The organism is Pseudogulbenkiania sp. MAI-1, from assembly GCF_000527175.1.
Lineage (GTDB): Bacteria > Pseudomonadota > Gammaproteobacteria > Burkholderiales > Chromobacteriaceae > Pseudogulbenkiania.
In genome coordinates this window covers 2,218,005-2,673,853 of record NZ_AZUR01000001.1, presented here as the reverse complement: position 1 = coordinate 2,673,853, position 455,849 = coordinate 2,218,005, and the positions used below count along the sequence as shown (strand labels likewise).

Annotated in this window: 400 protein-coding genes, 7 tRNA genes, 1 other RNA gene, 8 pseudogenes and 1 riboswitch (1 of these 417 only partly in view); of the genes and pseudogenes, 239 read left to right on the top strand and 177 right to left on the bottom strand. The window is 61.3% G+C overall.

Going from position 1 to position 455,849, the window contains the following annotated elements:
• The first annotated feature begins 116 nt into the window (after positions 1-116).
• The 8 genes from PSEMAI1_RS0112445 (at position 117) to PSEMAI1_RS0112405 (ending at position 21,109) form a co-directional block, all read left to right on the top strand.
• Positions 117-662: a phage tail protein gene (locus PSEMAI1_RS0112445; protein ID WP_024303188.1), complete on the top strand. Its 546-nt coding sequence runs from the start codon at positions 117-119 to the stop codon at positions 660-662.
• A 177-nt stretch (positions 663-839) separates the two neighbouring features.
• Positions 840-11,993, top strand: coding sequence for a DUF4347 domain-containing protein (locus PSEMAI1_RS20910; protein ID WP_084612688.1), 11,154 nt, complete (start codon positions 840-842; stop codon positions 11,991-11,993).
• Between the two features lie 36 nt (positions 11,994-12,029).
• Complete coding sequence (locus PSEMAI1_RS0112430) at positions 12,030-13,550, top strand: TolC family protein (protein ID WP_024303187.1); 1,521 nt, start codon at positions 12,030-12,032, stop codon at positions 13,548-13,550.
• Positions 13,547-14,293, top strand: a complete 747-nt coding sequence (locus PSEMAI1_RS0112425) for an efflux RND transporter periplasmic adaptor subunit (protein ID WP_024303186.1) — start codon at positions 13,547-13,549, stop codon at positions 14,291-14,293. The genes PSEMAI1_RS0112430 and PSEMAI1_RS0112425 overlap by 4 nt, the downstream gene beginning before the upstream one ends.
• Before the next feature lie 59 nt (positions 14,294-14,352).
• Entirely contained in the window at positions 14,353-15,645 is a 1,293-nt protein-coding gene (locus tag PSEMAI1_RS0112420) for an efflux RND transporter periplasmic adaptor subunit (RefSeq protein ID WP_232219906.1), read from the top strand.
• A gap of 55 nt (positions 15,646-15,700) precedes the next feature.
• Positions 15,701-17,812, top strand: coding sequence for an HlyD family efflux transporter periplasmic adaptor subunit (locus tag PSEMAI1_RS0112415; protein ID WP_029770687.1), 2,112 nt, complete (start codon positions 15,701-15,703; stop codon positions 17,810-17,812).
• Between the two features lie 179 nt (positions 17,813-17,991).
• Positions 17,992-19,647, top strand: coding sequence for a hypothetical protein (locus PSEMAI1_RS0112410; protein ID WP_024303183.1), 1,656 nt, complete (start codon positions 17,992-17,994; stop codon positions 19,645-19,647).
• A gap of 253 nt (positions 19,648-19,900) precedes the next feature.
• The gene (locus PSEMAI1_RS0112405; protein ID WP_024303182.1) at positions 19,901-21,109 is read left to right on the top strand and encodes an amino acid aminotransferase; all 1,209 of its coding nucleotides are present in this window, start codon (positions 19,901-19,903) and stop codon (positions 21,107-21,109) included.
• 63 nt (positions 21,110-21,172) lie between these two features.
• Here the strand turns inward: PSEMAI1_RS0112405 and PSEMAI1_RS22210 are convergent.
• The 3 genes and pseudogenes from PSEMAI1_RS22210 to PSEMAI1_RS0112385 form a co-directional block, all read right to left on the bottom strand.
• A pseudogene (locus PSEMAI1_RS22210) lies at positions 21,173-22,182 on the bottom strand (ISL3 family transposase); the annotation flags it as partial.
• A 41-nt stretch (positions 22,183-22,223) separates the two neighbouring features.
• Positions 22,224-23,389 (bottom strand): IS3 family transposase gene (locus tag PSEMAI1_RS21355; RefSeq protein ID WP_156943097.1). Its coding sequence is split into 2 segments (ribosomal slippage): positions 22,224-23,125 and positions 23,125-23,389, totalling 1,167 coding nucleotides; the frame shifts between segments, so codons are not numbered across the junction.
• Between the two features lie 339 nt (positions 23,390-23,728).
• On the bottom strand, positions 23,729-24,898 hold the full coding sequence (locus PSEMAI1_RS0112385; protein WP_232219905.1) for a nitrate/nitrite transporter: 1,170 nt from the start codon (positions 24,896-24,898) through the stop codon (positions 23,729-23,731).
• Between the two features lie 156 nt (positions 24,899-25,054).
• Here PSEMAI1_RS0112385 and PSEMAI1_RS0112380 point away from each other — a divergent pair, with 156 nt between their 5' ends.
• A complete protein-coding gene (locus PSEMAI1_RS0112380) occupies positions 25,055-25,927 on the top strand; it encodes a LysR family transcriptional regulator (protein ID WP_024303180.1) in 873 nt (290 codons plus the stop codon).
• Between the two features lie 294 nt (positions 25,928-26,221).
• Here the strand turns inward: PSEMAI1_RS0112380 and PSEMAI1_RS22205 are convergent.
• Both PSEMAI1_RS22205 and PSEMAI1_RS21800 read right to left on the bottom strand, forming a co-directional pair.
• Positions 26,222-26,386: pseudogene (locus tag PSEMAI1_RS22205) on the bottom strand (IS3 family transposase); the annotation flags it as partial.
• Positions 26,382-26,771, bottom strand: a complete 390-nt coding sequence (locus PSEMAI1_RS21800; protein WP_156943129.1) for a hypothetical protein — start codon at positions 26,769-26,771, stop codon at positions 26,382-26,384. The gene PSEMAI1_RS21800 and the pseudogene PSEMAI1_RS22205, both read right to left, overlap by 5 nt.
• Positions 26,772-26,954: 183 nt before the next feature.
• Here PSEMAI1_RS21800 and PSEMAI1_RS0112370 point away from each other — a divergent pair, with 183 nt between their 5' ends.
• Positions 26,955-27,689, top strand: coding sequence for a pseudouridine synthase (locus PSEMAI1_RS0112370; RefSeq protein WP_024303178.1), 735 nt, complete (start codon positions 26,955-26,957; stop codon positions 27,687-27,689).
• Positions 27,690-27,774: 85 nt separating this feature from the next.
• Positions 27,775-28,212, top strand: a complete 438-nt coding sequence (locus PSEMAI1_RS0112365) for a low affinity iron permease family protein (RefSeq protein WP_024303177.1) — start codon at positions 27,775-27,777, stop codon at positions 28,210-28,212.
• A gap of 37 nt (positions 28,213-28,249) precedes the next feature.
• Here PSEMAI1_RS0112365 and PSEMAI1_RS0112360 read toward each other — a convergent pair whose 3' ends face one another.
• Together PSEMAI1_RS0112360 and PSEMAI1_RS0112355 are read right to left on the bottom strand one after the other, a co-directional pair.
• Positions 28,250-29,050 carry a hypothetical protein gene (locus tag PSEMAI1_RS0112360; protein ID WP_024303176.1) on the bottom strand — a complete coding sequence of 267 codons (801 nt, stop codon included), beginning with the start codon at positions 29,048-29,050 and terminating at the stop codon, positions 28,250-28,252.
• Positions 29,051-29,107: 57 nt separating this feature from the next.
• Positions 29,108-30,232 carry a PQQ-dependent sugar dehydrogenase gene (locus tag PSEMAI1_RS0112355; RefSeq protein WP_024303175.1) on the bottom strand — a complete coding sequence of 375 codons (1,125 nt, stop codon included), beginning with the start codon at positions 30,230-30,232 and terminating at the stop codon, positions 29,108-29,110.
• 203 nt (positions 30,233-30,435) lie between these two features.
• Between PSEMAI1_RS0112355 and PSEMAI1_RS0112350 the strand changes: the two genes are divergently transcribed.
• The gene (locus PSEMAI1_RS0112350) at positions 30,436-30,741 is read left to right on the top strand and encodes a hypothetical protein (RefSeq protein ID WP_024303174.1); all 306 of its coding nucleotides are present in this window, start codon (positions 30,436-30,438) and stop codon (positions 30,739-30,741) included.
• 68 nt (positions 30,742-30,809) lie between these two features.
• On the opposite strand, the gene PSEMAI1_RS0112345 is transcribed toward PSEMAI1_RS0112350, so the two are convergent.
• Positions 30,810-31,211, bottom strand: a complete 402-nt coding sequence (locus PSEMAI1_RS0112345) for a glycine zipper domain-containing protein (RefSeq protein ID WP_024303173.1) — start codon at positions 31,209-31,211, stop codon at positions 30,810-30,812.
• A 396-nt stretch (positions 31,212-31,607) separates the two neighbouring features.
• Between PSEMAI1_RS0112345 and PSEMAI1_RS21795 the strand changes: the two genes are divergently transcribed.
• Both PSEMAI1_RS21795 and PSEMAI1_RS0112335 read left to right on the top strand, forming a co-directional pair.
• The gene (locus PSEMAI1_RS21795; protein ID WP_156943128.1) at positions 31,608-31,769 is read left to right on the top strand and encodes a hypothetical protein; all 162 of its coding nucleotides are present in this window, start codon (positions 31,608-31,610) and stop codon (positions 31,767-31,769) included.
• A gap of 99 nt (positions 31,770-31,868) precedes the next feature.
• Positions 31,869-32,201, top strand: coding sequence for a YkgJ family cysteine cluster protein (locus PSEMAI1_RS0112335; protein ID WP_024303172.1), 333 nt, complete (start codon positions 31,869-31,871; stop codon positions 32,199-32,201).
• 72 nt (positions 32,202-32,273) lie between these two features.
• Here the strand turns inward: PSEMAI1_RS0112335 and PSEMAI1_RS0112330 are convergent, their stop codons facing one another.
• From PSEMAI1_RS0112330 to PSEMAI1_RS0112320, 3 genes are all read right to left on the bottom strand, one after another.
• Positions 32,274-32,630, bottom strand: coding sequence for a DUF2249 domain-containing protein (locus PSEMAI1_RS0112330; protein WP_024303171.1), 357 nt, complete (start codon positions 32,628-32,630; stop codon positions 32,274-32,276).
• Positions 32,631-32,786: 156 nt separating this feature from the next.
• Entirely contained in the window at positions 32,787-34,094 is a 1,308-nt protein-coding gene (locus tag PSEMAI1_RS0112325; RefSeq protein ID WP_024303170.1) for a DEAD/DEAH box helicase, read from the bottom strand.
• Between the two features lie 475 nt (positions 34,095-34,569).
• Positions 34,570-35,472 (bottom strand): NAD(P)-dependent oxidoreductase, encoded by a 903-nt coding sequence (locus tag PSEMAI1_RS0112320; RefSeq protein ID WP_084612687.1) that lies wholly within the window; start codon positions 35,470-35,472, stop codon positions 34,570-34,572.
• Between the two features lie 208 nt (positions 35,473-35,680).
• Here PSEMAI1_RS0112320 and PSEMAI1_RS0112315 point away from each other — a divergent pair, with 208 nt between their 5' ends.
• Complete coding sequence (locus PSEMAI1_RS0112315; RefSeq protein WP_024303168.1) at positions 35,681-36,712, top strand: EAL domain-containing protein; 1,032 nt, start codon at positions 35,681-35,683, stop codon at positions 36,710-36,712.
• Positions 36,713-36,730: 18 nt separating this feature from the next.
• Here the strand turns inward: PSEMAI1_RS0112315 and PSEMAI1_RS0112310 are convergent, their stop codons facing one another.
• From PSEMAI1_RS0112310 to PSEMAI1_RS0112295, 4 genes are all read right to left on the bottom strand, one after another.
• Positions 36,731-37,531 carry a response regulator gene (locus tag PSEMAI1_RS0112310; protein ID WP_024303167.1) on the bottom strand — a complete coding sequence of 267 codons (801 nt, stop codon included), beginning with the start codon at positions 37,529-37,531 and terminating at the stop codon, positions 36,731-36,733.
• A gap of 89 nt (positions 37,532-37,620) precedes the next feature.
• On the bottom strand, positions 37,621-38,622 hold the full coding sequence (locus tag PSEMAI1_RS0112305) for a class 1 fructose-bisphosphatase (RefSeq protein WP_024303166.1): 1,002 nt from the start codon (positions 38,620-38,622) through the stop codon (positions 37,621-37,623).
• 133 nt (positions 38,623-38,755) lie between these two features.
• Complete coding sequence (locus PSEMAI1_RS0112300; protein WP_024303165.1) at positions 38,756-39,289, bottom strand: C40 family peptidase; 534 nt, start codon at positions 39,287-39,289, stop codon at positions 38,756-38,758.
• Positions 39,286-41,199 (bottom strand): ATP-binding cassette domain-containing protein, encoded by a 1,914-nt coding sequence (locus PSEMAI1_RS0112295; RefSeq protein ID WP_024303164.1) that lies wholly within the window; start codon positions 41,197-41,199, stop codon positions 39,286-39,288. Before PSEMAI1_RS0112295 ends, PSEMAI1_RS0112300 begins: the two co-directional genes overlap by 4 nt.
• Before the next feature lie 171 nt (positions 41,200-41,370).
• Between PSEMAI1_RS0112295 and PSEMAI1_RS0112290 the strand changes: the two genes are divergently transcribed.
• The 13 genes from PSEMAI1_RS0112290 to PSEMAI1_RS0112230 all read left to right on the top strand — a co-directional run bounded on the left by PSEMAI1_RS0112290 (position 41,371) and on the right by PSEMAI1_RS0112230 (position 57,128).
• A complete protein-coding gene (locus PSEMAI1_RS0112290; protein ID WP_024303163.1) occupies positions 41,371-41,724 on the top strand; it encodes a hypothetical protein in 354 nt (117 codons plus the stop codon).
• 9 nt (positions 41,725-41,733) lie between these two features.
• The gene (locus PSEMAI1_RS0112285; protein ID WP_024303162.1) at positions 41,734-42,192 is read left to right on the top strand and encodes a protein YgfX; all 459 of its coding nucleotides are present in this window, start codon (positions 41,734-41,736) and stop codon (positions 42,190-42,192) included.
• A 10-nt stretch (positions 42,193-42,202) separates the two neighbouring features.
• On the top strand, positions 42,203-43,477 hold the full coding sequence (gene folC, locus PSEMAI1_RS0112280; RefSeq protein ID WP_024303161.1) for a bifunctional tetrahydrofolate synthase/dihydrofolate synthase: 1,275 nt from the start codon (positions 42,203-42,205) through the stop codon (positions 43,475-43,477).
• Between the two features lie 7 nt (positions 43,478-43,484).
• On the top strand, positions 43,485-44,300 hold the full coding sequence (locus PSEMAI1_RS0112275; RefSeq protein WP_024303160.1) for an SPOR domain-containing protein: 816 nt from the start codon (positions 43,485-43,487) through the stop codon (positions 44,298-44,300).
• A 6-nt stretch (positions 44,301-44,306) separates the two neighbouring features.
• Positions 44,307-44,864, top strand: a complete 558-nt coding sequence (locus tag PSEMAI1_RS0112270; RefSeq protein WP_024303159.1) for a CvpA family protein — start codon at positions 44,307-44,309, stop codon at positions 44,862-44,864.
• 28 nt (positions 44,865-44,892) lie between these two features.
• A complete protein-coding gene (gene purF, locus PSEMAI1_RS0112265) occupies positions 44,893-46,428 on the top strand; it encodes an amidophosphoribosyltransferase (RefSeq protein WP_024303158.1) in 1,536 nt (511 codons plus the stop codon).
• Positions 46,429-46,564: 136 nt separating this feature from the next.
• On the top strand, positions 46,565-47,746 hold the full coding sequence (locus PSEMAI1_RS0112260) for an O-succinylhomoserine sulfhydrylase (RefSeq protein ID WP_024303157.1): 1,182 nt from the start codon (positions 46,565-46,567) through the stop codon (positions 47,744-47,746).
• A 202-nt stretch (positions 47,747-47,948) separates the two neighbouring features.
• Positions 47,949-48,584, top strand: a complete 636-nt coding sequence (locus PSEMAI1_RS0112255; protein WP_024303156.1) for a TetR/AcrR family transcriptional regulator — start codon at positions 47,949-47,951, stop codon at positions 48,582-48,584.
• Positions 48,585-48,714: 130 nt separating this feature from the next.
• Positions 48,715-51,168 carry an acyl-CoA dehydrogenase gene (locus PSEMAI1_RS0112250; protein WP_024303155.1) on the top strand — a complete coding sequence of 818 codons (2,454 nt, stop codon included), beginning with the start codon at positions 48,715-48,717 and terminating at the stop codon, positions 51,166-51,168.
• Positions 51,169-51,271: 103 nt separating this feature from the next.
• Complete coding sequence (locus PSEMAI1_RS0112245) at positions 51,272-51,652, top strand: acyl-CoA thioesterase (RefSeq protein ID WP_024303154.1); 381 nt, start codon at positions 51,272-51,274, stop codon at positions 51,650-51,652.
• 193 nt (positions 51,653-51,845) lie between these two features.
• Positions 51,846-53,237: an OmpP1/FadL family transporter gene (locus PSEMAI1_RS0112240; protein WP_024303153.1), complete on the top strand. Its 1,392-nt coding sequence runs from the start codon at positions 51,846-51,848 to the stop codon at positions 53,235-53,237.
• A 117-nt stretch (positions 53,238-53,354) separates the two neighbouring features.
• Positions 53,355-55,730 (top strand): 3-hydroxyacyl-CoA dehydrogenase/enoyl-CoA hydratase family protein, encoded by a 2,376-nt coding sequence (locus tag PSEMAI1_RS0112235; RefSeq protein ID WP_024303152.1) that lies wholly within the window; start codon positions 53,355-53,357, stop codon positions 55,728-55,730.
• A 195-nt stretch (positions 55,731-55,925) separates the two neighbouring features.
• Entirely contained in the window at positions 55,926-57,128 is a 1,203-nt protein-coding gene (locus PSEMAI1_RS0112230; protein WP_024303151.1) for an acetyl-CoA C-acyltransferase, read from the top strand.
• A 70-nt stretch (positions 57,129-57,198) separates the two neighbouring features.
• Here the strand turns inward: PSEMAI1_RS0112230 and PSEMAI1_RS0112225 are convergent, their stop codons facing one another.
• The 5 genes from PSEMAI1_RS0112225 to yjgA all read right to left on the bottom strand — a co-directional run bounded on the left by PSEMAI1_RS0112225 (position 57,199) and on the right by yjgA (position 61,821).
• Entirely contained in the window at positions 57,199-58,716 is a 1,518-nt protein-coding gene (locus tag PSEMAI1_RS0112225; RefSeq protein ID WP_024303150.1) for a PilZ domain-containing protein, read from the bottom strand.
• Between the two features lie 220 nt (positions 58,717-58,936).
• On the bottom strand, positions 58,937-59,731 hold the full coding sequence (gene trpC, locus PSEMAI1_RS0112220; RefSeq protein WP_024303149.1) for an indole-3-glycerol phosphate synthase TrpC: 795 nt from the start codon (positions 59,729-59,731) through the stop codon (positions 58,937-58,939).
• A gap of 19 nt (positions 59,732-59,750) precedes the next feature.
• Positions 59,751-60,713, bottom strand: a complete 963-nt coding sequence (locus tag PSEMAI1_RS0112215) for a YheT family hydrolase (protein WP_024303148.1) — start codon at positions 60,711-60,713, stop codon at positions 59,751-59,753.
• A complete protein-coding gene (gene mog / locus PSEMAI1_RS0112210; RefSeq protein ID WP_024303147.1) occupies positions 60,713-61,294 on the bottom strand; it encodes a molybdopterin adenylyltransferase in 582 nt (193 codons plus the stop codon). Before mog ends, PSEMAI1_RS0112215 begins: the two co-directional genes overlap by 1 nt.
• On the bottom strand, positions 61,291-61,821 hold the full coding sequence (gene yjgA, locus PSEMAI1_RS0112205) for a ribosome biogenesis factor YjgA (RefSeq protein ID WP_198019671.1): 531 nt from the start codon (positions 61,819-61,821) through the stop codon (positions 61,291-61,293). The genes mog and yjgA overlap by 4 nt, the downstream gene beginning before the upstream one ends.
• Before the next feature lie 109 nt (positions 61,822-61,930).
• On the opposite strand from yjgA, the gene pmbA reads away from it, so the two are divergent.
• The 4 genes from pmbA (at position 61,931) to PSEMAI1_RS0112185 (ending at position 65,656) form a co-directional block, all read left to right on the top strand.
• On the top strand, positions 61,931-63,277 hold the full coding sequence (gene pmbA / locus PSEMAI1_RS0112200) for a metalloprotease PmbA (protein WP_024303145.1): 1,347 nt from the start codon (positions 61,931-61,933) through the stop codon (positions 63,275-63,277).
• Positions 63,274-63,897: a DNA-3-methyladenine glycosylase gene (locus PSEMAI1_RS0112195; RefSeq protein ID WP_232219904.1), complete on the top strand. Its 624-nt coding sequence runs from the start codon at positions 63,274-63,276 to the stop codon at positions 63,895-63,897. The genes pmbA and PSEMAI1_RS0112195 overlap by 4 nt, the downstream gene beginning before the upstream one ends.
• Before the next feature lie 64 nt (positions 63,898-63,961).
• Positions 63,962-65,107: a patatin-like phospholipase family protein gene (locus tag PSEMAI1_RS0112190; protein ID WP_024303143.1), complete on the top strand. Its 1,146-nt coding sequence runs from the start codon at positions 63,962-63,964 to the stop codon at positions 65,105-65,107.
• Between the two features lie 57 nt (positions 65,108-65,164).
• Complete coding sequence (locus PSEMAI1_RS0112185; RefSeq protein WP_024303142.1) at positions 65,165-65,656, top strand: disulfide bond formation protein B; 492 nt, start codon at positions 65,165-65,167, stop codon at positions 65,654-65,656.
• Between the two features lie 103 nt (positions 65,657-65,759).
• Here the strand turns inward: PSEMAI1_RS0112185 and PSEMAI1_RS0112180 are convergent.
• The 4 genes from PSEMAI1_RS0112180 to PSEMAI1_RS0112165 form a co-directional block, all read right to left on the bottom strand.
• A tRNA-Asp gene (locus PSEMAI1_RS0112180) sits at positions 65,760-65,836 on the bottom strand.
• A gap of 7 nt (positions 65,837-65,843) precedes the next feature.
• Positions 65,844-65,920, bottom strand: a tRNA-Val gene (locus PSEMAI1_RS0112175).
• Between the two features lie 28 nt (positions 65,921-65,948).
• Positions 65,949-66,025, bottom strand: a tRNA-Asp gene (locus tag PSEMAI1_RS0112170).
• A gap of 13 nt (positions 66,026-66,038) precedes the next feature.
• Positions 66,039-66,114 (bottom strand) — tRNA-Val (locus PSEMAI1_RS0112165).
• A gap of 213 nt (positions 66,115-66,327) precedes the next feature.
• Between PSEMAI1_RS0112165 and PSEMAI1_RS0112160 the strand changes: the two genes are divergently transcribed.
• The gene (locus PSEMAI1_RS0112160) at positions 66,328-67,293 is read left to right on the top strand and encodes an acetyl-CoA carboxylase carboxyltransferase subunit alpha (protein ID WP_024303141.1); all 966 of its coding nucleotides are present in this window, start codon (positions 66,328-66,330) and stop codon (positions 67,291-67,293) included.
• A complete protein-coding gene (tilS, locus tag PSEMAI1_RS0112155; RefSeq protein ID WP_029770681.1) occupies positions 67,265-68,599 on the top strand; it encodes a tRNA lysidine(34) synthetase TilS in 1,335 nt (444 codons plus the stop codon). Before PSEMAI1_RS0112160 ends, tilS begins: the two co-directional genes overlap by 29 nt.
• 118 nt (positions 68,600-68,717) lie before the next feature.
• Here tilS and PSEMAI1_RS0112150 read toward each other — a convergent pair whose 3' ends face one another.
• Positions 68,718-69,407 carry a Bax inhibitor-1 family protein gene (locus PSEMAI1_RS0112150; protein WP_024303139.1) on the bottom strand — a complete coding sequence of 230 codons (690 nt, stop codon included), beginning with the start codon at positions 69,405-69,407 and terminating at the stop codon, positions 68,718-68,720.
• 190 nt (positions 69,408-69,597) lie between these two features.
• Between PSEMAI1_RS0112150 and PSEMAI1_RS0112145 the strand changes: the two genes are divergently transcribed.
• The 9 genes from PSEMAI1_RS0112145 to PSEMAI1_RS0112105 all read left to right on the top strand — a co-directional run bounded on the left by PSEMAI1_RS0112145 (position 69,598) and on the right by PSEMAI1_RS0112105 (position 78,091).
• A tRNA-Leu gene (locus PSEMAI1_RS0112145) sits at positions 69,598-69,682 on the top strand.
• 66 nt (positions 69,683-69,748) lie between these two features.
• On the top strand, positions 69,749-71,056 hold the full coding sequence (gene tig / locus PSEMAI1_RS0112140) for a trigger factor (protein WP_024303138.1): 1,308 nt from the start codon (positions 69,749-69,751) through the stop codon (positions 71,054-71,056).
• Positions 71,057-71,078: 22 nt separating this feature from the next.
• Positions 71,079-71,702, top strand: coding sequence for an ATP-dependent Clp endopeptidase proteolytic subunit ClpP (clpP, locus tag PSEMAI1_RS0112135; RefSeq protein WP_024303137.1), 624 nt, complete (start codon positions 71,079-71,081; stop codon positions 71,700-71,702).
• Between the two features lie 18 nt (positions 71,703-71,720).
• Positions 71,721-72,995 (top strand): ATP-dependent Clp protease ATP-binding subunit ClpX, encoded by a 1,275-nt coding sequence (clpX, locus tag PSEMAI1_RS0112130; RefSeq protein WP_024303136.1) that lies wholly within the window; start codon positions 71,721-71,723, stop codon positions 72,993-72,995.
• Positions 72,996-73,139: 144 nt separating this feature from the next.
• The gene (gene lon / locus PSEMAI1_RS0112125) at positions 73,140-75,551 is read left to right on the top strand and encodes an endopeptidase La (protein ID WP_024303135.1); all 2,412 of its coding nucleotides are present in this window, start codon (positions 73,140-73,142) and stop codon (positions 75,549-75,551) included.
• Between the two features lie 175 nt (positions 75,552-75,726).
• Entirely contained in the window at positions 75,727-75,996 is a 270-nt protein-coding gene (locus PSEMAI1_RS0112120) for an HU family DNA-binding protein (protein WP_014087648.1), read from the top strand.
• Between the two features lie 33 nt (positions 75,997-76,029).
• Positions 76,030-76,105 (top strand) — tRNA-Val (locus tag PSEMAI1_RS0112115).
• A 6-nt stretch (positions 76,106-76,111) separates the two neighbouring features.
• Positions 76,112-76,188: transfer RNA gene (locus tag PSEMAI1_RS0112110), tRNA-Asp, on the top strand.
• A gap of 73 nt (positions 76,189-76,261) precedes the next feature.
• Complete coding sequence (locus PSEMAI1_RS0112105) at positions 76,262-78,091, top strand: SurA N-terminal domain-containing protein (RefSeq protein ID WP_024303134.1); 1,830 nt, start codon at positions 76,262-76,264, stop codon at positions 78,089-78,091.
• Between the two features lie 133 nt (positions 78,092-78,224).
• On the opposite strand, the gene sodB is transcribed toward PSEMAI1_RS0112105, so the two are convergent.
• Entirely contained in the window at positions 78,225-78,806 is a 582-nt protein-coding gene (gene sodB, locus PSEMAI1_RS0112100) for a superoxide dismutase [Fe] (protein WP_024303133.1), read from the bottom strand.
• Between the two features lie 119 nt (positions 78,807-78,925).
• Between sodB and PSEMAI1_RS0112095 the strand changes: the two genes are divergently transcribed.
• The 5 genes from PSEMAI1_RS0112095 (at position 78,926) to PSEMAI1_RS0112075 (ending at position 83,547) form a co-directional block, all read left to right on the top strand.
• Positions 78,926-80,098 carry an NAD(P)/FAD-dependent oxidoreductase gene (locus PSEMAI1_RS0112095; protein ID WP_024303132.1) on the top strand — a complete coding sequence of 391 codons (1,173 nt, stop codon included), beginning with the start codon at positions 78,926-78,928 and terminating at the stop codon, positions 80,096-80,098.
• 87 nt (positions 80,099-80,185) lie between these two features.
• A complete protein-coding gene (dnaB, locus tag PSEMAI1_RS0112090) occupies positions 80,186-81,592 on the top strand; it encodes a replicative DNA helicase (protein WP_024303131.1) in 1,407 nt (468 codons plus the stop codon).
• A gap of 57 nt (positions 81,593-81,649) precedes the next feature.
• On the top strand, positions 81,650-81,958 hold the full coding sequence (locus tag PSEMAI1_RS0112085) for a ferredoxin (RefSeq protein ID WP_024303130.1): 309 nt from the start codon (positions 81,650-81,652) through the stop codon (positions 81,956-81,958).
• Complete coding sequence (locus tag PSEMAI1_RS0112080; protein WP_024303129.1) at positions 81,958-82,566, top strand: alpha/beta hydrolase; 609 nt, start codon at positions 81,958-81,960, stop codon at positions 82,564-82,566. The genes PSEMAI1_RS0112085 and PSEMAI1_RS0112080 overlap by 1 nt, the downstream gene beginning before the upstream one ends.
• A gap of 81 nt (positions 82,567-82,647) precedes the next feature.
• Entirely contained in the window at positions 82,648-83,547 is a 900-nt protein-coding gene (locus PSEMAI1_RS0112075) for an ATP-binding cassette domain-containing protein (protein WP_024303128.1), read from the top strand.
• A gap of 109 nt (positions 83,548-83,656) precedes the next feature.
• Here PSEMAI1_RS0112075 and map read toward each other — a convergent pair whose 3' ends face one another.
• The 4 genes and pseudogenes from map to dinG all read right to left on the bottom strand — a co-directional run bounded on the left by map (position 83,657) and on the right by dinG (position 88,903).
• Complete coding sequence (map, locus tag PSEMAI1_RS0112070) at positions 83,657-84,454, bottom strand: type I methionyl aminopeptidase (protein WP_024303127.1); 798 nt, start codon at positions 84,452-84,454, stop codon at positions 83,657-83,659.
• A 105-nt stretch (positions 84,455-84,559) separates the two neighbouring features.
• Positions 84,560-85,705, bottom strand: a complete 1,146-nt coding sequence (locus tag PSEMAI1_RS0112065) for a porin (RefSeq protein WP_024303126.1) — start codon at positions 85,703-85,705, stop codon at positions 84,560-84,562.
• A 658-nt stretch (positions 85,706-86,363) separates the two neighbouring features.
• Positions 86,364-86,651, bottom strand: a pseudogene (locus tag PSEMAI1_RS0112060) (DUF3579 domain-containing protein); the annotation flags it as partial.
• 125 nt (positions 86,652-86,776) lie between these two features.
• Positions 86,777-88,903: an ATP-dependent DNA helicase DinG gene (dinG, locus tag PSEMAI1_RS0112055; protein WP_024303124.1), complete on the bottom strand. Its 2,127-nt coding sequence runs from the start codon at positions 88,901-88,903 to the stop codon at positions 86,777-86,779.
• 147 nt (positions 88,904-89,050) lie between these two features.
• Here dinG and PSEMAI1_RS0112050 point away from each other — a divergent pair, with 147 nt between their 5' ends.
• The 4 genes from PSEMAI1_RS0112050 to PSEMAI1_RS0112035 all read left to right on the top strand — a co-directional run bounded on the left by PSEMAI1_RS0112050 (position 89,051) and on the right by PSEMAI1_RS0112035 (position 93,743).
• Positions 89,051-91,009: an aminotransferase class I/II-fold pyridoxal phosphate-dependent enzyme gene (locus PSEMAI1_RS0112050; protein ID WP_024303123.1), complete on the top strand. Its 1,959-nt coding sequence runs from the start codon at positions 89,051-89,053 to the stop codon at positions 91,007-91,009.
• 182 nt (positions 91,010-91,191) lie between these two features.
• On the top strand, positions 91,192-92,115 hold the full coding sequence (gene argF / locus PSEMAI1_RS0112045) for an ornithine carbamoyltransferase (protein WP_024303122.1): 924 nt from the start codon (positions 91,192-91,194) through the stop codon (positions 92,113-92,115).
• Between the two features lie 108 nt (positions 92,116-92,223).
• Positions 92,224-93,444 carry an argininosuccinate synthase gene (locus PSEMAI1_RS0112040; protein ID WP_024303121.1) on the top strand — a complete coding sequence of 407 codons (1,221 nt, stop codon included), beginning with the start codon at positions 92,224-92,226 and terminating at the stop codon, positions 93,442-93,444.
• Between the two features lie 95 nt (positions 93,445-93,539).
• Positions 93,540-93,743, top strand: a complete 204-nt coding sequence (locus tag PSEMAI1_RS0112035; protein ID WP_024303120.1) for a DUF2788 domain-containing protein — start codon at positions 93,540-93,542, stop codon at positions 93,741-93,743.
• Positions 93,744-93,845: 102 nt separating this feature from the next.
• On the opposite strand, the gene trpE is transcribed toward PSEMAI1_RS0112035, so the two are convergent.
• From trpE to rpe, 4 genes are all read right to left on the bottom strand, one after another.
• Entirely contained in the window at positions 93,846-95,309 is a 1,464-nt protein-coding gene (gene trpE / locus PSEMAI1_RS0112030; protein ID WP_024303119.1) for an anthranilate synthase component I, read from the bottom strand.
• A gap of 132 nt (positions 95,310-95,441) precedes the next feature.
• Positions 95,442-96,110, bottom strand: coding sequence for a phosphoglycolate phosphatase (locus PSEMAI1_RS0112025; protein WP_024303118.1), 669 nt, complete (start codon positions 96,108-96,110; stop codon positions 95,442-95,444).
• A 90-nt stretch (positions 96,111-96,200) separates the two neighbouring features.
• Complete coding sequence (locus tag PSEMAI1_RS0112020) at positions 96,201-96,950, bottom strand: SDR family NAD(P)-dependent oxidoreductase (protein WP_024303117.1); 750 nt, start codon at positions 96,948-96,950, stop codon at positions 96,201-96,203.
• A gap of 2 nt (positions 96,951-96,952) precedes the next feature.
• Positions 96,953-97,633: a ribulose-phosphate 3-epimerase gene (gene rpe / locus PSEMAI1_RS0112015; RefSeq protein ID WP_024303116.1), complete on the bottom strand. Its 681-nt coding sequence runs from the start codon at positions 97,631-97,633 to the stop codon at positions 96,953-96,955.
• 146 nt (positions 97,634-97,779) lie between these two features.
• Between rpe and apaG the strand changes: the two genes are divergently transcribed.
• The 3 genes from apaG (at position 97,780) to PSEMAI1_RS0112000 (ending at position 102,056) form a co-directional block, all read left to right on the top strand.
• Positions 97,780-98,160, top strand: coding sequence for a Co2+/Mg2+ efflux protein ApaG (gene apaG, locus PSEMAI1_RS0112010; RefSeq protein ID WP_024303115.1), 381 nt, complete (start codon positions 97,780-97,782; stop codon positions 98,158-98,160).
• A 179-nt stretch (positions 98,161-98,339) separates the two neighbouring features.
• Positions 98,340-100,133: an ABC transporter ATP-binding protein/permease gene (locus PSEMAI1_RS0112005; RefSeq protein WP_024303114.1), complete on the top strand. Its 1,794-nt coding sequence runs from the start codon at positions 98,340-98,342 to the stop codon at positions 100,131-100,133.
• A 465-nt stretch (positions 100,134-100,598) separates the two neighbouring features.
• Complete coding sequence (locus PSEMAI1_RS0112000; RefSeq protein WP_024303113.1) at positions 100,599-102,056, top strand: aminoacyl-histidine dipeptidase; 1,458 nt, start codon at positions 100,599-100,601, stop codon at positions 102,054-102,056.
• 183 nt (positions 102,057-102,239) lie between these two features.
• On the opposite strand, the gene PSEMAI1_RS0111995 is transcribed toward PSEMAI1_RS0112000, so the two are convergent.
• The 4 genes from PSEMAI1_RS0111995 to PSEMAI1_RS0111980 all read right to left on the bottom strand — a co-directional run bounded on the left by PSEMAI1_RS0111995 (position 102,240) and on the right by PSEMAI1_RS0111980 (position 107,160).
• Positions 102,240-103,874 carry a methyl-accepting chemotaxis protein gene (locus PSEMAI1_RS0111995; protein ID WP_024303112.1) on the bottom strand — a complete coding sequence of 545 codons (1,635 nt, stop codon included), beginning with the start codon at positions 103,872-103,874 and terminating at the stop codon, positions 102,240-102,242.
• Between the two features lie 133 nt (positions 103,875-104,007).
• Entirely contained in the window at positions 104,008-104,793 is a 786-nt protein-coding gene (gene nudC / locus PSEMAI1_RS0111990) for an NAD(+) diphosphatase (protein WP_024303111.1), read from the bottom strand.
• Between the two features lie 25 nt (positions 104,794-104,818).
• Entirely contained in the window at positions 104,819-105,952 is a 1,134-nt protein-coding gene (locus PSEMAI1_RS0111985) for a YbdK family carboxylate-amine ligase (RefSeq protein WP_024303110.1), read from the bottom strand.
• A 14-nt stretch (positions 105,953-105,966) separates the two neighbouring features.
• Entirely contained in the window at positions 105,967-107,160 is a 1,194-nt protein-coding gene (locus PSEMAI1_RS0111980; RefSeq protein ID WP_024303109.1) for a cation:proton antiporter, read from the bottom strand.
• Between the two features lie 248 nt (positions 107,161-107,408).
• Between PSEMAI1_RS0111980 and PSEMAI1_RS0111975 the strand changes: the two genes are divergently transcribed.
• The 22 genes from PSEMAI1_RS0111975 to PSEMAI1_RS0111870 all read left to right on the top strand — a co-directional run bounded on the left by PSEMAI1_RS0111975 (position 107,409) and on the right by PSEMAI1_RS0111870 (position 125,871).
• The gene (locus PSEMAI1_RS0111975) at positions 107,409-108,182 is read left to right on the top strand and encodes a zinc-dependent peptidase (protein WP_024303108.1); all 774 of its coding nucleotides are present in this window, start codon (positions 107,409-107,411) and stop codon (positions 108,180-108,182) included.
• Positions 108,183-108,228: 46 nt separating this feature from the next.
• Positions 108,229-108,423, top strand: a complete 195-nt coding sequence (locus PSEMAI1_RS0111970; protein WP_024303107.1) for a hypothetical protein — start codon at positions 108,229-108,231, stop codon at positions 108,421-108,423.
• Positions 108,424-108,557: 134 nt separating this feature from the next.
• Positions 108,558-109,286, top strand: coding sequence for a 30S ribosomal protein S2 (rpsB, locus tag PSEMAI1_RS0111965; protein WP_024303106.1), 729 nt, complete (start codon positions 108,558-108,560; stop codon positions 109,284-109,286).
• Between the two features lie 83 nt (positions 109,287-109,369).
• Positions 109,370-110,239: a translation elongation factor Ts gene (gene tsf / locus PSEMAI1_RS0111960; protein ID WP_024303105.1), complete on the top strand. Its 870-nt coding sequence runs from the start codon at positions 109,370-109,372 to the stop codon at positions 110,237-110,239.
• 90 nt (positions 110,240-110,329) lie between these two features.
• Positions 110,330-111,049 carry a UMP kinase gene (gene pyrH / locus PSEMAI1_RS0111955; RefSeq protein WP_024303104.1) on the top strand — a complete coding sequence of 240 codons (720 nt, stop codon included), beginning with the start codon at positions 110,330-110,332 and terminating at the stop codon, positions 111,047-111,049.
• Between the two features lie 78 nt (positions 111,050-111,127).
• Entirely contained in the window at positions 111,128-111,685 is a 558-nt protein-coding gene (gene frr / locus PSEMAI1_RS0111950; RefSeq protein WP_024303103.1) for a ribosome recycling factor, read from the top strand.
• Between the two features lie 10 nt (positions 111,686-111,695).
• A complete protein-coding gene (locus tag PSEMAI1_RS0111945; RefSeq protein ID WP_024303102.1) occupies positions 111,696-112,445 on the top strand; it encodes an isoprenyl transferase in 750 nt (249 codons plus the stop codon).
• Between the two features lie 4 nt (positions 112,446-112,449).
• On the top strand, positions 112,450-113,256 hold the full coding sequence (locus tag PSEMAI1_RS0111940) for a phosphatidate cytidylyltransferase (protein ID WP_024303101.1): 807 nt from the start codon (positions 112,450-112,452) through the stop codon (positions 113,254-113,256).
• Between the two features lie 9 nt (positions 113,257-113,265).
• Entirely contained in the window at positions 113,266-114,444 is a 1,179-nt protein-coding gene (ispC, locus tag PSEMAI1_RS0111935; protein WP_024303100.1) for a 1-deoxy-D-xylulose-5-phosphate reductoisomerase, read from the top strand.
• Positions 114,441-115,775, top strand: a complete 1,335-nt coding sequence (rseP, locus tag PSEMAI1_RS0111930; RefSeq protein ID WP_024303099.1) for an RIP metalloprotease RseP — start codon at positions 114,441-114,443, stop codon at positions 115,773-115,775. Before ispC ends, rseP begins: the two co-directional genes overlap by 4 nt.
• A gap of 9 nt (positions 115,776-115,784) precedes the next feature.
• Positions 115,785-118,073 (top strand): outer membrane protein assembly factor BamA, encoded by a 2,289-nt coding sequence (bamA, locus tag PSEMAI1_RS0111925; protein WP_024303098.1) that lies wholly within the window; start codon positions 115,785-115,787, stop codon positions 118,071-118,073.
• Between the two features lie 19 nt (positions 118,074-118,092).
• The gene (locus tag PSEMAI1_RS0111920; protein ID WP_232219903.1) at positions 118,093-118,581 is read left to right on the top strand and encodes an OmpH family outer membrane protein; all 489 of its coding nucleotides are present in this window, start codon (positions 118,093-118,095) and stop codon (positions 118,579-118,581) included.
• Between the two features lie 48 nt (positions 118,582-118,629).
• Positions 118,630-119,679 (top strand): UDP-3-O-(3-hydroxymyristoyl)glucosamine N-acyltransferase, encoded by a 1,050-nt coding sequence (gene lpxD / locus PSEMAI1_RS0111915; RefSeq protein ID WP_024303096.1) that lies wholly within the window; start codon positions 118,630-118,632, stop codon positions 119,677-119,679.
• Positions 119,672-120,124 (top strand): 3-hydroxyacyl-ACP dehydratase FabZ, encoded by a 453-nt coding sequence (gene fabZ / locus PSEMAI1_RS0111910; protein ID WP_024303095.1) that lies wholly within the window; start codon positions 119,672-119,674, stop codon positions 120,122-120,124. The genes lpxD and fabZ overlap by 8 nt, the downstream gene beginning before the upstream one ends.
• Position 120,125: 1 nt before the next feature.
• Complete coding sequence (lpxA, locus tag PSEMAI1_RS0111905; protein ID WP_024303094.1) at positions 120,126-120,899, top strand: acyl-ACP--UDP-N-acetylglucosamine O-acyltransferase; 774 nt, start codon at positions 120,126-120,128, stop codon at positions 120,897-120,899.
• A gap of 3 nt (positions 120,900-120,902) precedes the next feature.
• Complete coding sequence (lpxB, locus tag PSEMAI1_RS0111900; protein ID WP_024303093.1) at positions 120,903-122,078, top strand: lipid-A-disaccharide synthase; 1,176 nt, start codon at positions 120,903-120,905, stop codon at positions 122,076-122,078.
• Positions 122,075-122,656: a ribonuclease HII gene (gene rnhB / locus PSEMAI1_RS0111895; protein WP_024303092.1), complete on the top strand. Its 582-nt coding sequence runs from the start codon at positions 122,075-122,077 to the stop codon at positions 122,654-122,656. The genes lpxB and rnhB overlap by 4 nt, the downstream gene beginning before the upstream one ends.
• A gap of 33 nt (positions 122,657-122,689) precedes the next feature.
• Complete coding sequence (locus PSEMAI1_RS0111890; protein ID WP_024303091.1) at positions 122,690-123,175, top strand: DNA-deoxyinosine glycosylase; 486 nt, start codon at positions 122,690-122,692, stop codon at positions 123,173-123,175.
• Positions 123,176-123,329: 154 nt separating this feature from the next.
• Positions 123,330-123,554 carry a hypothetical protein gene (locus PSEMAI1_RS0111885; protein ID WP_024303090.1) on the top strand — a complete coding sequence of 75 codons (225 nt, stop codon included), beginning with the start codon at positions 123,330-123,332 and terminating at the stop codon, positions 123,552-123,554.
• Positions 123,555-123,831: 277 nt separating this feature from the next.
• Positions 123,832-124,341, top strand: a complete 510-nt coding sequence (gene mobB / locus PSEMAI1_RS0111880; protein ID WP_024303089.1) for a molybdopterin-guanine dinucleotide biosynthesis protein B — start codon at positions 123,832-123,834, stop codon at positions 124,339-124,341.
• Positions 124,328-125,521 (top strand): gephyrin-like molybdotransferase Glp, encoded by a 1,194-nt coding sequence (gene glp, locus PSEMAI1_RS0111875; protein WP_232219902.1) that lies wholly within the window; start codon positions 124,328-124,330, stop codon positions 125,519-125,521. The genes mobB and glp overlap by 14 nt, the downstream gene beginning before the upstream one ends.
• A complete protein-coding gene (locus tag PSEMAI1_RS0111870) occupies positions 125,521-125,871 on the top strand; it encodes a 2Fe-2S iron-sulfur cluster-binding protein (RefSeq protein WP_024303087.1) in 351 nt (116 codons plus the stop codon). Before glp ends, PSEMAI1_RS0111870 begins: the two co-directional genes overlap by 1 nt.
• Before the next feature lie 83 nt (positions 125,872-125,954).
• Here the strand turns inward: PSEMAI1_RS0111870 and PSEMAI1_RS0111865 are convergent, their stop codons facing one another.
• Positions 125,955-126,335, bottom strand: a complete 381-nt coding sequence (locus PSEMAI1_RS0111865) for a carboxymuconolactone decarboxylase family protein (RefSeq protein WP_024303086.1) — start codon at positions 126,333-126,335, stop codon at positions 125,955-125,957.
• Positions 126,336-126,576: 241 nt separating this feature from the next.
• On the opposite strand from PSEMAI1_RS0111865, the gene PSEMAI1_RS0111860 reads away from it, so the two are divergent.
• The 12 genes from PSEMAI1_RS0111860 (at position 126,577) to PSEMAI1_RS0111805 (ending at position 138,039) form a co-directional block, all read left to right on the top strand.
• On the top strand, positions 126,577-127,164 hold the full coding sequence (locus PSEMAI1_RS0111860; RefSeq protein ID WP_024303085.1) for an amino acid synthesis family protein: 588 nt from the start codon (positions 126,577-126,579) through the stop codon (positions 127,162-127,164).
• Complete coding sequence (locus PSEMAI1_RS0111855) at positions 127,154-128,008, top strand: alpha/beta fold hydrolase (RefSeq protein ID WP_024303084.1); 855 nt, start codon at positions 127,154-127,156, stop codon at positions 128,006-128,008. The genes PSEMAI1_RS0111860 and PSEMAI1_RS0111855 overlap by 11 nt, the downstream gene beginning before the upstream one ends.
• A complete protein-coding gene (locus tag PSEMAI1_RS0111850; RefSeq protein ID WP_024303083.1) occupies positions 128,005-128,937 on the top strand; it encodes a flavin reductase in 933 nt (310 codons plus the stop codon). The genes PSEMAI1_RS0111855 and PSEMAI1_RS0111850 overlap by 4 nt, the downstream gene beginning before the upstream one ends.
• Positions 128,938-128,996: 59 nt before the next feature.
• On the top strand, positions 128,997-130,034 hold the full coding sequence (locus tag PSEMAI1_RS0111845; RefSeq protein ID WP_024303082.1) for an LLM class flavin-dependent oxidoreductase: 1,038 nt from the start codon (positions 128,997-128,999) through the stop codon (positions 130,032-130,034).
• Positions 130,035-130,050: 16 nt separating this feature from the next.
• A complete protein-coding gene (locus tag PSEMAI1_RS0111840; RefSeq protein ID WP_024303081.1) occupies positions 130,051-131,523 on the top strand; it encodes an aldehyde dehydrogenase in 1,473 nt (490 codons plus the stop codon).
• A 10-nt stretch (positions 131,524-131,533) separates the two neighbouring features.
• On the top strand, positions 131,534-131,848 hold the full coding sequence (locus PSEMAI1_RS0111835) for an NIPSNAP family protein (protein ID WP_024303080.1): 315 nt from the start codon (positions 131,534-131,536) through the stop codon (positions 131,846-131,848).
• A gap of 70 nt (positions 131,849-131,918) precedes the next feature.
• Positions 131,919-132,941, top strand: coding sequence for an ABC transporter substrate-binding protein (locus tag PSEMAI1_RS0111830; RefSeq protein WP_024303079.1), 1,023 nt, complete (start codon positions 131,919-131,921; stop codon positions 132,939-132,941).
• Between the two features lie 84 nt (positions 132,942-133,025).
• Positions 133,026-133,910 carry an ABC transporter permease gene (locus PSEMAI1_RS0111825; protein ID WP_024303078.1) on the top strand — a complete coding sequence of 295 codons (885 nt, stop codon included), beginning with the start codon at positions 133,026-133,028 and terminating at the stop codon, positions 133,908-133,910.
• A gap of 1 nt (position 133,911) precedes the next feature.
• Entirely contained in the window at positions 133,912-134,712 is an 801-nt protein-coding gene (locus PSEMAI1_RS0111820; protein ID WP_024303077.1) for an ABC transporter permease, read from the top strand.
• Positions 134,709-135,779 carry an ABC transporter ATP-binding protein gene (locus PSEMAI1_RS0111815; RefSeq protein WP_024303076.1) on the top strand — a complete coding sequence of 357 codons (1,071 nt, stop codon included), beginning with the start codon at positions 134,709-134,711 and terminating at the stop codon, positions 135,777-135,779. The genes PSEMAI1_RS0111820 and PSEMAI1_RS0111815 overlap by 4 nt, the downstream gene beginning before the upstream one ends.
• A gap of 57 nt (positions 135,780-135,836) precedes the next feature.
• The gene (locus tag PSEMAI1_RS0111810) at positions 135,837-137,288 is read left to right on the top strand and encodes an NAD-dependent succinate-semialdehyde dehydrogenase (protein ID WP_024303075.1); all 1,452 of its coding nucleotides are present in this window, start codon (positions 135,837-135,839) and stop codon (positions 137,286-137,288) included.
• A gap of 10 nt (positions 137,289-137,298) precedes the next feature.
• Positions 137,299-138,039, top strand: coding sequence for a GntR family transcriptional regulator (locus tag PSEMAI1_RS0111805; RefSeq protein ID WP_024303074.1), 741 nt, complete (start codon positions 137,299-137,301; stop codon positions 138,037-138,039).
• A gap of 46 nt (positions 138,040-138,085) precedes the next feature.
• Here PSEMAI1_RS0111805 and PSEMAI1_RS0111800 read toward each other — a convergent pair.
• The 6 genes and pseudogenes from PSEMAI1_RS0111800 to PSEMAI1_RS22200 form a co-directional block, all read right to left on the bottom strand.
• A pseudogene (locus tag PSEMAI1_RS0111800) lies at positions 138,086-138,457 on the bottom strand (transposase); the annotation flags it as partial.
• A gap of 21 nt (positions 138,458-138,478) precedes the next feature.
• Complete coding sequence (locus PSEMAI1_RS0111795; protein WP_024303072.1) at positions 138,479-139,345, bottom strand: IclR family transcriptional regulator C-terminal domain-containing protein; 867 nt, start codon at positions 139,343-139,345, stop codon at positions 138,479-138,481.
• Between the two features lie 369 nt (positions 139,346-139,714).
• Positions 139,715-140,464 (bottom strand): sulfite exporter TauE/SafE family protein, encoded by a 750-nt coding sequence (locus tag PSEMAI1_RS0111790; RefSeq protein WP_024303071.1) that lies wholly within the window; start codon positions 140,462-140,464, stop codon positions 139,715-139,717.
• A 120-nt stretch (positions 140,465-140,584) separates the two neighbouring features.
• On the bottom strand, positions 140,585-141,040 hold the full coding sequence (gene aroQ, locus PSEMAI1_RS0111785; RefSeq protein WP_024303070.1) for a type II 3-dehydroquinate dehydratase: 456 nt from the start codon (positions 141,038-141,040) through the stop codon (positions 140,585-140,587).
• A 13-nt stretch (positions 141,041-141,053) separates the two neighbouring features.
• Entirely contained in the window at positions 141,054-141,185 is a 132-nt protein-coding gene (locus PSEMAI1_RS22325; RefSeq protein ID WP_255327052.1) for a hypothetical protein, read from the bottom strand.
• A gap of 27 nt (positions 141,186-141,212) precedes the next feature.
• On the bottom strand, positions 141,213-141,407 hold the full coding sequence (locus PSEMAI1_RS22200) for a hypothetical protein (RefSeq protein ID WP_024303069.1): 195 nt from the start codon (positions 141,405-141,407) through the stop codon (positions 141,213-141,215).
• Positions 141,408-141,714: 307 nt separating this feature from the next.
• Between PSEMAI1_RS22200 and PSEMAI1_RS0111770 the strand changes: the two genes are divergently transcribed.
• From PSEMAI1_RS0111770 to PSEMAI1_RS0111730, 9 genes and pseudogenes are all read left to right on the top strand, one after another.
• Positions 141,715-142,401, top strand: coding sequence for a 3-oxoacid CoA-transferase subunit A (locus PSEMAI1_RS0111770; protein WP_024303068.1), 687 nt, complete (start codon positions 141,715-141,717; stop codon positions 142,399-142,401).
• 13 nt (positions 142,402-142,414) lie between these two features.
• Positions 142,415-143,056, top strand: coding sequence for a 3-oxoacid CoA-transferase subunit B (locus PSEMAI1_RS0111765; protein ID WP_024303067.1), 642 nt, complete (start codon positions 142,415-142,417; stop codon positions 143,054-143,056).
• A 24-nt stretch (positions 143,057-143,080) separates the two neighbouring features.
• A complete protein-coding gene (gene pcaF / locus PSEMAI1_RS0111760; protein WP_024303066.1) occupies positions 143,081-144,283 on the top strand; it encodes a 3-oxoadipyl-CoA thiolase in 1,203 nt (400 codons plus the stop codon).
• Between the two features lie 122 nt (positions 144,284-144,405).
• Complete coding sequence (locus PSEMAI1_RS0111755) at positions 144,406-144,690, top strand: lyase family protein (RefSeq protein ID WP_024303065.1); 285 nt, start codon at positions 144,406-144,408, stop codon at positions 144,688-144,690.
• A 2-nt stretch (positions 144,691-144,692) separates the two neighbouring features.
• On the top strand, positions 144,693-145,472 hold the full coding sequence (pcaD, locus tag PSEMAI1_RS0111750; protein ID WP_024303064.1) for a 3-oxoadipate enol-lactonase: 780 nt from the start codon (positions 144,693-144,695) through the stop codon (positions 145,470-145,472).
• A gap of 28 nt (positions 145,473-145,500) precedes the next feature.
• Positions 145,501-145,716, top strand: a pseudogene (locus PSEMAI1_RS22010) (carboxymuconolactone decarboxylase family protein); the annotation flags it as partial.
• A 94-nt stretch (positions 145,717-145,810) separates the two neighbouring features.
• Entirely contained in the window at positions 145,811-146,554 is a 744-nt protein-coding gene (locus tag PSEMAI1_RS0111740; RefSeq protein WP_024303062.1) for a TerC family protein, read from the top strand.
• 15 nt (positions 146,555-146,569) lie between these two features.
• Positions 146,570-146,998, top strand: coding sequence for a universal stress protein (locus PSEMAI1_RS0111735; RefSeq protein ID WP_024303061.1), 429 nt, complete (start codon positions 146,570-146,572; stop codon positions 146,996-146,998).
• Positions 146,999-147,304: 306 nt separating this feature from the next.
• Positions 147,305-148,915 (top strand): BCCT family transporter, encoded by a 1,611-nt coding sequence (locus PSEMAI1_RS0111730; RefSeq protein ID WP_024303060.1) that lies wholly within the window; start codon positions 147,305-147,307, stop codon positions 148,913-148,915.
• A gap of 184 nt (positions 148,916-149,099) precedes the next feature.
• Here the strand turns inward: PSEMAI1_RS0111730 and PSEMAI1_RS0111720 are convergent, their stop codons facing one another.
• A complete protein-coding gene (locus PSEMAI1_RS0111720; RefSeq protein ID WP_024303059.1) occupies positions 149,100-149,537 on the bottom strand; it encodes an HIT family protein in 438 nt (145 codons plus the stop codon).
• Positions 149,538-149,934: 397 nt separating this feature from the next.
• Between PSEMAI1_RS0111720 and PSEMAI1_RS0111715 the strand changes: the two genes are divergently transcribed.
• Positions 149,935-150,174 carry a nickel-binding protein gene (locus PSEMAI1_RS0111715; protein ID WP_024303058.1) on the top strand — a complete coding sequence of 80 codons (240 nt, stop codon included), beginning with the start codon at positions 149,935-149,937 and terminating at the stop codon, positions 150,172-150,174.
• A 287-nt stretch (positions 150,175-150,461) separates the two neighbouring features.
• Here the strand turns inward: PSEMAI1_RS0111715 and ycaC are convergent, their stop codons facing one another.
• The gene (gene ycaC, locus PSEMAI1_RS0111710; protein ID WP_024303057.1) at positions 150,462-151,085 is read right to left on the bottom strand and encodes an isochorismate family cysteine hydrolase YcaC; all 624 of its coding nucleotides are present in this window, start codon (positions 151,083-151,085) and stop codon (positions 150,462-150,464) included.
• 201 nt (positions 151,086-151,286) lie between these two features.
• On the bottom strand, positions 151,287-152,153 hold the full coding sequence (locus tag PSEMAI1_RS0111705; protein WP_024303056.1) for a pirin family protein: 867 nt from the start codon (positions 152,151-152,153) through the stop codon (positions 151,287-151,289).
• 126 nt (positions 152,154-152,279) lie between these two features.
• Here PSEMAI1_RS0111705 and PSEMAI1_RS0111700 point away from each other — a divergent pair, with 126 nt between their 5' ends.
• The 10 genes from PSEMAI1_RS0111700 to bluB all read left to right on the top strand — a co-directional run bounded on the left by PSEMAI1_RS0111700 (position 152,280) and on the right by bluB (position 165,151).
• Positions 152,280-153,188, top strand: a complete 909-nt coding sequence (locus PSEMAI1_RS0111700; protein WP_024303055.1) for a LysR family transcriptional regulator — start codon at positions 152,280-152,282, stop codon at positions 153,186-153,188.
• 26 nt (positions 153,189-153,214) lie between these two features.
• Positions 153,215-153,403, top strand: coding sequence for a hypothetical protein (locus PSEMAI1_RS0111695; RefSeq protein WP_024303054.1), 189 nt, complete (start codon positions 153,215-153,217; stop codon positions 153,401-153,403).
• Positions 153,404-154,175: 772 nt separating this feature from the next.
• Positions 154,176-155,213 carry a 2,3-diaminopropionate biosynthesis protein SbnA gene (sbnA, locus tag PSEMAI1_RS0111690; RefSeq protein ID WP_024303053.1) on the top strand — a complete coding sequence of 346 codons (1,038 nt, stop codon included), beginning with the start codon at positions 154,176-154,178 and terminating at the stop codon, positions 155,211-155,213.
• Positions 155,214-155,224: 11 nt separating this feature from the next.
• On the top strand, positions 155,225-156,238 hold the full coding sequence (gene sbnB / locus PSEMAI1_RS0111685; RefSeq protein ID WP_024303052.1) for a 2,3-diaminopropionate biosynthesis protein SbnB: 1,014 nt from the start codon (positions 155,225-155,227) through the stop codon (positions 156,236-156,238).
• The gene (locus tag PSEMAI1_RS0111680) at positions 156,235-158,712 is read left to right on the top strand and encodes a Pls/PosA family non-ribosomal peptide synthetase (protein ID WP_024303051.1); all 2,478 of its coding nucleotides are present in this window, start codon (positions 156,235-156,237) and stop codon (positions 158,710-158,712) included. Before sbnB ends, PSEMAI1_RS0111680 begins: the two co-directional genes overlap by 4 nt.
• Position 158,713: 1 nt before the next feature.
• Positions 158,714-161,209, top strand: a complete 2,496-nt coding sequence (locus PSEMAI1_RS0111675; protein ID WP_024303050.1) for an amino acid adenylation domain-containing protein — start codon at positions 158,714-158,716, stop codon at positions 161,207-161,209.
• A gap of 63 nt (positions 161,210-161,272) precedes the next feature.
• On the top strand, positions 161,273-162,295 hold the full coding sequence (locus PSEMAI1_RS0111670) for a TauD/TfdA family dioxygenase (protein WP_029770673.1): 1,023 nt from the start codon (positions 161,273-161,275) through the stop codon (positions 162,293-162,295).
• A 26-nt stretch (positions 162,296-162,321) separates the two neighbouring features.
• Positions 162,322-163,338 carry a hydroxyacid dehydrogenase gene (locus PSEMAI1_RS0111665; RefSeq protein WP_024303048.1) on the top strand — a complete coding sequence of 339 codons (1,017 nt, stop codon included), beginning with the start codon at positions 162,322-162,324 and terminating at the stop codon, positions 163,336-163,338.
• A gap of 29 nt (positions 163,339-163,367) precedes the next feature.
• Positions 163,368-164,108: a 4'-phosphopantetheinyl transferase superfamily protein gene (locus PSEMAI1_RS0111660; RefSeq protein ID WP_024303047.1), complete on the top strand. Its 741-nt coding sequence runs from the start codon at positions 163,368-163,370 to the stop codon at positions 164,106-164,108.
• Between the two features lie 25 nt (positions 164,109-164,133).
• Positions 164,134-164,321, top strand: a riboswitch (cobalamin riboswitch).
• Between the two features lie 44 nt (positions 164,322-164,365).
• A complete protein-coding gene (bluB, locus tag PSEMAI1_RS0111655) occupies positions 164,366-165,151 on the top strand; it encodes a 5,6-dimethylbenzimidazole synthase (RefSeq protein WP_051460216.1) in 786 nt (261 codons plus the stop codon).
• A 150-nt stretch (positions 165,152-165,301) separates the two neighbouring features.
• On the opposite strand, the gene PSEMAI1_RS0111650 is transcribed toward bluB, so the two are convergent.
• Positions 165,302-165,970, bottom strand: coding sequence for a response regulator transcription factor (locus tag PSEMAI1_RS0111650; protein WP_024303045.1), 669 nt, complete (start codon positions 165,968-165,970; stop codon positions 165,302-165,304).
• A gap of 379 nt (positions 165,971-166,349) precedes the next feature.
• Between PSEMAI1_RS0111650 and PSEMAI1_RS0111645 the strand changes: the two genes are divergently transcribed.
• Together PSEMAI1_RS0111645 and PSEMAI1_RS20905 are read left to right on the top strand one after the other, a co-directional pair.
• Positions 166,350-166,730 (top strand): flagellar protein FlaG, encoded by a 381-nt coding sequence (locus PSEMAI1_RS0111645; RefSeq protein ID WP_024303044.1) that lies wholly within the window; start codon positions 166,350-166,352, stop codon positions 166,728-166,730.
• A gap of 227 nt (positions 166,731-166,957) precedes the next feature.
• Positions 166,958-171,550 (top strand): CHASE domain-containing protein, encoded by a 4,593-nt coding sequence (locus PSEMAI1_RS20905; RefSeq protein WP_084612685.1) that lies wholly within the window; start codon positions 166,958-166,960, stop codon positions 171,548-171,550.
• Here PSEMAI1_RS20905 and PSEMAI1_RS22420 read toward each other — a convergent pair.
• From PSEMAI1_RS22420 to istA, 3 genes are read right to left on the bottom strand one after another with little or no spacing between them, the layout of a single operon-like run.
• Entirely contained in the window at positions 171,475-171,792 is a 318-nt protein-coding gene (locus PSEMAI1_RS22420) for an ATP-binding protein (protein ID WP_304412733.1), read from the bottom strand. The genes PSEMAI1_RS20905 and PSEMAI1_RS22420 overlap by 76 nt on opposite strands.
• A gap of 38 nt (positions 171,793-171,830) precedes the next feature.
• A complete protein-coding gene (locus PSEMAI1_RS22415; protein WP_304412732.1) occupies positions 171,831-172,259 on the bottom strand; it encodes an ATP-binding protein in 429 nt (142 codons plus the stop codon).
• A complete protein-coding gene (gene istA / locus PSEMAI1_RS0111630; protein ID WP_029770402.1) occupies positions 172,259-173,476 on the bottom strand; it encodes an IS21 family transposase in 1,218 nt (405 codons plus the stop codon). The genes PSEMAI1_RS22415 and istA overlap by 1 nt, the downstream gene beginning before the upstream one ends.
• Positions 173,477-173,642: 166 nt before the next feature.
• On the opposite strand from istA, the gene PSEMAI1_RS0111625 reads away from it, so the two are divergent.
• The 4 genes from PSEMAI1_RS0111625 to PSEMAI1_RS0111600 are packed head-to-tail and all read left to right on the top strand — an operon-like array spanning position 173,643 to position 177,829.
• A complete protein-coding gene (locus PSEMAI1_RS0111625) occupies positions 173,643-174,107 on the top strand; it encodes an Hpt domain-containing protein (RefSeq protein WP_084612684.1) in 465 nt (154 codons plus the stop codon).
• A 22-nt stretch (positions 174,108-174,129) separates the two neighbouring features.
• Positions 174,130-175,353: an EAL domain-containing protein gene (locus PSEMAI1_RS0111620; protein WP_029770669.1), complete on the top strand. Its 1,224-nt coding sequence runs from the start codon at positions 174,130-174,132 to the stop codon at positions 175,351-175,353.
• A 16-nt stretch (positions 175,354-175,369) separates the two neighbouring features.
• On the top strand, positions 175,370-176,524 hold the full coding sequence (locus PSEMAI1_RS21340) for a PleD family two-component system response regulator (protein WP_198019608.1): 1,155 nt from the start codon (positions 175,370-175,372) through the stop codon (positions 176,522-176,524).
• Positions 176,525-176,557: 33 nt separating this feature from the next.
• On the top strand, positions 176,558-177,829 hold the full coding sequence (locus PSEMAI1_RS0111600; protein ID WP_198019607.1) for an EAL domain-containing protein: 1,272 nt from the start codon (positions 176,558-176,560) through the stop codon (positions 177,827-177,829).
• A 284-nt stretch (positions 177,830-178,113) separates the two neighbouring features.
• Here the strand turns inward: PSEMAI1_RS0111600 and PSEMAI1_RS0111595 are convergent, their stop codons facing one another.
• On the bottom strand, positions 178,114-178,623 hold the full coding sequence (locus tag PSEMAI1_RS0111595) for an Lrp/AsnC family transcriptional regulator (RefSeq protein ID WP_024303037.1): 510 nt from the start codon (positions 178,621-178,623) through the stop codon (positions 178,114-178,116).
• A gap of 186 nt (positions 178,624-178,809) precedes the next feature.
• Between PSEMAI1_RS0111595 and PSEMAI1_RS0111590 the strand changes: the two genes are divergently transcribed.
• The 3 genes from PSEMAI1_RS0111590 (at position 178,810) to PSEMAI1_RS0111580 (ending at position 182,716) form a co-directional block, all read left to right on the top strand.
• On the top strand, positions 178,810-180,105 hold the full coding sequence (locus PSEMAI1_RS0111590) for a Zn-dependent hydrolase (RefSeq protein WP_024303036.1): 1,296 nt from the start codon (positions 178,810-178,812) through the stop codon (positions 180,103-180,105).
• An 86-nt stretch (positions 180,106-180,191) separates the two neighbouring features.
• Entirely contained in the window at positions 180,192-181,439 is a 1,248-nt protein-coding gene (locus tag PSEMAI1_RS0111585; RefSeq protein WP_024303035.1) for a diaminopropionate ammonia-lyase, read from the top strand.
• A gap of 113 nt (positions 181,440-181,552) precedes the next feature.
• Complete coding sequence (locus PSEMAI1_RS0111580; RefSeq protein WP_198019606.1) at positions 181,553-182,716, top strand: M20 aminoacylase family protein; 1,164 nt, start codon at positions 181,553-181,555, stop codon at positions 182,714-182,716.
• Positions 182,717-182,855: 139 nt separating this feature from the next.
• Here PSEMAI1_RS0111580 and PSEMAI1_RS0111575 read toward each other — a convergent pair whose 3' ends face one another.
• On the bottom strand, positions 182,856-186,293 hold the full coding sequence (locus tag PSEMAI1_RS0111575) for a pyruvate carboxylase (protein ID WP_024303033.1): 3,438 nt from the start codon (positions 186,291-186,293) through the stop codon (positions 182,856-182,858).
• A gap of 380 nt (positions 186,294-186,673) precedes the next feature.
• Entirely contained in the window at positions 186,674-187,153 is a 480-nt protein-coding gene (locus PSEMAI1_RS0111570) for a LysR substrate-binding domain-containing protein (RefSeq protein ID WP_024303032.1), read from the bottom strand.
• A gap of 107 nt (positions 187,154-187,260) precedes the next feature.
• Between PSEMAI1_RS0111570 and PSEMAI1_RS0111565 the strand changes: the two genes are divergently transcribed.
• Entirely contained in the window at positions 187,261-187,686 is a 426-nt protein-coding gene (locus tag PSEMAI1_RS0111565; RefSeq protein ID WP_232219899.1) for a TonB-dependent receptor plug domain-containing protein, read from the top strand.
• A gap of 169 nt (positions 187,687-187,855) precedes the next feature.
• Here PSEMAI1_RS0111565 and PSEMAI1_RS20595 read toward each other — a convergent pair whose 3' ends face one another.
• Together PSEMAI1_RS20595 and PSEMAI1_RS22195 are read right to left on the bottom strand one after the other, a co-directional pair.
• Positions 187,856-188,563, bottom strand: coding sequence for a substrate binding domain-containing protein (locus tag PSEMAI1_RS20595; protein ID WP_232219898.1), 708 nt, complete (start codon positions 188,561-188,563; stop codon positions 187,856-187,858).
• A 62-nt stretch (positions 188,564-188,625) separates the two neighbouring features.
• The gene (locus tag PSEMAI1_RS22195) at positions 188,626-188,808 is read right to left on the bottom strand and encodes a LysR family transcriptional regulator (RefSeq protein WP_232219897.1); all 183 of its coding nucleotides are present in this window, start codon (positions 188,806-188,808) and stop codon (positions 188,626-188,628) included.
• Positions 188,809-188,958: 150 nt separating this feature from the next.
• Between PSEMAI1_RS22195 and PSEMAI1_RS0111555 the strand changes: the two genes are divergently transcribed.
• The 3 genes from PSEMAI1_RS0111555 (at position 188,959) to PSEMAI1_RS0111545 (ending at position 191,056) form a co-directional block, all read left to right on the top strand.
• Positions 188,959-189,504: a flavodoxin family protein gene (locus tag PSEMAI1_RS0111555; RefSeq protein WP_024303030.1), complete on the top strand. Its 546-nt coding sequence runs from the start codon at positions 188,959-188,961 to the stop codon at positions 189,502-189,504.
• Between the two features lie 13 nt (positions 189,505-189,517).
• Complete coding sequence (locus PSEMAI1_RS0111550; protein WP_024303029.1) at positions 189,518-189,919, top strand: carboxymuconolactone decarboxylase family protein; 402 nt, start codon at positions 189,518-189,520, stop codon at positions 189,917-189,919.
• Positions 189,920-190,039: 120 nt separating this feature from the next.
• Positions 190,040-191,056: an NAD(P)-dependent alcohol dehydrogenase gene (locus PSEMAI1_RS0111545; protein WP_024303028.1), complete on the top strand. Its 1,017-nt coding sequence runs from the start codon at positions 190,040-190,042 to the stop codon at positions 191,054-191,056.
• A 196-nt stretch (positions 191,057-191,252) separates the two neighbouring features.
• Here the strand turns inward: PSEMAI1_RS0111545 and PSEMAI1_RS20590 are convergent, their stop codons facing one another.
• On the bottom strand, positions 191,253-191,447 hold the full coding sequence (locus PSEMAI1_RS20590) for a metal-sensing transcriptional repressor (protein ID WP_304412735.1): 195 nt from the start codon (positions 191,445-191,447) through the stop codon (positions 191,253-191,255).
• A 129-nt stretch (positions 191,448-191,576) separates the two neighbouring features.
• On the opposite strand from PSEMAI1_RS20590, the gene PSEMAI1_RS0111535 reads away from it, so the two are divergent.
• The 4 genes from PSEMAI1_RS0111535 to PSEMAI1_RS0111520 are packed head-to-tail and all read left to right on the top strand — an operon-like array spanning position 191,577 to position 194,864.
• Positions 191,577-192,530: a chromate resistance protein ChrB domain-containing protein gene (locus tag PSEMAI1_RS0111535; protein ID WP_024303027.1), complete on the top strand. Its 954-nt coding sequence runs from the start codon at positions 191,577-191,579 to the stop codon at positions 192,528-192,530.
• A 47-nt stretch (positions 192,531-192,577) separates the two neighbouring features.
• Complete coding sequence (locus tag PSEMAI1_RS0111530; protein ID WP_024303026.1) at positions 192,578-193,768, top strand: chromate transporter; 1,191 nt, start codon at positions 192,578-192,580, stop codon at positions 193,766-193,768.
• Positions 193,769-193,790: 22 nt separating this feature from the next.
• Positions 193,791-194,390 (top strand): superoxide dismutase, encoded by a 600-nt coding sequence (locus tag PSEMAI1_RS0111525; RefSeq protein ID WP_024303025.1) that lies wholly within the window; start codon positions 193,791-193,793, stop codon positions 194,388-194,390.
• 18 nt (positions 194,391-194,408) lie between these two features.
• Positions 194,409-194,864, top strand: coding sequence for a chromate resistance protein ChrB domain-containing protein (locus PSEMAI1_RS0111520; RefSeq protein ID WP_024303024.1), 456 nt, complete (start codon positions 194,409-194,411; stop codon positions 194,862-194,864).
• A 416-nt stretch (positions 194,865-195,280) separates the two neighbouring features.
• Here PSEMAI1_RS0111520 and PSEMAI1_RS0111515 read toward each other — a convergent pair whose 3' ends face one another.
• Together PSEMAI1_RS0111515 and PSEMAI1_RS0111510 are read right to left on the bottom strand one after the other, a co-directional pair.
• Positions 195,281-195,604 carry a hypothetical protein gene (locus PSEMAI1_RS0111515; protein WP_024303023.1) on the bottom strand — a complete coding sequence of 108 codons (324 nt, stop codon included), beginning with the start codon at positions 195,602-195,604 and terminating at the stop codon, positions 195,281-195,283.
• A 238-nt stretch (positions 195,605-195,842) separates the two neighbouring features.
• Complete coding sequence (locus tag PSEMAI1_RS0111510; protein WP_024303022.1) at positions 195,843-197,333, bottom strand: efflux transporter outer membrane subunit; 1,491 nt, start codon at positions 197,331-197,333, stop codon at positions 195,843-195,845.
• Between the two features lie 94 nt (positions 197,334-197,427).
• On the opposite strand from PSEMAI1_RS0111510, the gene PSEMAI1_RS0111505 reads away from it, so the two are divergent.
• The 6 genes from PSEMAI1_RS0111505 to PSEMAI1_RS22320 all read left to right on the top strand — a co-directional run bounded on the left by PSEMAI1_RS0111505 (position 197,428) and on the right by PSEMAI1_RS22320 (position 203,722).
• Complete coding sequence (locus tag PSEMAI1_RS0111505) at positions 197,428-198,045, top strand: TetR/AcrR family transcriptional regulator (RefSeq protein ID WP_024303021.1); 618 nt, start codon at positions 197,428-197,430, stop codon at positions 198,043-198,045.
• A gap of 27 nt (positions 198,046-198,072) precedes the next feature.
• The gene (locus PSEMAI1_RS0111500; protein WP_232219896.1) at positions 198,073-199,251 is read left to right on the top strand and encodes an efflux RND transporter periplasmic adaptor subunit; all 1,179 of its coding nucleotides are present in this window, start codon (positions 198,073-198,075) and stop codon (positions 199,249-199,251) included.
• Positions 199,248-202,337, top strand: a complete 3,090-nt coding sequence (locus PSEMAI1_RS0111495) for an efflux RND transporter permease subunit (RefSeq protein WP_024303019.1) — start codon at positions 199,248-199,250, stop codon at positions 202,335-202,337. Before PSEMAI1_RS0111500 ends, PSEMAI1_RS0111495 begins: the two co-directional genes overlap by 4 nt.
• 69 nt (positions 202,338-202,406) lie before the next feature.
• Complete coding sequence (locus PSEMAI1_RS0111490; protein WP_024303018.1) at positions 202,407-203,213, top strand: oxidoreductase; 807 nt, start codon at positions 202,407-202,409, stop codon at positions 203,211-203,213.
• Entirely contained in the window at positions 203,200-203,379 is a 180-nt protein-coding gene (locus PSEMAI1_RS0111485) for a hotdog fold thioesterase (RefSeq protein ID WP_024303017.1), read from the top strand. Before PSEMAI1_RS0111490 ends, PSEMAI1_RS0111485 begins: the two co-directional genes overlap by 14 nt.
• 127 nt (positions 203,380-203,506) lie before the next feature.
• Positions 203,507-203,722: an SDR family NAD(P)-dependent oxidoreductase gene (locus PSEMAI1_RS22320; RefSeq protein WP_084612682.1), complete on the top strand. Its 216-nt coding sequence runs from the start codon at positions 203,507-203,509 to the stop codon at positions 203,720-203,722.
• On the opposite strand, the gene PSEMAI1_RS21325 is transcribed toward PSEMAI1_RS22320, so the two are convergent.
• A protein-coding gene (locus tag PSEMAI1_RS21325) for an IS3 family transposase (RefSeq protein ID WP_156943102.1) occupies positions 203,665-204,830 on the bottom strand; the annotation gives its coding sequence in 2 pieces (ribosomal slippage) (positions 203,665-204,566 and positions 204,566-204,830; 1,167 coding nt in all). The genes PSEMAI1_RS22320 and PSEMAI1_RS21325 overlap by 58 nt on opposite strands.
• Positions 204,831-204,865: 35 nt before the next feature.
• Between PSEMAI1_RS21325 and PSEMAI1_RS0111470 the strand changes: the two genes are divergently transcribed.
• A complete protein-coding gene (locus PSEMAI1_RS0111470; RefSeq protein WP_084612681.1) occupies positions 204,866-205,585 on the top strand; it encodes an SDR family NAD(P)-dependent oxidoreductase in 720 nt (239 codons plus the stop codon).
• A 181-nt stretch (positions 205,586-205,766) separates the two neighbouring features.
• On the opposite strand, the gene PSEMAI1_RS0111465 is transcribed toward PSEMAI1_RS0111470, so the two are convergent.
• Complete coding sequence (locus tag PSEMAI1_RS0111465; RefSeq protein WP_024303015.1) at positions 205,767-206,405, bottom strand: FMN-binding negative transcriptional regulator; 639 nt, start codon at positions 206,403-206,405, stop codon at positions 205,767-205,769.
• A 22-nt stretch (positions 206,406-206,427) separates the two neighbouring features.
• Positions 206,428-207,120, bottom strand: coding sequence for a B3/4 domain-containing protein (locus PSEMAI1_RS0111460; RefSeq protein WP_024303014.1), 693 nt, complete (start codon positions 207,118-207,120; stop codon positions 206,428-206,430).
• Between the two features lie 43 nt (positions 207,121-207,163).
• Here PSEMAI1_RS0111460 and PSEMAI1_RS0111455 point away from each other — a divergent pair, with 43 nt between their 5' ends.
• On the top strand, positions 207,164-207,781 hold the full coding sequence (locus PSEMAI1_RS0111455; RefSeq protein WP_024303013.1) for a helix-turn-helix domain-containing protein: 618 nt from the start codon (positions 207,164-207,166) through the stop codon (positions 207,779-207,781).
• Positions 207,782-207,829: 48 nt separating this feature from the next.
• Here the strand turns inward: PSEMAI1_RS0111455 and PSEMAI1_RS0111450 are convergent, their stop codons facing one another.
• From PSEMAI1_RS0111450 to PSEMAI1_RS0111440, 3 genes are all read right to left on the bottom strand, one after another.
• Positions 207,830-209,725, bottom strand: coding sequence for a bifunctional diguanylate cyclase/phosphodiesterase (locus PSEMAI1_RS0111450; protein ID WP_029770660.1), 1,896 nt, complete (start codon positions 209,723-209,725; stop codon positions 207,830-207,832).
• Between the two features lie 113 nt (positions 209,726-209,838).
• Complete coding sequence (locus PSEMAI1_RS0111445; protein ID WP_024303011.1) at positions 209,839-210,180, bottom strand: zinc ribbon domain-containing protein YjdM; 342 nt, start codon at positions 210,178-210,180, stop codon at positions 209,839-209,841.
• Positions 210,181-210,512: 332 nt separating this feature from the next.
• Positions 210,513-212,285 carry an alpha/beta hydrolase gene (locus PSEMAI1_RS0111440; RefSeq protein WP_024303010.1) on the bottom strand — a complete coding sequence of 591 codons (1,773 nt, stop codon included), beginning with the start codon at positions 212,283-212,285 and terminating at the stop codon, positions 210,513-210,515.
• A gap of 567 nt (positions 212,286-212,852) precedes the next feature.
• Here PSEMAI1_RS0111440 and PSEMAI1_RS0111435 point away from each other — a divergent pair.
• From PSEMAI1_RS0111435 to PSEMAI1_RS0111400, 8 genes are all read left to right on the top strand, one after another.
• Positions 212,853-213,863 carry a thiamine pyrophosphate-dependent dehydrogenase E1 component subunit alpha gene (locus PSEMAI1_RS0111435; protein ID WP_024303009.1) on the top strand — a complete coding sequence of 337 codons (1,011 nt, stop codon included), beginning with the start codon at positions 212,853-212,855 and terminating at the stop codon, positions 213,861-213,863.
• Positions 213,864-213,889: 26 nt separating this feature from the next.
• Positions 213,890-214,927: an alpha-ketoacid dehydrogenase subunit beta gene (locus PSEMAI1_RS0111430; RefSeq protein WP_024303008.1), complete on the top strand. Its 1,038-nt coding sequence runs from the start codon at positions 213,890-213,892 to the stop codon at positions 214,925-214,927.
• An 11-nt stretch (positions 214,928-214,938) separates the two neighbouring features.
• Entirely contained in the window at positions 214,939-215,184 is a 246-nt protein-coding gene (locus tag PSEMAI1_RS0111425; protein ID WP_024303007.1) for a biotin/lipoyl-containing protein, read from the top strand.
• Between the two features lie 3 nt (positions 215,185-215,187).
• Positions 215,188-215,889: a dihydrolipoamide acetyltransferase family protein gene (locus PSEMAI1_RS0111420; protein ID WP_024303006.1), complete on the top strand. Its 702-nt coding sequence runs from the start codon at positions 215,188-215,190 to the stop codon at positions 215,887-215,889.
• 2 nt (positions 215,890-215,891) lie between these two features.
• A complete protein-coding gene (locus PSEMAI1_RS0111415; protein WP_024303005.1) occupies positions 215,892-216,614 on the top strand; it encodes a ligase in 723 nt (240 codons plus the stop codon).
• Between the two features lie 27 nt (positions 216,615-216,641).
• On the top strand, positions 216,642-217,217 hold the full coding sequence (locus PSEMAI1_RS0111410) for a gluconate 2-dehydrogenase subunit 3 family protein (protein ID WP_024303004.1): 576 nt from the start codon (positions 216,642-216,644) through the stop codon (positions 217,215-217,217).
• Positions 217,218-217,278: 61 nt separating this feature from the next.
• Positions 217,279-218,853 carry a GMC family oxidoreductase gene (locus PSEMAI1_RS0111405; protein WP_024303003.1) on the top strand — a complete coding sequence of 525 codons (1,575 nt, stop codon included), beginning with the start codon at positions 217,279-217,281 and terminating at the stop codon, positions 218,851-218,853.
• 237 nt (positions 218,854-219,090) lie between these two features.
• Positions 219,091-221,058 carry a sigma-54-dependent Fis family transcriptional regulator gene (locus tag PSEMAI1_RS0111400; RefSeq protein WP_024303002.1) on the top strand — a complete coding sequence of 656 codons (1,968 nt, stop codon included), beginning with the start codon at positions 219,091-219,093 and terminating at the stop codon, positions 221,056-221,058.
• A gap of 24 nt (positions 221,059-221,082) precedes the next feature.
• On the opposite strand, the gene PSEMAI1_RS0111395 is transcribed toward PSEMAI1_RS0111400, so the two are convergent.
• Entirely contained in the window at positions 221,083-222,576 is a 1,494-nt protein-coding gene (locus tag PSEMAI1_RS0111395) for an AMP nucleosidase (RefSeq protein ID WP_024303001.1), read from the bottom strand.
• A 426-nt stretch (positions 222,577-223,002) separates the two neighbouring features.
• On the opposite strand from PSEMAI1_RS0111395, the gene PSEMAI1_RS0111390 reads away from it, so the two are divergent.
• Positions 223,003-224,259, top strand: coding sequence for a DUF445 domain-containing protein (locus tag PSEMAI1_RS0111390; protein WP_024303000.1), 1,257 nt, complete (start codon positions 223,003-223,005; stop codon positions 224,257-224,259).
• Positions 224,260-224,356: 97 nt separating this feature from the next.
• On the opposite strand, the gene PSEMAI1_RS0111385 is transcribed toward PSEMAI1_RS0111390, so the two are convergent.
• The 5 genes from PSEMAI1_RS0111385 to PSEMAI1_RS0111365 form a co-directional block, all read right to left on the bottom strand.
• Entirely contained in the window at positions 224,357-225,520 is a 1,164-nt protein-coding gene (locus PSEMAI1_RS0111385; RefSeq protein WP_024302999.1) for an AAA family ATPase, read from the bottom strand.
• Between the two features lie 139 nt (positions 225,521-225,659).
• Positions 225,660-226,055: a peptide-methionine (R)-S-oxide reductase MsrB gene (gene msrB / locus PSEMAI1_RS0111380; protein WP_024302998.1), complete on the bottom strand. Its 396-nt coding sequence runs from the start codon at positions 226,053-226,055 to the stop codon at positions 225,660-225,662.
• Positions 226,056-226,168: 113 nt separating this feature from the next.
• Entirely contained in the window at positions 226,169-226,816 is a 648-nt protein-coding gene (locus PSEMAI1_RS0111375; protein ID WP_024302997.1) for a histidine phosphatase family protein, read from the bottom strand.
• Between the two features lie 33 nt (positions 226,817-226,849).
• Positions 226,850-227,725, bottom strand: coding sequence for an AEC family transporter (locus PSEMAI1_RS0111370; protein ID WP_024302996.1), 876 nt, complete (start codon positions 227,723-227,725; stop codon positions 226,850-226,852).
• Between the two features lie 122 nt (positions 227,726-227,847).
• The gene (locus PSEMAI1_RS0111365; RefSeq protein WP_024302995.1) at positions 227,848-229,194 is read right to left on the bottom strand and encodes a deoxyguanosinetriphosphate triphosphohydrolase; all 1,347 of its coding nucleotides are present in this window, start codon (positions 229,192-229,194) and stop codon (positions 227,848-227,850) included.
• Positions 229,195-229,402: 208 nt separating this feature from the next.
• Here PSEMAI1_RS0111365 and argE point away from each other — a divergent pair, with 208 nt between their 5' ends.
• The gene (gene argE / locus PSEMAI1_RS0111360) at positions 229,403-230,584 is read left to right on the top strand and encodes an acetylornithine deacetylase (protein WP_024302994.1); all 1,182 of its coding nucleotides are present in this window, start codon (positions 229,403-229,405) and stop codon (positions 230,582-230,584) included.
• Positions 230,585-230,684: 100 nt separating this feature from the next.
• Positions 230,685-231,077 carry a cupin domain-containing protein gene (locus PSEMAI1_RS0111355; RefSeq protein WP_024302993.1) on the top strand — a complete coding sequence of 131 codons (393 nt, stop codon included), beginning with the start codon at positions 230,685-230,687 and terminating at the stop codon, positions 231,075-231,077.
• On the opposite strand, the gene PSEMAI1_RS0111350 is transcribed toward PSEMAI1_RS0111355, so the two are convergent.
• The 6 genes from PSEMAI1_RS0111350 to gcvA all read right to left on the bottom strand — a co-directional run bounded on the left by PSEMAI1_RS0111350 (position 231,068) and on the right by gcvA (position 238,742).
• Positions 231,068-231,349: a hypothetical protein gene (locus tag PSEMAI1_RS0111350; protein ID WP_024302992.1), complete on the bottom strand. Its 282-nt coding sequence runs from the start codon at positions 231,347-231,349 to the stop codon at positions 231,068-231,070. The genes PSEMAI1_RS0111355 and PSEMAI1_RS0111350 overlap by 10 nt on opposite strands.
• A gap of 126 nt (positions 231,350-231,475) precedes the next feature.
• Positions 231,476-232,561 carry a TRAP transporter substrate-binding protein gene (locus PSEMAI1_RS0111345; protein ID WP_024302991.1) on the bottom strand — a complete coding sequence of 362 codons (1,086 nt, stop codon included), beginning with the start codon at positions 232,559-232,561 and terminating at the stop codon, positions 231,476-231,478.
• Positions 232,562-232,637: 76 nt separating this feature from the next.
• Positions 232,638-234,143 carry a TRAP transporter large permease subunit gene (locus PSEMAI1_RS0111340; RefSeq protein ID WP_024302990.1) on the bottom strand — a complete coding sequence of 502 codons (1,506 nt, stop codon included), beginning with the start codon at positions 234,141-234,143 and terminating at the stop codon, positions 232,638-232,640.
• Complete coding sequence (locus PSEMAI1_RS0111335) at positions 234,140-234,694, bottom strand: TRAP transporter small permease subunit (RefSeq protein WP_024302989.1); 555 nt, start codon at positions 234,692-234,694, stop codon at positions 234,140-234,142. The genes PSEMAI1_RS0111340 and PSEMAI1_RS0111335 overlap by 4 nt, the downstream gene beginning before the upstream one ends.
• 250 nt (positions 234,695-234,944) lie before the next feature.
• Entirely contained in the window at positions 234,945-237,767 is a 2,823-nt protein-coding gene (locus PSEMAI1_RS0111330) for an aconitate hydratase (RefSeq protein WP_024302988.1), read from the bottom strand.
• A gap of 72 nt (positions 237,768-237,839) precedes the next feature.
• Positions 237,840-238,742, bottom strand: a complete 903-nt coding sequence (gene gcvA, locus PSEMAI1_RS0111325) for a transcriptional regulator GcvA (protein WP_024302987.1) — start codon at positions 238,740-238,742, stop codon at positions 237,840-237,842.
• A 187-nt stretch (positions 238,743-238,929) separates the two neighbouring features.
• Here gcvA and acnB point away from each other — a divergent pair, with 187 nt between their 5' ends.
• Positions 238,930-241,521 carry a bifunctional aconitate hydratase 2/2-methylisocitrate dehydratase gene (gene acnB, locus PSEMAI1_RS0111320; RefSeq protein ID WP_024302986.1) on the top strand — a complete coding sequence of 864 codons (2,592 nt, stop codon included), beginning with the start codon at positions 238,930-238,932 and terminating at the stop codon, positions 241,519-241,521.
• Between the two features lie 672 nt (positions 241,522-242,193).
• Here the strand turns inward: acnB and PSEMAI1_RS0111315 are convergent.
• Positions 242,194-243,225 (bottom strand): 1-aminocyclopropane-1-carboxylate deaminase/D-cysteine desulfhydrase, encoded by a 1,032-nt coding sequence (locus PSEMAI1_RS0111315; RefSeq protein ID WP_024302985.1) that lies wholly within the window; start codon positions 243,223-243,225, stop codon positions 242,194-242,196.
• A 224-nt stretch (positions 243,226-243,449) separates the two neighbouring features.
• On the opposite strand from PSEMAI1_RS0111315, the gene PSEMAI1_RS0111310 reads away from it, so the two are divergent.
• Positions 243,450-244,169 carry a helix-turn-helix domain-containing protein gene (locus PSEMAI1_RS0111310; RefSeq protein WP_084612753.1) on the top strand — a complete coding sequence of 240 codons (720 nt, stop codon included), beginning with the start codon at positions 243,450-243,452 and terminating at the stop codon, positions 244,167-244,169.
• A 537-nt stretch (positions 244,170-244,706) separates the two neighbouring features.
• Here PSEMAI1_RS0111310 and PSEMAI1_RS21790 read toward each other — a convergent pair.
• Positions 244,707-245,255, bottom strand: coding sequence for a hypothetical protein (locus PSEMAI1_RS21790; protein WP_156943127.1), 549 nt, complete (start codon positions 245,253-245,255; stop codon positions 244,707-244,709).
• Positions 245,256-245,258: 3 nt separating this feature from the next.
• Positions 245,259-245,672, bottom strand: a complete 414-nt coding sequence (locus tag PSEMAI1_RS21785) for a hypothetical protein (RefSeq protein WP_156943126.1) — start codon at positions 245,670-245,672, stop codon at positions 245,259-245,261.
• Positions 245,673-245,727: 55 nt separating this feature from the next.
• Between PSEMAI1_RS21785 and PSEMAI1_RS22510 the strand changes: the two genes are divergently transcribed.
• The 5 genes from PSEMAI1_RS22510 to PSEMAI1_RS22505 all read left to right on the top strand — a co-directional run bounded on the left by PSEMAI1_RS22510 (position 245,728) and on the right by PSEMAI1_RS22505 (position 249,807).
• Entirely contained in the window at positions 245,728-246,039 is a 312-nt protein-coding gene (locus PSEMAI1_RS22510) for a phage integrase N-terminal SAM-like domain-containing protein (protein ID WP_024302983.1), read from the top strand.
• Positions 246,040-246,328: 289 nt separating this feature from the next.
• Positions 246,329-247,522, top strand: a complete 1,194-nt coding sequence (locus PSEMAI1_RS0111300; RefSeq protein ID WP_024302982.1) for an ABC-three component system protein — start codon at positions 246,329-246,331, stop codon at positions 247,520-247,522.
• Positions 247,519-248,007 (top strand): three component ABC system middle component, encoded by a 489-nt coding sequence (locus PSEMAI1_RS0111295; protein ID WP_024302981.1) that lies wholly within the window; start codon positions 247,519-247,521, stop codon positions 248,005-248,007. The genes PSEMAI1_RS0111300 and PSEMAI1_RS0111295 overlap by 4 nt, the downstream gene beginning before the upstream one ends.
• Positions 248,004-248,279: a hypothetical protein gene (locus tag PSEMAI1_RS0111290; protein ID WP_024302980.1), complete on the top strand. Its 276-nt coding sequence runs from the start codon at positions 248,004-248,006 to the stop codon at positions 248,277-248,279. The genes PSEMAI1_RS0111295 and PSEMAI1_RS0111290 overlap by 4 nt, the downstream gene beginning before the upstream one ends.
• A gap of 409 nt (positions 248,280-248,688) precedes the next feature.
• Positions 248,689-249,807, top strand: coding sequence for an integrase domain-containing protein (locus PSEMAI1_RS22505; RefSeq protein WP_084612680.1), 1,119 nt, complete (start codon positions 248,689-248,691; stop codon positions 249,805-249,807).
• On the opposite strand, the gene PSEMAI1_RS0111280 is transcribed toward PSEMAI1_RS22505, so the two are convergent.
• Entirely contained in the window at positions 249,707-251,008 is a 1,302-nt protein-coding gene (locus tag PSEMAI1_RS0111280) for a Fic family protein (RefSeq protein WP_024302978.1), read from the bottom strand. The two genes, PSEMAI1_RS22505 and PSEMAI1_RS0111280, sit on opposite strands and share 101 nt — an antisense overlap.
• A gap of 580 nt (positions 251,009-251,588) precedes the next feature.
• Between PSEMAI1_RS0111280 and PSEMAI1_RS0111270 the strand changes: the two genes are divergently transcribed.
• On the top strand, positions 251,589-251,819 hold the full coding sequence (locus tag PSEMAI1_RS0111270) for a hypothetical protein (RefSeq protein ID WP_024302976.1): 231 nt from the start codon (positions 251,589-251,591) through the stop codon (positions 251,817-251,819).
• Between the two features lie 96 nt (positions 251,820-251,915).
• On the opposite strand, the gene PSEMAI1_RS20900 is transcribed toward PSEMAI1_RS0111270, so the two are convergent.
• From PSEMAI1_RS20900 to PSEMAI1_RS0111250, 3 genes are all read right to left on the bottom strand, one after another.
• Positions 251,916-252,677, bottom strand: a complete 762-nt coding sequence (locus PSEMAI1_RS20900; RefSeq protein WP_156943125.1) for a hypothetical protein — start codon at positions 252,675-252,677, stop codon at positions 251,916-251,918.
• Between the two features lie 494 nt (positions 252,678-253,171).
• On the bottom strand, positions 253,172-254,041 hold the full coding sequence (locus PSEMAI1_RS0111255) for a hypothetical protein (protein WP_024302973.1): 870 nt from the start codon (positions 254,039-254,041) through the stop codon (positions 253,172-253,174).
• 384 nt (positions 254,042-254,425) lie between these two features.
• The gene (locus tag PSEMAI1_RS0111250; RefSeq protein WP_024302972.1) at positions 254,426-255,076 is read right to left on the bottom strand and encodes a HugZ family protein; all 651 of its coding nucleotides are present in this window, start codon (positions 255,074-255,076) and stop codon (positions 254,426-254,428) included.
• Between the two features lie 247 nt (positions 255,077-255,323).
• Here PSEMAI1_RS0111250 and PSEMAI1_RS0111245 point away from each other — a divergent pair, with 247 nt between their 5' ends.
• From PSEMAI1_RS0111245 to PSEMAI1_RS0111210, 8 genes are all read left to right on the top strand, one after another.
• A complete protein-coding gene (locus PSEMAI1_RS0111245; RefSeq protein ID WP_024302971.1) occupies positions 255,324-255,767 on the top strand; it encodes a hypothetical protein in 444 nt (147 codons plus the stop codon).
• A 563-nt stretch (positions 255,768-256,330) separates the two neighbouring features.
• Positions 256,331-259,948 (top strand): trifunctional transcriptional regulator/proline dehydrogenase/L-glutamate gamma-semialdehyde dehydrogenase, encoded by a 3,618-nt coding sequence (gene putA, locus PSEMAI1_RS0111240; protein ID WP_024302970.1) that lies wholly within the window; start codon positions 256,331-256,333, stop codon positions 259,946-259,948.
• 150 nt (positions 259,949-260,098) lie between these two features.
• Positions 260,099-261,028 (top strand): branched-chain amino acid ABC transporter permease, encoded by a 930-nt coding sequence (locus tag PSEMAI1_RS0111235; RefSeq protein WP_024302969.1) that lies wholly within the window; start codon positions 260,099-260,101, stop codon positions 261,026-261,028.
• 19 nt (positions 261,029-261,047) lie between these two features.
• On the top strand, positions 261,048-262,133 hold the full coding sequence (locus PSEMAI1_RS0111230) for an ABC transporter ATP-binding protein (protein WP_024302968.1): 1,086 nt from the start codon (positions 261,048-261,050) through the stop codon (positions 262,131-262,133).
• A gap of 3 nt (positions 262,134-262,136) precedes the next feature.
• Complete coding sequence (locus PSEMAI1_RS0111225) at positions 262,137-262,907, top strand: ABC transporter ATP-binding protein (protein WP_024302967.1); 771 nt, start codon at positions 262,137-262,139, stop codon at positions 262,905-262,907.
• Positions 262,904-263,617 carry an ABC transporter ATP-binding protein gene (locus PSEMAI1_RS0111220; RefSeq protein WP_024302054.1) on the top strand — a complete coding sequence of 238 codons (714 nt, stop codon included), beginning with the start codon at positions 262,904-262,906 and terminating at the stop codon, positions 263,615-263,617. The genes PSEMAI1_RS0111225 and PSEMAI1_RS0111220 overlap by 4 nt, the downstream gene beginning before the upstream one ends.
• A gap of 364 nt (positions 263,618-263,981) precedes the next feature.
• The gene (locus PSEMAI1_RS0111215; protein WP_198019604.1) at positions 263,982-265,265 is read left to right on the top strand and encodes an FAD-binding oxidoreductase; all 1,284 of its coding nucleotides are present in this window, start codon (positions 263,982-263,984) and stop codon (positions 265,263-265,265) included.
• A 136-nt stretch (positions 265,266-265,401) separates the two neighbouring features.
• Positions 265,402-266,559, top strand: coding sequence for an FAD-binding oxidoreductase (locus PSEMAI1_RS0111210; protein ID WP_024302965.1), 1,158 nt, complete (start codon positions 265,402-265,404; stop codon positions 266,557-266,559).
• Between the two features lie 234 nt (positions 266,560-266,793).
• Here PSEMAI1_RS0111210 and PSEMAI1_RS22180 read toward each other — a convergent pair.
• The 5 genes and pseudogenes from PSEMAI1_RS22180 to PSEMAI1_RS21300 form a co-directional block, all read right to left on the bottom strand.
• Positions 266,794-267,194: pseudogene (locus PSEMAI1_RS22180) on the bottom strand (IS481 family transposase); the annotation flags it as partial.
• Between the two features lie 68 nt (positions 267,195-267,262).
• The gene (locus PSEMAI1_RS21315; protein ID WP_084612679.1) at positions 267,263-267,580 is read right to left on the bottom strand and encodes an AzlD domain-containing protein; all 318 of its coding nucleotides are present in this window, start codon (positions 267,578-267,580) and stop codon (positions 267,263-267,265) included.
• Complete coding sequence (locus PSEMAI1_RS21310; RefSeq protein WP_084612678.1) at positions 267,577-268,284, bottom strand: AzlC family ABC transporter permease; 708 nt, start codon at positions 268,282-268,284, stop codon at positions 267,577-267,579. Before PSEMAI1_RS21310 ends, PSEMAI1_RS21315 begins: the two co-directional genes overlap by 4 nt.
• 67 nt (positions 268,285-268,351) lie before the next feature.
• Positions 268,352-269,080: a pyridoxine 5'-phosphate synthase gene (locus PSEMAI1_RS21305; protein WP_084612677.1), complete on the bottom strand. Its 729-nt coding sequence runs from the start codon at positions 269,078-269,080 to the stop codon at positions 268,352-268,354.
• 96 nt (positions 269,081-269,176) lie between these two features.
• On the bottom strand, positions 269,177-271,171 hold the full coding sequence (locus PSEMAI1_RS21300) for a sigma-54-dependent Fis family transcriptional regulator (RefSeq protein ID WP_084612676.1): 1,995 nt from the start codon (positions 271,169-271,171) through the stop codon (positions 269,177-269,179).
• Positions 271,172-272,158: 987 nt separating this feature from the next.
• Here PSEMAI1_RS21300 and PSEMAI1_RS0111195 point away from each other — a divergent pair.
• Positions 272,159-273,043 (top strand): dihydrodipicolinate synthase family protein, encoded by an 885-nt coding sequence (locus tag PSEMAI1_RS0111195; RefSeq protein ID WP_024302963.1) that lies wholly within the window; start codon positions 272,159-272,161, stop codon positions 273,041-273,043.
• 136 nt (positions 273,044-273,179) lie between these two features.
• Here PSEMAI1_RS0111195 and PSEMAI1_RS0111190 read toward each other — a convergent pair whose 3' ends face one another.
• A complete protein-coding gene (locus PSEMAI1_RS0111190) occupies positions 273,180-274,136 on the bottom strand; it encodes an IS30 family transposase (protein WP_024300950.1) in 957 nt (318 codons plus the stop codon).
• Positions 274,137-274,387: 251 nt separating this feature from the next.
• Here PSEMAI1_RS0111190 and PSEMAI1_RS0111185 point away from each other — a divergent pair, with 251 nt between their 5' ends.
• The 10 genes from PSEMAI1_RS0111185 (at position 274,388) to PSEMAI1_RS0111150 (ending at position 286,028) form a co-directional block, all read left to right on the top strand.
• Positions 274,388-275,428, top strand: coding sequence for a glycine betaine ABC transporter substrate-binding protein (locus PSEMAI1_RS0111185; RefSeq protein ID WP_198019603.1), 1,041 nt, complete (start codon positions 274,388-274,390; stop codon positions 275,426-275,428).
• A 76-nt stretch (positions 275,429-275,504) separates the two neighbouring features.
• A complete protein-coding gene (locus PSEMAI1_RS0111180) occupies positions 275,505-276,584 on the top strand; it encodes a glycine betaine/L-proline ABC transporter ATP-binding protein (RefSeq protein WP_198019602.1) in 1,080 nt (359 codons plus the stop codon).
• Positions 276,585-276,620: 36 nt separating this feature from the next.
• Entirely contained in the window at positions 276,621-277,466 is an 846-nt protein-coding gene (locus tag PSEMAI1_RS0111175) for a proline/glycine betaine ABC transporter permease (RefSeq protein ID WP_024302960.1), read from the top strand.
• A complete protein-coding gene (locus PSEMAI1_RS21295) occupies positions 277,459-278,301 on the top strand; it encodes a proline/glycine betaine ABC transporter permease (RefSeq protein ID WP_084612674.1) in 843 nt (280 codons plus the stop codon). The genes PSEMAI1_RS0111175 and PSEMAI1_RS21295 overlap by 8 nt, the downstream gene beginning before the upstream one ends.
• Before the next feature lie 296 nt (positions 278,302-278,597).
• Positions 278,598-279,914 carry an FAD-binding oxidoreductase gene (locus PSEMAI1_RS21290; protein ID WP_084612673.1) on the top strand — a complete coding sequence of 439 codons (1,317 nt, stop codon included), beginning with the start codon at positions 278,598-278,600 and terminating at the stop codon, positions 279,912-279,914.
• A 129-nt stretch (positions 279,915-280,043) separates the two neighbouring features.
• Positions 280,044-280,718: a hypothetical protein gene (locus PSEMAI1_RS21285; protein ID WP_084612672.1), complete on the top strand. Its 675-nt coding sequence runs from the start codon at positions 280,044-280,046 to the stop codon at positions 280,716-280,718.
• A 29-nt stretch (positions 280,719-280,747) separates the two neighbouring features.
• Entirely contained in the window at positions 280,748-281,077 is a 330-nt protein-coding gene (locus tag PSEMAI1_RS21280) for a cupin domain-containing protein (protein WP_084612671.1), read from the top strand.
• Positions 281,078-281,114: 37 nt separating this feature from the next.
• Positions 281,115-282,635: an L-fuculokinase gene (locus PSEMAI1_RS21275; RefSeq protein WP_084612670.1), complete on the top strand. Its 1,521-nt coding sequence runs from the start codon at positions 281,115-281,117 to the stop codon at positions 282,633-282,635.
• A gap of 306 nt (positions 282,636-282,941) precedes the next feature.
• Entirely contained in the window at positions 282,942-284,357 is a 1,416-nt protein-coding gene (gene pyk / locus PSEMAI1_RS0111155; protein WP_029770651.1) for a pyruvate kinase, read from the top strand.
• Between the two features lie 42 nt (positions 284,358-284,399).
• Positions 284,400-286,028, top strand: coding sequence for an NADP-dependent glyceraldehyde-3-phosphate dehydrogenase (locus PSEMAI1_RS0111150; protein ID WP_024302957.1), 1,629 nt, complete (start codon positions 284,400-284,402; stop codon positions 286,026-286,028).
• 351 nt (positions 286,029-286,379) lie between these two features.
• Here the strand turns inward: PSEMAI1_RS0111150 and PSEMAI1_RS0111140 are convergent, their stop codons facing one another.
• The 4 genes from PSEMAI1_RS0111140 to PSEMAI1_RS0111135 form a co-directional block, all read right to left on the bottom strand.
• Positions 286,380-287,171, bottom strand: coding sequence for a pyrroline-5-carboxylate reductase (locus tag PSEMAI1_RS0111140; RefSeq protein ID WP_024302955.1), 792 nt, complete (start codon positions 287,169-287,171; stop codon positions 286,380-286,382).
• 46 nt (positions 287,172-287,217) lie between these two features.
• Positions 287,218-288,186 (bottom strand): Ldh family oxidoreductase, encoded by a 969-nt coding sequence (locus PSEMAI1_RS21270; RefSeq protein ID WP_084612669.1) that lies wholly within the window; start codon positions 288,184-288,186, stop codon positions 287,218-287,220.
• Positions 288,183-288,329: a hypothetical protein gene (locus PSEMAI1_RS21775; RefSeq protein WP_156943124.1), complete on the bottom strand. Its 147-nt coding sequence runs from the start codon at positions 288,327-288,329 to the stop codon at positions 288,183-288,185. The genes PSEMAI1_RS21270 and PSEMAI1_RS21775 overlap by 4 nt, the downstream gene beginning before the upstream one ends.
• Positions 288,330-288,762: 433 nt before the next feature.
• Complete coding sequence (locus tag PSEMAI1_RS0111135; RefSeq protein WP_024302954.1) at positions 288,763-289,401, bottom strand: TetR/AcrR family transcriptional regulator; 639 nt, start codon at positions 289,399-289,401, stop codon at positions 288,763-288,765.
• A 152-nt stretch (positions 289,402-289,553) separates the two neighbouring features.
• Here PSEMAI1_RS0111135 and PSEMAI1_RS0111130 point away from each other — a divergent pair, with 152 nt between their 5' ends.
• The 7 genes from PSEMAI1_RS0111130 (at position 289,554) to PSEMAI1_RS0111095 (ending at position 298,354) form a co-directional block, all read left to right on the top strand.
• Entirely contained in the window at positions 289,554-291,590 is a 2,037-nt protein-coding gene (locus PSEMAI1_RS0111130; protein WP_024302953.1) for an NADH:flavin oxidoreductase, read from the top strand.
• A gap of 495 nt (positions 291,591-292,085) precedes the next feature.
• A complete protein-coding gene (locus PSEMAI1_RS0111125) occupies positions 292,086-293,084 on the top strand; it encodes an ABC transporter substrate-binding protein (RefSeq protein ID WP_024302952.1) in 999 nt (332 codons plus the stop codon).
• An 80-nt stretch (positions 293,085-293,164) separates the two neighbouring features.
• Entirely contained in the window at positions 293,165-294,052 is an 888-nt protein-coding gene (locus PSEMAI1_RS0111120; protein WP_024302951.1) for a proline/glycine betaine ABC transporter permease, read from the top strand.
• Positions 294,045-295,172: a glycine betaine/L-proline ABC transporter ATP-binding protein gene (locus PSEMAI1_RS0111115; protein ID WP_024302950.1), complete on the top strand. Its 1,128-nt coding sequence runs from the start codon at positions 294,045-294,047 to the stop codon at positions 295,170-295,172. The genes PSEMAI1_RS0111120 and PSEMAI1_RS0111115 overlap by 8 nt, the downstream gene beginning before the upstream one ends.
• A 78-nt stretch (positions 295,173-295,250) precedes the next feature.
• Positions 295,251-296,000 carry an electron transfer flavoprotein subunit beta/FixA family protein gene (locus PSEMAI1_RS0111110; RefSeq protein WP_024302949.1) on the top strand — a complete coding sequence of 250 codons (750 nt, stop codon included), beginning with the start codon at positions 295,251-295,253 and terminating at the stop codon, positions 295,998-296,000.
• 15 nt (positions 296,001-296,015) lie between these two features.
• Entirely contained in the window at positions 296,016-296,951 is a 936-nt protein-coding gene (locus tag PSEMAI1_RS0111105) for an electron transfer flavoprotein subunit alpha/FixB family protein (protein WP_024302948.1), read from the top strand.
• Positions 296,952-297,271: 320 nt separating this feature from the next.
• Positions 297,272-298,354 carry a GlxA family transcriptional regulator gene (locus PSEMAI1_RS0111095; protein ID WP_232219895.1) on the top strand — a complete coding sequence of 361 codons (1,083 nt, stop codon included), beginning with the start codon at positions 297,272-297,274 and terminating at the stop codon, positions 298,352-298,354.
• 573 nt (positions 298,355-298,927) lie between these two features.
• Here PSEMAI1_RS0111095 and PSEMAI1_RS0111090 read toward each other — a convergent pair.
• The 4 genes from PSEMAI1_RS0111090 to PSEMAI1_RS0111070 form a co-directional block, all read right to left on the bottom strand.
• Entirely contained in the window at positions 298,928-300,781 is a 1,854-nt protein-coding gene (locus PSEMAI1_RS0111090) for a methyl-accepting chemotaxis protein (RefSeq protein WP_232219894.1), read from the bottom strand.
• Positions 300,782-301,255: 474 nt separating this feature from the next.
• A complete protein-coding gene (locus PSEMAI1_RS0111080; RefSeq protein WP_024302945.1) occupies positions 301,256-301,867 on the bottom strand; it encodes a glutathione S-transferase family protein in 612 nt (203 codons plus the stop codon).
• 216 nt (positions 301,868-302,083) lie between these two features.
• Positions 302,084-303,193, bottom strand: coding sequence for an S-(hydroxymethyl)glutathione dehydrogenase/class III alcohol dehydrogenase (locus PSEMAI1_RS0111075; RefSeq protein ID WP_369793188.1), 1,110 nt, complete (start codon positions 303,191-303,193; stop codon positions 302,084-302,086).
• A 433-nt stretch (positions 303,194-303,626) separates the two neighbouring features.
• Positions 303,627-304,559, bottom strand: coding sequence for a LysR family transcriptional regulator (locus tag PSEMAI1_RS0111070; RefSeq protein WP_024302943.1), 933 nt, complete (start codon positions 304,557-304,559; stop codon positions 303,627-303,629).
• Between the two features lie 202 nt (positions 304,560-304,761).
• Here PSEMAI1_RS0111070 and glmS point away from each other — a divergent pair, with 202 nt between their 5' ends.
• The 6 genes from glmS (at position 304,762) to PSEMAI1_RS0111040 (ending at position 311,422) form a co-directional block, all read left to right on the top strand.
• Positions 304,762-305,178: a methylaspartate mutase subunit S gene (glmS, locus tag PSEMAI1_RS0111065; RefSeq protein ID WP_024302942.1), complete on the top strand. Its 417-nt coding sequence runs from the start codon at positions 304,762-304,764 to the stop codon at positions 305,176-305,178.
• Positions 305,175-306,590, top strand: a complete 1,416-nt coding sequence (locus PSEMAI1_RS0111060) for a glutamate mutase L (protein ID WP_024302941.1) — start codon at positions 305,175-305,177, stop codon at positions 306,588-306,590. The genes glmS and PSEMAI1_RS0111060 overlap by 4 nt, the downstream gene beginning before the upstream one ends.
• Entirely contained in the window at positions 306,574-308,022 is a 1,449-nt protein-coding gene (locus tag PSEMAI1_RS0111055) for a methylaspartate mutase subunit E (protein ID WP_036986274.1), read from the top strand. Before PSEMAI1_RS0111060 ends, PSEMAI1_RS0111055 begins: the two co-directional genes overlap by 17 nt.
• Positions 308,019-309,269 carry a methylaspartate ammonia-lyase gene (locus PSEMAI1_RS0111050; RefSeq protein ID WP_024302939.1) on the top strand — a complete coding sequence of 417 codons (1,251 nt, stop codon included), beginning with the start codon at positions 308,019-308,021 and terminating at the stop codon, positions 309,267-309,269. Before PSEMAI1_RS0111055 ends, PSEMAI1_RS0111050 begins: the two co-directional genes overlap by 4 nt.
• Positions 309,270-309,374: 105 nt before the next feature.
• Positions 309,375-310,556: a CaiB/BaiF CoA-transferase family protein gene (locus PSEMAI1_RS0111045; protein ID WP_024302938.1), complete on the top strand. Its 1,182-nt coding sequence runs from the start codon at positions 309,375-309,377 to the stop codon at positions 310,554-310,556.
• Positions 310,556-311,422, top strand: coding sequence for a CoA ester lyase (locus tag PSEMAI1_RS0111040; protein ID WP_024302937.1), 867 nt, complete (start codon positions 310,556-310,558; stop codon positions 311,420-311,422). The genes PSEMAI1_RS0111045 and PSEMAI1_RS0111040 overlap by 1 nt, the downstream gene beginning before the upstream one ends.
• 377 nt (positions 311,423-311,799) lie before the next feature.
• On the opposite strand, the gene PSEMAI1_RS21265 is transcribed toward PSEMAI1_RS0111040, so the two are convergent.
• The 3 genes from PSEMAI1_RS21265 to PSEMAI1_RS0111030 form a co-directional block, all read right to left on the bottom strand.
• Complete coding sequence (locus PSEMAI1_RS21265; RefSeq protein WP_084612668.1) at positions 311,800-312,744, bottom strand: DMT family transporter; 945 nt, start codon at positions 312,742-312,744, stop codon at positions 311,800-311,802.
• 269 nt (positions 312,745-313,013) lie between these two features.
• Positions 313,014-313,826 (bottom strand): pyrroline-5-carboxylate reductase, encoded by an 813-nt coding sequence (proC, locus tag PSEMAI1_RS0111035; RefSeq protein WP_024302936.1) that lies wholly within the window; start codon positions 313,824-313,826, stop codon positions 313,014-313,016.
• 66 nt (positions 313,827-313,892) lie between these two features.
• Positions 313,893-315,509, bottom strand: a complete 1,617-nt coding sequence (locus tag PSEMAI1_RS0111030) for an electron transfer flavoprotein-ubiquinone oxidoreductase (RefSeq protein ID WP_029770647.1) — start codon at positions 315,507-315,509, stop codon at positions 313,893-313,895.
• A gap of 449 nt (positions 315,510-315,958) precedes the next feature.
• On the opposite strand from PSEMAI1_RS0111030, the gene PSEMAI1_RS21260 reads away from it, so the two are divergent.
• Positions 315,959-317,230 (top strand): DUF3422 family protein, encoded by a 1,272-nt coding sequence (locus PSEMAI1_RS21260; RefSeq protein ID WP_084612667.1) that lies wholly within the window; start codon positions 315,959-315,961, stop codon positions 317,228-317,230.
• Between the two features lie 115 nt (positions 317,231-317,345).
• Here PSEMAI1_RS21260 and PSEMAI1_RS0111020 read toward each other — a convergent pair whose 3' ends face one another.
• The gene (locus PSEMAI1_RS0111020) at positions 317,346-318,284 is read right to left on the bottom strand and encodes an electron transfer flavoprotein subunit alpha/FixB family protein (RefSeq protein ID WP_024302933.1); all 939 of its coding nucleotides are present in this window, start codon (positions 318,282-318,284) and stop codon (positions 317,346-317,348) included.
• A gap of 15 nt (positions 318,285-318,299) precedes the next feature.
• On the bottom strand, positions 318,300-319,049 hold the full coding sequence (locus PSEMAI1_RS0111015) for an electron transfer flavoprotein subunit beta/FixA family protein (protein ID WP_024302932.1): 750 nt from the start codon (positions 319,047-319,049) through the stop codon (positions 318,300-318,302).
• An 835-nt stretch (positions 319,050-319,884) separates the two neighbouring features.
• On the opposite strand from PSEMAI1_RS0111015, the gene PSEMAI1_RS0111010 reads away from it, so the two are divergent.
• Positions 319,885-320,562: a GntR family transcriptional regulator gene (locus PSEMAI1_RS0111010; protein WP_024302931.1), complete on the top strand. Its 678-nt coding sequence runs from the start codon at positions 319,885-319,887 to the stop codon at positions 320,560-320,562.
• 52 nt (positions 320,563-320,614) lie between these two features.
• Here PSEMAI1_RS0111010 and PSEMAI1_RS22500 read toward each other — a convergent pair whose 3' ends face one another.
• From PSEMAI1_RS22500 to PSEMAI1_RS0111000, 3 genes are all read right to left on the bottom strand, one after another.
• On the bottom strand, positions 320,615-320,803 hold the full coding sequence (locus PSEMAI1_RS22500) for a 4-oxalocrotonate tautomerase (protein ID WP_024302930.1): 189 nt from the start codon (positions 320,801-320,803) through the stop codon (positions 320,615-320,617).
• A gap of 617 nt (positions 320,804-321,420) precedes the next feature.
• Positions 321,421-322,182: an FAD-binding oxidoreductase gene (locus PSEMAI1_RS21255; RefSeq protein ID WP_084612666.1), complete on the bottom strand. Its 762-nt coding sequence runs from the start codon at positions 322,180-322,182 to the stop codon at positions 321,421-321,423.
• Between the two features lie 9 nt (positions 322,183-322,191).
• Positions 322,192-323,043, bottom strand: a complete 852-nt coding sequence (locus tag PSEMAI1_RS0111000; RefSeq protein WP_024302929.1) for a VOC family protein — start codon at positions 323,041-323,043, stop codon at positions 322,192-322,194.
• Between the two features lie 604 nt (positions 323,044-323,647).
• Between PSEMAI1_RS0111000 and PSEMAI1_RS0110995 the strand changes: the two genes are divergently transcribed.
• From PSEMAI1_RS0110995 to rarD, 4 genes are all read left to right on the top strand, one after another.
• On the top strand, positions 323,648-325,291 hold the full coding sequence (locus PSEMAI1_RS0110995; RefSeq protein WP_024302928.1) for a choline dehydrogenase: 1,644 nt from the start codon (positions 323,648-323,650) through the stop codon (positions 325,289-325,291).
• Positions 325,292-325,360: 69 nt separating this feature from the next.
• Positions 325,361-326,815 (top strand): NAD-dependent succinate-semialdehyde dehydrogenase, encoded by a 1,455-nt coding sequence (locus tag PSEMAI1_RS0110990; RefSeq protein ID WP_024302927.1) that lies wholly within the window; start codon positions 325,361-325,363, stop codon positions 326,813-326,815.
• 333 nt (positions 326,816-327,148) lie between these two features.
• Positions 327,149-328,684, top strand: coding sequence for an amidophosphoribosyltransferase (purF, locus tag PSEMAI1_RS0110985; protein WP_024302926.1), 1,536 nt, complete (start codon positions 327,149-327,151; stop codon positions 328,682-328,684).
• Between the two features lie 156 nt (positions 328,685-328,840).
• Positions 328,841-329,752 (top strand): EamA family transporter RarD, encoded by a 912-nt coding sequence (gene rarD / locus PSEMAI1_RS0110980; protein ID WP_024302925.1) that lies wholly within the window; start codon positions 328,841-328,843, stop codon positions 329,750-329,752.
• A 303-nt stretch (positions 329,753-330,055) separates the two neighbouring features.
• Here the strand turns inward: rarD and PSEMAI1_RS0110975 are convergent, their stop codons facing one another.
• From PSEMAI1_RS0110975 to PSEMAI1_RS0110960, 4 genes are all read right to left on the bottom strand, one after another.
• Positions 330,056-331,417 (bottom strand): aspartate aminotransferase family protein, encoded by a 1,362-nt coding sequence (locus PSEMAI1_RS0110975; RefSeq protein ID WP_024302924.1) that lies wholly within the window; start codon positions 331,415-331,417, stop codon positions 330,056-330,058.
• Between the two features lie 55 nt (positions 331,418-331,472).
• Positions 331,473-331,757: a YciI family protein gene (locus tag PSEMAI1_RS0110970; protein WP_024302923.1), complete on the bottom strand. Its 285-nt coding sequence runs from the start codon at positions 331,755-331,757 to the stop codon at positions 331,473-331,475.
• Between the two features lie 14 nt (positions 331,758-331,771).
• On the bottom strand, positions 331,772-333,274 hold the full coding sequence (locus tag PSEMAI1_RS0110965; protein WP_156943123.1) for a CoA-acylating methylmalonate-semialdehyde dehydrogenase: 1,503 nt from the start codon (positions 333,272-333,274) through the stop codon (positions 331,772-331,774).
• Positions 333,275-333,412: 138 nt separating this feature from the next.
• A complete protein-coding gene (locus tag PSEMAI1_RS0110960) occupies positions 333,413-334,387 on the bottom strand; it encodes a quinone oxidoreductase (protein ID WP_024302921.1) in 975 nt (324 codons plus the stop codon).
• A gap of 348 nt (positions 334,388-334,735) precedes the next feature.
• On the opposite strand from PSEMAI1_RS0110960, the gene PSEMAI1_RS0110955 reads away from it, so the two are divergent.
• Positions 334,736-336,430, top strand: coding sequence for an IS1634 family transposase (locus PSEMAI1_RS0110955; RefSeq protein WP_024302920.1), 1,695 nt, complete (start codon positions 334,736-334,738; stop codon positions 336,428-336,430).
• A 458-nt stretch (positions 336,431-336,888) separates the two neighbouring features.
• On the opposite strand, the gene PSEMAI1_RS21250 is transcribed toward PSEMAI1_RS0110955, so the two are convergent.
• The gene (locus tag PSEMAI1_RS21250) at positions 336,889-337,683 is read right to left on the bottom strand and encodes an ABC transporter substrate-binding protein (RefSeq protein ID WP_084612665.1); all 795 of its coding nucleotides are present in this window, start codon (positions 337,681-337,683) and stop codon (positions 336,889-336,891) included.
• A gap of 292 nt (positions 337,684-337,975) precedes the next feature.
• On the opposite strand from PSEMAI1_RS21250, the pseudogene PSEMAI1_RS20580 reads away from it, so the two are divergent.
• Together PSEMAI1_RS20580 and PSEMAI1_RS21770 are read left to right on the top strand one after the other, a co-directional pair.
• Positions 337,976-339,064 (top strand): annotated as a pseudogene (locus PSEMAI1_RS20580) (IS5 family transposase).
• Between the two features lie 100 nt (positions 339,065-339,164).
• On the top strand, positions 339,165-339,389 hold the full coding sequence (locus tag PSEMAI1_RS21770) for a hypothetical protein (RefSeq protein ID WP_156943122.1): 225 nt from the start codon (positions 339,165-339,167) through the stop codon (positions 339,387-339,389).
• 191 nt (positions 339,390-339,580) lie between these two features.
• On the opposite strand, the gene PSEMAI1_RS0110945 is transcribed toward PSEMAI1_RS21770, so the two are convergent.
• The 4 genes from PSEMAI1_RS0110945 to PSEMAI1_RS22005 form a co-directional block, all read right to left on the bottom strand.
• The gene (locus PSEMAI1_RS0110945; protein WP_024302919.1) at positions 339,581-340,516 is read right to left on the bottom strand and encodes a LysR family transcriptional regulator; all 936 of its coding nucleotides are present in this window, start codon (positions 340,514-340,516) and stop codon (positions 339,581-339,583) included.
• Between the two features lie 139 nt (positions 340,517-340,655).
• Positions 340,656-340,880, bottom strand: a complete 225-nt coding sequence (locus PSEMAI1_RS20575; protein ID WP_024302918.1) for a hypothetical protein — start codon at positions 340,878-340,880, stop codon at positions 340,656-340,658.
• A gap of 491 nt (positions 340,881-341,371) precedes the next feature.
• A protein-coding gene (locus PSEMAI1_RS0110935) for an IS3 family transposase (protein WP_232219893.1) occupies positions 341,372-342,552 on the bottom strand; the annotation gives its coding sequence in 2 pieces (ribosomal slippage) (positions 341,372-342,285 and positions 342,285-342,552; 1,182 coding nt in all).
• 93 nt (positions 342,553-342,645) lie between these two features.
• The gene (locus PSEMAI1_RS22005) at positions 342,646-343,269 is read right to left on the bottom strand and encodes a TetR/AcrR family transcriptional regulator (RefSeq protein ID WP_024302915.1); all 624 of its coding nucleotides are present in this window, start codon (positions 343,267-343,269) and stop codon (positions 342,646-342,648) included.
• Between the two features lie 153 nt (positions 343,270-343,422).
• Between PSEMAI1_RS22005 and PSEMAI1_RS0110920 the strand changes: the two genes are divergently transcribed.
• From PSEMAI1_RS0110920 to PSEMAI1_RS0110910, 3 genes are read left to right on the top strand one after another with little or no spacing between them, the layout of a single operon-like run.
• The gene (locus tag PSEMAI1_RS0110920; protein WP_024302914.1) at positions 343,423-344,862 is read left to right on the top strand and encodes an efflux transporter outer membrane subunit; all 1,440 of its coding nucleotides are present in this window, start codon (positions 343,423-343,425) and stop codon (positions 344,860-344,862) included.
• Complete coding sequence (locus PSEMAI1_RS0110915) at positions 344,859-345,977, top strand: efflux RND transporter periplasmic adaptor subunit (protein WP_024302913.1); 1,119 nt, start codon at positions 344,859-344,861, stop codon at positions 345,975-345,977. Before PSEMAI1_RS0110920 ends, PSEMAI1_RS0110915 begins: the two co-directional genes overlap by 4 nt.
• Positions 345,974-349,063, top strand: coding sequence for an efflux RND transporter permease subunit (locus PSEMAI1_RS0110910; protein WP_024302912.1), 3,090 nt, complete (start codon positions 345,974-345,976; stop codon positions 349,061-349,063). The genes PSEMAI1_RS0110915 and PSEMAI1_RS0110910 overlap by 4 nt, the downstream gene beginning before the upstream one ends.
• Positions 349,064-349,811: 748 nt before the next feature.
• On the opposite strand, the gene PSEMAI1_RS22315 is transcribed toward PSEMAI1_RS0110910, so the two are convergent.
• The 5 genes from PSEMAI1_RS22315 to PSEMAI1_RS0110880 all read right to left on the bottom strand — a co-directional run bounded on the left by PSEMAI1_RS22315 (position 349,812) and on the right by PSEMAI1_RS0110880 (position 355,314).
• Entirely contained in the window at positions 349,812-349,943 is a 132-nt protein-coding gene (locus PSEMAI1_RS22315) for a hypothetical protein (protein WP_255327051.1), read from the bottom strand.
• Positions 349,944-350,140: 197 nt separating this feature from the next.
• On the bottom strand, positions 350,141-351,892 hold the full coding sequence (locus tag PSEMAI1_RS0110895) for a pre-toxin TG domain-containing protein (RefSeq protein WP_024302911.1): 1,752 nt from the start codon (positions 351,890-351,892) through the stop codon (positions 350,141-350,143).
• A gap of 196 nt (positions 351,893-352,088) precedes the next feature.
• The gene (locus tag PSEMAI1_RS20895) at positions 352,089-352,715 is read right to left on the bottom strand and encodes a ubiquitin-associated-like domain-containing protein (RefSeq protein WP_024302910.1); all 627 of its coding nucleotides are present in this window, start codon (positions 352,713-352,715) and stop codon (positions 352,089-352,091) included.
• Between the two features lie 190 nt (positions 352,716-352,905).
• Complete coding sequence (locus tag PSEMAI1_RS0110885) at positions 352,906-354,882, bottom strand: ATP-binding protein (protein WP_024302909.1); 1,977 nt, start codon at positions 354,880-354,882, stop codon at positions 352,906-352,908.
• A gap of 3 nt (positions 354,883-354,885) precedes the next feature.
• The gene (locus PSEMAI1_RS0110880; RefSeq protein WP_024302908.1) at positions 354,886-355,314 is read right to left on the bottom strand and encodes a hypothetical protein; all 429 of its coding nucleotides are present in this window, start codon (positions 355,312-355,314) and stop codon (positions 354,886-354,888) included.
• 271 nt (positions 355,315-355,585) lie between these two features.
• Here PSEMAI1_RS0110880 and PSEMAI1_RS0110875 point away from each other — a divergent pair, with 271 nt between their 5' ends.
• Positions 355,586-355,933 (top strand): helix-turn-helix domain-containing protein, encoded by a 348-nt coding sequence (locus PSEMAI1_RS0110875; RefSeq protein WP_024302907.1) that lies wholly within the window; start codon positions 355,586-355,588, stop codon positions 355,931-355,933.
• 360 nt (positions 355,934-356,293) lie between these two features.
• Positions 356,294-356,602: an H-NS family nucleoid-associated regulatory protein gene (locus tag PSEMAI1_RS0110870; RefSeq protein WP_024302906.1), complete on the top strand. Its 309-nt coding sequence runs from the start codon at positions 356,294-356,296 to the stop codon at positions 356,600-356,602.
• A gap of 263 nt (positions 356,603-356,865) precedes the next feature.
• Here PSEMAI1_RS0110870 and PSEMAI1_RS22495 read toward each other — a convergent pair.
• Both PSEMAI1_RS22495 and PSEMAI1_RS0110865 read right to left on the bottom strand, forming a co-directional pair.
• A pseudogene (locus PSEMAI1_RS22495) lies at positions 356,866-356,943 on the bottom strand (DUF4431 domain-containing protein); the annotation flags it as partial.
• Between the two features lie 42 nt (positions 356,944-356,985).
• Complete coding sequence (locus PSEMAI1_RS0110865) at positions 356,986-358,467, bottom strand: hypothetical protein (RefSeq protein ID WP_156943121.1); 1,482 nt, start codon at positions 358,465-358,467, stop codon at positions 356,986-356,988.
• Between the two features lie 609 nt (positions 358,468-359,076).
• Here PSEMAI1_RS0110865 and PSEMAI1_RS0110860 point away from each other — a divergent pair.
• Positions 359,077-359,265, top strand: coding sequence for an AlpA family transcriptional regulator (locus tag PSEMAI1_RS0110860; RefSeq protein WP_024302904.1), 189 nt, complete (start codon positions 359,077-359,079; stop codon positions 359,263-359,265).
• Here PSEMAI1_RS0110860 and PSEMAI1_RS0110855 read toward each other — a convergent pair.
• The 5 genes from PSEMAI1_RS0110855 to PSEMAI1_RS0110835 all read right to left on the bottom strand — a co-directional run bounded on the left by PSEMAI1_RS0110855 (position 359,228) and on the right by PSEMAI1_RS0110835 (position 363,957).
• Positions 359,228-360,424 (bottom strand): integrase arm-type DNA-binding domain-containing protein, encoded by a 1,197-nt coding sequence (locus PSEMAI1_RS0110855; RefSeq protein WP_024302903.1) that lies wholly within the window; start codon positions 360,422-360,424, stop codon positions 359,228-359,230. The genes PSEMAI1_RS0110860 and PSEMAI1_RS0110855 overlap by 38 nt on opposite strands.
• A gap of 112 nt (positions 360,425-360,536) precedes the next feature.
• Complete coding sequence (locus tag PSEMAI1_RS0110850; protein ID WP_156943120.1) at positions 360,537-360,803, bottom strand: hypothetical protein; 267 nt, start codon at positions 360,801-360,803, stop codon at positions 360,537-360,539.
• A gap of 208 nt (positions 360,804-361,011) precedes the next feature.
• Positions 361,012-362,295, bottom strand: a complete 1,284-nt coding sequence (locus PSEMAI1_RS0110845; RefSeq protein WP_024302901.1) for a TRAP transporter large permease — start codon at positions 362,293-362,295, stop codon at positions 361,012-361,014.
• Positions 362,292-362,903, bottom strand: a complete 612-nt coding sequence (locus PSEMAI1_RS0110840) for a TRAP transporter small permease (protein ID WP_024302900.1) — start codon at positions 362,901-362,903, stop codon at positions 362,292-362,294. Before PSEMAI1_RS0110840 ends, PSEMAI1_RS0110845 begins: the two co-directional genes overlap by 4 nt.
• Before the next feature lie 61 nt (positions 362,904-362,964).
• A complete protein-coding gene (locus PSEMAI1_RS0110835) occupies positions 362,965-363,957 on the bottom strand; it encodes a TRAP transporter substrate-binding protein (protein WP_024302899.1) in 993 nt (330 codons plus the stop codon).
• Between the two features lie 642 nt (positions 363,958-364,599).
• Here PSEMAI1_RS0110835 and PSEMAI1_RS0110830 point away from each other — a divergent pair.
• The 5 genes from PSEMAI1_RS0110830 (at position 364,600) to PSEMAI1_RS0110810 (ending at position 371,926) form a co-directional block, all read left to right on the top strand.
• Positions 364,600-365,502, top strand: coding sequence for a LysR family transcriptional regulator (locus PSEMAI1_RS0110830; protein WP_024302898.1), 903 nt, complete (start codon positions 364,600-364,602; stop codon positions 365,500-365,502).
• 145 nt (positions 365,503-365,647) lie between these two features.
• A complete protein-coding gene (locus tag PSEMAI1_RS0110825; protein WP_024302897.1) occupies positions 365,648-366,742 on the top strand; it encodes a 4-oxalomesaconate tautomerase in 1,095 nt (364 codons plus the stop codon).
• A gap of 245 nt (positions 366,743-366,987) precedes the next feature.
• Complete coding sequence (locus PSEMAI1_RS0110820) at positions 366,988-369,999, top strand: DNA translocase FtsK (RefSeq protein WP_029770640.1); 3,012 nt, start codon at positions 366,988-366,990, stop codon at positions 369,997-369,999.
• A gap of 205 nt (positions 370,000-370,204) precedes the next feature.
• Entirely contained in the window at positions 370,205-371,545 is a 1,341-nt protein-coding gene (locus PSEMAI1_RS0110815; protein WP_024302894.1) for a sensor domain-containing diguanylate cyclase, read from the top strand.
• Positions 371,546-371,602: 57 nt separating this feature from the next.
• Positions 371,603-371,926 (top strand): hypothetical protein, encoded by a 324-nt coding sequence (locus PSEMAI1_RS0110810; RefSeq protein WP_029770639.1) that lies wholly within the window; start codon positions 371,603-371,605, stop codon positions 371,924-371,926.
• 85 nt (positions 371,927-372,011) lie between these two features.
• On the opposite strand, the gene PSEMAI1_RS0110805 is transcribed toward PSEMAI1_RS0110810, so the two are convergent.
• From PSEMAI1_RS0110805 to PSEMAI1_RS0110780, 6 genes are all read right to left on the bottom strand, one after another.
• On the bottom strand, positions 372,012-372,593 hold the full coding sequence (locus PSEMAI1_RS0110805) for a membrane integrity-associated transporter subunit PqiC (RefSeq protein WP_024302892.1): 582 nt from the start codon (positions 372,591-372,593) through the stop codon (positions 372,012-372,014).
• Positions 372,590-374,239 (bottom strand): intermembrane transport protein PqiB, encoded by a 1,650-nt coding sequence (pqiB, locus tag PSEMAI1_RS0110800; RefSeq protein WP_029770638.1) that lies wholly within the window; start codon positions 374,237-374,239, stop codon positions 372,590-372,592. The genes PSEMAI1_RS0110805 and pqiB overlap by 4 nt, the downstream gene beginning before the upstream one ends.
• Complete coding sequence (locus PSEMAI1_RS0110795; RefSeq protein WP_024302890.1) at positions 374,223-375,515, bottom strand: paraquat-inducible protein A; 1,293 nt, start codon at positions 375,513-375,515, stop codon at positions 374,223-374,225. Before PSEMAI1_RS0110795 ends, pqiB begins: the two co-directional genes overlap by 17 nt.
• A 116-nt stretch (positions 375,516-375,631) precedes the next feature.
• Complete coding sequence (locus PSEMAI1_RS0110790; RefSeq protein WP_024302889.1) at positions 375,632-376,276, bottom strand: TetR/AcrR family transcriptional regulator; 645 nt, start codon at positions 376,274-376,276, stop codon at positions 375,632-375,634.
• Between the two features lie 43 nt (positions 376,277-376,319).
• Positions 376,320-377,177 (bottom strand): mechanosensitive ion channel domain-containing protein, encoded by an 858-nt coding sequence (locus tag PSEMAI1_RS0110785; RefSeq protein ID WP_024302888.1) that lies wholly within the window; start codon positions 377,175-377,177, stop codon positions 376,320-376,322.
• Positions 377,178-377,184: 7 nt separating this feature from the next.
• Complete coding sequence (locus PSEMAI1_RS0110780) at positions 377,185-378,795, bottom strand: peptide chain release factor 3 (RefSeq protein ID WP_029770637.1); 1,611 nt, start codon at positions 378,793-378,795, stop codon at positions 377,185-377,187.
• Between the two features lie 293 nt (positions 378,796-379,088).
• On the opposite strand from PSEMAI1_RS0110780, the gene PSEMAI1_RS0110775 reads away from it, so the two are divergent.
• The 7 genes from PSEMAI1_RS0110775 (at position 379,089) to PSEMAI1_RS0110745 (ending at position 383,858) form a co-directional block, all read left to right on the top strand.
• Entirely contained in the window at positions 379,089-379,700 is a 612-nt protein-coding gene (locus PSEMAI1_RS0110775) for a riboflavin synthase (protein WP_024302886.1), read from the top strand.
• Positions 379,701-379,768: 68 nt separating this feature from the next.
• Positions 379,769-380,875 (top strand): bifunctional 3,4-dihydroxy-2-butanone-4-phosphate synthase/GTP cyclohydrolase II, encoded by a 1,107-nt coding sequence (gene ribBA / locus PSEMAI1_RS0110770; RefSeq protein ID WP_024302885.1) that lies wholly within the window; start codon positions 379,769-379,771, stop codon positions 380,873-380,875.
• A 41-nt stretch (positions 380,876-380,916) separates the two neighbouring features.
• On the top strand, positions 380,917-381,384 hold the full coding sequence (gene ribH / locus PSEMAI1_RS0110765) for a 6,7-dimethyl-8-ribityllumazine synthase (protein WP_024302884.1): 468 nt from the start codon (positions 380,917-380,919) through the stop codon (positions 381,382-381,384).
• 62 nt (positions 381,385-381,446) lie between these two features.
• Complete coding sequence (gene nusB / locus PSEMAI1_RS0110760; RefSeq protein ID WP_024302883.1) at positions 381,447-381,896, top strand: transcription antitermination factor NusB; 450 nt, start codon at positions 381,447-381,449, stop codon at positions 381,894-381,896.
• 59 nt (positions 381,897-381,955) lie between these two features.
• Positions 381,956-382,906, top strand: coding sequence for a thiamine-phosphate kinase (gene thiL / locus PSEMAI1_RS0110755; RefSeq protein ID WP_024302882.1), 951 nt, complete (start codon positions 381,956-381,958; stop codon positions 382,904-382,906).
• The gene (locus tag PSEMAI1_RS0110750; protein WP_024302881.1) at positions 382,890-383,387 is read left to right on the top strand and encodes a phosphatidylglycerophosphatase A; all 498 of its coding nucleotides are present in this window, start codon (positions 382,890-382,892) and stop codon (positions 383,385-383,387) included. The genes thiL and PSEMAI1_RS0110750 overlap by 17 nt, the downstream gene beginning before the upstream one ends.
• Positions 383,388-383,459: 72 nt before the next feature.
• A complete protein-coding gene (locus tag PSEMAI1_RS0110745; RefSeq protein ID WP_232219892.1) occupies positions 383,460-383,858 on the top strand; it encodes a hypothetical protein in 399 nt (132 codons plus the stop codon).
• Between the two features lie 93 nt (positions 383,859-383,951).
• Here the strand turns inward: PSEMAI1_RS0110745 and PSEMAI1_RS0110740 are convergent, their stop codons facing one another.
• The 16 genes from PSEMAI1_RS0110740 to PSEMAI1_RS0110665 form a co-directional block, all read right to left on the bottom strand.
• Complete coding sequence (locus PSEMAI1_RS0110740; RefSeq protein WP_024302879.1) at positions 383,952-385,028, bottom strand: calcium:proton antiporter; 1,077 nt, start codon at positions 385,026-385,028, stop codon at positions 383,952-383,954.
• Positions 385,029-385,214: 186 nt separating this feature from the next.
• Entirely contained in the window at positions 385,215-386,396 is a 1,182-nt protein-coding gene (locus tag PSEMAI1_RS0110735) for a LytR C-terminal domain-containing protein (RefSeq protein WP_029770636.1), read from the bottom strand.
• Positions 386,397-386,451: 55 nt separating this feature from the next.
• Positions 386,452-387,396: a type II secretion system F family protein gene (locus tag PSEMAI1_RS0110730; RefSeq protein ID WP_024302877.1), complete on the bottom strand. Its 945-nt coding sequence runs from the start codon at positions 387,394-387,396 to the stop codon at positions 386,452-386,454.
• Positions 387,397-387,431: 35 nt separating this feature from the next.
• Positions 387,432-388,406, bottom strand: a complete 975-nt coding sequence (locus PSEMAI1_RS0110725) for a type II secretion system F family protein (protein WP_024302876.1) — start codon at positions 388,404-388,406, stop codon at positions 387,432-387,434.
• Positions 388,407-388,414: 8 nt separating this feature from the next.
• Positions 388,415-389,776 carry a CpaF family protein gene (locus PSEMAI1_RS0110720; protein ID WP_024302875.1) on the bottom strand — a complete coding sequence of 454 codons (1,362 nt, stop codon included), beginning with the start codon at positions 389,774-389,776 and terminating at the stop codon, positions 388,415-388,417.
• 96 nt (positions 389,777-389,872) lie between these two features.
• On the bottom strand, positions 389,873-391,102 hold the full coding sequence (locus tag PSEMAI1_RS0110715; protein ID WP_024302874.1) for an AAA family ATPase: 1,230 nt from the start codon (positions 391,100-391,102) through the stop codon (positions 389,873-389,875).
• Between the two features lie 58 nt (positions 391,103-391,160).
• Positions 391,161-391,625 (bottom strand): TadE/TadG family type IV pilus assembly protein, encoded by a 465-nt coding sequence (locus PSEMAI1_RS0110710; RefSeq protein WP_024302873.1) that lies wholly within the window; start codon positions 391,623-391,625, stop codon positions 391,161-391,163.
• Entirely contained in the window at positions 391,622-392,092 is a 471-nt protein-coding gene (locus tag PSEMAI1_RS0110705) for a TadE/TadG family type IV pilus assembly protein (protein WP_024302872.1), read from the bottom strand. The genes PSEMAI1_RS0110710 and PSEMAI1_RS0110705 overlap by 4 nt, the downstream gene beginning before the upstream one ends.
• Positions 392,093-392,101: 9 nt before the next feature.
• The gene (locus PSEMAI1_RS0110700) at positions 392,102-393,367 is read right to left on the bottom strand and encodes a pilus assembly protein TadG-related protein (protein WP_024302871.1); all 1,266 of its coding nucleotides are present in this window, start codon (positions 393,365-393,367) and stop codon (positions 392,102-392,104) included.
• Positions 393,368-393,404: 37 nt separating this feature from the next.
• Positions 393,405-393,692, bottom strand: coding sequence for a hypothetical protein (locus PSEMAI1_RS0110695; protein ID WP_024302870.1), 288 nt, complete (start codon positions 393,690-393,692; stop codon positions 393,405-393,407).
• Between the two features lie 12 nt (positions 393,693-393,704).
• Positions 393,705-395,270, bottom strand: coding sequence for a type II and III secretion system protein family protein (locus tag PSEMAI1_RS0110690; RefSeq protein ID WP_024302869.1), 1,566 nt, complete (start codon positions 395,268-395,270; stop codon positions 393,705-393,707).
• A 37-nt stretch (positions 395,271-395,307) separates the two neighbouring features.
• Entirely contained in the window at positions 395,308-396,165 is an 858-nt protein-coding gene (gene cpaB, locus PSEMAI1_RS0110685) for a Flp pilus assembly protein CpaB (RefSeq protein ID WP_198019601.1), read from the bottom strand.
• A 75-nt stretch (positions 396,166-396,240) separates the two neighbouring features.
• Positions 396,241-397,551 (bottom strand): ATP-binding protein, encoded by a 1,311-nt coding sequence (locus tag PSEMAI1_RS0110680; protein WP_024302867.1) that lies wholly within the window; start codon positions 397,549-397,551, stop codon positions 396,241-396,243.
• 215 nt (positions 397,552-397,766) lie between these two features.
• Positions 397,767-398,303 carry a prepilin peptidase gene (locus PSEMAI1_RS0110675; protein WP_024302866.1) on the bottom strand — a complete coding sequence of 179 codons (537 nt, stop codon included), beginning with the start codon at positions 398,301-398,303 and terminating at the stop codon, positions 397,767-397,769.
• 73 nt (positions 398,304-398,376) lie between these two features.
• A complete protein-coding gene (locus PSEMAI1_RS0110670) occupies positions 398,377-398,562 on the bottom strand; it encodes a Flp family type IVb pilin (RefSeq protein WP_024302865.1) in 186 nt (61 codons plus the stop codon).
• Between the two features lie 563 nt (positions 398,563-399,125).
• Complete coding sequence (locus PSEMAI1_RS0110665; protein WP_024302864.1) at positions 399,126-399,320, bottom strand: Flp family type IVb pilin; 195 nt, start codon at positions 399,318-399,320, stop codon at positions 399,126-399,128.
• Between the two features lie 270 nt (positions 399,321-399,590).
• Here PSEMAI1_RS0110665 and PSEMAI1_RS0110660 point away from each other — a divergent pair, with 270 nt between their 5' ends.
• From PSEMAI1_RS0110660 to asnB, 6 genes are all read left to right on the top strand, one after another.
• Entirely contained in the window at positions 399,591-401,156 is a 1,566-nt protein-coding gene (locus PSEMAI1_RS0110660) for a hypothetical protein (protein ID WP_029770634.1), read from the top strand.
• A 69-nt stretch (positions 401,157-401,225) separates the two neighbouring features.
• Positions 401,226-402,056, top strand: coding sequence for a bifunctional 2-polyprenyl-6-hydroxyphenol methylase/3-demethylubiquinol 3-O-methyltransferase UbiG (locus tag PSEMAI1_RS21245; RefSeq protein ID WP_084612663.1), 831 nt, complete (start codon positions 401,226-401,228; stop codon positions 402,054-402,056).
• Positions 402,053-402,985 carry a class I SAM-dependent methyltransferase gene (locus PSEMAI1_RS0110650; protein ID WP_029770633.1) on the top strand — a complete coding sequence of 311 codons (933 nt, stop codon included), beginning with the start codon at positions 402,053-402,055 and terminating at the stop codon, positions 402,983-402,985. Before PSEMAI1_RS21245 ends, PSEMAI1_RS0110650 begins: the two co-directional genes overlap by 4 nt.
• 8 nt (positions 402,986-402,993) lie before the next feature.
• Positions 402,994-403,332: an EamA family transporter gene (locus tag PSEMAI1_RS0110645; protein WP_024302862.1), complete on the top strand. Its 339-nt coding sequence runs from the start codon at positions 402,994-402,996 to the stop codon at positions 403,330-403,332.
• 39 nt (positions 403,333-403,371) lie between these two features.
• A complete protein-coding gene (locus tag PSEMAI1_RS0110640) occupies positions 403,372-404,331 on the top strand; it encodes a glycosyltransferase family 2 protein (protein ID WP_029770631.1) in 960 nt (319 codons plus the stop codon).
• A 4-nt stretch (positions 404,332-404,335) separates the two neighbouring features.
• On the top strand, positions 404,336-406,219 hold the full coding sequence (asnB, locus tag PSEMAI1_RS0110635) for an asparagine synthase (glutamine-hydrolyzing) (protein ID WP_024302860.1): 1,884 nt from the start codon (positions 404,336-404,338) through the stop codon (positions 406,217-406,219).
• Between the two features lie 205 nt (positions 406,220-406,424).
• On the opposite strand, the gene adeC is transcribed toward asnB, so the two are convergent.
• Genes adeC through PSEMAI1_RS0110620 form a run of 3 tightly spaced genes read right to left on the bottom strand, consistent with a single transcriptional unit; the run spans position 406,425 to position 412,302 of the window.
• Complete coding sequence (adeC, locus tag PSEMAI1_RS0110630) at positions 406,425-407,897, bottom strand: AdeC/AdeK/OprM family multidrug efflux complex outer membrane factor (RefSeq protein ID WP_024302859.1); 1,473 nt, start codon at positions 407,895-407,897, stop codon at positions 406,425-406,427.
• The gene (locus tag PSEMAI1_RS0110625; RefSeq protein ID WP_024302858.1) at positions 407,890-411,099 is read right to left on the bottom strand and encodes an efflux RND transporter permease subunit; all 3,210 of its coding nucleotides are present in this window, start codon (positions 411,097-411,099) and stop codon (positions 407,890-407,892) included. Before PSEMAI1_RS0110625 ends, adeC begins: the two co-directional genes overlap by 8 nt.
• 15 nt (positions 411,100-411,114) lie before the next feature.
• On the bottom strand, positions 411,115-412,302 hold the full coding sequence (locus PSEMAI1_RS0110620) for an efflux RND transporter periplasmic adaptor subunit (RefSeq protein WP_024302857.1): 1,188 nt from the start codon (positions 412,300-412,302) through the stop codon (positions 411,115-411,117).
• A 322-nt stretch (positions 412,303-412,624) separates the two neighbouring features.
• Here PSEMAI1_RS0110620 and PSEMAI1_RS0110615 point away from each other — a divergent pair, with 322 nt between their 5' ends.
• The gene (locus PSEMAI1_RS0110615) at positions 412,625-413,323 is read left to right on the top strand and encodes a TetR family transcriptional regulator (protein WP_232219891.1); all 699 of its coding nucleotides are present in this window, start codon (positions 412,625-412,627) and stop codon (positions 413,321-413,323) included.
• A gap of 138 nt (positions 413,324-413,461) precedes the next feature.
• Here PSEMAI1_RS0110615 and PSEMAI1_RS0110610 read toward each other — a convergent pair whose 3' ends face one another.
• Positions 413,462-414,073, bottom strand: a complete 612-nt coding sequence (locus PSEMAI1_RS0110610; RefSeq protein WP_232219890.1) for a TetR/AcrR family transcriptional regulator — start codon at positions 414,071-414,073, stop codon at positions 413,462-413,464.
• Between the two features lie 152 nt (positions 414,074-414,225).
• Between PSEMAI1_RS0110610 and PSEMAI1_RS0110605 the strand changes: the two genes are divergently transcribed.
• From PSEMAI1_RS0110605 to PSEMAI1_RS0110585, 5 genes are all read left to right on the top strand, one after another.
• On the top strand, positions 414,226-415,602 hold the full coding sequence (locus PSEMAI1_RS0110605) for an efflux transporter outer membrane subunit (RefSeq protein ID WP_232219889.1): 1,377 nt from the start codon (positions 414,226-414,228) through the stop codon (positions 415,600-415,602).
• Between the two features lie 35 nt (positions 415,603-415,637).
• Complete coding sequence (locus tag PSEMAI1_RS0110600; RefSeq protein WP_024302853.1) at positions 415,638-416,777, top strand: HlyD family efflux transporter periplasmic adaptor subunit; 1,140 nt, start codon at positions 415,638-415,640, stop codon at positions 416,775-416,777.
• A gap of 13 nt (positions 416,778-416,790) precedes the next feature.
• Positions 416,791-418,329 (top strand): DHA2 family efflux MFS transporter permease subunit, encoded by a 1,539-nt coding sequence (locus PSEMAI1_RS0110595; RefSeq protein ID WP_024302852.1) that lies wholly within the window; start codon positions 416,791-416,793, stop codon positions 418,327-418,329.
• A 513-nt stretch (positions 418,330-418,842) separates the two neighbouring features.
• On the top strand, positions 418,843-419,994 hold the full coding sequence (locus tag PSEMAI1_RS0110590; RefSeq protein WP_232219888.1) for a tyrosine-type recombinase/integrase: 1,152 nt from the start codon (positions 418,843-418,845) through the stop codon (positions 419,992-419,994).
• Between the two features lie 93 nt (positions 419,995-420,087).
• Positions 420,088-421,143, top strand: a complete 1,056-nt coding sequence (locus PSEMAI1_RS0110585) for a DNA-binding protein (protein WP_024302850.1) — start codon at positions 420,088-420,090, stop codon at positions 421,141-421,143.
• On the opposite strand, the gene PSEMAI1_RS0110580 is transcribed toward PSEMAI1_RS0110585, so the two are convergent.
• From PSEMAI1_RS0110580 to PSEMAI1_RS0110560, 5 genes are all read right to left on the bottom strand, one after another.
• Positions 421,140-421,637, bottom strand: a complete 498-nt coding sequence (locus PSEMAI1_RS0110580; protein WP_024302849.1) for a GAF domain-containing protein — start codon at positions 421,635-421,637, stop codon at positions 421,140-421,142. The genes PSEMAI1_RS0110585 and PSEMAI1_RS0110580 overlap by 4 nt on opposite strands.
• Positions 421,638-421,760: 123 nt before the next feature.
• Positions 421,761-422,498 carry a beta-ketoacyl-ACP reductase gene (locus PSEMAI1_RS0110575; RefSeq protein WP_024302848.1) on the bottom strand — a complete coding sequence of 246 codons (738 nt, stop codon included), beginning with the start codon at positions 422,496-422,498 and terminating at the stop codon, positions 421,761-421,763.
• A 122-nt stretch (positions 422,499-422,620) separates the two neighbouring features.
• A complete protein-coding gene (rsgA, locus tag PSEMAI1_RS0110570) occupies positions 422,621-423,493 on the bottom strand; it encodes a ribosome small subunit-dependent GTPase A (protein ID WP_024302847.1) in 873 nt (290 codons plus the stop codon).
• Entirely contained in the window at positions 423,490-423,819 is a 330-nt protein-coding gene (locus PSEMAI1_RS0110565) for a 4a-hydroxytetrahydrobiopterin dehydratase (protein ID WP_024302846.1), read from the bottom strand. The genes rsgA and PSEMAI1_RS0110565 overlap by 4 nt, the downstream gene beginning before the upstream one ends.
• The gene (locus PSEMAI1_RS0110560) at positions 423,816-425,063 is read right to left on the bottom strand and encodes a M48 family metallopeptidase (RefSeq protein ID WP_024302845.1); all 1,248 of its coding nucleotides are present in this window, start codon (positions 425,061-425,063) and stop codon (positions 423,816-423,818) included. Before PSEMAI1_RS0110560 ends, PSEMAI1_RS0110565 begins: the two co-directional genes overlap by 4 nt.
• 74 nt (positions 425,064-425,137) lie before the next feature.
• On the opposite strand from PSEMAI1_RS0110560, the gene orn reads away from it, so the two are divergent.
• Genes orn through PSEMAI1_RS0110545 form a run of 3 tightly spaced genes read left to right on the top strand, consistent with a single transcriptional unit; the run spans position 425,138 to position 427,869 of the window.
• The gene (orn, locus tag PSEMAI1_RS0110555; protein WP_024302844.1) at positions 425,138-425,683 is read left to right on the top strand and encodes an oligoribonuclease; all 546 of its coding nucleotides are present in this window, start codon (positions 425,138-425,140) and stop codon (positions 425,681-425,683) included.
• A 46-nt stretch (positions 425,684-425,729) separates the two neighbouring features.
• The gene (pgi, locus tag PSEMAI1_RS0110550) at positions 425,730-427,379 is read left to right on the top strand and encodes a glucose-6-phosphate isomerase (protein ID WP_024302843.1); all 1,650 of its coding nucleotides are present in this window, start codon (positions 425,730-425,732) and stop codon (positions 427,377-427,379) included.
• Complete coding sequence (locus PSEMAI1_RS0110545; protein WP_024302842.1) at positions 427,369-427,869, top strand: CinA family protein; 501 nt, start codon at positions 427,369-427,371, stop codon at positions 427,867-427,869. The genes pgi and PSEMAI1_RS0110545 overlap by 11 nt, the downstream gene beginning before the upstream one ends.
• Positions 427,870-427,920: 51 nt before the next feature.
• Here the strand turns inward: PSEMAI1_RS0110545 and xerC are convergent, their stop codons facing one another.
• The 3 genes from xerC to PSEMAI1_RS0110530 form a co-directional block, all read right to left on the bottom strand.
• Positions 427,921-428,889: a tyrosine recombinase XerC gene (gene xerC / locus PSEMAI1_RS0110540; RefSeq protein ID WP_024302841.1), complete on the bottom strand. Its 969-nt coding sequence runs from the start codon at positions 428,887-428,889 to the stop codon at positions 427,921-427,923.
• A gap of 85 nt (positions 428,890-428,974) precedes the next feature.
• Positions 428,975-429,394, bottom strand: a complete 420-nt coding sequence (locus PSEMAI1_RS0110535; protein ID WP_024302840.1) for a hypothetical protein — start codon at positions 429,392-429,394, stop codon at positions 428,975-428,977.
• Positions 429,391-429,840, bottom strand: coding sequence for a thioesterase family protein (locus tag PSEMAI1_RS0110530; protein WP_024302839.1), 450 nt, complete (start codon positions 429,838-429,840; stop codon positions 429,391-429,393). Before PSEMAI1_RS0110530 ends, PSEMAI1_RS0110535 begins: the two co-directional genes overlap by 4 nt.
• Before the next feature lie 118 nt (positions 429,841-429,958).
• On the opposite strand from PSEMAI1_RS0110530, the gene PSEMAI1_RS0110525 reads away from it, so the two are divergent.
• The gene (locus tag PSEMAI1_RS0110525; protein ID WP_024302838.1) at positions 429,959-430,408 is read left to right on the top strand and encodes a universal stress protein; all 450 of its coding nucleotides are present in this window, start codon (positions 429,959-429,961) and stop codon (positions 430,406-430,408) included.
• A gap of 67 nt (positions 430,409-430,475) precedes the next feature.
• On the opposite strand, the gene PSEMAI1_RS0110520 is transcribed toward PSEMAI1_RS0110525, so the two are convergent.
• From PSEMAI1_RS0110520 to PSEMAI1_RS0110500, 6 genes are all read right to left on the bottom strand, one after another.
• Positions 430,476-430,811, bottom strand: coding sequence for a DNA-binding transcriptional regulator (locus tag PSEMAI1_RS0110520; protein ID WP_024302837.1), 336 nt, complete (start codon positions 430,809-430,811; stop codon positions 430,476-430,478).
• 244 nt (positions 430,812-431,055) lie between these two features.
• Positions 431,056-431,154, bottom strand: an RNA gene (gene ffs / locus PSEMAI1_RS21240) — signal recognition particle sRNA small type.
• A gap of 99 nt (positions 431,155-431,253) precedes the next feature.
• A complete protein-coding gene (locus PSEMAI1_RS0110515) occupies positions 431,254-432,117 on the bottom strand; it encodes a dienelactone hydrolase family protein (RefSeq protein WP_024302836.1) in 864 nt (287 codons plus the stop codon).
• A gap of 170 nt (positions 432,118-432,287) precedes the next feature.
• Positions 432,288-433,049 (bottom strand): hypothetical protein, encoded by a 762-nt coding sequence (locus PSEMAI1_RS0110510; protein ID WP_024302835.1) that lies wholly within the window; start codon positions 433,047-433,049, stop codon positions 432,288-432,290.
• A 94-nt stretch (positions 433,050-433,143) separates the two neighbouring features.
• A complete protein-coding gene (locus PSEMAI1_RS0110505) occupies positions 433,144-433,710 on the bottom strand; it encodes a DUF1415 domain-containing protein (protein ID WP_024302834.1) in 567 nt (188 codons plus the stop codon).
• A gap of 101 nt (positions 433,711-433,811) precedes the next feature.
• Entirely contained in the window at positions 433,812-434,015 is a 204-nt protein-coding gene (locus PSEMAI1_RS0110500) for a cold-shock protein (RefSeq protein ID WP_008952804.1), read from the bottom strand.
• A gap of 282 nt (positions 434,016-434,297) precedes the next feature.
• On the opposite strand from PSEMAI1_RS0110500, the gene bamE reads away from it, so the two are divergent.
• Complete coding sequence (bamE, locus tag PSEMAI1_RS0110495; protein ID WP_024302833.1) at positions 434,298-434,585, top strand: outer membrane protein assembly factor BamE; 288 nt, start codon at positions 434,298-434,300, stop codon at positions 434,583-434,585.
• On the opposite strand, the gene PSEMAI1_RS0110490 is transcribed toward bamE, so the two are convergent.
• From PSEMAI1_RS0110490 to PSEMAI1_RS0110475, 4 genes are all read right to left on the bottom strand, one after another.
• A complete protein-coding gene (locus PSEMAI1_RS0110490; RefSeq protein ID WP_024302832.1) occupies positions 434,582-434,977 on the bottom strand; it encodes a hemerythrin domain-containing protein in 396 nt (131 codons plus the stop codon). The genes bamE and PSEMAI1_RS0110490 overlap by 4 nt on opposite strands.
• The gene (locus PSEMAI1_RS0110485; protein WP_024302831.1) at positions 434,974-436,065 is read right to left on the bottom strand and encodes a hypothetical protein; all 1,092 of its coding nucleotides are present in this window, start codon (positions 436,063-436,065) and stop codon (positions 434,974-434,976) included. Before PSEMAI1_RS0110485 ends, PSEMAI1_RS0110490 begins: the two co-directional genes overlap by 4 nt.
• Positions 436,062-436,376 (bottom strand): metal-sulfur cluster assembly factor, encoded by a 315-nt coding sequence (locus PSEMAI1_RS0110480; protein WP_024302830.1) that lies wholly within the window; start codon positions 436,374-436,376, stop codon positions 436,062-436,064. The genes PSEMAI1_RS0110485 and PSEMAI1_RS0110480 overlap by 4 nt, the downstream gene beginning before the upstream one ends.
• Positions 436,377-436,473: 97 nt before the next feature.
• Positions 436,474-437,082 (bottom strand): HD family hydrolase, encoded by a 609-nt coding sequence (locus PSEMAI1_RS0110475; RefSeq protein WP_029770627.1) that lies wholly within the window; start codon positions 437,080-437,082, stop codon positions 436,474-436,476.
• Positions 437,083-437,309: 227 nt separating this feature from the next.
• Here PSEMAI1_RS0110475 and zigA point away from each other — a divergent pair, with 227 nt between their 5' ends.
• Positions 437,310-438,548 (top strand): zinc metallochaperone GTPase ZigA, encoded by a 1,239-nt coding sequence (gene zigA, locus PSEMAI1_RS0110470; RefSeq protein ID WP_024302828.1) that lies wholly within the window; start codon positions 437,310-437,312, stop codon positions 438,546-438,548.
• A 71-nt stretch (positions 438,549-438,619) separates the two neighbouring features.
• On the opposite strand, the gene PSEMAI1_RS0110465 is transcribed toward zigA, so the two are convergent.
• The 3 genes from PSEMAI1_RS0110465 to PSEMAI1_RS0110455 all read right to left on the bottom strand — a co-directional run bounded on the left by PSEMAI1_RS0110465 (position 438,620) and on the right by PSEMAI1_RS0110455 (position 444,353).
• The gene (locus PSEMAI1_RS0110465; RefSeq protein WP_024302827.1) at positions 438,620-443,170 is read right to left on the bottom strand and encodes an AAA domain-containing protein; all 4,551 of its coding nucleotides are present in this window, start codon (positions 443,168-443,170) and stop codon (positions 438,620-438,622) included.
• Positions 443,171-443,400: 230 nt separating this feature from the next.
• Complete coding sequence (locus PSEMAI1_RS0110460; protein ID WP_024302826.1) at positions 443,401-443,628, bottom strand: hypothetical protein; 228 nt, start codon at positions 443,626-443,628, stop codon at positions 443,401-443,403.
• Between the two features lie 83 nt (positions 443,629-443,711).
• The gene (locus PSEMAI1_RS0110455) at positions 443,712-444,353 is read right to left on the bottom strand and encodes a LysE family translocator (RefSeq protein ID WP_024302825.1); all 642 of its coding nucleotides are present in this window, start codon (positions 444,351-444,353) and stop codon (positions 443,712-443,714) included.
• Between the two features lie 152 nt (positions 444,354-444,505).
• Between PSEMAI1_RS0110455 and PSEMAI1_RS0110450 the strand changes: the two genes are divergently transcribed.
• The gene (locus PSEMAI1_RS0110450) at positions 444,506-444,991 is read left to right on the top strand and encodes a YajQ family cyclic di-GMP-binding protein (RefSeq protein WP_024302824.1); all 486 of its coding nucleotides are present in this window, start codon (positions 444,506-444,508) and stop codon (positions 444,989-444,991) included.
• A 62-nt stretch (positions 444,992-445,053) separates the two neighbouring features.
• Here the strand turns inward: PSEMAI1_RS0110450 and PSEMAI1_RS0110445 are convergent, their stop codons facing one another.
• Entirely contained in the window at positions 445,054-446,544 is a 1,491-nt protein-coding gene (locus PSEMAI1_RS0110445; protein ID WP_024302823.1) for an aldehyde dehydrogenase, read from the bottom strand.
• A gap of 52 nt (positions 446,545-446,596) precedes the next feature.
• On the bottom strand, positions 446,597-447,139 hold the full coding sequence (locus PSEMAI1_RS0110440; protein ID WP_024302822.1) for a cupin domain-containing protein: 543 nt from the start codon (positions 447,137-447,139) through the stop codon (positions 446,597-446,599).
• A 218-nt stretch (positions 447,140-447,357) separates the two neighbouring features.
• Here PSEMAI1_RS0110440 and ald point away from each other — a divergent pair, with 218 nt between their 5' ends.
• The 8 genes from ald to PSEMAI1_RS0110400 all read left to right on the top strand — a co-directional run.
• A complete protein-coding gene (ald, locus tag PSEMAI1_RS0110435) occupies positions 447,358-448,482 on the top strand; it encodes an alanine dehydrogenase (RefSeq protein ID WP_024302821.1) in 1,125 nt (374 codons plus the stop codon).
• A 15-nt stretch (positions 448,483-448,497) separates the two neighbouring features.
• Positions 448,498-449,253 carry a gamma-glutamyl-gamma-aminobutyrate hydrolase family protein gene (locus PSEMAI1_RS0110430; RefSeq protein ID WP_024302820.1) on the top strand — a complete coding sequence of 252 codons (756 nt, stop codon included), beginning with the start codon at positions 448,498-448,500 and terminating at the stop codon, positions 449,251-449,253.
• A gap of 51 nt (positions 449,254-449,304) precedes the next feature.
• Positions 449,305-450,639 carry a glutamine synthetase family protein gene (locus PSEMAI1_RS0110425; protein ID WP_024302819.1) on the top strand — a complete coding sequence of 445 codons (1,335 nt, stop codon included), beginning with the start codon at positions 449,305-449,307 and terminating at the stop codon, positions 450,637-450,639.
• 32 nt (positions 450,640-450,671) lie between these two features.
• Positions 450,672-452,051, top strand: a complete 1,380-nt coding sequence (locus PSEMAI1_RS0110420) for an aspartate aminotransferase family protein (protein ID WP_024302818.1) — start codon at positions 450,672-450,674, stop codon at positions 452,049-452,051.
• Between the two features lie 165 nt (positions 452,052-452,216).
• Complete coding sequence (gene motA / locus PSEMAI1_RS0110415; RefSeq protein ID WP_024302817.1) at positions 452,217-453,077, top strand: flagellar motor stator protein MotA; 861 nt, start codon at positions 452,217-452,219, stop codon at positions 453,075-453,077.
• 18 nt (positions 453,078-453,095) lie between these two features.
• Positions 453,096-453,998 (top strand): flagellar motor protein MotB, encoded by a 903-nt coding sequence (gene motB, locus PSEMAI1_RS0110410; protein ID WP_024302816.1) that lies wholly within the window; start codon positions 453,096-453,098, stop codon positions 453,996-453,998.
• Entirely contained in the window at positions 453,995-454,750 is a 756-nt protein-coding gene (locus tag PSEMAI1_RS0110405) for a hypothetical protein (RefSeq protein WP_024302815.1), read from the top strand. The genes motB and PSEMAI1_RS0110405 overlap by 4 nt, the downstream gene beginning before the upstream one ends.
• On the top strand, positions 454,737-455,849 hold the 5' portion of the coding sequence (locus PSEMAI1_RS0110400) for an HDOD domain-containing protein (RefSeq protein WP_024302814.1). 216 nt of this gene lie beyond the right edge of the window; the window shows 1,113 of its 1,329 coding nt (coding positions 1-1,113); the start codon lies at positions 454,737-454,739; its stop codon lies off the right edge, out of view. Before PSEMAI1_RS0110405 ends, PSEMAI1_RS0110400 begins: the two co-directional genes overlap by 14 nt.

Sequence of the window (455,849 nt, the reverse complement as noted above, 5' to 3'; positions counted from 1 at the left end):
AAATCAAACGAACAATTTATTTTTTAGTAAAAATTATTTTGTATTTCCATTTGTACTTGTTATATTCAATTTGCATTGCATGACGTTGGTGTTCAATTCGACGACAAGGAGCAGGCATGGACGGTTATATCGGTGAGATCAAGCTGTTTGCAGGGCTGTTTGCACCCCAGGGCTGGATGTTCTGCGAGGGCCAGCAACTGACCATTCAGAGCAACGAGGCGCTGTATTCGATTATCGGCACCACCTATGGTGGGAATGCGACCACCAATTTCAACCTGCCTGACTTGCGCGGCCGTGGGGCGCTGGGCGCCGGCACCCTCGGCTCGAACGTCTACCAGGTCGGCCAGGTCGGGGGTAATCCCAATGCCGGCTCGCTGCAGCTGCAGGCCGGCAACCTGCCCCAGTTCCCGGTGGTGATGCAGGCCTCCACGCTGCCGGCGGACAGCCCCGAGCCGGTGACCGGCGGGATGCTGGCCACCACCAATGACAGCGCTACGGGTGGCGCGCCCAACATCTACAAGAAGCCGTCCCAGGGTCAACCGATGGTGACACTGACCGCCGGGGTGGCCGGCGGCAGCAATGTCCCCGTCAACGCGAAGGACCCCTTCCTGGCGATGCACTACATCATCTGCGTGCAGGGGCTCTACCCGACGCGCAGCTGACGGCACGGCACACGCCGCCGGCACGAAAGGCTCAGGACAAACCCTGTGCCTTTTTTCATGGACGGCTCCGAATATTCCAAAATCAATGTCTCGCTGCTGGCATTATGATAAAAAACTAGCTGCTGTGGCCGCCAGCGCGGCCGGGGCTATCCGCTGCTTCTGTCTGGGAGATTCAACATGGCACATTCCAAACGCGACACTCGATGCAACCGCCAGCCGTGTTCCGCCGGCATGCTGGCGCTGGAACCGCGTGTCATGTTCGATGCGGCAGTGGCAGCCTCCGTGGTCGACCTGCATCAGCAAGCGACGGATGCTGCCTCCCAGCCGCACGAGGCGGCCCGCGAGCCGGTGCTCCCGCTGCTCGACCAGGCCAAGCCGCCAGCCGCGGCGCCTATCCAGCGCAACGAGGTGGTGTTCGTCGACGCCGGCGTGAAGGACTACCAGCAGCTGCTGCAGGCGCTGCCCGCCGGTGCCGAGGTGGTGGTGCTGGATCCGGCCACGGACGGCTTCGCGCAGATGGCGGCCTACCTGCAGGGGCGGCAGGGACTGGACGCCATCCACCTGATTTCCGAGGGGCAGCGCGGCGGCGTCGAGGCCGGCGCCACCTGGCTGACCGCCAACACGCTGGACCAGCACGCGGCGCAGCTGCAGCAGATCGGCGCGGCGCTGAGCGTCGACGGCGACATCCTGCTCTACGGCTGCAACGTGGCGGCCGGCAGCGAGGGCCAGCCCTTCCTCAGCCAGCTGGCGGCGCTGACCCGGGCCGATATCGCGGCGTCCACCGACTGGACCGGCGACGCCGCGCAGGGCGGCAACTGGACGCTGGAGAGCAGTACTGGCAGCATCGAGGCGTCGACCGTGCTGACCGCCGACAGCGCCCGCGACTACCAGCACGAGCTGGCGACGCTGAATGCCGGCGATCTGGCGGTGATAGGTGTCAATTTACTAACCGATACGATACGTTTCGTGACCTTCGTTGACCTGCCCGCCGGCACCGTGCTCAAGATCACCGACCAGGGTTGGAACAATGACAATGTATTCAATACGACCACGGCGGAAGGGATACTGACCTGGACGTTGAGCAGTAGCATTTCCAAGGGTACAGTCTTCTCGCTGTTTCTGGGGGGGAGCGACCAGGCCGATACGCTGACCAATGTTACGACCGGCAATAACCTTTCTTCGCAGCTGTCCCGCTCTGGTTGGACTACTGTGACCGACCCTCTCATTCTCACCGGCGAAAATCTCTTCATATACCAGGACAACGATACCAACCCGTACTTCATCTTCGGCTGGAACTCGTCAACCGGCAGCGTGGACGGTAGCGGCTGGAATACATCCGTCTCCTCTGCTACCCCCCAGTATTTGCCCGGCTCCCGCCTGCCGGGCGGAACCGGCAGCCAGAACGGGCTGAGCAACGGTACCAATGCCATCGGCCTCAATCCGCAGAAAGACAACTTCCAGTACACCGGCCCGACCAGCGCGGCGACTGCGGCCGACTGGCTTGCGAGGATGGCCAGTTCAAGCAACTGGAGCGGGGACGATGCCGGCGCGACCACCTCCAGCATCGGGACCTCGATCAGCATCCTCGCGTCGGACACCACGCCGCCCACCGTCTCGGCGGTGTCGTCGAGCACCGCCAACGGCAGCTACAAGACCGGCGACGTGATAGCTGTCACCGTCACCTTCAACGAGACGGTCACCGTCACCGGCACCCCGCAGCTGACACTGGAAACCGGCAGTACCGACCGTGTGGTGAACTATTCCAGTGGCTCGGGCAGCAATACGCTGACTTTCAACTACACCGTGCAGGCCGGCGATACCAGCGCCGACCTCGATTATCTCAGCACCTCCGCACTGGCGCTCAACGGCGGAACTATCAAGGACGCCGCCGGCAACAACGCCACTTTGATGTTGGCCAGCCCGGGTGCGGCCAACTCGCTCGGCGCCAGCAAAGCCATCATCATCGACACCACGGCACCGACCGTTTCCTCGGCTTCCTCCAGCGCAGCCAACGGCAGCTACCAGGCCGGTGATGTCATTCCCATCACCGTCACCTTCAGCGAAGCGGTCACCGTCACCGGCACGCCGCAGCTGACACTGGAAACCGGCAGTACCGACCGTGTGGTGAACTATTCCAGCGGCTCCGGCAGCAATACCCTGACTTTCACCTACACCGTGCAGGCCGGCGATACCAGCGCAGACCTCGATTACCTCAGCACGAGTGCGCTCTCGCTCAACGGCGGCACCATCCGCGACGCCGCAGGCAACGACGCTACTTTGACACTGGCTAGTCCTGGTGCGGCGGGCTCGCTCGGTGCCAACAAGAACATCGTGGTGACCAGCAACACCGCTCCGACGCTCTCCAATCTCAATGGCGACAGCGTCGCCTGGGCCGGGGTCGGCAGCACGGTACTGCTCGATTCGGGCGGCAATGCCACGCTTTCCGACACCGAGTTGGGCGCGCTGGGCGGCGGCAACGGCGACTGGGCGGGCGCGAGCCTGACGGTCCAGCGTTCCGGCACCGCCATCACGTCCGATGTTTTCGGCTTCGACACTTCGGGTGCCAGCTTCACGGTCAGCGGCAGCAACCTGCAATCGGGTGGGCTGACCTTCGCCACCTACACCAATAGCGGCGGTGTGCTGAGCATCAGCTTCACCAGCAGCGGTACCGCAGCCACCACGGCGCTGGTACAGGATGTGATGCGCCATGTCAGCTACCGCAACGACACCCCGGCCGGCGACGCGACCGTGCGCTTTACGCTCAGCGACGGCACCAGCAGCACCACCGCCGACGTCACGGTGAGCAGCGATACCATTTACGTCACCAATATCACCGATACGGCGACCATCGACCGCACCAACGGCGTCAGCTTCAGCGAGGCGGTGGCGATCGCCGCCGCCGACAGTACCGGCAGCCAGACGCTGATCCTGGCGGGCAACCTCGCCAGCCAGACGGTGGCGCTGGCCGGCAACCTGATCCTCAACGAGAGCCTGACCCTCAATGCTGACGCTGCCAGCGGTGTGAACATCTACGGCGGCACCACCGCGAGCATCTGGCTGAACTCGGGCACCACGCTGACCTTCAGCAATGCCAGCGGCACGGCGACCATCTCCAGCACCCTGGCGGGCACGGGCTCCTTGGCCAAGACCGGCGCCGGCACGCTGGCGCTGACCAGCAACGGCAACGAGGAGAGCATGTCCGGCGGCATTAGCGTCAACGGCGGCACCCTGCGCATCGACAACGACGACTACCTGTCCTCCGGCACGCTGACGCTGGATGGCGGCACGTTGTCAACACTGGTCAGCGGAGGCTCCGCCGGTTCCCCGGTGACCACCACCATAGACAACGCGGTGGCGCTGGGCGCATCCGGCGGCACCATCGATGTCATCGGCGGTAGCGGCCGCAACATCCTCAAACTCTCTGGCGTCGTCTCCGGCAGCGGCAGCCTGACCAAGACCGGCCAGGCCATCCTGCAACTGAGCGGCAACAACACCTACACCGGCGCCACCACGGTGCAGGCCGGCACGCTGCTCGCCAGCCACAACAACGCACTTGGCAGCTCTGCCGGCGGCACCACTGTCAACGACGGCGCGACGCTGCGCCTTGGCGGCAGCCTGACCATCGCCGATGCGCTCACCCTGTCTGGCACCGGCAAGACGGTGGATAGCATCGACTACGGCGCGTTGCACCTGATCAGTGGCAGCAGTACCGTGAGCGGTGCTGTCACTCTGGGAGCGAATGCCAACGTCAGCGCCGCATCCGGTAGCACGCTGACCCTCAGCGGAGTGGTCAGCGGCAGTTCGGCGCTGAACAAGACCGACGCCGGCACGCTGACGCTGTCCGGTAGCAATACCTACACCGGCACCACGACTGTTTCGGCGGGCACGCTTGCCGTATCCGGGGGCTCGGCCATTGTCGACAGCGGCGCCCTGACGGTGTCGTCGGGCGCTACCTTCCAGCTTTCGGCAAGCGAAACCATCGGCTCGCTGACCGGGGCCGGCAATGTGGCATTGGGCGCCAACACCCTGACTGCCGGTGGCAACAATACCTCCACCACGTTTTCCGGCATTCTCTCCGGCAGCGGCGGGGTCACCAAGACCGGCAGCGGCACCCTGACCCTGTCTGGAACCAATACCTACACCGGTGCCAGTTCGGTTTCGGCCGGCACGCTGGCGGTCACCGGCGCGTTGTCCGGTACCTCGGCCGTGACCGTTGCCTCGGGCGCCACGCTGGTCGGGACAGGCAGTATCTTCGCGACCAGCTCGAGCAACACCTTGACGGTCAACAGCGGCGGCACGCTGTCGCCCGGCAGTGGTGGGGCAGGCACGCTCACCGTGAACGGCAATCTGACTGTCGCCTCGGGCGGCACGCTGGCGGTCGACATTGCGGGTACGACCGCCGGTTCGGGCTACGACGTGGTGGACGTCAAGGGAACCGTCGCCGTTGCCGGCGCGACCCTGTCGGTGACCCACAGCTATACCCCCGGCAACGGCGATGCCTATACGATCATTACTAACGATGGCAGCGACGCCGTCACCGGTACGTTCTCCGGTCTGGCGGAAGGTGGCACGCAAACCGCCGGCGGCAACGGCACCGTCCTGGCGGCCAGCTACATCGGCGGCACCGGCAACGATGTCACGCTGACCGCGCCGATCAACGCTGCGCCGGTCGTGAGCAATCTGGGCGGTGACAGCGTCGGTTACACCGAGGGTGGCAGCGTCGTGCTGCTGGATTCGGGTAGTAACGCGCTGCTGACCGATGCCGACTCGGCCGATTTCAATGGCGGCAATGTCACCGTCGCTATCGTCGCCAACCGTGTGGCCGGCGAGGACGTGCTGGCCGTGCGCAATGAGGGCACGGGGAGCGGCCAGATCGGCGTATCCGGCAGCAACATCACTTACAACTTCGGAGCGGGCGCCGTCACCATCGGCAGCTTCAGCGGCGGTACGGGCACCAGCGACCTGGTCGTCACCTTCAACGGTAATGCCACCGCCACGGCGGCTCAGGCCCTGCTGCGCAACCTGACCTACGCCAACAGCAATAGCGGCGATATCAATACCGCTACCCGCACGGTGCGCATTACCGTCAACGACGGCGACGGCGGCACCAGCTCGAATGCGGACGTCACGGTGAGCGTCACCGGCGTCAACGATGCCCCGACGCTCAGCGCCACCGGCGGCACGCCGACCTATACCGAAGGCGGCAGTGCGGTCGATCTGTTCAGCAGCGTCGGCATCGGCACGGTGGAGGCAGGGCAGAGCATCGACCAGCTCACGTTCACCATCGCCAATCTGGCTGATGGCAGCAGCGAGATTCTCAGCGTCGACGGCAGCGATGTCGTCCTCACCAACGGCAATTCGGTCACCACCGCAACCAATGGCATGATGGTCTCGGTGAGCGTGACCGGCAGCACGGCTACCGTCACCGTCAGCAAAGCGGGCGGTATCAGCGTGTCGGCGGCACAGACGCTGGTGGACGGTCTTGGCTACCGCAACACCAGCGACGCGCCGGGTACCACCAGCCGCGTCGTGACACTGACCGGCATTCGCGATACCGGCGGCACCAGCAATAGCGGCGTGGACGCCTCCAGCTTGTCGGTGGCGGCCACGGTTGGCGTTGCCGCCGTGAACGATGCGCCCACCTTGTCGGGCGGCTCCTACGTGCTTGCCGGCACCGACGAGAACACCACTTCCAGCGGCACGCTGGTCTCCACCATCCTGGCTGGCCTGACTTTCGGCGACGTCGATGCCGGCGCCTTGTCGGGTATCGCCATCACCGCCACGGCCGGTAACGGCACGTGGCAGTACTCCACCGACGGCACCACCTGGAACAGCGTGGGTAGCGTCGCCGGCAACGCGGCGTTGCTGCTGTCGAGCAGCAGCCGCGTCCGCTATGTGCCGGATGCCGCCAACGGCGAGACCGCCACCTTCACCTTCCGTGGCTGGGATCAGACCAGCGGCAGCGCGTCGACCAACAGCACCCGCCAGACCGCCGACACCACCACCAACGGCGGGACCAGCGCGTATTCGACCGGGACGGCGCAGGCCAGCCTCACCGTCAGCGCGGTCAACGATGCGTCCACTGTCACCACCTCGGGTGGGAGTGCCGCATTTACCGAGGCCAACAATGCCACCAGCACGCCGGTTGCCATCGACAGCGGGCTGACCTTGTCTGATGTCGACAGCAGCACGCTGGCCAGCGCCACGGTATCGATCACCGGCAATTTCCAGAGTGGGGAAGACGTGCTGGCGTTCAGCAACGACGGCAGCACGATGGGCAATATTTCGGCGAGCTACAACAGTGGCACGGGCGTGCTGACGCTGACCTCCAGCGGCGCTACCGCCACCGTGGCCCAGTGGCAAGCCGCCTTGCGCGCCGTCACTTACACCAACAGCTCCGATACCCCCAACACGGCGACCCGTGTCGTCAGCTTCGTCGTCAACGATGGGGGCGCCGACAGCAGTGCTGCCACCCGCAATGTCACCGTAGCCAGCACCAACGATGCGCCCATCCTGAGCGCCAGTGCTGGGACGACGGCCTTCACCGAAGGCAACAATGCCACTTCGGTTCCCGTCGTCATTGATAACGCGCTGATCCTGTCCGATCTCGACAGCGGTACGCTGGCCAGCGCGGCTGTGTCGATCACCGGCAACTTCCAGGCAGGTCAGGACGTGCTGGCCTTCAGCAATACCTCCAGCAGCAGCTACGGCAATATCAGCGCCAGCTACAACAGCGGCACCGGTGTGCTGACGCTGACCTCCAGCGGCGCCACCGCCACGCAAGCCCAGTGGCAGGCCGCGCTGCGCGCGGTGACGTACACCAACACGGCCGAGACGCCGAATACTTCCACCCGCACGGTCAGCTTCACGATCAACGACGGCAGCACCGGCAGTGCCTCCGTGACCAAGTCGGTCAGCGTCGCCAGCATCAACGATGCGCCGATTGTCACCGTGCCGGCCAGCATCGCGGTGACCGAGGACACAGCCAGCGCACTCACCGGGATCAGTTTCAGCGATAGCGATGCCGGCAGCGCCAGCGTCACGGCCACCCTGAGCGTGGCTAGCGGCAGTCTGTCCGCCACCAGCGGAGGAGGCGTGACTGTGGGCGGCACCAGCTCGGCGCTCACGCTGACCGGTTCGGTGGCCAATATCAACGCCTTCATCGCGGCCAGCAACGTCTCCTTCACCACGGCCAGCAACGCCACTGGCGACGTCACGCTCACGGCGGCCCTCAACGATGGCGGCAACACCGGCAGCGGCGGGGCGCAGAGCGATAGCGAGACCACCACGCTGCAGGTCACCGCCGTCAACGATGCGCCGACCATCTCCGCGCCGGCCAGTATCGGTGTGACTGAGGACGTCGGCACCGCACTGACCGGCATCAGCTTCGCCGACGTCGATGCGGGCAGCGGCACGGCTACCGCGACATTGTCTGTCGCCTCGGGGGCGCTCTCCGCCATCAGCGGCAGCGGCGTGACCGTGAGCGGCAGCGGGACGGGGACGCTGACATTGGCGGGTACCATCGCCGACATCAACGCCTTCATCGCCGCCAGTAACGTGAGCTTTACCACAGCGAGCAATGCGACGGGCAACGTCGTCCTGACCGTGGCGATCGACGACGGCGGCAGCACCGGAGCCGATCCTGGCAATAGCGGCACCGGCAGCAGCGAGGCGGCGGCCACAACGGTGACGCTGGCGGTGACCGCGGTCAACGATGCCCCGGTCAACACGGCGCCGGCGACGGCGAGCGTCGATCAGGATGCGAACCTGGTATTCAGCAGCGGCAACGGCAACGCCATTTCGATCAGCGACGTGGATGCCGGCAGCGGCACGGTGCGGGTAACGCTGACGGCGACTCATGGCCTGCTCATGCTGGGAGGCACCTCGGGGCTGAGCTTCTCGGTGGGGTCCGGCACATCGGACTCGACCATGACCTTCGAGGGAAGCATCGCCAGCATCAACCTCGCCCTGCAAGGCATGATCTTCTCGCCGACCGGCGGCTACAACGGCCCGGCCAGCCTGCAGATCACCACCAGCGACCTCGGCCTCTCCGGCAGTGGCGGGACGCAGACCGATACCGACACGATCGCCATTACCGTCAACCGCATCAACCCGGTGGTTTCGACCGTCCATGTCAGCAATGCCGACGGTGGCTACAAGGCCGGCGACACCCTCTATGCCACGATCACCTTCGATCAGATCGTCAACGTCGATACCTCGGCCGGCACGCCGACCTTGCTGCTGGAAACCGGCAGCACCGATCGTGCGGCCAGTTATGTCTCCGGCTCGGGCAGTGCCACATTGACCTTCGCTTACACGGTGCAGGCGGGGAATGTCAGCACCGATCTCGACTATGCCTCGACCGCCGCGCTGGCGCTCAACGGCAGCACCATCCGCAGCGCCACTCATCTCGACGCACTGCTGACCCTGCCGACGGTCGGCGGCGCCGCGTCCATCGCTGGCCAGCACGCTATCTTGATCGACGGCATCGCCCCCACCGTCACCAGCGTCGAGGTGCCGGCCGACGGCCACTACGTGGCCGGCCAGCACCTCGACTTCACCGTCAACTTCAGCGAGGCGGTAGTGGTCGCCACCGGCGGCGGCACGCCGCGCCTGGCGGTGACGCTCGACACCGGCGGCACCGTCTACGCCGACTACCTGTCGGGCAGCGGCAGCAACGCGCTGACCTTCCGCCTGACGGTGGCCAGCGGGCAGCTCGACAACAACGGCATCGCCGTGGCATCCAGCCTCGACCTCAACGGCGGTACGATCCGTGACGCGGTCGGCAACAACGCCGCCACGGCGCTCAACAGCGTCGGTTCCACCACCGGCGTGCTGGTCGACGTGGTGATCCCGAGCGTCGCCAGCGTGAGCGTGCCGGCCAATGGCCAGTACAACGCCGGCGACGTGCTGAGCCTCACCGTTACCACCTCCGAAGCGGTGACCGTCAGTGGCAGCGGCACGCCGCGCCTGGCGCTCACCGTCGGTGGCCGCACCGTCTACGCCAACTACGTGTCGGGCTCCGGCAGCACCGCCTTGCTGTTCCAGTACACCGTCCAGGCCGGCGACACCGGCGCCGACGGCATCGCCGTGGGTGGCACGCTCGACCTCAACGGCGGCACCGTGCGCGACGCCGCCGGCAACGACTTGGTGCTGGCCCTCAACAACGTCGGCGCCGGCAGCGGGGTGCTCGTCGACACCACGGCGCCCAGCGCCAGCGGCATCGTGCGCGTCGACGCCAGCCCGACCAACGCCGGCGCGGTCAGCTACACCGTCACCTTCTCGGAAGACGTCAGCGGGGTCGATGCGGCTGACTTCGGGCTGATCCTCACCGGCACCGCCAGTGGCTCGATCGCCTCGGTCAGCCAGGTCGATGCCCACACCTACACCGTACTGGTCACCGGCCTGAGCGGCACCGGCAGCGTGCGGCTCGACCTCGCGAGCAGCGGCACCGGCATCCAGGACGGTGCCGGCAATGCCCTCAATGGCGGGCTCGCCGGCGCGGTCTACAGCCTCGACCGCGACGCCTCCACCGTCACCAGCGTCGGGGTGCCCGCCGATGGCCGCTACGTGGCCGGCCAGCACCTCGATTTCACCGTCAACTTCAGCGAGGCGGTAGTGGTCGCCACCGGCGGGGGCACGCCGCGCCTGGCGGTGACGCTCGACACCGGCGGCACCGTCTACGCCGACTACCTGTCGGGCAGCGGCAGCAACGCGCTGACCTTCCACCTGACGGTGGCCAGCGGGCAGCTCGACAACAACGGCATCGCCGTGGCATCCAGCCTCGACCTCAACGGCGGCATGATCCGCGACGCGGTCGGCAACGACGCCGTCACGGCGCTCAACAGCGTCGGCTCGACCTCCGGCGTGCTGGTCGACGTGGTGATCCCGAGCGTCGCCAGCGTGAGCGTGCCGGCCAATGGCCAGTACAACGCCGGCGACGTGCTGAGCCTCACCGTTACCACCTCCGAAGCGGTGACCGTCAGTGGCGGGGGCACGCCGCGCCTGGCGGTGACGCTCGACACCGGCGGCACCGTCTACGCCGACTACCTGTCGGGCAGCGGCAGCAACGCGCTGACCTTCCACCTGACGGTGGCCAGCGGGCAGCTCGACAACAACGGCATCGCCGTGGCATCCAGCCTCGACCTCAACGGCGGCATGATCCGCGACGCGGTCGGCAACGACGCCGTCACGGCGCTCAACAGCGTCGGCTCGACCTCCGGCGTGCTGGTAGATGCCGTCGTGCCTGCGGCCACGGCTATCGCCAGGGTGGATGTGAGCCCGACCAGCAACAGCAGCGCCAGCTACACCGTGACCTTCTCGGAAGACGTCAGCGGCGTCGATGCCGGCGACTTCACCTTGCTCGCCAGCGGCAGCGCCGCCGGCCGCATCAGCAGCGTGACCCAGGTCGATGGCCATACCTACGTCGTGGCGATCAGCGATATCGGTGGCAGCGGCACGTTGCGGCTCGACCTGAACGGCAGCGGCACGGGTATCGTCGATGTGGCGGGCAATGCGGTTGCCAGCAGTCTGGAGGGAGAAAGCTATTCGGTAGTGCCTCCGCTGGTGTCGCCCGACCCGGTGATCGTCATCGGTATCGATCCTGGCGGGCTTACCGTTCCGGAGATCGGTTCCGACCCCATCGACCTTGGTCCGATTACGCCCAATATCGTGCTGGCCGCTCTGAACGGCAGCGGTACTACGCCGGTGTCGGCATCTGCACCGACGGCAGTAACGCTGACCGTGCCCGCCGTAGCGGGGGAACCGATTCTTGTGACAGACCGGATCGAGATGGTGCTGCCGAGTACGGGCTCCTCCTCCACGCCGGCCGTGTCCTCGCCGCTGTTGCAGGTCGAGGCCAACCAGGCGCAGCCGATCGAGGTGCGTCTGCCGCAAGTGAATCAGGCTCTGCTGTCGGGACAGAGCTTTGGCTTTGCCCTTCCATCCGGAATCTTCAGCGTGAGCCCGGCGGCAGGCTCCACCCGCGTCGAGGTGCGGCAGAGCAATGGCAGGTCCTTGCCGTCGTGGATGCGGTATGACGCCGCGAGCGGGACGTTCAGCGGGCAGGCGCCAGCCGGACAACGCCAGCCGCTCGAGCTGACGATCACCATCCGCGATGCCAAGGGCAATGTCGGCGTTTCCCGCTTGCGGGTCGATTTCGGCGACGTTCAAGGGGCCCTGGAACGGCCGGCGAAGCAAGTGGCGCAGATGGATCAGGTTGCCGGCAAGCTGGCGCTGGCCGAACAGTTCGTCCGTTACGGGCAGCCCGATTTCGAAAGGGGGGTCGATGCCTTGTTGGGGGTATCCGGCAGGGAGCCGGTCGTGGGTTGAAAAACGAGATCGCGATAATAGAGGAAACAAACATCGATGAAACAAGAACGATCAGAACGTAACGTGGCACGGCCGACGCTGTTGAGCCTGGCACTGGCCACGGTGTTTCTTGGCGGCTGCGCCGTGATGCCGCAGCCGATCGACAAGGGGGAGCGGGCGGCGACACTCGTCGCCGATCGCGAAGCGATGTTCGGCCGGCAGGAGGCCGTCGGCAGTGAAATCACCTTGCAGGAGGCGATGGCGCGGGCGCTCAAGTACAACCTGGATTACCGCGTCAAACTGATGGAAGAGGCGCTGGCGCAACGCCAGCTCGATCTTTCCAGCCTCGACATGCTGCCCAAGCTGACGCTGGCTGCCGGCTACAGCCACCGCAGCAATGATGCCGCCTCCTCGTCGCAGGACATCGCAACAGGCTCGCAATCGCTGGTGCCATCCATTTCCAGCGAGCGCAACCGCGCTACCGCCGACCTGACGCTGTCCTGGAACGTGCTGGACTTCGGCGTGAGCTACTACAACGCCCAGCAGCAGGCGGACCGCTTCCTGATCCTGAAGGAGCGCAAGCGCAAGGTGATCCACCAGTTGCTGCAGCAAACAAGGCAGGCTTACTGGCAGGCCGTCGGCGCGCAGCGCCTGGAACCCAAGATCGAGACCTTGCTCAAGGATGCCCAGGCGGCGCTGGGCGATGCCCGCAAGGTCGAACAGGAAAGACTGCGCGCCCCGCTCGAGGCCATGAGTTACCAGCGGCAGCTGCTCGACGTGATCCGGCAGATGACGCAGATCCGCACCGCCCTGTCGCAGGCCAAGCCGCGCCTGGCCTCGATCATGAACCTGTCGCCGGGGCAACGCTTCACCGTGGCCGATCCGGAGGCCCTGCAACAGCCCAGGCTGGGACTCGAGGTCGAGAAAATGGAGGAAATCGCCCTCCTGAACCGGCCGGAACTGATGGAGGCCCGCTACAACCAGCGCATCGGCGTGCTGGAAACGCGCAAGGCCGTGGCCAAGCTGTTTCCGGGGCTGGAGTTCAGCGTCGGCGAGCATTACGACAGCAACAAGTTTCTGGTGAATTCGGCCTGGAGCGACGCCGGCCTGCGCATCAGCTGGAACCTGCTCAACCTGTTTAGCGCCGGCAAGATTCGACAGGCGGCGGAGGCGCAGTTGAAGGTGGCCGAGGAACAACGGCTGGCCCTCAATATGGCCGTGTTGACCCAGGTGCATGTGGCCTGGCTGGAGTACCAGGGGCGCAGCAGGCAATTCGAGCTGGAGCGTGAACTGAACTCGGTCGAGCAGCGCATGCTGGAACAGACGCGCAATGCCGCGCAGAACAGCACACAGAGCCAGCTGCAGGCGATCCTGGCCGGGGCGAATACTGTTCTGTCCGAGCTGCGCGTGTACCAGAGCTACGGCGACATGCAGAACGCCTACGGGCAGATCGCGGCCTCGCTGGGGCTCGACCCCTTGCCGAACGAAACGCCGGGGTACGACCTGGTGTCCTTGTCGGCAGCGCTGAAGGGGGCGGAAAACCAGGTCGAAAGCACGATGGCGGGAGCGGCGCAATGAACAGAACGCTTACCGTGATAGCGGCAGCGCTGCTGGCCGCTGCCTCCTTGCCGGCACTGGCCGCCCCGCTGGCGGCCAACGACGGGCGCATCCGGGCGCAGTTGATGTCACGCAATGCCGTGACGATATCGAGCGAACTGTCCGCCAAGATCGCCCGCCTGCCGGTGGCGGAAGGGGCCAGCTTTGCCAAGGGGCAGGCGCTGGTGGAGTTCGATTGCAGCAGCTTCCGCGCCCAGCTCAACAAGGCACAGGCCTCGCTCGGCGCCGCGCGCCAGCTGGTCAAGGTCAATACCCGCCTGGCCGAACTCAACTCGATCGGCGCGCTGGAAATCAGCCAGGCCGAGGGCAAGGCCAAGGAAAGCGCCGCCGAAGTCAGCTACATGCAGACCGTGGTGGCGAAATGCGTGATTGCCGCGCCTTTCCCCGGGCGTGTCGCCAAACGCCATGCCGCGCCGTTCCAGTACCTCAATCCGGGCAATCCGGTGGTGGACATCGTGGACGTCGGCCCGATGGAGTTGCGCATGCTGGTGCCGTCCAAATGGCTGGGCTGGCTGAAGTCGGGGCACCGTTTCAACGTACAGGTCGACGAACTCGGCCGCTCCTTCCCCGCCAGCATCGTGCGGCTCGGGGCACGCATCGATCCTGTCAGTCAGTCCATCCCCGCCATCGGCGTGATCGATGCCCAGGACACCGCGCTGTTGCCGGGCATGAGCGGCTGGGCCAGCTTCACCCCGCCCAAATGAGCCAGGGCCGTTCCGTGCATAGCGATCCGGCCCGATCCCTTGCCACCTTGCTGCAACTCATGCGGCGTGCCCGCGAGGCCGACAGCGAGGACGTGCTCGGCTTCATCATGGTCAACGAGAGCCTGCGCCTCTTGCCTTACCGCCAGGCCGCGCTGTGGCGCGAGGGCCCGTTCGGCCGGGTGATGGCGGTCTCCGGCCTGCCCGAGACCGACCCGTCCGCACCCTACGTGCAATGGCTGGCCGGCGCGTTCAAGGCGCTGGCTGAGGGCGGGGCGGGGGAGGCGGTCCGCTTCGTCACCGCGGCCGATCTGCCCGGCACCGTGGCCGAAGACTGGCCCAGCTGGTTGCCCGAACATGCCCTGTGGTTGCGGCTTGCCCCGCCGGGCGGGCACGGCGCCGGCGCCTTGCTGCTGGCGCGCGACCAGCCGTGGAGCGAGTACGAAGGCACCCTCGCGGCGGAGCTGGCCCACGCCTACGCCCACGCGCTGGCGCGGTTCGCGCCGCAGCGCCCGTTGCGCGACCGGCTGGGCGGCTGGCTGCGGGCGAGCAAGATGCGGCGGAGGGCGCTGATCGCGCTGCTCGTGCTGGCCTGCTTGCCGGTGCGCCTTACCGTGCTGGCGCGCGGCGAGGTGACGCCGCAGACCCCGCTGCTGGTGCGGGCGCCGCTGTCCGGCGTGATCGACCGCATCGAAGTCCAGCCCAACCAGCGGGTGGCGGCCGGAGCGGCCTTGTTCAGCCTCGACTCGACCACGCTCGCCGGCCAACTGGCGATGGCCAGCAAGGCGCAGGAGGCAGCGCAGGAAGCCTTCCGGCAGAGTGCGCAGCTGGCGGTGACCGACGACAAGGGCAAGCTGGAGATGGCGGCGGACCAGGCGGCGTTGGAAGAAAAGCGCATCGAGGCCGATTTCACTTCCCGTCAGCTGGCCCGCATCCACGTCAAGGCGGCGCGCCCGGGAGTGGTGGTGTTCTCCGATCGCAGCGACTGGCTGGGGCGTGCCGTGGCGACCGGCGAGCGGGTGATGATGCTGGCCGACCCGGGCAAGGTCGAGCTGACGGCTTTCCTGCCGGCCTCCGAAGCGATCCGGGTCGAACCGGGGATGACGGTGAGGCTGTACCCCAACGCCTCACCGGTCGATTCCTACGATGCCGTGGTGACCCGCGTCGCCTACCGTGCCGAGCCGACCGAAGAGGGCATTCTGGCCTATCGCCTGCATGCCCGTTTCGATGCCGGCGAAGAGTTGCCCCGCATCGGCCAGATGGGAACGGCCAGGGTGTACGGCGACTGGGTTCCGCTGATCTATTACGCTTTGCGCCGGCCGCTGACCTGGTGCCGCCAATGGCTGGGTTGGTAATGTCGCCGACCTGTGCTGTCTCGGGCTTTCCTCATGCCTTCTGGTGTCTTGTCGAATGACTGATCCCGTATCCCTCCCGCCCTTGCGTCAGGAGTTGAGCCTGCATCCCGGCCCCACCGGCGAAGGCGGCGCTCCGGGCTGGGTTCTGCACGACCCGGCCGCCAACCGTTTCTACCAGCTAAGCTGGCCGGCCTTCGAAATTCTCTCACGCTGGACGCTGGGTTCGGCCGAGGCGGTCGTCGAGGCGGTCAACCAGGCCACCACGTTGCAGCTCGGAATGGACGAGGTCGCTGCGGTGGCGGATTTTCTTGGGCGCCACCACTTGCTGCAGCCGGGGGCCGCGGAGCATACCGAGCGTTTCGCCCGCATCGCGCAAGCCGGGCGCCTCGGCCACGCCAAGTGGCTGCTCAAGCATTACCTGTTCTTCCGCATCCCCCTGCTGCGGCCGATGCCCTTGCTCAAACGGCTGGCACCGGCCTTCGCCGCGGTATTCGAGCCTCGCTTCTGGTGGCTGGTGGCGGCGGTGGCGCTCGTCGGCCTGCTGTTGCTGTCGCGCCGCTGGGACGAGTTCACCCATACTTTCTCGGCCTACAGCGGCGTGGCCGGGCTGGCCGGCATCGGCCTGTCGCTGAGCGTGGCCAAGGTGCTGCACGAACTTGGCCACGCCCTGACGGCCTATCGCTTCGGCTGCCGGGTTCCGGCCATGGGCGTGGCTTTCCTGGTGATGCTGCCGGTGCTCTATACCGATACCAACGAGGCGTGGAAGCTGCCGTCGCGCCGGCAACGGCTGTTGATCGGCGCCGCCGGCATGCTGGCGGAACTGACCCTGGCGGTGCTGGCGACGCTGTTGTGGAACTTCCTGCCCGACGGTCCCCTGCGCGCCGGCGTGTTCATGCTGGCCACGACCACCTGGGTGGCGACGCTGGCGATCAACGCCAGCCCCTTCATGCGCTTCGATGGCTATTTCCTGCTGTCGGACTGGCTGGGCATGCCCAACCTGCATGGCCGAGCCTTCGCCTTTGGCCGCTGGTGGCTGCGCCGGGTCTTGTTCGGCTGGGACGACCCCGTGCCGGAAGCGCTGCTGCCGGCGCGGCAACGCTTCCTCATCGCCTTCGCCTTCGCCACCTGGTTGTACCGGCTGGTGCTGTTTCTCGGCATCGCGCTGCTGGTCTACCACTACTTCTTCAAGGCCTTGGGCATCGTGTTGTTCCTGGTGGAACTGGGCTGGTTCATCGCCATGCCGCTCTGGTCGGAAGTGGCGCTGTGGTGGCAGCGGCGGCAGGAGCTGGAATGGCTGTTCGAAACCCGCCGCACGGCACTGTTGTCGGCTGCCCTGCTGCTGGCGGTCGCCGTGCCGTGGCAGAGCGAAGTGAGGGCGCCGGCGGTGTTCGGCGCGCGGCAGGCCACCAGCCTGTACGCCCCAGCCGCGGCGGACGTGGTCGGCGTGAAGGTGCGCGAAGGGCAGTGGGTGCGCGCCGGGCAACTGCTGTTCACGCTGCGCTCGCCCGAACTGGAGGCCGATTTGCATAGGGCGGTCGCCCGCGCCGATGCCTTGCGCTGGCAGATCGACCAGCAGCCGTTCGACGATACCCTGCTGGCCGAAGGGCAGGCGCTGACCAAGCAGTGGCAGGTGGCGGTGGCCCAGGTCGATAGCTTGCGCCAGCAGTTGCGAAGGCTGGAATTCCGGGCACCGTTCGCCGGGCGCGTGGTCGACGTCAGCGACGCCTTGCTGCCAGGCACGGTGATCGCGGCGGGCGAGAAACTGCTGTCGCTGGCCGATCCGCATACGGCCAAGGGCGAGGCCTTTGTCGGGGAGGCCATGCTCGAACGGTTGCAAGCGGGAGGGGTGGCTGTGTTCGTCGCCGACCGGGCCGAACTGCCCTCGCTGCGCTGTCGGGTCGCCGACATCGACCGGCTGAGCCTGCCGGCGCTGGACCAGCCCTATCTGGCGTCGACGTACGGAGGTCCGATCCCGACGCAACGCATGCAGGATGCCTTGCAGCCGCTCGAGGTGATGTTCCGCGTCCGGCTCGATCAATGCGGGGAAGGGGGGGGGATGTTGCAGGAAATATCCGGCATGGCGATGCTCGAAGGCCGGCGGCAAAGCCTGCTGGGGCGTTGGCTGACCGAGGCGCTGGCGGTCATGCAACGCGAAGCCGGCTTGTGATGTGCAGCAGCCGGGAGGCGGGTTTGGGCCTGAGGTGAGAGGGCCGTAGTCGCGGCGCTATGAACGAATGGCCGGCTTGTGCTACGTTTCACCCATCCGGCATGTCGCATAGGGCTCCCGCCCAGACGTTGCATGCCGCAAGCCCCTTGACGACGATGCCACCCGTACCGGAATCCGCGATGCCAGAAGCCACTCTCCCGACCGAAAAACGGGTACGCCAATTCCGCCAGATCCTGGTCTGGCCGCTGCAACTGATGCCGATCCACGCCGGCAGCCAGATTCAGAAGCACTGGGAACTGCTGCAAAGAAGCGGCGCGGACAACCCGTGGCGCGAGGTCGACGATGTGTTTCCCGATGATCCCGCGCGCTTTCACGCCCAGCAGTACCACGAGTTCATCACCTTCCTGCCGCATGTGCAGCGTTTCCTGTACGGTGAGAGCCGTACCGCGCGCCAGGAACGTGTCGACGGCGCCTCGCCGATGCGCGTATTCCGCCGCGACGACATCGCCGCGGTACGGCTCACCCCGCATCCGGACAGTGCACCGCTGACGCTGCAGGTGGCGCGGGTCGACCTGCATTTCTTCTTTGACATCGACGTGGTGCAGCTGGTGGTCGAGGTCGCCGCCGACGATCTGACGCTGTTCCAGGCGCAGGACACGCTGTACCGTTTCGGCCGCGCCTACCCGGCGGGCTGGGATGACACCGGGCAGGGCGTGCATTGCCTGCACCGGGTGGAGTGGCTGGCGGCAGACGGCGGCACGCTGGCGGTGTCCGATTTCGAGAAGCGCGACAAGTACCTGTCCTTCGTCGGCCGTCACCGTGCACCCTGCATCGCCGCGCACTGGGACTTCCTGCTGCGGCCGCTGGTGCCGGACCATGCCGACGAGCCCGGCCTGATCCGCTACCGCCAGCTCGAATACTACCGCATGCCGGTGATCGCCTGGCTGGCGGTGGACAATCCGCGCTCCCTCTCGCGCAGCGACTTCATCCGGCTGGGGCTGCTGACCGCCGCCAGTGAGCAGCAAAGCCTGCCCTACGCCGACCGGCACGTCGCCGACTTCGAACTGCGTTACTGCTACGACCGCTACTGGGGCGATGCCATCGACGGTCCGCCGACGCGTTTCCTGTGCTGCGGCCACGCCCTGGTGATCGTCGGCGACGCATCCTCGCCGCAGTTCACCGGCGCCGAAACCGGCATGCTGGCCCAGTTCCGCCACCAGTATTTCCTGCTGTTCCTGATCGCGCATTTCCAGAAGGCGAGCCTCCTGATGTTCTCCGACCGGCTGGTGGAGGCGCTCAACCGGCTCGACATCCACCACCCCGAATCGGTCAAGGAGTTCAAGCGGGTGATCCGCCAGCTGTTCGAGATCTTCCTGCGCTTTACCCACCGTTACTGGTTCCACGAGCTGTCGGACCTGGCGCAGTCGCGCGCGCTGTACCGCATGTGCGTCGATCACCTGGGCACCGAGTCCCTGTTCGACGAGGTGCGCGACGAGATTCGCGAGATGAGCGAGTACCTCGACAGCGACAGCCTGCGCCGCCAGGCTAACACCGTGGTGAGGCTGACCATGGTGACTACCTTCGGCCTGATCGGCTCGGTGACCACCGGCTTTCTCGGTATGAACCTGATCGCGGCGGCGGACAGCCCGCCGGCAGTCAAGCTGCTGTACTTCTTCCTGACGCTGATTCCGACCACCTGGCTGACGCTCTACACCGTGGTCAAGTCGAAGCGCCTGTCGGACTTCCTCGAGGCGCTGTCGGACGAGCGCCTGCCGCAGCGGGCCAAGTTCGGCGCCCTGGTCGCTGTCTGGCGCAGCAGGAAGCCGGCAGGCTGAGGGGCCGCTCATCCGGCGCCGAGGTACAGGCGGGCAGCCTGACTCGGCGCCGGCCCGCCCCATGCCGCGAGGATGAGGAGGGGCCGCCGATGTAGGCGGGCGTCGCGATTTGCCCGCCCGGCGGCCTGCCATCGTGGCCGCACCGTGGTAAACTCTGACGGATTTCCGTTTTTCTCACCCGCAGCGTCGGTCGGTTTCCTGCACAGATAGTCCGGCGGCGCTGCCGCAATCGGCAATACTCATGGAGCCCCTGATGACCACTTCGATCTTCGCCGCCGTGGAAATGGCGCCGCGCGACCCCATTCTCGGCCTGAACGAAGCCTTCAACGCCGACACCCGTGCCACCAAGGTGAACCTGGGCGTGGGTGTGTACTACGACGACAACGGCAAGATTCCGCTCCTGGCCGCCGTCAAGGCCGCCGAGAAGGCCCGCCTGGAAGCCATGCCGCCGCGCGGCTACCAGCCGATCGAAGGTCCGGCCGTCTACGGCCAGGCAGTGCAGAACCTGCTGTTCGGCGCCGGCAGCGAGCTGACCGAGTCCGGTCGCGTAGTGACCGCGCAGGCCCTGGGCGGCACCGGCGCGCTGCGTATCGGTGCCGACTTCCTGCACCGCCTGAACGCGAACGCCACCGTCTATATCAGCGACCCGAGCTGGGAAAACCACCGCGCGCTGTTCGAAGCCGCCGGCTTCAAGGTCGAGAACTACCCGTATTACGACCCGAGCACCCGTGGCGTCGACTTCGCCGCGATGAAGGCCTTCCTGCTGGGCCTGGAAGCCGGCTCGATCATCGTGCTGCACGCCTGCTGCCACAACCCGACCGGTGCCGACCTGTCCGACGTGCAGTGGGCGGAAGTTGTCGAAGCCTGCCGCGAGCGCGGCCTGGTGCCGTTCCTCGACATGGCCTACCAGGGCTTTGCCGAAGGCATCGACCAGGACGCCGTTGCGGTTAAGCTGTTCTCGGCTTCCGGTCTGCAGTTCTTCGTGTCGAGCTCGTTCTCCAAGAGCTTCTCGCTGTACGGCGAGCGCGTCGGCGCGCTGTCCATCGTGACCGCCTCCAAGGAAGAAGCCGGCCGCGTGATGTCGCAGCTCAAGCGCGTGATCCGCACCAACTACTCCAACCCGCAGATCCACGGTGGCGCCATCGTGGCCGCCGTGCTGTCGAGCCCGGAACTGCGCCAGCAGTGGGAAGACGAACTGGCCGGCATGCGCGACCGCATCCGCGCCATGCGCTCGGGTCTGGTCGAGCAGCTCAAGGCCAAGGGCGTGGAGCAGGACTTCTCCTTCGTGATCAAGCAGCGCGGCATGTTCTCCTACACCGGCCTTACCGCCGCCCAGGTGGAACAGCTGAAGAACGACTTCGGCATCTATGCCGTGTCGACCGGCCGCATCTGCCTGGCCGCTCTTAACAGCAAGAACATCGGCTACGTGGCCGAGTCCATCGCGGCTGTGGTCAAGGGCTGATTCCAGTCTGTTTGATATGAGAAACCCGGCCGGAGCGATCCTGCCGGGTTTTTGTTTGGTTCTTCACGGATTACCGGGGAAAGCGGCTTTGATCTTCAGGAAGAAGTACTCGCTGCCCCGGTAACCGTAAGCCATCCTTTTCATTACCTTGATTCGGTTGTTGATACCCTCCAGTTGCCCCGTATGCATCGGCCAGCGTACTCGGCTCAGGATGCCGCGTCAGTAGCCGGACAGCCGCTTGGCGAAGCTTATCAAGGGAACAACCCCGCTCTCTGCAGCCTGGGCCATCCACTCTTTCCAGGCCTTTCTCCACGCCCACGCCGTCGGGGCTGACCAGATCGCTTTCAGGCTGGACTTCATCACGTAAACGGTCATCAACGCCTGGTTGGCAGCGAGCAGCTCCTGTAGGCTGACACGCTGCTCCTCGCTCTTCAGATTCTCCGGGTTGCGCAGTAACAGCCAGCGCGACTGCTTCACCACCTTCCTCGCTTTCTTATCGCCCTTGAGGCGGTTAGCTTCGTCTACCCGAACCCTGTCGATGACCTCCCGGCCGAATTTGGCGATGACATGGAATAGGTCGTAGACCACGCGGGCCTGGGGGCAATGCTGCTTCACCTCCAGATCGAACGCCGTGTTCATGTCCATGGCGACGGCTTCGATCTGGGCGCAGCGCTCGGTTCCTAAGCCCACAAAGAACGGACGAATCGCTTCTCGACTGCGCCCTTCACCCCCACCCACAACACCCGCCGAGTCTCCGCATCCATGACCACCGTGGCGTAGCGATGCCCTTTGTAGAGCGCAAACTCGTCCATCAACAGACGACGTGGTTCAGCTTCGGGCAAGGTGGCGAGCTGTTGTTCCAGACGACGCCGGTCCAACTGCCGCGCCGTGTCCCAGTGTAGGCCGAACAGTTCGGCAACGTGACGGATCGGTAGCTTGCTGCACCAGTGTGTCACCGCTTCGGCCAGGCGGCGGGTCAGCCGGGCATAGCGATCGAGCCAGCTCACCTGTTCCATTCCCGGGCCGCACAGGGGGCAGCGCACACGCCGTAGTCTGGCTCTTAGCCAGACTTGATGACCGATGGGGTGTCCTGGCAAGAGCGGACAGCTCCGATTCAAGCGGCCTTGGCTGAATTCCAGTACTTCCGGGTAAATTCAGCCGGCGCCAAGTAGCCAAGCCGCGAGTGACGGCGTTGGCGGTTATAGAAGATTTCGATGTACTCCCTGATCGATGCCTCCGCCTCCGCCCGCGTTGCGTAACGGCGATGGTGGACGAGCTCGTTCTTCAACGTTCCCCAGAAGCTCTCTATCGGCGCATTGTCGAAACAGTTCCCCTTGCGTGACATCGAGCTATGCATCCTGAACTGCGTCAGCAAATCCCCGTAGGCCTTGGCGCAGTATTGGCTGCCACGATCCGTATGGTGGATCAAGCCGGCCGGCGGCCGCTGGTGCTGGACCGCCCGGAACAGCGCCTTGCTGACCAGTTCGGTCGTCATCCGCGCGCCCATCGCATAGCCAACGATCTCGCAGCTAAACACATCCTTCAGTGCCGCTAGGTACAGCCAGCCCTCGTCCGTCGGGATGTACGTTATATCACCCGTCCAGACCTGATTCGGGCGGGTCGGCTCGAACACCTGACCCAAGACATTCTCCGCGACCGGCAACGAGTGGGCCGAATTGGTGGTCGCCTTGAACTTGCGCTTCTGCCGGCACCGGATGCCTATCTGGCGTCGTAAACGGTCGATGCGATCACGCCCGGCCTCAAAGCCCATCGCCGCCAGTTCTGGCTGCAAACGGCGTACGCCATAGGTTTCCCGTGTTTTGGCATGTGCCGCCCGGATCGCCACTTTCAGCCGCTCGTCCTCTTGTTCTCGCTCAGATGGAGAACGTCCACGCCAGCCATAGTACCCAGCACGGGACACCGCTAGAACCCGGCAGGCCACCACCACCGGGAATAGGTTTCGGTGCTCTTCTATCCACGCGTACCGGGCAGTGATGCCTGAGCAAAGTACGCTGCAGCTTTTTTTATGACGTCTCGCTCCAGGCGTGCCTCTGCCAACTCCTTGCGCAGCTTGGCGTTCTCTGCTTCCAGCTCCGTGACACTGCGCGCCCCCGGCGCCGGTTGGTCACCGCCAGACCTCGCCGCTACAACCCAGTTAGCCAATGTACCCTTGGGGATACCCAGCCGCCTGGCCGCCCCTTCAAGGCTGAGCCCTTGCTCAAGTACCAGCTTTACCGCCTCAGAACGGAACTCTACTGGATATGTCTTTCTGGTCTTCATTTCACACTCCCGATTGTCAATGGTAACAATCGGAACTGTCCGCGGGAATCAGGCTACCCCACGAGGATCGGTAAGTCGCGCAGCGTGCGCCAATGGTGCTCGTGCACAGCGTTGCCGACACTTTGGCACCCGCTGCAACGGGGTGGGGTATCGGGTATTGGCTCCAGCTCAAGGTGCAGTGCGTCGGACTGACGCTATCGAAACGCGGGTAACGGTAAAGCCTTCCCAAAATGGGAGGTGGAACATATCATCGGGCATAAGAACGGCGGTGTCGGGGTAAACGGTTTGGTCACACAAACAGCTTACCTTGCACCGCCGTTCTCACGTCTGGCATTTACTTCAAGTCCCCACGATTTCGTGAAGAACCTTTTTTTCTGCGCGCTTGATGTGCAGGCCCAGTCCGGCCAGCAACAACGCCACGAACGCCAGCGTCGCATAACTGGCCTGCAGCGAACCGGTGTTGTCACGGATCAACCCTGTCAACAGGTTGCCTATGGTTCCGCCTAGGCCGAACGTCACCATGCAGAATCCCCCGATCTGCATGGTCGCCGTCGACGAGTAGTGCCGGTTGACCCAGCCGGCAACAATTCCCCACATCGGGAAATACATCAGGCCATAGCCGAAACTCGCGATCAGCGCTGCGTTCGCCGGGTCGTAGGCGAAGGCCAGCAGCCCCAGTGCGAAACAGACGAAAATCAGTAGCAAAGCACTGGCGTGGCCCTTCCGGTCGGCCAGCTTGCCTATCACGAAACCGGCAACCATGCCGGAGAAGCCGACGATCGACCAGCAGTACCCCCCGAGGGAGGCCGGCAGGCCGAGTTCCTCCAGGTAACTGTTGAGCCAGTTCGAAAACGGCATGGTGCTGAACCCTACCAGAAAGCAGATCAGACAGGCGAGCAGTGCCGTACGATCGGTCAGGATCGTGCTCAACAGCCTCGAAACCGGAATCGCTGCGACGCCGCTGTCCGTGCTGTCCGATACCGGCGCTTTCAGCCCTCGTAGCATCAGCCCGGTCAAACCGACTACCAGCGCCCCCGTCAAACCAGCAACTATCCAGCAGCTTTCCCAGCCCCAGGCGGGCACGACCCAGAGCAGCAGCTGACCGCTGAGGGCATAGCCCCAGGCAGTGCCACTCGAGGCACAGGACAGATAGGTTGAACGCTTATGCGGCTGGGCGCAGCGGCTGACGATCTCGACAATTGAACCCCAGCTCATGGCGGCGCTCATGGCAAGACAAACCAACGCAACAATCATTACCAACGGGTTCCGAAGCTGCGACATCGTGAACAGCAGCAGTGTCGATACCGTACCGGTCGCCAGTGCCAGCGTTGCGGTTTTCAGCCGGTGCCCGACAAGGCCCAGCAGCATCGCCCCCCCAAGGTAGGCCATCTGCGTCAGTGCACCGGCCAGCGACAAGTGCCAGTGGCTGATCGCGATTGATTCACGCATCAGCGGCACCAGCGCAGCAAACAGGAACAGGCCAAAGCCATGACTGATCACCTGATTCATTCCAAACACCATCGCCATACGCATTCCAAATTCTCCGTACAGGCCCCGGATGGGGGTTATGCATCCCAGTGACAACCCGGTAACCTTAGGTCCTTGCAATCGTTCGGTAAATCGATAAATATTGATAATTACATTCAATACTATTGAATTCTGAACGTGGCAGATATCCCGATCCCCCTATTGCGTACCTTTGTCGTCGTTGCCGATACGCTCAACCTGACCACAGCGGCGAGCCAACTGCACCGGGCGCCCTCGACCATTAGCATGCAACTGAACCGGCTTGAGGCGCTGGTGACGGCGCCATTGCTCGAACGCGGCCAGTACGGCGTCAGGCTGACGGCAGCCGGCGAGCAGCTCCGCACCCATGCTCATCAACTGCTGAGCATGCATGACCGCATTCTCGGTTCATTCCAGAACGCCGATATCACAGGCAAGGTACGCCTCGGCACTCACGACCTCTATGCGACCCGAGCGCTGACCCCGCTGCTGGAGGCCTATATGCTCTCGTACCCAGAAGCTTGGCTAGAGGTCACCTGCGACCACCGCCCCTACTATCTTGCCTCCCTAGTCGACGAAGGCCAGTTGGATCTGGCGCTGGTCGAGATGCCAGCGCTGTCGGACGGCGGCCTGCGTCTCTGCCGCGACCAGCTGGTCTGGGTGCGGGCAGAGACACATCCGGTCCACCAGCGCGACCCCTTGCCGCTGGCGCTCTTTCCGGAAGGCTGTTACTACCGGGAGATGGCTACCCGGGCGCTGCAGTTGAGCGACAGGCCCTATCGTGTCGCTTTCACCAGCCACAGCCGCGGTGGGGTCCTTGCGGCCGTGAAGGCCGGCATTGGGGTCGGCATTACGCCGCGAACGACAGTCGAGGAAGGACTGGCGATCATCGGCGGGGAGCTGCCCCCTCTGCCCCAGACCGATACCACCCTATTCATGGCCGACAATGTCAATGAAGCAACCGCGCTGCTGGCACAGACGATCGAGAAGAGCCCGCTGTTCCAGCGAAACAGTCGAAACGGCCCGGCCTGATCAGGTTGACGACCTGGTCTGAAATGCTGTGCACAAGCGCCCGGTAAAAACCATGAATCGCGGCCAGTTCAACGCCATGACCAGTTTCGCGCCAAGGACGAGTGACCGTGTGTAGCGAGTCTTCTCGAAGCGCGCATTCTCTCATTCCTTACGCCACGTGGACCGGTATCTCTCGACATTCCTTTGCGGTTATGGGGCTACTTGTTTCCGCGACTGTGGCCGAAAGCTGAGACGCAGTCTGGTTGAGCTTGGGCGCGAATTCCGGATGCCAACGTAGCGCCTTTGCTGCCTTTCCTACTGCCTCAAACCAAGCAGCTGCTGCTCCGGGGGCGGTAGCCAAGGGAAGATTGGCCGGCGTTCTCGAATGTAAAACACCTCGATGTACTCAAAGAGGTCTTGTTTGGCTTCCGCCCGCGTGGTGTAGTCCTCATGGGAGACGCGTTCGTTCTTTAAACTATTCGGTGGATGAACCGTCAGAGAATACGACGCGGAAAATCTCCTTCACGCCCGGCGGGAAGATGGCTTCCACGGTGGTCGGTTCGCCGGTCTGCGTGATGACCTGATCGCCAACCTTGATGTCGCCCATCGGCTGCCAGCCGGTCGGGGTCAGGATTTTCGCGTCGAGGGGCTGAGCCTTGCCGGTGCCGACCTCGTGCACAGCGTTGCTGACACTTTGGCAACCGCTACAACGGGGTGGGTTATCGGGTGTTGGTTCCAGCTCAAGGTGCAGGGCGTCGGACTGATGCTGGAAACGGGTAACGGTAAAGCCTTCCAAAAATGGGGGGTGGAACATATCATCGGAAATGAGAACGGCGGTGTCGGGGTAAACGGTTTGGTCGCACAAACAGCTTACCTTGCATCGCCGTTCTCACGTCTGGTATTTACTTCAAGTTCCCACGATTCCGTGAAGAGCCTTTTGTTTGTCTGTCATGTGCAGGGGCTCAAAGATTGGCCGCAGATAACCGCGCACGCCGCCGTCAAAAGCGCGATAATCGCGCTCCTGTCGAATCACCCCCGAGTCCCCGCCATGACCGATACCATCCGCCTCTCCAAACGCATGACCGAACTGGGATTGTGCTCGCGCCGTGAGGCCGACGAATTCATCGAAATGGGACTGGTCAAGGTCGACGGCGTGGTGGTCAATGTGCTGGGCAGCCGGGTGCGCCCGGAGCAGACCATCGAGCTGACGCGTCAGGCGACGGCGCTGCAGGCTGAGCGCGTTACCATCCTGCTCAACAAACCGGTGGGCTACGGCTCCGGCCCATCGGAAGCCGGCGAGCGCCCGGCCTGGCAGCTGATCAAGCCGGAAACGCGCTCGCCCGGCGACCGTTCCGGCTACACCTTCCTGAAGAAACACCTCAATTACCTGGCGCCGGCCGGCAAGCTGGACGTCGATTCGTCCGGTCTGTTGGTGCTGACCCAGGACGGGCGCATCGCGCGCAAGCTGATGGCCAAGGCCGCCGACTTCGAACAGGAGTTCCTGGTGTGGGTGGAGGGCGAGGTGCCCGATGCCGTGCTCGAACAGCTGCGGCACGGCCTGAGCCTGGATGGCGAAGCACTCAAGCCGGCCAAGGTCAGCCGCCAGAGCGACACCCAGTTGCGCTTCGTGCTGCGCGACCCGGTGCGGCGCCAGATCCGCCGCATGGCCGAGCTGGTCGGCCTGCGCGTCACCGCCGTCAAGCGCATCCGCATCGGCCGCATCGCGCTGGGCGATCTGGCGCAGGGGCAGTGGCGCTATCTGACCGAGCACGAGCGGTTCTGATCCACCCGACCGGGTGGGGCAGGGCGGCTCGGGAGCGGTGGGGACGTCTACACTGGGGGTGTTCCCGTGTTGCCGGAGTCCCCACATGCGACCCACCAAATCCCGCTCCTGGTTTACCCGTTTCGCCAAATGGACCTCCCACATCACCGGTAAACCCTCCGCCTTCATGGTGGCGGGCGCCGTCATCGCCGTCTGGGTCGTCACCGGTCCGCTGTTCCGCTTCAGCGACACCTGGCAGCTGGTCATCAACACCGGCACCACCATCGTCACCTTCCTGATGGTGTTCCTGATCCAGAACACCCAGAACCGCGATTCGGAAGCCATCCAGGTCAAGCTGGACGAACTGATCCGGGCTATCGACGGCGCGCACAACGCCTTGCTCGATCTCGAGGAACTGGAGGATGAGGAACTCGACCTGATCCGCGCCCGTTACGAGAGACTGGCGGAGCTGGCGCGGGCCGAGATGCGGCGCGGCAAGTTCGATACCGGCACGCCGCCGGTGGAGCCGGACGTCCTCCCCTGATACCTGGCGTGGCATCCGGCCTACCCATGCTGGGCGATCATTGCCGTCTCTCCGCTGTGGCCGGGCGCTTGGGCTCGCGTCTCCGCAGCATGCTCACCAATCGATATGCCGCGCCTGCCGCCAGCAGGTGCTTGAGGCTGTGTCCGGAGAGGAGGCTGCCCAGCGTGAACAATTCGGTGTCGAGGCCTTCGGCGACCTTGGAGGCGAAGTAGAGCGCCGCCATCCAGTAGATGTCGCGTTCCCGCGTATAAGGCGAAGGGAACAGCGCCGCGATCAGCAGCACCAGGGCGGCCGTGCCGAACTGCACCGCGACATAGGGCAGCACGTTCTCATTGCCGGCCTGCGCGCTCCAGTGCCAGTAGCCCACGCTGGCCATGCCGAGCGCGGTCAGCGGCAGCAGCAGGCGCTGGCCCGCGGCCAGGTCGATGCGTTCGGAAATCAGCGCCGCCAGCAGCGCCATGAAGCCCATGCTCATCGGCAGCCGGTCCCAGACCAGGCGGGCGTTGTCCGGTGCCAGGTGGTAGTAGACCGAGCCGACGCTGGTCAGCGCGACCGCCAGGAAGAACAGCATGTAGGGCCATTTCTCGGCGGGCCGGGCAAAGGCCGTGGCCGCCTTTGGTCCCAACACAACGACGAGTCCGGCCAAGCCGACCAGCAGAAACGGCAGATTGGTCGCCACGTCGAGGGCGCGCGGCAGGCCGAGCAGCGGGCGCTGGTCGGCGAAGTGATGGTAGGCGAGCGGCTGGGCGACGGGCGGCAGCAGCAAGGAAGCCAGCGCGAAGGCGGCGCCGACGGCGACCAGGATGCCGAGTCGGGCACGGCGCGAGAGACAGGGCATGGCGGCTTTCCTGTTGTCGGGCAAGGGGCATCCTGGCCGCTATGATCGAACGGCCGTTCAGCGGCCTGCCGCCGGGCTGACCCGCACCAGCTTGCCATCGTCCTCGTCGGTAAGCAGGTAGAGGAGGCCGTCCGGTCCGACACGCACGTCGCGTATCCGCCCCAGCATGCCGCGCAGCATCCGTTCTTCCTCCACCACCTTGTCGCCGTTCAGTTTCAGCCGTACCAGCATCTGCCCTCTCAGGGCACCGATCAGCAGGTCGCCCTGCCAGTGGGCGAACGGCTTCCCCTGGTAGAACGCCATGCCGGACGGGGCGATCGACGGCACCCAGACCTTCAGCGGCTGCTCCATGCCGGCCTTGTGCGTGCCCTCGCCGATCGGCAGGCCCAGCCCGTAGGTCTTGCCGTAGGTGATTACCGGCCAGCCGTAGTTGGCGCCGGCGCGGATCACGTTGACCTCGTCGCCACCCTGCGGGCCGTGCTCGTGGGTCCAGACGGCGCCGGTGCGCGGGTTGAGCGCCATGCCCTGCTGGTTGCGGTTGCCGAGGGTGAATTTCTCCGGCTTCCAGCCGGGGCGGCTGGCCCAGGGGTTGTCGGGCGGCACGCTGCCGTCGTCGTTGAGACGGATCACCGAGCCGGCGTGATCGTCGTGCCGCTGGGCGCGATCGTCTTCGCCACGGTCCCCCAGCGACAGGTAGAGCTTGCCGGCGCGGTCGAACAGCAGCCGGCCGCCGTAGTGGCGGTCGGAATCGGAGCGCGGCTGCTGGCGGAAGATCACCGTCAGCTCGCGGAGCGCATGGCCGTCGAGCCGGGCGCGGGCGATCTCGGTGCTGCTGGTCTCGGGCGTGCCGCCAGCGTAGCTCAGGTAGATCAGCCGGTTTTCGGCGAAGCGCGGGTGCGGCAGCACGTCGAACAGCCCGCCCTGACCGATTGCCACCACCGGCGGCACACCGCTGACGGGCTGAGGGTCGAGCCGGCCCCGGGCGTCGAGCAGGCGCAGGCGGCCGACACGCTCGGTCAGCAGCATCCGGCCGTCCGGCAGGAAGGCCAGCGACCACGGGTGATCGAGCCCTCTGGCCAGTTCGGTTAGCTGCAGGGCATAGAGCCGGCTGGGGTAGGGGTTGGCCATAGCGATGCCGCTCAGGCACAGCAGCAGGGCGGCGAGGGCGGAGCGGAAAGACATGGCGGGCTCTCCTGAGAGTTGGACCGGCCGGCACCGGCCCTTGTCATTGATTATGATGGAGAAAGACGGCCTTGCCAGGCCTCGCTTCGTTCAACGTCGGAGAGCTGGCCATGCCCCCATCGCTGCCTGAGTGGAGGAGCGGGGTGGTGCATTTCCGTTCAATCGCAAGGCCCTGGTCGGGCCGCCGGGGCAGGAGAAAAATCATGAAGATGCTGATGATGGCGCATATCCCCCACGAACCGTTCAACCAGCTGGTGCGCGAAGGGAGGGCCGCCGAGGTTATGGCGCAGATCGTGGACGAGATCAAGCCCGAGGCGATTTATTTCACCGAGCAGAACGGCTTGCGGACCGCGGTGGCGGTCATCAACGTCAACGAGTCGAGTGAGATTCCGCGCTATGCCGAGCCATTCTTCCTGCAGTTCGAGGCCGATTGCGAGTTCCGCATCGCGATGACGCCGGCCGATCTCAACCGTGCCGGACTGGAACTCCTGGGCAAGCGCTGGGGCTGAAGGAAAATGTCAGGCAGCAAAAAGGCGGTGCCTTAGGACACCGCCTTCGTTATTGTGGGGGTCTGGATTCAATCGTCGTCATAGTCCCAGCCGCGACGCTCCCAACCACGGTGTTTCCAGTGGTGGCGCTTCCAGTACGGACCAGGGCGGTATTCCACATAGCGTTCGCGCTCGATGATGACCGGGCGCGGGCGGACGTAGATCGGCTCCTCGACCACCACGCGGCGCGGCGGCGCGTAGACCACCGGTGCCGGTTCGTAATAGTAGGGGCGCTGGCTGATCGCGACCCCGGTCGCGGCGCCCAGCGCGCCACCGACGATGGCTCCGTCACGGCCGCCGATGGACGAGCCGATGACGGCGCCGGCGGCACCCCCGAGCGCACCGCCCAGGATGGCATCGGAGTGGCCGGCTTGCGCAGCGGTGGCCACCAGTCCCAGCGACAGTACGGCAATCCATTTTTTCAGCAGCATGATCGTTCTCCCGTCTTGTTGATGAGCCTAGTGTAGGTACTCCGCCGTGGCCGTGGGGTGGGAAACTGTTAGCAAATGTGTAGCGTCGGCGCGGTGATTCCAGCAGGCCGGCCGGTGGAGCAGAGGCAGGGGGAAGGGAGGAGAGCCGGGGCCATGACAAACCCTTGTCGGGAAAGGATTTTGCCGATTCGGCTTCGAATTCAGAAACGGCAGAGAGCGTACAGAAACGGCGCCGAAAGTGTTAACAGTGCTTCATAAAATAGCCGGCCGGCACTGTATCGACCCGGCCACACGGCGGCTGGCGGGCCGGGAGAAGCGGAGAGGCTAGGCGGTGGCGCTCCGCGCCTGGGCGATTTGGCACTGTGCAGCGCGCGAGACCGGCTTTGGAGCCACCCCGTGCAGCGTACCATCGTGCAGGCTGAGCAGGATCTCGTCGGCCGGCGGTTCGACGAACCGATCGACGCCGCCGGCAAGCTGGGCGCGACCGGCGTGGCGCTGAAGGACGAGAGCGATGGAGCTGCATTGGGCATGGAGAAGGGGGATCGGCTGAGCTCTTGACGGCATCGCGGCGGCGCGGAAAAATCTCGCAGCCCGTCTGTGGGCGGGTTGTATGGCGGCATGGTGCCGCCCCGTGCGTTTTGTTTTTCCATCTCCGCCATGAGTGAAAAGAGCAATCCGTGTCTGCACTGCGGCGCCTGCTGCGCCGCCTTCCGCGTCTCGTTCTACTGGGCCGAAGCCGATGATGGCGGCGGCACCGTCCCCAACCATCTCACCGAAAAGATCAACGATTTCCGCCGCTGCATGCGCGGTACCTGGTCCGATTCCCCGCGCTGCGTGGCGTTGCGGGGCGAGGTCGGCGCCGAGGTCAGCTGCGCCATCTATGAGCAGCGCTCGTCGACTTGTCGCGAGTTCGAGGCCTGGACCGAAGCCTGTCATACGGCCAGGCGCAAGCATGGCCTGCCCGAGCTGCCCTTGGCCGATGCGGCTTGATCGACGCCGAGGCGAAAAATAACGCCGGCCCCGCTTGTGCAGGACCGGCGTTCTGGCGTCGGAATGGGAGGCTTAGTGGCCGGAGCAGCCGCAGCCGCCGCCTCCGCCGCCGCAACCGCCACCCTGGGCCGGTACGTCGCCGGCAGCTTGCTGTTGGCCGTCGGCGGCCTGTTCGCCCAGCTGCACCTTGAAATCGATTACGATCTGGCCCGGTTCGCGGGAGACGTAGCTGAAGGTGAGCTGGTGGCCGTAGCGCTGACGCAGTTGATCCAGCAGCGGCAGCGGGTCATGGTCGTTGATGAAACGCATGGTGTCGCCGTCGTACAGCGATTCGATGGCGCCGAAAATGGCGGCATGACGGAAGCGCTTGGCAACACCGCGTGCGTCGAAGGGGAAGACGTTGTTGTCGAGAACGGGCAGTTCGCTCATGGTCGGGTTCCTGTCGTGTGGGTGAACAGGTGGCAGCATGCCCGTGTCGAGGCACAGCATCCTTGAGCGAGGATAAGAAAATCGCGAGCTGGAACGGCGGGCAAGAAAAATGGCGACCGGAGTCGCCATTTTTCATTACTGCGTGCCGCTTGGTGCTTAGTCGGCTGCGCGGTTACGGTTGCCATAGCCACCGCCGCTGCCGCCCTGGCGCGGACCGCGGTTGCCGTAGCCGCCGTTGCCGCCCGGCTTGCGGTTGTTGCCGCCGTAGCCGCCCCGACGCTCACCCGGCTTGCCGCCGGCACGGCGCGGGCCGCCCTTCGGCGGGCGACGGGTCGGCTCCATGCCTTCGATCACGCCTTCGGTGATCTGGCGCTTCAGGTACTGCTCGATGCGGCGCACCTTGTGGAATTCCTTGGACTCGGCCAAGGTGATCGCCACGCCGTCGCGGCCGGCACGGCCGGTACGGCCGATGCGGTGCACGTAGTCCTCGGCCTGCTTCGGCAGGTCGTAGTTCACCACGTGGGTGATGGTCGGCACGTCGATGCCGCGCGCCGCCACGTCGGTGGCGACCAGGATGCGCACGCGGCCGCGGCGCAGGTCGTTCAGGGTGCGGTTACGCCAGTTCTGCGGCATGTCGCCATGCAGGCAGGCGGCGGCGTAGCCCTGGTCCGACAGCTTGTCGGCCAGCTCTTCGGAACCGATCTTGGTGGCGGTGAAGATCACCGCCTGGTCGAAGCCGGCTTCCTTCAGGATGTGGTCGAGCAGGCGTTCCTTGTGACGGTTGTCGTCGGCGTACAGCAGGTGCTCTTCGATGTTGCCGCCGGTCTCTTCGCGGGCGATCTCGATGCGCTGCGGATTGCGGGTCAGCTTCTGCGCCAGTTTGCCGACGGTGCCGTCCAGCGTGGCCGAGAACAGCACGGTCTGACGGCTTTCCGGGGTGGCCTTGACGATGGTCTCGATGTCTTCGATGAAGCCCATGTCCAGCATGCGGTCGGCTTCGTCGAGAATCAGCATCTCCAGGCGCGAGAAATCGACGCGGCCGGAGCGCATGTGGTCCATCAGGCGGCCCGGGGTGGCGACCATCAGGTCGACCGGACGGCTCATGGCACGGATCTGGTAGCCGAACGAGGAGCCGCCGACCAGGCACACGGTGCGCAGCCAACGCAGCTGGCTGCCGTATTCGGTGGCGTTCTTTTCCACCTGCTGGGCCAGTTCGCGGGTCGGGGTCAGCACCAGGATGCGCGGGCCTTGGCCGGTGCCAGTGGAGCGCTGGATCAATTTCTGCAGCGAAGGCAGCAGGAAGGCCGCGGTCTTGCCGCTACCAGTCTGTGCCGAAACCAGCAGGTCGTGCCCTTCCAGCGCGGCCGGAATCGAGGCGGCCTGTACCGGGGTCGGGGTGGTGTAACCAGCGGTGTCGAGTGCAGAGGTAATAGCGGGGGCGAGGCCCAGATCAGCAAAATGCATGATGTCCTTTCAGTGCCGGCATGTCCGGCGTCACTTGGCCTGGTATAGGCGGAATTCGGTGACCATCTTCAGAATCGGGTCACCCGACTCATCGGCACTAACCAAGCAAGCGGCGAACAGCGGTCCGGAAAAGGAGCATTCCGTGGACGAAGCCTGAAATAGCGGTCAGGGACGATGAAACTCTGTTTGAGCGGGGCAAAGGCGTGAACTGCTAAAACTGCTGAGGGAGAACGACGAAGAAGCCCGGCTGAAACTTCAAGAGACCGGATAGTACGGGAAAAAAAGCTGCCTGACAAGTTTTTTCGCCAAACAGCCTTGCTAAGTGATTGATTTGCGTGTGTCTTGTCGGGAGCAGTCGGAAAATTTCACTCCACAGCCCCTCGCCGAGGCAGCCATGGCGCAAGTCAGGAGCGCTCGTCGCCCTGCCGCCAGCGGTACTCCGCCGCGCACCACCCCCGGTAGGGCAGGCGCTTGCTCAGGGCTCCCGGTACAGTTGCACCACGGTGCTCAAATCGGCCTGGGCGTGGCCCTGGCCGGCGTGCAGGCGCATCAACTGGTCGGCCAGCGCGGCCAGCGGCGAACTGGCGCCGGCCTCGCGCGCTAGCTTCACCGCGTTGTCGAGGTCCTTGAGCAAGGTGGCTACCTTCCACTGCACCGGCTCGAAGTTCCGGTCGGCCATGCGCGGCGCCAGGATTTGCAGCGGCAGCGAGTCGGCGAAGCCGCCCGCCAGCGCCGGGGCCAACAGCGAAGCGTCGACGCCGGATTTCTCGGCCAGCGATACCGCCTCGGCGATCAGGAGCGCGTTGGTAGCGACGATCAGCTGGTTGCACACCTTGGTGACCTGTCCGGCGCCGACCTCGCCCATGCGCGTCAGCCGTTGCGCCAGCGCGCTGGCCAGGGGGCGCAGGCGGACGATATCGTCCTCAAGCCCGCCGGCCATGATCACCAGCTGGCCGCTTTCCGCGCCGCGCACACCGCCCGACACCGGCGCGTCGACCCAGCGCATGCCGCATTGCGTCTCCAGTCGCGCCGCCATCTCGCGCGTGGCGCTGGACTCGATGCTGGAAAAATCCACCAGCAGCTGTCCCGGCCGACCGTGCGCGGCGATGCCATCCGCGCCGAACACCACCGCTTCCACGGCCTGCGTGTCCGACACGCAGCTCATCAGCAACGTGCTGTTTTGCGTCAGTTCGGCCAGGCTGGCAGCGATGTGGGCGCCGTGCACGGCCATCGCCTGACATTTTTCCGGGCTGCGGTTCCAGACGGTGACATGATGCCCTGCGGCGAGCAGGCGCCTGACCATGGGCTGCCCCATCAGACCCAGCCCGACAAATCCGATCCGTTCCATGTGGTGTTCCTGTTGCGGGAAGGCGTTCATGGTAGCGGGCCGGGCGGCCGGCTGTCATCGGGTCGTTCGCCAGGCCGCCGGTCTGGAACCGGTCACTGTAAACAGATAAAACCCAATCGGGCTTTATCTGCGATGAATGTGACATTATCCTGAGAGCACGCCATCCACAGCGGGATGGCGGTAGCGCAACACCATGCTGGGCGAGCAGGATGAATCATGTCACGGGGCGAGAGGCGGAATGCGCAAATTGAAAATGGTGTGGGGCCGGGCGCTGTTGGGGGCTCCCGCGTGGGGCGTCTATCTTGCGGCCGTGGCACTGTGCGTGCTGACCGGTTTGCTGCTGGTGCTGCTGGAGACACGGCTGGCCGGCAGCCTGCGCGGCTGGTTGGCCCCGCTGTCGATGTCGCTGCTGGCAGGAGGTTTTCTGGGCTGGGCCATCAACAGCTCCAAGGATAGCCGCAACTCCAATAACTGGGAAATCGCCCAGGGTCTGCGCAAGCGCGAATTCTTCGTCCATTACCAGCCCATCGTGACGGCAAATTCCGGCCATTGCATCGGCGTCGAGGTGCTGGCGCGCTGGCGCCATCCGGTGCAGGGCTTCATCCCCTCGCAGCTGTTCATTCCGGCGGCCGAAGAGGCCGGCCTGATCGTGGCCTTGACCCGCTACCTGTTGCGCTGCGTCGGCCATGAGCTGGGGCAGATCATGCTGCCGCCCGGCTTCGTGGTCGGCGTGAACATCTCCGCCAGCCATCTGACCACCCGCGACATCATCGAGGACTGCCGGCTGCTGCTGTCGGTGCTGAAGGACAAGCAGATTCGGCTGGTATTGGAAGTGTCGGAACGGGTCGCGCTGGAAGAGCACGAGGAGAGCCTCAAGGTGGTGCAGGAGCTCAAGGCCATGGGCATCCAGCTGGCACTGGACGACTTCGGCGCCGGCCACGCCGATCGCCAATACCTGCAGAAATGGGGCTTCGACTACCTCAAGGTGGAAAAGGGCTATGTCTCGGCCATCGGCAAGGACAGTTTCCGCAGTAACATCCTCGACGGCATCCTGGTCAACGCCAACCAGCTCGGACTCAAGGTCGTGGTCAAGGGGGTGGAAACCCAGGGCCAGCAGAGTTATCTCCACGCCAAGGGTTTCCAGTACCTGCAGGGCTTCTTCTTCGGCAAGCCGATGACGTTGAACCACTTCCGCCGCTGGCTCTACGCCGAAGTCGCGCACGAGGCCGAGTCGCCCCGTCCGGCGGCATCGCGGGCGGAGGGCGCCTGACGCGGCCAGTACGCCGGGCTAGACCCGTTCGGCGACGAACTGCCGTACCAACTGGCGGATCACGGCGGTGTCGAACGGTTTGTCGCACACCGCCGACACCCCGGCATCCTGCACCGCCGCCAGCCGGCGCTGGTCGGTTTCGCTCGATACCATGAGGATCGGCACGGTGAACTGCATGCTCTGGGTGCGGATGTACTCGACCAGCGCTTTGCCGTCCATGTGCGGCATGTTGTAGTCGGTCACCACCAGGTCGAAGTGGGTGGCGTTGATCAGCGGCACCGCTTCGCTGCCGTCCTCGGCCTCGGCGATCTGCCGGAAACCGATCTGCTCCAGCACGGTGCGGATCAGGCGGCGCGAGGTCGCGCTGTCGTCGACGATCAGTGCCTTCATCGAAGCGAAATCCTCGTCGCCGTCGATCAGCGTCGGGTCGCCGTTGAGGTACTCCAGCACGTTGCCCAGCGCCTTGTCGAGCTGGGCAGTGGTGAACGGCTTGGGCAGTATCGCCAGCGCGCCGGCCTGGCGCACCGGGTTGAGGTAGTGCGGCTTGGTCTCGCTGGACACCAGGATGAAGGGCCGATCCAGGTGGGCAGGCTGGGCGCGCAGGGCATAGACCAGTTCGGTGCCGGTCATGTCGGGTAGGTAGAGCGCGCTGATGACCACGTCGGGCGCATGCTGTTGCAGGTGCTGCAACAAGGCTTGGCCGTCGTGGAACACCTCGATGTGGCGGATGCCCAGTTCGCTCAGGGCGTGACGGATGATCTGGGCCTGCAGCGAAGAGGGCTCAGCCAAGGCGATGGTCAGGTGCTGGGGGTGCGGCACGTTGGGCATCCTCGCGGCGTGGGAGTGGTGAGGTCCCGGCCGGCGTCGAGCCGGCCGGAAAAAAGCCCGTGCCAGGCACGGGCTGGGTCTTACTGCGCGTGGTAGCGCGTGACGAGTTCGACCTCTTCCTTCGAGCCGAGGAACACCGCGACACGCTCGTGCAGCTTGGTGGGCTGGATGTCGAGGATGCGCTGGTGGCCGTTGGTGGCGGCGCCGCCGGCCTGCTCGATGATGAAGGCCATCGGGTTGCCTTCGTACATCAGGCGCAGCTTGCCCGCCTTGGACGGGTCGCGCGCGTCCTTCGGGTACATGAAGATGCCGCCACGGGTGATGATGCGGTGCACTTCGGCTACCATCGACGCCACCCAGCGCATGTTGAAGTCCTTGCCGCGCGGCCCGGTGGTGCCGGCCAGCAACTCGCCCACGTAGCGCTGCACCGGTGCTTCCCAGTGGCGCATGTTGGACATGTTGATGGCGAATTCCTTCGTCGCCTCCGGCACGTGCATGTCCGGGTGGGTCAGCACGAAGCTGCCGTTCTCGCGGTCCAGCGTGAAACCGTGCACGCCGTTGCCGAAAGTCAGCACCAGCATGGTTTGCGGGCCGTACACGGTGTAGCCGGCGGCCACTTGGCGGCTGCCCGGCTGAAGGAAGTCGGCCTCGGTCGGCTGGGTCACGCCTTCGGGGCAGCGCAGCACCGAGAAGATGGTGCCAACCGAGATGTTGACGTCGATATTGGAGGAACCGTCGAGCGGATCGAACAGCAGCAGGTACTCGCCTTTCGGGTATTCGCCCGGGATGAGGTGGGGCAGGTCCATCTCTTCCGACGCCATCGCCGCCAGGCTGCCGCCCCATTCGTTGGCTTCCAGCAGCACGTCGTTGGCGATCACGTCCAGCTTCTTCTGCGCCTCGCCCTGTACGTTGCCGGTACCGGCCTCGCCCAGCACGCCCGACAGCGCGCCTTTGTGCACGGAATGGCTGATGGCCTTACAGGTGCGGGCGATGGTTTCGATCAGAAAGCGCAGTTCCGGCGGGATGGTACCCTGCTTGCGCTGCTGCTCGATCAGGAAACGGCTGAGGGTGGTATGACTCATGGATATCCTCTGTGTCGGTGTGGGTCGCCGCCGGGGCATGTCGGGCCGGCGGGAAGAATAGGGCGCATTATAACGCTTCGTCAGGGCTTGCTGTTAGCGTGGCCAGGATGCAACCTGGCGTCCCAGTCGCGCATCAGTCAAACAGGGTGCGTGCGCCTTCGAAGCGCGCGGCGAAGTAGCGGTTGTCGAGGCGCTCGACGCGGATGGTGCTATTGCTGCGCGGCGCATGCACGAACTTGCCGTCGCCGATGTAGATGCCCATGTGGGAGAACGGCCGGTTCATCGTGTTGAAGAATACCAGGTCGCCGACCTGCATCCGGCTGGTCTCGATCGGCCGCGCCACGCTGGCGATCTGCGCCGCGTTGTGCGGCAACTTCACGCCGACGGCGTTCTGGTAGATGTAACTGACCATGCCGCTGCAGTCGAGTCCGGCCTCCGGGTTGTTGCCGCCGAAGCGGTAGTCGAGGTCAAGAAGGCCCAGTGTGTACATCAGGATCTCGCGCCCGGCACCGTCCGCCGTGAGTCCCGTCAGGGCCGGGCTTGTGGCCGGCCGGGGCTTGGCGGAGGAGGGCTTCCGGGGCGGGGCGCTGCTGCATCCTGCCAAGGAGAGGGCCAGCGCGGCGATCGACGCGGTGACGACAGTGGCGGAAGGCCAGCGTGAACTCATCCCTGTTTGCTTTCCAGTTCTTCCCAGCGTGCCAGCTTCTCCAGCAGCAGTTCATCGATCTGTTCGATGCGTTGCTGCCAGGCGATGGCCTCGCGCGGGGTGTCGCGGTAACAGTTGGGGTCGAGCAGCTTCTGGTTGAGCTCGGCTTGTTCGGCTTCCAGCGTGGCGATCAGCTCGGGTAGGCCGGCCAGCTCGCGCGTTTCGTTGTAGGACAGCTTGGTGCGGCCGCTTTTGGGCTTATCCTGGGGCTTCTCCTGGCGCGGCGCCGGTGCCTTAGGGGCCGGTTCGGTCGGCTTCAGCGCCGCCATGCGTGCCTTGGTGTCGACCCAGTCCTGGTAGCCGCCGGGGTACTCTTCCAGCCTGCCGTCGCCCTCGAAGGCGATCACCTGGGTTACCACGTTGTCGAGGAAGGCGCGGTCGTGGCTCACCAGGAACACCGTGCCGCTGTACTTGTCGATGACGTCTTCCAGCAGTTCCAGCGTGTCGATGTCGAGGTCGTTGGTCGGTTCGTCCAGCACCAGCACGTTGGCCGGGCGGGTGAACAGGCGCGCCAGCAGCAAACGATTGCGCTCGCCGCCAGAGAGCGAGCGCACCGGGCTACGGGCGCGTTGCGGCGAGAACAGGAAGTCCTCCAGGTAGCTCATCACGTGCTTCTTCTGCCCGGCGATCTCGACGAAGTCGTTGCCCTGGCTGATCACGTCGGCCACGCTCATGTCCTCGTCCAGTTGTTCGCGGAACTGGTCGAAGTAGGCGATCTCGAGCTTGCTGCCCTGCTTGACGCTGCCTGTGTCCGGCGCCAGTTCGCCGAGGATCATCTTCAGCAGAGTGGTCTTGCCGACGCCGTTGGGGCCGATCAGGCCGATCTTGTCGCCGCGCAGGATGCGGGTGGTGAAGTCGCGTACGATGAGCTTGTCTCCAAAGCTCTTGCCGACGTGTTCCAGTTCCGCCACCAGCTTGCCCGAGCGCTCGCCGGCGTCGAGCTGGAAGTTGACCTGGCCCACGCGCTCGCGCCGTGCCGCACGCTCGCGGCGGATCTGCTCCAGCCGGCGCACGCGGCCCTCGTTGCGGGTGCGGCGCGCCTCGATGCCCTTGCGGATCCACACCTCTTCCTGGGCGTGGAACTTGTCGAACAGGCGGTTCTGCTCCTCCTCCACCGCCAGCTCCTCGGCCTTCTTGGTCTGGTAGGCGGAAAAGCTGCCCGGATAGCTGCGCAGGATGCCGCGGTCGAGCTCGATGATGCGTGTGGCGACGTTGTCGAGGAAGCGGCGGTCGTGGGTGATCAGCAGCACGCTGCCGGCGAAGTTCTTCAGTAGCGTCTCCAGCCACTCGATCGCCGCCACGTCCAGGTGGTTGGTCGGCTCGTCCAGCAGCAGCACGTCCGGCTTGGCGGCCAGGGCGCGAGCCAGCGCTACGCGTTTTTTCCAGCCGCCCGACAGTGCGCTGATGCGGGTGTCGGCGTCGAGCCCGAGGTGGGAGAGGGTGGCGCCGATCAACGCGTCGAACTGCCAGCCGTTGCGCGCCTCCAGCTCATGCTGGATACGCTCCATCTCGGCCAGCAAGGCCTCATGGTCGGCTGCCGGGTCGGTCAGCGCCTGGGTCGCCTTGTGATAGCCGGTCAGCAGCGCCTTGAGATCGCCCAGGCCCTCGGCCACGGCCTCGAACACCGTGTGCTCGGGGTTGAACTCCGGCTCCTGCGGTACGTAGGCCACGCGCACGTCGCCTTTGATGTTGATGCGGCCGTCGTCCAGCGCCACCGTGCCGGCGATGCTCTTGAGCAAGGACGACTTGCCGGCGCCGTTGCGGCCGATCAGCCCGACCACCTCGCCGGGCTCCAGAACGAAATCCACCTTGTCCAACAGCGCGTTGTGTCCGAAAGCCAGGCAGGCCTTGTCGACCGTGATGAGAGCCATGAGTCTGCAATGATCCAGAGATGCCAGTAATGCGGCGGATTGTAGCACGCCCGCCAAGTCTCCTTCGCCTCTGGCCGGCCGGGCTGTTACAATGCGCGCCTTGATGGGGCCGGTTCCTGACCGGCCCCGATGGCCCGGCCGCGCCCGGGCTGCGTTAGCGAAAGGAATTCCATGTATTTCGTCGATCGATCCGTCGCCGTCATCAAGCCCAAAGAACCGTTCCTGAACTGGCTCAACAACGTGCCTGGCAACGATATGGATCTCACGCTCGACAGCCTGCGCGCCGACTGCACCGTGATCCTGCTGCCGGAATTCACCGATCCGGAAGAGGGCGTGTCGCGCATCGACGACATGTACGAGCAACTGTTCAAGATGGAACTGGCCTCGTGGTACGAGGACGAGGCCTTGTGGCCGGCCGAGCGCTCGTTGAAGACTTTCTGGGAGTGGTTCGACGTCGAAATCCACTCCACCGTGCTCGACAGCGTCGACGAAGACATCCACAACTATCCCGCCGCCGAACTCTGAGAGCTGCACATGTCCTCGCGCCAGCGCACCGTGCCGCCGTTCGCCGTGGAGCTCAGACCTTCGCGGATCTGGCTCGCGCTGCTGAGCGGCAGTGTCTTGGTGCTGGCCGTGGCCAGTCTGTGCTACCTGCCGCTCCGGACCGCCGCCTGCCTGCTGCTGCCCTTGCCCGGCGTGCTGTGGTACGGCCTGCGCCACGACGGCTGGTGGCCGTCGCGGCAGCGCATCGGCCGGATCGAGGTCTCCCCCGAGGGGCAGCTGGCGGTCTGGTTCGGCCCGTTCTCGGTGGAGGCCAGCGTCGACGACGACAGCGTGATCACCCCCTGGCTGGTGGTGCTGAACCTGAGCCTGGAGGAGCGCCGCCGCTCCCTGGTGCTGTGGCCCGACTCCGCCGAGCGGGAATCCTTGCGCGCCTTGCGGGTCTATCTGCGCTGGTTCCATGCGCGAGAGCCCGCCTCCGCGCCGATCTGAATACACAATCATGACACACACACTCCCGACCACGCTTCCCGACTGGCTGACCCGCCTGGAAAGCCTGCACCCTTCCGCCATCGACATGGGGCTTGAGCGCGTCCGCCGCGTGCGCGATGTCATGGGGCTGCATCCCTCCTGTCCGGTGGTGCTGGTCGCCGGCACCAACGGCAAGGGCTCGGTCTGCGCCATGCTCTCCACCATGCTCCACCGTGCCGGCTTCAAGGTGGGCACCTATACCTCGCCGCACCTGTTGCGCTACAACGAGCGCGTTGCCATCGACATGCAGCCGGTCGACGACGAACTGATCGTGCAGGGCTTCGAAGCGGTGGAAGCGGCACGTGGTGACACCTCGCTGACCTATTTCGAATTCGGCACCCTCGGCGCCGTCAAGACCTTCGTCGACCAGCAGGTCGACGTGATGGTGCTGGAAGTGGGCCTGGGCGGCAGGCTGGACGCCGTCAACGTGTTCGAGCCGGACGTCTCGGTGGTGGTCAGCGTGGACCTCGACCATCAGGCCATCCTGGGCGACAACCGCGAGGACATCGGCTTCGAGAAGGCCGGCGTGTTCCGTGCCGGCAAGCCGGCGATCTGTGCCGACGCCAACCCGCCGCAGCGCCTGCTCGACCATGCCGCGGCGATCGGGGCCGATCTCAAGCTCTACGGCCGCGATTTCGGCTTCAGCAAGCTGGAGAACCAGTGGTCGTTCCGCATGGGCGACGTCTACCGCCATGCCCTGCCGTTCCCGGCGCTGCGCGGCAGCTACCAACTGGTCAACGCCTCCACCGCGCTGGCGGTGCTGGAATGCTTGAAGGAAAAACTGCCGGTCGGCATCGGCGCAGTCAAGCGCGGCCTGCTCGAAGTGGATTGGCCGGGACGCTTCCAGGTGCTGCCGGGGCGTCCCCTGACCATCCTTGACGTCGGCCACAACCCGCACGCGGTCCAGGCCATGGTCGCCAACCTGAAGAAGCTCGCCTTCGCCGAAAACCGCTATGCGGTGTTCTCGATGCTGTCCGACAAGGATCTCGATACGGTGGTGGCGCTGGCCAGGGACGAGTTCGACGGCTGGTTCGTCGGCGGCCTCGACATGCCGCGCGGGCAGAGCGGGGCGCAGCTCGCCGAGCGCCTGGCCGCCCTGGGAGTGCGCAACGTGAAAACGTACGACACGGTCGCCGAAGCCTGGGGCGCTGCCTTATCGGCGGCCGGGGAAAATGATAGAATCGTCGCATTCGGCTCGTTCCACACCGTCGCCGCGGTGCTCGAGGCGCGCCATCACACATCCTGAGGAAGGCATGCCCGGACTGTCCACCCATGAGGAACTGATTCTGCTGCGCAAGCGCGCGCGCCGCCGCCTGGTCGGCGCCATCGTGCTGGTGCTGATCTCGACCGTGGTGTTGTGGCAGGTGGTCGGCAGCGTGCCGGAGCAGCAGATGAAGCCGGAATCGGTCGAGATCGTCGGCCAGAAATCCCCGGAAACGGCTCCTGCCCCCGCCGTGCCGGCTCCGGAAGCCGTGCTGGCGCCGAGCGCCGAAGCCGTGCCGCAAGAGAATCGCACCGCGTCGGCCGCTACCGTGACACAACTGCCGGCCCAACTCGATGATGCCGGGCCGGCCGCGACCGCACAGCCCGCTGCCAAGCCGCAGCCTGCTGCCGCCCCCCCGGTCGTTGCCAAGGCCGAACCCAAGGCGGCGGTCAAAGAGGAAGCCAAGCCCCTTCCCAGGGCCGAGCCCAAGCCGGAATCCAGGCCGGAACCCAAGAAAGCCGAAGCCCCTGCGCCCAGAAAGGTCGACCCCGCCGCCATTCTCGAAGGCCGCGTCGAGGCCGAACCGACGGCGGCCAAGCCCGCCCCCAAGGCTGAGAGCAAGCCTGAGGCCGGCAAGGGTAACGTGGTGATCCAGCTCGCCGCGCTGTCCGATCCGGGCAAGGCGGAGGCCCTGAAGGCCCGCCTGTCCGGGTTGGGCGTGACTGCGCATTTCAGCAAGGTGGAGACCAGCAAGGGCAACGTTACCCGCGTCCGTGTCGGCCCCTTCGGCTCCCGTGCCGAGGCGGAGAGCATTTTGAAGAAACTCTCCAGTGCCGGCGTCACGGGCATCATTGTGAGCCGCTAAGACACGATGACGGTTTTCGACTATATCGTCATTGCCATCCTGGCAGGATCGGTCATCGTCGCGCTGATGCGCGGGCTGGTGGCCGAGGTGCTGTCGCTGGGTTCGTGGATTGCGGCGCTGTGGTGCGCCAAGGAATTTGCGCCGACGCTGGCCGGCTTCCTGCCGGCTGACTTGCCGAGCGAGGGGCTACGTCTGGTCGCCTCCTTTATTGTCCTGTTTTTCCTGGTCTGGCTGGGTACGGCGCTGTTGCGCGTGGTCCTGACCGGCCTGATCGATTCGATCGGCCTGGGCGCCGTCAATCGCTTGCTCGGCGCCGTGTTCGGGCTGGCACGCGGCGGCGTGCTGGTAACGGTGATGGTGTTGCTGGGCGGTCTGACCGATCTGCCCAAGCAGCCGATGTGGCGCAACGCCTTGCTTGCCCAGCCGTTCGAGGCTGCTGCGCTGTCCTTGCGGCCCTGGCTGCCGCCCAAGATGTCGGAACATCTGGACTTCTCGGGCCGGCACGGCGAAACGTTGCGGCAGGGGCCGGCGCAGGATGCGCCGGGCCGTGCTTTATATTCTTAAGTTCTGTAGGTAGTTGGGAAAACTCGAAATGTGTGGAATTCTAGGCGTGGTCGGGCAGGCTCCCGTCAATCAGCTGTTGTATGACGGGCTGCAACTGCTGCAACACCGGGGTCAGGATGCGGCCGGCATCGTGACGGCCAACGGGAAATCGTTTCACATGCACAAAGGCAGCGGCATGGTGAGAGACGTGTTCCGTACCCGCAACATGCGCTCGCTGCTCGGCAACGCAGGCATCGCCCACGTGCGTTACCCGACTGCCGGTTCGGCGTCCAACCTGGCGGAGGCGCAGCCGTTCTACGTCAACTCGCCGTTCGGCATCGTGCTGGCGCACAACGGCAACCTGACCAATACCGACGAGCTCAAGGCGGACATGTACCGCTACGATTTGCGTCACATCAACACCAACTCCGATTCCGAAGTGCTGCTCAACGTGTTCGCCCACGAACTGGCGCAACGCGTCGAGGGCTACGAGCTGTCGGTCGAGGCGGTGTTCGAGGCGGTCGAGGCCGTGCACCGCCGCGTGCGCGGCGCCTACGCCGTGGTGGCGATGATCGCCGGTTACGGCCTGGTGGCCTTCCGCGACCCCAATGGCATCCGTCCGCTGGTGATCGGCACCAACGATACCAACGGCAAGACCGAATACATGTTCGCCTCCGAGTCGGTGGCGCTGGATTGCTCCGGCTTCAAGGTGCTGCGCGACGTCGAGCCGGGCGAGTGCGTGTTCGTCAGCTTTGCGGGCGACTTCCACGCCCAGCCGAGCAAGGGCCCGACCCGCCATGCGCCATGCCTGTTCGAGTTCGTCTACTTTGCCCGCCCCGATTCGGTGATCGACGGCGCGTCGGTCTACCAGGCGCGTACCGTGATGGGCGAAACGCTGGCCGACAAGATCCGCCGCGTGCTGCCGGAGATGGACATCGACGTGGTGATGCCGATTCCCGATACCAGCCGCCCCAGCGCCCTGCAGCTGGCCAACCACCTGGGTCTGCCGTACCGCGAAGGCTTCATCAAGAACCGCTATATCGGCCGCACCTTCATCATGCCGGGCCAGGCCGTGCGCAAGAAGTCGGTGCGCCAGAAGCTCAACCCGGTCGCCTGTGAATTCAAGGACCGCAACGTGCTCTTGGTGGACGACTCCATCGTGCGTGGCACCACGTCCAAGGAAATCGTGCAGATGGCGCGCGATGCCGGCGCCAAGAAAGTCTACTTCGCCTCCGCTGCACCGGCGGTGCGTTTCCCCAACGTCTACGGCATCGACATGCCGACCCGCGCCGAACTGCTGGCCACCGGGCGGACCGAGGACGAGATTGCCCGCGAGATCGGCGCCGATGCCGTGATCTACCAGGATCTCGACGCCCTGATGGACGCGGTGCACAGCGTCAACCGCGAGCTGCGCGATTTCGAGACCTCGTGCTTCAACGGCGAATACATCACCGGCGACATCACCGAGGCCTATCTCGACGCCATCGAGAGCGCGCGCCGCGACGGCAAAGGCCAGAAGGAGGAGGTCGAAGGCGCGCAGCCGGTCGACCTCAACCTGAACGTGGCCGAGCAGAACCTGATTTGAGCCAGGTCGATAATGCGCCCTTGAGGGGGCGCATTTTTCTTTCCGCATCCGGAGCCGGTCGAGTCTCTTCCTGGCCTGGCGAGGCCATGCAGGAGTACGATGGGTCCAGAGTATATTGACGAAGCGGTGGAACGCTATGACTGAAAAGAACAATCCCCTTTCCCTGCATCCTGAGACGCTGGCTATTCGCGCCGGGCTGGACGTCAGTGAATTTCATGAGCACAGCCAGGGGCTGTACCTGACCTCCAGTTTCACTTTCGATACCGCAGAAGAGGGGGCGGCGATGTTCATCGGGCAAAAGCCCGGCTACATCTACTCCCGTTTCACCAACCCCACGGTGAATGCATTTCAGGAACGTCTGGCGGCCCTGGAGGGCGGTGAGCGCTCCATCGCCACGGCAAGCGGCATGGCCGCGATCCAGGCGTGCATGATGGCCCTGCTCAAGGCGGGTGACCACATTGTCGCTTCGCAGAGCCTGTTCGGCTCCACCATCAACCTGTTCTCCGGCACCCTGTCCAAGTTCGGCATCGAGACCACCTTCGTCGATGCCGCCGACCTGCAGGCATGGCGCGACGCGATCAAACCGAACACCAGGCTGTTCTTCCTGGAAACGCCGTCCAACCCGCTGACCGAGGTGGCGGACATCGCCGCCATCGCAGACATCGCTCACGAGAGCGATGCGCTCCTGGTGGTCGATAATTGTTTCTGCTCGCCGGCCCTGCAGCAGCCGCTCAAGCTGGGTGCCGATCTGGTGGTGCACTCCGCTACCAAATACCTGGATGGCCATGGCCGGGTGCTGGGAGGGGCCGTGGTGGGAAGCGATGCCCTGATCGAGCAGATCTACCTGCATGTCCGCACGGCCGGCCCTTCCCTAGCCGCGTTCAATGCCTGGGTGCTGCTGTCCGGCATGGAGACGCTGTTCATCCGCATGGAAAAGCAGTGCACCACCGCGCTCGAACTGGCGCGCTGGCTGGAGGCGCATCCCGCCGTCGAGCGGGTGTTCTATCCCGGGCTCGCCAGCCATCCCCAGCATGAGCTGGCGATGCGCCAGCAAAAGCTGGGTGGCGCGGTCGTGTCCTTCGTGGTAAAGGGCGGGCGCGAGGCGGCATGGCAGCTGGTCGATGCGGTGAAAGTCATTTCCCGTACCGCCAACCTGGGTGACGTCAAGAGCACCATCACTCATCCGGCCTCGACGACCCATGCGCGCATCACGCAGGAAGCCCGCGAGAAAGCCGGCATCGTCGAAGGACTGTTGCGTGTAGCGGTCGGCCTGGAGCACGTCGAGGATCTGAAAAACGACATCGCACGCGGTCTCTGATAGTATTTACATATGTTTGTTTGAAACGGCAGGCTACTATCAAGGTAGCCTGCCATTTTTTTGTTCGGGGGTGCCGGGAATCTGATCGGGCGATGATTTTCTTGACACCAATCGATTTTAAACGTAAGTTTGAAACGCTTGTTCGAGAGCTATTATGGGCAACGCAAGTCAATCCGCAAAAACAAAGAAAGCATCAGAGATCATGGAAGCGAGCAAACCCGATACGGCAACACGGATCCAGGATGTGGCCGAACGGCTGTTCGTCGAGCACGGCTTCGAGGCCACCTCGCTGCGCATGATCACGCAACAGGCCGAAGTCAACCTGGCTGCGGTGAACTACCATTTCGGTTCCAAGGACGCGCTGTTCGAATCGGTGTTCATGCGCCGGCTCGCCCCGCTGATTTCAGGCTGTCTGGCCGAGCTGGACGATCTGGAGCAGCAGGGCGGAAAGCTGACGGCCGAGGACCTCGTCAAGTCGTTCATCCGGCCCTGTCTCGCCTTGTCCAAAGATCCGTCCCGCGGCGGGGCGCTATTCGTCCGCCTGCTGTCGCGCACACTGGTGGAAAACCACCGCCAACTGCGCGAGGTCATCTCCCAGCAATACAGCGTGTTCGTCCAGCGCTACTCGGTAGCCTTCCAGAAGGCCCTGCCGGAGTTAGGCATGGAGGAATTGGCGTGGAGGATGCATTTCGCATTCAGCGTCATGTTCAACGCCTTCGCCGGTAACGATGTGCTGAAGATTTTCGTCCGCAGTCAGATCGTCTCCGCGCGTGACCCGGACATGATCGTCAAGCATCTGGTGCCGTTTGTCGTTGCCGGGTTGACCTCGCCTGCCTGAGGGCTGATCCAGTTCCGTTTCAGGCGCCGGTCGACCCGACGGCAAGCGGCAGTGAGGCTGATCGCGCCGCCGTCAGCGGCGGCGCAGTAGGCGGGATTGGCATGAAGGGTCAACACGAGGTTACACCATAATGATATCTGCCATTCTTCTTGTCGCGCTGGTTGGGGTGCTGGCGTATTTTCGTGCTCCGGTCCTGGCGTGGACCGCCGGTTTGGCCGGCTGGCTGCTGGTCGTGCAATTCGGGCTGGGTCTTCCGGTCACGGCCACGCTGTGGGGGCTGTTCGCCGCCCTGGCGCTGGTGCTGAATGTCACGCGGCTGCGCCGAGCCGTGTTCACCGGCCCGGTGTTCCGGGTATTCAAAAAAATTACGCCGGCGATGTCGCAGACCGAGCAGGAGGCGATCAACGCCGGCACGGTCTGGTGGGATCGCGATCTGTTTTCCGGCAAGCCGGACTGGCAGCGGTTGCTGTCCTACCCGGCCCCGGCGCTGACGCCGGAAGAGCAGGCGTTTCTGGATGGGCCGACCGAAGAGCTGTGTCGCATGATCGACGACTGGCAGATCACCCATGAGGTGAAGGATTTGCCACCGCCGGTATGGCAGTTCATCAAGGACAACGGCTTCCTGGGCATGATCATCAAGAAACAGTACGGCGGCCTGGAATTCTCCAACTATGCCCACGCCAAGGTGGTGACCAAGATCGCCACGCGCGGCGGTACCGCGGCCGTGACGGTCATGGTGCCCAACTCGTTGGGACCGGGAGAACTGCTGCAGCATTACGGCACGACGGAACAAAAGAATTACTACCTGCCGCGCCTGGCCAAGGGACAGGAAATCCCGTGCTTTGCCCTGACCAGCCCGCATGCCGGTTCGGACGCCGGCAGCATCCCCGACTACGGCGTGGTGTGCCGCGGCTCCTGTACGGATCCACGCACCGGCGAGCGCCACGAGAATGTGCTGGGCATCCGCGTGAGCTGGGAAAAGCGCTGGATCACCCTGGCGCCGGTGGCGACCATCCTGGGTCTGGCATTCAAACTGTATGACCCGGATCATCTGCTGGGCGACAAGGAAGAAATCGGTATTACCTGCGCCCTGGTGCCGACCTCGCACGCAGGCGTGGTGATCGGGCGTCGCCATTGGCCGGGCGGCTCGGCCTTCATGAATGGTCCGACCTGGGGCAAGGACGTGTTCATCCCGCTGGAGTGGATCATCGGCGGACCGGAATACGCCGGGCAGGGCTGGCGCATGCTGGTGGAGTGCCTGTCGGTGGGGCGCTGCATCTCGCTGCCGGCCATGTCCGTCGCTTCGGGCAAGCTCGCGACCTACGTGACCGGCGCCTATGCCCGCATCCGTGACCAGTTCGGCCTGCCCATCGGCAAGTTCGAAGGGGTGGACGAGGCCATGGCGCGCATCGGGGGGCACACCTATCAGATGGAAGCGTCGCAGGACCTGGCGCTGACCGGCCTCGACATGGGCGAGAAGCCCTCGGTGCTGTCTGCCGTGCTGAAGTACCACAACACCGAGCGCATGCGCAAAACGTTGAACGACGCGATGGATATCCACGGCGGCAAGGCCGTGGTGCTGGGGCCGCGCAACTACCTGGCCCGGGCCTACCAGTCGATCCCGATCGCCATCACGGTGGAGGGGGCCAACATCCTGACCCGCTCGATGATCATCTACGGTCAGGGCGCCATCCGCTGCCACCCTTTCGTGTTGCGTGAGATGCGTGCGGCCATGGCCGATGATGGCAAGGAATTCGATCTGGCCATCACCGGGCATATCAATTTCGTCATCAGCAACGTCGTGCGTTCCCTGTGGCTGGGGCTCTCCGGTGCCAGGCTGGTGCACGCGCCCGTCTCGGGTGAGAGGGCCCGTTACTACAGGCAGTTGACCCGCTTCTCCAGTGCCTTTGCCTTGCTGTCGGACATGGCCATGTTCAGTCTTGGCGGCACGCTGAAGTTCCGCGAGAAGCTGTCTGCCCGGCTCGGCGACATGCTGTCCAACCTGTATATCGCCTCGGCCTGCCTGAAGCGCTTCGAGCGCGACGGGGCGCCACCGGAAGACCTGCCGCTGCTGCAGTGGGCGGTGGAGAATGCGCTGTACGATGTGCAGCAGGCAATGGACGGCTTCCTGGCGAACCTGCCGAAGCGCGGGCTGTCGGCCGTGATACGCCGGGTGATCTTCCCCTGGGGGCTGACGCTCAAGCCGGCCAGCGACAAGACGGGCACGAAAGTGGCCCGCGCCATGATGGAAGAGGGTGGAACTCGCGCGCGGTTGACCCAGGGGATGTACATACCTCAGGACGAGCGCGATGCGGTCGGTGTGCTCGCTCCGGCGCTGCGGTCGATCCTGGAGACCGAAACCATCGAGAATACGCTGCGAAAGTGGGCCCGCGATGGCCGCTTCATCTCGATCACGGCACGCGAAAGATTGGCCGAGGCCCTGCAGGCCGGCTTGATCACTCAGGCCGAGTTCGATGCCGTGACGCGTGCCCGCAAGCTCAAGCGTGATGTCATAATGGTCGATGATTTCGATGCCACGCTGAGCCACCATGACGAGGCCCTGCTCGAGCGCCTGATTTTCTGATGGTCCCAGGCTGGTGCCCTGACGGCGCCAGCCTTTCCCGGCAATGGCTTTCCTGTATCGAGAGCCATTTCCCGGAGCGACCCTCTGTTGGAGAACTGACGATATGAACACTTCCCAAGCCCGTATCCCGACGCTGCGAGTCCGGGCCCTGCCTTCCAGCACCAACGCCTACGGACAGGTGCAGGCCGGGTGGTTGATGGGGCAGATCGACATGGCCGGCAGCATGGTCGCCGAGCGCTTGTCGAAAGGCCCGGTGACCACTGTCGCGGTCAATGCCTTCCAGTTTGCCGCGCCGATCCTGGTCGGCGATACCGTTAGTCTGTACGTGGATACGCTGCGTATCGGCCAGAAGTCGATGACGTTCAAGATCGGTGTGCTGTCGGAACGCCTGCAGGGGGAGGAGGTGATGGTGACCGAGGTCATCGTCACTTTCGTTGCCATCGATGGCTCCGGTAAGTCGCGCCTGTTGTCCCAAGCCGGCTGATCCCGATTGTTTCCCGAAGCCTTGTTAAGTAGTGTTGCCAATTTGTTGAATTAAACGTTCGTTTGGAACAAACGATCGTAAATTTCTGGACAAGCCAAAAGGCTCTGATAGTATCGACGAAGCGTAGGCACCAGATGGGTGCGCACCGCCACAAGGCATTCAGCCGCATAAAAGATACAAGGAGAGGGATAACATGAAACTCAAGAGTCTCAGCTTTTCCGTGATGGTTGGTCTGACTTTTGGCCTGTCGGCCCAGGCGGTCATGGCTTCGGGTTACCATTTCGGCACCCAGTCGGTGAGTTCCCAGGCCACAGCCAATGCCAGTGCGGCAGAAGCCGCTGATGCCTCCACCGTTTTCTATAACGCGGCAGGCATGACTCACCTCGAGGGGACCAACTTTTCCGGTGCCCTGAATCTGGTTTTCCCGGATGTGGAATACAGCAATGCCAAGGGCAGTTATCCCGGTAATGGGCCTATTGCTGGGCAGACGAGTGGCAAGATAACCGACGATGTCGTCGCCGTCCCCCATCTCTACCTGACCCACAAGCTGAACGACCGAGTAGCGCTCGGTCTCGGCGTCTACGTGCCGTTTGCCTCGGAAACCGAGTACCAGCGTAATTCCGTGCTGCGTTACAACGTGAACCAGACCGGCCTCAAGACCATCGACATCAACCCGACCATCGCTTTTAAGGTAAATGAGCAGCACTCTCTGGCGGCCGGTTTGATAGCCCAGTATGCCAAGGCATCGCTGCGTCAATATGCCAACTTCGGGGCTTTCTACGCCTTGATGGGGGTGCCTGGTGCCGGGAACGGTACGCACGATGGCTACGCAGAGGTCGAGGGGGACGATTGGGGCTATGGCTTCAATCTGGCTTGGCTCTGGGATGTTAGCGACACCACCCGCATCGGCCTGAACTACCGCTCTAAGGTTGAGCACACCCTATCGGGTACCGCCAAGTGGACCAAGCAGCCGCCGGCGGGGGCAGCTACCGCGCTGAACAACGCCCCCTTCAATTACAAGGATTCCGAGGGAGCCAAGGTCGACATCGTGACGCCGGAGTCCTTATCGCTGCACGGCATGCACAAGCTGGATCCGAAGTGGACCCTGTTCGGCGACGTGACCTGGACCCGCCACTCGCGTTTCGATACGGCGGTGGTCGAGTACGAAAACACCAAAAGGGTTGCGGGAGGTTTCAGCAACAAGACCATCCTGACTCCTCGTTGGGAAGATACCTACAAGGTGGCGCTGGGGGCCTCCTATCAGTGGAGCGATCCGCTGCAGCTGCGCTTCGGCGTCGCTTATGACCAGTCGCCGGTGCCGGACGATAACCACCGCCTGTCCACCATTCCGGACAACGACCGTTACTGGTTCTCGGTGGGCGGCAAGTACGACCTGAGCAAAAACAGTTCGGTGAACCTGGCCTACAGCTATATCTACATCAAAGATGCCAAGGCCAATCTGAATGGTTACTGTGGCGGAGCAGATGCTGGCTCGGTCACCTGCGTATCGAGCAAGACCTCCGCTTCGGCCGACTACAACAGCCACGCCCAGATCGTCGGCGTGCAGTACAACTACCGCTTCTAAACCTCTCCCTGTTTAGAGGCGTGGAATGAAGGGCCGGGCCTTGCCCCGGCCTTATCAAGGCAAGGCAGGTAATGAGGGGCCTGCCTGATGACCGTGTTTCAACAAACGAGGAAACCCATGTCTCACACCAAATTCATTGTGCGCAAGGTGGCCGTGCTCGGCGCCGGCGTCATGGGCGCGCAAATCGCCGCCCACCTGGTCAATGCCAAGGTGCCGACGGTCCTGTTCGACCTGCCGGCCAAGGAGGGGAACAAGAACGCCATCGCCCTCAAGGCCATCGACGGGCTGAAGAAGCTCAAGCCGTCCCCGCTGGCATCGCAGGACGTGGCGCAATACATCCAGCCCGCCAACTACGATGACCATCTGTCTCTGCTGAAAGAGTGCGATCTGGTGATCGAAGCTATCGCCGAGCGCATGGACTGGAAAGCCGATTTGTACCACAAGGTGGCTCCGTATCTCGGCGAACACACCATTTTCGCCACCAATACTTCCGGCCTGTCGATCAACGCCCTGGCCGAAAGCTGCCCGGAGGACGTGCGTGCCCGTTTCTGCGGTGTGCACTTCTTCAATCCGCCGCGCTACATGCACCTGGTCGAGATCATCCCGTGCGTGGGCTCCGATGCCGCCATGCTCGACAATCTCGAGCGCTTCCTGGTCACCACCTTGGGCAAGGGCGTGGTGCGGGCCAAGGATACCCCGAACTTCGTCGCCAACCGCATCGGCGTGTTCTCGATGCTGGCCACCATCGCCAACGCCGAGAAATTCGGCATCCGCTTCGACGTGGTCGACGACCTGACCGGCCCGCGCTTGGGGCGGCCCAAATCGGCCACCTTCCGCACCGCCGACGTGGTCGGGCTCGATACCTTCGCCCACGTGGTCAAGACCATGCAGGACACCCTGCCCAACGACCCGTGGCATCCGCTGTTCAAGTCGCCCGAGTGGCTGCAGAAGCTGATCGCCGCCGGCGCTCTGGGGGCCAAGACCAAGACCGGCATCTACAAGAAAGACGGCAAGAAGATGTTCGTGCTCGACCCGGTCAAGGGCGACTACGTGGGATCGGGCGAGAAGGGCGACGACGCCGTCAAGGACATCCTGAAGATTGCCGACCCGGCACAAAAATTCCGCAAGCTGCGCGAGAGCAGCCACCCGCAGGCGCAGTTCCTGTGGGCCTGCTTCCGCGACGTGTTCCACTACATCGGCTTCCATCTGGGGGATATCGCCAACTGCGCGCGCGACGTCGACTTTGCCATCCGCTGGGGCTTCGGCTGGAACGTCGGTCCGTTCGAGACCTGGCAGGCGGCAGGCTGGCAGCAGGTGGCGCAGTGGATCGACGAAGACATCAAGGCAGGCAAGGCACTGGCTTCGGCCGCGCTGCCGGCCTGGGTGCTGGAAACCGACCGTGCCGGCGTGCACTTCGCCAATGGTTCCTACGATGCGGCGGCAGCCCGACTGGTCGGCCGTTCCACGCTGGACGTCTACCAGCGCCAACTCGCTCCGGCCAAGGTGCTGGGTGAGGTTTCCGCACCGCTGGGCGAGACCGTGTTCGAAAACGACGGGGTGCGTGCCTTCACCACCGGCGACGAGATCCTGGTGGTGTCGTTCAAGTCCAAGGCCCACGCCATCGGCCCGGATGTGATCGAAGGTCTCAACCAGGCCATCGACATTGCCGAAGCCCGCTTTAAGGGCCTGGTGATCTGGCAGACCGAAGAGCCGTTCTCGGTCGGGGCGGACCTGCAATCGATGCTGCCGGCCTTCATGATGGGCGACTGGGACAGCATCAACACCATGGTCAGCCGCTTCCAGGCCACCTCGATGCGTCTGCGCTACAGCCAGATTCCGACCGTCGCGGCGACCCAGGGTTACGCATTCGGCGGCGGTTGCGAATTCGCCATGCACTGCGACCGTGTGGTGGCGGCGTTGGAATCCTATGTCGGTCTGGTGGAAGTGGGCGTGGGCCTGCTGCCGGGTGGTGGCGGCTGCAAGGAGTTCGCGCTGCGGGCTTCCCAGGAAGCCAAGGGCGATGTGCTGGCGGCGCTGAAAGATTACTTCATGGCCATCGCCACCGCCAAGGTCGCCACCAGTGCGGTCGAGGCGCAGGAGATCGGCTATTTCCGCAAGGGCGATATCGTGGTGTTCAACGCCTACGAACTGCTCTACGTCGCCAAGCAGCAGGCGCTGGCCATGGCCGAGTCGGGCTATCGTCCGCCGCTCAAGGTCAAGAGCTTCCCGGTGGCCGGCCGCAGCGGAGCGGCATCGATCAAGGGACAACTGGTCAACATGCTGGAAGGGCATTTCATCAGCGAGCACGACTTCACCATTGCCTCGCTGATCGCCGACGTGATGACGGGCGGCGACGTCGAGCCGGGTACCGAGGTCGACGAACAATGGATTCTCGATCTGGAGCGCAAGGCATTCATGCAGCTCCTGAAGAACTCCAAGACCCAGGATCGCATCGCCAACATGCTGACCACTGGCAAGCCGCTGCGCAACTGAGAGCTTGGGAGAATGTCTGCTGCGCCTTCCGATCTCGAAGCTGTGATGCTCGCCGTACCATTTGTACGGCTGTGCTTCTCGCTTCGACCTCGGAACGCTCGCGACGAAATTCTCCACAAGCTCTGATGGAACCAGAACATTGGCAAGACGCCTGTCGAGTGACTGTCGCCGTCTTGCCGCAAGGAGATTCACAACATGGTTAAACAAGTACAGGAAGCTTACATCGTCGCGGTAACGCGCACCCCGGTCGGCAAGGCGCCGCGCGGCATGATGCGCCACGTCCGCCCGGATGACATGCTGGCTCACGTCATCACCGGCGCGCTGGCCCAGGTGCCGACGCTGGACCCGAAGCGGATTTCCGACTGCGTGGTGGGTTGCGCCTTCCCGGAGGCCGAGCAGGGGCTGAACATGGCACGCATCGGCGTGCTGCTGGCAGGCTTGCCGGACACCGTCGGCGGCATCACCGTCAACCGCTACTGCTCGTCCGGCATCAACGCGGTGCAGATTGCCGCCGATCGCATCCGTATGGGTGAGGCCGACGTGGTCATCGCCGCCGGTGCCGAGTCGATGTCGATGGTGCCGATGATGGGCAACAAGGTGTCGCTGAACCCGGCCATCTTCGCCAAGGACGAGAACTACGCCATCGCCTATGGCATGGGGCTGACGGCGGAGAAAGTCGCCCAGCAGTGGGGCGTGTCGCGCGAGGATCAGGATGCCTTCGCGGTGGAGTCGCACCGCCGTGCCCTGGCCGCGATCGATTCGGGTGCCTTCAAGAACGAAATCACCCCGCTGAACGTGACCTACCGCACGCCCGATCTGAGCACCGGTGAGGTGAAGCTGGTCGAGAAGGTGCTGGATACCGATGAAGGTCCGCGCCGGGATACCTCGCTGGAGGGGCTGGCCAAGCTGAAGACGGTGTTCGATGCCAAGGGCTCGGTCACGGCCGGCAACAGCTCGCAGATGTCCGACGGTGCCGGCGCCGTGATTCTGGTGTCGGAAAAGGTGTTGAAGGAATTCAACCTGACGCCGCTGGGCCGTTACGTGACGTTCTCGGTCAAGGGTGTGCCGCCGGCGATCATGGGGATCGGCCCGAAAGAAGCCATTCCGGCGGCCTGCCAGCAGGCCGGCATCGCTCAGGATGAGCTGAAGTGGATCGAGCTGAACGAGGCCTTCGCGGCCCAGGCGCTGGCGGTCATCCGTGATCTGGAGCTGGATACGAGCAAAGTCAACCCCCATGGCGGTGCCATCGCGCTGGGTCATCCGCTCGGCGCCACCGGTGCTATCCGTACCGCCACGCTGGTGCATGGCATGCGCGACCAGGGCATGAAAGGTTACGGCATGGTTACCATGTGTATCGGTACCGGCATGGGCGCGGCGGGCATTCTGGAAGTATTCTGAGCCATAGCCTTGCGCATCAAGCAAAACGCCAGCGGATCCGCTGGCGTTTTGCTTGAGCGGGAGACGATCGTCATTCCAGTTTGGCCAAGGTGTCGAAGTCGATATGGGCGCATTCGAGCAGTGCCTGGCAGGGCGACTTGAGCCGTATCTTGTAGGTCTTGCCCTGGGCGATCAGGTGCAGCTCCCGTTCTGGTTCGGCGAGGAGCTTGGGGATCAGGAACCAGCGCTGGCTCTTGGTGGAATTTTGCTGGGTGATGTAGAGCGCGCTGGCTGGCGGGCTGCCCGGGTTATCGGCCTCGAGCAAGGTGATGCCGGCGGGCTGGGTGCCCAATATCTCCACCCCGACCAGGGTGCCATTCTTGTGTCGGGACAGGCGGCGGATGATGCCTAGGACGTCGGGGTGGGAGACGGAGTTGACACGGATCAGCCGGCCAAGCGCCAGTTCGTCGGCGTTTTTGCCGAGGTAGGTCAAGCCCAGGCCGGTTGTACTGTAATCGGTGATGCGCCAGTCATCGGTCTCCACCTGGGTGGCAGAGGAGTCGTCTTGCACCTTGACCAGGTAGGCGATGCGTTCGAAACCGATGTCGACTGTTGCCGCCTCGAGTTTGGCCGAGCGCTCTGCCTTGCGGTGGGATTTCCCGCCGTCGTCGGACCAGCGGATGGCCAGTTTTTCGCAGAGAGCGGACCAGTCTTTCTGGCACAGCCCTAAGCCGAAGTTGGCCAGGGCCGAGGGCAGGCGCTGATCCAGATCGAACATCAGATCGGCCAACTTCTGCGTCACCGGCTCGGTGTTCCAGTAGCGGCAGTCTTTGCCGGCCATACCCCGCAGCATCCGCCTGGGCGGCTCGGGCAGCGCCAGGTTAGCCAGGAATACCGTCCGCTTGGGTTGGGGCTGCAGATCCAGCCGCAACGGCTGGCACAGGATGTTCAGCAGCCGGTCGGTAGCCAGGATTTCCTGCTGCAGCATATTGTCGGTCTGCGCCAGGTGCATCATGCAGCCATGGATCAGCAGGGTTTCCGCCGTGACTTCCCACTGTGCATTTTCGAACAGCTTCATCGGCGTCCGGGAAAAGTCATGGGCTTCGGCGTACTGGTAGAACCGATAGGCTTGCTGCCAGACCGTGGCCTCCGGCTTCAAGTGGCGTATCGCGCTCCAGGTGATGAGCTGTTTCTGGTAATTCAGCCCGCGTAACGTCGCCAGAGCCAGTTCGTCGTTCAGCGAGGTACCGGTCGATTTTTCGGCCAGCCGCACGCAGATGTGGTAGGCGTTGGCCAGTTCGTGCCAGTAGGCGAGGATGGTTGGGAGGTGGTGTTTGCTGCCCGGCTTCTGATTCAAGTAATCGGCACGCAGGCGGCGCTGAATGCCATGGGTTTTTTCGTCGATATAGAGCAGGGTGCGGACCCGCTCCTTCAGGGACATCTTGGAGTCGGCGCTGATCTTGGCGACTGCTTTGATGATTTCAACCGTGGCCGTGAAATACTCGGTCTGCGGCAGATCTCTGACAAGAACCGTGGCGGACGGCAGGATGTCGTTGTCCGGCGAGTCTTTGCTCAGCAGGGAGCTGACGAGAGATTTGAAATCAAACATGAAGTAAAATTTTATGCAATTCAAATGCCATTATAAATAATTTTACAATGATTTGTCGTAGTCATGTAAGGCACTCCAAGTGCTGTCGGTCAGAATCGGACGTGTCGTGGGCAAAGAGTGTGAGCCGAGCTTCGGAGGGAAGCGAGCGGCGCGGCGGTCTGGGGGGCAACATGTCCGGCAGAGTTGCCGGACATGTTGGCCGAAAGGCGTCCTCACCCGATCAGGTACGGAACAGCTGTTCCAGCGCCAGACCGGGATCGGGTTCGCGCATGAAGGCCTCGCCGACCAGGAAACTGTGCACGTCGTTGTCACGCATCAGACGCACATCGTCCACGCTGCGGATGCCGCTCTCGGTCACTGTGATGCGGTCGCCGCCAATGCGGGGCAACAGTCTCAGAGTGTTGTCCAGGCTGACTTCGAAGGTGCGCAGATTGCGGTTGTTGACGCCGACCAGCGGCGTGGCAAGCTGCAGCGCCATGTCGAGTTCGGCTTCGTCATGCACTTCCACCAGCACGGCCATGCCCAGTTCCTGCGCCAGGGTTTCGAAAGCGCGCATCTCGGAGAGCGACAGCGCGGCGGCGATCAGCAGGATGCAGTCGGCGCCCATCGCGCGCGCTTCGTAAATCTGGTACTCGTCGACCATGAAGTCCTTGCGCAGCACCGGCAGCGAGCAGGCGGCGCGGGCGGACTGCAGATAGTCTGCGCTACCCTGGAAGTATTGCCGGTCGGTCAATACCGACAGGCAGGCGGCACCGTGTTCGGCATAGCTGCGGGCGATGGCGGCGGGATCGAAGTCGGCTCGGATCACGCCCTTGCTCGGGCTGGCCTTCTTGGCCTCGGCAATGACGGCGGCTTGGCCGGCGGCATGCTTGGCGCGCATCGCCGCCACGAAGTCGCGGCGGTCACCATGGCGGGCTTCGGCGTCGGCCCGGACGGCGGTGAGCGGGCGGGTTTTCAGGCAGTCGGCCACTTCGTCGTGCTTGGTGGCGATGATGGTCTTCAGGATGTCGGACATCGTGATGGCAATCTCTCGGTTAGGGCTGGGGGCCGGCGGCGAGCTGTTGGTCGAAGTAGGCCAAGAGGCGCTTGGGGAGCCAGTCGAGCTGGCCGGGAAAACGCCCGGTGGCAAAACCGACATGACCGCCTTCTTCCGGCTGTTCCAGCGTGACCCAGTGGCTGGTGTCCTGCGGCGAGGGCAGGGCGCTGGGGGGAAGGAAGGGGTCGTTCTTGGCGTTCAGCACCAGGGTTGGCGTTTCGATCCGGCTCAGGAAGGGCTTACTGCTGGCGCGGTCCCAGTAGTCAAAGGCATCACGGTACCCATGTATCGGCGCCGTGACAAGATTGTCGAATTCGCGGAAGGTCTTGGCGCTGTCCAGCTTGTAGCCGTCGAACAGGCCGGGGTGGCGTGCCAGCTGCTCGCGCGCCTTGGGTTTGAGGGTGGCCATGAACATGCGGGTGTAGATCACCTTGCCCAGGCCGCGGTCGAGTTGTGCGCTGGCGGCGGCCAGATCCAGCGGCACGGAGATGGCGGCGGCGGCGTGCGTCAGGGCGCTGCGGCCGGTCTCGCCCAGGTATTTCAACAGCATGTTGCCGCCGATCGAGACGCCCGCCGTCAGCACCACAGAATGGTTTTCGGCCAGCCTTTCCAGTATCCAGCCGATTTCGGCCGAGTCCCCGGCGTGGTAGGCCCGGCGCAGCGTGTTGCTGATGCCGCCGCAGCCGCGGAAATGCGGCACGGCGCCATGCCAGCCGCGCGCCTGGACTTCCAGCATCAGCGCCTTGGCGTAATGGCTGTCGCTCCCGCCCTCCAGACCAGGGAACAGCACCACCAGCGGCTTGCCGCACTCACCATCGATGCAATCGACCGCGATCTTACCCCCGTCCGGCGTGCTCCATACTTCACGCCGGTACGGCGGGCGCGGCAGATGGATGAACAGGGCGGGCCACACTGTCTGGGCGTGGCCCCCCTTGAGCCAAGGGGGGGCCTCGTAGCGCATCAGGACACCGGTTTTTGGGCGGATTTGGGGCGGAAGGCCTTGACCACGACCTCGTTCGTTTCGACGTAGGGGCCGCCGATCAGGTCGAGGCAGTACGGTACGGCGGCGAAGATGCCCGGCACCACGACCGCCCCCTGATCGTCCCGCAGGCCCTCCAGTGTTTCCTTGATGGCCTTGGGTTGGCCGGGGAGGTTGAGGATCAGCGACTGCTTGCGAATCACGCCCACCTGGCGCGACAGGATGGCGGTCGGCACGAACTTCAGGCTGATCTGGCGCATCTGCTCGCCAAAGCCCGGCATCACGCGGTCGGCTACCGCCAGCGTTGCTTCGGGGGTGACGTCACGCGGTGCCGGGCCAGTGCCGCCGGTGGTCAGCACCAAGTGGCAGCCTTCGTCGTCGACCAGGGCGCGCAGCGTGGCTTCGATGCCGGCCTGCTCGTCGGGAATCAGTCGGGTCACGGTCGTGAACGGACTCTTCAGCGCGCTCGCTAGCCACTCTTGCAGCGCCGGCAGCCCCTTGTCTTCATACACACCCTGGCTTGCACGGTCGGAGATGGAAACCAAGCCGATTTTCAGTGTCATTCTTCGTTTTCCTCGGGATGCCCTGCCGGTTTGCCCGGCTCGGGGATGATTTCCTTGAGCGCCTGGAACAAGAGCCGGAAGGATTTCGGCGGCTTGTTGTCTTGTTGCTCCTTGCGTGCGTTGCGGATCAGCGTGCGCAATTGTTGGGCGTCACTTTCAGGATAGTCCGCAATGAAGGTGGCGAGCATCTTGTCGTCGCTCATCAGCCGTTCGCGCCAGCGCTCCAAGAGATGCAGCCAGCCGGTATGTTCGGCCGATTCGCCGCGGATGACCGCGAGTTGCTGGCGGATCGGCTCGGGATCGATGTCGCGCATCAGTTTGCCGATGTACTGTTCCTGGCGGTTGCGGGCGCCGTGCGAGGAGATGCGCTTGTATTCGCGGATGGCTTCCAGCAGATTTTCCGGCAGGACCATCTGCTTGAGGCGGTCGTTCGATAGTTGCAGCAGCTCTTCGCCCAGCTCTTGCAGGGCGATCATTTCCTTCTTGCGGCGGGTTTTGCTGAATTCCTGATCCGCACTATCGTTCAAGTAATCGGTCATCGTTGTCGAGCTCTTCATATTTCAAGGCTGGTATGATACCGGAAAAGCCTAGACCGGCGGTTCTTCATCAGACCGCCCGATAACAGTGAAAGAGTCTATGTCTGATACCACTTTCAGTTATACCCGCAGCACCCTGGAGAGCCTCGCCGCGCAGGTGCTGGAGCTGGCGCGCAAGCAAGGCGCCACCGCCTGCGAGGTCGATATTTCCGAGGGTACGGGGCAGTCGGTGAGCGTCCGCCTGGGCGAGGTGGAAACCATCGAGTACAACCAGGACAAAGGCGTCGATGTGACGGTGTATTTCGGTCAGAAGAAAGGCCACGCCAGCACTTCCGACTTTGCCGATGCCGCCCTGTTCGATACCGTCAGCGCCGCCGTCAATATTGCCCGCTTCACCGCCGAGGACGACTGTGCCGGTTTGGCCGAGCCCTTCCAGCTCGCCACCGAGTTTCCCGATCTGTCACTCTATCACCCGTGGTCCTTGCCGGTGGCCGACGCCATCGAACTGGCGCGCGAGTGCGAGCAGGCGGCCCGCGCGGTGGATAGCCGCATCAGCAATTCCGAGGGGGCCACCGTCTCCACCCAGCAGAGCCAGTTCATCTACGCCAACAGCCATGGCTTTGTCGGCGGCTTTCCATCGTCGCGCCACAGCCTGTCGGCGGCGGTGGTGGCCAGCGAGGGCGAATCGATGCAGCGCGACTACTGGTACAGCGCGGCGCGCCATCGCGAAGACCTGGAAGACGCGATGCAGGTCGGTGCGCGGGCCGGCGAGCGCACGGTGCGCCGTCTCAACGCCCGCCGCATCACCACCGGGCAGTACCCGGTGCTGTTCGAAGCGCCGGTGGCAGCTTCGCTCATCGGGCATCTGGTCTCTGCCATCAGCGGCGGCTCGCTCTATCGCAAGTCGAGTTTTCTGCTCGACAGCCTTGGCAAGCAGGTATTTTCGCCCTGTGTCCAGATCGATGAAGATCCCTTCCTGCTACGCGGTTTCGGCAGCAGCCCCTTCGACAGCGAGGGCGTGGAAACCCGTGCCCGCCACCTGGTCGATGACGGTGTGCTGAAGGGCTATATGCTCAGCAGCTATTCGGCGCGCAAGCTTGGTATGGAAACCACCGGCAATGCCGGGGGGGCGCACAATCTCATCGTGCACTCGACCGGCGAGAGCTTCGACGAGTTGTTGGGCAAAATGGGGGCGGGGCTCCTGGTGACCGAGTTGCTCGGCCATGGCGTCAATACCCTGACCGGCGACTATTCGCGCGGCGCTGCGGGCTTCTGGGTCGAGAATGGTGTGATCGTCCATGCCGTCGAGGAGATCACCATCGCCGGCAATCTGCATGACATGTTCAAGCAGGTGGTCGGCATCGGCGACGACGTGCTGGTGCGCGGTGCCAAGCATGTCGGCTCCATCCTGATCGAGTCGATGATGGTGGCGGGCCAGGGCGCATGACCATGACCCCGGAAGAGTGGCAAACCGCTTGTGCCGGGTTGGCGAAAGCCGATCCGGTCATGGGCGGGCTGATCGAGCGCTTTGTCGGCTCCCGGCTGGTGACGCGTGGACAGCCGTTCGAAACCCTGCTGCGTGCCATCGTCGGCCAGCAGATCTCGCTGAAGGCGGCTGACGCGATCTGGGGGCGGCTGTCGGCTCTCGTCCGCTGCGACAGTCCGGAGAGTGTCCTGATCGCATCGGGCGACAGCTTGCGTCAAACAGGGCTGTCGGCACGCAAGGTCGATTACGTGCAGGATCTGGCGCGCCATTTTGTCGATGGCCGTATCGACCCGCGGGCGTTTGCACGGCTCAGCGACGAAGACATCACACGCGAACTGGTGGCGGTGCGTGGTATCGGCCGCTGGACGGCGGAGATGTTCCTGATCTTCCATCTGGTACGGCCCGATGTCTGGGCCATCGACGACATCGGGCTGCAGCGCGCAGTGTCCGAGCTGTACCTGGGCGGGCTTCGCCCGACACCGGCCGCATTGAGGGAAGTGGGCGAGCGCTGGCGTCCTTGGCGCAGCGTTGCCAGCTGGTACTTATGGCGCCATGTCGAGCCGGTTGAAGTGGTGTATTGATGTGGAATGACAGCATAACAACTTAGCGAGATCACTGTTTGAAGCATCCCCAAGAGGTGCCGTCATGTCGGGCAAATCCACGGTTGGTCTGATCTTGTCCGGCGGTGGGGCGCGGGCAGCCTATCAGGCCGGAGCCATGCTGGCCCTGTCGAAGTTGCTGCCGGACCCTTCCCGTAATCCTTTTCCAATCATCTCCGGCACCTCCGCCGGTGCCGTGAACGCGGTGGCGCTGGCCGCCGGAGCGACGGATTTTCGCCGTGCAGCAGGCTATCTGGCTCAGGTCTGGAAGCAGGTGCATATCGAGTACATCTACGATCCGAGCCTGGCCTATTTCATCAAGACTTTCCTGCATTTCGGGATATCAGTGCTGACCGGTGGCCGCGCCTGGACCAATCCGCGCAGCTTCCTCGACAACTCGGCCCTGCGCGATCTGCTGAAGAGCGTCATGCAGTTCGAGGGGGTCGAGCAGTCGATTCGGGCGGGTGCCTTGCGAGCGGTGGCGCTGACGGCCTCCTGCTACAGCTCCGGCATGTCGGAAACCTTTTTCCAGGGCGACGACAGCATCCAGCCCTGGTCGCGTTATCAGCGCGTAGGGGTGCGTGAGACGCTGGGGGTCGATCATCTGATGGCCACCTCGGCCATTCCGTTGATTTTCCCGTCCGCCCGGGTGGGGAACCGTTACTACTGCGATGGCGCGGTCAGACAGATGGCGCCGCTGTCGCCGGCCTTGCACATGGGGGCGGAAAAGCTGTTTATTGTCGGTGTCGGCGGGCGGGGCGGGGCGCAGGCAGACCGGCGCCAGGGCAAGGAATTCATGCATCCCTCGCCGGCCCAGATCTTCGGCCACTTGCTGGACAGCGTCTTTCTCGACAGCCTGTCATCCGACATGGAGCGGCTGCTTCGGATCAATCATACCGTCTCGCTGCTGCAGGCCTATCCCGAGTTGGCCGAGCAAACCCCGCTGAGAAGGGTCGATGCCTTCGTCTTGAACCCCAGCCGTTCCTTGGAAGAGATCGCCTATCGCCACAGCGACCGCTTTCCACGGGTGATGCGGTTCATCATGCAGGGTGCAGGGGCGACACGTAAGCGCGGCAGCGCGCTGGCCAGTTATTTGCTGTTCGAACCGGAGTATTGCCGTGAACTGATTGCCTTGGGGTACAGGGACGTGCTCAATCAGAAGCAGGCGATCAGCGAGTTTCTGGAACTTTGATGGTTTCCGTGGCTCGCATAATGTTTGTATTTCTTCTTCATATAAAAAGGGTGTGAAATGGGGCTGAGTAGTCGCCGAAATCTTTTTTTCCTGATTGCGCTGGCTTGCGCCGCGGCAATCGGTTTTGCCTTGTATGCCCAGCATGTCTTGGGGCTGGAACCTTGCCCATTGTGTATTTTCCAGCGCGTCGGCGTGATGGCCGTGGGTAGCATAGCCTTGCTGGCTGCCATTCATAACCCCGGGCGGACCGGTGGCCGGTTGTGGGCTGGGCTGGGAATCGTTGCAGCCCTGGCTGGCGGAGGTGTGGCGGCGCGTCATGTCTGGCTGCAGCACCTGCCGCCCGATCAGGTGCCGGCCTGCGGTCCCGGTCTGGATTACATGCTGGAAACCATGCCGATGAGCAATGTGCTGTCCAAGGTGCTCAAGGGTAGCGGTGAATGTGCTTCGATCGACTGGACCTTTCTGGGGATGTCGATGCCGTTCTGGACCGGGGTGCTCTTTGCCGCCATGCTGTTGCTGTTGCTGATGGCTTTCTTCAGCAAGAAGTAAGTCTTTGAAGCGGGACAGGGCGGCCACTTGGCCGCTCTTGAATTTGCGGGCTGCGGAGGAGGGGAAATAAAAAAAGCAGCCAATCGGCTGCTTTTTTTATCGTTGGCGGAGTGGACGGGACTCGAACCCGCGACCCCCGGCGTGACAGGCCGGTATTCTAACCAACTGAACTACCACTCCAGCAAACTGGTGGGCGGTACTGGACTCGAACCAGCGACCCCTGCCGTGTGAAGGCAGTGCTCTACCAACTGAGACTAACCGCCCAGAATTCTGGGTACTGCTTTATAACCGTTGGCGGAGTGGACGGGACTCGAACCCGCGACCCCCGGCGTGACAGGCCGGTATTCTAACCAACTGAACTACCACTCCACACTGAAACCTTTGGTGGGCGTTGACGGAGTCGAACCGCCGACATTCTGCTTGTAAGGCAGACGCTCTACCAACTGAGCTAAACGCCCCGCTTGCTGCCTTGCTTGGCTCAGCAGCGAGGAGGCGAATTAAAGCACAGTGGTTTCAGTCGCGCAAGAGGGGAGCAAAGAAATTTTCACGCCCCTGTTTAAAACGTCCTGTTTGATGCTTCATGCCTCAGGCATTTTGTCTGACAGGGGCGTGACGCGCTCTTTCCACCTCATGTATTATCTGTCGATTCGCTTTATCGGACGGTTATAGTAATGAAGCAGACCTTTCTCGATTTTGAGCAGCCGATCGCCGAGCTGGAAAACAAAATTGAAGAACTGCGCTTTGTCCAGGACGACTCTGTGCTGGACATTTCCGAAGAGATCTCGCGCTTGCAGAAAAAGAGCCAGGAGCTGACCAAGACGCTCTATGGCAAGCTGACGCCGTGGCAGATTTCTCAGGTGGCTCGCCACCCGCAGCGCCCGTACACCCTCGACTACATCAAGGCGCTGTTTGCGGACTTCGACGAATTGCATGGTGATCGTGCGTTTGCCGACGATCCGGCCATCGTCGGCGGCATCGCGCGCTTCAATGGCCAGTCCGTTGTGGTGATCGGCCATCAGAAAGGGCGCGACACCAAGGAGAAGATTTACCGCAACTTCGGCATGCCGCGGCCGGAAGGCTACCGCAAGGCCCTGCGCCTGATGAAGCTGGCCGAAAAGTTCGGTCTGCCGGTGATCACTTTTGTCGACACACCGGGTGCCTATCCTGGTATTGGCGCAGAAGAGCGCGGCCAATCGGAAGCGATCGGGCGCAACCTGTACGAGATGGCCCGCCTGAAGGTGCCGGTGATCTGCACCGTGATCGGCGAGGGCGGCTCCGGCGGGGCCTTGGCGATTGCCGTCGGCGATTACGTCAACATGCTGCAATATTCCACCTATTCGGTCATTTCGCCGGAAGGTTGCGCCTCGATCTTGTGGAAGACGGCGGAGCGTGCATCCGATGCCGCCGAGGCGCTCGGCATCACCGCCAATCGCCTGAAAACGCTGGGCCTGGTCGATCGCGTGCTCAACGAGCCGATCGGCGGTGCGCACCGCGATCATGCGCAGATGATGAGTTCGATGAAGCGTATGCTGCAGGAACAATTGCGCGACCTGGCGGCCAAACCACTGGATGAATTGCTGAAAACCCGTTTTGACCGGTTGATGAGCTATGGGCGCTTCAAGGAAGACGCCGCCTGACCTGTTTGATCGCCTGATTGCACATTGGCCGGACGAATTGTCCGGCCAATGTGCTTTTGAGGTGGGGCTGAGCGGCGGGGTCGATTCGGTCGTGCTGCTGGACCTGCTGGTTCGCCTGCGTTCGGAGCGCGGTCTGAATCTGTCGGCGGTGCACGTCCATCATGGGCTGAGTCCGCGGGCGGACGCCTGGGCGGATCATTGCCGGCGGCTTTGCCAGGGCTGGGCGGTGCCGCTGAGGGTGGTGGAGGTGACCGTCGAGCCAAGTGGCGGCGAGAGCCTCGAGGCCGTGGCGCGTCAGCAGCGATATCAAGTTTATGCGGAATCAGCGGCCGAGGTCGTGGTGCTGGCTCATCATCAGGATGACCAGGCTGAGACGGTGCTGCTGCAGCTGCTGCGAGGTGCCGGCCCGAGGGGCATGGCGGCGATGCCGGTGCTGCGGCAGCATGCTGGCCGCTGGCTGTGGCGTCCCTTGCTGGCCATTTCCCGTGCCGAGATCGAGGCTTACGCCCGCTGGCGCCACCTGTCCTGGGTGGAGGACGAGAGCAATGCAGATACCCGCTGGCGCCGCAACCTGTTGCGCCACGATATCCTGCCCCTTGTCGAGTCGGCTATTCCCCATTATCGACAGCAACTGCAACGCGCGGCCAGCCTGATGGCGGATGCCGCCGCCATTCTCGACGAGCAGGCCGAAAACGATCTTCAACAGTGCCGCGATGATGGGAGACTGCTCGTGCAGCCGATGTCCCGGCTCAACCCGCCGCGCCAGCGTCATTTGCTGCGGCATTGGCTTGAGTGGCTGGACCTGGGGGAGGTGACGCCGGAGGCGCTGGAACAGTTCCGGTTGCAGGTGCTGCAGGCGGCGGCGGACAGGCACCCCGAACTGCAGTTGGCTCAGGGCCGGGTGTTTCGCTATCGCGGGGCGTTGTGGTCTCTGAGGCGGGGTGCGGGTGAATGTCCTCGCGCCGTTCGCCTGACAGTCTCCGCGCCCGGGCAGCGGGTGGTGCCGCCGGGCTGGCCGGGGGAGCTGGGTTTCGCTCTGCGGTCTGGGGGTATCGATCCTCGGCACTTGCATGCCGGTTTCGAGTTGCGCCTCAGGGAGGGGGGGGAGCGGCTCGAGCACAAGGTCGGTCGGAAACCGGTAAAGACGCTCCTGCAGGAGGCGGGCATTCCCCCGGTCTTGCGGGAGGGCTGGCCGCTGCTCTACCTGCCGGACGGCCGTCTTGCCGCCCTCCCTGGTGTTGCCGTGGCCGAGGGGCTCAAATCCAGAGGCGGGGGAGGCTGGTGGCCGGAATGGTGGCTCCGTTGAAGGTGGCGCAGCCGCTTTGTCAAAGAGGGGCCTGCGGTGCGGGCGAGGAGGGTTCCCGAAATGACAACACCCGCCGCGGCGGGTGTTGTCATGGTGATCACGCTTGGCCGAAGGCCGGTCAGTCCCGTTCGCCGCCAAAGGCCAGCAGCAATTGCAACAGGCTGGAGAACAGGTTGTAGATGCTGATGTAGATCGACAGCGCCGCGGAGATGTAGCTGCTTTCGCCTCCATCGACCACGGTCTTGACCTGCCACAGAATCATCAGCGAGCTGAACAGGGCGAAGGCCGCCGCAATCGCCAGGTGCAGGCCGGGCATTTGCAGGAACAGGTTCGCTACTACGGCGATCATCAACACGACGGCGCCGACGGTCAGGAAGCTGGCCATGCCGGACAGGTCGCGCTTGGTGGTGGTGGCGATGCCGGCCATCACGAAGAACACCGCTGCGGTGGCGCCGCCGGCGATCATGATCAGCTGGCCGCCGTTGGCAAAGCGCAGCGCCAGCTGCAGCAGGGGACCGAGCAGCAGGCCCATCAGCAGGGTGAAGCCCAGCATCAGCACGACGCCGAGGCCGTTGTTCCGGTTCTTCTCGATGGCAAAAACCATGCCGTAGAAGACGGCCATGATGGCGATCATGCCGACGATCGGGCTGCCGGCCAGGAAGGCGAAGCTCATGTTGGTGCCGATCAGGGCGCCGATGACAGTCGGGATCATCGACAGCGCCAGCAGGGCGTAGGTATTGCGCAGAACCTTGTGGCGAGCGCCATCGAGCGTCAAGGTCTGATAGCCGGTCTGAAGGTTCGGGTGCATTGTGTCCTCTCTCCCTTAAAGAGTCAGTGATTCTGGATCGGGTGATCCGATAGACCTACCCGTCTGCCATTAAGTTTCCGCGAAGAACAGGCCGGGCGCAAGGTGTCTTGCCCGGGTAGGGGGCTTGATGTATTCTTTCGCCTTGGCTGACCGGCCGGGAAATTACGCAAGCGCGGTCACGCACCCAATTGCGAGGGTGGCGGAATTGGTAGACGCACTGGATTTAGGTTCCAGCGCCGCAAGGCGTGAGAGTTCGAGTCTCTTCCCTCGCACCAGCAACCGACGTAACGTCGCCTTTCCCTGCATCAGGTTTAAACTCGAACACAGTTTAAGGATTGGACATGCAAGCACAGTTGGAAACGTTGAGCAACCTCGAGCGTCGCATGAACATCGCGTTGCCGATGGCTGCAATCGACGCCCAGGTGACCGAGCGACTCAAGAACATGGCGCGCAAAGCCAAGATCCAAGGCTTCCGCCCGGGCAAGGCACCGCTCAAGATCGTTGAAATGAACTACGGCGCCCAAGTGCGCGAAGAAGTGCTGGGTGAGCAGGTTCAGCAAGGTTTCTACCAGGCCGTGAGCGAGCAGAAGCTGCGCGTTGCCGGTTATCCGCGTTTTGAGCCGGTTGCCGACGAAGGCGACAAGGATAGCTTCAAGTTTGCCGCTTCTTTCGAGGTGTACCCGGAAGTCAAGGTGGGTGAGCTGGCCGGCAAGGAAATCGAGAAGCCGGTTACCCCGGTGACCGACGCCGAAATCGAGAAAACCATCGATATCCTGCGCAAGCAGCGCACCCGCTACGAGCGCGTCGAGCGCGAAGCCGCCGCCGGTGACCGCGTGATCATCGACTTCAAGGGCAGCATCGATGGCGTGCTGTTCGACGGCGGTTCGGCCGAGAACTTCCCGTTCGTGCTGGGCCAGGGCCAGATGCTGGCCGACTTCGAAGCCGGCGTCACCGGCATGAAGGAAGGCGAGGTCAAGAACATCGAGGTGGTGTTCCCGGAAGACTATCACGGCAAGGACGTGGCCGGTAAAACCGCCGTGTTCGAGATCACCGTGAAGAACGTGGCTGCGGCCCTGCTGCCGGAGGTGAACGAAGAGTTCGCCAAGCTGCTGGGCATCGCCGACGGCGACATCGAAAAGATGCGTGCCGAGATCAAGAAGAACGTCGAGCGCGAAGTGAAGCGCCGTCTGCAGGCCGCCGTCAAGGAAAACGTGATGCAGGCCCTGCTGGACGTTACCGAGATCGAGCTGCCGAAGGCTCTGGTGCAGCTGGAAGTCGGCCGTCTGATCGACCAGGCCCGTCGTGACATGGAAGCCCGCGGCCTGAAGGTCAAGGACATGCCGTTCCCGCCGGAACTGTTCCAGCAGCAGGCTGAGCGCCGCGTGGCTCTGGGTCTGATCCTGGCCGAAGTCGTGGCGGCCAACCAGCTGGAAGCCAAGCCGGAGCAGATCAAGGCGATGATCGAAGAATTCGCCGAGAGCTACGAGCATCCGGAAGAAGTGGTGGCATGGTATTACGCCAGTCCGGAACGCATCGAAGGCCCGACTTCGATGGTGCTGGAAGATAATGTGGTTGAATTTGTGCTCAGCAAGGCCAATGTAGTAGAAAAAGAAACGTCGTTCGACGCCCTGATGGGTAACAACGCCTGATAACCAACTGCCGGAGTGGCCGATGATTTCAATGATGGATACCCAAGCGCTGGGACTGGTTCCCATGGTGGTGGAGCAGAGTGGTCGTGGCGAGCGCGCCTACGACATCTACTCGCGGCTCTTGAAGGAACGCATCGTGTTCCTGGTCGGGCCCGTCACGGATGAGTCGGCCAATCTGGTGGTAGCTCAGATGTTGTTCCTTGAGTCGGAAAATCCGGACAAGGACATCTTCTTCTACATCAATTCGCCGGGCGGTTCGGTGTCCGCCGGCATGTCGATTTTCGATACCATGAACTTCGTCAAGCCGGATGTGTCCACCCTGTGTATTGGCCAGGCAGCCAGCATGGGTGCCTTCCTGCTGTCCGCCGGTGCCAAGGGCAAGCGTTTTGCGCTCCCCAATTCGCGCATCATGATTCACCAGCCGCTGGGTGGCTTCCAAGGGCAAGCGTCCGACTTCGAGATCCACGCCAAGAACATCCTCTACATGAAGCGCCGCCTGAACGAATTGCTGGCACTGCATACCGGGCGATCCATCGAGGAAATCGAGCGTGATACCGATCGCGACAACTTCATGTCGTCCGAAGAAGCGCTGGCTTACGGCTTGATCGACAAGATGTTGCAGTCCCGCAAGGACGCGCTGGCGTAATCGGTACGGACATTGACAATGGCTGATAAAAACAGCAACGAAAAACTGCTTTACTGCTCTTTCTGCGGTAAGAGCCAGCATGAGGTGCAGCGACTGATCGCTGGGCCTCAGGTATTCATCTGCAACGAATGTGTCGAGCTGTGCAACGACATCATTCGCGAAGAGCTGGAGAAGGGTGTCGGTACCGAAGCGGCCGAAGGCGAGAGCCAGCCGCTGCCGACGCCGCAAGAAATCCGCGCCGATCTCGATCAGTACATCATCGGCCAGGACATCGCCAAGAAGACCTTGTCGGTGGCGGTGTACAACCACTACAAGCGTCTCTATACCCCGACCGACAAGGACGATGTCGAGCTCGCCAAGAGCAACATCCTGCTGATCGGTCCGACCGGTTCCGGTAAGACCCTGCTGGCGCAATCGCTGGCGCGCCTGTTGGATGTGCCGTTCGTGATCGCCGACGCCACCACGCTGACCGAAGCCGGTTACGTGGGTGAGGATGTCGAGCACATCATTCAGAAGCTGCTGCAGAAGTGCGATTACGATGTGGAGAAGGCCCAGCGTGGCATCGTCTACATCGACGAGATCGACAAGATCTCGCGCAAGTCGGAAAACCCGTCGATCACGCGCGACGTGTCCGGCGAGGGTGTGCAGCAGGCGCTGCTCAAGCTGATCGAGGGCACGGTGGCGTCCATTCCCCCGCAGGGCGGGCGCAAGCATCCGAACCAGGAGTTCATCCAGGTCGACACGACCAATATCCTGTTCATCTGCGGTGGCGCATTCGATGGGCTGGAGAAGATCATCCGTCGTCGTTCGGAAAAGGGCGGCATCGGCTTTGGTGCCGAAGTGACCTCCAAGGACGAGAGCAAGAGCATCTCGGTGCTGTTCAAGGACGTGGAGCCGGGCGATCTGATCAAGTTCGGCCTGATTCCCGAACTGATCGGCCGTCTGCCGGTGGTAGCGACGCTGGAAGAACTGGATGAAGAGGCGCTGGTATCCATCCTGACCCAGCCGAAGAACGCCCTGGTGAAGCAGTACCAGCGCCTGTTCTCGCTGGAAGGCGTGGAACTCGAGATTCGTCCCTCGGCCCTGCGCGTCATCGCCAAGCAGGCATTGGTGCGCAAGACCGGCGCGCGTGGCTTGCGCTCTATCCTGGAGCGAGCCCTGCTCGATACCATGTACGAGCTGCCGTCCATGGACAACGTGTCCAGGGTGGTGGTCGACGAGAAGGTGATCGAGAAGGGGGACAGGCCCTTGTTCATCTACCAGGACAAGGACGACGAGGTGCAATCGGCCTGAGTCGGTCTGGCTCTCAAGGAAAACCGCCCGGCTGGGCGGTTTTGTATTTCTGGCGCGCGAAAACTGTTTTAGTATGGGCGTTGATATTTCGCCGCTTATCCCCCATTTCACTAGCATCGATTCATGTAAGCAAGGTCAGGTGATATGCCGCAATCCGCAGAACTCAGAGAAGAGACCACGCTTCCGTTGTTGCCGTTGAGGGACGTCGTCGTCTTCCCGCACATGGTGATCCCGCTGTTCGTCGGGCGGGCCAAATCCATTTCCGCCCTCGAAAACGCCATGGACGAGGGCAAGCAGATCCTCCTGGTCGCGCAACGCTCGGCCTCCAAGGACGAACCGGAAGCCAGCGACCTGTACGGCGTCGGGACGATTGCCACCGTCTTGCAGATGCTCAAGCTGCCGGACGGCACCGTCAAGGTGCTGGTCGAGGGTAGGCAGCGCGCCATCATCCAGCAGGTGCTGGACGAGGGCGGTTGTTTCGTCGGCAAGGTGACGCCGCTGACGACAGACGGTGAGGATTCCACCGAAACCGAGGCCATGCGGCGGGCCCTGTTCGCCCAGTTCGAACAGTACGTCAAGCTCAACAAGAAAATCCCGCCGGAAATCCTGACGTCTCTTGCCGGCATCGAGCGGGCAGGGCGCATGGCCGACACCATCGTCGCCCACCTGCCGCTCAAGCTCGAGCAGAAGCAGGAAGTGCTGGAGATGTTCGAGGTCAAGGCGCGTCTCGAGCATCTGCTGTCGCAGCTGGAGGGCGAGATCGACATCCTGCAGGTGGAAAAGCGTATTCGTGGCCGCGTCAAGCGCCAGATGGAGAAGAGCCAGCGCGAGTACTACCTGAACGAGCAGGTCAAGGCCATCCAGAAGGAACTGGGCGAGATGGACGAGGCCAACGATCTGGACGAGCTGGAGCGCAAGATCAAGGCCGCCGGCATGAGCAAGGAAGCGCGCGAGAAGGCGACGTCCGAGCTCAGGAAGCTGAAGATGATGTCGCCGATGTCGGCCGAGGCCACGGTGGTACGCAACTACATCGAGACGCTGCTCGATCTGCCGTGGAAGAAGAAGACCAAGATCAACAAGGACGTGGCGAACGCCGAGAAGGTGCTGGACGAGGACCATTTCGGGCTGGAAAAGGTCAAGGAACGCATTCTCGAATACCTGTCGGTACAGCAGCGCGTCGACAAGCTGAAGGCGCCGATCCTGTGCCTGGTGGGCGCGCCGGGCGTGGGCAAGACCTCGCTGGGCCAGTCCATCGCTCGCGCCACCAACCGCAAGTTCGTGCGCATGGCCCTGGGTGGGGTGCGTGACGAATCCGAAATCCGCGGCCACCGCCGCACCTATATCGGTTCCATGCCGGGCAAGGTGCTGCAGAACATGACCAAGGTAGGGGTGCGCAACCCGCTCTTCCTGCTCGACGAAGTGGACAAGCTGGGCGCGGACTTCCGCGGCGACCCGTCGTCTGCCTTGCTCGAAGTGTTGGATCCGGAGCAGAACCATTCCTTCGTCGACCATTACGCCGAGGTCGAGTACGACCTGTCCGACGTGATGTTCGTGGCCACGGCCAACTCGCTGAACATTCCGCCGGCCTTGCTCGACCGGATGGAGATCATCCGTCTGTCCGGCTACACCGAGGACGAGAAGGTCAACATCGCGCTGAAGTACCTGGTGCCCAAGCAGATGAAGGCCAACGGTGTGAAGGACGAGGAGGCGGTCATCCAGGAGTCGGCGGTGCGCGATATCGTGCGCTACTACACCCGCGAAGCCGGGGTGCGCAGCCTGGATCGGGAGATCGCCAAGATCTGCCGCAAGATCGTGATGGCGCAGTCGTTGAAGGAGAAGGCCGGCCGCGTCACGGTGAGTGCCAAGACGCTGGAGAAATACCTGGGTGTGCGCCGTTTCGAGTACGGCATTGCCGAGGAGGAAAACCGCATTGGCCAGGTCACCGGGCTGGCCTGGACCGAGGTCGGCGGCGAGCTGCTGACGGTCGAGGCGGTGGCTTTGCCGGGCAAGGGCAACATCATCCGCACCGGTCAGCTGGGCGAGGTGATGCAGGAGTCGATCACCGCGGCCATGAGCGTGGTACGCAGCCGTGCCCGCGCCATTGGCATTCGCCCCGATTTTTATGAAAAGCAGGACATGCATATCCATGTGCCGGAAGGGGCGACGCCGAAGGATGGGCCTAGTGCCGGTATCGCCATGACGACGGCGATGGTGTCGGTGCTGACGGGGATTCCGGTACGGGCCGACGTGGCCATGACGGGCGAGATTACCTTGCGCGGCGAGGTGTTGCCGATTGGCGGACTCAAGGAGAAGCTGCTGGCGGCGCACCGCGGCGGCATCAAGCATGTGTTGATTCCCAAGGGCAATGTCAAGGATTTGGCCGAGATTCCTGCCAATATCAAGCAGAAACTGGAAATCCACCCAGTGAAATGGATCGACGAAGTGTTGGCGTTGGCGCTGGAACGTATGCCCGAACCGCTGGTCGAGAGTGAGGTGGCCGAGCCATTGGCGTCGGTGGCGGAAGGTGCCGCGACGCCTGCTGTGGTAAAACACTGAAAACGCAGCCGCTTCCATAAATGGACGAACTGCTGTGCCGCAAGGGCTTCCAGAGCTATCGTCAAAGTGGCAGAATGCTCTGGAAGCCGCTTGACACAAGGATTTCGGGCTTGTTATAAAGCAAGCGGTTTTTATCCGAATTACGTAGACCGAAGAACGACGAAAGGGGACTTACGTGAACAAGTCTGAGTTGATCGATGCTATCGCCGCTGAGGCTGATATTCCCAAGGCTGCCGCTAGCAAGGCTCTGGACGGCATGATTGCCGCCGTGACCGGCGCGCTGAAACAAGGTGATACCGTTACGCTGGTCGGTTTCGGTACCTTCTATGTTGGTGAACGTGCGGAGCGCACCGGCCGCAACCCGAAGACTGGCGATTCCATCACCATTCCGGCGGCCCGTTCCCCGAAGTTCCGCGCTGGCAAAGCCCTGAAAGACGCGCTATAATTTGAAACCTTGTCGCTAAGGCAAGGTTTCAAAGGGTGATTAGCTCAGTTGGTAGAGCGTCTGCCTTACAAGCAGAATGTCGGCGGTTCGACTCCGTCATCACCCACCAAAGTTCGGAGCGGTAGTTCAGTTGGTTAGAATACCGGCCTGTCACGCCGGGGGTCGCGGGTTCGAGTCCCGTCCGCTCCGCCAGAACAGACAAAAAAGGTGAACGACACATCCGTTCACCTTTTTTTTTACCGAGGTGGCATCCGCCTTTCGCACCATGTTCGAGTTTGTCCAGAACAACAAATTTGTCATCAAAGTCCTTCTTGGCGCTGTTGCATTGACCTTTGTCGGTTTCGGCGTGGGAAGTTACACCACGGCCGTCGATGAGCCCTATCTGGCCAAGGTGGGGGATGTGAAGATACACAAACAGGATCTGGACCGTGCGCTGGAAGGCCAGCCGGCGGATGCCGCCACCCGCCAAGCCGTGCTGGAGAACCTGATTCGTCAGCAGTTGCTGCTGTCCGATGCGCATGATTCCGGTCTGACCGTTTCCGATGCCCAACTGCGCAAGACGATTGCCGCCATTCCCGCGCTGCAGGAGAACGGGACCTTCAGCGCCGAGCGTTACAAGCAGTTCCTGGCCGGCCGTTATCAGTCGTCGACGGTATTCGAGGAACTGGTCAAGCGTGACATCCTCTTGCAGGGGCAATTGGCCAGCCTGGTGGGGAGCCAGATCGTGCCGCGTACCGTGGTCGAACGCATGGCCGGTGTGTTGGGCGAGAGTCGCGAGGTTCGGGCGCTGATGTTCAAGCCGGAGGCGTTTGCCGCCGAGGTGAAGACCGACGATGCGGCGCTGAAGGCGTTTTACGAGGCCAGTCTGAAGCGCTTCCGGACGCCCGAGGCGATCAAGCTGGATTACGTGGTGCTGTCGCAGGATGCGCTGGCTGCCGGCCAGACGGTGACCGATCAGGAAGTCGAAAGCTACTACAACGCGCACAAAGCCGATTTCGGCAGCGAGGAGCGGCGGGTGTCGCACATCCTGTTGACCGTACCGCCCAAGGCGACGGCGGAGCAGAAGGCCAAGGTGCGCGGCGCCGCCGAAGCCTTGCTGAAGGAAGTGCGCGTCAATCCCGCCAAGTTTGCCGATCTGGCCAAGACGCGGTCGCAGGACCCAGGCTCAGCCGCCAATGGCGGTGATCTGGGCTTCTTCGGCCGCGGTGCCATGGTGAAGCCGTTCGAGGACGTCGCCTTCCGCATGCAGCCGGGCCAGATCAGCGAAGTGGTGGAAACCGAGTTCGGCTTCCATATCCTGAAGCTGGAAGAGGTCAAGCAGCCGGTGTTTGCTGCGGTCAAGGGCGAGGTGGAGCAGCGCCTGAAGCGTCAGAAAGCCGCCGCGCAGTTCCGTGCCGCGTCCGAGAAGCTGGGGGAGCTGGCCTATCAGCAAGGCGATTCGCTGAAGGCCATCAGCGAGCAGCTGAAGCTGACGCCGCAGCGGTCGGATTGGCTGGTGCGCGGCAAGCCGGCCAGCGATCCCCTGCTGAACAATCCCAAGCTGATTGAGGCGGCGTTCAGCGACGATGTGCTCAAAGGCAAGCATAACAGCGAGCCGCTGGATATGGGCAAGAACACCCTGGTAGTGGTGCGGGTGGCCGAGCATCAGCCCGAGCGGCAGCAGTCGCTGGACGAGGTGAAAGAGGTCATCAAGGCCGAGCTGGTGCGGCGCGAAGGGGCCAAGTTGGCCGAGAAGCGTGGCGAAGCCTTGCTGGCGGAGCTCAAGGCCGGCAAGAACGTCGACGGCCAGCCGTGGGAGGCGGCCAAGACCGTGTCGCGGCGTGCCTTTGGCGATTTGTCCCTGTCCGAAGTGCGCGCGGTGTTTGCCGCCAACGTGACGAAGCTGCCGGCCTTTGCCGGGGTGAAGCAGGATGGCGGCAACTACGTGCTCTATCGCATCGACAAGGTGGTGCCGGCGACGACGCCCAGCCCTGCCGAGCGTAGCCAGTTGGGCGGCCTGATCGGCGAAATGACCGCTAATGCCCAGGTGGCCAGTTACCTCGAGGCCCTGCGCGAGAAGTACAAGGTGACCTTGAGCCAGCAGCCGGCCGAGTAAGTGCCCTTGATCGGTTGGGCCGAACGAGCCTGACGACCGGCGCAACACTTGTTGCGCCGGTTTTGTTTTTGCCGCCACGAGCGGCCATAAAAAAAAGGGCCGTGAGGCCCTTTGTGTCGATCCTTGAAAGGGATCAGGCGGCGAAGTTCTGTGCCACGAAGTTCCAGTTCACCAGCTTCCAGAAGCTTTCCAGGTAGTTCGGACGGCTGTTGCGGTAGTCGATGTAGTAGGCGTGCTCCCAAACGTCACAGGTCAGCAGCGCTTTCTTGTCGGTGGTCAGCGGGGTGGCGGCGTTGCTGGTGGATACCAGGTCGAGTGAGCCATCCGGGTTTTTCACCAGCCAGGCCCAGCCGGAACCGAAGGTGCCGGCGGCAACGGCGTTGAAGGCCTTCTTGAATTCGTCGAACGAGCCCCACTTGGCGTTGATGGCGTCAGCCAGCGCGCCAGTCGGTTCGCCGCCGGCGTTCGGGGCCAGGCCGAACCAGTAGAAGGTGTGGTTCCATACCTGGGCTGCGTTGTTGAACAGGCCGCCGGACGATTTCTTGACGATTTCTTCCAGGGTGGCGTTCTCGAACTCGGTGCCCTTGATCAGATTGTTCAGGTTGGTGACGTAGGTCTGATGGTGCTTGCCGTAGTGGTATTCCATGGTTTCCTTGGAAATGTACGGGGCGAGGGCATCCAGGGCGTACGGGAGTTCCGGCAGTTTGTGTTCCATCTTGATCTCCTAAGTGGGGGGTGGGTGTCGGCTCCTGGCCGACACGATGATGGCGGCAAGTTTACTGGAATTGCTGGGGCGGGCCAATAGCCGACTAAAAAGGTAGAGTAAAGGGATTCATGGCGTATTTTGACGTAATCATCATCGGCGCCGGCGCCGCTGGCCTGATGTGCGCGGCCACTGCCAGGCGGCGTGGCCGTTCTGTGCTGTTGCTCGATCATGCCACCAAGCTGGCGGAGAAAATCCGCATCTCCGGTGGCGGGCGCTGCAACTTCACCAACCTTCAGGCCCGGCCGGAGTGCTATCTCTCGGAGAACCCGCACTTCTGCCGTTCGGCCCTGTCACAGTTCGGCGCGCAGGATTTCGTCCGCATGGTGGAGCGGCACGGCATCGGCTACCACGAGAAAACGCTCGGTCAATTGTTCTGTGACGAGTCCAGCCAGCAAATTATAGACATGCTGGACGGCCTGTGCCGCGAAGCGGGGGTCGATCGCCGCATGGGGGTGACCGTGACGGCGGTGGAGCGCTCGGACCGTTTCCGCTTGCAAACGTCCGCCGGGGTGTTCGAGTCCGCCTCGCTGGTGGTAGCGACCGGTGGGCTGTCCATCCCGCAGATCGGTGCTACCGGCTTCGGCTACCAGTTGGCCGAGCTGTTCGGTCTGGCGCTGACGCCACGCGCGCCAGCATTGGTGCCGCTGACTTTCCATGTCGACGATGCCGCACGCTTCGCCCCCCTGGCAGGTGTGTCGCTCGATGTCGCGGCGAGCTGCGGCAAGGCACGTTTTCGAGAGAACGTGTTGTTCACGCACAAAGGCTTGTCCGGACCAGTCACGCTGCAGGTGTCGTCGTACTGGGCGCCCGGCCAGGAGCTGGTGCTCGACTTGCTGCCGGAGCTGGATGTCGATGTTTTCCTCGCGGAGCGCGAGGGCAGCGAGCAGTTGTTGGCCAACGCCCTGGCCGAGGCCGGCTGGCCGAAGCGGTTTGCCCTGGCCTGGCTGGACAGCGTGGGTTTCGGCGGGCGGCTCAAGGATCTGCCCGGCAAGCGCCGTCGGCAGTTGGCGGAAACCCTGCACCACTGGCGCGTCCGTCCCAACGGCACGCAGGGCTACAAGAAGGCCGAGGTGACGCGCGGCGGCGTCAGCACCAGCGACCTGTCGTCCAAGACCATGATGGCCAAGGACGTGCCCGGCTTGTTCTTCATCGGCGAAGTGGTGGATGTGACCGGCTGGCTCGGTGGCTACAACTTCCAGTGGGCCTGGTCATCCGGATTCGTGGCCGGCGAAAACTGTTAGAATCGCGATTTGTCTGTCTGCCAGACAGAACAAAACACCACCCCGCGACGCTGTTTCCTAGCGGTGTCGTCTTACTTGATGTTGTACATGACCGACTCGACTGAATACTTTGACAGCGCCACCGCCGCGGTGCGCACCCCGCCCCAGTCCATCGAGGCCGAACAGTCGGTGCTGGGCGGCCTGTTGCTCGACAACAGCGCCTGGGACAAGATCGCCGACGTGGTGGGCGAGGCGGATTTCTATCGCCACGACCACCGTCTGATTTACAAGCATATCGCTCAGCTTATCGAGCATTCCCGTCCGGCCGACGTGGTGACCGTACTGGAAAGCCTCGACAAGTCGGGCGAGAGCGGGGCGGTGGGCGGTCTGGCCTACCTGGCCACGCTGGCGCAGAACACGCCGTCGGCCGCCAATATCCGTCGCTACGCCGAGATCGTGCGCGAGCGTTCGATCATGCGCCAACTGGCCCAGGTCGGTACCGAGATCGCCGAGGCCGCCTACGCGCCGCAAGGCCGGGATGCCGCCCAATTGCTGGATGAGGCCGAGGGCAAGGTATTCCACATCGCCGAATCGACCGCCAAGTCCAAGCAGGGCTTCCTCGAGATGCCCAACCTGCTGAAAGAGGTGGTCGAGCGCATCGACATGCTGTACAGCCGCGAGAACCCAGATGAGGTGACCGGCGTGCCGACCGGCTTCATCGATCTGGATGCCAAGACATCCGGCCTGCAGCCCGGCGATCTGATCATCGTCGCGGGCCGTCCGTCGATGGGCAAGACGGCGTTCTCGATGAACATCGCCGAGCACGTGGCGGTGGAGCAGCACCTGCCGGTGGCAGTGTTCTCGATGGAAATGGGCGGGGCGCAGTTGGTGATGCGTATGCTGGGCTCGGTGGGCCGGCTCGACCAGCACGTGCTGCGTACCGGCAAGCTGGGCGACGACGACTGGCAGAAGCTGACCTACGCCATCGGCAAGCTGTCCGACGCGCCGATGTACATCGACGAGACGCCGGCGCTGACGGCATTGGAACTGCGCGCCCGCGCCCGCCGCTTGGCGCGCCAGCATGGTGGCAAGCTGGGCCTGATCGTGATCGACTACCTCCAGCTGATGTCCGGTTCCGGTCGAGGCGACAACCGTACCGCCGAGCTGGGCGAGATTTCGCGCGGTCTGAAGGGGCTGGCCAAGGAGCTGCAGGTGCCGGTGATCGCGCTGTCGCAGCTGTCGCGCGCGGTGGAGCAGCGCCCCAATAAGCGCCCGATGATGTCCGATCTGCGCGAATCCGGCGCCATCGAGCAGGATGCCGACCTCATCGTGTTCATGTACCGCGACGAGTACTACAACCCGGATTCGGACCAGAAAGGCTTGGCCGAAGCCATTATCGGCAAGCACCGTAACGGTCCGACCGGCGCGGTGCGGCTGGCCTTCATCGGTCACTACGCCAAGTTCGACAACGCCGCCTCCGTCGGCGCCACCGGCTGGGCGGACAGCGATTCCTGATCCATCGAGGCTGGCCGAAGCAGGCCTTCGGCCAAGCTGCATCGAAACGAGCGAAACATGAGTTACTACGACAAGCATGTGTTCATTTGCTGCAACCAGCGCGCCGAAGGCGAGGGGTGTTGCGCCGATTTCGGCACGCCGGAACTGCTGGGTTACATGAAGGACCGCGTCAAGGCGCTGGGCCTGGCCGGTGAAGGCCAGGTGCGCGTCAACAAGGCCGGTTGCCTGGGGCGCTGCGACGACGGTCCGGTAATGGTGGTCTACCCGCAGGAGACCTGGTACACCTTCGTCGACAAGGACGACATCGACGAGATCGTCGACAGCCATCTGGTCAACGGCCAGGTGGTGGAAAGGCTGAAAATCTGATGTTGAAGACTCATCCCATCCGTTCTATTCCCGGCCCGGTCGGTGCGCTGGAAACCATCTACATCGCCGCGCAAGGCGAGACACGCGGCATCGCGGTGATCTGCCACCCCAACCCGACGCAGGGAGGCACCAACACCAACAAGGTGGTGCAAACCGCCGCCAAGGCGCTGTCGCAGCTCGGTTACGCCTGCTACTGCCCCAATCTGCGCGGGGTCGGCAACAGCGAGGGGCTGCACGACTACGGTGAGGGCGAGGTGGACGATGTCATCGCCGTGGTGGAATACGCTCGGAGCGAACAGGGAGCGTTGCCGCTGGCGCTGGCGGGCTTCTCGTTCGGCGGCTTCGTCGCCGCCCGGACCCGCGCACGCATCGAGGCCGACAAGCTGCTGCTGATGGGCGTGGCGGTCGGCAAGTACGTCATCCCGACGCCGCCGGTGCCGGCCAACACCCTGGTGGTGCACGGCGAGGAGGATGAAGTGATTCCGCTGTCCGCTGTGCTGGAGTGGGCGCGGCCGCAGGGGCTGCCGGTGACGGTGTTTCCGGGAGCCGGTCACTTCTTCCACGGCAGGCTGGTGCCATTGGGGCAGTGGATCCAGCGCTGCTGGTAAGCGTCTTGTCTTCGGCCAACCTTGCAGGTTGGCCGAAGCGTTTCTAGCGTAGAAAAAAATACCGGGCAACGAGGGGATGACATGCTCAGGGTGAGGGGACTGGTCAAGCGTTACGGCGAGCACAACGCCGTGGACGGCATCAGCTTCGAAGTGCGGCGCGGTGAGTGCTACGGCCTGCTCGGGCCCAACGGCGCCGGCAAGACCACCACGATGAAACTGGCGCTCGGCCTCGTGCTGCCGGATGCTGGCGAGATCACGCTGTGCGGTGAACCGATTCCGGCGCGCGCCCGCGAAGCCCGTCGCCGGGTCGGCGTGGTGCCCCAGTTCGACAATCTCGACCCTGACTTCACCGTGGCCGAGAACCTGCTGGTCTGGGGGCGCTACTTCGGCCTGCGTCCAGCCGATCTGAGCGAGCGCGTACCCTATTTGCTCGACTTTGCCGGTCTCGCCGGCCGCGCCGAGGCCAAGGTGGGCGAGTTGTCCGGCGGGATGAAGCGCCGCCTGACACTGGCGCGGGCGCTGGTCAACGACCCTGACATCGTCTTTCTTGATGAGCCGACCACGGGCCTCGATCCCCAGGCCCGCCACTTGATCTGGGAGCGGCTGCGCCAGTTGACGCGGGAGGGCAAGACACTGGTGCTGACCACCCATTTCATGGAAGAGGCCGAACGGCTGGCGACGCGGCTGGCGGTGATGGACCACGGCCGGCTGATGGCGGAAGGCTCGCCGCGCGAGCTGATCCAGTCGCTGATCGAGGCCGACGTGGTCGAGGTGTTCGGCGACGGCGCCATCGACTGGGCCAAACGGACATCGGCCGACGGCGTGCGCCTGGAACTCAGTGGCGAAACCGCCTTCTTCTACGGCCAGGGCATGGAAGGCTTGCTGGCGGCGCTGGGCGAGAGCGGTCTGCGCTACGTGCTTCGTCCGGCCAATCTGGAGGACGTGTTCCTGAGGCTGACCGGACGTGAGTTGCGCGACTGAGCGCGGCCTGGTCGGCAGGGCAGGGATGTGGTGGGCCAAGAAAAAACCGCCACGGTGTGACTGTGGCGGTTTTTTTATTTGTGGGATTGCCGGCGAGTAGTGGCCGCGCTTACTTGAACACCGGCTTGGGCGGCGTGCCTTCGGACTGGGTGAGGATCTCATAGCCGGTCTCGGTGACCAGTACGGTGTGCTCCCACTGGGCGGACAGGCTGCGGTCCTTGGTCACCACTGTCCAGCCGTCGCCCAAGAGGCGCAAGTGGCGTTTGCCCTGGTTGATCATCGGCTCGATGGTGAAGATCATGCCGGCCTTCAGCTCCAGGCCGGTGCCGGGGCGGCCGTAGTGCAGCACCTGCGGTTCTTCGTGGAATTTCTTGCCGATGCCGTGGCCGCAGAATTCCTGAACCACGCTGTAGCCGGCGGCTTCGGCATGGCGCTGGATGGCGTAGCCGATGTCGCCCAGCTTGGCGCCCGGCTTGACCTTCTCAATGCCGAGCCACATGCACTCATAGGTGATCTTGGCGAGGCGGCGCGCGTGCGGGCTGACTTCGCCGACGTAGAACATGCGGCTGGTATCGCCGTGGTAGCCGTCCTTGATCACGGTGACGTCGATGTTCAGCATGTCGCCGTTCTTGAGCGGCTTGTCGTTGGGAATACCGTGACAGATGACGTGGTTGACCGAGGTGCACACCGACTTGGGGTAGGGGTTGTGGCCGTCCGGCGCGTAGTTCAGCGGCGCCGGGATGGTGCCTTGCACGTTGACCATGTAGTCATGGCAGAGCCTGTCCAGCTCTTCGGTGGTCACGCCGGGTTTGACGTAAGGGGTGATGTAGTCGAGCACCTCGGAGGCCAGGCGGCCGGCGATGCGCATTTTTTCGATGTCTTCCGGAGACTTGAGCGTAATGGACATGCTTCTGCTGGGTGATGGATTCAAACGCTAATAGTAGCAAATACCATAAAAAACGGGCACCCTCGGCGCCCGTAAAAAACTGACTCGCAAGAAAATCGGCAGTGTTTAGAAGGTGTGCTTCATGCCGATACCGAAGGCTTGCGGATCGTTGCCCTTGGTCAACGCGGCGCTGGACGTGCCCAGGCCGGAGTCATAGACCGGGTTGATGCCGAAGTTCACGTTCTGCGACTTGTTGTTGTCGATCTTGGTGGCATAGGCGTAGAGCTGGGTACGCTTCGACAGATCGTACGTGCCTGCCAGCACCCACTGCTTGGCCTTGTAGTCGTCTTCAGCGCCGGACGCGGCGTTCTTCAGGCCGCCCAGTTCGCTGTACGACAGCTTGACGGCGGCGGCGCCAAACTCCTGGCTGACCATGACGGTCCAGTCGTTCTGTTTCAGGGTGCTGCCGCCGGTGGTCGAGTCAAAGCGGCCCCACTCGTAGCCGGCGCCGATGAGCGTGCCGGTCGGGAACTTGTAGCTGGCGGCCAGTTTGTAGAAGTCGGTATCGTCACCCTTGGAGGTGGTGGCTCCTTTGTAGTCGCCCTTGTCGTACTGGCGTTCCCAGCCGGCGCCCACTTGCAGGGTGCCCAGCGTGTAGTTGCCGGCAACGGACAGGCGCTGGGTATTGGTGCGGCCGGAGCTGTTTTCCGTGCGGGCTTCGTCAACACCGTAGGAAACGCCAGCCTTGAAGCCGGCAAAGCTCGGCGTGAAATAGTGAACCGAGTTCGCCAGGCGGCTTTCGCCGCGGCTGTAGATAGAGCTGCTGCCGGCGTTGTCGGCGGTGGTGTTCGAACCGGCGTTGAGGCCGACATCGGTCAGGCTCTTGTACGCGGTATCGTAGTAGCCCAGCAGGACCTTGCCGAAGTCGGCGCTCTCTACACCCAGGAAGCTGTTGCGAGTAGCAAACGTGGCCGTTTCGCCCTTGTCGTTGGTGCCTTTCTGCTCGAAGTTGCGCAGGCTCTGTTCGACTTGCCAGATGGCTTTCAGTCCGTTGCCTAGGTCTTCGTTGCCCTTGAAGCCGATGCGGGAGTTCTGGTCGGTGACGCGACTCCGAGACTTGTATTCGCTGGTGCCGCTGCCGGTAGCCTTAGCGGACTCGACGCCGGCACTGACGAAGCCGTAGATGGTGGCGTCGGCCATGGCCGGGGTAGCAAAGGCGCCAGCGACGACAGCGGCGATCAGGATTTGTTTTTTGGCAAACGGTTGCTTCATTTTATAGACGACCTCACTTATGGGTACTGCTGGTGGAAGTTATGTAAATCAATCAGCGTTATTATTATGACAATGGCCCCTTCGTGCCGAAAAACAAGGAAAACTCATATGTTTTTCACTGCCGTCTATTTGTAGCAAACAATGCCTCGGCTGTGTCTCTAATCTGCATAAGGCAAAACCCCAGTTGACGAGATGGGCCCTTAGAGCATGGAGACGTGCTTGGCATGTCTCATGGTTAAATTCTATCTTATGCTATGTATGCAGCTTTTTTAGGGTAAAAAATGCCAATGGCAATTTCTTTTAATTGTGGTCTAGAGTGCACAGTGTGGGAATAGTGTGTAGCTAAATTGTTACTGGCTTGTGGCAGAGAGGGGGTTTTGTGTTGCTTTTTTGTCGGTTTGTTGCGGAATAGTGTCGCTTTTGCGCTGTTGAATCGGCTAGATGGGGGCTGATGATCGATAGCTAGGGGGGCGTTGGTTCTTGCGTGCTAGGCAGAAGCCAGGATGGAGCGGGGAGTCTGACGTCGCCAGGATAAAGGCCCAAAAACAGCTTCTGGACATTTGAAGTGCGCGAAGCTGATTTTGGCCGGTTTTAATTTGGTGATGACCTGAACGGTCGGATAAGAATGGGGTCAGGCAAGGAATTTGTTGGGGTAAACCTCGTCAATCAGCGTGCGGCAATCGACGACGCGCAAATCGTTGTCTTTGGCGAAATCGAGCAGGAACTGGAAGACGGCGGGGTCGACTTTCTCCAGTTTCTTGTCCACTGCCACGCAGCGCACGCCTTCCAGCATCATCGGACGTACATAAGCGTGGTAGGACAGTTTCTGATTTTCGCCAAAGGAGGCCAGGATGCCGGAGAGGCGTTCGGCCCAGTCGCTCGGGCGGAACGTACGTCCTTCAGAGGTGAGACCCTGAATGACGATTTCATATGGATTACAGATCATAGTGATGGACCGGAGGTGTACTTGTTCTGTGTAGTCTCTCGAATCCTGGTCGAAGGTGATATTGGTGTTTTACCCATTCGCCAAGAGGTGTGCACTCGAGGGTTAGCCCGTATTCTACCTGAAAACTAGATGCGCTTGAACGGTGGCAATGAGGCCAGCAGTTTCTTGCCGTAGCTTTGGCGCAGCAGCCGGTTGTCCAGGATGGTGACCCGCCCGTAGTCTTGTTCGGTACGGATCAGGCGTCCAACCGCCTGGATCAACTTGATCGAGGCTTCCGGCACGGTGATCTCGATGAACGGGTTGCCGCCGCGCTTCTCGATCCAGCGCGACAGGGTGCGGCCGACCGGGTCGTCCGGCATGGCGAACGGCAGCTTGGCGATGATCACGTGCACGCAGCTCTCGCCGGGCAGATCCAGCCCTTCCGAGAACGAGTCGAGGCCGAAGATCACGCTGGCTTCGCCCTGCTTGAGCCGCGCGTGGTGCTGTTCCAGCAGGCGGCTCTTGGGGAGTTCTCCCTGGATCAGCAGGCGCTCGCGCAGCGCGGCCGGCACCGCGGCGGCCACCTCCTGCATCTGCTTGCGTGAGGAGAACAGCACCAGCGAGCCGAGCGGCTCGGCAAGGTCGATCAGACGAGGCAGCCACTCGACGATTTCCCGCGTATGCGCGGCCGGATCCTTGGGCGAGGCCATCAGCGGCGGCAGGTACAGCTCACCCTGCTCCTGGAAACTGAATGGCGAATCGAGGGCCACGCAGCTGACCTCAGGCAGCCACTTGAGGCCGGTCTGCGACAGCAGCAGGTCGAATTCGCCCAGCGAGCGTAGCGTGGCCGAGGTCAACAGGGCGCCGGCCGCGCGGCGCCACAGCGTGCCGGCCAGGCTGGCGGCGGCGCTGACCGGCGAGGCGCTGAACAGGTAGTCGCCCTTGCCTTCGGTGCGGCGGGTGATCCATTTGGCGATGGGGGGCGCGTTCTCGTCGGAGGTCTTCTCGAACAGATCCCACACCGCCATCAACTGTTCCGCGCGGCCGATCAAGAAGCCCAGGTCGCTGCCGAGCTTGTCGACCAGCGCGGCCTCGCTGCCCTTGTCCTTGCGCACGTCGGTCAAGGCGTCGTTCATCGAGGTTAGGTGCTTGTAGACCATGCGCGCCGACATCGCGAGGTTGGCCGCCGGAATGGCGAAACGCTCGGGCAGGATGCCGTCGTCGATCAGCCAGGTCGGCTCCAGGTTGTCGCTGGTGGCGGCCAGCGCTTCTTCGCCTTCCAGCAGCCACAGCCACTCGGTCAGTGTTTCCATGCAGGCGCCGGCGGCCTCGATGGCCTGGCCGGCCAGCTCGCTCTTGTTGGTCAGGCTGTCGACGCGGGTAGCGACGGCGGCGACCTTTTCCAGCCAGAACATCGCTTGTGCCAGAGAGTGTTCGGCAGAGAACTGGTTGACCGCCTTCTTGGCCAAGTGGTGCGCCTCATCGATGCAGTAGAAACTGTCGTCCGGAGCCGGCAGGATGACGCCGCCACCCATGGCGACGTCGGCCAGCATCAGGTCGTGGTTGGCGACTACGACGTCGACCGTCTCCAGCGTTTCGCGGGCGAGGTAGAATGGGCATTCGGGACGGTTGGGACAGGCGGCTTTCAGGCAGCTGTGGCGGTCGTTGGTGACGCGGCTCCACAGGCCATCCTCGATGACCTCCTGCCAGGTGTCGCGGTCGCCGTTCCAATTCCGGTAATGGAAGGCGTCGGCCATCTGGCGCAGCGTTTCGATTTCCTCGGCCTGCGGCTTGCGGTCCCACAGTGCCATTTCCGGTTCCGGCGCCAGCAACTGGCCCTGGGCCGAGTCGGCGGTCAGCTGGTAGAGACGGTAGGGGCAGAGGTAGCGACCGCGTCCCTTGGCCAGGGCGAAGGTGAGCGGCAGCCCGCTGTTGTCTACCACGAAGGGCAGGTCGCGGTTGACCAGTTGTTCCTGCAGTGCCACGGTGGCGCTGGTGACTACCAGCTTCTTGCCGCGCGCGCGCGCCATGACGCCGCCTGCCAACAGGTAGGCGAGGCTCTTGCCGACGCCGGTCGGCCCTTCGACCACGATGATGCTTTCCCCTTCGCGCTCGGGCAGTTCATCGCCCTCCTTGGGCTTGCTGCGCGAGAAAGCGTTGGCGATTTCCGCCAGCATGCGGCGCTGGGCATTGCGCGGGCGAAAGCCTGGCAGGTTGTCGGCAATGGCGCGATAGTGATCGCGAATGGCGTCTTTTTCGGCATCGGTCAGCATGGGGGGATTCTACCCGAAGGGGGAATTGTGCGCCCGCATCAGTGACGCTCCGTCGTCCGCGGACTAGGATGGGAAAAACTAGCTTCCGAACGGAATGTCGTACTGACAGGAAGCAGCGTCATTGCGCTGAGTCGGGAGGGAGGGCAAATGACACCCGTGAGCCGAGTATTGGTGGTCAGTGACGATGCCCCCTGGCAGGCCGAGGTGCTGGCCGGGCTGGGTGCGGTGGCTGTGCAGCTGGAAAATCCCTTTGGCCTGACCTTTCTCGGGGTGGCCCAGGTGGGCGAGGCCATGGAGAGGGTGGCCGCCGATGGGGACATCCAGATCGTCCTGATCGACAAGCTGCTGCGCGAGAAAGCGCTCGCCCAGCCGGCGGTGCAGCTGGCCAACCGGATCAACGCCTTTCGCCCCGAGCTGTCCCTCTACATCCTGCTGGTGGACGACGATCAGAAGCTGCTGGTCGAGGAGATGGCCAGCCATGCCGTGGACGGTTATTTCTACCGCGACGAGCCGGATTTCAGTGGCTGGTTCCGCATCCTGGTGGCCGAGCTGGTCGAAAAATCGGCCACGCCGTTCTACGATCGGCTCCGGCAGTACGTGCGCATGGCCAAGGATTCCTGGCACACGCCGGGGCATTCCGGAGGCGATTCGTTGAAAGGCAGCCCGTGGGTCGGCGACTTCTACGATTTCGTCGGCGAGAACATGCTGCGGGCCGATCTATCGGTGTCGGTGCCGATGCTCGATTCGCTATTGCACCCGACCGGGGTGATCGCCGAAGCCCAGGCGCTGGCCGCCAAGGCGTTCGGTGCGCATAAGACCTATTTCGCCACCAACGGCACCTCGACCTCCAACAAGGTCATCTTCCAGACGCTGCTGACGCCGGGCGACAAGCTGCTGCTGGATCGCAATTGCCATAAATCGGTGCATCATGGCGTGATCCTGTCCGGCGCCCGGCCGGTGTACCTCGATTCCTCCGTCAACCGGCAATACGGCATCTTCGGGCCGGTTCCCAAGGCCACGCTGTTCGCCGCCATCGAGGCTCATCCCGACGCGCGCGTGTTGATCCTGACCTCCTGCACCTATGACGGGCTGCGCTACGATCTCGAACCGGTCATCCGGGCCGCCCACGAGCAGGGCATCAAGGTCATCGTGGACGAGGCCTGGTATGGCTTCGCGCGCTTCCACCCGGAGCTTCGGCCAACCGCGCTGGAAGCGGGGGCGGACTATGTCACGCAAAGCACCCACAAGGTGCTGTCGGCGTTCTCCCAGGCCGGCATGATCCACGTCAACGACCCGGCATTCGACGAACACCTGTTTCGCGAGACCTTCAACATGCACGCTTCGACCAGCCCGCAGTACAACCTGATTGCCAGCCTCGACGTGGCGCGCAAACAGGCGGTGATGGAGGGCTACCGATTGCTCGATCGCACCCTCCATCTGGCCCGGGAGTTGCGGCAGAAGATCAATTCCACCGGGGCGTTTCGCGTGCTGGAGCTGGACGATCTGCTGCCGGAAGAAGTGCGGGAGGATGGCATCCGGCTCGATCCAACCAAGCTGACGGTCGACATCTCCGGCTCGGGATTCAGCGCCGACGAACTGCGGCAGGCTTTGTTCGAGCGCTACAACATCCAGGTCGAAAAATCGACGTTCAACACCCTCACACTGTTGCTGACCATAGGCACTACGCGCAGCAAGGTGTCAAGGCTGCACGACGCCATGCTGCGGCTCTCCAAGGAGAAACGGCCGCTCCGCGTGCCGCGGCGCATGCCGGAGGTCCCGCACTTCACCCGGCTGGCTTGTCTGCCGCGCGATGCCTTCTACGAAGCCGGGGAGCGCCTCCCGTTGTTCGACGACGAGGGGCGTCCGAATGCCGAACTGGTGGGGCGGGTGAGCTGCGACCAGGTCGTGCCGTATCCGCCGGGGATTCCGGTGCTGGTGCCAGGGCAGGTGGTCGACGAGAGCATCCTGTCCTACCTGGCTCGCCTGCAAAAGGCACAAAAGACCATAGAAATGCATGGGTTGGCAGGAGATGGTGGTGATTACGTGGTGCGCGTGCTGAGTTCGGCAGAGCTTTTGCAATTGCCGAGCAGAATATTGTTCAGCTGATTGCTTGCCAGTCCGGCGGATTTCCGATAAATATAAGGTTTGTCGCATTTGTGTAAATTTTTTGGCACGTTGGCCGCCTGTTGCGACATCCTGACGTTCCATCAGCTTTCGAGACCAGCGTGTAGTACGTGCCGCCGCGCAAGACTTCCGGGCCCGGCGGCCATTTATTTTGGATTGTGACCATGACGCAAGTAAGACATTACCTGCAATTCAGTGACCTGAACCGCGATGACTACCAATACCTCTTCCAGCGTGCCCAGGTACTGAAGCGACGACATGGCTCCGGAGAGCTGTATCGTCCGCTGGTGGGCAAGGTGATGTCGATGGTGTTCGAAAAGAACTCCACCCGCACCCGGGTGTCATTCGAGGCGGGCATGTCCCAGTTGGGCGGCCATGCCATGTTCCTCGACGCCAATACCTCGCAGCTGGGCCGCGGCGAGCCGATCGAGGATACGGCACGGGTGCTGTCGCGCATGAGCGACATCATCATGATCCGCACCTACGAGCAGTCCAACGTCGAACGTCTGGCGGCCAACTCGCGCGTGCCGGTGATCAACGGTCTGACCAACGAATACCACCCCTGTCAGATACTGGCCGACATCCTGACCTTCATCGAGCATCGCGGTCCGATCCAGGGCAAGACGGTGGCCTGGGTCGGTGACGGCAACAATATGTGCCGTACCTGGCTGCAGGCCGCCAAGCTGCTCGATTTCAAGCTCAAGGTGGCAACGCCGGTGGGCTACGAGCTGAAGGCCCTGGATGGCCAGCATTACGGTCCGGAGCACTTCGAGCCCGGTCATAGCGCCGAGCACGCCGTGGCCGGTGCCGATCTGGTGACCACCGACGTGTTCACCAGCATGGGCTTCGAGGCCGAGTCGGTGGCGCGCATGGAGGCTTTCCGTGACTACCAGATCACCGCCGATCTGATGAAGCATGCCAAGCCGGATGCGCTGTTCATGCACTGTCTGCCGGCGCACCGTGGCGAGGAAGTGGCGGCCGAAGTGATCGACGGCCCGCAGAGCGTGGTGTGGGACGAAGCGGAAAACCGTATGCACGGGCAAAAAGCCCTAATAGAATATCTGTTGCTGGGTCGTGTCGACGACTAAAGAGCCTGGTTGGCTTGGGCGGGTTGTGCTCGTTGGGGCGGGCTCGCTTGCTGAGTGGCTCTGCATTCCTGCAATGGAACCCTGAACATATCGCCGAAAGAAAACGTCATGTCTGACATTAAAAAAGTAGTGCTGGCCTATTCGGGCGGCCTGGATACTTCCGTCATCCTCAAGTGGTTGCAAGACACCTACCAGTGTGAAGTGGTGACCTTCACCGCCGACATCGGCCAGGGCGAGGAAGTCGAACCGGCGCGCAAGAAGGCCTTGGCGCTGGGCATCAAGCCGGAAAACATCTTCATCGATGACCTGCGCGAAGAGTTCGTGCGCGATTTCGTGTTCCCGATGTTCCGCGCCAACGCCATCTACGAAGGCGAGTACCTGCTGGGCACCTCGATTGCCCGCCCGCTGATCGCCAAGCGTCAGATCGAGATCGCCAATCAGACCGGAGCCGACGCGGTATCGCACGGCGCCACCGGCAAGGGCAACGACCAGGTGCGTTTCGAACTGGGCTACTACGCTCTGAAACCGGACGTCAAAGTGATCGCCCCGTGGCGCGAGTGGGATCTGTTGTCGCGTGAAAAGCTCTTGGCCTATGCCGAAAAGAACGGCATCGACATCACCAAGAAGAAGAGCGGCGGTAGCCCGTACTCGATGGACGCCAACCTGCTGCACATCTCCTACGAAGGCACCGTGCTGGAAAACCCGGCCGCCGAGCCGGAAGAGGATATGTGGCTGTGGACCGTGTCGCCGGAGAATGCTCCGGACCAAGCCGAATACGTGGAACTGGAATACAAGAACGGTGACATCGTTGCCATCAACGGCGTGGCGCTGAGCCCGGCCCAGGTGCTGACCGAGCTGAACCGTCTCGGCGGCAAGCACGGTATCGGTCGTCTGGACATCGTGGAAAACCGCTACGTCGGCATGAAGTCGCGCGGCTGCTACGAAACCCCGGGCGGTACCATCATGATGAAGGCGCACCGCGCCATCGAATCGATCACGCTGGACCGCGAAGTGGCTCACCTCAAGGACGAGCTGATCGCCAAGTACGCCAGCCTGATCTACAACGGCTACTGGTGGAGCCCGGAGCGCAAGATGATGCAGAGCATGATCGACGCGTCGCAAGCTACCGTGAACGGCTGGGTGCGCCTGAAGCTGTACAAGGGCAACGTGATCGTGGTGGGCCGCGACTCGAAGACCGATTCGCTGTTCGATCCGAACATCGCCACCTTCGACGAGGATTACGGCGCTTACAACCATGCCGACGCGGCTGGCTTCATTCGCCTGAACTCGCTGCGCATGCGTATTGCCGCCAAGCTGTACAACAAGTAAGACCGGCGTGCCGATAGAAAAAACCGCACCACGGGTGGTGCGGTTTTTTTATGGGCTCCGTATAATGGCGGGGCTAAACAAATCAGGGACTTGCAATGAGCGAAGAGCAGTTCACCAATATCTCGCTGGCCGTGTGTCTGACCGGTCTGATTGTGTTTATCGGCTTCATCATCTGGGATCTGGGCAAGAAGTCCGGTGCCGGCAAGTTCGGTACGGCCGTGCTGTTCCTAGTGCTGGGGCTGGGGGTCGGTGGCTTCATCTTCAAGAACGTTTTGGTGGAGTTCTTCGTTCTGAAGTAGTGCTGCTGCCTGACTGACAGAATGTGATTGTCAGGCCGGCAAGTAAAAACGCCGAGCGTTCGAAGCGCTCGGCGTTGTCGTATCCGCTTCTGGGGGGGGCTATCAGGCGTCCAGGCCGCTTTGCGCCAGCTCGGCGGCGCGGATCACCGCGCGCGCCTTGTTCTGGGTTTCCTGCCATTCCGATTCGGGCACCGAGTCGGCGACGATGCCGGCGCCGGATTGCACGTAGAGCATGTTGTTCTTGACCACGGCGGTACGGATGGCAATGGCGAGGTCCATGTCGCCGGAGAAGCCGAGGTAGCCGACGGCGCCGCCGTAGACGCCGCGCTTGGTCGGCTCGAATTCGTCGATGATTTCCATGGCACGTACCTTCGGCGCGCCGGACAGCGTGCCGGCCGGGAAGGTGGCCTTGAGGATGTCGATGTTGGACACCTTGGGCGCCACGTGGCCTTCCACGCTGGAGACGATGTGCATCACGTGCGAGTAGCGTTCGATCACCATGTTGTCGGTGACGTGGACGCTGCCGGTGTCGGCGACGCGGCCGATATCGTTGCGGCCGAGGTCCATCAGCATCACGTGCTCGGCGATTTCCTTGGGGTCGGCCAGCAGTTCTTCGGCCAGGCGTTCGTCTTCCTCGCGGTTCTTGCCGCGCACGCGGGTGCCGGCGATAGGCCGCACCGTGACGGTGTCGGTTTCGCGGCGGACCAGGATTTCCGGCGAGGCGCCGACCACGTGGAAGTCGTCGAAATGGTAGAAGAACATATACGGCGACGGGTTCAGACTGCGCAGGGCGCGGTACAGCGTCAGCGGCGAATCGTGGTAGGGCATCTGCAGGCGCTGCGCCAGCACCACCTGCATGATGTCGCCGTCGACGATGTATTGCTTGGCGCGCTCGACCGCATGCTTGAACTCTTCCTGGCCGTATTCGGAGCGCGCCTGGGTCAGCTGGCTCGGCAGCGACAGCGGGATGGCCACCGGTTCGCGCAGCTTGGCACGCAGCTGGCCGAGGCGGGCCTGGGCCTTGATGAGGGCGTTGGGCACCGCCGGGTCGGCGTACACCACCAGGTAGAGCTTGCCGGACAGATTGTCGACCACGGCCAGTTCTTCCGACAGCATCAGCAGGATGTCGGGGGTGCCGACCGGGTCCGGCTTCTGCGTGGCGGCGAGCCGTTTCTCGATGTAACGGATGGTGTCGTAACCGAAATAGCCGACCAGGCCGCCGGTGAAGCGCGGCAGCGACTCGACCGGCGGGGTGCGGAAGCGCTGCTGGAAGGCATCGATGAAGGCGAGCGGGTCGCCTTCGTGCTGTTCGATGACCTTGTCGCCGTACTCGACCTGCACCTTGTGGCCATTGACGCGCAGCCGGGTGGTGGCAGGCAGGCCGATGAAGGAGTAGCGGCCGAAGCGTTCGCCGCCGACCACCGACTCCAGCAGGTAGGAATAGGGCTGGTTGGCCAGTTTCAGGTAGACCGACAGCGGGGTGTCGAGGTCGGCGAACAGTTCGAGGGTGACCGGAATGCGGTTGTAGCCGGCGGCGGCAAGGCGGTTGAATTCGTCGTGCGTCATGCTTTATCCCAAAATGACCAGAAACGGAAAACGATGGAAACAGGGGTGCGGCTCAGGGTTGCCATCGCCAGCTGGCCAGGTTGGGCAGGAATTTCATGATGCGAACGGTATCCAGAAATGCGTCAGACAATGTCAGGTATTCTTAAACAAATCGTAGAGTTCGACAAGGCTGTCCACCACGTGGTCGGCTTCGAGGCTGTCGGCCTCGCCGTAGCCGTAGCTCACCGCCACAGCGAGGCTGCCGGCCGCGCGCGCCGCCAGCACATCGTTGTGCGAGTCGCCGACCATGGCGAGCTCGTTGGGGCGGATGCCCAGCGTCTGGCATACGTGCAGGAGCGGCATGGCCGAGGGCTTTTTCTCCGGCAGACTGTCGCCACCCAGCACCATGCTGAACGCAGAGGCCATGCCTAGCTGTTCCAGTAGCGGGACGGCCAGCCGTTCGGACTTGTTGGTGATGACGACTTGCGGCAGTTGCAGCGCGCGCAGCAGGCCGAGCGCATCCTCCACGCCGGGATAGACGTGGCCGTGGACGCAGAGGTGTTGGCGGTAGTACTGCACGAAGAAGGTGAAACCGCGCTCCCAGAGCGCGGCATCGGCTTGCCCGTCACGCTCGTCGGTGATGGAGCGGTGCACCAGGCTGGCGATGCCGTCGCCGACGTGCTGCTGGATGCGCAATTCGGCCAGGGCCGGCAGGCCCAGATGTTCGCGCATGGCGTTGGCGGCGGCGGCCAGATCGGGGATGGAGTCGACCAGGGTGCCGTCCAGGTCGAACGCCACGGCTTTGATGTTTTTTGCTGTCATGGGCTACGTGAAAGTGAGCGCCGGCGAGGGCCGGCGCGATCGATGGCATGTCGGCCAGTATACACGACCGCGTGGCGGCCGCGCCGTGGCTTAGGGTAGGGCGCGGATGTCGACCACGGCTTGTTCGCCGAAGCGATCGCTGAGCAGGTAGTCGAGCAGCTTGCCGGCAGCGGCTTCGGGAGTGTCCAGCGCGCCTTCCTGCTTGAGGGCGAGAAAGCGTGGCAGGTCGGGGAACTGTTCCGGCGCGGCGTGCCGGACTTCCGCCTGCATGTCGGTGTCGACCACGCCGGGATAGACCGCGGCGACGCGCACCGGCTTGGCCGACGCGGCTTGCTCGACCACCAGGTGGCGGCTGAAGTGATCCAGCCCGGCCTTGCCGCTACCATACACGCCCCAGCCGGCGTAGGCCTTGACCGCGGCGCCGGAGGAAACGTTGAGGATGCGCCGGTCGTTCCAGGCGCCGGTGGCGGCGAGAAAGCGGTTGCACAGCACCATCGGCGCCATCAGGTTGAGGCTCAGGGCGTGGCGCAGGGCATTGTCGTCGTAGTGGCCTGCCTGGGCCACCGGCCACACTACGCCGGCGTTGTTGATCAGCAGCAGGCGATCGCCCTGGGGGAGGCTGGTCAGGGCGAGCTCGATGGCGCTGTCCTGTTGGGCCGGGTCGCTCAGGTCGGCGGAAAACCAGTGCAGCTGGCCAGGGTGGGACTCGGCCAGCTTGGGGAGTCCTTCCCCCTGGGTACGTGCCAGCGCCGCCACGGCGTAGCCGCGTGCCAGCAGGTCTGCGCAGAGGGCCAGGCCGAGTCCGCGCGAAGCTCCGGTGACGATGGCGGCGCTTGGCATGGTCAGCCTACCTTGGCCAGTTCGGCGCGCATGGCGTCGATGGTGGCCTTGTAATCGTCGGTGCCGTAGATGGCGGAGCCGGCCACGAAGGTGTCGGCACCGGCCGCGGCGATCTCGGCGATGTTGTCGATCTTGACGCCACCGTCGACTTCCAGCCAGATCTCGCCGCCGTGTTGGGCGGTGTATTCGTCGATGCGACGTCGCGCCTCGCGGATCTTGTTCAGCGTCTGCGGGATGAACTTCTGGCCGCCGAAGCCGGGGTTAACCGACATCAGCAGGATCATGTCGATCTTGTCCATGACGTGATCGAGGAAGGACAGCGGCGTGGCCGGGTTGAACACCAGGCCGGCTTTACAGCCGGCATCCTTGATCAGGCCGAGAGTGCGGTCGATGTGGTGCGACGCTTCCGGGTGGAAGGTGATGATGTCGGCCCCGGCCTTGGCGAAGCTGGCGGCAAGGGCGTCGACCGGGGTGACCATCAGGTGCACGTCGATCGGGGCGCTGGTGTGGGGGCGGATCGCTTCGCAGACCAGCGGGCCGACGGTCAGGTTGGGGACGTAATGGTTGTCCATGACGTCGAAGTGGATGATGTCGGCACCGGCGGCGATGACGTCACGGACTTCTTCGCCGAGACGGGAAAAATCGGCAGAAAGCAGGCTGGGGGCGATGCGGTATGGGCGCATGGGATGAATGCAAGCTGGACGGAAAAGCGAATTGTAGCCCCATCGACCGGCAGCGTCATGTTTTCGCCGGCCGGTCCCGGAGGCGATTGCTGCTAGAATGGAAAAGTTGGTGCCGTCCCGGCACACCTGAACGGACAACTCTGACAATGGCTAACAAAGAATACTGCGTGGAAGTGGCTGCCGAAGCGTTCTACGAGGAGGAGCGTTCCAACGTGACGGCGGATGTGTATGTGTTCAGCTATCGCATCAGACTGACCAACACCGGAAGCAAAACCGCTCAGCTGATCAGCCGCCACTGGTTCATCACCGAGGCCGACGGCAAGGTGCAGGAGGTGCGCGGCATGGGGGTGGTGGGCGAGAACCCGCGACTGGAGCCGGGGCAGAGCTACGAGTACAGCAGCTGGTCGCAGATCGGCACGCCGTTCGGCTCCATGCACGGCAGCTACCAGATGCTGGCGGAGGACGGCGAACGCTTCGAGGCCACGATCCCTGAGTTCCAACTGGTGGCGCCGCGCGTGCTGCATTGACGCCGTCGAGGCCTAGCGCCTGGGCCAGGTCCACCAGACGATGAAGCCGGCCAGCCCGAGGGCGAGGGCGGCTTCCACAAGCAATATCCACATCGGCAGTGCCCCGGTGAGGTTGAAGGGTGGCGGGGTGGCCCCACCTGTCCATCATCGGCCAACCCAGGCAAACAGGCAAACCCACCATGCGTTTCACCCACAGCGGCCCGGCGCCCACCAACCGGAACGATCTCAAGACCCTGAAAACCCTGTTCCCCTACCTGTGGGCCTTCAAGTGGCGGGTGCTGGTAGCGCTGTCCTGTCTGGTGCTGTCCAAGGTGGCCAACGTCAGCGTGCCGCTGTACCTGAAGGATATCGTTGACCAGTTGTCGGTGCCGGCCACGCTGCTGGCGATCCCGGTGGCGGCGCTGATCGGCTACGGCCTGGCACGGCTGATGGCCAGCCTGCTAGGGGAGATGCGCGACGCCATCTTCGCCCGGGTGATCCAGGGCGCGGTGCGCACCGTGGCGCGCTCGGTGTTCGAGCACCTCTTCAAGCTGTCGCTACGCTTCCATCTCGATCGCCAGACCGGTGGCATGAGCCGGGATATCGAGCGTGGTACCCGCGGCATCGGCTTCCTGCTCAATTTCACCGTTTTCAATATCCTGCCGACGCTGCTGGAAATCCTGATGGTGGCCGGCATCCTGCTGCACCGCTATAACGGCTGGTTCGCCGTAGTTACGCTGGGCACCATCGTGGTCTACATCGTGTTCACGCTGGTCGTCACCGAATGGCGCACGGTATTCCGCCGCAGCATGAACGAGCTGGATTCCAAGGCCAATTCCAAGGCGATCGACGCGCTGATCAACTACGAGACGGTCAAGTACTTCAATAACGAGGCCTATGAGTCGGCGCGTTACGACCAGAACCTTGCGGCCTGGGAGGAGTCGGCCATCAAGAACCAGGTGTCGTTGTCCTTCCTCAACGCCGGCCAGGGCACCATCATCGCGCTGGGCGTGACGCTGATCATGGTGCTGGCGGCGCGTGGGGTGGTGGACCGCAGCATGACCGTCGGCGACGTGGTGTTGGTGTCGGCCTACCTGACCCAGCTCTATTCCCCGTTGCATTTCCTCGGCTTCATCTATCGCGAGATCAAGCATTCGCTGGCCGATATGGAGCGCATGTTCGGTTTGCTCGAAACGCATGCCGAGGTGGCCGACAGCGCTGGGGCCGAGGTGCTGGCCACGCGCGCCGCCGGGGTGCGTTTCGACCACGTCGATTTCGGCTACGACGCCAAGCGCCAGATCCTGCACGATGTCAGCCTGAGCATCCCTCCAGGGCGCACGCTGGCGGTGGTGGGGGCGAGCGGGGCAGGTAAGTCGACCTTGTCGCGGCTGTTGTTCCGCTTCTACGACGTCAGCGCCGGCGGCATCAGCATCAATGGCACCGACATCCGCCAGCTGACCCAGGACAGTCTGCGCGCGCACATCGGCATCGTGCCGCAGGATACCGTGCTGTTCAATGACAGCATCTACTACAACATCGCCTACGGTCGGCCCGGTGCCAGCCGCGAGGAGATCATCGAGGCGGCCAAGTCGGCGCATATCCATGATTTCGTGATGAGCCTGCCGGACGGCTACGACACCCTGGTCGGCGAGCGCGGGCTGAAGCTGTCCGGCGGCGAGAAGCAGCGCGTGGCGATCGCCCGCACCATCCTGAAGAACCCGCCTATCCTGGTGTTCGACGAGGCGACCAGCGCGCTCGATTCGCGTACCGAGAAGGCGATCCAGCACGAGTTGGCCGAGATTTCGGCCAACCGCACCACGCTGATCATCGCCCACCGCTTGTCGACGGTGGTCGATGCCGACGAGATCGTGGTGATGGATGGCGGCAGAGTGATCGAGCGCGGCAGCCACCGCCAGCTGATCGAGCAAAATGGCCGCTATGCCGAGATGTGGCTGCTGCAGCAGGAGAGCGAGCGAGAGGCGGAAACTCTATAATATTTCGTTATGTAGTCGGTTTATTGCTATTGCTTGGTAATAGGGTCACTGGCGCACGGCGCGCACATGTTTTCGCCGGGTCAAAGCGCAGGCAGGGGTCTTGGAATTGTTGCCGCGGGGTGTGTTGCCGATATGCTGGAACCTCCGGGTTGTTGGCATGGAGGAACTTCGTTTCGTTCGTCTGAGAGCCGCGTCATTGCTGGGTTGGCGCCGATAAGACCAGGTATACGCCTGCTGGATGTGGTCCTCGGATGAGGGGGCTGGAGGCGGCACCGTGGAAGGTGGAGAGTGGCTCGGTCGAAGGGACAGCAAGACAGTCGTCTTCGGCCGAGTTTTTTGTCTTCATGACACTCTGGCGGAGAGCATGCTAGAGTCGATTGGGCATAGAAAACACCTATAACATTTTCTTACCAGGCCCACCCGGCAGGGCCATGAGCCTGTGCCGGCCATGCGTTAGGACCCGACGTGACACCCATTGCAGAACTCGAACCCCGCGAAGTGTGGGAGCACTTCCAGACCTTGTGCGAGATCCCTCGCCCCTCCAAGCACGAACAGCAGCTGCGCGACTATCTGCAGGGCTGGGCCGAACTGAATGGCCTCGCCACGCGGGTGGACCGTGCCGGTAACCTGATCATCAAGAAGCCGGCTACCCCCGGCATGGAAAACCGCCGCGGCGTGGTGCTGCAGGGGCATCTGGACATGGTGTGCCAGGCCGATTCCGGCACTGATCACGACTTTTTCAAGGACCCGATCCGTCCCGTGCTGCGCGATGGCTGGCTGGTGGCGGAGAACACCACGCTGGGTGCCGACAACGGCATCGGCGTAGCGCTGTCGCTGGCGGCCCTGGCGAGCGACACCCTGGCCCACGGCCCGCTCGAGGTGCTGCTGACCGTCGACGAGGAGGCCGGCATGGGCGGGGCGCTCGGCCTGGAGCCGGATCTGCTCAACGGCGATCTGCTGATCAACATCGATACCGAGGACTGGGGCGAGTTCTTTCTCGGCTGTGCCGGCGGGGTGGACGTCAACGTCTCGCGGGGCTACGCGGTCGAGGAACTGCCTCCCGGTTACGCCGTCGGCCGGCTCGCGCTCAAGGGGCTGCGTGGCGGACACTCCGGCGTGGACATCCACGAGGAGCGCGGCAACGCCAACAAGCTGCTGATCCGTCTCGTTCGCGAACTGGAAGACGAGTTGGCGCTGCGCGTGGTGTCGTTCCGGGGGGGCTCGGCGCGCAATGCGCTGGCGCGCGAGGCCTTTGCCGTGGTGGCCTACCCCGTTGCCAAAACCGAGCGGCTGGCGGCCCGGCTGGACGCCTTCCAGCAGGCGGTGCGTTTCGAACTGGCCGGCGTGGATGAAGGCGTGACGCTGGCGCTGGAGCCGGCTTCGGCCAGTGGGGTAATGGCCTTGGCCGACCAGCGCACCATCTTCGCCGCCTTGCACGCCGCCCCGCATGGAGTGCGCCGCATGAGCCGGCGCGTGCCGGGCGTGGTGGAAACCTCCAATAACCTGGGGGTGATCGTGCTGGATCAGGGCAAGCTGTTCGCCAGCTTCATGGTGCGCTCGCTGCTGGATAGCGGGGCACGGCAACTGGCCGGCGAGATCGAGAGTCTGTTCGGCCTGATCGGTGCCGCCGTGGAGCGGGAAGGCGAGTATCCCGGCTGGGCACCGAACCCGCAGTCACCGCTGCTGGAGCTGTTCCAGCAGGTCTACGAGCGCGAATACGGCCGCCGCGCCGAGGTCAAGGTCATCCACGCCGGGCTGGAGTGCGGCATCCTGGGCAGCAAGTACCCGCACATGGACATGGTGTCGTTCGGCCCCGACATCCGCGGCGCCCATGCGCCGGGCGAGCGCGTGCGGGTCGAGACGGTCGGCCACGCCTGGCGTCTGCTGCAGGCCGTGCTGGCGGCGGTGCCGGTGCGCGACTAAGAACCGTTCACAAAACCCTCTTGGTGTTGTTGCGCGGTCTTGCCGTGCTACTTGTACTGTAGTGGCCGCGCGGCTAGCCAAGACCGCTGCGCTGGGTTTTGTGAGCGACTCTAATGTTTTTCTTGAATGATGGCACGATGCCCCGCCACGAGCGGGGCATCGTGCCATGTGGGGTCGGCTGTTTCAGGTGCTGGTGCGGAAGCGGGCAAAGCTCAGGCGGATGGCATTGGTGAGGCTGCTCATCCTTTCCGCCGCCGTGGCGGCTTCCTCGGCCACCTGACGGTTGCGGTCGGCCAGCGCACTGATGCGTTCGACCTCGCCGGCGACCTGCTCGCCCGAGCGTGCCTGTTCGGCCAAGGCTGCGGCCATCGCCTGCACGCGCTGCCCCACCGTCTCGGTGCCGTCGTGGATGGCCAGAATCGATTCGCCGGCTCGCTGGCCTTCGTTTGCCCCGGTCTGTGCCCGCTCTACCGAGCGCTCCATGTCGTGTACCGCCTGCTCGGCGCTCTGCCTGATCGCGGCGATCATCGTGGCGATGTCGCCGGTGGCCTCGGCGGTGCGCTCGGCCAGCTTGCGCACCTCGTCGGCGACCACGGCGAAGCCGCGTCCCTGTTCGCCGGCACGGGCGGCCTCGATGGCGGCGTTGAGCGCCAGCAGGTTGGTCTGATCGGCTACGTCGCGGATCACACCGACGATGCGGTCGATGGTCTGCGACTGCCGTCCCAGCTCGTTGATGCTGTGCGAAGTCGAACGGATCAGTGCCGTGATCTCATCCATTTCCCGGACCGTTCCCTGAATCACCCCGACGCCTTGCTGGGCGTTTTCGCTGGCGTGACGGGCCGCGCTTTCGGCCTCGCCGGCGCCGCCATGCAGTTGCCTGATGCCTTCCGACATGCGCTGGATGACGCCGGTCATGTCCGTGGCGGCCCGGGTTTGCTCTTCCGAGCGCCCCACCATGCGCTGCATGGTCTGTTGCAGCGTGGCGGCGGCGCCGGCACTGTCGGCGACGTGGGCCTCGACGGCACGCAAGGCTTGGGCCAGGTCGCGCGTCATCAGCGACAGATGGTAGAGCAGGGAACTGTCGTCTCCCGCCGCGAGTTTGACCTTGACGCCGAGATTGCCGTCGGCGATCTCGCGCATCACGCTGCGGGCGTAGTCGGGCTCGCCGCCCAACTGGCGGATGATGCGGCGCGCCATGTAGAGCGCGATGAACAGGCTGACGCCGATGCCCACGGCCAGCGCCAGTGCCGATGCGGCCAGCGTGTTGCCGAGGGTGCGGGTGGTGGCGGCCTTGTCGGCGGCCATCGCCTGCGATTGATGCTCGATCAGCGCGTGCAGCTGTTTTTCCAGCGCTTGGGTCTTGGGCTCCAACTGTTCCGACAGCATCACGGCGGCGTCCCACTTGCTATGGGCGATGATGGAAGTCAGCTTGTCGAGCTGGCGCTGGTAGTCGTCCATGCTCTTGCCGACCGGTTCGAGCAGGGCGAGTTCGTCTGGGTGGGTGAGGTGGGCTCGCATCGCCGCAAAGGCGCGTTGGGCGCGCTGGCCGCTCTCGCTCATCGCCTTGATCCTGGCGGTCTGGCTGCCGTCGGCGTCGCTATCCAGCAGAATGGTGCGTGCCAGGTTGTTGGTGCCGAGCAAGGCGGCGTTGAGCTGGTGGGCCTGCTCGATGATCGGGGCGCGGTATTCGACCAGTTCGCTGACGCTCGCTTGTACATCATTCAGGCGGTAGAGCGTGAAGGCCGAGGCCAGGGCCAGCAGCGCGATGACGGCGGCAAAGCCCAGCATCAGGCGCTGTGCCAGTTTCAGTTTTCCCATTGATCCATCCCTTTGTAGTGGAGGTGCGATGTTGTCCGCCCGCGGGCGTTGTTTTTCGCACATCCTAAGGGAGTGGCGCGCGCCGTACGTTCATGCATGAGACATGAACGTAGCTGGGAGCGACGGTGCGGGATCAGCGCGACAGTTCGGTGACCGTGTGGCGGATCAGCCAGTGGGCGATGGACAGGGACTGCGGGATGGGGGGCAGGGCGTCGATCGGAAACCAGGCCGCGTGCTCGATCTCGCCCGCTTGCGGGACGATGTCGCCACCGGCGTACTCGGCCGTGAACGCCAGCATCAGCGAGTGGGGGAACGGCCACGATTGCGACCCGACGTAGCGCAGGTTCTTCAGCCGTACCCCGACCTCCTCGAAGGCTTCGCGGTGCACGCACTCCTCCAGCGTCTCGCCCGCTTCGACGAAGCCGGCCAGCGCGCTGTAGATGCCCGGGGTGAAGTGCGGGGCGCGCGCCAGCAGCAGCTCCTGGCCGCGGTAGATCGCCACCATCATTGCCGGCGATAGGCGCGGATAGTAGAGCTGGCCGCAATGCGGGCAGCTGCGGCCCTGGTCGTGGGCATGCTGCTGCAGCGGCGTGGCGCAGTGGCCGCAGAAGCGGTGGGTGCGGCGGAACTGTCGCAACTGCGCCGCCCGCGCCAGGGCCGGCGCCAGTTCCGCCGGCAGCTGCATCAGCGCTTGTCTCAGGCCCACCCATTCGCCACCGGTCGGGGTCGGGCCGACCAACTCACCCTGAAACAGGTTGACCTCGCCCTGCCGGGCCAGGAACAGCCGCTCGGTCAGCGGCCAGGTGGCGGCATCACTGTCGGGCAGCGTGCCGTTGACGAGGAGCAGGCGCTGTTCGTCGAACACGCACCACAGCGAGGGCAGGGACAGGTCGGGCTGGCTGGACAGATCGAGGGACATGGGGATCATCCTGTTGGACATCCCGTCAGTGTACGCTGTCCGCTCCCGGCTCGTACATCCAGAACTCGCTCTGGCGGCGCACCACTTCGGCCAGCGAGCCGCTCTCGTCGTAGACGCTGCGCAGCCAGTGGCTGTCCAGCTGGCGCTTGAGCACCCGTTCGCGCAGGGCCGAGTGTTGGGCCTCGATGCCCAGCGCCCGGGCCTGAGGCAACAGTCCGTTGAGGGTGTCCAGCATGTCTTCCAGCAGGCTGCTCTGGCGTTTTTGCGCGCTGTCCACCAGTACCGCGTCGTAGCCGAAGCGGCAAGCCTGGAAGCGGTTGTAGCTGTAGGTCAGGTAACGCTCGGCCGAGATGTCGTTCCAGTCCTGCTCGAAGCACTGGCGCGCCAGCATCTGGGCATAGGCCGCCAGCAGTACTGGGGTGTCCACCGCCAGCGGCGTGTCGCAGATGCGGATTTCCACCGTGCCGTATTCCGGCTTGGGGCGGATGTCCCAGTAGAAGTCCTTCATGCTGGCCACGATGCCCAGGTCGGCCATGTGGCGGAAGTAGTCGTTGAACTCGTCCCAGTTGCCGACGCACGGCATCGAGCCGGACAAGGGGAAGGCGTTGACGCTGGTCAGGCGCGAGCTCTGGAACAGCGTGTCGACCCCCTGGTGGAAGGGTGAGGATGCCGACAAGGCGATGAAGTGCGGAATATAGCGCGACAGGTAATGCGTCAGCCGCACCGCGGTATCGCCGTCCGGACAGCCGATGTGGATGTGCTGTCCATAGACGGTGAACTGCTTGGCCAGGTAGCCATACAGCTCGGAAACCAGCTGGTAGCGTTCCTTGGGGTAGATGCGCTGCTCGCTCCAGTGCTGGAACGGGTGCGAGCCGCCGCCGGCCAGACCCAGGTTGAGTTTCTCTGCCGTGCTCACCAGCAGGGTGCGGATGGCCAGCAATTCCTCGAGCATGGCGTTGACGTCGGTATGCACCGCGGTGCCGATCTCGATCATGCCCTGGGTGATTTCCGGCTTGATGTCGTAGCCGTGCGGACTGCGGCCGAGCAGGTGCAACAGGTCGTCGGAACCGCGCGTCAGATTGTAATCGCGGCGGTTGACGATCATCAGTTCCAGTTCCACGCCCAGCGTCAGCGCTTGGCTGGTCGAAAACTCCAGCATGGGTGTCTCCTCTCTCATTCCCGGGTTTCCTGCGCGCTGCGCAAGGCAAACCGCGTGACGACAGGGCCTAGCAGCTCCGTCAGGCACAGTACGGACAGCATGAAACCGCTGAATTCAGCGGCACCGGCCGGTAGGGTCAGCGCGCCCATCGCCATCAGCGTGACGGTGCTGCCCGACATCGGCAGCATGCCCAGCCCGAGCAGGGCGCCGCTGCGCGAGGGCAGGCCGTTGTGGTGGGCGGCCAGCCGCCACGATCCCGCCGCCAGCAGGCTGCGCAACACCACGAAGCCGACGGCGGTCGGCCAGAAGGCGGCCAGATGGAGCGGCATCAGCTGCGCCCCGGCAGCCACGAAGAAGGCGACGAAGAAGAAGCTGGAGCGCGTCGCCAGGCTGGGTTCGGCGACGGTATAGCCGTGCTTCAGGTTACGTGTGGCCAGGCCGAAGACCAGCATGGCCAGCGTCGGCAGCAGCTTGAGCATGCCGGACAACCCCACCACCAGCGCGATCAGCCCGAACATCAGCACCGTTTGCGCCTCGCGCTGGCGGCCGCCCAGCCAGACGTTGAGCCGGATCGCCAGCAGGCCGGCCACCACCCCCAGCAGCGCCGAACCGAGCAGCAGCCAGGCCGGCTGCAGGATGAAGGCCTCCACGCCGTGGCCGGCGCTGAAGTGGGTGAACGACAGCGCCAAGGTGAACACCGTCAGGCTTAACAAATTGTTGAGGCCGGTACTGGCGAGCAGGCGTTCGGTGACCTGGCCTTCGGCGCGGCACTCGCGCGCCAGTTCCAACACCACCACCGGTGACGTTGCCATGCCGATGGCGGCGAGCAGCGAGGCGGCTGCCAGCGGAAAGCCGGAGAGCGTCAGCCACGCCAGCAGGCCGACGAAGGTGATGAAACCGGCCAGCAAGGCGGTAATGAACAATGCTTTTTCCCGGCGCAGCCAGCGCAGGTCGACGCGCCGGCCGATGTCGAACAGGGCCAGGCCGAGCGCCAACTGGATGAACAGGCCGGCCTCGTCGATCAGTTGCTGGTCCAGCAGCTTGAGGCCGGAAGGGCCGATGATCAGGCCGCTCAGGATGTGGCCGGTGATGGCCGGCAGCTTGGCGATGCGGACGGCGATCTGCCCGCCCAGCACGCCCAGCGCGAGCAGGATGCCAAAGGCGGCGAGGGGGTTCAGTGCGAGTGATTGCCACGGCAAATCGTTCATGGGGCCTCCCTTTGTTGTGTTAATTATCGGAAAGATGCTTGTGCAGTGCGCTTGCCTCGTGCGTGTATATCATCGTGCCGGGCTACACCGTGTCGCGCTGGCACTCTTCTTCAAGGGGGAATGAGGCACTCCCGGGGCTGTTTCCGGTCGTTGCCGGCTGCCGTCGATAGAGCAGTTGTACCCGGGCTTGAGGGGGCGGCAGAAAGGTGTAGCATCATGGAGTGACGTGATAATGACGCGGGAGTTTCATGTTTTTTGGTTTTTTTGGCCGGCGCTCCGCCGCCGGTCCCAGCCGGGCTCAGTTGCTGGAACAGGCCGCGCGCATGCCCTTGCTGGCCGGTCTGAGTGCCGATGAAAGTGTGCGGCTGGCCGCGCTGGCGGGCGTTTTTGCCCGCAAGAAGGTCTTCAGCGGGGCGGCCGGGCTGACGGTCACGCCGGCGATGGTCGCCTCGGTCACGCTGCAGATGGCCTTGCCGGTGATGAACCTCGGCAAGGAGGCGCTGGACGGCTGGCAAGAGATCGTGCTCTACCCCTCGGCCTTCGTGGTGCGGGACCACTGGATGGAACCGGGCGGCGTGGTGCACGAGGGCGACAGCGTGCTGATCGGGCAGGCTCGGCTCGATGGTCCGGTCATTCTGTCATGGCCGGACGTGAAGCGTTCCAGCGGCCGCGACGGCTGGAACGTGGTGATCCACGAAATCGCTCACAAGCTCGACATGCTCAATGGCGATGCCAACGGTTTTCCGCCGCTGCACAAGGGCATGAGCCGGGAGCAGTGGTCGCATGACTGGGCTGCCGCCTATGCCGATTTTCAGCAGCAATTGGAGCGCGAAGGCGAAATGGCGGAGGAGGGCTGGCTCGATCCTTATGCCGCGGAAAGCCCGGCCGAATTCTTCGCCGTGCTGAGCGAGGCGTTTTTCGAGTGCCCGCAAGGATTGGCCGAAGACTATCCCGCGGTCTACCGGCAACTGGTGGCGTTCTACCGGCAAGATACGCTGGCGCGCCTGTCCGGGCTAGAATGAGCGCCTTTGCCTTGATTCGAACGAAAATCCGCACGGTTGTCTTGACATGTATCTGATCCTGATCGGTTGGCTTTACGTGGTGCTGATGATGGCGGTGGTGCAGGAAAGCCCCATCCGCATGGCCTTCATCATCGTGTTTCTGGCAGTGCTTCCCAGCCTGCTGTTTACCCGTCTGGTGCGCCGCCGCCTGCGCAAGAAGAAAGAGCTCGCTGTTGTCGTGAATGACGAGTCGTCAGCTTGAGCTGGCTTAGCCCGTGGTGCTATAATTCTGCGCGCCCTGCATCCCGCAGGGTTTTTACTACGCACATTCGCGCCGAAAGGGTGTCCGCAAGGATTCTGCGCGCGAATGGAGGCCTAACCCTTTAGGAGTTTTGCATGACCACCAACGTTACCATGCGTCAGATGCTGGAAGCCGGCGTTCACTTCGGTCACCAGACCCGCTTCTGGAATCCGAAAATGGCTCAGTACATTTTCGGCAGCCGCAACAAGATCCACATCATCAACCTGGAAAAAACCCTTCCGCTGTTCGTTGAAGCTCAGGAATACGTACGTCGCCTGGCTGCCAACAAGGGTACCATCCTGTTTGTGGGCACCAAGCGTCAGGCGCGTGAGATTGTTCGTGAAGAAGCAGCCCGTTGTGGCATGCCGTTCGTCGATCACCGCTGGCTCGGCGGTATGCTGACCAACTACAAGACCGTCAAGCAGTCCATCAAGCGTCTTGAAGAAAAGCGTGCCATCCTGGAAAGCGCCGGCGACACCGGTTACAACAAGAAAGAGCTGCTGGACCTCGAGCGCGAAGTCGAGAAGCTGGAGCGCTCGCTGGGCGGTATCAAGGACATGAAAGGTCTGCCGGATGCCATCTTCGTTATCGATACCGGCTACCAGAAGGGTACCGTCGTCGAAGCCAAGAAGCTGGGCATCCCGCTGATCGGCGTGGTTGATACCAACAACTCGCCGGAAGGCATCAATTACGTAATCCCGGGTAACGACGACTCCAACCGCGCCATCCGCCTGTACGCCCGCGGCATCGCCGACGCCGTACTGGAAGGCCGCGCACAGTCGCTGCAGGAAATCGTTGCCGCTGAACCGGCTCAAGCCGAGTAAGCACGGACCTGAAAAAGGGGCGTAAGCCCCTTTTTTTGAACCCGTACCGTTACGTAAAAAGATACTGTTAAGGAGTTTCAAGCATGGCGGAAATTACCGCAAAAATGGTCTCGGACCTGCGCGCTGCTACCGGCCTTGGCATGATGGAGTGCAAGAAGGCGCTGGTTGAAGCCGAAGGCGATCTGGCCAAGGCCGAAGAAATCCTGCGCATCAAGTCGGGCAACAAGGCCTCCAAGATGGCCGGCCGTGTGGCTGCCGAAGGCATCATCGGCTCCTTCATCGAAGGTGGCGTTGGCGCCCTGGTGGAAGTGAACTGCGAAACCGACTTCGTTGCCAAAGACCCGACCTTCCTGGCCCTGGCCGCTGCTGCCGCCAAGGCTGTCGTTGCCGCCAACCCGGCCGACGTCGAAGCGCTGGGCGCCGTTGAAGTGGACGGCCAGTCGGTGGAAGAAATCCGCAAGGCCGCTATCGCCAAGCTGGGCGAGAACATGACCATCCGTCGTTTCGTGCGCTACGAAACCGAAGGCAAGATCGCGACCTACCTGCACGGTGCCAAGATCGGCGTTATCGTTGATTTCAACGGTGGCGACGAGGCCCTGGGCAAGGACATCGCCATGCACATCGCCGCTTCCAAGCCGATCTGCGTGTCCAAGGATCAGGTTCCGGCCGAAACCCTGGAAACCGAGCGCCGCATCTACACCGAGCAGGCTGCCCAGTCCGGCAAGCCGGCCGATATCGTGGCCAAGATGGTGGAAGGCCGCGTGAGCAAGTTCCTGGCGGAAGTGACCCTGCTGGGCCAGCCGTTCGTGAAGAACCCGGACCAGACCGTCGAGAAGCTGCTGGCTGAGAAATCCGCCTCGGTGAAGGCCTTTACCATGTTCGTCGTGGGCGAAGGCATCGAGAAGAAGGTAGTGGACTACGCCGCTGAAGTGGCTGCCGCCGCCAAGCTGTAAGTCCGGACCTCTGGACTGATCGAACGGCACCCTGCTTGCAGGGTGCCGTTTTGCAAATTGACTGACTGAAAAACTGCCACCGAGGTGACTATGAGCCAAGCTCCTGCCTATAAACGTATTCTGCTCAAACTGTCGGGCGAGGCCCTGATGGGCGACGATAGCTACGGGATCAACCGCGCCACGATCGAGCAAATCGTGGGGCAGATCAAGGAGGTGGTCGATCTGGGGGTCGAGGTAGGCATCGTGATCGGCGGCGGCAACATCTTCCGCGGCGTGGCGCCGGCGGCTTCCGGCATGGATCGCGCCACGGCCGACTATATGGGCATGATGGCGACCGTGATGAACGCGCTGGCGCTCAAGGATGCCATGACCAAGGTGGGTCTGGTGGCCCGGGTGCAGTCGGCATTGACCATGCAGCAGATCGCCGAACCGTACGTGCGCGGCAAGGCCATGCAATATTTGGAAGAGGGCAAGGTCGTCATTTTCGCGGCCGGTACCGGCAACCCGTTCTTCACCACCGATACGGCGGCGGCGCTGCGCGGCATGGAAATGAACGTGGACATCATGCTCAAGGCCACCAAAGTGGATGGCGTCTATACCGACGACCCGAAGAAGAACCCGGATGCCCAGCGTTATCAGACGCTGACCTTCGACGAGGCGATCTCGCGCAACCTCAAGGTGATGGATGCCACCGCCTTCGCGCTGTGCCGTGACCAGCACCTGAACATCAAGGTGTTCAGCATCTTCAAGTCCGGCGCGCTCCGGCGGGTAGTGCTTGGCGAAGACGAAGGCACGCTGGTACACTGCTGAGCTTTACAGAATAGCAAAAGGGCGGAAACGGCAGCAGCCGCTTTCCGCCTTGTTTTTCCAAGTTTCCATGGAGTTGACATGATTAACGACGTCAAGAAATCGGCCGAACAGAAAATGCAAAAGTCGCTGGAAGCCTTCAAGAACGACCTGACCAAGGTTCGTACCGGCCGCGCGCATACCGGTATTCTGGATCATGTCATGGTCGACTACTATGGCAGCGACGTGCCGGTGAACCAGGTGGCCAACGTCACCCTCCTCGATGCCCGCACCATCGGTGTTCAGCCATGGGAAAAGAACATGCTGAGCAAGGTGGAAAAGGCAATCCGCGACTCTGACCTCGGCCTCAACCCGGCCTCGATGGGCGACATCATCCGTGTGCCGATGCCGATGCTGACCGAAGAACGCCGCAAGGACCTGATCAAGCTGGTGCGCAGCGAGGCCGAAGGCGCCCGCGTGGCCGTGCGCAACATCCGCCGCGATGCCAACAACGAATTCAAGAACCTGCTCAAGGACAAGTCCATCACCGAGGACGACGAGCGTCGCGGCCAGGACGACATCCAGAAGCTGACTGACAAGTACATTGCCGAAATCGACAAAGCCCTTGCCGCCAAAGAAACTGATCTGATGGCGGTATAAGGGGAACGTCTTGTTCGGCAGTTCCACTAGCTCCATTCCCGAAGTCCGCCCGGTGCCGCGCCATATCGCCATCATCATGGATGGCAATGGGCGCTGGGCCAAGAAACGGTTCCTGCCTCGCGTCGCCGGCCACAAGAAGGGCCTGAGCGCGGTCAGGGAGATCGTGGCGGGCTGTCAGGAACTCGGTGTCGAGTACCTGACGCTGTTTGCCTTTTCCACCGAGAACTGGCGGCGTCCTCCGGACGAGGTTTCCTTCCTGATGGACCTCTTCCTGAACGCGCTGGAGAACGAGGTGGAGAAGCTGCACACTAACAATATCCGCCTCAAGGTCATCGGTGACCGCTCCCGTTTTGCGCCCCGCATCGTGGAGCGCATCGATGCCGCCGAAGCGCGCACCGCCGCCAACGGCGGGCTGGTGCTGACCATCGCCGCCGATTACGGCGGGCGCTGGGACATGCTGCAGGCCGTCAACCAACTGATCGGGGAGGGGGCCGCCACCATCACCGAAGAAAAGCTGGCCGCACGGCTGTCGATGTCCTATGCGCCGGAGCCCGATCTGTTCATCCGCACCGGCGGGGAGCAGCGAATCAGCAATTTCCTGCTCTGGCAACTGGCTTACAGCGAACTCTTCTTCACCGACCTGCTATGGCCCGATTTCGACAAGCGGGCCCTGGGGGAAGCGGTGCAATCCTACCGGTGCCGCGAGCGCCGTTTTGGCCGCACCAGCGAACAATTGCCCGCCTCGCTGCGCCGGGACTGACTCCATGCTGAAAACACGCGTGCTGACTGCACTGGTGCTGCTGCCCTTGATGCTGGCCGCACTGTTCTTCTTTCCGGCCCCGATATGGGCCGCTTTTTCGTGGCTGGTCGTGGGCCTGGCGCTGTGGGAATACAGCCGGATGGTGGGCATGGCCGGTGCCGGTCAATGGCTGTATCTGGGGGGCTCGACCCTGATTGCCTCAGTGGCCTGGCTGGGCGGGATAGGGTCGATGCCGTGGCTGCACGTCCTGGCCTTGCTGTTTTGGCTCGCCGTGGTGCCGTTGTGGCTGGTACGGCGCTGGGTGGTTCGCAACGGTTTGACGGCATGGCTGCTGGGCTGGCTGTTGATGTTCCCGGCCTGGTTCGCCCTGCTCGAGTGGCGGCCCGAGCCCGGTGTGGCGCAGGCCCAGCAGCTCCTGGCCATCATGGGGCTGGTCTGGGTGGCGGACATTGCCGCCTATTTCTCCGGCAAGGCCTTTGGCCGGCGCAAGCTGGCGCCGTCGATCAGCCCCGGCAAGAGCTGGGAGGGCGTCTATGGCGCGCTGGTGGCGACCGCCGCCTATGTTTTCCTGGTGAATGAACTGGGCTGGCTTGCGCTGGGTCTGTCGCCATGGAGCTTGTTACTCTTGTCTCTTCCCCTGACAGCTGTCAGCATTGCCGGAGACTTGCTGGAGTCGTGGTTCAAGCGCGCGGCCGGCCTCAAGGACAGCAGCCGGCTGCTTCCCGGTCATGGCGGGGTGTATGACCGTATCGACAGTCTTATCGCCGTTCTCGCCGTGAGCAATGCCTTGCGCGCACTGAGCGGTCTCTGAATTGCCAAAATGAAACCTCAAGGAATCGTAGTACTCGGGGCAACCGGCAGCATCGGCATGAACACGCTGGATGTGGTTGCCCGACACCCGGAGCGCTATCGTGTCGTGGCGCTGGCGGCGCAACGGCAAGTGGACCGCTTGTTCGAACAATGCCGGCGTTTTCGGCCGACCTTTGCCGTCATGGTCGACGACGCGGCGGCAAGCGCGCTGCGCTTGCGGCTGAACGAGGCCGGGCTGCCGGTCGAGGTGCTGAGCGGGGCGGGTGCCCTCGAGACGGTCGCCACCTTGCCGGAGGCCGACATGGTCATGGCGGCCATCGTCGGCGCGGCCGGCCTGCCGTCGGCGCTGGCAGCCGCCCGGGCCGGCAAGCGCATCCTGCTGGCCAACAAGGAGTCGCTGGTCGTGGCCGGACAGCTCTTCATGAGCGCCGTGCGCGAAGGCGGGGCGACCCTGCTGCCGGTGGATAGCGAGCACAATGCCATCTTCCAGTCGCTGCCGGACGGCTACCGCGGCTCGCTGGACCAGGCCGGCGTACGCAAGATCATCCTGACCGCCTCGGGCGGCCCGTTCCGGCAACTGCCGGCGGCGGAACTTCATGCCGTCACGCCGGCCCAAGCCTGCAAGCACCCGAACTGGGTGATGGGGCAGAAGATCTCCGTTGATTCCGCGACGCTGATGAACAAGGGGCTGGAGGTCATCGAGGCGCATTGGCTATTCAACGCACCGGCCGAGAGCATCGACGTGGTGGTGCATCCGCAAAGCGTCATTCATTCCATGGTTCAATACCGAGACGGTTCGGTCATGGCCCAACTGGGGTCGCCGGACATGCGCACGCCGATCGCCTACGCCATGGCCTGGCCTGAGCGTATCGAGGCGGGCGTCGCTTCGCTCGATTTCTTCGCCCTGTCCCAACTGACGTTCGAGCAGCCGGATCTGGCGCGCTTTCCCTGCCTGAGGCTGGCTTTCGAGGCGCTGCGGAGCGGGGGCGATGCCCCGGCGGTGCTGAATGCCGCCAATGAGGTCGCGGTGGCGGCCTTTCTGGACGGGCAGATCGGTTTCATGGGCATCCCCGCTCTGGTCGAGCAGGCATTGGGCCGCTTCGACTTGTCCACCAGCTCCTCGCTGGAGGCGCTGCTGGAGAAGGATGGCCGGGTTCGCTCATCCCTCAAGGCCATGCTCCCGCTATGACTGCCATTCTCGCCTTCCTCCTCGCCATCGGTGTCCTGGTCACCTTCCACGAACTGGGCCACTACGTGGCAGCACGCTGCTGCGGGGTGAAGGTGCTGCGTTTCTCGATCGGTTTCGGCAAGCCGCTGTTCACGGTCAAGCGGGGCGAGACCGAGTGGGCGATCTGCCCGATTCCTCTGGGCGGCTACGTCAAAATGCTGGACGAGCGGGAGGGCGTCGTGGCGCCGGAGGACTGGCCGCGCGCCTTCAACCGGCAACCGGTCGGCAAGCGCATGGTGATCGTGGTGGCCGGCCCCTTGATGAACCTGCTGCTGGCGGTGTTGTTTTATTGGGCGGTGATCGGCAACGGCCTGACGCTGTACCGGCCGCTGGTGGGGACGGTGGTGCCGGACAGTCCGGCTGCCATCGCCGGCTTCCAGCCGGGGGACCGCATCCTCGCGGTGGCGGGCTCCCCGGTCGCGCATTGGAACGACATCAGCCTCGCGCTGCTGGATCGGAGTTCCAGTGCGGACGAACCGTTGACGGTGCGGGTCGAAACGACGGCCGGCCAGCGTCTCGATCGAGTGGTCAAGGCGGCGCCCGAGGCCGATGGTCACGCCAACGGGCAGATCGGCATCGTACCCGTTCGTTATTCGTTGACGCTGGGCATGGTCGAGCAGGGCGGTGCGGCGGACAAGGTCGGCCTGCGGACGGGCGACACCTTGCTGAGCGCCAATGGCCGTAAGCTGCAAAGCTGGGCGGAATGGGTGGCCATGGTGCACAACAGCCCCGGCAAGGAGATTACCCTGGTCTTTCTGCGGGGGGGCGAGCGGCGGCAGCTGACGCTGCGTCCGGATTCGATGGAGTCGCCGACCGGTTTTGTCGGCCGCATCGGTGCCGCACCGACGGGGGATGCCGCCTGGCTCGAGGGATTGCGTTACGAGGTGCACCCGACGGTCGCCGAGGCGGGCTGGATGGCGCTGCAAAAAACCTGGTCCAACAGCGTGCTTAGTTTGCGGATGTTCGGGCGCATGCTGATCGGGCAGGCGTCATGGGACAACCTGAGCGGCCCGATCACCATCGCCAGCGTGGCCGGCCAGACCGCGCGGCAGGGTCTGGACGCCTACCTCGAATTTCTGGCGCTGATCAGCGTCAGCATTGGCATATTGAACCTGCTTCCCATCCCCATTCTGGATGGTGGGCACTTAATGTATTATACGGCGGAGTTGATCAAGGGGAGCCCGGTCAGTGAACGGGCGCAGTTACTCGGGCAAAGGATAGGCTTTGCCTTGCTGGCTTCGTTGATGGCATTTGCCTTGCTAAACGACATCAGCCGCCTTTTCGGGGGTTAGAACAAACAGATGAGATTCAAACTCGTTGCAGCGGCAGTTGCCGGCCTGTTTTCCATGTCTGCCGCCATGGCGGCAGAGCCATTTGTAGTCAAGGATATTCGCGTCGAGGGTTTGCAGCGTACTGAACCCGGGACGGTATTCAATTATATGCCGCTCAAGGTGGGGGACACCTTCACCGACGAGAAGGCCAAAGAGGCGATCAAGGCACTGTTCGCCACCGGCTTCTTCAACGACGTGCGGATCGAGTCGGAGGGCGATGTCCTGATCGTCTCCGTCATCGAACGGCCGGTGATCACCCAGCTCAACATCAGCGGGGCGAAGGAGTTCGACAAGGATCAGCTGAAGAAGGCGCTCAAGGAGAACGGCCTGGCCGAATCCCGCATCTTCGACCAGGGCTTGCTGGACGGGGCGGTCCAGGAGCTGAAGCGCCAATATTACAGCCGCGGCAAGTACTCGGTGGAAATCACACCCAGCGTCACCAAGCTCGAGCGCAACCGCGTTGCCGTCACCCTCGATATCGTCGAGGGCGTGACGGCGAAGATCAAGGAAATCCGCATCGTCGGCGCCAAGGCCTTCGATCAGGACACGTTGCTGGAACAGTTCTCGTTGACCACCGGCGACTGGCTGTCCTGGATCACCAAGGACAACCAGTACTCCAAGCAGAAGTTGTCCGGCGACCTGGAAAAGCTCAAGGCGTTCTACCAGAACCAGGGCTACCTCGAGTTCAACATCGACTCGACCCAGGTGTCGATCAGCGCCGACAAGGAGGACATGTTCCTCACCATCAACATCAACGAAGGCCAGCGCTACACCATTTCCGACGTCAAGCTCGCCGGCGACCTGAAGGTGCCGGAAGAGGAGCTGCGCAAGCTCTTGCAGTTCAAGGCGGGCGACGTGTTCAACCGCGAGAAGGTCAACGATTCGGTGACCGCCATCAGCGACCGCCTGGGTAACGACGGCTACGCCTTCGCCAACGTCAACGCGCTGCCGGAAATCGACCGCGAGAAGCGCCAGGTCGCCTTCACCCTGTTCCTCGACCCGGGCCGCAAGACCTACGTTCGCCGCATCAACATCGCCGGCAACACCAAGACCCGTGATGAAGTGGTACGCCGCGAGCTGCGTCAGCTGGAAAGCGCGCCCTACGCCGCCGACAAGATCAAGCGCAGCAAGGAGCGGGTCGAACTGCTGGGCTACTTCGAGGACGTCAATGTCGAGACGCCGGCGGTCCCCGATACGGCGGATCAGGTCGACATGAACATCAACCTGAAGGAACGTCCGACCGGCAGCATCTCGGCCGGTATCGGTTTCGTGCAGGGGCAGGGTCTGGTGTTCTCCGGCAGCGTGTCGCAGAGCAATATCTTCGGTTCCGGCAAGTCGCTGTCGGCCGGCATCTCCACCGGCAAGGTGAACAAGAGCGCCAGCCTCTCCTTCAACGATCCGTACTTCACCGTCGACGGTGTCAGTCTGGGCTACAACCTGTACAGCCGCACCTACGACGCCCAGGAAGACGACGTGTCCAAGTACAAGACGCGGACGAGTGGGGCGGCGGCCAAGTTCGGCGTGCCGATCACCGAGTTCGACCGCATCAACCTGAGCCTGGGGGTGGAGCAGACCGCCATCACCACCTTCTCCGACAGCCCGCAGCGTTACCTCGACTTCGTCGACAAGTACGGCAAGAGCGCCAACACGCTGCTGTCCACCATCGGCTGGTCGCGCGATACCCGCGACAGCGCATTGTGGCCGACGCGCGGGGCGGTGCTGCGGGCGGGGGTCGATATCGGCCTGCCGGGACTCGACTTGCAGTACTACCGTCTGAGCCATCAGCAGACCTGGTATTTCCCCTTGTCAAAGACCTTCACCCTGATGCTGAACGGCGAAGTGGGCTACGCCGACGGTTACGGCAAGAGTTCGACCCTGCCGTTCTTCCAGAACTTCTACCTGGGCGGCCTGGGCTCGGTGCGCGGCTACGAGAACGGCAGCATCGGTCCGAAAGATACGAACGGTGACAACCTCGGCGGCACCACCAAGGTGGTCGGCAACGTGGAGCTGCTGTTCCCCTTCCCGGGCATGCGCGACAACAAGTCGGTGCGCACCAGCGTGTTCTTCGACGTCGGCAGCCTGTGGGACAACAATGTCGCCGGTTCCAGCGCCAGCGAGGGTCTGCGCTACTCGGGCGGTGCCGCTCTGACCTGGCTGTCGCCGATGGGACCGATGAAATTCAGCTATGCCGTGCCGCTGAAGAAGGAAGAGGGCGACAAGCGCCAAGCATTCCAGTTCCAGCTGGGGACGGTATTCTGAGCGGAGTCCGGAGATGACGATGAAGACTGTTCGCCTGCTGTTGGCTCCGGTTCTGCTGGCCGCTTCGTTCGCCAGCGCGGCGGCCGATTTCAAGCTGGGCTACATCAATACCGAGCGGGTGTACCGCGAGGCGGCGCCGGCCGTACTGGTCATGAAGAAACTCGAGAAGGAGTTCAGTGACCGCCGCGCCGAGCTGAAGAGGATGGAAGCGCGTGCCAAGGAGCTGGAAACGCTGCTCGGCAAGAGCGGCTTGGGGCTCGACGACCGCAAGAAATACGAGCGGGAGCTGGCCGGCCTCGACCGCGATTACCGCGCCAAGGGCCGCGAACTGGCCGAGGACTTCAATCTGCGGCGCAATGAGGAATTTGCCGCGGTGCAGGAGCGGGCGAACCGAACCATCAAGCAGATCGCCGAGCGCGAGCAGTTCGATCTGATCCTGCAGGATGCGGTCTACGTCAATCCCAAGTACGACATCACCGCCAAGGTTCTCAAGGAACTTGAGAAATAATTCCATCTATTTTCCGGAGAAGCCGGCCCCGGGTCGGCTTTGTTTTTGATGGCATATACACTTTCCGATATCGTGGCGCGGCTCGGCGGCGAGCTGCGCGGCGACGACTGCCTGGTCGAGCGCCTGGCCCCGCTGGAAGACGCCAAGACCGGCGAAATCAGCTTCCTGGCAAACGCCAAGTTCCGCCGTCAGCTCGAGACGACGGGGGCCAGCGCGCTCATCATGTCGCCCAAGCTGGCCGAGGAAACCGGTTATGGCGGTCCACTGATCCTGACCGACGACCCTTATCTGTACTTCGCCCGCGTGGCGACGCTGTTCCATCCGGCGCCGCAGGCACGGCCCGGCATCCATGAGACTGCCGTGGTCGGCGAGGGCTGCCGCATCGATCCTTCCAGTGAGATCGGCGCCAACGTCAGCATCGGCCATAATGTGACCATCGGTGAGCGCTGCCGCATCCTGCCGGGCGTGTCGATCGGCGATGGGGTGGCGATCGGCGACGACGTGACGCTCTACGCCAATGTCACGGTTTACCACGGCTGCCGCATCGGCTCGCGCGTCGGCATCCACTCCGGCACGGTGATCGGCGCGGACGGTTTCGGCCTGGCCTGGGCCAAGGATCACTGGTTCAAGATTCCGCAGACGGGCCGGGTGGTGATCGAGGACGACGTCGAGATCGGCGCCAACACCACGGTCGACCGCGGCGCGATGGCCGACACCATCATCCGCAAGGGCGCCAAGATCGACAATCTGGTGCAGATCGCGCACAACGTGCAGATCGGCGAGCACACCGCCATCGCCGGTTGCGTCGGCATCGCCGGCAGTACCAAGATCGGCGCTTACTGCACCGTCGGAGGGGCGGCAATGTTCGTCGGCCACATCGAGGTGGCCGACCGTACCCATATCGGCGGCGGGACGCTGGTGTCCAAGTCCATCAAGAAGCCGGACAACTACGCCTCGTCCTACCCACTTTCCACCATGAAGGAATGGCTGCCCAACGCCGTTCACCTGAGACATCTCGACGATCTCGTCAAACGCGTAAAAGAACTCGAACGCGAGATCAAGACCCTGAAAGATAGCAAGGACCAGAATAATGACTGAGCATGCCGTGACCATCGACGTACGTGAAATCATGAAGTACCTGCCGCACCGCTACCCGTTCCTGCTGGTGGACCGGGTGGTGGAGTTCGAGGCGAACAAGCGTGTCAAGGCGCTCAAGAACGTGACTATCAACGAGCCGTTCTTCGTCGGCCACTTCGAGCAGTACCCGGTGATGCCGGGCGTGCTGATCATCGAGGCGCTGGCGCAGGCGGCCGGCATCCTGTCGATCAAGAGCCAGGGCGAGCGCGCCGAGAACGAGCTGTATTTCTTCGTCGGCATCGACAACGCCCGCTTCAAGCGCCAGGTGGTGCCGGGCGATCAGCTGGTGATGGAGGTGGAGGAACTGACCTCCAAACGCGGCATCGCCAAGTACAAGGCACGTGCTCTGGTGGATGGGCAGGTGGCCTGCGAGGCCGAGATCATGTGCGCCAAGCGCGAGGTGTGATATGGCGATTCATCCTACCGCGATCGTCGATCCGAACGCCCGCATCGCGGACGACGTCGAGATCGGCGCGTATTCCATCGTGGGACCGAACGTGTCCATCGACAGCGGCACCTGGGTCGGCCCGCACGTGGTGATCGAGGGCCATACCTCGATCGGCAAGAACAACCGCATCTTCCAGTTCTGCTCGCTGGGCGCGATGCCGCAGGACAAGAAGTACGCCGGTGAGCCGACACGGCTCGAGATCGGCGACAACAACACCATCCGCGAATTCTGCACCTTCAACGTCGGCACGGCACAGGACGTGGGCGTGACTCGCCTGGGCAACGACAACTGGATCATGGCCTACGTGCATCTGGCGCACGATTGCCAGGTGGGCAACCACACCATCTTCGCCAACAACGCCACGCTGGCCGGCCACGTTCAGGTGGGCGACTGGGTGATCCTGGGTGGCTTCACCAGCGTGCACCAGTTCGGCATCATCGGCGAGCACGCCATGACGGCGTTTGCCAGCGCGGTGGCGCAGGACGTGCCGCCGTACGTGATGGCGCACGGCAACCGCGCGGTACCGTCCGGCATCAACGCCGAGGGCCTGAAGCGCCGCGGCTTCTCGCCGGAACAGATCCGCTCCATCCGCCAGGCCTACAAGACGCTGTACCGCAGCGGCCTGCCGCTGGAAGAGGCCAAGCAGATCATCGTCGCCGAGGCGGCCAGCCACCCGGAGCTGGAGGCTTTCGTGCGCTTCTTCGGTTTGTCGGAGCGGGGCATCATCCGTTAAGCGATGGCTGAACCTCTGTTCAAGCGAAGCGGCGCGCTCAAGGTCGCCATGGTAGCCGGCGAGGCCTCCGGCGACCTGCTGGGTGCGCACCTGATGGCGGCGCTCAAGGTGCGCCATCCGGACATCGAGTTCGCCGGCATCGGCGGGCCGCGGATGCAGGCGCAGGGTCTGTATTCGGTGGTGCCGCAGGAGCGGCTGGCGGTGCGCGGCTACGCCGAGGTGCTGTCGCGTCTGCCGGAGCTGTTGCGCATCCGCGCCAACCTGCGCGACACGCTGATCGCGGAGCGGCCGGACGTGTTCGTCGGCATCGATGCGCCCGACTTCAACCTCGGGCTCGAGAAGTCGCTGAAGAAGAAGGGTATCCGCACCGTCCATTACGTCAGCCCGTCGGTGTGGGCGTGGCGGCCGGAGCGGGTGCAGAAGATCGGCGACGCGGCCGACCGCGTGCTGTGCCTGTTCCCGATGGAGCCACCGCTCTATGAAAAGGCCGGCGTGCCGGTGACCTTCGTCGGCCATCCGCTGGCGGGCGAGATACCGCTGGTTCCCGACACCGAAGCGATGCGCGAGCAGCTCGGCTTGCCGCCGGAGGGGCCGGTGTTCGCGCTCTTGCCCGGCAGCCGGGTGAGCGAGATCGACTACCTGGGCGAGATTTTCGTCAAGACGGCACGCTTGCTCCACGAGCGCTACCCGACGGCGCAATTCCTGGTGCCGCTTGCCACGCGCGCGACGCTCGATGCCTTCGACCAGATGCTCAGCCGGCTCAAGGCCTGGGATCTGCCGATCCGCAAGCTGTTCGGTCACGCCCAGATGGCGATGATTGCGAGCGACGTGGTGCTGGTGAAGAGCGGCACCTCGACGCTGGAGGTGGCGCTGACCAAGAAGCCGATGGTGATCACCTACAAGCTATCCTGGCTCACTTACCGGCTGGTCAAGCGCAAGCTGAAGCTGCCGTGGGTCGGCCTGCCCAACATTCTCTTGGGTGACTCGGTGGTGCCCGAGCTGTTGCAGTACGACGCCACGCCGGAGCGCCTGGCCGAGGCGGTGGCCGCGTTCTACGACGACGAGCCGGCGAAGAAGGCGCTCAACGCCCGCTTTACCGCCTTGCATCGGGAGCTGAAGCAGGATACCGCCGAGCTGGCCGCCGACGCGGTGCTGCAGGTGGCGGGAGTGCCGGCATGATCGCCGGCGTCGACGAGGCCGGCAGGGGCCCGCTCGCCGGGGCGGTGTTCGCCGCCGCGGTGATCCTCGATCCGGCGCGGCCGATCGCCGGGCTGGCCGACTCCAAGAAACTGACCGAGAAGCAGCGCGACGAGCTGGCGCCGCTGATCAAGGAGCGCGCGCTCGCCTGGTGCATCACCAGCGCGAGCGTCGCCGAGATCGATACCCTCAACATCCTGCAGGCCACCATGCTGGCGATGAGCCGCGCCGTGGCCGGCTTGTCGGTTCTGCCGGTCGAGGTGCTGATCGACGGCAACCGCGTGCCCAAGGGCATCGCAGTGCCGGCGCGCGCCATCGTCAAGGGTGACGCGCTGGAGCCAGCGATCTCGGCGGCGTCCATCCTGGCCAAGACTGCACGCGATGCGGAACTGGTGGCGCTCGACGCCTTGCATCCCGAGTACGGCTTCGCCCGTCACAAGGGCTATCCCACCGCCGAGCACCTGGCCGCCATCGAGCGCTTCGGCGTGCTGGCCGAGCACCGCCGCACCTTCGGCCCGGTCAAGGCGTGGCTGGCGCGGCAGCAGGGGCAGCTTTTTTAAGGCGATGTCTCCGATCGCCGTTTCCGATCAATCATGACGTCCCACAAGCACTGCTTCCCGCCGGTCGTGTCGCCCGAGGTACGGCTGCTGATCCTGGGCTCGCTGCCGGGAGACGCTTCACTGGCGGCCGGGCAGTACTACGCCCATCCGCGCAACCAGTTCTGGCGCCTGCTGGGCGAGATGCTGGGCAAACCCCTGGCCGAGATGGCGTATGCCGACCGCCTCGACTGTCTGCTCGCGCATCGTGTCGGGCTGTGGGACGTGGTGGCGCGCGCCGAGCGCAAGGGCAGTCTGGATGCCGCGCTGAACGACGTCGAGCACAACGACCTGTTGGCGCTGACGCGCTCCCTGCCGCGGCTCGAAGCGGTGGCGTTCAACGGCGGCACCGCCTTCAGGGCGGCCCGAAGGCTGGCCGGAAGCCCCCTGGCCTTGCTGGCGCTGCCTTCGTCCAGTCCGGCCTACACCCGTGACTATCAGGAAAAACTTGCGATCTGGCTGCAATTGCGGCGATATTTGTAGTATGAGCTTGTGAGAAAAATCGTTACGAGCGCTCCCAGGCCGGTTCGAGAAGCGCAGCCGTACAAACGGTACGGTGAGCATCACAGGGCCGGGATGGGCGTGCGCAGTAGATTTTTCACAAGCGCTATGTCTGACCGGCTGATCGGAGGCCTCCATGAACCGCTACTGTATCTGGTTTGCCACCCCTGACGACAAGGTGGTGCGCCGCGCCGAGGTGGCGCTGAACGGTTCGATCCATTGCCACCAGGTGCTGGAGGAAATCGAGGCGCAGCTGGCCATCGATTGCGGCCTGACCGAAGTGATGATCATCGACTGGAAACGCTTCGAGGATCCGGAGGACGGGCAGGGCAACGATGCCAGCCTGTCGCACGCCGCCTGAGCGCTTGTGAATAAATCTGCTGCGCGTCCCTGATCGGGGCTCATGCGCTGCTCAGAATCCTCATGTACTTTGTGTACATTCCGGTTCCTGCGCTGCTCTTCACCCCGCTGAGGGCCGCTCGTGACGATTTCTTTTACAAGCGCCGAGTTATTCGAGACTAGTCATTTCGCCTGATTCGGCGGGTTTTGCCCGCGTGCTATCATTGCAATCATTCTGTCCGGCCTGGCTGACCGTTGCCAGCGCGCCGGATCTTGAAGACTCTTGCGGATGCTGAACGATGCACGTGATCGGCTTCGCCGGCTATTCCGGCAGCGGCAAAACCACCCTGATTGAACGGCTATTGCCCCAGCTTGTGGCCCGTGGCCTCGATGTGGCGGTGATCAAGCACACCCACCACGACGTCGACTGGGACGTGCCAGGCAAGGATAGCTGGCGGCATCGCCAGGCCGGCGCGCGCCAGGTGCTGCTGGCGGCCGGACAGCGCCGGCTGCTGGTGGAGGAGTTGCCCGGCAGCAACGACCATCCTTTGCTGGAACACGTGGCGCGGTTGCGCCCGTGCGATCTGGTGCTGGCCGAGGGTTTCAAGCACGCCCCGGTTCCCAAGATCGAAGTGATCAGTAGCGCGCTCGCCAGTCCGCGCCTGTACCCGGATGATCCGCTGGTGCTGGCCGTGGTTGGCGACGTCCCCATCGATACGACCTTGCCGCAGTTTAACCGTGACGACATCGCCGGCATCGTCGATTTCCTGTTGAGTACCTTATCCCATGCAGAACATGCTGACCGTTGACGAGGCCGCGAGCTGGCTGCTGTCGCGCGCCGACGCCGTGACCGAGACCGAAACCGTTTCCCTGCTGGAGGCTTGCGGCCGGGTGCTGGCTGAACCGGTGGTTTCCGCCGTGAACGTGCCGCCGCACGACAACAGCGCGATGGACGGCTACGCATTGCGCGTGGCCGATTTTGGCCAAGCCTTGCCGGTGTCGCAGCGCATTCCCGCCGGGCACGCCCCCGCGCCGCTGCAGGCCGGCAGCGCGGCGCGTATCTTCACCGGCGCGCCGATTCCGGCCGGGGCCGATGCAGTGGTGATGCAGGAGCAGTGCGAGGTGCTGGAGGATGGCCGGGTCACGATTCAAAAGGCGCCCGTCGCCGGCCAGAACATCCGCCGCGCCGGCGAGGACATCGCCAGCGGGCAGACCGTGCTTGCCGCCGGCCAGCGCCTCTCGACCGCCGACATCGGCCTGCTCGCGTCGATCGGCGTGGCCGAGGTGTCGGTGGTGCGTCCGCTGCGCGTGGCGGTGTTCTTCACCGGCGACGAGCTGGTCGAGCCGGGCGAGGCGCTCGGCCCAGGGCAGATCTACAACTCCAACCGCTACTGGCTGGTGCCGGCGCTGATGCATCTGGGCTGCGAGGTCAGCGACCTGGGCATCATCCCCGATGAGCTGCAAGCCACGCGCGAGGCCTTGCTCGATGCCTCCGACTTTGCCGACGTGATCATGACCTGCGGCGGGGTGTCGGTGGGCGAGGAGGATCACGTCAAGGCGGCGGTGGAGGCGGAAGGGGCGCTCGATCTGTGGAAGATCGCCATCAAGCCGGGCAAGCCGCTGGCCAGCGGCCGGGTGGGCGATGCCGATTTCATCGGCCTGCCGGGCAACCCGGTGTCGGGTTTCGTCACCTACGCGGTGCTGGTCAAGGCTTTCCTGCAGAAGCGCGCCGGCTTGGCCGAGGCGGCGGCGGTGCCGACGGTGCGTTATCCCGCCGCCTTCGACTGGACCCGCCCCGATGCCAAGCGCGAGGAGTTCCTGCGCGTGCGGCGCGTGGTGCGTGACGGCCAGACCGTGCTGGAGCGCTATCCCAACCAGGGTTCGGGTGTGCTGACTTCGTGTGCCTGGGCCGACGGGCTGGTGCGCCTGGCACCGGGGCAGGCAGTGGCGGTGGGCGATCTGCTCGATTTCACCGCGCTGGAGGCCTGATGCCGGTCGTCCGCTTCATCGACCAGGCATCCGGCCGGGTGCTGGAGGAGATTGCCGCCGAGGCGGGCGACGTGCTGATCGACGTGGCGCGTTTTCACGAGCTGCCGCTGCACTGGCGCTGCGGCCAGGGCACCTGCGGCACCTGCAAAGTCCATGTCGAGCACACCGGCCAGCCCGGCGTGGCGAAGGTGGGGCGCAAGGAGCGTAACGTGATGCTGCGCGCCGGACTGATCGACGCGGCCATGGCGGCCACCGAGGAGTGGCCGGATACGGCCGAGACCTGGCGTCTGGCCTGTCATCTGGTGTTGGACGACGCCGACTGGCGCGTGTTGCTGCCGCCGGCGGAGTAGAGTGAGGACACGGGCAGAGGCGGTTCCGCCCGTGTGCTTTAAACGGTATTACAAAAGCCTGCCATCATTTCTTGGCGCCAGCATCACGCCGCACTCTCCGCATTCATCACCTCGCGCGCAATACGCATGGCGTCGATGGCGGCGGGTACCCCGCAATAGATGGCGATCTGCAGGATCGCCTCGACGATTTCTTCCTTACTGCAGCCGTTGTTGAGGGCGCCGCGCACATGCAACTTCAGCTCGTGCGGCCGGTTCAGCGCGGCGATCATGCCAAGATTGATCAGGCTGCGCGTCTTGCGTTCCAGCCCCTCCCGCGCCCAGACCGTGCCCCAGCAGTATTCGGTGACCAGTTGCTGAAGCGGCATCGACAGTTCGTCCGCGTTGGCCAGCGCCTGGTTGACGTAGTCCTCTCCCAATACCGCCTTGCGGATTTCCAGGCCGCGGTCGAAGGTTTCCTTGCTCATCGTGGTGCTCCTTTGCTGGTGATGCCCTTCCGGCTCGGAAGGGTGTGAACATTTCATCCTAGTGGTTCGAGTGCCGACGTGGCGCTTCTCTGCTGTTGTTTCCGGGCTGTGTCTTTTTTGTTTCGTATTATGGTATACCAACATACAATCTTCTTGCTATCACGTTTTTCATGGTATACCGTAATACCGACATATAGCAAATCGAACGGCGCGGCGCGCCAAGGCTGAAGGAGAAAAGACGATGGATGTCGGGATTCGCAAAGTGGTGACCTACGTCGAGGAGACGCTGATCGAAGGGGGCAAGGTGGCCCCGGTGCCGCTGAAGATGTTCGCGGCGGCGGCGGTGCTGAAGAACCCCTGGGCGGGGCGCGGCTTCGTGGACGACCTGAAGCCGGAGATTCACGCCATCGCCCCGGTGCTGGGCGAGCTGCTGACCGCTGAGATCCTGCGCATCGCCGGCTCGGGCGAGGTGATCGAAGGCTACGGCAAGGCCGCGGTGGTCGGTACCGACGGAGAGATCGAGCATGCCTCGGCGCTGATCCATACGCTGCGTTTCGGCAACTTCTACCGCAAGGCGGTTGGCGCCAAGAGCTACCTCAGCTTCACCAATGTCCGCGGCGGCCCGAACTGCCCGATCATGATCCCGATGATGCACAAGGACGACGAGGGCATGCGCTCGCACTACCTGACCATCCAGTTCTCGATCAACGACGCGCCGGCGCCGGACGAGATCGTGGTGGCGCTGGGCGCGTCGATCGGTGGCCGTCCGCATCACCGCATCGGCGACCGCTACCAGGATCTGAAGGAGCTTGGCAGCAATGAGGCCTGATCTGTGCCCGCAACCGGTTCAGACCGGCACGGTCGACGGCACTGCCTACAGCGTGTACGGCGCCGGCGAGCCGCTGGTGCTGATCCACGGCGTCGGCATGGGGCAGGGGATCTGGGCGTCGCAGGTGGCCGAGTTCGCCCGCGATTACCAGGTGATCGTGTACGACATGCTGGGCCACGGCGGCAGCGCCGTGCCGCCGGCCGATGTGGCGCTGGCGGACTATGCGAATCAGCTCGCCGCCTTGCTCGATCATCTGGATGTCGCTTCGGCCAACGTGGTCGGCCATTCGATGGGGGCGCTGGTGGCGCTGGAGTTCGCGCTGGCTTACCCGGCACGGACTCTGCGCGTGGCGGCGCTCAACGCGGTGTTCATGCGCACGCCGGAACAGCGCTCCGCCGTGCTGGAGCGTGCTGCCGCCTTGCAGCACACCGGTGTCGCCGCCACGGTCGATTCCACCCTGACACGCTGGTTCGGCGAGCCGGTGCCGGCCGATCTGGAAGCATCGGCCGAACTGGTGAAGCGTTTCCTGGTCGAGGTGAACCCGGTGGGCTATGCCCGGACCTACGGTCTGTTCGCCAGTTCCGACGCCGTGCACGCGGCCGGTCTGCCACACCTGGCGATGCCGGCGCTGTTCATGACCGGCGAGTTCGATCCGAACTCGAGCCCCGAGATGTCGCGGGCGATGGCCGAACTGGCGCCGCAAGGTCGTCTCGATATCGTCGCCGGAGCGCGCCACATGATGAACGTCACCGCGCCCGATGACATCAACCAACGCCTGCGCACCTTCCTGGCCTCCCCTGTGACGGCCGGCGCGCAAGAATCGCAGAGGAGTGAACAGCCATGAGCCAGCCCATCGATGCGATGGAATTCCGCAAGGCGCTCGGCGCCTTCGTCACCGGCGTGACCGTGGTGTCGACGCTGCAGCCGGACGGCGCGCCGCGCGGCTTTACCGCCAACTCGTTCACTTCGGTGTCGCTCGATCCGGCGCTGGTGTTGATCTGCGTCGGCAAGTCCGCGGCGAGCTACGGGGTGTTTGCGGAAACCCGGCATTTCTCGATCAGCATCCTGGCCGAAGACCAGAAGAACGTGTCCAGCATCTTCGCCTCGAAGGCGGCGGACAAGTTCGAACAGGTGTCCTGGCACCGCGGCGTAACCGGCAGCCCGATCATCGATGGTTCGGCCGCCTGGTTCGACTGCGAGACCCACCAGGTGGTGGATGCCGGTGACCACATCATCCTGATCGGCAAGGTGGTCGATTTTGCCAACACCACGGCGAGTCCGCTCGGTTACGGGCGCGGCGCCTACCTGACTTTCAGCCTGTCGCAGGATGCGCTGGCGGCGGCAGGGCAGCGCGCCAAGGTCGGTGCCATCCTGGAGTACGACGGCGGCGTGGTGCTGCTGGAAACCGACAAGGGCTACGAACTGCCCACCGGCACCCGCCTGGAGCCGGCGTCCGACGCCAAGAGCCTGCGCGGTGTGCTGGGCCAGCACGGCATCGACGCCCAGCTCGATTTCCTCTTCGCGGTATTCGAGGAGAGCGCCGCCGAGGGCGGGGCGGTGAACATCTACTACCGTGGGCGGGTACAGGGCGAGCTGCCGGCGGGCGGCAAGCTGCGCGCGGTGGCGCTGGACGACATCCAGTGGGACAAGCTGGCTGACGAGGCGGTGCGTTCGATGCTGGAGCGTTTTGTGCGTGAGCGTACCGAGGACGCCTTCGGCATCTATATCGGTGATAGCCATACCGGATCGGTGCAGTCGCTCGCTAAAGCGTGAACACCGCTGAACATTTAAAGATAAAAATCCACCCGCCAGAGATTTAGGAGAGACACATCATGAAGTTTTCGCTGTTCCTGCACATGGAGCGTTACGACGCCGGCAAGTCGCAGAAGGAGCTGTTCGACGAGATGACCGCGCTGGTGAAGATCGCCGAGGAGGGTGGTTTCGAAACCGCCTGGATCGGCGAGCACCACGGCATGGAGTTCACCATCGCGCCGAACCCCTTCGTCAACCTGGCCTATCTGGCCGCCAAGACCAGCAAGATCCGCCTTGGCACCGGCACCGTGGTGGCACCGTTCTGGCATCCGATCAAGCTGGCCGGCGAGATCGGCATGACCGACCTGGCCTGCAACGGCCGCCTCGATGTCGGCATCGCGCGTGGCGCTTATTCCTTCGAGTACGAGCGCCTGTTCCCGGGGCTCGACGCCTGGGGCGCCGGCGGTCGCCTGCGCGAGATGATCCCCTGCCTGCAAAAGCTGTTCGCCGGCGACTACGCGCACCAGGGCGAATACTGGAGCTTCCCCAAGACCACGCCGGCGCCGCGCCCGCTGCAGCAGCCGCATCCGCCGCTGTGGGTGGCTGCGCGCGATCCCAACTCGCACGACTACGCCGTCTCGCAAGGCTGCAACGTGCAGGTGACCTCGCTGGCTTCCGGCGACGCCGAGGTGGCGAGCCTGATGGAGCGCTTCAACGCCGCCTGCGCTAACCACCCGGACATCCCGCGCCCGCAGATCATGATGCTGATGCACACCTTCGTCGGTGCCGACGGGCGCGAGGTCGACGCTGCCGTGGACGCTCTGCGCCGCTTCTACTGCTACTTCAGTAAGTGGTTCAAGAACGAGAAGCCGATCGATCAGGGCTTTATCGAGCCGCTCAACGACGAGGATCTGGCGATGTTCCCGAACTACGCGCCGGAGCTGATCAAGCAGAACCTGGTGATCGGCACGCCGGACGAGGTGATCGCGCGCCTGAAGGGCTACGAGGCGCTGGGCTACGACCAGTACAGCTTCTGGATCGACAGCCACATGGACTTCGAGCGCAAGAAGAAGTCGCTCGAGCTGTTCATCAACCAGGTGATGCCGGCTTTTGCCTGAACCAGGAGTCCACAGCATGTTGAGACGGTTTCAGCAGTACATCGACGGTGTGTTCGAGGACGGCAGCGCCCGCTTCGACAGCATCAACCCGGCCAGCGGCGAGCCGTGGGCGAGCATGCCGGCGGCAAGCGCCGCCGACGTGGACCGCGCGGTCCAGGCCGCACACCGTGCCTTTCTCGATTCGGCCTGGGCGAACCTGACCGCGAGCCAGCGCGGCAAGCTGCTCTACAAGCTCGCCGACCTGGTGGCCGAGAACGCCGCCCGGCTGGCCGAGCTGGAAACGGCCGACACCGGCAAGATCATCCGCGAGACGCAAAGCCAGATTGGCTACGTGGCCGAGTACTACCGCTATTACGCCGGCCTTGCCGACAAGATCCAGGGCGCCTGTCTGCCGGTCGACAAGCCGGACATGGAGGCCTTCCTGCGGCGCGAGCCGATCGGGGTGGTGGCGGCCATCGTGCCGTGGAATTCGCAGCTGTTCCTGTCGGCGGTCAAGCTCGGCCCGGCGCTGGCGGCCGGTTGCACCGTGGTGTTGAAGGCGTCCGAGGAAGGCCCGGCCCCGTTGCTGGAGTTCGCCCGGCTGGTGCACGAGGCGGGCTTCCCGGCCGGTGTGGTCAACATCGTCACCGGCTTCGGCGATGACTGCGGCCGCGCGCTGACCAGCCATCCGCTGGTGTCGCGTATCGCCTTTACCGGTGGTCCCGAGACGGCGCGCCACATCGTGCACAACTCGGCCGAGAACCTCGCCTACACCACGCTGGAGCTGGGCGGTAAATCGCCGGTGCTGGTGTTCGACGATGTCGATGTCGACAGCGTCAGCAACGCCATCGTCGCGGGCATTTTCGCCGCGACCGGCCAGAGCTGCGTGGCCGGCTCGCGCCTGCTGGTGCAGCGTGGCGTGCGTGACCGCCTGTTGGCCACGCTGAAGGCCAAGGCCGAGGCGATCCGCATCGGCGACCCGCAGGACAAGGCCACCGAGATGGGACCGTTGGCGACGCAAAAGCAGCGCGAGCACATCGAGCGCGTGGTGGCGGCGAGTCTGGAGGCCGGCGCCGAGATGGTGACCGGCGGCGTGCGACCGGAGGGTTTCGAGGCGGGCTATTACTACCGCCCGACCATCCTCGCTTGCCCTGACGCCCAGGTGCCGAGCGTCACCCAGGAGCTGTTCGGCCCGGTGCTGAGCGTGGTGACCTTCGATACCGAAGCCGAGGCCATCGCGCTGGCCAACGACAGCGTTTACGGTCTCGCGTCCGGCGTGTTCACCCGCGACCTGACCCGCGCGCACCGGCTCACCCGCGCGCTGCGCGCCGGCATCGTCTGGGTCAACACCTACCGTGCGGTGTCGCCCATCGTGCCGTTCGGCGGCTATGGCCTGAGCGGTCTCGGCCGTGAGGGCGGGCTGGAGTCGGTGCTGGATTACACCCGCACCAAGTCGGTGTGGATCCGCACCTCGGACGAGCCGATCGCCGATCCGTTCGTGATGCGTTGAGGAGGCAGAAATGTTTTATGAAATCCGTACTTACCGCATCAAGACCGGCGCCGTTCCGGCCTACCTGAAACTGGTGGAAGAGGAGGGTATCGCGTTGCAGAAGCAGTATCTCGGCAACCTGATCGGCTACTTCTTTTCCGAGATCGGCCCGCTGAACCAGATCGTGCACATCTGGGCGTATGCCAGCCTGGACGAGCGCGAGGAACGCCGCGCCGCACTGGCCCGGGACCCGGCCTGGCAGGTGTTCGCGCCCAAGATCCAGGCGCTCTTGGAGGAGATGGAGAGCAAGATCATGAAGCCGGCACCGTTTTCCCCGCTGGCCTGAGCGTCGCCCAGGCCGGCCAACCCAAGCTACCAACAACAACAGTATTACCACCTACCAAGGAGATGACATCATGACCGCAACGACATCGTTTCGCACTCGCGTAGCCCTGGCCGCCACTTTCGGCGCGCTGGCCGCCACTCCCGTCCTGGCGGAAAACATCGTGTTCACCAGTTGGGGTGGCACCACCCAGCAGGCGCAGCAGAAGCATTGGGCCAAGCCGTTTGCCGCGGCCAACGGCATCAACGTAGCAATGGACGGCCCGACCGACTATGGCAAGTTCAAGGCCATGGTGGAAAGCGGCAACGTGACCTGGGACGTGGTGGACGTGGAGGGCGACTTCGCCTACAAGGCTGCCAAGGACGGGTTGCTCGAACCGCTCGATCTGTCCAAGCTCAAGGGCATCGACCCGCGCTTCTCCTCGCCCAACGCGGTGGGCAGCTTCTATTACTCCTTCGTGCTGGGCTACAACAAGTCTGCCTTCAAGGGTGCGGCGCCGAGTTCCTGGGCCGATCTGTTCGATCTCAAGCGCTTCCCGGGCAAGCGCACGCTGTACAAGTGGTCGGCGCCGGGCGTGCTGGAGATCGCCCTCTTGGCCGACGGTGTGCCGGCCAACAAGCTCTACCCGCTCGACCTCGACCGCGCCTTCAAGAAGCTCGACACCATCAAGAGCCAGATCGTGTGGTGGAGCGGCGGCGCCCAGTCGCAGCAGCTGCTGGCTTCCGGCGAGACGCCGATCGGCATGTTCTGGAACGGCCGCGTGAACGCACTGCAGCAGAGCAAGGCCCCGGTAGGGATGTCGTGGAAGCAGAACCTGACCGCCGCCGATATGCTGGTAATTCCGAAGGGCAGCAAGAACAAGGAGGCGGCCATGAAGTTCCTGGCCTACGCCACCAGCCCGGAAGCCCAGGCCAAGTTCGCCACCGAGACCGGCTACGCGCCGATCAACCTGCAGGCGAAGTCCAAGATGGCGCCGGAAGCGGTGAAGGCGCTGCCGGATCAGTATGGCGCGAGCCAGATCAATCTGGACATGCGCTACTGGGCCGACCATCGCGACGAGATCGCCAAGCGCTGGTACGCCTGGCAGACCAAGTAAGGCATCGGGCCGGGCGGTGAGCGCCGCTCATCGTCCGGCTCCACCCACCGCTTCTTGCTTGTCGTTGTGCGTTTAGGAGTTGTCATGTCAACTGCGTTGAGTACCGCTGTCGCCCCCGAGCGCCGCCGCTTCCGTTTCGGCGCCGGCCAGCGTGGCATCAGGCTGCTGTTGCCCGCCACGCTCTTGCTGTGCCTGTTCTTTTTGTTGCCGGTGCTGGCCCTGCTGCTGCGCAGCGTGATGGAGCCCACGCCCGGTCTGCAGAATTACGTCGAGCTCCTGGGCTCGGAGACTTATGTCAGGGTGTTCTTCAACACCTTCATGGTGGCCGGCGTGGTCACGCTGATCACGCTCTTGATCGGTTTTCCCACCGCCTGGCTGCTGGCCATCCTGCCCAAGCGCTGGAGCCAGCTGCTGTTTGCCGTGCTGCTGTTGTCGATGTGGACCAACCTCCTGGCCCGCACCTATGGCTGGATGGTGCTGCTGCAGCAGACCGGCCTTGTCAACCGCATGCTGATGGCCATCGGTGTGATCGACGAGCCGCTGACCCTGGTCAACAACCTGGTCGGGGTCACCATCGGCATGACCTACATCATGCTGCCGTTCCTGGTGATGCCGCTGCACGCCACGCTGCGTGCCATCGATCCGTCCACCTTGCGTGCCGCCGCCGTCTGCGGGGCCAGCCGCTGGCAGGCGCTGCGCCTGGTGTTGCTGCCGCTGGCGCTGCCGGGCATCGCCTCGGGCGCGCTGATGGTGTTCGTGATGTCGCTGGGCTACTACGTCACCCCGGCCTTGCTGGGCGGCACCAGCTACATGATGTTGGCCGAGCTGATCGCCCAGTTGGTGCAGTCGCTGCTCAATTGGGGTCTGGCTGGCGCCGCCGCCTTCGTGCTCTTGGTGGTGACGCTGGGTCTGTACGCCGTGCAACTGCGCTACCTGGGTGGCGGGCGCACCGGTTTGGGAGGACGCTGAGATGCTACTCGATTTCGATCGTCTGGGTGCCTGGCGCTGGGGCCTGGTGGGCGTCGGCACCGTGGTGACGCTGTTCCTGCTGTTGCCCATCGTGTTCATCGCCGCCTTGTCGTTCGGCGACTCACAATGGCTGGTGTTTCCGCCGCCGGGCTGGACGCTGCAGTGGTACGAGCAGCTCCTGACCGACCCGGTGTGGCTGGATTCGCTGTTCACCAGCGCCAAGGTGGCGGTGATCGTCACCGTGCTGTCGGTCACGCTGGGATTGCTGGCGGCGCTGGGGCTGGCGCGTAGCCGCTTTTTCGGCAAGAGCGCGCTGCAGGCCTTCTTCCTGACGCCGATGGTGCTGCCGGTGGTGGTGCTGGCGGTGGCGCTCTACGCCTTCTTCCTCAAGCTGGGGTTGACCGGCACGCTGACTGGCTTCGTGATCGGCCATCTGATCATCGCGCTGCCGTTCTCCATCATCACCATCGGCAACTCGCTGCAGAGCTTCGATCCGGCGCTGGAAGACGCCGCGATGATCTGCGGCGCGGGACCGATCGAGGTGAAGCTGCGCGTGACGCTGCCGGCCATCCGGCTCGGCCTGTTCGCCGCTGCGGTGTTCTCTTTCCTGATTTCGTGGGACGAGGTCGTGCTGTCGATCTTCATGGCCAGCCCCACCTTGCAAACCCTGCCGGTATTGATCTGGAGCACGCTGCGCCAGGACCTGACCCCGGTGATTGCGGCGGCGTCGACCCTGCTGGTGGCCTTCACCATCGTGCTGATGCTGCTCGTTTCCCTGTTGAAGAAAGGTAATCAGCCATGACGACCCCGTTTCTGCAGATTCGTGGCCTGCGCAAGACCTACGATCAGGTCGTGGCCATCGACCATGTCTCGCTCGACATCCAGCAGGGCGAATTCATGACCTTCCTCGGCCCGTCCGGCTCGGGCAAGAGCACCACGCTCTACATCGTCGCCGGCTTCCAGGGGCCGACCGAAGGACAGGTGCTGTTGAATGGCAAATCGCTGCTCGAGGTGGCGCCGAACAAGCGCAACATCGGTATGGTGTTCCAGCGCTACACACTGTTCCCGCACCTGACGGTGGGCGAGAACGTCGCCTTCCCGCTGCGCGTGCGGCGCCGCCCCGAGGCCGAGGTCAAGGCCAAGGTGGAGAAGATGCTGGAGCTGGTGCACCTAGCCAACTACCGCGACCGCCTGCCGGGCCAGCTTTCCGGCGGCCAGCAGCAGCGGGTGGCGATCGCCCGCGCGCTGGCCTACGACCCGCCGCTGCTGTTGATGGACGAGCCGCTTTCGGCGCTCGACAAGAAGCTGCGCGAGGAAATCCAGTTCGAGCTGCGCCGCATCCACCAGGAAACCGGCGTCACCATCCTCTACGTGACGCACGACCAGGAAGAGGCGCTGCGTCTGTCCGACCGCATCGCGGTGTTCAACCAGGGCAAGATCGAGCAGGTCGGCACCGGCGAGGAACTGTACGAGCGCCCGGTATCACGCTTCGTGGCGGGCTTCATCGGCAACTCCAACTTCCTGCCGGTCAAGGTCGAGCAGGCGGGCGGTGGCCGTGCGCGCGCGGTGTTCCCCAACGGTCATGCCGTCGAGGGCACTGCCAGCACGCTTGCGGCCGGCAGCGAGGGCACGCTGATGGTGCGCCCTGAGCAGATGCGTATCCGCCCGGGAGCCGTCGCCAACGGGAACGGCCTGGCGGTCACGGTGCGCGACATGACGTACCTGGGCGACAGCATGCACTTCGCGGTGCAGACGCCGTGGCAGCAGGAAATCGCGGTGCGCATGGCGGTGCGCGACGGCCTGGGCCTGAGCATCGGGGCGCCGGCGGTGCTGGAGTGGGATATGCAGCACGGTCACGTGTTCGCCTGAGCGGATCAATCGCAAGTGGGCGGCGCGGAGACGACACACGCCGCCGAAGGATGAAGAATGGAAATCTTGAGCGAAGCGGACCTGCTGCGGGACCGCTGCTATATCGACGGGCAATGGCTTGACGGCGCCGAGCGTCTGGCCGTGCACAACCCGGCCACCGGCGAACTCATCGCCACTGTGCCGCGCCTGGGGGCGGACGAAACCCGCCGCGCCATTGACGCGGCCCATGCCGCCGGTGTGGCCTGGCGCGCGCTCACCGGCAAGGAGCGCGCCGCCTACCTGCGGCGCTGGTTCGACCTAGTGCTGGCGCACGCCGAGCCGCTGGCCCGGCTGCTTACCGCGGAGATGGGCAAGCCTTTGGCCGAAGCCAAGGGGGAGATCGCCTACGGCGCGGCTTACATCGAATGGTTTGCCGAGGAAGCCAAGCGCGTCTACGGCGACGTGATTCCGGCGCCGCAGGGCGACAAGCGCTTGATCACCATCAAGCAACCGGTCGGCGTGGTGGCGGCGATCACGCCGTGGAACTTCCCAAATGCCATGCTGGCACGTAAGATCGCGCCGGCGCTCGCTGCGGGGTGCACCGTCGTCGCCAAGCCGGCGGAACAGACCCCGCTGTCGGCGCTGGCCCTGGCCCGTTTGGCCGAAGCGGCCGGGATCCCGCCTGGCGTGATCAACGTCGTCACCGGCGACCCGGTCGCCATCGGTGGCGAGCTGACGAGCAACCCGCTGGTGCGCAAGCTGACCTTCACCGGCTCGACCGAGGTCGGCCGGCTGCTGTTGCGCCAATGCGCCGGCACGGTCAAGAAGGTCAGCATGGAGCTGGGCGGCAATGCGCCGTTCATCGTGTTCGACGACGCCGACCTCGATGCCGCGGTGGAAGGGGCGATGGTGTCGAAGTACCGCAATACCGGGCAGACCTGCGTCTGCGCCAACCGCCTCTACGTGCAGGACGCGGTCTACGATGCCTTCGTCGCCAAGCTCGCGGCGCGGGTGGCCGCGCTCGAAGTCGGCAACGGCATGGAGGCCGGCGTGACGCAAGGCCCGCTGATCGACGAGGACGCCGTCGCCAAGGTCGAGGCCCATATCGCCGACGCGTTGGGGCAGGGTGCTACTATCGTCACCGGTGGCCAGCGCCATGCGCTGGGCGGCACCTTCTTCGAGCCGACCATCCTGCGCGACGTGACACCGGCGATGCGTGTGGCGCGCGAGGAAACCTTCGGCCCGGTGGCGCCGGTGTTCTGCTTCCGCGACGAAGCGGATGTGATCGCCCAGGCCAATGCCAGCGAGTTCGGCTTGGCGGCCTACTTCTACAGCCGCGACGTCGGCCGTGTATGGCGCGTGGCCGAAGCGATCGAAGCGGGCATGGTGGGGGTCAATACCGGCCTCATCTCGACCGAAGTGGCGCCGTTCGGCGGGATCAAGCAATCCGGTTTCGGCCGCGAAGGCTCCCGCTACGGCATCGAGGACTACCTCGAAATCAAATACCTCTGTCTTGGCGGCATTCAATAAGGAGACGATCATGTCACCCAAGGGCAGCAGTTCGCTGAAGATAGACCGTAGCGTCAAGACGTTGCGTGAGTTGACGCTGGAGAAGATGCGCGACGCCATCCTCAGCGCCTATTTCAAGCCGGGTGAGCGCCTGGTGGAACGCTCCTTGTGCGAAGAGCTCGGCGTCAGCCGCTCCATCGTCAGGGAAGTGCTGCGCCATCTGGAAACCGAGGGCCTGGTCGAGTCGATCCCGCACCAGGGCCCGGTGGTGGCCACGCTCGATGCCGACAAGGCGGCGCAGATCTACGAAATCCGCGCCCTGCTCGAAGGCCACGCCGCCCGGCTGTGTGCCGAGCGGGCTGACAACGAGACGATCGAGCGCCTGGCTGCCATCAACGAGGAAATCCAGGCAGCCTTTGCCAAGAACGATTTCTACGAGGTGCTGGCCAGGACCTCCGCGTTCTACGAGCTGATGTTCGAGGGCAGTGGCCAGATCATGGCGTGGGAGATCGTCCAGTCGCTCAACGCCCGCATCAACCGTCTGCGCGCCATGACCATCAGCTCGGCCGGCCGGGCGACAGAGGCGGCGGCAGAGATGCGCCTGCTGGTCGAGGCACTCCAGCGCCGCGATGCCCAGGCCGCCCACGATGCCTCCGTGGCTCACGTCAGGCGCGTGGCCGATATCGCTGCGAGGAAGCTGGCGGAGATGGCCGACGCCAGCCCGGCCGCCGATCTGTCCGCTTCCCGGGTGCCACTGGCCGATTCGGCCTGATCTCGCGGTTTCGATGAGGGACAGGGTCACTCTGCTGAGAGCGTGTTCACGCTCTTCTGAGCGGCACCGCCAGGAAGGCCAAATGGATGAACTGCAAACTGGTATTGGGCCATCGCTCGCAGTTCTTCCACAGGCGCCTGTTTTTCTCTAGCCAGGCGAAGCTGCGCTCGACTACCCAGCGCTTGGGAATCACCGCGAATTTGTGCAACTCGCTACGCTTGGCAATCTGCACCGTGACCACCTTGCCCAGGATTTCCCACACCCCTTGAGCAAAAGGCTGGCCCACGTAACCGCTGTCAGCCAGCACGCTTTGTACTTTACCCAAGCCGCCTTTGCAGCGCTGCAATGCCTGCAACGCCCCTTTGCGGTCCGTCACCTCGGCCTTGCCGGCTACGGCGCAGTCGGCCGCATGTTGGCCGTGCTGGCAAAAAAGGACTGATCAGCCCAGCAGCAGCGACAGTTCCTTGGAACCAGCCTGCAGCGCCGGCAGCATGCGGCTTTCCAGATCGGCGATGGAGACCCGGGCGGCTTGCACCCCGATGTTCATCGCGGCCACCACCTTGCCGTCGGAAGAGGCGATCGGCACCGCGATCGAGCGCAGGCCGATCTCCAGTTCCTGGTCGATGATGGCATAGCCTTGCGCGCGCACCTTGTCGAGTTCGGCGCGCAGGGCCTCGACGGTGATCAGCGTGTGCGGCGTGTACTGGATCAGCTTGGCGCGGGCCAGGTGGGCCTCGCGCTCTTCCTCGGGCAGATAGGCGAGCAGCACGCGCCCCATCGAGGTGTGCGCGGCCGGCAGCCGACTGCCGATGTCGAGGTCGATGGTCATGATGCGCGAGGTCGAGGCGCGGGCGATGTACAGGATCTCGTCACCGTCGAGGATGGCGATCGAACTCGATTCGTTGAGTGTGTTGCTGATGTGGCGCAGCACCGGCTGCGCCGCCTTGGCGAGCGGCGTCGACGCCAGGTAGGCGTGGCCTAGCGACAGGATGCGCGGACGCAGCGCGAAGTTGCGGCCGTCCTCGGCGCTGACGAAGCCGAGCTTGTTCAGCGTGTACAGGCAGCGGCGCACGGCGGCGCGCGGGATGCCGGTCTTCTGGCTGATCTGCGAGATCGACATCAGGCGCCGCTGCTGTGAGAAGGCCTGGATGACGGTCAGGCCGCGCGCGAGCGAGGTCATGAAGTTGGGGTCGCCGCTCTGGGCGGCGATGTCCTCGGCCGCGGTGTGCGCGGTGTCCTCACTGCTCTCGTCGGCGCCGGGCAGCTCCTCCGGGTCCTGGGTATGGAGGTCTTCGTTGTTGTACATGGGCCGTTTCTTGAGGTGGTTGGGTGCGGTCGGGTGTTCCGTTCAGGAAGCCTGCTCTTCTTGGCGAGTATTTCACGCCGCCTGCACCCGGTTCAATCGCTCATCCTCCGCTCTGGGGCGGAGCGCTCATTTTCGGGAACGTCGTTGGGTTGTCTGGCCTGGTCGGCGGCTGCTCACGTTCACCGGCACCGTCAGGATAGTGGATTATTCGCTTATCGCACAATATTTCGATTATCGGGTTTGTCAGGGTTGAATCGCTTGGCTACAGTTCGTTCGATAAATTGAATGTTGGTGCGATGAGGGTTCAAGCCGGGGCGGGCGTTTTATGGGGCGACTCGTGTAGTCCGCTGGAGGCTGGCCGTACCGCGCTCAGCCCAGCGCACTCCACAGCAACTGCACGCCCGACAGCCCCAATGCCGCGGTGGCGAACAGGTAGAACGGGCGCTCCGGGATGTGGCGCAGGATGCGCATGCCCAGCCACACCCCCAGCGGCACCAGCGGGGCGAGGAACAGCGCGGTCAGCAGGGTGTCCCGCGTGAACAGCCCCAAGGCCAGGTAGAAGGGCAGCTTGGCAGCGTTGATCAGGGTGAAGAAATACACAGTGGTGGCGACAAAGCGCTCACGCGGCAGCCCGCGACCCAGCAGGTAGGCCAGCACCGGCGGCCCGCCGGCGTGGGCCAGCGTGCTGGTGAAGCCCGAGGTGGCGCCCGCCAGCCGCGCCCCCAGCCCAGACACCGGGCGATCCGCCGGCCGCACCTTGCCCCGGCGCAGCATCCGGTCCGCGGTGAAGGCTACGGCGATCAGACCGATGGCACCCTTCACCACCCGGTCCGACATCATGCCGAAGGCCAGCGTGCCGGCCAGGATGCCGAGCAGTGCTGCCGGCACCAATAGACGCAAATCCTCCCGCGATGCCTTGCCACGCCAGGCGCGGATACCCACCAGGTCGGTCAGCATCAGGATCGGCAGCATCACCGCCGCCGCTTCCCGGGGCGAGATCCAGATCGACATCAGCGGCACCGCCAGACCGCCCAACGCGCCTCCCAGCCCGGATTTGGAGATGCCGGTGACGAGGACGGCGGCGGCGCTGGCCAGCCAGGCGATGGGTTCGAGCTGCATGGTTCCTTGGTGTTCCTGGGTGGGTGGTGGTGAGAACCAAAGAGCGGGATTATGGCGCGGGAGGGGCTGTAGGTGCCAGCGCCAGGGAGGCGCTGGCTCGGTTATCCGTGTGCGGTCGGCTCACTCCGGGAATTTGCGCACCAGGCCTTCCATCGCCAGGCTGTAGCCCGTCACGCCGAAGCCGACGATGATGCCGGCGGCGGCCGGCGAGACGTAGGAGTGGTGGCGGAACGATTCGCGGGCGTGCACGTTCGAGATGTGGATCTCGATGACCGGCAGGTCGCCCACGCCCTTGATGGCGTCGTGCAGGGCGATCGAGGTATGCGTCAGCGCGCCGGGGTTGATGACGACCCCTTTCAACGTACCCTCGTTGAAGGCCTTGCCGGCCTCGTGGATCTTGTCGATCAGGGCGCCTTCCCAGTTGCTCTGGAAGCACTCGACTTCGTAGCCGAGGCGCTTGCCGGTTTCCTTGCACATGGCTTCGACGTCGGCCAGCGTGGTGCTGCCGTATTGGGCCGGCTCACGGGTGCCCAGCAGGTTCAGGTTGGGGCCGTTCAAGACCAGAATCTTTTTCATCATTCCATCCTTGTCAGTAGTTGATTTGCGCGACGGCGTGCAGCTCTTCCGCGGTGGTGGTGCCGAAGCCGAAGAGCTCCAGGTAGGCGGGGATCATTTCGAACAGCATGTCGGTGCCGGCCTGCACCGGGCAGCCCTTGTCCATCGCGGTGCGTAGCAGGGGAGTGTATTCCTATCTCATCACGACTTCACCGACGCAGGTGTTGGGGTCGATGCGCGCGACGTCGAAGGGCGGGGGTGCGCCGGCTATCACCATGTCGTCGCGGATCACCTCCGGCTGCACGCTGCTGCAAACCAGTATGCGGTTGGTGCCGAGTTCCTGCATCGGGTCGAACTTGCGTTCGGCGCGCTCGAGGCTGTGTTGCATCCTGTCTCTTCCCGCCTGGAAGGGCCGCCGGCCATTTGATTAGACGCTTTGGAGCATCGGCCGCCTGCTCTGTGAGGAAAACGGGCTCACTTAAAAACTGTGCGATATACGCACGTTATTTCGATAATCGCCCTTGACGCTGGGGAGGGCGGCGACCTACATTGTGTTCGTTAATAGACGTCATGTTCGGTCATCGCTCGTTTTGCCAGAGCGCTCACGGCCGGCGGCGTCAGCCCGTACAGGGCACGTTCATCAACCCAAGCAATGGATCCCATCCGCTACAGAAGGGTGGGACGGGAGCGAGACCATGATCGACAAGACCGTTGCCTCCCTTGAGGAGGCGGTGGCCGGCATCTTCGACGGTGCCACCGTGATGATCGGCGGCTTCGGCACGGCGGGGCAGCCTGCCGAGCTGATCGACGCGCTGATCGCGCAAGGTGCCAAAGACCTCACCATCGTCAACAACAATGCCGGCAACGGCGAGATCGGTCTTGCGGCACTGCTGAAGGCCCGCCGCGTCAAGAAGATCATCTGCTCCTTCCCGCGCCAGGCCGATTCGCACGTGTTCGACGCGCTGTACCGCGCCGGCGAGATCCAGCTCGAGCTGGTGCCGCAGGGCAACCTCGCTGCCCGTATCCAGGCCGCCGGCGCGGGCCTCGGCGCCATCTTCACCCCGACCGGCTACGGCACGCTGCTGGCCGAAGGCAAGGAAACGCGCGAGATCGACGGCAAGCACTACGTGCTCGAATACCCGATCAAGGCCGACTTCGCGCTGATCAAGGCGCAGCAGGGCGACCGCTGGGGCAACCTGGTGTACCGCAAGAGCGCGCGCAACTTCGGCCCGATCATGGCCGCCGCCGCCACCACCACCATCGCCCAGGTGAGCGAGATCGTGCCGCTGGGTGCGCTTGATCCGGAAGTGATCGTGACCCCGGGCATCTTTGTGCAGCGCGTTGTGGCTGTATCGGGCGCCGCGTCGGCGCGTGTGGCGTAAAGGAGCAGACACCATGAACAAACTCACCCGCGACCAGATGGCCGAACGCGTGGCCCGCGACATTCCCGAAGGCTCCTACGTCAACCTGGGCATCGGCCTGCCGACCAAGGTGGCCAACTACCTGCCGAAAGACCGCGAAATCTTCCTGCACAGCGAAAACGGCCTGCTTGGCATGGGCCCGGCGCCGGCCCCCGGCGAGGAAGACCCGGAACTGATCAACGCCGGTAAGGAACCGGTGACGCTGCTCGACGGCGGCGCCTTCTTCCACCATGGCGACTCGTTCGCGATGATGCGCGGCGGTCATCTCGACATCTGCGTGCTGGGCGCCTTCCAGGTATCGAAGAAGGGCGATCTCGCCAACTGGCACACCGGCGCCCCGGACGCGATCCCGGCGGTGGGCGGCGCGATGGACCTCGCCATCGGCGCCAAGAAGGTGTACGTGATGATGGATCACCTGACCAAGAGCGGCGAATGCAAGATCGTCGAGCGCTGCGGCTACCCGGTGACCGGCATCGGCTGCGTCGACCGCATCTACACCGACCTCGCCGTGATCGACGTCACCCCGGATGGGCTGGTGGTGCTCGAGATGGTGGAAGGACTGGACTTCGACGAACTGCAGCGCCTGACCCCGGTGCCGCTCAAGCTGGCCGCCTGATTGGCCGCTGCAAAGGAATAGACCATGGAAAACGCCTACATCTGCGACGCGATCCGCACCCCCTTCGGCCGCTACGGCGGCACCTTGTCCTCGGTGCGTGCCGACGACCTCGGCGCCTTGCCGATCAAGGCCCTGATCGAGCGCAACCCCAGCGTCGACTGGGGCGCCATCGACGACGTGATCTACGGTTGCGCCAACCAGGCCGGCGAAGACAACCGCAACGTGGCACGCATGTCCTCCTTGCTGGCCGGGCTGCCGCAAGAGGTGCCGGGCAGCACCGTCAACCGTCTGTGCGGTTCGAGCCTGGATGCGATCGGCATCGCCGCGCGCGCCATCAAGAGCGGCGAGACCAGCCTGATGATCGCCGGCGGCGTCGAGAGCATGAGCCGCGCCCCGTACGTGATGGGCAAGGCCGACACCGCGTTCTCGCGCAACATGAAGATCGAGGACACCACCATCGGCTGGCGTTTCGTCAACCCGCTGATGAAGGCGCAGTACGGCGTCGATTCGATGCCGGAAACCGCCGAAAACGTCGCGACCGATTTCGCCATCAGCCGTGCCGACCAGGACGCCTTCGCGCTGCGCAGCCAGCAGCGTTACGCCGCAGCACATGAAGCCGGCCGTTTTGCCGACGAACTGATCCCGGTCACCATCGCCCAGAAGAAGGGCGAGGCGATCGTGTTCGCCAAGGACGAGCATCCGCGCGCCACTACGCCGGAAGCATTGGCTAAGCTGAAGGGTGTGGTGCGTCCGGACGGCAGCGTGACTGCCGGGAATGCCTCCGGCGTCAACGACGGCGCCTGCGCCCTGCTGCTGGCCAATGAAGCCGCCGCCAGCCGCTATGGCCTGACGCCGCGCGCCCGTATCGTGGCGATGGCCACCGCCGGCGTGGCGCCGCGCATCATGGGCTTCGGCCCGGCGCCGGCGATCCGCAAGGTACTGGCCAAGGCCGGGCTGACGCTGGACCAGATCGACCTGATCGAGCTCAACGAAGCCTTCGCCGCGCAGGCACTGGCGGTGACCCGCGATCACGGCCTCGCCGACGACGATGCGCGCGTCAACCCGAACGGCGGCGCCATCGCCATCGGCCACCCGCTCGGCGCCTCCGGCGCGCGCTTGGTGACCACGGCGGCCTACCAGCTGGCCCGCACCGGCGGCCGTTACGCGCTGTGTACGATGTGCATCGGCGTGGGGCAGGGCATCGCGCTGATCATCGAGCGCGTATGATGCTTAGGGCGTGTCATCAATGGATGGCACGCCCTAACGCAAGAACCCGTTGAAACGACACCGACAGGCTCGCCCAAACCGGCCGGGTCTGTTGGCTTTTTCAAGGAAAGCCAAGGCGGTTGATGCAGACCGACGTGGCCGAAGTGTTCGAACCGGCCGGCGAGGGCCGGGGAGGCTCCTCGACCATGCCGCACAAGCGCAACCCGGTCAGCCCGGCCATCGTGCTGTCTGCCGTGCGCGTGCCGGCGCTGGTCGGCAACGTGTTCTCGGCCATGGTGCAGGAGCCCCGCATCACCGCGCATTTGTCCTATGAAGAATTGAATCGCCTGTTGGACCCCGTCAACTACACCGGCGTAGCCGACGCGCCGATCGAGCGCGTACTGGCCGCCGCACTGGCAGGAAACTGATCATGTCTACCATCAAACTCGATACCTGCACCATCCACTACGACCTCGACGGCCTGGCCGGTGCGCCGGTGCTGGTGCTGTCCAACTCGCTCGGCACCACCATGGACATGTGGGCGCCTCAACTGGACGCGCTGCGCTGGAAATTCCAGCTGCTCCGCTACGACACGCGCGGCCATGGCAAATCGACCCCGGTGCCCGGTCCGTACACGATCGACAGGCTCGGCCGCGACGTGTTGGGCCTGCTGGACGCGCTCGGGATCGAGCGTGCGCACTTCTGCGGTATTTCGATGGGCGGCCTCACCGGCCTGTGGCTGGGCATCAACGCTCCCGAGCGCCTCAACAAGCTGGTGGTCAGCAATACCGCCGCACGGGTCGGCACCGCAGAGGGCTGGCAGGACCGCGCCCGCCTGGTGCGTGACGAAGGCATGCCCGAAGTGGCCGATGGCGCCGCCAGCCGCTGGTTCACCCCGCATTTCATCCAGCACCAGCCGGAGCTGGTCGACATGCTGCTGCAACAATTACGCTCCAGCCCGCAGGCCGGCTACGCCGCGTGCTGCGACGCGCTGGAGAAGGCTGATCTGCGCCAGGACGTCGCCCGCATCAGCGCACCGACGCTGGTGATCAGCGGCCGGCACGATCCGGTGACCACCACCGAGGATGCGCGCTACCTGGTCGAGCAGATTGCCGGGTCGAAGCTGGTGGAACTGGATGCCTCCCACCTCTCCAACGTCGAAGCCGCCGCCGAATTCAACCGCGCCGTGGTGGACTTTCTGCTCGCCTGAGCGGATGCACCCCATCGAGGATCATAGCCACAGCCGCAGCCTGATCACCATCGCCATGCGGATCGCGCTCAACCGCGAGGATGAGTTGCGCATGCACCTGAAAGCCGCGTTTAATAACGGCGTGACACGTGACGAAATCAAGGAAGTGCTGATGCAATCCGGCATCTACTGCGGCCTGCCGGCGGCCAACGCCGCCTTCCACCTGGTAGAGGCGGTGTTTGCAAAGATGGATGCGCAAGGCTAGTCTCGCTCCGTCACGTCAGTTACCGGCAAGCCGGGCCATGGAGCCCGGCTTTATTGCCTGAGCGATTCAATAATTACTATTCACAGGAGATGTAATGCCGGAGTTTTTATTCGAGACCACATTCTGGCTCTCGGTGCTGCAGATCGTCGCTATCGACATTCTGCTGGGCGGCGACAACGCCGTGGTGATCGCGCTGGCCTGCCGCAAGTTGCCGGAAGAACAGCGCCGCAAGGGTATTCTGTGGGGAGTGGCCGGGGCCATCGCGCTGCGTATCGTGCTGATCTTCTTTGCGCTGCAACTCTTGGCACTGCCGTTCCTGAAGGTGGTCGGCGCGCTGCTGTTGCTGTGGATCGGTATCAAGCTGTTGCAGCCCGAGGACGACGACGGCCACGGCAGCATCGAGGGTAGCTCCAATCTGCTGGGCGCGATCAAGACCATCATCGTGGCCGATGCCGTGATGAGCCTGGACAACGTCATTGCCGTGGCGGGTGCCGCCAAGGGCGAGCTGGGGCTGGTGGCGTTCGGTATCCTCATCAGCATCCCGATCATCGTCTGGGGCAGCCAGTTCGTGCTCAAGCTGATGGACCGCTTCCCGGTGGTGATCACGCTGGGCGCGGCCTTGCTGGGCTGGATTGCCGGCGACATGGTGCTGGGCGACGTGATGGTCAAGCCCTACCTGGCCGACGCGCCGCACTGGCTGCACTACGCCTCGGCCGCAGCCGGCGCGTTGCTCGTGGTGGTGGTGGGCACATTGGTGGCGAAACGGGCCGGCGCGGCGGTATCGGCGCCGGTCGACGAAATCGCGCTGGGCGATACGCCGCGTAGCGGCAACGACTAATCAGGAGGGCAAATCATGACGATGCGAATTCTGGTGGCGCTGGACGGTTCGGAACCCTCCTTGAAAGCCATCGACTACGTGCTGCGGCTGCATGCTGCCGTGAGCGACATGGAAGTCCATCTGCTCAACGTGCAGGTTCCGCTCGAATCCGGCCACGTGCGCATGTTCATCAGCCATGAAGACCTGCAGGAGTATTACCGCGAGCAGGGTCAGGCAGCGCTCAAGGCCGGGCGGGAACGGCTGGAGCAGGCCGGTCTGCCGTGCCAGGTGCACGTCGCGGTGGGCCACAGCGCGGACACCATCGCGCACTTCGCGCGCGAGCGCGGCCTCGACACCATCGTGATGGGCTCGCACGGGCACTCCAGTCTCGGCCATTTGTTGCTCGGTTCGGTGACGTCGGAAGTGATCCGGCTGGCCAACGTGCCGGTGACCGTCGCGAAATAGGCGAGGGCCGCAGGCCGTTTGTCACATTGATGCAGCCCCCGCCGGGAGCCTTCGTGCTGCCCGGCGGGGGCTTTTTCTTGGCTCTTCAGCCCCGCCGCCAAATACCGGCCGGCGCGATGGCAGAAAACGCTCGGTGTGGTCGCTCACTATCTTGTGCCAAGGAGAGACCGGCCAGGCCGGCGCCCAGTCGGGTTTGGACCAGTGGGCATCGTCCATGCGCAAGCCGCCGCTCACTCGGTGCGCCACCATCGTGGGGCAATAACTATAACCCGCTGCGACGGGCCCATATCTTAGGAGATAGAGAGTATGCAAAAGACACCGGAGTCACGTGTCGACAAGGGCGTGTTCTGGGTGGCAGCCGTGGTTTCAACCTCGTTCGTCGCCTGGGGGGCGCTCTCGCCCAAGGCCATGCAGACGGCGACGCAGGCGCTGCTGGATTACGTCATCGACTGTTTCGGCTGGAGCTTCGTGCTCTCCACCGCGACATTCCTGGGCTTCGCCCTGTTCCTGGCTTTAAGCCGCTTCGGCCGAATCAAGCTGGGCAAGGACGGGGAACAACCTGAATTCAGCACATCGTCGTGGGTCGCGATGATGTTCAGCGTCGGCATGGGCATCGGGCTGATGTTCTGGGGCGTGGCCGAGCCGATCACGCACTTCATGACGCCGCCGCATGGGCTGGCGCAGCCGCATACCAGGGAAGCAGCCAAGGAGGCCATGGTGTACGCCTACTTCCACTGGGCGTTCCACCCTTGGGCGATTTACGCCATCGTCGGCTTGGTGATTGCCTACTTCACGTTCCGCAAGGGGATGCCGAACCTGATCTCCAGTGCCTTTACGCCCCTGATCGGCGAAAAAGGCGTGCGTGGGCCGCTAGGCAAGTCGATCGACGTGTTGGCGGTTCTGGCCACGCTGTTCGGCACCGCCACCTCGCTCGGCCTGGGCGCGCAGCAGATCAACAGCGGTCTGAACTACCTATGGCATACCGGTGAATCGACCAGCATTGCCTTGACGATCATCGCGGTGATGACGGCGCTCTTCATCCTCTCCGCGATCTCCGGCGTGGGCAAGGGGGTGCAGTGGCTGAGCAACTTCAACATGGTGGTCGCGGTGCTGCTGCTGCTGTTTTTGGCGGCGGTGGGTCCCAGCGTGTTCATCGTGAACACGCTGGTCGAGTCGATAGGCGAATACCTGCGCGAACTGATTCCGATGTCGTTCCGTACCGCGGCCTTCAGCGATGGCAAGTGGCTGGCCGGGTGGACCATCTTCTATTGGGCCTGGTGGATTTCCTGGGCGCCGTTCGTGGGCACCTTCATTGCGCGCATTTCGCGCGGCCGCAGCATCCGCGAGTTCGTCGTCGGCGTCATCTTCATTCCCAGCGGTGTGACGATGGTATGGTTCGCGATCATGGGCGGCTCGGCCCTCTACTCGGAGCTGGCAGGCATCGGCGGCATCGCCGCAGCAGTGAAGGGCCAAGGGCCGGCCGTGTCGCTCTTCATGCTGCTGGCTCAGTATCCCGGCGCCGCGTTGACCTCGTTTGCCGCCATCGTGCTGGTCGGCGTGTTCTTCATTTCGGGCGCCGACGCGGGCTCCATCGTCATGGGCATGCTATGCGCCCGCGGCGATCTGGAACCGCCGCGCTGGCTGGTGGTGCTGTGGGGGGCGTTGGCCGGTGGAGCCGCCGCGGTGCTGCTGGTGATGGGCGGCCTGGGTGCGCTGCAGACCGCGGCCATCATCGTCGCTGCGCCGTTCCTGGTGGTGATGGTGGGCTTGTGCGTGTCGTTGTGGAAGTCCCTACGGGCTGACCTGCAGGCGAGCGAGGCGCGCGACTCGCGTGCCGCTTTCAGTGAACCAGTGCGTGCAGTCAGCGATCCTGCACGTGCAGTCCGCCGCGATCCTGCGCGTGCCACTTCGGATTGAGATCCATCCCGGAATCCGGTTCTGGATAGCAATAACGGCCTCGAGTATGTCGAAGCCCTTGTAGTAGATGGTCAGCCTGAAACCAACAGCCCAGCAGGCTACGCTTGCTGGGCTGTTTCCCTTTCTGCATGGAGGATCATCATGGCCACCATCACACTCATCCGTCCGGCCGCCCAGGTTTCCGTCAACGGGTTTCCTCAGACTCGGGCCAGGCGGCAATGATCCGTTCGGCAAGCTGCTTGAGCTTTTCTGCATCTCCCCGCTGCGCGGCGTGTGGAGCGAGGAACCCCCCGCCGTGCCTCGGAATCACGTGGATGTGAAAGTGCGGCACGGTCTGGCCGGCCGCGCTGCCGTTCGCCTGTGCCAGGGTCATACCGGGCGGTTTCAAGGCAGTTCTGACCGCGATGGCCGCCTTGCGCGCCGTCCGCATGCAGGCTGCCGCAGCGTCTTCTGACAGCTCGAAAATCTGCGCAGCGGGTTCTTTGGGGATAACGAGGAGATGGCCTTCTGCCTGGGGCATGATGTCCATGAACACCAGAGTCATCTGATCTTCGAAAACTTTGATGCACGGGACTTCGCCACGCAGGATTTTGGCAAATATGTTGTTGGGATCGTAAGACATGGCACTTTCCGCTCAATGAACCAAGGTTCATTGTAGGCGATGCTTCGGGTCAAAGAGGAAGAGGGCGGTTCTGGATGCGGACAGGCCGTCAAAGACTGCAGAGGTCTGGTGTACCCCAGTTGTTTCGGTATTACGACTGTAATGACGACGCCGGCAGACGAGGGAAACCTGGTCGAGCAGCCTGGGACCGGGGGCAATGACGTCACCCCATCAGTCTCACTCCTTCAAGGAAAAAAACGCAGGGTACCCTCTCAGCCGGAGCCGCTTGAATTCGGTGGTGTGCTAAATTTGTAGCGAGGGATCGATGCTATGAGGAGGCTAAAGTTGAGCGCCTTTCACTTCCCGCCGTGAGGCGCTTGATAAGCACCCACCGTCCAGGCGGGAGGAGGGTAAAACCGTGCCAAAGTTTATAGATTCCCATCCCATGGAGCCGTTCACGGCGGATGAACTGAACAAGTTGCAGAACGCGCCCCCTGACGAGTTTGGGGTCACGCACTACGACATCCTGTTCAGCGAGAAGGATAACAAGATTTATTGTGTCCTGGATGCCCCGAACGCCGAAGCGGTCCACAAGCATCATGCAAAAGCCGGCATCGAGTGTGACTGGGTCCACGAAGTGAAGTCCACGCGCGGGTGAGAGCGCTGGCAGCTCCATAAGGACTTCCCCGTCGTTTATTCAATCGGTTTCGTGCCCGCAGCGTTTGCGGTGCGGGCACGAAACCGAAACTCCATTCCCATCCTGCCTTCAGCAATTGCCGTCACAAGAACAGACTGCATCTCCATAACCGGCCTTGTTGGGCTTGTCGTCTCAGCCGCTCGCGCAGGAACTCGATGAAGCGTTGGGTCTTGGCGGGTGTCAGATGGGTTTCAGTGATGGCATAACCGGGGAGAGAGCCCCCGCCATCGGGGGCTCCAGCACAGGCGTCAGCCGTTCTTGACGGTGGTGTAACTGTTGATCAGGTTGCGATAGTCGTGGATATGGTTGGCGAACAGCGTCCCCAGCCCCTCGATATCGTTGCGCCAGTCGCGATGCAGTTCACAGGCGACGCCAAACCAGGACATCAGCTGCGCACCGGCCGCCGCCATGCGATCCCAGGCGGCTTGGCGGGTCACTTCGTTGAACGTGCCGGAGGCATCGGTGACGACAAAGACCTCGTAGCCTTCTTCCAGGGCGGACAAGGCCGGGAAGGCGACGCATACCTCGGTCACGATGCCGGCAATGATCAGCTGCTTCTTGCCCGTGGCCTTGACCGCCTTGACGAAGTCTTCGTTGTCCCAGGCATTGATCTGGCCGGGGCGGGCGATATAGGGCGCCTCGGGGAAGGTCTCCTTGAGCTCGCTCATCAAGGGGCCGTTGGGGCCGTTCTCGAAGCTCGTCGTCAGGATGGTCGGCAAGTTGAAGTACTTGGCCAGATCGGCCAGGGCCAGCACGTTGTTGCGGAACTGGTCCGGCGCGATGTCGCGGACCAGGGAGCACAAGCCGGCCTGGTGGTCGACCAGCAGGACGGCGGCGTCATTTTTGTCGAGGCGAACGTAGGGCTTGCTCATGGCAGTCTCCTTCAGGTTGTGGGTGGTGGTTGCAATCAACGCCGGGAGTCCAGCGTCTCGTTGCTCTTGGCAACATCTTGGGCCTTCATGTCACTCTCGATCCGCAACGGATAGGCCGGGAATGTCTTGGTATAGACCTCGGCCGATTGCCGCGCATCCTCTGGAACGTCCTGGCCGCCGTACCGCGCGGCCAGGAAATCGTCATGAGTCGAGTTGACCGAAGCGCCCGCTGTTGAAATCGGCGATGGCCTGCGTGATCTCGTCCTGCGCGTTCATCACGAAGGGGCCATAGGCGACGATGGGCTCGTCGATCGGCTCGCCACTCAACAGCAGCACCGTCGCGTCGTTATTCGCTTCGAGCGAAAAATCCGTGCCGTCACGCCCCAACAGCACCAGCTCCGCCTCGCGGGCGATCTGGTCGCCGTTGACCTGCACGGTACCGCGCAGCACGATCAGCGCCAGCGTGCGGCCGGCTGGGACGTTCAACTCGGTATAGGCACCGGGCTCGAGGCGCAGGTCCCAGACGTCGATCGGCGTGGTGGTGCGCGCCGGCCCCTGGTGACCGCGATAGTCGCCGGCGATCACGCGCACCCGGCCCGCACCGTCGGGCAGCGTAACGGACGGGATGTCGGCATCGAGCAGCGTCTGGTAGCCTGGCGCCCCCATCTTGGCGTGGGCCGGCAGGTTGACCCAGAGCTGCACCATCTCCAGCGTGCCGCCGGTACGGGTGAACGCTTCCGAGTGGAACTCCTCGTGCAGGATGCCGGAGGCGGCTGTCATCCATTGCACGTCACCCGGGCCGATGCGGCCACCGCTACCGGTCGAGTCTCGATGCTCCAGCTCGCCCTGGTAGACAATGGTGACCGTCTCGAAACCGCGGTGCGGATGCTGACCCACGCCACGCGGGCGCGATGCCGGCTTGAAGTCGATCGGACCGGCGAAATCGAGCATCAGGAACGGACTCGTGTGCTGGCCATGGCTGTGATGCGAAAACAGCGTGCGCACCGGAAAACCGTTGCCGACCCAATGCGCTCTGGGGCTGCTGTAAACACCGAGAATTTTTTTCATCGCCTGCTCCTGGTTTGCGATCGATCGATATCGATTGGGGTAGTTGAAGCATAAGCGTGCACCAATGGGGCCGGTAGCCGGCGTAAGATGGTCTCTGTGTCCTATCGATAGAACGATGAAGCCGCCATGCAACAGGATCTCAACGACCTCTATTACTTTGCCCAGGTAGTCGATCACCAGGGCTTCGCCCCGGCCGGCCGGGCGCTGGGCATCCCTAAATCCAAGCTGAGCCGGCGTGTCGCCGTACTCGAGGAGCGGTTGGGGGTGAGGCTGATCCAGCGCTCGACCCGCCGTTTCTCGGTCACCGACATCGGCCAGCGCTACTACGCCCATTGCAAGGCGATGCTGGTGGAGGCGGATGCCGCTCAGGACGCGATCGACCTGATCCGCGCCGAACCGCAGGGGACCATCCGTCTCTCGTGTCCGGTCGCGCTGCTGCACGCCAGAGTGGGGGCGATGCTGGCCGAGTTCATGGTGGAGAACCCCAAGGTGACGCTATTGCTGGACGCCACCAACCGCGTCGTCGACGTGATCGGGGAGGGGATCGATGTGGCGATCCGTGTGCGGGTTCCGCCGTTGAAAAGCAGCGATCTGGTAATGAAAGTGCTGGGCGTGCGGGAGTGGGGGCTGTTTGCCAGCCCATTGCTGCTGCAAAAGTACGGGACGCCAACCGTCCCGGCCGATCTCAACGGTTTGCCCAGCCTGGATCTCGGCCCGGCCCAGCCCGAGCATGCCTGGCAACTCGACGGCCCCGATGGCGCCCAGGCGACCCTGCCGCATACGCCGCGCCTGGTCACGGACGACATGGTCACCCTGGGCCAGGCGGCGTCGGCCGGGGCGGGAGTGGTGGCCCTGCCGACGATGATGATCAGGAAGCAGCTTGAGGAAGGACAGTTGGTGCGGCTCATCCCGGAATGGGCGCCGAAGGGCGGCATGATCCATGCCGTGTTTCCGTCGCGGCGCGGCCAGCTGCCGGCGGTCCGCCAGCTGATCGACTTCCTGGCGCAACGTTTCGAGCAGTTGGAAGAGGATTAGCGGGGGAGGGGGTGAAGTCTCTTCCAATGAACTTGGTCACTGAGGAGGGTGCTCAAAGTACTGAGCACATTGGCAACCGCATTGCCGAAAGCGATTGGGAGCTGCTTCCCACCAGCGCAACCTTGCGGCAACTTGATGACGGGGCCCATGCGATGCTGGAATCCTTTTTGAAATCGCACGAGTTTTGTGGAGAAACCGCCAGCCAGTCCATTTGAATGTCGTCCAGGTGTCGCTTTGGTAGTTGTGTTAATCAAGACCGGGAAAAATCGAATGAGCAAGGCGATGTGAGGAATTCCTATGGGTTATCACCATGGTTGGGAACGGAAATTCATGATCGGGTTTGGCGAAATCATACCCTGTGGAGACCCCTTTTGTTGGCGGAAACTTGCCTGCTGCCGCGGGAGTGGCCAATTTCTATGGATCCGGAAAAATCTCGATATCAGAGCCCAGTGTCTTTCTCACTGTCGAAAAACTGCCGATTAAATTTAATATGTCGTACCTTCATTATGACTGAATTTCTATGGCATGTCCGTCGCCCTTATTGAGGCTCTGTTGTTAGGGGTGGCAGGTCACGGTTCTAAATCCTGTGGGATATCAGGGGTCTTTGTCACCATATGGGTGGGACCATTGTCACCATTATGGTTGGGCCTTTGTCCCTATTATGGAGAGCGAGGGAACTTGATATTGCTAGTATTGGTCGCACTGAATATAACTAATCCAAGTCCACCAAAGCCGCTCAATGGAGACGCTACCGTCTGTACGTGCAATGGTGGGGCCGAAGGCTCGTTCAATAACTGAATGGGCCTCCTCTATTTTCGAGGAGGCCCATCTCGGCATCAACAATTAGCGGTTACTCAATGGTGTATCAGGGCTGCTTCACAGCTTAGGGGAAAGCTGTGCCTATACACCGTCCGCCCTCCACTTCGACACCATCGGCGACGCCGCGGTACTCCTTGTTTGTGCAGTCTTGCCATAAGGAGTCTGGTTATGCATTCATCATCAAGTCAGGTGCTCACGAGGAGCAGGGAAACGGGACCAAAAAGTGACTCGGCTATCGGCCTGGAGCAGCCGTTGGCGTCGCGTCTCGCCACACGCTTGGACATGCTTCGACGGACCCTGCGACCCACCCCGAATGTGCCATTGCATATGGAGGGGATGAATCTCTTTGCCAAAATCGAGTATGTGAACCCCATCGGGAGCATCAAGGACCGCTCCGCCTACTGGATCCTCAAACGGGCGGCCGAGCGAGGCGAAATCGGCGAAGAAACGACGGTGATCGAGTCTTCCTCCGGCAACTTTGCCAACGCACTTGCCGCCTTCACGCACTTGATTGGCCTGCGCTTTATTCCGGTGATCGACCCCAACATCTCCGGCACTTACGAGTCCTTCCTCCGGCGCATCTGTCCCACCGTGGTGAAGGTCGAGGAGCGTGACGACACCGGCGGGTTCCTCAAGACCCGTCTGGCGATGGTGAAGCACCTGTGCGCCACGATTCCCAACGCCTACTGGACAAACCAGTACGGCAACCCGGACGCCCTGGAGGCGCACTACGAGCTCACGGCAGGCGAGATCTGCGCCGATTTCGACTCGCTCGATTATGTCTTCATCGCCGTCAGCACGGCGGGAACGATCGCCGGCGTGTCGCGCCGGCTCAAGGAGCACTTCCCGAAGATCCAGGTCATCGCCGTCGATAGCGAAGGCTCCGTCATCTTCGGTGGAGCGCCGCACAAGCGTCATATTCCCGGCATCGGGTCGAGCATCGTCCCGCCGTTGGTGGCGGAGGCCTTGATCGACGACGTTGTCTTGATCCCCGAGCGCGAAACCGTCGAAGCGTGCCGGGAACTCCTCATGACCCACGGCCTGTTCGTGGGCGGGTCCAGCGGGACGGCCTACGCGGCGGTCAAACGGCTGGCGCCGCAGATGACCGAGTCCAAGCGGCCCACCGTGCTGTTCCTGTGCGCGGACCGCGGCACGCCATACCTCGACACGGTGTACGACCCCGCGTGGGTGGCCAGGCTCGAGTAGAGGAGAAAGCCATGGAATTCAAGCTGTCGATCATCAATGGCAAGACCGTTTCCGACATCATCCGCGCCCAGCGGGGCGAGTGCATCGACATCGTCCGGGGCGCGTACCTCGCCCACGCCGAGGGGCACTCCGTCAACCCGGATAGCTATTTCCTGCGTTTTCCCGAGAAGCCCGATTGCCGGATCATCGCGCTGCCGGCCTATCTCGGGGACGGCTTCGACGTGGCCGGCTTGAAGTGGATCGCGAGCTTCCCCGGCAACGTCCAGCGCGGCTTTCCCCGCGCCTCGGCCGTGCTCGTCCTCAACAGCTACGACACCGGCTACCCCTTCGCCATCCTCGAGAGCTCGATCATCTCGGCCTCGCGTACCGCCGCCTCGGCGGTTCTGGCCGCCTACTGGCTGAACGGGCAATCGCGCCGGGCGCAGTCGCTGGGCATCGTGGGCACCGGCTTCATCGCCCGCTACGTCTACGAGTTCCTGCTCGACACGGGGTGGGAGATCGACGAGGTGCGCTTGCATGACCGCTCGCCGCTCGAGAGCGAGAAGTTCATGAAGAGCGCGTGCCATCCCGAGCGGCACCGCAAGGTCATGGCGGTGCCCGACGTGGAGGGCCTGGTCAGGGCCTGCGATCTGATCGTGTTCACCACCGTCGCCTCCGAGCCCCACATCGCCGATGCCGCCCTGTTCGGGCACAACCCGCTGGTGCTGCATATTTCGCTGCGTGATCTCGCCCCTGAAATCCTCCTGAGTTCGCAGAACGTGGTCGACGACGTCGAACACGTCATGAAGGCCAATACCTCCCCCCATCTGGCCGAGCAGAAGACCGGAAACAGGGATTTCGTGACGGGCACGCTGGCCGAGGTCATGCAGGGGCGCCGCTCGGTCGATCGCCGTCGTCCGATCATTTTCTCTCCTTTCGGCATGGGGATACTCGACCTGGCGGTCGGCAAGTGGGTGTACGACCAGGCGGTTGCCGCCGGCCAGGATCTGAGCCTGTCCGATTTCTTCTACGAGGTTGTACGATGAAGGCCGCAACGACGATGGCGGATGCGCGCAGCAGCGCCGCCACCAGCACCGAGAGCATCCTCGCCGAGGTGCTGGCCGGTGTCATGGGGGTCGACAGCGTGCCGGCCGATAGCAACTTTTTCCAGGAGCTGGGGGCCGATTCCCTGGTGATGGCGCATTTCTGCGCGCGGCTGAGGAAGCGCGGCGATCTGCCGTCGGTATCGATGAAGGACGTCTACGCGCATCCGACGATCAGAAGCCTGGCGGCGGCGCTCGCGGACGTCGTGCCTGCCGCCGCCAAGCCGCCGACGGCGGCAGCGTTGGAGCAGCCGACGCCGACCAGCGCGCACGAACATCTCCTGTGCGGGGCGCTGCAAGCGCTGTTCTATCTCGGGTATTCCTACCTCGGCGTGCTCGCCGCCATCGAGGGCTATCAGTGGCTGGTGGCCGACGCGGTGGGCGTCGAGAAGGTGCTGCGCCTGGCCCTGTTCGGCAGCGTGGCTTTCCTCATCGTGAGCGTGCTTCCGATCGCGGTGAAGTGGCTGTTGATCGGCCGCTGGAAGCCGCAGCAGATCCGGCTCTGGAGCCTTGGGTACGTCCGCTTCTGGGTCGTCAAGTCCCTGATCTGGTCGAACCCCGGCATCTATTTGTGCGTCGGCTCGCCCCTGTACAACCACTATCTGAGGGTGCTGGGCGCGAAAATCGGGCCAGGGGTCGTGATCCTCTCGCGGCACATCCCCGTGTGCACCGACCTGCTCACGATAGGAGCAGGAACGGTGATCCGCCGGGACGCGATGTTCCTCGGCTACCGCGCCCAAGCAGGCCGGATCGAGATCGGGCCGGTGACGCTCGGCCGGAACGCCTTCGTCGGTGAAATGGCCGTGCTCGACATCGACACGGCGATGGGCGACGGGGCGCAGCTCGGCTACGCCTCGTCCTTGCACAGTGGCCAGTCGGTGCCGGCCGGCGAACGCTGGCACGGATCGCCGGCGCAGCGCACGGAGACGAACTACGTGCGAGTGGCACCGGCCCGCTGTGGCAGGCTGCGCCGTACCGTCTATGCCGTCTCCGCCCTGCTTGGCATCTTCTTCGTGCTCGCACCGCTGCTGGAGGGGGGGCTCGGCCTGCTGTTCCTCGCGGTAGCATCGGTGGTCGAGACGCTGGTCCCGGGTCTGCAAACCCGGGCCGGGACCTTGACGATGCAGGGGCTCCTGGTCGAGTCACTGGTGTTCTCGGTCATCCTCTTCTTCGGTGCGCTGCTGGTTGGCCTGCTGGTCGTGGGCACGGTCCCTCGGGTCTTGAACCTGTTCATCAAGCCGGACACGGTCTATCCGCTCTATGGCTTCCACTATGCGGTGCATCGCGTCATCGCGGGGCTGGGCAGGCTGAGGTTCTTCCCGGTGCTGTTCGGCGACAGCTCCTACATCGTCCACTTCTTGAGCTGGATCGGCTATCACCTGTCTCCCGTCGTGCAGACAGGGTCGAATTTCGGCAGCGAGGTGATTACCACCAACCCCTTGCTCACGTCCGTGGGCAGCGGAACGATGGTTGCCGACGGTCTGTACCTGATCAACGACGAGGTCTCGAGCACGTCGTTCCGGGTGTCCCGGACGGCGATCGGGCCCCGCAACTTCATCGGCAACTACGTCACCTATCCTGCGGGCGGGCGGACGGGCGAGAACTGCCTGCTCGCGATCAAGGTGATGGTGCCGCTCGATGGCAAGGTGCGCGAAGGGGTGGGCTTGCTGGGCTCGCCGCCGTTCGAGATTCCGCGCTCCGTCGAGCGCGACAGCCGGTTCGACCATCTGCGGACGGGCGAGGCGTTGCGTCGCGGCCTGGCCGCCAAGAACCGGTTCAACCTGCGGACCATCGGCATCTTCCTGTGCACGCGCTGGCTGGGTGTCTTCCTGATCGTGCTCATCGACCTGGCTGCCGTCACGCTGTTCTACGACGTGTTTGCCCACGTGATCATGGCGATGCTGTTCGCGCTCAGCGCGGTTGTCGCCGCGATCTACTACGCCCTGGTGGAGCGCGCCTTCGAAGCGCTCGGCCCGCCGCCGCCGCCCATCTGCTCCATCTACGATCCGGGTTTCTGGTGGGTGGAGCGCAACTGGAAGCTGCATCCAATCAACTTCCTCCACATCTTCGACGGCACGCCGTTCAAGAGCCTGCTCTGGCGGCTGATCGGTGTCCGGATGGGCAAGCGGGTGTTCGACGACGGCACCCACATCTCCGAGCCGGTCCTGACTACCGTCGGGGATGAGTGCGTGCTCAATCACCGCAGCAAGATCCAGTGCGACTCCCAGGAGGACGGGACCTACAAGTCTGGTTATACCGAGCTCGGCGCCGGCTGCACGCTTGGGGTCGGCGCCTTCGTGCACTACGGCGTGACGATGGGTGACGGCTCGGCGCTTGCCGCGGACTCCTTCCTCATGAAGGGAGAGACGGTTCCACCCGGGGCGCGCTGGGGCGGGAACCCGGCCAGGGAGATCTGAGATGAACGATACCGCATTGCAAAAAGGTGGCAGCACGACCCGGCGCGGCAGGGAATTCTGGCGCGATGTCCTGCTTGCCGGGGGATTCACCGCGCTTCCGCGCTGGACCCTTCATCCGGAGCCCAGCGTCGGTGAGCACGAGGCGACGATTCCCGACGAACTCATGGCGGCGCTGCGCCGCTTGGCGAATGAACTGTCGGTGCCGCTCAGCTCGGTGCTGTTGACCGCGCACGCCAAGGTGCTCGGCGCGCTCTCCGGCGAGCGCGAGGTGACCACCGGCTACGCCGTAGAGGCCGCTCAGCCGTTGCCGTTGCGGCTCACGATCGAACCTGGCTCGTGGCACGAGGTGCTGCTGCACACCGCGCGTGCCGAGTCGAAACTGCAATTGCACAGGGATTTTCCGGTCGACGATCTCAGGCATGAGCTCGGCCTCACCGAGCCCTTGTTCGAAACCGTGTTCGAACTGGCCACGGATGGCGGCGGCGACCTTGCCGAGGGCATCGTGCTGCGGGTCGCCTTCGTGCAAGGCGAGGGGGGCGTGTTACGGCTACGTTACCGGACGGACGTGCTGGACGACGAATGCGCCGCGAGGATCGCCGGCTATCACCTCACCGCGCTGGCCTCGATCGTGGCCGGGCCGGACGCCGAGCATGCCCGGCAGAGTCTGCTGTCCGCCGACGAACTGCATTTCCAGTTGTACGGGCTCGCCGGGCCGCAACGCAAGCTGCCGGACCAGCGGGTGCACGAGCTGTTCGAGGAGCAAGTGCGGGCGCGCCCGGACGCCGTCGCGGCCGTGCACGGCGACAGCCAGCTCACGTATCGTCAGCTCAACGCGCGCGCCAACCAGCTGGCCCGGATGCTGTTGGCGCATGGGCTGGGCCGCGAAGGCGTCGTCGCCGTGGTGACCGAGCGCAACCTGGACTGGATGACCGCCGTGCTCGCGATCTTCAAGGCCGGTGGGGCGTACTTGCCCATCGAGCCGCATTTCCCGGCCGAGCGCATCGCGCGGACGCTCACGCGGGCGGACTGCCGGCTGGTGCTGACCGAACGCGGCAGCACCGCCATGCTTGATCAGGCGCTCGCCTCGCTGTCTGGCATCCAGCGGCTGTTCATTGACGTGGCCTGCGAAGAGGGCTTTCCCGACGGCGATCTCGGCGTCGAGGTCGCGCCCGGCCAGCTCGCCTACATCTACTTCACTTCCGGCTCGACCGGCGAGCCGAAGGGGGCGATGTGCGAGCACGCGGGCATGGTCAACCACCTGTTCGCCAAGGTCGACGACCTGAAGATAGGCGAAGGCACCGTGGTGGCCCAGACGGCGCCCCAGTGCTTCGATATCTCGCTGTGGCAACTGGTGTCCGCGCTGCTGGTCGGCGGACGGACCCTGCTGGTCGAGCAGGAGGTGATCCTGGACGCCAAGCGCTTTGTCGACAAGATCGTCGACGCCAGGGTCAACGTGCTGCAGGTCGTGCCGTCCTACCTCGAAGTCGTCCTGACCTATCTGGAGCAGCAGCCGCGCGAGCTGCCGGACCTGCGCTACGTGGCGGTCACCGGCGAGGCGCTGAAGAAGGAGCTGACGCAGCGCTGGTTCGCGGCCCTGCCCGGGATCAGGCTGGTGAATGTGTATGGACTGACCGAGACCTCCGACGACACCAATCATGAGGTCATGGACGGCGTGCCCAGCCGCGAGCGCGTTCCGCTCGGCCGCGCGGTCAACAATGCGCATGTCTACGTCGTCGATGAGCAACTGTCGCCGGTGCCGCTCGGCGCGCCCGGCGAGATCGTCTTCTCCGGAATCTGCGTCGGCCGTGGCTACGTCAACGATCCCGAGCGCACGCAACGCGCCTTCATGGCCGATCCGCACCGTCCGGGGCAGCGGCTGTACCGCAGCGGCGACTTTGGCCGCTGGCTGCCCGAAGGCAAGCTGGAGTTCCTCGGCCGCCGGGATTCCCAGGTCAAGATCCGGGGCTTCCGGATCGAGCTGGGCGAGATCGAGAACAGGCTGCTGTGCTTGCCGGGCGTGCGCGACGGCGCGGTCGTGGTCGCCGAGCGGGCCGACCGCGGCAAACAGCTGGTGGCCTTCTATTCCGGCGAGCAGCCGCTCGATGCCGACGCGCTGCAGGAGCAGCTCAGTGAGTCGCTGCCCCACTACATGGTTCCGTCGGCGTTCCATTGGCAGAGAGCGCTGCCGTTGACGGACAACGGCAAGATCAACCGGAAGGCCCTGGCCGCCCTCGCCGGAGAGCTCGACATGGCCAAACGCGATGACGAGCGCGCTAGCACGCCGACCGAGCAACGGCTGGCGGGCGCCTGGGCGGAGATTCTCGGCATCCCGCCGGACCAGATCGGCCGGAGGGCGCATTTCTTCGAACTCGGCGGCACCTCGCTGTCGGCGCTGAGGCTGGCGATCAAGTTGAACCGTGCGGTGTCCGTGAAGGACCTGGCCGATCACCCGGTTCTCGCCGACCTGGCCCGCCACGTCGACACGCGCGCCGTATAGGGCCGCGAGCGGCTCCTGAACGCTCGCCTTTCGGACAGTCGTTACTGAAGGAGATAAAACAATATGTCATCACTCTTTGCGACCTCACTGTCTTCACCGCCGACCGCGTCGCTCAATGTGGAGGTGCGCCCCGGCAAGCCGCCGCTGTTGCGGGTGGACGCCGCCGGGGATGCCAGCCGCTGGGTCGCCGAGCACCGCGACGCGCTGCGAGCCGCCGTCGTCGAACACGGTGCGCTGCTCGTGCGCGGCCTCGGCTTGCGCGACGTGGCCGGGATCGAAGCCGTCTTTCGGCGGCTAGGCAGCCCGATGATCGAGCGGGAGGCCTTCGCCACCCGGCAGCGCTACGCCGAGGGCCTCTATTCCTCGTCGAAGTGGCCGCCCAGCCAGCCCATGTGCATGCATCACGAACTCAGCTATGCGCTCGAATTCCCCTCCCTGATGCTGTTCGCCTGTCTCACGGCGCCATCCGCCGGCGGTGCGACCCCGGTGGCCGACGAGACGGCTGTGCTGCAAGCGCTGTCCGCCGAGCTGGTCGAACGCTTCGAGCGGCTAGGGTGGCTGCTGATCCGCAACTACAACGACGAGATCGGGGCCACGATCGCCGAGGCCTTCGGCAGCGACGACCGCCACGCCGTCGAGAGCTACTGCCGGGCGAAGGCGATCCGGTTCGAGTGGCAGCCCGACGGCGCCTTGCGCACCTGGCAGCGCCGCAGCGCCGTGGTGCGGCATCCGCATACCGGCCGGCGCTGCTGGTTCAACCAGGTTGCCTTCCTCAACCAGTGGACGATAGACCCGGAGGTGCGCGACTACCTCGTGGACGTCTACGGCGAGGACGGGTTGCCGTTCAATACCTTCTTTGGGAACGGCGACCCGATCGGCCCGGACATCGTGCAGTTGATCAACGAGACCTACACGGCGAATACCGTTGGCGATCCGTGGCAGGCCGGCGACATGATGCTGGTGGACAACATCCGCACCGCGCACGCCCGTGAGAGCTTCGAGGGGCTGCGCGAGGTATTGGTCGGCATGGCCGACGCGGTGAACGTGGCGGACTGCTCGCCGACGATCGAGGTGATGGGCGGTTGACCGCCCTCAAGGCAAAGGAGCTCGTCATGTCAGAAGGGAAATACGAGACCGTCATGCAGGACGAACAGGCGATATGGGAGCCCGTCGAGGGGCGGGGCGGACGATCGGACACGGGCACCGGGGCGAGGGTGGAGCGGGCCCGCGTCCTGGTCTGTGACGCTATCCCTGCCGTGGCCATCGAGCGGATGCGCGCGGGAGGGCTCCAGGTGGACGAGTGGATTGGCATCTCGTCTGCGGCGCTGGAGGATCAGATCGGCGATTACGATGCCGTCGTCGTCCGATCCGCTACCCGGCTCGGCGCACAGCAGATCGAGGCCGCACGGCGGCTACGGATGATCGTCCGCGCCGGGGTCGGCACCGACAACATCGATCTTGCCGCTGCCGCGTCCCGGAAGATCGCGGTACTCAATACACCCAAGGCCTCGACCGTCTCGGTGGCCGAACTGGCCATGGGCCTGCTTTTCGCCCTCGCGCGGCGCATTCCGCAGGCCGACGCCGCCTTGAAGTCGGGAAAATGGTCGAAGAAGGAGTTCTCCGACGGGATCGAGCTCATGGGCAAGACGCTCGGCATCATCGGGGTGGGCCGGATCGGGGGAACCTTGGGGCGCTGCGCCTCGGCCCTCGGCATGACCGTCGTCGGCGCCGACAAGGCCCCCGAACCGGCGGGCTGCTTCGAGGGACTCGAACTGCTCTCCCTCGAGGCGCTCCTGCCCCGGGCCGACTTCGTTTCGATTCACACCCCGCCAAGTGCGGACGGTCGCGCAGCGATCGGCTGGGAGGAAATCGCGCTGATGAAGGACGGCGTGCTGCTGATCAATTGCGCGCGCGGCGGCGTGGTGGACGAGGAGGCGCTCCTCGACGCCCTCGAATCGGGCAAGGTCCGCGGGGCCGCCCTCGACGTCTTCGCCGAGGAGCCGCCCACCGACATGCGGCTCACCCGTCATCCCCGTGTCGTCTGCACGCCCCACGTGGGGGGCTCGACACAGGAAGCCCAGGCTCGCATCGGCATGGAGATCGCCCAGATCCTGCTGGAGCGGCTGTAGCGGGCGGCGGCCCGACGCCGGAGTCCGGAATGTTTCCCCCACCGCCCCACGAAGTGCATGTCTGGTGCGCCGACCTGGATGTTCCGCCCGGAACGTCGGCGCACCTCTACGCGACGCTCTCTGTCGAGGAGCGCAAGCGAAGCGCACGTTTTCGCTTCCCGCGCGATCAACGGCGTTTTGTTGCCGCGCATGGCGTGCTGCGTGAACTCCTGGGACGCTATCTTCAGGTCCCGCCTGACCGAATCGGCTATGTGTACAACGCCTGCGGCAAGCCCGACCTCGGGCCGGAGTGGGGCGGCCGGCTTACCTTCAATCTCTCCCACTCGGCCGGCCTTGCCCTGATCGCCATCGCCGCCGGCGCCAACATCGGCGTCGATGTCGAATACCTCCGGGCGCAATCCGATTACGCGGACATCGCACAACTCTTCTTCTCGGCGGCTGAAGTCGACCAATTGAGTGGGCTCCCGGATCCGCTTTACGCCGACGCCTTTCTCGCGTGCTGGACAAAGAAGGAGGCTTGCCTGAAAGCCTGCGGCGACGGCCTCACCCAGCCGTTGGATGGTTTTTCCGTGCCGTTGACGACCGATCCGGCGCAGCCTCCTGCCGAGCTTTATATCGCTTCGGACGATAGCGCGCCGGCAAGGCCTTGGTCGCTCTATACGCTATTGCCAGCTCCGGGCTATATCGGGGCGCTGGCCATCGAGGGGAGCGGCTGGCGCTTGAGGCAATGGCGTTGGGAAATGGGTCAAGGCTGCGGTGCGGTAACTTAATTTTGACAATGCCATCAGCTCTCGCTGATCATCGGCGCTTTCAGGTGCCCGGCGCCGCAAGGCGCGGGGAGAATCGGGAAGGCGGTGCAATGCCGCCACGTGCCCAACGCTGTATGGAGGATGCTCCAGCAACAAGCCACTGGTGAACGCCGGGAAGGCGCTGGCAGCAGTTGAATCCGAGTCAGAAGACCGGCCTGAAAAATTCGCGCATTGCAAGGCCAGGCAAGGCGCCATCTTTTCACGCAAGGGGAATTGCTATGAAAATGGAACAAGCCAGTCAGGACATTCACGCCTTCACTGCCGATGATCGTGCAGCCGTCTATCAAACCATCTTTTCGCGCCGCGACGTGCGTGGCCAGTTTCTGCCCAAGGCCGTGCCGGACGAAGTGTTGAGCCGTATCATCACCGCGGCACACTACGCGCCTTCCGTCGGATTCATGCAACCGTGGAATTTTCTGGTGGTGCGGTCGGATGAGGTCAAGCGCAGGGTGCACGCCGCCTTTGCCGAAGCTCACGCCGAAGCGGCGGAGATGTTCGAAGATGACAAGCGAGCCACCTACAAGAAGCTCAAGCTCGAAGGCATCCTGGAGTCGCCCGTCGGCATCTGCATCACCTGCGACCGCAAGCGCACCGGCCCGGTAGTGGTGGGCCGCACACACATGATGACCATGGATCTCTACAGCAGCGTCTGCGCCGTGCAGAACCTCTGGCTGGCGGCGCGCGCCGAGGGATTGGGCGTGGGGTGGGTGAGCATTTTCAACCAGGCTGCATTGCAGGCGGCTCTCGGCATTCCCAAGGGCATCACCCCGATTGCTTATCTTTGCGTCGGCTATGTCAGCCACTTCTACAGCAAGCCGGAACTCGAGGCCGCGGGTTGGCTGCCACGTCTGCCCATTGAAGAGTTGGTGTATTTCGACCAGTGGGGGCACAGCGATAAGCAGCAACCCCTCATCCGGCAGTTGATGCGCGACCAGGCGGCAGCACAGGCAGCGGTAAATGCCACCGAGCGCCAGCCGGTAACCATGCCTGATCCTCTTTATTGAGTTCGAAGAACGAACCGTCCTTAAGTTAAACGAAGACCCGTTTACACAAAAATTCGGACACGCCCCAAAACAGCGCGGGCCTATTCCCGCGCCGTTTTGGACAGAGGCAGGGGCCTTGGCCAGCTCCCGGGGGCGGGATAGAAATACGCTTTATTTCAACAGCTTGTTTAGATGGCTTGCTTTATCAACAAAGTTGTCTGCAGCGATGTCGTTCTGTTCTGCTAAAAGTACCAGTTGGGCGAGAACAGCGCTGGACTTTATCTGTAGTTTGCGAAAAAGATTGGCCCGGTGGACTTCTACTGTTCGTGCGCTGATCCCCAGACAGCTTGCCGTTTCCGCTGCTGAAAGCCCTTCAGCGAGACATTTTGCCACTTGTGTTTCGCGCTCAGTAAGCAAAGCAAGGCTTTCCCGCGCCTTGGCTACCTTGGCTTGGCGTGCACGTTTGAAACGGGAGCTGGTGATAGCTGCACGGGCTTGCTCGATCAGAAGTTCGCTGCTCAACGGCTTCTCTATGAGGGTGAAAGCCCCTTCCTGCATGGCGCGAACAGCCACTTGAACATCTGCGTTGCCAGTATAGACGATGACTGGCAGATCGATTTGCCGCTGCTGCAAGCACTTCAGCAATTCGAGGCCGCCCACCTCAGGCATGCGTAAGTCGAGGATGAGACAGGATTCCTCGCAGGGCTTGTAGCCCTCCAGAAAGAGCTCGGCACTGGCAAAAGTCTCTACCTGGAAGCCGGCCGAGCGGAAGATTCTTTGTAAGGCATTTCTGAAAAAATCATCGTCATCGACGACAAAGACAGTCTGTCCATATTGCATTATTCCTCCTTTTGCTTGCATCCCTGGGTGTCTTAAGTGGAGATGTGCTGTAGAACATCGAATTCTTATTCATCAGTCTACTCAAATGCAACGAAATCAATGAGGTTTCTTGTCGTCGTTATCCTCAGATAAGTAATTTTACTTAGTCATCTATGGGAATTAACGAATTTTCTTTACCGGCATTACAACTTATGCTTTTCCATGGTTTGCCCAAATGGCATGCGATGCCGGGTTCTGAGCATAGATCGCCGCGGAGGACGATGTTGAAGCATCCCCGATGCGGACAACGTTTGGTCGGCCGAATGGTTTGCAAGTCTACTGATCCTGTCACTTGATGTGCATGTGAGGCGACTCAGTGACCGGTAATGAAGGATCGGCAATGGAAGCACTGACAATCAACTCGCCTACTCTGCTAGCCGCCGCATCATTGTCCGTCATGGCACTCAAAACAAGTGACCGCATGGCCATGACAACTTCTTCGATGGAGCATCACGCTGGGGGGGGCAACGAGCTGGTGTCACCCGAAACGGTGGTCACCGAAGGACATCTCGATGCTTCCATCTCATTGGCCAACGATTTGTTGAGAAGGCATTCGGTCGACCTGGTATTCGAAGTGCAGCGCTATCCGAATCAAGTCGTTGTCAGGCTGCGGGATACTGGCTCCGGTCAAATTTTAAAAGAATATTCCAGCCAGGCCATGCTCACGATGGTAGCTGCAATGAGCGTGGCGATCGGGGGATTGCTGCACGATGTTGCATGATTAATCTGTTGAACATGGCAAAAAATAATGACAAACGCATTTATCTGTTGGCCTTGTGACTGTGCCCGGCATGCTTTTGCTTCTTTTGTCAGGAACACGCCGAAGGACTGCCGATAGATGCTTGAAGGGCGCTTGAGACTCGTTCGCCTGGCAGGAACAACCCAGCCACTTCATGTTGTGTGGTTTACATTGACATAAGAACAAAGGGTTCATTTCTCGAGTCTGCTATGACTTCATCCTTGCATTTCAAGGTTCGTGAGAACCAAGACGACTCATCGGCGCTACCAGGTCCGGTGACGCAGCCTCTCTCGCGCTGGTTGCAATTGTCGTTGTTGGCGTTGGCCTATCTCGGCAGCGCGCAGCTCAGCCTGTATCTGGCTCCAACTTCTTATGCCACACCGCTATGGCCAGCCGCAGGTGTGGCCCTGTGCGGGCTGCTGGCATGGGGAGGTCGCTGCTGGCCGGCGGTGTGGCTGGGGGCTTTCGTTTCAGACCAGCTTAGCAGAGGTCTCCTACAAGGAAGTAGCACCTCTCTGTCCGTGATGGCTTTGTCGGCAGCATTGGCCACGGGGGCAGCACTACAGGCTGTTGTCGGGGCTCGATGGCTGCGGCCGGTAGCCAATTACGCTGAACCGCAGCAAGAGGAGCGCAATGTGCTCTTCAGTTTGCTCCTGGGTGGACCGTTGGCTTGCCTGATATCTGCCACGATTGGCATAGCGGCCTTGCATAGGTTTGCGCAACTGCCATCCGAGGCCCTGCTGGCAACCTGGGGCACCTGGTGGGCGGGCGATAGCCTCGGCGTACTCCTCGTCTTCCCACTCTTCTTGCCGCTATTGCCTGAGGTTCGCCAGCAATGGCGTAGCAGCATGCTGCAGCTTGCCGTGCCACCCTTTGTCACTTGCGCGCTGGCATTGGCCGGTTATGTCTGGCTCGGGCACGCCGAACGTGCAACGTGGAATGCGCTGCTCAGCGCCACGAGCGAGGACGCACGTGATTATTTGACGGCTCGCACTGCACAACAGCTGCAGCCGGTCCTGGCCATGAGTGACCTGTTCAATACCAGGGGAGAAGTAAGCCGGGAGGAGTTCGAGCGGTTTAGCCGACGGTCCCTGAACCTGTTTGATGGACTTCATGCCCTGGTGTGGGTGCCGAGGGTGCCGCAGGCAAACCGGCTAACCGTGGAAAAAGAAGCACGAAGCGCCGGCCTTGACGATTTCGTTTTCAGGCAGCGGGATCGCTATGGGCGCTTGCAGCCGGCCGGAGAGCGCAGCGAGTATTTCCCTTTCCTGTTTATTGCCACGTCATCGGGCAGGTCGGAAGCCTTTGGACTGGATGTCGGGGTGGAAGCTAGTAGCCTGGCAGCAATGAAGCGCGCGATGGACGGGGCTACGATAACGCTGGCCGACCGTGAAGCGTTTTATGACTCAAAGGACGTGGGTCGGCAAGACGACTGGCGGTTGTTCGTGCCGATCTACCGGCAGGGATTCGATGCCCGGACGGCTGGGGTAGAAGCCAGGCGTGCAGCCCTCAAGGGATTTGTCGTCGGTGTTTTCTATTTTAAGGAAATTTTCGCGGGCCTGGACGAGCATGCGGCTCGCGGGGCAGTGGCGTATCGATTGTCCCATCTCGAAGGCTCAAGTACGTCACTCCCTCTGTTCGACAATAGACCGCCTGCCTTGCGAGCCATGCCGGCGAACAGGACCAGCATCATCAGTGGCCTGGGTGGACGGTACCTGCTGCTCGAAGTGTGGTCCCTCGCCCCATGGCGGCTGGGACAGTCGGTGCCGGCGATGCTGTACTTGGCAGGTAGCGTGTTTGTCACGCTGTTCGTGCTGACCTTTGTATTGGTGGCCGCTGGACAGAACGTGCGCATTGCCCGGAAGGTCAACGAAGGCCGCGCACAGTTGCGTGCCAACGAGGCCTTGCTGCAGAGGGTGATGGAGGCCAGTCAGCAAGGCTATTGGGACTGGGATCTGCGCACGAACATGAGCGTTTACAGCGATCGCCGGTATACGATGCTGGGCTACGAGCCGGGTGAACTGACAGGCCGCTATGATGAGTGGCTTCAAATGGTTCATCCAGAAGATCGGGAGCGTGTAGAAGCGCAATTGAGCGATTACTTGGCTGGGCGAGTCGACAGTTACTCGGCCGAATATCGGATGCGAACCAAATCCGGCGAATGGCGCTGGATTCTGGATCACGGCAGTGTCACGGTGCGAGACGAGGATGGCCGGCCTCTCAACATGTCCGGCATATACGCAGACATCCATGACAGGAAGTTGGCGGAGATCGCCTTGCAGGCCAGCCAGGATCAGTTGAAAGAGCTGAACACGCATCTTGAAGCCATGGTGGCCCTGCGCACGGCGGCATTAAGTGAGAGCGAGCACTTCAGAGGGGCTGTCCTGGATGCCCTCTCTGCTCATATCGCCGTGATAGACGGTGATGGGTGCGTGCTCGCCACTAACCGGGCTTGGCGAGTGTTTGCCGCACAAAAAGGTACAAACGCCATTCGGGTTGGCGAAGGAGAGAACTATTTCACGGCTTGCGAGCAGGCAGGAGCCGAGGGCTCCTCCATCGCAGCGCTTATCCGGGATGTCATCTCCTGTGCGCGCATGGAGAGCTGTTTCGAATATGTCTGTCATACATCATCGCAGCCATTGTGGTTCCAGTGCTGGATCACGCGTTTTCCGGGGGATGGGCCGGTCCGTGTCGTGCTGGCACATGAAGACATCACTTCGCGCAAGCAGGCAGAACAGGCCAGTCACAATCTGGCGCGCCAGTTGAAAGCGACCTTGATGGCCATCCCCGACTTGCTCGTCGTACTGGATGAGAATGGGGTGTGCCAAAGTGTATGGGCCGGCAAGAAAGAGCTACTGAGCGCCGCACAGGCGAGATTTTTAGGGCGTTCGGTTTTCGATGTGTTGCCTCCGGATGCGGCGCAGGAGGTATTGGTCGCCTTGCAGGAAGCCGGCGCCAAGGGGTTGTCACAGGGCCGCGAAATCCAGTTGTCGCTGCCTCGGGGGCACCGCTGGTTTGAGCTGTCGGTTGCTCGCAAAGAGGTGGCAGCGGGGGCGCCAAGATGCTTCATCGTTTTATCGCGGGATATTACGCAGCGGAAGGATGACGAAGTAAAACTTCGCCGGCTCAACGAGGAATTGGAAGGCAAGGTTACCAGCCGCACTGCGGACCTGGAGCGCGCGCGCCAAGAGGCCGAGCAGGCCAATCAGGCCAAGTCCGCTTTCCTGGCCATGATGAGCCACGAGATCCGAACTCCCATGAATGGCGTGATCGGGATGATAGATGTCTTGCAGCAGACCAACCTGAAGGGGCAGCAGCAGGAGATGGTCGAGCTCATCCGCGACTCGGCATTTTCCCTGCTCGGCATCATCGAAGACATCCTCGATTTTTCCAAGATCGAGGCAGGCAAGCTGGAACTCGAGACCGTTCCCATGACCATTGCCAACGTGGTGGACGATGTCTGTTCCTTGCTTGATCACCTCGCAGACAAAGCCGGCATCGAGCTGACCCTGTTTACCGATCCGGGACTGCCGGAACATGTTCTGGGTGACCCTCTTCGCCTGCGCCAAGTGCTGATCAATTTGGCCAATAATGCGATCAAGTTCTCGACGGGCCTGGAGAGGGCCGGAAAGGTGTCGGTCCGGGCAGTGCTGGTAGCAAGCGGCCGCGATCAGGTGGAGGTGGAAATTCGCGTCGCCGACAACGGCATCGGCATGGATGAAACAGCCCAGGCGCGTCTCTTCCACGCCTTCTCTCAAGCCGATGCTTCCACCACCCGGCGCTTCGGCGGTACGGGGCTTGGATTGGCCATCTGCTATCAGCTGGTTCAGTTGATGGGCGGGCAGATAGCGGTCGAAAGCGAAGTCGACAAGGGTTCGCTGTTTACTGTGCGCCTTCCTTTTGCGCTTGGCCAGGATGAATCCAAAGACAAGAACGAGGACGAATGCTTCATTGGTTTGCCCTGTCTCGTCATCGGTGGGGGCGAGGGGTTGGCCGGTGATCTGGCTGTCTATCTGGAATCGGCCGGTGCCATTGTCACGTGCGCGCCTGACCTTCCCAGTTCAAAGCTGGCATTCGAAGCGTGGACGTCCGGTCCATCGATCTGGGTCATCGATGCCGGGAACGAACCACTAGCGCTTGACCGGTTGCGCGCGAGCGGCGGCACCAAGCCGGGGCTCGATGTCCGTTTCGTTGTCATCGAACGTGGCCGGAGACGGCGTCCACGGGCTGAGGCCGCCGATCTGGTTACCGTGGACGGCAACGTGCTCACCCGCCGAACCTTTTTGAGCGCGGTGGCGCTGGCCGCCGGACGAGGCGGGCAGGATGTGTCTGCGCCTTCTTCTTTCGTCCAGCCCAAGGTGGCGCCGAGGTTGGCGTCCAGGGAGGAGGCGCGCCGGCATGGGCGCTTGATCCTGGTCGCCGAGGATAACGAGACCAACCAGAAAGTGATCCTGCATCAGCTCGCCTTGCTCGGCTATACCGCCGATGTCGCCGGCAATGGGCGTGCCGCATTGGAGCGTTGGCAAAGTGGTGACTATGCGCTGCTCTTGACCGATTTGCACATGCCGGAAATGGATGGTTATCAACTTACCGCGACAATCCGGCGTATGGAACAAGGAGCCCGGCCTATTCCCATCATCGCCCTGACGGCGAATACCAGACAGGGTGTCAAGCGACACGAGGATTTGACCCCCTGGCGACATCTGGAATTGACCCCCAGGGTTAATCAACTAGTTGATGTAATCGGTTCGGCCGTCGCCTTCTGCAGCAGGCCGCTCCGTCGTTTGTCGCGTAGCCGGTAACTATCTCCCCGGATCGTGACCACCTGGCTGTGATGCAGCAGCCGATCCAGGATGGCCGTTGCCGCCACTGCGTCACCAAACACTTGGCCCCATTCCCCCACCGGGCGGTTGCTGGTGATCAGTAGGCTTGCCCGCTCATAGCGCCGCGAGACCAGCTGGAAGAACAGGTGCGCTGCCGCCGGTTCCAGCGGCAGGTAGCCCAATTCATCGACGATCAGCAGCTTGGGTTTCGATAGCTGCAACAGCTTCTCCTCCAAGCGCCCATCGGCATGCGCCTTCGTCAGTCAGCCATCAGAGACGCAGCAGAACTGAACAGCACCGTGTAACCCCGCTCTACCGCCTCACGCCCGAGTGCTACCGCCAAATGCGTCTTGCCGACTCCGGGCGGTCCCAGCAGCAACAACGCTTGACCGTGGCCAATCCAGCGCCCGGTGGCCAAATCCCGGACCTGGCCGGGATCAATCGACGGCTGCGCATCGAAGTCGAAGCCCTCCAGCGTGCGTACACAGGGGAATCGAGCCAGCTTCATCCCCATCTGGATGCGTCGCGTATCGCGCCGGGCCACCTCTCGCTCGGCCAGGAACAGCAGCGCTTCGCGCAGTGTCATTTGGGCACGGCTCGCTTCGTCCAGCAGGCTATCCAGCTGATCCCGGATCGCCGTCAAGTGCAGCCGGGTCAACAGTTCTTCCAGTCGGTCGGGTTCGATCATCACCAGCCCCCTCCGACCAATTCCTCATACTCTGCCAGCGGGCGCAGCAAAGCGCCGCCGTGTGGCGGGACCGGCTCGGATAGCGGCGGCACGACCCCAAGCAGATGGGCGCGGTCAATTTGCCGTCCGCGACTGCCGGCCAACTCGGCGTGATGCGCTACTTCCTGGCCGGCGTAATGGACCGTCACCGTGCCTGCTCGTACAGCGACCGTGACCATCTCGCCGATCAGCCGCCAGGGCACGCTGTAGGCATTAGTATCGAGCTCGACACAGCCTTCGGCATTGACGCGACGGATCAGCTCCCGCACTTGCAGGAACGGCACTATGCCGGCAACAGGACGCAGATGCGGACGTTCGCCGTCGAACCGCTCCTTGGGCGCCATGCCGGTCGTCCCGTGGATGCGGGTATCGGCCACCTCCCGCTGCCAGCGGGTCAAGTGAGCCTCCAATGCGGCCCAGCTCTCGAATGTGTAACCGGCGATAGCATTCTTCTTCACATAGCCAACGCCGTTCTCGGTCTTGCCCTTGGTGCGCGCACGGAACGGCGCGCAGGCCTTCACGCGCACATCCCAATGCCGGCAGAACGCCTCGAAGCGGCTGTTGAAGCGGACCTGCCGGGTCTGCATGTCGTGCTCGACCACGAGGGCCTTGGCGTTATCGATCAGCAGAGTCTGCACCCGTCCACCGAAGTGCTCGAACGCCGCTTCGATACCGCCAAACCAAGCACTCTGCCGTTCGTGACGGAATGGGCAAACAAAGCCACGGCGCGAGTAGCCAAGCGTCGCCACGAACAGGTACACACGCACCAGTTCGCCACCGATCTGGATGCGCACTTGGCCGAAGTCGATCTGCATCTGCTCGCCAGGAGCAGTCTCGAACCGGATCGTCGCTCGCCGGCTGGCTTCAAGCTCCTGCCGATATGGCCGGCAGGCGCGTTCAACGGTGCGCAGGCTGGTGGCAATACCGTGTTCCTTAGCCAGTAGCTGACGCACCACGTCGCAGTTGCCCTTGTGCGTTAGAAACTGCTCACGTAGCCAGGCCTCGTGCCCGGTGAGCACGCCGCTGCGTTGCGGCTGCTGGTATGGCACCGGGCCGCCGGCACGCAAATAGTGCCGCACGGTATTTCGGGCGATTCCCAGCGTCTTGGCAATCCGCTTCGCCCCCCAGCCGGATTGCCCCAGTCGAACGATTGCCGTTACTGCTTCCGGCTCCAACATCTCCCGTACTCCACAAACCTCACGGGGTACAGGATGACTCGCTGAATACTGCGTTTCCAACGACTGCCTCCTTGCAAACAAGGGGGTCAGTTCTTCGTGTCGCTAGGGGGTCAATTTACGATGTCGCCTGACACAGGGCGAGGCTCAACGTTGCCAAGAGGCCGGAATGAATGACTATCTGAGCAAACCGACACAGCTTTCCTCTCTACAAGACATGCTGACGAAATGGCTATCGCAACCGGCCGAATCCAGGACAACACCCATGATTACACCCGTTGGTGTGGAGGAGTCATCAAACCCTGTGGATGTCAGTGTGCTGGCAGCGCTGGTTGGAGATGATCCTTCTGTAATCCGCGACTTCTTGCTGGATTTCAGAAACAGTGCGGCAAAAGCGTTGCTCGAATTGCAGAGTGCCTATCATTCCGGAGATATCGTCAAAGCGGGGGCTGTGGCCCACCGGCTCAAATCCTCTTCCCGTTCAGTGGGGGCACTGGCTCTGGGGGATTTATGCGCCGAACTCGAAGAGGCGGCCAGGACGGATGAAGTCAAAGCTTCGTCCGCGTTGCTGGCTCGTATTGAGACGGAGATGGCTTGCGTCGACGCCTATTTGGATTCTTACCTGACGCCATAGCCGGCCTGTCGCAAAAAGGAAAATGATGATAGACCTGTCTCATGTCAGAGTCATGGTGCTCGATGATGAGCCCTTCATGCTCAAACTGCTTGCCCGGATACTAGGGAATCTGGGGCTGCATCAGGTGACCCTGTGTGACAGTGGGCAAGCGGCGCTGGCTGCGCTGGATGCACAAGAAATGGTTTCCGACCTCATCCTCTGTGATCTGAACATGCCGACAATGGATGGAGTTCAGTTTGTCCGCCAGTTGGTTGACCGCCAATACCAAGGCGGCCTCATCCTGGTGAGTGGCGAGGATGATCGATTATTACAAACAGTCGAAAAGCTGGTGCGGGCTCATCGCATCACGCTCCTTGGAAGTCTGGGGAAGCCGGTGAGCCCCGATGCACTCGCCACCCTGATTTCACAGTGGATACAACTCCAGCCTGCCCATTTACCGAAGGCAGCAAAAACTTATCATGCCGAAGACTTGGCCTTGGCGATTAATGACAGCAAGCTGGTGAATCACTATCAGCCAAAAGTTGCTGTGGCAACCGGGCAGGTGGTGGGCGTGGAAACCTTGGTCCGCTGGGAACATTCCGATGATGGTTTGGTGTATCCCGACCGGTTCATCCGTTTAGCCGAAAAGCATGGCCTGATCGATGAGCTTACTCGCAATGTACTTGCCAACGCATTCCGGCAGACCAAATCCTGGAGGAGGGCTGGACTCGGATTTCGGGTTGCTGTCAATGTCTCCATGGACTGTCTTGCCTCGCTGGATTTTCCCGATTTTGTGATGGACTTGGCTTCAACAGTCGGAATAGCGCCTGCGGATATCGTGCTGGAGATTACAGAAAGCCGCCAGATATCGGACATTCGGTTTGTGCTGGATTCGTTGGCACGCCTGAGTTTGATGCGGTTTGGTTTGTCGATCGATGATTTTGGGACAGGATATTCCACTCTTGCTCAATTGCGCGATATCCCTTTCGATGAACTCAAAATAGATCAGAGTTTTGTTCACCGGGCCTGGACGAATAAAACTTTGCGGGCGTTGTACGATACTAGCCTCGGGCTGGCAAAGCAACTCGACATCGATGCGGTTGCCGAAGGGGTAGAAGACCGTCAGGACTGGGATTTCCTTCGTCATACCGGGTGTAAACTCGCGCAAGGCTATTTTATTTCCAGACCGATGCATTTTGATGAGTTGCCGGGGTGGCTGGAAGAGTGGCAAGAGCGTGTTCCGGATTTGTTGTCCACCAGGTTATGAAATAGAAGGAGCGATCGTGAGTCATTCTTCTCCACGGCAGGCGACTGTTCTGATTGTTTCTGAAAATAGTGTCGATGCTCATCTTGTGAGAAATTTGCTGATCACGGAGTTTGATCGTGTTTTCATTTCTGGTAACCCGGATAAGATAGATGATGCGGTAGAACAGTATGTTCCTGATGTGTTAGTCTTTGCATTTAATGACATAGAGGTGTCTGGACGACATTGTCTCGACCTGCTTCATCTCAATGACAAGAGTGTCTGGCCGCGTCACCAGGCCATTGTTCTCTGTCACAAAGATGAGGTACAGCGTGCCTATGCCATGTGCCGAGAAGGAATATTCGAAGATTATGTTCTTTTCTGGCCGATGACTCTCGATGCACCTCGTCTGAAGATGTCCGTTCATAACGCTCTACGAGGGTTTGCAGCACGTGAAATTCGCCCCTCCTCAACGAAATCGGAAATCGAAATAGAGGGCAGCCACCTCTCGCAGCGACAGAGCCGGCCAGAACAGAATAGGGCCGATTACAACACGCATATCACTATGGCCGCTCGTGCGCTTAGCCAGGCAGAACAGGGACTTGGTTCGGTGCTGGACCGTTTTTCACAGCGACTTGCACCAGCCGGTGGGCACAATGCAATCGATGGCCAGGAGCTTGCCGCATTGCGGCATGAATTTGCGCAAATCAGGCAAGAGACGCTCCAGCCACTCAAAGAGTTGTTGGATAGATTGCAACATATATTTCCATCCGAATTGCCACATAACTCCGGCAAGACCACGTTCTCTTCTCGGCCCACAATACTTGTTGTCGACGATGATGAATTTCTGCGCAAGATGGTTGGTCGGATCCTCCACGAGGAGCATTATCAATTGATTTATGCGTCCAGTGGGCTTGAGGCTCTTTCTATATTGCGAATAACATTGCCTGACCTGATTCTGATGGATGTAATGATGCCCGATCTGGACGGCATTGAAACTTTGCGGAAAATAAAAGCGGTTCCCGGTCTTGCCAACATACCCGTGGTCATGCTGACTGGTCGATCTGAAGGTGTGGTCGTTATTGAAAGCCTGAAAGCGGGTGCTCGTGATTTCATAGTGAAACCTTTTGATCGCAGCAAGCTGATGGCCAAGGTTTCCAGCGTGCTGGGGTTACATGCCCCAAGAGTGCCATAGAGAGCATTGGAGGACCAAGGGAAAGATTCTTTCTTGCTGCGCTTGGTCAGCCAATATTTCACCATCTCAATTTACAGAGAGAACCAGATGAATATTCTGCTTGTTGATGACGAGCCATTCGCACTCAAGCTCCTGTCTCGCCAATTCAACCTCCTTGGCTACGACAAGATGACTCTTTGCGAGAGCGGTCATCAGGCCCTGTCCCTACTCGAAAACGGCCTTCAGGAGTTCGATCTGATCTGTTGTGATCTGCAAATGCCCGAAATGGACGGCGTGGAGTTCGTGCGCCATTTGGGGCGAATTGGATATTCAGGTGGTTTGATACTGATTAGCGGCGAGGATGGGCGGGTCTTGCAAACGGCAAGAATGTTGGCCAAGGCGCAGCATCTGAAGGTTCTTGGCGTTTTGCAGAAACCGGTAGCGTCCGAAGTGCTTGGGCAGTTGCTGCAAACCCAGGCTTCGCGCATTGTCACACCGGTTCAGGCCAAGCAGAAAACTTACCCCGCCGATGAGTTGCTCTGGGCCATTTCCAATGGGCATCTAGTCAATTATTACCAGCCAAAGGTGGATGTCGCGACAGGGGCAGTGACGGGAATTGAAGCATTGGTTCGCTGGCAACATCCCGATGATGGCTTATTGTTGCCCGCTCAGTTCATTCGCACGGCTGAAGAGCATGAACTGATCGATGACCTGACCAAGACCGTGTTGGCGAGCGCACTCCATGAAGCCAAGCTTTGGCACGATAAGGGGCTGCCTCTGCAGGTGGCCATCAATATTCCAATCGAGCACCTTAATTCTTTGGATTTGCCTGATTATGTGGCGCGAATGGTGGAAAAATCCGGTCTTCCCCGGTCCACCGTGATATTGGAGGTACCCGAGAACGGCTTGATAAACAATTCGTTACCATCCCTCGATATTCTGGCGAGGCTGCGCCTGAAGCGCATCTTCCTTTCCATCGATGACTTCGGCAGTTGTCATGCTTCACTTACCCAACTGCGTAACATTCCATTCGATGAAATCAAGATCAATCAAACTTTCGTCCACGGAGCCTCCAGGGATACCTCGCTGAGTGCTATCTATATGGCAAGCCTTGAACTGGCACGGCAACTGGGTATGAAGACAGTGGCGGAAGGGGTAGAAGATCGGGAGGATTGGGAATTTGTGCGTGCTTCCGGTTGCGACTTGGCTCAGGGATATTTTATTGCCAAACCGATGCTAGCAGCAGAGATTGCTGGTTGGATAGCCGATTGGGAAGATCGCCAGCGGGATCTCTTTAGTGAAAGGTCGATGGTTGGTCAGACGTAAGTGTTTGCAGCGGTGTTAAATTGATGCGATCAGCTCTTTGCCCCGCATACTCGGGCTTCTATCGGTTCGGGCGAACGTTGCGCGTAGGGAAACGTTTCTTGGGGGCGTGACCTGCCAGAACAGCGGGGCAGCTTGTTATTAGCGTGCCCGCCGGCTTTGCCAGGGATAACTTGGTTTTGACAATGCCATCTGGCCCGGAAAGACGGTACTGACCGGGCTGTTACCCTTGAAATGAAGCGGCCGCCGTCGATCACGGGCTCCGGCTCAGGAGCACCGCATAAACATCACACTGGCGCTTTTTCCGGAAAGGCTTGCTCCCACTGTCCCGCATCCACGGGCACATCCAGGCCCACCTTGACGCGGCTCATGGCCACTAGCGTCTTGAACCGTTTGACGTTGTTGTTCTGGAAGAAGAGCTGCCGTGTCAGCTCGGTGTACTGCTCCATGTTGCGTACGGTGATGATGAGAACGAAGTCGCATTCGCCCGTCACGTAATAGCACTGCTGCACCAGCGGGCAGGCTTGGAAGCTACGCTTCATTTCATCGAGACGATCGATCTGTTCGCTCTCCACCTCCACTTGCGCCACGATGGTCAGGGAATAGCCCAAGGCTTCCGGCGACACCACCGCGGTGTACTTCTCGATCACCCCTTCATCGGCCAAACGCTTCAAGCGCCGGTTCACCGCCGCCGTCGAAAGGTGCACACGGGCGCCTAATTCACTTTGAGGCAGGCGGGCGTCTCGTTGTACCTCGGCCACCAGCTTTCGATCGTAGACATCCAGGGTTGTGGTCATGGGTGAAAAGCCTTTGTGGTTGCCTGTCGAAAGTCGGAATAAATTTGCGCTGCGCTCAGCATAAAAGCGAAAAAAACCCGCATGTTGCGAAATATTATTACGCCATTGGCAGGACAACAAGAGGTGCCCTGAATGGCATTCGAGTGGGCGACCGTTGATCACACAACTATCACAAGGAGACGACCGATGATGAGCCGCAGGGAAGGAAATGCCGACCTCAGGGTGGACGGAACGAAGCTGCTGGAACAGTTGCGTGAATTAGGTGAAGTAGGAGCCGATCAAGTGGCCGGTGGGCGCACGCGGATTGCGTTGACGGATGACGAGAAAGCCGGCCGTGACCTCGTGGTGCAATGGATGCATGAGCTCGAACTCGATGTCCGCATCGACCGCATCGGCAATGTTTTCGGGACGCTGCGCTCGGAGGGCGACGATGGCAGCCAGGCGCCGCTGATGATCGGGTCGCACATCGATACGGTAAAGAACGCCGGTGCACTGGATGGCTGCTACGGGGTTCTGGCTGGCTTGGCGGTCGCCCGAGCCTTCCGCCAGGCGGACATGAAACCGGGGCGTTCCATCACTATCGGCGCTTTCACCAACGAGGAGGGCGTGCGCTACCAGCCCGACATGATGGGGTCTTTGGTGTACGCAGGCGGCCTTTCGGTCGAGGAGGCGCTGGCGACCATCGGTACCGATGGCACCCGGTTGAGCGATGAATTGGAGCGTATCGGCTATGCCGGCGATCTCGAGCCGGGTTCCATCGTGCCGCACGAGTACCTCGAATTACATATCGAACAAGGCCCGGTGCTGGAGGCGGAAAACAAACTGATCGGCGTCGTGGAAAACCTGCAGGGCATCTCCTGGCAGAAGGTCACCATCCAGGGCAACGCCAACCATGCAGGAACGACGCCAATGCGTTTGCGCCATGACGCAGGCTGGGTGGCGTCTGCGATCGTGACGTTCCTGCGTGACTTGGCGAACGCATCCGAGGGAACCACGCTGGCCACCGTCGGTTCCTTGCGCGTGGAGCCCGACCTTATCAACGTCATTCCACGAAAGGCCACCTTGACGGTCGACCTGCGCGACCCCGACGAACTGCGGCTCCAGGCGGCCGAACAGCGACTTGCCGCTTTCCTGGAAAAAGTGGCAGCACAGGAGGGCGTGAAAATCAGCACCGAGCGGCTCGTCCGATTTGAACCGGTGGTGTTCGACACCACTCTGGCCGACGAGATTGAAGCCTCCGCCGAGCAGTTCGGCTTTACGCATCGACGCATGACATCCGGAGCCGGTCACGATGCCCAGATGATCGCGCGCATTGCGCCGTCCGCCATGATTTTCGTTCCGAGCCGTGGCGGCGTGAGTCACAACCCACGTGAGCACACCGACGATGACCAGCTGATCAACGGCGCGCAAGTCCTGCTGGATGTGGTGCTGCGACGCATCGGCGCGGACTCGATCATGAACCAGTTATATGAACGGGGATAAGCCAGATTCCCGTACCGCTTTCACGGGGGAGAGCTAGCTTGCTGGCCCCTTATCCCACCATTCTTCATTTCACTACAGGAACACTCATGCTGATCGCCAACGAACGTGTAACCTTCTCCCAGTATCCCTCCGTGCTCAAGAACATCATGAACCTTGAGCAGGCACATGAGAGCCGCCAATGGCTCTCGCACTGGAGCCAACTCAATCGCTCCGCCACGCCGCTCTGGAATCTACCCAATCTCGCCGAGAAACTCGGTGTTGCCAAAGTGTGCGTGAAGGATGAGTCGGTCCGTTCTCCGCTGGGCAGCTTCAAGGCGCTGGGCGCCCCGATCGCCTTGATCCGCCTCATCCTCCGGCTGTGGCCGGAGCACAAGCTCGATGCCAAAGAGCTGATTAGCGGACATTACAAGGAACTGTTCAAAGCGTTCACGGTGATCAGCGCCACCGACGGCAACCATGGCCGGGCCCTGGCGGCGGCGGCCCAATCCATCGGGTGCCGTTGCGTCATCGTCCTGCATGCCAATGTGAGCCTTGAGCGCGAGCAGGCCATTGCCGCCTATGATGCTGAAATCGTCCGCATCACCGGCAACTACGATGAATCCGTTGAAGAGGCCGCACGCCTGGCCGCAACGAACGGCTGGCATGTGGTGTCGGACACCTCGTACGAAGGGTATGAAGACATCCCCCGCGACGTGATGCAGGGCTACGGCACCATCGCGGCGGAAATTATCGAGCAAACTGGTGCCGAACGAGACAAACCGAGCGCCTTCACCCATGTCTTCCTCCAGGGTGGTGTGGGTGGTCTGGCGGCCGGCATCGTGAGCTATTTATGGGAATTCCATGGCGAGAGCCGCCCCCAGTTTGTCGTGGTCGAGCCCAAGCAGGCGGATTGCCTCTACCAGAGCGCCGCGCAAGGAAAGGCCGCCAAGGCCACCGGTTCGGTCGACTCGGTCATGGCAGGCCTGGCCTGCGGTGAAACCTCTCCATTGGCCTGGCAGATTCTGCAGCCCGGTGTCGACTACTTCATGACGATTGAAGATGACGATGCAGTCGCCGCCATGCGCTTACTGGCGTCGGGAAACGGGAGCGATATCCCCGTCGTAGCGGGCGAATCTGGCGCGGCGGGGCTCGCCGGGCTACACGTATTGCGTCAGTCTGCCGAGAAGTCGAAGGCCGTATGTCTCGATGCCGATTCCCGCGTTCTCGTCATCAATACGGAAGCCGCTACTGCACCTTCTGTTTATCAGGGGCTGGTATCCGAGTCTGCCGAGTCCGTTCTGGAACGCCAGGCTTCCTGGCTCAATAGCGGCGTTCGACAGCCCGCTACCGCGTAAGCACAAGCAGCACGTTACGGCCGGCGATAAAAGCATTGCCCCTTCGCCGTGCCGTAGGCTGCCCCCGTAAGAATTCGCCCGCGAATAACCCGCCAAGAGAAGGGAAGTATGAGATGACGATGGATTCCTCATTCATCCAGCAACTGACGCAGTGGCGTCATCACCTGCACCGCCATCCGGAAACCGGCTTTGAGGAGGTCGACACAGCCGACTTCGTTGCAAACGTGTTATCGGATTTGGGCTTGCAGGTTCATCGCGGGATCGGTGGAACCGGCCTCGTGGCCAGCCTCACCGTTGGGACCGGTTCCAGTGTCATTGGCCTGCGTGCCGACATGGATGCGCTGAACATTCATGAGCAGGCGGCCGACCGGGCCCATGCTTCGGAAATCCCCGGGAAAATGCACGCCTGTGGCCACGACGGGCACATGGCGATGATCCTCGGTGCCGCAAAGCTTCTATGCGAGCGGCGGGACTTCAACGGCACCGTGCGCTTCATTTTTCAGCCGGCGGAAGAGCATGGTCGAGGTGCCAAAGCGATGATGAGCGATGGCCTGTTCGAGCGTTTTCCGGTCGACGAGATTTACGGCGCCCACAATATGCCGGGTATGCCGGCTGGACATATCGCCACCCGCGCTGGCGGCATTATGGCCAGCGAAGACAATTTCGTGATCACAATTAAAGGGCGCGGCACCCATGCGGCACGTCCGCACATGGGCATCGATCCGATCGTGATTGCCTCCCAGATCGTGCTGGCCTTGCAGACCATCGTGTCGCGCAGCCTGGACCCGAGCCTGCCGGCGGTGATTTCCTGCACCGAATTGTTCACGGACGGCATTCGCAACGCCATCCCCACGACCGTCACCATCAAAGGCGACACCCGCAGTTATACCCCCGAAGTGCAGAACCTCCTGGAAACCCGCATGCGCGAGATCTGCGACGGAATCTGCCGGATGCATGGCGCGGAGTGCACGGTCGAGTACACCCATGAATTCGCCCCCACCATCAATACTCCGGACTGTGTTCCCGTGGCCTTGAGGGCGGCGGCCAATATCGTGGGGATGGAGCGTGTCGACGGCAATATCGCGCCGATGATGATTTCCGAGGACTTTGGCGCGTTTCTGCAGGTGGTGCCCGGCAATTTCGTCTTCATCGGCAATGGCGCCGAGGGGCGGGGCAGCACTCCCTTGCATAATGCCTGCTACGACTTCAACGACGAGGTGCTGTCGACCGGCGCCCAGTACTTTGCCGAGATCGTTCGGCTTCGCCTTCCTGCCTGATATTGCTGACTGAACATGGAGGCCGTAGGCCTTGCCATGACTCGTTCATCGAGAATCGCAGGTGGAGAGAATCAAAAAAAAATCCCCGTTCCTCTTGCGAGAAACGGGGCAAGACACACACTCCTGACAGTGCTACTCCTTAAGCAAAGACAGCCAGCAAATCCTTGTTGTTGATGCGGCTGCCCGAGCTCACCAGCACCTGCTTGATCACCCCGTCGCGCTCGGCCTTCACCGCCACCTCCATCTTCATCGCCTCCAGCGTGAGCAGGGTGTCGCCCTTGGCCACCGCCTGGCCGGGCTGGACGGCGACGGTGCTGACCATGCCCGGCATCGGCGCGCCGACGTGGTGCGGGTTGTCCGGGTCGGCCTGCGGGTGCTGGGAGGCCGCCTGCACGCCGTCCTTGGCCACCTTGACCAGGCGCGGCTGGCCGTTCAGTTCGAAGAACAGCTTGACGTGGCCGTCGCTCGTGTCGGCTCTCCCCAAGAGCTGCACCACCAGGGTCTTGCCGCGCTCCAGCTCGACGGCGATTTCCTCGCCCTCGGTGAGGCCGTAGAAGAACGCCGTGGTGGGCACGGTGGAGACGTCGCCGTAGCGCGCCTGGTGTTCGGCAAAGTCCTGGAACACCTTGGGGTACATCAGCGACGAGGCCAGGTCCTGTTCGCTGACGTCGCGGCCCAGGGTCTGGGCGAGTTGGGCCTTCTTGCCGTCCAGAGCGACCGGCGCCATCACGGCCCCCGGACGTCCGGTCAGCGCCGGTTCCCCCTTGAGCACCTTGCGCTGCAGCCCCTCGGGAAAGCCGTGCGCCGGCGTGCCCAGTTCGCCCTTGAACAGGGACACCACCGACTCGGGGAAGTCGATCGCCTTGGCCGGGTCGAGCACGTCTTCCGGCGTCAGGCCGTTGGACACCATGAACAGCGCCATGTCACCGACGACCTTCGAGGTCGGGGTCACCTTGACGATGTCGCCGAACAGCAAGTTGACCTGGGCGTAGGCCTCGGCCACCTCGGGCCAGCGCGCCTCGATGCCGAGCGAGCGCGCCTGCTCGCGCAGGTTGGTCACCTGCCCGCCCGGCATCTCGTGGCGGTACACCTCCGACGTGCCGGCGCGCATGTCGGCCTCGAACGGGGCGTAGTGGCGGCGCACGCCTTCCCAGTAGGTCGACAGCTGCTGCAGGTGCTTCCGGTCCAGCCCCGGGTCGCGCTCCGAGCCTTCGAGCGCGGCGACGATGGAGCCCAGGTTGGGCTGCGAGGTGAGGCCGCTCATGGCGTCCAGCGCTGCATCCACCGCGTCCACCCCGGCCTCGATCGCCGCCAGCACGCTCGCCGCCGCGATGCCGCTGGTGTCGTGGGTGTGGAAGTGGATCGGCAGGCCGACCTCCTCCTTCAGCGCTTTGACCAGCGCGGTGATCGCGCGCGGTCGGGCGATGCCGGCCATGTCCTTGATCGCCAGGATGTGGGCGCCGGCTTGCTCCAGTTCCTTCGCCATCGAGACGTAGTAGCGCAGGTCGTAGCGCCGGCGGCTGTCGAACAGGTCCCCGGTGTAGCAGATCGCCGCTTCGCACAGCTTGCCGGTGTCGCGCACCGCGTCCATCGCCACACGCATGTTGTCGACGGCGTTGAGCGAGTCGAACACACGGAACAGGTCGATGCCGCCCTCGGCTGCCTGGGCGATGAAGTGGCGCACCACGTTGTCGGGGTAGTTGGTGTAGCCGACCGCGTTGGAGGCCCTCAGCAGCATCTGCAGCAGGACGTTCGGCACCGCCTCGCGCAAGCCCGCCAGGCGCTGCCACGGGTCTTCCTTGAGGAAGCGCATCGCCACGTCGAAGGTCGCGCCGCCCCAGCACTCCAGCGAGAACAACTGTGGCGCCAGACGGGCGTAGTGCGGTGCGATCGCCAGCATGTCGGCCGAGCGCAGGCGCGTCGCGAACAGCGACTGGTGCGCGTCGCGCATCGTGGTGTCGGTGATCAGCACGGGCTTCTGCTCGCGCATCCATTGCGTGAAGCCTTCGGCCCCGAGTGCCTGGAGGCGGTCGCGTGTGCCGGTCGGCAGTGGGCCGGCCAGTTTGAGGTCGGGCCGGCGCGCCGGACCCGGCATCGGGCTGGGCACGGCGCGGCCCTTCATTTCGGGGTTGCCGTTGACGGTGACGTTGCCGAGGAACTCCAGCAGCTTGGTGGCGCGGTCGCGGCGCGGCGCGAACTGGAACAGCTCGGGCGTGCTGTCGATGAAGCGCGTGGTGCACTGGCCCGAGACGAAGGAGGGGTGAGCGATGACGTTCTCGAGGAAAGCCAGGTTGCTCGATACCCCCCGGATGCGGAACTCGCGCAGCGCGCGGTCCATGCGCGCGTTGGCCTCGGCCGCGCTGTGGCCCCAGGCGGTGACCTTGACCAGCAGCGAGTCGTAGTACGGCGTGATCACCGCGCCGCTGTAGGCGGTGCCGCCGTCCAGGCGCACGCCGAAGCCCGCCGCGCTGCGGTAGGCGGTGAGGCGGCCGTAGTCGGGGGTGAAGCCGTTCTCCGGGTCCTCGGTGGTGACGCGGCACTGCAGCGCGTGGCCGGACAGGCGGATGTCGGGCTGCGCCGGCACGAAGCTGTCCTCGTCGCCGATCTTCGCGCCCTCGGTGATGCGGATCTGCGCCTTGACGATGTCGACCCCGGTGACCGCCTCGGTCACGGTGTGTTCGACCTGGATACGCGGGTTGACCTCGATGAAGTAGAACGCGCCGGTGTCGGCGTCCATCAGGAACTCGACGGTGCCGGCGTGGGTGTAGTCGACCGCGCGCGCCAGCTTCAGCGCCGCCGCGCACAGCGCGGTGCGTTGATCCTCGTTCAGATAGGGCGCCGGGGCGCGCTCGACCACTTTCTGGTTGCGGCGCTGCACCGAGCAGTCGCGCTCGAACAGGTGCACCAGGTTGCCGTGGCTGTCGCCGAGAATCTGCACCTCGACGTGGTGGGCGCGCCGTACCAGCTTCTCGAGGTAGACCTCGTCGTTGCCGAAGGCCACCTTGGCCTCGCGCCGTGCCACCTCCATCGCGCCGGCCAGCTCGCCCTCGTTCTCCACCACGCGCATGCCGCGCCCGCCGCCGCCCCAGCTCGCCTTGAGCATCAGCGGGTAGCCGACTTCGGCCGCCATCCGTTGCGCCTCGGCCAGGCCGTACGGCAGCGCCCCGGTGGCCGGCACCACCGGCACGCCGGCCTGCTCGGCCAGTTCACGCGCGGAGACCTTGTTGCCGAGCTGGCGCATCACCTCGGGGCGAGGACCGATGAAGGCGATCCCCGCCGCGGCGCAGGCCTCGGCGAAGTCGGGGTTCTCGGACAAAAAGCCGTAGCCGGGGTGGATGGCGTCGACGTTGGCTTCCCTGGCGATGCGCAGGATGTCGTCGATGTCGAGGTAGGCGGCGATGGGCTTCTTGCCGGCACCGACCTGGTAGGCCTCGTCGGCCTTGAAGCGGTGCAGGGCGAGCTTGTCTTCGTCGGCGTAGATGGCGACGGTGCGGATGTTCATCTCGCTGGCGGCGCGCATCACGCGGATGGCGATCTCGCTGCGGTTGGCGATGAGGATGGACTGGATGGGCTTCATGGATGCTTGGGTCTTTATCAAGGGATGGTCGGTCTCTCTGCTGAAACGAAATCAAAGCGGCGTCATTCGCTACGGCGCCTGAATCGAACGCACTACAGATACCTTCTACCGTGAGCAATTCCAGCGATTTGCTGTAGTGGGCGCCGATTAGCCTTTAAACGACGGCATGGCTTGGTAGGCGGGCTGAGAGGGCCGGCTCATCGTGTTTCTATGACGATGGCTGCGATATCGGTACTTTCAGGTCCGGAGCCTGATACGTAAATTCCGAAGAATGAAATGTGGTGATATGCCTGGGCTATCGATAGATAGAGGATGGACGAGCACACCCTGTCTCGTGGCTGATCGGTCAGGTGCGACGAGAACCTGATCAAGGTAGCCGGCTAAGCCGCGTGATCGCTCCCGCCCGATCCCGAGGCCATGAGTTCCGCCACCAGCACCCTGGCGCAGCCGGGCAGGGCTTCCATGTCCCGTACCAGCACACTTCGTTTGCGCAACGTCCATTCTTCGTCGATTTCGATCACGGCGAGCTTCATGGTCTGCTGATGGCGCAGTGCCGCCGACTCCGGGAGGATGCCGATACCGACCCCGGTCTCGATCATGCGGCACATGCCTTCGAAGCTGCGAAGCTGGATGCGCAGGGTGAGGGTATGGCCATGCTGGGCGCTGAGATCCAGCAGGAAGGCGTGCAGTGTGCTGCCTTCATGCATGCTGACGTGCTGGTAGTCGAGCACGTCGGTGAAAATGACCTTTTGGCGCTGACTGAGCGGGTGTCCTTCGGGAGTGACCAGAACCAGGCGGTCGGTGCTGAGTCCCTTCAGGCAGCCAAAGTGACGCTCGCTCCGGACGGGCGTGGGAGTCATTCCCCTTGCCATATAACTCTTTGACGGCGTGAATGATAAAAATTATCACTCGCACATATTTTACAAGAATTTACAAAGATTTTTATGTGCAAGGGGAACTAATGACCATGAAGCGCATTGCTGCTGCCGTCGCGGCGGCCTATCTCCCGCTCGCCCTGCCGGCCTTTGCCGACACCGAGTTGCCGACCGTCCACGTGGAGGCCTCTTCCGAAGCGGCTCCCGAGACCTACCAAGCCGTCGTCTCGACGACGGCGACCAAGATCAAGGCGCCGCTGCGCGACATTCCGCAGACCGTGAACGTCGTGACCGAGAGTCTGATCGAGGACCAGGGCGCGCGCTCGGTGCAGGACGTGCTCAAGAACGTCCCCGGCGTGTCGTTCAACAACGGCGACGGCCAGCGCGACCAGTTCTACATCCGCGGCTTCAACGCCCTGGGCGACATGTTCGTCGACGGCATCCGCGACGACGCGCTGTACTACCGTGACTTGTCCAATACCGAGCGTGTCGAGGTGGTGAAGGGGCCGGCTGGCTGAGCCGCGCTATCCGGACTTGGCGGTTGCAGTGTTCGGTGCGCTGCTGGTGCTGTCGCACACGTTCATGGCAGGCTTGCGCACCAGCCTGTTATTGGCTGCTGGCATCTCTTTCCTCACGGTCTTGGCCAGCCCGCCATCAGGCAACGCATCACTGAATCTGTTGGCCAAGTTATGCTGCGCACTCTCGCAGTGCCGTCAGCGGCACATGCAAGGCTTCATCATGGGAAAACGCCTCGAGGAGGTAGTCGACGGTGGCGCGCACCCGTGGGGCAAGCAAGGCTCGGTGGGGGTATTGCAGCACCATCTCGTAGGTGCCGGGGTGGTGGCAGTCGGCCAGCACCACCTTCAACGAACCGGCGCGCAGATGGGCCCAGGCGTGGTGGATGCCTACCTGGGCGATGCCGAGGCCAGACAGTGCCGCCTGCACCAGGGCCTCGGGGGCTGACACGGTGACAATGGCGGCAGCCGGGTCGAGCTCAGCCAGGCTGCCATCCTCCTGCCGAAAGGCCCAGCGCGAGAGCCGGCCGCCGAGAAAACGCCGGGCGATCAAACGATGCTGTTGCAGATCTTGCGGTGTCCGTGGAATCCCGTGCCGGGCCAGGTAGGCGGGAGCAGCGACCAACGCCATGTTCAGGCGGCAAATCGGGCGCGATACCAAGGCGGAGTCGGCGATCTGCCCGCCCCGGATGGCCAGGTCGTAGCCCTTCTGCACTAGGTCGACCCGGCGGTCATCGAAGTCCACCTCGACGTTCAGCGCCGGATAGCGTTCCAGCAATCCCGGCAGCGCAGGCATCACCTGATCGCGCCCGAATGCGGCGCTGGTCGAAATGCGCACGCGCCCGGTCGGCACCACACGCTGTGCGGCCACGGTATCCACCGCAGCATCCAGCGCATCCAGCGCGATGCGTGCTTGTTCCAGGAAGGTGAGACCCTCTGCCGTCAGCTGAGCGAGCGGGTAGTGCGATTCATCAGGCGTACGCCAAGCGCGCGCTCCAGGCTCGCGACATTCTTGCTCACCGCCGCCGAGGAAATGCCCAGGCTACGTGCCGCTGCGGCAAAACTGCCGACCTGGGCCGCCTGTACGAAGGAAAGGATGGCGCGCACGCGCTGCGATGAGTCCATGACTTATCAACCGGTAGCTGAGTTCTACAATTATCAACTTCAAGTTGGGAAATCATCAACCTGGCCATGAGTTCTGGTCGTGAATCTCCTTGTCCATAATCGGCGCCATCGATGACCTGATCCCAGCAGGGATCCGACCAGGAGAACGCAATGTTGATTTCCATCGTTTACGACAGCGGTTATGGCCACACCGCCAAACAAGCCCAGGCGGTTGCCGAAGGCGTGCGCCAGGTGCCCGGCGCAGAAGTACAACTGGTTGCCGTGGCCGACGGCCCGATCCAGTGGGAAACGCTGGAAGCCAGCGACGCCATCATCTTCGGCTCGCCCACCTATAACGGCACGGTCAGTGCCCGCCTCAAGCAAGTCATGGAGGAGTCCACCCGTCCCGCGTGGCTGCCGCAGAGCTGGCGCAACAAGATTGCCGCCGGCTTCACCAACTCCGGCGCCCAGCACGGCGATAAGCTCAATACGCTGATCACCATGGCGCTGTTCGCGGCTCAGCACGGCATGATCTGGGTCGGGCTCGATCTGTTCCCCGGTCGTTCGGCGGACGAACGTAACCGCATCGGCGGTTGGCTGGGCGCGATGGCGCAGTCCGACGATGTGGCGCCCGAACTTTCACCGATCGACAGCGACCTGCAGACTGCGGCTTACCTCGGCCAGCGTGTCGCTGAAATCGCGCGCCAATTCAAATAAGGAGAATGCTGCTATGTCCACCCCGATTTCTCCTCGTTCCGCCATCACCCTGGAAGACGTGCGCTCGGTCTCGCCGATGCTCGCCCAACTCACTCAGGATGCGATCGTCGACAACATGTGGCAGCGGCCCACTCTGCCGGCCCGCGAACGCAGCATGGTGACGCTGGCCGCCCTGATCGCGCACAACCAGACCATGGCCATGCAGCACTATGCCAATCTGGCGCTCGACCACGGTGTGACCCCTGGCGAGATTTCCGAGATTGTCACGCACCTGGCGTTTTATGCCGGTTGGCCGAATGCCTTTTCGGCGGTGGCGGCGATCAAGGATATCTTCGCTCAGCGCGGCATCGGCCTCGATCAATTGCCTCCCGCTGGGCCGGAGCCTGCCGCGCCCGGTCAAGTGAGTGGTGAGTGAAGGGCTCTGAACTTCCGGGGTTTTAGGCAAGCAATCCGCCGGATCCGGCTATGGGTGAACGCCCGGTTCTCGGGACAATAGCCGGTATCGAAACCTCAGCCACTCAACGGAGAAATCGCCATGAGCAAGGCCAAAGCCTATGCGGCATTGAACGCCAACAGCGCGCTGGTTCCTTTTGAAATCGAACGTCGCACGCCGGGTCCGGACGATGTGCAGATCCAGATCCTTTATTGCGGGGTGTGCCATTCCGACCTGCATACCGCGCGCAACGAGTGGCGCAACACGCTGTACCCGTCCGTGCCGGGCCATGAGATCGTCGGCCGTGTCGTCGCCGTCGGCAAGCAGGTACGCAATTTCAAGGTAGGGGATCTGGCCGGTGTCGGCTGCATGGTGGATAGCTGCGGAAATTGTCCGTCCTGCCACGACCACGAGGAACAGTTCTGCGACCACGGTTTTACCGGTACCTACAACGGTCCGCTGCTCGGCGGGGAAAACACTTACGGCGGTTACTCGCAGAGTATCGTGGTCAAGGAATCCTTCGTCCTGCACATCCGTCACCAGGAGCAGGACCTCGCCGGTGTCGCCCCCTTGCTGTGCGCCGGCATCACCACCTACTCGCCGCTGAGTCGTTGGGGCGCGGGTCCGGGCAAGAAGGTCGGCATCGTCGGTCTGGGCGGGCTGGGCCACATGGGGGTCAAGATCGCGCATGCCATGGGCGCGCAGTTGGTGTTGTTCACCACGTCGGCCGGCAAGATCGAGGATGGCAAGTGTCTGGGGGCGGGTGAGGTGTGCGTTTCCACCGACCCCGAACAGATGGCGCGCTATGCCGGCCAGCTCGATTTCATCCTCAATACGGTCGCCGCTCCGCACGCTCTGGATCCTTACGTGGAATTGCTCAAGCGCGACGGCACGATGGCCCTGGTGGGCGCGCCGGCCGAGCCGCACCCGGCGCCGAACGTGTTCGGGCTGATCCTGAAGCGCCGCCGCATCGCCAGTTCGTTGATCGGTGGTATCCGCGAGACGCAGGAGATGCTGGATTTCTGCGCGGAACACGGCATCTCATGGCGCGACAAGCGCACAGGAGCTGTCCGCGTCAGGCTGCGGTACAACGACAGGCCGATGCCGGAACCAAGATAGAGCAGCCCCGCCAGCAGCCATGGGTTCACGTTGTGCGACAGCAGTTTGGCAAACGGTGTTCCTGCGCCAAATAACAGCGCGGCGCCCAGCGCCGCCGTCACACCGGTCTGGCGTAGCCCTTCTTTCCAGTTCATCACAATCTCTCGCTTGCCGGGTAGTCATCCTGTTTTGGTGTAGCCCAGACGGACGCACGCCCCTATAGGTATTTGGTGATCTCTTTGAACTCGCGCAGGGTATCGTCCGCGCTCCGCGAACCCTCGTGCATGGCCTGTTCCAGGCAGTGGTCGATATGGTCATGCACCAGGATTTTCTTGGCGTTGGCGACGGCGCTCTCGACGGCCTGAAGCTGCTGGGCAATGTCCAGGCAACCGCGTCCCTTCGAGCATGGCAATGATGCTCTTCAGGTGGCCAGACTTGCTTCAGCACCCCAGCTCAGTCATGGTTAATGTAATGATATTTGCGATAAATGTAATATATATAACATTAGAAATGGTGTAATATTCATTTCAAAGGAGGTGGAATGGATCAGACTCACTGGCTCGTTTTGGTCACCAGCGTGGCCGGGCAAAACGGCAGCCTGCGCGTGCGACTCTGGCGGCAAATGAAAGCGATCGGCGCCGCCGCACTGCGCGACGGCGTCTACCTGCTGCCGGCCCGGAGCGAGCTGCGTCAGGCTCTGGCGAACCTGCGCGATGAACTGCTGGCCGCGGATGGCTTGGCCTACCTGCTGCAGGTGGTGGAAGACGACCCAACGTTGCAAGCGGAATGGCGCGCACTGTTCGACCGGAGCGAGCCCTACCTGCAATGGGGCGAGGCGCTGGCCGCGTTGCTCGCACAACTGCCGGAGTCGGAGAGCGAGGCCCGCCGCAGCCTGCGCCAACTGCGCAAGGAGCTGGAAACGATCGCGGCCAGCGACTTCTTTGCCGGCGAGCCGCTGGAGTCGGCCCGCCGGCAATGCAACGACGCGGAGAAGCGGTTGACCCGCCATTATTCGCCGGATGAACCGCTGGCGGTCGGCGGCGCAATCCCCCATCTCGACCCGACCGACTACCAGCAACGGCTGTGGGCCACTCGGGCTCGCCCTTGGGTCGATCGTGTCGCCTCGGCCTGGCTGATCCGCCGCTTCATCGACCCTGCCGCCCGCTTCATCTGGCTGACCGACATTCACGCCTGCCCGGTGGAGGCGCTGGGCTTCGATTTCGACGGGGCGACGTTCTCCCATATCGGGGAACGAGTGACGTTCGAGGTACTGCTGGCGAGTTTCGGCCTCGAGCACGATCCGGCACTGGTCCGACTTGGCGAACTGGTACACGCGCTCGATGTCGGCGGCAGCGTGGTGCCCGAGGGAATCGGCTTCGAAGCCGTGCTGGGCGGCGCGCGCAACCGGATAGCGGACGATGACCAGCTGCTCGCCGACATCAGCAGCGTATTGGACTCGCTGTACACCCACTTCCAGGGCTCGGCCAAACCGTAAGGCTGCCCCAATACCCATTGGAACCCTTTCCGCATCAGGAGATCAGCTTGAACAATACGAGCAATACCGCTCCCATCAGCACGCACCCGCCCTACACCTTGTGGCAATTGGTGCTGTACTTCCTGCGCCTCGGCACCTTCGGCTTCGGCGGGCCGGTGGCCCTGGTTGGCTACATGCACCGAGACTTGGTCGAGCGCCACGGCTGGATCTCCGAATCCGACTACAAGGAAGGCCTCGCCCTGGCCCAACTGGCACCGGGGCCGATGGCCGCGCAAACCGCCATTTACCTCGGTTACGTGCATTACCACATCCTGGGCGCCACGCTGGTCGGGCTGGCCTTCGTGCTGCCCTCGTTCCTGATGGTGGTGGCACTGGGCTGGGCCTACCAGCAGTTTGGCGGGCTGCAATGGATGCAGGCCGTGTTCTACGGGGTCGGCGCCGCCGTGATCGGCATCATTGCGATCAGCGCCCACAAGCTGACGACCAAGAGTGTCGGCAAGGACAAGCTGTTGTGGGCGATCTTTTTGACCTTGCTCACCGTCACGGTGATCACCGAATCGGAAATCGCCTGGCTGTTCCTGGCGGCCGGCGTGCTGGGCTGGTTCTGGCACGCGCCGCCCAAATGGCTGGGCAAAGGCAGCTTGAACGCGGTCGCTGCCGCCCAGTTGCCGACCGCCAGCAGCCTGCTGGCCGGACTGGATCTGTCGCTGCTGAGCCAGATCGGCCTCTTCTTCGCCAAGGCCGGGGCGTTCGTGTTCGGCTCCGGGCTGGCGATCGTCCCGTTCCTCTACGGGGGCGTGGTGACCGAGCACCACTGGCTCAACGACAAGCAATTCGTCGATGCCGTCGCCGTCGCCATGATCACGCCGGGTCCGGTGGTTATCACGGTGGGCTTCATCGGCTACCTGGTCGCCGGGCTTCCCGGGGCATGTGTGGCGGCACTGGCCACGTTCCTGCCGTGCTATCTGCTCACCATCCTGCCCGCCCCGTATTTCAAGAAATACGGCAAGCTGCCGGGGGTGGTGGCGTTCGTGAACGGGATCACCGCGGCGGCGGTCGGTGCGATCACCGGTTCGGTCATCGTGATCGCCAAACGCTCGCTGATCGATGTGCCGACCGTGCTGCTGGCCATTGGCACCATCCTGTTGCTATGGCGCTTCAAGAAGCTGCAAGAGCCGGTGATCGTCGTCGGCGCGGCGGCCATCGGCCTGCTGCTGTACCCGCTGCTGCGTCACTGACATCAATAAGAGGAGATTGCCCATGACTTACCAGATCCAGCCCTTGGCCTGCGATGCCGCCAGTCTCAACGGTCTGTCCGAACAGCTGATCCGCAGCCACCACGAGAACAACTACAGCGGCGCGGTAAAGCGCTTGAACGCGATCAGCGAGCGACTGCAGAACCTGGATTTCGCCAGCGCGCCGGTGTTCGAACTCAATGGCCTGAAGCGCGAAGAGTTGATCGCCGCCAACTCGATGATCCTGCACGAGCTGTACTTCAACAGCCTGGGCGGCACCGGCAGCGCGCCGGTCGGCCGCCTCGCCGACGCGCTGGCGCGCGACTTCGGCAGCATCGAGCGCTGGGCCGCCGAGTTCAGCGCCATGGGCAAGGCGCTGGGAGGGGGCTCGGGCTGGGTGTTGCTGACCTGGTCGCCACGCGACCGCAAACTGATCAACCAATGGGCGTCCGACCATGCCCATACCCTGGCCGGCGCCACGCCGATCCTGGCGCTGGACATGTACGAGCACGCCTATCACATGGACTACGGTGCAAAGGCTGGCGCTTATGTCGACGCCTTCATGCAGAACATCCACTGGGAGCGGGTGGCCGCAGCGTTCGACCAAGTTAGTCAGACAGCTTGAAGATACAGGAGCATTCGTATGAAATGGATCACACGCGAGCGGCCGAAGATCGACCGCATTGCCTGTCCTTGGCTCATTACGCGCTTTATCGACAAGTCACCCGAGTTTCTGTTCGCCCCTCCGGCCGATGTGCTGAAGGTGGCGGCAGAGACGGGAGCCATTCCCTATGACATTCCCGGAGTCGAGCTCTCGCACGAGGGCGAGCTGTGCAGCTTCGATGCCTTCCTGAAGAAGTACCGCCTCACGGAAGATCTGGCGCTGCAGCAGCTCGCCGTCATCGTGCGTGGCGCCGACACGTCGCGGCTCGACCTGACCCCACAGTCAGCGGGGCTCTACGCGCTCTCGCTCGGGCTCTCCCAGGTCTATGCCGACGATCATGAGATGCTGCAGCATGGACTGGTGATGTACGAGGCGCTGTACGCCTGGTGCAAGCACTGCCAGGCGGAAACGCATAACTGGCCACCCAAGATGTGACGAAGAGATTTTTACTGGGCGACCGATTTTCACAGCTGACAAACGGTTGACGGACCGCTTTGGGGTTCCTACGCCTCATGGCCAGTCATGGCCGGAAGCATCCATCTAGCGGAATCTCCCTGACTGGCGGCTTTGGCGGAGAACCGGAAGTCGGAGTGGACAGAGCAACCGTCTCCAGTTCAACCAAAGCAGCCATTGATGCTCTTGTGCTAAAGTGGCTGATATCGGCCATACAGCGGACGCGCTGTTCGCCTGAAAATTCCCCGGTGCCAGGAGGCAGTGGTCTCGAACTACACGCCGAATAGCAAATACCATCATGCTGAACTACCCCGGCTCGGGGTACTCCGGCGATTCTGCATAACGATCAGGCGAGGGCAGTGCACGATTCCCCGGCAGACGCTCGCCGCAGCGCTTCGTCACTCTCCCGAGCTTCCCAGAATCGAGCGGCGCGCGCGCTCGTGCGGGTCGATCGCCGGCTGCGATGCCGTCGCAAGTGCGGATCGGAACGCGACGCCCGTCACGGGTGACGCAACGATTCGCTGACGTGCGAGCTCATGCGGATCCGTCGGCGCCAGCGCCGTGGTTGCTGTCGTGGAGCGGATGGCGGCCGAATGCTGCGTTACGCTCAGTATCGACTGCCGCGCCTGCTCGTGAGGATCCAGCGGGCGACCGGCATCGGCCAGTGCGGTGTGGGCGGAAATGACGAGGGCGATGCCGGACAACGCCAGAGTCGAATTCATGATGAGTCTCCTGTTCAGGTGAAGCAGTCGGCGGGCGGCACCGTTGACGCTTGGCACCGCTCGGGTGGGAAATACGTGTTATCCGTTCATCGCGCGCGACAAAAAGGCCTGGTGCCGCCGGCGCGCCACCAGACCCGCGAGTGGCCTTGCCCGGCATATTGGCGGGCGAATTCCTCGCCGAAGCCGCTCGATGCGCCCGTGATGAGCACCCATGAAGTGTTTGTTTTGGCCAATTCGCTTACCTGCGGTCGGTAGTGGAAAGGTGGCTGGAGAGGCGGTTGCTGCCTGCATGCGGCGCATCCCATCCGCCCCCCAATGCCCGGAAGGAGGCAATGGCGGCGCGCGCAGCCTCCGTTTGCGCCTGGGCCTTCGCGTCGCGCGCCTGCAGCAGGTTGCTGTCGGCATCGAGCACCTCGATCAGGCTGACGACGCCGCCCTGGTAGGCGGCAAGCGAGTTCTCGCGGGCACGGGCGAGCGACGATTCGCCCCGCGTCAGGATGCCGACTTGGGCCTCGCGTTTGACGAGGGCGGAGAAGGCGTTCTCGACATCCTCGGCCGCCCGCAACACGGCCAGCCGCCAGGCCGCCAGGGCTTCGGCCTCCTGGCCACGGGCGGCGGCGATCTGCGCGTCGACGCGGCCGAAGTCGAACAGGCGCCAGCGCAGTCCGAGGACGCCCTGGGCCTGGCTGGCAGCCGCGGTGAAGAGGTTGCCGCTCGCAATCGCGGTGGCGCTGCCCAGCAGGGCGGCGAGCGAGAACTTGGGGTAGTACTCCGAGACCGCCACGCCGATGCGCGCAGTGGCCGCAGCCAGGCGCCGCTCGGCGGCGATGAGATCCGGCCGACGCCGAATCATCTCGGCCGGAGTGCCGGTCTCGGCCAGCCCCGGCGCGACCGGGACCGGCGCCACCGGGGCCAGCTCCGCGCGGTAGGTTCCCGGCTGCACGCCGAGCAGCACGTCCAGCGCGTTCATCGCCGAATCGAGGCCGGCTTCCAGGACGGGGATCTGCGCCTCGGCCTGGGTGAGCGAGCCCACGGCCTGGTTCATCTGGAGCTCGGCGGCGATCCCCTTCTGGTACTGGAGCCTGACCATGGCGAGCAACTGGCGGCGGGTCTCCACCTGTTGTCGGGCGATCGCGATGCGCGCCTGCAAGCCCCGGATCGTGACGTACACGTCCGCCGTCTGCGCGGCCACGGCCAGCCGTTTCGCCACCGCGCCGGCCTCGGAGGCCTCGTATTCCGCGCGGGCGGCTTCCCGCCCCCGCCGCAGACCGCCGAACACGTCGATCTCCCAACTCGCACCGAGGTTGGCTTTGTAGGAACTGCCGCTGCGATCGAAGCCGGGCGTGGCGTTGAGCACCTGCCCCAGCGGGGTCTCGACTGACTGGTAGGCTTTCGCAGCGGTTATACTCACGTTGGCCGCCGGAAGCAGCGCCGCATCGGCGTAGCGCAATGACGCGCGCGACTGGGCAACACGTGCCGCCGCTTGCGCGATGTCCAGGTTCTGTTCGAGGGCCAAGGAGACGAAGCGCGTCAGCAGGGGATCGTCGAAGGCGGCCCACCAGATCGTGAGGTCTGCCTTGTGCTGAACCTGCCGGTGATCGATGGCTTCCCGGCCGAGGAAGGTGGACGACAGCGCGATCTCGGGTGATCGGTAGTCGGGCCCAGCGGCGCAGCCCGTCAAGACGCCGACGCTCAGAAGGAGGGCGAGACAGCGGGGGTGGGCGAACATGAGAGTCCTTACGGGGAGTTGAACTGTTGTTGTGACTATAGTCCAAACTAGTCACTAGTTGTCAAGCACGAGCATACGAGGTATTGTTTTTTCCATGAGTGAAATCGAGTCTTCCGCCCCGCAGTCGCGTGGCCCCGCCGACCACAGCGTTCGAGAGCAAATCGTGGAGGCGGCCAGAGAGCACTTCAGCCACTACGGCTACGAGAAGACCACGGTCTCCGACCTGGCCAAGGCGATCGGCTTTTCCAAGGCCTATATCTACAAGTTCTTCGATTCCAAGCAGGCCATCGGCGAGGCCATCTGCGCCAAGACCTTGAGCGCCATCGTCGTGACGGTGGAAGAGGCGGTGGCTGGCGCAGCAACGCCAACAGAAAAATTCCGTAGAATGTTCAAGACCTTGGTGTCGACCGGCGTGAGTCTGTTCTTCAACGATCGCAAGCTGTACGACATCGCCGCGTATTCCGCCGGCGAGGGTTGGCCGTCGGCCCGCGCCTACTGCGAGCGCATCCGGCAGATCCTGACGGAAGTGGTCCGCGAAGGGCGGGAGAGCGGCGAGTTCGAGCGCAAGACCCCGCTGGACGAGACGGTGCAGGCGATCGATCTCGTCATGCAGCCCTATGTGAATCCGCTCCTGCTCCAGTACAACCTCGATGTTGCGGAGGAGGCGCCGGTGCAGCTTTCCAACTTGGTGCTGCGCAGCCTGGCCCCTTAGCCAGTTCAACAATCGCGATAGTGACTATTGACAAAAATAGTCACTAGATGGAGGATGGAGGCCTTCGTGTTCCCGGAGGTCGCCATGCTTCAGCGCCGTACTATTCCCTTCCTCGCCGTCGTCGGTCTGCTGCCCTTAGTCTTGGCGGCGTGCAGCGACGCCATGTCTTCAACTGATCCGCGGACCCAGACTCCTCTCGTGCGGGTGGGGGTGGTGGAGGCCGCTGTCCAGGCCGAGCGTTCCTTCACCGGCATCGTCGCGGCGCGGGTGCAGAGCGACCTGGGTTTCCGCGTTCCCGGTAAGATCCTGGAGCGGCTGGTGGACGCCGGGCAAACCGTCAAGCGCGGCCAGCCGTTGATGCGTATCGACCCGGTCGATCTGCAGCTTGCCGCGCATGCACAGCAGGAAGCGGTGGCAGCCGCGCGAGCGCGGGGGCAGCAGACGGCGGAGGATGAAGCCCGCTACCGCGAACTGCGTGGCACCGGCGCGATCTCGGCTTCGGCCTACGACCAGGTCAAGGCGGCGGCGGATGCCGCCAAGGCCCAGCTCAGCGCGGCCGAAGCGCAGGCCAACGTGGCCCGTAATGCGAGCCGCTATGCGGAGCTGGTGGCCGATGGCGATGGGGTGGTCATGGAAACGCTGGCCGAGCCCGGCCAGGTCGTCAACGCGGGACAGATCGTGGTGCGCCTGGCCCACGCCGGGCGCCGCGAGGCCGTCATCCAGTTGCCGGAAACCCTGCGCCCCGCGGTCGGTTCCGTCGGGCAAGCCACGCTGTTCGGCAAGGAAGGCGTTAGCGTTCCGGCCAAACTTCGTCAGCTTTCCGATACCGCGGACCGGCTCACCCGCACCTTCGAGGCGCGCTATGTGCTGGAGGGCGAACTGGCCGACGCCCCGTTGGGGGCCACGGTAACCATCCGGATTCCGGAGGGGCCTTCCGCCGCACAAGGCGGCTTGCAGGTGCCGATCGGTGCCCTGTTCGATGCGGGCAAGGGACCGGGGGTGTGGGTGATCGATGGTAAGCCGGCCAAGGTTTCCTGGCGGCCGGTCGCCGTCCTGCACCTGGGGGACGATGGCGCGCGCATCGCTGGCCAGATCAAGCAAGGCGACCGGATCGTCGCGCTCGGCGCGCACCTGCTGCGCGAAGGAGAGCAGATCCGGGTGGCTGACCAAGCCGTCGCCACTGCAGCAGAAGGAGTCAAGCCGTGAGCGAAGGCCGTTTCAACCTGTCGGCGCTCGCGGTACGCAAACGCGCCATTACTCTGTTCCTGATCCTCTTGATCTCGCTGGGCGGGGTGATGTCCTTCTTCAAGCTGGGGCGGGCGGAGGATCCCTCATTCACGATCAAGGTGATGACCATCGTCACCGCCTGGCCCGGCGCCACCGCGCAGGAGATGCAAGACCAGGTGGCCGAGAAGATCGAGAAGCGCCTGCAGGAGTTGCGCTGGTATGACCGTAGCGAGACCTACACCCGTCCTGGACTGGCTTTCACCACGCTGACCTTGCTGGACAGCACACCCCCGTCGGAAGTGCAGGACGAGTTCTATCAGGCCCGCAAAAAGGTCGGAGACGAAGTACGTAATCTGCCGCCCGGCGTGATCGGCCCGTTTCTCAACGACGAGTACTCCGATGTGACCTTTGCCTTGTTCGCCCTCAAGGCCAAGGGCGAACCACAGCGCGTGCTCGTTCGCGACGCGGAAACGCTGCGCCAGCGCCTGCTGCATGTGCCGGGGGTGAAGAAAGTCAACATCGTTGGCGAGCAGGCGGAGCGGATCTATATAGAGTTCTCACATGATCGCTTGGCCACGCTGGGCGTCAGCCCCCAGGACGTGTTCGCCGCGCTCAATAGCCAGAATGCGCTGACGCCGGCCGGCTCGGTGGAAACCAAGGGGCCGGAGGTGTTCATCCGCCTGGACGGTGCCTTCGACCAACTGCAGAAAATCCGCGACACGCCGGTGGTGGCGCAAGGCCGCACACTGAAGCTGTCGGACATCGCCACGGTCAAGCGCGGCTACGAAGACCCGGCAACGTTCATGATCCGTAACGGCGGCGAACCGGCGCTGTTGCTAGGCGTCGTCATGCGCGACGGCTGGAACGGGCTGGACCTGGGCAAGGCCTTGGACAGCGAGGTGACGGCGATCAACGCCGAGCAACCGCTGGGCATGAGCTTGACCAAAGTGACCGACCAGGCCGTCAACATCAGCTCTGCGGTCGATGAGTTCATGGTCAAGTTCTTCGCCGCGGTGCTGGTGGTCATGCTGGTGAGCTTTGTGAGCATGGGATGGCGCGTGGGCATCGTGGTCGCTGCGGCCGTGCCGTTGACGCTGGCCGTCGTCTTTGCGGTGATGCTGGCGACCGGTAAGAACTTCGACCGCATCACGTTGGGGTCGCTGATCCTGGCGCTGGGCTTGCTGGTGGACGACGCCATCATCGCCATCGAAATGATGGTGGTGAAGATGGAAGAAGGCTACAACCGGATCGCCGCTTCGGCCTATGCTTGGAGCCACACCGCGGCGCCCATGCTGTCGGGCACGCTGGTCACGGCGGTCGGCTTCATGCCCAATGGCTTCGCCCGATCCACGGCGGGTGAGTACACCAGCAATATGTTCTGGATCGTGGGCATCGCGCTCATCGCCTCGTGGGTGGTCGCGGTGGTGTTCACCCCCTACCTGGGGGTCAAGCTGTTGCCCGACTTCAAGAAGGTCGAAGGCGGTCACAATGCCATCTACGACACGCCACGCTACAACCGCTTCCGCCAACTGCTGGGGCGCATCATTGCCCGCAAGTGGATCGTCGCTGGCTCGGTGATCGGCCTTTTCGTGGTGTCGGTGCTCGGCATGGCTGTGGTCAAGAAACAGTTCTTCCCGATTTCTGACCGGCCTGAAGTGTTGGTCGAGGTGCAGATGCCCTATGGCACGTCGATCACCCAGACCAGCGCCGCTGCACAGAAGGTGGAAGCCTGGCTCGCCAAGCAGAAGGAAGCCAGGATCGTCACCGCCTACGTTGGCCAGGGCGCCCCACGCTTCTTCTTCTCGATGGGACCGGAACTGCCCGATCCGTCGTTTGCCAAGATCGTGGTGCGCACGGACAACCAGGACGAGCGCGAAGCGTTGAAACTGAGGCTGCGGCAGGCCATCGCCGACGGCCTGGCCCCCGAGGCACGCTTGCGCGTCACCCAACTGGTATTCGGTCCCTATTCGCCATTCCCGGTGGCCTACCGGGTCACCGGTCCTGATCCGGAGGTATTGCGCAAAGTGGCGGCCGAGGTGCAGCAGGTCATGGACGCCAGCCCGCTGATGCGCACGGTCAACACGGATTGGGGAGTACGTGTGCCCACGCTGCATTTCACCTTGCAGCAAGACCGGTTGCAGGCGGTGGGGCTGAGCTCGAGCGCCGTGGCGCAACAACTGCAATTCCTGCTGACCGGGGTGCCCGTCACCTCTGTGCGCGAGGACATTCGCACGGTGCAGGTCGTCGCACGCTCGGCCGGTAATGTCCGGCTCGACCCAGCCAAGATCGGCGATTTCACGCTGGCGGGCGCCCATGGGCAGCGCATCCCGCTGTCGCAGGTGGGCAAGGTCGAGGTGCGCATGGAAGAGCCGATCATGCGCCGACGCGACCGCATGCCGACGATCACCGTGCGGGGCGACATCGCCGAAGGCTTGCAGCCGCCGGACGTGTCCACGGCCATTACCCAGCAGCTCCAGCCCATCATGGCGAAACTGCCGAGTGGCTACCGCATCGTAGAGGCCGGCTCCATCGAAGAATCAGGCAAGGCGACGGTCGCCATGCTGCCGATCTTCCCCATCATGCTGGCCATCACCCTGCTCATCATCGTCCTGCAGGTCCGCTCGATCGCGGGAATGGTCATGGTCTTCCTGACCAGCCCGCTGGGGCTGATCGGCGTCGTGCCGACGCTGCTCCTGTTCCAGCAGCCCTTCGGCATCAATGCGCTGGTCGGCCTGATTGCGCTGTCGGGCATCCTGATGCGCAACACGCTGATCTTGATCGGACAGATTCGTGAAAACGAACAGGCCGGGCTGGATCCATTCCGTGCGGTGGTCGAAGCGACCGTGCAGCGCGCGCGTCCGGTGATCCTGACCGCACTGGCTGCGATCCTGGCTTTCATCCCGCTGACCCATTCGGTGTTCTGGGGGACGCTCGCCTACACGCTGATCGGCGGCACCTTTGCCGGGACAATCCTGACGCTCGTGTTCCTGCCGGCCATGTATTCCATCTGGTTCAAGATCAGACCCGCCAGCGTCAGCCGCTCCTTGGTGGAGGAACCGGCATGAAGATGGGCCGCCAAGGCGGCCTGTCCTGAATCGCGCAATCGCTATCTTTCTGTATCGAAAAGGAAAGCCATGAAGAATCAGACTGTTGTACTCATCACCGGCGTGTCGTCTGGTATCGGACGGGCTACTGCCGAGAAGTTTGCCCAGCGGGGCTGCCGCGTATTCGGCACGGTGCGCAATACGGCAAAAGCACAGGCAATACCCGGTGTTGCTCTCATCGAGATGGATATCCGTGACGAAGCGTCAGTTCAACGTGGAATCCAGACCATCATCGCAGGGGCCAAGCGCATCGACGTGCTGGTCAACAGTGCGGGCGTGACCCTGCTCGGCGCGACGGAAGAAACGTCGATTGCCGAAGCCCAGACGCTGTTCGACACCAATCTCTTCGGCCTCTTGCGCACGACCAAGGCGGTGCTGCCGCACATGCGCGAGCAGCGTTCTGGTCGCATCGTCAACGTCAGCTCGGTGCTGGGCTTTCTGCCTGCGCCGTACATGGCGCTCTATTCGGCATCCAAGCATGCCGTTGAAGGGCTGTCCGAGACCCTGGATCACGAGGTGCGCCAATTCGGCATTCGCGTGGCGCTTGTCGAACCATCCTTTACCAAAACCAACCTGGATCTCAATGCGCCCCAGACCGTTTCCAGAATCTCTGACTACAACAAAGAGCTCGGCGTCGTTTCCCAGGCCATCCAAAACAATGTCCAGAAAGCGCCCGAGCCCGATGGAGTAGCCACCACGATTGTCGATGCCGCTTTGGGAGCTTGGAAGATGCGCCATACGCCCAAAGGCGAGGCCTCTCTTCTGGCCAAGTTGAGCCGCTTCATGCCCGCTGGCCCGGTCGAGAAGGGCCTGAGGAAAACGTTTGGGCTGGCTTGAATCGATCCCAGCCTCCCACAAGACCGGCCCGTTGCGTGCCGTCGCCAAGGTTGTCCACGTGGGGCGTCAGATGGCTACGGCAGAAGCCCGTGTCGAGGATGAAAAAGGCAAGCTGTACGCCCATGCGACCACCACCTGTTTTGTCTTCGACGTGCCGGCAGCCTGAGGGCAAGTTGCGCTAGAAACACTGCAGACCCAGTGGACAAGGCTCAGCGGGCGCTAATGATGACGATTGTCATCTAGAAAAGGCGCAGAGATTGCCTGGCATCGATTCAATTCCTTGGAGATTGCATATGAGCAAGCACAGCAAGCACGGCCTGGCATTGATTACCGGGGCCAGCTCCGGCATCGGCGCGACCTATGCCAACCGCCTGGCGCAACGTGGCTTCGACCTTCTTTTAGTTGCACGGAATCAGACTGGGGTGTCCTGGCAAGAGCGGACAGCTCCGATTCAAGCGGCCTTGGCTGAATTCCAGTACCTCCGGGTAAATTCAGCCGGCGCCAAGTAGCCAAGCCGCGAGTGACGGCGTTGGCGGTTATAGAAGATTTCGATGTACTCCCTGATCGATGCCTCCGCCTCCGCCCGCGTTGCGTAACGGCGATGGTGGACGAGCTCGTTCTTCAACGTTCCCCAGAAGCTCTCTATCGGCGCATTGTCGAAACAGTTCCCCTTGCGTGACATCGAGCTATGCATCCTGAACTGCGTCAGCAAATCCCCGTAGGCCTTGGCGCAGTATTGGCTGCCACGATCCGTATGGTGGATCAAGCCGGCCGGCGGCCGCTGGTGCTGGACCGCCCGGAACAGCGCCTTGCTGACCAGTTCGGTCGTCATCCGCGCGCCCATCGCATAGCCAACGATCTCGCAGCTAAACACATCCTTCAGTGCCGCTAGGTACAGCCAGCCCTCGTCCGTCGGGATGTACGTTATATCACCCGTCCAGACCTGATTCGGGCGGGTCGGCTCGAACACCTGACCCAAGACATTCTCCGCGACCGGCAACGAGTGGGCCGAATTGGTGGTCGCCTTGAACTTGCGCTTCTGCCGGCACCGGATGCCTATCTGGCGTCGTAAACGGTCGATGCGATCACGCCCGGCCTCAAAGCCCATCGCCGCCAGTTCTGGCTGCAAACGGCGTACGCCATAGGTTTCCCGTGTTTTGGCATGTGCCGCCCGGATCGCCACTTTCAGCCGCTCGTCCTCTTGTTCTCGCTCAGATGGAGAACGTCCACGCCAGCCATAGTACCCAGCACGGGACACCGCTAGAACCCGGCAGGCCACCACCACCGGGAATAGGTTTCGGTGCTCTTCTATCCACGCGTACCGGGCAGTGATGCCTGAGCAAAGTACGCTGCAGCTTTTTTTATGACGTCTCGCTCCAGGCGTGCCTCTGCCAACTCCTTGCGCAGCTTGGCGTTCTCTGCTTCCAGCTCCGTGACACTGCGCGCCCCCGGCGCCGGTTGGTCACCGCCAGACCTCGCCGCTACAACCCAGTTAGCCAATGTACCCTTGGGGATACCCAGCCGCCTGGCCGCCCCTTCAAGGCTGAGCCCTTGCTCAAGTACCAGCTTTACCGCCTCAGAACGGAACTCTACTGGATATGTCTTTCTGGTCTTCATTTCACACTCCCGATTGTCAATGGTAACAATCGGAACTGTCCGCGGGAATCAGGCTACCCCAGACGCGCCTGGATGATTTGGCGGCCCAACTGCGCACCGGGAGCGGTGTCGGTGTCGAAACCTTGAGGGCCGATCTGACCGTTGCTGCCGACGTCGCACAAGTCGCCCAGCGTCTGAGCAGCGACCCGGCGATCAGCCTGCTGGTGAACAATGCGGGGATCGCAATGATCGGTCCGCTGATCGGCTCCGAGCCGCAACGCCTGGAAAAGATGATCAGCCTGAACGTCGTGGCGGTGACTCAGCTTGCCGTGGCCGCAGCAACCGCTTTTGCCGCACGCGGGCGAGGCACTCTGATCAATATAGCCTCGGTCCTGGCACTGGCACCGGAGCGATACAACGGTGCCTACAGCGGTACCAAGGCTTACGTGCTCAATCTTACCCAGGCACTGGAGCAGGAACTGAGCCCGCGGGGTGTGCGGGTGCAGGTGGTGCTGCCGGGGGCGACCCGCACCGAGTTGTGGGCGCGCGCAGGCATCGACATTTCCTACCTGCCGCCCGGAATGGTGATGGAGGTCGACGAGATGGTCGATGCGGCGCTGGCCGGACTGGACCTCTGCGAGACCGTCACGATCCCATCATTGCCCGACATGCTGGAATGGGATGTCTTGAACACGATGCGCCTTGACCTTGTCCCTCTGCTCTCCCTTAAATATGCTGCGGCTCGGTACGCGGAAGACGCTACCTTCTCGGCATAAGCGAACGTCGGCATCGTAGTAGGTCATGCATGCTTATGTCGAATTAAACCGGCGCTCATCTGCGTTGTTCCAGTCGTTCGCGCAGGAACGCGATGAAGCGTTGGGTGTTGATCCTTTCGCGCCATCCGTCGTTTTCAGTTGTCAGACATCTTGTCGTAGTCGTCTGTTGGGACGGATTGTCCTATTCCGGCTTTCCCGCCGCGTGGGCGAGCATTGCGTCACCAATCTGATAGTTCCCGCGCGCCCTGAGCGCTTCGCCGGCTCTCAGGATGTCCCGTGCTACTTCGTCCTGGCCAAGCTTGCTCTTCCCGACCAGGCGCGCGATGTCGATCTGCAGACCGATGATCCGCTGAAGCAAGGAATCGATGTAGTCCCTGGGGGCGTCGGTCATCTTCCACGGGGTCGATTGCGATGCTTCGTGTGTACGGGTCAGCCGGGCAACCACACCCCGTACGAACTTCTCGTCATCGTGAAAGTGGATTCGACCATAGGCATGGACAACGATGTAGTTCCAGGTCGGCACCTGCTTCTGGGTCTCGTGTTTGGTCGGATACCAGTTCGGGGAGATATACGCATCTCCCGCACGAAAGACGACGAGTACCTCGTCCCCGTTTTCGACGTCCTGCCATAGCGGATTGGCTCGTGCAATATGCGCTCTCAGTACGCCGAGTTCGCCTTCATTCACCGCCAGTTCGAACGGGAAATGGTTGGCATCCAGCCCACTCTTGCCGTGGGTAATGAGGGTGCCGAATGGATGTTGTGCAATGCATTCGTGCAGGATGTCGGTGCGGGATTCATTGAAATGAGCGGGTAAATACATGTCGGCTCCAGGGGCTCTGCAATCAGGATTCGAAGCCGATCAGCTTCGACTCGATGCTGGCACCCGGCATCATGAGATGCAGCCCTTGGGCCAATTGATCGCCGGCTTCCTGCAGTGCGTCCAGCGGCATCGCCGGCAAGCTCTCCAGGATGAACCACATCAGCTTGGCCTCGGAGCCCAGCCTGGTTCTGACTCCTTGCCGCCAGTTCCAGCGCCGGCAGGTCACCCCGACGTCGTCTCGCCACACGACTTCCCCCGCTTCGGGTGATTCGTGAGCCAGCGCGCCGTCTTTCATGGTGTCGAACCGTTCCGTTCCATCCGCGATGACCAGCCGGGGGGCGCCGACATACGCCGCAAAGTTCTCGCCGCCCACCGGGACGGCGTATTGGATGCTGATGGCGTTGTACAGATCGACCACCGGATCGATGCTCGGCATGCCACCGTCACGCAGCACCCGTTTGCGCAAGGCCTCAGCAGAACAGGGGGTCCGCTGCGGCTTGGCGCCGAACTTCCTGAATGCGTCGGCCCAAGCAAGAAGATGCGCCTCAGCCCATGCAACATCCCCGGTAGTCAGCGACCGGCAGGCACGGCTCAACGCTTCGGCGGCAATGTCCGGATTGACGATGTCGGCTGCTTCGACGCCGATGCTGAGCGCACGGAAGCCGGGGGCCAGGCTGGCGATATTCGAATCGATTGACGGCAGAACGGGGAACATTGGAGAATCCTTTGGTGACCGATTTATTCCATAATACCGACCAATGACCAAAAAAGTCAATATATCGACCGACTCGGGTGCCGATGTGCACTCCGTCAGCGAAGCGGTCGCCGCCAAGCTCAAAGAACATCGAAAGAAGCAGAAACTCTCCCTGGACGAACTGTCCCGGCGCGCCGGCGTCAGCAAAGGCATGCTGGTCGAGATCGAGAAATGCGCCGCCAATCCCAGCATCGCCATCCTCTGCAAGATTGCGGCGGCGCTCGGCGTGTCGGTGGCGGATATCGTGAACGTGGCCAGTGCCCCCTCGGTGCGTCTGATTGAGAGCAAGGACATCCCGACGCTGTGGACGGGCCCCAAGGGCGGAACCGCCCGCTTGCTGGCGGGGACAAGCGGGCCAAACATGATCGAACTGTGGCGCTGGGAGATGCAGCCCGGAGAATTGTTTGAATCGCCCGGGCATCCGCAAGGGACATTCGAGCTATTCCATGTGGAGCAGGGGCAACTGACGGTGAAGGTGGATAAAACCGAGCTGTTCATTCCTGCAGGGTGCTCGGCGGTGGCCAGGACGGATGTCCCCCATCGCTATGCGAATGAGGGCGATGCCAGGCTGGTCTTCACGATGACTGTTGCCGAGTTGCACCAACTGACGACGATACTTTGAGTCATCGAACCGGGCATGACCGGCCTCACTGAACTTCTGAAGGGGCGCTCAAGCCGCGAGCGCCGCCTGCCATGAGCTGTCGAACTGCTCGGCCGGGATCGGGCGGCTGACGAAGTAGCCCTGGGCGATATCGCAGCCCAGCGTGGTCAGCCGGTCCCAGATGGCCCGGTTCTCGACACCCTCGGCCACTACGTGCAGCCCCAGGTTGTGCGCGAGGTCGATGGTCGAGCGCACGATGGTGTCCGACTCCTGGTCGGAGATCATGGCGCCGACGAAGGACTGATCGATCTTGATCGTATCGGCCGGCAGCCGCTGCAGGTAGCTCAGGCTGGAGTAGCCGGTGCCGAAATCGTCCACCGCCAGTTGCACCCCGAGCGATTTGAGCTGGTTGAGCGTGGCGAGCGCCCCGCTTGGGTCGTCCATCAGGGCGCTTTCGGTCAGCTCGAACTGCAGGTGGGCCGGATCGACGCCCCAGGTCAGGAACAGCCCGCGGATGCGTTCAGTCAGGCGCGGGTCGAGCAGGTCGCGTGCCGACAGGTTGACCGCCAGCGGCGTCGGCCGGCCGGCCTGTTCCTGCGTGTAAATCTGGCGGAAGGCCGCTTCCAGTATCCAGTGGGTCAGCGAGGTGATCATGCCGGCTTGCTCCGCCAGCTTGATGAAGCGGTTGGGCTCGATCAGGCCCCGCTCCGGGTGCTGCCAGCGGATCAGCGCTTCGGCGCCGCACAGCTTGCCGGTGTCGAACTGGACCTTGGGCTGGCAATACAGCCGCAGCTCGTCGTGCTCGATGGCGTGATGCAGTTCGGCGATGAGCGAGACGTGGCGGGTGCATTCCTTGTCCAGGCTGCCGCTGAAGATCGTGTAATTCATCACGGAATGCTGGGCCTGGCGCGCCGCCATGGTGGCCCGCCGCATCAGGGCGTCCGGTTCCTTGCCGTGTCCCGGGAACAGCGAGAGGCCGATGCGCAGCCGCGCATCGACCTGGATTCCAGCCACCGTCAGTGGTTCGTCGAACTGGCGCAACAGTCGCACTGCTTCCAGCGAGGCCCGTTCGGCGTCGGTGTTGGGCTGCAGGATGGCGAACTCGTTGTCGCTCACGCGCCCGAGGAAGCTCCCTTGGTCCAACTGGGCCTGCAGGCGAGAGGCGACCTGCAGCAATAACTCGTTGGCTTGCTGATAGCCGAGCACGTCGTTGATCTCACGGAACTGGTCGACGGTGAGTATGCCCAGCGCGAACGGCCGGTACGGCGGGCTCGAGGCGCTGATCATGCGTTCGAGCTGGTTGAGGAAGAGGGTGCGGTTCGGCAGGCCAGTCAGTTGGTCGTAGTACGCCATCCGCTGCATCGCGGCCTCGGCTTCCCGCTGGCGCGCGCGGCTGCGGAGCGCACTGATGCCGTAGGCGACGTCGTCGGCCAGCTCGCTGAGCACCCGCAGTTCTTCTTCGCCGAAGGCATCGTACTCGCTGGCGACGATGCTCAGGTTACCGACGACGTTGCCGTCGACGATGAGGGGATAGGCGCTGACGGCGGCGTAGCCGCGCTTTTTCTGCTCCTCCATCAGCGGGGCCAGCGCGGGGTCGTTCAGAACATCATGTCCGACCTGCGGCTTGCCGGTGCGGATGGCGAGTCCGGATGGGGTGACGGCCTTTTCCGACCAGGTCAGATCCAGCATTTGCAGGAAGCCTTCTTCGACGCCGGCATGCGCCATCGGGCGGATGCTCTGATGCTCGTCGTGCTCGAGGTAGCCGATCCACGACATCTGATAGCCGCCTTGCTCGACGATGGCGTCGCACATGTCCTGCAGCAAGGTTCCCTCGTCCTGTGCTCGCGCCAGCGCCCGGTTGCCGGCGCTCAGGGTGCGCAGCGCGCGGTACAGACGGGCGTAGTCGGCCGGGGTGACGCAGCTGGCCCCGATGGCGCCGTTTTCCGTGACCTTGGGTCTTGCCATGATCTTTGCCTCCAAACCATTCTTTTCAGTATAGGTCGGGACGGGAAAACGGCTTTGTACGGGGCTGGGAGGAGCTGGGCGAGCGCACGACGGCATGCCTCGCCGTTCGATAGCTAGGCTTTCTTCACGAACTCTGATTTCAACTGCATGGCGCCGATGCCGTCGATCTTGCAGTCGATATCATGATCGCCTTCGACCAAGCGGATGTTCTTGACCTTGGTGCCAACCTTCACCACGAGCGAAGAGCCCTTTACCTTCAGGTCCTTGATCACGGTAACCGTGTCGCCGTCTTGCAGCACATTGCCGTTGGCATCGTGTACGACGCGTGTCTCGTTGAGGCTTTCTTCCGCTGCGTCTTTGGCCCACTCATGCGCGCATTCCGGACAGACATAAAGACTGCCATCCTCGTAGGTGTATTCCGAATTGCATTGAGGGCATTGGGGCAAACTGCTCATGTGGCATCCTGCTTCTGAGGTCAAGGGTGAAAGTAAAGAAGACGGGCGACCGGACATCCACGGCGCCCGCCTGCTTGTGAGGAAGGGGGGAATCTCAGTGAAAACCCGGTCACGCCCGGGTTTTACTGCCGGATTCTACTAAACGGTGACAAAAAAGGCACGTTGCCAGAGGGGATTCTCTAACAAGCTAGCCTCTCCGGGGTGTTGCCAGCGGCTTCTTGGCTGCGCCAGCGCGGGCCGCGATCGCGCGCCGCGGGCAGGGCGGGAGTTGAGCTCCTGTCGCTTGATGCCCTTGTTGGAAGGCGCCGCCACCGTCCCCATTCGTGGGGTGCTCAGCGCTCCAGTACGTAGCTGCCTGGGGCCGGCGCCAGCTCGGGGAACTCCTTCGTCGAGGTGGGCGGGGCATCGACCAGGGCTCCGGCCTTCGGCTTGAGCCACGCCATCCAGTCTTCCCACCAGCTGCCTGGGCGCTCCTCGGCGCGCTGCCGCCAGTGTTCGGGCCGGTCCGAGCGATGCGCCGTGTCCACCCAGTAGCGGCGCTTGGGCGGGGTGACGGGCGGGTTGATGATGCCGATGATGTGGCCGGAGCTCGACAGGATGAAGCGCTTCTCGCCGATGCCGTGGTTGATCAGCTTGAAGGTCTGGTCCCACGGTGCGATGTGGTCATCCTCGGCGGCGACCACGTACATGGGCTGATGGATCGTCGACAGGTCCAGCGCCTCGCCGGCCACGGTCAGCGCGCCGGGCTGGATCAGCTTGTTGTGCAGGTAGAGTTCGGTCAGGTACCACGAGTGCATGGCTTTCGGCATGCGCGTGGTGTCCATGTTCCAGTACAGCACGTCGAACGGCGGCAGCGTCTCGCCGTACAGCCAGCCGCGGACCACGTAATGCCAGATCAGGCTGTTGGGGCGCAAAAAGCGGAAGGCCGAGGCCATTTCCTTGCCGTCGAGGTAACCGTTCTGCTCCATCTGAGAGCACAGGTAGCGCACGCTGGCGTTGTCGATGAACACCTCGATGTCGCCCGGTTTGTGGAAGTCGACCAGCGTGGTGAGGAAGGTGCCGTCGGCGACCGGTGCCGCTTCCGCACCGTAGCGCCGGTTGGCCCAGGCCATGTACATCGCCAGCGCCGTGCCGCCGATGCAGTAGCCGGTGGCATGGACTTTCTCCGCCTTGGCGAGCCGCCGCGCCACCTGCACGGCGGTGTCGATGCCTTCGGTGAGGTAGTCGTCGAAGCTCACCTCGCTCATCGAGGCGTCCGGGTTCTTCCAGCTGGTGATGTAGACGTCCAGCCCCTGGTCGAGCAGGAAGCGGATCATGCTGTTCTTCGGGGTGAGGTCGAGCACGTAGAACTTGTTGATCCAGGGCGTGATGATGACCACCGGCTCGGTGTGCACCTGCGGACGGGTCGGGGTGTAGTGGATCACCTCGAGTAAGCGGTTACGGAACACCACCGAGCCGGGTGTCGTCGCCAGATTCTGGCCGACCGCGAAATCCTCCGGGTCGGTCATGCGCACGTTGCCGGCGCGCAGATCGTCCAGAAAGTTCTGGAACCCCTTCGCCAGGCTGTCGCCGCGGCTTTCCACCGCCTTGCGCAGCGCCACCGGGTTGGTCCACAGGTAGTTGGTGGGGGCCACCGCGTTGAGCCAGTTACGCCACCAGAAGGCCGCGCGCCGGCGTTCCTTGTCCGACAGTCCGGGGGTGTCGTAGAGCATGTCCTGGCTATGGCGGGTGAAGGCGAGATACCACTCCTTGACCAGGTCCCAGGTCGGCGAATCGGACCACGCCGGGTCGGCGAAACGGGCGTCGTCGGCGTTGGGGGGGATCGGGTCGGCATCCGCCACGCCGAGCATTCGCTGCCAGCTATGCCATTGCAGCCGCCACAGGTCGGACGACAGCATGGCGACACGTTCGCCCAGCTCCTGGGGGTGCAGCAGCCAGCTCAGCTGGGCCTGGACGATGGGGGTCGCCATCCCGAGGGGGTCGAAGGAGTTGGAGGTGCTGTCTTTGCGCTTGTCCGGCTGGGAGGAGGCTTGCTGGTCGCCAGGAGGGGGCTGCCGACGGCCGGGTTCCGGCGTGGGGCCTGCTGCGGGGCGGGATATCGTCATGATCGATGCCTTTCCAAATCGGCCAGCCGCACGGCTCCACGGTGCGACCGCTGTAGCGAGCGTGCGGCGCTACCTGCCGGTGCCGCTCCCGGCTTCTTCTCCGCCCTGGTTTGTTTTGGCGAGAGTGACGACAAGCACCAGGCAGAGATCGTATCAGTCGAAGTTAATTAAAGATCTTTTAAGCAGTTAATTCAATTCATATCTGACGGCATTCGTCGATGCCAAGTGGATGGCAACGTCGCTCTTCTGCCTGAATCTCACTGCAGCACTTGTCGCAGGCCGGCCGTGGCGCTGCGACAGATGTCGCAGCTTCTTTTCCCGATTTTTCTCCGCTTTTCTGTGTACGGCCCACACCAATGCAGCTCATCCAGCCCGTCAGTTTTTTCGAGTTAGTGATAAGTTATTGATTTTAAAAACCTTTCTTCCTTGCTGTCGGGTGCGGGTCGTGGCTGGGCCGAAGCTGGCACCGTTCTTGCGCTTATGCACCAGGAGCTCGGCGTCCGTGACAGTCGCGCAGTGCGCCGACGAGAGGCTCCGGCAATACGTTCGCAAAGGAGGACGAGAGACATGGAAACGACATCAGACCGCCTGCTCTGGATGTACCGGACGATGGTGGAGATTCGCGAATACGAAGAGACCATGGCCAAGGTGTATCTGGAGGGCAAGCTGCCGCCCAAGATCCAGAAAGGACTGGCCTTCGATATCGGCGCCGGGCCGGTGCCCGGCGAGATGCACCTGGCGGCGGGCCAGGAGCCGGTGGCGGTGGGCGTGTGTGCCCACTTGCGCGACGAGGACAGTGTGGTCGGCGCGCACCGCCCGCACCATTTCGCCATCGCCAAGGGCGTGCCGCTGAACGAGATGACCGCCGAGATGTTCGGCAAGGTCACCGGGCTCGGGCGCGGCAAGGGCGGCCACATGCATCTGTTCGACCCGGCGCACAAGTTCAGCTGCAGCGGCATCGTCGGCGCTGGCGCGCCGCAGGCCTGTGGTGCGGCGCTCGCCGCCAAGAAGCTCGGCAAGGACTGGGTGGCGATCGCCTTCTTCGGCGAGGGTGCAGCCAACCAGGGGGCTTTCCACGAGGCGCTGAACCTGGCCGCGCTGTGGAAGCTGCCGGTGGTGTTCGTGTGCGAGGACAACAAGTACGGCATCTCGGTGGAGAAGGGCGATTCCACCGCCATCGCCAGCAACGCCGACCGTGCCGCCGGCTACGGCATGCCGGGCGTGCTGGTGGAGAAGAACGACGCGCTGGCGGTGTTCGAGGCCGCCGGCGTCGCCATCGACCGTGCACGTCGCGGCGAGGGGCCGACGCTGATCGAAGTCAAGACCGACCGCTACTACGGCCATTTCCAGGGCGACCCGGAAACCTACCGTCCCAAGGGCGAGGTGAAACAGCTGCGTGAACACGACCCGATCCCGGCGCTGGGCGCTGTGCTGCGCGAGCAGGGGCTGCTCGACGATGCACGCGATGCCGAACTGCGCGAGGCGATCAAGGCTCGGGTGCAGGCGGCGTTCGACTTCGCGCGCCAAAGCCCTTACCCGGAAGTGGCGGAAGCGTACCAGCACGTGTTCGTCGATTAAGTCAGCGCAAAGCGAGGAGAGAGACTATGACTACGCAACAGAAGACCCGGACGCTGACCATGGCGCAGGCGATTGCCGAGGCGATCGGCCAGGAGATGGAGCGCGACGCGCGCGTGTTCGTGATGGGCGAGGACGTCGGCAAATACGGCGGCATCTTCAGCGCCACCACCGGCCTTTACGAGCGCTTCGGCAAGGAGCGCATCATGGATACGCCGATTTCCGAAACCGCCTTCATGGGGACCGCCATCGGTGCCGCCGCCGAGGGCCTGCGCCCGATCGCCGAACTGATGTTCGTCGACTTCTTCGGCGTCTGTTTCGACCAGATCTACAACCATCTCGCCAAGAACACCTACATGGCGGGCGGCAACATCAAGCTGCCGGCGGTGGTGATGACCGGAATCGGCGGCGGCTACAACGACGCCGCGCAGCACTCGCAGTGCCTCTACGCCAGCTTCGCCCACATGCCCGGCATGAAGGTGGTGGTGCCGTCCAACGCCTATGACGCCAAGGGCCTGATGATCCAGGCGATCCGCGACGACAATCCGGTCGTCTACTGCTACCACAAGGGCATCATGGGGCTGTCGTGGATGTCCTACTTCGAGGGCAGCACCAACGAAGTGCCCGAAGAAGCCTACGCCATCCCCTTCGGCAAGGCGCGCGTGGTGCGCGAGGGCTCGGACGTCACCATCGTCACCCTCAGCCAGATGGTGCAGAAGGCGGTGCTGGCGGCCGAACGCCTGGCCGAAGAGGGCGTCAGCGCCGAAATCATCGATCTCAGAACCATCGTCCCGCTCGACTCCGACACCGTGCTCGCCTCGGTCGCCAAGACCGGACGCCTGCTGGTGGCGGACGAGGATTACCTGCACTTCGGCCTCTCCGGCGAGATCGCCGCGCTGGTGGCCGAGCACCTCGACACCATTCGCCTCAAGGCGCCGGTGCGCCGCCTCGCGGTCGACGCCGTGCCGATCCCGTTCAGCCGCCCGCTCGAACAGCACGTCATCCCGCAGGTCGACGGCATCGTCGCCGCGGTCAAGGCGCAACTGGCTACCCCCATTGGACACTGAAAGGAAACGACATGATCGACATCATTCTGGATGACGCGGCCTGGGCCGACGTGGAAGAGGGTACCGAGGCGCTGGTCGACGAGTGGAGCGTGGCGGTGGGCGACCGCGTCGCCGCCGGCCAAGTGCTGGGGACGGTGGAACTGGTCAAGACCAGCCACGAGCTGATGGCCCCCGCCGATGCCACCGTGGCGGCGGTCAAGGTCGCGGCGCAGGAAACCTTTCCGCGCGGCGCGGTGCTGATCGTGCTGGAGGACTAGGCGATGGTCACCACGCTAGAGACCGATCGCCCCGCCACGAAGAGCCTCCCGCTCACCGGCCTGCGCGGCGCCATCGCCCGCAACATGAGCCAGGGTTGGCAGGCCCCGCGCGTGGCGATGTGGGCCGAGGTCGACGTCACCGCCTGCCAGCTCAAGCGCGCCCGGCTGCTGGCCGAGCAGCCCGGGCTCAAGCTGACGCTGACCGCCTTCGTGCTGCGCGCCCTGGCACTGACGCTGCGCGAGCACCCGCACCTCAACGCGCTGATGCGCGACAAGGAAGTCGAGCTGGTCGACGACATCAACCTCGCCCTGGCGGTGAGCGTGCCGGGCGGATTGATGGCGCCGGTGATCCGCCAGGCCGACACCATGTCGGTACTGGAACTCGCCGCCGAATCGCGCCGCCTGGCCGAAGGCGCGCGCAGCGGCAGCCTCGGTGCCGGTGCCTTCCAGCGCGGCACCTTCACCGTCACTAACCTCGGCATGACCGCCATCGACGGCTTCTCGCCGGTGATCAACCCGCCGCAGGTCGCCATCCTCGGCGTGAGCCGGGTGATCGACAAGCCGGTGGTGCGCCACGGTGCCATCGTACCGGCGCCGCTGATGGGGCTGAGCCTGGTGTTCGACCACCGCGCCGTCGATGGCTACCCGGCAGCACTGTTCCTGGGCGATCTCAAGCGCCGCCTGGAAAGCGCCGAGGAGCTCTAGCCATGACCGCGCCGCTCACCCTGGACATCGTCACCGCCGCCGAGGAGCAGGCCTGGAACCGGCGTCACCTGGCCGAAACGGTGACGGTGCCAGCCCTGCGCTTCTGGGGCTACCGCGAGCCGGCGCTGGTGCTGGGCTGCTCTCAGCGCCGGCTGGTGTCGCCCGAGACGGTGCGCCAACGCACCGGGCTCGAGCTGGTGGAGCGCGATGCCGGTGGCGGCGCGGTGCTGGTCGGACCGTGGATGCTGAGCGCCTCGATCCTGCTGCCGCCCGGGCACCGTTACGCGCAGCAGCCGCCGGCCTTGAGCTACCACTGGCTGGGCGAGGCCTACCGCGCGGTGCTGGCTCGGGCCGGCATCGCCAGCGAGGTGCTCACCCCGGCAGCGGCGCGCCAGCGTCTGGCCGCAGGCGGCGCCGGCCCATCCTGGGCCTGCTTTGCCGGCTTGTCGCCGGGCGAGGTGGTGGTGGGGCGGCAGAAGCTCGTCGGCCTCGCCCAGGTGCGGCGGCGCACCGGCGTGCTGTTCGTGGCCGGGCTGCTGTTGTACCGGCCCGACTGGGAGCGGCTCGTCACCGCACTCGGCCAGCCGCCGGGCGACGTCGCGGCGCTCGACGCCGTCACTACCTCCTGCTCAGACCAACTGGGCACCGTGCCCGCACCGCTGCCGTTGCTGGACGCGCTGGAGCAGGCGCTCTGGGCGGCGCTGGATCGCGCGCCCCTCGATTGAATCCTCTCAACTGATCTGGAGGTCTTTATGAACACCTTGCCGCAACAACCCGCCGCCAACGCCGAAGCGGCGGCCGACTCGGTGCTCCTCAGCCGGCGCCGCTTCCTGCAGGGCAGCGGTCTCGCCGCGCTCGGCGTCGCCGCCGTGCCCTTGAGCGGGCTTTTGCTGTCCGGCGAAGCGTCGGCCGCCGCCTTCACCACGCTCGGGCCGCAGACCGCCCGCACGCTGGTGAAAATGGCGCGCGACATCTTCCCGCACGACAAGCTGGCCGACCGCTTCTACCTGCAGGCCATCACCCCCTACGAGCGTGCCGCGGCGCGCGACCCCAAGCTCAAGAGCCTGCTGGTCAATGGTGTCGCCGCACTCGACGCCGCGGCGAAGCAGCGCTACGGCAAGCCCTACGCCGCGCTCGCCAGCGAGGACGAGCGGGTGGTGCTGCTCAAGGCCATCGAATCCGGCCCCTTCTTCCAGAGGGTGCGCGGCGACCTCGTGACCGGGCTCTACAACAACAAGGCGCTGTGGCCGCAGTTCGGTTATGAAGGCTCATCCTGGGAGAAGGGCGGCTACCTGCATCGCGGTTTCAACGATATCGACTGGCTGTAAATAGCCAATGAGCACAAGCCGGCGCTCACGGGGCGACCGGCATGCCGAGGAGACAGAAGCAATGGCAACGCAATTCCGTTTGGATGATGACCAAGTGGTCGTGATCGTCGGCTCCGGTGCCGGCGGCGGCACGCTCGCCAACGAACTCGCGCAAAAGGGCGTCAAGTGCGTGGTATTGGAGGCGGGCAAGCACTATCAGCCCGACCAGTTCGAGAACGACGAGTGGGCGATGTTCAACAAGATATCCTGGCTGGACAAGCGCATCTCCGCCGGCGGCTGGCATCACACCAAGACCTACCCCAATCTGCCCGCCTGGATCGTCAAGGGAGTGGGCGGCTCCACCGTGCACTGGGCCGGGCTCGCGCTGCGCTTTTTGCCGCACGATTTTCGTAACAAGTCGACCTACGGCCACGTCGAAGGCGCCAACCTGCTCGACTGGCCCATCAGCTACGCGGATCTCGAACCTTATTACTTCCGCGCCGAGAAGAAGATGGGCGTGGCCGGCAGCGAGGCCAGCGGCCTGCCGCTCCTGCCCGAGAACAATCACTACAAGGTGATCGCCGCCGGGGCGCGCAAGGTGGGCTACAAGCAGATCGTGCGGCCGATGGCGATCAACTCGCAGGTGTACGACGGCCGCCCCGGCTGCCAGCAACTGGGCTTCTGCATGCAGGGCTGCAAGATGACCGCCAAGTGGTCGACGCTCTACACCGAAATCCCCAAGGCGCTTGACACCGGCAAGGTCGAGCTGCGTCCGCAGAGTATGGTGTTGAAGATCGAGCACGACAAGGCGGGCAAGGTCTCGGGCGTGGTCTACGTCGACAAGAACGGCCGCATGCAGCGCCAGGCGGCGCGCGTGGTGTGCGTGGCCGGCAACTCCATCGAATCGCCGCGCCTGCTGCTCAATTCGGCGTCGTCGATGTTTCCGGACGGGCTCGCCAACTCGTCGGGACAGGTCGGGCGCAACTACCTGACCCACACCACCGCCGCCGCCGTGGCCATTCACCAGAAACCGGTGCACATGTACCGTGGTACCGCGCTCGCGGCGGTGATCTCGGACGAGGCCGATCCCAACCCGGCGCGCGGCTTCTTCGGCGGCTATCACCTCGAGGGGCTGTCGCTCGGCCTGCCGTACACCGCGGCTTTCATGAAGCCGGGCGGCTGGGGACGTGACGTCACCTCGGCCTTGGAAATGTACGACCACATGAGCTGTGTCTGGGTGTGCGGTGAGGACCTGCCGCAGGAGCAGAACGGCATCACCCTGCATCCAACGGAAAAAGACCAGTACGGCCTGCCGGTGCCCATCGTCAGCAAGACCGACCACGCCAACGACGCCGCCATCCGCCAGCACGGCCTCACACAGTTCCGCAAGGTGTCCGAGGCGGTCGGCGCGACCCGCGTCATCGACATGCCGCCTTACCCGGCCAGTCACAATATGGGCACCAACCGCATGAGCGCCAAGGCGCGTGACGGTGTGGTCAATAAATGGGGGCAGGCACACGACATCAAGAACCTGTTCATCTCCGACGGCAGCCAGTTCACCTCCAGTTCGGCGGCCAACCCGACGCTGACCATCGTCGCGCTGGCGATCCGCCAGGCCGAGTACATCGCGGGGGCGATGCAGCGCAAAGAGCTCTGACCACTCCCACACCTGGGTCATCCTCCCCTTGTCGTGGTGTTTGGGCGCCTGCTGGGGCGCCTTTTTTTCCATGAAGAGAGCGGCTGGGGCTGCAAGCCGAGGGGAGAGGATGGCTATACTGCACTGCAAGGCCCGCGCTATGAACGGGCCGTGACGTGGCAAGCGAAGAAGACCCCCGGGCGGTTCAGCCCATGCGCCCTGTGCGCACAAGCGAGGGGTATCCCTGGAGGAGAACGGATGGCAAACCTTTCCGAGCGGCAGCACATCGAGCGTGTGCTGGCGGTCGCCACCCAGAACAGCGTGCTGAGCCAGGACTCGTCGGCCTACGACCTGATCAAGCGCTCCTGGGCGCGCTGTGTGCACGACTACGGCCTCGATCCGGCCGAGCGTCGCCGTGCCCGCATCCTGACGGCGCACGAGCTGCGCGATCACCGCGAGCAGTCCGAAGACTTCCTGCACGTCGCCCGCGCCGGCATGGAGCAGCTCTACAAGCGCGTCTCGTCGCTGGGTTACGTGCTGCTCCTGACCGATGCCCAGGGCGTCACCATCGACTACATCGGCAACGATGCGCTGGAGAAGGATCTGAAACAAGCCGGCCTCTACCTCGGTGCCGACTGGAACGAGGAACACGCCGGCACCTGCGCCGTGGGCACCTGCATCGTCGAGCAGACGCCGCTGACCTGCCATCGCAGCGACCATTTCGACGCCACCCACATCAGCCTGAGCTGCAACTCGGCGCCGCTGTTCCAGCCCGACGGCGAATTCATGGGCGTGCTCGACGTCTCCATGCTCGCCTCGCCGCAGGCGCGCGAGAGCCAGCACCTGGCCCTGCATCTGACCCTTCTCTACGCGCAGCTGATCGAGGACGCCAACTTCCTGCGCCACTTCGCCAACCGCTGGATCCTGCGTCTGGGCACGGCGGCGGCACTGGTCGACGTCTGCGGCGAACTGATGCTGGCCTTCGACGCCGACGGCGTCGTGGTCGGCGCCAACTCGGGGGCCCGCAAGCGGCTCGGCCGGGCGGGGCAGGACGATGCCGGCCTGATCGGCCACCTCTTGACCGACATCTTCCGCTGCACGATGGACGACATCCGTCAGCTCACCCGCACGCCGGCCCTGGGCGATGCCGCACTGCTGTCGACCTTCGACCACGCTATCTTCCACGCCTCGGTCACGCCGCCGCGCATCACCCCCCGTCCGGCAGTCTCCGCCTCGGCCCGCGACAGCACACCGCTGCCGGCCTGCCCGGCGCTCGACCGTCTGGCCGGCGACGACCGGCAGATGCAGCGCATCCTGGAACAGTCCAAGCGCCTGGTGAACAAGGGGGTCAACATCCTGATCCACGGCGAGACCGGTACCGGCAAGGAAGTGTTCGCCAGGGCCCTGCACGAATCGAGCGAACGCTCGGCGCGGCCCTTCGTCGCCGTCAACTGCGCCGCCATCCCCGACACCCTGATCGAAAGCGAACTGTTCGGCTATGCCCCCGGCACCTTTACCGGGGCGCGCAGCAAGGGCATGAAGGGCCTGATCCAGCAGTCCGACAAGGGCACGCTGTTCCTGGACGAAATCGGCGACATGCCGCTGCACCTGCAGACGCGGCTGTTGCGGGTGCTGTCCGAGCGCGAGGTGCTGCCGCTGGGTGCCGACAAGCCGGTGCGCGTCGAGCTGACCGTGGTGGCGGCGTCGCACCGCGACCTGCGCAAGCTGATCGCCGCTGGCCAGTTCCGTGAGGATCTCTACTACCGGCTGTGCGGCGCAACGCTGTTCCTGCCGCCGCTGCGCGAACGCCAGGACAAGCGTTACCTGATCGAGCGAGTCTTTGCCGAGGAAGCGGCCCAGTCCGGCCAGTCGCCCGTCCTCGCCGACGAGGCATTGGCCTGCCTGCTGGACTACCCGTGGCCGGGCAACGTGCGGCAATTGCGCAACGTACTGCGTTTTGCGCTGGCGCTGTCGGATGGTGTCAGCGTCGAAATCGGCGACCTGCCGCATGAGTTGGTGGAAGGGGGAGCGCTGGTCGAGGCAGCAGCCCCAGCCGTGCCGCCGCCAACGCCCATGCCGGAGCAGGATGAAGGCGGGGCGCTGCTGGCGGCGCTCAAGCGCCACAAGTGGAACGTCACCGCGGTGGCGGCCGAACTGGGCATCTGCCGCGCAACGGTCTATCGCCACATCAAGAAGTTCGGCATCATCTCGCCGCTCGATTCCTAGCCAGCGTGCAATGCGAGCAGGGTCCTACTGGAACGCCACTTCCGCAAAGCTGCGCAGCTTGCGGCTGTGCAACTGGTCCACGCCCTGTTCGCGCAGCAATTCCATCGCCCGGATGCCGATGCGCAGATGCTGATCGACGCGCGCGCGATAGAAGTGATCCGCCATCCCCGGCAGCTTGATTTCCCCGTGCAAGGGCTTGTCGCTCACGCACAGCAAGGTGCCGTAGGGCACCCGGAAACGGAAGCCGTTGCCGGCGATGGTGGCGCTTTCCATGTCCAGCGCCACGGCCCGGCTCTGGCTGAAGCGGCGTTGGGGCTGGTTGTCAGGCAGCAGCTCCCAGTTGCGGTTGTCGGTGCTGGCCACGGTGCCGGTGCGCATGATCCGCTTGAGCTCGGGCCCCTGGAGCTGCGAGATGTCGGACACCGCCGAGGCCAGCGCCAGCTGGATTTCCGCCAGGGCGGGGATCGGCACCCATAACGGCAGGTCCTGATCGAGAACGTGATCGTCCCGCACATAACCGTGCGCCAGCACATAATCACCGAGCTGCTGCGTCTGGCGCAGACCGGCGCAGTGGCCCAGCATGATCCAGGCGTGGGGGCGCAGCACGGCAATGTGGTCGGTAATGGTTTTGGCATTGGCCGGGCCGATACCGATATTCACCATGGTGATACCGCTATGGTCGTCGCGCATCAGGTGGTAGGCCGGCATCTGCGGCAGGCGCGGCGGTGCCTTGCCTTGCTCGTCACCGGCTTGGGCGGCGCACCCCTTGCGGCGCGTGATCACGTTGCCGGGCTCGACGAAGGCGGTGTATTCGCTGTTGGGGTCGGCCATGCACTCGAGGCCGAGACGGATGAATTCGTCGATGTAGAACTGGTAGTTGGTGAACAGCACGAAGTTCTGGAAGTGCTCGGGCACGGTGCCGGTGTAATGCCTCAGGCGATGCAGCGAATAGTCGACGCGCGGCGCGGTGAAGAGCGACAGCGGCTGTGGCTCGCCGCTGCGCGGCTCGTGGGTGCCGTTGGCGATGCCATCGTCCATCGCGGTGAGATCCGGCAGATCGAACAGGTCGCGCATCCGTTCCCGGCGCTCCGGGCTCAGGCTGCCCTCGAGGTGATCGCTCTCTGCGAAAGAGAAATGGATGGGGATCGGTTGTGAACTGCTGCCGACTTCCAGGGGTACGCCGTGGTTTTGCAGCAACAAGGTGAACTGCTCGAGGTAATACTCCCCGAACAGGTCTGGTCGGGTCAGCGTGGTTTCGAAGCGGCCCGGCCCGGCCACGAAGCCGTAACTGCGGCGTTTGCTCTCCATCGGCTTCAGCCGCGACACGGTGCCGGTCTGGATACGGACGAAGGGGTAGCAGGCCCGTACATGGCCGGGCAAGTCTTCCCCATCGACAAAGCGCTGCATCGACTCGCGCAGGTGGGCGAGGCTGTTTTCGTAAATGTGGCGAACCTGGGCCAGCGCGGCGGCGGGGTCATCGTAGCGCGAGGGGGGGATGAACGTGGGCAGATAAGACATGGCGATTATCCAGGAAGCATGTTCGGGCTTTGCGGCTTCGGCCCCTCCGTCGCTGGTATTGAAGCGTAGCAACCAGGGAGTCGATGAAGGAGCCATCGGCCCCTGCGCCGGGCGACGTCTTCGCTTTCGATTATTGGGCAAAGCCCCCGCCACGACAACTGAGGACAGTAGCGGGGGAGAGGCGCCGCTGGAGTTGGCCGTGGAACACCGCAGCAGGTAGAGGGTGAGGAAGTCGAACAGCGAACTCACTGGTCCTGGCGTCAGCAGCTCGAAGGCGATAGCGGGAGCCTCATCGGCAGGCAGCAGATTCCATATCGTATATAGTGGTGACCGGCCGGTTTGCCACACGCATGTCCACGGTCTCCAGGCTGACGTAGTGGTTGAAAGAGAGGGCTGCCGCGCCGCCCTACCCAAGCGGAATACACAATGAAAACGAAGCCAAAGCCACGACTCTCTTTGCGCCCTCCCTTCCTCTCCACGCGGTACGTCGCGACGCTCCTCCTGCTTGCCGTCACCGCCCTGTATGTCCCGGCCCGGCTCTATGAATCGGCCCATCCGTTTTGGGGCTACCTGCGCGCGTTTGCCGAGGCGGCAATGGTGGGTGCCCTGGCTGACTGGTTTGCCGTTAGCGCGTTGTTCCGCCGTCCCTTGGGACTCCCCATTCCCCATACGGCGGTGGTGCCGCGCAACAAGGAGCGCATCGGCACGGCCTTGGGCGGGTTCATCGAACGCAATTTCCTTGCTGCCGACATGCTGACGGCCAAGCTGGAAAGAATCGACTTTGCCGCGCTGCTGGCCGATTGGCTGGATCAGCCGCGCAACCGGGCCAAGGTCGCCGATTACCTGAGCGAGATGCTGCCGGGGATGCTGGATTCGGTAAAGGACGAGCAAGTCCGGCGGTTCATCTTCAAGAACGTCAGCGAGCGCGTCCGCCGTTTCGAAGCGGCCCCTCTGACGGCGGAGATACTGGGGATGCTCACCGCAGAAAATCGTCATCAACTGCTGATTGACGAAATGCTTCGTCAAGTCGCCGCCCTGCTCAAGGAGAACGAACCCCTGATCAGGGAAAAGGTGAGCGCCCGGACGACATGGCTGTGGCGGCAATTGTCGGTGGACGACAGGGTGGCGACACGGATCATGGAGGCGGCGGAGGAGGCCCTCACCGATCTGGCCGACGACGAGCAGCATCCGTGGCGGCTACGTTTCGACCAGACCGTTCGGGATTTCATCCAGGAACTCAGGACATCCCCTGAATATCGGGAAAAAGCCGATGAGATCAAGGAGCAGTTGCTGCGGCATCCTGCGGTGCAGGAATATCTGGATGGATTGTGGCCGGAAATCAAACGCGCTATCCAGGCCGATGCAGGCAAGCATGCCTCCGCTCTGCGGGCCCGGCTGCGCAAGGGGTTGGCCATGATGGCCCGGGGCCTGCTGAACGATCATGGCTTGAGAACCCGATTGAACGCGTGGACCCTGGGGATCATTCTCGAGGTGGTGGATTCACGCCGGCATGAGGTTGCCAAGCTGATCGCGACCACCGTGCGCGAATGGGACCCCGACACCATGGCATCGAAAATCGAACAGGAGATCGGGGACGATCTCCAGTATATCCGGATAAACGGAACCCTCATTGGCGGCTTGGCCGGATTGATGATCCACGGTATTTCCCAGTTGGCTTTCTAAGCTTAGGTGTCCGGCACCCTAACTGGTCGTTTGGGGCACGCCTGATTCGACGATCAGATTCCGGCGCAACCGGGTAGGTGCTTGGCCTGTACCCCTGTCAGATGCTGGCGAGGGCTTTTCTTTCCTCCCACAGCTTCTGCACATAGGGGTCTGACACGCAGTAGCTGCCATGCCCGCTTCTCATCACCAGGTTTTCCGCATACAGCGTGTTCAGGATCTGCTGCACCTCGCTGGTACTCACGTCCATCCCAAGCTCTTCCTGGTAGCTGGTCAGTGCTTCTGCCGAGTACAACCCTTTCACGCCGCTCCGGCTCTTTGCGATGCGATCGAACACCACCATGGCCAAGCTGCCGAGCTGCTCGAGCTTGCTGATCTCTACGTCGGCCAGCGATGACTTCAGCGTCTGGGTAATGATCGGGAAAAACACGTCCGCATCCTGCCCGGGCTGCAGCTGGATCACCTGCCGCAGCGCCTTCATCAGTTCTTCCGGCCGATGGCCCAGCGTCTCGAACCCGGCGACCATCACGTCCAGTGCCGGCAGGTTGGGGTAGTGGGCCTCTTCCAGCCGCTGGCGAAGGAACTCGACGTAATCGCGGCCCAGCAGCGGGAAATCCACCGAGCTGGCGCCCAGAAAGGCCTGGTTCCGGTTGATCACCAGCTCCTGCACCTTGGCCCGGTGCGAGCCGGTGCCGATGAACAGGAAATGGCCCGGCGTGTTCTCGCGGCCATTGACGGCATCGCGCGCCGCCTTCATCGCGGTCAGCATCCGGTTGCCTTCATCGGTGCTGATGGCGTGCTGTACTTCATCCACGATGATGACCACATCCGTGTGCGCCTGGTCGACAACATGACAGAACGCACTCGCCAGCGTGGCGCCTTTTTCGGTGCCCAGGCTGTCCAGGCTGATGCCTAGCTTGAAGCCGGCGGCGCCGAGGTCGATGCCCTTCAAACGCTTGAGCTTGGCCAGCAGGGACGATCCGGGGGTCTCGAGCTCCTGCAGCTTGGACTTGATGGCGTTGTGTACCAGCGTGGCGGGGTTGGCTTGAGGATCGGACCAGAGGTCCACATAGATCACGATGGCGCCACGCTCTTCCAGGATGGGGATCAGGTCTTGCTTCAGGAAGGTGGTCTTGCCGGTCCGGCGCTGGCCGGAGAGAAACAAGCCCGATCGCAGGTTGGCATCCAGAATACCCGGGTTGAGCAGTTGGTCTGCCATCTGGCGTGCCAGCTGGGCACGGCTGAAAAACGTCGAGGTGCTCATCGCGGTGGCTCTGTGATTATTCAGAATTATGGGATTCCAATAATTATATTTATCCCGTAAAAATGAGTAAAACAAGTTCCACTCGTTACCGGCGTCACGGTGAAGGTGTTTCTGCGGCGCAGACGACACCTACACCGCGTCAGCCTTTTTTGAAACTGATCGCCACCGAGTTGATGCAATAACGCTCCCCCGTCGGGAGCGGGCCGTCATCGAAGACGTGGCCCAAGTGGGCGTCGCAGCGGGCGCAGCGCACCTCGGTGCGGATCATGCCGTGCAAGCGGTCTTCGATGCGGGTGATGCTGCCGGGAACGGCCTCCTCCCAGAAGCTGGGCCAGCCGCAGCCGGCGTCGAACTTGGTGTCGGAGTGGAACAGCAGCGCGTCGCAGCACACGCAGTGGTAGTCGCCGCTGTCGCGGCGGTAGTAGTGCTCGCCACTGAAGGGGCGCTCGGTGCCGGCCTGGCGGGTGACGCGGTACTGCTCGGGCGTCAGCTGGGCGCGCCACTCGGCGTCGCTCTTGACGATCTTGTCGGTCATGGTGGGCTCCTGTGTCAACATCGCTGCAGGGTTGGTCCGGCCATCGCAGCCTCAACCTGTTGGGGCATGCTTGGTGTCCACTGCCCCCGTTGGTCGACTGACGGCGCCGGGGCTTACAGCAACTCGTCCAGCGAGCCGCTCAGATGGCCGCGGTCCGCCCATTTCTCCAGCTGCCATTCGCCGCGATGATGGACCACCCAGTTGAAGGCGGCGTTGGGGATGGGGAAGTCGCGCGGTTCGGTCAGCGGCTTGCCGGTGGCGATGCGGTAGACCATGTCGAGCACGCCGCCATGGGTGACGACGAGCAAGGATCGGCCGGGGTGTTCGGCCACGGCATTATCCAGGAACGCCTGCACCCTGACGTTGAAAGCATGCAGGCTCTCGCCGCCCTCGGGGACCTCGTGCGGATCGCGGTCGCGGTGGCGGCGATACGCTTCGGGCAGGATTTCGCCGGCCTCGTGGTAGGTGAGCCCCTGCAGGTGGCCGTAGTGGCGCTCGCGCAGCAGCGGGTCCAGGCTGATGTCCAGCCCGGTGACCAGGCCGATCGGGGCGGCGGTCTGGCGGGTGCGGGCGAGGTCGCTGCAATAGAGCGCGTCGAAGCGCTGGTCGAGGGCGGCCAGGGCCTGGCTCAGCGCCCGGGCCTGCTCCAGACCGGTGGCGTTGAGCGGAGTGTCGATCTGGCCTTGCAGGCGGCGTTCGCGGTTCCAGTCGGTTTCGCCGTGGCGCACGAAGCAGAAGCGGGTCAGCGGGGCGGAGTTCATCGGCTGATTGTACCAGCCCGGCACGCTTTCGGGTCAGCCCAGCGCCAGCCACAGCCCGAACGGCACGAAGGCCAGGCTCGCCAGGTTGCCGATCAGCACGATCGAGGCCATCTTGCCCGGTTCCTGCTGGTAGATCTCCGCCATCATGAAGTTGAGTACCGCAGGCGGCAGCACGCCGAACAGGTAGACCAGCCCGGTCTGCTGCGGCGACAAACCGAGCAGCGGCACGATGGCGGCGGCGGCCAGGAGTCCGCTCAGGGGACACAGCGCGGCGCCGAGCAGGCCGATCTTCCAGTCGCGCAGGTTAGCGTCGACCATGCGCACACCCAGGGCAAACAGCATCAGCGGAATCGCGGCGTCGCCCAGCATCTTCAGGCCGATCATCACCCCGTCGGGCAGATGCCAGCCCGCCAGCGCGAATACCAGTCCCAGCAGGGTGGCGAGCACGATGGGGTTCTTCAACAGCCCGCTGAAACGGGTGTGGCGACTGAAGATGAAGGCACCCAGCGTGAAGTGCAGCAGGTTGGAGACGACGAACAGCACCACGAAGGCGTTGAAGCCGGCGCGGCCGAAGGCGAGCAGGGCCAGCGGCAGGCCCATGTTGCCGCAGTTGTTGAACATCGACGGCGGCAGCAGGGTGCGCACCTGGTTGCCGGTGGCGCGAGCCACCGGCCAGGCCAGGAGGCCCGACAGCGCGACCACCCCGGCCGCCGCCGGCAGCAGCTTCCATTGGCTGACGAGGTCGAAATCCTTGGCGGCCAGGGCGGAGAACACCAGGAGCGGCACGCAGACGTCCATGTTGAGCGTGTTGACGGCGCGCATGTCGGGACGCATCTTGCGGCCGTAGAGCCAGCCGATCAGCACGATGATCAGCACAGGCAGGATGATGGTGACGATACGCGCGAACATGGTGGTCTACAGAGGTGGGTGATCGTTATTGTTGGTCAAAAGGCTTGACCTGCCAAGCAAGGGTAAACCCTTGATGGCGGTGTTTCGGCCAACCTTGGAGCAGCCCGTTCCGGCGGAAGGGGTCAGAGGATGCCGACGCCGGAAATCTCGCGCGCCAGATTGGCGGCGTAGTTGTCGGTCATGCCGCCGACGAAATCCAGCACTTTCATGTAGGCCAGGTAAGGCGTGTCCTTGTCGCTGAAGGGCGTTTCCGCCATCAGGCCGAGCGCCAGCGTGTGGCGCGCCGATAGCCGTTCACCCCGCACCTTGGCCGCCACCGCCGGCACCAGCACGTCGAGCAGTGTGGAGAGGCAGGGGAAGGACGCGATTTCGGTGACCAGCTTGGTGCGGTGCCGGTAGACCTTCTGGCTGGCGAGTTTCTTCGCCTCGAGCAGCGTGTCGCGGATATCGGGGGCGCACACGTCGATCAGGTCCTTGCCCTGGAAGGCGCCGGCCAGGAGCGTGTCCTGATGCAGCATGAACTTCTCCGCCACTTCGGCCACGCAGCGGCCGATCGCCATGCCGCGCAGCATCGCACACTTCTGGCGTACCGAGGGCGTGCTCCACAGCTTGTCGACTTCGGCGAACTTGGTGAACAGCTTCTCGAACTCGGAATAGTCGAGGATGCCGATCTCGACCGCGTCCTCCAGGTCGAGGATGGCGTAGCAGATGTCGTCGGCCGCCTCCATCAGGTAGGACAGCGGGTGGCGCGCCCATTGATCGGGGCCGCGCTCGATCAGGCCGAGTTCGGCGGCAATCTGGCGGAAGTAGGGCAGCTCGGTCTGGTAGATGTTGAACTTGTCGCGCAGGTAGGCGGGCTCGGCGCTGGAGGTCCACGGGTACTTGATCAGCGCACCGATCGCCGCGGCGGTCAGGCGCATGCCGCCTTCGCCGGCGTACATCTCGAGCGTGGCCAGCATGCGCAGACTGTGCGCGTTGCCCTCGTAGGTCTGCACGTCGCGCTGCTCGGCCGGGCTCAGGCCTTCCAGCAGCGGTGCATGGCGCTCGTCGCGGAACCAGTCACGCAAGGCATCTTCACCGGTGTGGCCGAACGGCGGGTTGCCGATGTCGTGGGCCAGGCAGGCCACCTGGACCACCGCGCCGATGTCGTGCGGGGTATAGCCGGCCGGCAACTGGCCAGCATGCTGCATCATCACCCCCACACGGTTGCCGAGACTGCGCCCGACGCTGGCCACCTCGACGCTGTGCGTCAGACGGTTGTGGGTGTGGTCGTTCTGCGCCAGCGGGTGCACCTGGGTCTTGCGCCCCAGGCGGCGAAAGGCGCTGGAGAACACCACCCGGTCGTGGTCGATGTGGAAGTCGCTGCGCAACCCGGACGCGCCCTCGCTGGTCGCCGGGGTGCGGGTGGGCAGCACGTCGCCGTCGATCTGCTTGAAGCGCCGGGCCGACAGCAGGTGTTCCCATTTCATGCGTGATGGCTTGGTCATGACAGTGTGCGCGCAGTGGTTTGCCATGATCATAACAGTTTGCCGCGGCCTAACGCAGTGGTGGCTGCGTTGCTGGCCTGGTCGGATCCCGGCGCTCGGATCGGCCGGCGGGAGCGAGCCTGCCGGCGAGCATGGTGCAAGGGGCCGTGCTTGGATTATGCTTAGGGCACGTCTCCTCCCTGGAAATCGCATGACCGCTTCCGTTCGTGACCTGCTTGCCACGCTGGTGGCGTTTGATACCACCAGCCGCCATTCCAACCTCGAGCTGATTCGCTGGGTGCAGCAGTACCTGGATTCGTTCGGCGTGTCGTCGCGGCTGACCTTCAACGCCGACGGCAGCAAGGCCAACCTGTTTGCCCAGATCGGTCCGCCCGATCTGCCTGCCGTGGTGCTGTCCGGCCATACCGACGTGGTGCCGGTCGATGGCCAGGCGTGGCAGACCCCGCCGTTCGAGCTGATCGAACGGGACGGCAAGTTGTACGGCCGGGGTTCGGCCGACATGAAGGGCTTCATCGCCTGCGTGCTGGCCAAGGTGCCGTTCTTCCTGGAACTGGCCGAAGCCGGCCGGCTCACGCAATCGGTCGGCATCGCGCTGTCGTACGACGAGGAGGTGGGCTGCCTCGGCGTGCGCGGCCTGATCGACGACTTGCAGCAATCCGGCGTCAAGGTGGCCGGCTGCATCATCGGCGAGCCGACCGAGATGAAGCCGGTCATCGCGCACAAGGGCATCGCCCATTACCGCTGCCGCGTCGGCGGGCGTGCGGCGCACTCCTCGCTGACGCCGTTCGGCGTCAACGCCATCGAGTACGCCGCCCGGCTGATCATGCATATCCGCAAGCTCGCCGACACCGAGGCGTCGTTCGGTCATCGGCATGCCCTGTACGACGTACCGTTCACCACGCTGCAGACCGGCACCATCCAGGGCGGCACCGCGCCCAACATCGTGCCCAAGGACTGCGAGTTCGTGTTCGAGTGCCGCTGGCTGCCCGGCGACCAGCCGGAACGCTACGTCGACTCGGTGCGCGACTACGCCTCCAGCCTGCTGGAGGAGATGCGCACCGTGGCCGAGGAGAGCGACATCACCATCGAGCCCACGGTGTATTGCCCCGCCTTCGAGGCCGTGCCGGAGAGCGCGGTGATGCAGTACGTCGAAACGCTGACCGGCTGTTGCCAGGGGGAGGGTGTGGCCTACGCCACCGAGGCCGGACTGTTCCACGAGGCGGGCATGCCGAGCGTGGTCTGCGGGCCGGGATCGATCAAGCAGGCCCACCGTCCCGACGAGTATATCGAGCTCGACCAGCTGTACGCCTGCAGCGAGTGGCTGGCCAAGCTGGGCGACTTGCTCAGCGCACCGGCGGCCGCTAGGGACTAGCCAGTGGCAAGGGAGGGCGGCAGAATGCCGGCTTCCCGGCCTTCGCCGCTCTATTAGACCTTGATCTTGCCGCCGTCAGGCGGCATTCCTGAAGACCGCCATGACCGATCACGCCGTTGCTCCCAAGCGCATCACCCTGTTTGCCGACCCTGCCGTCGAGCCGTCCGTCGATTACCCGCGTCCGGATCGGCTGCTGTCCGGCAATCCGCGCCGCCTGACTTGGAGCCATTTCGAGAACCCGACCGGGGAGGTGAGTGCCGGCGTCTGGTCGTGCGAGAAGGGCGCCTGGCGTATCGCCTTTGCCGACAACAAGGATGAATTCTTCGCCGTGATCGAAGGCCATGTCCGTCTGCACGAAGCCGACGGGCGGACAGTGGATGTCCACGCCGGCGAGGCGGCCGTCATTCCCGCCGGCTTTACCGGTGTATTCGAGGTGGTCGAGCCGGTGCGCAAGTATTTCGTGGTGGTCGAGCGCCAGCCGGCTCAGGCCTGATCCGGATCACCCTGACTGGCGGCCGGGGGCGGCAGCAGGCAGAAGTGGTTCACATCCTGTGTCGGTTTTTCCAGCAGCAGCACGATGGCGGTGTTCAATGCGCCGAAGGACCAGGCGATCAGGAAGAACACCGAATAGGCCGTCAGCTTGTCCTCGAACAGCTGGGCGCCGTGCAGGCTGAGTTCGTAGGGGTCGAAAATCGAAAAGAACATCATGGTGGCGAAACCGGCGATCAGGAACGACGGCCAGAACAGCAGGATGGCTCTCTTCATGATGGCAACTCCCCTTGGACAAGGCCGGCCGAAGTCCGGCCAACCTTTTTCAGCCTAGCCAGCATCCGCACCAAAAGCAAAAACCGCTCGTGAATCACGAGCGGTTTGGCAGAGCTGGCAATCGGTTTACTTGCGGTTGCTGTACATGAAGTTTTCCAGCGTGGCTTCCGCCAGGTTGAACCAGCCGTGCTCCAGGGTGCGGAATTTCTTCCAGTCGGTATAGATCTTCTTGAAGATCGGATTCTTGGCGGCCTCTTCTTCGTACATCTCGAAGGCGGCCTTCTGCGCGGCCTTGAGGATGTCCAGCGGGTACTTGTGCAGCTTGACGCCTTTTTGCAGCAGGCTGACCAGTGCTTGCGGGTTCTTGGCGTCGTACTCGGCCTGCATCATGATGTTGGCCTCGGCCGCCGCCGCCTCGAAAGCCGCCTGGTACTCCTTCGGCAGTTTGGCCCATTCCTTCATGTTGACGAAGAAGGTGATCTGCGGACCCGGTTCCCAGAAGCCCGGGTAGTAGTAGTGCTTGGCCACCTTGTAGAAGCCGAGCTTTTCGTCGTCATAGGGGCCGACCCATTCGGTGGCATCGATGGTGCCTTTTTCCAGCGCCGGGTAGATGTCGCCGCCGGCGATGGTCTGCGGTACCGCACCGAGACGGGACATGACCTCGCCGCCCAGGCCGGGAATGCGCATTTTCAGGCCCTTGAGGTCGGCCAGCGATTTGACTTCGTTGCGGAACCAGCCGCCCATCTGGGTGCCAGTGTTGCCGCCCGGGAAGTTGATGATGTTGTACTGGGCGTACAGTTCGCGCAGCAGCTTCAGGCCGTTGCCGTAGTACATCCACGCCGCCTGTTGGCGCGAGGTCAGGCCGAACGGCACCGAGGTATCGAAACCGAACGCCTTGTTCTTGCCCACGTAGTAGTAGCCGCAGCTGTGCCCGCATTCCACCGTGCCGTTCTGCACGGCATCGAGTACCTGGGTACCCGGCACGATTTCACCCCCGGCGAACACCCGGATCTGGAACTTGCCGCCGGTGAGCTGGCTGACGCGGTTGGCCAAGGTGTCGGCACCACCGTAGATGGTGTCCAGGCTCTTCGGGAAGCTGGAGGCCAGGCGCCAGCGGATGGTCGGGGCCTCGGCGGCGATGGCGGGGGCCGACACGGCGGCAGCGGCGAGGCCGGTGGCGCCGGCTTTCTTCAGAAATGAGCGTCGTTCCACGTTATATCTCCTTTGTTGTGTACTGCTGTCGTCAGCGGGGCAGTCGGGCCGCCCCTCCTGAAGGAATATCAAGGCCTCACTTATCTTCACCAGTGAGCTGCTTGAGCAAATCGGCGCTTTGATCCGGCTGTCCGGATTCGCCGGCCGGCGCCGAGCTTTCTTCCGTAGCGGACGGGATCTCGATGCCTTCCGGCATGGCGGGGGTTTCCCCCATCTGCTGCAGCGTGGCCTCGGCCTCGCTCGCGCTGGTCAGCGCTTCCGTGCCGACGAACGAGGTCACCAGCGCCGGCATGGCGATGATCAGGCCCACCATGATGAGCTGGATCACCACGTAAGGGATGGCCCCCCAGTAGATGTCGGTGGTCTTGATCTCCTTGGGCGCCACGCTCTTCAGATAGAACAGGGCGAAGCCGAACGGCGGATGCATGAACGAGGTCTGCATGTTGACCCCCAGGATCACGCCGAACCATACCAGGTCGATGCCCAGCTTCTGCGCCACCGGCGCCAAGAGCGGCACCAGGATGAAGGCGATCTCGAAGAAGTCGAGGAAGAACGCCAGGAAGAACACCAACAGGTTGACCACGATCAGGAAGCCGGTCGGACCGCCCGGCAGCGAGGTCAACAGGTGCTCGACCCAGCGGTCGCCGTCGACGCCCAAGAAGGCGATGCGGAACACCCGTGCGCCGATGAGGATGAACACTACGAAGGTGGACAGCTTCAGCGTCGAGTCCATCGCCTGCTTGAGCAGCGACACGTTCAGCCGGCGGTTGATGATGGCCAGGATCAGCGCGCCGACCGCCCCCATCGCGCCGCCTTCGGTCGGCGTGGCAATGCCGAGGAAGATGGTACCCAGCACCAGGAAGATCAGCAGCAGCGGCGGCACCATGACGAACAGCACGCGGCTGGCCAGCGCCAGCCCACGCAGACTGCGTGCTTCCGCCGGCAGCGCAGGAGCCCACTGCGGGCGCACCATGGTGACCGCGAAGATGAACACCGCGTACAGCACACACAGCAGCAGCCCCGGTGCCATCGCGCCGGTATACATGTCGCCCACCGAGGTGCCGAGCTGGTCGGCCAGTACGATCAGCACCAGGCTGGGCGGGATGATCTGCGCCAGCGTGCCGGAGGCCGCGATGACACCGGTGGCAACACGCTTGTCGTAACCGTAACGCAGCATGATCGGCAGCGAGATCAGCCCCATCGAGATCACCGAGGCGGCCACCACGCCGGTGGTGGCGGCGAGCAGGGCGCCGACGAAGATCACCGCGAAGGCCAGGCCGCCGCGGATGCGCCCGAACAACTGGCCGATGGTGTCGAGCATGTCCTCGGCCATGCCGCTGCGTTCCAGAATCAGCCCCATGAAGGTGAAGAACGGGATCGCCAGCAGGGTGTCGTTCTTCATGATGTCGAACACCTGGCGCGGCAGGGCCTGCAGCAGCTCGGGGCGCAGCAGCTCGAAGTGGATGCCGATCCAGCTGAACAGCAGGCCGACCGCGCCCAGCGCGAAGGCCACTGGATAGCCGATCAACAGGAACACGATCAGCGATCCGAACATGACGGGAGCCATCATTTCCAGGTTCATACGTGCTCCTCCTTGTGCGGATCCAGCGTCTTCTCGGTCGGGTCCGGCGCCAGGCCTTGCAGAAAGCCGACGCGCTTGATGATCTCGGATACGCCTTGCAGCAACAGCAGCGTGAAGCCGATCGGGATCAGCACCAGCACCGGCCAGCGGATCAGCCCGCCGGGGTCGGACGACATCTCACCGCTCGTCCAGGCGTCCATGAAAACCGGCCAGCCGTACCAGGCGATGATGGCGGCGACCGGAAACAGGAACAGCACCGTGCAGACGATGTCGAGCACGGCCTGTCCGCGTTTGGACAGCCGGCCGGCCAAGAGGTCGATGCGGATGTGCTCGTTGCGTTGCAGGGTATAGGCCGCCGCCAGCAGGAACATGGCCGAGAACAAATACCACTGGATTTCGAGAAAGGCGTTGGAGCTGACGTTGAACAGTTTCCGGATAACGGCGTTACCGGCGCTGATGAGCACGACGACCAGCACGATCCATGAGGTGGAGCGGCCGATGCGCGCAGTGATCCCGTCTATGAGACGTGACAAGGCGAGCAGCGAGTGCACGAGAGTCTCCTTTGTAGTTTTCCTGATGCTTCCGCGCGGTGGCGGTGCATTTTTTTATGCTGAGCGTTGTTCCGGTCTGTGCCGGATTGGGCTATCTAAGCACATGGGATGGGCTTTGAGAAGAAGTTAGCCATAGGGGTTTACCCTTGGCTGAGTGAAAACCCCATGGTTCGGGCGGTAGGGTGATGCTGTTCCATAGAAGAGCCCCCCGTCGCCGGGGGGCTTTGTCAACGCTGCCGGAAAGCGGGTTTCAATGCATCAGTTCGCGCAGCACAAAGGGCAAGATGCCGCCGTGGCGGTAGTACTCGACCTCGATCGGGGTGTCGATGCGTGACAGCACGATGACGTCGCGCCGGCTGCCATCCGGCCGGGTGATGTGCAGCGTCAGATCCTGCTGCGGCTTGAGCCCCTGCTCGATACCGACGATGTCGAAACTTTCCTCGCCGGTAAGGCCCAGGCTTTCCCAGCTGTCGCCGTTCTTGAACTGCAGCGGCAGCGCGCCCATGCCGACCAGGTTGGAGCGGTGGATGCGCTCGAAACTTTTCGCCACCACGGCCTTGACACCCAAGAGCTGCGTGCCCTTGGCCGCCCAGTCGCGGCTGGAGCCGGTGCCGTACTCCTCCCCGGCGAACACCATGGTCGGGGTGTTGCGGTGGCAGTACTTCATCGCCGCGTCGTAGACGGTGGTCTGATGGCCGTCGAACAAGGTATAGCCGCCTTCGATCCGGCTGCCATCCTCGTTGGGCGGCAGCATCAGGTTCTTGATGCGCACGTTGGCGAAGGTGCCGCGGATCATCACCTCGTGGTTGCCGCGGCGGCTGCCGTAGCTGTTGAAGTCCTTCTTCGCCACGCCTTCGGCCAGCAGGTATTGCCCGGCCGGGGTGCTGTCGCGGAACGAGCCGGCCGGCGAAATGTGGTCGGTGGTCACCGAATCGCCCAGCAGCAGCAAGGCGCGCGCCCCCTTGATGTCGCCGACCTTGCCCGGCTGCATCGAGAAGTCGTCGAAGAACGGCGGACGGGCGATATAGGTGGACTTGGGCCAGCTGTAGACGTCGCCGAGCGGTGCGGGGATGGCATTCCACAAGTCGTGGTCGCGGGTGAAGTCGCCGTAGAGGTGGCGGAACACGTCCGGGTCCATGGCATGGGGCAGCAACTGCGCCACTTCGTCCGTGCTCGGCCAGATGTCCTTGAGGTAGACCGGCTGACCATCCCGGCCGGTGCCCAGCGCTTCGCGCGTCATGTCGATGGTGACACGCCCGGCCAGCGCGAACGCCACCACCAGCGGCGGCGAAGCGAGGAAGTTGGCGCGCAGATTGGGGTGGATGCGCGCCTCGAAGTTGCGGTTGCCGGACAGCACCGCGGCGCAGACCAGGTCGTGCCGGGTGATGGCCTCGTTGAACTCGGGGCGCAGGTCGCCGGCATTGCCGATGCAGGTGGTGCAACCGTAGGCGGCGACGTTGAAGCCGAGCTTGGCCAGCGGTTCGAGCAGGCCGGTCTTGCCCAGGTATTCGGTGACGACGCGCGAGCCCGGCGCCAGGCTGGTCTTGACGCGCGGAGGCACGGTCAGCCCCTTTTCGACCGCCTTCTTCGCCAGCAGGCCGGCCGCCAGCAGCACGCTGGGGTTGGAGGTGTTGGTGCAACTGGTGATGGCGGCGATCAGCACGTCGCCGTGCCCGAGATCCATCGACGGCGGCTCGGGCGTGGCATCCGGCCCGCGTCCTTCGCTCTCGATCATGGGGTGGTTGTCGAGCATCTCGATCTGGTGGCGCACCGCCGGGGCCGCCGCTTCGGAGGCATGGCTGGCGACGCTGGCGCGGGCCTCGGTGGGGTAGCGGCGCGTCAGTTCCTCGGCGGGCTTGTTGAAGCCGTTCTGTGCCACCGGCAACGAGAACAGCTTGGCGAAGTTGTCCTTCATCGCCGCCAGCTCGATGCGGTCCTGCGGGCGTTTCGGCCCGGCCAGCGAGGGGACGATGCTGGAAAGGTCGAGCTTGAGCGTCATGCTGTAGTCGATCTCCCCCGCCCTGGGCACGCCGAACAGCCCCTGGGCGCGGAAGTACTCCTCGAAATGCTCTACCTCGCTGTCGCTGCGGCCGGTCTTCTTCAGGTAGTCGACTGTCTTCTCGTCCACCGGGAAGAAGCCCATCGTGGCGCCGTACTCCGGGGCCATGTTGGCGATGGTGGCTCGGTCGGTCACGGTCAGGCTGGCGGTGCCTTCGCCGAAAAACTCGACGAACTTGCCGACCACCTTCTGGCGCCGCAGCATCTCGGTCACGGTCAGCACCAGGTCGGTGGCGGTGATGCCTTCGGCCAGCTTGCCGGTCAGCTCGACACCCACCACGTCCGGCGTCAGGAAGTACACCGGCTGGCCGAGCATGGCGGCCTCCGCCTCGATGCCGCCCACCCCCCAGCCGACCACGCCGACGCCGTTGATCATCGTGGTGTGGCTGTCGGTGCCGACCAGCGTGTCGGGGAACACCACCCCGTCACGGATCTGCACGCCGCGGAACAAGTGCTCCAGGTTGACCTGATGCACGATGCCGATGCCCGGCGGCACCACCTTGAAGGTATCGAACGCCTGCATGCCCCATTTCATGAACTGGTAGCGTTCGCGGTTGCGCTCGAATTCCAGCTCCATGTTGAGCCGCAGCGCGTCCGGGCCGCCGTAGTGGTCGATCATCACCGAGTGGTCCACCACCAGGTCGACCGGCACCAGCGGCTCGATCAGCTTGGGGTCCTTGCCCATCTCGTCGGCCACGTTGCGCATCGCGGCCAGATCGGCCAGGAGCGGCACGCCGGTGAAATCCTGCAGCACCACGCGCGCGACGACGAACGGAATCTCATCGGTGCGCGCGGTGTTGGGCTGCCAGTTCGCCAACTGGCGCACGTGCTCCTCGGTGACTTTCTTGCCGTCGCAATGGCGCAGCACTGACTCCAGCACGATGCGGATCGACACCGGCAGGCGCGATACCGCGCCGAATCCCGCTTCCTCCAGTGCCGGCAGGGAGTAGTAGAGCAGGGGGTTGCCGGGATGAGTCTCGATGGTCCTGAGCGTGTTGAACGTATTGTGATCCATGGTATCTCCGTGACGGGCCAGGCCGATAAAACGTACCTTTCATTATGGCCAATCAACCGGATTCCGCCGCCCTCAAGCGGCCGGATGCATGCCGTGCCAGGCGGCGCAGGACTCCAGCCAGCTGCAAAAGGTGCTGACGGTCGGGTCGTCCACCGCGGTGCGCGGGGCGACCCAGCAATAGGCGCGCACCGGCACGATCGGGCTCGACAGCGGCGCCGTCAGGTAGCCACGGTCGATCTCGTCCTGCGCCATCGGCATCGGCCCCAGCACCACGCCCAACCCGTCCATCGCCGCCTGCAGCGCCAGCGAGAAACGATCGAAATGCAGCGTGCTGGCGGGTTTCAGGTCCGGCACGCCGGCCAGCGTGAGCCAGCGCTGCCAGGCGGTCGGGCGGGTGTCGGCGTAGAGCAGGGTGTGCCGGGCCAGGTCGGCCGGCGACGACACCGGCGCCTGGGCCAGCAGCGCGGGGCTGCACAAGGGCAGTTCCCACTCCTCCAGGAACGGCTTGGCGATATGGCCCGGCCAGTCGCCGGGGCCGCGCCGGATGGCGATGTCGAACGGCGCGTCGAGGCGGCTGATGTCGCGGTCCGAGGTGACCAGATGCAGTTCGACATCCGGGCAGATCGCGCGGAACTGGGCGAGCCGGGGCAGCAGCCAGTGCCGGGCGAAGGTCGGAGTGGAGTTGACCGTCAGCCGCCGCAGCCGGTCCGGTTGCAGCAGCTGCGAGGTGGCGTTGGCGATCAGGTCCAGTCCGTCCTGCACCTGGATCAGGTAGCGCCAGCCGGTGTCGCTCAGCTTGACCCGGCCGCCGGTACGGTCGAACAGCTTCACACCCAGCCATTCTTCGAGTTGCTTGATCTGCTTGCTCACAGCGCCATGGGTGATGAAGAGTTCGTTGGCCGCCGCCGAGAAGCTTTCCAGCCTTGCTGCCGCTTCGAAAATGCGCAAGGCGTTGAGAGGAGGATAAGTGTTCATGGTGTGATTTTAACTCACAGGCGCTGTGGCGATTACTCGTTTGTAACCCTCGCCCAGACCGCGTAATCTTCCTGCATCAAAAAATAGGGGAGAGAATGCGATCTTCCCTTGGGCGATAGCTGGCAGGAGTCACACCCCATTGCCGGCCGACTCAATCCCAACAACTCCAGCGTAAAGGTTACGAACCATGCTTGAAGCTTACCGCCAACATGTTGCCGAGCGTGCCGCTCTGGGCATCCCGCCGCTGCCGCTTTCCGCCAAGCAGACCGAAGAACTGGTCGAACTCCTGAAGAACCCGCCCAAGGGTGAAGAAGACTTCCTGGTCGAGCTGATTACCCACCGCGTGCCGCCGGGCGTGGACGATGCCGCCAAGGTCAAGGCCTCCTTCCTGGCCGCCGTGGCCGATGGCGACGTGGCCTGTGCGCTGATCTCGCGCGAGAAAGCCACCGAACTCTTGGGCACCATGCTGGGCGGCTACAACATCAAGCCGCTGATCGACCTGCTCGACGACGCTGCCGTGGGCCAGATCGCCGCCAACGGCCTGAAGAAGACCCTGCTGATGTTCGACTCCTTCCACGACGTGAAGGAGAAGATGGACAAGGGCAACGCCTTCGCCCGCGAAGTGGTCGAATCCTGGGCCAACGCCGAGTGGTTCACCAGCCGTCCGGCCGTGGCCGAGAAAATCACCGTGACCGTGTTCAAGGTGCCGGGCGAAACCAACACCGACGACCTGTCCCCGGCTCCGGATGCCTGGTCCCGTCCGGACATCCCGCTGCACTACCTGGCCATGTTGAAGAACACCCGTCCGGACGCGGCCTTCAAGCCGGAAGAAGACGGCAAGCGCGGCCCGGTCCAGTTCCTGGAAGACCTGAAGAAAAAAGGCCACCTGGTCGCCTACGTCGGTGACGTGGTCGGTACCGGCTCGTCCCGCAAGTCCGCCACCAACAGCGTGATCTGGGCCACCGGCGAAGACATCCCGTTCGTGCCGAACAAGCGCTTCGGCGGGGTGTGCCTGGGCGGCAAGATCGCCCCGATCTTCTTCAACACCCAGGAAGACTCCGGCGCACTGCCGATCGAAGTCGACGTCTCCAAGATGGAAATGGGCGACGTGATCGACATCTTCCCGTATGAAGGCAAGATCGAGAAGAACGGCGAGAAGATCGCCGAGTTCGCGCTCAAGTCCGACGTGATCCTGGATGAAGTGCGCGCCGGCGGCCGTATCAACCTGATCATCGGCCGCGGCCTGACCGGCAAGGCACGTGAAGCGCTGGGCCTGCCGGCGTCCACCGAATTCCGCCTGCCGCAAGCGCCGGTCGATTCCGGCAAGGGCTTCTCGCTGGCGCAGAAGATGGTCGGCCGCGCCTGCGGTCTGCCGGAAGGCCAGGGCGTGCGTCCGGGCACCTACTGCGAACCGAAGATGACCACCGTCGGCTCCCAGGACACCACCGGCCCGATGACCCGCGACGAGCTGAAGGACCTGGCTTGCCTGGGCTTCTCCGCCGACCTGGTGATGCAGTCCTTCTGTCACACCGCCGCCTATCCGAAGCCGGTGGACGTGAAAATGCACAAGGAACTGCCGGCCTTCATCTCCACCCGCGGTGGCGTGGCGCTGCGTCCGGGCGACGGCGTGATCCACTCCTGGCTCAACCGTCTGCTGCTGCCGGATACCGTCGGCACCGGCGGCGACAGCCACACCCGCTTCCCGATCGGCATCTCCTTCCCGGCCGGTTCGGGCCTCGTGGCCTTCGCCGCCGCCACCGGCGTGATGCCGCTCGACATGCCGGAATCGGTGCTGGTGCGCTTCAAGGGCGAAATGCAGCCGGGCGTCACCCTGCGTGATCTGGTCAACGCCATTCCGCTCTACGCCATCAAGCAAGGCCTGCTGACCGTGGCCAAGGCCGGCAAGAAGAACATCTTCTCCGGTCGCATCCTGGAAATCGAAGGTCTGCCGAACCTGAAGGTCGAGCAGGCGTTCGAACTGTCCGACGCCTCGGCCGAGCGTTCCGCCGCCGGTTGTACCGTGCACCTGAACAAGGAACCGATCGTCGAGTACATGAAGTCGAACATCACCCTGATGAAGGTGATGATCGCCGACGGCTATCAGGATGCCCGCACGCTGGAGCGCCGCATCAAGGCTATGGAACAGTGGATCGCCAACGGCGAACTGCTGCAGCCGGACGCCGATGCCGAGTACGCCGCCGTGATCGAGATCGACCTTGCCGATATCCATGAGCCGATCGTGGCCTGCCCGAACGACCCGGACGACGTGAAGACCCTGTCCGACGTGGCCGGCGCCAAGATTGACGAAGTGTTCATCGGTTCCTGCATGACCAACATCGGTCACTTCCGTGCCGCCTCCAAGCTGCTGGAAGGCAAGCGCGACATCCCGGTCAAGCTGTGGGTGGCCCCGCCGACCAAGATGGACGCTCAGCAGCTGACCAACGAAGGCCACTACGGCGTGTTCGGCACCGCCGGTGCCCGCACCGAAATGCCGGGCTGCTCGCTGTGCATGGGTAACCAGGCCCAGGTGCGCGAGGGTGCCACCGTGATGTCGACCTCGACCCGTAACTTCCCGAACCGTCTGGGCAAGAACACCAATGTGTATCTCGGCTCGGCGGAACTGGCTGCGATCTGCTCCAAGCTGGGCCGCATCCCGAGCAAGGAAGAGTACATGGCCGATATCGGCGTCATCAACAAACAGGCTGCCGATGTCTACAAGTACATGAACTTCGACCAGATCGACGAGTTCAAGGAAGTGGCCGACACTGTCAATGTCTAAGCGCAGTAAGGGTTTCCGTGTTGTGGTGATTTTCTCTGAGGCGGCTTTCTGCTGATTGATACCCCCAAGGATACCCCCAATGTGAAAAGCTGCCCCGCCTAGTGCGGGGCATTTTCATTGGACGCCCGGCAGGGCGCGTTGAGTGTAAGCGCAACTTGATCGGCTATTGTGGCCGACCGAGTGACTCGGAGGAGAACTGCCGGTCGCCCAACTTCTGTACCTCGGCCTGAGCTGCCGGTGACGTACTGAGTCAGCTAGGACAGCTATGAGCCGCACACCAGACATTGGCTTGAAATACTACTGAATGGCAGCTTTCAACTTTGTGGAATGCGTACTCACTGTGGCCACTGGCCGGCGAATTGGCCGCTCTCCCCGGCAATGTGGCCATTCATCTAAGAAAGGCCGAACAAGCGACCACCGGCTCGGTAGACGTCGTTGTGTTCCTGTTCGGCGTGGTCCGGCGTCAGGCCGGATGGATGAGCACAGGGCGACCGAGCCGCCCTGAGAGGCCGAGTGGTGAATCAGGAAAAAGCGGGCTGGCCAGTTCCACGAGATCGCCGGGCTTCTCCGACTTGAACCGGCAAGGTGCCTCGAAGACAACTCTACCCGAGGGCGAGACGCTCCGGCTGAACTAGCCAGAGCGCCTCCGGCGGATGCCTTGCGCTCGACGAGCTACAGCCGCACGGCAGAAAGCCGTTCGATCTCGGTCCAGACTTTCCGCGAGTAATGAGGATCGAAGAGCGAGTGATACCCGCCCGTGTGCCAGAAGACAACAGGGCCTTCCAATTCGTCCCTTGCAGCGAGATCGATGAGCGCAGCGACAGCCTTGGCGCTGTAGACCGGATCCACGAGTATGCCTTCGGTCGTGGCAAGAAGATCGATCGCCTCCATCACCCCGGGAGCGGGCAGCCCGTAGCCGTCCCCGAGATAGTCCTCGGTGAGATTGATGTCGCTGCGCGTCAGTTCAACCTCCGCGCCGATCAGACGTGCACCGCCCTGCGCAAAGGCGAGGTATTGACCCGGAACATCGTCATAGACCTCCCCGGCGACGACGATGCCTCGGATCGTGCTCGGCGACTCGTGAAGCGCATTGCCAAGCACCAGTCCCGAGTGGGTTCCCCCCGATGAACTGGCGTGCACGATGGTGCCAACCTCACGCCCTTGCGCGGCCATTTGAGCGTGAAGCTCAGCGTATGCGAGGGCAAAGCCTAAGGAACTTCTCTCCGAGGCACAGCCGATGGGAAGCCGATAGACACGCTCCCCCGCATTCTCGAGTTCGGTCACCACCTCCTCGGCATGCTGAGCGAGTTCAGCCCAGCTGGCATTGCCAACGAATCGCAGATGCGCCCCGAACAGTCCGTCCAGAAGCAGATTGCCCACTGGCTCACATGGTTCGTCGTGGCACAGCACAAGCGTGCAGCGAAGACCAGTGGCCGCCGCCGCCGCTGCAACTGCGCGCGCCGCGTTGGAAAGACGCGAACCTTCGGCAACCAGGTGCCTGGCGCCTTGGGCGATGGCGTACGCGAGTTCGACTTCGAGCTTGCGCACCTTGTTACCGGCAAGGCCAACCGTACCGATATCGTCGCGCTTGCACCATACCTCGATGCCGATTTCCGCGCTGAAGCGTTCGAGGTATTGCACGGGCGAGGTAAATCCTCGCAGATTGAGTCTGGGAAGTTGAGCAAGTGTATCGAGAGCCTTCATTTGGGTACCTCATGGTGGCTATGACTTAACAAGAACAGTGTCTGAAGGTTCTCGCCTGACTCGAGCCAAAGCGCCTTCACCCACGGAAATCATTGTGGAGGTGGCGGTCTACATGGATATAATGAAAACCAGACAACGCATACGAGGTTTCCGACAAGATGCCTGGCGCTCAAATTTCGTATCCGTTCGGGACGTCCCTGCCGCATTCGCTGGTTTTCCGGACGATGCGGCTGAACGAGGTGACGACCTACCCGACGGAGCGCCACAACTGGGGAGAATTTGTGTTCTCGTTCAGTGGCGTGATCGAACTGACCGTGGGAAGCCGCCAGTACCTGACGCCACCTCATTACGGTCTGTGGCTGCCTCCGCAGACGGAGCATGGGGCCAGTACGCGGTCAGAGGCTTGCTATTGCGTGTTGGACATTGCGTCAGAGCGTTGCGGCAGGCTGCCCACCGAAGTGTGTACGCTGGCGGTCGGCCCCATCAGCAAGGCGATCCTGGCCGACCTGGTGGCGCGCCAGGTAGACTATCCGCGTAGCAACGACGACGAACGGCTGATGCAGGTGCTGGTCGACCAGATGAGTCTGGCGCCACGCCAGGATACCTATCTGCCGATCTCCGAAGACCGGGCACTGGGCCAGGTGCTAGAGGCACTGCGCCAGCAGCCGGGCGACAATCGCCCGCTGGAGGCGTGGGCAAGTGTGGTGCACAGTACCGAGCGCACGTTGTCGCGGCGCTGTCAGCGCGACCTTGGCATGTCGTTCGTGGAGTGGCGACAGCGGTTGCGGCTGGTGCGGGCGCTTTCGATGCTCGAGGATGGGCTGACCGTGCAGACGGTGGCGCTGGAGTTGGGCTACAGCACGTCGTCCGCTTTCATCGCGATGTTCCACCGGTTGATGGGAGCGACGCCAGACGAGTTCCGCAAACGGATCGTGCAGTTGTAGCCTGATTGGAGCGAAGCACAGTCTGTCTCGAATTCGGCTATTGAATGGCCTGAAGTGAACCAAAATGACTGGTTGTCTTGTGGGTGGCATAAGGCCGCTTATGGCCGTGGCCTGCCTTCGGGGACGCTTACCCGAAAGCAGGCATTCGGCGGCCTACTCGACCTCAATGGCCGCTTTCCGGAGGTATGGCTAAACTGGTGCTACCGGCCAACTGCAGCCGACCGCATGTCTCACAGAGCAGTCATTCGAGCGACTGCTCAGTTCCAGAACCTGACGGGCAAGCTACGCGCACAATTCGGCCAAAGCGGATGTTCGTTCTTTCTATAACGAATGGCTGCTTTCCGATACGTTAGCAGCCACCTAGGCGACTAGCAAATCAGGGGCGATTCAAACCCACCGATCTTTGAAGCGATAAATCGAGACCGCAGTCATTTTCAAAATGCCCAACGTAAAGCTCACCTGCAAGTTTGACTGGAACGGCTGAAAGCTGGGCCTGGCAAACTTGTCAGGTGCAACGATTTTTTAGGTGCATCGTAATTACTTGCTTTCGCTTCCAGGGCCGCTTTCGTCCGTTCCTGTCGGGCCACCAAGCGCACTAAGAATCTCTGGCTTATATTCGGATGCTAGTTTTGCCAGCCCTTGATTAGGAATGTAAACGAGTGCTTTCCCATCTTCTTGAAGTGCTGCGCTATACGTTTCAAACTTTGCTTGGGCTGATTTTGTTAGACCGGAACCCCCAGCTAAAACATGCAGGTCAGTGGTCGGATGTTTTTTTACATCTGAAACAAATTTCTCAACAGTGTCTCCTGCTAACTTTTCTTCAGTCGTTTTTATATCGAACCTAGCCTCAATTTTACGGTCAGGCTGCCCAAACGCTTCTCTAATGACCCCAAGTTCAGTGCCTGTGCCAATTTCACAAAATGAAATCAGTACTTCCGCAGGGCCTTTTGCAGAGTAATCGACACCAAGGTCCGGCTGGTTGGTTACCGTGTGGCGCGTAAAGTCGAGGCCATTCTCTCTGATAGAAGCCCCTGCAATCGTGATTGCGAAGCGCATTTCTCCATCTTTTCCGATATTTTCACTCATCGCTCACCCCAATTTAATAATTGCGGAGGAGATGCTTGAAAAATTATTATTTTTCAGCCTCAAGATATGATATATGTTTGTTATTACGTTGAATTCACAGATCAATGCATCAATAGATTCATTGGATTGAATTTTCTTTATTTCATTAACCACTTTTGAATCTAATAATCTAATAAATTCAGATTCAATCTCCCTTAAAGCACTGTCAATCATATCTTGCTTGATTCGGGTTTGTTCAACAAAATCACTCAAGCTCGAGTCTTCATAAAGGCGAAATTTTTCAAATACCCCTAGTCTTTCGAGGTTGTGTATTACTTCATTTGATATGAAAGCTGATGCGATTACAGAATTTTCTGGCTCGTACACTTCCCCTTCATCGCTGCTAGGATAATCTATTAACGAAAGCTGTTTAGACATTTTAAGTACCTTCTGCTGTGGTAAATTGGCTTACTGCTGACGCCCAACATGAGATATGCACCTATACAGGTATTTGGTTTTTCTGTATGTACAACTGGTTATGGTAATTGCATTTTCATTGTTTCCCAAGCTTTTGGGGTTGCTGATGCCTGAAAGTACACAGTTAAATGGGACTGCCGCGCCACGCTTGTGCCATGTGCTGCGCGAGGCGCTGCGAGTCAGGCACTACAGCCTGCGCACCGAGCAGCAATACGTCAACAATTGGGTACGGCGCTTTTTGCGCTTTCACCATCATCGGTACCCCTGCGACATGGGGCTGCGGAGGTCAGTAGCTTTCTCACCCATCTGGTCGTTGAAGATAAGGTGACTGCGACGTCCCCCCATTCTCAGTAGCAGTGGGCTTTAGAGTCCGGGGTTAATTTACCTGATTTTTCAGCGAGTGATTTGGCATCCTAAGCAGCCGTAGGCAAGTGATACTCACAGGATGACAAACGAGAGTGTGGCTGGCACAATCCCTACGTCATTGCTGCGCCACGTATAGATGCCATAAATTCTCGTAGATATTGCCTGGAGTCTTCTGGTCACCTGTATCAGCAATGCTTCGTACATGGGTATCAGGCGCCCGTGATTGGCTGCGGGTAAGCAAGGGAGGACAAGTGGCAACTCAAACAGACAAGTACGCCGCCGGGGAGCAGGGGCTCGGCTACGTCTACCAGATTCGCTTCGCGCTGGCGCACCTGATGAAGCAGGACGAGAGCCAAGCACTGCTCATAGAGGCCGACGACGACGTTGAACTGCGCGACGTCGACGGCAAAAAGACGCTGATATCGCTGAAGCACAAGAAGGTCGGCGAGACCGTCGCCACGCTGTCGACCGACTTTTGGAAGTCGGTCCGCATCTGGCTCGACCGGTACATCCGCGATGGCAACCTTGCCTGCGATCACTCATATTGCATGGCAACGACGGCGCGCGTCGGTCCCACCACGCTGCTTCGGTATTTCCTCTACGGTGCTGATGCCAAGCCAGCTGACTTCGCAAAGCAGCTCGTCACCGAGCTCAAGGGCTCGAAGACGCAGCTGAGTGCGCAGATTGAAAACAAGTTCAGCTCGTTGACTGCGACCCAGCAGGACGACTTCTTGGCCCGCATCGTGATTGCCGATAGTTCGCTGCGCATCATGGAGCTGGATGCCGCCTTCGCCCCGCTTCTGCGGTCGGTGGCTGCGAAGTTCCGCACTGATGTCCGTGAACGCATGGAAGGGTGGTGGCTCAGGGAAGCTATAGAGCTCATCCAGGGCGAGCGCGAGCCCATTACCGGCGCCGAGGTCTGGGCGAAGTTTGCGCAGGTCAACAGCGAGTATTACGACGAGCGCCTGCCAATAACCTTCGACGACGCCTACCCTGACGAGGGAATTGACGCGATGAAAGACACCCGGCAGTTCGTCGAGCAGCTGCGGGCGATTGCCATGTCCAGCGACAGCTTGGAGATGGCAATCTTGGACTTCTACCGCGCGTTCTCCCAACGCGCACATTGGTCGCGTGTCAACGCCCTTGTCGGCGACGAGATTCGCAAGTTCGAGCTGCGCCTGGTCGAAGAATGGAAGCGCGCCAAAGGCTGGGCCATGGTGAAGGCGCCACAGAACGAGGCCGAGTACCAAGCTGCGGGCCGCCAGCTGTATGACTGGGCAGAGAACCAGTCCAAGGGCCTGCAAATCCGCAAGGACGTCACGGAGGACTTCGTTCGCCGCGGCAGCTTCCACATCCTCGCTGACGAGAAGCCGATGCCGCGCGTGCACTGGCATCCGCAGTTTCTTGAGCGCCTGAAGGCTGCCACGTCGAAGGTGACAGCATGAGGAACTGGTCATCTCGCCCGTTTGAAGAGCGGAACCTCTTCAACCCTGCGTTTTGCGCGGTGGTCTTGGCCGCGGCCATCCGTGAGTACGAGCGTATTGCCAGGAAGCCAATGCCGTACTCCTTGACGCTGCTTGTGCTGCCGATGTGCCTACACCAGGCCTCACGTGAGGAGATTCTGGAGAACAAGCGGCGGTCGGTGCTGCGGGTCTTCGCACTGCGCCCGGACTTGCTGGTCGACTTCGCTGAACGGGCTCGGGCGCTTGTCCAGTACGCCACAGAGGCCTTCGCACTGCTAGCAAGCAAGGGCTGTATCAGAGTGAATGATGGCGGATGCATTAGCCTCATACCTAGGCGCGTGTCACCCCAGCCGCTGAACACCGAAGACGCCGAAAGATGCCGCGCCGCTGCAGTCGTCCTCGGCCGCGATTTCGCCCAGATTAACGACCGCGTGACGGTCTACACCAGTTTGTCCATCCGCCCATGAAGATTGCTTCTATTCATATCTACAGCCACGACGGCCGTAGGCGCGACCTCACCCTGAATCCCGATGGGCTGAACATCATCACCGGCCTAGCCTCAACGGGTAAGTCGTCCCTCTCGGACATCGTCGAGTACTGCATGGGAGAGGATGAGTGCAAAATTGCGGAGGGCTTCATCCGCGAGAAGGTATCCTGGTTCGGGGTCACGTTCCAGTTTCCACACGAGCAGGTGTTCGTCGCCAACACGCTGGTACCAGGCCGCCGTGCTCCTTTGTGAGACGAAGAATCGCCTGCCAAGTCGAAACTCTCGACGAACCACCATGAACTACCGATGAACTCCATCGACTAAGCGCACCGGCAATGGACCATGTCCACCTCCGAGGCATTAACGACCGCGTGAATTAAGCGGTCAGCCGTGTGTGTCCCCCACAAGGGTCAACAGGAGTGAAACCGTAACCACCCCAGGGTGGAACGTGCGTGAACCACAGAAGTGACCTCAGCCATTATTGGCGAGGTCGAGACTTGATGCCGGTCGATAAATGGGGTATCTGCCCCAGCGCAAGCTGGCCCTCAAATTGAGGGGGCCTGGAAAGCCGGACGAATTTTTTTAAGGACGCAGGGCCCTGCTGGCCGCAGCAGGTGATGAATAAAAATATGAAATTAACTGACATGGGTTGGGTGACAAAATGAGCAGCACTCACACATATGATATAAGGCCGGGCGATTGGCAGAAGGAGTTGAATCAACTCATACACGCCAATGCCCATGGCCATGCCAGAAAAGATAAGGTTGTCAGTATGGCAACGATCAAGAAGAGGGCAGATATCCTGTTCCAGTCGTTCCGTCAGCTGAGAGAACTTGGCTACAAGCTACAAAGTGTTCGCAATTTACGACAAAGGCACATAGAGGCTCTCTTTAAACACTGGGAAAATCAGGGTCTTAGTCCATCCACCCTACAAACTCGGCACTCAGTTCTTGGTACGTTTCTTGTTTGGGTCGATAAACCTGGAACAATTCCTCCCTTATGTGACCTTGTGAGCAATCCGGAATCGATTAAGCGGGTTTATCGGGCTGAAACAGACAAAAGTTGGTCAGCGAGCAGTATTGATCCTGAGGAACTGTTGCAGAGAATCGAGAAAGAGGATAAACGAGTCGCGATTCAACTCGAATTGCTTCGCGAATTTGGACTTAGGGTTAAAGAGGCTGCCATGTTCAAGCCCAACGACTCTATCAGTATCGACGGCAAAAGCTTGATGCTGAAACGGGGGACTAAAGGAGGTCGTATCAGGTTTGTCCCCGTGGAGACGGAAAGCCAGCGTGCGGTTTTGAAAAAGGCGAAGGAACTGGCTGGGAATGGTGACAACCACATCGGTATCCGAAACAAAACCTTGAAGCAAAACCTCCGTCACTTCCGTCATGTTCTGGAAAAGCATGGGGTCACCAAGGCGGAATTGGGAGTAACTCCTCATGGTCTACGCCATGAATATGCTAATAACAGGTTCGAAGAACTTAGCGGGGGATACAAAACCCCAGTGCGGGGTGGGGTCAAAGATGAGATACCTGCGGACTTAGAGAAAAGGGTTAGATACAAGGTCTCAGAAGAACTCGGCCACTCTAGAATTTACATCACAACCGCGTATTATGGTTCGCACCGACGCCCGGTATGTAGAACAGCGTGCAAAAGTGACCAGGTTTCCGGGGTGATCAGGACTCGGTCTTGTTGTCGATGTGTTGCCGAAACGATGCCGGTCTGCTCGTTGCGATTTTCTTGCGGTGACGAATCTCGGCAAGCTGTTCCGGTGTGATGTCGACATCGCCGGCGGGGTAGAGGTTCGGGAGCAGCGAGCCGAGGGCATGGATCGGAAATCCAACCCGAACCTTGCCTTTGGGCGAGTCAGACACCAGGAAACCCTCGCCGATGAGGTCGCTCAGTACGGATCGTGCTGTTCTTTCGGCTAGGCCGGTAATCCGGCTGGCTTCACCACGCTCAAACTCGCCCATCACGAACGCATGCAGATACAAGTGGGCGGCTTCTGGCTTCATGTCGGTGTACCGGACCTTACGAAAGTATCCCGATGCGCGAGCCTGGAAGTTTTCCAGGGAGAACATCGACGCCATGTAGTTCGCCTGGTCAATCGCGGTTTGCATGCCGTATCGGAAGAACTCGGCCAGCCCCTTTTCGGTCAGATTGCCTCGCCCATCCAGAGCGCCATGTCGAGCTTCGTCGGCACCGGCCAGGTAAGCCTTGTACTGGTCCGAGGTCTTCGCCAGCCCGCGGGACATCGACCACAAACTGGCGCCACTGACTCCGCACGCCCGGAGCATCGCGTCCAGGGTGCTCCGTGCGACGCGGCCATTCCCATCCAGGAAAGGGTGAATCCAGGCTAGCCGGTGGTGTGCGGCGAACGTCGATACCATGCTGGTGAGCTTTGGTAGACCCCCCTTCTTGGCCCAATCAAGTCGTTGCCCATAGACCTGTTGATACCGGTCCATGAAGCTTCCAAGGGTCTCGGCTTTGGGCGCGAGGTGCCGTCCCACCTGCACCTCCCAAGTGCGGAACTCGCCAGGCGTCATGATGGCGCCGTCGTCGAGCTGCAAGAGCTCTGCGGGGAGGTGCTGGCAAAATGTTCGATGGACGTTGAGTAGAAATGACTTGAGTGTTTCTTTGCCGAGAGACTGCTGTTTGCCCCAGCGATCCGCTTCGATGTGAGCCAGCGCAAGGCTCTGCAAATTCTTCCTGTCCGCCTTCTCCGTGACCTCGTGCAATGCCTGGTCGATGTCGATGGGGAGCGTTATGTGGCCTTCAATGAGGTTGCTGTAGTAGCAGTTCAGGCCCTCGACGAGTTCAGAGAGGCTTTTTGCCGTCGAAGGAATGACCGCCGCGTCGAGGCACGCGGACACCTCTGACAGCTCGTGAGCGAGCCCATGCAGGTCTTTGAAGACGGGGCGGGAGTCGTCGATGACGAGCGGCTCCATCTGAACGGGATCGTCGTAAACATCAACCATTGTGGTGCCTGTTTTTGCCGATCTTTCGTCCGATTATAAGGCAACCAGCTCAGTGGCTTATCTAGGAATGGGCAGATAGTTTTGCCGATCTTACTGTCGGTGTTTGTACCGATCTTCGGCCAAAGTGCTGACCGGCCTTTCTGAGCGCCCGTGCCCCTGCCGTCTTGAGGGCTGACTGCTTACCTGCTGGCCATGTGCGACGACACTGGCCTCGAGGAGACGTCCCGCCGACACGCCCGGGACCACCGAGCACGGCACCTCTCCGTGGCCGGGGACTGCCTGCGATCAACGCCTGGCGTCACCCTGCCGCCCCCCCTTGAAACCCGACTTTTTTATGACATGCTGGTTTCGTGTTGATCGACAGGAAGCCTGCCAGGGACAAGTGGGACAGTATGACCCAGCTGTTGGCGTTGATCACCCTGCTGGCTATCGCCAGCCCGGTCGTCATGCCGTTGCTGTTGAACTACCCGCGCGAGGAGATTTGTGCCTCCTTGCATCGAGCGCGGCCGTGCCACGCTCCAGGTCTGAACACCGGCCCGAGATGGGCCCCATCACACACCTTAATATAAGGAGCAAGACCATGCTGCTGATCGAACACCTCGGGCCGGTGATCGGCCAATTCCAGGACGGTCCGATTTATGGCTGGATCGAGGATCAATTCGGACTGCGCTATCACTATCATCGCACCGCGCCGGGCTACCCCGACTGCGGCTGGCTGGTGATGCGGCAAGACGAATGCCTGCTGAATCCGGGCGTGATTTACCGCGCCGAACCGGTGCTGGCGCCGGCGGCCAGCGGTGAAGCCCACTGAGCCATACGGCTTGCCGACCCACCTGACCCATCACCGTGCCCGGCCGGCACACCGCCCCAAGCCAACGCAGGGCGGGGCTGGCCGGGTTTCGTTCGATCAGATCGGGGCATAGGCGCCACGGTAGACCTTGACCGGCGCCAGTCGGTCACCCTCGTCCAGCCGGTAACAACTCAGCAGCGTCGGCTGGTGCTGGTAGCCGGAACCGATCACCAGGCACAGCCGGGTGGAATCGTGCAGCAGGAAGCGGGCGCGCTGGCCATGCCGGGCCTCCCAAGCCCGCTGCTGGCTCGGCACCGGCACCACTTCCCGACACTCGGCGGAGGCCGCCAGCCGCTGCAACGAGATATAGGCCTGGCTGGCGTTGCAGCCGGGGCGAGTGCCGCGCTCAATGAAACGCTCCAGGGCATGCTGTGTCAGGGCCACAGCCCCGAGTGGGGTTGCCAGCGTCTCCAGCACCGGCTGGGCCGGCAGGATGAGGGACGGCTCCAGTCGTGCCATCTCCGTGGCCCAGGAGGGCTGCTTTGCTACCCCGATCCCGGCATCCCGATAACGCGTCTGCAGGAATTGGGCGTAGTGCGCCAGCATCTGCTTGGCCGAGGACTGGCGCTGCAGCTTGCGAATCGCGCCATGGCTGACCGTCAGCTGCAGCCCGGCCCCGCCCTGGCGCTCACGGCCCGCCACGCCGGCGACCGACAACAGGTAACGCAACGCCACCAGTTCGGCCACCAGCGTGCCGTCACTCGCCGCGCGCGGCCAGGTCACCTCGATCACCCCGCTCAAACCGTCCCGACGACAGGAATAGCCTACCCGGCATTGGGTCGGTTCCTGCAGTACCGCGTGGACATGGAGATAGTTCATGAGCAACCTCGCCAGTGAAGTAGGTCAATCAAGCCTACGGGATGACGCGGCGATTTCAAGTGCTGGAGAGGGCAAGCGGCGGGGAAAGCGAGCTCTGGCCGGCGCCCGGCGGAAGGGTATGACGGGAGCAGCAACAGTGTCGGGCCGCCGGGAGCAGGGCGGGGAGAAGGAGCCCTTATTCCCGGCCAGTGTTGAGCCATTCGCGCCGGATGGCCCGGATCGCCCCAATGAGCGGGGCGAAGTAAAGTCTCGGCCCTTCCCGCACGGCACCGATGAACTCCCCGAGGAACCGCCGCCGGGTGGGAGCGCGTGACGAGGCTTTCGAGGCTTTCGAGGTTTTCGCGGTCATTCTGGACATCACTCGACTCTCCTGGTGGACACGCCCGACGGTAATCGCCCGCCCGCCAGGCCTGGAAACAAGCCGTGGTGGCGGGCTCTGCCATCGGGAGGCCGGCCGGGCCGGCCCACCTGATGACTCCGGGCTCACTGCCGCCTCAGACCGGTGCGGTCAGTTGGATATCCGCCTCCTCATAACGATGCTGGCACTGACTGAGCGAGCGGGTGAAATCGCTCCAGCCCTCCCGCAATACGGTAATGCGCGTGGTGGGCTGTCCCCCGACCGAGACCTGGCAGGTAATCGGGTTGGCTTGGGACGGGCCCGGCAGTGGCCGGATGTCGATCGTCTCATCGGGGTGGTGAGCCACTAGCTGCTCGATCGAGGTGTACGCCTGCAGGTTCAGGGCATGGCGGCGGAAGTCACTATACAGGCTCGGGATGCCGACGTAGACCCGCGGGCTGGGTTGGCCTTCCTCGCTGAAGTGCAAGCTGAGCAGCCGCGCCAGATCCAGCAGGCCCTCGGCGGTCGGGTGCAGGACGACGCTGGCCGTGTCCCGGTCCGGGCCCATCACCCCGGCCAGCAGCAACCCTTCGGCCTGGCGCAGATACCCTTCGTGTCCGACGTAGTGGCGCAGTTCATTGGGGTAGGGTCCATCTTCCCCCAGGAGTTGATTGAAGGCGAACTGGGCGGCCAGCCCGTAATGCTCACACGGACTGTAATCGATGAGGCGGGGGAGCGTGAGCAGTGTGGGCGCCACGAGGATGCTGGCCCTGCCGGTCAGCCCTGCCAGGTGCTCCGTCAAGGCGTCGACCGGCAAGGGGGCGGGCGACAGGCTGTGGCGCGACAGCACCACCACCGGGACGTAGAGGGGGGTGAGCCAGTGCGCCGGTGCCGTCACCGGGCTGAGGTCGACGGTGGTCAGAACGTCGTCGAGCGCCTGCGCGACATCAGGATGGCGCTGCAGCAGGTTATCGATACGGTCCTGGTCGTTATTAACCAGACAGTGGATGAGCAGGTCATGATGCATGATTATCCCCTTCGCCTATTTTATGGGCAGTATGGCCCGATCAAGGAGTGGCCAGCGAGCGGGACCGACAGGAGAGGGCTATGCACAGACTTATCCACCGTTTCTGTGGACGAGGCTCCTGGCCGGTCACTGGCTGGCGCGGTGGACCCGTGGGCCAACCGTCGACATCAGGCTAGCGCAGAAGACTTCGATTTCAAGAGGCGGGGGCGGTGAGGGGAGACAAAAATCGGGGAAGAACCGTCTCACTCCCCGGTGATGGCGCGGCGGGAATGACCGGTCTTGTGATGCGGGTAGAGCAGGGTAGTCCGCACAGTGCATAGGCAAAGCTCAGAAGGACGCACCCTGCTCGGCCAGCTCTCGGGAGAGCGGGCAAGACCCCTCACGTCACACGAGATTCGGGGCCATGCTCCGCGCGGCTTTTCTCACCGTTTCCGCTGGCAACGTGCCATTCGGAAACCGCTGCCGTTGCCGGTGTCCATTGAATTCATAGTCGATCCCGTAGCAGTCGATCCCGAGCACGCGAACGCCGGCCCTCACGGCAGGGGACAGCACTTGCACCAGTTTCACCTCGTCGGCCGCCGGTAGTGGGCAGAGTGCGCTCCACTCGTGCTCCTCCAGCCAGCCCATGCGACCGATACCTGCAATGAAGCGGACGCGTTGGGGCATTAATCTGAAGAACAGGAAGTCAAGGGACAGGAGCTGTTCGACACCCGGCTCATAACGGAGAAAGCGGGCCAGCCATTCTGGCAGAGCCTCGAGCCGTTCCGCGTCGGCGATGAGGGTGACCCGGGCGGCAGCCTGAACCTCCGTTGCCCCGGCTTGCACTACCGAGAAGCTCACCCTCGGGTCGGCGAGCACATTCTTGGTGTGCTCCGCCAGGGCGCTGATACAGATCACCGGTCGATGGTTTTCGTCCATCACATACGGCACCGCGGTGGCGTAAGGGTAGCCCGGTAGCTGAGTCGAGTGAGTGGCCAACGTGCCGAACCTGGTCTCGTGCAGCAGGGTAAGAACGGACTCGATCGGGATTTGCATACGTGAATTCCAATAAGCAGTGGGCTCGGTGAGGGAGGTTGCCATTGAGGGAGATGGCGACCCTGCTATGCTTTCTCAAGATCACATGGTGAACGCTAGTGCTCTTTGCTTACGCATGGAGATGGCCTTCCTGCTAACCTGCTACAGATTCGGCATCGCTCATGGGGCAGCATTCGGCGTGAGCCCAATCTAGCGGGGCGAAGGGCTCGCGCACCATACCGTCCAGCGTCCTGGAAAGAGGTGAGCCATGCCACGTATTCGCTTTGACTATCCCGGTGAAGACGGCCATCTTGCCGTTTCGTTAGCCACCTTCCAGGCCTATTGTGCCGAGCATGAGCTCGATCCGCAGGCCGCCTTGCACCAGGCCATCTGCCAGTATTTTGCGGGGTTGTGCGACGATAATGGAAAACTGTTTCCGATCGCCGACAACCGGATCCGACACGCCGCTATGCCATCCGGCCTCCGCGGTCTGAAGGCGCTGGCGGCCGCCTATGGTTTCGAGATACGGTCATATCCCCCTGTCCCCCGCCATGACAGTATCGAAGTCGCGTTCCCAGAATGCCCGGAAGAAGGGCGAGTCACCCTGAGCGCCTTTCTCCGGCGCTGCCGCTTTCTTGCCGAGACGCCGGAGGAGGTGATCCAGCATGCGGTCTGGCTGCTGGTGACCCGACATCCCGACCTGCACGAGTGATTCTCTGCGCGGTTGGTCCCTGGCTATCTCCCGGGGAGTGAATTGATGGAAACGCTTCCCGCTCCCGGCGCAGTAACTATGCCTGGCGCCGTTTGCCCTAGCTCGAGGCTCTCTTGCACCATGGCCAGTTTTTCTTAGACGGACCAGCTAGACTGCGCTCCAGCCCCAAGACATCTGCTGTCGACTCACAACTAAGATGTCTTGGTCGCCGCAAGCAACCATGGCAGAAATGGGCTTAGCTTCTCTCTGTATTCGCTGCGAAGAGGATGCGCAAGATAGTAACCAGCGCCCATGGTCTGTCCCAATGATCTTGCGCCGCTGGCCGCTTCGAGCTGGGAGAAAGCCCGCTGAAGGCGGGGTGCAAGGTTGAGCTCTGGCGCGGACAGACTGGGAAGCGATGCTTCGTGTCGGCGATAAGGCGAAGATCTACCTACTGCTGACTAACTCCTGTAGCGTCATTCGTTACGATTCTGCTTAATTTTCTTATACGCATAGAAAAATTCGTATACTATTGGCAAGTAGAATTTGTCGAACAAAGCAGATTAATAGCGCAGGAGCTCAAGATGCAATTCGAGGTGTTTGCCCATACCCAGTCGCCACTCAGGGATGCGATAACGGCAGTCTACCGCCGCGATGAACGGGAGTGTGTCCAAGCCTTGCTGCCGCAGGCGGCGATGAGCGAGGCGGAGGTACGTACCGCTCAGGATTTGGCGCGTCGTCTGGTGTCGCGCGTTCGCAAGGAGCGGACCCGGGCTAGTGGGGTGGATGCCTTGATGCACGAATTCTCGCTGTCGAGCCAGGAGGGGATCGCCCTGATGTGCCTGGCAGAGGCGCTGCTGCGCATTCCCGATCGCGAGACGGCCGATCGCCTGATTCGCGACAAGATCAGCAAAGGGGACTGGAGTGCGCACCTCGGCAACAGTTCTTCGCTGTTCGTCAACGCCGCGGCCTGGGGTTTGCTGGTGACCGGCAAGCTGGTGGCTTCGCACAGCGCCAAGGGCCTGTCGGCGGCGATGACCAAACTGATCGCCAAGGGCGGCGAGCCGCTGATCCGCAAGGGCGTGGACATGGCGATGCGCATGCTGGGCAAGCAGTTCGTGACCGGTGAGACCATCGGCGAGGCGCTGGACAACGGCGTCGAGCGCGAGTCGCGCGGCTACCGTTTCAGCTACGACATGCTGGGCGAGGCGGCGATGACCGAGGAGGACGCGCAGCGCTACTTCGACGACTACGTGATGGCGATCCACGCCATCGGCAAGGCGTCCAACGGCCGTGGCGTCTACCAGGGGCCGGGCATCTCGGTGAAGCTGTCCGCCATCCATCCGCGCTACGCCCGTGCCAAGCATGAGCGCATGATGGGCGAGCTGCTGCCGCGCCTGAAGCAGCTGTTCCTGCTGGCCAAAGAATACAATATCGGTTTGAACATCGATGCCGAGGAGGCTGACCGCCTGGAAATCTCGATGGACCTGGTCGAGGCCTTGGCCAACGATCCGGACCTGGCTGGTTTCGAAGGTATCGGCATCGTGGTACAGGCCTACCAGAAGCGCTGTCCTTACGTGATCGACTTCCTGATCGATCTGGCGCGCCGCACCAAGCATCGTTTCATGGTGCGTCTGGTGAAGGGTGCCTACTGGGACGCCGAGATCAAGCGTGCCCAGGTGGATGGCTTGCCGGGCTACCCGGTGTACACGCGCAAGGTGTACACCGACGTGTCCTACCTGGCATGCGCCAAGAAGCTGCTGTCGGCCCAGGACGCGATCTATCCGCAGTTCGCCACGCACAATGCTTACAGCCTGTCGGCCATTCACACGCTGGCCGGCGACAAGGATTACGAGTTCCAGTGCCTGCACGGCATGGGCGAGACCTTGTACGACCAGGTGGTCGGTTCGGCCAACCTGGGCCGGGCCTGCCGTATCTACGCACCGGTCGGCTCGCACGAAACGCTGCTGGCCTACCTGGTGCGCCGTCTGCTGGAGAACGGCGCCAACTCGTCCTTCGTCAACCGTATCGTCGATGAATCGGTGTCGATCGACGAACTGGTGCAGGATCCGGTGGCGGAGGCCGCGCGTCACGGCGGCCAGCCGCACGCCAAGATTCCGCTGCCGCTGGAGCTGTACGGTGCCGAGCGCGCCAATTCGCGTGGCCTGGACCTGTCCAACGAGCAGGTGCTCGCGACCCTGCAACTGGGGCTGATGGAATCTGAAAAGCAGTACTGGCAGACCTGCCCGCTGCTGGGCGACGGCGAGGTGACCACGGCCGAACCGCAGCCAGTGCGCAATCCGGCCGACCGCAACGATATCGTCGGTCAGGTGTATGAAGCGACCGAGGCCGATGTGGCGCGTGCGCTGGATCTGGCGGAAAGCGCCGCGGCACGCTGGGCTGAAACGCCGGTGGCCGAGCGCGCCGCCTGCCTCGAGCGCATGGCGACGCTGATGGAAGACAATATGCCGGCGCTGATGGGCCTGGCGGTGCGCGAGGCCGGCAAGACCTTGACCAACGCTATCGCCGAAGTGCGCGAGGCGGTCGATTTCTGCCGCTATTACGCCGCGCAGATCCGTGCCGAGTTTGACAATGCCAGCCATGCGCCGCTGGGGCCGGTGGTGTGCATCAGCCCGTGGAACTTCCCGCTGGCGATCTTCACCGGCGAGGTGAGTGCCTCCCTGGCCGCCGGTAACCCGGTACTGGCCAAGCCGGCCGAGCAGACCAGCCTGATTGCCGCTTTTGCCGTGCGCCTGTTCCACGAGGCCGGTGTGCCGCGCGACGTGCTGCAATTGCTGCCGGGCCGCGGCGAAGTGGTCGGCGCCGCGCTGACGCGCGATCCGCGTATCCAGGGCGTGATCTTCACCGGATCGACCGAAGTGGCGCAGATCATCCACCGTACGCTGGCGCAGCGCGGTGGCGAGGTGCCGCTGGTGGCGGAGACCGGTGGCCAGAACGCGATGATCGTCGACAGCTCGGCGCTGCCGGAACAGGTGGTGGCCGATGTGCTGTCCTCGGCCTTCGATTCGGCCGGCCAGCGCTGCTCGGCGCTGCGCGTGCTCTACCTGCAGAGCGACATCGCCGACAAGGTGATCCGCATGATCAAGGGGGCGATGGATGAGCTGACCGTGGGCAATCCGGCTCAGCTCACCACCGACGTCGGACCGGTGATCGACGCCGAGGCGCAGCAGAATCTGCTGGCGCATATCGACAAGATGAAGGCGCGGGCGCGCTGGACCTATCAGGCCAAGCTGCCCGAAAACGCCGGCCAGGGCACCTTCGTGCCGCCGACCATGTTCGAGATCGACAGCCTGAAGGATCTGACCCGCGAGGTGTTCGGCCCGGTGCTGCACGTGCTGCGTTTCGAGGCATCCGACATCGACCGCGTGGTGGACGAGATCAATAGCACCGGCTATGGCCTGACCCACGGCATCCACAGCCGTATCGACGAGACCATCGAGCGCATCGTGTCGCGCATCAAGGTGGGCAACGTCTACGTCAACCGCAACATCGTCGGCGCCGTGGTCGGGGTGCAGCCGTTCGGCGGCGAGGGCAAGTCCGGCACCGGACCTAAGGCCGGCGGTCCGTTCTACCTGTACCGCCTGACCCGCGCCAAGTGGCAGCCGGCGCTGAAGCTGACCCCGCAGTCGGCCAAATTGCCGGCGCTGCAGAAGCTCGACGCCGAGCTGGGTGGATTCGGGTTGGATGCGTCGACCCAGTCTCGCCTGCGTCAGGCACTGGGCGAGGCGAGCCGGCACACGCCACTGGCGCATGGGGTGGAGCTGCCGGGGCCGACCGGCGAGAACAACTCGCTGCTGTTTGCGCCGCGTGGCAAGATCGGCTGCGTGGCGTCGTCGACCGAAGGCCTGCTGCGGCAGTTGATCGCGGTGTTCGCCACCGGCAACCGCGCGGTGCTGGAGGAGAGTGAGAGCACGCGCAAGCTGGCCGGGAAGCTGAATGGTTACGTCGAGCTGAGCCGTGATGTAGTGGAAGCCGATGTCGCTGGCGTGCTGTTTGCCGGCAAGGCGGATGCAGCGGATCAGCTGCAGCGCCGTCTGGCCGCGCGCGACGGGGCGCTGATCCAGCTGCTGGCGGCCGACTCGGACGACATCAATCTGCACCGGTTGGTGGTGGAACGTGCCGTTAGCGTAAATACCACGGCCGCGGGAGGAAATGCCAGCCTGATGAGTATGGGAGGCTGATCGGGCTTGCTTGGGGGGCAGCATTAGAGCAATGCCCCCTGACCTGCAACATTATTTGCTGATGTCTTAAATCATGTCCTTGCTTGATGCTTGGCCCGCATAGTCTGCCAACTTCAAGGCTTTGCTCTCGTCGTAAAGAGAACTCCCACCGTGAACATTTTTATTCAACAGATCCTCAACGGACTCGTCCTGGGTAGCATCTACGCGCTGATCGCGCTGGGCTACACCATGGTGTACGGGATCATGGGGCTGATCAACTTCGCCCATGGCGAAGTCGTCATGATGGGGGCTATGGTCACCATCACCGTCGTCACCTCCCTGATGGGCGCCGGCCTCGGCCTGCCCGGACCGGCCCTGGTGCTGATCGGTCTCTTGATCGCCATCCCGGCCTGCGCGCTGCTCGGCTTCACCATCGAGCGCGTCGCCTACCGGCCGCTGCGCAACGCCCCGCGTCTGGCGCCGCTGATCACCGCCATCGGCCTGTCCATCGTGCTGCAGCAGGTCGCCATCCTGATCTGGGGCCGCAACTACATCCCGTTCCCGTCCATCCTGAGCCATGACACCATCGAACTGTTCGGTGCCAGCATCACCGAGCTGCAGCTGATCATCATCGTGCTGTGCCTGGCCATCATGGCCGGCCTGTTGATCATGGTCGAGAAGACCAAGCTCGGCCGCGCCATGCGCGCCACCAGCCAGAACCCGGGCGTGGCCTCGCTGATGGGCGTCAACGTCAACACCATCATCTCCACCACCTTCATGCTGGGCTCCGCGCTGGGCGCCATCGCCGGCGTCATGGTCGCCACCAACTACGACCAGGCCCACTACTACATGGGCTTCCTGATCGGCCTGAAGGCCTTTACCGCGGCGGTACTGGGCGGCATCGGCAACCTCGGCGGCGCAGTGGCCGGCGGCATCCTGCTCGGCATCATCGAAAGCCTCGGCGCCGGCTACATCGGCACCCTGACCGGCGGCTTCCTCGGCAGCCACTACCAGGACATCTTCGCCTTCATGGTGCTGATCCTGGTGCTGATCTTCCGTCCGTCCGGCCTGTTGGGCGAAAAAATGGCCGACCGTGCCTGAGCGAAGGAGAACAACCACCATGACCATGGCACTCGAAATGAACAAGCAAGCCAGCCCCAAGAAAGTCGGCCTGTTCCTCGCCTCCGCCGTCGCCCTCGCGGTGCTGCCCTTCCTCATCGGCGGCCTGCTGGGCAACTCCTGGCTGCGCATCGTCGACTTCGCGCTGCTCTACGTGATGCTGGCGCTGGGCCTCAACATCGTGGTCGGCTTCGCCGGCCTGCTGGACCTGGGCTTCATCGCCTTCTACGCCGTCGGCGCCTACACCTTCGCGCTGCTGGGCTCGCCGCACTTCGACATCCACCTGCCGTTCTACATCACCATCCCCTTGGGGGCGCTGGTGGCGGCGTTCTTCGGCGTGCTGCTCGGCACCCCGGTGCTGCGGCTGAAGGGCGACTACCTGGCGATCGTGACGCTGGGCTTCGGCGAGATCGTGCGCATCTTCATGAACAACCTGAACGCGCCGGTCAACATCACCAACGGCCCGCAAGGCATCAACCTGATCGACCCGGTCAAGGTCGCCGGGCTGTCGTTCGGCAAGCCGCTGGAGATCGCCGGCCACACCTTCAACAGCGTCTACCTCTACTACTACTTCTTCCTGGCGCTCACCGTGCTGGTGGTGATCATGGCCTGGCGCCTGCAGCACTCCCGCATCGGCCGCGCCTGGGTCGCGATGCGCGAAGACTCGATCGCCGCCGCCGCGATGGGCCTCAACATCCGCAACATCAAGCTGCTCGCCTTCGCGCTGGGCGCGCTGTCCGGCGGCGTCGCCGGCGGCCTGTTCGCCTCGTTCCAGGGCTTCATCTCGCCGGAATCGTTCGGCCTGCTCGAATCGGTGATGATCCTGGCGATGATCGTGCTGGGCGGCATGGGCCACATCCCGGGCGTGATCCTGGGTGCGGTGGTGCTCACCGTGGCGCCGGAAATCCTGCGCGACGTCATCGGCCCGCTGCAAATGAAAACCTTCGGCCGCATGCTGATCGACCCCGAGAATGCCCGCATGCTGCTGTTCGGCCTCGCCCTGGTGGTGATGATGCTGCTGCGTCCGGAAGGCATGTGGCCCTCCAAGCGCCGCAAGGCCGAATTCGACGACGCCAAGAAAGGTTAAGCCATGGCCCACGCCCTGCTCAAAATCGACGGCATCAACAAGCGCTTTGGCGGCCTGCATGCCCTCAACAACGTCGCCCTGACCATCAACAAGGGTGAGATCTACGGCCTGATCGGCCCCAACGGCGCCGGCAAGACCACGCTGTTCAACGTGCTCACCGGGCTCTACCAGCCGGACGAAGGCAGCTTCACCTTCGACGGCCAGGACCTGTTCCGTGCCAAGCCGCACATCGTGGTGGAAACCGGCATCGCCCGGACCTTCCAGAACATCCGCCTGTTCGCCGAGATGACCGCCCTGGAAAACGTCATGGTCGGGCGCCACATCCGCTCCAAGGCCAACGCCCTGGGCGCCATCCTGCGCGACAAGAAGACCATGGCCGAAGAGAAGGCCATCGAAGAAAAAGCCTGGGAACTGCTGGCCTACGTCGGCATCACCGACGTCGCCTACGAGCGCGCCCGCAACCTCTCCTACGGCCACCAGCGCCGCCTGGAGATCGCCCGCGCCTTGGCCACCGAACCCAAGCTCCTCGCCCTCGACGAACCGGCCGCCGGCATGAACCCGAGCGAAACCGAAGACCTCAAGGCGCTGATGGAAAAGATCCGCAAGGACGGCGTCACCGTGCTGCTGATCGAACACGACGTCAAGCTGATGATGGGCCTGTGCGACCGCATCGCCGTACTCGACTACGGCAAGAAGATCGCCGAAGGCGTGCCGGAAGTGGTGCGCAAAGACCCGAAAGTGATTGAAGCCTACCTGGGAGCGGCCCACGCATGAGTCGACTGTTGGAAGTCAAAAACCTGCAAGTGTCGTACGGCGGCATCCATGCCGTGAAAGGCATCGACCTGCACATCGAACAAGGCGAACTGGTCACGCTGATCGGCGCCAACGGCGCCGGCAAGACCTCGACGCTGCGCACCCTGGTCGGCATGGAGAAGAAGTCCGGCGGCAGCATCGTCTACGACGGCAAGGAAACCGCCCACATCCCGGCGCACAACTTCGTGCGCCACGGCCTGGCCATGGTGCCGGAAGGGCGCGGCATCTTCGCCAAGCTGACGGTCGAAGAAAACCTGCTGATGGGTGCGTTCTACCGCGACGACAAGGCGGCGATCCAGAACGAGCTGGAACACGTCTACGAGCTGTTCCCGCGCCTGAAGGAACGCTTCAAGCAGCTGGCCGGCACGCTGTCGGGCGGCGAACAGCAGATGGTGGCGATGGGCCGGGCGATCCTGTCCAAGCCGAAGCTGCTGCTGCTGGACGAACCGTCGATGGGCCTGGCGCCGATCATCGTGCAGAAGATCTTCGAGATCATCCAGATGATCTCGGCGCAGGGCGTGACGATGCTGCTGGTGGAGCAGAACGCCAAGCTGGCGCTGGAGATCAGCCAGCGCGGCTACGTGATGGAGAGCGGGCGCATCACGATGAGCGGCCCGGCGCGTGATCTGCTGAACGACGAGCGGGTGAGGAATGCTTATTTGGGTGGGTAAGTAAGGAAATTGGTCGGGAGGTTCCTCTGTTTGCCCCGGGGTGCAGGTCAGCATTCCGGGGTTTTTTTTAGGATGCTGAGCGTGTAGTACACATGGTCAACAGCATCATCTTGGCATTGCGGGAACAATTTCCTGTTCTCGTCACCATTCTTGGTGATGTTCGGTACGTACCGGCACGTTGCGGTATCTCGCTGATCATTAGCCCATCACGGAAATGCATCAGCTCGTGCCAACAGCTGGAGGCCGCAGATCTTAGGAAGGCTTCGGCTATAGTTGTTGTGTGTGGTATTCTTTGTTGAAAAATCGTATACTAAAATCCGATTGTGGGGCCATGCTTGTGACGACATCGAAGGGGCGGTAATCCATGAATATCCTCTCGTTCGGTTCAGGCTGGGATTTCCTCAAGCCCGTTACAGGGAACCTGTTAACGAAGGAACTCTTCGAATATTCATCTGGGGTATTAGCTATGACAAATTCGCAAACTCAAAACTACGATGTTGTTGTTATCGGCGGTGGGATTCTTGGCTCTAGCGTGGCCTACAACATTCTGGTGCAGGCTCCCGAGACGCGTGTGTGCGTTGTCGAGCCTGACCCGACCTATGAATTTGCCTCGGCTCTTCGTTCCTCAGGCGGCTGTCGAGTCCAGTTCTCCTGCCCGGAGAACATTGAGATGTCGCTTTACAGTATCGATTTCATCAAAAATTTCGAGCAGACCATGACCGCAAACGGCCGCCCTGCGCCGGTCGATTGGGTGCAAGGTGGCTACCTCTTCCTGGTTCCGCCGGAGAAGGTTTCGATGCTGGAAAGCAATGTCGCCATCCAGCGTGCGCATGGTTGTCATGTCGATTTGCTGACGCCGAGCGAACTGAAAGAACGTTTCCCTTCGATCAACGTCGAGGACCTGGGAGCCGGTGCGCATACACCCGAGGATGGTTGGTGCGATCCGAATGGCTTGCTCTGGGGATTCCGTCGCAAGGCGATCGAACTGGGCGCTGTCTATCTCAAGGATAAGGTCGTCGATGCAGAAGTCACGGCCAGCCGCGCAAAGAGCGTCATCCTGGAGAGTGGTATGCGGCTTGATGCCGAAGCGTTCGTCAACTGTGGTGGCGCATGGTCCGGCCTGATCGCGAAGATGTTCGGCATGGAACTGCCCATTGTCCCGATGCGCCGCTTCGAACATTACTTCACGTGTGGAGAGCCCATCGAGCATTTGCCGTACGTGAAGGACCTTAGCCGCCTGGCGTTCCGGTCCGAAGGCAACGGTTTTTCGGGTGGTCTCGTGGACGGTAACGAGCGTCGTGGCTTCAACTTCGATGTGGACCACGACTACTTCGAAAACGTGGTTTGGCCGGCAGTGGCGCATCGCTTCCCGCCTTTGGAGTCGGCGAAGTGTCATCGAACCTGGTCCGGTCTGTATGAGGTGAACGAGCTCGATGGCAATCCGGTCATCGGCGCGTGGAATTCTCGTCTGAAGAACCTTTACACCGCAGCGGGCTTCTCCGGCCACGGCATGATGCATTCGCCGGCAGCCGGCCGCGGTATCGCCGAGCTGATCGTGCACGGCTCGTTCCAAACCATCGATCTGACGAAGCTGGGATACGAACGGGTGGAGGCCAATCAGCCGTACAGTGAAGTAGGCATTCTTTAAGAAAGCCAGTCTGGCGTTTGAGCATGAAAGGCCGGGGTTAGCCGCCGGTCTTTCGAGCGCGTCTAGCGCAGATGGCCTACAGAGTCACATACGCACCGCGCACGGGACGCGGGTGTCGAGTTAAAAAGGAAAACGAATGAACGATGTGGTAATCGTGGGCGCTGGAGCCGTGGGTTCCTGCATTGCTTTGTTTTGCAAGCGGCTGGACCCGGAACTTCGGATTACGGTGGTCGATCCTGCTCTGTTGGGTGGGTTTTCGTCTTCCGCCACAGCAGGGTCAGGTGGCTCGCGGCGCCTGTTTTGTTGCCCCGAAAACATCGCGATGTCTGACTACAGTATCCAGTTCTTTCAGGATCTGGATGCGCAAGCGAGCGACGACTTGGCCAAAATCGATTGGCGTGCCAAAGGCTACTTGTTCATCGTTCCGCCTGAAGGCATCCGCTTGCTCGAATCGAACCTCGAGGTTCAGCACCGCATGGGGGTAAACGCGGAATTGCTGATGCCAGAGCAGATCCAAGAGCGCTTTCCCCTGCTGCGAGTCGACGATTTGGGGGCTGCCGTCTATTCCCCCGACGATGGCTGGTTCGACGCTCAGAAGTTTCTTGCGGTGATCGTGCAGCGAGCGCGTGACGCTGGCGTCCAGTTTGTCTCGGACGAAGTCGTTGGGTTTGAAGAACAGGGGCAGCGCGTGACGGCTGCACGTCTTCGTTCCGGCGACAAGCTGCAGGCAGAGTACTTTGTCAACGCGGCGGGGCCGTGGGCGCAGCAGATCAGCCAAATGATCGGCATGCCACTGCCGGTTAATCCCATGCGCCGTTTCGAGCATGTCTTTACCGCGGAAACGTCACATCAGGACATGCCTTATGTGAAGGATTTGAAAGGGCTCGCGATCCGCTCGGCAGGGGGGGGCTTTTCAGGCGGATTGGTCGACACCAAGGTTCCTCGCGGATTTTCGCAGGCGTTGGATAACGACTGGTTCGAGCATGCGGTGCGGCCGGCTGTACAGTGGCGCTTTCCCGGTATGGGGCGCCTCGAACTGACCAAGTCCTGGTCCGGCCTGTACGAGCAGTGCGATTTCGATGGCAATGCCATTATCGGCAAGTGGTCGGGCCATCGCGAGAACTTCATCGTCGCGGCGGGCTTCTCTGGCCACGGTCTGATGCACGCACCGGCCACGGGCCTGGCGGTGGCCGAACTGATCCAGAAAGGCCGGTTCGAGACGCTGGACCTGGAGCGCTTTGGTTACGAACGAGTACAGCGCGATCAACCATACAGAGAGCGCGGCATCATCTGATCGGATAATGGTCTGGCGCGCAGATGGCCAAGTTGAGAAGCTTGTCACAAGCGGAACCAGTTAGCTCGGAAATCCCCGCCATTAATGGCGGGGATTTATAGCACGGAGTCCGCAGGACTCCTGCGTAGCGGTTAATGTGGTGTGTTTGGGAGCGCGTTGAAAATCGACTAGGGTGTTTTATCTGTAGAAGTTCAGACTTGATCTGACCGCTTCCATTTTGATAGCGCTCGATTGTCAGGCCCGTTCAGCTTGTCGACCTTTCCCTCCTTCCGATTTTCCTTCGATAAAGGGCTGCAATGGCGTTCGGCCGCAGCACATCTTTCCTTGGTGGGTTCGTTCATTATTGTAGTAGGTGAGCAGGCATCCAGATCGGCCTGTAGCTCGTCGAGCATCAGATGCAGCTTCTTGCGAAACGCCACCTGTTAAAACCCCTACAGGATCGTTTTGTGTAAGCACTTGCAGATGCCCGGATACCGCGTCTTGGCCTTGCTGTGCTCGATGGCGTTAACAGCCTAATACAGCTGATCATCGTAAGTTTCCTGCTTGCCACAAAACTCGTTGCCACGATCGATTAGGATTCGCAGCACGCCCATCTCTTATTCGGCGAAGAACGGCAGCACCCAGTCATTGCGCAGATACACCTCATATCAGCACGTTCTCACGAATCCGATTCTAAGAAGATGGAGTCTATGGCCATAAATTTTTAAAGAAACTTTATTCCTGTCAGCACACCAATTCCTGCCACAAAAGGTAGCCAAGGATTTCTTAAGAAAATTATTGAGAAAACGGCTGCTACAGAGGCGAAGAACTTAGGATTCATCATTACAAAGTTACCGTCAACCATTAAGATATCCGGAGCTACGAGGGCCGCTATAGCTGCAGCTGGGGCGTAGCGCAGAGCTTTCTGGAATTTAGGGGGTAGTTGAGCCTTATGGCCTACGACAATAAAGCTACTGCGAGGTAAAAGAGTCGCAGCTCCAATAAGAATGAATGTCAGCCAAAGAAATAGTTTGTCAGTCACTTTTTGTGGTCCTTAGCAATTAGCCAGTTCTCAGATAGTGTTCCTGTTACTATCCCAGTAATAATTGCGATGATAAATCCTAATCGAAGAGGCAGGTCGTGAAGTACAACGGAGGCACTCCCTCCTATAATGGCTGCAAGCAGCATGGGCTTCTGGCGGATCAATGGAATGAGAAGTGCCAAGAGTGCTGTAGTAGCCATGAATTCTAATGGCCAATTTTTAGGAATCAGGTTTGTCGCAAGGGCTCCTATTAGAGTGCTTGCCTGCCAAACCCACCAATTCCACAAGGATGGGCCAAGGTAATAGCCAAAACGCCAGTGAGAATTTTGCTCAGTCAACAATCGGCTTGCACACGAAGCAGTAACACCGTCACTTAGAAGGTAACTGGACAACCAGCGCTGGAGACGCCCTGTTCCACTGAAGGCTGGGGCAAGAGTTGCACTAAAAACAACGAACCGCAGATTAAGTATCAGTGCGGTAACGACAATAAGCCATAACGGAGTGCCACTAATAATAAGGGGTAAGGTTCCAAGTTGAGCCGTTCCACCAAATACAATGATATTCATCCCCATAGTTTCAGTGAGTGAGAAGCCTGCACTACGCATTGCAACTCCTGCCGCTAGGCCCCAAGGAATAAGTCCAACTGAAAACGGAAGGTAGTGATGGAATCCTTCTTTTAGTCCTGTCTTAAATGGTTCGTTCATATATATGTGTCAGCATGAATAAAAAATTGAAGCATAAGATTACTAGAAGCAAAAATATTTCAGATAATTAATAATCTGCGAAAATTTTGATGTAACGATCCAGTATGTTCGCAATTCCATGTTCTAGGCATTCAACAATCAGTGCATGGCCAATTGATACTTCAGAGATGCTTGGTATTTTTAAAAAATTTGGGAGGTTGACGAGATTGAGGTCATGTCCTGCATTTATACCAAGGCCAACATTTTTAGCATGTAGTGCGGCTGCCTTAAATCCCTCTAGGATTTCATGTTCCCTCGAAGTGCCGAAGGCTAAGGCGTAAGGCTCTGTATATAGCTCAATGCGATCAGCTCCAAGCGCTTTTGCATAACCGATGTCAGGATTGTCAAAGTCAACAAAAAGACTTGTTCTAATTCCTAAAAATTTCAAATTTGCAAGGATGGGTCGTAAAAATGAACCATGCTCACGAAGATTCCAACCATGATCAGAAGTGAGTTGGCCAGGGAGGTCAGGCACCAAAGTGCACTGTGCAGGGCGTGTTTTTTGAATAATTTCCAAAAATTCGGCAGAAGGGAATCCCTCAACATTTAATTCTGCACTGCGGGATATGCAAAGTGATTGTAGGGCTTCTACGTCTTGATAAAGTGCATGCCTCTGATCTTGACGAGGGTGGAGAGTAATTCCGTGTGCACCTAAGTCTAGACAGCGCGTTGCGAAGTTATTAACGTCTGGAAAATTGCGTCCTCTTGAGTTTCTAAGAAGAGCAATCTTGTTGATATTTACCGAAAGTTTAGTCATGTCAATCTTTAGATGGTTTGGGGTTTGATATGGGTTGGCTGTTATTTAATTTATGCCTATACGTGTATTTCTCACTGATTACAGCCTAAAGATGTATTATGTTGATTTTGCCCGAAAAGACTTTACATCAATATTGAGCTCTTTTATCTTCCTATGTAATGTACTTCGGGATATTTTATTGATCTTGGCGATTTCAGAAAGATTTCCGTTATGGGTCTCAATCGCTTGAAGGAGCCATTTTTTAAAATTTTCGTCAAGAGATTCGTACTCCTTTTTTATGATTTCATGTGTTTCATCTTCAGGGGTACATCTAACCGATTGTGGTAGATGACGTTTTGTCAATATGTTTTCATCGCACAAAATCATTGCTGTTTCACAGGCATGCTCTAATTCACGAACATTTCCACGCCAATAATGGCGTAGCATGCTTTCCATCCATCCGGCAGAAATTTCTACCTGTCTATTTTGTACTTTACAGAGACTTTCGACAAAATATCGAATTAGATACTCGGTGTCTCCTTTTCTGTCTCGCAATGGAGGTATATATATTTCTATACTATTTAGGCGGTATAATAAATCTTCTCGGAAGACACGCATTTTGACCAGCTCATGCAGGTCAACGTTGTTGGCGGAAATTACATTTACATTAACTGGAATCGGTACTTTGCCACCAATTCTAATAATCTCGTTCTGTTGAAGTGCGCGTAAAAGTTTTCCTTGTGCCTCCATTGGCAAGCTACCAATCTCGTCAAGAAATAATGTGCCATTGTGCGCCAATTCAAATTTGCCCATGGCGCCATTTTTGTTTGCTCCTGTAAAAGCGCCTGCTACATATCCAAAAAGCTCTGCCTCGATCAAGTCACGAGGAATAGAGGCGCACGAGATTGCGACAAATGGTTGGGCTCGCCGAGGACCTGCATTATGAATTCCTTGGGCAAATAGTTCCTTGCCAGTTCCACTTTCTCCCGTTATCAAAACACGACTTGCTTTGTTAGCAATTTTTTTTGCTAGCTGAAGACATTTTTCTAATTCAGGTGATTGTCCTTTAATGTCTTCAAGCCTGTAGTGGGCTCTATTGCCGCCAACTTGAGTTAGACCTTGCACAATTTGCTTCTCTGATGCTAGGAAAAGTGTAACGCCAATGGTGGTATTGTTTGCATCGTTTAGTGGCTGGGCTCGACAGAGCCATTTGCTCTCGGCGTTATTTTTGAGTGACAACGACATGATGTTTTTCTTCTTTGATTCAATTAGTGAAGAAAGCTCAAGAATGCTGCTGTTGTCGATAATTTCAGTAATGTTCTTCCCTACTAATTCAGTTGATGTGGACCTAAATATGTCTTCCGCAGTGTGATTTACGTATGTGATTGCATTAGCTTTGTTTAGGGCAATCACTCCATCAGGTAGAGATTCACAAATGGAGTAAACCAATGAGCTGAGGTATTTTTTTGATTCGTATAAGTGTTGTCGTTGTAGCTGTAAGGTAATATTCTCTGCCGCAGCAGCAACCATTGACAGTGTTTTCTTGTTGTAGTTATTCAATGAAGTTGCAAGGGAAATGCAAGCTATAACATTGCCATCATGATCAAATATTGGTGCTGCGTAGCAAAGTGAATTGTGGAAAACTTCAAGATAGTGCTCGCTTCCACACAAAGAAATAGGCCGCTTTTCTATAAGTGACAATGTGGTCGCTCTAGCACTGAAAAATTTCTTTTCGCAATATACTCCTGGCTTGTTGTAATAATTTTCCTGCACACTTAAGCTCTCGAGATCACCAGTGACGTACAAAATGACACCCTCTTGAGATGTAAGCATGACAATGAATTTGGCGTCATTGGTCGAAAATAAAATCATTTCTAGTACTGGTCTTGAAATCTCAATCAACTCATTATTTAATTTCAATAGCTTGTCAATTTCAACTTTAGAAAGTGTATGTGCCTCCAAGGTCTGACGCGGGTTGACGCCATTGTCTCGACAGGTTTCCCATGAGCGATAAACATAGTCAGGTAACGATTCTGAGTTTATAGGCTTGCCGGCAATAAAGTGTTCCCAGAGTTGTCTAGTGTGGACGGCTTGAACATCTCCTAAAATCATAATAATCTCCGATGCAAAATTTTACTCTCAGGACAGCGCTGAGTAGATTTGTGCAATGAAGCAGTTTTGTGCCTGCGTGATGTGATCAATGTCATCGAAAATGATTCACCACAATTCATAATGGGCTTTGATATCAGCTTCCTATTATGGTCATTGCTCGAATCTACATGTTTGTTTTCCCTCGCTGGCCATTCGCGTTAGAGATCGGCGTAAGACCAAGAGTGTTACGAGCAAGTGGTGGCGATACGGTTACTCGCAAATGCCATGCCAGGTCACCAAATTGGAGTGAGAAATCTCAGTGGTGAGCAGGTCTTGCGTGAGCATGGAGTTGCTTACCATGAGCACAACGATCTTCAAAGCTTGGCAATCAGCAAGAGCCTGCTGCCGGGCAGCATTCCACTCGCCGCATCCGTGGATGAGATCCGATGCCAGTCAGTCCCCCAAACTCGCTATCCAACAGTAGAGGGAGGAATGGTGATCCCCCATCGCGCTCTTGCTGACGCCGCTGGGGCGGCATTAGGCTTCGATCCAACGACTGATAGTTGACCCCTACTACATCTTGGTTCTGTCGGTACACCTCAACCTTGATGCTGTCTCGTGGCGAGGTATCTGTTAGGTAGCTCAACCTAACGAGCCTGTAGAAGCCGCAAACGGCTTCTGCTCACTTCAGGATAGCCCAAGGGCCTCTCGTGGTGTAGCAAATTGAGACACATAGGTAGTTTTGCTCAGGGCGTGTCTAAATTTGCTACACATTTGAAAGAAAAAGCCTTCCTTGGTGGTTTTGAGTTGCGCTTAATGTGTATCAAATTGATACGCATAGGGTGGCCAATAGTAATTACAACGCAAAAAAATCGCGTATTCCTGGGGTTGCAGCCTCAAAAGAGCCTCCAAAAGTGCGTGAGCAGTCTGGCACGGGCCTTGCTCTAGGTGGTACGGCAGGCTGTGCCAATGCATAGAAATTGCGTTTACTTACTAAAGGGAAGAGTTATGGATGAATTGCGTGGGGTATACACCGTTGTAGCAACCCCTTTCAAAGAAGATGGTGCGATTGATTTCGAAGGTTTTGGCAATAACCTCGATTATTACGCGGACAATGGTGGTTACGGTGTTGTCGTTGCAGGGACTCTTGGTGAGTACAGCGCAATGACCGTTGACGAGCGAAAACAACTGTTCGAGTTTGCGGCAAAACGACTAGACAGTCGTTGTCCGTTGATGGCGGGCACCATTGCAACCACAACTAAGCAGGTTATCGAACTGACTAATCATGTCGGTGACAACGGTGGTGTAGGTGTGCTGCTGCTGTCGCATCCTGGCCTTGGTCTTAACGCGGATGAGTTGTATACGTATTATCAAGACGTTGCTGATAATACCAACGTTAAAATCATGCTTTATAACAATCCGGGCAGCAATGGCATTGATATGTCGTTTGATCTTGTTAAGAAGCTTAGCGAGCATCCAAATATTGTTGCAATTAAAGAATCTTCAAACGATGTGAAGCGGATCTCTAGAATCGTAGATGAACTAGATGGTTCTCTCACCCCGTTCTGTGGCTACGAAGATATGTACTATGAGGCATTTAATGCCGGAGCAAGAGGCTGGGTGTGTCTCGGTGGCAACATCGCTCCCCGCATGGTTAGAGATCTTCTGGATCTGGTAGAGGTCGGTGAGACAGAAAAGGCGCGCGAACTTTCTCGGAATTATCGCCCGCTGGCAAGGTATTTTGAGAATACTTCCAAATTTATTCAGGCAACGAAATACGCCATGGATAAAATTGGCCTTACGGGTGGCTACTGCCGCCGGCCACGACTGCCACTGTCGCCAGCCGAGAAGTCGGCTATTGATGCAATTCTGGCTGACGTGAAGCTTTATTGATTTTGGGTGACGGCTAGAGGGATATTACTCAATCACCAAAATTGCATGATGGCTTATCCCTTTTCCGGGATTGGTAAATTACTTTGTTTTTAGAGTGCGCGAGTTCAAAAAGTAAGTGCAACAGTCAATAGGTAAATCAATTCAGTGATTTGCTTCCTTCGAACAGCATCCTTGGCGTCTTCCAGTCCAGCCGTTTCCTGGGACGGTCATTCAACTTTCTTTCCACTTTGACCAGCGCAGCCCGAGTAATCCTCCTGAAGTCAGTCCCCTTTGGGAAGTATTGCCGGATGAGCCCGTTCAGGTTTTCGTTGCAGCCGCGCTGCCAAGAACTGTACGGGTCGGCAAAAAAGCAATCTGCTTTCAACCGCTTGGCAACCGTCTGGTGGCCAGCAAACTCCTTGCCGTTGTCGAACGTCAGCGTCAGCACCTGTTTCTGGTGTGGACGGAGCGCTTGGACAATCGCCTTCGTGACGCCCGCCGCTTCCTTGTTTGGCACCAGCATCAGCTTGGCGTAGCCGGTCTTGCGCTCAACCAGTGTCACGATGGCACCCTTGTTCCCGGCTCCGATCATCGTGTCAGCCTCCCAATCACCGACCCGGCTGCGCGCCTCAACTTCGGCGGGACGCTCCGTAATCGGCCGGCGGTTGGCTATCTGACCGCGACGCTCCGGCTTGCCGTAGCGCTTTCTGCGTTCTTTCTGGCAGCGCAGCGCTTTGTAGACATCACCGCCTTGGCGCTTGTTCTGCAGGACCCGCTGGTAAATCCATTCATGGCTGACTGCATAGTCACTACCTTTGAACACGCCGCTGATTTGTTCAGGACTCCAGCCCTCCCTCAGCAACGGGACGGCGATCTCGTCGAATACCGGCCCCCATGGCTGCCGCAATTTGCCCTTGGCTTGCAGGCGCTGGCGATAGCTGCGCTGGGCATCGCTGGCATGGTAACGGCCGCGCAGGCGATGGCGCCGCAGCTCTCGGCTGATCACGCTTTTACAGCGACCAATGCGCTGGCCGATGGCCGTAGGGCCAAAACCCTCGGCACTCAATGCCTGGATCTGGTATCGTTCACCCTCGGTGAGATGGCGGTATTTCATTCCTTGTGCTCCTGACTGGCCGGTCAAAGAGCGGGGGAATTTACCTCATCTCACCCCCTTCCTCCAGACCTGCCTGCCGTTGCACTTACTCCCTGAATCCGCCGTGGTTTTCCCTGTAAAGAGGTGAGTTTGTGCATCACTGGTGATGCAAAGAGTATGTCCCACTAGCCAGCTTACCCGCAGCAATGTATTGCATTTCTGCAGTTTAAATTGAAAAGCTTGGTAATTCAAAGGGCGTAAGAAAAGCGCTTATGGATTGCTACGGTTCCGCTCAAGGTTTGTGCCCATTTACAGATTTCGGATATATGTTTGTCCGTGTCAAGGGTTGCCTAGCCTTGAGTGATGGGTTGTATCAGTTTTTTACAAAAGTACCAAAGGAGGAAGACATGAAGTATTGCACAATGTCCATCAATAAGGTTGGTGGCTGGAGAAATGAAGTCATAAAGTATTTTAAACGGGTTGTGGCTGCATTCATGCTGGTCGTAATGAGTGTAGCCGCAGCACAAGCCGAGGATAAAGTTATTAAGGTAGGCAGCCTTGGCTGGGAAGACCAGATGGCTATTTCGCTGCCGACAAAGAAATTCCTTGAAAAGGAAGGCTTTAAGGTTCAGTTTACCAAGTTCAACGAATGGGGCATTGCGTTTGCCGCACTTACTAAAGGGGACGTTGACATTCTTTTGTCTAGTATTAACTACCTGACTGCAGACTACTGGGCAAAGAATAAAGATCGACTGGAAAAAATCTCGATTGCATCGTACGGTGTTTATCAAGGTCTTGTTGTGCCATCTTATGTTCCTATTGATTCGGTTGAACAACTGAACTCAATTGCGAGTAAGGTCGGTGGCAAGATTATTGGTATTGAGCCAGGCTCTGGACTGATGCGCGAGGTTAATGCAGCGGTTAAAGCTTATGGCCTCAAATATCAAGTAATTGATGGGAGCACTGCAGCCATGGTTGCCCAGTTGCAATCGTCGATTCAGCGCAAAGAACCCATCGTAACGATGCTGTGGAAACCGTCCTGGATGATGCAGAAATATCCTGTCAAATTCCTTAAGGATCCGAAAGGCATCTTCGCACCCCCGCAAGCTTACTACTGGATTGCTCGCAAGGGCTTCTCGGAGAAAAATATCCGCGCTCGTGAAGCAATCGCAAGTGTGTACGTTCCGATTGAGGATGTGGGTCAGATTAATAGTGCTATGAATAATGGCAAAACTGTGGAGCAAGCTGTGGATGCTTGGTGGCAGCAAAACAATGGACTGATCCAACGCTGGTCCGTAATGTCTTCCAAGTAATTTAAGAGTAGATAGCGGGGCCTGGCTCTCGTCGGGCTCCGTTCCCAAGTCACCCACAGTTCACACACAGAGCAATATGATGATGATGAAGCCGGCACCTGAATTCCGACCCGCTAGTCGCACGAAGGTAGTTGAATGCCGCTCAGTATGGAAGTTTTTCGGCGACAACGGATCAGCCGCTGTAGAAGCGGCCAAAAAAGGCACTCACGATAAAGATCAAATTCTTGAACAGTTTGGTTGTGTTGTTGCTGTTGCGAACGCGTCCTTTGAAATATATGAGGGTGAGACATTTTGTATTATGGGATTATCGGGTAGTGGTAAATCTACTCTCATCAGACATTTTAACCGCCTCATAGAGCCAAGTGTTGGCGAAGTGATTGTGCGTGGCCAAGACATCTGCAAGTTGAATAGCAGTGATCTTAGGGCTATGCGTGCAAAGCATATTGGGATGGTGTTTCAGCATGTAGCACTCCTGCCATATCGCACAGTGCTACAAAACGTTGCACTCCCACTGGAAGTTCAACAGCTGCCTAAAGGCAAGCTGATTGAAACTTGTATGAACGCGTTGGAGACCGTCGGTCTCAAGAACTGGGCCGACAGATATCCAGGAGAACTTTCTGGTGGGATGCAACAGCGAGTTGGTATCGCTCGCGCTCTTGCTGCGAACCCCGAAATTCTTCTTATGGATGAGCCTTTTAGTGCATTGGACCCGCTTATCCGAAAGCAGTTGCAGTTTGAATTTAGACAGCTATCGACGCATCTCAATAAGACATCTATTTTCATTACTCACGACTTGGAGGAAGCAATTCGAATTGGTGATCGCATTGCCATTATGAAGGAGGGCCGAATTGTTCAAATCGGTACTCCTGAAGAAATTGTGTTGCGGCCAGCCGATGACTATGTTGCTAGCTTCGTTGAAGGTATTTCTCGTTTGCACCTCGTTAAGGCTCATTCGATTATGAGTAAGTCTGAGATTGCAAATCAAGCTCCTGCTCAAGTGCCGCATGCTGATATTGATGATGATCTGCAGGCAATGATTGATCTTGCCCTGAATCATGGAGCCGATCAAATCGCAATTAAAGATCATGGTCGAACAGTTGGCATGGTGAACCGCGAAGGTCTCTTGAAGGCCGTACGAGGTATTGATGTCAGCTGATTGCTGCTACGTGCACATTTACATGAGGGAAATGAGATGTTGGAGATAACAGACTCCTTCGATGTGATAGTCGATAGTAGTCTTGCGTGGATTAACGACAACGCGACTACGGTTTTTAACTTTGTTCGACTTATTCTCGATGGTGCATTCCACTCTTTTAATGCACTACTCTCGGCAATGCCATCTTGGGTGTTCATACTTCTAGTACTGACCGCTGGGTGGTTTTTCGTTGGGAGGTTTTTTGCGGTTGCTGCAGCCGCAGGTTTATGGCTATGTCAAGCGATGGGGTTGTGGGCGGAGACCATGACTACATTGACACTTGTGCTAAGTTCGACATTGATTGCACTTGTGATTGCAATTCCTACGGGGGTGCTCTTAGGGTTGACCGCTGGTTTGGTTAAAGCTAGTGATGTTGTTCTTGATTTTATTCAGACAATGCCCGCTTACATTTATCTCCTTCCTGGAATTGCATTGTTAGGATATGGCCCAGCTACTGCAATGTGTGCAACAAGTTTAGTAGCGATACCGCCAGCAATGCGATTGACAGCTCATGGAATTAGAATGACCCCTATTCAGTTTCGGGAGTTGGGTGAAGCTGTTGGAATGAAGCCCTTACATGTGCTCATCAAAATTCGGATACCTTTTGCTTTTCCATCAATTTTGGCTGGCATTAATCAAAGCTTAATGCTCGGTTTCGGCATGGTTGTAATTGCCGGTATCGTTGGCTCTGGGGGACTTGGCCAAACTGTATATGACGCTGTACGGACACTCCAGATTGATAAATCTGTAAATGCGGGTATTGCGATAGTCGTGTTGACGATTGTGTTGGATCGTTTTTCTCAGCGTCTTGGAATGATTAAATCGGGGAGGGCGAATGAGTAATTTCGAAATATCACCGGGATCTATTGCAGCTCCAATTCTTTTCTGGTTGAACGTAAATTATCACGACGCTTTTTCTGGCGTTGCTGCTTTTTTTGATTTCTGGGTGTCGAGTATAGTTTGGGTGCTTTCAAGTGTTCCTGCACCTATCGTAGTCGGTGTGCTCTCAATGCTGGCTTTGGTTTTTGCAGGCTGGCGGCGTGGAGTTTTAACTATTGTCGGGTTTTCGGTATGTATTCTTCTTGGAATGTGGGAGGCAACCGTTCAAACAATCGCATTGGTTACCATGGCTGTTGTGTTTTCTATAAGTGTCGGAATACCAATTGGAGTCATGCTATCCAGAAGTAAGAAATTACAGGTTATTTCACGACCACTTCTAGATGTTATGCAAACTTTGCCGCCCTGGGTATACCTTGTTCCTTCGGTCGTGCTTTTCGGTTTGGGATCGATTCCAGCCTTGATTTCGACGGTAGTTTATGGGATTGCGCCAATGGTTCGCCTGACAGTTTTGGCAATGGAACAAATTCCACAAGAACGTATTGAGCTCGGGGCTGCAATTGGTCTCAAAAAATTTGATATCCTGAGGAAAATTGAGCTGCCATCTGCACTGCCAACGCTTCTGGTTGGTGTTAATCAGTGCATTCTCCTTTCGCTTGCTATGGTCGTTCTGGCCGGGCTTGTCGGCGCTGGAGGTCTTGGTGCTGAAGTTACTCGTGGGTTAACTCGAATGGAATTTGGGCTTGGTTTACGTGCGAGTCTGTCTATCGTGATTCTTGCGATCATTATGGATCGTGTTTTCCGTGGATCCATTCCACAAGTGTATTTGACAAAAAATTAATTCGGATGGGTTTGCCCGGGGCGGTGGTTTTAATTTTCAAATTTTGGTGTGAAGAAATTTTCTGGCGCAATCTCATAGTGGTTGCACACCTTTTTTGAATTAAAATTGGTGCCCTGGTCGGTTTCTCGATTTTATGTTGAAGAATTTAAAACGCAATTGTTTGAAAAGAGCTGGCTGGGGTCATTTGTGGCGTTTTTTAAAATAGCCTGCCTCAGGGGCCGAGTCTTCTATGTCGTGGAATTTTGGTATGCCGTTACTCAATTTACGGTTTATGCCTTTCTGGGGTTCTTTTGACGATGAAAATTACACTTACGCCACAGGATGATGTGTCATGCGGATGGTTTCACTTGAGCAAACCGAGGAAGCCGAAGCCATCCCATGAGGGGACAAGTGCTGCGCGATGGGTTGTTGTGGGTGCCGGTTTTACGGGACTAGCTGCCGCTCGGCAACTAGCAGTTCATTATCCCAATGATGAAATCATTTTGATTGAGGCTCAGGTGGTCGGTTATGGTGCGTCCGGACGCAATGCTGGATTTGCTATAGATCTTCCACATGATATCGGAGCCGAAGATTACATTGGTGATATTGAAATCGCAAAGAAGACTCTGAAGCTTAACACAATGGGGCAAACGATCATTAAAGATCTGACGCGCCAATATTCTATCGATTGTCAACTAAGAGAATCTGGGAAGTATCAGGGGGCTGTTGAGCCACGTGGTATTGCTGTGCTCGATGCCTATCGCCGCGGATTAGACAAACTCGGCCAGAACTACGAGATGATCGAAGAAGCAGACCTACCTGGACATCTTGGTACGACATTTTACAAGAAAGCGATTTTCTCTCCGGGTACTGTTCTACTTCAGCCATCGGCGCTCGTGAAAGGCTTGGCTGATTCACTTCCGGATAACGTTACTCTTTATGAGAATACGTTAATAACCGATGTAGAGTATGGGCAAAAGATTGTTTTGTCACATCAATCTGGGAAAATTATTGCCGATAAGCTTGTGCTCGCAAATAATGCATTTGGTATGGGGTTTGGGTTTTTAAAGGGTAGGATGTTGCCGGTGTTTACATATGGAAGTCTTACTCGTGTGCTCAGTGAAGAAGAACAGTCGCGACTTGCTGGGAAATCATTCTGGGGTCTGACGCCGGCGGATCCTTTTGGTTCTACGATTCGCAGGACAGCTGATAACCGAATTTTCGTAAGAAATAGCTTCAGTTTTAATCGTGATGGAAAAAGTCACGAAAAATACCTGCAGCGGTTTGTAAGGCGACACCGGGAATCATATGAGAGACGCTTTCCTATGTTATCTGGTGTTGAATTTGATTATACATGGGGTGGTTCGCTTTCCTTGTCCCGTAATCATATGGGGCATTTTGGTGAACTGCGACCAAATGTGTACGGTGCACTTTGTTGTAATGGCTTAGGTGTAACGCGTGGCACAGTAACAGGAACATTGCTTGCTGATTGGCTTGCAGGCCAACGTAATGAAATGATTGATTTCTTGTTGAAATCTAATGGGCCGAATGCCAACCCACCAGAACCATTTCTCTCGATTGGCGTAAATGCAACCTTGATGTGGTCGCAATTTCGTGCAGGGAAAGAATCCTGATCAATTGTAGAAAATTGTAAGTAAGGTGGTGTTTCCGTCTTGCTTGCCGTCAGGTAACTTACCTTAGTACTTTTTGTCGATAATTGTATGAATCGAAGTTCTATAAATCGAATCCTTCGGAGTAATTATATGCAGTCTCAACTCATTGTAATGCTGACCCAAAACGATATTACCGTGAAAAATGCAAGTGAAATATTTGATTCTTGCAAAGATTTGCCTGTCAACTATTGGGGTTTTAAGAATGTAGGCATTTCCCCTGATGCTACTCGCGACCTGATAGCTGCTATGAAAAAGCACAACAAGGTAACTTTTCTTGAGGTGGTAACTTACACTGAGGAATCTTGCCTTGAGTGTGCAAAAATGGCTGTTGATTTTGGTTTTGATTATCTCACTGGGACTCGATTTTTCCCCTCTGTGGCTGATTTTTTAAAGGATAAGCCCATCAAATATTATCCTTTTGTTGGTAATGTTGGTGGCAGTCCTGTAACTTTAACGGGCACAGAGCAAGATATTTTGAACGATTGTAAACGCCTTGAGCAGGCTGGGGTCCATGGTCTGGATCTTGTGGCTTATCGATATGTTGATGGTGATCCGGTTGCGCTTGCTAAATCGGTGGTGGCATCTGCTACAACCGAAGTTATTCTTGCTGGCAGTATTGCTAGTGAAGAACGTATCCGTATTGTTAATGAAATTAACCCATTTGCCTTTACTATGGGCAGCGCTTTGTTTGATAAGCTGTTTGTGCCGGATGGTGATTTCCGTGCGAATCTTGAGAAAGTCATCGATGTGATGAATTCTCTTTGATTCAATTTGGTAAAAAGTGAGGAGAATGTATGAATGGCGAACTAAAAAAACCTTCTGCAACGAAAATTTTTATGGAGGGGCCGGAAGTTGTACGGCTTTACTTCAAAACCGAAAAGCTGACTTTTGGCACTTCACAACTGAACCCTGGCCAAACTGGTGCTGTTGATCCAGGACACCCGGATTCTCACGAAGTTTTCTTCGTAGTTCGTGGCACCGTGCTCCTGAGGGTAGGGGATGTATATCACGAAATGCACGAAGGAGATGCCGTCCTGGTTCCTCCCGCAATTCCACATCAACTCACTAATATTGGCTTGGACATTGCTCTCGTGTCGTTCAGCCTTGCCCCTAGTGAGTTTTGATTTCAGCCTACAGTGAATTTTTAATTGTGAGGTTTCCATGAGGTTTGTATTAGGAGTTGATGTCGGAACTACCGCTATCAAGGCTGCTGTTTTTGATGAGCGTGGGAGTGTAAAAGGTAGCCACACATGTGAATATCAGCTACTTACACCTTCTTCAGGAATGGTTGAGTTAGATGCTCATTCGTACATCGAAGCTTTTCAATTGGCTGTATCTAATGCCATCAAGCAGTCAAACGTGCCTAAAGATGATATTGTATCATTGGGTATTTCTGCCCAAGGTGAGACGATATTTTTCTTGGATGAAGACGGTGTGCCTTTGCGCCAGGCTATTGTTTGGATGGACAACCGTGCTAATGAAGAGGCCGCTTGGCTTGAATCTCAATTGGGGCGAGAGGCTGTTCATAAGAAAACAGGGCAGGTTGGTATGTCGGCTATTTGGCCAGCATCCAAAATTCTTTGGGTAAAGAAAAATGAACCAGAAGTATTTTCCAAGGCTGCAAAAATTCTTTTGATTGAAGATTATTTCATCTATTTGCTGACTGGTAAATTTGCGTCTGAAGATTCCCTGCTTTGCTCTAGCATGTATTGGGATATCAATACTCGAAAGTATTGGCCGGAAATGCTTGAACTTCTGGGGGTCAGAGAGTCTCAGCTTCCCGAAATTTGTCACCCCGGCACACCAATTGGCAATGTGTCTTCTTTAGCAGCGACTGAATTTGGTCTGTCTACCAAGACATTGGTATGCCTTGGTGCCCTAGATCAAGCTTGTGGGGCGATTGGCGTTGGCAACGTTCGGCCTGGTATTTTTTCGGAAAGTACTGGAGCGGCATTGGCTTCTGTCGCTATGACGACTCACCCTGTGATTGATCCAGCAGGTGAGATGCCCTGCTTTGCAAGCGGAATTCCTGGGTTGTATATGCTTCATGCCTACTCTACTGGTGGCATGGCTATTCGTTGGTTCAGAGATACTTTCTGTGAAGCAGAAATTGATATGGAGAAATCCGGCGGCGAGAATGCATATTTATTGATTGACCGAGCTGTAGAAAGTATTGTTCCTGGCAGCGAGGGGCTGCGCGTTCTTCCTCACTTGCAAGGCTCAGGTCCACCGGATACTAATGCTTTGGCAAAAGGTGTTTTTCTTAATGTGACGTTAGCGCATTCCAAAGCTCACTTTGCGCGTGGGATCATGGAGGGGGTGACCATGGTGCTGCTACGAATGATTGAGGGAACTAGTGCTCAAGACGTCAAAATCGAAGAAATTCGTTCGCTGAGTGGAGGTGCTAAAAGCCGTGCTTGGTGCCAGATAAAGGCCAATGCGTCTGGACTCCCTGTACGTACAATGAAAACAACAGATATTGCCGCGTGTCTTGGTGCTGCTATTCTTGCTGGAGTAGGGGCTGGGGTATGGTCTTCTGTTGTTGATACGGCATCTAACTTTGCTGAGTACGATTTGGAGTATTTGCCTGAAGGCTGCCATAAGCCTATGTATGATGCGATGCTTGCAGAGTACAAGCTGTTGATGAAGGAACTTTCACCATCATTCATTCGAACAGCGTAATGTCTTGCATTGTCTCGTGACGCTTTAGTGTTTCGTTCCGGACGAGACCATCACCCGCATCGTCGGCAACTGGCCGGCGCGCTTCGAATCGCAGCGCTGGGTACGTATGGGCTAAAAGCTGACGCCGGCTTCCGCTGCATCGTCGAGCAGTACCTTAGCGATTTCCCCGCTGCCGTTCGGGTCGCCTGATCTTTTCCCGATCATCCAATTTCTTTTCCGCATGCCGGGCTGAGCGCCCGGCAGGGGAAAGGCTTGCCTGCCGGATTGGACGGGCAAGCCCTCCTGTGCGGAGTGGGAGCGCTGTCCATGAAATCGAATAAATCTACCAAGATCATCGCCACGCTGGGGCCGGCGAGCAGCACGGTCGAGAACATCGCCGCGCTGCACGATGCCGGCGCCGACGTGTTCCGCCTCAACTTCAGCCACGGCGCGCATGAAGACCACGCCGCCCGCTTCGCCGCCGTGCGCCAGGTCGAGCAGGCCTCCGGCCGCCCGATCGGCGTGCTGCTCGACCTGCAGGGGCCCAAGCTGCGCGTGTGGAGCTTCGCCGACGGCCAGGCCGAACTGGAGGCCGGCCAGAGCTTCAGCTTCGACCGCAACCCCGAGCCGGGCAACCACCAGCGCGTCTGTCTGCCGCACCCTGAGATCTTCGCCGCGACCAAGGTGGGCGACATCCTGCTGGTGAACGATGGCCAGCTGCGCTTTCAAGTCACTGCCGTGCACGCCGACCGTCTCGACACCACGGCGCTGGTGGGTGGCATCATCTCCGACCGCAAGGGCGTCAACGTGCCCGACGCGGCGCTGGCCGTGTCGGCGCTGTCGGCCAAGGACCGGCGCGACCTCGAATTCGGCCTGGAACTCGGCGTGGACTGGGTGGCGCTGTCCTTCGTGCAGCGCCCGGAAGACGTGCTCGAAGTGCGCGAACTGATCGGCGGGCGCGCCAAGCTGATGGCCAAGATCGAGAAGCCGCTGGCGGTGCAGAACATCGAGGCGATCATCGAGGTGGCCGACGCCATCATGGTGGCGCGCGGCGACCTGGGCGTGGAAATGCCGCCGGAAGAAGTGCCGTCGATCCAGAAGCGCATCGTGCGGCTGTGCCGCGAAGCCGGCAAGCCGGTGGTGGTCGCCACCCAGATGCTCGAATCGATGATCAAGGCGCCGGCGCCGACCCGCGCCGAAGCCTCCGACGTCGCCACGGCGGTGTACGACGGCGTCGACGCCGTGATGCTGTCGGCCGAATCCGCCGCCGGCCACTACCCGGCCGAGGCGGTATCAATGATGGAGCGCATCATCCGCCACACCGAGAGCGACCCGCTGCAGCGCCAGCTGATGCAGGCGGTCACCACGCGCCACCTCGCCAACTCCACCGACGCCATCGGCGCGGCGATCCAGACCGTGGCCGGGGTGCTGCCGGTGGGCGCCACCATCACCTACACCACCTCCGGCGCCACCGCCTTCCGCGTCGCCCACGAGCGCCCGGCCTCGCCGATCCTGAGCCTGACCCCGAACCGCACCGTGGCGCGCCAGCTCGCGCTGCTGTGGGGCGTGACCTCCTACGCCACCGAAGACGCCAAGAACGTCGAGGACATGGTGGAGAAGGCCTGCGCCGCCGCCAAGAGCACCGGCTACTACCAGGTCGGCAAGCCGCTGATCGTGGTGGCCGGCATCCCGTTCGGCACCCCGGGCTCGACCAACCTGCTACGCGTGGTCTGGCCGGAGTAAGCCCCCACCGCTCACACACACTGCACACAAAGGACATTGAGAGTGAACACCATCGAACAACTGCAAGCCCTGTATCCCGACGAAAACGCCGTACCGGCCGACTGCCAGATCCTCGCCCCGCTGCACCAGCGCACCCTGCTGGTGAACGGCCAGCTCAAGATGTGGCACGGCGAGACGCGTGCCGTGCAGTCGCCGGTCTACACCCGCCAGCCCAACGGCGAACTGGCCCGCGTCGAGATCGGCAGCATCCCAGTCACCGGCAAGGACGAGGCCGACGAAGCGCTGGCCGCCGCGGTGGCCGCCTACGACAACGGCCGTGGCGCCTGGCCGACGATGTCGGTAGCCGAGCGCATCGGCTGCGTCGAAGAATTCACCCGCCAGATCCTCGCCAAGCGCCGCGAGATCGTGAACCTGATCATGTGGGAGATCGGCAAGAGCCTGCCCGACTCCGAGAAGGAATTCGACCGCACCATCGTTTACATCAAGGACACCATCGATGCGCTGAAGAAGCTCGACAACGACAACTCGCGCTTCCAGATCGTCGACGGCACCATCGGCCAGATCCGCCGCTCCCCGCTCGGCATCACGCTGTGCCTGGGGCCGTACAACTACCCAATGAACGAAACCTTTACCACGCTGATCCCGGCGCTGATCATGGGCAACGTGGTACTGCTGAAGCCGCCCAAGTTCGGCACGCTGCTGTACTACCCGATGCTCGAAGCGTTCCGCAGCGCCTTCCCGGCCGGGGTGATCAACACCGTGTACGGCAAGGGCTCGGAACTGGTGCCGCACCTGATGAGCAGCGGCAAGATCAACGTGCTGGCGCTGATCGGCTCCAGCCGCGTGGCCGACCAGCTCAAGAAGGCGCACCCGAAGTCCAACCGTCTGCGTGCCGTGCTCGGCCTCGACGCCAAGAACGCCGCCATCATCCTGCCGGACGCCGACCTCGACCTCGCGGTGAAGGAATGCATCGCCGGCTCGCTGTCGTTCAACGGCCAGCGCTGCACCGCGATCAAGATGATCCTGGTGCACCAGTCGATCGCCGAAGCCTTCCTGCGCCGCTTCAGCGAAGCGGTCAACGCGCTCAATGTTGGCATGCCGTGGGAAAAGGGTGTGATGGTGACGCCGCTGCCGGACCACGAGAAGTGCAACTACCTGACCGAGTGCGTCGAGGACGCCAAGGCCAAGGGGGCCAAAGTGATCAACGAAGGCGGCGGTACGGTGGCCGAGACGCTGTTCCACCCGGCGGTGGTGTTCCCGGTCAAGGAAGGCATGAAGCTGTACCGCGAAGAACAGTTCGGGCCGGTGATCCCGGTGGCGCCGTTCGAGGACATCGAGGAGGCGCTGGACTACGTGATCAGCTCGGACTACGGCCAGCAGGTGAGCCTGTTCGGCACCGACCCGCACCAGATCGCCGCGCTGGTCGATCCGCTGGTGAACCAGGTCTGCCGCGTCAACATCAACTGCCAGTGCCAGCGCGGTCCGGACGTGTTCCCGTTCGCCGGGCGCAAGGATTCGGCGGAGGGGACGCTGTCGGTGCACGATGCACTGCGCGCGTTCTCGATCCGCTCGATGGTGGCGGCGAAGCAGACCGAGGCGAGCAAGAAGCTGCTGGATGCGATCGTGTTGTCGAATGAGAGTAACTTTATCAATACGCGCTTCATTCTGTGAGCTTTTCCCGGTGGCCGCCTGCCGATGGGCGCGGGCGGCCCATTTTTTTGCCAAGGAAGCTCACGAATAACTCGGATAGAGGCAGCTCATCCCATGAAAGCTAAGCTACCCGAGGAGACTCTGGCAGTGATCTTTGAGTACTTGGAGAGGTTTTACAATCGTTGCTGTCGGCACTCGACCCTGGGCTATCTCAACCCGGTTGAGTTCAAGAAACTGACCAAAGCAGACTCATTAGAGTGCCTGCAAACTCGGGGCAAGATCAATCCTGTCCATTAATGTTTGGCCTATAACGCGGCCGCCCAATTGCCCTTGTGCAGGGGCTACGCTGTCAGTTCCGCAGCAATCCATTTCTCATTCACTAGCTAGGAGCCTCCGCTCGACTTGATCCAGCGCCTCCTGGAGCAAGCCGAAGCCACCGCCATTTTCGAACGTAGTAGTCACTTGCTCGTTCAAGCCGCCCTTAGTGGTGAACTGTTTGCTAAGAACGTCGAAGGGGATCTGGCTGGCGATCGCAATGTCAACCAATCCTGCGTATTGGCTAGCTAGGTAGGTACGTGCCGACGCGTAGTCGATTCCACGCTTCTCGGCCCAGTCGGCATACGTATGAAGTACTCTAAAAAACAATTCCATGGTGGCTCCCATCGCAACCATGGTTTCCAACTGCGCCTCGCTGCTCAGTCCGACGGTCCCTCCGACCCGTTCGAACATCTGACGTACATCTTCGTCATCTGGAAATATAAGCGTCTTGCAGTTTCCATTGGCGATCGAAGGAAAGGGGACTGCACGAACAACACGGCCCGGGCGCTGTGCCGAGTCTCGTTCCAATCGCTCGCAGGTATACCCAGCTATAAGATTGATCACGATGTGCTCTTCCGAGAAACTGAGTTCTGACAGAACTTCCTGAGCAACCTGAGGGCGCACGGCCATAAATACACGTCTCGATCTGTCGACGACATCCTGATTGTCCTTTGCAACACGGACATTCGGATAACGCGTTGTGAGCACCGTCACAATTTCAGCACTCCTCGGGGACAGCCAAATCTCTCCCCGCACGCCGGCATGATCTACAAGCCCGGTTACGATTGCCTTAGTAATCGCCCCCGTACCTACGAAACCAATGGTAGTTGCATCGCTGCCACTCATGCAGTCCTCCTTCAGCATTAATAGTCTAGATACTTGTAGGCAGGATTTAGGAACTCTTAAATCCTTCGATTTTTGCTACGAGTGAGGAGGGGAGGTCAAGCTCAGTGACAGTATGATGGCTTCCGGGAATTCGGACGCCTTGCGCTGCCAGTCGTTCAAGCTGTGAAGCTAGACGTGCGGCAAAGTCGGGGGCAAGGAGATCTGGCTTAAACGCAACGATGAAGAGACCAACACCGGGGGATTGATTTCCTTCCGAGAATGAAGGCGCATCCATCGACCAGTTTGCGCCTGTCAGTCCCGCAGCCAAAATTTCGACAATGAAAGCAATGTTGGCCCCGCGCGCACCGCCGAACGCGAGGAGCAGTCCCTTTACGGCCTCGCGCGCATCGGTTGTAGGATTTCCAGCTGCGTCGACAGCCCACCCCTCGGGGATAGCCTCACCACGTTCCGCAGCCTGTCGTACGTTGACAAAAGCCGATGCGCTTGTCGCCTGATCAATGACGAATGGCTTACCGTTTTCAACTGGGGCAGCGAAAGACAGGGGGTTGGTACCGAAGACTGCTTTGCGACTTTCGAGTGTTGTCATATGAGCCACTGCATTGCATACGGCGAGTGATACCAGTCCAGCTTCAGCCAAACGTCGGGTGTAGTAGCCTAGTTCTCCGACCGTATAGCTGTTAGCCTGTGCAAATACCGTAACCCCATACGTGTGTGCACGGTCGACAATGTGGTCGAAAGCCCGATCAAAACCGAGTTGCGCAATGCCACCTTTTGCATCGACCCGGATCGCCGTCGGTGCGGGAAAGGTGATCTCGGGCTCCGCATCCCCAGCGATACGCCCCTTGGCAAAACCATCCAGATAGTCGACCAAGTGCGCAAAGCCTACCAAAGGTTTGCCGGCCCACTCTGCAGCGACCACTGCATTGGCCAGCGAAATGGCTACGTCATCACTTGCACCGGCATTTATCGCTGCTCGCCGTGCAATTTCTCGAGCGTCCTCCGTTTCATACCTCATCGTCTTCCTCTCAATTTGAACGGCAAAATGTTCAACTCGCTGCCCTTGGCAACAAATCTTGTGGAAACGGCACCCTTGTATTTCCTGACCTGAACTTCCTCGGTCAGATTGCCTGTAAAAACAGTTTCCAACATGCCATTCATGACAGAAATGGCTCCTTTTGTGTCAACAGTAGGGTGGAGTAACAGGCATGTTAGGGGAGGGAATTATAAATATGGGTTGTTAGTATCTTTTTTGTGTGTATCGTATACTAAAATTTGCTTGTGTAGCTGTCAAGTTTCGGACGTGGCACGACATTGTCCTCTGTAAAAACAGTCAGGAAAGCCCAGGGTCTTGCTGTCTTGTGCGACTTGATCTGCACAAAGACTTAGCGGGTGTCACGGTCCATCGCAACGAAATAGATAGCGTGGGGACGTTTAGTGGGGTAACTGTGGCAGGTATTCGACGTCGATGTGAAAATAGCCCCCCTTGTCAGTGGGGAGCATTCTGGGAGGGCAGGCATCGGTACCGATGCACTTCGCACAGAGCAGCTTACTGTGATCGCATACAGGAAGGCTGCCCCTCCTAATCTCTGATTTATAGAACCTTCATTGAATCGGTGTCGAAGCCGATCCTGGAGTAGAAGCGATCCAGTTCCCGTTGCTCAGGATAGACCCCTGTGTACATTGCCACATACTCAGGGATGCGTTTCATCCGTATTGCCATATCCTCCTTTGTATGCAGGGAAATATATCCAATTTGGATGAGGTAAACCGCTCGAGCACGGACGTCTGCTGTCTGCAGTGGCATGCCGAAGCGCATTAGCATTTGCTTGATTGCGTCAATGCGTAAGTTATCCGCAGCCTGGAGTTCCTCTTGTAGTGTCGGGGACTGAAGGGCCCAACTGCGGATTGCGAATTCAAGCTTGGGATCGAACATCTCCTTCCGGAACCAGCAGTCAGTGACGTTCAGCATCCCTTCGACGATCGTATCTGCGTATGCCTCAGACTGCCTTATCAAACTTCCCGTATTTTTGTTACGCCACCGGTCCAGCAGTCCCTCCAGGAGTTCGTCTCTGTCCTTGAAGAACCAATAGAAACTTGCCCGTGAGAGTTTGAGATTTTTTGCCAGCGGCAAGATGCGTACGGCATCCACGCCGGACTGGATCAACACCTCGTAAGCTGCATCGAGCCATACGTCAGGCGAGCCCCTCGATCCTGTTTCGATCATCACCATGCTCCATTTCGTTCACGAGAAGTTTAGCAGAAGCCTGTTGTAGAAATATACACATGTGTCTAGTGAGTGTACTTTAGTGTTAGTCATTGTTGACACATGTGTCTAGGTCAACTAACTTAAGGCTCACTACTCCCCTCATTTGGAGCCCAAACATGTCGAATGATCCGCTTCTCCAGCCGTTCAAACTCAAACACCTCACCCTGCGGAACCGCCTGATGACCAGCTCTCATGAGCCTGCTTATCCGGAAGATGGGATGCCGAAGGGCCGCTATCGTGCTTATCACGTGGAGCGGGCAAAAGCAGGGCTTGCACTAACGATGACGGCGGGCTCGGCCGCGGTTTCAAGGGATAGCCCCCCGGTTTTTAACAACATCCTTGCGTACAAGGACGAGGTTGTCCGTTGGATGAGTGAGTTGACCGATGCATGCCACGAGCACGGCGCAGCGGTCATGATTCAACTGACTCATCTTGGTCGTCGGACGCGGTGGGATAAGGCTGACTGGTTGCCTGTGGTTGCTCCTACCCATGTCCGCGAACCATCGCACCGGGCTTTCCCGAAGCTCATCGAGGAATGGGATATCGAGCGCATCAAGAAAGATTTTGCTGATGCGGCGGAACGGATGAAGGCCAGTGGCGTTGACGGGGTCGAGTTTGAGTCATTTGGTCACCTGCTTTCGCAATTCTGGTCGCCAATGAGCAACGAACTCCTGAACGAGTATGGTGGCAGTCTTGAGAATCGGATGCGATTCTCACTGGAGGTGCTGGGTGCAGTTAGGGAACGGGTAGGCCCTGAGTTCATCCTCGGCGTGAGATATGTCGCGGACGAGGATTGCGCTACCGGTTACGGCAAGGAAGAAGGGCTCCAGATTTCGCATCGTCTGAAAGACAGTGGACTGATCGACTTCCTGAATGTTACCCGCGGCCATATTGAAACCGATGCCGGCTTGACCGATCAGATTCCGATCATGGGTATGGCCAGCGCCCCACATCTGGAACTGGCAGGCGAAGTCCGGGCGGCCACTCGTTTCCCCGTGTTCCATGCGACAAGAATCCAGGACGTGGCCACTGCCCGTTATGCGATCGCGTCAGGCAAGGTCGACATGATTGGGATGACTCGTGCTCATCTTGCGGATCCTCATATTGTTCGCAAGATCATCGAAAAGAGGGAGCATGAAATCCGCCCCTGTGTCGGAGCGAATTACTGTCTCGACCGGATCTATCAGGGTGGTATGGCCCTCTGTATTCATAACGCAGCCACTGGGCGTGAGGAGACAATGCCGCACGATATTCCCAAGGCTGACGTCAAGCGCAAGGTCGTCATCGTCGGTGCTGGTCCAGCTGGTCTTGAGGCGGCGCGTGTTGCTGCCGAGCGAGGTCATGACGTTACCGTCATCGAGGCTGCAAGCAAGGTCGGCGGGCAAATCTTGCTAACTGCCCAAAGTGAAAGACGTCGAGAAATGTTGGGCATTACCGATTGGCGGCTCGCGCAATGTGAGGCAAAGGGTGTCATTTTCAAATACAACACGTGGGCGGAAGCAGACACGGTGCTTCAGGAAAGCCCTGATGTCGTTGTGATTGCGACCGGAGGGTTGCCACACACCGAAGTGTTGAAAGAAGGCAATGACTTGGTGCTATCTGCCTGGGACATTATCTCGGGAGGTATAAAGCTGGGTAAGAATGTTCTCATCTATGATGACGCGGGTGATCACGCAGGCTTGCAAGCTGCTGAGATTATCGCCGCGTCGGGCGGGAAGGTTGAGGTTATGACACGAGACCGGTCGTTTGCCCCTGAAGTGATGGCGATGAACCTGGTGCCTTATATGCGGGCTCTGCAAAATAAAGACGTGACATTTACCGTTACCTATACGCTCGATGAAGTAAGGCGCGATGGCAACGAATTGGTAGCCGTGATCGGAAGTGACTACGGCGGTATTCGCAAAGAACAACGCTATGATCAAATCATTGTGAATCATGGCACGCTTCCGAACGATAGTCTGTATTTTGATCTGAAGCCACTTTCCTCGAACCTCGGCGCGGTCGATTATGGTGACCTTATCGAAGGTCGTCAGCAGAAAGTCAACACGAATGAAGCTGGAAAATTCCAACTATTCCGTATTGGCGATGCTGTCGCTGGTCGAAATACGCATGCGGCTGTATATGATGCGCTGAGGCTGATGAAAGATATTTAATCGACGACATTATCGGTGGAAGATCAGCACCGACAGATGTTGGTGAATGCCGGTGCTGATACTGCAATGTGTAGTCGGTCTAAGTGTGGGTGTGGCGAATAAGGCGGTAGCTTGGATAACCGATAACTAGGCGAGCGGTGAGGATGTGTCTAAGAGCTTCCTCAAAAAGCGTGAGATCGTGTGGCCCAGATGGGTTCCTTACGCAGTCGCCGCGAAGGGCGAGCTGGTGGACTTGATCTGCATCGGACGCAGATCGAGGGCCCTGTTTGTCTTGAGAGGTGGAGGCATCCCGTTTGTGAGGTGGGCATGCCGCTAACCGCATGGCTGTTGGTATCCTAAAATTTAAATTTGTATACTATAATGGTGTTGCGGCACTATTAAGAATGCTCGAAGAAGGCAGGGTTTGAGATCATCCTGAACAGGAGGGGCGATTTGCTGGCTATCTTTAAGCACGGTGGTACCGGAGAACAGATCCTTCAAAGGAGAGGTAGAGAAATGAAAACATCAATGGCGAAGTCGGTTAGCTTGGGCGTTGTACTTTGTGCATCGGCAGGCTATGCATTTTCAGCTGAGTGCGGCGATGTGACTATCGCGAGCATGAACTGGCAATCCGCAGAGCTGCTGGCGAACATCGACAAGATTATTCTCAGTAAAGGTTACAGCTGTAACGCGCAATTGATCACGGGTGATACGGTTCCGACCCTTACCTCGATGGCGGAGAAGGGCAAGCCTGACATTGCTCCCGAAGCCGCAATTAACCTGGCGCCCACTGTGATAGAACGGGGGCTGAGCGAGAAGAGGCTAATCGCTACCGTAAACGTGTTGCCTGATGGCTATGTAGAGGGATGGTGGATCCCGAAATACATTGCGGATGCACATCCGGAGATCAAGACGATAGCCGATGCACTCAAGCAGCCAAAGCTGTTCCCGGCACCAGAGGATCCTTCGAAAGGGGCGGTATACAACGGACCGCAAGGCTGGGGTTCGACGGTCATCACGGGACAGCTGTTCAAGGGCAACAACGCCAAGAATGCCGGCTTCACGCTGGTCGCGACGGGCTCGGCTGCCGCGCTGGATGGTTCGCTGATCAAGGCCTACCAACGAAAGCAAGGCTGGCTTGGTTATTACTGGGCCCCGACCGCTCTTCTGGGTAAATACAAGATGGTCAAGCTTCGTTCGGTACCGCATGATGCCGCGGAGTGGAAACGCTGCACAACGGTGGCGGACTGCCCGAATCCCAAGCCCAATGATTGGCCGGCACAAGTTCCCAAGACTCTCGTGACCACCGATTTCGCGAAACGCGCGGGACCGGCTATCGATTATCTGAAGGCACGTTCATTCTCGAATGCCGAGGTGAATAAGGTGCTCGCTTGGATGACCGATAACCAGGCAAGCGGCGAGGATGCGGCGAAGCGGTTCCTCAAAGAGCGTGAGAGCGTGTGGACCAAATGGGTTCCAGCCGCAGTCGCAGCGAAGGTGAAAGCCGCTCTGTAAGACTTAATCCGCATCGAACGCAGAACGATGGAGTTCTGCGTTCGCTTTGAGCGATATCGAATGATATCCGGGAGCTTGTCATGGAATGGTTCAAAAACTTTCCTCAGTTAGACGAAATAACTCTTTTTACTTTAAAACAAGCCGTCGATGACAAATATCGAGCCTTCAGCTCTAATTACGGCGAAGGAATTGAGACATTTTTTTCGCCGCTTCAGAAATTTCTGAATGCAGCGGATGCTTTTTTTACGACTACCCCATGGCCGATCATTGTCGCATTGATCGCAGCGATAGCGTGGCTGGCTAGCAGGAGCATGAAGATTGTTGCCGGATCTGTCGTTATTCTGATGGCTATCGGCTTATTCGGCATGTGGGAAGATACGATGAGGACCATCTCGATGATTTTGGTCAGCACCATCGTGTCTATTCTATTTGGCATACCGCTCGGCATACTGATGTCTTGCTCGGATCGTGCCAGCAGAATTATCAAACCCATCCTGGATATCATGCAAACGATGCCGAGCTTCGTCTATCTGATCCCGGTGGTGATGCTACTTGGTATCGGCAAGGTTCCCGGCCTGATTGCGGTGGTTATTTATGCCGTCCCGCCGATCATTCGGCTCACCGACCTTGGCATTCGGCAAGTTGATGTGGAGGTCCTGGAAGCGGCAGACGCGTTTGGTTCTTCGTTCTGGCAAAAACTCAAGAATGTGCAGATACCTCTGGCACTTCCGGCCATCATGGCAGGGATAAATCAGACCATCATGATGGCGCTGGCGATGGTGGTGGTAGCCGCCATGATTGGTGTTGAGGGCCTGGGACAACCCGTTCTGAAGGCGATCGCGAATCAGTATTTCACGCTGGGCATCCTCAATGGCCTAGCGATTGTTGGGGTCGCAGTCATCTTCGACCGCGCCAGCCAAGCATACGGTAAGCGTTTGCAAAAGCACTTGGAGATCGTTCATGGTTGATCGCACCTCAGGCTCCTATGGCATCGAGATCAAGAATCTCTATAAGATTTTCGGTCCTAATGGCGCCGCTTACGTTGACAGTGTCAAGCAAGGGATGAGCAAAAGCGAACTCAACCGTCAGCATGGCCATGTCCTTGGGTTGAGAAACATCAATATCACGATGCCGGCGGGATGCATCCAAGTCATCATGGGGCTGTCTGGTTCGGGCAAGTCGACACTGATTCGCCACATCAACCGCCTGATCGAACCGACTGCAGGCGAAATTCTTGTTGATGGTATCGACGTCGTGAAGATGGACAAACGCACCCTTCGGGAATTTCGGCGACATAAGACCGCGATGGTGTTCCAGAAGTTTGCGCTGTTACCCCATCGTACGGTTCTTGAAAATACGGTATATGGGCTTGAAATCCAGGGTATACCGTACAAACAGCAGGTTGACTCGGCCATGCGTTGGCTTGAGCGAGTCGGACTGTCGGGCTTTGAAAAGCGTTACCCGAACCAGTTGTCCGGGGGGATGCAGCAGCGAGTTGGCCTCGCACGAGCGCTGACCAATGATGCTCCGATCCTTCTCATGGATGAAGCCTATTCCGCACTTGATCCGTTGATCCGAGTGGACATGCAAACGGTGCTGCTAGATCTCCAGAAGGAGATCAAGAAGACGATTGTTTTCATTACCCATGATCTCGACGAGGCGTTACGACTAGGCGACCGCATTGCCATTCTCCGTGATGGTGAGGTGGTACAGCAGGGGACCGGACAAGAGATCGTGCTCAATCCGGCGGACGACTATATCTCCCGCTTTGTGAAAGAAGTGAATCGAGGACGGGTGCTGCTTGTGGATAGTGTGATGGCGCGAGCCGGAGCGTCCTCCTTCAAGCCTCGTGTGAGCGTGCCTATGGGGACGACCCTGGAAGCAGCTGCACGCCGACTCGTCGAGGCCGGCGAAACGGAAATCGGCGTCATCGATGACTCGGGCAACTGTATGGGTGTACTCAGTCTGGAGAAGATCATGTCGGCGACCTTGGGAGGGGGCGCGGAACAGCCCTGGGTGAGTAGTGGACACTCGAGGTCGGGTGAAACGGAGGGTGCTGGTGGTGCGGTCAAGCTAGCGTCGAGATGAGCCACATGTACATCCCACATACCAGTCCCATGGCAACCTTGTTTCTACCAATAGTTTGGTAACGAATTGAGTATAGAGATGAAAGTATTAGTCCCAGTGAAGAGAGTGGTCGACTACAACGTCAAGGTCCGGGTGAAGTCGGACGGCACGGGCGTCGACCTCGCGAACGTAAAAATGTCGATGAACCCGTTCGACGAGATCGCCGTGGAAGAAGCGGTACGACTCAAGGAAGCCGGCGCGGCGACAGAAGTGATCGTGGTGTCGGTGGGCGTGGCGCAGGCCCAGGAGACGCTGCGCTCCGCACTCGCGATGGGCGCAGACCGGGCGATCCTCGTCGAGTCGGACGACGACGTACAGCCGCTCGCCGTCGCCAAGATCCTCAAGGCGCTGGTCGACAAGGAACAGCCTCAGCTGATCATCCTCGGCAAGCAGGCGATCGACGATGACTCGAACCAGACGGGCCAGATGCTCGCGGCCCTCGCGGGCCTGCCGCAAGCCACGTTCGCGTCGAAGGTCACTGTCGCGGACGGCCGCGCCACCGTCACGCGCGAGGTGGACGGCGGCGCCGAGACGTTGTCGCTCACCTTGCCGGCCGTGGTGACGACCGACCTGCGCCTGAATGAACCGCGCTACGTGAAGCTGCCGGACATCATGAAGTCGAAGAAGAAGCCGCTCGATACGGTAAAGCCGGAGGACCTGGGTGTCGACGTCACACCGCGCCTGAAGACACTGAAGGTGGAAGAACCGCCGAAACGGGCCGCGGGGATCATCGTGCCGGACGTGAAAACGCTGGTCGAGAAGCTGAAAACAGAAGCCAAAGTGTTGTAAGAGGAGCGGACAGAGATGACGATTCTGGTAATTGCCGAACATGACAACGTGTCGATCAAGTCGGCGACATTGAACACGGTCGCGGCCGCGACGAAGCTCGGCGGCGACATTCACGTCCTGGTCGCGGGCCACCAGGCCCAGGGGGCGGCCGATGCGGCGGCGAAGATCGCCGGGGTCGGCAAGGTGTTGCTGGCGGATGCGCCGCAACTGGCCGATGGTTTGGCAGAGAACGTCGAGGCGACGGCGCTGAACATCGTGAAGGACTACTCGCACATCCTCGTCGCGGCGACCGCCTATGGCAAGAACATCGCGCCGCGCATCGCGGCGAAACTGGATGTCGCGCAGATTTCGGATATCACGGCCGTCGTCGGTGCGGACACGTTCAAGCGCCCGATCTACGCCGGCAACGCGATTGCCACCGTGCAATCGAGCGATGCGATCAAGGTCATCACCGTCCGTGCAACGGGTTTCGACCCGGTGGCGGCCGAAGGCGGCAGTGCGAGCCTCGAGAAAATCGAAGCGGCGGCGGAGGTTGGCAGCTCGCAGTTCGTGAGCCGTGAAGTGACGAAGCTGGACCGTCCGGAACTGACGTCGGCCCGCATCATCGTTTCCGGCGGCCGGGGTCTTGGCAGTGGCGAGAACTTCACGGCGGTGTTGGAGCCGCTGGCGGACAAGCTACAAGCCGCGCTGGGGGCCTCCCGTGCCGCGGTCGATGCCGGCTACGTTCCGAACGACTACCAGGTTGGCCAGACCGGCAAGATCGTGGCGCCGCAGCTGTACATCGCGGTGGGCATTTCGGGGGCGATCCAGCACCTGGCGGGGATGACGGGTTCGAAGGTGATCGTGGCGATCAACCAGGACGCGGAAGCGCCGATCTTCAGCGTGGCGGATTATGGTCTGGTGGGGGACCTGTTCACGCTTGTGCCGGAACTGCTGGACGAGCTCGCATAACCCAAACGCCCCTAGATGGTGCATATGGTACGCGTGACGGTCATGCAGCGATGTCAGAATTGCGGATATTAATGCGGTAGCGGGGGCGAATCATCTAGATGAAATGGAGCGGTATCACAGCAGAAAAGTGGCCAAGATCAATATGCGCGGTTTCAAACAGCCTGCGGATTATGTCATGGTCAGTGGCTTTGTCCGTCAAGTTGCCGAACTGCAAAACTGTGCAGCAATCCTGAATTGCTTTACTTCCTTGACCACGCTTCAGTCAGTGGCGATGAAGGAAATGTGTTTGGGGTTTGGGAAACATACCCTCGGAGTGATTCATGCAACAAAGCAGACTTTGCACTCAAGCCAATATGGATGCCGCTCCTACTGGGAAGTTACGGACTGTTGAGATCGTGATTTATCCCGGCTTCAAGGCGATAGAGGCGGTAGAACTCATCAACGTGTTCGACTATGCAAATACGCAACTTGCCTCTCTCAAGCGTCCGCCATTCTATGATTTGCGTATCGTCTCAACCGTCACCGGCACTATCCAATCGGACACCTTGATTGCGCTGCAAGCCACAAAAACACTGAGTAAGTATGATTTGCCCGATATCGCCATCGTCGTTGGTGCCAGGCAAATTGAGAAGGCTCTCAAGGCTGTACCAGAGATTGTCGATTGGGTCCGCAACGTTTCTCATCGTTTAGCTCGACTTGTCTCTCTCTGTTCGGGGAGCTTTTTCCTAGCTGACGCTGGAGTACTGGATCATAAACGTGCCGCCACTCACTGGAGCGTATCTGACTTGCTCCAGACCCGTTATCCGCGGGTCAACGTTGACTCCGATGCGATCTTCATCAAGGAGGGCCATATTTGGACTTCAGCGGGGGTGACGGCTGGTATTGATCTCGCTTTGGCGATGGTCGAAGAAGACCTGGGAAGAGACATCGCCTTGGCGGTGGCGCGCGACCTAGTGGTTTATCTGAAGCGCCCGGGTGGGCAGTCGCAGTTTAGTACGCATCTGGGGAGTCAGATGATTAACCACCCGACTATCCGAGAACTACAGGATTGGATTCTACAAAACCTCGATCATAAGTTCGTTATCCCGGATATGGCAAAGCGTGTGGCTATGAGTGAGCGTAATTTTACACGCCTTTTTACCCGTGAAACCGGCCATGCTCCGGCTCACTTCATTGAGACTGCGCGATTCGAACTGGCACGCAGGCTGCTAGAGGACATCGGTTTGCCCCTCAAGTCAATCGCAGCCCGCAGTGGTTTTAGCTCGGACGATCACATGCGTAGGGTGTTCCAGCGGCGCTTGGGAGTGTCCCCAAGCGCGTATCGCGAGCGCTTTGGAACCTCAGGAGTCGAGCTACGGGCTCATCACAGCTCAGCTAGTGCAAGCCTTATGAGCCCTGCGTGAATAGAAGGTCGATCAATTTTACATGAATGAATAAGGGTCACGGCCTTCCCAGGGATATCGCAACAGTCATGAGCTTTCTCTTTCGAGACAATCTCAATTCCACGGCATACAGAATAACGCTGCGGTTCTTTGGCCTGGATGCGTGCGGTACGAAATGACCCGGGAGGAGAGGGTGGTGCGAAGCATCTGATCAACAAAAAGGATTTGTTGATCATATTTGAGTAGTAACCAGGTGGGAGTGTGTTTACCCCGCCACTCTAACGGGTGGTGGGGTTTTTTTCTGTGCGCCTGGCAGGGCGCGTTGCGCGTAAGCGCAACTGGACTGGCTGTGGTGTAAGCGTTCAGCCCGACCACATTGAACTGCCTTGGGACTCTTGGGAGTATCGTGTCCACCAGACTTCTGGTGGACACATGGATACTTTGCTCTTTCCTGAGGCAGGGCGTTGACGGACGCTATCAACCCCGGGATAGTCCAACCAACTGGCTAGTTGACTCACAAGAGACCTTTTGGGCTTCCTATAAGCGTCAATGTCACATATCCCAGCCAGGTCTTCGAATACTTAGAAACTAGCCTTATAGCTTGAACTGCGAAATCAAGCCCCTAAGATCTGAGCCTCGCTGCGACAAATCATGGATGATGCTCAAGATCTGCTGCAGATTCTCGTCGCTTTCCAGCGCCTTGCTGTTGATACGCTCAGCGCTTTGCGCCATGGAAGTCGTAGCGACACTCTGCTCCTTGGTGGAGGTGGATATCTCTGAGATACGGGCCGCAATGTCCTCGGTGCTACGGTTGATCTGCCCCACCTTTTCTGCCGCTTCACGCGATAGCGCCACGCCGTTGGCCACCCGTTCATTCACGTTGTTGGTGTGCCCCATGGCGACTTCGGTCTGGCTCATCACACTGTTGATCATCTGTGCGATCTCTACTGTCGCCGCCGCCGTGCGTTCTGCCAACTTACGGACTTCATCCGCCACCACGGCAAATCCACGTCCCTGCTCGCCAGCGCGTGCGGCCTCAATGGCCGCGTTCAATGCCAGCAGATTGGTTTGGTCGGCAATATCTCGTATCACGGCCACGATGCCGCGAATTTGCTCGGAGTACGAAGCCAAATCGCCCATGGAGTTCTGCAATGCATCGACCGTGGACACGATGGACTGGATTTCACCGGCCACTTTTTCCATCGCCTGGAAGGACTCTGCCGAGTGATTTCTTGCCGCAGAGACCAGCACCTCGGTTTCATCGGCATGTGCAGCAATGTGATTGATGCTGACGGTAATCTGCTCGATGGTCGCGGCACTGGCCGACAGCTCATTCGACTGAGTCCGGGAGTCGACGGCTATCCTGCCTGCCGCCTCGTTAAGGACTAAGGAATCGCTGGCCAACGCATCGGCATCGTTCTGAACCGACAGAAACGTCGTATGCAGCTTCCGCACAAACATGTTGAAAGCTTCGGCAATCTGCCCCACTTCATCGTGAGAGTGGACAGGTAACTGAACATTGAGATTGCCTTCCCCGCTCGCCACCTTATGCATCACATCGCGCAGTTCGATCAGACCCGAGAGCATGCGGCCGACACCCACAATGGCCAGCACGCTGGCTACTGCCAACACCACCACCAGTAGCCCCAGCATCAGCGTGATCATGCTGGTGATGGATGAGGTTGCTGCCGCCACCGGCACCACCACACCGAGCAACCAACCGGTCTTACCGACAGGGAAGAGCGCTGTCATGGTGGATTCCCCATTCACATTGACGGTCTGTAACGAGCCATCCTTGCTGATGCCGTTTAAATCGTAGCCTTGGATGACGTCGCCGATTTTCTTCATTTCCGACGCCTTGGCAGGGTGTGCAATGATGGTGCCTTCCGAAGTGAGCAAAAAGGCATATCCGTTTCCAGGTAATTTGGATGAGACTACCTCTTCTGTCACGCGCTGTAGCGAAACGTCTCCAGCGCCCACGGCAATCAGTTGGCCGCTGCTATTGCGTAAAGCACGGGCGAACGTAATAACGGCCGTACCGGTAGTGAAATCACGATAGGGGTCGGTAGCTACTGCTTCTTGGCTGTTGTTTGCAGCCAGATACCATGGACGTACCGTAGGGTCGAAATCAGCTGAAACAGGAGGCGCCTTGGAAAACTGTGTGAATTTTTTGTTGGGCTCACCTACATAGACGTCATCAAAATTGCCAGCATCCCGAGTTTGGTCAAGCACCGGCGTCATGTTGTTTTCGTCAAAGTGAGGCAGTAATGAACTAACGATATTCTGACGTGTGGCAACCCATTCTGTGATAAAGCTGACTTTGTTGTGAGCTGTTTGAATGACCTGTTCACTGATCGATGAAAGTAGCGCCTCTCGCATTTTCCAGTATGCTACACCACCAAATAAAAGCGAAATGGTCATTAAGATCATCAATACGAAGGTAAGCATCCTTGCTCTTAAGGTGAGCATGAGAGTTTCTCCTCTTTTGTTTATTGTCATCACGAGTATTAGGTTGGAGACACAACATGTCGATCGGCGTACCGTTGCTAAGTGCGGTGCCGCATCAGATAAGACGATAAGAATAATGGGTAGTAGAAGGTAGATGGTCAGGGAGAGTGGCAGAGTAGTTCGCCGCGTCTAAAAGGTTGTCTATGCGGGTGAATACCCTACGTGGTTGTTTTGCAGCTTGTTGCCTGGCATGGTACTTAACTGGCGTAACACTATGAAAAGGGGGCATTGCGAGCAAAGAGGAGGGGTATGGCTTTCGTGATGGAGTGCATCAAGAGCCCTTTGTTTACGCGCCAGATTCGAATGATAATTATTAACCCGGCCCTTAAGTGCCAATGGCTTGGTGTTGTTGTTAAGTCAGAATTCGGCTTAACTTGACCAGGTTATCTAAGGGCCAGGTTAATAATAGTGAGGTCAATCAGCAATGGCGGGTATGCCAGGCATCGGAATGAAGTTGGGTAACCGCTTAATACGTTCGATCCACTTCAGCACATTAGGGTAGGGCGTAAGGTCGATTCCGCCCTCTCCAGCCATTGCGGTGTAGGGGAAGCAGGCAATGTCGGCTATCGTGGGATGGCCGAGTTCCAGCCATTCTTTGTCGGCCAAGTGGTCATCCAGTATTTTGAAGACGCGGTTTGCTCCCGCCTGGAGTTTTTCCAAGTCGAGTGGGTAGTTCAGAATCTTGACCAGGCGGGCACCGGCCGAATTCATGATCTCGCCGCCGCCGGTGGCCAGCCATTGGCTAATGCGCGCAGCGGATTCTGCATCTTCCGGATACCACTGGTTCGTCTGGTCATATTTCTTGGCCAAGTACACAAGAATAGCCTGGGCATCTCTGAGACGCAGGGTGCCATCCTCGAAAATCGGGATCTCACCGAACGGATTGAGGGCAGTATAGCGATCGCTTTTATGTTCCTTGTTGATGAAGTCGACCTCTACCTTTACATAGTCGAGCCCCAGGATATTGAGGAACAGACGAATCTTGTAACAGCTACCTGATAGTTCAAAGTCGTACAATCGAAGCATGATTAATGTTTCCTTAGATTAAGAAGGTACAGCGATTATTGGGCCACATCGCATGTGGGCTGTCGTGCCAGCTATCTAGTATCCTCGCGTGAAATGCCAAAAGATCGGCAATAAACGAGGAAATTAAATAGTAAACGTGGTCGTGATGGTAGTGATGCCGGAGTGTCAGCGGCTTCCTAGTAGGAAGGCCCGCTTCAGTGCCAGCAATGCAAAATTCTAGTAAATCACCACAGAGCGGATCGACTCGCCGCGTTTCATCAGGTCGAAACCATCATTGATTTGTTCGAGGCTAAGTCGATGGGTAATCATGTCGTCGATGCTGATGCGGTTTTCCATATACCAGTCGACAATTTTCGGCACATCGGTACGTCCGCGTGCGCCTCCAAAGGCCGAGCCCTTCCACACACGTCCGGTAACCAGTTGGAAAGGGCGGGTTCGGATTTCTTCCCCAGCAGCGGCAACACCGATCAGAATCGATTGGCCCCAACCCTTATGGCAGCATTCGAGCGATTGGCGCATGGTATTGATATTACCGATGCACTCGAACGAGTAATCAGCTCCTCCGTCCGTCAACTGGATGATGGTGTCGACTACGTTGTCCACATCCTTAGGGTTGATGAAATGGGTCATGCCATACTTGCGAGCCATTTCCTCGCGCGCCGGATTGATATCGATGCCGATAATCTTGCCGGCGCCTACCAGCTTGGCGCCCTGGATCACGTTGAGACCGATGCCACCGAGGCCGAATACCACCACGTTGGCGCCGGCTTCGACCTTTGCCGTAAAGATGACCGCTCCCAAGCCGGTGGTGACGCCACAGCCGATATAGCACACGGTGTCGAAGGGGGCGTCCTCGCGAATCTTTGCCAGCGCGATCTCAGGTACCACGGTGTAATTGGAGAAGGTCGACGTTCCCATGTAGTGGAAGATGGGTTTGCCATCCAGGGAGAATCGGCTGGTGCCGTCTGGCATTAAGCCCTGACCTTGGGTAGAACGAATGGCTTGGCAAAGGTTGGTTTTCTGTGACAGGCAGAATTTGCACTGGCGGCATTCTGGGGTATAGAGCGGGATGACATGGTCACCCTTCTTCAAACTTTTCACTCCCGGCCCAACATCTACGACTACACCGGCGCCTTCGTGGCCAAGAATCGCTGGGAAAACGCCTTCTGGGTCGGCGCCCGACAGCGTGTAGTAGTCGGTATGACAAATGCCGGTGGCTTTGATCTCGACCAGGACTTCCCCTTCTTTAGGTCCGGCCAGATCGACGGTTTCAATAGTTAGCGGAGAGCCGGATTGCCAGGCTACGGCGGCTTTGGTTTTCATCAAAGAGTCTCCTCACGATGATCGGAAAGGAATGGGCTGTTATGCGAGTGATACTAAGCCTCTGAAGGCTGACGAAAGTCGGGAGGACCCAAAATTGGCTGAAACCGACGGAGAGATGGCTGAAATCAGCGGGACGTTTCATGATTTCAGTCACCTCCGACGGTTACTGGCCTCATGGAGGAGGTGAAGATGGAAAAGCTGATTCGAGCGAACCAGCCAAGAACCTGTCTACAAGGTGGGCAAGGATAACTCGACCGTGATGGGCGCGCTCCGAGGCGGGGGCTGTCAAGTCGGTGCTGTAAGCGTCATACCGTTGGTTGGGCGGGAGCTTTTCCGCTCCAACCTTGGTCTCTAAAAGACAGGTACTTGGGAAAAGAGATGGACTTCGCTAAGAAGCCGTAGTTGATTACGCTTCGACAGATACGATCTGCGACACCTAGCCTTCTTCTGAGCTATTGCGTGCGATCGTGCTTGTACGTCGATATGCAATGGCCTGAGCAAGCAGCCAATCTCTGAAAGTCTGAAGAGATGCCGATTTGGCTTTATTTTCCGGGTAGACCAGGTAGTAGCCGCGCTGGCTTTGCAGCGATATCGGGCATGGAATCACCAGTTCCCGCGCCGCGATCTCGCCCAGCACGAAGAAGCGCGGCACCAGCGCCACCCCCAGTCCGGCGCGCGCCGCTTCCACCAGCATCGAGAACAACTCATAGCGCGGCCCGCGCAAGGCATTCACGTTTGATACTCCCGCCGCGCCAAACCACTCGCGCCATGCGTCGGGCCGCGCCGATTGGTGCAGCAAGGGCTTCTGCGCGAGCTGCTCTGGGCTAATGGCCGTAGTCCCCCCCAGCAGGCTGACAGCACATACCGGCACCATTTCCTCCCCGAACAGGTATTCCGATTCCGCCCCCGGCCATACGGCTTCGCCAAAATGAATGGCTGCGTCGAACGGCGTGTCGGTGAAGATGAACGGCTCGGCACGGGTGGTCATGTTGAGCGTGATGGTGGGGTGCCCGGCCTGGAAGTCTGCCAGGCGCGGTATCAGCCAACGCGTGGCGAAGGTCGGAATCACTGCAAGCTCCAGGACTTCACCCATTCCCTGGTGTGCCATCACGGACAGGGTGTCGCGTTCCAGTTGCAACAAGGTGGACCGAATCTGTTTGGCATACGTTTGGCCGGCGGTCGAAAGGGTGACCCGCTTCTTGACCCGGTCGAACAACTGCACGCCCAAAAAATCCTCCAGCGCTGCAATCTGACGGCAGACCGCGCTCTGCGTCAAAGACAGCTCTTCGGCGGCCCGCGTGAAGCTCTGGTGTCTGGCCGCCGTTTCAAACGCAATCAGCAGCTCCGTGCCCGGAATTTTTCTACGCATCGAGTTAGTTCCAAATTCGCACTATGTGCTGAATATACATCGTTTGCTCAGCGTTTAACCCCTTATATACATTGCTATCAACAGATAGCTCAAATTCGCCACAAGCACTTGGTTGCGCGTTTCGCACCAACTGGGTGGTTACGTGCGGCGTGGCCCGGTCTGCTGCAGTGCATGGCGTGAACTCAGGAGAATGGAACCCAACATGGAAGAGTCAAGAATTGTTCTGGGCGTAATCGGATCGGATTGCCATGCCGTTGGCAACAAGATTATCGAGAACGTGCTGTCGCGCGAGGGCTTTCAGGTGGTCAACCTGGGCGTCATGGTGAGCCAGGATGAGTTCATCGATGCGGCGATCGAGACCGGCGCGCAGGCCATTCTGGTCTCTTCCATCTACGGCCACGGCGAAATCGACTGCGCCGGCTTCCGCGGGCGCTGCCTCGAGCGCGGCCTCGACAAGATCGTGCTCTACGTGGGCGGCAATCTGGTGATCGGCAAACGCGAGTTCAGCGAAGTCGAGACCTTGTTCAAGGACATGGGCTACGACCGCGTGTTTCCGCCGACCTGCGATCTGACGGAAGTCGCTTCCAACCTGAAACTCGACATCAAGGCCCGCATATGATCGTCGCTACCCTGGATATCGGTTCGACCTGGACCAAGGGCGCCACCTTCTCGGTGGAGGGTAACCGGGTCCGGCTGCAAAAGCGCGCGGCCCGGCCGACCACCGTCGCCAATCTGAGCGAAGCCTTTTTTGCGGTGCTGGAGGAGATCACGGTCGGCGATCCGCTCGCCATGCTGCGCAATGGCCTGCTCAAGTTGCGCTACACCTCGTCCGCCAAGGGCGGGCTGGCGGTCGCGGCGATCGGGCTGGTGCCGGACGTGACGCTGGAGATCGGCAAGATTGCCGCGCAATCGGCCGGCGCTAAGCTCACCCAGGTGTTTGCTTACACCCTGACCCGCCACGACATCGCGAGGCTAGAGCAAAACCCGCCGGACATCCTGCTGTTTGCCGGCGGTACCGACGGCGGCAATACCGACTATGTGCTGGCCAATGCCCGGGCCATCGCCGACTCGGACATCGCGTGCGACATCGTCTACGCCGGTAACCGGGCGATCGCCGACGAGGTGGCCGCCATTCTGGCGGGGAAGCGCTTGCAGGTAGTCGCCAATCTGCTGCCCGATTTCAACGAGCCGAACCCCGATCCGGCGCGCGATGCGATCCGCAACATCTTTCTCGAGACGATCGTCAAGGGCAAGGGCCTGGACGCGATCATGGCGCTGACCGGCGCGGAACCGTTACCGACGCCGTTTGCCGTGCTCGAATACACGCGCGCGATCCATCGGCACGTGCCGGGCTGGGACGATTTCCTGCTGTTCGACATGGGCGGCGCGACCACCGACGTCTACTCGGCGCACCGCGAACGCGCGACTGCCGGCGTGGTGCGCCGCGGCTTGCCCGAGCCGGAGGTCAAGCGCACGGTCGAGGGCGACCTGGGCATGCGCGTCTCGTCCCAAGCCGTTTGCAAGCTCGGCACCGCCGTGCTGAGCCAGGCGCTGGCCACGACCGGCATCGACAAGGCGACGCTCGCGCAGTATGCCGACCGCCTGACGGCGCACCCCGACTATCTGCCGAACACTTACAGCGATCAGCGTCTCGACACGCTGCTGGCCGGCTTGTGCGTCGGGCATGCCGCCGCGCGGCACGTCGGGCGCATGGCGCCGGTGTATACCCCCGACGGCGAAGTCAAGGTGCAGGTGGGGCGCAATCTGTCGCGCGTCGCCAAGGTGATCGGATCGGGCGGCTGGCTGGCGCGGGCAGCGGATTTCGTACCGGCCAACTGGTTCTCCGACCATATCGTCGATAACCGCGGCCGTACCGTGCTGTTGCCCGGCCAGTTCGATTACTACCGTGACGAACAATACCTGTTTCCATTGCTGGCCAACCTGGCGCGCGAAGTGCCGGCGGCGGCCGCCCAGGCCGGAATTGATCTGCTGGTCGAACAATCGAGGAAAGAACATGCAGCAGTTGCGTAACCAGAAGCTGGATATGGACACCTTTCTGAGCGAACGCGCGGTGGTGGCTCAGACCTGGCCCACCGGCAAGGAGGTCGATTTCGAGGAGGGGGTGCGCTACCAGTTGGCGATCCCCGAGCACAAGCGCTTCTCCAGCGCATTGGCCCGCGCCGACCGCGAAGGGCGCACGCTGCGCCAGCCGCGCGCCGGCGTGGCCTTGGTGGACGAGCACATCAAGCTGCTGCAATACCTCGAACCCTCCTGCGACGTGCTGCCAACCACCATCGACGCCTACACCCGTCTCAATCACTATGAGAAGGCGGCGGAGGGGGTGGCCCGCTCGCTGGCGGCCGGCACCTCGCTGCTGAACGGGTTTCCCGCGGTCAATCACGGCCTGCAGGAGTGCCGCCGGGTGGTCGAGTCGCTGCAGAAGCCGGTGCAGGTGCGCCACGGCACGCCGGACGCCCGGCTGTTGGCCGATATCACGCTGGCCGCCGGTTTCACCGCCTACGAGGGCGGCGGCATCTCCTACAACGTGCCGTACGCCAAGAAGGTGCCGCTCGAACTGTCGTTGCGCCATTGGCAGTACTGCGACCGCCTGATCGGGCTCTACGAGGAACACGGCGTGCGTATCAACCGTGAGCCGTTCGGCCCGCTGTCCGCGACCCTGGTCCCTCCTTTCGTGTCGCATTCCATCATGATCATCGAGGGCTTGTTGGCGCTGGAGCAGGGTTGCAAGTGCATTACCCTGGGCTATGGCCAGGCCGGCAACCTGATCCAGGATATCGCCGCGATCCGCTCGCTGCGCGAATTGGGCCACGAGTATTTCCAGGCGGCCGGCTTCACCGACTATCAGATCAGCACCGTTTTCCACCAGTGGATGGGCGGCTTCCCCGAGAACGAATCCGGTGCGTTTTCGGTGATTTGCTGGGGCAGCGCCATGGCGGCCTTGTCCGGCGCCACCAAGCTGATCGTCAAAACGCCGCACGAGGCCAGCGGCGTGCCGACCAAAGAGGCCAACAGGCAGGGTCTCGATGCCACCACGCAAATCCTGAACATGGTGCGTGAGCAGGCATTCCCGGAGAACCCGGTGCTTGACCAGGAAGTGGAACTCATCAAGCGCGAGGTCCGGGCGGTGCTGTCCAAGGTGTTCGAACTGGGTGAGGGCGATATCGCCGTGGGTACCGTTCGAGCATTTGAAGCAGGGGTGCTCGACGTGCCGTTTGCGCCAGCCACCTGCAACGCCGGCAAACTGCTGCCGGTGCGCGACAACGTCGGCGCGATTCGCTTGTTCGACCCGGGCAAGGTGCCGCTGCCGGACGATGTGCTGACCTACCACCACGACAAGATTTCAGAGCGCGCCAAAGCGGAAAGGCGGGCCGCGTCCTTCCAGATGGTCGTAGACGACATCTACGCCGTTTCCAAGAGCAGACTGATCGGGAGACCCCAATGAATATCGTACAGGCCCTTTTCGTCCCGGGCTATTCCTCGTTTTATTTCGACGACCAACAGGCGATCAAGAACGGCGCCGGGCACGACGGGTTCGTCTACCTCGGCCAGCCCGTCACCAAGGGATTCCAAACCGTTCGCCAGGCCGGCGAATGCGTGTCGGTCATGCTGCTGCTGGAAAATGGCGCGGTGGCGCTCGGCGATTGCGCCGCCGTACAGTACTCCGGCGCCGGCGGTCGCGACCCGCTGTTCCTGGCCAAGGACTTCATCCCGTTCCTGGAACGGCACATCAAGCCGCTGCTGGAAGGGCGCTCGGTGGCGAGTTTCCTCGCCAATGCCCGCTACTTCGATACGCTGGAGATCGAAGGGCAGCGGCTGCACACCGCACTCCGCTACGGCATCACCCAGGCCTTGCTCGACGCCAGCGCGCTGGCCCGCCAGGTAACCAAGACCGAAATCCTGCTCGAGGAATACGGTCTGCCGTTCATCGCCGCGCCCATTCCGCTGTTCGCGCAGAGCGGCGACGATCGCTACAGCGCCGTCGACAAGATGCTGCTCAAGCGCGTCGATGCGCTGCCGCACGGCTTGATCAACAACGTGCCGGACAAGCTCGGCTTCCAGGGCGAAAAGCTCGAGGCCTACATCCGCTGGCTGTCCAATCGTGTTGAGCAGCTACGGCCGGACAGCCACTACCGTCCGACCCTGCACATCGATGTCTACGGCACCATCGGCCTGATTTTCGATAACGATCCGACCATGATGGCCGATTACATCGCCAGCCTCCAAAAAGCGGCCGGGTCGCTCGAGCTGTACATCGAAGGTCCGGTCGATGTCGGCAGCAAAGAAGCCCAGATCGAGACCATGGCCAATATCACGCGCCGCCTCCGGCAAATCGGCTCGCCGGTCAAGCTGGTGGCCGACGAATGGTGCAACACCTACGAGGACATCGTCGACTTCACCGCCGCGCAATGCTGTCACATGGTGCAGATCAAGACCCCGGATCTCGGCGGCATCCACAACATTGTCGATTCGGTATTGCACTGCCAGCAACATGGCATGGAGGCCTATCAGGGCGGCACCTGCAACGAGACCGACGTCTCGGCGCGCACTTGCGTGCACCTGGCGCTGGCCGCGCGGCCGATGCGCCTGCTGGTCAAACCCGGCATGGGGTTCGACGAAGGCATGAACATCGTAAATAACGAAATGCAGCGAACCCTTGCGCTTATCCAGGCAAGACGGGCGGCTGAATAACCACAGATGAGCAAACCTCTCGCCCTCCATCGCCCATTGCGCGGCAAGCGTGTTGCCATTGGGGGGGGATGGTGCTCGGAAACCTATTCACTCGAAGGAGTCACCATGACACGCCCGCTGGATGGCATTACCGTTATTTCCCTGGAACACGCGATAGCGGCCCCTTTCTGCACCCGACAGCTTGCCGATCTCGGCGCCCGGGTGATCAAAGTCGAGCGCCCTGGCGCAGGGGACTTCGCCCGTGCCTATGACCAGCGTGTCAATGGCGAGGCCTCGCATTTCGTCTGGGTCAATCGTTCCAAGGAAAGCCTGACTTTGGACCTCAAGCAGCCGGCGGCACTGGAAATCTTGATGGAACTGATTTCGAGCGCCGACGTGTTGGTGCAAAACCTCGCGCCGGGGGCTGCCGCGCGCATGGGTTTGGGGTCTGACACGCTGCAGGCGAAATACCCATCCCTGATTGTTTGCGACATTTCCGGCTATGGAGAGGACGGCCCCTATCGAGACAAGAAGGCGTACGACCTGTTGATCCAGAGTGAAGCGGGTTTCCTGTCGATCACGGGGACCCCGGACGATCCCTGCAAGTCCGGGATTTCGATTGCCGACATTGCGGCGGGTATGTACGCCTATACCTCGATTCTTGCCGCGCTCTTGCAGCGTGGCAAAACCGGCAAGGGGTCTCACATCGATGTGTCGATGCTGGAAGCGTTGGGTGAGTGGATGGGATTCCCGATGTATTACGCTTATCAGGGTGCCACGCAGCCTCCGCGTAGTGCGGCCTCCCACGCAACGATTTTCCCGTATGGGCCATTCCCGGTTGGCGACGGGGGGACCGTGATGCTGGGGCTGCAGAACGAACGTGAATGGCGGGCCTTCTGCGGACACGTGCTGGCACAGCCGGATCTGGCGGAGAACCCCAGCTTCGACTGTAATGCGCGACGGAATGAAAACCGGCAAGCGCTGCGCGCCATCATCGTCGAGACCTTCAAAACGCTCAGCACGCAGCAGGTGCAGGAGCGGCTCGACGCGGCCCAGATCGCCAACGCCCGGATGAACGACATGGCCGGCCTGTGGAATCACGTACAGCTGCAGGCGCGCCAGCGCTGGCGCGAGGTCGAATCGCCGGCCGGCGTGATTCCGGCGTTGCTCCCGCCAGGGCGCCATAGCGCGTTCGAGTACCGCATGGACCCGATCCCGGCCGTCGGCGAGCACTCCGAAGCCATTCTGCGCTCGCTCGGCAGAACCGATGCGGACATCGAAGCGCTGCGGGCGGCGGGAGCGATCTAATGGCGACGGCTGTGAACTTGCAACATCCATTGGCATTGGCACGCACCTTCCTGTTTGTACCGGCCGACCGTCCGGAACGGTATGCGCGTGCGCTCGGCGCCGGCCCCGGTGCGGTGGTCATCGATCTCGAAGACGCGGTGGCGCCAGAGCGCAAGCCTGAGGCGCGCCAGTCCCTGGGCGAAGGATTCACGGCCCTGACCGCCGAGGAGCGCAGCCGCATCCTGGTGCGAGTGAACGCCTTTGCTAGCCGATGGCATGACGAGGATCGCGCGCTTGTGTCGCAGCTGTCGAAGCTGGGGCTCGGCGGCGTGATGTTTCCCAAAGCGGAGAACGCGGCGGATCTAGGCCCCATGGCCGAGGCCATGGGCAAGGAGGGCGTACTGATTCCGCTCATCGAGTCCGTCCAAGGGCTGGATGCGATGGACGAGATCGCTCGAGCGCCGCAAGTCCTCCGCCTCGCTTTTGGCCATCTCGATTTCCAGGCCGACCTGGGGTTGTCTTGTGACGTTGATGAGCAGGAGCTCGTTTCCGTTCGACTGAAGTTTGTGCTGGCAACCCGTCGAGCTGGTTTGGCCACGCCGATTGATGGCGTCACAGTGGACTGGAAAGACCACGAACGCCTGGAAAAGGATGCTCTGCGTGCACGACGTGGCGGCTTCGGTGCCAAGCTCTGTATTCACCCGGCGCAACTGCCGATTGTACATAAAGCCCTAGGGTCGACCGCTGAAGAAGTGGTTTGGGCAAGGCGTGTGGTAGAGGCCGCGGAAGAAGCCGCTGGAGGCGTCGTTAGCTTGGATGGTCGAATGGTTGATATGCCGGTGGTGCTGCTTGCGCAGAGACTACTTGCTCTCGATCAGCAGGGGTAACGCCATCAAGGCGTTGTACCAGTCTGGGGAGGTCAACAAGATGTATGCCAAGTGGTTCCAAAGCTCGACCCCAGGCAAGGGCCTGAGCATGGGCTGCCCGATGTCACAAAGGGCTGAAGGCACTGATTGCCAAACCGACTGACAAGCTTGCCGAGTAGTTGTAATCCTGACTGATGGCCTGGAGGAGGGGGAGATTGTCTCCCTCTTTTTTTGTTTGGAAATTCAGTATGCACTCTCACCGCGATTGGAATATCTTGTTTCAGTCCACAGATATCGGCAGCGAGATCTGGCGGGATTGACTCATCCCCGGCTCGGGTTGAGTATTCATGCGGACAATTGCTGACGTGAGTTATTTAAAATGGCGCTCCTATAAAATATTAATATAGGCTATTTCTTGAGTTGAAAAATTTGGCAAGGTAATTGTGGCCAATCACTAAAGAGATGCCGGTAAGGACTAATATTGCCCCTAGTAAGAAGCTCGATTCAATCGGCTCGTTGAGCAAAAAGTTACCTAAAACGACGCCAAGCATTGGTGTTAAAAAGGAAAAGGCACCCAGGCTTGAAGCCAGATATTTCTTGAGCAACCAAAGCCAGCCAAAGAAACTCACAAAAGACACGATTATGGCTTGAAAGGCCAAGCTTATCCAAACCACTGCGTTGTTGTTGAATTTTGCTTGTCCTGAATAGAACGCTGCTGACAGCAAAACAACAAACGTTATCGTTAAGTAGTAAATTGATGTTTTGCAAGCGCTTGCGCCCGCTAGCGATGAGCAGCGAACAGCAATAGTAGCTACTCCCCAAGCAGCCCCTCCCAGCAAGGCAAGCCCATCGCCTAATAAGGTATCGCTAGGATTGATCGTTAAAATGGATAGCTTGTTTTCTGCTCGGAAAAGAAATGTCAATGCAATGCCGGCGAGTGCCAATAAAATCCCGGCCCATTGCAAGCTTTGCAGCTTTTCTTCCGGTATGCGCCAATGTAGGCCTAATGCTGAAAAAACAGGGGCTGTATAAAGAAAGACCACCACATGTGATGCACTTGTCAGTCGAAGGGCTTCGGCGATAAGAAGAAACTCTAGGGCAAAGAGAGTTCCAGTCAAAATGCCTGGATAGAATGTGCCATCACGAAATGTGATCGACTCACCCTTAATCCGCATGGTAATTGCCACTAAAATTGTTGCAATTCCTGCTCGTAGAGCAATCTGTAGCATCGGTGAGATATCATTGGCAGTAAACTTCAGTGCAACCTGTTGTAGAGCCCAGATGAAGCATAATACTCCCATGATAGATACGGCCAGCAAGTCAAGTGGCTTACGGGTATCCATGATGTTTTCCTTTAGGTGGTGATTCTTTACTGTGCCCCGCACAGGCTATTAGCGGGCCATTGCAGAGGGCGCCAAGAGTGTTGTCTCAAATGGTTAGGTGAGTAGGTGATGGTTTTGTCGCTTTGAGTGTCAGATGGTGGCGCGGCAGGCCCGGCGCCATCTTGAACCGCTTCACCCAGTGTGGCCGCCCCCGGACGGCCACACTAGCTTAACTGCGTCCGGGGATACGGGAATAGGGAATGATTACTGATTTGTGCAGAAGAACCACTTTATTTGGAAAATTCTTTACTCATTTCAATGGCTCTGTTTTTTGCTGCATCTATTGCAGTTTTGATTGCTTCCTGTGTTTGGCATGCATCGAGCTGCTTGATGGCTGCTTCAGTGGTACCGCCTTTTGACGTCACTTGTTCCCGCAAGGTCTTGAAGTCGATACCCATGTGTTTTGCAAGCGCAAGGGCTCCCTCTGCAACAAAGATGGCAAGCTCCCGGCTTCTGTCGTCGCTGTAGCCGAGTGACTTGATGGCATTCTGGTACCCTTCCAGAAAGTGGAAAATATAGGCGGGTCCACTGCCACTGATGGCGGTAACGTCATCCATTTCATTTTCGTTGGCAAGCCAGAAGTGGCTGCCCAGCGTGCCTGCAATCAGTTCTGCCTTATTGCGTTGATCCTGGTTTATGCCATCCCCCGCATATATCCCTGATACCCCCGCCCCAATCAGGGCCGGGGTGTTAGGCATGATGCGTACGATGTTTTCGTTGCCTGTCCAGGCTGCCAGATCGTCTGTTCTGATACCCGCAGCAATGCTGATATGTAGCGCATCTTTGTTCTGCAGCTGTACGGAGGACGCAACCTGTTTCATGATTTGAGGTTTGATCGCCCAGATGATGACATCTGATCTTGCCGCTTCTTCCGTGAGCGCGGTCGAACCGTTGATGTGATGCGTGGCGACAAGATCATCGATTTGCCCCGCATTCGGGTCAATGACATGAATGTTTTGTGGCAAGAAGCTTTTGCTAGCCAGCCCGCCAATGATGGCTCTGGCCATGTTGCCGCCGCCGATGAATGTGATCGTGAATGACATGGTTTTCTCTCCTCACTGTTGAAAATTGACTGCTGGTGCAAGGCCGGAAGTTGTTTATGGCTAAGCTCACATATTCGGATAGTTGGGCCCGCCACCACCTTCCGGTGTCACCCAGTTGATGTTCTGGGTTGGGTCCTTGATGTCGCAGGTCTTGCAGTGCACGCAGTTCTGCGCGTTGATCTGTAGGCGCGGCGAATCCGCCTCGCCGACGAACTCGTACACACCTGCCGGGCAGAAGCGCGACTCGGGGCCGGCGAACTTCTTCAGGTTGATTGCTACCGGCACCGTCGGGTCCTTGAGCTTGAGGTGCGCCGGCTGGTCTTCGCTGTGGTTGGTGTTGGAGATGAACACCGACGACAGGCGGTCGAAGGTCAGCACACCATCCGGCTTCGGGTAGGCGATCGGGCTGAACTCGGCGGCCGGCTTCAGCGTTTCGTGGTCGGCGTGCTTGTGATGCAGCGTCCACGGCGCCTTGCCCCGGAACAGATAGGTGTCGATGGCCGAGTAGAGCATCGCCGGCCACAGGCCCCAGCGGAACGACGGGCGGATGTTGCGCACCTGGTGCAGTTCGTCGCGCAGCCAGCTTTGCTGGAACGCCGCGCTGTAGCCGGTCACTTCCTGGCCCTGCGCTTCGGGGTTGGCCGTCAGCGCCGCGAACACCGCTTCGGCCGCCAGCATGCCGGACTTCATCGCGGTATGGGTGCCCTTGATCTTCGGCACGTTGAGGAAGCCGGCGGTATCGCCGATCAGCACCCCGCCTGGGAAGGTGAGCTTGGGTAGGCTCTGCAGCCCGCCTTCGGAGAGGGCGCGGGCTCCGTAGGACAGGCGGCGTCCACCTTCGAACACGCCTCGCACCGCCGGATGGGTCTTGAAGCGCTGGAATTCTTCATACGGCGACAGGTACGGATTCTGATAGTCGAGCCCGATCACGAAACCGACCGCCACCAGGTTGTCTTCCAGGTGGTAGAGGAAGGAACCGCCGTAGGTGGCGGTGTCCATCGGCCAGCCGACGGTGTGGGTGATCTTGCCCGGTTGGTGCAGCTCGGGTTTGACTTCCCACAGTTCCTTGATGCCGATGCCGTAGGTTTGCGGATCAGCGCCGTCACGCAGCTTGAAACGCTCGAACAGGGTCTTGGTGAGCGAGCCGCGACAGCCTTCGGCGAACAGGGTCTGCTTGGCCCACAGTTCCATGCCGGGTTCGCCTTCCAGATCGCCGTTCTTGCCGGTGCCGACGTTGCCGGTGGCCACGCCCTTGACCGAGCCGTCCGGGTGGTAGAGCACTTCGGCGGCGGCAAAGCCGGGATAGATTTCGACGCCCAGTTCTTCGGCCTGCGGGCCGAGCCAGCGACAGAAGTTGCCCAGGCTGACGATGTAGTTGCCGTGATTGTTCATCTGCGGCGGGGTGGGCAGCTGGATCGACTCGGTTTCAGTCAGGAACAGGAACTGGTCTTTCTTGGCCGGGGTGTTGAGCGGGGCGCCCTTCTCTTTCCAGTCCGGGATCAGCTCGTTCAGCGTCTTTGGTTCGATCACCGCGCCGGACAGGATGTGGGCGCCGATTTCGGAGCCCTTTTCCAGCAGACAGACGCTGATGTCCTGGCCCTTCTCGGCTGCCAGCTGCTTGAGGCGAATCGCCGCGGTCAGGCCGGAAGGCCCGCCGCCCACGATCACCACGTCGTATTCCATGCTCTCTCTTTCCAATTTCTGCTCCTTATCTTGCGTAAGCACATCAGGTGTTACATCAGGGATGCCCCGATGCTGCTAGGTGCCCAATCTTGCGTCGAGATGCTGATGCCTACCCATGCCGCGGTGACTTACAGTGTGGCCTGCAGTGGTAAATCAGATACATTTGTACATCAATAGTATACTAAAAATGTGAGATAGGCTACCATGTATCTGTGGTCAGGGAGCTACTCTAGAGCAGTGGAGGCTGGGGTAGATTTCTCACTCACGATTGCTTTTTTTTCTCCCATCGCTTCAATCATGGCGACTTCGCCGATGCTATAGTTATGGCATCGGCATTTTTTTTGAATGGGCTTTATTTATTTTGGCCATTTGATCCCCTTTAAATGTTGAGACTACTCTGTAGTTGGTAGGCTGTGACTGAATGCCTTTTGTCCTTGATTGGAGTATTTATGCTTGATCATCCTTTGAGAGAAATGCTTGCTAATGAGGTGCATGCACGTCCCTTCTTGAGAATTCAAGGGCGAGCTAGGCTGTCGCATATTGCAATTTTCAGCGAGGATGAACCGCATATTCACATGGATTTGCTTGTTAAACTTTGCAATATCCTTGGGGTGGCTGTGCCTGATGGTAACGTCAATCATGTCTCATATGTGCATGGCGACTTTCAGTTGAAGTGGGAAAAACATACCGAATTTTCAACTTTCACATTTGTAGTAACCAACCCTGATGATGGGCCTTTTCATGGGGCAGCAATAGATTCTATCCCTAAAGAATGGTTCAACAATTTGGAAGGCAGAAGATTGGTTGCTCTTCATGCAGAAGTTTTGCAGGGTAGTGAGGCCCACAAAGCAAAGGAATCGCTAAAGGGTTGGTTTTGTGGTCCGGTTCTTGTTGGGAGTCGTGTATTGGCCGGAGGAGAGGCTTGGTGTGATTGGCATATTAATCAGGATGGTTTTTCACGCTTCCTGGTGCTTGATCTAGATTTCCGCGAATCTCAAGCTGGCCGATTATTGCAAAGGCTGTATGAGATCGAGACATACCGTATGATGGCGCTTTTGTCTTTGCCCATTGCTCGAAAAATGGCCGGCGTGCTCGATCAGATGGAAAATGAGCTGTTTACCATTATGGAGAGAATGGATGCAAATACGGATAGCAGTGAAGACCCGACATTGCTTCTTTCGCTTACCAACCTGGCGATGAGAGTGCAATCTCTTAGCAGTAAATGTAGCCGTTTTAACGCTTCCCGAGCTTATGACCATCTTCTTCGTGCACGAATAACAGAGTTGCGAGAAGAAAGAATTGAGGGTGTTCCAACTATTGGTGAGTTCATGGAGCGTAGGTTATCGCCTGCCATCAATAATTGTCGTTCAACCCAGGAAAGGCAGGAATTACTTGCCACTCATGTCGCACGAGCTGCAAACCTTTTACGTACCAGGGTTAATTTGGCTCAGGAACGCCAAGCTAATGCATTACTACTTGGGATGAATCAGACAGCGAATGCTCAACTCAGGATGCAACATGCGGTAGAAGGTTTGTCAGTGGCCGCTATTTCATACTATGTGTTAAGCCTCATTTCTGTTGCACTGAAGGCGCTGGAGAATTTTGGTTTGCCGTTTGATCCCGAAGTGGGCGAGGGGGCTTTGATTATCCCTGTCGTTGCACTTGTTTTCTACGGCACAAATCGATTGCGCCAAGTTTTTATGCAGAAAGGCTCTCATTAGCAATAACAGTGGCAAACGTTCGATGCTCTAACTTTCGCATCGAACGTTTGCCTGTGGTGGATTTCCTGTTGCTGCCTTGGCTACGCTATGTCTCGGCTCACTTTGGCTTGCGTAGTCATGTATTGAGTTTCTCCAGCAGTTCCGGCACAAGCGTGAACAGATCCCCCACCAGACCATAATCCGCCACGCTGAAGATCGGCGCTTCCGGGTCCTGGTTGATCGCCACGATCACCTTCGAACCCGTCATCCCCGCCAGGTGCTGGATCGCTCCCGAAATGCCCACCGCAATATACAGTTGCGGCGCCACGATCTTGCCGGTCTGGCCAACCTGGTAGTCGTTCGGAACGTAGCCGGCATCGACCGCGGCTCGGGAGGCCCCCAGCGCGGCTTGCAGCTTGTCCGCCAGCGGTTCCAACACCGCCGTGAAGTTCTCGCCACTGCCAAGACCCCGGCCGCCGGAAACGATGATGCGGGCCGACGTCAGCTCCGGACGGTCCAGCTTCGTCACTTCACGGCTCACGAACTGCGAGCTGCCAACCTCCGCCGCCGCTTCGATTTTCTCGAGGCTCGCACTGCCGCCTTCGGCCGCCACCGGGTCGAAACCCGTTGCACGGACGGTGATGACCTTGATCGCATCGCTCGATTGCACGGTGGCAATCGCGTTGCCGGCGTAGATCGGGCGCTTGAACGTGTCCGCACCGACGACGGCCGTGATATCCGAAATCTGCGCGACATCCAGTTTCGCCGCGATGCGCGGCGCGATGTTCTTGCCATAGGCGGTCGCCGCGACGAGGATGTGCGAGTAGTCCTTCACGATGTTCAGCGCCGTCGCCTCGACGTTCTCCGCCAAACCATCGGCCAGTTGCGGCGCATCCGCCAGCAACACCTTGCCGACCCCGGCGATCTTCGCCGCCGCATCGGCCGCCCCCTGGGCCTGGTGGCCCGCGACCAGGACGTGAATGTCGCCGCCGAGCTTCGTCGCGGCCGCGACCGTGTTCAATGTCGCCGACTTGATCGACACGTTGTCATGTTCGGCAATTACCAGAATCGTCATCTCTGTCCGCTCCTCTTACAACACTTTGGCTTCTGTTTTCAGCTTCTCGACCAGCGTTTTCACGTCCGGCACGATGATCCCCGCGGCCCGTTTCGGCGGTTCTTCCACCTTCAGTGTCTTCAGGCGCGGTGTGACGTCGACACCCAGGTCCTCCGGCTTTACCGTATCGAGCGGCTTCTTCTTCGACTTCATGATGTCCGGCAGCTTCACGTAGCGCGGTTCATTCAGGCGCAGGTCGGTCGTCACCACGGCCGGCAAGGTGAGCGACAACGTCTCGGCGCCGCCGTCCACCTCGCGCGTGACGGTGGCGCGGCCGTCCGCGACAGTGACCTTCGACGCGAACGTGGCTTGCGGCAGGCCCGCGAGGGCCGCGAGCATCTGGCCCGTCTGGTTCGAGTCATCGTCGATCGCCTGCTTGCCGAGGATGATCAGCTGAGGCTGTTCCTTGTCGACCAGCGCCTTGAGGATCTTGGCGACGGCGAGCGGCTGTACGTCGTCGTCCGACTCGACGAGGATCGCCCGGTCTGCGCCCATCGCGAGTGCGGAGCGCAGCGTCTCCTGGGCCTGCGCCACGCCCACCGACACCACGATCACTTCTGTCGCCGCGCCGGCTTCCTTGAGTCGTACCGCTTCTTCCACGGCGATCTCGTCGAACGGGTTCATCGACATTTTTACGTTCGCGAGGTCGACGCCCGTGCCGTCCGACTTCACCCGGACCTTGACGTTGTAGTCGACTACTCTTTTCAGCGGGACCATTAGTTTCATATCAATCACCATACGTTGAAAAATATAAACAGCGATGGGGAGGGCACTCGCCACGTCAGGCAAGATATATCCTGTCGTCATCAAGTTGTTAATGTTGTCACTGCTTATGTGTTCGTGCTCATAGAGCGTTTCATCAACAGGCGTTTGAGTACGTAACCCGCGCCGCTGCTCGCGAAAACACACGCAGCGATGCCCTGCTACAACCCCCGAATTTGATCCTCATGGCAAAAATAATGAGGACAAAACAGATAATATATATTGCTTATAGTATACGATTTGTGTGGGCGGTGCAAGGCTGGTTGGGTAAGAGGGTCTTAAAGTTCAGGCAGGAAAACGCTCAGGGCCGCAGTCCCTGCAATGTGTTCCTATGTGGCGACGGGAGTGTGCGAAGGTAAAGGGTAGTTCAGCCTTGTGCGCGGATGTATGAGGATAGACTTGCTCGAACTGGCGGTGCATGGTCTGGAGGGCTGAGGGGGCATGCTATGGTGTGCTGTGTGTCGGCAAACCCTGTGAAGAGGTTGTTTCACTACCTGGGGGCGGGCTGTGCAATTTGTCCTTGGGAGCGTCTACCCCGAGTTCGCTTAGGAGCACATCTTCGTATCTGATGTTATAATGATTGTATATGATTTAGATGGGCATCCCTAGTTGACGATTTCCATGCCCTTGAACGGCTGCTGATATGTCTGTGAGGGGTGCCTTTCATTAATTTACACCAAAATCTCAGTGGCCCCAAAACTAAGTGGGACTTTACGATAAATGTGCAGGAAGTGATTGGAATCTCTCATCTTGCATAGTGGATCGTGTGTGTAGGCAGAGAAATTTAGGATCGCTAACAATGGCCCAGGCAAAACCTACTAAGACGACGATAACTGCTACGGAAGGTGCGTACGTCGAAATTAAGCGTCGGATCCTCGAGGGTGAGCTGGCCGAAGGCTCGCCAATCCGTCAGGATGATGTCGCGGCGCAGCTCGGGGTGAGTAAGATACCGGTTCGCGAGGCGCTGATGCGACTGCAGTCCGAAGGGCTCGTCAAGTTTACGCCGAACGTCGGCGCGGTCGTCGCGACCCTCACCGTCATGGATTACATCGAGATGCTCGACATGCGGCTGGCGCTTGAATGTCGCGCCTTGGAGCTTGCCGTGCCGAACATGGCCTCAGTGGACATCGCGCGCGCGCGCGAGCTGCTTGCGGCCTATCACTCGGCCATGAGTGATCAAGAATGGAGCGATTTGAATGCAGAATTCCATGACACGCTCTACGAACCGGCCAATCGTCCACGCTTGCTCGCGGCGATCCGTTCGGTACAAGAGCATATGGGGCGCCTGCTGCGATTGCGTGTGACAATGGCGGCGAAGCACGACCGCTCACACGAGGAGCATATGCAGATTCTGGATGCTTGCGAGCGAGGCGACGTCAAGGGGGCGGTGCGTCTCTTGCGCAAGCATATCGAGCAATCGCAGCGTGAAGTGCAAGGCTTCTTCCGTAACAATCAGCGTCGCACCAGCGTTACCTGATCCACGCTCTTTTTGGGCAGCGCAGCCAGAGTCTGGTGCGCTGCACTACTTCTTACTTCGGTTGGGCGTAGAACTTGCCGGCATGTGCCCAATCAGTCGCTGGAATCTCGATGAACATAACATCGATTGATTCGACTGGGCACTTCAATACCTCAGATGTGAGTCGTGTCACTTCCTCCACGTATTGCGACTTCTGTTCGTGCGTACGTCCGGGGGACAATTCGATGCGAACAATAGGCATTATAGCTCCTTGTAATATTATGCACGGGTAATGCCGTGCAATTGAAAATCGGCGCGGCACCCTGTTTGCATAGGCGGGGCTGCGCCGTGGCAGTTACTGCATGTCTGATGGTCATGGGCCGTTGCAGGTGCATATCTCTCCCTGATCATGTGCGGCTTCTTGAGCAACAGGCTCAGCGGAGGGGAGGCACAAGCTGACTTTTCGTCTATTTCTTGCCATGCCCCCTCCGTCGAGTGGCCGCTGCCTCGCCACAATCCTGTTGGCTTGTCTTTCACAGCAAGTTGCCCATCAAGAACGATGTGCTGCACTTGCGTCTACCATTGCCATCCGTCCTCAGGTGGGCTGCCGGCGCATAATGGGCTCAAGTCGTTGTTCCGCTGCTCATTGTGGGCAGCTCAAGGCAATCGATCAGAAGGGGGGCTCCAAGCCTTCCGCCCTTTCTAGGCTTTATGGAATACAAAATCTTAACAACGTATACTATTTGTCGTCGGCGGGCAACACTGGAATCGCTTAAGAGTGCCATTTTCTGATGTACGCAACAGCGCGGGGGGCTCGTGCCTATCTGAGTAGGTGCGGAAGTTTGAAAAGTGCACACAATGAGCAAACAAGATACTATACTATCTGCTCGGTATACGATTTGTTGCCGGCCATACCATGTATAGGCAGAAGAGTCTGTTGGTGGAATCGTTTCGCCGCTGTCGCACATGAGAATGTGTACGCAGGTAGGACGCTGTCCGACGGAGGTAGGTGTAGAGGCTGACGCCCAGCTTGATTGCAGCCGTTGCAAGCCCACGGGCGTAGGCAAGAGGATTGATACTCCCTCCGCGTCTATCAATCCATGCGGATCTGAAGATCGGCGTCCCAAGCATGTGCTCGAGTTCGTGCTCCGGAATCATTTCGACGGGCGCGCCACGACGTGCCCACTGGTTGCAGCGTGCCTTAATGGTTTCAATCGAGATGCCCGTGTATGCAGGCTGTATCCAGCCATTTTGCACAGGAAAGCAGTTGATCTCGTGTTTGGCAATGGTCTCGAAAACAAGCGTTGGCGCAGTACCGCTCCACTCTACTAGCCGTGCCCCTTGGATCGCACCATAGCGCTGTACAACGACATCGGGATCCCATTTCAAGCCTGGTATGACTTGGCCATTGTTTCGGCCGGATGCCCCCCAGCCCGGTTCGATTGCGTCGACAACCACTACGGTCTTGCCTGCCTCACGCAGGGTGATGGCTGTCATGAGGCCCGTGAAGCCACTTCCAATGATCGCGACGTCGGCTTCGACTGTCTCTTGTAATGAGGAGCATTGAGGTGGGGGAGGGGCAGTCAGCTTCCAGGCCGAACTCGGTAAGACTGGGAGTTCGCCAGCAAGTAGCGCGGTCATGGTGTCTCCTTAAGCCGCCACAAAATCCAATGTGACTCCGCATGCCGCTTCGGCAGATACTCGCAGTCGATTTTCGCTGTGGCGTGAGTATGGAATGCCACCTTGCTTCAGTGCTTCTTCGCAAGCCTGCAGGGACGTAGTCTGCATGGCGATGGCCGTGAGATAAGGTGCCGTGGTGTCGATGACGAGGCCCTGGCGTACTGCTTCCTCTGGGGTTACCACTATGAGCTCCGCGCCGCGACCAACGCTAATGGACAACTGTTGTTCGCTAAGTTCGATGGAGCCGTCGTTAAAGTATTTCTGGAGCAGTTCGGCTGTTGCTTTTAGATCCTCGGCAACGCCGGTCATCGAAAGGATGCTGGTCACTTTGTTCGGGTGGTCGAAAAAGCTCGGCTCACGAATGAGCTCTGGAGTGAGATGCTGGCAGATCAAGGAAGCCATCATCGGACCAGTTTCCCCTTCTTTAAAGAACAACAGGCGAAAGCTGGGGTGAGTCTCGCCATCGGGGCGCTCGAAGCGCCGCGTAAGTTCGCGCACTGGGTGGGGGGCAAGCCCGCGCTCTACGAAATAGTGAACAGCCTCGTGATTGTCGCGATCTCCGGTAAAGGCGACGCCCATGAGGCCTTCGCGTTCTGCGAGGAACTCGTCAAGTTTGTGTGTGTACCGAGCGGGATCAACAATTCCGCGTAGCTCAAGGTAATCATGCGGGAACATGATGCACCAGTTTCCAGTGCCCCACTCCATGTGGCTACCACGTGGCGGAACGAAGAATCCCATGCGCTCGTAGCGCCGACGGGACTCTTCCATGTCGCGGACCGCAATGACCGGGTGGTCGAAACCGATGATGGGGCTTTTGCTCATTGGACTATCTGCCTATCTAACGTTGGGGGTTGCTTGGGACTGCTTGTTCTAGAAGTGCTGTACATATCCGGTTTTGAGGTAAGTAAATAGGGCAGAAGTGGCCACTTCTGTCGCCACTCAGCAACATCGAGCATGAGGTGTGCACACGTCAGCATGGACCTTCTTGTGCAGAAGGTACTCTTTAAAGAGTGCTCTTCTGTGGACGGACCCCCAAGAGGATGCACGCGTAAAAGCATCAAATTGACGAAAAGTAGGTCGATTCTTCTGTAATCCGCGGGCCTTTCAGGTTCATCGTGCGTACCCCTCTTCTGCATCTGATCTCACGTAAAGCATTCTTGAACAGGAAAGTCTGCCCCTTGCTGGCTTCATGTGACTGGAGCCATTCAATCAAGAGGGGCCAGTGGAGAACCTTGGTTTCACGTTCTCACCCTCCGCAGGGCGACATAAGTGTTTTTTTAGTATACGATTGATGTTCAAAGAATACTATAATGGTTGGAGCGCTAGCCGGTGATCCACCCACCTAATGATCCGGCTACTCCAGTCTGGGAACCGACTTTTCAAGCGGGGCCCAGCAACCACAGGAAGGTTCATGGAAGGTTCAAGAATGGAATACGACTACATAGTTGTGGGTGCTGGCGCGGCGGGTTGCGTCATTGCATCCCGTCTCTCTGAAGACCCAGCGGTTCGGGTGCTGCTCGTGGAAGCCGGTGGGTCAGATCGATCGCTAATAGTCGACATGCCAGCGGCTTTGCCGTTCGTATATGCCAGTAAGCGGCTAGGGTGGCACTATCAGGCGGGACCCGAACCGTATCTGGATGGGCGCTCCATCGACGAAAAGCGTGGTCGCGTCATCGGTGGCAGCACGACGATCAACGCCATGATCTACAACCGAGGCAACCCGCTGGACTACGAAGGTTGGGCGGGGATGGGATTGAAGGAATGGTCCTACGCACATTGCTTGCCGTATTTCCGCCGGCTCGAGACCTTCAGTGGCGGTGCAGACCAGTGGCGTGGTGGCGATGGACCTATGCGAATCAAGCGATGCGAGGCCGACCATAAACTGTACGACTGTTTTCTTCGCTCAGGTGAGCAACTCGGTTTCCCAGTCACGAAAGATCACAACGGCTACCAGCAAGAGGGTTTGCACATTGCCCAAGCGTATATTCACGAGGGCAAACGCTGGTCTGCTGCACGTGGCTACCTGGATCCTGCCGCTCAGCGCTCCAATCTGCATATTTGCACCGACTCATTAGTCGAGCGCATCCTTCTTGATGGCGATATGGCTATCGGCATCCAGTATCTGCAAAATGGTCGCCAATTGACTGCCCATGCTAGTAAAGAGGTCATTCTCTGTGCCGGTGCGTTCAATTCACCCAAGCTGCTGATGCTCTCGGGTATCGGCGATGCAGACGAATTGCGTCAGCATGGCATCGATGTTCTAGCCCACTCGCCGCAGATCGGCAAAAATCTTGAAAATCATCCCGGCGTCAACCTGCAATACGCCACGGAACGGGCGAACTCTCTGGTATCCGAGCTGGGGCCGGTTGGTCAAGTCAAATTGGGTTTGAATTGGCTGCTGCGGAAAAAAGGTCTCGGAACCACGAACTTTTTCGAAGCCGGGGCTTTTTTGCGTAGTAGTGACCGCTTCGATTATCCGAACGTGCAGTTCGAGTTCCTGCCACTGACTCGCCAGTTGAAGAACGGTAGGCTGGTTGCAATCCCCGGTTTTCAATTCTGGCTTGACCTGTCGCGCCCGAAGAGTCGTGGGCGTGTACGGCTTCAGTCAGCAGATCCTGCTGCTGCTCCGAACATCGTCTTCAACCATTATGCCGAAGCGGATGATATGCGCGACATGATCGACTCGGTGCGTCTCGCCCGCAGAATCATTGCACAGCGTGCATGGGATTCCGTGCGCGGTGAAGAGTTGGCGCCTGGTGCCCATGCACAGACCGACAAGGAGCTCGAGGCGTTCATCCGAGTTAATACCGGCACGTCCTATCACCCAAGCGGGACATGTCGCATGGGCATTGACGCGGACGCCGTTGTTGACAGTTATGGCCGTGTTCACGGGGTATCTCATTTGCGTGTGGTTGATGCTTCTATCATGCCACGCATTGTTACGGGTAACCTCAGCGCGTGTATTTATATGATGGCGGAGAAGATCTCCGACCACATAAGAGGCAAAACCGCGTTGGCCCCATCCTCCGCGCCTTGGTTCAATTCAGCCACGGGACGTAAAGCATCGTAGTCTCTACGTACCCTTATTTCCCATTACACGGTATTCAATACGACGCCGTTAATTATCCGGAGAGTGCTTATGTATTCCGAAAAATTACAACTTTTTATTAATGGTCAGTGGACTGACGGCAGCGAAGGCAAGGTAACCCCAGTTTACAATCCGGCAACTGGGAAAATCATTTCCTATCTGTCCTGCGCTGGCGTGTCGGACCTCGATCGAGCTCTCGAAGGAGCGCAGAATGGTTTTCTGGTCTGGAAGCAGTTGCCGGCTATCGAACGTTACAAGGTTCTGAACAAGGCCGCCGAATTGATCGAATCCAGCAAGCAAGAAATTGCGCAGACAATGACCCAGGAGAACGGCAAGCCGCTCGGCGAGGCTGCTGGGGAGGTGCAGTTCTGTGCCGATGCGGTACGGTGGTACGCGGAAGAAGCTCGACGTGCCTATGGCCGAGTGATTCCGGCACGTGTACCGGGTGTGCGTCAATTGACGCTCAAAGAACCTGTAGGGCCGGTGCTGGGTTTTGCGGCGTGGAATTTCCCTGCCGGTAACGTGGCCCTGAAGATCGGCGCTGCTTTGGCTGCCGGCTGCTCAATCATCGTCAAACCGAGTGATGAAACGCCAGGTACGGCCATTGCTATCGGGCGTTGCTTTCAAGAGGCCGGTGTACCCCCGGGCGTAGTTAACATCGTGTTCGGAGAGTCTGCTCCTATTTCTGAACACCTAATCAAGTCGCCGATTCCGAAAAAAGTCTCACTGACTGGTTCTACCCCTGTAGGCAAACTGCTTGCACGCCTTGCCGCAGATACCCTCAAGCGCTGCACCATGGAGCTAGGTGGTCACGCTCCCGTCCTCGTATTCGAGGATGCTGATCTCGACTACACAATCAATATGCTTGTTGCTGCCAAGTTCCGTAATGCCGGCCAGGTTTGCACTTCGCCTACCCGCTTCTACATCCACCGCCGGATTTACGACCGTTTTGTCGAGCAGTTCACTGAGCGCACGAAACAGTTGGTGGTTGGCAATGGCCTAGACGAGGGTGTGCAGGTCGGACCCATGATTACTGAGCGTCGTTTGGCGGCAATCGACGAGCTGGTTCGCGATGCTGTAGCAAACGGTGCCACCATCGTGACTGGCGGCCAGCGCCTTGAGCGTCAGGGTTATTTCTATGCGCCGACCGTGCTGCGCGATGTCCCGGATAACGCTCAAGTCATGACGCAGGAGCCGTTCGGTCCTCTCGCCCCGATGACCCCATTCGATTCGTTTGATGAAGTCATCGCTCGTGCGAACTCGCTGCCTCTCGGTCTTGCCGGTTACGTCTTCACGAGGGACAGCTCGACCGCTACCCGCGCAAGCGAGGCGCTAAATGTAGGGCAGGTTGGTGTTAACAACACGTCCGTGCATGAAGTGGAAACTCCGTTCGGTGGTGTCAACGAGTCCGGCTATGGCCATGAAAGCGGCATCGAAGGGTTGGATGCCTACCTGCGCACCAAGCTGATTTCCGACAAACAACTGCCGTCAGTCAGCAACTCCTAAACGCACTGAGGTGAGTGCCAGCAAGACTGGCGCTCACCTCTGCGGACGTTGCTCCTGCTTGTTGTGTGCTCCTTTCAAACTCCTTGAAAACTATAGTTGCAAATCCAGCATGAGCAGTGGCGCAATAATTTGCCGCCGATGTGGAGCAGCACGCTGTTCGCTCTTACTGCCGGGGTCACTGCACAGTCCTTGTGGTCTTGGCGGCCTCCCAAGTTGGAGCTGTTCTTATGTTTCTCGGAGCGACACGGCGAAATATTTCGACAGGGCTCAGCGTAGGATGGCTGGCCGGGCTTTATCTCCTTTAAGTTCTGAAGGTAGTTGGGAAAACTTGAAATGTGTGGAATTCTAGGCGTGGTCGGGCAGTCTCCCGTCAATCAGCTGCTGTATGACGGTCTGCAACTGCTGCAACACCGGGGTCAGGATGCAGCCGGCATCGTGACGGCCAACGGGAAGTCTTTTCACATGCACAAAGGCAGTGGCATGGTCAGAGACGTGTTCCGTACCCGCAACATGCGCTCGCTGCTGGGCAACGCCGGCATCGGCCATGTGCGCTACCCGACTGCCGGCTCGGCGTCCAACCTGGCCGAGGCGCAGCCGTTCTATGTCAACTCGCCGTTCGGCATCGTGCTGGCGCATAACGGCAACCTGACCAATACCGACGAGCTCAAGGCGGATATGTACCGCTACGATCTGCGTCACATCAACACCAATTCCGATTCCGAAGTGCTGCTCAACGTGTTCGCTCACGAACTGGCGCAGCGCGTCGAGGGCTACGAGCTGTCGGTCGAGGCGGTGTTCGAGGCGGTCGAGGCCGTGCACCGCCGCGTGCGCGGCGCCTACGCCGTGGTGGCGATGATCGCCGGCTACGGGTTGGTGGCCTTCCGCGACCCCAACGGCATCCGTCCGCTGGTGATCGGCACCAACGACAGCAACGGCAAGACCGAATACATGTTCGCCTCCGAGTCCGTGGCGCTGGATTGCTCCGGCTTCAAGGTGCTGCGCGACGTCGAGCCGGGCGAGTGCGTGTTCGTCAGCTTCGGCGGCGATTTCCACGCCCAGCCGAGCAAGGGCCCGACCCGCCATGCGCCGTGCCTGTTCGAATTCGTCTACTTCGCCCGTCCCGACTCGGTGATCGACGGCGCCTCGGTTTACCAGGCGCGCACCGTGATGGGCGAGACGCTGGCCGACAAGATTCGCCGCGTGCTGCCGGAGATGGACATCGACGTGGTGATGCCGATCCCCGATACCAGCCGCCCCAGCGCCTTGCAACTGGCCAATCACCTGGGCCTCCCGTACCGCGAAGGCTTCATCAAGAACCGCTACATCGGCCGTACCTTCATCATGCCGGGCCAGGCCGTGCGCAAGAAGTCGGTGCGCCAGAAGCTCAACCCAGTCGCCTGTGAATTCAAGGACCGCAACGTGCTCTTGGTGGACGACTCCATCGTGCGCGGCACCACGTCCAAGGAAATCGTGCAGATGGCGCGCGATGCCGGCGCCAAGAAAGTCTATTTCGCCTCCGCCGCGCCGGCGGTGCGTTTCCCCAACGTCTACGGCATCGATATGCCGACCCGTGCCGAACTCCTGGCCACCGGGCGGACCGAGGAAGAGATCGCCCGCGAGATCGGCGCCGACGCGGTGATCTACCAGGACCTGGATGCCCTGAAGGACGCGGTGCACAGCGTCAACCGCGAACTGCGCGATTTCGAGACCTCGTGCTTCAACGGCGAGTACATCACCGGCGACATCACCGAAGCGTATCTCGACGCGATCGAGAGCGCGCGCCGTGACGGCAAGGGCCAGAAGGAGGAGGTCGAAGGCGCGCAGCCGGTCGACCTCAACCTGAACGTGGCCGAGCAGAACCTGATTTGAAACAAGTTGCTAACATCACCGTCATCGCTTAGCAGATAGCATGGATACCGCTGGAAGTGTGTGTGATCATCAACGCATCCATGCGATTAAGAGCCTGCAGCAGATCTAAGGTGCCGTGATATGTCTGTTGTTCATTTTTAGCTGGGAGAAGTTTGCTTGTACAAGGGTATTACTTTATCGATTGCGTCGTCGTGCCTGTTTGCCGGCCTGTATTACTACGCTACCTTATTAGCCCCGCTAACCGGGCAGGAAATATTTGGTTGGCGCATGGTGCTCACACTGCCCTGTGTGACGCTGTTCATGATTATTAGCAAGGAGTGGAGGCACGTTGCGCAGCTACTATCGCGCCTTAAACGTACACCGAAGCTCATACTTGGGCTGTCCCTCAGCAGCGCGCTGCTGGGGGTTCAGCAGTGGCTGTTCATGTGGGCGCCGCTGAATGGCCGGGGACTGCAAGTATCCTTGGGCTACTTCCTGCTTCCCCTCGCTATGCTGTTGGCAGGCAGGTTGCTCTACCGTGAGCGTCTCACGTTGCTGCAGAAAGCGGCCGGGCTGTCGGCCGCGTTAGGCGTGGCGCACGAGTTGTATCAGGTGGGAGGGTTCTCATGGGAAGCCCTGCTGGTCGCCATCGGCTTCCCAATCTATTTTATCCTGCGCCGAAAACTAGGAACGGATCACTTGGGCGGGCTCTGGTTCGACATGCTGCTCACACTCCCTTTCGCTGCATGGATCGTGATGGGACAGCATGCTGCAAACAGCCATTTCGCGCAGAGCCCACGCCTGTACCTCCTGGTTGTCCTTCTGGGAGTGATCACCGCCACCGCTTTCATGTCCTATATCACCGCCAGCCGGCTCCTTTCGCTCAGCCTCTTTGGATTGCTGGGCTATGTGGAGCCAGTATTGATGCTCGGGGTGGCGCTGATCCTTGGGGAGCATATCCAGGCCGATGAATGGTTGACTTTCCTCCCCATCTGGGTCGCTGTCGGCATGCTGATCTTGGACGGTGTGCGTCATCTCTGGAGGGAAAGTGTATCGATCCGCATCATTGAGAATAACGCCCCTGCGTGACCTATCGGCAAGCGAGAGCCTGCCGTGGAATAGGGCAGCTGCCGCTGCATGTAGCGATCGATTGAATGAAGAAGAAAGGGTATCAGTTAGATCGGCGCTGCAGTACTCTTCCGTCCGTAATGGTAAGGTAGGCCGAGAAACAGAGCCAGGATAGAGAGATGCCTGACGAAATGACGCATGGCGGTTCCAAACACATTAAGCCCCTTGGAGCTGGTGAGCCAGCACGCCGGGGCCAAGGGAGTCAGAGTTGCTGACCAATGACAGGCCCTAAACCGGGGATTGTGGCTTGGATATCCACTGCGGCTATTTCGCAGTCTCCTCCAGCGCATCGCCCAGCGCGTTAATCAGACGGTCGATCTCAGCCTTCTCCGTAATGAAAGGTGGGGCAAGCTGAATGGTGTCCCCTCCATAACGGACGTAGAAGCCTTTCTTCCAGCACGCCATAGAGACCTCATAGGGGCGACGAGCTGGCTCTCCGTTCTTGGGTGCTAAGGTGATTCCTGCCGCCAGGCCGAAGTTGCGGATGTCCACGACACCGGCCGCCCCCTTCAAACTGTGCACAGCACTCTCGAAGTACGGTGCGAGGGCTCCCACCCGTGCAACGGCGTCCTCTTGCACGAGCAAGTCCAGTGCGGCAATTCCCGCTGCGCAGGCCACCGGGTGTGCCGAATACGTATAGCCGTGTGGGAATTCGACCAGATATTCCGGTCCACCTGCGGACATCAACGTATCATAGATGTCCTTATTGGCGATCACTGCCCCCAGCGGCTGAGCACCGTTGGTGATCTGCTTGGCAACATTCATGATGTCAGGGATGACGCCAAAGGCATCGGAACCGGTCCATGCACCGGCACGGCCAAACCCGGTGACGACCTCGTCAAAGATCAGAAGGATGTCGTGCGCTGTGCAAATCTCTCGCAGCCTTTGCAGATAGCCTTGCGGCGGTACGATGACACCGGCCGATCCAGAAAAAGGCTCGACAATGACTGCGGCAATGTTGGAGGCGTCATGGAGTGCGATCAGGTCTAGCAGCCGCTCCGCAAGGTCTGCGCCCTGCTCGGGCATTCCCCGCGAAAAGGCGTTGGACGCAAGCATCGTGTGCGGCAGGTGGTCCGCGTCTACTGCCTGACCGAAGACCTTGCGGTTGCCACCGATCCCGCCGACAGAAATGCCGCCGAAGTTGACGCCGTGGTAACCCTTCTCGCGACCGATGAGTCGGGTCTTCGTCGCTTTGCCTTTGGCACGCCAGTAGGCGCGTGCCATTTTCAGCGAGGTGTCGGCGGCCTCGGATCCCGAACTTGTAAAAAACACATAGTCCAGCCCGGCCGGGGTCAGGTCCTTGATCTTATTGGCAAGTTCGAAGGACGACGGATGGCCGAACTGGAAGGCCGGCGCGTAATCGAGCTTCGCGATCTGTCGAGCCACTGCTTCAGTGATTTCTGGTCGCCCGTGACCCAAGCCTGCGCACCAGAGGCCCGAGAGGCTGTCGAATACTTTTCTGCCATCGGCGTCAGTGAAGTAGGCACCCTTGGCCTCGACGATCATCCGTGGGTCGGCCTTGAAGCTGCGGTTTGCGGTGAAGGGCATCCAGTGGGCATCGAGCCATGCACTGTCGGTGCGAGAGGAGGGTGCGGTTCTTTTCTGTTCAGTTGTGGAGAAGCTCATGGTAGTTCCTTGACCTCATATTGTTGGTGCCCCGGCGGGGCATGGTGATCCGGGGCTACCGGTTGCCGACAGCGACGACGTAAGCGTGGATTTGGACCGTGGCCCACACGTCGAGCCGTCGGAACGGATCTCCTTCGCTAAAGGCCTGCACGTCTTGCAGCGAGTCGGCCTCCACAATGAGCAGGCTGCCGATGCGGGTGTTTCCGGTTGCGTCAAGCAGCGGGCCGGCCTGCATCACCTTCAACGGGGCTCCGGCCACGTAGGCTCGATGGGCATCGTAGTGTTCCAACCGGCGAGGGTAGGCGCCCTGGTGGTCTAGGCAATGAATGACAAACAGCATGTCAACGCTCCCGCTCAACGCATGCTGATAGTGGTGTTGACGCCGGAGGAAGCGCTGTCCTCGAACCAGCGGGCAGTCACCGTCTTGGTTTGGGTGTAGAACAGCACCGCCTGCTTGCCGTAGGGGCCAAGATCCCCCAGCTTGGAGGCGCGCGAGCCGGTGAAGGAGAACATGGGGACCGGCACGGGGATGGGTACGTTTATCCCTACCTGACCCACGTCAATCTCCTCCTGGAACTTGCGCGCGGCGGCACCCGATTGGGTGAAGATCGCTGTGCCGTTGCCATTGGGGTTGGCGTTGATCATGGCGACGGCTTCGTCCAGGCTCGCGGCCTCGGCCAGGCACAGTACTGGGCCGAAAATCTCTTGGTCGTAGACCACCATGCCTGGCTTCACACCAGAGAAGACAGTGGGCCCGACGAAGTTGCCGTGTTGTAGTGCAGCGGGCAGATTCGGGTGCCGGCCGTCGAGCTCAAGGATGGCGCCATCTTGGATGCCGCGTTCAATGAGCCCCTCCACACGTTCTTTCGCCGCACAGTTGATCAGCGGCCCTAGGTCCGGGTTGTCCTGGCCCGCGCCGATGCGAAGCGCACGCGCCTTGGCCACGATGTCGGGATTCCAACTTTGCGCTTCGCCCACCAGGACGGCCACCGTCACAGCCATGCAGCGCTGACCTGCCGCGCCGAAGGCGGCACCGACGATGGCGTTGAGCGAGGCCTCCTTTTGCGCATCCGGCAGCACAATGGCGTGGTTCTTAGCACCCATCATGCACTGCACCCGCTTGCCTGAAAGTGACGCGCGCTCGTACACATGGGTGCCGACCCGGGTGGAGCCCACGAAGGATACCGCCTTGATATCGGGGTGGTCACACAACGCATCCACTACCTCGGCCGCGCCGTGCACCACATTGAGCACGCCAGGCGGAATCCCGGCTTCCAGCGCCAGTTCCACCAGGCGCATCGTGACCATAGGGTCCTGTTCCGAGGGCTTGAGCACGAAGGTGTTACCGCAGGCGATAGCCATGGGGAACATCCACAACGGGATCATTGCGGGGAAGTTGAAGGGCGTGATGCCGGCACATACCCCCAGTGGCTGCATCAGCGTGTAGGTGTCCACGCCTCCGGCTACATTGTTCGCCAGTTCCCCAAGCTGCAGTTCCGAAATGGCCGCCGCATGCTCCACCACCTCGAGGCCGCGGAAGATGTCACCTTCCGCGTCGGCCAGGGTCTTGCCTTGTTCGGCCGTCAGCATGGCAGCCAGCGATTTGATGTTGTCACGGATCAGTTGCTGATATTTCAGGAAGACCCGCGCGCGTTGACCAATGGGGGTTTTGCGCCAAGAGGGAAAGGCCGCCTTGGCTGCCTCCACAGCAGCCGCAACCTCGCTAGGCGTGGCCAAGGGTACTTGTGCGAGTGTCTCCTGCGTGGCTGGGTTGATGATGTTGCGCCACTGCGTCGATTGGGATTGGATAAATGCGCCGTTGATCAGCAGCGGGATGCGAGGTAGATGGGTTGTCATCGGAGTCTCCATGGGTATCGGTGAGGGATCACAGGCAGCAGGAATTCGTAGTGGCCTGGGCCTAGGTCCCGTTCAGGTACGTCCTGGCAAGATGGTGGAGGCGCACCTGGGTGCGCCTTGGTCTTGCGCCCGTTATGCTCAGGGTTTCAGGATGATGGCGCCGGCAGCAGTGCCGTCCTCGAGTGACGCATGTGCGCGGGCTGCATCTGCCAGAGGGAAGGTCTGCCAGATCGACGGCTTGAAGATGTCTTGTGCCACGGCGTCGAAGACGTCATTCGCGCGCTCACGGTACTCGTCGATATTCGTCGCGTGAAGCGCCAGACCGGGGCGCGTCAAGAACAGCGAACCCTTCGCGTTGAGCGTCCCAATCTCGACTGCAGGAGGAGCCCCCGTGGACGCGCCAATGGAGACCATGAGGCCTCTGGGACGCAGGCAGTCCAACGAGGTCGCAAAAGTAACGCGACCGACGCCGTCGTACACCACGTCAGCCTTACGTCCATTGGTCAGGCGTGAGACTTCTGCCGGCAAGTCGCACTCACCCCAGACCAAGACGTCATCGCAGCCTGCAGCACGGGCACGCTCGACGCTGGCCTGCTTCGAGACCACGCCGATCACGGTGGCGCCCAGATGCTTCGCCCAAGGTGCCAGAATCTGCCCAAGCGCTCCTGCTGCGCCGTAGAGCAACACGACCGTCCCGGCCTGGACCTGGTAGGTGGACTTGATCAGATATTGCGCGGTGATACCCTTGAAGAGCACCGCGGCGGCCTCGTCGAAACTCAGGCTGTCGGGCAACTTGATCAGGCGCTCAGCGGGATAGAGGCGACCCGTGGCATAGCTGCCGAGAGGTCCCAAAATGTAGGCAACCCTGTCGCCGACAGCGACATTGCGAACTTCGGATCCGATAGCGGTCACGCGTCCGGCGCCTTCCAGGCCCAGGCCGTTTGGCAATGGAATCGGCACGGCGCCCGAGCGCTGCGTCACGTCTAGGTAGTTGACGCCAATCGCTTCATGCTCCACCCATGCCTCGTTCGGTCCTGGAGTGGCACGGTCGCCATCGGTCAATTCAAGTACTTCTGGCCCGCCAGTGCGCGCCAATTTGATGATTTGCACCATTGCTTGTTCCCTGTATTCAGTCGCGATCACGTTGACCTGCGATAGGCCGATACTGATCTCTTGACATTTCCTGATCAATGGTGCTAGGTGCAGATCACTAATGCATCTCGTGCAGCAATAGGGACGCGGTTTGCGTTATGAAAAGCCATGCGTACGCGAGTGTCGGTTGTGGTTCTACATTGACCACCCGAGTTCGACAGTTCGCACCCAAAATCGGTCTATTTTGACCCCTCACCTCTAATAACCATGCGGGTTCCAGCGTGCTTCTCGCCAAAACTCGTGTAATGGCACGTTTTTGTCGCGTGATGTTTTTGTTGACAGCACACTTAGCCAATATAAAGTAACGGCATGTTCGTCAAAGTCACCACATCCGGCACGCGCCGTTACGTCCAGTTGGTCGAGGCTTACCGCGACGATCACGGCCGCCCCAAGCAGCGCACCGTCGCAACGCTTGGACGACTGGATCAGCTCAGTTCTGAACTCGAGTCGGTCATTTCGGGCTTGCTGCGCGTCACCGGCCGCTCCTTACCGGAACCCGCGGCGCCGCCTGCCATGGCCTTCGAGTCGGCACGCGCCCTCGGCGATGTCTGGGCGCTGACCGAGCTCTGGAACGAGCTGGGCTTTGACCAACTGCGCCAGACCTTCCGCCGCACACGCCACGGCATTGACGTCGAAGCACTGCTGCGGGTGATGGTGCTCAACCGGCTATGCGATCCCGACTCCAAGCTCGGCGTGCTGCGCTGGCTGGAAACCGTCAGCCTGCCTAGCCTTGCCGTCGAACAGATTGAGCACCAGCACCTGCTGCGCGCGATGGATGCGTTGATCGAGCACCGGGATGCCGTCGACCAAGTGGTCTCCGCGCTGCTACGCCCGTTGCTGGATCAGGAACTGGCGGTGGTGTTCTACGACATGACCACCATCCGTGCCGAAGGCCTGTCGCAGCAGGACGGCGACGTGCGTCAGTTTGGCATGGCCAAGGAAGGGGTGATCGCTCGCCAGTTCATGCTCGGCGTGGTGCAGACCGCCGACGGCATCCCGCTCTATCACGAGGTGTTCGACGGCAATACCGCCGAAGTCACCACGCTCAAGCCGACCATCGAGAAGGTGATCCAGCGCTTCCCGATCCGGCGCGTCATCGCCGTCGCCGACCGCGGGCTGCTGTCCACCGACAACCTGGCCGAGCTGCAGGCGATCACATTGCCGAGCGGTCAGCCGCTCGAGTTCATCCTGGCGGTGCCCGGGCGGCGCTATAGCGAGTTTGTTGAACTGCTGGCGCCGTTTCAGCAGGCGCATTGCCTGAGCGCAACGAAGGAAGTCACCGGCGAGCTCGAATGGGAAGGCTTGCGCCTGATCGTTGCACACAATCCGGACACGGCCGCCGACCAGGGCGTACAGCGCGACCGCACCATTGCCGAGCTGGAACGGAAGGCCGCCGAGTGGACCGGTAAGCTCGACGCGCAGGATACCGGCCAGCGCCGTCGCGGCCGCAAGCTGTCGGACGGCGGCGCGCGGGCGCGCTTCTACCATGAGGTGTGTGAAGCCCATCTGGCGCGCATCGTCCGGGTCGACCTCAAGAGCGAGCTGTTCAGCTACAGCATCGATGAGCAGGCGCTCGCCCATGCGCGGCTGATGGACGGCAAGCTGCTGCTGGTCACCAACGCCGCCGATCTGACGCCCGGGCAGGTGATCGAGCGCTACAAATCGCTGGCCGATATCGAACGCGGCTTTCGCGTGCTCAAGTCGGAAATCGAGATCGGGCCGGTGTACCACCGGTTGCCGGATCGTATCCGCGCCCACGCGGCGATCTGCTTCATGGCGCTGATCTTGTACCGGGTGATGCGTCAGCGTCTTGCTGCCAGCCAAAGCGGACTATCTCCCGAGCGGGCGCTGTCGCTGCTGCGGCGGATTCAGCATCACCGCGTCACCCTGAACAACAGCCAGCCAATCTCGGGGATCTCATCGATCAGTCAGGAACAAACCGGCATCCTGTCTGCCTTGCGGGTCAAAAAACCGACCGCCAGCAAGCAGTTACCCCTTCTGTAGTGGAGCGTTTCAAACTCCACCATAGAAGAATCAATGACTTATGCGTTTAACTGTCGAAGTCGGGTGACCACGTTCGTGTTATCAGGGCCACCCAAAGCACCCGTGATCACTTGGCGGAAGCGTAGTATTCTGGATGGCAGGGTGTGGACAACGAAGATGCCATGCTCGATGCGAGCATCGTGCTAAGCAGCGTTTAGGGGGAAAGCATCAGTGAGATTGTCGCTCGCTCATCATGCGACGTCGTTTTGCGGGCGTTACCGGCTACTCTTGTAGCCCAGTCAAGAGAATGATGCCGAATTGAGCAGCATTGGCTGGCGGCGACTACTAGAGAAGTGTGGCCGCAACGCCAGCACAGCGGTAATTTTTCTTCATGCGATTGGTTAAGATCGAAGCTCAAGACGAGCAGAGCCTAAATTAAACATTTACCTAGCTGGTATGAATTTTCTCTTCGGCATGCTTTACCTATCTAATGCGTTTTTCAGGCGCTCCAGCGCTCCATCTGCTTGAATCAAAGCCAAGCCGGAATTGAAGTCGGCTAGATGCCTTTCCCAGTTTGGTGAGTTTTTGGAGAAAGCTATATAAAGCCAGAACCGATATACCGGCGGGTCGAGCCAAACCAGTTTGTCACGTAAGTTTTTAAGCTGGTTTTGAAGAATATAGTCTGCAACTCGTTTATCCATCAGAACTAAATCAACTCGTCCTGCAGCGAGTTTAAGAAGATTGTTGGTGTCGTCAACAGCCTCGTCAGTGTTTAAGTGTGCGGCGGCGAAATTTGGGGGGTCAAGATTGCCACGCACCTTGCCGATGGTAAGACTGCCAAGCTTGGATAAATCGTGAACATCAACTTGTTGATTTGCTCTTGCATAAAATCCAACCACGTTTAGTAGTAATGGTTTGCTGTATGCTAAAAATGCTGTTCGATCCTCTGAGTGCCAAACATCCAAGATTCCTGCATAACTTCCCTTTTTAACTTCCTGAATGGCTCGCGCCCATGGCTTATATTCGATTTTAACAGTGTATCCCATTCGCTGGAATGCTGCTCGAGTAATGGCGGTGATAATACCCTCCTGAGGTAATGAACGTCCCGTATAGGGTGGGTAATCTATGGATAGCATGGTTATTGTTTCTGCGTGGGTGAAAAATGAGGAAAGGCATAGAATTATTGTTATCAATGCATCAAGACAATATTTATTCAGCAATCCTAATGAATAGGGTGTCCACATTACATCTCTCCCAGGGTCGATATCTTTCATCAATGTCGTATGCACCTTACCCGATTAAGACTAGTGAAAAATGGGGCTATGATTGGTAGGCCTTGTTCGTTGTGCAAGCTCCATGCTTCTGACTTATTTATATTTTTAGCTCAACGTCGGAACTGCTGCACGATGAAAGATGCTTGCTCTTAATATGCCTCATGAAAAAGCCCGGTCATTATTGACCAGGCATGTCATTCATCAAGATTAAGAAGAAATGGGCTAGCAGGCTGTTGAAAAAAATCGACACCCATTTGGTATAATTTCCCGACCCAGTCAGCCTGAGCACCCGATGAGAGGCATACAAGACGAACAAACCGACTTGTTCGGCTACGTGCGACTGGAGGATCGCATCCCCCCAGGCGCACCCGCTGAGCAAGATCCGCCAGATGGTCGACCTGATGCTCACCTGCATGGATGAACTGTTCGATTGCAGCTACTCGGCCATCGGGCGCCCTCGATTCCGCCCGAACAGCTGCTGCGGGCCTCTCTGCTGCAGGTGCTCTATTCGATCCGTTCAGAGCGTCTGCTGGTCGGGCAACTGGACTACAACCTGCTGTTCCGTTGGTTCGTCGGTCTCTCCGTCGATTCCCGCATTTGGGACCATTCCACCTTTTCGCAGAACAGCGACCGCCTGTTCACCGAGGAGGTGGCCAGGAGTTTCTTCCTGCGCGTCCGTACCTTGGCCGAGTGGGGAAAGCTCACCAGTGATGAGCACTTCAGCGTCGATGGCACACTGATCGATGCCTGGGCGTCACACAAAAGCTTTGTGCGCAAGGACAATGTCAGCTCGCCACCGAGCGATGGCAGCCGCAATCCCAACGTCGACTTCCACGGCGACAAGCGCAGCAACAAAACCCACCAGTCGCGCACCGACCCCGAAGCCAAATTGATACGCAAGAGTTCTGGCGATGCCAGTCGGCTGTGCCACATGGCGCACATCCTGATGGAGAACCGCAACGGCCTGATCGTGGACGTCGCTGTCTTCGAAGCCAACGGCACCGCCGAACGCCAGGAAGCCCTCCGAATGCTTGCGCGCAACGCCAAGCGCGGCAGCACTGTCGGTGCTGACAAGGGCTATGACACGCGCGACTTCGTGCGCGGCTGCCGCAAACTGGGCATCACGCCGCATGTGGCGAGCAAGAAAAGCGGCAGCGCCATCGATGGTCGGACCACGCGCCATCCGGGCTACCAGGTCAGCCAGCGCGTTCGCAAACGGATCGAGGAAGGCTTTGGCTGGCTGAAAACCGTGGCTGGCTTGCGCAAGACCAAGCTGATTGGACGCGCCAAGCTGGTTGGGCAAACGCTGTTGGCGTTTGCCACCTACAACCTGATCCGTATGGGCAGTCTGTCCGGTGCTTGGGGTGGATCGCATGCATAGGGCGAATTGCACCCAGAACCGCCGGAAATCCGGCGTGAAACACAGCAGTCCCGGCAAATAGCCGCCAAATCTGGCTTCTGGCCGTTTGATTCGACCCACTTTGTTCAAAACGAAGTGGGTTGGGGAAGAAATAGGCGACTATTTCAACGGCCAGCTAAGCAATCCCACAGGCTTTTACCTCACGCCGGGGCAAGTATCTGATCTGGAAAATGCCGATGCTCTGCCTCGTGAGGCTCTTGCCGATCTAGTCATCACCGACAAGGCTTATCAAGAACTTCATTGCCAGGCTCAAGCAGTACTAGGTTATTGCCGCAAGCTACGATAAGATGTCAGCAAATTCCTTGGAGCCAGCTACCAAACTGTCCCCATCATTTGGCTTAATTGACGACAGGGCCGGGCTGGCCCGATAACGTAGCGTAGTAATATAGGCCGGCAAACAGGCACTACGACACAACTGATAAAGCAATACCCTTGTACAAATAACCTCCTCCCGGCAAGGAATGAACGACAGGCATATCAAGGCGTCTCGATCTGCCATGGAGGGCCGTTGCTGAATTTCTCCTCGATCCATTCCTTGAAGGCGAGGGTGGTTGCTGCCGGAAACTTGGCCGAGGGGCGTACCAGATAAATCCCGCCTTGGACATCAAGATGCCAATCCGGCAGTACACGTACCAGTCGGCCCGCCGCGATATCGCGATTCATCAACCATTCGCCTGCACCCAGTATGCCAATACCGGCTCGAGCGGCGGCGAGAAGTGCTTCGCTGTCATTACTTGTGATCGGCCCTTTAGCTACGACCGTTTGCTGTCGATCACCGTTGGACAGACGCCATTCCGAGAAGGAAACAAACCCGCTGAAGCGCAGGCAGTTGTGATTGGCGAGATCCTGGGGCGTTGTTGGCAGCCCGTGTTCTTCGATATACGCGGGAGAGGCGCACAGGATGCGGCGGTGATCGCCGAGCTTCTTGGCGATCAATCGATTGTCGTTCAACTCGCCAATCCGGATGGCCATGTCGAATCCTTCTGCGATGATATCGACGAAGCGCTCGCTGTAGTCAGCAACAATCGACACATGGGGATGGGCTTTGAGGAACTCCGGCAGCATCGGAGCGAGCCATAGCCGCCCCATGGCGGCGGGTAGGGCTAAATGCAGCATGCCGTGAACCTCTGCCGCCCCCGCAGATGCTTCCTGCTCCGCCTCTGTGATCAATCCGATGGCGGCGCGCAGCCGTTGCTCCAGCTGTGCGCCGGCATCCGTCATACGGACTTGCCGGGTGGATCGCTCGATCAACCGGACGCCGAGGCGCTTTTCCAGCGCCGCCACCCGTTTGGACACGACCGTTGGGTGACGCTGCAACAGACGACCGGCGGCCACGAACGATCCCTCGGATGCCACGGCGAGCAAGGCGGCAATCTCGTCGCTGTGCTGGATGTCTAATAAGTCGTGCATCATGGTTCCAAGATGATTACCCCGGACGACCGTCCGGATTCCAAATCGGCGAGAGCCGTCGCTACCGGTATCTTGACCAGCCGCTTGGCGGGGTAGAGACGAGCGGTGGCATAAGCCATGCGGTCTCCCACCTGAACATGGCTTACCCCGGAGCCAACGGCGGTGACACGTCCGGCACCTCCCGCCCCAACTCCGACAGCAGGAGCACGCGCACCGCGCCATTACGCTGCATCACATCCAGATAGTTCACGCCAATGGTTTCTTGCTCTACCCAGGCTTCCCCCAGTCCAGGTGGGGACAGGGGGACATCCTCGATCTGCAAGACTTCAGGTCCACCAAAACGACTAAACCGGACTACAGAAACCATCGTTGTCTCCTTGTGGTGTGAGGGGCGTCCCTGACTAGGATGGTTAGGATTATGAGAGCCCAGTTTATGTTAGACAATGCAGCTATTTTGCATTTCATTGATGCGTGTGGTGCAGCAATTGGCAACTGCCACTTGCCGGCACCGGCAACAAAGTGACAAGCTGATTGCAGCAAGCTCAACCGGTAAATATTCCTGAATCGGTTGTCGTCGATAGGGGTACAGCGGGTTGGCAGATGTTGGTGCGTGAGGGGGAGTCCGCTTTGGCCAAAGTGTCTATTCAACTTGAGCCAGATTTACAGACTCTGAAATAGAACATCCCACAACCTATCCTCTGCGAACCAGAAGGGAGCTGTTGCGCTGCTGAGCAAAATGGTGATCAATCTGCTGCGCAGCTCGTTGGCTCGACTTACAGAAGAGCCTGTGAACTGGCTGAGATGACGACGAAAGGATGCGTTTGCTGGGGTTTTCTCCAAAATGGCATTTTGTAGTGGTCAAGTATTTCCGGACACCGCAATAGGTACCTGACCAGTCGTTTGCCGCTCGAAGGCGTTAGGCGACTGGTAGCCTAATTTTGAATGCCGCCGGCGGGTGTTGTAGAACCCTACGATGTAGTCAGCCACGTCACGCATTGCCTCTTCCTGATTGGCGTAATTGCGCCGCCAAACGCGCTCCATCTTCAGATTGAGGAAGAAGCGTTCCATTACCGCGTTGTCCCAGCAATTGCCTTTGCGGCTCATGCTGCAGACCAGACCGTGGCGTTGCAGCAGCGCCTGGTATTCAGCGCTTGCGTACTGGCTGCCACGGTCGGAGTGCACAATCAGTCCGGCAACTGGCTGACGCTGTGCAATCGCCATCTGCAAGGCCGTGCAGACCAGTGCCGCCGGCATCGTCGGCGCCATTGCCCAGCCGACGATCTTGCGCGAGTACAGGTCAAGTACCGCCGCCAGGTACAGCCAGCCCGTCCGGGTGCGGATATAGGTTATATCCGACACCCAGGCCTGGTTTGGTGCTCCCGGTTCGAACTGGCGATCCAGCACATTCTCAGCTACGGGCAGGTTGTGTTTGCTGTCAGTGGTGTGAACAAATTTGGGCTTCCAACACACGCGCAGGCCATGTTTACGCATCAGTCGACGGACACGATAGCGGCCAATCATCATGCCTTTCCCGGCCAGTTCGATCACAAGCCGGCGACTGCCATAGGTGGCCCCGCTCGCCTCAAATGCGGCCTTGACCTGCACAGTAAGGGCACAGGTCGCAGGCTCGCGAGCAGAACGCTGGCAAGCGTCGTAGTAACCGGAACGGCTGATACCGAGAAGTCGACAAACACGGCGTACGGGGGTGGCCTCCTGTTGCAACTGACGAACCAGCCGCTGGCTTACTTCAGTTCCCGGGCGAAGAAGGCCGATGCCTTTTTTAATATTTCGACATCCTGGCGTAGCCGGCGATTCTCTTCCTCGAGCTGACGGATACGCTGCTGTTCTGCTGTCAGCGGCTTGCCCAGCCCGGGTTGGCCGGCCTGTTCGGCATCGAACTGCGTGAGCCAGCGCCGCACTGCGGTTTCCCCCAGTTCCATATCCCGGCAGACTTGGCTGACGCTCAAGCCCTGCTCCTTGATCATCTTGACGACCTGCAGCTTGAAGCTGGCGTCGAAGCTTCTTCGTTTTCGTGTCATTCAACTTCCCTCGATGGATGGATTATCCACCTATCGAGGTGTCCGGGGAGATTGAACCACTACATTTTGGATCAAAGCGCCTTGCTCCTAAAATTAATCTTCAATCTGTCTTGCTACTCCGTAGGCGGCCAAGAACACCTCAACTGCGTGCGTACTGGCTTGGTGGATCATCTCAGGGGTCAGATTCGGCGCAAACCCAATCGGCCCTCCCCAGTTGATCTCAGCCTCGAATAGCGAAAGCATTTGCTGAGCCGCTACCCGGGGGTTCTTGACCTTCAATCGACCGGCTTGCGTGGCAGCTTGCAGGTAAGCTTCGATGATTTGCACTGCTTGCTTGTTACCCAGTTCCCAACATCGCTCGGCATCGGCGCGATCGGTCATCGTCGTCATAATAAGGCGTTTGAATGCAGGTGCCTCAGGCAATGTGATGGCATTGATAAAGCACTCCCCGAGTCGGGTCAGCACCGGACCGGGCTCTTCGTCGCCGAGGGTGGGCAACTCTAGAAAGATCGGTTCAGCCTCACTCCCCAGCCGTTGATGCACGACACTCATGAACAGCTCTTCCTTCGACGGGAAATAGCCGTACAGCGTCGGCTTGGAGCACCCCGCCCGCACGGCTATCTCAGCCATTGACGCCTTACCGTATCCCAACTCCATGAATACCCCTGCCGCGACTTCCAGAATGGTTTCGCGTCGTGCTTCAGTCCGTAAACGCAACTACGATCCTCCACTTTATTTCTTAACCGATGAGTTAAGTATTACTTGACAAGCTTTCCTAGTCAAACGAATAATTTAACTCATGAGTTAAGTTATTCATGTGTCGTTAGGATTCCAGACCTACCTCCTAGCGGCCACGATTCTGGAAGTCCTATGATCTTGAAGCTATCTCCTTTCATCCAGGCCGCGCTGGGCACAGCTTGCCTACTTACTTTGGCCGGTTGTGCCAGCGTCGGCCCAGACTACGAACGACCGGCCTTGAAGATGCCGGCCAATTGGCAAGCGGCGGTTCCCCACGATGGCAGTACCCGCTCACTTCTCAGTTGGTGGCAGTCCTTTAATGATCCGACCCTTGATGATCTGCTCAAGTCAGCAGAAAACGATAACCCTACCTTGGCAAAAGCTGCTGCAGCCATTGCATCGGCCAGAGCGAGCTACCGTGAGGCCTCCGCAAGCGCCTATCCTTCCTCGACCATCGAGGCAGCACATACCCGTTCCGGTCCCTTCAACTCGAGTGCAAGGGGGATTGCTACCGTCAACTCCGGTGAACTGGATGCCAGTTGGGAAATCGATCTGTTTGGCGCTGTAAGACGTAGCAGGGAATCTGCCAGCGACCGGGTTGAGGCTGTCGAGGCAGATTGGCATAGCGCACGCGTGTCGCTGGCTGCCGAGGTCGCCAGTGAATATGTCAACTACCGGGCCTGTCGACTCCTTAGCGAGAATCAGCAGCAAAATCTCGACTCGCTGCGCAAGACAGAAAGCACAACGTCCTCTGCCGTGAACGCACAGTTGATGGCTCCAGCCGAGTCGATCTTGGCCCAGGCCAGTGTTGCGGGGGCGGCAGCCAGCTTGAATGTTCAAGAGGCGGAATGTGACTTGAGCATCAAGGCGCTGGTTGCACTGACCGGCCTTGAGGAGCCGGCCCTTCGGGCAACACTGATAGATACCGCTCAAAAGATCCCAAGCCCAACAGTGCTCAATGTGACGACCTTGCCGGTTCAACTGTTGAGCCAGCGTCCGGATCTTGTCTCGGCTGAACGTAATTTGGCTGCCGCCAACGCAGATATCGGTGTGGCGGAAGCCAACCGCTATCCGCGTCTCTCTCTGCTGGGCTCGGTTTCGGTCAACCGGACCCAGACTGTGGGAGCTCCCGCGGTTCAGACCAATCTATGGTCCTTTGGCCCCTCGCTGAGCATCCCGCTGTTCAACGGCGGGGCTCTTCGCGCCCAGGCCGACAAAGCCCGGGCTGACTACGTCTCGGCCCTGGCAACCTATCAGTCCGCAGTCCGGAATGCGGTGAAGGAAACCGAACAGAGCCTGGTCCGGCTCGACGCGGCCAACCGGCGTAGCCAGGACCTGGCCAATAGTGCTCGCGATTACCGCCGCTATTTCGAAACCGCACGCCAGAACTGGCAGACCGGCGGGATCAGTTTGCTCACACTGGAAGAGGCCAGACGCAATGCCTTACAGGCCGAGCAGAATGCCATCGCAGTACAGCGCGATCGGGTTTTGTACGGAATTGCCTTGTATAAGGCACTGGGGGGCGGCTGGCAGGCCACTCAGGACACGAAATCAACTGGAGCAGGACAATGAAGCGTAAGACCCGCGTACTTTTCATCGCCTTATCGGCAGTCTTGGTGATCGGTGGTGTGGTGCTGGCGAAGGGGATGCCTGAGCCAGCAAAGTCCACATCCGATAAGGCTAAGATCAGCCGCCCGAGCTTGGCCGTTGAGCTCGTGCGCCCCCATCAGGCGACCTGGCCGCAGAGCTTGGCTGTCAGTGGTGCCTTGGCACCTTGGCAGGAGGCCACCATCAGCGCTGAAACTGGGGGGCTTCGCATCGTGGCTCTGCATGCAGATGTCGGCCGCCGGGTAAAACGGGGGCAATTGCTAGCTGAGTTGAATAGTGACACGGTAAAAACCGATTTACTGAAGGCCCAGGCGGCTGTCGATTCTGCCCGAGCAAGTCTGCGCGAGGCTCAAGCCAACGTGCGCCGGGGGCATGCCGTTCAGGAGAGCGGGGCCCTGTCCGGGCAGCAGATAGAACAGTATGAGATTACGGAGCAGAGCGCCAAGGCCAACCTGGCGTCTGCTGAAGCCTCCCTGGCCGCTGTCCGAATCAGGCTCGCCCAGACTCGCATCCTGGCGGTGGATAATGGGGTCATCTCCTCCCGTATGGCTACTTTGGGGACGGTGGTCAGTAGCGGTAGCGAGTTGTTCCGCCTGGTGTGCGATGAACGGGTTGAATGGCGTGCTGAAGTCGATGCGAATCAACTTCCCCGACTGGCACATGGGCAGAGGGCGATGGTTACCCTGCCTGGTGGAGAGACGGTCGAGGGTAAAGTGCGGCAGTTGTCGCCAACCTTGGATAGTAAAACCAGGACCGCTTTTGCCTACGTCGACTTGCCTGTAGAGGAACGTATCCGTGCCGGTGCCTATGTAACAGGCCATATCGACCTGGGGGAGCAGGCGGCCTGGACGGTTCCCAGCAGTGCCATCGTTTTGCGGGACGGACGCAGCTACGTCTTCACGGTCGATTCGAAGCGAAGCGTTGTCGCGCAACGTGAGGTGGTCATCGGACGGACACGGGGTGATCGTATCGAGATCACCCGTGGGCTTGCATCAACGACCCTGATCGTCCGTAATGGAGGAGCATTCCTCAATGATGGTGACAGCGTTCGCATCCGTTCTGCCAAGGAAGCTGCATGAATCTCTCTGCTTGGTCTATCCGCAACCCGGTACCGGCCATTCTCCTGTTCGTGGTGTTGACCCTGCTTGGTGTAATCGGTTTTCAAAAGCTCGGCATTCAGAATCTGCCGGACATCGAGTTTCCGACCATCATGGTCAACGCCTCCCTCGAGGGTGCCTCGCCCAGCCAGCTTGAAACCGAGGTTGCTCGCAAGCTAGAGGATCAAATTGCCACCCTCTCGGGCGTACAACATATCAACACCACGATAACCGATGGGACCGCATCAATCAGCGTTGAATTCGCACTGGAGAAGAACAGCGAAGAGGCCCTCAATCAAGTACGCAATGCGGTAGACAGTATCAAAGGGCTCTTACCGGCAGCGATGCTGTCCCCCACCATCGCCAAGGTCACCACCAGCGGTGGTGCCATTGTCTCCTACACGCTCCAGTCGGGTCGCATGTCGGAGGCCGAGTTGTCCTGGTTTGTTGATAACGAGGTGGCCAAGGCTATGCGGGCCATCCCAGGAGTGGGCGACTTCAAGCGGGTAGGAGGCATCGATCGTGAAATCCTGGTGGAACTGGACCCTGCCAAGCTCAACGGCCTGGGTGTCGGACCGGCAACCGTCGCGGCCCAGCTGAGCGCCATTCAGAAGGATCTTTCCGGGGGCGAGGGCCGCTTGGCCAACCAGAACCAGTCCTTGCGTATTCTGGGCGCAGTCAGGACTGCCGCTGAGATGGCCTCCTTGCCGATTACCCTTGGAGATGGTCGTCATGTGCGCCTCGACGAGGTGGCACGAGTCAGTGATACCCATGCCGAACGTTCGTCTTACGCCTTGCTCGATGGCAAGCCGGTGATTGCCTTCCAGATCACCCGCACCAAGGGCGCTGGTGAAATAGCCGTTGCCGGGGCGGTGAAAGCGGGCATCGCCAAACTACAGCAGCAACACCCGCAGGTGAGTTTCAAGGAGGCCTACAACACGGTGCGCCCCATCCAGGAAAGTTACCATGGGTCGATGCACCTCTTGTATGAAGGGGCCGTGCTTGCGGTGCTGGTCGTGTTCTGGTTCTTGCGTGATTGGCGCGCCACGCTGGTTTCGGCTACCGCCTTGCCGTTGTCGATCATTCCCACCTTCGCTGCGATGTACTTGATGGGTTTCAGCCTCAATATGCTGACCCTGCTATCTCTGGCGCTGGTCATCGGTATCCTAGTTGACGATGCCATTGTGGAAGTGGAAAACATCGTTCGCCACTTGCGCATGGGCAAGTCTCCTCTGCAGGCAGCGACCGACGCGGCCAACGAGATCGGCCTGGCAGTGGTTGCCACGACACTGACTCTGGTTGCAGTGTTTCTGCCGACAGCCTTCATGGGAGGAATTGCGGGCCGCTTCTTCCGCCAATTCGGACTGACCGCTGCAGTGGCGGTACTGGCATCGCTACTCGTGGCCCGTCTGTTGACCCCGATGATGGCTGCCTACCTACTCAAAGGCGATCATTCAGAGGAGTCGGATGGCTGGCTGATGAAGCGTTATCTCGGGTGGGCACGTTGGTGTCAACAGCATCGCAAGACGACGGCGGTTGTGGCAGTTGGTTTTTTTATCGGCTCTCTGGCGCTGATTCCCCTACTGCCCACCGGGTTCGTACCGGCGGCGGATAAGGCCCAAACTCAAGTCACGCTCGAGTTGCCACCGGGCAGCCGCCTGGATGATACCCGCTGGATCACGGAGCAGGCCATGCAGCGGCTGGGCAAGGTCCGGGATGTGAAAGAGATATTCGCGGCCGTGGGTACAGCCTCCAGCGCTGGGGGATCTGGTGGTGTCGACACAAGTGAAGACGTCCGCACGGCGACCTTGATCCTGAATCTGACACCCCGTAGCGAGCGTAGTTACAAGCAGGCCATAATCGAGCAAGACATCCGCCAAGCCCTTGCGCCCCTTCCCGGAACCCGCGTGAAACTCGGCAGCGGTAATAGTGGCGAATCGTTACAGATCGTGCTGGCAAGTGACAACGCGGCGGCTCTGGAAACCGCTACCAAAGCAGTGGAGCGGGGACTGCGCACGCTGGGCGGCATCGGAGCAGTGACATCCGGTGCGAGTCTGCAGCGGCCGGAAATCCAGATCAAACCCGACTATGCCCGCGCCGCCGATCTAGGCGTCACCAGCACTGCCCTGGCGGATGCGGTGCGGATTGCAACCCACGGCGACTATTCGACCAGCTTGGGGAAGCTGAATCTACCCCAGCGTCAGGTTGACGTACGTGTGCGCCTGACCAATTCGGTTCGGCAGGATATCGATGCAATTGGCCAAATCCGTGTTCAGGGCACCAACGGACTAGTGGCGCTGAGTAACATAGCCGATATCCGACTGGGCAGCGGACTCAGCCAGATCGTACGCCGGGATCGGCTGCGCCAATCCACTATTACAGTCGAACTTGGCGGGCGCAGCATCGGAGCAGTGATGGCTGAGGCTAACCAACTGCCGGCCCTACGTACTTTGCCCAGTGGGGTGACCCAAATGGCGGCGGGTGACGCTGAAAGAATGGCCGAGCTGTTCGGTAGCTTTGGCTTGGCAATGCTGGCTGGTATCCTGTGCATCTATGTCGTGCTGGTACTGCTTTTTCACGATTTCCTGCAACCCGCCACCATCTTGGCTGCTCTACCTCTCAGCGTGGGCGGGGCCTTCATGGCGCTGCTGGTCACAGGCAACAGCTTTTCCCTGGCGTCCATCATCGGCCTTCTGATGCTTATGGGTATCGTGACCAAGAACTCCATCTTACTGGTGGAGTATGCAGTGGTAGCAAGACGGGGGCATGGCATGAACCGTATGGATGCGATTATGGACGCTTGTCATAAACGAGCCCAACCCATCCTGATGACTACGATTGCCATGGCGGCCGGCATGCTGCCAATCGCTCTGGGATGGGGGGCCGACGACCCCAGCTTTCGAGGCCCCATGGCGATAGCCGTGATCGGTGGTTTGCTGACCTCGACCTTGCTCAGCCTGCTGGTCATTCCGGTGGTGTTTACTTATGTTGACGATGTGCTGATTTGGTTCAGTCGCCGTTTCAGAAGAGCATCTTTCGGACGTGAGCCCGAAAAACGCCCAGCCTGAAGCTCTGACACTGGCTGTGGCCAATATCACAGCAGCCAGTGTCAGAGGGGCCGACGACCTAGGGTCAACCACGAAGTGAAATGCTTTGCTGTTGGCCAACGGCTCAGGTCAGTGCCTCATCCGAGATCAGCCGCAACGCCAGATAGGGCCCAATGCCGTGGATCTACGGCAAATCGACACCAGTCAGTTGATATAGAGCAGGCCGGGTGTCAAAGCTTATCGCGTTAGGTTGCCGGGTATTGTGAGGTGCCGAGGGCAGCGGCGTTTCCGGAATCCGCTTTCCGACGTTCAATCGGGTAAGCATCCGTTCAATTTCTGCATCGCATTCCTCGACACGGCCTTGGTAGAAATCATAAAGGTCCAATGCCTACATGAGCGAGAACAAGTGCTCTGACTGGTAATTCCCATGGCAGCCTGGATTGTTTTGGTGCTGGCTTTGCAGTGCACGTCGCGCATGCGTGCAAGCACCCTTGGATCACGCTCGCCAGCCAGAATGGCACGAATGTTCTTCATGCCCAACTACATGGTCTCACCGAGGAACTGCCATTCTTGATGCCACCCGCGAATGATTACTTCCAGGATCTGCAGCAAGACTAGCCGCTGCCGCAGGCTGGTTAGTGGCTCCCCCCCCACGCGTAAGCGTTCAACCCGCTGCATTGGGACCGGGCTACGTGACGGGTGAACGAATTGGCAGCCCGCTGCTCGTTCAGTTAAAGGTTCAGGAGGAAGCGTTTCTGTTCTTGAAGGCTCATTCGTGTGGGGTGGGGTGGTGTTCACGGCGGGTCCTGCGATGCCTCCAGACCAGAGCGGTCAGCAGGACGCACACGGCGAAGCCCAGGGTCAGCGCCATGCTCAACAGAATGTCGTGTGGGGTAAACATGCTCGGGCTCCTTGTGCGTGATGAACAGGATGACGGGCTGGCCGTCAGAAGGATGGTAGCAAACCAGAAGGCCGACTCAAGGGGGGCCTCCCGTCATGGCCTGCTGGGCCGGGGCGGTGTGCCCTTTGGCCCGCTCGGTGAATGGCCTCATGTAGGGGAAACCGGCCCCGTGGGGAGCCGGCTTGGCCTGGGCCGTGTCAGGTCGCGCGGAGGGAGGTCAGTCCGGTGCGGATCGCGTCGTCCAGCGCCGACATCGCCCGCTTCTCCGTGTCCGACACCAGGGTAAAGCCGATGGTGTCCATGGTGGCTCCGGTCAAGCCGCCATTGATGTCCCGGAGAAAGTCGCGCAGATCGGCCGCTTTCAAAAGCGAGCGCCCACTGGCGGACTCGAGCGCCCAGCGCACCAGTGCGTTCGAGGTATGTCCGGCGATCCGCTCCACCTGCCCGAGGCCGGGCACTGTGCCGAGCCCCGCCAGGATACGTGCCGCCGGCGTGAGAGGCTCGCCGGTTTTCCAGCTTGTTCCGGTGAACAACTCGTAGGCCGCCAGGAGGTTGCCCACGAAGGGAGTGGCTTCGACGAACGCTTCGCCCCAGTCGGAGCGGAGATTCAAGAAGCCATACCTTACTAACCACGCGGGGATCGCGGAGTAGATCGTCGGCACCCGTCCGTAACGCTGCAACAGCGCGGGGACGTGGCCGGATACTTTGTTCCCGGCAAACCCGGCCAGGTCCTTCACCAGACCCTGGGCGATGTCCGACAGCAGCCGCGCCAAGGCGTCGGTGTTCCCCCCTTTGTCGATGGGAAACTGACTGCCGTTCAGCTTATCCGGTAGCGTCAGGGCCACGCGCTGGACCCGGCGCGCGGACACCGCCACATGCTTCGTCAGATCCAGCTCCGTGGGGCGGTCGTTGGTGTTCACGATCGACACGGTCGGTTTCAGGATGCCCGAACCGAGGCACATCACGGCCACGCCGGGGGCGGGTAGGGAGAAGTGACTGAGGTCGTTCGGAATCGGCGTGTCCGCCTTCATCTTGATCATGCGCTGCATCAGGTCGGCGACCGCCTGCTGCGCCGAGGCGACGTCGTGCAGTTGGTTCAGGTCGAAGCCCTGACCCGCGCCGGACAGGTCGTCGACCAGGCTGGCGATGTCCCGCAGCGGGGCCAACAGCGCCTCCTTGTTGCGTGCCAGCTCGAACTCCAGCGCCCCGGTTGGCCGCACCTTGTTCAACAGCCGGCGCGTGCGGTCGGTCAGCCCGCTTTGCACGGTCTTGTCGCCGGCGGTCCGCAACAGCCAGAGCAGGGCCTGCAAGTCGGCCCGGAGTGCCCGATCGGTCTTGCTGGCCACCAGCATGTCGCGGTAGAGCGGGTGCAGTTCGCTCGGCAAGATACGGTCGAGGGGGACCAGCCGGAACCGTTCCCCGGCGATCGGCGCCGGGATACCTGGGTCGAGACAGTATCCCTGCTCGGTAAACTGGCATGCGCCTCCGGCCGGAAGGGTGAGCACGCCCTGGCGGATGCCGAACGCGCCCGGCGTCGGCTTGATCAGCCGTTTGCCGCCGGCCTCGACGAGGGCATACCCCGCATCGAGCTGCCGGAACAGCGGGACAAAGGCCTGCGACAACACGGCGAACTCCGCCAGCGTCAGCGTCTCCTGGCGCTGGGCCGCGCTGAAGGCCCGGTTCCAGTTCGCCATGGCGAGTCGCAACGAGGTCGGAGTCACCGCCGGGTCCAGGTGGCCGGCGAGGGTTTTTTTCTTGAGGAACTGGTCAAAGATCGCCGCGGCCTGTTCGGCCTGCCGCGCTTCCTCGGGCGTCATGGCGCGCCCGGAGTCGTACTCCAGTTTCGGGCCCAACAGCTTCCCCAGCGTGCCGTGACCGGGGGTGGCGCAGCCGGCCACGCCCAGGACCGGCGTCGACAGCAGCAGCCGGCGCAGTGGGTCAATGGACATCCGTTCTCCTTATGAATGATGGGGTGGGCGGTTTGCTCCGGCATGGCCAGCCCGGGACCGGCCGCGCGGTGGCCCCCATGCCGCGGCCTTGCCCGTGACAGCGGCCAGCCGGACGAGGAGAAGGGGCGTTGGGTGGGACGCCTGTCTATTGCCCACCCTCAACCCGCGCCACCTTCCCGGTGAACTCGTCGGCGGCTCAGGACTTGTCCAGCATGCGCTGGTGCACCCAGCCCTCGCCGGTCTTCACCATGATCGTCGTGCCCTTGACGGTTTCACCCTGGGGCACCACCTCCTTGCCATAGGCCGCCTTCACCGCCGGATCCTGGGACCAGTCGGCGGCCTCCTTGACGCGGAAGGAGTAGTTCACCTGACTCACGGTGACGCCCATCAATGGCGAGGGCTCCGTGAAATTGGTCACATCCACCACTTCGAGCTGGCCGTAGCAGAAGCCCTTGTTCTGCTTGCCCCAGGTGGCGTAACTCTTCTGGCCTTTATCGGTGAGGGCATAGGTCCGGTAGGTGCGGTTGGCCTTCATGAGGCCTGAGCCGGAGGCTTCCTGGGTTTCCGTGACCGTCAGTAGGCCCACTTTCGCCAGGGCATCCAGTTGCGGCAACGAGTGAACATTCATGTCATAGGAATGGGGGCCGGACCAGACCTTGAGGGGCAGCGTTTTATTCGTCACATACAGGCACGCGGGATTCGCCTCGAAGTAGGCGTTGATCGCCTTGCTGAAATTGTCATTGGAGGCGGCCTTGGGGTCCGAGCAGCCGGTCAGGGCAACCATCAGGGCCAGGGCGCACGGGGTGAGCGAAGCGAGCTTCATCAGATACCTTTCTTGTTGGTGTTGAGCGAAGAAGTTGGGGACGCGCGCAGCTTAAGGAGCGGCGGCGCGCGACCACCGGCAGGTGTTGGTTCCCGGAGGACGAGCGCGACCCGAGGCAGGCCGCGGGTCGGGCCGACGGCGCTCCCGATTGGAAGGGCGGGCGGGGATGGTTGACGCAGGGGAGGCGGGCTCACAGGCTGGCCGTCTCCCGGGCCCGCACGATGTCGCGCAGCTCGATGGCGCCCCCGCCACGGCTGACCGCACGCGCCACCGCGTGATCCAGGGCGCCCTGCAGCACCGACACGATGTCGGCCTGAGCCAGACCCGCGAGCTGTTCGGCGATACGGTCGCTGTCGAAGTCCGGCGCCGGGGAGAGCGACAGCGTACGCTTCCAGTCCTCGACCATGGCCTCGATCTGAGTCGTTTCCGGCAGCAGGAACGCCACCTTCTCCGAGAACCGCCCGCCGCGCACGGCGGCCCCGTCGAGCTGATCGGGATGGTTGGTGGCGGCGATGAAGATCACGTCTCGAATCTGTCCGCCAGCGCCGTCCATCGCGGTGAGAAGCGCGTTGGTGACCGAGGCGTAGTGGGGCATCGCCGCGCGGCGCTCGCCCAGCACCTCGTCCGCCTCGTCGAGGAACAGGATGCACGGACGCAAGTCGGCGGCCTTCTTCAGCAACGCATGGATCCGGGTCGGCTCCTGGATCAGCTCGGTCGAGCGCACCTCGAGGAAGGCCCAGCCAGTCGACTTGGCCAGCGCCCGGGCGGTGAGGGTTTTACCGGTCCCCGGCGCACCGTGGAACAGCACGCCCCGCGGCACCGAGCCCCCCAGTTCCTCCACCTGATGGAGGTGGGTCATGCGGTGGGCGAGGCTGGTGAGCTGCTCGCGCTGTGCCTGCGGCAAATGCAGCTGTTGCAGCGTCGGGGTGTTCTCCGGGAGCTGGGCCGCCCGACCCTGCACCGAGCGGAGCGCCTGCATCAGCACCTCGAAGGTCACCGCCTGGCCGCCGGCGCGCTGCAGGATCGCCGGCGTCTCCTGCCCGATCGCCGTCAGGCGGGCAGCGGAGAACCCGGCCCAGCGCGTGGCGGCCCGCTCGACCGCCTTGTCATCGAGGACGACGGCGCCGGACCGCGACGGCTTCTGCAGCGCCGCGCGCAGGATGGCTACCCGGGCGGCGGCATCCGGAGACGGGATCTCGATCTTGTGATCGAAGCGGCCCTCGCGGATGGCGGCCGGGTCCAGCCGGTCAAGGTGGTTGGTGGCAGCCATCAGCACCACGCTGTAGCGGCGGAGGTTGACCAGCTCGGTCAGCAGGGTGTTCACCACCCGATCCGACTCGCTGTCGCCGCCCGTGTTGCCGCCCCGGTCCTTGAGCAGGCTGTCGATCTCGTCGATGAACAACAGGCACGGCGCCTGCGCCTTGGCATCGGCAAACACCTGCACCACCTGCTCGGTGGTCTGGTTGAGCCACTTGCTGGCGACATCGCCGATCGAGACCGGCAGGAAGGGCAGTTTCAGTTGGCCGGCTAGGGCCTCGGCGAACAGGGTCTTGCCATTGCCGGGTTCACCGTTCAACAGAATACCGTTGCGCGCGGTTTTACCGGGCGGTCTGGCCATGACCTCCTGGCCGGCCGCCAGCAGCCGGGCTTTGACGTCCTCCATGCCCACCACGTCGTCGAAGGTCAGGGCGGGGGGGCGAGCCCGGTAGGTGGGCGCGGGCCGCTCCGCCAACGGGGCGTACGGCGTCACTACCCGGTCCCGGGGCGCCGCGGCATGGTCGTAGTCGCGGGCCCGCTGCTTGATCTCCGGCGTCGCGGTGGCGCGCAGGTAGATCAGGCGCGCATAGTGCACCGTCAACACCCCGGCCAGCACCAGCGTCAGGTAGCCGGTCGGATTCCCGCGGTAGGCAAAGAACAACCAGGCAAACAGCACCATATCCCCGCGGGCATGACGAACCTTGGACGTGGTGATCAACTCGTGCAAGGGCACGCTGTACAGGAACAGCTCACCTCGCCCAAGGTAGCCACCGACACAGCACGCCATCCAGACGGTGAGGTAGGGGTTGTCGGCCGGGGTGATGCCGTCCGAGAAGAAATACAGACAGATAAACAGTGGAAGACTGAGAAATTCACTGATATCCAAGAGAAAATTGTTGTCATCTCGCATGGCTTACCCCTTACGCCCCTTGTTCTTCTTGTGCGGTCGGCTAGCCGGCTCTTTCGCCGGCTCGAGCAACTCGAAATGGATGTCCTTGACCACCGGCCGCCCGACGTTCAGGTAGCGGATCAGCGGCGTGGTCCGGGCCCAGGCCTCTTTCTCGCCGGCGTCGGCGATGTACTGGCGCAGCTCGTCCATGCTCTTGGCGCCGACCGCCTTGGTCATCACGAAGGTGTCCCCCCGCACATTCCACTCGTTCGAGAAAGGCAGCGACCACTCCGGGGCGAAGATGACTTTGCAACCCGGCAAGGCCTTGCACACGGTGGCCCGAGGATTGGAGTCCCAATTCACCTTCACGATGGCGACGACGGGGGCCAGCAGGGCGGTCATGGTGAGCCAGCCCAGGCCTTTGTTGATCCAGCGGTTGGGGTAGGGGTACATGGGGAATCTCCGGTGGCGTTATGGCAAATCGCTCGACCTCGTCAGGACACGGGTGATGGCCTGGGCGTACAGGACGAGGTGAGCGTGCCGGTTAATGACGAGGTGTCGTCGCGCGGAAAACCCACAATGAGTGTGCCGTTCATGGGGCGCAAACAAGACCGATGTCATCCAGTTGCGCATAGTTTAAACTCATCGGGTTGAATTTCAACTCGCAAGGTCCTTCATGTCAATGGGTTGATTCACGACCATCCAAGTCGTTATGGAGGCCGTGATGTCAAACAGCGACGTGGATCAACTGGCAAAGACCGTGGGCAAAGCCATTGCCCGCCACCGTCAGGCGCGCAATCTCACCCAGGAAGAAGTGGCCGAATTGCTCGGGATCGGTAATGAAGCCGTGTCCCGTATGGAGCGTGGCCTGGTGATGCCGACCGTCGCCCGCCTGGTCGAACTGGCCCAGGTATTTCAGTGCGAAGCCGCCGACCTGCTGACAGAAGTCAGTACGCGGGCAGTGGATCAGGCTAAGTACCTGGAGCGCCTACTGTCCCGGCTCGATAATCAGGATCGGGCGATGGTGGTGGCCATGGTGGAGACGCTAACAGGCAGGCTGGCGCAGCGCTGACAGGTTCAATAAGGCGCCGCCTTGGCGGGTTCCGCCCTGCCTCCCGACGGAGGAGTGATGATCTAGGTGGTGAGTAAGTAAGATCTAACCCGATATCGGTAGATCTACAAATTAGGCCCGCACATTGCGGACCTTGCTCATTGAATAATCGACCCTTACCGATCATCGCGGAAAATCTTAAAGAAGGGAGGACTCTCTCCTTAAACGGGGTTCGAATGGTTCGGAGTCAGATTCGTTGTGATTTGGCGAATGCTTCATTCACCAGTTGTAGAACCATTGGGCTGTTAAAATTCATGTAATTGCTGCTAGAATTAAAGCCGATTTAACGCAGCCCTGTTGCCCCAACTTTAAGGAGAAGAAATGGACCTATCGAACTACTCGTACACGGAGCTTTTGGAGCTGCAGAAGAAAGTTCAGGCTGAAATTTCTGGCCGTGAACGCGAGGAGAAGAATAAGGCCCGCGCACAGATTCTTGAACTGGCCAAAATGCATGGGCTGAGCGTTCAAGACGTGCTGGTTGTAGGCAAGCCTGCTGCTCGTAAGCCGGTTGAGCCGAAATATCAGAACCCGACCAATCCAAGCCAGCAATGGACTGGTCGTGGTCGTAAACCGGTGTGGGTCGAAGAACTTTTGGCCCAAGGTAAGTCATTGACAGACCTGACGATCTGAGTGGCCTGATAGCAGAGAGAAAAGCGCCGGCAAGGCGCTTTTTGATTGTCAAGGGGGCAATTGGGGGGTTACAAATCCCCCGGGTGATAAAAATGAAATGGACCAGGAACTGAACAAGCAAAATTCCCAGCGAAATTGAGGCTTGGGATCACGGGGAGGGTGTACTAAAAGGACTAAATCTACCGCCCCCACGTCCAAGGCAACCCGCTTGCAGCGTTTTTGCGTAGGTCCTTCCGGGTTGACCGCAGGGTTGGGCCTCTCAGTCATGGCCTCCTTTTGGTGCGGACAACCTGCATGAGTATCGGAGTGAGGTGAGGGGTCGTGTGCGCGTGAAACAACGTGCCTTTACCCTCCCTCTGCGCTGTAGCTGTGGGGGAGCGCCGTCAATCGACTGAATCAGTTTGCGACTGCTCCAATTGCAGCTGAAAATATTCCTCCAGCTCATCCATCAACTGCGATGGCCGCGGCAAGATGGCCTTGTGCGGATGCCCCTTGAGCGCATCCTTGATTGCCGGGCTGCAGGTGTCCTCCAGTCCGAGAACAATCTCATACTGGTCCTTGATGGCGCGGACTTTCCCATACTTCACATCTGAGCCGAGAAACAACAAATTGTATCGGCCGCCGAAACGCTCGCGGATTGGCTGTTCCTGCTCAGACGGCACTCCGATCAGTAAGGCTTTCAATTTGCGCTGGCCGGTGTGAGGCGGCCGAAGCCCGCCCCCTTGTTCCGCCAAGGCTTTGGGGACTTTTTTGCCGTTCTTGGTACGGCCTTGGCCTATCACGTTGGCGGGCCGGTGTCCGGTCGGTGCGGAGTCCTCCACTTGGGGAGCGGCAGCACTGGCTGGAGTCGGTCGTTCGGTTGCCGATGTGCGCTCGTTATATGGGGCAGGTGCCGGAGCTGCTGCCAAGCTGCCGAGGTGCTGTGTGATGGTATCCAGCTGGGTGCGAAGGATGTCGATCTGCGCACACAATTCACCCGTGGCTCGTTCCAGCGGCGCCATCTGATTGGCCACGAATGCCCCCAGTTTGTGCGCAACTTGCAACAGCAACAGGTCGGAGAACTGGTCCATCGCCGTCGCCAGTGCATCATGTACCGCCGATGGTGCACCAGGCGTAGCCTCGAGTGATGGCGTGTCGGGAGAGGGCGGTGTCTCCATGCTTGTTGGCACGGGGGCGACTCCTGTGGGCGGGAGGTCCGAGTTGGGCGGAATGGCCGGCTCGAGAACCGGTGTCGATGACACGGCCTGGGGTGGCGCGGTCACGCCTTCGATAGCGACGATGGCCTCCGGTAGGGAGTAGGGCAGGTTTTGCTGTAACCCCGAGCCTGTTGCAGCGGATTCCGTGATCGGCCGGTGACCACGCCGGCCTCTTGCACCCGAGTCTGGAGCCGTCTCTTGGCGTGACGGTGGAGCGGTTTCCGTCACATGGGTTTCCTGTTGCGTTTGCTGGGTCGCCGGGGCGGCGGCCAGTGCCTCCTCTTGGGTGGACAGGGCACTGATCGCAGCACGGGTCTCCTGAGATGGCGGGCCTGACTCTACTGCCAGGGCGGCTTCGCATGGAATCGGTTTATCCGGTAAATCATTGGCTTTATCGGTCCGAATGTATACCTTGCGATTGCGGCCTCCTTTCGTTCCGTTCTTCGGTAGGGCCGGCTGGCTGATCAAGTAGCCTTTTTGCACGAGCTCGACCAGCAATCGCGAGGTGTAATCTGGATTCACGCCATATTCGGCCGCCAGGATCTGACGGATTTGCGTCCCTTCCAGCCCGGTCTCGTTGCCGAGCCCGATCAGTTCAAGTAGTTGCCAACGGGAAATGGTTTTATGCATTTGGTCTCGATTCGAAGCCATGGGCTGATTCGTTTCCATTGACTGGCCCTCCTGACTCATATTCAGTGACAACGTATTTTAGTTATTTCACACGGTCGCTCGTACCAATGCGGGGGCTTAATGGAATAGATACCCCCTTCCTGAACCGGCATCGCAGTACCACAGTGAGAGAGCTAACTGTAGTCCTATTAATGTCAGGTCGGGAGCTTTTCTGCACACGGCCTGAGGCTCCTCGGAGCTGATGGCGGAAGTGCCGGTGCGGGTGTCAGGGTCCAAGGCGATGATCGACGTCTGTCAAGCGATGGCTGTGGAATTGCCCCAGTAACCCAGGACATCAACCCCTCAGGTCGATGTTGCCACCAGCCCGTCGGAGCTCCCGTGGCTAACGGTATTTCGGCGCACTGTGCCATGTAACTCTTTCTCCACTGGCTTTGAGCCATAGGATCATTCCTGGGCTCATTTTTAGAGGGACTTCGATGGTCTGAGGAGCGGTCAGGGCGCTGTTCGTAACGAAAAGCCCACGAAAACCCGTGTTTTTCGTAGCAGCTTTCTTTTTCGGAACCGTGTTGAATATCTGCAGGCGACCAGCACCGAGTTTGTTGTAGTTTTGCTGGGCTGGGATGTTATGAGGAATGAGAAGGGAGTCACATGGCCAAACTGTTGAAGATGGAACTTGTCGAGGAAAAAGTCGGGTTCAAGAGAGCAAAAATTTATCTGATGATCAAAAATGGTCGGTTCCCCAAGCCGGAAAAGATCGGCTCCTCTTCCCGCTGGGACGAGGAGGAGGTAGATCGCTGGATCACTGAGCAGGGGTGGAAGAAGACTGCAAGTGACTAGCAGTTTCTCCGGTCAGCCAATCGGCCCAGTGTTGCAGTAACGCGCGCCGTTCTGACAGATACTGGGCCTGGTTGTAGGCGGCTTTGACCTTGTTGCCCTCTGCATGAGCCAGCTGCATTTCAATTAGGTGCGAAGGGAATCCCTGAGCGTGCAGATGCGTCGAGAAGGTGGCCCGGACCCCATGTGGGGTGATGGGCGCCTTAAGGCTTTTTAGAGCTTTGAGCATCGTCGCCTCAGACATTGGCTCGCCGGCTGTCCTCTGGTTCGGGAATACGTAAGGGCCATCCCCGCTCAGGGTTAGCGCTGCCTTCAACAACTCTACCGCTTGATGGGGTAGAGGCACCACGTGTGGGCGCCGCTTCTTCATCTTGTCCCCTGGGATCTTCCAGATCGCGTCATCTAGGTCTAGCTCATCCTTTTCCATGTAGCGCAATTCCTTTGAGCGCACTAACGTCAACATCAGCAGCATCAGCGCCAGGCGCGTGAAGCCCATGCCTTTGTAGCCATTGATGGCCTTCCAGACGGCCTGCGGGTCATCAGCAGGCTTGTGGTGTATCGTAATCGGCACCATGACTGCCCCACGGATTGAGGCGGTAGGATCGACCTCGCAGCGCAGAGTCGATACGCCGTAGCGGAATACCTGACCGCACACATGCCTGACCCGTGCGGCTGTATTCTGGATGCCGCGAGCTTCAAGCTCCTTAAGCACCGACAAGATCATCGTAGGCTTGATGTCGCCGATTGGCAGGTCACCATATTTTGGGAATACATACAGTTCAAGCAGCCGGATGGCTTGGCCTGGAGCTACGGTCCGGCCCTGTGTCTTGAGTTTGTCGTAGAACTCGCGTGCGATCGCCTCGAAATGATTGGCGGCGGCCTCTTGGTTCTCCAGCCGCTTGATCTTACGCATAGTGGTGGGGTTTTTCCCCTCGGCGATCAGCTTCTTAGCTCGGTCGCGTTCCAGACGTGCTTCGGCCAGCGTGACCTGGGGGTATTGGCCGATCGAATATACCCCCTCTTTCTCGCCCAGCCGGAATTTCAGGCGCCAGAGCTTGGAACCGTTCGGTCTAACCAAAAGGTACAATCCCCCTGAGTCCGACAGTTTGGTATCTTTGTCGGCAGGTTTCAGGTTACGGAGCTTGGTGTCGGTGAGTGCCATGTGGGGGGGGGGGTATCAAAAAATAAGTACCCCCAAGGATACCCCCAAAATGGAAGGATTGACATAGACGATGATGGACTGCCGTGGATGGAAAAACCAATAGAACCAAGGATTACATGACCTTCCTAAGACGGGCATAGATGACCGTGGATGTTGATATCGTCGAATGAACTTCGACCAGATCGACGAGTTCAAGGAAGTGGCCGACAGCGTCAACGTCTAAGATTTGATCGCGTTTTTCCCTTTTTTGCCCCGCCCTGCAAGGCGGGGTTTTTTTATTATCGGACGATGAGGGCTCTTGCTCTAACCCGGCATGCAAATCCGCCGCGTGGTGGCATTGCGCCATACCGCCATGGGGAATCCTGATGTCGACCGCCAAGGGCTAGCTGCTACCGGGTTTTGTCCCTCCGGCCTTGTCCCTTTCTTCGCTTGCGGTCTGTTGGGTGGATGGTTATTTCAATCGTGTAGTAAGCACATTTATGGAGAACAGCTGGGCACAAATAACAATGCCGCTTGCCTTGCGGCAAGCGGCATTGTTTCTCCCAGGAGCAGGGGTGAGCTGCTCCTGGGGGGGGGCAGGGAGAGCCTTACATCATGCCCAGCGTCTTGGGTAGCCATAGCGAGATGGCCGGCACGTAGGTTACCAGGCCGAGGAACACGATCATCGTCAGCAGCCACGGCCATACCGCAATGGTCAGCTCGGTGATGCCCATCTTGGTGATGCCCGAGGCCACGTACAGGTTCAGGCCCACCGGCGGGTGGCACATGCCGACTTCCATGTTCACCACGATCAGAATGCCGAAGTGCACGGGGTCGATGCCGAGCGCGGTCGCCACCGGGAACAGGATCGGCGCCAGGATCAGGATGATCGACGATGGTTCCATGAAGTTGCCGGCGACCAGCAGCAAGATGTTTACCACCAGCAGGAAGGCGATCGGCCCGAAGCCCATGTCGATCAACCAGCCGGCCATCGCCTGGGGAATGTTCTCCGACGTCATCAGGAAGGAGAACAGCACGGCGTTGGTGATGATGTAGAGCAGCATCGCCGACATGCTGGCCGAATCCAGCAGCACCTTCGGCACCTGTTTCAGGCTCATGTCCTTGTAGACGAACACGGCCACGATGAAGGCGTACACGGCGGACATGGCAGCCGCTTCGGTCGGGGTGAAGATGCCGCTGTAGATGCCGCCGATCACCAGCACGATCAACGACAAGCCCCAGGCAGATTCCTTCAGCGCCTTCAGGCGCTGGGCCAGGCTGGCCTTGGGCAGGCGCGGGTAGCCGAACTTGCGGGCGCGGTACCAGGTGGTCAGCCCCAGCGCCGTGGCCAGCATGATGCCCGGCACCACTCCCGCCATGAACAGCTGGCCTACCGAGGTGTTGGTGGCAACCGAGTAGATGACCATGGCGATGGACGGTGGAATCAGGATGCCGAGTGCACCAGAGGTGGTGATGACGCCGGCGCCGAAACGATCCGGGAAGCCCTGCTTCACCATCGCCGGCAGCAGGATCGAGCCGATGGCGACCACGGTGGCGGGGCTGGAGCCAGACACGGCGGCAAACAGCGCGCAGGCCAGCACGCCGGCCAGACCCAAGCCGCCGTACCAGTGGCCGACCATGCTGGTGGCGAAGTTGATCATGCGCCGCGCCACGCCGCCGTGGGTGAGGAAGTTGCCGGCCAGGATGAAGAACGGAATCGCCATGATCTCGAACTTCTCGATACCGGTGAACAGCTTCAGCGCCACCGATTCGATCGGCACGTCGGTCATGGTGAACAGGAAGGTCAGTACCGTCAGACCCAGCGAAATCGAGATCGGCATGCCGGTCAGCATCAGCACGATCAAGAGCCCGAAAATGATCAGTGCGCTCATTGTTTTTCATCTCCGTACTTCAGTCCGTGCGGGTGCAGGTTTTCCTCCACCACATCCCAGTCGGCTTGCGCCGTCTCGTCGTCCATGCCTTCCACGTGGGCGTGGTCGTGCTTGGGCAAGTCGCCGGTCTTGATGAACGACCAGGTCACCTGCAGGAAGCGGAAGCTCATCAGGTAAGAGCCACACGGCACTGCCAGGTAGACCAGCCACATCGGCAGTTCCAGGTCGACCGAGGTCTGGTCGGTGTGGCCGATTTCCCAGACGAAGGTCGCCCCCAGCGTGCCGACGATGCTGGTGAACAGCGCGCCGGCCAGCAGGCCGAATACGATGAATACAGCACGGTTCTTGTCGCCGAGCTTGTTGATCAGCACGTCGACACCGACGTGGATGCCGGTGCGCACGCCGTAGGCGGCACCGAACTTGGCCATCCAGACGAACAGGTAGATGGTCAGTTCCTGCGCCCAGGACATGTGGACGTGGGCCAGGATGGGTTGAAGGGCATCGACGCCGGAACCGTAACGGTGCACTACGGAGGCGAAGGTGATGAGGGTGGCCGCCCCCATCAGCGTAGCGATCAGCCACTCTTCGAGATGGTCCAGGAGTTTCAAGGGGGTCTCCGAATAAAGAGGTCAAGAATCAGGGAATTGTCGTGAATCCCCCGATTTCAGGTTATTTGGCTACGGCAGTGCGGACAGCCTTGATGATGTCTGGCCCGATTCGGGAAGCCATGTCGTTCTGAACCGGCTGCATTGCTTTCACCCATGCCGCTTTTTCGGTCGGAGTCGGCGCATAAACCTGTGTCTTGCCGGAGGCCTTGATGGCGGCATAGGCTTTTGCGTTGTCTTTTTCGGCCATCATGTCGTTGTATTCCGAGGCATCTTTCATGGCGCCTTCCAGCGTGGTGCGGATGTCGGCGGGCAGGCCATCCCAGAACTTCTTGTTGACCACCACGGCGTAGCCGCTATAGGAATGGCGCGTGTCGGCTACGTACTTCTGCACCTCATACTGCTTTTGGGTGTACAGGTTGGATATGTTGCCGTCGGCGCCGTCTACCACGCCGGTCTGCAAGGCCTGGTAGACCTCGGATAGGGCCATGGTCTGCGGCAGGGCTCCCACCGACTGCACGATGGCGGTGTTCACCTTGGATGAGTTGATGCGGATCTTCAGGCCCTTTATGTCTTCCGGCGAGCGGATGGGCTTGTTGGCGCTGAACACGCGGAAGCCGTTATCCCAGAACGCCAGCCCCTTGATACCCTTGCTTTCCAGCTTTTTCAGGAGGCTTTGTCCCACCGGGCCGCGGGTGACCTTATGCACCTGTTCTTCATTCGTGAAGAGATAGGGTAGGTCAAACACTTCGAACTCTTTCAAGCCCATCGGACCGAATTTGCTGGTGGTCGGCGCCAGCATCTGCACCGAGCCCATCTGTAGGGCTTCCAGTTCTTCCTTGTCCTTGTAGAGCTGGCTATTCGGGTAGATATTGACCTTGACCTGACCCTTGGTCCGTTCTTCCGCCAGCTTTTTGAAATACTCGGCGGCCTGGCCCTTGGGGGTATCCGTCGCGACGACGTGGCTGAACTTGATGATGATGGGGTCGGCGGCGAAGGCCGAGCCGGCTACGGTAAAGGCGGCGGTTACTGCCATCGAGGTGATCAGGCGCTTCATGTCTATCTCCATTTAGGTGTAGTGGAACTTCCTTGCCATCTGGCAAACCACAGCTCGCTGTCGTTTGTGCGCTGTTCAGGCTTCTTTTACTGGGGTTCTCGTGCTGCGCGTTTCGGCCGATCCTTCTCGGAGAAGCATGGCCCGCGCTTTGCTCCGTTGTGCCATTTCATTGTCGCTAGAGCTTTCAATTTTGTTAAATGCATTATTGTTTTGTATTAATGAGTTTTTGTTTTTCTTGCTTGAGCATCGATCAAGTGCAATCCGTTGTCTGGCATGGCCGTGCCCGGGTCTTCCGCCTCCACCATCATCAGGTCAGGTCCGGCAGGAACTGCTCTTCCACCAGTGCAAGTGAGCAAAAAAATGCCACCTCGTTCGCAAGGTGGCCTAAGGAGTCACACTGTGGAAACAGGGGTGATCATGTTCGACTACCTCACTTCACTCCTCCTGATGGGACATGTCCTTCTTCGTGGGGGTGAGCCCGGTCTGCTGGAACCGTAGATTCGGCCGCCTTGTAACGAGGCATGGCATGGTTCACTCTGTTCCTGCCATCAGGCCGGTGAAGGGCTTGGCGATGCCGAGATTTTGCGTATCGGCTTACGTTGAGTAAAATGAATTTATGTTTGTCATTGTTGAGTTTTGGTCATGAAAATTGACACGATTGGCGTTCAGGCCTTCATCGCGATTGCGGAGAGCGGCAGTTTCCAGACGGCAGCCGAAAGCCTGTTCCTGTCCCAGGCCGGCATTACCCGACGGTTGCAGAATCTGGAGGAGTACCTGGGCGTCAAGCTGATCGAACGTACAACGCGCTCGGTTGCCTTGACCCGGGTGGGAGAGGATTTTCTACCGCACGCGAAGCGCTTGTTGTCTGAACTAGCAAGCTCACTTAGCGAAATCCGCGATACCGGCAAGCTCAAGCGAGGCAGTGTCACCATCGCCTGCGTGCCGACGGTCGGGGTGCGTTTCCTGCCGAAGATCATCCAGGCCTACTCGGCCAAATACCCCGACAATCACATCAAGATTCTGGATCACACGTCGGCCGGTGTTTCCAGCGCCGTGCTGCAGCGCGAGGCGGAATTTGGCATCACCATCGCTGGTTCGCATCATGCCGAGTTGAGCAGCGTTCCCTTGTTGGAGGACGATTTCGTACTGATCTGCCGTGATGACCATCCGCTGAGTGACAAGGCGCAGCTCTCCTGGAAAGAGCTGGAACCTTACCCGCTGATTTCGATCGGCCAGTTCAGCGGCAACCGCCCCTTGCTCGATCGTGCGCTGGAAACCCAAAACCTGGCCTTGCAGTCGGTTTACGAGGTACAGCGGGTTTCCACGGCGCTCGGCCTGGTGGCCGAAGGGGTGGGTGCCGCGGTATTGCCGAGATTGGCCTTGCAGAGCGATGCCTATCCGCGTATACGGGTCCTTTCGCTGGTCGAGCCGGTGGTGGCCAGGGGACTGGTGCTGATCGCCCGCAAGACGGCCGAATTCTCGCCCGCTGCCGGGGCCCTCTACGACATGGTTCAGCAGTATCACGGCGAGTTGTTGGCACATTGACCGAATAGTGCAGGCGGGGGCATGACAGACATGTAATGGGTTATTTATCAGCTTTGTGCATCAATCAGAAAAATAAATTCATTTCACTTGAATTTGCCGAGTGCACAGAATGAAACGGTAGCTCAATTACCTGCCGAGAATTCTGATGCTGATACCCATTCCTTGTGTCGTTATGCGCGGAGGCACCTCCAAGGGGCCTTTCTTTCTGTCGCGCGATCTGCCGCGTGACGAATCCACCCGTAACAAAGTCCTGTTGGCCGTGATGGGGTCGCCCGACAAGCGCCAGATCGATGGCCTGGGCGGCGGAGACAGTCTATCCAGCAAAGTTGTGATGGTCGATGCATCGTCCCGCCCGGGAGTCGATGTCGAATACCTGTTCGCCCAGGTGTCGGTGGACAGTGCCACGGTTGATACCGCCCCAAACTGCGGCAATATGCTGTCTGGTGTCGCACCGTTTGCCATTGAGCACGGCTTGGTGGCGGCCGACATGCCCACAACCACAGTACGGATTTACAACCAGAACACAGGCAAGATTGTCGAGGCGGTGGTGCAAACTCCAGGAGGCAAGGTGAACTACGAGGGTGACGTCCGCATCGACGGCGTACCCGGTAGTGGAGCCCCGATTCTGCTGAACTTCCTGGATGCGGCTGGTGCCAAGACTGGCAAGCTACTGCCGACCGGCAAGCTCGTCGACGAGGTCGACGGTGTGGAAATCACCTGCCTCGACTTTTCGACCCCCATCGTGTTCATCGCGGCTCAATCGGTCGGCAAGACCGGCTATGAAACCAAGCAGGAGCTGGATGCCGACGCTGAATTGCTAGCCAGACTGGAGCGGATCCGGCTGAAGGCGGCGGTATTGATGGGCATGGGGGATGTCTCCGGTCAGGTGCTGCCCAAGGTGGTACTGCTGGCCAAGCCCGCCAAGGGGGGCAATATCAGCTCTCGCTATTTCGTTCCCTGGAACTGCCATGCTGCCCATGCCGTCACCGGCGCCCTGTGTGTGGCGGCGGCTTGCAGTATCCCCGGCACGGTTGCCGCCAGCTTGGTGCAGCTCAGCCCCCAGGACCCAAGTGCGATTTCCATCGAGCACCCAGCCGGGAGGATCGACACTCGCATCATCATCGATGGTAGGGAGCCTGACGGTATGCCGGCCATCCGTAGTGCCGGGCTCGTGCGTACGGCTAAACCCATTGTCTCCGGCGTGACATATGTTCCCGGTGCCGTGTGGGATATGCCATGAACGGATTTTCAGGGGTGGCGTAACCCGCAGCAGCGTCTATGCTGAAATCAGATTTCTCCTCTCTTTGGGCCCCGTCAGTGCTGACGAGGCCCTTTTGTTTGGGCGTCGTCGGGCGGGCATGCTTTGCCTGAGGGTGATGGAACGGGCTGGCGACGAAGCCTCCTTGCCCTTGCCTGCACGATGCCGAGGCAAAAGCGGGTACAATTTCCGCCTGCGTTTCAAGACATGACGGAAAGCTGGATTTGATGGTGTGGGTCGTATTGTTGTTGTGCGTGGTGGCTGCCGGGGCCTGGCTGGTGCAGAGCGGCAAGTTGCCAATGGCCAGGCTGACGAACTGGTTCGATCGCCTGTTCGACATCCGGGAGGACAAGACGGTCGAGGAATGGGATGACGCGACCTTGTTCGAACCGGTCGAGCGACCCAACCAGACTCCCACGGCAGTCCCGGCACCGGCGCATCTCGCAGAGCCCACTCCCGACACGGCGATACCTCGCCCTGAGCCGGCCTCCGGGACTCGACAGAGCCCAGCGAGTGTGGAACCCAACCTGCCGCATGTCGAGCTGCCACGCTTTCAGGCGCCGACGCCACGTCGACACACCGAATCCGCTCGCCCGTCGACGGCCATGGGTGCCGCCGTATCCCGTGCCGAGCCGGTACGGCATTCCCCGCATGTGCCCGACAAGAACTTGCCGCACGTCGAACTGCCGCGTTTTCGGGCGCCTGCCCGCCAGCGCCCCCCCGAGCCGGTAGACGAGAGCTTGCCAGTCATCGGCCTGGCTGATGTCCAGCATAACCTGCATGCCGGCATCCGCCGGCGTCAGCGTGAGAACGATTTGAAAGGGGAGGGGCGCTCTCGCGTCTCCCCCGAGACCGCCAAGTCGGAGCTGCCGCTGATCGGTGCCGACGAGGTGCGTGCCCAGCTGCGTCAGATTCACGGCGACAAACCGTTCCTGCAATCCGCCCCGGCCCCCAAATCGCATAAGGGCATGTCGGCCCCGGCCAGCCCACGGCCGGTCATGGTGCCGCCGAAACCTGTGATCAACACACCGACGGCACGGCCGGTCACGGTGGAGCCACCTCCTCGCCTGCCGGACCCGCTGCCGGCGGCGGTCGAGCCCGCACCGTTCGTGGCGGCTCACCAAGTCATCGACGCCTTGGCCGGCAGTGCGCCGAGCGTGGGGGCCGCGACCGAGTTCGTGCCTATTCCCCCTGCACACGTTGCTGCGGTGCCGCCGCACGCGCTGGCTCAGTCTGGACCGGCTCTTCCCGAGCCGGCGCCGTCTCCGGCTCCCGTTGAGGCCGCGCCGATGGAGATTCCCGCCGTTCAGGCCGTGCCAGTCGCTATCCCGGTTTCCCCGGTATTGCCGGTGAGGGAGGAGCCCGAGGAACCGCTGCCGCCGGTAGCCCAGCCTGCGATCGTTCAGCCAGAACAGGCGGGCATCAAGGCGGCCACGCCGGCCGTCGAGCCCACTCCCGTCGTGGTGCCCCCGGTTTCCGAGCCGGCGGTGGTGCCCCCTGCGCCGCCCGAGATGCCCGTCAAGCCCGCCTCCGGCCTGGTCTGGGAGATCATCAGCGAGCGCAATGACAGTCCGCCTCCTGTGCCGGCTGCCGTGCCGGCTTGGCCCAAAGCCGCGCCGGTCGTCGTGGTCACGGAACCCGAGGATGTGCCGGCCACGGCCTCTTCGCCCGTCGCCGGCGACGCGGCATGGTCGAAGCCGGAAGAGGGCGTTCAGCCGCCGATGGTCCACAAGCACGCCTTGCCGGTGATCTACGGCGAAGCCTGTCTGCCGCCGCTGGAACTGCTCAACCCGGCCGACGGCGTCGAGGAGCCGCAGAACGAAGAACTGCTGATCGAACGCGGCATCGTCATCGAGGAGAAGTGCGCCGAGTTCAAGGTCAAGGTCAGCGTGGTGGATGCTTACGCCGGCCCGGTGATCACCCGCTACGAGGTGGAACCGGCGGTGGGTGTGCGCGGCAACCAGGTGGTCAACCTGGTGAAGGATCTCGCGCGTGCGCTGGGGCTGGCGTCGATCCGCGTGGTCGAGACCATCCCCGGCAAGACCTGCATGGGGCTGGAACTGCCCAACCCGCGCCGCCAGATGATCCGCCTGTCGGAAATCTTTTCCGCCGACGTGTTCCAGCACTCCGGCTCACGCCTAACGCTGGCGCTCGGCAAGGACATCACCGGCCAGCCGGTGGTGATGGACCTGGCCAAGGCGCCGCACCTGCTGGTGGCCGGTACCACCGGCTCGGGCAAGTCGGTTGGCGTCAACGCCATGATCCTGTCGATGCTGTACAAGGCCACGCCGGACGAAGTGCGCTTCATCATGATCGACCCCAAGATGCTGGAACTGTCGGTGTACAACGACATCCCGCACCTCTTGGCGCCGGTGGTGACCGACATGAAGCTCGCCGCCAACGCGCTCAACTGGTGCGTCGGCGAGATGGAGAAGCGCTACCGGCTGATGAGCGCGCTGGGCGTACGCAACCTGGCCGGCTTCAACCAGAAGGTGCGCGAGGCCGAAGAGTCCGGCCACAAGCTGACCAACCCGTTCAGCCTGACCCCGGAAACGCCGGAGCCGCTGGCCCCGCTGCCGTTCATCGTGGTGGTAGTGGACGAATTCGCCGATCTGATGATGGTGGCGGGCAAGAAGATCGAGGAACTGATCGCCCGCTTGGCACAGAAGGCGCGCGCAGCCGGCATCCACCTGATCCTGGCCACACAACGTCCGTCGGTGGACGTGATCACCGGCCTGATCAAGGCCAATATCCCGACCCGCATCGCCTTCCAGGTGTCGAGCAAGGTCGACAGCCGCACCATCCTCGACCAGATGGGCGCGGAAAGCCTGCTGGGCCAGGGCGACATGCTGTTCCTGCCGCCCGGCACCGGCTACCCGCAGCGGGTGCATGGCGCCTTCGTCACCGACGAGGAAGTGCACGCCGTGGTCGAGCATCTCAAGCAGTTCGGCGAGCCGGATTACGTCGACGGCCTGTTGACCGGCGAAGCCGAGGCAGAGGAGGACGCTGGCGCGGAGGCGGGTGGCAAGGCGGCGACGGAAGACGACCCCCTCTACGACGAGGCCGTGGCCATCGTGCTGAAAACCCGCAAGCCGTCGATTTCCTCGGTGCAGCGCCACCTGCGCATCGGTTATAACCGTGCGGCGCGCCTGATCGAGCAGATGGAGGCGGCCGGCATCGTCAGCCCGATGGAGAGCAACGGCAATCGTTCCGTGCTGGTGCCCGACCGGACGTTCTAGACCTGTCCTTTTCAGGCGACAAAAGCGCGGGCAAAACCGCGCTTTTGTCGTTCTGAGGTGGCCGCCGCTGCCGGTTTGTTCCGGATGAGCCTAAACTGCTAGTTATGCAGGACGATTGAACTGTGGTGACCACCGCCGCCGTTTCCATCCCACCCGCTCAGCCGGGCACAACAACAAAACAAGCCGCATGGCCGGAGGAGGCTCTGTGTCTGACACCATCACCATGTCTGCTGCCGAGGCTTCGGCGGGTGCCGACGGTAACGTGGCTTTTCTGAGCAGTGTGCTGGCCGCCACTGCCGACGTCGCCATCATCGCCGTCGATCCGCATGGTCGCCTCACGTTTTTCAACCGTGGCGCCGAGCGCTTGCTGGGGGGGCGGGAGGATGAATTGCTCGGCCAGCCGGCTGCCGCCTTGTTCCGCCAGCTGCCGGAAAAGCAATGGCCTGCCGACGCAGCGGAGGCTTCCGTCTTCGCGGGTTTGTGCGCGGAGGGGCAGGGTGACGAGACGGTGAGCGCAGACTGCCTCGGCCGTGCACCGGATGGAAGCTGGCGTCGGCTGCGGCTGCGTGTGAGCCGGCTGCGGGTGGCGGGCGAGGCGGCTGGCCATGTCTGCGTGGCGACCGCACTAGAGCCTGTCGAGCACGACCTGCATCTGCTGCAGCAGCGCTTGTCCGCGGTGATCGAGAGCTTTCAGGGTGGCGTGCTGGTCGAGGACAGTCAAGGCCGTGTGCTGCTCGCCAACCAGCGTTTTTGCGACATGTTCGCCCTCGAACGAAAACCGGCCGAGCTGCAGGGAGGTGACGGACGCAAGTACGCCGTGGCAATCAGTGGCCAGTTCGCCAACCCCGAGCACTTCCTCGCGTCGACCGATCAAGCGATTTCCTGGCATCGGCCGGTCAATGGCGAGCAACTGGCCATGGCCGATGGTCGCTCGCTGGAGCGCGATCACGTGCCCATCTTCCTCGATGGCATGTACAGCGGTCCGATGTGGATCTACCGCGACGTCACCCAGCGCAAGCAGCAGGAGCAGGAACTGTTTCTGCTGGCCACGACCGACCCTCTGACAGGGGGCGCCAACCGACGTACCTTCATGTTGCGATTGTCCGAAGAATATGCCCGCTTCCGTCGTTACGGTACCCCCACCTCGCTTCTGATACTGGATGTCGATCACTTCAAGAGCATCAACGACATTCATGGGCATGCCGCCGGTGACAAGGTGCTGAAAGCACTGGTCGGGCTGTGCCGTCAAGCGCTGCGGAGCACCGACACCCTGGGGCGCCTGGGAGGGGAGGAATTCGCCGTGTTGCTGCCGGGGTGCCCCGGCAAGAACGCGAAGGACGTGGCGGAGGCGTTGCGGCTGGCGCTGCTCAGCCATGTCTTGTGGCATGAAGGTGTGCCGGTGCAGGTGACGGTCAGCATCGGCATCGCCGAGTTTGTCTCCGGCCAGCTCGATGGCGAGTCGGTGCTGATGAGAGCGGAGCGGGCTCTGAATGCGGCCAAACAAGCGGGCCGCAACCGGGTCAGCCTTTTTTCCGAAACCGCCTGATACCTGTCGGGCTGACGCTTGGTTCCCCAAGAAACAAGGAGGGCGAGTGTGCCACCGATGCTGGACAATCTGTTGAAACTGCTTGGCACCCCACGCGACGGAGCCTTGTTGCGTTTCGGCATCGCCAACGAGTACGCGCATCTGCAAAACTGGACGGAGGCGGAAGCGCATCTCCGGGCGGCGCTCTCGATGCAGAAAGACTACTCGGCTGCCTGGAAGCTGCTGGGCAAGGTGCTGGCCGCCGCCGGCAAGGAGCGAGAGGCATTGGCGGTCTACCAGGAGGGCATTACAGTCGCTCAAGCCAAGGGGGACATCCAGGCGGTCAAGGAAATGACGGTGTTTGCTCGTCGCTTGCAAAAAAGTCTGGGCGAAACCAACTGAGGCCCAGGTCTCTCCATTCTTCTCTTCCTGCCATTCTTCCTGCAGCACCAGGATGCGCTGGTTGCCGAAGCTGATGCCGCAGCGCTCAGGACGGCTTGAATGCCGGTGCGGGCAGCTTTTGGGAAATCTCTCCGGCCAGCTCGGCCAGTCCCTGGTTGAGCGCCCGTACCAGCGCCGGGTAACCGTCACCCCGTTGCACCACCTCGATGCGGAAGGGCTGCCTGGCTGGCGTGGTCTGCCGGCCATCGCGCAGCAGCCAGTGTCCGCTGAGCACCGCGCGACCGTCGAAACGGCCGTTGAACTGGTCGAACACCACCAGCAGCGTCGGGCCACTGGAACTGCCGGCGGCGAGCGGGGTGGTCCAGCCGTAACGGGGCAGGCGCTGCCCCAGTTCGGCACTCAGGCGCCGGGGGATGGCCTGCTCCGGGGCTTCGGCCCAGAGGCTGTGGCGGGCCGCTTCGATCGTGACGTCGTCGCTCTGGTAGACGATGTGGCGGTCGTTCAGGTAGTCGGGCAGTCTGACGGTGACCAGGATGTTGCCCACGACGGCCGCCGCCGGGGCTGTAGCAGACGCCGTATCGTCCGTCAGCCGGTAATAGTGCACGGCAGGGGAACTGGCGCAGCCCGCCAGCAGCGCCAGCAGGGTGAGACCGGGCAGTCGGGTCATGGCGTGGCTCCTTTCGGCTCGGGGTCGCGCCCGGAACGGTTGAACAGCAGCGCGTTGGGGGTTTCGTCCAGGGTGCGGACCACCGGGCGCATCTCCTGCAACAGCTGGTTCAGCGTCGACAGCGATTGCTGCAACTGCTGGTAAGCCGGCGACTGCGGCGAGACGCCCTCCAGCGTGCGCTGCAGCTCCTGCAAGGTGTTGCGCAGATCCTGCGGCAGGCGCTGCGTGTCCGGCTGGGCCAGCAGCGCGTCCACACGCTGGGTCAGGCGGCGGACTTCGGCCAGTGTCTGCTGGCCTTCGGCCAGCGTTTGATCGGCGTTGCCCAGCGTCGTCTCGAGTTTCAGCCCGTTGAGCTTGTCGAGCAGGGCTATCACTTTCGCCTCGATCTGGGCCAGCCCGCCGCTCGTGGTCGGCAGCACCGGCAAGCCGTCGATGCGAGCCATGCGCTGCTCCCGCAGCTTGCCGTCGAAGTCGAGATCGACGAACACCGCGCCGGTCAGCAGGTTGCCGGTTTTCAGCCGGGCGTTCAGACCTTCTCCGATGGCGTGTTCGATTTCCTGCTGCCAGTCGTTTGGCCGCGAGGGGGTGAACGATTCGATGCGGTCGGGCTCGATCCGCAGCAGCACCGGGATGCGCCGCTCGCCGAGCACCCAGCGTTTCCGGTTCTTCAGCGGGTAGGGCAGCGCCTGCACCGTGCCGATGCGCAGGCCGCGGTACTCCACCGGTGCCCCGACCGTCAGGCCGCGTACCGACTCGTCGAAGAACGCCAGGTAATCGATATGGCGGCCCGTGTATTGTTCGGAGATGCTGTCCTGATCCGGGTAGAGGGTGAACGGCGTCATATTGGCGACCCGCTCGCCCAGCGGCCGGCCGGGGGGCACGTCGAAGGCCACGCCACCACTGACCAAGGACTCCAGCGAACCGGTGCGGATCTTGAGCCCCTCGGCGGTGGCGCTGATCTGCAAGCCGCTGGCGACCCAGAAGCGGGAGGTATCGGTCACCAGCCGGTCGTAAGGCTGCTCGATGAACAACTGGTAATTCATCTGTCGGGTAGCCGGGTCGAAGTTGGCCGTTTCCACCCGTCCGACCTGGAAGCCCTGATACAGCACCGGATCGGCCACCGACAGCACTTTCACGTTCTGGCCGCTCAGCCGTATGCGCAAGCCGGGAACGTCGGGACCGGTGACCGGCGCCGACGGCAAGGCTTGGAATTCGGTTTTCCGTTCCGGCGACTTGCCCGGCTGCAACTGGATATAGGCGCCGGAGAGCAGTGTGCCCAGGCCCGATACCCCGGTCTTGTCGATGCGCGGCTTGACCACCCAGAAGCGGGTGTCGGCACTCAGCAGCGATTCGGTGCCGGCGTCCAGCCGGGCGGTGACCCGCACGCTCTTGTTGTCCGGGCTGAGCCGGACGGCCGTCACCTTGCCGATGCTCACGTCGAGCACCTTGATGGTGGTCTTTTCCGGAGCGACCCCCTCGGCGTTGGCCATGCTCAGGGTGATTTCCGGTCCGAGCTTGCTCCAGGTGTCATAGACCATCCACAAGCCCGCCAGAATGGCGATGATCGGTACGACCCAGACCAGGGACAGCCGCTTGAGCGGCCGTATCCGCGCCGGACCTTGGTTTTCGTCAGTCGAATTCGTCATGTTCTCGTCCGGTTGATACCGGGTGTTGTACATCCCACAGCATGCGTACGTCAAAACTCATGGCGGACAGCATGGTCGCCAGCACCACGCCACAGAAGGAAACGGCGGCCACGCCGGGGTGGACCGACATCAGCGAGCCCATGCGTACCAGCGTCACCAGGATGATCACCACGAACACGTCGACCATCGACCAGCGGCCGATGAAATCGACGATGCGATACAGCCGGGTCAGGTGCAGCGGGCGAGTCCGGTGCGGGCGCGAGGCGGCCAGGCAGAGCGCGGCCAGCGCGATCATCTTGACGATGGGGATGAACACGCTGGCGACGAAGATGATCAGCGCGATCGGGTACGAACCTTTCTCCCACAGCAGGAAAATGCCCTCGACGATGGTCGAGGGCGTGGTGCGCCCCAGCGACTCGGTCAGCATGATGGGATAGAGATTGGCCGGCAGGTAGAGCACGATGGCGGTCGCCAGGAGCGCCACGGTCTTTTGCAGGCTGTGCGGGTGGCGTGCGTGCAGGGTTGCATGGCAATACTGGCAGTGCCCGGCGGATGCCGGCGAGAAGAAGCCGCACACCTGGCAACCGTGGCAGGGCTCCGCCGGCCGTTGGGTCGGGTCGATACCATGGAGCAGGTTGATGCGGTAGTGCAGCCAGTGCGCTTCGACCAGGCTGCCGGTGCGTGTCAGTGCCAGACTGAAGCCCAGCAAGGCCCAGAACGACAGCCCGAACCCCACCTGCGCCAGCGACGCCATCTTGATCATGCTGACGATGGCGCCGAGCAGGAACACGTCGACCATCATCCACGGCTGGATTGCCACGGACAGCCGGCCCAGCGGCTTCATCCAGGGTAATCGGCGCCCGGTCCTGATGCCGCTGAACAGGTAGATGGTGGAGAGCAGAAAGATGGCCGGCAGCAACAGCACGCAAAGCAGCAGCACGTTAGCCAGCAGGGCGAAGTCGCGGCGGTAGATGGTCTCGGCGCTTTCCAGCAGCGTGATCTGGGTCTGGTTGCCCTGCACGTCGATGGCCAGCAGAGGGAAGCTGCAGGCCAGCAGCAGCAGGATCAGCGAGGTCCAGGCCATAGCCAGAGGCTCGTCGATGGGGGAGTGCGGGATGCTGACCAGATGCTCGTCGCAACGCGGGCAGGTGGCCTCCTCGCCTCTCTCCAGGGCGGGCAGCTCGACATGCAGGCCGCACTGCGGGCAGGCCATGGCGTGTGCGGGTAGGGCTACGGGCTCGACGGGAGCGGGCAGGATGGTCGGAGGGGCGGGCATCGTATGCTGGGTCGGCTGGGTATCGCGACAACTGACAGTCTACGTCGAAATCCTGCCGGAAGGGGTCTGTCGGCGGTCGAGCCGTGCGGGTTGCCTGGGCTCTGCCCATGCCGGACTCAGTCGCCGTAGCGGCTGCGCAGCTCGGCGAAGGCGGGTATGAATGGCGGCTGGACATAAGGCTTGAGCAGCGTGAGCACTTGCTTGACGCCGCGCCGGCCGGCCGCCTCGGTGATGACGGCCTTGGGATGGGCAGTCTGCTCGAAGGCGAACCAGAATTTCACCACCAGCCAGATGTTGATCGTGATCGATTCGATATCGTCGTCGTCCATCTTCAGCAGGCCCAGCTGGATGAAGGCGCGGAAGTGGTTGCCGAGAATGTTCTTCAGTTCGCTGTTGACGAACTGATGATACTCGTTCTGCAACAGGGGATTGCGCGCCAGCAGTCCCGGCAAGTCGTAGAACATGAAGCGAAACCGCCACATGGCCTGGAAGGCGGTATCCAGGTAGTTCACCAGATCGTCCACCGTCAGCTCGCGCTCGGATGGCACGGCCAGCCGTTCGGTCATGAAGCGGCGGTACTGCAGGAAGATCTGATGGACGATCTCTTCCTTGTTGCGGAAGTGGTAGTACAGATTGCCGGGGCTGATGCCCAGATGGGCGGCGATGTGGTTGGTGCTGATGCTGCGCTCGCCCTGCTCGTTGAACAGCGTCAGGCTTTCTGCAACGATGCGATCGTAAGTCTTGATGCGTTTTTGGGTCATGGAACGGGGTGGCAGCGGGGTGATGGCGGCGAGTATGCCATGTTTAGAGCGGTTGCTCTACCTTCTTTTCCGGGAAGCAGCTGCTCATGAACTGGTGCAGTATCGCCTGTTCGACGCGGTGCCGCTCCTTGGCGGGAATGGCGATGCGCAGGATCAGGTTATAGCGCTTGTCGTCGATCGGGAAGATCGCGATGCGCGGCTCCACCGACGGGGTGTCGACCAGATGGCGTGCGGCGATCCGCTCCATGTGCTGGCGCGCCGCCGGCACGTGCGGCGCGCAGGCGGTTTCGGCCGCCGCCTTCAATAGGCGTTCGGCCTGGGCCGGGGCGACGCTGTAGGGCACGGCCACGGTGGTGACGTGGACCACGTAGTCGCCCATGTAGTTCTCGCGCACCACCGGCTGGCTCAGCAAGAGGCTGTTGGGGAAGGACACCGCCCGCCCGGTAAGCTGGTGGGCGTCGTGGCGAGGGCCGATCTCCATGATGGTGGTGGAGAACAGGTTGATGTCCACCACCCGTCCGCGCAGGTTGGCAACCTCGATATGGTCGCCTAGGTCGTAGCTGTTGCTCATGGTGCGGATGACTGAGCCCCCTACGCACATGATCAGCTCCTTGGTGGCCACCACCAGCGCTGCGGCGAAGGCCACCATCGACAGGGCGATGGTTTCCAGCTCCTTGGCCCAGATCGTGACCAGGCCGATCAGGCCCAGGATCACCAGACCGTTGCGCAGGTTGATCGCCCAGCGCCGGCGCGCCTCCACCGGCACTTTCGGGTTGGCCGAAATGGCGCGCATCACCATGTTGCGCACCACCACCAGCAGCAATATCAGCGCGGCCGAGCGGATGATGTCGATCACGTACAAGTGGCTGAGACCAGCCACCCAGTCGAACAAGGGCTGCATCGCTGCCTCAGTCGTTCAGCTTGACCGCGTGTTCACGGGTTTCGTGGAAGGTGATGGCCGGCCAGCGCTCCTGCGTCAGCTGCAGGTTGACGCGGTTGGGCGCGAGGTAGGCCAGGTTGCCGCCCGCATCGATCGACAGGTTGTTCAGGTTGCCCTTCTCGAACTCCTCCAGTTTCTTGCGGTCTTCGCACGACACCCAGCGCGCCGACCAGATGCTGGCCGACTCGAACACCGCGTCGACGCCGTACTCGGCAGCCAGGCGCGAGGCCACCACCTCGAACTGCAGCACGCCGACCGCGCCCAGAATCAGGTCGCCGCCGTTGTGCGGCTTGAACACCTGCACCGCGCCTTCTTCGCCCAGTTGCTGTAAGCCCTTCTGCAGCTGCTTGAGCTTCAGTGGGTTGCGGATGCGCACCGAGCGGAACAGTTCCGGTGCAAAGAACGGAATGCCGGTGAAGGCGAGTTGCTCACCCTCGGAGAAACTGTCGCCGATCTGGATGTTGCCGTGGTTCGGGATGCCGATGATGTCGCCGGCGAAAGCCTCTTCCACGATCTCACGATCGTGCGACATGAAGGTCACCACGCTGGAGGCGGCGATGTCGCGGTTCAGGCGCAGGTGCTTCATCTTCATGCCGCGCTCGAACTTGCCCGAGCACACGCGCAGGAAGGCGATACGGTCGCGGTGCTTCGGGTCCATGTTGGCCTGGATCTTGAACACGAAGCCGGAGAACGGCTCTTCGGTCGGCGCCACCTCGCGTACGGTGGCGTCGCGCGCGGCCGGCATCGGCGCCCAGTCGATCAGCGCGTTGAGAATCTCGCGCACGCCGAAGTTGTTGATCGCCGAGCCGAAGAACACCGGGGTCAGCTCGCCGGCCAGGAACTCGTCCAGGTTGAACTCGTTCGAGGCGCCCTTGACCAGCTCGATCTCCATGCGCAACTGCTCCATTTCCAGCGGGAACAGCTCGTCCAGGCGCGGGTTGTCGATGCCCTGGATCACTTCCAGGTCGAGCGTGACCTTCTCGGTGCCGGCTTCGAACAGCAGCACCTCGTCGCGCAGCATGTGGTACACGCCGCGGAAGTTCTTGCCCATGCCGATCGGCCAGGTGACCGGAGCGCAGCGGATCTTCAGCACGCTCTCCACCTCGTCCAGGAGCTCGAGCGAATCGCGCACTTCACGGTCGTATTTGTTCATGAAGGTGACGATAGGCGTCGAGCGCAGACGGCACACGTTCAGTAGCTTGATGGTCTGCTCTTCCACGCCCTTGGCGGCGTCGATCACCATCAGTGCCGAGTCCACCGCGGTCAGCACGCGGTAGGTGTCTTCGGAGAAGTCCTGGTGGCCGGGGGTATCGAGCAGGTTGACGGTGTGGTCGCGGTAGTCGAACTGCATCACCGACGAGGCCACCGAGATGCCGCGCTGTTTCTCGATCTCCATCCAGTCCGAGGTGGCGAACTTGCCGGTTTTCTTGCCCTTGACCGTGCCGGCCATCTGGATCGCGCCCGAGAACAGCAGCAGCTTCTCGGTTAGCGTGGTCTTACCGGCGTCAGGGTGGGAGATGATGGCGAAGGTGCGGCGGCGCGCCACTTCTTCGGCAATGCGGGTCAATTCGGCGGACATGGGGCTTGAGATTGGATTCAAAACCCCAAATTTTACCCGATAACGCCCGCCGCAGACACACCGCGCCGGATTCTTTTTCCGGCGGGGCGTCGGCACGGGACACGGATTTCGCTATCATGGCCGCTTGACGCCAATCGGCCGTAATACCCATTCCAAAAAGCATTAGGAACGAAAACGCGAAGACAAGTCGGGCAGGGCCGCAGACAGTACAGGTAGTACGGCAAGGGCCTGCCCGACGCAGTCGACAAAGTTATCGTTTCTAAGGCAAATTGGAATCAGGAAAGATCATTGCTATGTTTACTGGCATCGTCCAGGCGGCCGTCGAGGTCGTCCACATCGAAGAAAAAGAACGTTTCCGCACCCATGTCGTGCGCCTGCCGGGCCACCTGCTGCAAGGACTGGAGCTGGGGGCGTCGGTGGCACACAACGGCTGCTGCCTGACGGTGACCCGCGTCGAGGGCAACCTGGTCCATTTCGACCTGATGCAGGAGACGCTGCGCATCACCAACCTGGGCGCGCTCAAGGTGGGCGATCGCGTCAACATCGAACGCGCCGCACGCTTCGGCGACGAAATCGGCGGTCACGCCATGTCCGGCCACATCCTGTGCCTGGCCCGCGTCGCCGAAGTGATCGAGACCCCGAACAACCGCACCATCTGGTTCGAACTGCCGGCAGAACATGTCAAATATGTCCTCACCAAGGGCTATATCGGAATTGACGGCATCAGCCTCACCATCGGCGCGGTCGAGGGCAACCGCTTCTGCGTGCACCTGATCCCGGAGACGCTGGAGCGCACCATCATCGGCAGCCGCCGGCCCGGCGATGCCATCAACATCGAAATCGACCCGCAAACACAGGCTATCGTCGACACCGTGGAACGGGTCCTGGCGCAACGCCAGGCCTGAACCCCACCGCGATACATAACAACAGAAGCAGGCCGTCGAGGCCGCATGCAAGCACAAGGAAAACCGAAATGACCATCTCTCCGATTCAGGACATCATCGCCGACATCAAGGCCGGCAAGATGGTGGTGCTGGTGGACGCCGAAGACCGCGAGAACGAAGGCGATCTGGTGATGGCGGCCGAGCACGTCACGCCCGAAGCGATCAACTTCATGGCCAAATACGGCCGCGGCCTGATCTGCCTGACGCTGACCGAGCAGCGCTGCCGCCAGCTCAACCTGCCGCTGATGGTCACCAACAACGGCACGCCGTATTCCACCAACTTCACCGTGTCGATCGAAGCTGCCGAGGGCGTCACCACCGGCATCTCCGCCGCCGACCGCGCCCGCACCGTGCAGGCCGCCGTGGCGCGCACCGCCAAGCCCTCCGACCTGGTGCAGCCGGGGCACATCTTCCCGCTCAAGGCGCAGAACGGCGGCGTGCTGGTGCGCGCCGGCCATACCGAAGCCGGCTGCGACCTGAGCCAGCTGGCCAACCTCGAGCCGGCTGCGGTGATCTGCGAGATCATGAACGACGACGGCACCATGGCGCGCCTGCCGGAACTGATGGAATTCGCCGAAACGCACGGCCTGAAGATCGGCACCATCGCCAGTCTGATCAACTACCGCAGCGAAACCGAGAATCTGGTCGAACACGTCGGTCAGCGTCCGGTCGACACCCCGTTCGGCTCGTTCGACCTGCACGTGTTCCGCGACACCATGACCCAGGCTACCCACCTGGCGCTGGCCAAGGGCGACATCCACGCCGACGAGGAAACGCTGGTGCGTGTGCACGAGCCGCTGTCGGTGATGGACCTGATCGATCCCATGGGTTGCTCGCATTCGTGGACCGTGCCCAATGCGCTGGAGGTCATCGAGGAAACCGGCAAGGGCGTGGTGATTCTGCTGCATCGCAATGAGAGCGGCGAGGACCTGCTGGCGCGCGCCTTGCCGCAGCAGGAGGCGCCGAAGGCCAAGTGGGACGGCAAGACCTTCGGTATCGGCGCGCAGATGCTCAAGACGCTGGGGGTGGGCAAGATGAAGCTGATGTCGCCGCCGCTGAGCCTGCCGTCGATGACCGGTTTCGATCTGGAAGTGACCGGCTTCTGCCAGCCAGAACACGTCCACATCGAAATCTAGTAGAATGCTCCGCTTTGCTACCGATTTGCCGCGAGGTCACCATGCTTGAAGCTATCCAGCGCATCGATTCCGATTTCAACGGCCAAGGCCTGAAGGTGGGCGTGGTCATGGCCCGCTTCAACGAGAACGTGTGCCATGGCCTGCGCGATGCCTGCCTCGGCGAGCTGCGTGCGTTGGGCGTGGACCCGGCCGACATCACCCTTGCCACCGTGCCGGGCGCGCTGGAAGTGCCGCTGGTGCTGCAGACCATGGCCAAGTCCGGCCGTTTCGACGCCCTGGTGGCGCTGGGCGCGGTGATTCGCGGCGAAACCTATCATTTCGAACTGGTGTCCAATGAGTCCGGTGCCGGCGTGACCCGTGTCGGTCTCGATTTCGACATCCCGGTGGCCAACGCCATCCTCACCACCGAAACCGACGAGCAGGCCGAGGCCCGCATGATCGACAAGGGCCGCGAAGCCGCCCGCGTTGCGGTCGAGATGGTCAATCTGCACAAGGCACTGCGCGGCTAAGCCGCACCGTCTGTCGGCGCCATACCGCGCCGTCATCGTTCTTTAAAAAGGATTCGCACTACATGAAAACCTCTCGCCGTCGCGCGCGCGAATTTGCCGTCCAGGGCATCTACGAGTGGGAGCTGAACCCGGATCGTCCGGCTTCGCTGATCGAGAAACACCTGCGTGAGAACGACTACTTCGTCAAAGCCGACGAAGCATTGTTCCGCACACTGCTGTTCGGCGTGCTGAAGGACGCCGCCGAACTGTCGCCCAAGATCGACCGTTACTACGAACGCCCGGCCGAAGAAGTCAGCCCGGTCGAGCGCGCCGTGCTGCTGATGGCGGCGCTGGAGCTGACCCAGCACCCCGAAACGCCGTACCCGGTGATCATCAACGAAGCCATCGAAATCACCAAAACCTTCGGCGGTACTGACGGTCACAAGTTTGTCAACGGTGTGCTGGACAAGCTGGCCGCCGATGTGCGCCCGGACGAAGTGGCGTCACAGCGCTCCCGCCGCGCCACCAGCTGAAGCGCCTTTATTCTCAACAGTAACACCCGCTGCCGGCGGGTGTTTTTGCGTGTGCCCCCATGAACGAATTCGAGCTGATTCAACGTCACTTCACCCGGCCGGCCGGCAACGCCGTGCTCGGCGTCGGGGACGACGCCGCCATTGTCCGCCCCACGCCCGGCCATGACCTGCACGTGTCGGTCGACATGCTGGTGGAAGGGCGACACTTCTTTGCCGATGTCGCCCCCCGTGCACTCGGCCACAAAACGCTGGCAGTAAACCTCTCCGACATGGCCGCCATGGGCGCGACGCCGCGCTGGGTCGTGCTGTCTCTGGCACTGCCGCAACTGGACGAGCACTGGGCCAGCGAGTTTGCCGCCGGTTTCTTCGGCCTGGCCGAAGCGCACGGCGTCAGCGTGATTGGGGGCGATACCACGCGTGGCCCCTTGACGCTGTCGGCCACCATCTTCGGTGAAACCCTGGCCGGTCAGGCTCTCCGCCGCGACGCAGCCCGGGTCGGCGACGACATCTGGGTCAGTGGCGAGCTGGGGCTGGCCGCGCTGGCGGTGCGCCAGCGGCTGCGTGGCGACGTCGATCCACCGCCGGACGTGCTCGCGCAGTGCCGCCGCAAACTCGACTATCCGACCCCGCGTGTGGCGCTTGGGCTGCAACTGCTCGATTTGGCGCACGCCGCCATCGACGTGTCCGATGGCTTGATGGCCGACCTGGGGCACATCCTGGAGCGCTCCGGCGTGGCGGCCGAAGTCTGGTTGGAGGCCTTGCCGACGCTGCCCTGGTTGGCGGAAAACCGCCTGAGCTTCCCCGGCATCATCGCCGCTGGCGGTGATGATTACGAGCTGTGTTTCACCGCGCCGACCAGCGCCCGTGCCGAGCTGGCCGCCCTGGCCGAGGCCTTGGACTGCCCGCTGACCCGTGTCGGCCGCATCGTGGCGGGGCAGGGCGGTCGACTGCTGGATGCTGACGGGCAAACGGTGACGCTGCAAAGGAGCGGGTTTGACCACTTTGCGTAAACCCGACTGGGCTTTCGTCACGCGCCGCCCGGCCCACTTCCTGGCCTTTGGCTTCGGCTCCGGCCTGGCGTCGCGCGCGCCCGGCACCTGGGGGACGCTGGCGGCTTTGCCGCTGGCCGGGCTACTGCATTGGGCCGGCCTGGCTGGCCTGCCTCTGGCGGTATTCTGTCTGCCGCTGTTCCTGCTAGGGGTGTGGGTGTGCCAGGTAACCGGCGATGCCTTGGGTGTGCACGACTATGGCGGTATCGTCTGGGACGAGATCGTCGCCATGCTGCTGGTGCTGTCGATAACGCCGTTCACGGTGACTGGCTGGGCACTGGCGTTCGGACTGTTCCGTCTGTTCGACATCGTCAAGCCGTGGCCGATCCGCTGGTTCGATCGTCACGTGCACGGCGGATTCGGCGTGATGCTGGACGACCTGATCGCGGCGCTGTTTGCGATGGCGAGCCTGTGGCTATTGCTTGGAGCGAGGGTGGCCTGAGGCCGCCATGGTGGCCGACCCTGTATGAATGGGCTGCAGGGGTGATGAGGGTCTCCCGTCCCGGAGCACTTCGTGGTATCCTTGCGCCCCTCCAACGTGACCCGTCACCATTGCATGATAGACCCGTGTGATCACTATACCCTCGACCTGATAGGCGGGGTGCGCAAGAAGCCCGGCCGCAAGCCACTGGGCGAGCGTGCCATGAGCGTGGCCGAGCGCAAGCGGCGCAGCCGCGAGTTGCGGCGCAACCGCTTGCAGGAACTGTCGATCACCGTGGAACTCAATCGTGAAGCACAAAAGTCGCTCGACAAGATGATCGAATGGTGGGGAGTCAGCAAGAAAGAAGCGATCAACCGGGCGCTGCAGATTGCCTGCCAGTCCCAGACCGGCCGCACCGGCATGCTGTTCGATGCCGATCCGCTGTTTCTGCAGACCGAGAGTGGCGGAGCGAAGAAAAAACGCGGTAAGTAGTGTAATGATATTTGGGATGAAAAAAACCTCACGCTAGTGAGGTCTTTTGGTGTCAGAGTGGGGTGTTTTCTCTATACCCCTTCAATATCTCCCTCACAACCCAATCCCCGACAAGAACAGGAACGTCGCAAACAGCGCCACGTGGGTATAGCCCTCGATGGCATTGGTTTCGCCATCGTGCAGGTTGATGGTGGAGACCAGCAGCGTCAGTAGCACCATTGCCGTCTGGGCCGGCGTCATCGCCATTTCGATCGGCTGGCCGGTAAAGAGCGCAATCCCCTCAATCACCGGAATCGTCAGCACCACCGTCGCCAGCGAGGCGCCCAGTGCGATGTTGAGCACCGACTGCATGCGGTTGGCGACGGCGGCACGCATGGCAGTCAGGATCTCCGGGCTCGCCGAAATCAGCGCCACCAGAATGGCGGGGATGATCGCCGGCAGGCCACTGCCTTCCAGCCCCGCATTCAGGAAGGCCGCCATCAGCTCCGACAACAAGCCGATCAGCGCAATGCTGACAACGAGCAGCCCTGCATGCTTGCCGGTGGAAATGCCCTCCGCGCCGTGCTCGTGCTCTTCCTGATGCTCATAGGCGTAATCGAAGAAGTAGCTGTGCTTCCCAGTCTGCATGCGCAGGAACAAGCCATAGAGCAGTACCATCGCCACGATGGTGAAGGCCGAATAAGCCTGCCACTTCTCCTGGGGCACGAACTCCGGTACGAACATCGACACTCCCACCGCTACCAGGATCATCGACACATAGCTGTTGCCCGAATCGAGGTTATACGGTTGCTCGCCGTGCTTCAGTCCGCCGATGATGGCGGCGAAGCCGAGAATGCCGTTGATATCCAGCATCAGCGCCGAATACACCGTATCACGCGCCAGCGTGGGGCTGCCGCCGGACAGCATCATGATTGCCAGGATCACCACCTCCACCAGCACCGCCGACAGCGTCAGGATCATCGTGCCGTACGGCTCGCCCAGCTTGACGGCCAGCATCTCGGCATGGTGTGCGACACGCAGGGCGGCACCCATGATGGTGGCGAGCAGCACAGCGATGACGGCAAATACTACCGGTTTGCCGGCGTGCAGAAGACTGTGTTCAAAGGCAAAAAGGGCGATCGCAACCAAGAAGGCGATCAGAAGGTTTTTTTCGGCGAGCAGCGACTTCATTGAAAATCCGTAGTGGTTTTGATCGCCGGTATCATAACAAACAGTGGTAAGGCATGTTGTATGGACACGCCCGATGTTTGCAATAAGAAGCTGACAAAGGATCAATCCAGCTATTGTCGACAAACAGAAAACCCCACCCAGCAGGTGGGGCAGGGTTTTGCGAACTTTCAGATAAGGATAAAGTGGTTAATTCTGGGGTTTGCTCGCTACATTGAGGGCCAGCCGGAGACTCTCCTGCTCCGGCGTGACAAGGGCGACGTTGTACGCTACGTCCTTACCCAGCACCAGACGGATATCAGTGCTGCTTCTCAGGCTGTTCCTTTCCTTGATCATCGGCTTGGCGGGCAGGCTGGCGCTGAGCCGTTCGGCTTCAGAGGCAAAGCCCTTGCGGTATTCGACCAGGGTCACCGGTTGCCGGAAGGGTTTCTGGTTGGTGAGCCGGGCACTGGGGAAGCCTTTGTCGGCCAAAACTCTGCCGACCCTTTTTGCCATTCCGGTGACGCCGTTGCCGTTGGCAACCTCGAAGCGTGCCTTGAGGCGGAGCCGCGGCGCGGAAATGGCTTCCTGCAACGCCAAGACGGTTGCCGGCTCGTCCACGTTGTGGCGCAGTTCGTAACGGTTCGGGCTCGACTGGACCAGCGTCATGTCGGGCTTTGGTGCGGTACGAGGTGCTTCAGCCGGTGCTGCCAGCGGTTTTGCCGTGGGCAGAGGGGCGCGGGCAAGTGGGGTGCTTATCGCCGGGGCGATCACTCCTTGGTCTTTGGGTAGGGATAGAGGCGCGGTGCGGGCGGTGGCTGTCTCCCCGGTGGTGTCCGGGCCTGGGGTGGGGGCAGAGGCCTCTGCCGATCGAGCCGCTGCCAACATGAAAGCTTCTCGTGCCTGTCGGGGCTGGCCCAATTTGGCCAGGGTCAGGCCGAGATTGTTGCTAATTCGGGCATCTCCCGGGTTTAGTGCGGCAGCCTTGTCGAAGACGGGGGCCGCTTCGGCATAACGCCCTTGCAGATAATAGGCATAGCCCAGGTTGTTATGGAAATGCGCGGTGTTGGGGGAGGAAACCAAGGCTGCCTGGAATTCGGCGATAGCCAGATCAAATTTTCCTTGGGTTGCGTAGAGTGCTCCCAGTGCATTGTGGGCCTCGGCATACTGGCTATCCAGCTCCAGCGCCTTCCTGAAGGCCGAAACAGCTTTATCCAGCCGATTCTGGCCCTGGTAATAGCGGCCAAGTTGGTAATAGGCCGAGGGGCTTTCGTTGGAGTGACGTACTTGCATCACGGGCTTCATGGTCCACGCTTGTTTTGGAGGCGTGGATTCACAGCTTTGCAAGAGGGGAGCCGTGCACAGTAAAGTCAGTATCAGGGGCGTTTTCATGATCGTATTTCCCATTTTCCAGCCATGAATAAGATCTGCGTGCCATCCACATCCCTTACTGCCCGCCGCCAATAGTAGGTAGCAGAATGCGATAGATCTGGATGAAGGCCGGCCCGAGCAGAACGAGCAAGAGCGCCGGGAAAATGCAGAAGATCAGCGGGAATAGCAGTTTCAACGGAATCTTGGCGGCGGCTTCTTCTGCCCGCAAGCGACGCTTGGTGCGCAGGTCGTCGGCATGAACGCGCAGCGATTCACCGATACTGGTGCCAAAACGGTCGGCCTGGATGAGCATGGCCACCAGAGTGTCTACTTCCAGTACGCCGGTACGCATGGCCAAGTTGCGCAAGGCTCTTTCCTTGCTGCTGCCGGCACGCAGTTCGAGGTTGACCAGGTGCAGCTCGTCCGCAAGGATGGGGCTCTTGATGCGCATCTCCTCTCCCACCTTCAAGAGGGCCGCATCCAACCCCAGCCCAGCCTCCACGCAGACCAGCAAGAGATCGATGGCGTCGGGGAAGTGGTTGAAGATTTCCCGCTGACGGTTCTCGATACGCCGCGCCAGAATGATGTTGGGCAGGTAATAGCCAAAGGCGGCAGCCAGGAGCATGAACATCAAATAGTTGTTGCCCTCTACATGGCTGCCCGTCAGTTCCAGGTAAAGAAACAGGATGCCGGGAAACAGCAGTGCCAGCAGCGTTTTGGCGCCAAAGTACAAGGGTACGGCGGATGTGCCTCGGTAGCCCGCGTTCATGAAGCGGATGCGGATGGGCGAGCTTTCCCAGCCGTCGGCCGGCACCGAGAGTTTTGCCAGCGGCGTGGCAATCTTGACGGCTTTGGCAACCCAGTCTGAAGCCGTGTCCGCATCAAGCGGCGTATCGGCCTCTATAACCTTGTCCAGCCTGGCCTTGACCCGATTGGGCGCAATCTGCATGGAGATGGCCAAGGCAACACCAAAGACCACCAGGAAGATAATGGCAAGGTATATCCACTGAGAGGTGTTCATATTCTCTCTCCCTCAATTTGGCTCGAATACGCCGCTCAAACCTTGATCTTGATGATCTGGCGCATCCAGAAAATGCCCATCACCATCATGAACCCGATGGCTGCCACCATGACGAAGCCGGTGGAGTCTTCCCACAGTACCTTCATGAATTTGGGGTTGATGATGTTGATGACGGCGGCAACGGCAAACGGCAGGAGCGTCAGAATCCAGGCGGACAGCTTGCCTTCGGCCGACAGCACCCGAATTGTGCCGTACAGCTTCAGGCGTGCCCGGATCAGGGCGCTGATATTACCCAGTAGTTCCGCGAGGTTGCCGCCGGTTTCGCGCTGGATCAGCACCGCAATCACCATATAACGCAGGTCTGTGCTGGGTATGCGGGTTGCCAGGTTCATCATGGCCTCCTGCAACGAGAAGCCGTAGTTGACCTCGTCGAAGGTGATGCGAAATTCCCCGGCGATCGGGTCCGACATTTCATCGGCGATCATCTTCAACGATTGAGGCAAGGCGTGACCGGCGCGCAGGGCGCGGCACATCAGGTCGATCGCGTCAGGCAGTTGCTCCTCGAACTTGATCAGGCGTTTGCGCCGGAAATGCATTACGACCATCCAGGGAAGACTGGCGGCGGCAAGTGCTATCGCTATCGAAAGAATGAGGGGGATGGGGAAAAAACGTGTCCCAAAGAAAGCTGCCAAACCGAAGGCCAGCGTAATGCCGAGAAAAGTACCGACTTTCAGCTTGAGCCCTGATTGCATCAGAATCCGGTCGAGCTGATGTACCCGGGGAAAAGCCAACAGAAAGTGCTGAAACCACTTGGTTTCGCTCAGCAGGCGCTCTTTCATCAGCGTCATGGTTTCGCTGCTGTGCGCACCTGCCGACATGGCCTGCAGGCGGCGCTCGATGCGGCTGGCTTCCGGCCCTTTGTAAGAGTTCCAGGTCAGATAGGCGCCTTCCAGCAAAAACACCACGGCGATGAAAATCAGCACTATGACGATCGAAAAGGTTGTGTCCATGGTGGCACCTACTCGAAGTGTTTGCTGGGGTCGAACAGCGCATCGGAAATTTCGATGCCGTGCGTTTTCAGCCGGTCGATAAACTTGGGTCTTACCCCTGTCGAACAGAAGTGGCCAAGTACCGTGCCATCGGTCCCGAGTCCGGTTTGCACGAAATGGAATAGCTCCTGCATGGTAATGACGTCGCCCTCGGTGCCGGTAATCTCCTGGAGGCTGATGACTTTTCGTTTGCCGTCCGTGAGGCGAGCGACCTGTATGATGACGCTGATCGCCGAGCTGATCTGTTGCCGGATCACTTTGGGGGGGAGGTTCATCCCAGCCATGCCCACCATGTTCTCCAGCCGGGTGATGGCGTCGCGCGGGGTATTGGCGTGAATGGTGGCCATCGATCCCTCATGGCCGGTGTTCATGGCCTGGAGCATGTCGACCGCCTCGGCCCCGCGCACCTCGCCCAGGATGATGCGGTCGGGACGCATGCGCAGGCTGTTGCGCACCAGCGCCCGCTGTGGGACTTCGCCTCTGCCTTCGATGTTGGGTGGGCGGGTTTCCAGCCGGATGATGTGAGGCTGCTGCAGTTGGAGCTCGGCTGCATCTTCGATGGTGATGATGCGCTCGGCTTCCGGGATGAAGCCGGACAGGATGTTCAGCAGAGTGGTTTTACCGCTGCCGGTACCTCCCGAGATCAGCATGTTGATCTTGGCTTTGGCCAGCCCCTTGAGTACGGTGGCCATGTCTGGCGTCAGGCTCTTGTATTCGATGATGTCGGCCATGCGCAGCGGGGTAGCGGCGAAGCGGCGGATCGACATGATCGGCCCATCGATGGCCAGCGGAGGAATGATTGCGTTGACCCGGGAACCGTCCGGGAGGCGTGCATCGACCATGGGGCTGGATTCGTCGATACGACGGCCGACACGCGACACGATCTTGTCGATGATCTTCATCAGGTGGGCATCGTCGGCGAATCGCACGTCTGTCAGTTCGAGCTTCCCCCTCCGTTCGACATATACCTGTTGGTAGGTGTTGACCAGAATGTCGGAGATGGTCGTGTCTGCGAGGAGGGGTTCCAAGGGTCCGAGTCCGAGCATTTCATGCTGGATATCGCGCACCAGATTGCGGCGCTCGGTTTCGTTCAGGGCGGTGCTCTCCTCGGCGAGCAGGCGCTCCACCATGATTTTGAGTTCGTCCTTCAACCGCTCTGGCGATAAACTCTCCATGACGGTCAAGTCCACCCGCTCCAGCAGCTTTTGATGGATGCGTGCTTTCAAGTCGTGGTAGGTCTCGTGGCCTACCGTGCTGGCCGATTTCACGATGGCGTGCAGCGAGTCGGGGCTGGGCGACTGGCGTGATTCGAGTTGATCTCGCAATGACATGATGAATACCCCTGTATACCGAATAATCTGTTTGCTGTTGCTATCCAAGCCTTCGGACTTTCAGCGCGGTGCGGTTTCCTGTGGGACGTTTGCCGTTCAGCGTTCCGAGGGCGGCAGGAAAGAACTCGACGTCACGCTTGAATACGAGGGCTGTCCACCGCCCTGAATGCGTTGCAAGAGACTCCCCCACCAGGAGCCCTGGGTATGGCCCTCCTGCAGCAACGAACTGCCCACTTCCTGAATGCCCCGTGTGACGGGGTTGTTGGGGGTTAGTTTGCAGATGGGGATGCCCTGATTGACCGAGGCGGCAACGGCCTTGAAGCTGTTCGGCAGCGTTTTGAAGACGGACATGCCCAAGGTCCGTTCAACCTCGTCGAGCCGGAGATCACCCCCTTTTTCGTATCGATTAACCAGCAGCTTGATTTTGTCGCGGGAGTAGCCGAGCGAACGAAGAACATCGAGCAGGCGTTTGGCATCCCTGATGAAGGGCAGGGTGATCTGCAATACCGGCAAGACGACGTCGGCATGGTCGAGGGCCTTGATGCTGACCGGGTCCAGTGCGCGCCCTACGTCAAGGATGATGACGTCGTAGTGGTTGCGGGCCAGATTGATCAGGGTGTCGATGTGATTAGGGTTAACCTCCATCGCCTGTACTGGGTCTTCCGGCGCCGCCAGCACCCCCAGGTTCGGCAGCACCGGTAAGAGGCTGGAATCCAGGAACGAGGCATCCATCCGTGACATCTGCCTTGCCACCTCGGCCAGGTTGGTGGGAGGCCTGTGATCGGAGATGAACAACACGGCGTCACCAAACTGCAGATTGAGATCGATCAGGATGACGTTTTTGTTTTCCTGGGTGGCGAGGCTGTAAGCGATGTTGGTCGACAAGAAAGTGGAGCCGCTCCCGCCCTTGCAGGGGATGAAGGCAAAGACTTTTCCTTTTGGACGCGCCGCATTTTGCAGCGACCGCTTTTCCTCGACTCGCGAAATCGCCAGGTGCAGGGCTTCACGATTGACGGGGGAGGGCAAGACTTCTCGGACTCCCGCGCGCATTGCCCCCAGCAGTATCTCGGGGGTCTGGATGTTCGCCAGCAGAATCAGGGTAATGTCCGGGTGGCGGATGTTAAGGCTGGACAGTGCCGAAAAATCCGTCGCTTCCTGGTCCGGCATTTCCAGGATCAGGATGTCGGGATGTAGCTGATCGGCTACCGGAGCCAGCATCTCGGCTCCTCCCTGGAATACTTGCACATCGCGGCTATCATCGGCCTCGACGAAGCGGCGCAACTCGTCAAGATTCTTGGTGTTGTGAGAGATGATCGAGACTTTCATGATTACTCCTCACTGATTATGTTGACCGACCCTGCGGTGTTATTCGGGAGCGCCGCGCTCAGCAGTCGGGATTGGCATCCAATCCCGAACCCGTGCTCAGGCTCTCTCGGGTCAGGGTGGTGCTAAATTCAGGGATGTTCCATGTGGCATTTACAAATGGAATGGCGTAAGAAAAAGCCGGTGCATTTGGCGAGATGGAAACAGTGACACTCTGGCAATCCGCTGCCCCGCTGCAGCCACCCGGCGAGTAGCTCACCGTGATGTCTCCTGTGCCGATGATGGGCAATATTTTCCGCACGCTGGTTTTCACACCGGTGGCGTCCATGTTGCAGACGATGGCGAGTCGAGCTCCCCGTCGCGTGGCTTCCACGGCGGAATTCCAGGTAAACATAAGTCGCCCGAACTCCATAATGCCCAGCAGCAGGGTGAACAGGATCATGGCAACCAGAGCAAACTCCACCGCTGCCACTCCTCTTTGCTGCCTTCTGGCTGGCAGCCGGAATCGTTGAATGGACGGTTTCATAGGTTGGCCTTCATGGTGGTGCGAATGTCGTCGAACGTAATCGTGGCCATATCCGCCGTGACAAAAGGCACCAGTGAGACAAATTGATAGTTGCTCACGGTGACCGATACCAGATTGACGACGGGGGCCGTTCCCTGTGCGTTATGGTCGGCGCAGCGAGGCCAATCGCACACCGTGATGGTGGCCGTATCCAGTCCTGGGGCCAGAAGCGGCCCGGTATAGCTTGGGTTGGCCAGACAGGCACTGTAATTGCCGTACCTCACCAGGCAGCTTGCTACCGCATCTTTCGTGCCGGCTTGTTGAGCGGACAAATAACGGGCAGCATCTCGTGTCGCCTTGACGATGGTGTTGTATTGGTAAAAGGCCCGGCCAAATTCGGTGATGCCAAAAACGATGAATATCAATGGCATCAGGAGAAAAGCCATTTCTACCGCAGCGACACCGCGCTCCTTGGAATAACGTCGCATTTCAGCCTCCTATCGCACCAGTGCCGGCACTTTCGGCCCGATGCCGCCACCCGCGCCAGGCAGGCCCAAGGTAGCGCAGGGGTTACCCGGTGTGTCGGCTTGTCCGCGGTATTCGATGAAGGTATCCTCCCCTGGCCCCTCCATTGGATGCAGCATCAATGCACAGGCAAACTTGTCGATGGGAACGGTCTGTGAACTGGTCCAGCCGTTGCAATCGACGATGGGCATTAGCACCAGGCGACGATCCGCGCCACTATCGTGCAGTTGCGTCGAGCCGGTTACAGTAGGGTTGCCAACCAACGCCAAGCCTGCTGCTGCATCACCCTGATAGGGAGTATTGCTGACACGGGATGCCAAGAAATTGGGGGTGCTCCCATCGCTGCCGTTGTAAGCATTGAATTGACTGGGCCAGTTGACCGCCGTATAGGCATAACCGGTGAAATCGGGAGGGGCATTGCTCACGTTGTCACTGCCCTGGTACAGGCCGAAACGGGTATTCCATGCCTTGGCTACGGACTGCTGCATACCGGTCTGCCCAACGGGGTTGGTGATGGTCAGCTCGCATTGCCCGGCACCAGTCAACAAGGCGGACAACTCGCTGGCTCCTCCGCTAGGCGGAGAGTAGTCGATCAGGTTGAAGTTGCCGGTAAAGCCCCCTCCTGCCTCAAGTCGGCTGCCATACCACTGCCCTATGCAAAAACCGTAGCTATCCGGGGTTCCTCCTCCGGGGCAACTGGCGGGCGGGGTCTGGCGACACAGACCGACGGGAATGGCGCAATTGGTCTGGGAAGGGGAGAGAGAGGCAACGGCATGGGCGGTAACCGATTGTGCCCCAGCCCCCATCACTTGCATGAACCACGGCATGATGCCTGTTTGCGGCAAGGTGCACTTGGCATATTTCATGTTGGGGATATTTGCCGTAGCAACGGCATCTTTGGCAAAATAGGCACCGTTCAGATGGTCGCTGAAGGTAACGTCGCTATTGGGAACGATAACGACATCATCTCCCTGAAAATCGACCTTGTTACGTTGACCTACTGTCATACCGGCACTTTCTGCCCGATTCAGCGAATCGGCATCGCCTTTCAATTCAGCCGCCGCAGCCAGGGCGCAGGCGTCGGCGGCATTGCTCAATTCCGTCTTGGTGATGAACAGTCTGCCAAGGTCGGCCACCAGCCCCAGGAAGCCGATCAGCACGACGATGCACAACCCGACGATAATGGCCACCACGCCTTTCTGATGCCTCCGGGACGGTAGCCTGGCAAAGCGCTTCATGAAACCACCTCACGCGTTTGGGTCCTAAAACAGTGACTTATTTACCCCCACCCCCCAAGACGTCGATGGTGAGAATGTTGGCGGTGGAGGGCGGCGTCTTGAACGAATCGTGGTACCGGCCCATGGCTTCCCTTGCGGCTTTTCCATCGATCCCCGAAACCGGATCGGTGCTTTGCGATGCCTGCTGGTTGATAGTCTGCTGAGCCAGGGCCATGTCGACCGCTTCGCCAAAGCGGCTGTCGAGATAGGGAGTCGAGGAGCAGCCGGCCATGAGAGATGCCATGACGACACCCCCCATGGACATCATCAGTTTGTATACTTGCATGGCATGGCCTCCTTATTTCACTTCAAAGCCGGTCGGGGATTTGGGGGCTGCTTCAGGCTGTGACGGCGCGGCCTTGTTTTCCAGGGCTGGCTGAGGTTGTTTGCCTTCCATCTTGCCGCCCAGGAAGAATTCAGCACGGCTTGGCGGAATATAGTTATCGGTCGGCAGTTTGTAGTCCGGCGGCAGCGGTTTCACCAGACGCGGAGTCACCACGAAGACGAGTTCAGACTTGTCGGTCTGGAAGCTGCTGCTGCGGAACAAGGCCCCGAGAATCGGGATTTCTCCCAGGAACGGGAAGGCGCTGATGTTGGTGGTCACGTTGTTCTTGATCAACCCGCCAATGGCAAAGCTTTGCCCATCTCGCAATTGCACTGTGGTGGCAGCTCGCCTGGTTGTGAAGGACGGCAGGATGGATTTTCCTGCTACGCCGATTGCGGAGATACCGACCCCTTCCGGATTCAGCTCGGAGACTTCGGGGGCCACTTTCAGATTGATCCGGTCGCCATCCAGTACGGTAGGTGTGAACCGCAGTGCGACCCCGAATTCCTTTTCTTCCAGCGTGATAGTTGTAGCGCCATTGGTTGAGTTGCTTTGGGCAACCGGGATGAAAATCTTGCCGCCGGCCAGGAAGCTACCTTCTTGACCGCTAATGGCCATGAGGTTGGGCTCGGCAAGTATCTTGAGCAGACCGTCATCGTGCTGTGCATCGATTTGGAATGCACGTGTGAGGCTGTCGTTGACTCCGCTTATGATGGCTTTACCCAAAGGGTCGTTGGCAAACAGGCTATCCCAAGCGTAAGTCCACCCTCCATGGTTCAAAATGCCGGAAATATTGACGCCGAGCTTATCGAGTAACTTTTTGGAGATTTCGGCAATCTTGACTTCCAACAATACCTGCTGCGGTGCATCGACAGACAACATGTTGATGACCTTGGATTTGCCGACGTAGGCTTCGGCCAAGGTCATGGCTCTATCGAGCTTGGCCGAATCTGCCACCGTTCCGGTCAGTACCAGCGAGTCCGATGCGGCGCTGACCTTGATCCGACTGGCTTCGGGGGAGAGCAATTGGTTAAGGGAGGCCTGCAAGGACGCGGTATCTGCCCCGACCGCAACATCCACCAAGGTGCATTGCCCCGTCTTGCTGAGCAGAATGATGTTGGTCGAACCCACGCTCTTGCCGAGCAGATAGATCTCGCTTGGGCTGAGTAGGATCACATCGACGTCAGCCACTCCCGATTTTGATTTGCCGTTGCCAGAGGAGCCTTTTCCTTTTTCGCCGTTGGCTTCGGCATTTTCTTTTGGTTGCGCTGCTTGCGAGCCTTCAGGGTTGCCAAGCAGGATGCGGCTGATGGGCGAGGGCGTTTTCAGCCTGAACGATTTGCCTACGGTGACATTTACCAGTGGGGCCGATTCGATCGTATTGCATGGCGCCATGGTGGATGGCGTCGCGGCCAGTTGTCTCGGGGTGGTTGTGGCTGCCAGGGCAAAAGAACTCGACAGGGCCATGCAACAAACGGCAAGAGCGATAGCACTGGCATTCAGGCTGAGCCGGCTCGCGTCGACAGGATTCTTGTTCATTGTTTCTCCCTCATGGAATGAGCAATATGTCTCGTGACTAGAAGCATTCACGCTGACGAGACGTTCCCCGAACAATTTCCACGCAGGTCTGGGCCGAGGCCACTACTGCCGGGGCCGGTGTGCGCTTGACCACTTTCTTCACTACCACGCGTTTGACGACAGGCTTCGCTGCGGCAGTTGGCTTTACCTCAGGGGTGGGGGCTTCTTCACCGCGCAGCAAAATCTGCTTGGTGATGCCAGAGGTTTCTACCGGCTTGGGATCTATCTGGTTACGCAATACCAGTGACAGGGTGCCGACACTGCGTGCGAGATCCAGCTTTTCGGCTTGTTCTGGCGTCACTTCCAGCGTGACGGCATTGACAACCTTGGGCTTGGTCTCGTCGCGGCTGGCTTCCTGTGCCACGGCCAGTACCAGGATGTGCTCGAGAACAATCTTGGAAATGCTCAGGTCTTTCCTGCTGTTCTTGTCTGCTTTGGCGTCGTCGGTGGTATTGACGAGGATGTCGACATAGTTGCCGGGCAGGGCAAAGCCGGCGACACCAATCACGTCATTGACCCTGACCGTCATGGCGCGCTTGCCCTCCATGACAACCGCGGACAAACCGCCCTTGGTGCCGATCGGGGCCAGCTTCGACTCCAGGATGGCTTCGCCGCGCAGCACACTGGTCTTCAGTACCCGCCCGTCCAGCGCTTTGGGGTCGAGGATGGCTCCTTGCGGGATGCTGCCGCTGGGCCAGTCGACTGTCCGGAGCATTTCCGGCGTCAACTTGGAACCCAGGTCGACATCCACCGAGGCGACGACGACTTTCTGCGCGGCCACGTTGGCCTGCTGGTTGATCCACTGTGATGCCATGACGACGGCCACCAGGCCGACAATGACGGACACCACGATCATTGCAATTGCTCTTGGGTTTTTCACTGGCTTCTCCCCGGCTTCATGTGAGGCTTCAATCAGGGTCGGAACAGCAACCTAGCCTCGGGCGTAGTAGTTTTCCCATGCCCACGACAGTTGCTCCTCGGTCAACTCGGGAGTGACGCCTCGATAGAAGGCAAAGTCACGGACTTGCTCGAGCAAGTCTCGAGGGACACAGGCGAGGAGGGGCCTGTCGTGCTTGCCGTGCAGTTGGTCGATGACGAAACGCAGTCCTGCTTCGGTAAAGGGGATGCCCATCCGATGACAGTTCTGTTCGAAGATGGCACGGTATTCATCTTCGCGAAGTTCGCCGATGTAAATCTTGTAACCCAGCCGGCGCAAGAAAGCCTCGTCGGCCAGTTGACTGGGCGGGATGTTGCTGGAAAAGATCACGATGACGTCGAAAGGCACCATGAATTTGGTGCCGGTGTGCAGCGCCAGGTAATCGACTCGGCGGTCGAGCGGCACGATCCAGCGGTTCATCAGGGTTTGCGGTGCTACAAGTTGGCGGCCAAGGTCATCAATGATGAGCAGGCCGTTATTGGCTTTCACTTGTGGCGGTGCCTGGTAGAACCGAGTGTTTTCATCGAAGTCCAGATCCAGCATCGACAGGGTCAGTTCACCCCCCGTCAGGACCACGGGACGTTGGCAGGCAACCCAGCGGGCATCATGAGCGGGTCCCTTATCCAGTGTCCGGCTAGTGGAACCGGTGGAGACAGGGGTGTGCACCAGCGGATCAAACAACTGGATCACTTCGCTATCCACCAGCACGGCGTAAGGGATGGCGCAGTGGCCGGTCAGCAGCGTGGCCAAATGCTCGGAGGCATAGGTTTTGCCGCCTCCCGGTGGGCCATAGACGAAAATTGCCCGGCCCGAGTTCATGGCGGCACCGAACTGGTCGAGGGTGCCCTGCCTCATGACGAAGCCCTCGAAACCTTGAGCCACCAGTTCCTTGGTCACCTTCATGTTCGCTACCGATTGCCGCTGAACAGAGTCGATGTAGGCCTGCAGGCTGACTGGAGCGGGGCCGGCATAATGGCTTTTCTGCAGAAAGGTTTGGGCCCGGCTTCGGCCTAGGTCGGTCAGGGTAAAGGCAATGGTGGCTTCCGTTTCGCTACGACCGGATACTTCGCATAACTGCTCGGAGCGCATGAAGGCCAGCAATGGTTCGAGTACGCTTATCGACAATTTGCTGTGGGAAACCAGATCGACCAAGCGCATTTGTCCATGAAAAAACAGAGTCTTGCAAAGCAGCTCTACCAGGAACAAAAAATCCAGCTCGGTTTCTTTGACCGAAAGAGGAGAGACTGGCAAAAAATCCCTTGGTGAATTGTCATTTCGCATTTCCAGACCGTCCGGATTGAACACTTTTCATCCCTCCTGCCGAAATATTGATCTGCTATGTCTGTTTTATGTTTTTGATATAGGACATTTCCGGTGAAAAACTAGAAAATAATAACGTAAAGTCATTGAAAAGGGGCAATATAAACTTTTGGCATCGCTCTTTCAGTGATGGCCTTGGTTATATGGCTAAATATTCAAAAGACGCTATCTAATTACGGTTTGGCCCAAAACATTCAACTTCAGGAGATTTGCCAGATAAAATAGCCAGCAGTGCCTATTGCTATAGCGAGCGCATAAGGCAACGTTCCTACTGAGCTGATGGTGGATCCGCTGGTGGCTAGTGTCTCTTTTGAGGCTTTGGCCATGGCAAGCAAGGCAATAGACCGTAAATTGGCCAATAGCTGGCGCACTGCTCTCAGTCTCAATGCAAACAGCAGTGACAAGATGCCGCCAGCCAGCAATGTACTCAGCACAATACCGATAATGTCTTGGTGGCCGGTAAAGGTTCCTACCATTGCCATCAGTTTGACGTCCCCCGCTCCCATCACCCGTAGCATGTACAGAGGGAAAAAAAGAGCAAAGCCAAGTACCATCCCCTTCAAAGCCGCTATCAACCCATCACCATCTGGCAGCAGCGCCTGGCAAAGCAAGCCTGTAATAACTCCTGCCGCCACCAGCTTGTTGGGTATTTTTCGCGTTGCCGTGTCAGTAAAAACGGCGGCGAGGAGGAAGCCTGCAAGCAAGCCTAGCCTCGCCCCCAATAAAATATTAAACATGATCGCCGCTAACGTCGTTGGTCATGGTTGGATAGAATTGGTCAATTATCATTGTCAAGCTTTGTAGAGTTGGTTAGGGGAGTGCATTATCCAGTTGGCCAGCAATGTAATTGAATACTGCATCCAGATTATCGCCAACTGCGGTCACTGATGTAATGATGACCACGGCGATCAGTGCGGCGATCAGGCCGTACTCGATGGCGGTGACGCCATCCTCTTCCCGCATGAAGCGTTGAAGAGCCATGCTAAGTTTTTCCATTTCCAAAAATCTCCATGGAAGTAAACACACGGCAGTATCAGGCACTGCCGTCCTCAGGTTGCGCCATGAACGAACTGGCGCGAGCTTGCTATGGCATCCTCAGGGCAGAGCATGTTATTGCTTGATAAAAGAATGCCAGTAACAATCGGTAATGCCATTTTAATTTTAAAGTTAAAATAAATTGTATTTGTCATTGCTGTTAAAAATGTGGGCGAAAAAAATCAGCCCCATCCTCTGATGGTAGACCGATAACCTGTTTGAGCTCGAATACGTACGGTTCTGTTTTTTACCTGGCTAAATAGTTTCCTTTCTGTTTTCTCCAGACAATAGAGGCAAGCTTGCGCCTGCACCATTCAGCAATAGATGAATTTATTGCTTGCGAACTGGATAAATCACATCGAAGTTAAACCCAATCTAGTACATCCAGATCGGGATGCAAGAAGAATTCTTGTGCTTTTTTTGCTTTCGTCATCCATTGTTTCCCGACAATAGCCTATTGTAAGTAAATCTTGATGTTGGCCTGCTGATATATAAGCTGTGCGTGGTGATTTCTTGTTGGCTGCCTAGAACGCACTCTCGACTGCCGCTGCTACCTGGTCTGCCACATTCGTGAAGAGGTCCTGAACATTCAGGCCAACGTCGGTCACTGCTCCAATGATCACAATGGCAATCAGTGCCCCCAGGAGCGCATATTCCATTGCTGTGACACCCTCTTCGTGGTCAAGGAAGATTTTTAAATGATTTTTGAATTTGAGCATGGTCGATCTCGCATTCTTGTTAATTTAAAGAAATGCTTTCATGTATGAATTTGATTTTGCTTTTTTGCCTTAAAAATAAGGTTTGCTCTTGGTTGTGAAACAGGTAGCGCCATTGGTTATTTATTGAGCAACATCATAGTTTTGTGTTTAGACCATTTGCAAATCCGAGTCAAACTGTTGCGAAGCGCTTGTCGTCAACTATAGTGCATCACAAAGCGGATAAATCTAGCCTTTTGTTGTGTGTTTAGAATGGATGGGGGATCTGAAACCATGCGTTATATGAAAGCGGAACTGAGACCTCCTGCCGCTATTTTTATAGTTATGTTTACAGTCATGAGCCTGTTCCCAAGGTTCGAGGACCCGGATTTGTATTGGCATTTAAAAACAGGTGAACTGATTTTTAGCATGGGAAGCCTGCCCTGGCATGATGTATTTACTTATACCAATCATGGAAACCAGTGGGTATTGTCGGAGTGGCTGTCTCAATGGATTTTTTACATGCTGTACCGGATGGGTGGTTTGAATGGCGTAGGGGCGTTCACGGCACTGGTTTATGTGTTTTGCTGGGTTGTGACTTACAAGTCCTGTCGCGATGTGTTGGGGGATGAAGGCAAGGCCGTTGTGGTGACCTTGCTGTTTTGCTCCTTCATGGGATGGGTAGCGCCCAGGCCTCACATCTTCACTTTCCTGTTCTTTTCCATACTTCTTCGGCAGTTGTTCCTGTTCAAATATTTCCGCATTGATCGTGGCATGCTCTTCATTCCACTGATCATGCTGCTGTGGGCAAACTTGCATGGTGGCTTCTTCATTGGCTTGGTGCTGATGGCCGTCTTCATCTCCGCAGAATGGGGGAAACATCTCTATGCAGATGCGACGGACTGCATCGAGATACATAGGTTGAAAAAATTGAGTTTTTTTGCGCTGATCGGCTTGTTGGCGACGGCAGTTAATCCTCAGGGCTTTCATTATTGGCTTTACCCCTATCAAGCCATTGTTTCTTCAGGGGATACTCAGTTCATCAACGAATGGCAGTCGCCAAATTTTCACAAGCTTTTCTTCCAATATTTTCTGGTGATGGTCTTTGCTTTTTTTGCGTGTATGGTCTACTCGAGCAGAAAACCTGACCTGACCGAGATCGGTGTTTCTCTCGTGTTTATCAGCGGCGCATTTGTATCCGTACGGAACCTGCCATTGGCGGCTCTCGTTATGGCGCCTTTCTTTGCTGCTTTCTATCGATATTTAAACTTGTCTGGCTTTTTGGCGAAATTGAATAGGTCTACTTCGCCTGATGCAAGGCGTGGTCCGGTTGCCGTGACAATAGGGTGGATGTTGGCTGCCGGAAACAAGCAGGTAGGTAGGGCTGAGACAGTCATGAATTGGGCAATGCTGTTGCTAGCCCTGTTCGCTATTCTGCTTCTTTACCCTTCTCGTAAAAACTATACCGACTTGTCTATGTCTGCGATGTTGCCGGTTGCTGCGGTTGATTTCATCCAGAGAAACCATATCCAAGGGCGCATGTTCAATACTTACCATTATGGTGGCTACCTTATCTACCGACTTTACCCCCAGCAGAGAGTTTTTATTTACGGTAGAACGGATATCTATCCTAAGGGGTTTGTTGATGAATACCGAGAAATTTATCGTGGCGGGAAGAACTGGAAAAAATACTTCGATGCAAAAAAAATAGATCTCGTGCTGAGTGAAACGACGGCCCCGATCAAGCAGCTTCTTCTGGCTGAAGGGCGGTTCAAGCTGGTTTTTGACGATGGGCGACACTCCGTGCTGCTGAGGGATGTCGAAAAATACAAGACGCTAGTTGAAAAGTATTCTCAATAGGCGCGGTTTGAGAGAGTGTTGGCCTGGGACAGTTGAGAAAACGTGCGCTCAAAAAATGGTGGTGAGACCATGCTGAATGATCAGAAAACAGCCAATGCATTCGCAAACTCCTGGAATAATTTGCCAGCTGGGTCGATTTACACTCGAGACCAGTTTGAGGATTGGATGAGCCCGATCTGTTCATCTGATGTTCAGGGTCGGCGGGTTTTGGAGCTGGGCTGCGGGAATGGAAGCCAGCTGCTCCATATGATCGATTGGTCTCCCTCGTTTCTTGAAGGGGTGGACCTAGGTGATTCTGTTCGGTCTGCAATTGGCAACCTGTCCCGTTCCTCATTTCGGCATTGGCGCATTACTCAGGACGATATGACTGCGTTCAATGGCGCGAATTTTGATCTGGTTTATTCCATTGGAGTGCTACACCATTTGGATAATCCAAGGTCGGGATTCGATGCCGTTGTCAGAAACGTCAAGCCTGGCGGCAGGTTCCATTGCTGGGTGTATGCTGAGGAAGGCAACTCGATCGTTATGAATGTGGTCGACCCTTTGAGAAAGATAACGTCGCACATGCCGTGGTGGTTCACAAAATATCTTGTGGCAACTCCACTGGCCGTCCCGTTTTATTGCTATGCGAAATGCCTGGCGGCTCTTGGGGAGTCCAGGCTGGCAAGCAGGCTTCCCTTGTATGAATATTGCCTTTGGATAAGCCAGCGAGAGTTTGCGTTCTTCAGGCATGTCGCGTTCGATCAGTTGGTGACTCCAAAAACCGCCTATATAAACAAGAAAACTATTTTGAACTGGCTTGCCGGTAATGAGCGGATTGATCAGCAAAGTGTTTATATCGTCATGAGGAACGGGAATTCCTGGAAGTTTGGTGGGCGTGTCAAGGAGGAGGGCGAATGAATCTCTCTACCCGTTTTGTTAGCATGTTGCGATGTCCCATTTCGGGCGGGGAAGTGCGCCTGGATGGCCCTGGGCTTGTCAATGTCGATGGGAGTATTGTCTATCGAGTTAGTCCGTCTGGCATTCCTCTGTTCGCTGAAGAGTTTTGTACCGAAGATGCCAGACGTCAGCAGGCCCATTTTGAGAAAATTGCAAAAAAATATATCGAAAACCTGGGCTACCCCCACACTCAAGAATACATGTCTTACCTTGATGGTGTGTTTCTCGATGTGGTGGCGCATGCTGATCTTTCGTGTGCTGCAGAGATCTGTTGCGGTAGCGGAGAGGCTTTCCGGTTGCTTGGAGAAAAAGTGCAGACCGGCATCGGCGTCGATATCTCCATGTCCATGCTGGACGCTGCCAGATCCTTCCTGAAGGATGATCGCTATTGCTTTATCCAAGGTGATGCGACAAACCTACCCCTATCAGACAACTTGTTCAGCAGCGTGTTCATCATGGGTGGGATTCACCATGTCAATAATCGGGAAAAGCTGTTCGGTGAGGTCTTCAGGATATTGAAACGGGGTGGCAGGTTTTATTGGCGCGAGCCAGTTAGTGATTTCTTTCTCTGGCGATGGCTGCGCGCTGTCATCTACCGGTTTTCAGCTTCGCTCGATGACAAAACGGAACGACCTTTGTTATTTGATGAAACGGCACCTGTTCTTGTGAAGGCCGGGCTCGTATTGAAGCATTGGGAGACGTGCGGTTTCTTTGGTTATTGTGTCTTGATGAACAGTGATGTGCTCGTCTTCAATCGCCTGTTTCGCTACCTCCCCGCCATACGTTACATAACCAGAGCCATGGCCAAGCTGGATGATTGGGCTGTACATCTTCCGTGGCTGAAACAGTCTGGCCTGATCGTTGTCGGTGTGGCTGAAAAGCCTGAATGAGCCGAAAAATGAAGATATTGATTTATTACATTGCCATGGTGAGCCTGACTGTTTCGGCCAATCTTCTTTTCAAGATAGGAGCCGACAAGTCATCGGGTGAAGTTCTTTCCTTGCTTAATGCCAGGATTGTTTTTGGGTTTGTTTGCTTTGGTGTGGCCTCATTATTTTATGTGGCGGTTCTGACAAAGTTGCCATTGAACGTTGCTCAATCTTTTGCGGCCATTCAGTTTGTCGCAGTGATTGTGGCTGCTCATTTCTTTCTGGGTGAGCCTATCGATGGTACAAGGCTTGCCGGTATCGGGTTGATTTTTTCTGGAATCATGCTGGTTGGCAAATCAGTGGCGTGACTTATTGTGTTGCTTTTGTCGGGTGTGCGGGAGGTGCTTATGATTTCTGTTATTGTGCCTGTCTACAACGAGGCAGAAAATCTGGAGGCACTGTACGAGCAAGCTGTTTCAGTGCTGAAAAGAATTGGACAGCCTTGGGAATTGATCTTCATCAACGATGGAAGCACCGACAATAGCCAGGAAAAGCTGGAAGGGCTGGCGGAAAAGGACGAGGCGGTGAAAGTGATCAAGTTCTGCCGCAACTTTGGCCAGACGGCTGCGATGATGGCCGGGGTCGACTACGCGGAAGGGCACATCATCATCCCCATGGATGGCGATCTGCAGAACGATCCGCAAGATATTCCGAGACTTTTGGACAAGCTGGAGCAAGGGTTCGATGTCGTTTCCGGCTGGCGGCAAGACCGGAAAGACAATCCGATCAAAAGAAATCTCCCCAGCATGGTTGCGAATGGCATCATTTCATTCGTTTCGGGAGTGCATCTCCATGACTACGGTTGCTCTCTGAAAGCATATCGTAAAGATGTAATCAAAGGCGTCCGCTTGTATGGCGAGATGCACCGATTTATTCCTATTTATGCCAGTTGGTTTGGGGCGCGCATAGCGGAAATCCCGGTTGTTCACCATCCCCGGCAAAATGGAGTCTCGAAGTATGGGCTAAGCCGTGTGATGAAGGTGATTCTCGACCTGATGGTGGTGAAGTTCCTGTCCAAATATGCAGGTAAGCCAATGTATATTTTCGGCGCAGTCGGCTTGGCCATTTTGTTCATCAGCTTATTGGCTGGAGGGTGGGCCATCTATCTGAAGTTTATCGAAGGGGTATCTCTCATCTCCACTCCTTTGCCCCTGCTGGTGGTGATGGCGGGGGTATCGGGTTTCATGTGCATTCTCATGGGCTTGCTGGCGGAGCTCCTCATTCGGACTTATTACGAGGCCCAAGGCAAGACGGTGTACCTGATAGGCAAGACCTGCAATATCAAACTCCATACGCTGAAGGGGTGAGAGCATGTGTGGCATCGCCGGTTTTGTCGGACCCGGGGCGCCGGATGATCTTGCCAGGATGGTCTCGGCTCTGGCCCATCGGGGACCTGACGGGAGTGGATTGTGGTGTGATCCGAGCCGGCAGCTACACTTGGGCCATGCTCGTTTGGCGATTCTGGATATTGCCGGCGGTCATCAGCCTATGTGGACAGCGGATGGGCATCTGGGCGTGATCTTCAATGGTGAGATTTACAACTACCGTGAGTTGCGCGCGGAGCTGGAAGCCGCTGGTCACGTTTTCCTGACCGATCATTCCGATACCGAGGTCTTGCTTCATGGCTACCGCGAGTGGGGCGAGGCACTGACGCAAAAGCTGAACGGCATGTGGGCCTTCGTGCTGTACGATCAAACGAAGCAACGGTTGTTCTGCAGTCGTGACCGCTTTGGTGAGAAGCCGTTTTACTATTCGTTTCAGCAGGGAACATTCGCCTTTGCTTCCGAGTTGACGGCCTTGCTGTCTCATTCGGCTATCCGGGTCTCCGTATCCAGGCAGGCCATCAAGAAATACATAGGGTATGGGTACATTCCAGCGCCCCATACTCCTTATCGGGAAATCCTCAAACTGCCAGCCGGGTGTTCTCTCACTTTTTCATTGCAGGACCATGCCATCAAAGTAGACCGCTACTGGTCGTTTGTCATCGAACCGGAAGATACCTGGTCTGCCGCTGGCGAGCGGCACAAGATGGAGGAACTTGCCGATCTGCTGGATAAAGCCGTGTCCCGGCGATTGGTGGCCGATGTGCCTGTCGGGGTGTTTTTGAGCGGTGGCATCGATTCTTCTTCCGTAGCGGCAATGGCGGCACGCCATCTTGTCCCCGGTGCGCTCCAGACGTTCAGTATCGGATTTGAAGAAAAGAGCTTCGATGAGTCATGTTTCGCCAGGCAAGCAGCGAGCCACCTGCAGACACATCATCATGAAGAAATATTGTCGTCAACGGCTGCCCAGGCACTGCTTCTGGAACTGTTGCAGCGGCTGGACGAGCCGACCGGCGATAGCTCTCTGTTACCCACTTACTTGCTTTGCCGTTTTGCCCGCAATACGGTGACGGTAGCCCTTGGCGGGGATGGGGCGGATGAGCTCTTTGGCGGTTACGCCCCGTTCAGGGCACTCAGGTGGGCGGCTCTCTACCAGAAAATGATTCCGGGAAGAGTGCACACGGCAATACGCTTTTGGGCAAACCGCTTGCCGGTTGTAGACAGCTACATGAGCCTCGATTTCAAGTTGAAGCGGGCCTTGCGTGGGCTGAGTTACCCCTCGTGCTTGTGGAATCCGGTATGGATGTCTTTGCTTGACGAAAAAGATTTTTCCGAGCTGTTCCAAGAGCCTGTCGATCTGGACGAGGTGTTTTCCGAGGCGATCGAGGCATGGGACCGGTGCTCCCAAACCAATCTGGTCGACCGCACGCTACAGTTTTTTACGGACATCTATTTGCAGGACGATATTCTGGCGAAGACCGATCGTGCCAGCATGATGAGCTCTCTCGAGGTGCGCTCTCCTTTCCTCGATGTCGATATCGTGAATTTTGCCCGGAGGCTCCCTTCCTCATACAAACTCCGGGGTGGCGAAACGAAGTACATCTTGAAAAAGGCGATGGGCTCATTGCTGCCCCAGTCCATTCTTTATCGGCGCAAGCAGGGGTTTGCTGCGCCGGTCGCCCAGTGGCTGAGAAATAAGGACTTTGGCCTGGCCAACTCGCCCTGTCCGCCTTGGTTGAACGCGGACTTCGTCGCCAAGGCATTCACCGACTACCGTGGACATAAGACAAACCATCATGGCTTCTTGTGGAGCCAGTGGGTGCTGGGGGCGGTTTTCTCTCATACCCCCGATTTGATGGCACGTGAGGCCTAGTCGACGGCCTTGTGATCGATCCTGCCAGGCTTTGCGACGGGGAGTTCGCCTAGTATGCGTCATGCCGGCGTGAGCCAATCGGATGGCTGATATCGCCATTCAGACAACAAAAACGCCACGAGGTCTACCCGTGGCGTTTGATTTGGCCGTTCAGACGAGGGTTACACCCTACTGGAATGGCTGGGCTTTTGTCGGTTAAACCAACTCAGGAGGCACCGTTCGCCGCCGCCGGTCCTTGAGCCGTACCGGCCGAACGCTCCAGCCACCCCCCGCCCAGCGCCTTGTACAAGGTCACCTGGTTGGTCAGGCGTGCGAGCCGGGTCTGGATCAGCCCTTGCTGCGCGCTGTAGAGCGAGCGCTGGGCATCGAGCAGGCTCAGCGCGCTATCCACTCCGTTGCGGTAGCGCAGTTCGGCCAACTGGTAGCGCTGAGTTTCGGACTTCACCAGCGCTTCCTGCGCCGCGATCTGCTGCTCGACCATGGCGCGTGCCGTCAGGGCATCGGACACCTCGCGGAACGCCGACTGGATCGACTTCTCGTACTGTGCCACGGCAATCTTCTTGCTGGTGGTCGAGACATCGAGATTCGCCGTGTTCTTGCCCCAGTCGAAGATCGGCAGGTTGATCTGCGGGATGAAGCTCCAGGCGCCCTGGCCGGACTTGAACAGGTTGCTGAGCTGGCTGCTCGCCGTGCCGAAGCTGCCGGTCAGCGAGATGCTCGGGAAGAACGCCGCGCGTGCCGCGCCGATATCGGCATTGGCCGCCTTGAGCTGGTGCTCGGCCTGGATGATGTCCGGGCGTCGTTCCAGCAAATCGGACGGCAAGCCAGCCGGCAGGTCGGCCAGCAAGCCCTGGGCATCGAACGCGTTGCCTTCCGGCAGGTCGGCAGGCAAGGGCTGGCCAACCAGGAGGGTCAGGGCGTTCTCGGCCTGAGCGCGTTGCTGCATCAGGCTCACCAGATTGCTCTTGGCGGTCTGCACCTGGCTGTCGGCGGTGCTCAGGTCGAGCGCGGTGACCGTGCCGACGTCGAAGCGTTTCTTGGTCAGCTCGTACGAGCTTTGCTGCGCGGTGAGCGTGTCGGTGACCACCTTCTGCTGCTCGTCGAGCGCGCGCAGCGTCAGGTACTGGCTCGCCACCTCGGAGACCAGGGTGATCTGGGCCGATTTCCGCGCCGCTTCGCTGGCGAAGTACTGTTCCAGCGCCTCGTTCTTCAGGCTCTGCACCCGGCCGAACAGGTCGAGTTCGTAGGCGGTGAAGCCGAGCCCGACCGAATACTTGCTGCTCGTGCTGGCCCGCCCGGAGCTGGACAGGTCGGCCGGCAGGCGCTGACGCGTGCTGCTGGCGGTGGCGTCGATCGCCGGGAACAGGTCGGCGCGCTGAATCTGGTACTGCGCGCGCGTCTTTTCGACGTTCAGCATCGCCACCTGCAGGTCACGGTTGTTGGCGAGCGCCAGTTCGATCAGCTTTTGCAGCCGGGCATCGGCGAAGAACTCGCGCCAGCCGATATCGGCCGCCACGCCGTTCTTGGTTGCCTGGGTGGCCGCCTCGCCGCCGTAGGCCGGACCGCTCGGCCACTGCCCGGAGACCGGGGCGGCCGGGCGCAGGTAGGTCGGCGCCATGGAGCAGCCGGCGAGCAGGGCGGCGGCGAGCAGGGCGGTCAAAGTGTATTTATTAGTCATGACGTTTTCCTTCCTGATCCGCATGGCGCGCTTCAACCGGCACCGGAACCGTCTCTAAGGCAGTCTCTTCTTCGTCCATGTGGTGCGTGTAGAACTTGCGCTGGCGCTCGCTGCCCTTGAACCGGCTGCGCACGAACACGAAGAACACGGGCACGAAGTAGATGGCGAGGAAGGTGGCCGACAGCATGCCGCCAATCACGCCGGTACCGATCGCGTGCTGGCTCGCCGAACCGGCGCCGGTGCTGATCGCCAACGGCAGTACGCCGAGCACGAAGGCCATCGAGGTCATCAGGATCGGGCGCAGCCGCAGGTGCACGGCTTCAAGCGTCGCCTCGATCACGCTCTTGCCCTGCGCCTGCAGATCCTTGGCAAATTCGATGATCAGAATCGCGTTCTTGGTCGACAGGCCGATCGTGGTGAGCAAGCCCACCTTGAAGAACACGTCGTTGGGCAAGCCGCGCAGGTGTGCGGCCAGGAGCGCGCCGAGCACGCCGAGCGGCACCACCAGCATCACCGAGAACGGGATCGACCAGCTTTCATACAAGGCGGCCAGGCACAGGAATACCACCACCAGTGAGATCGCGAACAGGGCAGGAGCCTGCGAGCCGGACAGGCGCTCTTCGTACGACTGGCCGGTCCACTCGATGCCGAAGCCCGGTGGCAGCTTGGCGACGATTTCCTCGATCGCCTGCATCGCCTCGCCGGAGCTCTTGCCCGGGGCGGCGGTGCCGACGATTTCCATCGACGGTACGCCGTTGTAGCGTTCCAGGCGCGGCGAGCCGTAACTCCACTTGGCGCTGGCAAAGGCCGAGAACGGCACCATGGTGCCCGTGTTGTTGCGCACGTACAGCTTCTCGATGTCTTGCGGCTGCATCCGGTACGGCGCATCGGCCTGCACGATCACCTGCTGCACGCGAGTACCGTTGGTGAAGTCGTTGACGTACGAGGAACCGAAGTTGGTGCTCAAGGTGCTGTTGATGTCCGCCAGGGACAGGCCGAGCGCACTGGCTTTCTCCTGGTCGATGGTCACCTGGAACTGCGGCGCGTCTTCCATGCCTTGCGGGCGAACCCCGGCCAGGCGCGGATCCTTGGCGGCCATGCCGAGCACCATGTTGCGCGCTTCCATCAGCTTCTCGTGCCCCTGGTTGCTGCGGTCCTGGAGCATGAAGTCGAAGCCGGTGGCGTTGCCCAGTTCCGGAATCGGCGGCGGGTTGAGCGGATAGATGATCGCGTCCTTGATCTGCGAGAACGCTCCGAAGGCCCGTCCGATCACGCCCTGTACATGGTGTTCGCTGGCTTTGCGCTCGTCCCAATCCGTGAGCGGGGTGAATACCAGGCCCAGGTTCTGGCCGTTGCCGTTGAAACCGAAGCCGGCCACGGCGATCGAGTGCGCGGTTTCCGGCTGCTTCAGGTAGTACTGCTCCACCTGCTCCAGGATGCCGCGGGTCCGTTCGGCGGTAGCGCCGGTCGGCAACTGTACCATGGTGATCGAATAGCCCTGATCTTCTTCCGGCAGGAACGACGACGGCAGGCGTGCGAACAGCAGCGCCACCACGCCGATGATGGCGAGGTAGATCAGCATGTAGCGGCCGGATTTGTTGATGATCTTGGCGACCGAGCCTTGGTACTTGTTGGTGCTGGCGGCGAAGCTGCGGTTGAACCAGCCGAAAAAGCCGCTCTTGGCGTGGTGATGGCCGGCATCCACCGGCTTGAGCAGCGTCGCGCACAGGGCCGGGGTCAGCGTCAGGGCCAGCAGCACCGAGAACACCATCGACGCCACCAGCGACAGCGAGAACTGCTTGTAAATCGCGCCCACCGAGCCGCCGAAGAAGGCCATCGGGATGAACACCGCGGTCAGCACCAGCGAGATGCCGATCAGGGCGTTGGTGATCTGCTCCATCGCCTTGCGGGTGGCCTTGCGCGGCGGCAGTCCTTCCTCGCTCATGATCCGCTCGACGTTCTCCACCACGACGATCGCGTCGTCCACCAGCATGCCGATCGCCAGCACCATGCCGAACATGGTCAGTACGTTGATCGAGAAGCCGAACGCAGCCATGGCGCCGAGCGTACCGGCGAGCGCGACTGGCACCACGATGGTCGGGATCAGCGTGGCGCGGAAGTTCTGCAGGAACAGGTACATCACCAGGAAGACCAGCACCACGGCTTCGATCAGGGTCTTGACCACTTCTTCGATCGAGATCTTGACGAACTTCGAGGTGTCGTACGGCACGTCCGCCTTCACGCCGGCCGGGAAGTACGGTGCCAGTTCCTTGACCTTGTCACGCACCGCCTGAGCGGTCTCCAGCGCGTTGGCTGCGGGGGCCAGCTTGATGCCGACCGCTGCCGCCGGCTTGCCGTCAACGAAGGCCTTGGTGGTGAAGGTCTGAGCGCCCAGCTCGACACGCGCCACGTCACGCAACAGCACGCGCGAGCCATCCTTGTTCACGCGCAGCAGGATGTTGCCGAACTGCTCCGGCGTGGACAGACGGCTTTGCGAGCGGATCGTGGCGTTGAGCTGCTGGCCCTGGACTGCGGGCAAGCCGCCCAGTTCGCCGGCCGATACCTGGACGTTCTGCGACTTGATGGCGGAAATCACGTCGGAGGTGGTGAGCTTGAAACTGTTGAGCTTGTCCGGGCTCACCCACACGCGCATGGCGTATTCCGAGCCGAACAGATTGGCCTCGCCCACACCGGTCACCCGGCTCAACTGGTCGAGCAGGCTGGACGAGATGTAGTTACCCAATCCGACGGCATCCACGCTGCCATCCGTCGACGACAGGGTGACGAACATCAGGTAATTGCGGGTCGCCTTGGCGACCTTCACCCCCTGCTGCTGTACCTCGGTCGGCAGGCGCGGCATCGCCAGCTGCAGCTTGTTCTGCACCTGCACCTGGGCGATGTCCGGGTTGGTGCCGGGCTGGAAATACAGCGTGATGGTGGCCTGGCCGGACGACTGGCTGTTGGACGACATGTACAGCAGGCCGTCGATACCGTTCATCTGCTGCTCGATCACCGTGGTGACCGAGTTCTGCAGCGTTTCGGCCGAGGCGCCGGCATAGGTGGCGCTCACCGACACGGACGGCGGCGCGATGCTGGGGTACTGAGCCACCGGCAGCTTGACCACCGACAGCCCCCCGACCAGCAGGATCAAGAGGGCGATCACCCAGGCGAACACCGGGCGATCGATGAAGAACTTAGGCATGATGGGTGCTCTCCGTTATTGGCCTTGTACGGTTGCTGCCGGAGCGGACGCGGCTACCGGGACGGGCTTCACCGGCACGCCGGGGCGGACCTTCTGCAGTCCCTGCACGATCACTCTGTCGCCGGCCTTCAGGCCGCTGGTGATCACCCATTTGTCACCGACCGCGGTCTCGGCCTTGACCTGCTGTACCTGCACCTTGTTGTCGGCACCCACCAGCATTACGGAGGCAGAACCGCCTTGTCCACGCTGCAAGGCTGGTTGCGGAATGGTCAGTGCCTGCTTGTCGACTGCCTGCGCTAGGCGGGCCCGCGCGTACATGCCCGGCAGCAGCTCATGCTTCGGATTCGGGAATTCGGCGCGCAACGTGACCATGCCGGTGCTCTGATCCACCGTCACGTCCGAGAACAGCAGCTTGCCGGTTTGCGGGTATTCGCTGCCGTCTTCCAGCACCAGCCGGACCTTGGCCTGGCCGGGGGCCACGCTCTCCAACTCGCCGCTCTCGAATGCGCGGCGCAGGCGCAGCATCTCGGTGCTGGACTGGGTGAAATCGAGGTAGATCGGGTCGAGCTGCTGCACCGTGGCGAGCAGGGTGGGCTCGTTCTGGCCCACCAACGCGCCTTCCGTCACCTGGGCCTTGCCGATACGGCCGGGAATCGGCGAGGTCACCGTGGTATAGCCGAGATTGAGCTTGGCGGTCTGCACCGCCGCCTTGCCCGCCGCCACGTCGGCTTGCCCCTGTTTCACAGCGGCAACCGCGTTGTCGTAATCCTGTTTGCTCACGGCGTTGACCGCGACCAACTCCTTGTAGCGGCCTTCCTGCAGCTTGGCCTGGGCCAGCGTTGCTTCCGACTTGGCCAGCGACGCCTGGGCACTGAGCAGGCTGGCTTGCAGGGGAGCGGGATCGATGCGGAACAGCAGCTCGCCTTGCTTGACGTCGCTGCCCTCACGGAACACCTGCTTCAGCACGATGCCGGCGGCACGCGCGCGTACCTCTGCGACACGATAGGGATTCAGGCGACCCGGCAGCTCGGTCGACAGGGCCAGGCTTTCCTGTTTGACCGTCACGATGCCGACTTCTTGCGGAGGCTGGTTGGCGGTCCCCGGCTGCTGCGCCTGTTTCTCACCGCAGCCGGCCAGGGCGGCGACCGCCGCGAGGGTGGCTACGGTGATAAGACGCAATGAAGTGTTTCTATTGATGCGCATGGAACGCTCCCGATACTCAAGTGGGTGATTGGGTATGGCTAAATCGATGCTCCGAGAAGGGTTGTCCATGAAATCGGCAACCTTTGCTCGTCTAGCAAATGCAAATGTCTTGATTATGCGATTTTTCTAGCCGCCTTTATATGGGCAAATGCTGTGGCAAACCATGGACGGGAATGGATGATTTGCCTATCCCGTGGAAAGTCATCAGGCTTTTGTCCTGAAAATGCATCACAGTCCAGAGAAATCCCTGTTGCGAGAAATGGGATGCGTGAGAGGCGCTGGGAAATCGGCTGACTGGCTGATAGTATATATACATTCATGAATGTATGTCTATTACGAGTGGATTGCCATGGCCGATCCACCATTTCGGGAAGGGGACTCGATGGCCCGTAAAACCAAAGAAGAATCGCTGGAAACGCGCAGCCTGATTCTGGACACCGCCGAGCGGGTCTTCGCCGAGCAGGGGGTGTCGCGCACCTCGCTGGCGGACATCGCCACCGCTGCCGGACTGACGCGTGGCGCGATCTATTGGCATTTCAAGAACAAGGCCGACGTGTTCACGGCAATGACCGACCGCGTGAACCTGCCGATCGAGAACTTGTTCTCGGATGTGGTGGATAATCCGCAACACTCCGATCCCCTGGGCGAATTGCGTGCCGCCTGCCTGAGCATTCTGCAAAGCCTGGTGCATAACGAACAGCGCCGGCGTGTGTTCGACGTGCTCTACCATAAATGCGAACTCACCGAGGAGATGGGGCCGGTGATGCAGCGGCAGAAACAATGCATCAAGGACTGTACCGAGCGCATCCAGCGCATCCTGCTCCGGGCTATCGAGCTCGGCCAGTTGCCGGCCGGGCTCAATATCGAGCGCGCCGATATCATGCTGCATGCGCTCGTCAGTGGCTTGATGGGCAACTGGCTGTTCGACCCCGAGAGCTTCGACCTCGAACGCGACGCCGGGAATATGCTGGACGGCTATCTGGAAATGCTCCAGCGTTGTCCCGCCATGCTTCGGCCGTGAAACGGTGGCCCTGACCCGCGTGAACCCCGTATGCGGGAAAAGGGCAGGGAGGCTGCATCGGTTTCGCATCGCGGGGCCGGGTGACCGGCGTTGTCGATGGAGTTCCGATACTGGCATGGCCGTTTTCTCCCGTTGCGATCAGCTCTGCGTGGAGGGGGGGGCGCCGTACGCGGCAAAAAACACCGCCAGTGCCGAGTGCACATGCTCGGTGATTTCCTGGTCGGAGGGTTTCTCCCGCACTCCCCACAAGCACTCGTCGGCCAGGTCGGACGTCAGCAGGGCCATCAGGTATATGGTGGCACGCCAGGGGTCGGCTTTCTTCATGCGCCCCATCTGCATTTGTTGCTCCAGGAACTGGGCGATTCTTGTGCGGCCAGCCTTGGGCCCTTGGTTGTAAAACTGTTGCCCGATATTGGACCGCCCGGCCTCTGCCACCACCATGCGGCGAATGGCGAGCAGGTCGGGGCTGAGTATTTCCTGAAGGAAGCGGATGCCGAAAAGCTCCAGCGCCTCGGCGGGCTCCCCGCCGGTCTCCAGTGCGGCGAAGACGGGCTGCACCCGCGCCACGCATAAGTCCCGCATCACCTCGCCAAACAACTCTTCCTTGGACGGAAAGTAGCTGTACAAGGTGGCCTTGGAGCCGCCTGCGCGGCTGGCAATGTCCGACATGGAGGCGGCGGAGAAGCCCTGTTCCATGAATACTGCCGCCGCGGCATCGATGATGCTTTGCCGCTTCGTCTCGCTTTTCACTCTCACAACCTTGCACCTCAAAATTGAACCAGTTGGTTCAGTTTTGCTTGACGACGAAAATCTGTCAAGTTATAACTAAACCGTACAGTTTAGTTTATGAGGAAATCACCCCTATGAGTGCTTCTTCGCCTTCGGGTTTATTGCAGCGGATCATGCCCTTGGCCATCTCGCTCGCCTTGGCCGCCTGCGCCAGCGTGCCGGATCTTGGCCCCTTGCCCCAGCCCAAATCCTTGAACGCCAGCCCGACCACGGAGCAGGCCCAAATCGATGCCACTTGGTGGGAGCGTTACGGCGATGCCCAACAGAATGCCTTGATCGACGAGGCACTGCGCAACGCGCCCGATCTGGCTGCCGCCGATGCGCGGGTGCGCAAGGCCATTGGCGTGGCACAGCAGGCTGGCGCCCCCATGTTGCCTTCGGTCGGGGTCAACGCCTCGGTGACTCGCATGAAGCAGAGCTACAACAACGGCGTGCCGGCCGCGTTCGTGCCGCAGGGGCTCAATAATTCCGTCAAGGCCACCCTGGATTTGAGTTATGAGATCGATTTTTGGGGCAAGAACCGTGCGGCCCTGGCCGCTGCCACCAACGAGCGGGCGGCGGCTGAGGCCGATGCGGCCCAGGCACGCCTGACGCTATCGACGGCCATTGCCTCGGCCTATGCTGAGCTGGCCCACTTGTACGCCCAGCAGGATGCGGCACTGCAGGCTCTCGATATCCGGACGCAAAGTGCCCAACTGATCACCGAACGCCAGCGGCAAGGGCTGGAAACGCTGGGCACGGTGCGCCAGGCGGACTCCCGGTCGGCGTCGGCCAAGGCCGAGCTGCTGGCGATCGAGGAGTCGATCACCCTACAGAGGCATCAGCTGGCGGCTTTGATGGGGGCCGATCCGGAGCGGGGTGATCGTATTCAGCGGCCGCGGATCGATCTCGCGCAAAGCATCGCCATTCCTTCGCAGCTTCACGCCGACTTGCTGGGGCGCCGGCCCGATCTGACCGCCGCCAGGCTGCGCGCCGAAGCGGCAGCCAAGCGGATCGATCAGTCCCGCGCCGAGTTCTATCCGAACATCAATCTGTCGGCCTACGTCGGGGCGCAGTCTTTGGGGTTGGATCTGTTTACCAAGGCCGGATCCGGCATTGCCGGCTTCGGCCCGGCCATCAGCCTGCCCATCTTCCGCGGCGGGCAGTTGCAAGGCCAATACCGCGTGGCCCGGGCCCAGTACGACGAGGCCGTTGCCAATTACGACCAGACCCTGAACCGCGCCCTGCAAGACGTCGCCGATGCCCTGAGCAGCCAGGCGGCGCTCGATGGCCGGCTGTCGGCGCAGCAGGAGTCGCTGACCGCCGCCGAGGATGCCTTGCGCATTGCCCGCAACCGCTATCAGGGCGGGCTGGCCACCTATCTGGATGTGCTGACCGCAGAAGACAGCGTGGTCAGCAGCCGTCGGGCCTTGAGCGATCTGCAGACCCGGCGCTTGAGCCTCGACGTCGCACTGATTCGCGCCCTCGGGGGCGGTTATCGCGTGGCCTAACCCCTTACAGATATTCAATAATCAAGGAATCCATCATGTCTGAAACGCTGACTGTCACCGCTCCAATCCCGCAGACCGACAATGCGGCCAAGCGTAAGAAACTGTTCCTCGCCCTCGGCGGCGTGGTGGCACTTTCCGCCGCGGCGTACGGCGCTTACTGGACGCTAGTCGCCTCGCATCATGTGACGACGGACAACGCCTATGTCGCCGCCGAAATCGCCCAAGTGACACCCTCCCTCAGTGCCAATGTCCGTGCCGTCAAGGTCGTGGATACCCAGGCCGTCAAGCGCGGCGACGTGCTGGTGGAATTGGATGACACCGATGCGCGCTTGGCTCTGGAGCAGGCCGAGGCCGAACTGGCGCGCGCCGAGCGTAAGGTCAAAGGCTATCTGGCCAGCGACGATGGCTTGCAGGCCCAGGTCAGCGCCCGTGATGCCGAGCTGTTGCGCGCCAGGGCCCAACTGAGCTCGGCGCAAAGCGATCTCGACCGGGCCAGGATCGACCTCGAGCGCCGTCAGGCGCTGGCGAAATCCGGCTCGGTCTCCGGGGAAGAGCTGACGCATGCCAAGACGGCTTACGACACTGCCAAGGCGGCCATGGACTCGGCCAAGGCCGTGCTGGCGCAGGCGGAGGCCAACAAGCTGGCCGCCATCGGCTCGCTCAAGGCCAATCAGACGCTGACCGCGAACACCACGGTCGAAACCAACCCGGAAGTCGCTTTGGCGCGCGCCAAGCGCAATCAGGCCCGCGTCGATCTGGAGCGCACGGTGATTCGCGCCCCTGTCGATGGCGTGGTGGCCAAGCGCCAGGTGCAGGTTGGGCAGCGTATCCAGCCCGGCGCACCGCTGATGTCGATCGTCCCGCTGCAGCAGGTGCATGTGGATGCCAACTTCAAAGAGGTGCAACTGGAAAAGGTGCGTATCGGCCAGCCGGTCACTCTGCATTCGGATATCTATGGTTCCGACGTGGTGTATCACGGTAAGGTGGCCGGCTTCTCCGGCGGTTCCGGCTCGGCGTTCTCGCTGATTCCGGCCCAGAACGCCACCGGCAACTGGATCAAGGTGGTGCAGCGCCTGCCTCTGCGCATCGAGCTGGACCCGGCTGAGTTGAAGGCGCATCCCTTGCAGGTTGGTTTGTCCATGACCGCCACCGTCGATACGGCCAGCAAGCTTTAAAAGGAGTAGCGTCATGAGCGCTCACGTCGCTGCCGCTCCACCCAAGCCGCTGGAAGGTGGGGCGCTATGGCTGGCCGCCTTGCTGCTGGCCGCTGCCAACTTCCTGGTGGTGCTCGACACCACCATCGCCAACGTCTCGGTGCCAAATATCGCCGGCGGGCTGGCGGTGTCCGCCAGCCAGGGGACGTATGTCATCACCTCGTACGCCGTGGCGGAGGCCATCATCGTGCCGCTGACGGGCTGGCTGGCCGGCCGTTTCGGGGCGGTACGCGTCTTTGTCACCTCGATGATGTTGTTCGGGTTGTTTTCGGTGTTGTGCGGGTTTGCCAACTCGATCGAGCTGCTGGTGCTGTTCCGCGTCTTGCAGGGTTTGGCGGGTGGCCCGCTGATGCCGATGTCGCAGACCTTGTTGCAGCAGATTTTCCCTAAGGAGAAAGCCGGCGCCGCCATCGGCCTGTGGAGCATGACCACGCTGGTCGCACCCATCATGGGGCCGATCCTCGGCGGTTATCTGTGTGATCAGGTCGGCTGGTCGTGGATCTTTTTCATCAATGCGCCGATCGCCGTGGCGTGCAGCTATTTCGGCTGGCAGATGCTCAAGCGCTTCGAAAGCAAGGTGGAGAAACTGCCTGTTGATGCCATCGGACTGGCCTTGCTGATCGTCTGGGTAGCGGCTTTGCAGTTGATGCTAGACGAAGGGAAAAACCTGGACTGGTTCTCGTCTCCCGAGATCGTGGCCTTGGCGATCATCGCCGTCATCGGTTTTGCTGCCTTCATGATCTGGGAGCTGACGGACAGCAATCCCATCGTCAATTTGCGCGTGTTCCGCCATCGTGGCTATTGGGCCAGCGTGCTGACCATTTCGCTTGCCTTTGGCTCGTTTTTCGGTGCCACGGTGCTGACGCCGCAATGGCTGCAGAGCTACATGGGCTATACGGCGACCCAGGCCGGCTATGCCACGGCCATGAGCGGCATCCTGGCAGTGATCGCCGCGCCGATCGCGGCGCAGATGTCGACCAGGATGGACCCGCGCCCGCTGGTGTTCTTCGGTGTGATGTGGCTTGGCGGTGTGACGCTGTTTCGCAGCTTCGGCACCTCCGACATGGGTTTCTGGCAGGTGGCCTTGCCCTTGCTGTTCCAGGGGCTCGGCATGCCGTTCTTCTTCGTTCCGCTGACCGGCTTGGCCATGGCCAGCGTGGAGACCGAGGAGATGGCTTCAGCGGCGGGGTTGATGAGCTTCCTGCGGACGCTGTCCGGCGCCTTTGCGACTTCGCTGGTCACCACCTCTTGGGAGGACAAGGCCGCTTACAACCGCGCCGAGCTGTCCGGCTTCGTCGATTCGGCCGGGCAGACGCTGCAGAGCCTGACCCAGAGCGGCATGAGCACCGAAACGAGCAGGGGCATGATCGACCAGCTGGTGCAGGCGCAAAGCATCATGTTGTCGACCAACCAGATTTTCTGGCTGAGTGGGCTATCGTTCGTGATCGCGGCTTGCGCGATCTGGCTGGCGCCACGTCCGACCAAGGTGGCGGATACTAGTAACGTGCATTAGGGCAGCACCTGGCGGTGCCGGGGAGCTGTCTATCGGTTGGCCGTGGGCTGGCCGGTTCGGGAAAGGCCTTGGGTGTGCCTCTTCGGCATGCGCAAGGCCTTTTTTGATGCCGCATTGACTGGTTTCTGGAAGATGCTGACGAGGTCGCTCTTGCGGTTCGTCTGTCCGCCGTTTCTGGCGCTTTCTGCGCCATCTCCTGTCCGCAAGCCATCACTTTCCTGATTGCGCGTCCCCTGCGGGCCGAATGCTGTCTCCATCAAGGCCTTTCGATCCTGTCCTTCCTGTTTCCATGCCTTGGTGTAGCAAATGCCCGTGTTCGTACCTGGTTTTCCTGCATGTTCTGAGGTGGTGGCTCACATTGGCTTGTAACTAATAATATATTACGTATAACATGATATAAATACATTTATATGATAATAAGCAATGATTATTTACATAATCGTTGCACTATAATGCGGGGGTCAAAAAAAAGGGGGCGAAATGGTCGGGTCGAGCTTGAAGGGGTGGCCGGCAGTGCACGAGGTCGAACTTCTGGTGCGTCGGGAGGGAATGTCCGTTGCGCCGGGGGAGAATCGCTCGCTTTCGCACGGCGGGTCATGCCAGATTGCGGCCGGCAACGATCTGGAGGCGATCGAGTGCTGGCTGGCGACGATCGATAACCCCAACACGCTTCGCGCGTATCGGAAAGAGGCGTATCGCTTGCTGTTGTGGTCGATCAGCTTCCGGCAAAAGTCCATATCCGGTCTGCGAGTGGAAGACCTGCATGGTTACTTCGACTGGCTGGCCGTGCCGGAGCGTCATCCCGACTGGCCTGCCCATTGGCGCTTGATCAATGGTCCGTTGAAGGAATCCAGCCGACGCCAGGCAAAAATCATCTTGCAGGCACTGTTCGATTACCTGGTCAATGCCGCCTATCTGGCGGCCAACCCTTTCCGCCTGCTCGGCAAGAATCAGCGTGGCCGGGAAACTGTCGCCCCGGCGGGGTTCGACGACGAGGGGCAGGTGGCCATCAATCGGTGGCTTGAGCCAGCGCTTTGGGGGTGGCTGGCCGAATTTCTGGATCGGCTTTCCGTGTCGACGCCGACCCGCCTGGCGCGGGTCGAGCGATTGCGCTTCCTCCTGGCTTGGCTGTACAGGACGGCAGCGCGGCGCAGCGAGCTGGCCGGGGCGCGGATGGGGCATATTCACCGCAGTCACGGTTTATGGCTGTGGCGGGTAATGGGCAAGGGAGGGCGCGTGGTCGACGTGCCGCTGGATCGCCAGGCGGTGGAGGCGTTGGTGCGCTACCGCCGGTTCCGGGGCTTGTCCGATCATCCGGGGCGTGGGGAAGGCGGGGTGCCGCTGGTGGCGGCGCTGGACGGGGCCGGTCCGATACAGGGGCTGCAAATCTACAGCTCGCTGAAGTGGTTCTTCCGGATGGCCGAGCCTACGGCGCGAGCCGTGGACGAGCGCTGGGGCGATGCCCTGAAAAGTGCGTCGACCCACTGGATCCGTCACTCGCTGGCTTCTCATGCGGCCCGGGCGGGGGTGCCGATCCATCTGACGGCGGAGCGCTTGCGGCATAAGTCGCATGCCACGACGCAGCGCTACTACATCCATGCCAGCCTTAAGGAGCAGGCCGAGGCCTTCGACCGTGATCTGCTGGAGAAGGACATGGATGAGTGAATGTGGCGTACGGTGAAATGAAAGTCTTTATAATCACGCGCTGATTTTTTGACGCAGCGGCGATCTTGGCAACCGCGAGGAAGGGGTGAGTAGATGGGGGCGGATATTTATTCCCGCATTCGTCAGGTAGCGTTTGAGCTGGTTGGTGAGGGTGTTTGGCCGACGGTCATCGAAGTCCGTGCACGATTGGGTACCGGATCGAACACCACGATCAACAATACGCTGAAGGAGTGGCGGCAGGAGTTCCTGTCGCGCATGGCGGTGTCCTCGCGCCGGCCGGACTGGCCGGCGGGCTTGGCCGAAGCCTTCGAGCAGGTCTGGCAGCGCGCCTGCGACGAGTCCGACAGCCGCCTGGAGTCGGTCCGGCAGGAGTGGCAGGCGGAGCTGGCGGCAGAAAAGAAGGCGCACGAGGAATCGCGTCACGCGCTCGAGAACGCCGAACTTGCCCTGGTCGCCGCACGGCACGAACTGGATATGGAGTCGGCCAAGCTGACCGCCATGGCGGCGCAGCTGAAATCCGAGGAGGCGCAGCGGGCATCGTTGGAGCAGACGCTGCGAGACAGGGAGTCCGCACTGGAGAAGGCGTTGGCCCAGGCCGACAAGATCCGGCAAGAGGCCGAGGGGCGGTTCTCCGAGTTCAAGGAACAGGCCGGGCGCCTTGTCCAGCAGGAAAAAGAAGAAAGCGCGCGGCGCGAGGCGCTGGCTTATGAGCGCCTGGAGGGCTTGCGCGTGCGTCTTTACGAGCAGGTGGAGGAAGAGCGCCAGCAGATGAAGACGGAGGTGGGGCGCCTGGAGGGGGAGCTGGCCGCCGCCCGCAAGGAGGCGAGCCGGATGAATGCCCAATGGCAGGAGCGGCTGACCGATCGCGAGCGGGAGTGCGGGCGCTTGTCGGCACGCCTCGAAACGCTCGAGGAGCAGCGCGATCAGCTGCAGCGCATGCTGGACAACGAGACGCAGGCCCGGCATCGGCTCAACGAGCAGTTGCTGGAAATGTCATCCGTGGTCAGCCGTTCGGAGACGGAGCGCAGGGCCGTCCTGCAGGAATATCTCGAACAGCTGGTCCGGGACCTTGGCGGCGAGGCGGCCGAGGTCTCGGCTATGGATGTCATGGCCTTGCGGCAATGGCTGGAGGCGCGGGTGCCGCGTTAAAGGTGCGACTCCGCGAACAGCCGGCCAAGCGGCGCCACGATGCTTTCGAGGAAGCGGGCGTCGATCTCGTCGAACTCGTTCAGATACTCGGAGTCGACATCCAGCACGGCAGCAACCTGGCCATCCGGGGCGTGTACCGGGACGACGATCTCCGAACGGGAGCTCGACGAGCAGGCGATATGCCCCGGGAAGGCATCGACGTCGGGCACGACCAGGGTGCGGTTCTCTTGCCACGCCGTGCCGCAGACGCCCTTGCCGAACGGGATGCGCGTGCAGGCGATCGGCCCTTGGAACGGAGCGAGCACCAGTTCGCCGTTCTTGACGACGTAAAAACCCACCCATAGCCAGTCGAAAGTCATCTTGAGGGCGGCGCACAGGTTGGCCAGTGCGGCGGTCTGGTCGGTTTCATGTGCCAGCAGGGATTGCGTTTGCGGCAGCAGTGCCTGGTATTTTTCGGTCTTGCTGTTGCCTTCGATAATCAGTTGTTCGGCCATCTCGGGTCTCGATGCGGGGCGTGTCGTTGGGGGTGGACATATTGCCATGAAAAAGCCCGACCGGGCTGCCTGTCTAGCGTGACAGGCGCTCCGGTCGGGCCGTTGCGGCCGCAGCCGTGATGATTACATGGTGTGCTGGCCGCCGTTGATGGCGAGGTTGGCGCCGGTCATGAAACCGGACACGTCAGAAGCCAGGTAGGAGACCAGGCCGGCGATTTCTTCCGGCTTGCCCAGGCGGCCCACCGGGATTTGCGCGATGATCTTGTTGCGCACGTCTTCCGGCACCGCCATGACCATGTCGGTGGCGATGTAGCCGGGGGAGATGGTGTTGACGGTCACGCCCTTCTTGGCTACTTCCTGGGCCAGAGCCATGGTGAAGCCGTGCATGCCGGCCTTGGCGGCGGAGTAGTTGGTCTGGCCGAACTGGCCTTTCTGGCCGTTGATGGACGAAATATTGATCACGCGGCCCCAGCCGCGCTCCATCATGCCGTCGATCACCGGCTTGGTCATGTTGAAGACCGAGTCCAGGTTGGTGCTGATGACGGCACTCCAGTCTTCCTTGGTCAGGCGCTTGAAGGTGGCGTCGCGGGTAATGCCGGCGTTGTTGACCAGAATGTCGACCGGACCCACTTCCTGGGTGATTTTCTCGACCATGGCCTGGCAGGCGGCGGTGTCGGTGACGTCACACTGGTAGGCGTAAGCCTGATAGCCGGCCTCCTTCATGTCGGCCAGCCAGGCTTGTTCCTTGCCCGGTTTGCTGTAAGTGGTTACCACGATATGGCCTGCCGCGGCGAGGGCCTTGCAAATGGACGTGCCGATACCGCCCATGCCGCCCGAAACCAATGCAATTCGCTTTGCCATTACTCGTCTCCTGTCAGTGTCAATTGTGCGCCCTCAGGGGGAGGTCGCTAGTTATCCAGCTCTTTGAACAGGAGAATAGAGACATTGCCAGCCTTTGTAAATCGTCAGTGCATTCGCATAATTTATGCGATTATCTTGTTGAGCTCGCTCGTTAGACGTTGTAACAATTCCATGCGAAACTGGCTTATTTTTCCGCTTTTGGCGGCTTCCTTGATGGCGCAGTCCGGCTCGGCCAGATGCGCGCAATTGTGAAAACGGCACTGTCCGATAAAAGGACGCATTTCCGGGAAATAATGAACCAGATCAACCGCTTCCAGGTGCTTCAGGCCGAATTCCTGCAGGCCGGGAGAGTCGATCAGATGGCTGTCTTCATCGAGATGGTACAGCGCGGCATGGGTGGTGGTGTGCCGGCCGGAGTCCAGCGCGGTGGAAATGTCTCCGATGCGGGCGCCGGCATCGGGCAGTAGCGCGTTGGTCAGCGTGGACTTGCCCATGCCGGACTGTCCAACAAAAACCGAAGTGTGGCCGGAGAGCAGCGGACGCAATTCGTCCACGCTCCGTTTGGCCGACAGGCTGAGGATGTGGTAGCCCAGTTCCTGGTACATTTCGAGCTTTTGCAGCCAGACGGCGGTTTCCGGCAGGTCCGACTTGTTGACCAGGATGATGGGTTCGATGTCGGCAGCTTCGGCGGCAATCAGGCCGCGGTTGAGAAATTCCTCGCTGGGGGTGGGCACCGCCGCCGTCACGAACAGAATGCGCGTCACGTTGGCCGCAATCATCTTGGTTTTCCAGTCGTCCTGGCGGTAGAGCAGGCTGCGCCGTTCCTGTGCACCTTCGATGACGGCCTGCTCTTCGTTCTGGATCAGGATGTCGACGAAGTCGCCACAGGCGTAATCGACCCGCTTGCCGCGGGTGGTGCAGTCGTAGGTGCGGCCGGCGGTTTCGACGATGAAGCGGCGGCCGTAACTGCGGATGATCTGTCCGGTTTGTTTCATGAAGGTCTGTTCAGCAGGGCTTCCGTTTTCGCCGCGCAGATGAAGTCGTTGAGGGTGAGACCGTTGGCGTCGTGGGTGCTGAAATGGACGACGGCGCGGTTGTAATGGACCGACAGGTCCGGATGGTGATCTTCCTGGTGGGCAATCCAGGCCAGGGCGTTCACGAAGGCCATGGTTTCGTAATAGTTGCCGAAACGGAAGGTCTTGGTGAGCTCGATGCCCTGGATCTCCCAGCCGGGTAGGGTGGCTAGGTGTTGTTGCTGGGTGGCACTGTCCAGCGGGCTCTTGCCGTGCTGGGCTTGGCAATGCATTTGAACGAGATTCATGCGGGCTCTCCTTTCAGGTGGGCGATGCGCAGCGCCGCCGGCGGGTGCGAATCGTAAAAGGCCGAATGCAAGGGATCGGGGGTCAGCGTCGAAGCATTGTCCCGGTACAGCTTGACCAGGGCCGAGGCCAGCGCATCGGCAGAGACCTGGTCGGCGGCAAAATCGTCGGCCTCGTATTCATGGCGCCGCGACAACATGCTGGACAGCGGCGTCAGCGGGAAGGTGAAGGCGGGTATCACCATGAAGAACAACACCAGGGCCAGGGCATTGCTCTGGCTCGTCAGGCCCAGGCCCTGGTAGAACCAGGGGGCGCCGATCAGTTGGCCGAGAATGAACAGGAAGCCCAGGGAAAGCACGAAGGTAAGCGCGATGCGCTTGGTGACGTGCTTTTTGCGGAAGTGTCCCAACTCGTGGGCCAGCACGGCCTCGATTTCGTCGTGCTCCAGGCGCTCGAGCAGCGTGTCGAAGAATACGATGCGCTTGCTCGCACCGAAGCCGGTGAAGTAGGCGTTGCCGTGGCTGGAGCGGGTGGACCCGTCCATGACGAAGATGCCCTGGCTCTTGAAGCCGCAGCGCGCGAGCAGCGTGTCGATGCGTTGACTCAGTTCCTCGTCTTGCAGCGGCTGGAACTTGTTGAACAGGGGGGCGATCAGCGTCGGGTAGAGGGCGACCAGCAGCACACTGAAACCGCTCCAGAGCAGCCATACCCATAGCCACCACAGGCTGCCCATCATCGACATCAGCCACAGTACCAGCAGTAGCAGCGGCGCCCCGATCAGCACACCCAGCAGCGAGCGCTTGATCAGGTCGAGGAGGAACAACCGGGGCGTCATCGTGTTGAAGCCGAAGCGCGCCTCGATGCCGAAGGTGCTGGCGAGGCTGAACGGCAAGGTGACTACGCCCGAAATCAGGCTGACCGAACCGATCAGGATCAGCCCGCGCAGGATGTCGGCCTCGACGAGGCTGGCCGAGAAGTGCCAGAGCTGCTGCAAGCCGCCACCCAGCGTCAGGATCAGGATCAATGCGGCATCGGCAACCGCGTTGACCATGCCAAGCCGAGTCTTGGCGACGGTGTAGTCGGCCGCGCGTTGGTGCGCATCCAGCGGGATGCTGTCGGCGAAGCCGGCGGGAACATGCTGGCGATGGCTGAGGATGTGGTGGGTATGGCGCCGGGCCAGCCACAGCTTGAGCGCCAGGGAGGCGCCGAGGGCGAGCAGGAAGGCGTAGGTAAAGGCGTCTGTCATGAGAAAAAGTGCGCGGTGTTTGCCGGATGTGCGGCAATCGCGGAAAATACGATCGTTTAGAAAGATGGATCAGTATGGCACAAGATCAAAACAACCTCATCTGGGTCGACATGGAAATGACCGGCCTGAATCCCGATAGCGACCGCATCATCGAGATCGCCGCGGTCGTCACCGACAGCCAGCTCAACGTGCTGGCCGAGTCGCCGGTGCTGGCGATTCACCAGCCGGACAGCGTGCTGGATGGCATGGACGAGTGGAACAAATCGACACACGCCCGATCCGGGTTGATCGAGCGGGTCAAGGCCTCTACCCTGAGCGAGGTCGATGCCGAGGAACTGATGCTGGCGTTCCTGCAGGAATACGTTCCGGCCAAGACCTCGCCGATGTGCGGCAACTCGATTTGCCAGGACCGCCGCTTCATGGCGCGCGGCATGCCGCGGCTCGAGGTGTTCTTCCATTACCGCAACCTGGACGTTTCCACGCTGAAGGAACTGTGCAAGCGCTGGAAGCCCGAGGTGGCGCGCGGCGTGGTGAAGAAAGGCCGTCACCAGGCGCTGGCCGACATCCTCGAATCGATCGAGGAATTGAAATACTACCGCGAACATTTCATCAAGCTCTGAGCCTTGCCGGCCCGCTCTGAGCGGGCCGTTTCCACTGGATTTTCCGATGCTGGATTACCGCCGTCACGACATCAACAGTTCCCCGGTCTGGGCCAAGCTGCATCAGCACCAGCGCGCCACGCGCCACATGCATATGCGCGAGCTGTTCCAGCTGGACCCGCAACGTTTCGGGCGTTTTTCGCTGGAAGTGGACGGTCTGCTGCTGGATTACTCCAAGAACCGCATGACCGAGCGCACCTTCGAACTGCTGTTCGAGCTGGCCGAAGCGGTGAACCTGCGGGGCTGGATGGAGTCGATGCGCCGCGGCGAACGCATCAATGTCAGCGAGGATCGCGCGGTGCTGCACACGGCGCTGCGACTACCCGCGGACGCCTCGCTGGAGGTGGGTGGGGTGGACGTGGTGCCGCAGGTGCATGCGGTGCTGCAGCGTTTGCGCCGCTTCAGCGAGCGGGTGCGTTCCGGCGAATGGCGCGGCTACACCGGTTTGCCGGTGAAGGACGTGGTCAACCTGGGAATCGGCGGCTCCGACCTGGGGCCACTGGTGGTGGCCGAGGCGTTGGGGCCATATGCCCATCCCGACCTGACGGTGCACTTCGTCTCCAACGTCGATGGGCAGCATATCGCCCGCACGCTGGAGAAACTCGATCCGCGCACCACGCTGTTCATCGTGGCCTCGAAGTCGTTCACCACACTGGAAACCCTGCTCAACGCCCGGGCGGCGCGGCAGTGGTTCCTGCAGTCGGCAACGGAGGCGGATATCGCGCGTCATTTCGTCGCGGTGTCGACCAACGGTGAAGCCGTCGCGGCATTCGGCATCGATCCGGAGAACATGTTCGGCTTCTGGGACTGGGTCGGCGGGCGCTATTCGGTCTGGTCAGCCATCGGTCTGCCGGTGATGCTGGCGGTGGGCTTCGAGCGTTTCGCCGAGTTCCTGGCCGGCGGTCATGCGATGGACCAGCACTTTTTCAACGCGCCGTTCGAGCGCAACATGCCGGTGATCCTGGCGCTGATCGGTGTCTGGTACAACACCTTCTACGGCGCGCATACTCACGCCATCATGCCCTACGACCACGGCCTGCGCCGTTTGCCGGCGCATATCCAGCAGCTGGACATGGAGTCCAACGGCAAGCGGGTGGGACGCTATGGCGAGCGGCTGGATTTCGAGACCGGCCCGGTGATCTGGGGCGAGGAGGGGGTGAACAGCCAGCACGCCTTCTTCCAGTTGTTGCACCAGGGGACCCGTCTGGTGCCGTGCGACTTCATCGTCCCGATGAACAGCCACTACCGGGTCGACCAGCAGCATGCCGTGCTGGTGGCCAACTGCCTGGCGCAGACCGAGGCGCTGATGCGCGGCAAGGCCGAGGCCGAGGTGATGGCGGAACTGTCCGATCTGTCGGGCGACCGCCTCGACATGCTGCTGCCACAGAAGCTGTTCCCCGGCAATCAGCCGTCCAACACGCTGGCCATCGACAAGCTGACGCCGCACGCGCTGGGCATGCTGATGGCCTTGTACGAGCACAAGGTGTTCGTGCAGGGGGTGATCTGGGGGATCAATTCTTTCGACCAATGGGGCGTGGAGTATGGCAAGCAGCTGGCGCGGCGCATCCTGCCGGAGCTGTCGTCCGACGGCGAACTGAGGCACGACAGTTCCACCAACGGCCTGATCGCCCACTTCCGGAGTCGTCATGAGCACTGAGTTCGAACTGGCTCGCCAACTGGGTGAGCGCCTGCTGGCGCGCGGCGAAAGCGTGACGCTGGCCGAGTCCTGCACGGCTGGGCGCATCGCCGGCGCCATTACCGATATTGCCGGCAGCTCAGCCTGGTTCGGCTACGGCTTCGTGACCTACAGCAACGACGCCAAGCAGCAGTTGCTCGGCGTCAGGGCCGAGACCCTGGACGCAGACGGGGCGGTGAGCGAACGCACCGTGCGGGAAATGGCCGATGGGGCTCTGCAGCGTTCCGGCGCCGACTGGGCGCTGGCCGTGTCGGGCATCGCCGGACCGACGGGCGGTTCCGCCGCCAAGCCGGTGGGAATGGTGTGGTTCGCCTTGGCGAGTCGCCACGGTGCGGCCGAGGCGTTCGTCTGCCATTTTACCGGCGACCGGCTGGCGGTGCGCCGGCAGGCGGTGGAAACGGCGTTGTCGCGGCTGATACAGGCGATCGATCGGCAATCTCTGACGGCATGAGCCTGTGCTCGAGCTGCCTCTTCACGTGAACGCCGGTTTTTCCGGCGTTTTTCATGCCTCCTCGTCGCTGCATGGGCCCTTTGCTTTTCCCTGCCGGGCGCGCGGGTGGGCTGCGTCGTAGACCTTGGCCAGGTGCTGGAAGTCGAGGCTGGTGTAGATCTGCGTGGTGGACAGGTTGGCGTGGCCGAGCAGTTCCTGCACGGCGCGCAGGTCGCCGGACGATTGCAGCAGGTGGCTGGCGAAGGAGTGGCGCAGCATGTGCGGATGCACGTGGCGATCGCTGCCGTGCCGTAGGGCCCACTGCTCCAGGCGCTTCTCTACCTGGCGCCCGGACAGGCGGCGCCCGCTCTTGCCGGTGAAGACGGCGCGCTCGCCGGGGGCGGCGGGGCGGATGGCCAGCCACTCTTCCAGTGCTGCTCTGGCCTGGCGTCCGATCGGCAGGATGCGGGTCTTGCTGCCCTTGCCGTGCGCAGTGAGCAGGCCTTCCGCCAGGTCGAGGTCGTCCAGATCGAGGCCGGTGAGCTCCGACAGGCGCAGGCCGGAGGAGTAGAGCAGCTCGAACATGGCCTTGTCACGCAGAGCCAGTTCGTCTTCGGGATCGGCCGGCGCATCGAGCAGGGCGTTGGCGGCATCGACCGGCAGGGCCTTGGGGAGTGTTTTGGGCTTTTTCGGTGGGCGAATACCCTGGCAGGGGTTTGCCACGGTCTGTTTCTTCTCGATCAGCCAGTCGAAAAATCCCCGCCAGGCGGACAGCATGCGCGCCAGGCTACGACCGACCAGGCCCTTGGCGTGGAGTCGGGCCACGGCGAGACGGATATGCTGCGCCGTAAGTGCGGCAGGAGCCGGCCCGGGTTGCAAGGCGGCCAGGGCCTGCAGGTCGCGGCGATAGGCGCTGCGCGTATGCGGGCTCTTGCCGGCCAGTTGCAGTGCCAGATCGTAAGCGGCAATCTGCTGTTCCCAGGCTTGGGCGGCAACCGGTCCTTCCGGTGGGGTGGGGCGGTCCTCGGGGTATGTGGACATGGCAAAGAGTCTTGGTGGCGGGCAGGGCAGCAAAAAGCCGCCCGGTTGTCGGAGGGGCGGCTGCGTGGATGCTCGTGGGGAGAGGCTACTGCCTGACGAATTCGTTCTCGATATCCTCGAGGGTGATCGCCCATGAGTCCATCATGTAGCGCAGCAGGGCCATTTCCGGGTCGCTGATCTGGCCGTCGGACTTGGTGACGTCGATGGCCAGGGCGCAGGCCAGAATGCGCCGGCTGCGGTCGGTGACATCCGCCAGCAAGTCGTCGATGCGTTCCTTGTCGATGAGATGGATGGTGCCATCCTGTTCATCGGCCTCGTCCGAGATGTCGTCACAATAGCTGATCAGCACATCCATGAATTGCTTGCGGGTGAGTCCCAGAACATCGTAGACGTTCAGTTCCTCGAGCGCTTCGATTTCATGGTGATCCATTTCGCCATCGGTGACCAGGAACATGGCCAGCAATCGGGCTATGGCTTCGGAACTGTTGGGCGGGTAAGGTCTCATGATGCCACTACTCCTTGTTGTTCTCGCAGAAAGCGCGTCACAAACACCCCAGGCATGGGCGCGATCTTCCGTTTGTCGTAATCGAAGAAGACGATCCCGGTTTTCAATCTTGCCACTTCATGCCCGGTCTTACCATGGCTTGCCTGATAAATCAGGTCGAAACCGTATTTGTTGGGGTCGGCAAAGCCTAGCTGGAAATGCAAGGTTTCGCCATGAAAAACCTCTGCCTTGTAGACGATGGCGGCATCGGTCATGATGATGCCGTGGCCCTCCACGTCGAGCTCGCTATATCCGTGAGTCTTGAAGAACCGAAGGCGGGCCTCGTGAGCCAGCCGTAGTAGGGCATCGTTGGCGAGATGTCCCCCGTAATTGATATCACCTATCCTGATATCGAGGAGAGTTTCGAAAACGAATGCCTCTGGCAAGGGGATCTCGATGCGGGCCATGGTCGGTTCCGGATCAAATACGGAAGAGTCTACTCACGTCCTTAACCTGCATCAACAAGGGAACGTGCCGGTTTTGATACATTGCGGTCGGTAGGACATTGTCAACAAGGAGCGTGTCATGTACCAGCGAATCTACGTACCGGTGGATGATAGTGAAACTTCCAACCTGGCCTTGGCTGAGGCTTGCAAGCTTGCAAAAGAAGTCGGCGCCAAGGTGTGTCTCGCCCATGTCGTCGACCTGGCCCAGTTTGGTTGGGGGGGGACCGAGTTCCTCGATGCATCGGAGTTGCAGGCTTCGATCAAGCAGGCCGGTGAGAAGGTGTTGTCCCAGGCCGAGTCCAGGGCACAGACCTTGGGCGTACAGGCAGAAGGAAAGATTCTGGAAAGCTGGGGCGACAAGATTGCCTCGGTGCTGATCGAGGACCTGCAGAATTGGCAGGCGGATCTGGTCGTCATGGGGACGCATGGCTGGAGCGGCCTGATGCATCTCTTGATGGGCAGTGTGGCCGAAGGCGTTCTGAAGCAAGTCGACGTTCCGGTGCTTCTGGTGCGTAACGCCGGCGATTGATGCACCCGGCCCGGGCCCGGCGCTGGCCCCTCCTCGGTGCGGGACACCGGGGAGGGGCGGCTGGCTATCAGCCGGTAACCGATTCCGACGACGAGGAGGTGGAGCCTTCCGTCGCGTCCAGCTTGGCACGTACCGCCTTGCGCAGACTCTTGTACAGGTCCGGGTGGGTCTCTTTGAGGTATTCGACGATTTCGAAGTCCTCGCGGCGTACCCGGGTCAGATCCACTTGCTCGACATGAACGAGACGCAGCAGTTCGCGTACCGGTTTGGGCATGTTGCGGCCGCTTTCATAGCGGGAACCGCCCGATTGGGTGACGCCGATGCGGCTCCAGAATTCCTGCTGGTTCAGGCCAAGTTTGCGCCGGATCTCGCGGGGATTGGTGATTTTCTCAAACAGTTTCATGGTAAGCCTCGTAAAATTGGTAACCGGTCTTGATAAGTGTTTTTATTGGGTGCTGCTATATAAAAAATAGCAGAAAAAATCCATTAGGAATATTAGAGTGCGCAAAAAAATTTAGTTCCCGTGTTCCCTGTTGGAATATCGCGCATTCCTTATGTTGCAAGCCGACAGAACCGGTTGCCTGGGCGACGGGAACAGCTGATCGTCCGGCTGGACTGCTGGTCTTTGCAAAGCAAAAAGAGGGAGGGGTGGCGAGCCCGACCCCCGGCACTTGCACTGAATAACTGTGGCTGCTTCCTTCCGGACCTGACCAGGTTCGCTATTGTGCAATGCGGGGAGGCCCGCCATTGAAGGTTAAAAATTATATCCCTTTAACATGGGTTTGACAAGTGCTTATTTCGGGAATGCAGCTATTCTGCGCTCCGGCATGAAACGGGTGGCAGGATCATGGTTTGACACCATGCTCAGCAAACCAGTTCAGCATCTTGCTCCAGCCGTCACGGGCGGCCTCGGCGTTGTAGCTGGGGCGGTAGTCGGCATTGAAGCCGTGCTCGGCATTCGGGTATAGGACGATGCGCGAAGGGCTGCCGGCCTTGGCGAGCCGGTTTTGCATGTCCTTGACGGTGTCGACAGGGATGCCCTTGTCGAGTCCTCCGTACAGGCCTAGTACAGGGGCCTGCAACTGATCCGCGAGGTCCAGTGGGTGCTTGGGGGTCATGTCGCTGCTGGCGGCCGTCAGCCGGCCGTACCATGCCGCGCCGGCCTTGATCGACTGCGAGTGCGCGGCGTACAGCCACACGATGCGTCCGCCCCAGCAGAAGCCGGTAATGGCTGCGCGCTTGGCATCTCCGCCGTTGCTGCCCGCCCAGGCCAGCGTGGCGTCGAGATCCTGCATGACCTGTTTGTCCGGGACCTTGCTGACAAGCTTGGCGATGAGTTCTTCCGTGGTGGTGTACTGACGCGGGTTTCCCTGGCGGAAATAGAGTTCGGGAGCAATGGCAAGGTAGCCTGCCTTGGCGAGCCGCCGGCACAGATCCTGGATGTGCTCGTGCACGCCGAAGATTTCCTGAACGACCAGAACGACAGGCAAAGCCCCCTTGGGGGTGGCCGGCCGGGCCATGTAAGCGGGGAGGGTGCCGTCTTTCACCGGTACGCCGACAGGGCCTGTGGTCAGGCCGGCGCTGTCGGTGACGATGGTGCCGGCCATGACGGGCTGAACGGCGAGCGCAAAGCCCGCGCCTATCGCCAGTTGCAAGAAATGGCGGCGTTCGTCGTCGGCGTCGGGGGTGGGGAATTGGGTCGGGAGCATGGTGCGATTCTCCGGCTGGGTGGTGAAAGCATGCTAGATCAAATCCGTAGGGTCGACCAGGGAACGCTGCAGGGCCTGTTCCCAGTGTTCGTCAGGCGGGCGCAGTTCATTCGCCATCCTCGGGAGGGCAGGGCATGGGCGTGCATGTCTTCCCGGACAGTGACGGACGCTTAGGGGGCGGTGACGGCTGCCGAGGCGGCGTCGAGTGGCAAAAACTGCAGCAGGGGCGCGCCCACCAGAACCTGGCCGTAGTTGATGGCGGCGCGGCGGTATTTCTCGTCGGAGAAGGCGGCCAGGAGGTCCAGCCGGCCGACGATCTTGCCGAATTCCCTCTCGAACGTCAGGTTGCGCTCGGTCTCGGTGAGTTCGTTCGCCAGCAGCAGGGGCTTGCCGTCTCCTCCCTTGCGGGTGGCGAGCAGCCACGCCGCCACTTCGATATTGTAGGAAGCGTTGGCGAGCTTGCCGGCGTCGAGGCCATCCAGCAGGTAGTGCTCGGTCTTGCCGCCGTAGCTGTCGAGCAGCATGCTGCCCAGACCGTAAACCAGGGTGCCGGCGCGGTCACCCTTGAAGTTCGGGTCGAACGCCGTGGTGAGTGCGGCTACCGCGCGCACCTTGCCCAGCGCCGGCAGCGGCTGATTATGGCGGATGGCCTGCATGACTTGCCGGTGCGCTTCTTCGCGGCTGTCCAGGCCGGCGGCCCGCCAGCTGGATGGGTTGCGCTTGTAGAGCTTGTCGAGCAGCAGGCTCAGGCTGTCCAGGTTGTCGCGCATGATCAGGTTGGCCACGCGGTTGCCGTCGCTCTGCCCTAGTTGTTCGATACTGAAACCATCACCGCTGACCGGCTTCTTTCCCGGCGGGGCGGAGCAGGCGGCGAGCAGCCCGAGCAGGCTCAGCGAGATCAAGCGGACGAGAGAGCGGTGGATGTGGGGCACGGGAGGCCTGGCGCGGTAACGGTCTCGCCGTATGTTGCATGGTGGGGGTGGTTGAGGCAAGCATCGGCGGCGGTGCCTGCCCCATGAGCCGGGCTCAGTGCGGCTTGGATGGGTTGTCGAACCCCAGCGCCGCCCAGCCTTCGTGTCCCAGTCGCTTCATCGTCTCGATATTCTTTTCGTAGATCGCGTCGGCTTCGGGGAAGGCTTCGACCGCGCGGTCGATGCTGCTTTCGCGCAGCAGGTGCAGTGTCGGATAGGGCGAGCGGTTGGTGTAATTCTCGATGTCGTCTTTTTCGGTGCCTTCGAACTGGTAGTCCGGGTGGAAGCTGGCGACCTGCAAGGTGCCGGCGTAGCCCAGTTCTTCGACGACCTCATCGGCAATGTCGAGGAAGTCGTTGTAGTCCAGGAAGTCGGTCAGGATGTCCGGGTGGATCAGCAGGGTGGTGTCGATCTCTTCCGGATCGGTGTCGGCGAGCAGTTGCAGCTCGCGTTCGAGCTCTTCCAGCAGCGCGTCGATGTGCGGGGCGTGGCTGACGACGAAGCGCACCTGGTTCTTGACGTAGACGGATTTGGCGAACGGGCACAGGTTGAGGCCGATGACGGCTTTTTCCACCCAGAGGCGGGTGGCGGCGATGATGTCGTTGTCGCTGGGAGTGGTCATGTCGAGGTCCGGCGGGTAAGGGAATGGACTTATTGTAGACAGGCATGAAAAAACCCGGAACCAGTCCGGGTTTTCTCTGAAACGCTTAGTCGCGGTAAGAATTACAGCGGCTGAATGTTCGAAGCTTGCTTGCCCTTCGGACCCATGGTCACGTCGAAGCTAACACGCTGGTTTTCGGCCAGGGTCTTGAAGCCGTTGGCCTTGATCTGGGAGAAGTGAGCGAAGATGTCGTCGCCGCCTTCGTCCGGGGTGATGAAGCCGAAGCCTTTGGAGTCATTGAACCACTTAACGGTACCAGTTGCCATGGTATTTCCCATCTATAAAAAACGATTGAACTTAAGTGCATGAAAATCAAGGGAAATGGCGAACTGAGGTACGGACTTAGGCCAGACGACAACTACACATCTACGACTTGAAAATCTTGCGTGGAGGATAGTGCACCGAGTTGCTGCCCATGGCAAGCGATTTCTGTGTGCGGCCGGAAAATAATCGCTCAGCCGGCTGTCCATGCCTCATTGTCTTGACGCTGGCGGGCTTCCCGTCTTTTGTTATGCTGTGGCCCCCCAGCCCCATTTTGAGGATTGCTCATGAAAGCCCTGTCGAAGTCACTTGCCGTGATGTTTTTTGCCCTGTTTCTGGTTGCCTGCAGCAAGGTGACGCCGGCCAACTTCGAGAAGATCCAGGATGACATGACGCGGCAGCAGGTGGTCGACATCCTGGGCGAACCCTCCGACGTCAGCAGTGCCAGCCTGCTGGGCTTCTCCGGCGGGACCGCCACGTGGCGGGATGGCAAGACGGTGATTACCGTGCGCTTCGTCAACGACAAGGTGGTCAGCAAGCAGATCGACACGGCTGCCACGACGTCGGCCTATTAGCCGAGTCGCGTCGCCAGCGCCGTCAGCTGTTCGGCAGACAGGTGTTGCTCCAGCCAAGGGAACAGCTCGCGCTCTTCAAAGCGGACGTGAGCGATCAAAGCATCCGCCAACCTCAAGGGATCCGTCGAAGGAGCGGCCGCCAATTCTCGCAACTCGCGGTGTTCGGTCAGCAACCGCTTTCCCGTTGTTTCTTCCAGACGGGGTAGCAGCCAGGCTTCTTCGAGCTGGAAGTGTTGCTCCAGCGGTGCGGCATACTGCTGGCGGAAGATGTCCAGCAGCGCCACCCGTTCGCTGTCGTCGCCATTCAGGAAGGAGCGGCGCAGGCGCTGGGCGAAGGAGAGGTTGTGGTGATGCTCGTGGGAGAGCGGAACCAGCGCGGGATGGCGTTTCATGGGGCTTTCTTTCCGGTTTTGCCGAGTCTGACCAGCGCGATCATCAGACCGAGGAACAGCAACAGGGTGACGCCGTTGAGCAGGCTGCCGGCCTGGCGCCAGTCGAAGCGGCCCAGCAGGTCGCCGGCGAGGCGCAGCAGCAGCGAGCCGTGCAGCAGGGCCAGCGGCAGGTACAGGGCCGGGCGGTAAGGCACGCGCCAGCCGGTCAGCGCCGGCAGGATGACCGGCGCGTGGCCGAACACCATGGAAAACACGAAACCGACGAACAGGGCGTGTAGCATGGCGTCGTAGCCGGGGCCGGGCTGCAGGGCTTGTCCACCGAGCAGCAACAGGCCGGCCACGCCGAGCCAGACGTAGCCTGCCAGCAGACAGATGGCGATGTAGCGCGGCAGGCCGCGCTGGAGCACGGTGCGGCGGGCGAGGTCGTACCGGGCCAGCCAAGCGGCCATGCCGATCAGGCTCAGCCCGACCAGTGGCAGTCCGGGGAGTTTCGGCAGCCATGTCGCCGCCAGCATGCCCAGTAGCCAGAGCGCCAGCAGCCCGTTCAGCAGTGGAGCGGCGTAGGGTGGGCGGCGCAGCAGGCGAGATAGCTCCAGCCGTTCCGCGACGATGGTCAGCAGCAGGAAGCCCATCCACCAGCCGACGACGTTCCAAACCGGCCGGCCAGCCAGCCAGGCCAGGTTGCCGACCAGCCAGAGCAGGGCGGCGACAGCCAGCAGGCGGGTGAAATCAGCCGGTTGCACGCGCCAGATCAGCAGCGAGGCCGCCAGCAGCACGGAGCTGGCGAGCGAAAAGCCGATCGCGGCGAGCCACCATGGAGCGCCCAGCAATAGCAGGCCGCCGGCAAGGAAGGCGCAGAGTGGTCCGCTGAGGGCCCAGTGCCGGCGCAGCGCCACGGCACGCTCCAGCGAGATCAGCGCGCCGAACACGCCCGATACCATCAGCGGCCCGTGGTGCATCACGGCTTCCGGCGGCAGTGCCGGTGCCATGATGCCGACGCGCGCCAGACCGCCCAGCAACGCCGCGACCAGCAGCAAGGGCATCAGCAACAGCAGCCAGACCGGGCGCGGACTGGCGGTCGTACTCATGTCCCGCTTTCCCAGCCGAGGATGTGGCGCGCCTTGTCGCTCATCCGCTCCGGGGTCCAGGCAGGTTCCCATACCAGCTCCACCGACAGGCAGGCGGTTGGGGCCAGATGGTAAAGTTCGGCGAGGACGTCTTCCTCGATGATGGCGCCCATCGGGCAGGCCGGCGAAGTCATGGTCATGCGCACGGTCAGGGCGTTGCCAGCTCGCTCGATGCCGTAGATTAGCCCGAGGTCGACGATGTTGACTCCCATCTCGGGGTCGATCACCTCGCTCAGCGCGTTCATCACGGCGGTGTCGTCAGGCAGGTCCATTACATCTCCAAGAGGTGGGTTGGTGTTGCCTAGCGTAATGCCGGCTATGCCGTCCGCACCATGAGCGCGCTCAAGTTTTTTCGACCTGACGGGGGGCTCAGTCCCGAGCAGGGTCGAAATAGCCCTTGGCGGCGGCGGCTTCGACTTGCCCGGCCACCCAGTCGCCAGCCAGCCGACAGCCAGCCTGCACTTTGCTCACCGCCTTGGCCATCACTTGTTCCTTGCGGATGCCGTTCTCGCGCCAGCTTTGTCCTTGGCGGTTGAGGTTGAGCAGCATCGGCATCAGCCGGTCCATGGCGTTGGCGAAGCGCGCCTCGGCGGTCTGGTTGGCTTCGAACTCCTGCCACAGGGCCAGCATCTCGGCGGCCTGTTCCGACGGCAGCAGGCCGAAGATGCGCTCTACGGCGGCCAGTTCGGCGGCCTTGCGCTCGGCCTCGCCGCCTTCGGCGTAGACGATGGTGTCGCCGGTGTCGACTTCGCCGATGTCGTGCACCAGCAGCAGGCGGATGACCCGGTCGATGTCGAGCGGTTCGTCGGCGTGCGGTTGCAGCGCCATCGCCAGCAGCGCGACCTGCCAGCTGTGTTCGGCCGAGTTTTCATGGCGCTCCAGCGTGATCGGCTTGTTCTTGCGCAGCACGCCCTTGAGTTTGTCGATTTCCAGGATGAAGGCGATCTGGCGTTCCAGCTGGGTGTAATCCGGGGTCATGGCGGGTTCTGGACGAGGACGAGATGGCGGCATGATACAGGGCTTCACGGTGAGGCAACATCGGCGGTACCTGTTGCAATGTTATACAGTAACAAATAATATGCCAGCCAACTTCGATGCTTCTGACGTGCCGGCCGGGACATGTCTTTTCGCGAGCGTGCTTGGTGGCTCGGGTTTCCTTCTTCCGGCTGGGCGCCCCCACATTCCGTGTTTACTGGAGAACCACCATGACCACACCGTCTTCATTCGGCGATTCGCGGCTGCCCGTCACCGTGCTGTCGGGCTTTCTCGGCGCCGGCAAGACCACTTTGCTCAATCACATCCTGAACAACCGCGAGGGCAAGCGGGTGGCGGTGATCGTCAACGACATGTCCGAGGTGAACATCGATGCACAACTGGTGAAGCAGGGCGGGGCGGCCTTGTCGCGTGCCGAGGAAAAGCTGGTGGAAATGAGCAACGGCTGTATCTGCTGCACGTTGCGTGAGGATTTGCTGGTGGAAATCCGCCGGCTGGCCGGCGAACGGCGTTTCGATTACCTGTTGATCGAGTCCACCGGCATTTCCGAGCCGCTGCCGGTTGCGGAGACCTTCACCTTCCGCGACGACGACGGCGTCAGCCTGTCCGACGTGGCGCGGCTCGACACCATGGTGACCGTGGTCGACGCCTGTAACTTCCTGCGCGACTACGCCTCGCGCGACAGCCTGGCCGAGCGTGGCGAGACCATGGGCGAAGAGGACCGGCGCAACGTGGTCGATCTCCTGGTGGAGCAGGTCGAATTCTGCGACGTGATCGTGCTGAACAAGACCGATCTGGTCGACGTGGGGGAGTTGGCGCGGTTGGAGGGCATCCTGAAGAGTCTCAACCCGCGTGCCGACATCGTGCACAGCGCTTTCGGCTTGGTGCCGCTGGACCGCGTGCTGGATACCGGACGCTTCGATTTCGACGCTGCCGCCGAGGCGCCGGGCTGGTTACAGGAATTGCGTGGCGAGCATGTGCCGGAGACTGAGGCGTATGGCATCGCCAGTTTCGTCTATCGCGCGCGCCGGCCCTTCCATCCGCAGCGTTTGTGGGATTGGCTGGGCAGCGCCTGGCCGGGGGTGGTGCGCTCCAAGGGCTATTTCTGGCTGGCCAGCCGGCCCGACTTCGCCGGGGTGTGGTCGCAGGCCGGGGCGGTGTCGCGCCACAGCGCGGGCGGGTTGTGGTGGGCGGCGGTCGATAACGCCGACTGGCCGGACGACGAGGAGAGCCTGGCGATGATCCGGGAGCGCTGGGACGAGACGTTCGGCGACCGTCAGCAGGAGATCGTGCTGATTGGCATGGGTATGGACCAGGTCGCATTGACGGCTGCCTTCGACCGTTGCTTGCTGAGCGACGAGGAGCTGGCCATGCCATTCGAGGCGCTTCGAACCATGCCCGACCCGTTCCCGGCATGGCGTATCGGTGAGGAGGAGGGCGAAGCGGTCTGATCGTCGCCAAGCTCGGCCGAAGCCGCATCGGGTACGGGCTTCGGCCGGGCGTGACGTGCTGGTAGAGCCGCTCAGGAGGGTACGAGGTCGGCGGGGGTGTCGGTCTTGGGGCTATGGCGGAAGTGGCGTCGTTCGACGTGCTGGTTCGTCTTCCGCTGTACCGTGGCCATCGGTTCGATGCCGCGCGCGGCCAGCGTGGCGAGCAGGTCCTGCAGCACGGCTTCGCGGTCGAGCACGAAGGTCGAGGCGAAGCAGCGCCAGAACTGCCAGCCGGCGCGCTCCAGGGTGCGCTGGCGGCGCATGTCGTCGGGCCACTGCGCGGCGCCGTGGTAGCGGTCGCCGTCGCACTCGATGGCGAGGCGGGCGTCGCGCTCGCCTTCCACCACCAGGTCGAGGCGGAAGCCGCCGACCTTGACCTGCGGCGTGACCTTGAAGCCGCGCCGGGTCAGCTCGTCGTAGACCTCGGTCTCGAACGGCGATTCGCATAGCTGGCGCTGGTCCGCTACCTGCTGTTGGTCGAGCAGGTAGGGGGTGTGGAAGTGCTCGATCAGCTTGCGGCGCAGTTCGTCGGCCGGGCTCAGCTGGCCGATGTCCACGCTGCGCACCAGGTACATGCGGTCGCGGGCGCGCGAGGCGGCGACGTTGAAGCGCTGCGCGAAGCTGTCGCGCGTCACCGCGTGCGGCTTGCCGGACACTACCATGCTGAGGAACATGATGTCGCGCTCCTTGCCCTGGAAGGTGCGCGCATCGCCGCAGGCGATGTCGTGGCGCGCCATCAGCTCTTCGCCCAGTTCTTCCCGGGTCAGCTCCCAGACCTTGATCGCCTGCTTGTCGCCCAGCAAGGACACCACGCCGATGGAACGGCCAGCGGTGGCCGGGTTGGCGGCGAGGCGGCGGATTTCTTCGACGATGTAGGCGGCTTCGGCGCGGTTGCAGTTGTCGTTGCCGCAGTGGCCGTCCTCCACCAGCACGTCGATCAGTGGCGGGTCGAGCCGCTCACTGGCGGTGGGCAGGCGCAGCGGCTTGAGCTCGTGGTGGTAGAACTCGCGCTTGGCGTATTCGATGATCGGGCCGACCGAGCGGAAGTGCTCCTTCAGCATCACCGAGCTGGCGGCGAACACTACCTTGAACAGGTCGTAGATCGAGCGTTCCGGCGTCATCAGCGGGCGGTACAGCGCCACCTGGTCGACCAGGAAGCGCTGCATCAGCGTCAGCACCTTGTCCTCTTCCAGCCCCACGCCTTCCGGCGAGACCTGCTTGTCGTCGCCGACCACCAGCACCTTCTTGGCACGCAGCAGCGCTGGCAGCGCGCTCAGGTCGGACTGCGAGGCTTCGTCGACGATTACCAGATCGAAGCAGCCGAACTCGGCCGGCAGCGATTCGGAGATGCGGTAATGCGGCATGATCCAGCATGGAATCGCCGGCGTGGCCTTGGCTGCGGCGGCACGTGCATCGCGGCGGTAGCGTACGGCGCGTTTGCCGGTGCCCTTGCCGATCAGTCGGATGGCGGCGGAATAGAGCCCGAGCGCGCTGCGCACCTCGGGCGTGGCGTTGTCGGCCAGCTTGAGCCAGGTGCGCTGGGCCACCAACTCCTGGTAGGACTGCGCCAACTGCTTTTCCAGATCCCGGCGTTCTGTCGCCAGAGCCTTGAGGCGGGCACGGCTGTCCAATTGCTGCAGGGCGTGGCGCAGGCGTTTGGCGCGCCACAGCGCGGCCCAATCGTCCGGTAGCAACGCATCGGCGTCATCCTCGGTTGGCAGCAGGCAGAGCTGGCGCGCCCATTGCGGGGCGCCGGACTGGGCGATGCGGCGCACCTCGGCGCGGACGGTGTCGAAGGCTGGGCGCAGGGCGTGTAGGGCCGCAAGTTCTGTTTCCAGCTCCTGCCACGACTGCTCCAACGCGTCTTTGGCGAGTGTGGGCGAACCGAGCCGGGCAGCGAGGGCGGTCAGCTGTTCCGTCCAGGCGCCGCCGCTGCGGCGGCCCAGGGCCAGCAGGCGTTCCCGCATCGCATCGGCGCCTTGCAGCCGCTGGCAGCTGAGGTGATGCAGCAGCACGCGCTGGGCCTCGAGCAGCCGTTGCGGGTGCTCCAGCAGCGTTTCGGGCCAAGCCGGATTGGGCAGGCAGAGGCGCAGGCGGGGCAGCGTTGAGGCTTCCAGTTGCACCGCCTCGGCCATACGCCGGATCAGCCGGCAGCGCTCGCGCGCCCGCTCGACCAGCAGGGGGTCGGTGCTGGAGAGCGGTTCGGCGCCGAACTCGGTGGCGATGGCGTTCCAGCGCAGCAGCAGTCGGCGCAGCGCCTGGCGGTGTTGGAGATGGGCGGCGACCTGGCTCCAGTCGGCTGTCGTCTGCGCAGGTTGTCCCAGCACTTCGACCAGGGCCAGTTTCTTCTTCGCTTCGCCTTTGCCGAACCAGCCGGCCAGGCCGAAGGCACTGTGGCCAGCGGCGAGCTGAGCGATGGCACCGACCAGTTCGGCGTCCTGCTCCAGTCCTTCGGGCAGTGTCACCGGGCGTTGCAGGAACTGCGGGCGGCGTGCCAGCTCGGCTTCGGCGGCAGCGTCCCATTCTTCCAGCAGCCGCAGCATGGCCGCGCATGCCGGCAGGCGTAGCAGATCCAGGCAGGGGCGTGTCCACGGCATGGCGGCGTTGGCGATCTCGACCTGCCGCGCTGACAGCTCGCGCAGCGCATCGGCCAAGCCCGCCGCCTGTTCCTGTGCGCCGTCGGCCAGAGCCGGCACGGCGCCGCTGGCGATGTCCTGCTGCAGCCGGGCGGCTTGCTGCAGGTCCTGGTGCGCTTGGCGCAGCGCACTCGCCTCGGGCAGTTCGGCCGGGTCGGGCAGGACATGCGGGAGGTAGGCGAGCGCCGGGCCGAGTTGGCACCGCGCCGCGCGCAGCCGGGCAATGGCGTCGCCGTCGAACTGCGGGCGGTGGTGTGCGTCGGCGGAGAGTTCGTCGGGCACCACAGCCAGCCGTTCGCCCAGAGCGCTTACCTGCTCGGCGGCGCGCAAGGGGTCGATCTGTTCCTCGTCGAGCATCAGCGGTTGCAACTGGCGTGCGGCGCACTGGTCGATTTCCCGATCCACCCGCTGCAGGTTGCCGTGCAGGCTGTCGATGGCACTTTCCAGTGCGGCAATGGAACGGGCGAGTGCGGTGCGGTCGATCGTCTGGATTTCGGCGGCGATCTTGTTGACCGAGTACTCGAACTGCTTGGCTTCCTCGCGTTCGCCCGCCAGCAGGCTGATCGCCAGCGGCCGGATGGCCTCGGGCAGCTTCTCTTCCAGTACCTTGAGCGCCGGCTCCTTCATCGACGTCACCAGTACGCGCTGACCCTGGGCCAGGTAGTGGCAGATGATGTTGGCGATGGTGTGGGTCTTGCCGGTGCCCGGTGGGCCCTGCACCACCACGCCGTCGTGCTGGTCCAGCATCTGCACGATGCGTACCTGCTCATCGTTGAACGGCTTGGGAAAGAACAGGTCGCGCACCGTATCGCCGCGGGAACCCCCGTTCACCACGGACAGGCCGCGGAAGGCCGGCAGCGGGCAGTCGAGGTGCTGGTTCGAGGGTTCGCTCAAGAGCTGGGCCAGCGCCGGGGGCAGCGTTTCAGGCTGGGGCGGGAGAGCGTCGCTGAAGCGCTGCAGATCCTGTACCAGCAGGTTGGCGGTGCGCGGCCGGGCGAACACGACCCAGCCGTCGACCAGTTGCAGCGGCTCGCCGGGAGGCGGCAGCGGGACAGGGGCGGCGTCCGGCGTGCGTGGCACCAGCCGGGCATCGGGGTCGAGATGAGTGGCGGCCGCCTGCAGCAGCGGACGATAGCTGTCGGCATCGAACGGCGAGTAATCCTCAGCGGCGTTCGCCAGCCATTGCCGTGCCTGGCGTTCGAAATCGGCCAGACCCGCCACGTCGAGAGCATTCAATGCGTCGGATTCGAGGCTGGCGGGCAGCTCGCGCGGGCGCAATTCCAGCGCCATGGTGCGGGTGTTGAGCGCCAGCTCGACCGGGCGGGTCAGCAAGGGATAGCTCAGCCGCACGCCGTCTTTGAGCCAGAGCGCGATGCCGCTGCCCCAGACGATTTCCAGTTGGCTGTCGGCGATCATGCCGTCCAGCGTCTGTTTCAGGCGGAACAGCTGGTTGTAGAGCGCCATGGTCTTCTGTCGGCGCTGCTCTTCGTTGGCCCAGGCTTGCCACGGTCCGCTGCGATAGGCTTCGAACAGGGCCTCGAGACGCACACGGTCGGCGAAATCGGCCAGAGCCACCTTGGCGGCCGGTTCGGATGGTTCGCCACGGGCGTAGCCGAGTGTTTCCAACGCTGTGACGGGAACGGCCAAGGCCAGAGCCGGCGGTTTGATCGTCCCTTTCTGTGTCGGTGCCGGCTGTTCCAGCCATAGCTGCAATAAGGGGGCTTCCGGCACGGGGGCGGGCAGTGGATGCAGGCGCTCGACGGCGAGCCAGACTTCCTCGCCCTCGTCGTCTTCCCCCTTCAGGGTGATGCCGGGCAGATCGCGCAGTTCGTGTTCATGGGCGAGGAAGTCGCCATGTTTGGCGAGATCGGTGACCGGAGCGGCGCGCAGGCGGGCGGTGTGCTGGACAAATTGGATCAGGGCGGCAAGGCGTTGCAGGACGGTCATAGGGTGGATGCGGCGAGTCTATGCAATAGGGGTTGTTGGCCGGATAAAAACAATCAATGCCGCATTGTAGCGCGAAGCCCCTCACGGTTTGTACGCCGCGAGGGGCGGGTGGCGGGGATATGCCGTGGATTGGCGGCGTTATCCGGGGCGGCCAGTCGGAATGACAAGTGGCCGGCAGGAAAAATCCGCAGCAACGATCCGCGGTAACGAGAAGCGATGACTCTGTGTCGTCAGGTCAGTGGTCGGCAGTGCCATTGGGCCAGATCGGCCGGGATGCCCAGGTCGCGCGGGTCGCCGAATGGCGGCCAGGAAGAACTCCCCTCAGCCAGCGCTCGGGCGGCATCTTCCGGCGTCGGGTAGGCACCGAGCGCCTCGCCCTCGTGCATGATGTGATAGCTGCCGTCGAGCGGGACGATGTCGAAGGGGCCGTATTGGGTATCGTAGGTCCAGCATTTCATGATCGCACCCTCCTTTCCCTGAATGGTAGTCGATAAAGGAGGGCAGAGCCCCGGGGGCTGATGCCGCCCGGACGATGGTGGCGTCAGTGATTGCGCGACAGGATCAGGCGCAGGCCGAGCGCGACGAAGATGCTGCCGGCCAGGCGGTCGAGCCACTTGCTCATGCTGGGTTTCCGCTGCAGCCACTGGCCGACGTGGCCGGAGAAATAGCCCAGCAGCCCGAACAGCACCGCCGCCTGCAAGGTGAAGATCAGACCCAGCACCAGCGTCTGCCAGCCCACCATGCCGCGGCCGGCGTCGACGAACTGCGGCAGGAAGGCGAGGAAGAACAGTACCACCTTGGGGTTGATGGCGTTGGCCAGCAGGCCCTTGCCGAACACCCTCAGCGCCGGATTGGCCGGCCCCTGGCCGGGCGCGCCGGGCCGGAAGCTCGCGCCGGGGCTGCGCAGCGCCTGTACGCCGAGGTAGACCAGGTAGGCGCCGCCGCCGATCTTGAGCGCGGTGAAGGCCAGCGGCGAGGCGGCGATCAGCGCGCTGATGCCCAGCGCGGCGAGCAGGGTGTGGCTGATGCAGCCCAGCGCGCAGCCCAGACCGAAGGCGACCCCCTGTTTCTTGCCGCGCGAGATGCCGAGGCTCAGCACCATCAGGTTGTCCGGGCCGGGGGAGAGCGTGATGAGGATGGCGGCCATGGTGAAGCCGGCCAGTTGTTCGGGGGTCAGTAGCATGGCGGGGTCTCTCGCAGGGGCAATGAACGGCTTCCATCATCGGCCGGCTTCCGGCGCCTGACAAGACACGGCGGGGACGCCTGGCTGAAAGATGACTTTTCATGGCGCAGGCACTAGAATTTTGCGCTCGAATCTGCGAGGTAAAACCGTCTATGCCGTCTTTTGATATCGTTTCCGAAGTGAATGTGGTGGAAGTGCGCAACGCCGTGGACCAGGCCAACAAGGAAGTCTCCACCCGTTACGACTTCAAGGGCACCGACGCCCGCATCGAGTCCGCCGACAAGGTGCTGACCCTGTTCGCCGACGCCGAATTCCAGCTGGACCAGGTCAAGGACATCCTGCTGAACAAGCTGGCCAAGCGCAGTGTGGACGTGCGCTGCCTCGATTACGGCAAGATCGAGAAGGTCAGCGGCAACAAGATCAAGCAGGCGGTGACCGTCAAGGAAGGCATCGAGGGCGATCTGGCCAAGAAGATCGTCAAGCTGATCAAGGATTCCAAGCTCAAGGTGCAGGCAAGCATCCAGGGCGACGCGGTGCGCGTCAGCGGTGCCAAGCGCGACATCCTGCAGGAAGTGATCGCCATGATGCGCAAGGAAATCACCGACTTCCCGCTGCAGTTCAACAACTTCCGCGACTGAACGCGGTTCGGGTCGCAACGAAAAAGGCACCGCGGTGCCTTTTTTGCGTTTTCGGCCAGCCGTTACAGCTTGATCAGCGTGCTCTTCAGCTCGGTGTACTTCTCCAGCGCGTGCAGGCTCTTGTCGCGGCCGTTGCCGGACTGCTTGAAGCCGCCGAACGGCAGGTTCATGTCGCCGCCCTCGTCGTAACAGTTCACCCAGACCGTGCCGGCGCGCAGCCGGCGCGATACCTGGTGCGCGGTGCTCACGTTGGCGGTCCACACCGCCGCGGCCAGACCGTATTCGGTGTCGTTGGCGATGCGGATCGCTTCGTCGACGGTATCGAAGGTGATCACCGACAGCACCGGGCCGAAGATTTCCTCGCGGCAGATGGTCAGGTTCGGGCGCGGGCAGTCGAAAGCGGTCGGCTCGATGAAGTAGCCCTTGCTGTCGGCCAGCGTCGCCTGACCGCCGCAGATCAGCGCAGCGCCTTCGTTGCGGCCCTGGTCGATGTAGGCCAGCACCTTGTCGAACTGGGTCCGGTCGACGATGGCGCCCATGCTGGCGGCCGGGTCGAGCGGGTCGGCCGGGTAGTAGCTTTGCGCGGCCTTCCTGAATTCTTCCAGGAAGCGCTCCTTGATGCTGCGCTGTACCAGCACGCGCGAGCCGGCGGTGCACATCTCGCCCATGTTGTAGTAGATCGCGCCGGCCGCGGTGCGCGCGGCGCGGGCGAGGTCGGGGCAGTCCGCCAGGATGATGTTGGGCGACTTGCCGCCCAGCTCCAGCCAGACGCGCTTCAGGTTGGACTGCGCGGCGTAGCCGGCGATCAGCTTACCGACCGCGGTCGAGCCGGTGAAGGCGATGCAGTCCACCCCCATGTGCAGCGCCAAGAGCTTGCCGACGTCGCCGGCGCCCGGCAGCACCTGGAAGATGCCGTCGGGGATGCCGGCCTGCTTGGCGAGCCCGGCCAGCCGGATCGCCGTCAGCGGCGACTTCTCGGACGGCTTGACGATCACCGCGTTGCCGGCGGCCAGCGCCGGGCCGAACTTCCAGCTCGCCATCAGGATCGGGAAGTTCCACGGCACCACCGCCGCGACCACCCCGACCGGCTCGCGCGTGACCAGGCCGACCAGCTTGGGGTCGACCGGCGCCACTTCGCCGCCGACCTTGTCGATCGCCTCGGCGAACCATTCCACGCAATAGGCCGCGCCCGGCACGTCCACCGTGGTGGAATCGCCGATCGGCTTGCCCATGTCGAGCGTTTCCAGCAGCGCCAGCTCGTCGGCGTGCTCGCGGATCAGCGCGGCGAAGCGCTTCAGGATCCGGCCGCGCTTCAGCGGCGGCAGGCCCGACCAGGCGCCGGACTCGAAGGCGTGACGAGCGGCCGCGACGGCGGCGTCGACGTCGGCCTCACTGGCCCAGGCCACCTCGGCCAGCTTGTGGCCGTTGGCCGGGTTGAGGCAGTCGAAGGTGCGGCCATCGCTGGCGGCGGCGTAGCTGCCGTTGACAAAGAGCCGGCCCTCGATGCGCAGCGACGCGACCAGTTGCTTCCATTCGGCATGGGTGCGAGACATGGGCTTCTCCAGGTGAGGGGCGGCGTCGCCGCCGGTGCTGGACGGCGGCGGGTTAGAAGGTGGAGGGCGAGCTGGCGCTGACGATCTCGCACGGCTCAGAACTGACGTTGCGGAAGCGGTGGGGCTGTTGGCTGTCGAAGTAGTAGGCATCGCCCGGGTTGAGGATGCGGCTCACGCCGTTCACCGTCAGCTCGATCGCTCCCCGAATCACCACGCCGCCCTCCTGGCCCTCGTGCGTCAGCATGTCCGGACCGGTGTCGGCGCCCGGTTCGTAGAATTCGCGCAGGATCTGCAGGTCGCGGCGCTCGTGCGAGGCGCCGACCAGAAACAGCTGGACTTTATCATTGCCGAGGTTGGGCAACTCGTCGGCGTTGTAGAACACCTTGTGCTCGGGTTCGGCATCGAAGGTGAAGAAGTCGGACAAGCTCATCGGCAGGCCTTCCAGCACCTTCTTCAGCGAGCTGACGGAGGGGCTGACACGGTTCTGTTCGATGAGGGAGATCGTTCCGTTGGTCACGCCGGCGCGCTTGGCCAGCTCGCGTTGTGAGAGCCCGAAACGGGCTCGGACCATTCTCAATCGGGCACCTATATCCATCGTTCCTGTCGCATCCCAATAAATACGTTAATAATTTTAGACGATTTGTGATAAGAATTTTGACCACATTGACGGCGGCTGTTGCGCCGCAAAACCGATTTTCTTTGCGGGAGTCAGAGTTTATAGTCAGAATCAGATGTGTATGGCAAGCCGAATGTGGATTTTCTTAAACGCCTTTGACGCCTGAAAGCCACACCCAGACAACAAGGAGGTTGACTATGTTAATCGGCGTTCCGAAAGAGATCAAAAATCATGAGTATCGTGTTGGCCTGACGCCCTCTGGCGTGCGCGAGCTGGTCGCGAACGGACACAAGGTGCTGGTGCAGTCCCGTGCGGGTCTGGGGGTGGGCTACACCGACGAGCAGTACATCCAATCCGGCGCCTCGATCGCGTCCAACGCCGAAAGCGTGTTCGAAGCGGCCGACATGATCGTCAAGGTCAAGGAGCCGCAGCCGGTCGAATGCCGCCTGCTGCGTTCCGGCCAGGTGCTGTTCACCTACCTGCACCTGGCGCCGGACCCGGAGCAGGCCAAGCTGCTGATCGAGTCCGACGCGGTGGCCATCGCCTACGAGACGGTGACCGACGAGCGCGGCGGCTTGCCCTTGCTGGCACCGATGTCCGAGGTGGCCGGGCGCATGGCCATCCAGGCGGGGGCCCATGCGTTGGAAAAGGCGCAGGGCGGGCGTGGCATGCTGCTGGGCGGGGTGCCGGGCGTGGCGCCGGCCAAGGTGGTGGTGCTGGGCGGCGGCGTGGTGGGCCTCAATGCGGCACGCATGGCGATGGGGCTGGGGGCGGATGTGACGCTGCTCGACAAGTCGCTGAACCGTCTGAAAGAGATCGACATGGTGTTTGGTGGCAAGATCAAGACCTTGATGTCCGATACCGCCACCATCGAGGAGATGATCAAGGAAGCCGACCTGGTGGTCGGCGCGGTGCTGATTCCGGGGGCGGCGGCGCCCAAGCTGGTGACGCGACGCATGCTGAAGATCATGAAGGCGGGCGCGGTGCTGGTGGATGTCGCCATCGACCAGGGGGGCTGTTTCGAGACCAGCCGGCCGACCACGCACCAGAACCCGACCTACGAGGTGGACGGCATCGTCCATTACTGCGTGGCCAACATGCCGGGAGGGGTGGCCCGGACTTCCACCCAGGCGCTGACCAACGCCACGCTGCCGTTCATGCTGGAGTTGGCCAACAAGGGCTGGGTGCAGGCCCTGCTGGACAACCCGCACCTGCGCAACGGCCTCAACGTGTGCCGTGGCAAGGTGACGCACCGCGCCGTGGCGGCCGGGCTGGGTTATGAGTACGTGGATCCGTTCGAAGCGATCAAGGCGACGTCCTGAAAGATGAGGTGAGTCATGCGGCAACCGATCATCGGCATCCCCTGTGATGTCAAACGGATCGGCTTGCTGCCGTTCCACGCCGTGGGCGAGAAATACGTCGAGGCGGCGGCCGGCGGTGCCGGCGGCGTGCCGCTGCTGATTCCGGCGCTGGGCAGCCGCAGCCACGTCCGGGAAATCCTGGACGCGGTCGACGGCATCCTGCTGACGGGCTCGCTGTCCAATATCGAGCCCCATCATTACGGCGGGCCGCCGAGCCGCGCCGGTTCGCTGCACGATCCGCAGCGCGATGCCACCACGCTGCCGCTGATCGAGCTCTTGCTGCAGGAGGGCATCCCGCTTCTGGGCATCTGCCGTGGTTTCCAGGAAATCAACGTAGCCCTGGGTGGCGAGCTGTTCCAGCACGTGCAGGAGGAGCCGGGCTTTGCCGATCATCGCGAGCCAGAGACAGATGATCTAGACGAGATGTACGGCCCGGCCCACCTCATTCATTTCTGCGAAGGCAGCCTGCTGCGGCAGTGGCTGGGTTGCGATTCGGGAGAGGTGAACTCGCTGCACCAGCAAGGCATCAAGCGTTTGGCCGGGCGGCTCGAGGCCGAGGCACTGGCCGACGACGGCCTGATCGAGGCTTATCGGGTACGCGATGCCGGCAGCTTCGCCTACGCGGTGCAGTGGCACCCCGAATGGAAGTATCGGGACAACGCGATCTCGACCGCGATTTTCAACGCTTTCGGCGCAGCCTGCCGGGAGCGCCGGGCGCAGCGCCAAGGCTGACCCGTTATCGAGCCATAGATGGCCAAGGATCAGAGAGGCAGGGGTAGTAAAATGGAAAACCAGATTTTTGAGTGGTTGCGCGAGCATCGCATCACCGAGATGGAATGCATTGTCCCCGACTTTACCGGGGTCGCGCGCGGCAAGATCGTGCCAAAAGACAAGTTTGTCGTCGAGCCCGAAATGCGCCTGCCCGAGGCGGTGCTGATCCAGACCGTGACCGGCGATTACCCGGACGACAGCATGCTGGACCTGACCGATCCGGACATGGTGCTGAAGCCGGACGAGAACACGCTGCGTTTCGTGCCGTGGGCGGTCGATCCGACTGCGCAACTGATCTACGATGCCTACCGTTCCGACGGCACGCCGGTGGACGTGGCGCCGCGCAACGTGCTCAAGCACGTGCTCGACCTGTACGACGAATTGGGGCTGGAGCCGGTGGTGGCGCCGGAGATGGAGTTCTATCTGCTGTCGCCGAACCCGGACCCTGATATCCCGCTGGCGCCGCCGGTCGGCCGCACCGGCCGTGCCGAATTCGGCCGCCGCTCCTACGCCATCGACGCCGTCAACGAGTTCGACCCGCTGTTCGAGGACATTTACGACTATTGCCATGCGCAGGAGCTCGAGGTGGACACGCTGATCCACGAGGTCGGCACCGCGCAGATGGAAATCAACTTCCTGCACGGCAATCCGCTGGAACTGGCCGACCAGGTGTTCCTGTTCAAGCGCACCGTGCGCGAGGCAGCGTTCCGCCACAATATGTACGCCACCTTCATGGCCAAGCCGATGGAGAACGAGCCGGGCAGCGCCATGCACATCCACCAGAGCCTGACGGACAAGAAGAGCGGGCAGAACGTGTTCTCCAAGGAAGACGGCACGCCGTCGGAGACCTTCTTCCACTTCATCGGCGGGCTGCAGAAGTACGTGCCGCAGGTGATGCCGCTGTTCGCGCCGTACGTGAACTCGTTCCGCCGCCTGTCGCGCTATACCGCGGCGCCGACCAACGTCGAGTGGGGTTACGACAACCGCACCGTCGGCCTGCGCGTGCCGCATTCCTCGCCCAAGGCGCGGCGCGTGGAAAACCGCGTGCCGGGCGTCGACGCCAACCCCTACATCGCCATGGCCGCCACGCTGGCCTGCGGCTATCTCGGCGTGGTCAACAAGATCCAGCCGACCGAGCCGCGCCAGACCGACGCCTACGAGCTGCCGTACCAGTTTCCGCACAGTTCGGAAGAGTCGCTGGAGGCGCTGCGCAGCTGTCACGAAATCGCCGAAGTGCTGGGGCATCGCTTCGTGAAGATGTACCTGGCGATGAAGGAGAAGGAGTACGCCGAGTACTTCCGCGTGATCAGCCCGTGGGAGCGCAAGTTCCTGTTGCTGCACGTGTAAGCGCAAAGGCCAACTCATCGGGAGGAAGCCCCATGCAGAACGAACGTACGACAGCCCAATGGCGCGCCCTGGACGCCGCGCACCACCTGCATCCGTTCACCGACACCGAGTCGCTGAACCAACAGGGGGCGCGTGTCATCACCAAGGCCGACGGCGTGTTCCTGTGGGACTCGGAAGGCAACAAGATACTCGACGGCATGGCTGGCCTGTGGTGCGTCAACATCGGCTACGGCCGCAAGGATCTGTCCGAGGTGGCCAAGCGCCAGATGGACGAGCTGGCCTACTACAACACCTTCTTCAAGACCACCCATCCGGCGGTGGTCGAACTGTCGCGGCTGCTGTCCGAAGTGGCGCCGCAAGGCTTCAGCCGCATCTTCTACACCAATTCCGGTTCGGAGTCAGTCGATACCATGATCCGCATGGTGCGGCGCTACTGGGATGTCAAGGGCAAGCCCGAGAAGAAGACGCTGATCGGGCGCTGGAACGGCTATCACGGCTCCACCATCGGCGGCGCCAGCCTGGGGGGCATGAGCTACATGCACGAGCAGGGCGATCTGCCGATCCCCGGCATCACGCATGTCGAGCAGCCGTGGTGGTACCGCTACGGCCAGGGCATGACGCCGGAGGAGTTCGGCGTGGTGGCGGCGCGCTGGGTGGAGGAGAAAATCCTGGAGGTGGGGCCGGACAAGGTGGCGGCCTTCGTCGGCGAGCCGATTCAGGGTGCCGGCGGCGTGATCATCCCGCCATCGACCTATTGGCCAGAAGTCGAGCGCATTTGCCGCCAGTACGACGTGTTGCTGGTGGCGGACGAGGTGATCTGCGGCTTCGGCCGCACCGGCGAATGGTTCGGCCACCAGTTGTTCGGCTTCAGGCCGGATCTGTTCACCGCCGCCAAGGGGTTGTCGTCCGGCTATCTCCCGATCGGCGCGGTGTTCGTCGGCGACAAGGTGGCGCAAGGGCTGATCGAGGGCGGCGACTTCAATCACGGCTTCACCTATTCGGGGCACCCGGTCGCCGCCGCCGTGGCGCACGCCAACGTCAAGGCCTTGCGCGACGAGGGCATCATTGACCGCGTCAAGCACGACACCGGCCCTTACATGCAGCAGCGCTGGCGTGCGGCCTTCGGCGGCTTCGCCCACGTGGACGACGTGCGCGGCGTCGGCCTGATCCAGGCCTTTACTTTAGTGAAGGACAAGGCCACGCACGAGCTGTTTCCGGATTGGGGTACCGTCGGCACGATCTGCCGCGACATCTTCTTCCGCCACAACCTGATCATGCGCGCCTGCGGCGACCACATGGTGGCGGCGCCGCCGCTCGTCATCAGCAAGGCCGAGATCGACCAGTTGATCGAGACGGCGGTGCAATGCGTGACGGAGTGCGAACAGGTCTTGCGCGAGCGCGGGCTGGTCTGAAGAGAATGTCGGCATGGGTCCATGCCGCTATCAAGTGTCTTTGCCGTCAGTGAAGCGGGTTTGATACAATCAGCCCGCTTTTTCTATTCATGATGACAAAGCCCGGCATGGCCAAGGGCAGGGCGGCTTCTGCTCGTCACCTTACGATAATCACAAGGATTACGCATGTTCGTTCCAATCGGTTACGTCCTGATTATTGCTGCCTGCCTCGGCGGCTTTGCCATGGCCGGGGGGCATTTGGGCTCGCTGTGGCAGCCGGTGGAACTGGTCATCATTCTGGGGGCCGCAGTGGGTGCCTTCGTGGTGGCCAATGGCGGCTCTCCTCTCAAGGCAACGGCCAAGGCTCTCCCCACCATTTTCAAGGGGTCGAGCTATACCAAGGCCTTCTATATGGAGCTGTTCGCACTGCTCTATGAAATCCTGGCCAAGGTGCGCAAGGAAGGCCTGATGTCAGTGGAGGCCGACGTCGAGAATCCCGAAGCCAGCCCGGTGTTTTCCAAATATCCGACCATCCTGCACGATCACCATGTGGTCGAATTCATCTGTGATTATTTGCGACTGATGGTCGGCGGCAACCTCAACGCCTTCGAAATCGAGAACCTGATGGACGTCGAGATCGAGACTCACCACCACGAAGGTGAAGTGCCCGTCAATGCGGTCAAAAGCCTGGCGGACGGTCTACCGGCGTTCGGTATCGTGGCAGCCGTGATGGGGGTGGTGCATACCATGGAGTCGGTCGGCATCCCGCCATCCGAGTTGGGCAAGCTGATTGCCGCGGCACTGGTCGGAACCTTTCTCGGTATCTTGATGGCGTATGGCTTTGTCGGCCCACTGGCCACTGTGCTTGAGCACAAACTGGCCGATGGAACACGCGTTTTCCAGACCATCAAGGTCACGCTGCTGGCCAGCCTGAACGGCTATGCGCCGCAAGTGGCGGTCGAATTCGGTCGTAAGGTGCTGGCCTCGCATGACCGTCCGTCGTTCAAGGAACTCGAAGACCACGTCAAGCAGGCCAAGAACAAGTAAGCCTAGGAGTAACCGCATATGGCCGACGAATCGCAACGCCCCATCATCGTCAAACGCATCAAGAAAGGCGGACATGGCCACCATGGTGGCGCCTGGAAGATCGCCTACGCCGATTTCGTGACGGCGATGATGGCTTTCTTTCTGCTGATGTGGCTGCTGGGCTCGGTCTCGCAGGGGACGCTGCAAGGCATTGCCGAATATTTCCGTACGCCGCTCAAGGTCGCACTGGCGGGCGGGCAGGGTGCCGGCGACGCCACCTCGATGATCAAGGGCGGCGGCACCGATCTGACGCGCCAGGCCGGGCAGGTCAAGAGGGCGAGAGAGGAAGAAATCCAGCAGGAAAAAGCCCGGCTGGCGAAGCTACAAAAGAAGATCGAAAGCAATATCCAGCAGAGCGCCGTGCTCAAGGTGTACAAGAACCAGTTGCAACTGGAAATGACCCCGGAAGGGCTGCGCATTCAGATCATCGACGAGCAGAACCGCCCAATGTTCGACTCTGGCAGCGCCAACCTGCTGCCGCACACCCGGGCGATCCTGCAGGAACTGGGCAAGGAGCTCAACGGCGTTGCCAACCGGCTCAGCATCTCCGGTCATACCGACGCCAAACCCTTCGCCGGCGCCCAGCATGGCTATAGCAACTGGGAACTGTCGGCCGACCGTGCCAACGCCGCGCGCCGCGAATTGCTGGCCGGCGGGCTGATGCAGGACAAGATACTGCGCGTAGTCGGTCTCGCCGCCGCCAACCCGCTGCTGCGCAGCAATGTGTTCAGTCCGGAGAACCGACGCATCGCCATCGTGGTGCTTAACAAGGAGGCGGAAGCCTCGATCCTCGGCGATGGCCTGAAGGCCGAGTCGGAAGGCGCTCCCCAGCCGGCCACGGTACCTGCCGAAGTTGCCCCGGCCAGCGGGGAGGCCCATTGAGGCAGGTCCTGCCGGTCGCGATGCGGCATGGGTTCGTCCAACTGGCGGCCGCTCTTGGCGCCTGGTTCCTGATCGCCCCTGCGCTGCAGCCGCTGGCTTGGGCCGTGTTGCAGGGGTTGCTGGCGGCGGCGTTGGCCGGCTTGTTTCGCCTGAGCCGCGGCAGTTGGCTGGCGCACGGCCTGTTCGTTCCGGCCATGGTGTATTGCTACCAGCTGGCCTTGCCGGCCTGGGGCTATCTACTGGCCCTGCTGCTGACCTTCGCCATCGGCCGCAATGCCTGGCTTGAGCGGGTGCCGTTCTACCGCTCGTCACGCCTGGTGGTCGAGCGTCTGGCCGAAGTCCTGCCGGAGCGGGCCCGTCTCTTGGAGGCTGGTTGCGGCGACGCCCGGCTGGCGTTGCGATTGGCTGCGCGCCGTCCCGACGTCCGGATTTCCGCTCTGGAAACCGCGTGGGCAGCCTGGGGCCTGGCCTGGGTGCGCTGGTGTCTGGCAGGTCGCCCTGCTAATGTGCGTATTGCCTGTCGCAGCTTCTGGCGCGAACCGCTGGCCGAGTACGATGCGATCTATGCTTTTCTGTCGCCGCAACCGATGCCGCGGCTGTGGCGGAAGTTCATCGCGGAGGGGCGTGCCGGAAGCCTGCTGTTGAGCAACACCTTTGCCGTGCCCGGCGTGGAACCCCAACGCACCCTCGCGCTGGACGGCCCATTGCAAAAACGACTCTTGATCTGGCGCCACCCACATGGAACTCGCTAACTGGCTACAGTCCATCGCCGACCGGCGCTGGCCCATTCTGCCGGCCACCCTGGACGACGTACAGGCGGCCTGCGCCCGCCATGCCGAGCTGATCAATATCTCCGAATTGTCCAATCTGTGCCTGTCGGACCCCTTGTTGCTGTTCGACCTGCTGCGAGCCATCGGCACCATGTCGGCCTTGCACGAGAACGATGCCGCGCCGACGGTGGAGCAGGCGGTGATGCTGATGGGGCTGGAGCGGGTCACGCGCCGGTTTGCCCAGGTCACCGCCTTGCGACCGCAGGCGGGCAAGCTGGACGACGAGGTGGTCGAGGTCGTGGCCGACTGGCTCGGCCGCAGCCGCGTGGCGGCCTACCTGGTCAAGGATTGGCTGTCGCTGCACGGGGAACACAAGGTCGAGGATTGCTTCGTCGCGGCCTTGCTGTACAACCTGCCGGCCTGCTTCTTCCTGCTGTATCGCAATCAGCTTCCCGACCAGCCCTTGCTGCAGGCGGTGTCGGGGTATTTCGGGCTGGACTATCCCAAGCTGCTGGAGCGCTTCATCCAGGCTGCCGGCTTGCCTCGGGGCTTGCTGACACTGTTGGGGAGCGGCGGTACGACCACACCGCGCAAGCAGCTGCTGAAACTGGCTGTGGCCACGGCCAACGGCATCGGCTCGGGCTGGTGGCGCTCGCCGTGGACGACCGGCATCGAGGTCGCCGCCCGGCAAATGCGCATCAGCTACGAGGAGGCCTATCGCTGTGTGCTTGGCGCCGCCGAGAGCGTGGCGAAGAAGCCGCGCGCCCCGGCCTATACCTATCCGATACGTGAGTTGCTGATGCTGCCGGGGGAACATCCTCCCCGCGCCAGCATGACCGCGACGGCGGCATTGAACGAGGTGGAGCAGCTGGAGCAGCTGATGCGCGAGTCGATCCGCCATCTGGCCAACGATCTGCGCTTCGAACGCATCCTGTTTCTGCGCTACGACCAGGCCGCACACGCTCTGCGTCTGCGCTACCAGATAGGCCTGGCCGAGAGTTCGCCGCTGCGCCGGCTCGCCGTGGAACTGGAACCCGGCTCCTTCTTCGCGCTGCTGACCGGCAAGCCGCAGAGCTTCCAC

Bases quoted from the DNA above. Each gene is read 5' to 3' on its own strand.
- purF (WP_024302926.1), top strand. From the start codon at position 327,149: ATGTGTGGAATTCTAGGCGTGGTCGGGCAGTCTCCCGTCAATCAGCTG.
- PSEMAI1_RS0110625 (WP_024302858.1), bottom strand. From the start codon at position 411,099: ATGCCTAAGTTCTTCATCGATCGCCCGGTGTTCGCCTGGGTGATCGCC.
- PSEMAI1_RS0111865 (WP_024303086.1), bottom strand. From the start codon at position 126,335: ATGAGCAAGGAAACCTTCGACCGCGGCCTGGAAATCCGCAAGGCGGTA.
- PSEMAI1_RS0110995 (WP_024302928.1), top strand. From the start codon at position 323,648: ATGGAATACGACTACATAGTTGTGGGTGCTGGCGCGGCGGGTTGCGTC.
- PSEMAI1_RS0110705 (WP_024302872.1), bottom strand. From the start codon at position 392,092: ATGCGACGTTATTCCAAGGAGCGCGGTGTCGCTGCGGTAGAAATGGCT.
- PSEMAI1_RS0110445 (WP_024302823.1), bottom strand. From the start codon at position 446,544: ATGTCTCGCACCCATGCCGAATGGAAGCAACTGGTCGCGTCGCTGCGC.
- PSEMAI1_RS0110525 (WP_024302838.1), top strand. From the start codon at position 429,959: ATGTACCAGCGAATCTACGTACCGGTGGATGATAGTGAAACTTCCAAC.
- PSEMAI1_RS0111095 (WP_232219895.1), top strand. From the start codon at position 297,272: ATGCAACAAAGCAGACTTTGCACTCAAGCCAATATGGATGCCGCTCCT.
- nusB (WP_024302883.1), top strand. From the start codon at position 381,447: ATGAAAACCTCTCGCCGTCGCGCGCGCGAATTTGCCGTCCAGGGCATC.
- PSEMAI1_RS0111375 (WP_024302997.1), bottom strand. From the start codon at position 226,816: ATGAACTCCGCCCCGCTGACCCGCTTCTGCTTCGTGCGCCACGGCGAA.
- fabZ (WP_024303095.1), top strand. From the start codon at position 119,672: ATGACTGAGCATGCCGTGACCATCGACGTACGTGAAATCATGAAGTAC.
- PSEMAI1_RS0111310 (WP_084612753.1), top strand. From the start codon at position 243,450: ATGCGGCTGAACGAGGTGACGACCTACCCGACGGAGCGCCACAACTGG.
- PSEMAI1_RS0111410 (WP_024303004.1), top strand. From the start codon at position 216,642: ATGAACACCTTGCCGCAACAACCCGCCGCCAACGCCGAAGCGGCGGCC.
- rsgA (WP_024302847.1), bottom strand. From the start codon at position 423,493: ATGAAACAAACCGGACAGATCATCCGCAGTTACGGCCGCCGCTTCATC.
- PSEMAI1_RS0111385 (WP_024302999.1), bottom strand. From the start codon at position 225,520: ATGAGCACCTCGACGTTTTTCAGCCGTGCCCAGCTGGCACGCCAGATG.
- PSEMAI1_RS0111570 (WP_024303032.1), bottom strand. From the start codon at position 187,153: ATGACTCCCACGCCCGTCCGGAGCGAGCGTCACTTTGGCTGCCTGAAG.
- PSEMAI1_RS0111860 (WP_024303085.1), top strand. From the start codon at position 126,577: ATGGATGTCGGGATTCGCAAAGTGGTGACCTACGTCGAGGAGACGCTG.
- PSEMAI1_RS0111870 (WP_024303087.1), top strand. From the start codon at position 125,521: ATGCCGGTCGTCCGCTTCATCGACCAGGCATCCGGCCGGGTGCTGGAG.
- PSEMAI1_RS0111405 (WP_024303003.1), top strand. From the start codon at position 217,279: ATGGCAACGCAATTCCGTTTGGATGATGACCAAGTGGTCGTGATCGTC.
- PSEMAI1_RS0110650 (WP_029770633.1), top strand. From the start codon at position 402,053: ATGAATCTCTCTACCCGTTTTGTTAGCATGTTGCGATGTCCCATTTCG.
- PSEMAI1_RS0110455 (WP_024302825.1), bottom strand. From the start codon at position 444,353: ATGCTACTGACCCCCGAACAACTGGCCGGCTTCACCATGGCCGCCATC.
- PSEMAI1_RS0110480 (WP_024302830.1), bottom strand. From the start codon at position 436,376: ATGGACCTGCCTGACGACACCGCCGTGATGAACGCGCTGAGCGAGGTG.
- PSEMAI1_RS0111290 (WP_024302980.1), top strand. From the start codon at position 248,004: ATGAAGATTGCTTCTATTCATATCTACAGCCACGACGGCCGTAGGCGC.
- PSEMAI1_RS0111565 (WP_232219899.1), top strand. From the start codon at position 187,261: ATGAAGCGCATTGCTGCTGCCGTCGCGGCGGCCTATCTCCCGCTCGCC.
- PSEMAI1_RS0111765 (WP_024303067.1), top strand. From the start codon at position 142,415: ATGAACAAACTCACCCGCGACCAGATGGCCGAACGCGTGGCCCGCGAC.
- msrB (WP_024302998.1), bottom strand. From the start codon at position 226,055: ATGACCGACAAGATCGTCAAGAGCGACGCCGAGTGGCGCGCCCAGCTG.
- PSEMAI1_RS0111255 (WP_024302973.1), bottom strand. From the start codon at position 254,041: ATGCATCATGACCTGCTCATCCACTGTCTGGTTAATAACGACCAGGAC.
- PSEMAI1_RS0111425 (WP_024303007.1), top strand. From the start codon at position 214,939: ATGATCGACATCATTCTGGATGACGCGGCCTGGGCCGACGTGGAAGAG.
- PSEMAI1_RS0112445 (WP_024303188.1), top strand. From the start codon at position 117: ATGGACGGTTATATCGGTGAGATCAAGCTGTTTGCAGGGCTGTTTGCA.
- PSEMAI1_RS0111660 (WP_024303047.1), top strand. From the start codon at position 163,368: ATGTTTCCCCCACCGCCCCACGAAGTGCATGTCTGGTGCGCCGACCTG.
- bluB (WP_051460216.1), top strand. From the start codon at position 164,366: ATGAAAATGGAACAAGCCAGTCAGGACATTCACGCCTTCACTGCCGAT.
- PSEMAI1_RS22510 (WP_024302983.1), top strand. From the start codon at position 245,728: ATGCACCTATACAGGTATTTGGTTTTTCTGTATGTACAACTGGTTATG.
- putA (WP_024302970.1), top strand. From the start codon at position 256,331: ATGCAATTCGAGGTGTTTGCCCATACCCAGTCGCCACTCAGGGATGCG.
- PSEMAI1_RS0111575 (WP_024303033.1), bottom strand. From the start codon at position 186,293: ATGAAGCCCATCCAGTCCATCCTCATCGCCAACCGCAGCGAGATCGCC.
- PSEMAI1_RS0111620 (WP_029770669.1), top strand. From the start codon at position 174,130: ATGATGATAGACCTGTCTCATGTCAGAGTCATGGTGCTCGATGATGAG.
- PSEMAI1_RS0111040 (WP_024302937.1), top strand. From the start codon at position 310,556: ATGGCGACGGCTGTGAACTTGCAACATCCATTGGCATTGGCACGCACC.
- PSEMAI1_RS22200 (WP_024303069.1), bottom strand. From the start codon at position 141,407: ATGCAACACAGCCTCGAGCGCGCCGAACGCAAGTTCGACCCGATGCAG.
- PSEMAI1_RS0110530 (WP_024302839.1), bottom strand. From the start codon at position 429,840: ATGGCCCGCATCGAGATCCCCTTGCCAGAGGCATTCGTTTTCGAAACT.
- PSEMAI1_RS0112275 (WP_024303160.1), top strand. From the start codon at position 43,485: ATGCCCGGACTGTCCACCCATGAGGAACTGATTCTGCTGCGCAAGCGC.
- motA (WP_024302817.1), top strand. From the start codon at position 452,217: ATGTTCGTTCCAATCGGTTACGTCCTGATTATTGCTGCCTGCCTCGGC.
- PSEMAI1_RS0111440 (WP_024303010.1), bottom strand. From the start codon at position 212,285: ATGACGATATCCCGCCCCGCAGCAGGCCCCACGCCGGAACCCGGCCGT.
- PSEMAI1_RS0111805 (WP_024303074.1), top strand. From the start codon at position 137,299: ATGTCACCCAAGGGCAGCAGTTCGCTGAAGATAGACCGTAGCGTCAAG.
- cpaB (WP_198019601.1), bottom strand. From the start codon at position 396,165: ATGATCGTGGTGTCCGTCATTGTCGGCCTGGTGGCCGTCGTCATGGCA.
- argE (WP_024302994.1), top strand. From the start codon at position 229,403: ATGACCGCTTCCGTTCGTGACCTGCTTGCCACGCTGGTGGCGTTTGAT.
- PSEMAI1_RS0112290 (WP_024303163.1), top strand. From the start codon at position 41,371: ATGTATTTCGTCGATCGATCCGTCGCCGTCATCAAGCCCAAAGAACCG.
- PSEMAI1_RS22320 (WP_084612682.1), top strand. From the start codon at position 203,507: ATGAGCAAGCACAGCAAGCACGGCCTGGCATTGATTACCGGGGCCAGC.
- PSEMAI1_RS0112005 (WP_024303114.1), top strand. From the start codon at position 98,340: ATGCGTTTCACCCACAGCGGCCCGGCGCCCACCAACCGGAACGATCTC.
- PSEMAI1_RS0112065 (WP_024303126.1), bottom strand. From the start codon at position 85,705: ATGAAGCAACCGTTTGCCAAAAAACAAATCCTGATCGCCGCTGTCGTC.
- PSEMAI1_RS0111060 (WP_024302941.1), top strand. From the start codon at position 305,175: ATGATCGTCGCTACCCTGGATATCGGTTCGACCTGGACCAAGGGCGCC.
- acnB (WP_024302986.1), top strand. From the start codon at position 238,930: ATGCTTGAAGCTTACCGCCAACATGTTGCCGAGCGTGCCGCTCTGGGC.
- PSEMAI1_RS0111450 (WP_029770660.1), bottom strand. From the start codon at position 209,725: ATGGCAAGACCCAAGGTCACGGAAAACGGCGCCATCGGGGCCAGCTGC.
- PSEMAI1_RS0111670 (WP_029770673.1), top strand. From the start codon at position 161,273: ATGTCATCACTCTTTGCGACCTCACTGTCTTCACCGCCGACCGCGTCG.
- PSEMAI1_RS0112040 (WP_024303121.1), top strand. From the start codon at position 92,224: ATGTCTGACATTAAAAAAGTAGTGCTGGCCTATTCGGGCGGCCTGGAT.
- PSEMAI1_RS0111135 (WP_024302954.1), bottom strand. From the start codon at position 289,401: ATGGTGATGATCGAAACAGGATCGAGGGGCTCGCCTGACGTATGGCTC.
- PSEMAI1_RS21285 (WP_084612672.1), top strand. From the start codon at position 280,044: ATGCAGTCTCAACTCATTGTAATGCTGACCCAAAACGATATTACCGTG.
- PSEMAI1_RS0112355 (WP_024303175.1), bottom strand. From the start codon at position 30,232: ATGTCTTTCCGCTCCGCCCTCGCCGCCCTGCTGCTGTGCCTGAGCGGC.
- rpe (WP_024303116.1), bottom strand. From the start codon at position 97,633: ATGCGCCCATACCGCATCGCCCCCAGCCTGCTTTCTGCCGATTTTTCC.
- PSEMAI1_RS21300 (WP_084612676.1), bottom strand. From the start codon at position 271,171: ATGATTTTAGGAGATGTTCAAGCCGTCCACACTAGACAACTCTGGGAA.
- folC (WP_024303161.1), top strand. From the start codon at position 42,203: ATGACACACACACTCCCGACCACGCTTCCCGACTGGCTGACCCGCCTG.
- PSEMAI1_RS0112295 (WP_024303164.1), bottom strand. From the start codon at position 41,199: ATGGCTCTCATCACGGTCGACAAGGCCTGCCTGGCTTTCGGACACAAC.
- PSEMAI1_RS0111015 (WP_024302932.1), bottom strand. From the start codon at position 319,049: ATGAAACTAATGGTCCCGCTGAAAAGAGTAGTCGACTACAACGTCAAG.
- PSEMAI1_RS0110595 (WP_024302852.1), top strand. From the start codon at position 416,791: ATGAGCGCTCACGTCGCTGCCGCTCCACCCAAGCCGCTGGAAGGTGGG.
- PSEMAI1_RS0110575 (WP_024302848.1), bottom strand. From the start codon at position 422,498: ATGGCAAAGCGAATTGCATTGGTTTCGGGCGGCATGGGCGGTATCGGC.
- PSEMAI1_RS0111045 (WP_024302938.1), top strand. From the start codon at position 309,375: ATGACACGCCCGCTGGATGGCATTACCGTTATTTCCCTGGAACACGCG.
- aroQ (WP_024303070.1), bottom strand. From the start codon at position 141,040: ATGAAAAAGATTCTGGTCTTGAACGGCCCCAACCTGAACCTGCTGGGC.
- PSEMAI1_RS0110660 (WP_029770634.1), top strand. From the start codon at position 399,591: ATGCGTTATATGAAAGCGGAACTGAGACCTCCTGCCGCTATTTTTATA.
- trpC (WP_024303149.1), bottom strand. From the start codon at position 59,731: ATGTCCGACATCCTGAAGACCATCATCGCCACCAAGCACGACGAAGTG.
- pcaF (WP_024303066.1), top strand. From the start codon at position 143,081: ATGGAAAACGCCTACATCTGCGACGCGATCCGCACCCCCTTCGGCCGC.
- PSEMAI1_RS0110955 (WP_024302920.1), top strand. From the start codon at position 334,736: ATGTTCGTCAAAGTCACCACATCCGGCACGCGCCGTTACGTCCAGTTG.
- PSEMAI1_RS0110790 (WP_024302889.1), bottom strand. From the start codon at position 376,276: ATGACCCAAAAACGCATCAAGACTTACGATCGCATCGTTGCAGAAAGC.
- glmS (WP_024302942.1), top strand. From the start codon at position 304,762: ATGGAAGAGTCAAGAATTGTTCTGGGCGTAATCGGATCGGATTGCCAT.
- sbnA (WP_024303053.1), top strand. From the start codon at position 154,176: ATGCATTCATCATCAAGTCAGGTGCTCACGAGGAGCAGGGAAACGGGA.
- PSEMAI1_RS0110945 (WP_024302919.1), bottom strand. From the start codon at position 340,516: ATGATGCACGACTTATTAGACATCCAGCACAGCGACGAGATTGCCGCC.
- PSEMAI1_RS0111855 (WP_024303084.1), top strand. From the start codon at position 127,154: ATGAGGCCTGATCTGTGCCCGCAACCGGTTCAGACCGGCACGGTCGAC.
- PSEMAI1_RS0111245 (WP_024302971.1), top strand. From the start codon at position 255,324: ATGCCACGTATTCGCTTTGACTATCCCGGTGAAGACGGCCATCTTGCC.
- PSEMAI1_RS0111510 (WP_024303022.1), bottom strand. From the start codon at position 197,333: ATGTTCGCCCACCCCCGCTGTCTCGCCCTCCTTCTGAGCGTCGGCGTC.
- PSEMAI1_RS0110560 (WP_024302845.1), bottom strand. From the start codon at position 425,063: ATGACAGACGCCTTTACCTACGCCTTCCTGCTCGCCCTCGGCGCCTCC.
- PSEMAI1_RS0110450 (WP_024302824.1), top strand. From the start codon at position 444,506: ATGCCGTCTTTTGATATCGTTTCCGAAGTGAATGTGGTGGAAGTGCGC.
- PSEMAI1_RS0111210 (WP_024302965.1), top strand. From the start codon at position 265,402: ATGAACGATGTGGTAATCGTGGGCGCTGGAGCCGTGGGTTCCTGCATT.
- PSEMAI1_RS0111115 (WP_024302950.1), top strand. From the start codon at position 294,045: ATGGTTGATCGCACCTCAGGCTCCTATGGCATCGAGATCAAGAATCTC.
- PSEMAI1_RS0110440 (WP_024302822.1), bottom strand. From the start codon at position 447,139: ATGGATATAGGTGCCCGATTGAGAATGGTCCGAGCCCGTTTCGGGCTC.
- PSEMAI1_RS0111180 (WP_198019602.1), top strand. From the start codon at position 275,505: ATGATGATGATGAAGCCGGCACCTGAATTCCGACCCGCTAGTCGCACG.
- pgi (WP_024302843.1), top strand. From the start codon at position 425,730: ATGCTGGATTACCGCCGTCACGACATCAACAGTTCCCCGGTCTGGGCC.
- PSEMAI1_RS0110860 (WP_024302904.1), top strand. From the start codon at position 359,077: ATGGCCAAACTGTTGAAGATGGAACTTGTCGAGGAAAAAGTCGGGTTC.
- istA (WP_029770402.1), bottom strand. From the start codon at position 173,476: ATGTTGGAGCCGGAAGCAGTAACGGCAATCGTTCGACTGGGGCAATCC.
- PSEMAI1_RS0110920 (WP_024302914.1), top strand. From the start codon at position 343,423: ATGATCTTGAAGCTATCTCCTTTCATCCAGGCCGCGCTGGGCACAGCT.
- PSEMAI1_RS0110515 (WP_024302836.1), bottom strand. From the start codon at position 432,117: ATGCTCCCGACCCAATTCCCCACCCCCGACGCCGACGACGAACGCCGC.
- PSEMAI1_RS0111420 (WP_024303006.1), top strand. From the start codon at position 215,188: ATGGTCACCACGCTAGAGACCGATCGCCCCGCCACGAAGAGCCTCCCG.
- purF (WP_024303158.1), top strand. From the start codon at position 44,893: ATGTGTGGAATTCTAGGCGTGGTCGGGCAGGCTCCCGTCAATCAGCTG.
- pyk (WP_029770651.1), top strand. From the start codon at position 282,942: ATGAAATCGAATAAATCTACCAAGATCATCGCCACGCTGGGGCCGGCG.
- PSEMAI1_RS0112050 (WP_024303123.1), top strand. From the start codon at position 89,051: ATGACACCCGTGAGCCGAGTATTGGTGGTCAGTGACGATGCCCCCTGG.
- PSEMAI1_RS0110640 (WP_029770631.1), top strand. From the start codon at position 403,372: ATGATTTCTGTTATTGTGCCTGTCTACAACGAGGCAGAAAATCTGGAG.
- PSEMAI1_RS0112325 (WP_024303170.1), bottom strand. From the start codon at position 34,094: ATGCATTTTGCTGATCTGGGCCTCGCCCCCGCTATTACCTCTGCACTC.
- PSEMAI1_RS0111700 (WP_024303055.1), top strand. From the start codon at position 152,280: ATGCAACAGGATCTCAACGACCTCTATTACTTTGCCCAGGTAGTCGAT.
- PSEMAI1_RS0111430 (WP_024303008.1), top strand. From the start codon at position 213,890: ATGACTACGCAACAGAAGACCCGGACGCTGACCATGGCGCAGGCGATT.
- PSEMAI1_RS0110605 (WP_232219889.1), top strand. From the start codon at position 414,226: ATGCCCTTGGCCATCTCGCTCGCCTTGGCCGCCTGCGCCAGCGTGCCG.
- PSEMAI1_RS22315 (WP_255327051.1), bottom strand. From the start codon at position 349,943: ATGTTTACCCCACACGACATTCTGTTGAGCATGGCGCTGACCCTGGGC.
- PSEMAI1_RS0111050 (WP_024302939.1), top strand. From the start codon at position 308,019: ATGAATATCGTACAGGCCCTTTTCGTCCCGGGCTATTCCTCGTTTTAT.
- PSEMAI1_RS0112270 (WP_024303159.1), top strand. From the start codon at position 44,307: ATGACGGTTTTCGACTATATCGTCATTGCCATCCTGGCAGGATCGGTC.
- PSEMAI1_RS0111625 (WP_084612684.1), top strand. From the start codon at position 173,643: ATGAATGACTATCTGAGCAAACCGACACAGCTTTCCTCTCTACAAGAC.
- orn (WP_024302844.1), top strand. From the start codon at position 425,138: ATGGCACAAGATCAAAACAACCTCATCTGGGTCGACATGGAAATGACC.
- PSEMAI1_RS0112320 (WP_084612687.1), bottom strand. From the start codon at position 35,472: ATGAACGCCTTCCCGCAACAGGAACACCACATGGAACGGATCGGATTT.
- PSEMAI1_RS0111220 (WP_024302054.1), top strand. From the start codon at position 262,904: ATGAGTCGACTGTTGGAAGTCAAAAACCTGCAAGTGTCGTACGGCGGC.
- PSEMAI1_RS0111330 (WP_024302988.1), bottom strand. From the start codon at position 237,767: ATGGATCACAATACGTTCAACACGCTCAGGACCATCGAGACTCATCCC.
- PSEMAI1_RS0110715 (WP_024302874.1), bottom strand. From the start codon at position 391,102: ATGAAAGTCTCGATCATCTCTCACAACACCAAGAATCTTGACGAGTTG.
- PSEMAI1_RS0110670 (WP_024302865.1), bottom strand. From the start codon at position 398,562: ATGGAAAAACTTAGCATGGCTCTTCAACGCTTCATGCGGGAAGAGGAT.
- PSEMAI1_RS22325 (WP_255327052.1), bottom strand. From the start codon at position 141,185: ATGGACAAGGGCTGCCCGGTGCAGGCCGGCACCGACATGCTGTTCGAA.
- lpxA (WP_024303094.1), top strand. From the start codon at position 120,126: ATGGCGATTCATCCTACCGCGATCGTCGATCCGAACGCCCGCATCGCG.
- PSEMAI1_RS0110580 (WP_024302849.1), bottom strand. From the start codon at position 421,637: ATGGCCGAACAACTGATTATCGAAGGCAACAGCAAGACCGAAAAATAC.
- PSEMAI1_RS0110830 (WP_024302898.1), top strand. From the start codon at position 364,600: ATGAAAATTGACACGATTGGCGTTCAGGCCTTCATCGCGATTGCGGAG.
- PSEMAI1_RS0112195 (WP_232219904.1), top strand. From the start codon at position 63,274: ATGACCATGACCCCGGAAGAGTGGCAAACCGCTTGTGCCGGGTTGGCG.
- PSEMAI1_RS0110695 (WP_024302870.1), bottom strand. From the start codon at position 393,692: ATGCAAGTATACAAACTGATGATGTCCATGGGGGGTGTCGTCATGGCA.
- PSEMAI1_RS0111810 (WP_024303075.1), top strand. From the start codon at position 135,837: ATGGAAATCTTGAGCGAAGCGGACCTGCTGCGGGACCGCTGCTATATC.
- PSEMAI1_RS21270 (WP_084612669.1), bottom strand. From the start codon at position 288,186: ATGAGGTATGAAACGGAGGACGCTCGAGAAATTGCACGGCGAGCAGCG.
- pqiB (WP_029770638.1), bottom strand. From the start codon at position 374,239: ATGACGAATTCGACTGACGAAAACCAAGGTCCGGCGCGGATACGGCCG.
- PSEMAI1_RS0111695 (WP_024303054.1), top strand. From the start codon at position 153,215: ATGAACTTGGTCACTGAGGAGGGTGCTCAAAGTACTGAGCACATTGGC.
- ald (WP_024302821.1), top strand. From the start codon at position 447,358: ATGTTAATCGGCGTTCCGAAAGAGATCAAAAATCATGAGTATCGTGTT.
- PSEMAI1_RS20900 (WP_156943125.1), bottom strand. From the start codon at position 252,677: ATGAACTATCTCCATGTCCACGCGGTACTGCAGGAACCGACCCAATGC.
- PSEMAI1_RS0110780 (WP_029770637.1), bottom strand. From the start codon at position 378,795: ATGTCCGCCGAATTGACCCGCATTGCCGAAGAAGTGGCGCGCCGCCGC.
- PSEMAI1_RS0110490 (WP_024302832.1), bottom strand. From the start codon at position 434,977: ATGAAACGCCATCCCGCGCTGGTTCCGCTCTCCCACGAGCATCACCAC.
- PSEMAI1_RS0111130 (WP_024302953.1), top strand. From the start codon at position 289,554: ATGTCGAATGATCCGCTTCTCCAGCCGTTCAAACTCAAACACCTCACC.
- PSEMAI1_RS0110975 (WP_024302924.1), bottom strand. From the start codon at position 331,417: ATGAGCTTCTCCACAACTGAACAGAAAAGAACCGCACCCTCCTCTCGC.
- ispC (WP_024303100.1), top strand. From the start codon at position 113,266: ATGAAACCTCAAGGAATCGTAGTACTCGGGGCAACCGGCAGCATCGGC.
- PSEMAI1_RS0112305 (WP_024303166.1), bottom strand. From the start codon at position 38,622: ATGAGTCATACCACCCTCAGCCGTTTCCTGATCGAGCAGCAGCGCAAG.
- PSEMAI1_RS0111080 (WP_024302945.1), bottom strand. From the start codon at position 301,867: ATGCTTCGATTGTACGACTTTGAACTATCAGGTAGCTGTTACAAGATT.
- PSEMAI1_RS0110785 (WP_024302888.1), bottom strand. From the start codon at position 377,177: ATGCAGCCCTTGTTCGACTGGGTGGCTGGTCTCAGCCACTTGTACGTG.
- PSEMAI1_RS22500 (WP_024302930.1), bottom strand. From the start codon at position 320,803: ATGCCTATTGTTCGCATCGAATTGTCCCCCGGACGTACGCACGAACAG.
- PSEMAI1_RS0111225 (WP_024302967.1), top strand. From the start codon at position 262,137: ATGGCCCACGCCCTGCTCAAAATCGACGGCATCAACAAGCGCTTTGGC.
- PSEMAI1_RS0111970 (WP_024303107.1), top strand. From the start codon at position 108,229: ATGTATCTGATCCTGATCGGTTGGCTTTACGTGGTGCTGATGATGGCG.
- PSEMAI1_RS0111445 (WP_024303011.1), bottom strand. From the start codon at position 210,180: ATGAGCAGTTTGCCCCAATGCCCTCAATGCAATTCGGAATACACCTAC.
- PSEMAI1_RS0111490 (WP_024303018.1), top strand. From the start codon at position 202,407: ATGAAGAATCAGACTGTTGTACTCATCACCGGCGTGTCGTCTGGTATC.
- PSEMAI1_RS21260 (WP_084612667.1), top strand. From the start codon at position 315,959: ATGCTTGATCATCCTTTGAGAGAAATGCTTGCTAATGAGGTGCATGCA.
- PSEMAI1_RS0111195 (WP_024302963.1), top strand. From the start codon at position 272,159: ATGGATGAATTGCGTGGGGTATACACCGTTGTAGCAACCCCTTTCAAA.
- PSEMAI1_RS0111190 (WP_024300950.1), bottom strand. From the start codon at position 274,136: ATGAAATACCGCCATCTCACCGAGGGTGAACGATACCAGATCCAGGCA.
- PSEMAI1_RS0111790 (WP_024303071.1), bottom strand. From the start codon at position 140,464: ATGCAGCTCGAACCCATCGCCTGGCTGGCCAGCGCCGCCGCCGTCCTC.
- PSEMAI1_RS0112020 (WP_024303117.1), bottom strand. From the start codon at position 96,950: ATGCCAAGCGCCGCCATCGTCACCGGAGCTTCGCGCGGACTCGGCCTG.
- PSEMAI1_RS21290 (WP_084612673.1), top strand. From the start codon at position 278,598: ATGAAAATTACACTTACGCCACAGGATGATGTGTCATGCGGATGGTTT.
- PSEMAI1_RS0111350 (WP_024302992.1), bottom strand. From the start codon at position 231,349: ATGAAGAGAGCCATCCTGCTGTTCTGGCCGTCGTTCCTGATCGCCGGT.
- PSEMAI1_RS0111515 (WP_024303023.1), bottom strand. From the start codon at position 195,604: ATGAATTCGACTCTGGCGTTGTCCGGCATCGCCCTCGTCATTTCCGCC.
- PSEMAI1_RS0111140 (WP_024302955.1), bottom strand. From the start codon at position 287,171: ATGAGTGGCAGCGATGCAACTACCATTGGTTTCGTAGGTACGGGGGCG.
- PSEMAI1_RS0112260 (WP_024303157.1), top strand. From the start codon at position 46,565: ATGACTGAAAAGAACAATCCCCTTTCCCTGCATCCTGAGACGCTGGCT.
- PSEMAI1_RS0110735 (WP_029770636.1), bottom strand. From the start codon at position 386,396: ATGAAAACGCCCCTGATACTGACTTTACTGTGCACGGCTCCCCTCTTG.
- ribBA (WP_024302885.1), top strand. From the start codon at position 379,769: ATGACCATCTCTCCGATTCAGGACATCATCGCCGACATCAAGGCCGGC.
- PSEMAI1_RS21785 (WP_156943126.1), bottom strand. From the start codon at position 245,672: ATGTCTAAACAGCTTTCGTTAATAGATTATCCTAGCAGCGATGAAGGG.
- PSEMAI1_RS0110820 (WP_029770640.1), top strand. From the start codon at position 366,988: ATGGTGTGGGTCGTATTGTTGTTGTGCGTGGTGGCTGCCGGGGCCTGG.
- PSEMAI1_RS0112160 (WP_024303141.1), top strand. From the start codon at position 66,328: ATGAAGCAGACCTTTCTCGATTTTGAGCAGCCGATCGCCGAGCTGGAA.
- PSEMAI1_RS0111105 (WP_024302948.1), top strand. From the start codon at position 296,016: ATGACGATTCTGGTAATTGCCGAACATGACAACGTGTCGATCAAGTCG.
- PSEMAI1_RS0110700 (WP_024302871.1), bottom strand. From the start codon at position 393,367: ATGAAGCGCTTTGCCAGGCTACCGTCCCGGAGGCATCAGAAAGGCGTG.
- PSEMAI1_RS0110675 (WP_024302866.1), bottom strand. From the start codon at position 398,303: ATGTTTAATATTTTATTGGGGGCGAGGCTAGGCTTGCTTGCAGGCTTC.
- PSEMAI1_RS0111885 (WP_024303090.1), top strand. From the start codon at position 123,330: ATGAACCGCTACTGTATCTGGTTTGCCACCCCTGACGACAAGGTGGTG.
- PSEMAI1_RS0110645 (WP_024302862.1), top strand. From the start codon at position 402,994: ATGAAGATATTGATTTATTACATTGCCATGGTGAGCCTGACTGTTTCG.
- rseP (WP_024303099.1), top strand. From the start codon at position 114,441: ATGACTGCCATTCTCGCCTTCCTCCTCGCCATCGGTGTCCTGGTCACC.
- PSEMAI1_RS0111010 (WP_024302931.1), top strand. From the start codon at position 319,885: ATGGCCCAGGCAAAACCTACTAAGACGACGATAACTGCTACGGAAGGT.
- lpxB (WP_024303093.1), top strand. From the start codon at position 120,903: ATGGCTGAACCTCTGTTCAAGCGAAGCGGCGCGCTCAAGGTCGCCATG.
- PSEMAI1_RS0111975 (WP_024303108.1), top strand. From the start codon at position 107,409: ATGTTTTTTGGTTTTTTTGGCCGGCGCTCCGCCGCCGGTCCCAGCCGG.
- PSEMAI1_RS0110600 (WP_024302853.1), top strand. From the start codon at position 415,638: ATGTCTGAAACGCTGACTGTCACCGCTCCAATCCCGCAGACCGACAAT.
- lpxD (WP_024303096.1), top strand. From the start codon at position 118,630: ATGGCATATACACTTTCCGATATCGTGGCGCGGCTCGGCGGCGAGCTG.
- PSEMAI1_RS0111815 (WP_024303076.1), top strand. From the start codon at position 134,709: ATGACGACCCCGTTTCTGCAGATTCGTGGCCTGCGCAAGACCTACGAT.
- PSEMAI1_RS0112080 (WP_024303129.1), top strand. From the start codon at position 81,958: ATGTTGAAGACTCATCCCATCCGTTCTATTCCCGGCCCGGTCGGTGCG.
- tilS (WP_029770681.1), top strand. From the start codon at position 67,265: ATGGGCGCTTCAAGGAAGACGCCGCCTGACCTGTTTGATCGCCTGATT.
- PSEMAI1_RS0110855 (WP_024302903.1), bottom strand. From the start codon at position 360,424: ATGGCACTCACCGACACCAAGCTCCGTAACCTGAAACCTGCCGACAAA.
- PSEMAI1_RS0111545 (WP_024303028.1), top strand. From the start codon at position 190,040: ATGAGCAAGGCCAAAGCCTATGCGGCATTGAACGCCAACAGCGCGCTG.
- PSEMAI1_RS0110880 (WP_024302908.1), bottom strand. From the start codon at position 355,314: ATGTACCCCTACCCCAACCGCTGGATCAACAAAGGCCTGGGCTGGCTC.
- PSEMAI1_RS21255 (WP_084612666.1), bottom strand. From the start codon at position 322,182: ATGACCGCGCTACTTGCTGGCGAACTCCCAGTCTTACCGAGTTCGGCC.
- zigA (WP_024302828.1), top strand. From the start codon at position 437,310: ATGACCACACCGTCTTCATTCGGCGATTCGCGGCTGCCCGTCACCGTG.
- PSEMAI1_RS0111230 (WP_024302968.1), top strand. From the start codon at position 261,048: ATGACCATGGCACTCGAAATGAACAAGCAAGCCAGCCCCAAGAAAGTC.
- motB (WP_024302816.1), top strand. From the start codon at position 453,096: ATGGCCGACGAATCGCAACGCCCCATCATCGTCAAACGCATCAAGAAA.
- PSEMAI1_RS0110775 (WP_024302886.1), top strand. From the start codon at position 379,089: ATGTTTACTGGCATCGTCCAGGCGGCCGTCGAGGTCGTCCACATCGAA.
- PSEMAI1_RS0110730 (WP_024302877.1), bottom strand. From the start codon at position 387,396: ATGAACACCTCTCAGTGGATATACCTTGCCATTATCTTCCTGGTGGTC.
- PSEMAI1_RS0111550 (WP_024303029.1), top strand. From the start codon at position 189,518: ATGTCCACCCCGATTTCTCCTCGTTCCGCCATCACCCTGGAAGACGTG.
- PSEMAI1_RS0112370 (WP_024303178.1), top strand. From the start codon at position 26,955: ATGACCGATACCATCCGCCTCTCCAAACGCATGACCGAACTGGGATTG.
- PSEMAI1_RS0110420 (WP_024302818.1), top strand. From the start codon at position 450,672: ATGCAGAACGAACGTACGACAGCCCAATGGCGCGCCCTGGACGCCGCG.
- tsf (WP_024303105.1), top strand. From the start codon at position 109,370: ATGGCGGAAATTACCGCAAAAATGGTCTCGGACCTGCGCGCTGCTACC.
- PSEMAI1_RS0110505 (WP_024302834.1), bottom strand. From the start codon at position 433,710: ATGACCACTCCCAGCGACAACGACATCATCGCCGCCACCCGCCTCTGG.
- PSEMAI1_RS0111395 (WP_024303001.1), bottom strand. From the start codon at position 222,576: ATGTCTTATCTGCCCACGTTCATCCCCCCCTCGCGCTACGATGACCCC.
- PSEMAI1_RS0111215 (WP_198019604.1), top strand. From the start codon at position 263,982: ATGAATATCCTCTCGTTCGGTTCAGGCTGGGATTTCCTCAAGCCCGTT.
- PSEMAI1_RS0110690 (WP_024302869.1), bottom strand. From the start codon at position 395,270: ATGAACAAGAATCCTGTCGACGCGAGCCGGCTCAGCCTGAATGCCAGT.
- PSEMAI1_RS0110535 (WP_024302840.1), bottom strand. From the start codon at position 429,394: ATGAGACCTTACCCGCCCAACAGTTCCGAAGCCATAGCCCGATTGCTG.
- PSEMAI1_RS0112425 (WP_024303186.1), top strand. From the start codon at position 13,547: ATGAACAGAACGCTTACCGTGATAGCGGCAGCGCTGCTGGCCGCTGCC.
- PSEMAI1_RS21775 (WP_156943124.1), bottom strand. From the start codon at position 288,329: ATGAATGGCATGTTGGAAACTGTTTTTACAGGCAATCTGACCGAGGAA.
- ycaC (WP_024303057.1), bottom strand. From the start codon at position 151,085: ATGAGCAAGCCCTACGTTCGCCTCGACAAAAATGACGCCGCCGTCCTG.
- PSEMAI1_RS21250 (WP_084612665.1), bottom strand. From the start codon at position 337,683: ATGAAAGATATCGACCCTGGGAGAGATGTAATGTGGACACCCTATTCA.
- adeC (WP_024302859.1), bottom strand. From the start codon at position 407,897: ATGACTAATAAATACACTTTGACCGCCCTGCTCGCCGCCGCCCTGCTC.
- PSEMAI1_RS0111370 (WP_024302996.1), bottom strand. From the start codon at position 227,725: ATGTTCGCGCGTATCGTCACCATCATCCTGCCTGTGCTGATCATCGTG.
- PSEMAI1_RS0111985 (WP_024303110.1), bottom strand. From the start codon at position 105,952: ATGCTGGAGTTTTCGACCAGCCAAGCGCTGACGCTGGGCGTGGAACTG.
- PSEMAI1_RS0111840 (WP_024303081.1), top strand. From the start codon at position 130,051: ATGTTGAGACGGTTTCAGCAGTACATCGACGGTGTGTTCGAGGACGGC.
- PSEMAI1_RS0112335 (WP_024303172.1), top strand. From the start codon at position 31,869: ATGAGTGAAAAGAGCAATCCGTGTCTGCACTGCGGCGCCTGCTGCGCC.
- PSEMAI1_RS0112215 (WP_024303148.1), bottom strand. From the start codon at position 60,713: ATGCGCTACGAGGCCCCCCCTTGGCTCAAGGGGGGCCACGCCCAGACA.
- proC (WP_024302936.1), bottom strand. From the start codon at position 313,826: ATGTCATTCACGATCACATTCATCGGCGGCGGCAACATGGCCAGAGCC.
- PSEMAI1_RS0112250 (WP_024303155.1), top strand. From the start codon at position 48,715: ATGATATCTGCCATTCTTCTTGTCGCGCTGGTTGGGGTGCTGGCGTAT.
- PSEMAI1_RS0112035 (WP_024303120.1), top strand. From the start codon at position 93,540: ATGAGCGAAGAGCAGTTCACCAATATCTCGCTGGCCGTGTGTCTGACC.
- PSEMAI1_RS0111000 (WP_024302929.1), bottom strand. From the start codon at position 323,043: ATGAGCAAAAGCCCCATCATCGGTTTCGACCACCCGGTCATTGCGGTC.
- PSEMAI1_RS0110795 (WP_024302890.1), bottom strand. From the start codon at position 375,515: ATGCCCGCCCCTCCGACCATCCTGCCCGCTCCCGTCGAGCCCGTAGCC.
- sodB (WP_024303133.1), bottom strand. From the start codon at position 78,806: ATGGAACACAAACTGCCGGAACTCCCGTACGCCCTGGATGCCCTCGCC.
- PSEMAI1_RS20575 (WP_024302918.1), bottom strand. From the start codon at position 340,880: ATGGTTTCTGTAGTCCGGTTTAGTCGTTTTGGTGGACCTGAAGTCTTG.
- PSEMAI1_RS0111845 (WP_024303082.1), top strand. From the start codon at position 128,997: ATGAAGTTTTCGCTGTTCCTGCACATGGAGCGTTACGACGCCGGCAAG.
- PSEMAI1_RS0111460 (WP_024303014.1), bottom strand. From the start codon at position 207,120: ATGTTCCCCGTTCTGCCGTCAATCGATTCGAATATCGCCAGCCTGGCC.
- PSEMAI1_RS20895 (WP_024302910.1), bottom strand. From the start codon at position 352,715: ATGAAGCTCGCTTCGCTCACCCCGTGCGCCCTGGCCCTGATGGTTGCC.
- bamA (WP_024303098.1), top strand. From the start codon at position 115,785: ATGAGATTCAAACTCGTTGCAGCGGCAGTTGCCGGCCTGTTTTCCATG.
- sbnB (WP_024303052.1), top strand. From the start codon at position 155,225: ATGGAATTCAAGCTGTCGATCATCAATGGCAAGACCGTTTCCGACATC.
- PSEMAI1_RS0112235 (WP_024303152.1), top strand. From the start codon at position 53,355: ATGTCTCACACCAAATTCATTGTGCGCAAGGTGGCCGTGCTCGGCGCC.
- PSEMAI1_RS0111110 (WP_024302949.1), top strand. From the start codon at position 295,251: ATGAAAGTATTAGTCCCAGTGAAGAGAGTGGTCGACTACAACGTCAAG.
- PSEMAI1_RS0112410 (WP_024303183.1), top strand. From the start codon at position 17,992: ATGCCAGAAGCCACTCTCCCGACCGAAAAACGGGTACGCCAATTCCGC.
- clpX (WP_024303136.1), top strand. From the start codon at position 71,721: ATGGCTGATAAAAACAGCAACGAAAAACTGCTTTACTGCTCTTTCTGC.
- mobB (WP_024303089.1), top strand. From the start codon at position 123,832: ATGCACGTGATCGGCTTCGCCGGCTATTCCGGCAGCGGCAAAACCACC.
- xerC (WP_024302841.1), bottom strand. From the start codon at position 428,889: ATGTCCACATACCCCGAGGACCGCCCCACCCCACCGGAAGGACCGGTT.
- gcvA (WP_024302987.1), bottom strand. From the start codon at position 238,742: ATGAACACTTATCCTCCTCTCAACGCCTTGCGCATTTTCGAAGCGGCA.
- PSEMAI1_RS0111390 (WP_024303000.1), top strand. From the start codon at position 223,003: ATGAAAACGAAGCCAAAGCCACGACTCTCTTTGCGCCCTCCCTTCCTC.
- PSEMAI1_RS22415 (WP_304412732.1), bottom strand. From the start codon at position 172,259: ATGATCGAACCCGACCGACTGGAAGAACTGTTGACCCGGCTGCACTTG.
- PSEMAI1_RS0111830 (WP_024303079.1), top strand. From the start codon at position 131,919: ATGACCGCAACGACATCGTTTCGCACTCGCGTAGCCCTGGCCGCCACT.
- PSEMAI1_RS0110805 (WP_024302892.1), bottom strand. From the start codon at position 372,593: ATGACCCGACTGCCCGGTCTCACCCTGCTGGCGCTGCTGGCGGGCTGC.
- PSEMAI1_RS0112150 (WP_024303139.1), bottom strand. From the start codon at position 69,407: ATGCACCCGAACCTTCAGACCGGCTATCAGACCTTGACGCTCGATGGC.
- PSEMAI1_RS0111465 (WP_024303015.1), bottom strand. From the start codon at position 206,405: ATGTATTTACCCGCTCATTTCAATGAATCCCGCACCGACATCCTGCAC.
- dinG (WP_024303124.1), bottom strand. From the start codon at position 88,903: ATGCTGACCGATGCCGAAAAAGACGCCATTCGCGATCACTATCGCGCC.
- PSEMAI1_RS0110520 (WP_024302837.1), bottom strand. From the start codon at position 430,811: ATGAAACTGTTTGAGAAAATCACCAATCCCCGCGAGATCCGGCGCAAA.
- PSEMAI1_RS0110865 (WP_156943121.1), bottom strand. From the start codon at position 358,467: ATGGAAACGAATCAGCCCATGGCTTCGAATCGAGACCAAATGCATAAA.
- PSEMAI1_RS21295 (WP_084612674.1), top strand. From the start codon at position 277,459: ATGAGTAATTTCGAAATATCACCGGGATCTATTGCAGCTCCAATTCTT.
- PSEMAI1_RS0111315 (WP_024302985.1), bottom strand. From the start codon at position 243,225: ATGAAGGCTCTCGATACACTTGCTCAACTTCCCAGACTCAATCTGCGA.
- PSEMAI1_RS0110885 (WP_024302909.1), bottom strand. From the start codon at position 354,882: ATGCGAGATGACAACAATTTTCTCTTGGATATCAGTGAATTTCTCAGT.
- PSEMAI1_RS0111270 (WP_024302976.1), top strand. From the start codon at position 251,589: ATGCTGCTGATCGAACACCTCGGGCCGGTGATCGGCCAATTCCAGGAC.
- PSEMAI1_RS0110460 (WP_024302826.1), bottom strand. From the start codon at position 443,628: ATGAAATGCTGGACCTACGATACCCAATACGGCCCCTTCGACATCGTC.
- PSEMAI1_RS0111030 (WP_029770647.1), bottom strand. From the start codon at position 315,509: ATGGAATACGACGTGGTGATCGTGGGCGGCGGGCCTTCCGGCCTGACC.
- PSEMAI1_RS0111850 (WP_024303083.1), top strand. From the start codon at position 128,005: ATGAGCCAGCCCATCGATGCGATGGAATTCCGCAAGGCGCTCGGCGCC.
- PSEMAI1_RS0111585 (WP_024303035.1), top strand. From the start codon at position 180,192: ATGCTGATCGCCAACGAACGTGTAACCTTCTCCCAGTATCCCTCCGTG.
- PSEMAI1_RS0110500 (WP_008952804.1), bottom strand. From the start codon at position 434,015: ATGGCAACTGGTACCGTTAAGTGGTTCAATGACTCCAAAGGCTTCGGC.
- tig (WP_024303138.1), top strand. From the start codon at position 69,749: ATGCAAGCACAGTTGGAAACGTTGAGCAACCTCGAGCGTCGCATGAAC.
- PSEMAI1_RS0111340 (WP_024302990.1), bottom strand. From the start codon at position 234,143: ATGAACCTGGAAATGATGGCTCCCGTCATGTTCGGATCGCTGATCGTG.
- PSEMAI1_RS0111980 (WP_024303109.1), bottom strand. From the start codon at position 107,160: ATGAACGATTTGCCGTGGCAATCACTCGCACTGAACCCCCTCGCCGCC.
- dnaB (WP_024303131.1), top strand. From the start codon at position 80,186: ATGACCGACTCGACTGAATACTTTGACAGCGCCACCGCCGCGGTGCGC.
- PSEMAI1_RS0112365 (WP_024303177.1), top strand. From the start codon at position 27,775: ATGCGACCCACCAAATCCCGCTCCTGGTTTACCCGTTTCGCCAAATGG.
- PSEMAI1_RS0111055 (WP_036986274.1), top strand. From the start codon at position 306,574: ATGCAGCAGTTGCGTAACCAGAAGCTGGATATGGACACCTTTCTGAGC.
- PSEMAI1_RS0111645 (WP_024303044.1), top strand. From the start codon at position 166,350: ATGGAAGCACTGACAATCAACTCGCCTACTCTGCTAGCCGCCGCATCA.
- PSEMAI1_RS22505 (WP_084612680.1), top strand. From the start codon at position 248,689: ATGAGCAGCACTCACACATATGATATAAGGCCGGGCGATTGGCAGAAG.
- PSEMAI1_RS0112285 (WP_024303162.1), top strand. From the start codon at position 41,734: ATGTCCTCGCGCCAGCGCACCGTGCCGCCGTTCGCCGTGGAGCTCAGA.
- PSEMAI1_RS0112405 (WP_024303182.1), top strand. From the start codon at position 19,901: ATGACCACTTCGATCTTCGCCGCCGTGGAAATGGCGCCGCGCGACCCC.
- PSEMAI1_RS0111250 (WP_024302972.1), bottom strand. From the start codon at position 255,076: ATGCAAATCCCGATCGAGTCCGTTCTTACCCTGCTGCACGAGACCAGG.
- PSEMAI1_RS0112385 (WP_232219905.1), bottom strand. From the start codon at position 24,898: ATGAATCAGGTGATCAGTCATGGCTTTGGCCTGTTCCTGTTTGCTGCG.
- PSEMAI1_RS0110845 (WP_024302901.1), bottom strand. From the start codon at position 362,295: ATGAGCGCACTGATCATTTTCGGGCTCTTGATCGTGCTGATGCTGACC.
- ribH (WP_024302884.1), top strand. From the start codon at position 380,917: ATGCTTGAAGCTATCCAGCGCATCGATTCCGATTTCAACGGCCAAGGC.
- PSEMAI1_RS0110825 (WP_024302897.1), top strand. From the start codon at position 365,648: ATGCTGATACCCATTCCTTGTGTCGTTATGCGCGGAGGCACCTCCAAG.
- PSEMAI1_RS0111770 (WP_024303068.1), top strand. From the start codon at position 141,715: ATGATCGACAAGACCGTTGCCTCCCTTGAGGAGGCGGTGGCCGGCATC.
- PSEMAI1_RS0111400 (WP_024303002.1), top strand. From the start codon at position 219,091: ATGGCAAACCTTTCCGAGCGGCAGCACATCGAGCGTGTGCTGGCGGTC.
- PSEMAI1_RS0111590 (WP_024303036.1), top strand. From the start codon at position 178,810: ATGATGAGCCGCAGGGAAGGAAATGCCGACCTCAGGGTGGACGGAACG.
- PSEMAI1_RS0112315 (WP_024303168.1), top strand. From the start codon at position 35,681: ATGCGCAAATTGAAAATGGTGTGGGGCCGGGCGCTGTTGGGGGCTCCC.
- PSEMAI1_RS0111705 (WP_024303056.1), bottom strand. From the start codon at position 152,153: ATGAAAAAAATTCTCGGTGTTTACAGCAGCCCCAGAGCGCATTGGGTC.
- PSEMAI1_RS0112190 (WP_024303143.1), top strand. From the start codon at position 63,962: ATGTCGGGCAAATCCACGGTTGGTCTGATCTTGTCCGGCGGTGGGGCG.
- PSEMAI1_RS0112420 (WP_232219906.1), top strand. From the start codon at position 14,353: ATGCGGCGTGCCCGCGAGGCCGACAGCGAGGACGTGCTCGGCTTCATC.
- PSEMAI1_RS0110465 (WP_024302827.1), bottom strand. From the start codon at position 443,170: ATGACCGTCCTGCAACGCCTTGCCGCCCTGATCCAATTTGTCCAGCAC.
- PSEMAI1_RS0110965 (WP_156943123.1), bottom strand. From the start codon at position 333,274: ATGACAACCCATCTACCTCGCATCCCGCTGCTGATCAACGGCGCATTT.
- PSEMAI1_RS0110485 (WP_024302831.1), bottom strand. From the start codon at position 436,065: ATGAGTACGACCGCCAGTCCGCGCCCGGTCTGGCTGCTGTTGCTGATG.
- PSEMAI1_RS0111675 (WP_024303050.1), top strand. From the start codon at position 158,714: ATGAACGATACCGCATTGCAAAAAGGTGGCAGCACGACCCGGCGCGGC.
- PSEMAI1_RS0112415 (WP_029770687.1), top strand. From the start codon at position 15,701: ATGACTGATCCCGTATCCCTCCCGCCCTTGCGTCAGGAGTTGAGCCTG.
- PSEMAI1_RS0111740 (WP_024303062.1), top strand. From the start codon at position 145,811: ATGCCGGAGTTTTTATTCGAGACCACATTCTGGCTCTCGGTGCTGCAG.
- argF (WP_024303122.1), top strand. From the start codon at position 91,192: ATGACGCAAGTAAGACATTACCTGCAATTCAGTGACCTGAACCGCGAT.
- PSEMAI1_RS0110960 (WP_024302921.1), bottom strand. From the start codon at position 334,387: ATGGTGCAAATCATCAAATTGGCGCGCACTGGCGGGCCAGAAGTACTT.
- PSEMAI1_RS0111820 (WP_024303077.1), top strand. From the start codon at position 133,912: ATGCTACTCGATTTCGATCGTCTGGGTGCCTGGCGCTGGGGCCTGGTG.
- PSEMAI1_RS0112185 (WP_024303142.1), top strand. From the start codon at position 65,165: ATGGGGCTGAGTAGTCGCCGAAATCTTTTTTTCCTGATTGCGCTGGCT.
- PSEMAI1_RS0111520 (WP_024303024.1), top strand. From the start codon at position 194,409: ATGAAATGGATCACACGCGAGCGGCCGAAGATCGACCGCATTGCCTGT.
- PSEMAI1_RS0110430 (WP_024302820.1), top strand. From the start codon at position 448,498: ATGCGGCAACCGATCATCGGCATCCCCTGTGATGTCAAACGGATCGGC.
- PSEMAI1_RS0110620 (WP_024302857.1), bottom strand. From the start codon at position 412,302: ATGCGCATCAATAGAAACACTTCATTGCGTCTTATCACCGTAGCCACC.
- PSEMAI1_RS0110475 (WP_029770627.1), bottom strand. From the start codon at position 437,082: ATGACCCCGGATTACACCCAGCTGGAACGCCAGATCGCCTTCATCCTG.
- PSEMAI1_RS0111835 (WP_024303080.1), top strand. From the start codon at position 131,534: ATGTTTTATGAAATCCGTACTTACCGCATCAAGACCGGCGCCGTTCCG.
- PSEMAI1_RS20905 (WP_084612685.1), top strand. From the start codon at position 166,958: ATGACTTCATCCTTGCATTTCAAGGTTCGTGAGAACCAAGACGACTCA.
- PSEMAI1_RS0112345 (WP_024303173.1), bottom strand. From the start codon at position 31,211: ATGCTGCTGAAAAAATGGATTGCCGTACTGTCGCTGGGACTGGTGGCC.
- PSEMAI1_RS0111555 (WP_024303030.1), top strand. From the start codon at position 188,959: ATGTTGATTTCCATCGTTTACGACAGCGGTTATGGCCACACCGCCAAA.
- PSEMAI1_RS0111070 (WP_024302943.1), bottom strand. From the start codon at position 304,559: ATGCGTAGAAAAATTCCGGGCACGGAGCTGCTGATTGCGTTTGAAACG.
- PSEMAI1_RS0112360 (WP_024303176.1), bottom strand. From the start codon at position 29,050: ATGCCCTGTCTCTCGCGCCGTGCCCGACTCGGCATCCTGGTCGCCGTC.
- PSEMAI1_RS0110585 (WP_024302850.1), top strand. From the start codon at position 420,088: ATGGGGGCGGATATTTATTCCCGCATTCGTCAGGTAGCGTTTGAGCTG.
- lon (WP_024303135.1), top strand. From the start codon at position 73,140: ATGCCGCAATCCGCAGAACTCAGAGAAGAGACCACGCTTCCGTTGTTG.
- pyrH (WP_024303104.1), top strand. From the start codon at position 110,330: ATGAGCCAAGCTCCTGCCTATAAACGTATTCTGCTCAAACTGTCGGGC.
- thiL (WP_024302882.1), top strand. From the start codon at position 381,956: ATGAACGAATTCGAGCTGATTCAACGTCACTTCACCCGGCCGGCCGGC.
- PSEMAI1_RS0111020 (WP_024302933.1), bottom strand. From the start codon at position 318,284: ATGACGATTCTGGTAATTGCCGAACATGACAACGTGTCGATCAAGTCG.
- PSEMAI1_RS0110565 (WP_024302846.1), bottom strand. From the start codon at position 423,819: ATGAATCTCGTTCAAATGCATTGCCAAGCCCAGCACGGCAAGAGCCCG.
- PSEMAI1_RS0110710 (WP_024302873.1), bottom strand. From the start codon at position 391,625: ATGAAACCGTCCATTCAACGATTCCGGCTGCCAGCCAGAAGGCAGCAA.
- PSEMAI1_RS0112350 (WP_024303174.1), top strand. From the start codon at position 30,436: ATGAAGATGCTGATGATGGCGCATATCCCCCACGAACCGTTCAACCAG.
- PSEMAI1_RS0110725 (WP_024302876.1), bottom strand. From the start codon at position 388,406: ATGGACACAACCTTTTCGATCGTCATAGTGCTGATTTTCATCGCCGTG.
- PSEMAI1_RS0111185 (WP_198019603.1), top strand. From the start codon at position 274,388: ATGGATTGCTACGGTTCCGCTCAAGGTTTGTGCCCATTTACAGATTTC.
- PSEMAI1_RS0112075 (WP_024303128.1), top strand. From the start codon at position 82,648: ATGCTCAGGGTGAGGGGACTGGTCAAGCGTTACGGCGAGCACAACGCC.
- PSEMAI1_RS0110810 (WP_029770639.1), top strand. From the start codon at position 371,603: ATGCTGGACAATCTGTTGAAACTGCTTGGCACCCCACGCGACGGAGCC.
- rpsB (WP_024303106.1), top strand. From the start codon at position 108,558: ATGACCACCAACGTTACCATGCGTCAGATGCTGGAAGCCGGCGTTCAC.
- asnB (WP_024302860.1), top strand. From the start codon at position 404,336: ATGTGTGGCATCGCCGGTTTTGTCGGACCCGGGGCGCCGGATGATCTT.
- PSEMAI1_RS0110970 (WP_024302923.1), bottom strand. From the start codon at position 331,757: ATGCTGTTTGTCATTCATTGCCTAGACCACCAGGGCGCCTACCCTCGC.
- clpP (WP_024303137.1), top strand. From the start codon at position 71,079: ATGATTTCAATGATGGATACCCAAGCGCTGGGACTGGTTCCCATGGTG.
- PSEMAI1_RS0110615 (WP_232219891.1), top strand. From the start codon at position 412,625: ATGTATGTCTATTACGAGTGGATTGCCATGGCCGATCCACCATTTCGG.
- PSEMAI1_RS0110870 (WP_024302906.1), top strand. From the start codon at position 356,294: ATGGACCTATCGAACTACTCGTACACGGAGCTTTTGGAGCTGCAGAAG.
- PSEMAI1_RS21275 (WP_084612670.1), top strand. From the start codon at position 281,115: ATGAGGTTTGTATTAGGAGTTGATGTCGGAACTACCGCTATCAAGGCT.
- PSEMAI1_RS0111995 (WP_024303112.1), bottom strand. From the start codon at position 103,874: ATGGGAAAACTGAAACTGGCACAGCGCCTGATGCTGGGCTTTGCCGCC.
- PSEMAI1_RS0111505 (WP_024303021.1), top strand. From the start codon at position 197,428: ATGAGTGAAATCGAGTCTTCCGCCCCGCAGTCGCGTGGCCCCGCCGAC.
- PSEMAI1_RS0112240 (WP_024303153.1), top strand. From the start codon at position 51,846: ATGAAACTCAAGAGTCTCAGCTTTTCCGTGATGGTTGGTCTGACTTTT.
- rnhB (WP_024303092.1), top strand. From the start codon at position 122,075: ATGATCGCCGGCGTCGACGAGGCCGGCAGGGGCCCGCTCGCCGGGGCG.
- PSEMAI1_RS0111940 (WP_024303101.1), top strand. From the start codon at position 112,450: ATGCTGAAAACACGCGTGCTGACTGCACTGGTGCTGCTGCCCTTGATG.
- PSEMAI1_RS21790 (WP_156943127.1), bottom strand. From the start codon at position 245,255: ATGAGTGAAAATATCGGAAAAGATGGAGAAATGCGCTTCGCAATCACG.
- PSEMAI1_RS20910 (WP_084612688.1), top strand. From the start codon at position 840: ATGGCACATTCCAAACGCGACACTCGATGCAACCGCCAGCCGTGTTCC.
- PSEMAI1_RS0110835 (WP_024302899.1), bottom strand. From the start codon at position 363,957: ATGAAGCGCCTGATCACCTCGATGGCAGTAACCGCCGCCTTTACCGTA.
- PSEMAI1_RS0112300 (WP_024303165.1), bottom strand. From the start codon at position 39,289: ATGAGTTCACGCTGGCCTTCCGCCACTGTCGTCACCGCGTCGATCGCC.
- apaG (WP_024303115.1), top strand. From the start codon at position 97,780: ATGGCTAACAAAGAATACTGCGTGGAAGTGGCTGCCGAAGCGTTCTAC.
- PSEMAI1_RS0111595 (WP_024303037.1), bottom strand. From the start codon at position 178,623: ATGACCACAACCCTGGATGTCTACGATCGAAAGCTGGTGGCCGAGGTA.
- PSEMAI1_RS0111920 (WP_232219903.1), top strand. From the start codon at position 118,093: ATGAAGACTGTTCGCCTGCTGTTGGCTCCGGTTCTGCTGGCCGCTTCG.
- PSEMAI1_RS0111720 (WP_024303059.1), bottom strand. From the start codon at position 149,537: ATGTCTTACGATCCCAACAACATATTTGCCAAAATCCTGCGTGGCGAA.
- PSEMAI1_RS0111735 (WP_024303061.1), top strand. From the start codon at position 146,570: ATGACGATGCGAATTCTGGTGGCGCTGGACGGTTCGGAACCCTCCTTG.
- PSEMAI1_RS0110875 (WP_024302907.1), top strand. From the start codon at position 355,586: ATGTCAAACAGCGACGTGGATCAACTGGCAAAGACCGTGGGCAAAGCC.
- pmbA (WP_024303145.1), top strand. From the start codon at position 61,931: ATGTCTGATACCACTTTCAGTTATACCCGCAGCACCCTGGAGAGCCTC.
- PSEMAI1_RS0111525 (WP_024303025.1), top strand. From the start codon at position 193,791: ATGACTTACCAGATCCAGCCCTTGGCCTGCGATGCCGCCAGTCTCAAC.
- PSEMAI1_RS0112330 (WP_024303171.1), bottom strand. From the start codon at position 32,630: ATGAGCGAACTGCCCGTTCTCGACAACAACGTCTTCCCCTTCGACGCA.
- PSEMAI1_RS0111415 (WP_024303005.1), top strand. From the start codon at position 215,892: ATGACCGCGCCGCTCACCCTGGACATCGTCACCGCCGCCGAGGAGCAG.
- PSEMAI1_RS21265 (WP_084612668.1), bottom strand. From the start codon at position 312,744: ATGGATACCCGTAAGCCACTTGACTTGCTGGCCGTATCTATCATGGGA.
- PSEMAI1_RS0111365 (WP_024302995.1), bottom strand. From the start codon at position 229,194: ATGAAATGGGAACACCTGCTGTCGGCCCGGCGCTTCAAGCAGATCGAC.
- PSEMAI1_RS0110740 (WP_024302879.1), bottom strand. From the start codon at position 385,028: ATGAAGTCGCTGCTCGCCGAAAAAAACCTTCTGATCGCCTTCTTGGTT.
- PSEMAI1_RS0111295 (WP_024302981.1), top strand. From the start codon at position 247,519: ATGAGGAACTGGTCATCTCGCCCGTTTGAAGAGCGGAACCTCTTCAAC.
- nudC (WP_024303111.1), bottom strand. From the start codon at position 104,793: ATGTCCCTCGATCTGTCCAGCCAGCCCGACCTGTCCCTGCCCTCGCTG.
- PSEMAI1_RS0111125 (WP_024302952.1), top strand. From the start codon at position 292,086: ATGAAAACATCAATGGCGAAGTCGGTTAGCTTGGGCGTTGTACTTTGT.
- PSEMAI1_RS0111535 (WP_024303027.1), top strand. From the start codon at position 191,577: ATGGATCAGACTCACTGGCTCGTTTTGGTCACCAGCGTGGCCGGGCAA.
- PSEMAI1_RS21280 (WP_084612671.1), top strand. From the start codon at position 280,748: ATGAATGGCGAACTAAAAAAACCTTCTGCAACGAAAATTTTTATGGAG.
- PSEMAI1_RS0111435 (WP_024303009.1), top strand. From the start codon at position 212,853: ATGGAAACGACATCAGACCGCCTGCTCTGGATGTACCGGACGATGGTG.
- PSEMAI1_RS0112105 (WP_024303134.1), top strand. From the start codon at position 76,262: ATGTTCGAGTTTGTCCAGAACAACAAATTTGTCATCAAAGTCCTTCTT.
- PSEMAI1_RS0110915 (WP_024302913.1), top strand. From the start codon at position 344,859: ATGAAGCGTAAGACCCGCGTACTTTTCATCGCCTTATCGGCAGTCTTG.
- PSEMAI1_RS0112025 (WP_024303118.1), bottom strand. From the start codon at position 96,110: ATGACAGCAAAAAACATCAAAGCCGTGGCGTTCGACCTGGACGGCACC.
- PSEMAI1_RS0111090 (WP_232219894.1), bottom strand. From the start codon at position 300,781: ATGCTTACCTTCGTATTGATGATCTTAATGACCATTTCGCTTTTATTT.
- PSEMAI1_RS0112085 (WP_024303130.1), top strand. From the start codon at position 81,650: ATGAGTTACTACGACAAGCATGTGTTCATTTGCTGCAACCAGCGCGCC.
- PSEMAI1_RS0110665 (WP_024302864.1), bottom strand. From the start codon at position 399,320: ATGCTCAAATTCAAAAATCATTTAAAAATCTTCCTTGACCACGAAGAG.
- PSEMAI1_RS0111580 (WP_198019606.1), top strand. From the start codon at position 181,553: ATGACGATGGATTCCTCATTCATCCAGCAACTGACGCAGTGGCGTCAT.
- PSEMAI1_RS0110895 (WP_024302911.1), bottom strand. From the start codon at position 351,892: ATGTCCATTGACCCACTGCGCCGGCTGCTGCTGTCGACGCCGGTCCTG.
- PSEMAI1_RS0112095 (WP_024303132.1), top strand. From the start codon at position 78,926: ATGGCGTATTTTGACGTAATCATCATCGGCGCCGGCGCCGCTGGCCTG.
- PSEMAI1_RS0112225 (WP_024303150.1), bottom strand. From the start codon at position 58,716: ATGTTTGATTTCAAATCTCTCGTCAGCTCCCTGCTGAGCAAAGACTCG.
- PSEMAI1_RS0110990 (WP_024302927.1), top strand. From the start codon at position 325,361: ATGTATTCCGAAAAATTACAACTTTTTATTAATGGTCAGTGGACTGAC.
- PSEMAI1_RS0111280 (WP_024302978.1), bottom strand. From the start codon at position 251,008: ATGGTTGATGTTTACGACGATCCCGTTCAGATGGAGCCGCTCGTCATC.
- PSEMAI1_RS0111890 (WP_024303091.1), top strand. From the start codon at position 122,690: ATGACGTCCCACAAGCACTGCTTCCCGCCGGTCGTGTCGCCCGAGGTA.
- pcaD (WP_024303064.1), top strand. From the start codon at position 144,693: ATGTCTACCATCAAACTCGATACCTGCACCATCCACTACGACCTCGAC.
- PSEMAI1_RS0111355 (WP_024302993.1), top strand. From the start codon at position 230,685: ATGACCGATCACGCCGTTGCTCCCAAGCGCATCACCCTGTTTGCCGAC.
- PSEMAI1_RS0112255 (WP_024303156.1), top strand. From the start codon at position 47,949: ATGGAAGCGAGCAAACCCGATACGGCAACACGGATCCAGGATGTGGCC.
- glp (WP_232219902.1), top strand. From the start codon at position 124,328: ATGCTGACCGTTGACGAGGCCGCGAGCTGGCTGCTGTCGCGCGCCGAC.
- PSEMAI1_RS22195 (WP_232219897.1), bottom strand. From the start codon at position 188,808: ATGGACTCATCGCAGCGCGTGCGCGCCATCCTTTCCTTCGTACAGGCG.
- PSEMAI1_RS0112230 (WP_024303151.1), top strand. From the start codon at position 55,926: ATGGTTAAACAAGTACAGGAAGCTTACATCGTCGCGGTAACGCGCACC.
- bamE (WP_024302833.1), top strand. From the start codon at position 434,298: ATGAAAGCCCTGTCGAAGTCACTTGCCGTGATGTTTTTTGCCCTGTTT.
- PSEMAI1_RS21245 (WP_084612663.1), top strand. From the start codon at position 401,226: ATGCTGAATGATCAGAAAACAGCCAATGCATTCGCAAACTCCTGGAAT.
- trpE (WP_024303119.1), bottom strand. From the start codon at position 95,309: ATGACGCACGACGAATTCAACCGCCTTGCCGCCGCCGGCTACAACCGC.
- PSEMAI1_RS0111175 (WP_024302960.1), top strand. From the start codon at position 276,621: ATGTTGGAGATAACAGACTCCTTCGATGTGATAGTCGATAGTAGTCTT.
- PSEMAI1_RS21305 (WP_084612677.1), bottom strand. From the start codon at position 269,080: ATGACTAAACTTTCGGTAAATATCAACAAGATTGCTCTTCTTAGAAAC.
- PSEMAI1_RS0111730 (WP_024303060.1), top strand. From the start codon at position 147,305: ATGCAAAAGACACCGGAGTCACGTGTCGACAAGGGCGTGTTCTGGGTG.
- PSEMAI1_RS0111650 (WP_024303045.1), bottom strand. From the start codon at position 165,970: ATGCAATATGGACAGACTGTCTTTGTCGTCGATGACGATGATTTTTTC.
- PSEMAI1_RS0110425 (WP_024302819.1), top strand. From the start codon at position 449,305: ATGGAAAACCAGATTTTTGAGTGGTTGCGCGAGCATCGCATCACCGAG.
- PSEMAI1_RS0111665 (WP_024303048.1), top strand. From the start codon at position 162,322: ATGTCAGAAGGGAAATACGAGACCGTCATGCAGGACGAACAGGCGATA.
- frr (WP_024303103.1), top strand. From the start codon at position 111,128: ATGATTAACGACGTCAAGAAATCGGCCGAACAGAAAATGCAAAAGTCG.
- PSEMAI1_RS0110910 (WP_024302912.1), top strand. From the start codon at position 345,974: ATGAATCTCTCTGCTTGGTCTATCCGCAACCCGGTACCGGCCATTCTC.
- PSEMAI1_RS0111120 (WP_024302951.1), top strand. From the start codon at position 293,165: ATGGAATGGTTCAAAAACTTTCCTCAGTTAGACGAAATAACTCTTTTT.
- PSEMAI1_RS0111795 (WP_024303072.1), bottom strand. From the start codon at position 139,345: ATGTACAACAACGAAGACCTCCATACCCAGGACCCGGAGGAGCTGCCC.
- PSEMAI1_RS0111755 (WP_024303065.1), top strand. From the start codon at position 144,406: ATGCAGACCGACGTGGCCGAAGTGTTCGAACCGGCCGGCGAGGGCCGG.
- PSEMAI1_RS0112245 (WP_024303154.1), top strand. From the start codon at position 51,272: ATGAACACTTCCCAAGCCCGTATCCCGACGCTGCGAGTCCGGGCCCTG.
- PSEMAI1_RS0112430 (WP_024303187.1), top strand. From the start codon at position 12,030: ATGAAACAAGAACGATCAGAACGTAACGTGGCACGGCCGACGCTGTTG.
- PSEMAI1_RS0111825 (WP_024303078.1), top strand. From the start codon at position 133,026: ATGTCAACTGCGTTGAGTACCGCTGTCGCCCCCGAGCGCCGCCGCTTC.
- map (WP_024303127.1), bottom strand. From the start codon at position 84,454: ATGTCCATTACGCTCAAGTCTCCGGAAGACATCGAAAAAATGCGCATC.
- mog (WP_024303147.1), bottom strand. From the start codon at position 61,294: ATGACACTGAAAATCGGCTTGGTTTCCATCTCCGACCGTGCAAGCCAG.
- PSEMAI1_RS0111455 (WP_024303013.1), top strand. From the start codon at position 207,164: ATGACCAAAAAAGTCAATATATCGACCGACTCGGGTGCCGATGTGCAC.
- PSEMAI1_RS0111680 (WP_024303051.1), top strand. From the start codon at position 156,235: ATGAAGGCCGCAACGACGATGGCGGATGCGCGCAGCAGCGCCGCCACC.
- PSEMAI1_RS0110720 (WP_024302875.1), bottom strand. From the start codon at position 389,776: ATGTCATTGCGAGATCAACTCGAATCACGCCAGTCGCCCAGCCCCGAC.
- PSEMAI1_RS21310 (WP_084612678.1), bottom strand. From the start codon at position 268,284: ATGAACGAACCATTTAAGACAGGACTAAAAGAAGGATTCCATCACTAC.
- PSEMAI1_RS0110545 (WP_024302842.1), top strand. From the start codon at position 427,369: ATGAGCACTGAGTTCGAACTGGCTCGCCAACTGGGTGAGCGCCTGCTG.